Here is a 461373-nt window from a genome sequence, read left to right as displayed (position 1 = left end):
GGCTCCATCACCCCTGCCTCTTCACTCAACTGGCGCTGTGTCAGACCGTCTTTCTCCCAAAGGACGCGCAGGAACGCCCACTGCCCAAACGGAATGGCATGGTCCGTCAAACGGGACTGGAGGGCGCGGACAAATGCTCTAGTTGTATCTTTAACAATATGTGCCAACCGATCATTGGAAACAGCCGTTTGCCAATGTCGAAGGTTATTTTGCGTCTCGGCAGGTATCGCCATGATTGTCTTTCCAACGTTATTCGCTCGATCTATATAGTATGGGGGATGACATTGGCGATGTAAAGTTGCGTGCTTCCGGCCCTTTACTGCCGGCGAGTCATTGGTGATTGCGAAAAACATGCGAGCCGACGCTAAGCTGTCGGCCTTGCCGGGATCAAATCCCGAGCCGGCAAAGATAATCCCGCTGACCGCACCGCGCTGTACGCAAGTAGCAGCATCTCCGGCCGACCTCAGGCCGCGTAACGGTATGGCAGCGACATGAACCTCTTCAAGACCGGGCGTCACCCGAAGTAATTCTCCAGCGTGTTCTGCGTTTGATCAGTGCCGCTCCGTGCCCCTTTCCGGCACCGACTCGCCTGGGCACAGCACTATCACGCGCAGCTTCAGTCCATGCGCAGTTGCCAATATAAAAACGCCATGATGCACGGCGTCGGTACCCGTTCGCCTGTTTCACCCCTGAGCAAACGCTGATACCAGCAGCGTGATTGCGGGTAACATTTTCGCCAGAACCATCGCGCGTGCGTCCAAATTCGTGACACCCGCTCAGCGCCATGATGGCCGGAATGCCGCAATTCTAAAACACCGTGAGCAAGTTTATGAAGCGGCAAAACTGCGGCACCCGGAGCGCTGGTCAGGAGCTACCCGGGATAGGATCAGGTCATCCTGGACAACGAAAAGCGACATATGAAATCGCCAGAGCAAAACGTCCAGAGCGCTGGAAAGGTGCTACGCGAGACAGGACGTGGATTCGCCAGGTCAGCCTCATTCCGGACCGCGATTACTGCCGGAAAACGAACTGGAAATAGAAGCGATTTAATTCAAATTTTACTAACTGTCTTGACAGACACCGCTTGTCGTCAAATAAAGTACGGGCAAGGATTTCTTTCTTCCATTGGCTCACCATCACCGGATGAACGCCATGCTGCTGCGTGATCTCGTTGATCGTTTTAATGCCGCGTACCTAACTAGCGGCGCTTGATTAAGCCCCCGGCGCGCACTTTGCGCGATACCGAGGGGGCGGCATCATCCTTCGGATGAACGATCATAGCCGCGGCTTCCAGTTGCGTACAGCGCTGCCGCGACGCAGCAAGCGCTTCTTCTGCGGCGCCCAAGCGCCCCCGGACACCAGCGAGCTCGGCATCGAGCGCAGATGCACGCTGACCATACGTCACCACGCTGGATTTGTTCTTGGCATCGACCCGGTCGAATTCCGCTTTCCAGTGGCGCGATTCCACGCGTGCTTCATCGATCTGCAACAGGGCGTGCTTGCGTACCCCGTCGAGCTCGGTGATCCGTGCCGCGTATTCGGCTTCCTTGCGTGCGAAATCGGTCGTCAGGGCAGCGATGCGTTCATCGCGGGCAAGCAGCTGGCCAGCGTGACGCTGCTCGATTACGGCCGCGGTGGTACGCATCTCAGTCAGCGATTCTTCCAGGCGCCGGATGGCCTCGCGGGCGACGTCAAATGCGTGCTCAACTTGCTCAGTGCGCTGATTTGCTTGCGCGATCAGTGCTGCGGCCAACCTGACTTTTTCTTCGGCGGCGTTGACCAGCAGTCGATTTTCAGTACGCTCAGTATTCAGATTCTCTAACGCAGATTCACTCGCTTGCTACTCTGACCTGCACTAGGTAATGTGCGCCTTCGTCGGTCCAGCGCATCTGGCGATGTTTGGCCATGCGGTGGCTAATGACGAGGTTCACTGCCGATTCGGCGATGCTGCTGCTGATGGGCAGGCCCTTTCGATACCGGGCACCATAGTTGACGAGGGTGTGCGTATTGCCACGAATATAGCCGACAACATTACGCAGATTCCACCACAGCGTTGAGAATTCGTAGTCTTCCCGGCACAATAGCCGAGCCTCCAGTGCCTTGATCCGCGCGACCGCCTGGCTCCCCGCGACGGCTTTGTTGAATTCTCCCGCATCGTCGCAGATCACCGTCACCCGCTCATCCGGTGCTACCCCACAGTGTCTGAGAAACTGATCCAGCCGCGCTGCTGCCGAAGTTACTTCCTTGTGTACATAGGCATATACGTGAGGCGATCCTTTTACTAAAGTCGCATGACCGTCTCCCGCTATTCAAATATCAACAAGATTACCGCAGTTGGGCGCTGCCGAAAAGAATGCGGTCGCGTTTTTATCTTGTCATCTCTCCAGGTTTTGCACGCTCTCGTTGACGCGGATGGATAGCGGAACCCGCTGTAAATATTGGAATTTGGCACTCCGCTATTCTATGAAATCTTGGGTATACGCGTTAAGTTGACAGCACCATTTTGACCCAGCCTGCCGGAATTCCTAGACCCACCCGCATGCTAAGCAAACGATTGCTCACTGCGGGATTTGAGAAGTGGGATATGGGGCAGTTAAAATCAGCAGCGTGGGTCAAAATAACATCAGCGCCACCAAGGCTAGTGTCACGCGTCAATTTTCAGGCCTCGATTTCCGCAATACGTAACAGGTTGGTGCTTCCAGGCTGCCCAAACGGCATGCCGGCGGTGATAGCAATCTGGTCGCCGCTTTGCGCAAACCCCTCCTCACGCGCCACACGGGCGGCGGTCGCCACCATCTCATCCACGTTGTGCACATCGGCACTGACCGTAGAATGGACGCCCCATACCAAGGCCAGGCGCCGTGCGATGGCCAGGTTGGGCGTGATGCTCAGGATAGGCGCCGTAGGCCGCTCGCGGGCCGCGCGCAAGCTGGTATGCCCAGAGGTAGTGTAAGTAACGGTTGCCGCTGCGCCGATGATGTTTGTTACATTGCGCAAGGCCGAGCAGATCGCATCGCCGCGCGTCGGCATCGGCAATTCGTACTGCGCATCGATCAGGTTGCGATACAGTGGATCGTGTTCCACTTCGATAATGATGCGATCCATCATCGACACCGCCTGTACCGGAAAGCTGCCGCTGGCGGATTCAGCCGACAACATGACAGCGTCGGCACCATCGTAGATCGCACTGGCCACGTCGGATGCCTCAGCCCTTGTCGGCGTTGGGGCGGCAATCATCGATTCGAGCATTTGTGTGGCGACGATACTCGGTTTGCCGTGTTGACGGCAGGCCCGCAGGATCCGCTTTTGCGCGCCCGGCACCCGCTCCGGCGGCAGCTCGACGCCAAGATCCCCACGTGCCACCATCACCGCATCCGACAAACGTACAATTTCTTCCAGTTGATCGAGTGCTTGCGGCTTTTCCAGCTTGGTCATCAGGCTGGCGCGGCCGCCGACAAGCTCTCGCGCCTCGAGCAAATCTTCCGGACGTTGAACGAAGGACAAGGCTACCCAGTCGACCCCCAATGACAAGGCGAACGCCAGATCGCGCCGGTCCTTTTCCGTCAGCACCGGAATCGGTAACACTGCGTCGGGCACGTTGACGCCCTTGCGATCAGACAGTGGGCCGCCGGTGATCACGCGTGTGCAAATCCGCTGCCCATCGCTGGCCAGCACTTGCAAGTGCAGCTTGCCATCGTCCAGTAACAACGACTGACCAGGCGCGATCACTTCAAATAACTCCGGATGTGGCAGGCACACGCGCTGTACCGTACCAGGTGAGGTATCGCAGTCGAGCACGAATTCGCTCCCCGCCGTCAGGGTGATCCTGCCTTCGGCAAACGTACCGATGCGCAGCTTGGGCCCCTGCAGATCCGCCAGAATCGCGATCGGGCGGCCAAGTTTGCGCTCCACTGCTCGCACGATTTCATAGCGTGCCTGATGGTCCGCGTGCGAGCCATGGCTGAAATTAAAACGGAACACGTCGGCTCCGGCTTCAAAAAGTGCCTGGATTGTCTTTGTGTCGGAACTTGCCGGACCGAGCGTTGCGATTATTTTGGCGTTACGTTGGCGTCGCATGCTGAACTTCCTATGGATCGAACGATTAAGGGGTGACGCGGATTCCCATGGAGGGGAATGCATCGGGTTTCGGAACATTCCAAAAATCTATAGCTCGCGGGAATGCCTGGATAGGTCGATTAAAGAATCAAGATAGCCCGAAAATCATTGACGTTGGTGAGCGTCGGGCCGCTCACAACCAAATCGCCGAGTGCGCTGAAAAAACCATAACCATCATTGTTTTCGAGCAATGTGGTTGCACGCAATTCCTGCTTTACTGCGCGCGACACCGAGTCTGGCGCATATAAAGCGCCGGCATTGTCTTCCGAACCATCGATGCCGTCGGTATCGCATGCAATCGCATAAATACCGGGGTAGCCATCCAGCGCCACCGCCAGGCTCAGCAAAAATTCTGCATTACGTCCGCCCCGGCCGTTGCCGCGTACAGTCACTGTTGTTTCCCCACCCGATAGCAAAACGCATGGTTTACTGAATGGCTGCCCGCGCCGGGCAATTTGTTTTGCAAGGGCCGCATGTACCAGTGCGACGTCACGCGCTTCGCCCTCAATCTCGTCGGACAGGATGTAAGGCGTAATGCCTGCCGCTCGCGCAGTCTCGGCGGCTGCTTCCAGTGCATCTTGTGCAGTGGCGATCACATGATCGAGATTGCGTGCAAAACGTATATCGCCAGGCTTGGGCGTCTCGCCAGCGCCTGATTGCAGATGCTGCGACACAGTTTCCGGCACGTCGATGCCATATTTCTGCAAGATCGCGAGTGCTTCAACGCAGGTGCTTGCATCTGGTAGCGTCGGGCCACTGGCAATGATGCGTGCATCGTCGCCGGGAATGTCGGAAATCATCAGAGTCACCATGCGTGCCGGTGCACAAGCCAGCGCCAGACGGCCACCTTTGATCGCCGAGAGGTGCTTGCGCACGCAATTCATTTCAAAAATCGTCGCGCCGCTTTTCAGCAACTCCTTGTTAATCGTCTGTTTTTGTTCAAGTGTGATCCCCTCCGCCGGCAGCGCCAGTAAGGCCGAGCCACCGCCCGAAATGAGACACAACACTAAGTCGTTTTCGGTCAAGCCGCGTACCATCTGCATCATGCGTTCGGCTGCAGCGCGTCCAGCTTGATCCGGCACCGGATGCGCGGCTTCCACCACTTCGATCCGTGTGCAATCGGCCCGATGCCCGTAGCGTGTCACGACCAGCCCGGAAATTTCTCCTGGCCAGTTTTTTTCTACTACTCTGGCCATCGCAGCCGCGCCTTTGCCGGCGCCGATCACCAGGGTCCGGCCATTCAGCGAAGGCTGAGGCAGAAAGGGCGGCAGACATTTTTCCGCACTCACGGTAGCGACCGCGCTGGAAAACAGATCGAGTAGAAACTGGCGCGGATTTACAATTGAATCCATATCGGAAATTCCTTTCATGCGCGCAACGGTATAGAGAACGTTAGTCCATTTACGTCAAGGCAAAACTGAACAGGCCATTGAAGAACTGCTATGTGACCCGGCTTTGATCTACGGTGCGCGATGGCCACATACACTTTTTCTCCTTGACCAAAAGCTGAAGCGCCCAGGGTAAGGTCGCTCCCTACATTTTTCAACGGCCTGTTACGCTTAGGTCTTGGCAATTTCGTGATTCGACATGAGTTCAATCGCGCGGCACAGTGCCGAGTGGTCCTGGCCACTCATGCCGTTGGCAGCACATGCGTTCATCAGTTCCTGAACGTTGGCGGTATTGGGCAACGACACGCCGAGTGCTTTGGCGCCTTGCAATGCCAGGTTCAGATCCTTTTGATGTAGTTCGATACGGAAGCCCGGATCGAAAGTGCGCTTGATCATGCGCTCCCCATGCACTTCAAGTATACGGGAGGATGCAAAACCGCCCATGAGCGCCTGACGCACCTTGGCAGGGTCGGCACCCGCTTTCGACGCGAACAGCAACGCCTCGGCCACCGCCTGAATAGTCAGCGCAACGATAATTTGATTGGCTACTTTTGTGGTCTGTCCATCGCCATTATCACCGACCAACGTGATGTTCTTGCCCATCAGTTCCAGCAAGGGCTTAACCTTGTTAAACGCGCTTTCCGGGCCACCGACCATAATTGTCAGTGAAGCCGCTTTTGCCCCGACCTCACCGCCAGACACTGGCGCATCCAGATAGTCGCAGCCGAGTGCGTTGATTCGCTTGGCAAAATCCTTGGTGGCGATCGGTGAAATAGAACTCATGTCGACCACGATTTTGCCGGCGGACAAACCGTTAGCAATACCTTTTTCACTAAATAGTGCCGCTTCCACATGTGGAGTATCCGGCACTATGACGATGATAATGTCGGCCCGCTTCGCGACTTCCTCGCCGGAGGTGCAGACCGTAGCGCCGCGCTCGACTATGCTGACAGGCGGATTTTTTATATCGTACACATATAACTCATGTCCACCTGCCTGCAAATTCGCTGCCATCGGCGCGCCCATGATACCCAACCCAATAAATCCAATTTTTGCCATTATTTTCTCCAATTTTCAATAAATTCTTATATGCCGTTAATGGCTTCTGTCGCATTCATTTTTTTGACCTATGACCTATGACATACGCGCTACGATATATGGGACAGTGATCATCTATCGACACAACCTAAGGTGTATCCATTTCTGATTTTTTAGTTAATACGGCAGACTAAAATTAGTGCATAACAACCTCGAAGTTGAGCGAGGTCAGGCGGATCACTTGAGTACTTCCGGATTGATACAGGTGTGTGGCGGCTCGCCCTTGAGCACGCTAATCACATTGTCGGTCGCAATCTTACCCATCGCCAGCCGTGTTTGTATGGTCGCCGAAGCAATGTGCGGAACGATGACAACGTTGTCGAGCTCGGCTAAGCCTGCTGCGATGTTAGGCTCCTCTTCGAACACGTCCAGCCCTGCACCCCAGATGACCTTGTTGCGTAACGCCGCGACAAGGGCTTGCTCGTCGATTAGTGGGCCACGCGCCGCATTGATCAGTACCGCGGTCGGTTTCATCGACGCCAGCTCTTTTGCGCCAATGTAGTGATGAGTGTCCGGCAGTAGCGGCAGATGAAGCGACAAGAAGTCCGACTCGCGCAGCAGCGTTGCCTTGTCGACGAAGGTCGCCCCGTATTGGCGTTCGAATTCGGGTTCGCGCACGGCATTGGTGTAGATCACCTTCATGTCGAAGGCCGCTGCCTTGCGCGCGAATTTTGAACCGATCCGACCAAGCCCCGCGATGCCAAGCGTCTTGTGGTCTACATCCTGTCCAATGAAGGCCATCGGTGCCCAGCCATGCCACTGGCCTGCGCGCACATAGCGCTCCGACTCCGAGATGCGACGTGCGGTGGCAAGCAGGAGCGCCCACGCATGAGTGGCGGTCGCGTCATCTAGCACGCCGGGCGTGTTGGTCATTATCACGCCGCGCTGCGTGGCAGCTTTCAGGTCGAAGTTATTGAAGCCGACTGCATAGTTCGCAAAGATCTTGCATTGCGGTCCGGCGGCATCGAGCACCTCGCCGTCGACCTTATCCGTGAGCAGCGTTATGACCGCATCGCGGCCGCGCACCTGTTGTAGAAGTTCGTCGCGAGTCAGCGCCCGGTCATACGGGTTGACCTCGACATCGTGAAACTGGCGCAAGGCGTCAATGGTTTCCTGCGGAATCATGCGGGTGATGTAGACGTTGGATTTCAACATGTTGTAGTTCCTGGTAGTTCCTGGTGCAAACACCCCGGGCCAAGCGGTACCGGGGAAGGATCGGTGCGACGGCGTCAGCTTGTACCGTGCGGGTCGTGGTATTGCGTGATAAAGCCCGCGCTGCCATCGGCGAGCGCCTGGTCTTCAACCGGTGATAGTCCACTGATGCCGATAGCGCCCAGCACGCGACCAGCGGGATCGGCGAGCAGCGCGCCGCCGGACAATGCGGTTAGCAAGGGATCGCAAAAGAAACCAATCGGAATATCTTCTTTACGCAGCCGGCCGAGAAATGCGGTAGTCGTGCTACCCATGCGGGTCGACGTATAGGCCTTTTGCTGCGCCAGTGAAATGCTGCGCACCGGCGCGCCGTCGGCGCGCCCAAAGCCGATCAGAAATCCGTAAGCGTCACACACCGCCACGCAAATCGGTTTATCAAATTTTTGTTTAGCCTGCCCGATCGCATACGCGAGTAGGTCTTGCGCCAATTTCAAATCCAATTTTAAACTTTCCATCTATACTCCCTGTTTCAAAGATTAACGGTCGCTTGCGGACGATCGATTGGCTCTTCAGGTGAATAATTCAACGGGTTCTCGACAGGCACGAAGCCCTGCAACTTCTTCTTGACGCGACGAGCTATGTAGGCAGTCAGCACCGGCGTCAGAAGCGCGGTCACGATCACCGAGGCGGCGACCTGGATCGTAGCCATAGGTGCGATCGCCGCGAAGGACGGGTCGGCAAGCGCAACCGCCTGCGGTGTGCCGGCAGCATTGCCAGCGGTACTCGATGCAGCCGCGCCCGCGATACCAGAGCCGCCCAGCAGACGGTCGGCAATAATACACACAAGGCCGGTGATCACGACAACCGCAACGCCGAGCAGTATCCCAGGCAAGCCGGCGGTCGTGACCGCCTTCAAATTAATGCCCTGGCCGAGTGTGAATGCCATGAACGGGACGATCAGCGGCTCGTGGGAACCGAAAAAATCACGTGTTTCCTTGTCGAGGTTACCGAGGAGCGCGCCCGCGAAGATCGGGGCGATCACCGACACCATGGTCAACCACGGAATAACCGCGAGCCCGGCGCCGACCAGCACCAGCATCGTTAAGCATGGGCCGGTTTCGACGCTCTGCACGACATAGGTACCGGCGTCGTCCTTGTTGCCGAAGGTACTAGTCAAGGCCAGAAACATGCCGCCGTTGGTGTCACTCATCGCGGCAAGCACAGCTAGGGTGGTCAGGCCAAGCAGGTTGCCATGGAACAAATGGGAGACCCCTAATGCAAGGATCACCGCGATGCCAACTTTCGCCAAGAGGATGCCAAAGCCACGCTTTAGCATCGCCGGCGCTGCTCGCAAGGTCATCTTGGTGCCGACGGTGAACAAATACATCCCTAGAATCGTTGGGTAGCCCACGTTGGTCAGCGCTTGTGTGAAGCCGCCGATCTTCAGCGCGTTTGGAATGAAGGTATTAATCAACATACCGATAAACAGCGGCACGACCATCATCCCGCCAGGTACTTTATTAATCGCTTGATAAATTCTCACGTTTGTCATCCTCCTCGATTTAAGGTTGTCTCCGGCCCTGTCACGGGTCGCGAATTTTATTTATGGCATGTTGTAATTTTGTGCGAAACCTTTTATACCGACATGATTGTTATTTATTTCTCCTGAAAATTTATTGGATTTTGAATGCAAAATACTTTATCAGGAAAAATCTATATCGCAAAGGTAAATTTCCAGTGTGATCAAATTTCTAAATATTGCGACTTAAAAAGTTAAAACTCAGGAAGTATTAAGGTGAGAACCATATTCTGACACTACTTGCTAGTAAGGAATTTTCTGTCATGCGTACAATTAAGTGGTAAAGCTAAATATGTAGAAAATAGGAATTTTGAATGAAAAATACAATTTAGGCCGAAATGTCATTGCCAACTGGGCCTTTGGTGCCAAGAGTAGAGCGTCAAAGACTTCACGATACGGTGGTGGAGCACCTGCGCAATCTCATCGTCGAGGCGATTCTTGTTCCAGGCATGAAACTAAACGAACGCGAGCTATGCGAAACGTTATGAATATCTCGGACGCCTCTACGCGAGGCGATGAAAGTGCTTGCAGCAGAAGGATTGATCGAGATATCACCGAATCGCGGCGCCTCGGTATCGAAGATGTCGGAGAACGCGATTTGAATGGGCTGGCGCGGTGTTGATTTCGGTTGAACATGGGGCACAGGATAAGCGCGGCAGAAATGCTTCGTGGACACAAGTTGGGCCATCCTTCGGCACTTTGCTGGGGACCGGTTTTGTCGCGTTGATTACCTATCTGCTGACGCCTGATCAGTTTCTTGACTGGGGCTGGCGTGTGCCGTTTCTGGCGAGCTTATTGTTGGTTGCTTTCGGTTTCTGGATTCGCCGCGGTGTTGAGGAAACGCCGAAGTTCAAAGAAATGGAAGCAAATCATAGCAAGGCTGCTGCGCCTGTCAGCGACGTATTCCGTCATTACTGGCGGCGTTTGCTGCTGGCCGCTGGCGCGCGGATCGGCTCTGACGTGTTTTATGCTTTGGTGGTCGTGTTCACGCTGACTTATGTGACGACTGCGCTGAATCTATCGCGGACGCTGGCACTGACGGCGATCATGATCGGCACAGCGTGCAACGCGTTGGCAGTCCCATTATTTGGTGCCTTGTCGGATCGTATCGGACGACGTCCTGTGTATGGTTTGGGAGTAGCACTGGCGCTGATATGGGCGTTTGTCTTCTTTGTTCTGCTCGATAGCAGCAAGCCGATGCTGATTGTGGCGGCGGTGGCTGGTGGTTTGATTATTCACGCCATTATGTATGGTCCTCAGGCAGCGTTTGTGACCGAGCAGATTCCCACCAGAGTCCGTTATGCCGGTTCATCGCTGGCTTACACATTGGGCGGGATTGCCGGTGGCGCGTTTGCACCGTTGCTGATCGCCACTTTGTATCGTTCTTATGGTTCGACGTTGGCTGTTTCTTTGTATGTCTGTGTTGCGTTAGTGCTTACCGGTATAGCGTTGCCGGCGGCGCGTGAAACAGGTAAATCGCCGTTGGAGGAGTGATGGGTTTGTTTTTGTAGTACGTAGTTAAGTGATGCAAAACTAATCGAAAGGATCTTCCTTTCGATTGGTGTATCTGCTGCATTTTCAGTGCTCATGCATGGCAGCCGTCGCTGCCGTCACGTATCCAATACGCCAGTTAGTTTCTGCGCCAAAAAGCTCACCAATGCGCTAATGCGTGGTGCCAGTGCTCCCTGTTTATAGAATACGGTCCAGACCGGTTGGCTCCAGGGGAGTGTTTCCTCTGCGAGGATTGGGATCAGGCGGCCGCTTGCTACATCGTTGTGCGTTAGAAAATCGGCCAGACAGGCGATGCCTGCGCCGGCTAATGTTAGGTGTCTTAGCGTTTCGCCGCTGGAGGCTGCGATCTCGGGTTGTATTAATAGGCCAGCGCCGCCTTGTTGCGGTAGCGGCCAGATATTTAGTGATGTTGGTGCGGTAAAACCTAGTAGTCGGTGGTTGTTTAGTTGGCTTATATTTTCTGGCGTTCCATGGTTTGCCAGATAGGCTGGGGATGCTAATAATCGCAGTTGGCTGCTGCCCAGACGTCTTGCGTTTAGGGTTGAGTCGGCTAGTGGGCCAATTCGTATCGCCAGATCGATCCGTTCTTCTATTAAATCAATGACGGTTTCTCCGCTAATCAGTTCTAGTCTTATCAATGGGTAAGTGTCCATGAATTCGGCTGCTAGTGGCGCGACTAGGTGATCGAGAACTGGGGTTGCGGCGTTGACGCGGACTAAGCCGGAAGGTTGGGATAGGCGGGCGGTTAGTTGTTCTTCTGTGTCTTGTAAATCGGAGAGGATTTTTCTGGCGCGGGTTAGTAGCCATTTGCCTTCTTCGGTTAGATCGAGACGGCGGGTTGTGCGGGTGATTAGGGCCATGCTTAGTTGGGTTTCTAGCCGTGACACGGCGCGGCTTATGCCTGAGGGGGTTTGGTTTAGTCGTTCGGCTGCTGCGGAGAATGAGCCAGTGTCGATGACTGCTACGAAGGCAATTAGTGTGTCTACGTTTAGCATTGGTGACTCCTGATCAAAAGTGTATTGTAGTTAACATGGTTTTTCTTTGATAGGGGAGGGTCAGCCTATCCATAGTGTTGTTGCTTTACTTGGTTAGTAGCGTCGTTATCAAATCATTCCGCCGTTGGCGCGCAGGGTTTGTCCGTTGATCCAGCTGCCATCCGGGCCTGCAAGAAAAGCGACAGTCGCGGCGATATCGTCAGGCTGACCCAGGCGTTCTAGCGGTGCCAGCTTGGCAAGGCGATCGATCAATTCTGGCAATTTGCCGGTCAGGAACAAATCGGTAGCAGTTGGTCCTGTGACGATGGCTACTTTTTTGTCGATGTTGGGCATATGAATTTTCTTTAAGTTAGTTTTAGAGCTACTTGCGGCGACTGCCTTTAACGCAGTGTGAGAGGCAGTGAGAGCAGTATGCCGTGGTATTTATCTGGGATAAACTAGCGAAAATTGCTTAGACTATTCAATAATTGCCAACAATAAGGCTACGCCGATGTGTTTGTGTGTGATGAGTTAATACGAGAATGCGCGTGTTTTGGCGATGAAAATGGTGCCAAAGGGATGGGTTCACATCGGAAGATAAGGCGCGGGAGAGTGAGTGCATCCCTGATCATGCAGCCTCGCCGGGTCGCGAAGGACGTACATCCTAGTCCTGGCTGAGATGATTAACTCTACCTAGTTAGGAGTAACTATTATGAGCAATATACTTAGTTTGTCAGATAGTTATGCTTAACCTTTGGCCTTACTCATCTCCTCTTGCTGACTATGCTTGCTTTATAGCCCCTCTTATACGCAGTGGGTGCCATGTTAAAAATAGAGGTTTTTCGAGACGGCCTTATCGGAGGGCACGGCAATGGCAACAGATCCGAAGCATGGCATCCTATTTGAACTCTTCACAGTTTGCGCATCAACATGCCGCAACCCACTTACCAAGTCCCGGACTGCATGGTCACTGGCGCTAAAAAGCCCGGCTCATCTGCAGTTCCCTGCTGAGTGAACGCTGTCGGTGGCTTGCCACCATACCCTCAAAATACGACCACGCCGATCCACCGTCGGACGACATCCATTGGCAGCTCGCAGGCCCATGGGAAGGGGACGCCGCGCACAATCTATGCGTGATAAAAATAATATTTATACATTCGGCGCCTACGCCGGTACGATTTTTTAGGAGACAAAATGTGAATACAATTAATTCAAATGCAGGTATTTTGCAGCAAGGGGTGGCCGAAAGTGGCGTCCAGGATGGCGGATTACATAGAACAATTAGCTGGACCGGGGCATTCTGGGCAGCCAGTGGTGTTCCCGCTTTGGTACTTTTTAATATTGGCGCGTTGTCCTCCACGGTTGGCCAGCCAGCCTGGATACTGTGGATATTGTCGATCCTGATGGGGTTTGCGCAATGTTTTACCTATGCGGAAATAGCTGGGCTATTTCCGCATAAATCGGGCGGAGCTTCTGTCTATGGCGCGATCGCCTGGGTGCGGTATAGCAAATTTATTGCGCCCATTTCGGTCTGGTGTAACTGGTTCGCGTGGTCGCCGGTGCTGGCGCTGGGAACCTCTCTGGCGGGCGGTTATATTCTGACTTCGCTATTCCCGGCGGATGCTGCTATCAATACCTGGTCGTTGGTATTGGTGCATCTGGACTTCGTCCAACCCGGCCTGTCGTTAAGAATTAACGCGGTCGCTATTTTAGGTACGCTTTTATTGCTGATTGCGTTCGCGATTCAGCATCATGGGATTTCCAAGGCGACCAAAACCCAAATGATTCTCGGTGTGACGTCGTTGTTGCCACTGATCCTCATCGGTATTGTTCCGTTAGTCACTGGCGATATGCCTAGTCAACATTTCTTCCCGCTGTTGCCTTTGGCGCACGACGCTTTAGGTAAAGTAATTTTTGGTAGTTACAACATGCCCGGCGTCACACTGATTGCTGGCGGTATGTTTATTGCCGCTTGGGCGACCTACGGTTTTGAGACTGCGGTGTGCTACACCAGCGAATTTAAAGACCCTAAAAAAGATACTTTCAAAGCGATTTTTTATTCAGGCTTGCTGTGTATCGGCGTCTTCAGTTTGTTGCCTATGGCATTTCAGGGACACTTGGGTCTTGGTCAGCTTGTGACGCCAGCGGTGGTCGATGCGGCGGGTGTTGTGACCACGCCCGCGGTGTATGGCGGCATGCTGGATCCCGGTTTGTATGACGGCACCAGCGTTGGCCTGATATTGGCAAAAATGGTCGGCGGTGGCGCTGTCATTACCAATGTTATCGTCGCCATGTTGGTCCTGTCGCTGATGCTGGCGGTCATGACTTCAATGATGGGCTCATCGCGGACTTTGTATCAAGGTTCGGTCGATGGCTGGCTGCCGAAGTATCTTTCGCGCGTCAATTCACACGGCGCACCGACTGCGGCGATGTGGACTGATCTGACTTTCAATCTGGTATTGCTGATGATGTCCAACAACATCATGTTGCTGGCAATCGGTAACGTCGGTTATCTGATTTTCAACTTCCTGAACTTGCAATCCGGTTGGATTCATCGTCTGGATCGTGGCAATTGGAACCGTCCTTACAAGGCTAAAAACTGGTTGCTCGGCCTTGGTGCGGTGTTCGGGTTTGTTAATCTGGCCTTCATGGGCATGGGTGCCGATATCTGGGGTCCTGGCACATTGCGCAACGGATTGATCTTTGCTGCGCTGATTGTGCCAGTGTTTATGTATCGCCATTTTGTGCAGGACAAGGGTAAATTTCCGGCGGCTTTTGCCAAGGATATGCATCTGGACGATGACGTCAAGACGCATGGCGGCTGGCTTCCTTATGCGGCATTGGTGCTGGCAGTTGTTGTGGTCTGGGTGGCGCATAGCTATGCCGTGTTGCCTTAATTCACGTAGTCGGTAGCTGATACTGGATCGGGATTCCTGAGCAAAGGTTGTTGCACTGATTAATGCTCAGGAATAGTCCTAGTTAGCAAGATGAACATTAGATGGAATTTTGCATGATATTTGCGGAATTGAAGCACTATCAAAAAGTACAGGATGCTGCCCGCACCACGCTGGAGAGTATTACTGCGTTCATTCAAACTGGCAGCACCGAGGCTGAGCTGGTCAAAAAGTGTGACGAATTGCAGCGTCATGCGGGTGTCGACGGTTATTGGTACAAATCTCTGCCAGCCCTGGTCCTGGTGGGGGATCGCACCACGCTGGCGATTTCTCGCACGCCCTATGTTCCCGGCGACACACCGATTCAAGAAAACGATTTGGTCACCATCGACCTGAATCCGTCCATCGCTGGCTATTGTGGCGATTGTGCGCGCAGCTACTACGTTGAAGGCGGTGTGGCGCGACGTTTTCCACAGAGTCATAAGGATTTTCTTGCCGGTGCGCAGGCTGAAATCCATTTGCACGCAAAATTAATGCAAGTTGCGCATCCAGAGATGACCTTTAACGATCTGTATTACATCATCCGCGACGAATGCGATTGCCTTGGCGTCGAACCTTTGGATTATCTCGGTCATGGCGTGCAAAAAGATATGCAACATCTGGCGTTTATTACGCCGGATGAAAGCCTGACGCTGGGCGAAGCGGGGTTGTTTACGCTAGAACCGCAAATCCGTCTGAAAGGGGGGAAATACGGATTCAAGCATGAAAATATCTATTATTTCAAGGAAGGTCGTTTGCATGAGTTGTAGTTTTTTATCGCGGGATAATTTTATATAGACACGCCAGCTTTGTCGGTGGGCGCATCTAGTTTAGGGCTCGCGGCGATATCTCGTGCGCGCATGAAAACGTGATCCATGCGCCAGTGCTGGTTGCGATATTGTGGATCTTTACTCCATTCATCCCAACCTGAGTCGCGTCGAAACTGGCCCAATAATCCAGACGCCTTAATCTGCGCTTCATCGACCGCGACTGCGCTTTCACAATCCGGTCCTACATACAGCGCGTCTGCGGCGCAGTACAACTCGCACATGAAGCAGGTCTGGCAGTCGCTTTGGCGTGCGATAGCCGGAGGTTTTCCAGGCACCAATTCAAATACATTACTGGGACACACTTGCACACAGCTATTGCATTGCGTGCAGCGGTCAGCGATGACGAGTTCTATCATGCGACGCTTTCTTTCATGTCGGTTTGGGTAGACGCATGCGTCCGAGGATCGGCAGCAGTCCACACTTTATCCAGCCCGCCGGTCAGCAAGCGATAGTCGTACTGCGCATCTTGCGCCGGAGTATCGCTGCGTTGATGCATGCCACGGCTTTCACGGCGTGCCTGTGCTGCGCGATAACACCAACGTGCCGATGCGGTCAGCGCCGCGCTTTCACGGATTGCCAGCGCTGCGTTGCTAGAAGGCTGCGCGTGTGCGTGATTGCGGATTTCAATCCAGATACTATCCAGTGCCTGGAGCGATTTTTCCAGACCAATTCCGCTGCGGAAAAGATTTTTATCAAGCGGCAACATTTCGCGCTGGACAGCAGCAATCACTGCACGGCTATCAATCCTGGCGACTTCTCGCAGCGGTCTTAAGCCAGCCTCGCCACAGGCTTTTACCGGCGTGTTGATTCTGCGACCATTTTTGCGCGCAAGCGCCGCAGCGCCTTGTCCGGCCCATAGCCCGGAAGATAGGGCCCATGCTGAATTTTGTGCGCCGCCGCCAGACGTTGCGCCTGCGATCAATTCACGCGTGGCGGCATCGCCCGCAGCAAATAAGCCGCGCACGGAAGTCTGGCAACTTTCGTCAATCACGCGCAAGCCGCCGGAGCCGCGCACAGTGCCTTCGCCGCGTAGCGTGACTTCAAATCGGTCACGATAAGGATCGATGCCGCTGCGCACAAAAGGTAACATCACGTTTGGGCTGATTTGCGGTAATTGCGCCTGAATGTCTAAAGGGGTTTTGTCCAACGTACAAAATACCGCTCCTTTTAGCAATGCCCGTGCCAGACCATCGTTCATCTGCGGTCCGGGCGCGATCGCTAATTCACGATTATCGCTATCGAAATAGCGCGCAAATGCGTAGGACATTGAACGCGTCATCGTCGTCTTTGCCTGTGCCACGGTGTAATAATTTGAGAATTCCATGCCCGACAATTGCGCACCGGCTTCTGCTGCCATCAGATAGCCATCGCCGGTGTTGGTATGCGCGCCCAACAAGTGTGAGCGGAAAGCGCAACCGCCGGTTGCCATGACGATAGCGGCGGCGCGTATCGTCCATGCCTGATTCAGTTGTCGCCGTATCCCACTAGCACCGGCAACCGCACCATCGTCGTGTAATAGCAACTCTAATGCCGGGCTGTGATCCAGAATAGTCACGCCCAAATCCTGCACCAGATTGCGTAAAGCACGCAAGTATTCGGGACCGCGCAATGCACGGTATTGGGTCACTCCTTTGTCATCCACAGGGAATTGATAATACGCGGCCAGCGTTGGCAAGGTGCGCCAGGTTTGATCGATGATCCTTGCCATCCAGTGCGGATCAGCCAAACCGCCGCTGAGCGCATGGCGGCGTTGAATCGCCTGCTCACGCAAGTCGCCATCTGGCGGCACCCACCAATGACCGGGACCCGCAGTCGCGGTGACGCCGCTGGTGCCAAAATAACCTTTGTCTACCAAGATCACCGAAGCACCAGCGCGGGCCGCGCCGATTGCGGCCCAACCCGCCGATAAGCCTCCGCCAATAATCAGCACATCACAATCTAATCGCAAAGGGGAAGCGCCGCCAGCGCTGACCGGATTGTGCGCAGACGGCCCGCCCATTTAGTGTGCCACCGCTGGTTGTTCGTGCGCACCAATCTGCCGCACGGCGTTCAAAATCACATCCGCTTCGGTACGTACCAGCCAGTCAGGAGAAACGTCTATAAAACGTACTGCGCGCTCCTGATCAATGACCAGCACGGTTGGCATCGGCAACTCCCAGGTTCCGGTGCCGACCACTTCGCCGATCGTTTTGCCGCTGGCGATACTGGCATCCCGCGCGGCTTGACTGTAGCTATATAAGATACCGAGTTTGCGGGCTAGTGCGTTATCAATATCGGAGGCGACCTTAAAGTCAAAGTTGTGACGCACTTTGATATCGATCAAGCGGTCAGACACTTGCGGGCTGACCGCTATCAGTGTCGCGCCCAGTTTTTGTAATTCTGGCGCTAAGTTGCGCTGGTAATAGGGCAGGGCGATATTGCAGGCAGGGCAACCGGCGAAGCGGAAAAAAATCAATACTGCCGGACCGTCTGCGACCAGTTGATCGAGCGAGATTGCGCCGTCGTTAACTTCATGCAGACTAAAGGATGAAAGTACATCGCCTACCTTTGGATAGCGCGTAACGTCTGCGGTATTCACCAGCAGTTGGCGTTGATCGATGTTGATTTGAAGGGCTTTTGGATCGTACGTGGCAATGCGGTGCGCATGCAGATCGGTAAGCAGTTTATGCAGAGATTCTTTGCTGGTGTCAGACATAAATAATCCTGTTGAATGTTGAAATTTAGGCGGTTACCCGGCTGGCTTTTGTATAGCGATTTTCTGGCACTTCCAGACCAAGATGGCCGCGCAATGTCGCGTGGGTATAGTCTTTGCGATAGATTCCTCGCTCCTGCAAAATCGGCACGACCAGATCAACGAAGGCATCCAGTTGAAACGGCAAGGTTTCCACCAGGATGAAGCCATCTGCGGCACCGTTTTCAAACCACCGTTGAATCGATGTTGCAACATGCTCGGCAGTGCCGACAAATTCACGACGCGGGCTAACCAGACGTAATGCGACTTGACGCACGCTGAGATTTTCGCTGGCAGCCAAAGCGGTCAGACGTTCAGAGGTGCTGCGATTGCTGTTATGACCGAATTCAGCCACGTCTGGAAATGGCCCATCCAACGGATAAACTGAAAAATCATGATCGTTAAACGCACGTCCCAACATCGGCAGCGCATCTTCGATTCTGATCAATGCCAACGCTTCTGCAAATTTCTCCTCTGCTTCTTCTGCAGTGGCCGCGACAATAGTACGCAGGCCGGGAAAGACGCCGGTGCGGTCAGCATCGCGCCCGAAAGCAGTGGCGCGTGCCTTGATGTCTTTGATGTATTCCTGACTTGATTCGAACGAGTCCGATGCGGTAAAAAATGCATCAGCATGACGCGCAGAGAAATTGCGTCCCTCTTCCGATGCACCAGCCTGAAAAATCACTGGCTGGCCTTGTTGCGAGCGGCTGATGTTCAGCGGTCCACGCACTGAAAAGAATTCTCCCTGATGATTCAGGGCATGCAATTTTTGAGGGTTAAAGAATTGTCCTTGTTCCTTATCATGGGTCAGTGCATCGTCTTCCCACGAGTCCCACAGACCCTGCACACTTTGCAAATGTTCGGCCGCGATCCGATAGCGTACTTCGTGCGGCGGATGTTGCGGTTTGCCATAGTTTTCGGCGCTTCCCGACAACCAGGAAGTCACTACATTCCAGCCAGCGCGACCACGGCTGATGTGATCCAGCGACGCGAACTGACGCGCCACCGTATATGGTTCGCTATAGCTCACGGTCAATGTGCCGACCAAGCCAATGCGCGATGTCACCGCTGCGAGCGCCGATAGAATTGTTAACGGTTCAAAACGATTCAAATAGTGCGGGCTGGATTTTTCGGTAATGTGGACACTGTCGGCGACGAATAGAAAATCGAATTTTCCAGCTTCTGCTAACAAGGCCTGACGCTTATAAAAATCGATATCGATACTCGCGCCCGGATGGGCATCCGGATGCCGCCAGTCGCCCCACCCGGGGCCGACGCCGTGCAACATGAAACCGAGTTTAAGTTGTTTTGGTGTTGTCATGAAATCTCCTGATATTCTGTTAAAAAATAGGGTAAAAAGATGTAGTCATATATCTATCAGCGCAACTTTTTTACCTCTTCAGCGCTGATCGGATCGTTGTATTGATTACCCAAATGCGTGCGGGTGTAATTGACCACCTCTGCAATCTGCGTATCGCTCATATATTTGCCAAAACTGGGCATCCCATCGCGACCATGCAGCACGGTGTATGCCGGATAAACGGGACTTGCCAATCGCGGATTGTTTGCCAGCGGCGGAAAGTGTCCAGCGCCGCTTGCGCCTTCTCCCTTCGCCATATGGCAGCCCTGACAACTGGCGCGATACAGGCTTTCACCGTCTTGCTGAACGAAGCGCCAGCCTTCGGATAAGGTCACGCTGGGCGCATCGCTGGCCGCCCTTGTCAGGGTCGGGACTAGCGCTATTCCGATTGCGCAGACAGTGATGATTTGCCGCAGAAATAGCGCGGTTTTATATGGTTTCATTGATAAATTCATGTTTTCTCCGGACGTTATCAATAGTTTGATAACCTCAAGCCTTTGATGTAATACGTGCATGCAGGCGGGTAATCGCATCGTGCGCCGACAGCACAGCGCCTTCTTGCCATGCGGGGATGTACGAAGCATGTTCTCCGGCAAGGGCGATACGACCGTCGATCTGGCACAAATTCTTATAGTGTTTGGCCCGCAATTCATCGGTCCATGTACCAAAGCAGCCTTGGGTGTAGGGTACGCGTGCCCAGCTGACAGCAACGCCGTTATCGAACTCCGGCAAATACTGTGGATGAATTTGTGCACCTTGTTGCAGCGCTAATTGCACCCGTTGCTGTGGTGTGACTGCGCCGAATTCGTAGGCGTTCGGGCCCCAGATATACGCGCCCAGTACGACGCCTTTGCCGGGATGCCCGTAACCGGTAGACGGATAGCTGATATTTGAAATCGGGAGATCGGTATAGCTGATGCCGCCGTAGATATGCTCATCCTGTTCCCAGAAGCGGCGCTTGAATTGCAGGCCAACTTTCACCGACGATTCATACGGCACGGCTTGGATCGCTTCTTGTAACGACGGACCGACGGTGATATCGATTTCACTTAAGATAGACAGGGGTATCGTGCACAGCAGCCAGTCGCCTTTGACCTGCTGCGGAGTGCCTTTGCCAGAGGCATCGACATACGTCACGCTGACACCGTTTTCGTTCTGGTCAATCTTGGTGACCTTGGCATTAAATTGCACCAGATCGGCGACTTGACGGTAAAGCGCCTGAGCAATCTGATCCATGCCGCCGACTGGCTGAAAAATTGAACTCTGAAATTCCTGGCCATTTCCTGCGGACAACTTTTGCCATAAATCCGACTGTAAAAGCTCATTCAATTTCAGCGGTTTGGAGGGAACGGCTTCGGGCATTAAACCACCGCCATGATCGACGTCATAGCCGCGTCGTTCGCTGGTCAGATCGCTGGACAGATAGCGATAGTCTTTATCCAGTGCGCCCCAGCTTTTCAGGGAGGCCAGCAATTTTTCCTGATCTTCACGCGTTAACGGCGCATCCAATTGACCTTTGTTGACGGATTTGCTCAGCAATTCTGCGACGTAACCCTGATAGTCGGTTTGCACTTCTCGATAGCGTTGTGGCTTGCCGCCATAGGCTTTTTTGGAGTGAATATAGGCGTTGTAATTCACCTGAATAAACGGTTCCAGCGGTACGTTAAGGCGCTTGGCATAATCCAATATGCCGTGATGATTGTAGGGAATACGCCATGGGCCGGGATTGATATACAGTCCCTTATCGAATTCGCAGTGCTGCGTTGCGCCGCCCAGTTCGGTGTATTTGTCGCCCCCGCGTATGGTCCAGGCGCGGCCGCCAGCGCGCTTGTTATATTCCAGTACTTTGACTTTATAGCCCGCGTTGCGCAGTTCGTACGCCGCCACCAAACCGGCAATGCCTGCGCCAAGTACCAGAATCGTGGTGTTTTTGGGCGCGCCTTGTAGTTTTAGCGGACCGGCATAATTAGAGGTCGCGGCGAAGCCCAGAGTACTCATGGCCTGATACATCGCCGCCCCGCCTGCGGCCTTGCCGACCAGCGACAGCAACTGGCGACGGCTCATGATGTTTCGGTTGTTTTTTGTTGCGCTGGTAGTCATTCTGATATTCCAGTGGGAGCAAAATAATGTCGTGAACGCAGGACTGACTTGCTAAGAAGTCAGTCCTGCTGCTAGCGCTATAAGCGTTGACTTAGAAGGTGTAATTGGCCCTCAGGTAGTAATAGCCGCCGTTAATCCCGATTTGAGATGCGCTGGGGTCGTATTGATAGACGCCCAGATACTGATTAATTGCAGGCAATTTGGTGGGGTAAACGTTGAACAGATTGTTTGCGCCGACTGCCACCTGAAACTTCTTGGTAAATGCATAGCGCACTTCCAGATCGGTGATGAATTTCGGCGCGTTTTCAACATGGTTGAACTGGGTCGATGAAAACGCATTTGGGCCAGAGTAATAAGTCGCTTCAACGGCAGTTTTTCCGTAACGCGTTTCATGCAGGCTGACACCCCATTTATCGTTGGTCCATACGCCGCCGACGATGATTTTGTTCTTGGGCGTTGATGTCGTCAGATAACCGATTTGTTGCGCATTTAAAAGCGTCCTGCCGTTCGCATCGGTGCCGGTGTGCGTGACTTTGCTGGTATTAATGTTGGCACCAAGATCCCAGTCGATGCGACCCCATTCCTTCAGATTGGTTTTGTAGGTGGCGACGATGTCCAGACCCTGAGTTTTGGTATCCGCGCCATTGGTGAAATAGTTCGCACTGACAGCCGACAAGCCCGGCGGCAAGCTGATGCTGGCCGCAGTAAGAGCGTCGATGGCGGTTTGACCGGTATAGGTGCCGCCTTGCACAATGCGGTCCTTAATCGCAATCTGATACGCATCCACGGTCACATTCAGCTTGTCGAAAGGTTGCGCCACGATACCGATATTAAAACTGGTGGATTTTTCCGGTTTCAGTGGCGTTGCCCCCAGATTTTTAGCCGCAGCCGAATTTACAGCCAATTGCCCGGTGGCAGTCGACGGTGAAACCGCCAGACTGGTGTAATACTCTTGCGCCAGCGAAGGTGCGCGAAACCCGGTGCTGACAGTTGCGCGAACAGCCAATCTTGGATCAATTTCATAGCGGGTTGAGAACTTGGCGTTCGTCGTATTACCTGCATCGCTATAGTGCTCAAAGCGTGCCGCCAGATCGACTTCCCAGCGCGGCGTCAGCTTGGTTGAAAAGTCGGTATAAGCGGCTAGCACATCGCGGGTGTGTGAACCGGCGCTGATAGCCGATAGACCCGGCAATGCCTGCGCACCACTACCAAAAGAAGACGCCGGATCGCCCGCGCCGACAACATAGGTTTCTTGCCGATGTTCTGCACCCAGAGAAACGTTCAGCGGTGCGGGTAGAAGCGCCAGTTCAAACGGGCGACCAACGTCGAGATTGTTGGTCCACTGAAAATTTCTATACTGCGCCAAATGGAAACTGGTAGGCGTGCTGCCGGTCGCTGCGAACAAACTGGTATTGGCAGAATCTGTCATGCCGATGCCAACTTCATCGCCGCCGTAGGTTGAACTGATATCCCAACGCCAGCCGCCCAAATGATCGCCTCTGGCACCGCCCGTAAACGCATAATCATTTTCAAGAATAGTCTCGACAGGCGTAAAGCCATTCGGATAAATTTGCGGAAGCGTAGAGGCGAGCCGATTGTTTTGATAGCTACCGCCGGTTCGATGGGCATAGGTGCCAAAACCGTAAAGCTCTACATCGTTGTTGAGAACATATCCGGCATTGAATGCGAACGATTGGCGGTCGATTTCAGGATCGCCCAGCGTAGGATTGCTTTGCCTGCCTGTGCGATTATCGATGCCGCTGCGAATACTATGGTCATGATTGCGGAATTCTGTACTGAAATGGGCAAAGCCTTTATCACCTAGCTCAACTCCGATATCCGCTGCACCGCCAAATGTCTGGCCATCGCCTTTGTAGTATTGCCCTGCGTTGGTGCTCACCGATCCGCCACGGCTGGAAGACTTCAGAATAATGTTAATTACCCCGGCAATCGCATCCGAGCCATATTGCGCAGCAGCGCCATCGCGCAACACTTCAATATGATCGATTGCACTGACCGGAATTAAATCGATGTCGACCGGTGTAGAACCTTGCTGCGGCCCTGCATCGGCTGAAATATTCGCCGATGTATGACGACGTTTGCCATTAACCAATACCAAGACATGATTCGGACTCAGACCGCGTAATGTCAGTGCGCTGGTAAGGTTGGCAGCATCGCCAGCCATTGCCTGACGCGCTACGGAGGGAACCAGTTTGACCAATGCATCGCGCAAGTCTGTTTGTCCGGTTGCCTGCAAATCAGTACCGCTGATGACATCAATCGGACTTAAACTTTCGCTTGCCGATCGTTGCGTGTCGCGGGTCCCGGTGGTCACGACAACGTCTTGCACGTTTCCTATATTTGCAGGATTTTTTGTCTCTGGCGCGCCATTGGTCGTTTGTGAAAATGCTGGTGACGATGCAAACAAGATGGCAATCGCCATCGATAGCTGAGTGACGTTGCCTTTAGTGAAGCGTGGTTTAAGAAGACTGTTGCGATTGTTGTGAATGCTACGACTACGTATGCGCGTATTTTTTCTACTGCCCATGTTAACTACTCTCCCAAGTAACGTTTTTAAGTGAACATAAAATGTGATGCATCCGCCTGACTGATCATTGTTTCTTTTGATCAGATTTGGAGGCCGGTACGCATGTCATCGGGATCGCGAGCTTTACGCAACGCAGGTGCAAATTTCGCAGTGCACTGTTGTCAGCGCCGGTCGCGTTTTGCACGTTCTATTTCCCTCGAACTGCTATCGATTAATAAATAGTACACAGCAAATATTAATAAATAAACGTACTTATTGTTCTATCGAAATATGCAAAATGAGCATTAAGAAATTTGCTAAAAATAGTCGTTGAATAGCCTGGAATAATGCGAAATAGGGCGTTTTACTATTTATATTCTTATGATTAAACGTTGAGACTTATTAAGTCCGTTGCGTTTACGCGACAGATATTTCTATCCATAAAAAAAGGCGGATCGCATTTTTATATGCGCCGCCTTCATCCATTTTTGTCAGCAATATTGGCCGTTGTCAGCGTACCTTTGCCGCTGTCGCTTCGATTTCAACTAGCGCGCCCGGTAAGGCCAAACCGGCTATTTGAAATGCAGAACGCACCGGTTTATTTGGTTGTTCTTTGGTTGCGAAAAATTTTACGTAGCCGGATTGAAATCCTGCAAAATCCAGCTTGCCTTCTTTACGTGGATCACCGACTAAAAAGACTTTCAATTGGATGATATCGCCCAGTGTTAATCCCTGACTTGCCAGTGCCGCTGAGATCTTATGGAAAATCGAGATCGTCTGCGTTTCTGTATCGCCAAACGCTTCTAGCGATCCTTTTGGTGCGGCCGGGTTGCTGACGTCTGGCAAGATGCCGCTTAAATAGATGGTGCTTGCGTTAGGCGGAACGACGACCGCTTGCAGGATTGGGAAATCTGAATTCGGCAATGGAATGCGCTTGATTTCCTGTGCATGCGCCATGCTGGCGACTAAAAATAAACTGCCGAATGCCAGGCGTACGGCGAGATTTTTTCCTGAACCAAACATCTTATTTTTTTTCATCTGACTCTTTCTTTACGTTAAAAAAATGCAATTTTTAAACTAACGCGCTACTGAAACTACGGTCCCATAAGCCGCTAACGTCAATTCGACGGTCAATCACTTTGTGCTCTGTAAAGGTATCGGCGATCTTTTGTTGTGAGCGAACGGCGGCATCATCGATGGCGATCAACTTGAACGGTTGGCTTTGTTGTTTAAGTTGCGCATCAAACAGCCATTTTGGTAAGCCGGTGGTCTTCGCAAGTCCTCCTGCATAGGCATCGTGGTTGCGATTAATCCAGTCATATACTTTACGTTCACGTTGCAGGTAATCGGCGATGGCTGCGTGTCGAACCGGATCAGCGATGGCTTTTGTGTGCGCCGCATAAAGGTAATTGCCGGACAGATAACCAAGGCCGGTTTTTACGATATGTGCACCTTGTTTTAGCACTAATTGAATCATCGGTCCGTAAATAACCCATGCGTCCAGTTGACCGCTTTGAAATGCGGCAAGGCCATCTTGCGGGGACAAGCTGATGGGCTTGATATCTGCAAAGCTGAGACCTTTTTCCTGTAGATATCGCAACAATAAATAATGCGAAGTGGTGGAGCGCACATAGCCGACGCGCAGCCCTTTTAGTTCGGCAACGTCGCGAATTTTCGATTTCTCTGGCACTAACAATGTCTGATTGTTGACATCGCCTTGTAATATCGCGATCAGTTTCAGCGGCGCACCGCTTTGGACTGAAAAAATCGGTGGGATTTCGCTCATCGTGCCGAGATCGATAGAGCCGCCATTGATCGCTTCAACGATTAAATTACCACCCGAAAATTCGGCATATTCGACGCGATAGGGCGTGTTATCGACGCCGATAACTTTATGGAATTGTCTGGCATCGCCCTTATAAGTGGCGACCCGTAACAGCGTATCGCGGGTTAATGGCGCGGCCAGCGCGTTGCTGGCACCACCGCTCAGACCCAAGCCTATGGCGGCACTGGACCCTAGTGCCGTTTGTAAAAACCGACGCCGACTAAAAGGCGCGCCAGTCGTTGCATCACTATTGTTAGTCGAACCAAAGTCACTCATCTTTATCCTTTGTATAAAAGTAGATCACGCAGATCCACCGAAAATGGTAGGTGTTGTCTATGCAAAAATAGAGGAATTGCGCAGATCAATAGCCGCGTGCAAGATCAATCACGTCATGCAAGGGTTGCCCAGCCCGAAACCGTTGCAGATTGCCAAGAAATTTGTCCAGCACCGCTGTCACGATATGGTCGGTGCTGGGTGAAATATGTGGCGATAATCGGACTTGGGGATGACTGTAGAAACGATGTTCGGCCGGCAGCGGTTCCGGCTCTGTCACGTCCAGCGTAGCCAGTCCGATCTGACCGTTATCTAATGCCTCTAGCAGAGCGGCATCGTCGATCAGGCTACCGCGTGCGATGTTGATCAGATGCAGGCCGGGTTTGGCTTGCGCTAATATTTCGCGATTGATGGCATGACGGGTGGCCGTGGTGGCTGGCGCGGCAAGCACCAGATGATCGGAAAGTGCGACCAATTCCGCCAGACTGCTAACGCCTTCGACACCCGCAATCTCGAACGGCGTATCTGAGCGGCGTAAAGCCAGAACGCGTATTCCTAACGCCTGTGCGCGCTGTGCCAACGCACGTCCGATTGAACCGAAACCATACAAGCCCAGCACGCTGCCTTGCACCAACGTCAGAGATTGTCTTCGCCATTCTGTCACATCATTTAGCCAGATGGCGGGGATGCGTTTGCTGGCGCTAAAGATCGCGGCCAGCACATATTCTGCGATGGCATCGGATGCGGTGCCGCGTGCAGAGGTGACGACTGGACCTTGAAACAACCATGCCGGATAGTAATCTATGCCGACGGAGGCCAGTTGGATCCAATCGAGTTTAAACGGCCAGCCTTGTGGGGCAGAGGGCAGGGCGGGGGCGGTGCTGGCGGCTCCGCTACGGAACGGTAAGGCGAACAGGACATTGGCGTCCGTTGATAGTGCGGTGATGGGGCCGGGCGGCACATCAATGACGCGCAATTGCGCGCGTTCTGCTAACTGCGCATTGATTTTGGCGTCAAATTGGCTGGCGATGACGAGGTCACTCATAATTAAATTGCTCCGATCAGGCGGTATGGACGGTTTTCAGCTGCGGCTGCGGATGGTGTTGGGGAGTTGCTGGTGTAGTTGATTGCGGTGCTGCTGCATGTGTCGGAGGACTTGCCAATGCGGCCCGTCCGGTGCTCACCAGAATCGTGTCGTTTTGTGGTGTATGGATGCGGCTGCATAGCACATTGCGATAGTGACGTTCTAGTGCGTTTTCTCGTGATAAGCCGGGATTGCCGCTGGCGGCGATGGCTTTTTCTACTGCCGCTATGGCTTGCGTGGTGACTAGATATTTGATGCGAGTGCTGTCGCCGGGCCGGATTTCACCGCTGGCATTGCCGGTGAGGTCGCTGGTGACTGCTGCGTTGAGTAGTACGCGATTTGAAAATAGTAGTGCATCGATTTCGCCGACGATTTCCTGAAAGCGCGGCAGGGTTGCCAACGATGCGCCTAGATTGCCGGGGACACGGTTTTGTAGCCATTCGACTAGCCAATCGCGGGCGGCACGCGCCACGCTGTTGTAAATTTCGCCGAGCATGACTGACATCCAGAGGAGTAATTTTGCATCCAGTTCCGGGACTTGGCTGACGGGGGCGACATCGACTGCGTGTGTGATGGGGACTAATACGTTGTCGAAGACGACTTCGTGGCTGCCGGTGGCACGCATGCCGAGGTGGTTCCAGGTTTCGATGATGGTTATGCCGGGGGTGTCGTGGCGGACTAGCCAGGTGCCGACTAATGGTTCGGGGTCGTCGCTGCGGGCCCAGACTGCTAGCCAGGTCAGGCGTGGTGCGCCGGTGGAGTAGATTTTGCTGCCGTTGATGCGCCAGCCTTCGGGGGTGCGTTTGGCGATTGTGCCAGGGAGGCCGCCGCGGGCTGGTGTGCCAAGGTCGGGTTCTACTCTTAATGCGTTGATTAGTGCGCCGTCGCGGGTGGCTTCCAGGGCTACTTGTGTGTATAGGTTTTGTGGCCAGTGGGCTGTGCGGCGGGTTGCTGCGTGCTGGAGGTATTGCATTGTTAGCACTAGGGCGGTGGAGGGGTCGCCGTAGGCTACTGCTGCTATGACTTTGCGGGTTTGGGCTAGATTGGCTTCTAGGCCGCCGTGGGATTTTGGAATGGTTAACGCTAGCAGGCCGTGCTGGTGCAGGCGTTCGAAATTGTGATGGGGGAAGCTGCCGTCGCGGTCGTGGTGCGCGGCAGTTGCGGCGAATTCGGCGCTTAGTTTTGTTAGTAGCTGATCGAATTCTATTGCGTCTAAGTCGATTTCTGAGAGGGATTTTTTTTGTAAGGGGAGGTTGTTGGCTGACATGGGCTTTGATGTAAAGGTACGCAGTTTAATAAAACGGGAGGTATTTTTTTTGCTAGCGGTGTGGGTGAGCGTTCGGCCGAAAATTGTTTTGTTTGGTGGGGTGATTAATAGATGTTTCCCGCCTATTTTCGAGTAACAGCTAAAAAATTCGGCGGCACCCCATGACGGAGTAGGTCGACTTCAACAGCAGCTGCCACTTCAAAAACAACTGCAACGTCAAAGGTTGCTGCGGCTGCAATGTAAAAAAACGCGTCAACTGTGGCTTCGCCTTTACTTCAAAAACAACCGCAACCGCATTTGACGTTGCAGCTGCTGTTGAAGTAGTCGTTGACGTACCCCGTCATATAGCGCTGCCAAATGTTTCAGGGGTTTGACAGAAAACATGTTTGAGCGCAGCGAGTTGGTTTTCGACCCGGCAAACTCTCCACGGAGAATAAACCGTTTCAATTACAACTAAACCAAACCAGCCAATCCCTAAACAAAAAACCGTTAAACAAATATTAAGCCCCCTAATTTCATTAAAAAACGAATTATTTCTTATATTGAAATATGGAAATTGAGCATAATAATTTTCACAAATATTCAAATAGCCATCCAAATTCACAACAAAAGAAGCTTGATATGTAGATGAGTGAAATAGCCAAGGTTTTGTATTTGGTCATCCTTTACATCCATGTATAGCGTGCTCCACATAGCTACCATCGCCCTAACAGCCTCAACATATTTCATAAAGATCATATTTGAATATGAGAAATAATTCGTTTTAACATAATATTTCGACGCTTAATATCTATCCAACAATCTGACGTTCCGATCCTAAAGAAAAGGCCCTGAACATTTTTCAAGATTGAAAGACTATTTAACGGGTAAGCAGGCATATGTCGATTTCGTCCAGTACATCAATTTCACCACCAGCTCTCCCCAGGACGAGCTCAGAAAAGAAACCCTTGCCGGCACTTTTATATGTCCGCCAGTTTCTGCGTCTCCTATCGCCACTAATAACCCGGGCAATCAGCCCGCTAGTATTGCTATCACTCTGGGAGCTAGCCTCCCGCGTAGGGATAATCCCAGAACGCATACTTGCCGCGCCATCGCAAATCATCGGCACATTTAGCGACATGGTCGCCTCCGGGGAAATGGGCGGGAATTTACTTGTATCGCTCGGCCGTGTTCTCACAGGCCTATCAATTTCTTTGTCTTTAGGCACCGTACTGGCATTAATTTCCGGGTTATCACGGCGTGGTGAAGTGATCGTTGATTCGCCTATGCAAATGGTGAGAACGCTACCATTTCTGGGGCTAGTCCCACTATTTATCCTCTGGTTCGGCATCGGCGAAGTCACAAAGATTGCGCTCATTACCTTTGCCACAGTGTTCCCCATGTACCTGACGCTATACAGCGGTATCCGCAGCATCGACGCCAAACTAATTGAAGCCGGGCGCTTGTTTGGTCTTGGTAATGCTGGCTTGATCTGGCACGTCATTCTGCCGGGATCGCTGCCATCGTTTCTGTTAGGGCTGCGTTATGCGCTAGGAATCAGCTGGTTATCGTTAGTCGCCGTCGAGCAAATCAATGCCACTGCCGGACTCGGCTATCTGATCAATAATGCACGCGATTTTATGCGTACTGATGTGATTGTTGTCTGCTTGCTTGTGTATAGCCTGCTGGGATTGTTTACCGATATGTTGGTGCGTACCGTCGAGCATTTTGCTTTGGCATGGCGTCCTTCTTTCATCAAGGATTAACCATGGCAGCAGTCAAATCTTTATTGCAAGCGAGTGCATTGCCGCGGGATGCTGAATATACCGTCGCTCAGCCAATCGTCCCGACGCCGACGCCGACGCCGACGCCAAAATTTCCAGACGGCGGACATGATGCGGTGCGCACCCGTCAACTGGTTAAACGCTTTGGCGATATCACCATTCTAGACAATCTTCACCTGGATATTCGTGCTGGCGAATTCGTCGCATTACTAGGGCGCAGCGGTTCCGGCAAGACCACATTGCTACGTGCATTGGCAGGTCTGGATAAGATCAGTTCCGGCGAGTTGGTCGTGCCTGAAGCGCACGCCGCCGTGTTTCAGGAGCCACGTCTGATGCCTTGGAAACGGGCCTGGCGCAATGTCACGATGGGCTTGCGTATCGATGCAGCGCGTGAGCGGGCACGGGAAGCATTGGCTGAGGTTGGGCTGGCGCACCGTGAAAATGCGTGGCCTGCGACGCTGTCGGGCGGCGAAGCGCAACGCGTGGCGCTGGCCCGTGCTCTGGTGCGTGAACCGCAATTACTGCTGCTGGATGAGCCTTTTGCCGCATTGGATGCGCTGACCCGTATTCGTATGCATCAATTGATTTTGTCGTTATGGCGCAAACATCGCCCTGCAGTGTTGCTGGTAACGCACGACGTTGACGAGGCAGTGTTGCTGGCTGATCGCGTATTGGTATTGGAGGGCGGACGTATTGCCGCTGATATTAAGATTGATCAAGCCCGTCCGCGTACTGCTGAAAACCATGCGTTTCAAAAAATTCGCGCCGAACTGTTGCAATTGCTGGGTGTAGAAATAGATGCGCCCGCCGATGCTGACAGCGATGTACGCACAACCCCTCAGACCATTGGGGCACACGCTAAATCGGGTGGCAGCGCGCTGCATTTGGTGACAACGGACGAAGGGCGGCATGAAGTTCTGCCAAGTCCTTTTAACTTTAGTAATTTTTCGATTTAGACCATGCAAATTTGTTCGCCGTAAAAGAAAAAATAGTCGCGCAGTCGTTGCTGCTGTCGCTTCTTTCGTTTGTATCTCACATTTTATTTAACGCATATTAAGGACTTCTATGAGCATCGAATTTATCGGTATTTCAGCCACCCAGGAATCATCCGAAACACATGTGCCGCACGGCCCAGTCATCGATAAACGTTACGTTGGCGCGATTGCACGTGCGCATGAATATGCAGGCTTTGATCGCGTATTGGTCGCGCACAGCAGCGCCTCTCCAGATGGCTTGCAAACTGCCGCTTACATCGCATCGCAAACTGAACATCTGGGTATTTTGCTGGCCCAGCGCCCGGGCTTTGTTTCCCCAACATTAGCCGCGCGACAATTCGCCACGCTCGACCATTTCAGCGACGGCCGTCTGGCAGTGCATATCATTAGCGGCGGCGACGATACCGAGCAACAACGCGACGGTGATTTTCTTGATCATGATGAACGTTACCAACGCAGCGATGAATATCTGGAGGTCGTGAAGAAGACCTGGACTTCTAACGGTCCTTTCGATCATGACGGTCGTCACTACCGTTTCAAAGGCCAAAACGCTGGAGTGCGGCCATTTCGCAATCAACATTTGCCAATCTATTTCGGTGGCTCTTCTGATGCGGCGATTGAAGTTGCGGGTAAGCACGCTGACGTGTACGCGCTATGGGGTGAGTCATTGGCGCAAGTGAAGGAAACCGTGGACAAGGTCCGGGCTTCTGCCGCACGTCATGGTCGCGCCGATAAGATTCGTTTCAGTTTGTCATTACGCCCGATTTTGGCGGAGACCGAAGCGCTGGCGTGGGAACGTGCGAACCATATTTTGGCAAAAGCGACTGCCAACGTCGGTACTAATCAATTTTTCACCAGCCGTCCGACGCAGCCGAAAAATGTTGGTTCGCAACGCCTGTTGGCTGCCGCAGCGCAGGGTAGCGTTATCGACGATCGTCTATGGACTGGCATCACAGCGCTGACCAAGGCGGCAGGCAATTCCACATCGTTGGTCGGCACGCCGGAGCAAGTGCTGGAGTCATTGCTGAAATATTACGATCTGGGCATCACTACTTTCTTGATTCGTGGATTTGACCCTATTGCAGACGCATTGCAATATGGAAAAGAGTTGATCCCGTTGGTGCGCCGCGCTGTCGCCGAACGCGAAGCTGATGCAGCTAAAAATACTTCTGAGTCTGGCGCGGTGCGTCTGGCACAGGCCGCTTAATCGAACAATCGAACAATCGAACAATCGAACAATCGAACAATCGAACAATCGAACAATCGAACAATCGAACAATCGGACCCTTCCCATGAGCATTTCTCCTCTTCGTAGTTCCGCACTCGCTACGCCACATTTACGTGCGGTCAGTACGGCGGCTAATCCAACCCCGCGTCCATCGATTTATTCGGTGCCACGCGATCCTAGCGGCAATATTATTTTTGCTGAACCGCCGCCGCCACCGACCGTGGAGTTAGCGCGTTTGCATCGTAAGCAGCGACTTGCTGCATCCTTCCGTTTGTTTGCGCGCTATGGTTTTGATATGGGTGGCGCAGGTCATATTACGGCGCGTGATCCTGAAAATCCGGATCACTTTTGGGTGAATCCGGCTGGTGTGTATTTCGGTCATATCCGCGTCTCTGATCTGCTGTTAGTCAGTCACGAAGGCAAAATTATTGAAGGCGATGGCTTGCTGAATCGTGCCGCTTTTGCCATCCATTCAGAGCTACACAAAGCGCGGCCTGACGTGATTGCAGCGGCCCATTCGCACGGGTTGTACGGCAAGGCTTTCTCGGCGCAAGGGCGATTGCTGGATCCGTTGACGCAGGACTCTTGCGCTTTCTATGAAGATCACGCGATTTTTGAAGACTTTAGCGGCGTTGTCCTTGACAGCAGCGAAGGCGAACGCATCGCGCAGGCACTTGGCAAACGTAAAGCCGTGATTCTGCAAAATCATGGTTTTCTGACTGTTGGGGCATCTGTGGAATCGGCTGTATGGCGCTATATCTCGATGGAAAACGCGGCGCAAGCACAGTTGCTGTCGGAGGCTGCAGGACCGACTAAACCGATTGGCCCTGAAGTCGCACGGCATACCGCTTCGCAGATTGGTTCTGATGCCGGGGGCTGGTTCAGTTTTCAGCCGCTGTGGGACGTGGTAACGCGCGAAGAGCCAGACTTGTTTGATTAATTTTCTTGATTAAACGGAGCGTTGAAATCTCATGGCCGTCACGACCTTACCCCATCCGAATACTTTTTTTCTCGAAACGGAGACGGCAGCAAAAAGCTGGTGGAAAAAACTTGGCAACAAGGGAACGTTCGCTTCGCTGGCGGTGCATGCGTTGGCGATTATAGCTGTCTGGAGTTTGTCGCTGCATGTGGCGAACGTGCCACAAGTGCAGCGGCCAATCGAATTGGTGTTGGAAAAAATCGCACCGAAAGAGTTGGTGCCACCGCCACCGAAGCCAGAACCGGTAAAGGAAAAGCCGGTTGCATTGGCGCCGCCGAAACCAGTGTCACGCGCATTACCGACACCTAAAACGATCGCCACTTCGGCCGAAAAAGCTGAGACGTTTACGCCGCCTGCACCGGACCCGACCCCGCAACCGATTGGCCCGGTAACGCCGACGGCCCCCACGCCGCCAGCGCCGCCGGCGCCACCGGCATCGAAGGTTATTTCGACGGAGGGGATTCCGAGCGATTACGTGAACCAAATATATACCCGTATTAATCGTCGGGCAGAGTATCCCCGTGTCGCCAAGATGCGGCACGAAGAAGGCAGAGTGGGCTATAAATTGACGCTTAGCCCGCAAGGAGCCTTGCTGAAGTTTGATATTCAATCGTCCGGCAGTGAAGCGCTGGATGAGGCGGCCAGAGACGCGATCAAGGCGGCTGCACCGTTTCCTAAGCTGCCTGATCTGGGCGGAAGTACCTATCTTTTATCTGGCGCAATCGTTTTTAAAATTACGTAAGCATCGACTAAAAATCGTTCCGGCGGGGTTAACTCCCTTAGCCGCACTTAGCGTACTGCCTTTGTCGGTATGCCTTGCTGGGGTGAGGTTGGGTAAGTCCTGAACGATCAAGCTGAATCAATTATTTAATCATTCGTTTTATTGGAGAAAGTCATGAATCCTACGCAAATCGCAGCACACTTATCACCTTGGGAGCTATTTCTTCAGGCCGATGTGATTGTCAAATCTATCCTGATCGTGCTGGCATTGGCATCGGTCGCCAGTTGGGGTGTGATCATCGAAAAGCTGGTACGTTTCCGGCGCTTGCGCAATAGCGCCGGGGGCTGGCTGAAAGCGGTTGCTGGGGAACGTTCGCTCACCAGATTAGGGGCGGAGTTGAAGCAACAGCCGCAAGATCCGTTTGCCCGTATTTATCACGCCATCGCAGGGGAATGGCATCAGACTCACAAGCAAGATTTGCAAAACAGTGCATCTGGTCGCGATAGTTTGAAAGAGCGGATTAACCGCGTCGGTCAGATCGCCAGTGGTGTGGAAATTGAGAAACTGCAAAAAGGCTTGTCGGTATTGGCAACGGTTGGTTCGGTCGCACCTTTCGTCGGTTTATTTGGTACGGTCTGGGGGATTATGAATGCGTTTCAGGGTATCGCCGCCAGCAACAACACCAGTCTGGCAGTCGTCGCGCCGGGGATTGCCGAAGCCTTATTTGCGACAGCGTTGGGTCTGGTTGCTGCAATTCCGGCAGTGGTGGCCTACAACCGCGCTTCCGGGGATTTGAATAATTACGCGAATCGTCTGGCGACGCTAATCGGTCTGGTCGAGGTGCAATTGTCGCGTCAGCTAGAATCTGGCGAAGCGTTGATCGATAGCGATGCGATCAGCGACAAGGATAAACTCGGCAAGACGATTCCGTTAGATCGTCATGCTCACAAAGCACCGCATTTGGCTGCGCAAGGAGCTTAAGATGGGCGCAAAACTGTCTCAAAACGGTAATGGCTTCCGCGTCGGACCGGTGAGTGATATCAACGTCACGCCGCTGGTAGACGTCATGCTGGTGCTGCTGATTGTATTTATGGTGGCTGCACCGATGATGGCGGCAGGGGTCAAGGTCGATTTACCGACTTCTAACGCCAAACCGCTGGAAGAACCGAAGCCGCCTATCGTGATCAGTATCGATGGCAAAGGCACTGTCTATGTCGATAAAACGGCCGTGACCAAAGATACTTTATTGCCGGTATTGGCGCAGGAGTCCGCTGGCGATAAGGATCGCCGAATACATCTGCGCGGCGATCAAACGCTGGCGTACGGCAAAGTGATTCAGACGATGGGGGAGATCAATGATGCAGGTTACGCCAAGATTGCACTGGTGTCGGAAGCTCCGCAACATTAGTTAGGCAGCCAGAGTGAGGCAGTCATGAATCGATGTGCGGTGTGGCATCGGGCATCACTTTCTGCATCTCAGCGTAGTTGACTGCCACGTCGCTACGCGGAGCCAAATTTCTTGGCGAGTCCTTTCGTGATTCGCTACTTTTAGTCCAAATTTTAAGTAATACGATGGGATATCCCATTGCAATAGGCACTGCCGAAGGATTCTGCTCGTCTGGCATTTGGCATTGGCGTAACTACAAATTTTTTTTAAACATTGAGGGAATGTTAATGAAGTCACCGTCTGTATCTTTGCATCAGCGTCATCGCCGACGGGCGCGCACGCTATCTGCTGTCACACTGCTGTCTGCCGGTCTGGCCGGTTCACACGCGCATGCTCAAACGCTCGATAGTAAAGGCGAGAGTAATAAAGCCACGACCGCCATCGGTCAGGTGCAGGATGTGGTAGTGACTACCGGCGTGCGCGGCGAACAGCGTACCGTGGCCGATAGCCCGGCTCCGATTGATGTTGTTAGTGGCGAACAATTGCTGCATACCGGCCGCGCTGAACTCAGCGAAGCGTTGGCGCGTTTGCTGCCGTCGTTTAACTTTGGGACCAATGTGGGGGGCGTTAATTCGACCATTCGTCCGGTCAGCAATCGTGGTTTGGGACCGGCATATACCTTGGTATTGGTGAACGGTAAACGTCGTCATAATTCGGCCTTGCTGACCAACGGCGGCGGGGATACGACCGGTGTAAACGCGGTGGATCTGGATACGATTCCGTTAAGCGCGGTCGACCATATCGAAGTATTGAAAGATAGCGCCGCCGCGCAGTATGGCTCGGACGCTGTAGCCGGGGTCGTCAATGTGATATTGAAATCATCTGATCACGGCGGCCATATTGGTATCAGCAGCGGACGTTTGTATGGCGGTAGCGGCGATCTGAATAACAATAAATTAGAAGGCGATGTCGGCTTCGCGCTGCCTAACGATGGCTTTGTGCATCTGAGTGCAGATGTGCGTAAACGTGGACAGAGTTGGTGGAATTTCCCTGCGACGAATACGGCTGTTTACTCGCCTGCGAGTAATCCGAAGAATGCCACTTGGAATCGTGACGGCGCGCATAACGGCGACCCAGGTATCGACGCTTACAACTTCAGTTATAACGCTGAGCTGCCGGTCAGTCCGAATGTCACGCTGTATTCGTTTGCGACGGTGGGCACGAGCGAGACGGTGGCGGGTAATAACTTCCGTCGTCCTAACGGGCTGGCGACGATTACCCAATTATTCCCGAACGGTTACTTTGCCGATAACAATGCCAAATCGCTGGATTTGCAAATTACGGGCGGCGCGAAGGGAAAATCGGATGGCTGGAACTGGGATTTTAGTTCCAGTTACGGTAAGAATCGGGTACTTCAATATAGTGATAACACGATTAATCCATCGTTGGGGCCGGCGTCTCCAACCAGCTTCAGCGATCTGGCGACTTTTCAGTTTGAGCAGATTACTAACAATGCGGATTTCACTAAATCGTTTGATATCGGCTTCAAAAAGCCGTTGCAATGGTCGTGGGGTGTAGAGCAGCGTTCTGAGCGATTTTCTACGCTTGCAGGTGATCCGCTAGGTTATCTGAATGGTGGTTATATATTCCAGCCAGGTGATCAGAATGGTAATCCTAATGTTGGTAAACCGGCCTCAGTCGGGGCGCAGGCGGCGATTGCTTTAGCGCCGAAAGACGCAGTCAGTTTGCGGCGTAACGTGCTGGCGTTGTATAACGATGTGGGATTTTATCCGACTGAGAAATGGTTTGTGGATGCGGCTGTGCGGGCTGAGCATTACGACGATAGCGCGGGAAATACGATTAGCGGAAAGCTGAATACGCGCTACGACTTTACGCCTGCTATCGCGGTGCGCGGCACGGTTGGATCAGGTTTCCGTGCGCCTTCGTTGACGCAGATTGGTTATTCGCAAACTGATAATCGGACCAATATTAATCCGGTGACCGGGGCGGTTGGGCCAAGTCTGTCATTGTTATTACGCAATGATTCGCCGCTGGCGCATGCGTTGGGGTCGCAGGATCTTAAGCCGGAAAAGTCGGTCAATTTCGGTTTGGGTATTGTGTTGAAGCCTGCGGATAACGTTAATGTCACGCTGGATACGTATCAGATTGCGATTAAGGATCGGATTGTACGGACGGGTTATCTGTTAGGGCCAGCGTTGGCACCGCTGCTGCAATCGTATGGTTTGACAGGCACTGAGTGGGTGCAGTATTTTGCGAATGGCGTGGATACGCGCACGCGTGGGCTTGATTTGGTGATGGATACGACGGCCGATTATGGACGTTGGGGCGTGGTGCGGTGGAATGCTGCGTTTAACTGGAATAAAACCGAAATCACTAACATTAAGGCGGCACCTAGTCAGCTTGGCGGTTTGGGGCCTAATCCCGGCGGGACGTTGACGTGGTTTGGGTATGCTGCCACTGGCGGGATTGGGGATATTACTGGTCAGCCGACTACTAAGTTAATTCTGTCTGGGCGCTGGTTCATTGATAAGTTTGAGGTGAATTTGCAAACTACGCGGTATGCTTCTTATGTTTGGCAGACGACGGCTAATCGGGCGCAGGATTATCACTTTGGAGCTAAGTGGATTACTGATCTGGATGTGACTTATGCGTTGACTAAGAATATTAAGTTGACGTTGGGCGCGGCTAATTTGTTTGATGTGCGGCCGGATAAGAATGGGCCGGGTGACCCGTCGACTGGGTTGTCGGTTTATGCTTACGGGCCAGCGCCGTTTGCGCCTAGTGGAGGATTTTATTATGCTAAGGCATCGTATGATTTTTGATGGGATGTTGAGTTCGGTTATTGGGTAATTGAAACGGATTTTTCCGTGGAGGCTTGTCGGGGGCGGCCCGACAGCCGGTCACTTTGTTCTTGCTTCGGCTAGGCGCCCCGGCTTGCATCAACGGAGCGCCAACCGTTTCATTTACCAAACAACCTACTCCCTAATATCGCACCTGCGATTTCAGCAAAACAATCAACGCCCCTGATCCACCATCCCCTTCATTAGCCTGACAAAAAGCAACAACCTGCTCAATCTGCACCAGCCAGTCCCGAACTTTTGCCTTCAGCACCGGTGCCTGATTAACAGACCCAAACCCCTTCCCATGAATCACGCAAACACAACGCCATCGACGCTTATGCGCAAATTGCAAAAAATCAACCAGCGTATCTCGCGCCTGATCACTGCGCAGGCCATGCAGATCAAGATGTTGCCGAGTAGCCCAATGCCCACGGTATAGTTTGGGCAGCACATCCGGCCCAACTCCACTACGGGCAAAGCGAAAATGCGCATCGCTATCCAGCAAATTTTCTATGCTAAACGCATCTGAAAGAGACGCCTGCAAAATCGCGCTGCATTCAGAGCGTGTTTCCGCTTTCTCATCAAGATGCCTGGTTTTAAAATGCGGAAACGGCCGCGCCACAACTTTATGAACAGCGATTTCACCAGAAGATTTAAGCGGAAATACAGGACCAATCCGATCACTGAACTGGTCGTTTTCGATCTGTGCTTTTTGCTGTTGCAGTAGTTGTTCAGCCGCAGCAATCCGACGCTCTTCGTGTTGCGCTTTGAGTGTTTTGCGCAGCGGCTTGAGGGCGCGGAAGTCTTTTATCGGGCCGGACATGTGGGAGAAGGAAAAGAAAGAAGTTTTAGAGGGGATATCTCACGCCGAGGATTTATTTTTTCTTGTTAGATGTCAGCGGTTGAATATTGCCACCAACGTTTTTGCGAAAAGTATCCGCATCGCGGTCGGCTTGTTGTTCGCGTCGCAGGCGTTCTGCAGCCTCAGCCAGACGAACTTCTTCTTGCAGTTTCAACTTTTGTTGCAGAGATTTCAAATCGTTAAAATCTTTGAGCGGAGCAGTCATGGCACTTTCTCCAAATAATGTTTGATGCTTGCGCAAGACACTGCGGAAGAAGTGTTATCGCGAAAGTAGTTCCGAATGTTATTACGACGCTGTAACGCACCCGTAAAACTTACAAAAACGCCGTCACCCATACTAAGCGGGCAACGGCGTTCTATTTCTTACTCTTCTAAAAAGCGCTGTGCATCCAGTGCCGCCATGCAACCCGTACCGGCGCTGGTAATGGCTTGACGGTAAATATGATCCTGCACGTCGCCAGCAGCGAAAACACCCGGTACGCTGGTAGCGGTAGCCATGCCTTCAAGGCCGGTTTTGGTTTTGATGTAACCGTTGTGCATAGTCAACTGACCGTCAAAAATGCTGGTATTAGGCTTATGACCGATGGCAATAAATACGCCGTGCAGTGTGACCGGGGTGACAGTGCCATCAACTGTGGATTTAATGTTCATCCCGGTGACGCCGCTGGTGTCCCCGGTGACTTCTTCCAGCGTATGGTTATATTTGATCTCGATTTTGCCTTCGGCAACTTTTGCCATCAGGCGGTCTATCAGGATAGGTTCGGCACGGAATTTCTCGCGACGATGCACCAGAGTAACTTTAGTGGCAATGTTAGACAGGTACAGCGCTTCTTCTACCGCAGTATTGCCGCCGCCGACCACGGCAACTTCCTGACCTTTGTAAAAGAAACCGTCACAGGTGGCGCAGGCAGAAACGCCTTTGCCCATAAAGGCTTCTTCCGATGGCAGACCCAGATATTGCGCCGATGCGCCAGTGGCGATAATCAACGCGTCACAGGTATATTCGCCAGAATCACCGATCAAACGGAATGGCTTTTCCGATAATTTAGTTGTGTGAATATGGTCGAAAATAATTTCTGTATTGAATTCTTCCGCGTGCTTTAACAGGCGTTGCATCAATTCCGGGCCTTGGACGCCGCCATGATCACCGGGCCAGTTCTCGACATCCGTGGTGGTCATCAATTGACCGCCTTGCTCGATCCCGGTGATTAATACCGGATTCAGATTGGCGCGTGCGGCATAGACGGCTGCGCTGTAACCTGCGGGGCCGGAGCCAAGAATTAATACTTTGGCGTGTTTGATAGGCTTTTCGGTAGTCATAAATGTGGTTCTCAGTAAAAAGTGTCGGGGCGTTTGCACAACGCTGTCTGTTTGCTAACTTACATTTGGGCCGATAAACGCATCAAGGAAACAATCATCGGACAAAAGTCGCCTGCTGTTTATATGCGTTCTTACGCGGTGATATCAAGCGGGCTGGTAAAACAGATCAGGGCAAACCGGATGTAAAAAGACAACTATTGTCTTGGCGTATCAAGAACGCGGCTTAAAACTGGTTAAGATTATAGTCGAAGCAGCGGTTTTGACGCACGCAGCGGCTAAATGTATTGCTACTTCAGAACCATTTTGTTGTACTGCATCAAAGTCAATAATGCGCGGTCTCTTTTAGGCCATTCCGGTGCATAATTTCACCTTGCGAAATTTGGCGACAAACGCTTCAGCTGTGCCTGATCGGCAACTATAACAGTCACGCGGCATCGCCAATGGCACAACGTTGCGTTAATAGTTGGCGCTTTTTGCGCAGACGGATTTAAAATCCTTCTATGTATTTTATGGTTCACCCATTGGATTTATGACTAGAACAACCCAAGCTTATACTCGTAGCGCAAAGCCAAAAGCTGCGCCTGCGCCTCAGAATCGTTTGGTCCGACTGCTATCTGAGGCACGCTGGATCATCTTTGCGGTGCTGACTACCTATTTACTGATCATTTTTATAAGTTACTCCAAGACTGATCCCGGCTGGTCGCATTCAAAGGCGGTGGCGCATCTGAACAATTGGGGCGGTTGGTTTGGCGCGTATGTGGCGGATTTGATGCTATTTGTGTTCGGCGCATCGGCCTGGTGGTGGTGCGTGCTGCTATTACGTTCGCTGTGGTGCGGTTATCAGCGGATTTCGCAGCGTTTGGTGGTGGAAAGCGAGCCGGAAGAGGAGCATCCGCACGAAATGTTGATCCGCGCGCTTGGCTTTGCGTTGATTCTGATCGGCAGTATGGGGATTGAATACATGCGGATGTATTCGCTGCATGTGCAATTGCCACGAGCACCGGGAGGTGTATTAGGCCAGGTGATTGGCGGCAATGCGCAGAGCGTTTTGGGATTTACTGGCGCGACGTTGTTGTTGCTGCTGTTGTTTGCCCTCGGCGTGAGTTTGTTCTTTCATGTTTCATGGTTGACGGTGGCAGAACGTATCGGTCAGGGCGTTGAAGGCGCAATTCAATGGGTCAGAAATTTGATCGCTGCCAGAGAAGATCGTAGGGCTGGGTTTGTTGCCGCAGTCAAGCGCGAGGAAGTTGTGGTGCAAGAGCGTGCCAAAGCCGTCGAAGCGCCACCGATCCGCATCGAGCCGCAAATCGTGACCGTGCAAAAATCCGAACGCGTTGAAAAGGAAAGACAAACCACGCTGTTTCAGGATATGCCTGATACCAATTTGCCGCCGTTATCCTTATTGGATGAGGCACCGCCGGTACAAATCACTGTCAGCGATGAGACGCTGGACTATACCAGCCGTCTGATTGAGAAAAAACTGTCTGATTTCGGCGTGCAGGTGAGGGTGGTCGCGGCCTATCCGGGGCCGGTCATTACGCGTTATGAAATTGAACCGGCAACTGGCGTCAAAGGTAGTCAGATTGTCGGTCTGGCGCGGGATTTGGCACGTTCACTGTCGCTGACATCGATACGCGTCGTTGAAGTCATCCCCGGCAAAATGTTCATGGGTCTGGAGTTGCCAAATCCGAAACGGCAGATTGTGCGACTGACCGAAATTCTCAGCTCTAAAGTGTATAACGATGGCGTTTCTAGTCTGACCATTGCGCTCGGCAAGGATATTGGCGGTCATCCAGTCGTCGCTGACTTGGCGAAAATGCCGCATTTGCTAGTGGCGGGGACGACCGGTTCGGGCAAGTCAGTTGGTATTAATGCCACGATTTTATCGCTATTGTATAAGTCCGATCCTAAAGATGTGCGCCTGATTTTGATCGATCCGAAAATGTTGGAATTGTCGATTTATGAAGGCATTCCGCATCTGCTGGCGCCGGTAGTGACCGATATGCGGCAGGCGGGTCATGCGCTGAACTGGGCTGTCAATGAAATGGAACGGCGCTATAAATTGATGTCGAAGATGGGCGTGCGTAACCTCGGTGGCTATAACCAGAAAATAGCAGATGCGGAGAAGCGCGAAGAAAAAATTCCGAATCCGTTTAGCCTGACGCCAGATGCGCCGGAACCACTAGAAAAATTGCCAACAATCGTCGTGATTATCGATGAGTTAGCCGATTTGATGATGGTGGTGGGCAAGAAGGTGGAAGAATTGATTGCCCGGATTGCGCAAAAAGCCCGTGCAGCGGGGATTCACTTGATTTTGGCTACGCAGCGCCCATCTGTAGATGTCATTACCGGCCTGATCAAGGCCAACGTCCCGACCCGGATTGCGTTTCAGGTCAGTAGCAAGATCGACTCTCGCACGATTCTGGATCAGATGGGGGCGGAAGCTTTGCTAGGTATGGGAGATATGCTGTACATGCCGCCGGGGACTGGTTTACCGATTCGTGTGCATGGCGCGTTTGTGTCCGATGAGGAAGTTCATCGTGTTGTGGATTATCTGAAGGAACAAGGCGAGCCAAATTACGTCGAAGGTATTCTGGAAGGCGGCGTGATGGAAGATGGCGGCGACGGCGCTGTGGGCACTGCTGCTGGCGGAACCGAAGGCGACGAGCTATACGATCAGGCGGTTGCGATCGTTTTGAAGAATCGCCGTGCATCGATTTCGTTGGTACAACGTCATTTGCGTATCGGCTATAACCGCGCCGCCCGCTTGCTGGAACAGATGGAACAGAGCGGGTTGGTATCGACCATGCAATCCAATGGCAATCGCGAGATTTTGGTACCTGCAGGAAAACCGGAATAATCGCTCTAACTTAGATCTAGCGTGCATTAACGTGATCATAACGAATGGAAAGCCAGCGTGAATCAAACAAAACAAGCACTGCAAAAAGCGAATAAAGGCACATTTAGTGCGCGTAAATTGATCGGAACCCTGGCTCTGAGCGCGATTCTGTTGCCGGGCCTTGCCAGCGCAAGCGCTCTGGAGCAATTTAAATCCTTCGTCAGCAGCACGCAGTCTGCGAAAGGCGAGTTCACGCAACAGTTGGTGAAAACCGATAGCGGCGCGAATAAAGCCAAAGTGTCTGCGCCGTCGAGCGGCACTTTTATTTTTGCCCGGCCCGGTAAATTTATCTGGACCTATGTGAAGCCGTACGAGCAAGTGCTGCAGGCGGATGGCGACAAACTGTACATTTACGATAAAGATTTAAATCAGGTAACGACGAAGAAATTAGGCAACGCGCTTGGCTCATCTCCGGCAGCGATTCTGTTCGGTAGCAACGATCTGGAAAAGAATTTCACGTTGAAAGAGGGCCAGACCAAGGATGGTCTGGAATGGTTGGAAGTAACGCCAAAAGCCAAAGATACGACGTTTGATCAGATCGGCATCGGTTTGCGGAATGGCTTGCCCGAGGCAATGGAATTGCGCGATTCGTTCGGTCAGGTATCGCTGCTGTCGTTCAAGAATTTTGTTAAAAATCCACCTGCGCCTAGCGGCGGCTTTAAGTTTGTTGTACCTAAAGGGGCGGATGTTTTTAATAATTAAGATCGGCAACACAGCGCGATAAGTTTCAATTCGACGGTGCGCAGTTTGCAGAGCCTATTTTAGATAGGTGTTTTACGTTACACGCCGTCTAAAAAAGCGAGTTTGTCAGAAATTGCGCGCCATCGTTCATGCTCTGGTAGTGGGGCTGTGGAGCGCGTAATTGGCTTCCAGTCGGCACGCGCGGCTAGTTCAGCATTCAATTGGATGAAATGGCGCTGCTCGGCTGGCAATTCAGCTTCTCCATAAATGGCGTTTACCGGGCATTCCGACACACATAATGAGCAGTCGATGCATTCGTCCGGCGCGATAACTAAAAAATTCGGACCCTCGCGGAAACAGTTCATCGGACAGACGTCGACGCAGCTGGTGTATTTACAAAGAATGCAAGAATCGGTGACAACAAAGGGCATGGCGTAAGTAGCTAGTTTTTTGGTGAATCGTTAAGGTAGGCAGACAGCATCGGATTTTCTCATAATCAGCCGTTTTGCGTTTGTGGGCCTGACAATTCAAACTACGCTGAAGTAGATCAAAAACGCATAAGCGACTTCCCGTCACCAAGCCACCAAGCCAGTGATGCAGCAACATTTTTACCGGATATTTTTTCAATTAGTCTGTCTTTTGCAGAGCACTTTGCCATGTCTGATCTATTTAAAGTAGAGCCTACGCCACCTTTGGCGGAGGCTCTTCGCCCTGCCAAACTCGATGATGTCATCGGTCAAAGCCATTTGTTGGGGGCTGGTAAGCCTCTGCGTCTGGCGTTTGAATCCGGCAAGCCACATTCGATGATTTTATGGGGGCCGCCGGGCGTTGGCAAAACCACTTTGGCGCGCCTGACCGCAAACGCTTTTGCGTGTGAATTTATTGCGCTGTCAGCGGTATTTTCTGGCGTGAAAGATATTCGCGCCGCGATGGAACAGGCAGAGCAGAATCTGGCGATGGGTAAGCACACCATCCTGTTTGTAGATGAAATTCATCGCTTCAATAAATCTCAGCAAGACGCGTTGCTGCCCTATGCCGAATCAGGCCTGGTCACATTTATTGGCGCAACCACCGAAAATCCATCGTTTGAAGTCAATTCGGCGCTGCTGTCGCGGGCGCAAGTGTATGTCTTACAGGCGCTGACGGATGACGAATTAAAACAATTGCTCGCCCGTGCGCAAGAACGTGTTCTGTCTCATTTGCAATTTGACGATGCAGCGGTCAATACGCTGATTGGCTATGCCGATGGCGATGCGCGGCGACTGTTGAACTTGCTGGAGCAGTGTAGCGCTGGCATCAAAGCATCCGGTACGACGCAAGTAACGTCGACGTTTTTGCAGAATGCATTGATGCTCAACGCCCGGCGCTTTGATAAAGGCGGCGACAATTTTTATGACCAGATTTCTGCGTTGCATAAGTCGGTGCGTGGCTCGAATCCAGACGCGGCGCTGTATTGGCTATGTCGGATGCTGGATGGCGGTGCAGATGCCAAATATCTTTCGCGCCGGATTGTGCGTATGGCGTGGGAAGACATTGGATTGGCCGATCCCCGTGCGATTCAGATTGCGAACGACGCCGCGACTACTTATGAACGTTTAGGCTCGCCAGAAGGAGAGTTAGCGCTGGGGCAGGCGGTCATCTATCTGGCAATTGCGGCGAAAAGTAATGCTGGCTACAACGCGTTTAATCAAGCGATGGCATTTGTTAAGCATGATAAATCGCGCGAAGTGCCGGTGCATCTTCGCAATGCGCCCACCAAGCTGATGAAAGAGTTGGGCTATGGTCATGCTTACCGGTATGCGCATGACGAACCTAACGCCTATGCTGCGGGAGAAACCTATTTGCCCGATGATATGCCTGAACCCGGCTGGTACGCGCCAGTGCCCAGAGGGATGGAAGTAAAAATTGGCGAAAAGATGACCTGGTTGCGCGATCTCGACAAGAAGGCGCGGGGGGAGTAAATTGGGCAAAATGTGGTTTTTAGATCGGCTTGGCGATGCAATTTTTTGCCGCGTTAATTAGCCCGTGTCATAGTCGAAACATCCTCCAAAGTTATTCACGTTTTGCACATGCTTATGCGGAAAAATTGTAGCCCCACTACAATTTTCTCTTGACTGGAATTGTAGTATGACTATAATTTTTTTCGCTTTACCCAGTTATTAATATAAACAACAAATGATCAGGAATGATCGACAGGTAAAGATTCGGGGACGGTAATGGCGCTACCACAATTAGGAAAAATCATTCGGGCCCGGCGTCATGCCGTCAAAAAAACACTCGTTCAAATTGCGAGCGAAACTGGTCTGACAGCGGGGTTTATTTCACAGGTTGAGCGTAATCTGACCAGCCCTTCGATCAGCTCTTTGGTCGTCATCGCAAAAGCGTTGGGCGTGCCGATTGGCGACCTGATTAAACAGCCGGAACAAGTGCTATCGGCCTCCTATCAAGATCAGCGGCAAGCCTATTCGGTCGCTAGCGGCCCTGTCAAATACGAACGTTTATCCACGGTTTTTCCCGGTAGCCGGGTGCATTCGGTGAAGTTCACCATACCATCCGGTTATAAATCAGAACTGTTGTCGCATGAAGGCGATGAAATGGTTTTTGTACTCAGCGGTCAAGTCGAATACACAGTGGGTTTGAAGCAATACCTGCTGAGCGCTGGCGATAGTCTGCACTTCGACGGCACTATTGCGCACAGTGTTGAGGCGCTGATGCACAAAAGTAAGCAAGCGGAACTGTTGTGGGTCGGCACTGCACAGTTATTCGATGGACTCAACGGGCGCGATGTGGAGGAAGAGATCGGTAGCAGCGGCAACGACAGATTCATGCACGGCACCGAAGTTACTGCGTCGGTATAACTTTTGCTTTACGTTAGCCTGATTCAGTTCGCACTATTTAACGCCATAGATTGAGGAACGGCATGTTCGAAAGTACCCATTACACTGAACGCCGTCATAAGTTACGGCAGCAATTTTCGTCCGGCATACTGTTGATTCCGGGGAATAGCCACGCTTCGATCAACTATCCGCACAATCATTATTGGTTTCGGCAGGATTCATCGTTCTCCTATTTTTTTGGATTGAACGAGGCCGATATTGCCGGGGTAATTGATATCGATAGTGGCGAAGATATTTTGTTTGGCGATGATCCCGATATCGATGAAGTTGTGTGGACCGGGCAACAATCGTCGTTTGGCGAACGCGCTGCGATGGTTGGTGTTACCACGCTCAGGTCGATGCTTAAGCTGCACGATGTCATCGCAGATGCGCGCCGCAAGCAGCGCGAAATTCACTATTTGCCACCGTATCGCGGTGAGTCCATCCTGCTGTTATCACGTTTGTTTGACTGCATGCCTGAACAGGTGCAGGCGGGCGTTTCGTCCAGCCTGATTGCTGCGGTCATCGGTTTGCGTGAAATAAAATCCGAGGCAGAAATCGCCGAAATGGAAAGCGCCTTAGCCATTACCAAAGAAATGCACGTGGCGGCAATGCGAGAAACCAAGCCCGATAAATTTGAATATGAAGTGGTGGGGACTATCGAAGGCATCATGCGCAGCCATGATTTGCAAGGCGCTTATCCTGTGATTTTTACTCGACATGGCGAGATATTGCATAGCCGCGATCACACGCAACAACTACGCGCAGGCGATTTGGTGGTGAACGATTCAGGGGTTTCTAGCGCTTTAGGCTATGCCTCTGATATCACTCGGACGATTCCGGTCGGCGGCAAATTTAGTGCGCGTCAGCGTGCTGTTTATGAAGTTGTTCTGGCCGCGCAAGAAACCGCCATCGCCGCCATCGCGCCGGGTGTGACGTATCTTGCGTTGCATAAACTGGCAGCGCTAATCATTGTCAACGGTTTATCGGCCCTTGGCTTTTTTAAAGGCGATCCGCAGCAAGTGGTGGATTCCGGCGCGTATGCAATTTGCTTCCCGCACGGCCTTGGTCACCAGATTGGCCTGGATGTGCATGACATGGAAGGTCTCGGCGAAACCGCAGTGGGATATGACGCCAGCGTTGGCCGCAGCCCGTTGTTCGGCATGCGCAATTTACGTCTGGCAAAACCCTTGCGCACCGGCATGGTTCTGACGGTCGAGCCGGGGATTTACTTTATTCCAGAACTGATTAAACGCTGGCAGGCAGAGGGGCTTCATTCTGAGCTGATTAACTATCCGCGTTTTGCTGAATATATGGACTTTGGTGGGATTCGGATCGAAGATAACGTTCTGGTCACCGCAAATGGCGCAAGGGTATTGGGACCTGCAATTCCTAAAAGTTGTGAAGAAGTAGAAGCAGTGATGGCGACGTAATTAAAAGTAAGAGGATGTTTTCAACAGCTGTAGATTGTCCGAGATGCATCCCGTGAACATGGTCACGACATTGCAAGATCAACCTGAAAAGAGATGAACGATGATGAAAAATGGAAAATTTGTTGCCAAATTGGGTTTAGTTGCCGTGCTAAGCGTTTGCGCCGGATTAGCTTCCGCCCAAGCGAAAAAGACATTGGTGTACTGCTCGGAGGCTAGCCCAGAAGGTTTTAGCCCGCAGTTATATACCACTGGCACCACTTTTGACGCTTCCGCGAATCCGATCTTTAATCGGTTGGTTGCGTTTGAACTTGGCACCACCACGATCAAACCATCATTGGCAGAGTCATGGACCATCTCTGACGACGGTCTGGTGTACACCTTCAAGCTGCGCAAGGGCGTGAAGTTTCATAGCAATACAAAATTCAAGCCGTCGCGTGATTTTAACGCCGATGACGTTGTCTTCACATTTGATCGCATGGGCGACCCGGCGAATCCTTACCACACCTTGGCACGCGGCCAGACTTTTGGCTATTACCTCGACATGGGGCTGGATCGGATTATCGACAAGGTAGAGAAAGTCGATGACAACACTGTGCGCTTTAAACTGAAACATCCAGAATCACCCTTCCTCGCCGATCTGGTCATGTATTTTGCGTCGATTTATTCCGCAGAATACGCAGGCCAATTGCAAAAAGCAGGCACGCCGGAATTGCTTGATCGTGATCCGATTGGCACTGGGCCATTTGAATTTGTATCCTACCAAAAAGATGCCGTTATCCGTTACAAGGCCTTTGATGCTTATTGGGATGGACGTCCAAAGATCGATAATTTGATTTTTGCGATTACGCCTGATGCATCGGTACGTTTTGCTAAGCTGAAAGCGAATGAATGCCAGGTAATGTCATATCCAAAACCGGCTGATCTGGCCGCGATGAAAGCGGATAAAGATATTAATCTGATTTCAAAACCCGGAATGAATATTGGCTATATCGCGTTCAACGTTGATAAAAAGCCGTTCGATAACAAGCTGGTGCGTCAAGCATTAAGCATGGCAATCGATAAAGAAACAATCCTCAAAACGGTCTATCAAGGCGCTGGTCAGGCTGCAAAAAATCCTATTCCACCAACACTCTGGTCGTACAACGACAAGATCAAAGACTATCCTTTTGATCTGAAGAAAGCGAAAGAGTTATTGACCAAAGCAGGCTATCCAAACGGCGCAGAAATCGAGATGTGGTATCTGCCGGTGCAGCGTCCTTATAACCCTGATGGAAAACGGATTGGCGAGCTGATTCAGTCTGACTGGGCAAAAATTGGCGTTAAAGTCAAACTGACGACCTATGAATGGGGCGAGTACCTGAAGCGTAGCAAGCAGGGCGATCAACAATCGATGATGTTCGGCTGGTCTGGCGATAACGGCGATCCGGATAACTTCTTCGGTAATTTGTTGAGCTGCGAAGGCGTGAAGGGCGGCGGCAACGTTTCCCGCTGGTGCGATAAAGATTTCGATGCGCTGATCTTAAAAGCCAAGCTGGTTTCAAAGCAAAGTGACCGTGCAGCGTTATATGAAAAAGCACAGGTTATCGCGCATGAAGAAGCACCTTGGATCGACATTGCCCACTCAGTCGGTTACGTGCCAGTTCGCAAGAACGTGATTGGCTTCAAAATACCCGCAACGCCGTATGGCTTCTATTTCGACAAAGTCGATTTAGCTAAGTAAGACTTGTAATAGAGATGGAGGTTGTTGTTATTGCCATCGGGTACTGAAATCTGTTTTTATTCTAAATATCTTCGGATTTCAGTATGCGTGCAAACGGCAATAATCTTCATTGCTATTGCTGCGTTATCGCATAATTCATCATTATTACGCATTGCACATTTGTTTAGGTAATCGGCTAAACCATCATAAACGGTCATTCAGGCCAAGTTGAACTGAGGACGGCTCACCAGCCGCTATTTAGTTTTACGAGCATGCATCTTTACTTGAACAGGTATTTCCTATGTTTGGATTCCTCCTGCGCCGTGCAGCGTTGGTCATTCCGACCTTTCTCGGCATCACACTCCTTGTATTTTTATTGATTCATCTGATTCCCGGTAATGTCGTTGAGGCAATCTCCGGCGAGCGTGGCATGGACCCCGTACGCTACGCCCAAATGATGAAAGAATTTGGCCTGGATCAGCCGTTGTACGTGCAATATTTTACGTATTTGGGACAAGTATTCCACGGCAATCTCGGCATGTCGGTCACCACGCATGAATCGGTATTATCAGAATTCCTGACCTTGTTTCCCGCGACGCTGGAACTGGCGACCTGCGCCATGTTGCTAGCCTTGATCATCGGCGTTCCTGCCGGTATTCTCGCCGCCATCAAGCGCAATACTGTCCTCGATTATTCTGTGATGGGCGCCTCACTTACCGGCTATTCAATGCCGGTTTTCTGGTGGGCTCTATTACTCATTTTGCTGTTCTCTGTGACATTGGGTTGGACCCCGGTGTCTGGTCGCATCGATCTGATGTTTGATATTCCGCCGGTAACGGGCTTCATGTTGATTGATAGCTTGCTGGCAAACGATACAGGCGCATTTAAATCGGCACTGTCGCATTTGATCTTGCCGACGATTGCCCTCGGTACTATTCCGTTGGCCGTAATCGCGCGCATGACTCGCTCGGCGATGCTAGAAGTATTGCGCGAAGATTATGTCCGCACCGCACGCGCCAAAGGACTGTCGCCATGGCGCGTGATCGGTATTCATGCGCTGCGTAATGCTTTGATTCCAGTGGTTACGGTGATTGGCTTGCAGGTCGGCGTGTTGTTGGCTGGCGCGATTCTGACCGAAACAATTTTCTCGTGGCCCGGTATCGGCAAGTGGCTGGTGGGCGCAATTCAGCGTCGTGATTATCCGGTGGTGCAGGGCGGTATTCTGCTTTCTGCCACCATTATTATCATCGTCAATCTGGTCGTTGACCTGTTGTACGGCGTGATTAATCCTCGCATACGGCACAACACATGAGCAATCCGACTCCTATAACTGCTAGCGAGACTAGCGTTTCTAAACCCGCCATAGCCAGTGCGCCACCGCATGCGCTGCGTGAATTTTGGGGATATTTCAGCCAGAATCGCGGTGCCGTGATCGGCTTAATTGTGGTCGGAATTTTAGTCCTGACCGCGCTATTCGCTAACGTCATCGCGCCGCATTCGCCGATTGAACAATTTCGCGATGCAACCTTGCAGCCGCCAGTGTGGCAAACCGGCGGCTCTGCCAAGTTTTTGTTAGGGACTGATCCGGTCGGCCGCGATATGTTATCGCGCCTGATTCATGGCAGCCGTCTCTCTTTGGTGATTGGGCTAGTGTCGGTCTCGCTTTCATTGGTGCTTGGCATTGTGTTTGGCTTGCTGGCAGGCTATTTCCGCGGTGTAGTGGAAGTCGCTATCATGCGTTTGATGGATATCATGCTGGCGCTGCCGAGCTTGCTACTGGCCGTGGCGGTCGTCGCGATTCTTGGCCCCGGATTGATGAACGCCATGTACGCGATTGCGATTGTGATGTTGCCGCATTATGCGCGGCAGACGCGGGCAGCGGTCATCGGCGAACTCTCCAAAGATTACGTCAATGCATCGCGTATTGCCGGTGCCGGGACGATGCGGATTATGTTCAATTGCGTACTGCCGAATTGTGCTGCGCCGCTTATCGTGCAAGCTACTTTGGGATTCTCTACCGCGATTCTTGACGCTGCCGCGCTCGGTTTTCTGGGCTTGGGCGCACAACCGCCGACACCTGAATGGGGTTCGATGCTTGCCAGTGCGCTGGAATTTATCCAAAGCGCATGGTGGGTCGTAACTTTCCCCGGACTGGCGATTTTGATCTCGGTATTGGCGTTCAATTTGATGGGTGATGGGCTGCGCGACGCGCTTGATCCAAAACTGAAGCGCTAATTAAACTCCCTATAAGGCGAACAGCCATGGCATTGCTAGAAATTAAAAACCTCGGGGTTGAGTTCGGTGCAATATCCTCTTCGTTTACCGCCGTCGACGGCCTTGATCTGACCATCGATGCGGGCGAAGTCGTCGGCATCGTCGGCGAATCCGGCTCCGGAAAAAGCGTTACTTCGCTGGCGCTGATGGGATTGATTGACTATCCAGGAAGGGTAAAAGCTGAACGCATGGCGTTCGACGGTCGTGATCTTTTGACGATGTCGGAAAAGCAGCGCCGTCAATTGCTGGGTAAAGACATCGCGATGATTTTTCAAGATCCGATGACCAGTTTGAATCCCTCGTTTACGGTTGCTTATCAGCTGATTGAAACGTTACGCGTGCATCAAGGCGGCTCGCATAAAGAGTTGCGTGAACGAGCGCTGGCGTTGTTGAAACAGGTCGATATTCCCGATCCAGAACGTCGCCTTGATGCCTACCCGCATCAACTCTCCGGTGGCATGAGTCAGCGCGTCATGGTCGCGATTGCGATTGCTTGCAATCCACGCCTGTTGATCGCTGATGAACCGACGACTGCTTTAGACGTGACGGTGCAGGCGCAAATGCTGGAGTTGCTGCTGCAATTGCAGCGTGACCGTGGCATGGCATTGATGTTGATTACGCACGATCTGAGTGTGGTTGCGCAAACCGCCCAGCGCGTAGTTGTAATGTACGCCGGACAAGTGCTGGAAACCGGACTGGTTCCGACTATTTTTCAGGCACCGCAACACCCGTATACGCAGGCGCTACTTGCCGCATTGCCAGAGCACAATATTGGCCGTGACCGCTTGCAAACTATCCCCGGCGTCGTGCCCGGTCAGTACGATAGGCCAACCGGATGCCTGCTTAGCCCGCGTTGTCGTTACGCGGTAAGTCGTTGCAGCACAGAGCGCCCGAAATTGACCGGTCCCGCCGGATCGCAAGTGCGTTGCCATTTCCCCCTTGATCGCGCCGGTCATCCGACCAATGGCTGGACGCCGCCTCAGTCCACCGCGTTATCGCCTAGCAGGACAGCCCTATGACGACCTCCACCACTGGCGCAATCATCGCGCCGAACGTTTTACTCGAAGCCAAAAACCTCAGTAAATACTACAACGTATCGCAAGGCTGGCTGAAGCCGAAAGCCACCGCGAAGGCATTGGACGGTGTCTCATTTAGTCTTATTCCCGGCAAAACTTTAGCTGTAGTAGGCGAATCCGGATGTGGAAAATCGACACTGGCGCGTCAGATCACGATGATCGAACCGCCTACTGGCGGTGAATTGTGGATGGATGGTGCCAACGTTGCCGATGCAGATCGCGTCACTCTCAAGCGGGTGCGGCCGCTAGTGCAAATGGTGTTTCAAAATCCTTACGCCAGCTTGAACCCACGTAAAAAAGTCAGCAGCATGCTCGAAGAACCGCTGATTATTAATACTAGTTTAAGCAAGGCACAGCGTGCCGAAAAAGCGCAAGCGATGATGGCAAAAGTAGGCTTGCGGCCTGAACACTACAATCGCTTTCCGCACATGTTTTCTGGCGGACAGCGCCAGCGTGTTGCCATCGCCCGCGCGTTGATGCTGGACCCTAAAGTTATCGTGGCAGATGAACCGGTATCGGCGCTGGATGTCTCGATTCAGGCACAAGTGTTGAATTTATTGATGGATTTGCAGCAAGCAAGCGGTGTCGCCTATCTGTTTATTTCACATAATCTGTCCGTGGTAGAGCTGATCGCCGACGAAGTGCTGGTGATGTATCTGGGTAAAGCGGTTGAACATGGCGCGAAAAAAGATATTTTTAGTCGCCCATTGCATCCATATACAAAAGCGCTGCTGGCCAGCACGCCACGCCTCGATCCTGCCCAGCGTCAGGAAAAAATGATGTTGCCCGGTGAGTTGCCATCGCCACTGGCTCCGCCGCCCGGCTGTAGTTTTAATAATCGTTGCCCTCACGCAATTGATATCTGTCGGCAGCAAGTGCCGCCACTGGAATCATTTGACGGGCGATTGGTAGCTTGCCATCGGGTTGCTGAAATTAACTAAATGCCAATTATAAATGTTATGTTTTAGATATTGAGTTGATGGCGTTCATGTGAAAATGCTTGTGGGGCGGTCACGCATTTTTGCGCCGCTGCTTCCTACCGCAGATATTTTGCCTGCCAGAAGCGCTATTCCCGTCATTTAGCTTGCTTTTACAACTGCCGAAATAGCGGCTGAGCTTGGTACAATGGCGGATTGTTTTTTAGTGACTTAACTTTACGTCCGCCTATCCCATGATCGACATCCAACTTCTCCGCAAAGACATCGCCACCGTCGCCAGCCGTCTGGCTGCACGCAAATTCCAACTTGACGTCGACGCCTTCAACGCATTGGAAGCCGAACGCAAGCAAATTCAGACCCGTACCGAAGAGCTGCAAAGCCAGCGCAATGGGTTGTCTAAGCAAATCGGCATGCTGAAAGGCAAGGGCGAAGATGCCTCGGCTGTGATGGCAGAAGTCAACGGTATCGCCGAAGAATTAAAAGCCTCCGCCACCCGCCTTGATCAGGTGCAAGAGCAGTTTAGTAAGTTTCTCGAAATAATCCCTAATCTGCCGCATGAATCAGTGCCAGTCGGTATCGACGAGGCTGGCAACGTCGAAGTGCGCAAGTCGGGCACGCTGCCGTCCTTCGATTTTGAAGTTCGCGATCATGTCGATGTCGGCGCTGGCGTTGGTCTAGATTTTGATGTCGCCGCCAAACTAACCGGATCGCGCTTCTCGGTCATGAAGGGCGGCATTGCGCGCTTGCACCGTGCGTTAGCGCAATTCATGCTAGACACACATACCGCAGAGCACGGCTACACCGAATGCTATACGCCCTACATCGTCAATGCTGATTCGTTGCGGGGAACCGGCCAGCTACCAAAATTTGAAGAAGATTTATTTGCGGTAAAAAAGGGTGGACAAGACGGCGAGCAGGGCGCCGACAGCGCCGCTTTATATCTTATTCCTACAGCAGAAGTCCCGTTGACCAATCTCGTGCGCGATGAAATTATCGCCGGTGAAAAACTTCCGCTGAAGATGACCGCGCATTCGCCTTGCTTCCGTTCGGAAGCTGGCAGCTACGGTCGCGACACGCGTGGCATGATTCGCCAGCATCAATTCGATAAAGTTGAAATGGTGCAGATCGTGCATCCAGAAAAATCATACGAAGCGCTAGAAGAAATGGTCGGCCACGCTGAGGTAATTCTAAAGAAACTTGGCCTACCTTACCGCGTAGTCTCGCTATGCACTGGCGACATGGGTTTTGGCGCTGCCAAAACTTATGACTTGGAAGTCTGGCTACCAGCACAAAACACTTACCGCGAAATTTCCTCAGTATCGAATATGGAAGCCTTCCAGGCCCGCCGCATGCAAGCACGCTTCCGCAATGCGCAAGGCAAAACGGAACTGCTACATACATTGAATGGATCGGGTTTGGCAGTAGGACGTACCCTGGTAGCGGTGCTGGAAAATTATCAACAAGCCGATGGCAGCGTCAACATCCCTGCGGTATTGCATCCATATATGGGCGGTATTACGCGTTTAACGCCGACAGTTTGAGCGCGACAATCTGCGATGCATAACTTGCATCGCAGATGCTGCCAAAGTATCTGAGTTCTATTTTTTGAATAGCCGCAAAAAGGCGTTTCAGAGATAAAATCTTCTGCTATAATCTTGTGCTTTGCTGCAGAGCATGTAGTAAAAACGACCAATAAGGAGAAGTGGCAGAGTGGTCGAATGCGCCAGACTCGAAATCTGGTTTACAGTTTCGCTGTAACGTGGGTTCGAATCCCACCTTCTCCTCCAGAATCAAAGACTTACGTCATATCAAACGCTCCTTAATCGGGGCGTTTTTTGTTTGTGGGGGGATTTTCTTGCCATTTACCCCGGTTTTCTCTTCCCTATTTTTCCAACTGCGGCCGCCAGCGTATCAATCGCCAGGTGTGAGTATCGCTGCGTTGATCTTGAGTCTTTGTGACCCAATATCCTGCCGACCGTATATAAATCGACGCCTGCATTTATCATGGCGCTGGCGGCGCTATGTCGTAGGTCGTGAAATGTAATGTGGTCCAAGTCACAGATTTTCCGGGCCTTCATGAATGATCTTTGAATCGTAATTTTTGGCGTCGCTTGGTTGAATTTCCGCACGCATACCAAAATTTTGGGATGAATTGGTATCAGTCGCGGAGTTCTATTTTTGCTATCAGAAAGGTAAAAAGTATCTCCGCGAACTTTTGCCCGCAGGATTTCCCCAAGTCGCATACCTGAATAGAAGGCAATTCTGACCGCTAGGCGTGCGTTAGGACTCGTGCACGTCTTGGCAATCTCAAGCATTTGCACTCTATCTATATATTGCTGTCTGGCATTATTGACCTCTGGCACGATGATATTTGCTGCTGGATCGTTTTCGCACATGCCGTAGTGCTTCCACCCGTAGCGGCAAGCGGATGCTAGCTGCCGTATCCGGTTTCGGATTGTCGCCGGGGCAAGCGGTGTACCAATCGATTCATTTGAGCGACCAACATTCGCCGTGTAGAATTTACAGGCATCGGAAAGCTCAAGAATCGATTTTCCTTGGTATGCCCATAGCATTTGCGAGAGTTCGCTAGCAACGTTTTTCCCTGATTTAAGTTTCGGGATACGCTCTACTAGGTAGATATTAACCGCGTCTTCAATTGTGTATTTGACGCGCTCGACGGAAGTTCCGATCGCGTAAAGTCTGGCCGATTCTTTTCGGTCGAAAGTGTCCGCTTGGGTTTGAGTCCAAGTTTGCGGAAGGTACTTTCTAGCGCGGACTCGCCGACCCTCAATGATACGGTTGAACTCAAAGCGGTAACAACCTCGCGTTTTATCTCGGTAAATCGGCATGATTTTAGATACTCCAATACTTCCAAATGGTTAAAAATAATGCGCTTCCCGATCCGGTAGCATGGAATCGGCCCAGCTGGTGCGGCCATGGCGTAGACCTGTCGCGTCGAAATTCTTAGTATTTTCGCCGCCTCTATAACGGTTATTTGATCTGTCATTGCTAAACCCTTTCTGATAAATCAATCGCGAACACTTCAACTTCATCCGGTCCAAAATGCGGGTGAGTCAGTTTCGTTTTTCGGTAACCGCACCATTCGAACAGCATGGTTCGAGTCATATCGCCAGCCTTGGGATAACCCATCGTGATTACTACGCTATGATATTCACGACCAATTAGGCGTTTTGTCCAATAGGGCGTTACTAGTCGATATTCCTCGCCTTTGGTGCCGATGCGTATGCTGTCGAAGTAGACGCGCTTGACTGGTAAATATAGCGCTGTCATGACTTAGTCTCATCTGGCGATGGTGGTAGGGGCAGCGGTTGCCAATGCGTAACATTGCCGCAGTTAATTACTTTGCAGCCAAAATGAGGGATGTATTCTCCATATGCCCATCCATCCCGCCCTAATATTGCAGTCATACAATAAACAGTAGGATTCGGCCAAACTATTACCTCAACATACCTGTTAGGTAGCCGCTCATCAACGCTGATCCAGCCCGTAGCGGGATTCCCCGTAACGGGCGACGATGGCGCAGCGGCAAGCATGGCACGGTATCCGGCATGGCTGAATGCCCATAACTTGAGCGGGTCATCCAGGCGCGCCGCGTCAAGGTAGGCAAATCCCATCGCCAGCGCTTCAGCAGGATCCTTCGGAACAAGCCTCCAAATATCATCATTAAATGTCACTGTTTTCATACGGTCCTATGCGCCCTTCGCTAAATCAAAATTGCAGTTTGCAAAATCGCCATAATACTTTCGTGCAGCCATGTCATAGGCCTTTGCCGCATCAATTTCTACGCCATGCCTACCTAGCGATATTCTCTTTCCATTAACGCGAATATGCGCCCTCCAAGCCAGTGATACCCTATCAATGGATACCCCCTTATATTGAGATGCGCCACCCTTTCTTGCTCTTTGATTAAATGAGTTTTGTTGGTGGGTAGCATTTCTTAGATTGGCCCTTCTATTATCAAGGCCATCCCCATTTATATGGTCAACAAGTCCACCTCCTATGATCAGCCCATGCATTGTGACGCGTCGACGCTCATCAATAGGCGCTCCATTCCATGCCTGTGCGTAAAGGCTATTGCAGCGATTTCTGGTGGTAAGGCACCAGTTAAAACTTTTAATAGAGGACCAATCTTGCCAATCACATATAGCAAATTTTCCATCCCCTACATATATTTCAGCATGTGCAGGGATGCCTTCGGGTATTTCTAATCCGGTGGAATTACACCGAATTGGCAGCATGTCACCATTCCCTGCATTCAGCGACACGTCCGGCTGATGTGTCGCTGGAATCAACCTATTCAGTTGTTCGCTATTACCGAAAGACTCGACCATTTCGTTGCTGTCACCGATATGGTCCGACATGGGATTTCCCGCAACGGGTGACGTATCAGTCCACGTCACTTTTCCCATATCATCCTGAGGCTGCTTACGCCACAAATAGTCGACCGATTGCGATAGCAAAGGATGCCCCGGAACAGCGGTACCGAGTGCTTTGACCAGGCGATTGACAAGTATCGACAAATCGCTGATCTGGCGGATCATGGCGTCGGTATTACCGATATGATCTGCTATCGGCAATACCGAGGGCGGGTCAGTGCGAGCATATAGCTGCGATGGCCCTGACTCGTTGCAGCCCTGGTGTGGCGTGCACATGCTTTGCTGCTGGCATGCCCGCATTGTCTTGCGGCAGATTAGGTCGTTCATTTTGGCTCCTTGCCAGCAATTGCAACAAGCTCTCCGGCCAGGCGCAATACTTGCTGCGCATTGCGCTCCGGGAATGGATTTGCTTGTGGGCTAAATACCGCTTTGGCAATATTGGCTCTAGCCTCATTCATGCAGGCCATCCATGAGTGGTATTTATTTGCTCTTGCTTCACTTTCCTCTTTACTTGAGATCATTTCGCATCCTGTTCGGTATTGTGTTTGATGGCATGGGCAATAGCATTTTCAACAGGACTGGTCAGCAAGGACTCATCTGGCGGGAACTCAATCTGCTTGCCGTTAGGAAGGCGCAATTTGACTATGCCGAATCCACCTTCGAGCATTATTTCAATGGAATACTCATCTGGCAATATTCTGACTGCCCGCAGGCAGGCATCATTCAATGCGTCGCTCATTTCGCCTCCTGAGTAGCGAGAATTGCGCGGCCAAATCCGATCAGTTGCTCGTCAGAATCGCATAGAAGGCCGATTTTTGCCTCTTCCAATATCCGCTCGTCACTCAATGGCACCGGCTGCGACTCTCTTTGAGTCGCGAGTACAGCATGAACAATTGCAAGCATTTCTTTCTGATCATCGCAATCGGCGGGCATAGCGATATGCGTTTCGTTGGCAATGTTTATGATTTCATTGTCAGTCAATTCTTCCGACCGCATCAGCTTGCGGCCTATAGCCCAGTATTCCATTAGCCAATGATCGTCGCTTGGCGGCTTGTTCGTGTTTTGCATTCCAAAGCCCATTGCACCATCAATTGCGAAGCGCGCGCTCTGTTCATGCATTGGCACCGGCTGTGCTGGCGCAGCTTGGGCCTCTATAAATGCAACTGCCATGAGCACAGCAACATCGTTAAGGATCGGCGTACCGTCCATGTGCTTCCACCACTTTGGATGATTCACGCGGTATGCCTCAAATACCTCTTTGGAGATTTTCACTGCTTGTGAGAAGTCCATTATTTCCCCTTGTTGTAAGCAGTAACGAATAGTTGAACCCATCGCTCAGGCATCCATTGCCCGTATTCTGCATTTGCGGACTGTGCTGACAAATTTACTTGAAACCAGTCGAGGGCGAGCACCGGCTGTGCTGGCTCTGTCGGTAACAGAAAATACTGCGGCATAGGCGTGATACTGGCTAATTTTACGCAGTGCTTCTGAAGCGCATCTTTAGCCCCGGTCTGCGTCAGCACCATTTCCAGCAGCATTGCATCGCGAGACCTTCCGCCGTGCATTGCATGCTTGTAGACAGCGCGTATATAACAGTCATTTCGGATCAATTCTTCAAGGCCAGTTTCGAGTGCGGAAGATGGTGCTGGCGCTGGTCCGACTGCCTCCGTATGCCCAGCCTTGAAGTAATCCTCAGGAGAAAATCTAGGCAATTCTCCAGCGCCATTCACGTTTTTGCATAGCCACTTGGTAAAATTTGGAACAGATGGCTGTGCTGGCGCTGGTGGGGTGGTGAAAAAAGGCGTAACAAAATTAGATCGCGGGATCGACTTGGCGTGGTCAACAGCGGATTGCATATGCTTCTTCGCATCGTGACCGTAGAACAGGCTTTCTGCAATGCCATCGCCTATGTCTGCCCACAAGACGTGCCACGCTACAGGCTCACCCTGCGGCTGGCTGAGTGCCTTCAATTCCTTGATCGCATCAAGAATCGGCTCCGCACCACCCTCAATCGGGTCGCACCCCAACTCATCACTTATTACGCCAAGCGATTCGCAAGCTGCATGAAACATTCTGGTCATTGATGCTAATTCCTTGCCTGGATCGGCTTGCGGCTGGCTGAGTGCTGCATGCTTTGCCAGCATCCAGCCATTGAATGCAATCGACATCTCGCCAATAAAAACCATTACTCCGTCAATTTTGTAACCAGCTATGTAAGCGGCCTCAAATTCCGCAAGCTCTTTATCAATATTCAATTCCATGTCATTCCCCTTTTCCTATTGGCGAGTGGAGCATCCCAGCAAGAAATGCCACCCACTTACGGTGCAAATATTCTTTATCGAATTGCATGTCTGAATTCAATTCAGGCAGCGGATAACCCTTCCATGCCCTGAATTTTTCGAGGGCATATTTATGCTGCGCTTTAGCTGCTTCAATTTTCATCACGCTGTATCCCCCTTGCGCCAAACAACTTCGATAGTCGCAGCATTGATATTTGGATCGAAAGTGTTTTTAGTTGTAGCTATCGCGTCCTCATGCTTTGCTTCTGCGGCTCTCTCATAAGTGCTGTACACAAAGAATCCAGCATTCTCCCCGAGATAAACATTGTGATACGACACGATCAGCGGCAGTGGCTCGGGGAGCGTGTGCAGGTCGAACCCGCTCACAGCGCCGGGGTCATTACATCGCCCCTCTCTTGTTACGCGGTAAGTTTTGGTTTGGGAAAGCCCCTTTATCACAACCACAATTGGGTATTGTGTGAGTCCACAATTGCCCATCCACAAAACTTCGCTTCCATCGCCTGCGCGTTGGCGCTCAAGTGGTGCGGAAATATCGAATACGCGTGTCATGACTGTCCTTTGGTTGATTCAATCTTGTCTAAGCAAGCGTTCCAGCCCGCTGATGCGCCGCGCAGGTAGTCGCTATTTCGGCTATCTGTTGGTTGGCGCTCCGGCAGCTTCCTCGCCTCTACCAGCTGTTCGCGCAGATTGATGCATTCTTTAGTTCTCGCCATTTCGGCAATAATTACCTCTTTGCCGCTTGCGCGAAGGGATGCCATCTGCGCTTCCAGTGATTCGATGCGGGCGATCAATTTTTTTACACCATTTACATTCAAATGCCACTCATCTGGTCGTTCTTCACATATCCGCTTTAATCCGGCAATACCTATTACCGAGTTCGGCTTGATGTCCTTCTGTTCGGTGGTCATGCTGCCGCCTCGCCGCCTAGCGCATCAACCAGATCGCCAAGCAACTTATTCAGCTCGCCAGTCATCATCAAAAATTCACCATCGAATCGCTCAGAGTCATTGCGGTTCGTCGGATCGTTTTCTTCGCGGATAACATCGAGTGGCGCAATACGCTTGATCGTCAAATTTTCTGTCAGCACAAACGAAATCCGGTCCATCCATGTCATCGCCAGGCGAGTGCATTGCTTGCCGCCCGCAATATGTCGGCGCATGTCGTCAGCCTCAAGCGTCATTCGAATATATCGGGCGGTAGCCTTGCCTTCGCCATTGGCGCGCAATTCCGTGTCCTGATCGACGGTAAAGCCGCTTGGTGCCTCGTCTGCGACTAACCAGTCGGTCATTGAGGTCAATGGCGAGTGAACGGTGCGCAAGCTCGACACTTGCAGCTTTTCTACCGATCCCAGCAACAACTTCAAGACTTCTTCTGCCTTGGACGGCGATGACGCATCAACGACTAGCCAGCCGTTCACCGGATCGATCCATACCCATGTTGTGCTGAGTTGACTAAAGGCACGCGGCAGCAATTCGTCGGTAACCTGCTCTTTAATGTCTTTCATCTGCTTGCGACCCGGCGCGAAGCCTTGCTGATCTTCAATTTCGGCAGCACGGTCTTTTGACACCTGATTGATGACTGACATCGGCAGTAACTTCTTTTCGGTACGCAGGCCTATGAGCAATTGCCCGTTGACCGCGTGGACCAGCGCACCGTTATCGCGTGGCGAAATCCAGCCTTGACTCTGCATCTCCAAGCTGCTGCATGGGGCAAATGCTTGCTTGCTGATAGACGCTTCCAGTGCTGCTGCGCTGATTGCCCAAGGGGCGGGAATACGGTACGTTTGCAGATTCTTGAAAAACATGGTGGTCCTTGTTTGATTGAGTAGCGCAACGATTGACTGGCGGCTTACCGTGGCACAAACCGGCGTATGTCAGAGATCAGCATCCCGGTCACTTCGTGGATAACAAGCATCAAGGTGGATCCGACTGCCAAGCGACCATGTCGGATCTTGCTAATGACCGGTGGCGCAACTTTCATCAAGCGAGATAATACGGCATCGTTCTTTACTTTTGCGCGTTCGATAGCGAGGTCGATCAGGTCGTTGTTCGATTGAATTTGCTCGGGTGTTGCGGTAATTTTTAGCATAGTATTTTCTTGTGAGATTTAAATTAATAACTGATTGAGACAGCCGGAATCATATTTTTTGCGATTAATGTCACTGCTAACTTTGCGCATTCGTCCGTCATGCCGCCAGCAACAAATGCAGCAAACGCAGCGATATTTATCTTACGAAGGTGTGCTTTATTGGCCTCGCGCTTAGCGGTGGCATCGGCCTCGGCTTTTACCTCTGCTACAGCGCGGTCCTTTTCATCCTGGACTGCCTTAAGGCGTAACTTCTCAGCTCGATCAGCGGCATCAATCGCGTCCTGTGCTGCCTTTTGCTCAGACTCAACACGACGACGATTAGCAGTTTCCATCTCAAGCTTTAGGGATAATTCGCGACGCTCTCCATCTTCGCGCTCCTGCTTGGACCTTGCCTCGGCATCAGCAATAGCTTTGGCAGCCTTCTTTTGCTGCGCTTCTGCCAATGCCTCTGCCTCTGATCTGGCGCGATCCTCTGCTGCCTTGATTAACGCATCATCACGGTCTTTCTGGGCGCGGGCGGCTGATTCTTTGCGTAGCTTTTCGAGTTCAGCGGCCTCAGTATCAGACTTGATGCGGGCGGCCAACAGCTCGCGGTGTTTGGCGATCGATGCATCTTTGACTTGCGCTGCCTCTGCGATGAACTCTTGCCACTTATCATCAATAACTACAGACTCCAATGTTTCGATATGAAACCTGTATTCACTCGAATTTTTGTCGTGGTGGACTATGCCAAGATGCGCAATCTTTTCTTTGAGTGCACCGATCCGGGCTTCTTCACGCTTTTCAATTGCGTCAAGCGGCACCTGGTGGACGGCGATCATTGCTTCGATGCGGATTCCAATTTCACCAGCCTCTGAGTCAACGGCGCGACCAATGCGCAGCGACTCGCTTTTTGCCTCCTTGCGGGTGCGCTCCAATGCGCCCTTGGTCAGGCGCAGCGTGTTGATATGGCTACGCGCCTCTTTATTTCCTTTTTTGTCCTCGTAGTTAAAAACCAGAGTTGTATTCTTTTTCTCCAACTCGGCAAGTTGTGAATAGAAAGGCTCATATTCTGCGACTGCTGTTTTTGTTGGTGCGTCGATAAGTTCAGTTGTCATGTCAGTCCTTAAAATGGCAAACCATCACATTCAAATATGATTACAGGGGCTGGCAAAAATGTCATACGTCGATGCACATCGCGCGTCATTGATACGTCATCGCAGCAATACTGAGCAACCTCGTCAATGCGTCCAGAGTTGACGTAATCCCATACCATCGATCCGTCAATATCACCTTTACCAGACAGCCCGAGCGCCTTCGCAAGATGGTCAAGCTTGATGCGATCTTTTGTGCCAGACCATCGCGTCATCGTGTCGTAGACTGCATCATCCCAAGGCCGTGCAGCAAATGGAATATGACGCGATGGTGTAACACCTAAGATAACTGCCCGCTGGAAAATAAAGCGTAGGTCAAAGTCGATAACGTTATGACCAATAAACGTGGGGCGAACATTCGGATGCTTTGCACATTCAGCATCAATAAATTCAAATAGCTGCGTTAAAACATAAGCCTCATTTTCATACCAATGAGCGCCAGCGCACAACGCTACTGGGTCAGCATCATCAACTGCCACGCCAATCACGCAAATATGACCGCGAGAACCATCAAATGATGTTCTACGCCATGCGTCCTCAACTGCGCCCGGCTTCTTTTCCTTATTCCATAAGTCAATAGTCTCGGCCTTAGAGATATTTCCGGGAGGAGCAATAGTTGCAGCTATTGCAGCCTTTACCGATGGGTCTTGCGATGGGCATGTTTCGATGTCGATTACAAAGTTCATTTTTATGCGCGGCTGGTTAGGCCGCTCTCCGTGTTAATTAGAATGGGACAGAATCATCAAAGTTATCTGGCGCGCCGGTACCGCCTTGATAGCCCTGCACCGGACGCGCCGATGTTTTCAGCTTGCGCATCGTAGTTAGTTGGCCTACCAATTTTTGAAGAATAGTTGGATCATTTTTTTCAAGTATCTCAGTAGCAACCTGCTCAGATTCTGCATCAAAGAACCCTGCAAACGATGCCTTTTCCGCTACCGATCCGTCCTTCTTTGCATATTCTTCCATTTGCAAAAGGACACCTATAGGCTTGTTTTGCAAGGAAAGGAATACCTCGACATTGTGAGATTGCATGCTGGATGTTGCGCTGTCGTATTCCTCGATAGTAGCTGGCGTTGCATCAATCCCCTTGACGCGCAGGCATGTCATCATTGCCATCAACTGCTTGTATCCATAAATTTGCTCACCGTCCCTGTTGAGCGTCCATACACTTAAATAGTCTGCTGTTTGTCCACCATTAGAGGCAAAAGTAAATTCAATCCCTTTTGTTCCTTTTTGGCTAAGTACCTTTTTTGCTTTTGTGAAAATGCCTATGTACTTTCCACTTTGCGTAATTCTTCCGCCGCCTGTATCAGCCTGCTTTGCCGCGCTCGGGTCAAGGTTATATTCGCTCATTCTGTTACTCCGGTAAGTTCGTAATATTGGGAAATTCGCGCGTCGATTACAGAAAGATCATTCGGGACGCGCTCCGAATCGAATAGGCCGATTGGTGATTTCACCGTATCGTGCCCGTTGTTTCTGGTGCTGAAAAAGTAGTCTTTATCAGTGACAATAGTGCGCAAGACGATAGTAAATAATCCCTCTGGCGTAATCTTTTCGTCTAGCATCTTGCCGATTGTTTTCAGCTTGATGTCGCCCTGATCATTAGTTTGTGTATGGCTCAGCAGATATACTCGAACGTCATCTGCAAGCGTGTTAGCAGCGTTGAATAGCTCCCAAGCATGTTTTGCAATTTCAGTGAACTTGTCATAGCCGCGCTCATCACTTCGGCGCATGAACTCATTTGCCAGAACATATTGGAAGTCGTCAATGATGATTACTTTGCGCTTGGTCTTGCGCATGATCGCTGACATTACGATCCAGTCGTCAGACACAAATATGTTGCCGGTCTTGTTGCTTTCGGTGTTGAAGTAAGACCAGCCCTTAGCCCGGAATGGCAGCGGCTTCTTCACCACCTGGATTAACAGCGTGTCCGCTGGATTTAGATTGCGCAGGCTGGCCGTCTTTCCCGACCCCGATTCGCCCAATATCACCGTTGAAATACTCATCTTCATTTCCTCTTAGCTCTGGTTGATTTTTGTCTTCATTTTCTTGCAATACAAAAACATGCCTTCCCATTTTGCTCATTTCTTCCTCGCGTCAAAATCCATCTTGCAAGCCTTCTCATACGCAACTCGCGCTCCATCGGGCCAACCCTCTGCGTTACAAATGTTGGCCCGCTGCGCCTGAATATCGGACTCGACTTCTGCTGGCGATGGCGCTAAAAAATCAGCGGCACTAGCCCCGATAGCTCCCAACGCACCGATAGCGAGGATTACTGCCAGCGAACCGACGACGTTTTGTAAAATGCTCATGTCAGACTTTTTAGATTGGCTGCGTTATTCGAAGCGGCCACCGCTAACGCAGTGACCACAAACCAGAGATCAGAGACCCGAGCTATTTGGTGCAACGGAAACCGACGTAATCGCCGCCGTAGCCGGGCCAGCCGCAGTCGAGATCGAACGCGCCAGCATAGTCGACCGAGCCCCAGTAGCCGCCCCGGATGAGCGCATTGCCAGACCAATCAGCATCGGCTTTAGGTCGATAGCCCATGCCCTTTTTCTCCGATGGATAGGGGACGGCAGTGATCGATGGGGAGTCGCTTGCAAATGCTTTTGCGATCAGCCCTTGTTCGTTACCTTGCACATCGTCAAACACCCACTGCCATACATTTCCGCTAAGATCACAGATGCGCTCGCCGTTCGAAAGAGTGAGCCAACGCTGTTCATCTGAATTGGTCGGCGTGTAGTTTCCGGGCTGCGCGCTGTTGACGTTGCCCTTACGGATGCCTTGAAACAGTTTTCCTTCGCCGACTTTGCCGCCGGTCCAGTTCGCATCTTGTTGCGAGGCATTGAACGCAATTGCCAGCCATTGGGTTTCGGTGATGAGCTTGTAGCCAGTGGTTTCACATGCGCTCTTTGCGTCGCTGTAGTTGATGCAAACCCACGGGGTAGCATCGGCAAGGATGGACAACTTACCGTCGTCACCCTTAGTCGATACATACTGCCCGACTTGAAACGATGGAACGACGAGGCCATTAGGAAGCTCTGTTTCCGGCACAGTAATGAAGCGGTCATGACTGAGGCCATGACGAAGATTGTGAAGCAGGGCATCGGAGCCCTTGACCAGTTGCCCGCCGTCAGCGACAATAATCAAATGGTCGCCTGATGGCGCTTCCAATTTGGTTAGACCCTCCCATTCGCCAACCACGCGCAAGCCGTGGATCGCATTCACGCCAGCACGCACGGTGAAGGTCTGCTCTTTAGTTAGTACGATGTTCATTCGCCACTCCTTGGTTGAATTGGTGCCGGTCTTCTAATCCCGGCGTGACCTCATTTTTTGACTCTTGGCAGATTGCGAGAGATACAAAAGAGGCTCAAAAATCAATACATTGGGACATGCTTCCAAGTAATGAACTGCCTAACGTCCCTGATGGTTTGTCTATTAACCTTGTATTCCTTTGCTAGTTCTGTATTAGTCAATGCGGACTTGCGAATTGGGTTGATGTCAGATTCTTTTAATCTCGCCATCCCATGCCGCTCGCCGATCAACAAAGACCCAATCCCCGGCGGATACCCACCGCGCCCCTTCTTCGCCATGTCGTGCATATTTTGCTTATGCGTACCAGCAAAAAGGTGATTTGGGTTTATGCACGAAGGCGTATCGCAGTGATGGCAAATACTGAAGCCCTTTGGGATTTCACCCTTGCTCAATCTGTAGGAAAGTCGATGCGCGTAGATCTCTTTTTTGTTTTCTCTGAATCGAACGTATCCGTGCTTATCGCCCTTCATCGTCAAAACAAAGCACCCACTAAACGGGATTGGCTCTGCGATCAACATCAATTCTTCCAAGTTCATAACAAGCTCCGATTCAAAAAATCTTGATACACAGATGCCTTGGCTTGGCACAAAATCAGGTGGAAAACCGATAACCACCGTCGCGTCCTTTCAGCCGATAGGTGGCCTACCCGTGGCTGCGGTTTTTGGTAAAACTGTTTTGGCTATGGACGAGTCAACTGCCCGGCGCAGATCCGCGCCATTGCCGATCAACACGTTTTCAAGCGAGTAGAACTGGACGTCACCACATACGTTGACGAAATGAACCTTGCGCGGGATTGTCAATAAATTTGCTTCGAGCCAATCAAGTCGGATTGAATCTTTTTGGTTGCGTACTAGGCGCAGTTGTTCGCTGTAATGGGTCAGCGCTTTGTCAATGTCTGGATTGCTCATTTTCAGTTCCACGCCATGGCGCTCGAAGTGGTTAGTCTTAAACATCTCTTCGGCAGCAGCGGCCCGTTTAGCGGCGATCAGATCAGGGATGGAGAACCCTTTGATTTCTTCCGATGCTTGCGTGGTGGTCGTTGTCATCTTCTGCTCCGTGTGTTTGCTTGTTCGATGGAGTAATAATATCCCGTATATGGGATTTAAACAACCCAAATATGGGATTTATAATTGATGTTAATTAGATTCAATTTGCATATAGAAATGCAAAAGTCATATTGATTTTGAATAAGCGAACTATGGACGAAAAAAAACCGCCGAAGCGGTTTGGATGATTCTATTGTTGCTTATTGATTGTTATGCCGACTTGCAGAATAACGAACCAGCTGCCCTCTTTGAGCATCTTGCATGATTGCCCAAATAACCGACCCTTCCGCATTTCTTAAAGTTTCCGTATTTATGAGTTGCCCTCCGTAATACTGCTTTGATTTTACAAAGTCGCATGGAGTTTTGCATGAATGCACATTTCTCGATTGTCCAGCACCGAGCTGGACACTAAAGACACCATCTTTCTCTCCGAGATACCTTGCCATCATAACGGCATTTGTTCTAACGCCATTTTTTTGATCGTTTTCACTTATTGCGCGCTCATAGCCATACTCCCCATCCTCCTCGATAGAGTAATAGTGCGTGGGCGTAACTGGCTTCTCCGGTTCTTTAGATGAAATTTCTTTCTCGGGTACGAACTTATCCGAGGACTCTTCCTTGGAACAACCAAGGACGGCCAATAAAAACAGTATTGCAAATCCTTTTTTCATTATTATTAGCTCCCTATCGACAAATCAGCGTGCCGTTGCGCCTTAATTAAAACCGCTTAAAATTCCATGCCGCCAAAACTCGCCCAGAGATAATTAAATCATCCGTAGCCCAATCGGCATCGTATAGCTTGTTGTCGGAAATGATCTTTAGTCTTTTCTCGTCATGCTTGGCTTGTAACCGCTTTATTTGCAACCTACCTTGCCAGACAATTGCATAGAGTCCATCACCCGCAAAATGACGCGTCCCAGTGTCAACGAAAACAACACTTCCATCCTCAATGGTCCCAGACATTGAATCACCAATTCCTGGAACAATTTTTATCTGCGAAAAATTAGCGTGCAATGTGCCGCGCGCCCAATCTTCGTTGACCTCTACGTATTGCAGGATTTCTGGATTGTCGGCAGGAGCTAGGTTTCCACCCATTCCATGAGGTGCATCGACAAGCGGAAACCGCACATAGCCTAGCTTAGATTTTTCTGTTTGGCCTAAATTTTCGGCATACGTAGAGAGGAGGGAGGCCGCGCTAACCCCAAACGCGTCAGCAATCGCCTCAACCTTATCTAGCGTTGTCGATACTTCACCCTTCTTTACGCGGTCAACGGTACCCCGACCAACGCCGGATTTCTTCGATAGTTGGTCAATCGTTCTCAGCCCCTGACTGCCTTCCATCAGACGCGTTAAATTCGTGGCAAGTACGTTGATTAATTTTCTATTTTTCATAGCGTTACTTTGCCGCAAATAAAATCCCGTATGTGGGTTGTTAATATCCCATAAATGGGTTATTCTCATTTCATGACCTCACACCATGAAACCAGACTCGATTTTGTAGTCCGCCACCTGCGCGCCGCCATGCCAAAACAATGGGGGGAGATCGCAGAGAAATCAGGCGTCCCTGAAAAGACGATCTACAAAATTGCCTATCGGGAAACCAAGGACCCGCGTAGTAGCACCCTGGATGCGCTGCATGCTTATTTCGTGGCTGAAGACAAGAAAAAATCCAAACCATGAATTTGCCCCAATCCACAGCTTTAGCCTTTGCAGCGGTCGTATCGATTATTTGCATTGTTCTAGCCGCTCATTAAATTCGCGCCGTCGAGATTCGACGGTTTTATTTTGCCGGTTTTTGTACCGGAAACTACAGGAAACAATCATGTCGATAGCCGCCAGTACCCAAATGACCCTTGATTTTCAGCCCGGCTTAACCGAGCGGTTCACTGGTGTGCTGGATTGCATCCGTCAGGGCGCATACACCCACCGCAACCCGCTCAAGACCATTGCGGCCGACATGGATATGAGTCAGTCCGATTTGTCGCGGAAGCTGTCGGGAAGCCTTGATGATCCACGCCGTATGTCAGTTGAGGATCTGGAAAAGTATCTGGTAGCGACGGGCGATGTGACGCCTATCTATTACTTAGTAGAGAAATATCTTTCTGATGATGAGGCTAAACAACGTCGCGCTATGGGTGAGTTGGCAAAGCAATTGCCAGCAATTCTCGCTCTGATTAAATCAGCATCGGCACAGGCTCAAGGGTGACATTATGAAAATCGATCAGCAGATCAGCGCAATCGAATGCTTCCACGGTCGCGTGCAGTCCGATAAGGCTCGCCAGCACCTTTTAATTCTATCCAAGATGCGCCTTGGTTGCGCCTACACCGGGCAAGAACTTAGCCACATGACCGACCTGACACCGAACATCATCAGCGCCCGGTTATTCGAATTGCGCGCCTTGATGCAAGTCGAGCGTTTAGCTGATCGCCGCGCTTGCCCGCACTCTGGCGTATCGGTATTCGCTCATCGCAAGCTACCGCAACAAATGGTGCTGGTATGACCCAAGCCATGATCATGCGTGATCGCAGTGTCGAGTTATCGTCGGCCGAGCGCGAGGCCGCTACCAAAGCATTGGAAAAGGGTGTTCGCGGTATCGATGAAAAGAATCATAAAAGCTGGTGCCGGTTTTTGCGCGAACTGTTTTCGTTGGAAGACGGCGAAATTGCAGAGATCGGCACGCGCATGCCGCGCAGCGGACCGTATCACCGGTTTCACATGGCGATGGAGCAAGCCGTATTCAACGGTCAAGAGCGCTTCAATGATTTCGAGCAGTTCCGTAACTGGATAAAGATCGGCGCAGGTCATGTCACGTGGGTGCCGGGCGCGAAGGGCGGCATTGTTCCGCTGCCTAAATCAATCAGTTACGCAAAGTTGGAAGAAGGCGAAATGCGCGACCTCCATACCGCCATGCTTGGATTTCTCCACGGACAGCATGCGGCGCCATATCTCTGGAAGCATCTGGACGCCGAAGAAGCGGGCCGGATGATGGCAAGCATCTTGGATGGTTTCGCATGACCGCCTACTACAACGAAATTGACCCTTATGCAGCCAAATGGCTGCGCAACCTAATTGCAGCTGGTCACATTGCGCCCGGTGACGTAGATGAACGGAGTATTGAAGATGTTAGACCAGACGACCTACGCGGATACATCCAATGCCACTTTTTCGCTGGAATTGGAGTTTGGTCCCATGCTTTACGTCGCGCAGGATGGGCAGATTCGCGACCAGTCTGGACAGGTAGTTGTCCGTGCCAGCCTTTCAGCGCGGCAGGTAAAGGAATTGGATTTGCTGACGAGCGGCACCTTTGGCCTGCTTGGAACCACCTCATCAGCGAGTGCGATCCTCCAATCGTCTTTGGAGAGCAAGTTGCGAGTAAAGATGCAGACGCTTGGGTCGACCTTGTACACACTGACATGGAAGCCTTGGGTTACGCCTTCGGGGCGGTCCCGTTTCCGTCTGCGGGCATCGGTGCCCCGCACATCAGAGACAGGAACTATTGGGTGGCCCACGCCAACATGCAACGTCAACAATCAGCCAGAAACAGAAAGAGGGCTGCAAACGTTGGCGGGGCAAGCAAGTATTTCGGGCTGGATCACTCCAACGGTACGGGATTGGAAAGATACGCCGGGGATGACAGCGCAGCGAGACGGCCGGGATCGCGTCGATCAATTGCCCAGGCAAGCGTATCTGGCGGGCTGGCCGACATGCACGGTAACCGATTCATCGAGGGGAGTAAAAGACGCGAGACCCTGGGATACGGGCAAGCCGTTGAATCAGATCGTGGCGCTAGCCGGTTGGCCGACGCCATCGAAAGCCAACGGGGACGGCGGCCAAACGATGACGCATTGCAGTCCATCGGGGCGGAGATTGGACGGAACAAAATCACAGGTGACACTGAACGGAATAGTCAACTTAGCGGGATGGCCGACGCCAATGGCCGGAACGCCAGCACAGAAGGGGTACAACGCGTCAGCCAGCACGGATGGGGGCAGGAAAACGGCGGCGCTTTGCGGGGCGAACTTAGTGGGATCGGGAGTGACAACATCACCCGAATGGAGCGGCCCGGCCCGACGAACGGTTACTGGCGAGATGTTGACTGGCTTGGATGCCGGGATGGAAAGTGGCGGCCAGTTGAACCCAGCACATTCCCGCTGGCTCATGGGGCTGCCTCAAGAGTGGGACGACTGCGCGCCTACGGAAACGCTATCAATGCTGAAGCGGCAAAAACTTTTATTGAATCAGCCATGACGGTGCTTGCATGATTCGTTCAACATTTAAGCCAAAAGCCATATCTGGCGTATTGCGCACTGCCAAGCCCAGGTCTGGTGGGTCGACATTGGTAGCAAAACCAAAGACCCGTAAGTGTGCCATCTGCAAAACATCATTTGTTAAACGCACGATGGCGCACGTTGTCTGTTCGCCTCCATGTGCAGTTGCGAATAATCGATTGAAGGCCGCCAAGGCAGATCGCAAGATCACTGCCGCACGCAAACTGGCGATTAAACCGCGCGCTAAATGGATGGCAGAGGCGCAAGCCGCTTTCAATGCATTCATTCGTCAGCGCGACATTAATCAACTGTGCATTTCAAGCGGTCGCCCATTGCCGTCACAAGCAGCTGGTGGCGGATTTGATGCCGGTCATTACAGAAGCATTGGAAGCGCACCACATCTGCGATTTGATGAGCGCAACGTACATGGCCAGTCAAAACAGGATAACCGCTATCTAGCCGGCAATGCCGTCGATTACCGTATCGGGCTAATCGCAAGAATCGGTATTGCTGCAGTCGAGGAGTTAGAGGCCGACAACGCATTTCGTAAATGGTCTATCGATGATCTGACTGCGATCAAGGCTAAATACAAGAACAAGTTGAAGGAATTGGTCCCATGAATTTTTATCCTCATCATATTGGCGATTTCAATAATGCTACGCGGCACTTAACGCGTATCGAGCGCAGCATTTACCGCGATATGCTGGATATGTATTACGACACAGAGATTCCTCTGCCAATAGATTTCAACGCGCTGTGCAGAAAACTGCTTGCTAAATCCAACGAAGAGTCAACGGCTGTTGAACAGGTGTTGAACGAGTTCTTTACGAAAACAGTACAGGGCTGGCATCACAATCGGTGCGAAGAAGAAATTCTTGCGTTCCGCGCAAACATTACTGCGAAATCATCTGCTGGCAAGGCAAGTGCTGCAAAACGCGAGCTAGAAAGGCTAAAACGCATCGCAGAACTCAACGACAGTTCAGCAGCCGTTCAACAGCCGTTGGATTCTGTTGAAAATTCGTTGGTAACTCCGTTCAACCAACCAGAACCAGAACCAATAACCAATAACCAAGAACCAATAAAAGCAAATACGCCGCAAGCGGCTATTCCGGCTTCGCCGAAGAAATCGCGCAAGTCGCCAAAAATTCCTTTGCCTGAGGACTTCAAGGTTTCCGATGCTGTAATCGCTTGGGCCAACAAAAACGGAGTTCAAAACCTTGATCGCCATTTCGATTCGTTCATCGTCAAGGTCAGGGCGAATGGATACGTCTATGCCAACTGGGATGCAGCCTTACAAAACGCGATAAGCGACGACTGGGCCAAGCTGAGTAACCAGCCGCGGGGATCGCCCCAAACCTACGAATCAGCCAAAGACCGCAGCCGCCGTGAGGCATCCGAACAATTGACTGGACGAAAACAAAATGAGCAACGTCACGACATTATCGACATCAACTAACGCAGCGCCGATTACTTGGGTTGAGAGCCTGTTTGCTCGGATGCAGGGCATGTACGGCAATAAATTTCTGGACATGTGGCGCGACACTGACCCGGCAATGGTTAAGGCGCTCTGGGCTGCTGAGATGGGGAAATTGACCAACGATGAGTTGCGGCGTGGATTTTCGGCGCTGATGGCGCAAGAGTGGCCGCCATCACTTCCGCAGTACATCAAGCTTTGCAAGCCCTCGGTTGATTCGATGGTGGCTTACTACGAAGCCGTAGCGGGGGTACAGGCTCGCGCAAAGGGTGATCCGGGGGTGTGGTCACACCCAGCCATTTACTGGGCCTCTGTGCCACTTTCCTTCGATTTGGGAAGTCTACCATTTTCGCAGATCAAAACGCGATGGGAGAGGGCGCTTAGCGAACAGATGGACAAGGGCGAGTGGGAGGCCATTCCGCAACCCAAACTTGCACTGTCGGACATCGGCAAGACGATGCTTTCCAGGGAAAAGGCGGGGCAGTTGATGCAGGAATACAAGGCATCTGATGTCGTCAAAACACCACGAAGCGGAGTTGACCATTTGGCATGGGCAAAGATCATCACCCAGCGCGAAAAGAGTAAGGATAAATCGCTATCCATGATTCAAATTCGATTAGCAAAAGAGGCGCTTGGGTTGGCCACATGAAATGCCTTCACTGCGCTCACATCGACATGAAAGCCAGCGCCCAGCACACCAAGGTCGGCATGGCGCCATGCAAGACGCAAAAATTGTCGGGTGTGTTTGAAAGTTTGATGTTTGAGAGGAATTGCAGCAAATACGAAAGAGCGGAAGAAAAGATCGTTCTTGCGCGGGTTAAGTGGGTAGGTAGAAGTTCGAAACCAAACCAAGGAGGGGAATAATGCCCATCAAAAATAAACATAGTTATTCGCCCTCAGGCGTCATTGCCCATATGCGCGAGAGCAATGGAGTTCGCTACACATGCAGCGATATTGCCGCAACGTTTCGCGTTCCATCGGCAGATATGCGCATGATGCTGATGGAGTTGGCACAATCAGATGCGATTGAAATGGCAGTAGTAGGTCGCAACAAAGTTTATTTCATCCGGACGGCAGCCGAAAAATCGGCGCTTAGCAATATGGTTCAGACGCAGTACACGACAAAGGTTTATGCGCAGCACGGGGCAGCGTGGGACGCGGTGAGGGCGCGCATTGCCGATTCTAGGGCTATTCAGTCGTTGCATATGGAGCGGCCGGAATGACGAATCGCGGCGATTACCGCGATCCTCTTTTGATACTGCTTGAGCGTGAGAGTGTCACATGCAAGGGTTGCATCCACATCAAAGTCGCCTGGGATAAAAAGTTTTGCGGCAAAGGCAAGCAGTACGGGCAGAAGTGTAAAAATTACGTTGAACAGGGGAAGTTACGATGACCGATAAAGAATTGAACGCATATTGCGAGGCATGGGTAAACTGGTGCTACACTCGGCGATTTTATCTACAGCCCGGCGCGCAAAACATTCTGGCCCGCATGTTGCCCAGTAAAACCGGCGCTCCGCCTAACGCACGCAATGATCCGGACATGCAATTTTTTAATATGGCGATCCATGCGATGGCGGATATGCCGAAGCATGCCAACGGGTTCGCATGTTTCAAAATAACTTACATCGAGCAGCCAGACAGCATTAAGCGAGCTGCCGCAAATCTTGAGATTGATCGCTCAACCTTTTATCGACGCGCAAATGCATTTGCAAAAAAAGCGTATTCAATGCGTGGCAGCCTAAAGGCGGCGCACCATGCAATGGCAGAATGCGATTTAGTGGATGCAGATTAGTGTTGCAAAAAAACGCGACATAATAATTCATTTTGACCGCGACACTTTGCCCTAAAATAGGCACTTATTAGATAGTCTGAATAACTGTCTGAAGCGTTTTGCTACTTACAAGATATGTCTGAGTGATTCAAAGCCTTGCCTTAATCGGTGAGGCTTTTTGCATTTAAGTTTCAATCGCAGAGTAGAGAAGTGGTCATCTCGCCAGGCTCATAACCTGGAGGTCGTTGGTTCAAATCCAGCCTTTGCAACCATCTTTACATCTGAAGGCCGGGCTTATCGCGGATGGGGCCATAAGGCAGCGAGTAGCTTGACACTGGCGAGGTCTTAATCGGGTCAATTAGCCTATAAACCACGGAAGCAACAAGACATGCCAACAGCTGGCGAGCGGACATAGCCTAGGCCGCGACGAAGAAGCCAGCAAGATACGCCGAGCATGGAGCAACCTACAGACATAAAGCTTAATGTCGCCGGACGCTGTAACCGGCAACTATTCAAAGCCTCGCCTTCAACGGTGGGGCTTTTTGCTTTGTTCCGAGAGAGTGCCGGCGAGGCTGGCTAAGAGCGCACAGTGCTGCGACTGCTTGCGCGGAACACCCCAAAGGAGAAATACAATGAGTAAGATGCGCGCAAAAATGCAGGTAGGTTTCATTCAGGAGCACTTCTGGGGTCCTGAAAAGAGCAAGTCACAAGAAACCCTGACTATGCACGCTGTTGCCGCTTCAAAGTATCCGGAGGATGGTAGTGATGAGGACAATACGTTCGCGAAGTTCTCCCCAGGCGCAAACCTTTCCATCAACATCGCTAATCCAGCACTGTTCGGCCAGTTCAAGGTCGGCGAGAAATACTACGTTGATTTCACTGCGGCGCCTGATTAACGATTACTAAATGTCGAAAGGAGGTGATCCAATCGATAACTACAGTATCTTCTGCGCCGCTACCGCGCTTCGCCCTGACTCTTGATTGAGTTCAGGGCATTTTTATTTAAGGGCTTGCCATGCACTTAATGACCATGATGTTGATTATGTTCGGTAGAGGCATGAGTAAGCCAACCAAAGCGCCGAAGGTATCGCGCAACTGGCCGTATTAGTCATGGAAGTCTCGATCAAGATCAAGGTTGAAGTAAGTATCGCTTGGTGGTTCAAGCCTTACATGTACGGCGTACTCGCCATGTGCGCTATTACTGGTCGCGAACCAGATGAAGCCAAAGTAACGGCGTGGTGCATGAAGGCAGTACGCGCCAAGATCAATGGCAAGAGAATCAACGCTCATCGAGAATCGTAATTGCGTCACGCCAGCGCGGCCCTAGTGGCGTGTAACGACCGCACCGAGGACGAACAAAAGCTGATCCTTTCCCGCTTCGGCGGTTTCCAATCGGCGCGGGCCAAGGAAATTTAAAAAACGAACCCTATGGAAGACTCACATGGCAGATACATGTGGGGCGAAGACTCGCAGTGGCGGGGAGTGTAAAAAAGCCCCGTTAAAAGGAAAGTCGCGCTGCAGGTTGCACGGCGGTTTGAGTACCGGAAATCCTTCGGCAAAGGGCAATCAGAGCGCCATCAAACATGGCTTTTACTCTGATGCTTTGCTGGACGATGCTGAGCGCGATCTTTATGCGCGCGCTGAGATTGGCAGTATTGATGACGAAATCAGGCTGGCGAAGGTTAAGTTATTCCGCTATGTGAAGGCATCTGACAACGTTAGTTTGTTGGAAATGGTTGATGGTGCGCTTGAAGTCATCCGTAAGCAGGGCGAGGACATGCAAGGCGTGCCGTATGACAAGCGCGAATTGAAAGCCGCCGCACCGAACTATGCCGATCTCATTATCCGCACGCTCGATCTGATCCGGAAACTAGAAGTTGCCCGCGTTCAAATTCGCGCAGCCAAAGGTCAAGGCAATGAAGACGACAGTCTAACTAGAGAAGACACATTTATTTCGCCGGACGAGCCGATCCCAGATGAACCAATCCTCTGATGCGATCCAGCTTACCCGGAAGCAGGCCAATATTTACGCATGGGGCTGGCAGCCGAAAGCCCGGTTTCGTGATGCTGTATGCGGACGCCGGTTCGGCAAGACATTTTTAGGCGCGAAGGAAATGCGCCGGGCTGCCAAGTTGGCGGCTCGCTGGAATGTTTCGCCTGATGACGAGATTTGGTATGCAGCACCCACATTTAAACAAGCCAAGCGCGTTTTCTGGCGCAGATTAAAGCGCTCCATCCCGCGATCATGGATGGATGGTAGGCCGAACGAATCAGAATGCTACATCCTGCTAAAAACAGGGCACATCATCCGTATTGTCGGGCTGGACAGTTACGACAATCTGCGCGGATCTGGGCTGTTCTTTGCGTTGGTCGATGAATGGGCTGATTGTCCATACGAGGCATGGGACGAAGTTTTGCGCCCGATGCTCTCGACCTGCAAATACACGATTGACGGCGTTCAGTATGTTGGCGGCCATGCCTTGCGCATTGGTACGCCAAAGGGTTTTAACCACTGCTACACCACGTATTGCGATGGTCAACCAGGTGGTGAGCCGGACCACAAGAGTTGGCTATACACGACTCTTGATGGTGGCAATGTACCGCAGACGGAGATTGACGCAGCGATGCGTAAGCTGGATCCGCGCACGTTTCGGCAAGAGTATCAAGGCAGCTTCGAGAACTATTCAGGCCGCGTGCATTACGGCTTTGACCGACGCACCAGCGTCAAGGCGTGCCCATACGATGCGAAGCTCCCGATACACATCGGAATGGACTTCAACATCAATCCGATGAGCGCCACGATCTTCCAAGAGCGTCTGGACGGTGAAATCTGGCAGGTCGGTGAAATCACGATCATGACCAGCAACACCGATGAGATGGCGGACGAAATCGCATTGCGCTACGGGAAAGTCGGATTTGATCCAACCAAGCCGAATCTTGATCACATCACTGTGTACCCGGATCCGGCTGGCGCGCAACGCAGAACTAGCGCTCAGGGCAAAACCGACATCAGCATCCTGCGCGGCCACGGCTTCAAGGTGATCGCGATGGAGTCCCACCCACTGGTGCGCGACCGAATTAACCTGGTGAATGCAAAGATTCAAGATGCTACCGGCAAGCGCACGCTGTTCGTTGACCCGAGCTGTACCGAGTCGATCAAATGCTACGAGCAGCTTTGCTACAAGCAAGACAAAAACAAGAAAAGCACGAATCAGCCTGATAAAGAGATGGGCATGGATCACTTGCCTGACGCGACTGGCTATTACATTTACACGAAATTTGCATACTTACCCGCAAAACGGGTGCAAACCACACATATGAGTCGATAACGTGCCATTTAAAACGCTTCAATCTGCCTACCCGAAAGACGATGACTTGCCGCTACGTGCATTCCGTCTATCGGCATTGCGGCGCGTGATTGACGGCACGCTGTATGACGAGTTACCGCACCCATTCCACACTGAAAAGTCGGACGCCGGGGAATACGTGCCGCTGCGTGACCGCCGTCCATCGGTTCGGTATGCGTTGTGCCGCCTTGTAGTCGATGACTCAGTATCGATGCTGTTCTCGGAAGGGCATTTCCCCGGCGTTGATTGTGAGGATGAGGCGACTAAGGATGCGCTGGTACAGGTCATCAAAGAATCAGCTTTGAATGAAGTGATGATTGATGCGGCAACGCGTGGCAGTGTTGGCAGCGTGGCGGTCATGTTCCGTGTGATTGAGGGGCGCGTTTTCTTTGAAGTAATGGAAACCGAGTACCTGACGCCAACATGGAACCCGAAGGCACCAGACAAGCTGCTGATGGTCACGGAGCGCTACAAGGTCAAAGGTAAGACGTTGGCCGCCGCTGGCTATCCAATCAATGGCGATGACCTGCAAACTGATTATTGGTTTCAGCGCATATGGGATGCAAGCGCGGAAACGTGGTTTGTCCCTCAGAAAATTACGGAAGCGAAAGCGCCGTCAGTCGATACAGGCAGAACTGTTACTCACCCGCTCGGATTCGTGCCGGTGGTCTGGGTGCGTAATCTGCCCGGCGGCGACAAGATCGATGGTGCATGTACGTATCCGCCCGAGGCCATTGATGCCAATATCGAAATCGATTACCTGCTTTCGCAGGGTGGGCGCGGGTTGAAGTACTCGGCTGATCCTACGCTGCTTATCAAGGAGCCTGCTACTGGTAGTGATGGCTCAATGATTCGCGGTGCTGGCAATGCGATTACCGTCGGCCCAGATGGCGATGCCAAGATGCTCGAAATCAACGGCACTGCTACGCAAGCGCTAATGGACTATGTGCGCATGGTCCGCGAGCTTGCGCTGGAGTCTGCGCACGGCAACCGCGCCAATGCGGACAAGATCAGTGCGGCGCAGTCGGGCAGAGCGCAGGAGATGTTGAATCAGTCGCTTATTTGGCTGGCCGACAAGTTGCGCATTAGCTACGGCGAAGGTGCGCTGTTATCGCTGCTGACCATGGTCGTGACCGCATCGGAAAAGATCTCGCTGACGTTTAAGGACGGAAGTAAAGCCGGGAAGCTAGCGAAAGACAAGACTCTCGCGTTACGTTGGCCTGCGTGGTATGCAGCGACCGCATCTGATCGTCAAAGCGAAGCAACTACGCTGAACACCCTGAAGAATGCCGGTGTTATCAGTCAGGAAACAGCAGTTAAGACAATTGCACCTGAATACGACATTGAAGATCCCGCCGCAGAGATCGTGCGCATCGGGCAGGACCGCACCACAGAACTCGAATTGCTAGCCGCGACTACCGCAGCCACCAGCCAAGTAAAGGTACAGGAATAACATGGCAACATATAATTTAGTCGCTGGGGCGCTAGCAGTATCGCAGCCTATTGCATCGGGCCTGACTTCGATAAATATCAGCAACGCAGGCGCAGGTTTTATTGCTGTTGCGTTCGGTCAAGCTGGCGTGTTAGCGGTCGATGCAGACCATAGAATCGATCCAGCATCATCGGTTACATTGCCAGTGCCTTTAGGTGTGGCGGCAATGTCGGTAATTTCTGTTGGGCGAGGGCAAAACTGCCCTGTGATTGTCACAGAATTGCCGATTGATCCGAGGGCACCAACGGCAGCATCGTTTAATAAATCAGGCGATAGTATGACTGGCCCGCTGTTGCAGGCCGATGGCACAACCAGCGCTCCAAGCTATTCATTCTCCAATAGCCCGTCCACCGGCATAGTTAATTCTGCTGGAACGCTAGTTCTCACATCGCAGAGTAATTTTGTTGACCAACGCAATGGCGCGACGGCACAAGGTTTGCGGGTATCTAATACATGGACCGATGCTAGCAATAATGAATATGGCGTAAATGCTTGGATCGCCAATGTATACACAATCGGAACGCAAAATGCGGGAACTGGTGTTGCTCGTTCCGTTAGCTTTGTTTGTGCGGCTGTAGCCGGTTATACCTGGGGGGTCGGCGGTGCCAATAAACTTGTCTTAGGAACGACTGCATTAGCGCCATCTTCTAATGCAGGCTTAGACCTTGGATTTACAAATTTAGGATGGAAGCGATTCTATCTGGATGCATCGATCATAACTGTACCGGGCAATGCCACACTCAACAAAACAGCAGGACGCGTGGTCATGGCTGCGGGCACAAATTCAATTACCGTAACCAGTAATGTGATTACCGCAAATTCCATAATCACAGCCAGTCTTGCCACTAATGACGTAACCTGCAATGTAAAAAGCATTGTTGCGGCAGCGGGTAGTTTCACAATAAATTCGGCTGCAAATGCAACCGCCGATACGTCAATTAACTTTATTACAGTGAGTATTTAAAATGGACTTCACCGTATCAATCACCGACGCCCGCAAACTAGCTGGTATCACCGCCGCACGAAATGCCTATAACGCTGCAAATGCCATGGTCGATGGCTTCATACCACTAGGCACTGATCAAGAATATGTCCAATTCGTGATGGATGGCGCTTCAGAGTCTTACGCTGACCAGTATAAGGTTTAACTATCCCGCCGGTCGATCCGGCAAACCGCAGCACACGACCGCCTGATGGCGGTTTTTACTTTGGAGAGCCAGATGGCTGATACAGAAACGATTAGTACCCTCGCAGTAAAAATTCGCCAGAATTTGAAAGGGCAAGCGGCGATTGTGATTATCCAGCACCACAACGGCAGCATCAGCATGGTGGCTGACGGATGCAATCACGCGCAGGCAAATAGCATGCTGTCGCTTGGGATTCATTTGAATCTGAAGCAGCATGACGAACAAGTTTTGGCCGGAGCTGCAGGGCAGGACGCACAGACATTAGCGCAAGAAATCGAGGTGTTGAATGCTTAAGATTTCTAAGTTGTTCCACCTTCTGATGGTGCGCAATTTGATGATGTTCGTTGATGATCCTGATGGTGGCGTTGTGGGGCCGCCAAAAAATGCCCCCGCTTCGCCTGAAACTTTCTCCCGTGAATACGTGGGCGAGTTGCGAAACGAGAACAAGACCTACCGGTTGAAGGCTCAGGCACTGGAGGCAGAAAATCAGGCCGCATCAGATGCACTGGCAAAAGCGGGAACCGAGGCAGATGCCAAGGTAGCAGCAGCCACGCAGGTAGCCAATGATCGCATCCTTCGCGCCGAACTGAAGACTGTAGCGCTCAAGGCTGGAATGATCGATCTGGACGGTTTGAAATTGGCCGATCTATCGCTAGTCAAGTTAAATGACGCGGGCGATGTCGAAGGCGCTGATGCGCTAATGGCCTCACTCAAGGAATCGAAGCCTTACCTGTTTCAGTCGTCTAGTACCACGACGCAGACACAAACAGCCCCGAACAAGAAGGATCCGGAAACTGTTGATGTTCGCAAGATGACAAAAGAAGAATACGCCGCGCACAAGAAATCATTTGCCGGCAAGTAGCAACACCGTTTTACCCGTATCGCGGACTGACTCCGAGGCGGAAGAAATGAACCCTTTTCTTTCAAATTTAGGAGTCTATCCGCCATGGGTATTCAAGCATTTCCGGCATCACTGGTGCCTATCATCCAAACCAACATGCTGGAACGCGAGTTTCAGGATGCTTTGCAGTCCGTTACAGCCTTCCGCTCTATCGCTGATCGCGAAGAATTTAGTATCGGCATTGGTGAAACGATCACCAAGACCCGTCGCGGCCTGAAGGCACCAGTCACCACGCCACTTACGCCATCGACAAACACCAATCTGGACAATGGGCTTACCCCTGCTGGCTGGACAGTCGAACAATATTCGCTGGCGCTCAATATGTACGCCGACACCATCGATCTGAATATGGTGACGTCACGGGTTGGTTTGGCCTCGCAGTTCTTACAAAACGCTAACGTCAACGGCGTTCAGGCTGGTCAGTCGCTGGACCGTATCGCCCGCAATACCCTGTTCAATGCGCATTTGGGTGGAAATACCCGTGTGCGCACAACATTAGGCGCGCCAGGCACTGCGTTGACCGTAGACGATATTCGCGGATTCCAAAACGTGTTCGTCAATGGCGTGTTGGTTCCAGTGTCCGCAGGCGCGCCGATGACCGTAACGGTCGGTTCGAATTCCTACACACTGCAAACCGCTGTTGCAGACGGCAGCAATGTCTCAACGGCACCAAACGGTGTTTCGGGCGTTCTGAATTTCTCGGGCAACGTCACAGTGGCTGATGGAACCGCGCTTAACGCTGTCGTATCGGCTGTTGCACCTTCCATTCTGCGCGCAGGCGGTCGTAGCACTACCGCCGGTTTGGTTGGTACTGATCTTCTGACCATGGGCTTGTGCTTGGATGCGGTTGCGCAATTGCGTAACAACAACGTGCCAACCATTGACGGCCTATACAACTGCTATCTGGATAACAAGTCAGCGCGGCAGTTGTTCACTGATCCCGACTTCAAGCTGCTGTTCCAAGGAGCGAATGCATCCGAAGCATTCCGTACTGGTCGCGTAGTTGAATTGCTGGATCTGCGATTCATTCCGACCACTGAGGCATATCAACAAACGCTCGGCGCGGTCAACGTTAAGCGCCCAATTGTTTGCGGCAAGGGTGCGTTGATCGAGGGCGATTTCGCCGCAACTGGTTATTCGGATGTGGCCACTGAGAATGCGTTGATGCAGATGGTCGACGGTATCGCAATGGTCACCCGCGAACCACTGGATCGTTTGGCGCAAATTATCGCCCAGTCGTGGTACTGGATCGGCGGCTTTTGCGTGCCGACCGACCTTACTGCGAACACAACGATCATTCCTACGGCTAACAACAGCTACTACAAGCGCGCAATCGTACTCGAAACCGCGTAACTGGTAGTGCTTAGCGCGGGGCCACAAGCTCCGCGCTGATTCGATAGTTTGACGGAGGAAATATGGCAGGTTCAGGCAATCCGGATGATTTAGTCCCGTGCATCATCAATGGCGTTACGGTCAATCTTGATCCGTCACTGGTAGCTGCGGCTGCTGGCGGCATCATCGTTACGCCGACAGCAACATTTAGCTTTGCCTACAACGGCGAAGTAATCGAATTTACGTTCGGCGATCCGCAATCAGTCGATGCAGCGTTGCAAGCGGCATTAGTGGCGGCTGGCGCTCCGGTCGTATAAGGAAAATTATGCCTCTCGGAACCTCATATCTCACTGAAACTGTGCCCTATGTCGCAAGTGGTGTTACGCAACAGTTGACGCCAGCGCAGATGAACGCAACCTTTGGCGCGGGTAACGTCAAGACTGCTACGAAGTCCTTTTCGATTGTCCAGAACGGGCAAACGATCAATTTCATCAAGAATGTACCGCGCTATTGCGATGCTGGCCTGCTGGCACTGCTGGTGCTACACAACGCCCCGGTGGTCTAATGGCTAAGAAACCACAAGCCGTCGAGGCAGAGTCGCTACCAGTCCGCATTACCATGGCTGAGCGCGCATTTTATGAAATCGGAACATCTGGCGTCCATCGTGATTTGATCGCGGGCGACGTCATCACTGACCCGGTTGTCATCGCCGAGGTAATCGCTTTCGGCGCATCCTGGTATTAAGCATGGGCACATTCACAAATTCGGAGAAAGTGGACATCCGCAGATTTTGCGGTTTTCAAGGATATGGATCTGTACCAGTGCAAGCCTTCGGCGCTCGTTTCAGCGCTCATTACGGAACCCTTGAGTTCAGACTCAACAACTACGCGCCCGAAGAAGAGGCCGTAATCCGCACCACTTATCTGACAAATTTATACACGCTAGAAACTGCTATTTTTGGCGCAGGCGCGAATCTGGATACTGATCAAGCGGCAGTGTGGACGCATAACAAGCGCGAAGTCGCAGACCGCACTGGGTTGTTCAATCAAGTAAGGCGCGAGTTGTGCGCGTTCATCGGTATTCCGCCTGGTCCTGGCATGGCCTCATCTGGTGGCAGCATCAGCCTGATCGTCTAATGGATAGCACAACGTTACAAAGCCGCATTTACAAGGGCTATGGCAAAGCCGCGTTACGCATTGGGCCAATCAATACGGTCTACCGCGCATCAAGTGCAATTTCCTCTCAAGGCAATACCGTTACCACACTGAATGCCAGCTTCAACGCTGAAGACATGAAGTACGGCCGCCCAAACAAGTATGGCAAGCCGACGTGGTTCGGGTTATTTGATGGCACGTTAGTCGATGTAGGCGATTACTTGATCGGCCCACAAGGAACATTCTTCGTCGCCGCCATGCAGTTGACGCTGCCGATCCTGATGGTCGAATGCAATCGGACGATCAATATTTTGCGGCCACAACAGCAAACCGGTATCGGCCAAGTTGGTTACGGCGGCGATACGGATGCAAACGAAACAATATTGATGCAAGGCTGGCCAGCATCGGTCTTGCAGGGCACGAAGGGCGAAAAAACGGAGATTGGATTGCCCGGCGATGTTCGTACGCCGTGGTGGGCCATCTTGCTACCTAGTTTTTCAGGCGTGGTACTGCGATCTGCCGACATCATCACTGACGAACTTTCACGCCGCTACGTTATTAGCTCGGCTGAATTGACCGATGCAGGGTGGCGATTAACCGCAATGCAGGCGCAAACATGAGTGACATCATCGATGTTCAGAACACGCTGGTCGGTGTCATCGCAAATGCGGCGTATCCCAACGGCACGGGGCAAGCCTCAGTGTCTGGTAACCCGATTGTTGTTTACGCAGGATGGCCTACAGCTTCGCGGTTGGATGCTGATCTGATTGCTGGTAAAGCCCACATTACCGTTTTTCCAACTGCAACAGAGAGCAACAAAACCCGGTATCCCAGAGATTGGGTGCAGCAGAGCGTGAATACTGCGACTGTCACTGCAACGATTGCGGGGCAGACGGTGGTTATCGGTGGCGCGATGCCTTCGCCTTTCACCGCGCACAACATCATGGCTATGGTAAATCACCAGCCATATGTTTACGCAGTTCAGTCCAGCGACACATTGACGTCAATCGCCACAGCTTTGGCGGTTTTGATTGCCGCTGGCGTGCCTGGTACTACATCAGCAGGCACTGTTATCACGATGCCGGGCGCTGCAAACATCACAGTTGTTCGCGTCGGCGTCACAGGAACATCGATACGCGAGATACGGCGCCAAGAACGCGTTTTCCAGTTGACGGTATGGGCTAACACTCCATCTCAACGCGATGTGATCGGTTCTGCGCTCGACATTAGCCTAGCAAATACCGAGTTCTTGACGCTGCCAGATGGTTACGGCGCCCGGCTCATATATCGCAGCAGCAACGTGATTGACGGCCTGCAAAAAGCCAAACTTTACCGGCGAGATTTCATGTATGCGGTTGAGTACGCGACTACGCAAACTGAAGTAGATGCGCAGATCACGCAAACACAATTGAATACGTCGGTGCAGAACGATGGCGCTACGCAATACACCGCCCCACGAACTACTTATTTTTAGGATTAATCATGTTTGCACTGACCGTAATTGAAAACTTTCTTGATCATGTCAAAGGCGACAGCATCACTGATGCCAAACTGATTAAGCAATATGTCGATTCGGAGTGGCAGAACCACTTTGTGAAAACCGCAGCACCACCGGCAGATCCGGCTCCCAAGTAACTCGCTCACATAAGCCCGCTAAATGCGGGCTTTTTCAATTCTGGCCGCCGATGTGCGGCTTTTTCATTTTTAGGAGCCGTATATGCCAGTTTCCCAGCAAGGGTCGATTAATACGACCGCATTGATCGTGCCAGATCTCTATGTGCAGATTGTGCCGCCGAGCGTGACGCTACTTAACGGCCTGCCGACCAACATCCTTGGCGTCGTTGGAACTGCAACCTGGGGGCCCACCAATGCGCCTACAGTCATTGGCAGTATGGCGAGCTATGCTCAGCAGTTCGGTCAAATTCAAGCCCGGAAATATGATATGGGAACCGCCCTTGCGGCGGCAGTATTGCAGGGCGCAAACAATTTCCGATGCATCCGCGTCACGGATGGAACTGATGTTGCGGCGTCGATTATCGCCCAAGTGACCTGCATCACATTCACTAGCAAATATACGGGTACGCTTGGCAATCAAGCGCAAGTAATTGTTTCTGCCGGATCGCAAGCAAATACCTTTAAGGCTACTGTGACGATGCCTGGCGTTGTGCCAGAGGCATTCGACAATATCCCCGGCACTGCAAATGCCCTATGGGTAAATATGGCCTCTGCAATTAACACTGGGGCATATAACCTGCGAGGCCCATCGCAGTACATCGTTGCCACGGCTGGCGCGGGCATTACAGCGCCATTGCTTGCTACTTATTCTCTGGCGGGTGGCACCGATGGCGCGACCACTATCACTGGCGCCGTGTTGGTTGGCGTTGACACGCTGCCACGCAAAGGTATGTACGCGTTGCGTAATACGAATACATCGATTGCTATGCTGGCAGATTGCGACGATTCCACCACATTTTCTCTGCAAGTGGCATACGGCTATTCCGAAGGCACTTACATGGTTGGTGTTACACCGGCTGGCGATACCATCGCCAATGCGGCAACCGTAAAATCCACTGCCGGCATTGATGCCTACATTTTCAAATATTTGTTTGGCGATTGGATATATTTCAACGATACGGTGAACAACCAAGTCCGCTTGATTTCTCCACAAGGCTTTATTGCTGGCCGCTTGGCGAATTTATCGCCAGAGCAGTCAAGCCTGAATAAGCCGCTATACGGCATCGTCGGCACGCAAAAATCATATCAAAACTTAGCCTATTCATCGGCTGAATTGTCCTTGCTTGGTCAGGCTGGCATTGACCTTATTACCAACCCTATTCCAGCTGGCAATAGCTTCGGCGCACGTTTCGGCCACAACAGTTCGAGCAACGCGGTTACCAATGGCGACAATTACACGCGAATGACGAATTACATCGCTTATACGCTGAATGGTGGAATGGGCTTGTTTGTCGGTCAATTGCAAAGCGCTACGGTCCGGCGTCAAGCTGCGTCAACAATCTCAGCGTTCCTTGAGGGCATGAGTGGCCAAAATATGATCGGTAGTGCAGATGGCACACAGCCATACAGCGTGCAAATTGACAATGCCAACAATCCCCAAAATCGGGTTGCGCTTGGTTACCTGCAGGCCGATGTCAAGGTGCGTTACCTGTCAGTAATCGAGAAATTCATCATCAACGTTGAGGGCGGACAGTCCGTTGTCATTAATCGCCAGTCGGTAGCACTCGCCTAATCCCACCCTGAACGCACGATAAGCCGCCCAAGAGGTGGCTTTTTTATTTGGAGTTTCACATGCCTTTAAATTCTTATTCAGTAGGGCGGGATTTGTCGCTAGACATTACCGGCCCGAATGGTCCGCTGTCATTCAGCCAAATTACTGGATTCTCGTCCAAGCCAGATATTACTGATCAAAAAATCAAAGGATTGGACGGTATCACACGTCACTTGCGATTTCCTGATGGCTGGTCTGGGTCATTCGATATTGAGCGACAAAACTCAACGCTTGACGACTATTGGTCGCAGCTGGAAGCGAACTATTACGCCGGACTCAATGAATTGCCGGTCACGATTACGGAAACCATTCAAGAGGTGAATGGCTCCGTTTCGCAATACCGCTATTTACAGGTTTTGCTGACTATCGATGATGCCGGGTCATATAAGGGCGATGCATCCGTGCATCAAAAACTTCGCTTCGTTGCTGCGCGCCGCGTCAAAGTTTCGTAACAGCACCAACCAAGCCCCGCCACCACCAGGTCGCAGGGCTTTTTAACGCCCAATGGGGTATCACATGAAAGGCTTTGCCATGCACGATCTTAAATTTAATGACCACAGTTTTGAGCTTGTTGAGTGCAATGGGAAAACGTGGCTTACCGCTGCGGACATCGCAACGGCACTCGGATACAGTCGGTCAGATCAGGTATCCCGTATTTTCCTTCGTCATGAGCGTGAGTTTTCGCAGTCAATGACTATGCTTTTTCGGAACACCACTTTGGGTTTCGGGGTGCAGCCATCAGATGTTCGTCTATTTAGTCTGCGTGGAGCGCATCTTATTGGCATGTTTTCCCGGACAACAAAAGGCGTCGAGTTCCGCAAATGGGTGCTTGATAGGTTGGATGAAGTAGACCGCCAATCAATCCCAAATAGATCGCTGATGGTCGCGTGGTTCGAGGCGAAGGCCGCTGTAGATAGTCAAGACCGTTTTGCCAGTATGTGCGGCAAAGGGTTGAGTGAACACAAGACACGCAAGCCGCCGCTGACAGAGCGACTTGATCAGATCGGAAAGAAATTACAACCAGCACTTAATTTCAACTAACCCGGCCACGAGCCGGTTTTTTATTGGACTCATCATGACAAAAATCACCCTTAAAGAAACGCCAACGCAAGAAGTCCTTGCCAAGGCTAACGAAGAATCAACAGTGATCGACGCGCTAGGTCGCACGATTAAGATTAAAAAGCCCGGCGTGCTGGCGCAATACCGGTTAATCGAGGCTCTGGGCGATAGCGCAAAAAACCAGACTTATATGGGTATGGTATTGCCGCTTATTTACGTTACCGCGATCGATGATCTAGCGGTAAATCAACCAAAAACGAAATTGCAGGTTGAGGCGCTTATCCAACAATTGGATGAATCAGGTATCGAAGCCGTCATGAATCATGTGCAAGAAAAGTACGGCAATAGTGACCCTGAAAAGGATAAGGAAGAACTAAAAAACTAGTCCGGTCTAGCCCTATTCGCGAATGTCTATGGCTCATAAAGAATGGTGTTTCTGAGGATGTGGCATTTGGGCTGGATGACGTAACGCGGGCAGGTTGGTCAATTATCTTTTCAGAGATGGAAGGCAACAAATTCAATTTTGACTCAATGCAATTCGAGGATCGCTCATGAAAGAGTTTGCTCACATCGGAGAAATGATCGCGCATTTAGCCACCATGGCAGCAGCAGAAACATTAGCCCTACATCACGGGCTAAAAAAGTGCGCAGTGGCTATCGAAAAAACAGCTAAGTCTGAAATTGGGACTTATCAGGGTGAGGTTGGATCATTTGCGGCCTGGGATCAATTGGCTGATAGCACTCAGGCGGATCGTGTTGCAAAAGGATTTACGCCTAATGATCCACTCAAACGCACAGGTGAGTTGGGCGAAACCATTAGTCACAAGCTCGATGCATTTGATGCCGTAATCGGCTCAACCAGCGACATCATGGTTTATCAAGAACTCGGCACAGATCGAATCCCTCCGCGCGCTGTTCTTGGGCCTGCAGCGATACGAAATAAAGAGTTGATTCTTAGGACGCTTGGACAAGCTGCCGCAGAGGGATTGTTGTACGGATCGAGTACAACGCTGACGAAATTAGAATAAAACCACGTAAAAAAGGAAGCAGACCGCCATTAGCGCTATCAGCCCAATGATAAGCAACGCCAAAGACATGATGAGTAGATCAATTCTTTTTCCAAGCGGCATTGCATGCTTGAAATGAAGTCCGGTTCGCGACGCATCTCGCGTCTGATTATCGGCTGGTCGAATGTTTGGGTACTGAACAAACGAAAAACGATCCGCCATTTTTTCTTGAAGTCTATGTAGTAGTTTCATTTTTCCACCGGGATAGCAAATGTTTGATGCCTATAAAATTGGAGTAACCCTATCGCTGACAAACCACGTCAGCAAGGGGCTAATGCTCATGGCAAAAGATTTTGCAAAAACCGAAGAGCAAGCGTCGTTATTGCAAAAGCGAATTAAAAGCATTCAGAATGATGCCTTAAAAGGCGGTCTTTTCCTCGGCCTTGGTGCTGGAATGTTAGCACTTTTGAAGGGTCCATATGAAGAAGCTAAAAAACTGGCACAAGCCCAGGCTAATTTTCAAACACTGAACTTGTCAGCGCTGGAAAATTCGGAGGCATTTGGAAAAGCAGCATCGATGTCGCATAAGATTCTCGGCACTACGATCACTGATAACGTGAAGTTAATTCATGATTTGCATACTGCTTTTGGCGATCTGCACCATGCCATTGGTACTGCGGATATTTTCGCCCAAATGTCGATAGTCGCCAAGGTAGCTAACGGCGGTAGTGATGTCGATGGCTTGGTGAATGCGGCAGCCAAGGCGCTAGAGCATCGCGGCGGGAAAGTTATTAATAATCCCTTAGAGTTTGACGCGGAAGCGAATCTGATGACCAAGGTCATGCTAGCAACGAAAATGCGTGTTAGCCCAAAAGACTATTTGACTGCGTCCGGGACCGGGAAAATGGCCTATCAGATGTACGATAAAGAATATCTGTACGGTAACTTCGCTGGGCGCATGGCGATTAATGGCGGTGCGCGCTCTGGAACGGAAGGAATGACAGCTTTTAGTTCGTTGATCGGCGGACACATGGACTCCAAAGGAAAGGGTTTCTTGGCCGATCTTGGTCTTTGGCAAGAGGGATTCAGCAAAAAACGGCTTGGAATTATGCATCAAGCTATGGCAGGACTAACCCCTGAAGAGCGAAAAATTGCGACAACTAGCATGGGCGGCCAAGCTGTTATTTCGGGCGGATTAAACGACGCTGATGCAGAGTTATTTGCGCATCGCCCAGATTTGTTCGTCGCAAAAATGATTCCGCTAGTACGCCAGCGTTTTGGTCTAGACATGACGGATGACCAAATAGCTCTTATGGTAGCCAAAAATCTTAACCGTAGCACTGGTAACGATTTAGGTACGCAGGTAACAATGGCATTAAAGCTTGCCAAAGATACGGCCATCATCAATAAAACAATGGATATAGGATCGGGCTATCAGCACTACATGAAGTCGCCAGAGGGCGCGGAACAAGCTGCCAGCGCCGCATGGAAGAATTTTCTTACGGTGTTCGGCTCGGTTTATCTGCCGCAGATTACCAATGGATTGCTTAAGCTAGCAAGTGGCCTGGATTCACTCGGAAAGTGGGTTGGAAAGAATCAAGTATTGGTTAAGGGTCTTGTATATGCGTTCGCTCTGCTTGCTGGTGGATTAATGATGCGTGGGGCTGTGCTTTTGTTATCGGCTGCGTTTAGGGGGCTTGGCTTGTCGTTAATGTTTCAAGCGGCAGGTGGCGTGGCCGGGATTGCCAAGATCGGCCCCACATTGCTTGGTGCGGCTGGGGCGCTGAGTAAATTAGGTCTAGCTGCAAACATTGGCGGCACCTTTTTCCTTGGCTGGCAACTGGGTACATGGCTAAACGAAACTATGATTGCTGGCACAAAATTTGGCGATTGGATTGGTAGTTTTGTCGCTCATTTAATGGCTCCATTTAGCAGCGAAGCAAGAAACGCAATCAAAGCAAATTCCGGCAAGGAATGGTACGAATTTGGCCCATCACTTAACACTGGCATGATGGACAAGCCAGGCGGTTACTACGACCGAGAGGCTAAAAAGATGGCGAATAAGTCAGGTGTAGATAGTCATGTCGCCACCGCGAGTTCACGCCCGATCGTAATTCAAAACAGTATGGTGCTTGATGGAAAAGTTGTTGCAAATGCTGTGAATACGATTAATGCCCGAAAAATGTCAGCGCCACAATCGGGCATTGGCCGTATTGACTTTGGCATCACAACCCCCTCTCCCGGAATGAATTTTTAATGAGTCCAGACACCTACTTAATTTTAGACGATCTGAATTTCTCACGCTTTGAGGTTCCGGAGCATATTCAGTTCGGGGGGGATCAGATGCTGGCCGTGCATGAATTGGTCGGCGGCAAGCGCACTGTCGATGCCATGGGGCGTCAGGATAAATTGCTTGAGTGGTCAGGTATTTTCATCGGCCAAAATGCTAGTGACCGCGCACGCTATTTGAATTTCATGCGAATAGCCGGCACTCAGCGGACTTTAACGTGGGCCGAATACGCTTACAAAGTCGTGATTAAGACGGCGCTAATGGATTTTCGGCGCGCCTATGAAATCCCTTACTCAATCAGTTGCGAGGTAGTGGAGGACATGACCTTGCCAGTCACAAAAGCACCGCAAGCACCTATTGATCCCGCGATCATGGATGATATGAATACGGCAAATGTGTTAGGCGGCTTAATCGGAGATGGTCCGCTTTCTATCGCATTGGGTACGCTGAATTCTGCAATCAGTGCAGTGTCATCATTTGCTAATGCGGCGCAAAGCACGATTAATAGTGTTCTGGGACCATTAGCAGCGGTGCAGGCACGCGTTACGACACTCATTGCCAGCACGGGCAACACCATCGCCAATATCGCCACTGTGGGCGGCATATTGCCAAACAACCCGATTGCGCTGCAAGCTGCAAGACTATCATCGCAAGTCGCTGGGTACACCCAACTGCCACAACTGTTGAATTTGCAATCAGCTACCGGCCGCATGGGAATGAATCTCGGGGCGATCAATACATCAGGCAGTAGCATCGTTACCGCTGGCGGCAACTTGTTCACGATGGCGTCGAAAGCTTATGGTGACGCCACAGCATGGACAACGATTGCACGGGCGAATAAATTGTCAGACCCAAATCTAACTGGTGTTCAGACCGTTTTGATACCGATCAATCCAGATGGTTCAGGCGGTGTCTATGGGGCTTAACCCGCCAGTAATATCGCAAGTACGGCAGCCGCGTGGCATCGTGACAGTTCAGGGCCATAACGCTGATGGCTCGTCGGGGTCCGTGATTCGGCTTAACGGCTGGGTCCGATGGGAAGTGGATAACAACACCTTTTATGAGGCTGATACTTTTCGCGTGACGTTTGCGCTGTCTGCTTTGCCCTCGGCTTATGCTGACGCATGGTGGGCAAATCAACAGGAAGTATTTGTCGAGATATTCGCAGGTTTTCCGACAGATCCAGAAAATTACGCCGCCTCTGATTTGCAAAGTCTCACGTATGGGCGGGTGGACGATGTGTCGTATGATCCCGTGGCGCGTACTCTGGAAGTGTCAGGACGCGATCTGACGGCGACGATGATCGATGCGAAGACCAGCGAGACATTCCAAAATTTAAGTTCTAGCCAGATTGCGACATTGATCGCATTAAGACATGGTTTAACGCCCATTGTAACGAAGACCCCTGGTCTATCAGGTAAGTTTTACCAGATCGACAATGTGCGAATGAATCAGCAACGGAGCGAATGGGATATTTTGACGGCCTTGGCTGGCGAAGAGCAGTTTTCGGTTTATGTCAAAGGCAAGGAATTACATTTCGAGCCAAGTACGCAGACTCTTACGGAGTCAGTTGTCGTAACGCCGAAACCGAGTCAAGCAGATATAGACGCACAGCAGACGAAGGTGAATACCGCAAAGGCCGCCTTGGAGGCGCAAGTGGCGTCCTTCTATCCAGTCAATGATCGCACGGTAGCACTTCTAAACCAATATAAGGCCAATCCATCTCCTGATTTGGATCAACAACTTTTAGCGAGTCAGGCTCAAGGCGATGCAATTTTGGCGCAAGCGCATGCGGTCCAAAAACCTGCCTATGATGCGGAACTCGCCAAATTAAAAACATTGTCCGAGACTTCGGATTCCATTCAGCGCGTGAGCAATGCTTATGTACTGACGTGGGAGCCGCCAAGTGGTGAAAACGGTGCCTTTGGGTTTAATGGTAAGTCGATCAGTTTTAGTCGGGCATTGACATTGGCGCGCGGTGTTGTGGTTACCGTGCAGTCTGTTAGCCCTAAAACTGGCAAAGCGATCAAAGTAACGTTTCCGGCCAAGGCTGCAAATATCAAACCGGGGCAAAGCACGCCACAAGCACAGCAATATAGCTGCGTCATAGCGCACCTTACCTATGAAAAGGCGCTGCAAAAAGCGCAGGAGATACACGCTGGAATATCGCAACATGAAGTCAAACTGACTGCAACGCTGCCAGCCGACAATCTCTTACAGCCGACGAATTTGATCCAAGTGATCGGCACCGGAACCGCATTCGACCAGACTTATTACCCTGAAAGCGTTACCCGCGAAATGGATATTTCAACTGGATACACAATGTCGATCAGGGCTAAAAATCACTCTCCACAATCGGTAATTCCATTATGAGGGCGATGCTAAATGTGATGCGGCAACAAGCCACACAAGTGATGGGCGAGTATGCTAATACGCGGCTTGGTACGGTGCAAAGTTACGATGCAGGTAATTATTCGGTACGGGTTGCGATCCAGCCAGAGGGAAATTTAACCGGGTGGATCCCGCTTTTGTCGCCTTGGGTTGGAAATGGGTGGGGAATGTTCTGCCCGCCGAGTATTGGCGATATGGTCGAGGTGCAGTTTCAGGAGTCGGATCACGATGCTGCAATGTGTTGCATGCGCTTGTACAACGATCAAAACCGTCCGCTTTCGGTGCCGTCTGGCGAGTTTTGGATGGTACACAAAACCGGCTCTGCATTGAAATTCCACAATGATGGTTCAATTGAAGTTATTGCGAATACAACTGCCAGCTATACTGCCACTCAACATAATTTTCACGGGCCAGTCACGATGGATCAAACACTGCAGGTACTGCAGCAAATCACCGGGCAGGGCGGCGCAGCAATCAGCGGAGGTGCGGGCGCATCTATGACTATTACCGGGAACACAAATTTCGTCGGTTCTGTTACTGCCAACGGCCATGCAATCGATGATACGCACTTGCATAGTAATGGCAATGGCGGCGCGAATACTGGCACGCCGCTATGAGCGATTTAAACCATTACATCGGTGGTGATCTATCACTGTCGGCTACAGGTGATTTTTTGAAAGTTGATGGCACGATACAGGGTCAACAGCGTGTTTTGCGCCGCCTTCTTACCAACCCGGCTACGCTCGACAGTAACGGCAATGTAATCGTACCTGCTGATTATATTTTCCATCCAGCTTACGGTGCCGGGTTGCCGCGCATGGTCGGCGATACCCTCAATATTCCTAAAATTCGCGCCTTGATTCGTGGGCAAATTTTCCTAGAGGCGTGCGTATCCAAAAATCCGGAGCCAATTATCACCGTTACGGCAATTCAAGGCGGTGTGTCGGTCTATATCCACTACAACGATGCAATCACCGGCAAGCCGGTCGCGTTGGCTTTTGATGTGAACAGGTAAAACATGGCTCTCAGTACGCAAGATTTCCCTACCATTGTTCGCAATGCGGTTACTGCTGTTCAAGGCGCTGCGCGCGGCTTAGTCGATTTAACGATTGGCTCTATTTTGCGCGCTGTGATCGAAGCCAACGCCACCGTTATTTTGTGGCTACAAGGCCTGATCCTTCAACTGTTAGCAACCACCCGCGCGGCAACATGCAGCGGGCCTGACCTTGATTCGTTTTATGCGGACTTCAACTTTCCGCGACTAATAGCTGTTTCCGCATCGGGGCAAGCCACTTTTGCGCGCTTCACGCCAACCGCGCAAGCAGTAGTCCCAGTTGGCGCAACAGTCCTAACGGCAGATGGTACGCAGTCTTACACGGTTAATCTGGATATAACCAACGCAGCCTACAGCGCGGCACTTAACGGTTATGTATTGGCTGCTGGCGTGTCGAGCATTGTCGTTACAGTAACAGCAGTGAACGTCGGAACAGCCGCCAATGCCATCTTAGGCCAGATTTCACTTATCAATCAGCCGATCCCGGGTGTGGATACGGTTACTAACGCAGCGGCATTTAACAATGGGATTGACCCCGAGTTAGACCCAGCTTATCGAATACGTTTTATCGCCTACATTGCATCGTTGTCAAAGGCAACGAAAACGTCTATTGGTTACGTCATCGCATCGCTGAAGCAAGGCATTACCTATTCGCTGACTGAAAATTTGAATTACGCAAGCATAGCGCAGCCCGGCTATTTCTACGCGGTTATCAATGATGGAACCGGAGCGCCACCTAGCACACTCCTGAATTCAGCATCGAACGCGATCGATGCGGTGCGTCCATTTACATCAACGTTCGGCGTGTTCGCTCCTACCGTTGTGACGGCGAACGTTGCGATGACAATTACCACTGCGGCCGGATATAACCACGCTGCGTCTGCTGCATTGGTAACCACAGCAATCGCATCCTACATAAACGCACTAACCCTCGGTCAATCGTTATCGTTCTCGCGCTTGACGCAAATTGCTTATGACGCTTCGGTTGGCGTGACCAATGTCACAGGGATAACGCTAAACGGCGCAACCGCAGACATGAGCGCAACCGCGCAGCAAACAATACTTGCTGGAACAGTGAGCGTAGCGTAATGGCGACCGGCGATCAAAGTGATATTTTTGGGCGCATTAAAAGCGTCATTCCGCGCTGGTTCGGACCGTCTAGCCCACTATTAGATGCATTGGTTCAAGGCTTGTCTAATTCTTCAGCATTTGTCTTTTCTCTGTATTTGTACGCAAAATTGCAAACGCGGATCATGACTGCGACCGATGGTTGGCTTGATATGATTGCAGCGGATTATTTCGGCGCAGCACTTCAGCGAGCAACAAATCAGTCTGACGCTAGTTTTCGCGCACGCATCATTATCAATATGTTCCGCGAGCGCGGGACCAGATATGCGATCACGAAGGTGCTAACGGATTTGACCGGCAGAGCGCCAATCATTTTCGAACCTCAGCGACCCGCCGATACCGGCGCATATCGCGCTCCGAATAGCGGCTATGGATTAGCGGGGGGCTATGGGTCTGTCCTCATCCCGTATCAAGGATTCATCCAAGCATTTCGCCCCTTATCTACCGGCATACCTTATGTTGCGGGCTATGGATCGTCGCCAGCCGGTTACAGCACGCCGTCGCAAGGAGATTACGCGACCATGAGTCAAATCACCGGAGCGGTTACGGATGCCGATATTTATGCGGCGATTAGCTCCGTAGCGCCAATTGCCACGATTGCATGGACCAAAATCAGTAGTTAGTAGTTCGTAAAATCAAACCACCACTAAGCCACCTTCGGGTGGCTTTTTTTATTGGAGTAATGAATGGATCGCGTACAAGTATTCCCGGGTGCAATTCCGCTCGAAACGGACATCCTCAATACCAACAAGAATACGATGATCGCGTTGGCAAAATTATCGGCCGCAATGCTGGGCCTCAACACGATTGCGAATGGGCTTGCATGCGTCCCAACCGGGCCTGCATCATTGCAGGTCGTCGTTAATCCCGGTGAGATATACAGCTTACAAAACGTTGACAATACGGCCTATTCATCGTTGGCATCTGACACCGCGCATCAAATAGTAAAGCAGGGGATTTTGCTGAATGCGGCGACATTAAATTGCCCTGCGCCGGGTACGGCCGGGCAAAGCATCAATTATCTTATTCAGGCGGCGTATCAAGACTTGGACGCACTACCAATTGTTTTGCCTTATTACAATGCGAGCAATCCGGCGACGGCCTACAGTGGACCGGCTAATTCTGGCACTACGAATAATACGGTTCGCCAAGGTAATTGCGTCGTCGCGGTAAAGGCTGGTACGGCAGCAACTACTGGCAGTCAAACAACGCCCGCTGCTGATGTTGGCTATATCGGCCTGTGGGTCGTTACCGTCGCCAATGGTCAGGCAACGATTGTGGCTGGAAATATCGCTGCTGCTGCGAATCAATCAATTCTTCCTGGTTCCTTGCTAGCATCGCTGCAGGGGAATTTGGCGAATTATGCAGCCGACACCGGTACGGCAAATACCTACGTCATTTCTTACTCGCCAGCTGTTGCGTCTCTCAAAGACGGCATGGTGCTGTGGTTCAATGCGAAAATTGCGAATACTGGCGCGTCAACGGTAGCCGTCAATGGTATAGCAGCAGTCCCACTTTTGGGCGCCGCACATTCCGCACTGCAAGGTGGCGAGATCATTGCAAACGGTCGATGCATGGTGGTGTACAACTCAACGATCAGCTCCTTTGTGCTAATTGAGTGTACCGGTGCAGCTGTTCAGGTCGCTTCTGCGACTCAGCCTAATCACGCAGTTAACCAAAGCCAAGTAATTGGCGTCGGACAGACCTTTTCCAACGTTACCGGCACCCGCGCTCTTGGCACAACATACACGAACGCCACAGGTAAGCCGATCGTTATTTACGTCTACGGCGTCACGTCGGCGGCGAACGGCTACCTGAACATCCAGATCAACACGATCAACTGCGTGCTGTCTCAGCAGAATTTTACGTCGTCTGGGGTGGGTATCTCGGCCGTGATCCCTGCTGGCGCGACATACACAGTTACAACCATCTCCACCACGCTCAGCAACTGGTACGAACTTCGTTAAGGACAAATATGCAGAATTTCATCGATACTAAAACGCAACAAATCTATGCCTTCGACGATGATGTAATCGTCCACGCTTCTGACGATGCTTATTCATTTTTCGGAGCCGACGGAACGCCACTTAAAATCCCAGTCACGCTGCGTCCGCTAATCGGCCCTGTTCCGACTCCGGTTCTAACCGCTGATCAGATAAAGGCGACGACTAACGCTGCAATTCAAGTGCAAATCAATGAATTGGAGAGCGGGCAAAATCGCGCAGTGAGAGAGGCAACTATTGGCGCGGCTGGCGCCGTGGATCGGCTCAAGGCATTGGATGCCAAGATAGCGGTACTACGGTCGCAATTTATTCAATAAGAACTTAGCCTCAAACAAAATCAAGCCGCCTTCGGGTGGCTTTTTCATTTCCGGGGAATTTATGCCGCAGAACGAACACGAATTTAAAGAAATGATTGCGATCGATATTTTCTATCCCGATCATCCTCCTCGTACAGAGTCCAAGTTGTTCGCGCAAACTAAGCGCCATCTAGTCAAAGTGCTTGATACGCCATGTTGGGTCTGCGGTGTAAAAGATAAGCGCGAAGTACATCATTTTCATGCTGAATGGGCTGATGCCGACGGGATCGACTGGGACAAGATGCGCGTGTTGCACCCTAATTTCCCATGGTCAACGTTCAAGGAGCCAAGCGATTTTATTGACTCCGAATACAACATGATGGTCCTTTGCGAAACACACCATCGCGCCAAAGATCGCGGTATTCACATGATGCCGTATCCAATTTGGATCATGCAGCGTGAGCAGCGCGCGGATTTTGTCTTTGCGTCAGAGGTAGCGTAATGGATGCGCCACGCGAGACCATACTAGGTATGAGCGAGCAACAGTTTCGTGAATTTATGTATGACCAACTTATGGCTGGAAAGGAGCAATTCACGCAACTTCACGATGCATTGGCTACAAACACGGAAATGACTAAGGCGACCATTACTTCGACCGCCGAGCTTGTCGAGATATTCAAGGCCGCAAAAACCGGCGTGTCGGTGTTTGCTTGGTCAGGCCGAAACCTACGTAAATTCGTAACGTTTATTTACCCATTTGCGCTACTTGGTGGAACTATTGCGGCGATCTGGCATGGCAAATGGCCGAAGTGGGGGGATTGATGGCGCCGCAAGAATTTATCGCCGCTATCGGCGTATCAGCACAAGCATCAATGCGTCTTACCAAAATTCCGGCCAGCTTCACCATCGCACAGTCCGCGCTCGAATCGTCTTGGGGGGGATCGCAATTGTCTACTCTGGGCTGCAATCTGTTCGGAGTGAAGGCTGATTCATCCTGGAAGGGCGCGACACTCAATCTCCCGACGAAAGAGTTCCTGTCCGGTAAGTGGGTAATTGTACCGGCGACGTGGCGCAAGTATGCCAACTGGCTGGACTGCCTGAATGATCATGGCGCGTTTATCACTGGGAATAAGCGCTACCAACCGGCATTTGCGCATACCGGCGATCCGGAGGCATTCGCCAAGGCTATCGCTGTCGCAGGGTATGCAACCGACCCGCAATACTCGGGCAAGATCATTTCAGTAATTCGCACACATAACCTAACGAGCTTTGATCGTGGCGCCCATGATTAAATTTTTCCGCGACATTACATCAGATGAGTTCGGCAAAGATTCCGATCTGACCTCGGTTGCATCAGTTGTCGGGTTCGTCGTCGGCATGTCCCTGTATCTACTGAGCCAGTTTGCGTACACCGCGCCATGGGTGCCACATTTCGGCCTACCTGAGTATGCCATCGGCTTTGCGGCCCTGGTCGGCGCTATTGCTACCTGCCAGCGATTAAAGCCGGCAGCCATCGTTAAGGATGTTTCAAAAGAAGAGTAATTCACCGCACCGCCAATCCAAACCGCCATCTGGCGGTATTTTTTTGTCTATCATTTAGGGATAATCATGAAACGCTTCGTTATCGCCACTCTTGCAGTCTTAGTTCTACTTATTTCCGGCTGCGCGCTGCCGGTTCAGCCGCTTACGCCTGCGCAGATCGTCGCCCAGGTGAATACGCAGGTATGCCAAGTCATTCCCGCGATCTTAGTGGGCGTGCAAACTCCGGGGTTGGCGATTGATCCAGCGCTTCAGGCAAAAATTCCAATTGTTCAGAAAGGCATTGCTGACGTTTGCACTGCTGGCGTAACTATCGACCCGGCCAATCTCCAAACGCTGGCGACATCGGCGTTGCCTGTCATTTTGGAAATCGTGAAAGCGGTGCCGGGACCGCAGCAAGATACTGCCGTCGCCACGATCACCGCTGCGCAAATACTGCTACCTATTTTGATTGCGCAAATACAGGCAATGCCGACTGCAACTGTGGTAACCGTCGCAAAATGAGCGCGTTTCTGTCCAAGTTGCAAATGGAGAACGCGACCGATATGGACGATGGGCTGTGGGTACTGACTGCGCCATTGTTCTATCAGTCCGATGTTGCGAAGCAAACCTTCATCGTTCCAAGGGGCTTCAAAACGGACTTGGCCAGCGTGCCGCGCTTGCCAGTCGTATTCTTGCTAGCTGGTGCGACCTCAAATGAGGCAGCGGCGCTGCATGATTTTCTGTACTCCACACACCCAGTGACACGTAGTGTGGCTGATGCGGTCCTGAAAGAGGCATCGGCAGTAACTGGCGTTCCGGTATGGCGGCGCTGGCTTATGTATATTGGGGTGAGGATCGGCGGCGCGTCACATTGGGATCCGGTAGCGCCGATTGAGCCGCCAGAGCAATCACTCGGAGGCGCGTGATAACGTTAATCACCCCAAGTATCTATTCAGCATCTATTCATATTGATTGATTATGCGGGCCGCGTCAGTCGCCAGCGTGCCACGAAGTATCTATTCATCTCCGGTCAATAATTACCCTCAATCATTCATTGCGGTGAAGTCGTAATCCTTAGAATGATGAGGGGATTTTCATGCCATTTACCCTGCTTCAAGAGCCAATAATGTACTGTATGCGCATACAGCTACTTTTCGTAGGCCCATATCCCGTGCGGCTCTCGAGGGTGTGACTTTTTGCACACCGCACTCGAAATCTGGTTTACAGTTTCGCTGTAACGTGGGTTCGAATCCCACCTTCTCCTCCAAGTATTTTCATTAACCACTTGATTTTTAAGGGGTTTTTGTTTTTTTGTGGCGACTGGTATGCCATTCGGTATGCCATCTTTTATTGCAGTGAGTTAGTGCCCCAACATCCACAAAAGCCCCGTTGGATGCCTATTCATAGCTCCTCATTCTCTCCTACTCTTCACGCGCATGAGTCGAATAACCATCCGCAGTTTGCCGTCATTTAGGACTGTCCATTTCGTGCTGGCCCTTGTGTGTCTGGATAGCCGAAAGAATGCAAATTAAGTTTACTGTTGCTGCAACCCCTGCAACCCCTGCAACCCCTGCAACCTCCTACCTCTAAGCGCATCGCATGCAAATGTAGGCGGTCATTGACCCTCCCGCATGGATTCTCTGTCTGCCTCCTTGACCGCGGAAAGGCTATCGCATAAATTTCGCTTACACCTTTTAGCGGGAATTTATTTGGATTCTGGATGTTGTTGGATCCCTTTGGACTGTGTAATATTATCCAATGGGAACGATAAACAGAATGGATAAATCGTGAGTGATGACAGCAATTTTCTTCGCGTAGAGGATGTAGCGAAAATTATCAATTGCATCTAATAGACCAGGGTGGAAGCGAGGCCTCCACGGATTCCGAAATTGGATAGGAATTTGCTAATAGTGCGTATTAAATGAAAATTAAAAAACCAGAATTCTTAATCGAAGCTGAGAAACAGCTCAAAATAATATGGGATCTCCTGCGCGATAAGCAGGTGAAGAGTTTCGCATTGTCGGTGAAGTTATACCGCGATGGTTTGAGTGAGCCAAAATCAATTTCCATGCAAGGTGAGCGATCCGCTGATGGCGGTTGGAATACATGGTTTCCAAGAGATCGAAATTCAGGTGCGCTTCAATCTCGTGAAACTTTGAAAGGAAAATTGGTGAGCATTGAAGAGCATGTGCGTGAATACATTGTGGAAAATGCGCTGGACGCAGACTGGGAAACACTGGAAGCCTCAATTCACGAAGCATTGAAATCGGGACTCACTGTCGAGGACTTGGAATATCGAAGTAAGCTTCCTATTTATGCTATCGCTGCCTACGGCTACGAGGCACATTTTTACGCGCCAATGATGGCGATAGCGTGTTCCATAGAAGGTACCGAAGCATTGACGAAAAATGATCTAAATCATGCTTCGTACTGCGTGGATCGGGGGCTCTATTGGTCACATCCTGGCATTTTTATTCCCAATCCCAACGATCGCTTCACGGAGCGAGCTCGCGCTGGCGGGCTAGGGAAGGATTTTCGTCGCGAACCTGTAAAGGACAAGGTCGCTGAATTACTTATCGAACTGGCGCCGGAGGAGGGCTGGGCATCCACTTGGGCCGCCGTTGTGGCAGTTGAGACCGAATTGACGCGGAAATATTTAAGCTTAGTTGAAGAATGCCACCTTAAAACTTACAACCTTCCACGAACGATTGATGAATGGATTCGAGTGGATCCAGAACGATTCCCGCATCGTATCATGTCCAAGATCTGATACGGCTATCTTATCCGCCTTCGTGCCCCCTCTGATGAGGGGTAATGAGATGGGTGACGGCAAGCAATATGGCTGTGGGCGTGATTATGCCGCATCGATCGGGTTGGTGCCACGCCAGTACAGCACGGGTGACAAAGTAAGATTACTCGGCATCAGCAAGCGCGGCGACAAGACGCTGCAACGTCTTTTGGTGCAGGGAGCGCGTTCTCACATGCTGTGGCTGGATCGGCATACGGACCGGCTGACGCAATGGGTACGCACCATGCTCACGCGCCGCCACGCCAATGTGGTGGCTTGTGCGTTAGCCAACGAATTGGCACGCACTGCATGGGCTATCGCGGCCAAGCATACCAAATTTGAAAAGCAAGAGGCCGTCACACACGCGTGACGGCCTCTTGGAGCCTGCAGTACCGAGATATCCCTACCCGGTTTTGCAAAGACTGACATTGGATGACGTGAACAACACACCGGCCTGGCGTATAACCTGATAAAAAAACCGGCTTTCGAAGCCTGCGTGGTTTTTAGGACCGCCAGGCGCGACTCTCATCGTGGCGCGGAGAATTCCTTCAAACAGACGCCGGATCGATTTAAGCCAGCCTCATCACGTCATACAAAATCAGATTGCAAAAAGGAGGGGCCCATAGATTTTTTATGTCCAAAATTTTCTTTTAGCAGACGTATGGATAGTCGCGTTTGGAATTCTTAAGATTGGCCCCGTTGTCCAATCACTTATAAGGAGTTCCAAAAATGTCTGAACTGATCCAAGCCGTCTACGCTATCTTGCGGAAACGGCAGCTCTGCCAGCGCATCGGACTGTCGTCCGCGCAGATCTACGCGATGCTTGACACAAATTCGCCAAGCCACGATCCAACCTTTCCTTGTCAAATTCGCCTCGGCGCTTCTGCCGTAGGCTGGTTTGAACACGAGGTCGAAGCCTGGTTGGCATCGCGCCCACGTGCTCGTGCATTCCCACAGCAAGGGGGCTGGCATGAATGAGCAGATTGAAAATTTGATCGCCGCTCTGCAATCGCTCAAGCCCAAAAAAACTTCACGCTATGCGGAAGAGTTCGCACAGGTGTTCGACACGATTCTGTCGATGCTGCAGCAGGATGTTACGCAGAAGGACATCTTACAGACCCTCAGTGCGAGCGGCTTCGATATGTCATCGGCGACATTTCGCAAACTCGTGAAGGCACAGTGCGATGTCCGTGGCATTCAGATTGACGCGACCAAAAAAGGTGCGGCACGTTATCGCGCCTAACGATCAACACAGGGGCGCTACGGCGCCCCATTTTTAGAGGTCACAATGTACAACTACGAAATGGAGTCGGCCACTGGTTCGCGCTTCGACGAATCTTATTTGGCTGATAGGGGGCCAGCAGTGCAAGCCTGGGGATTGCCACAGGAACTTCTGCAAAATCGTCAGGCCGATCTTGCCGCCATTCTGCCGAAGGATGTGGCGGAGTTGCTTGACGAAATCGTGGCGGATGTGGATGCGACACAAGAACTGGTATTTTCGATGATACTGGCCACGAGTGCAATTGCGGTGCAAGGGGTGTTTAACGTACAGCATCCAAATGCGGACATGAAGCCAATTCCGGCATCATTGTTTGTCCTCGGCATCGCAGGGTCGGCGCAGCGCAAGTCTACCGTTCTCGAATGCCTGACGGAAGAATTCGAGGTTTATCAAAAAATGGAAAGTAAAAGCGATATCAGGATCAAAGTGCAAGAGGCGCAGTACCGGGGATGGTCGAAGAAATACGAGAAAATTTGTACACAGATCGAAGAAAATTTTGACGATCCGGAAAAGGTCAGTGAACTTCAGGGGAAACTGGAAGAGCTGGAAACGACTAAGCCAGAGCGCGGCAAGTCCGGCATAAATTTGATAAACCGTGATACAAGCCTCCCAGCATTATTGGATGGCACCGAGATGCAATCGCCGAATACATCAAGTGTCTTGCATGAGGCACGCGACATGTTGTCACAGCTTTGGCGCTGGATGGCAACGCTTAGTTTGCTTTGGGATGGCGCAACGATCAAGCGTGATCGCCCCGCAACGAAACCTGTTTTGCAGTTTGATCCGCGATTCAGCTTGGTATGGATAATCCAGCCGAAACGCTGGAAAGAGTATCTGCTCAATCACGGCACGGATTTTTTGGAAAGCGGATTAGGTGGACGTCTGCTGGCGGTGACCTGTCCGGACAGGAAGCCGACAGGCCAGATTCGCCGACATTCGATTGGAAGAAATGCACGTGATCGTCATAACGCGCGTATCAAGACGCTCATCATGATGTTTGACGAAAATCTCAAGACAGGAAAAGTCGATGCCCGTGCAGAGTTAACTCGATCGAGTGGAGCGAATGAACTGTTTATGAAAGTGCGCAGTTGGATCGATTTGAACCTCAGCAACGGTGGGTATTTTAAGGATATTCCCGAGTTTGGTGGTCGATGTGCGGAGAATATAATGCGCATCGCTGGCGTACTGCATGTGATAGCTGGATGCAATGGAATGGAAATTTCGGAAGACATTATGCGTAGTGTAGTTCTGGTGATGCGCTTTCTGGCAGATCAACATCGCACAATGTTTGGGGATTTGCGAAAGCCAGTCGGTGAACGTTATGCCAAAAAGGTTGAACAATTTCTCTTGCGGTGCTTCAACTCAGGAACGCAACAGCCAATCCCAGTGCGCACGATCCAGCAAGGCGTGGGTAGTCAGGAGATGCGAAAAAAACGCGTATACGTAACCGACGCACTTGAAATTCTGGCGAAGAAGAATATCGTGAGTTTAATTTTCGGCATGAACGGCACCGCGGCCGTCTTTCTGAACCACGAGCATTTCAGTCGCTTGAACAGACCTGCCATATTTTCGTCCATGTAGGCTGCACTATGACTGCTATAGGTAGCGCTGTAGCAGTCATTTTCTAATTCCGATTAGCCCAGGCAATGTCCTGGATTTTTTTTTACAATTTCAGGGCGTTGAAGCGCGCGCCATTCGCGGGTTTTACGCGTGCGGGCGGGATCTCCAAAATATTTTTACCCAGATCAATTAGCCACCCACCGTTGGTAAAAATGAAGTCGGTTTGTTCTGTCAATAATAATTGCAGCTCGAATTGTGTGCTACGGTGCTACATGTAGCACCGTAGCACCGTAGCACCGATATCGCCGGTCAGTGTGTGGAACGCGGGGAGGTGTTGCTGTCAGTAGTCTGCGTACCGCATGTCGTGCCCAGCACGAAAGACGAAATCGATGCGTACACAGTTCGCTCTCTCTATGATAAAAAATCCCAACTTATATTGCCCTTCTTTAGTCGGATACTCGACGGCGCGTTCATGCATCTGAAGAACTGATTTATCCAATAAAATCATCTACACCGACACCTGCTGTCTACTTTGTCGTTGATCTTTGTATTGAACTTTATCTTCCGTCGACATTTTTCTGATGCGCACCGGTCCTAGATGCTTTTCTGATGCGTACTCGATACTGCGGTCTTTGTTGCTGCGGTGATTCGATCTTGTCCAATAATTTCCCAGAGTAATCAACTTGCCTCTCCTGACTAGATTTGATCACTTTTCTAATGCTATAGGCAGCGATATCGGAGTTGAGATTATCGGTATTGGTACTATGTTTTATATGGCATCTATTATGCGATTTGTATAGCACTTGTTGTGTCCTTTATGCAGTCTTTCCTAAAGATTTATCTAATGCTTTAGGTAATATCTATCATGAGATTTGTCTAGCACTTCTTATGTGTTTTAAGCAGTCTTTTTTATTGATTTATCTGATACCTATCCTATACGTGCTTATCCATAACTTACCTGACAAGCAGAACTGCCTACCTCCTAGAGGTGGCTTTCACTTATTGCGAAGCGAAGAATAAATAAGACTGTCATTGAGTTTTGCTAGCGAAACCATCGGCTGATTCGTTGATCGTTTTATTCATGCACTGCACTTGGAATGCAAGGTACAGAACCATCTCGCACGTGAGTCCATCCTAGTATCTCAGTCCTCTTTACCTGTAATCTAGATCTACGAATACCACAATCGAATCCAGTCGAACTATGATTCGAATGTGCTGTGCAATGGCTCACTAACGCGGTGTGGTGATTGCACTTTTCGTGTCGAACTCACGAAAGAAAATACTCCGTGTCCTGATGGTATGAACCTCATCACTGGAGTATTAAAATGATCCGTCATCCTGATAATTCTAACCTCACTCTTCATTTCGATAGTACCTACCTAGGCTTGCCAATACAATTCGAAAAGGGACCTTTCATACGTGAATACCTTCATCGACTTCATCAAACGATGACGCGCGCTCTCGACCAATATCTGCGCGTATTTGCGTTCCGGTTTGATCTTCGTTTTCCCCCTAACCAGAACACGCATGACTTCTCGTATCAAAGCGAAATCATTGAGCGTTTCATTGAATCCTTTAAAGCAAAGATCAGACACAACCGTCAACTGGCGCTTCGAGAAAACAAGTATGCACATGACACTGTGGTGCGCTATGTTTGGGCCAAGAGGTGGGCCAACATAGTCGCCCCCATTACCACTTGGCTATACTTCTGAACTATGATGCGTTCTGCGCACTGGGCACATATTCCCCTGGACGCGACAACATGTTTAACCGACTCCATGACGCTTGGGCCAGCGCGTTAGGATTGCCAGCTGATGACGTAGTAGGTTTAGTTGAGATACCGAAGAACCCTTACTATCACATCCACCGCGATGATAATCAAAGCATCGCAGATTTCTTCTTTCGAACGAGCTACCTCTGCAAATCAGCCACGAAGTCTTTCGGGAATGGCAGCCATGGATTTGGTGCTAGCAGAACCTGACAGGATGCTGAAAAAGCATGATCAATCGCGATGATGACGAGCTGCGTGCTAACTTGCTAAAAGTGGTGAAGTCTGACAAAAAAAATCAATATCTGAAGAAGAAAGTGTCAAACCGTCGGCGTGTGTTTGGTCACGGTGAGATATCTGGTGCGCGTCGTAGTAAGGCAGGACGCCCAGGCAAGCTGGCAAATTAAAATGGAGTACGTAGGAGGCCAGCACGATAGCCAGCTTCCTACGTCAGTATTGGTGCAGCCTTAAATTGCTGGCAATGGTGCTTGTTCAACCCATCGGTGAACAGGCAATGGGAACTGACCGAGGGTGAAACCAGACACGTAATCGATGTAACGGGGCCCCTATTGGAGAAACACCTGATGTGGTGCTTAACGCCGTGTTGCAAGGCGTTGGTATCGCTCCCTGCTTATATAGCAATCGACGGGCTTAGGGACGGTTCTCTGGTGCGCCTGCTGGGAGCGTTCCGGTCACCCGAGATTGGTGTGTATGCACTGTATCCATCTTGGAGGTTTATGGAAGCTAAAACACGGGCTTGGATTGATTTGTTAAACGAAGAAGTACAGCCCGCGCTCGGTGAAGACAAGGCATTCCTGGGTAAGAATTGTTGATTTGTGCTTATTCTTGGCCCATCTTTGTAATTGATTTTATTGATAATTGAACGTCGTGACTATATCCCTCCACTCCCAAAAAAATAACAAAACCGCACAATTCTGTGACTTGTGCGGTTTGTTTTGGCGGTGGCATTGGCATTGGCACGACGGATTGCTAAGTTGGCGTGAGAGTGACAACTTGATTCCAAAATATGACTCGCATGGACAAGCTAAGCCCCTCAATCGCACAGGTCCCTTTGCTTCGCCTTAATTGTAAAACCAGAGAGTATCCTAAGCAAAAAACTCCCGGTATGCGATCACGACAAACAAAGGACCATGCCGCGTTGGTTTTTCGTTCAGCGGCCCGAACAAGTCGGAGGCTAGCAAGGAAGATGCGGAATTCACTATAGATTTTGCACGGATCAAAGACATGTCATGGAGCGCCATGAACTCATTTGTGCACAGCGGTATCAGTCCAATACGCTGCATTGATCTCATATTTGCTAAGTCAAGCCGTATATATACATTGTAACTCGGGCTATGGCAGAATTTCAGCGATGACCGAAAGAAATCCCTTTTTCAAGCAACACGATGGCGACCCGCTGAACGAAAGGGCAAAGAGGGTGGCTGACGAGTGTCAATTACGTTTGTGGCATTGGAATGTCCCCTGTAAAAATGAAGCCCACCCCACGCGTGTGGAGCGGGCGCATCGCGGATAATTTACTCGTGTGGCTTCGAGAAATCCTGCTGAGGGTGATAGCTCAAAGGCTGGTAGAAAGAGTCGTCATGAGAGCGCTCCTTCAGGTGTCGTCTGCAATCAGCCGTTGAGCGTGCGGCCGCCGTCAACGATGATTTCGGAGCCGACAGTCCATCGGGACTCGTCGGAAGCGAGGTACAGCACCGCCTTGGCCACTTCCTCCGGCGTGCCGAAGCGACCGAACGGAATGGTTGCGGCAATGTCCTTGTTGACCTGGTCGCGGTAGGCATCGGGGATGCCGAGCTTGTCGTACAGCGGCGTTTCAACCGGGCCAGGACTGACGGTGTTGACGCGAATGCCGCGTCCGAGCAGTTCGCTCGAAAGCGTCTTCGACATGTTCAGAAATGCAGCCTTGGTTGCGGCATATACCGACGAATGCGCCGCGCCGACGTGCGCGTTGATCGACGTATTGAGCACCACCGATGCGGGGTTCGCGAAGACAGGCAACAGCGCCTGGATCAGGAAGTAGGGCCCCTTGACGTTGATGTCGAACGAGCGATCGAACATCTCTTCCGTCCACTCTTCGATCGGCGCCCAAACGGATACGCCGGCGTTGAGAAAGGCGATATCGAGCTGACCATAGTGAGCCTGGACGGCTTGCGCCAACTCCTTCTGAGCGACCACGTTGGCTGAATCGGCGCGCAGCACCAGAACCTCGGTGCCAAGTTCCGCCTTGGCCTTCGCAATAGAATCTGGATTGACGCCGGTGACGATGACGCGTGCGCCTTCGGCGAGGAACTGCTTGGCTGTTTCAAGGCCAATGCCACTGGTGCCGCCGGTGATGAGAGTACGTTTGCCTTGCAAGCGGGACATAAAAGTTCTCCTGTAGATTATTCATGGTCAACCAGCGTTGGCTGACCTGCCGTGGGGAGAACTATGCGCTCATGCTTGAAATTCGATAAGATCGTATCTTTGTATATGTTTCATGCTCTTAATGCATGAATGGAGGATTTAACTTTGGACCGATTTCTTGTGATGACATGTTTCGCGCGTGCTGTGGAGACTGGCAGCTTTTCCGCCGCCGGTCGCGACTTGGGCTTGGGGCAGCCGAACGTCAGCCGTTATGTGGCGGCACTGGAAGAGCATCTACAAACTCGACTGCTGCACCGGTCAACGCGCAAGCTTGCCCTCACGCCAGAGGGGGAACGCTACTATGCGGAAGTCCGGCGCATCCTTGACGCTGTGGACGAGTCAGAATCTTCCTTCAGGGAGAACGTCGATCCGTCCGGATTGCTGCGCGTCGCCTGCCCGACCGCACTGGCCCATGTATTCGTGTTGCCGCATGTTCTCGCCTTCCTAGAACGCTATCCAGGGTTGGCGCTGGATCTCCAGATCAATGATCGATATGTGAGTCTGGTCGATGAGGGAGCTGAACTGGCAATTCGCATCGGCCATTTGGAAGACAGCGCATTACGCGCGCGGCGCATCGGTGTGTTCGAACGCGTGTTCGTAGCCAGTAAGGGCTATCTCGCTAAACGCGGCGTCCCCGTCACGCCCGATGATCTACGCGGGCACGATTGCGTGATCTACACCCTGCTGTCGTCAGGTGCCACATGGCACTTCCGGGATACTGAAGTTCCGGTATCCGGCAGGCTCCGGGTCAACTCACCTGAGGCCGTACGCGAATCGGTCAATGCGGGACTAGGGATCGGACATGGGCCGGAATGGCTTTTCGAGGAAGGGCTCAAGAACGGTAATTTGCAGTTGCTGCTGACGGGACACACTGCCCCTCCGGTCCCGGTTCAAATCATCTATGTTGCAAACAGGCTGCTTCCGACGCGGGCCATCGTATTCATGGATTTCATCGCCGAAGCGTTTTCAAAGGTTCCCGCACTCAACGCACGCCATGAGCTGCCTCTAGTGCGATAAGGCTATTGTTAGGAAGTGATTAAGGCGGAAGCCGGAATGGCCAGTCCTACGATGGGACATGCCTTACGTGAGCACTACCCTTTCATCACCTTCAGACGGTATCTCGACAAGGGCACTGGATCTCGATTGGTGCGGGACAGGGAGTGACGGCACCTGGTACTGCACACGATACCGCGTCGGCATTGGCGTCAAGGAGTCAACGAGTGATCGCGCCGGGCGCCGCCAGCGCGGCTTGATCAATGTTTCCCACCCTGAAGTGCAATCTGGTAAGCACGCTCGGCCCAGAGGCACAATGTCTCGCGGTCTTCCACCACGTCTGCCGGGACCTCCCAGTAGGACTTGAGCGCATGCTGCTCGCCGTTGCTCACATACCCCAGCGTATGCGACTGTGCAGCAACGTACGCTAGGCGTGAATCGTCATCAACTTTAAAGTAAAGCGCGCCTTGCCAAACCATAGCGAAAACATGGCCTTGACGATAGAGCCCGCAGGCGCCAAACAGGGGGCGCGTTGAAATGTGGGCCCAGCTAGCAAGTTGATCAACATAGTGCTCGGCAAGCGCCTCTGCCCGTTTCGATTGCGTCATTTCCTAGTCTTTATCAAGTTGCAAGAGCGATCACTGATTGTAATCCCCATCGGCAATGTAGGACGTACCGCTGGACTGAAGTTACTTTGTGAGTTTGAAACTGGCATCCAGCAATTTCCAAATTGCATCGGTCGACACGGACCCATCGAGCAGGATGCTAATCCAATGGTCCTTATTCATGTGATATGCGGGAATGATGCCCTGCTGCTTTTGCAAGTGTTCGACGTCATCCGGCTCGCATTTGACATCCAGAATGTCGACGTTACCCGTCCCCGGAGTTCCGATTCTTTCTATCGGGACATTCATAATCAGTCCATACCATTTGCCATCAGAATCGTGTCTCAAGGCAGCATAGTTTGGAAAGTGATGAAAAGGATAGTCCGGCTTGGTGCCGTATTTCTGCATTGCATGGTGAAAAATATTTGAACGGGTAGTCATGGACATTTCCTGATGATTACATGTCTAATGTTGGAAGGGACTAGATCCACGTTGGCGCGAATTCTTTGGCATAGCGCTCGCCGAAACGGGAGAGTAATACATTCTGTGTAAATGATTTTTCGCTTAAGTCTGCGGCGCCGGGTCTTCAAACTGGATGGCGAATCGTTTCAGTGCAGCTTTCCAGTTCCGTATCGGCATCGTCCACTTCTTGCCGATATTGTTCAGCGCAAGATAAAACAGTTCGCTGACGGCTTCGTCGGCCGGGAGCGAACTGCGGGCCTTGGTTCCTTTTCGCAGACTCATATTAATCGATTCAATCGCGCTGGTGGTGAAATCACCTTCCGTATTACCGGCGGGTAGTCGAAGAACGGTATGAAACGGGCCCAGTTGCGACGTTAGGATTGACTGATTAGTTTATATTGTTTATCCCATTTATCCTCAAATTCCGTAAGCCTCAATTCCGCTTCATCGGCGGTGGCAGGGCTGTAGATCAGCTTTAAATCAGCGGCTACTTCTTTCTATATTTTCCAAGGCACGAAGTTCAAGGTGCTGCGCATCATTTACACAATGCACCGCTGGACGGCGGCTTGCGGGTGCACTGCTTCGATGGCATCAGGGAGCCTTGCCCAAGCGTGACCGGCACCAAGTGGTGCCTCTTGAGAAAGTACGGCTGCAGGCGCGTCATCTGCTCAGCCGTTAGCCGCCTCGCATCCGTTCGTGTCCCTTTAGGGCAGTTCAGGTCCGTTCGATGCCTGCGAAGGTGCGCAGGACTTCGGCCGCATGGGCCGTGGATTCGTATGGTGGGTTGCCGATGCCGTGTGAGGTGGGTTCCATGGTCACGGCTTTCCAGAGCCGGTCGTGATTGCCCGCGGCGAAGTCCAGAAGGGTGTCGCGGACGAAGGTATCTCGGCTGGCTTGCTCGTCGCTGTGTCCGGGGCGTTGCTGGCCGACGATGCCGTACATCTCCGAACCGTGTACGGCTGGCGCACCCTCTACAGGGCCAACGGTGAGCAAGTGGGCATTGCCGCCCGCCGCGGAGTGCGCCAGTGCTGCACGGACGGCCGGTAGGGTGAAGAAGTAGTCGGTGAAGAGCGCCCCGCGGACCTCGACAGGAGCGCGTCCGTTGACGTCGTAGGTGGCGACGATGCTCCGGGCACGGCTTCGGGGGATGCGCGACTTCACTACGAGCTCATCAACTAGGTTGTCGATGCTGCCCGGGTCGAACTTTTCGGTCGCGTTGATGACCCACCAGTCCGCCTCGTTCGTCGCCGTGCTGAAGAGAATATCGACGTGGCGGTGAGACCCGGATGCGAGGACACGCAGTGGCGTGTCTGCGAGGACGGCGCCGGTCTGAGAGTGGTCGTCCACAATGCCGATAGTCGTGTTATCGATGCCGTGTCGGTCGCCGATGTCGCGTGGACTGACCTTGATGAGCGTCTCAGCGAGGAGCTTCGCATCCAAACTGAGCAGTCGTTGGGGATCGTCGGCGATGCCAAGTTCGGTGAGGAACTTCATCGCGAGTTCTTCGGCCCACCACGCCGGAACGATCCGGGATGCGCCGCCGGAGAACGCAGCAAGGCGCCGGTAGAGACCATCGGCAGCCGGGGCGGCGAGGAGCCCGATCGTGGAGTACGCCCCGGCGCTGTGGCCGGTGACGGTGACGTTCTGAGGGGCGCCGCCGAAGCGGGCGATGTTCTCCTGCACCCACTTGAGCGCGGTGATGATGTCCTGGAGACCGAGGTTGGTGGCATCCGCGAACACGCCCCCATATTGAGAAAGCGAGAGCCAGCCAAACGGGCCGAGCCGGTAGTTCAGGGAAACAGCAATGGCGCGGCCGGTCGCAGCCAGGCCTGAGGCGTTCGAGGTGGTCTGGGTGTTCGCGCCGACTTCGAACCCGCCGCCGAAAATATAGACGATCACGGGAAGCGGGTCATCGCCAGCGTCTTTGGGTGCCCAGACGTTCAGGTTCAGGCAGTCCTCACTAAGTCCATTGTCCGCTTCGAGCCAGCTAGTGTCGCCGGCTTGCAGCGGTGCGGGTCCCTTCTGGTCGTAGGACCGGTCCGGATTGAACGGCAGCAGAGCGGACCGGCGGAAGCGTTCTGCGGTGGCGTAAGGGATGCCCAGCCAGGTGCGGATCGAGTGGGCAGCGGTATCGGTATCAGTCATGTGTTCGGTCCTTCCGTTGAGCGGAGATTTCGGTGGTTCTTAATCAGCAATCAGTCAGCAAGGAGCGCCTGATGCTGAAGGAGGTGCTGCTGGCATCGCAGTCGCTATGGCGGTCATTAGACCAGAAGGTGCGCACGGCGATGACGCGCGCGCGGCTGAACTGCTGACCATCCAAAACGGTGGCATGGACGTTGGTACGCGGCCCATTCCAGGCTTGAAACCCGGAAAATTGGCGACGCGATGCGGTGATACATTTACTTTCCTCAGCCGCGCAGTGACAGATTTACCTGCCAAAACATGCAAGTCATTAAATAGATTGAAAAAATTGGCGCAGCGTTCGGACTTGGCCGCGAATTGACACTTTTACCTTGCGCTACGGCTGGCCGATGCAATGGCCATCGGCTTATCACCCGGCATGGCTCAAATCATTAGTTAGGTCCTAACTGAATGCAAGTACTCAAAGATTGCGCCTATTGAAAATGGCTAAAAAAATGCCGGTCTGTTTTTTGTCAAGCATCAACCTGGTCAGATACCCATTGAATGAAGTCGCGCTCCATCGTTGAAGTAATTTCGTGTTGGGCATCGTATTCCTGATAGGTTAGCAAGACTGTCTTTTGTGTCAGCAATTCACGAGTGCGGTGAGCAAAATCGATACTTAGTTTTCCGTCTTTAACACCATGTGCGACAAACGCGTGGAGATTATTCAACTTTTCCGGAACCGCAATCAGTGGCGCTATTTCAGGAAGAATGCGTCCACACAAGATAGCAAATCCCTTAACAGCTTCAGGCACGGTCAACGCAACGCTTGCGCTCATGATACCGCCTTGGCTGAATCCGCCTATCCAAATCTTCTGTCGATCAATGCCATATGCATCTGGCAAAGCTTCGATAAAAGATAATAAAAGTTGTCGGGACTGCTCAGCTTGCAAGGTATTAATCACACGACCCGTCTCATCAAATTTCACATGAAACCACCCATATCGGTCTGGACCAAATGTAACTGGACCTCTTGCAAGAATAACTGTGCAGCGCGGATCCTGAAGCGATGCTAAGTTCGCAAGTTCTGCCTCATTCATACCAATCCCATGCAACAAAATGATGCACGGCGATTCGTCCATCGAGCCGTTTTCCGGTAGGCGAACTCGATGTTTTAAAGTCAAGACGTCGTTTTGAATAAGATTTTGCAAGGTGTCGTTCATAGGATTTTATGAGGAGCAGACTTGGTTTCCGCTGCTATTCGGGTTAAAACTTTTGCGCTATTGTTCTATACATCAAGACGAATCAATTTTATTTGGAAAAGTTAGAGCAGCAACAGCGGAGAGGCCGCGGACCTGTACTTGCTTTCAAGGAATCAATTGAATCCTTTAACAGCATGTGGAACATAAGGCTCCTCGAGAAAGCGGATCTCTTCAGCATTGAGTTTGAGAGAAAGCGCAGCAACTGCGTCGTCCAAATGCGTTAATTTCGTAGCGCCGATGATTGGAGAGGTAACTGGACATTTCTGCAGAACCCATGCCAGGGCAACCTGTGCACGGGGAACGTTTCGCCTTGCGGCAACATCAGCAACTCGCTCGACTACTTTTCGATCCTGCTCGGCCGTCTTTTCGTAAAGCTTAGGAACGATATCGTCGGTTTCCCAGCGTACGCTGCTCTCTTCCCAGTCGCGTGTAAGCCTGCCACGGGCTAATGGGCTCCAGGGGATCACTGCGATACCTTCATCGACACACAGTGGGAGCATCTCACGTTCTTCTTCACGGTATAGTAAATTCAGATGGTTTTGCATGCTGACCAAGCGCGTCCATCCATGCTTTTCTGACAGGTAGAGTGCTTTTGCGAACTGCCAAGAATACATAGAAGACGCCCCGATATACCGTGCTTTGCCAGCTTTGACAACGTCGTGCAGAGCTTCTAGCGTTTCTTCTATAGGTGTGCCGTAGTCCCACCTGTGCATTTGGTAAAGGTCAACATAGTCGGTGCCTAGACGCCGGAGGCTTGCATCAATTTCAGACATAATCGCTTTCCGCGACAATCCTGGTCCATTGGGCCCTTTACGCACGCGTCCATAAACTTTAATAGCGATCACTACTTCCTCTCGCGGGATGAAATCGCTGAGTGCACGGCCAAGAATTTCTTCGCTAGTACCGTCCGAATACGCATTTGCAGTGTCGAAGAAATTTATGCCAAGGTCTAACGCCTTTTTTATGAATGGCCTGCTCTGTTCTTCAGTTAGTGTCCAAGAATGGTTGCCACGTTGCGGCTCGCCACAGCTCATGCAGCCTAAACAAATTCGCGACACATCCAGACCGGTTCGGCCAAACTTCACATAATCCATATCAGGTCCTTTGTTTCAAACTTCCAACGCCGAGATATTGCTTTGCTCTATACCCCTTCGCTGACTAAACCAATGACATTTGGTTCAGGCCGACCATTCGTTTAGAACGTGGTTCTGGCAGTCTGTTTGGAAACAAATTTTCCGAGCAAGGACTGAGCCTGGCCAATCCTGTGCTAGGCCCCGCAAGGAGTGCACAGTCTGCCCTACAATAGTCATCGCTTCAAAGACCGGTGACTAGGGCTGTGTTCAATATGCGGACATTCAATATGTTCAAGTGCATGCAGTAACACTAAGGTGGTAAGGGGTAAAAGGGTTGAAAGACTCTGCTTAGTTCCATCAAGCAAGTGCGGTTCGAGGTTTTTCGATCACTGCGGGAAGGCCAATCTTCTTATTCTTGTCTTAAGGGAACTGCCGTTTACACTGGTTATTCGCTGAATGAGAGATGGCGAAAAGATGGAGGCTTCAGGCGATAATAATACTTAAATTTCACAGCAAATCTAAGCGTTCTTGGATAGACAGCACATGCCGGCCGACTACTTGTACTGCTTCCCCCTGTTTTTCCTTCGTCATCCGGCTATCTATAGAGGCAGTGGTGATCGCTCCGAGTACTTTCCCTGCGCTGTTTCTTAATGTGACACCTACGCCAATCACGCCCGGAACGCTGTAATGTCCAATCACTGCATAGCCGCGGTTCTGGGTAGCACTGATAATCGCCCGCAACGTAGAAACGTTCAGCGAGCCATAGCCGGTAAGTCGATGGGCGTTAGCGTGCAAGCATTCTTCTTGTTCGGCACGCGGCAAAGTAGCGAGAAGTGCCAGCCCCCCAGCGCCAACGCCCAGAGGTTGACGATTACCGACCCTGACCGCCACAACCTGGATTGGATAGCTACCAATGACCCGTGCAACGCACATAGAGTCTAGCCCCATGCGAATAATCAGGAATGAACTGTTCCCCGTTTCCTCTGAAACCGCTCTCAAGACTGGATCGCAGATGGCGCGTAAATCTAGTCGGTCTGCAAACTGAGCCCCAAGTTCGCGGCAGTACTCGCCCAGCACATATCGGGTCGAGCCAGTTGGGCGAGACAGCAAGCCATGCTTCATGAGCGACTGCACCATACGGTGCGCGGTAGGTCGCTCCACACCGCTAAGCCTTACTAAATCGACCAGGCGCAGACCGCTATGGCTATTGGCTGCTACAAGTTTTAACAGGCCAATCGAGCGTTCAAGGCTTTGCGTTCCCAAATTTTGAGAAGCTGCATCGGGTGAAGTTGATGGTAGGGAAGTCATTTGAGAGCCGATATTAGCATCAACTTTTAAAATAGAGTTAAAAACATCCATATGTTGGACATTGCACTCCCAAAAAGATTCGACAGAAGGTACGGTTCGTTCTGTGTTTAATCACACAGTTACGAGTCGCATATCTTGTGACCGCCTATTAATTACGGAGATCAACATGGCTGAATCAAAACAGAAATACTGGCGTACCTCGATTGCGGATGTAACTGATGAGGGTATGGTAATCCGCGGTTACGATGTACTCAAGGACCTCGCAGGTAAGATTGATTTTGGCGCATTGGTCTACCTTCTCTACCGCGGAGAGTTGCCTAAAGGTAACGAGTCCAAGATTATCAATGCGATCTTTATCTGCGTGGCGGAGCACGGCATCTCACCATCATCTACGGTGACGCGCTTCATTCAGGCTGCTGGTGTCCCGATCCAATGTTCTGTGGCCGCCGGTGCCATGATGTTCGGCGACATTCATGGAGGCGCTGGGGAAGAGTTTTCGCGCTTTCTTCAGGAACTTGTCAGCGAAACAAACGCGTCGGGCCGTGACTATGACGAGGTAGCATATGAGTTCGTGCGCAAACATAAGCGTATCGATGGTTTTGGGCATCCACACCATCCGTCAGGCGACCCTCGTACCAAAGTCTTGTTTGGACTGGCAGAAGAATACGGTCTAGCAGGGGATCACATTCGCATGACACGTGCTTTGGAGCGGGCGCTGGTTGCCAAAACTAATCGTCCATTACTGGCCAACATCGACGCTGCGGTCGGCGCGATCATTTCCGACATGGGGTTTGACTGGCGGGTGGCGCGTGCCTTTATCGTGGTGCCACGCACTGCGGGCTTGTTTGCCCATGCTGTCGAAGAGAAGGTCCGAGAGCCCGGCTGGCGTCAGATATCACTCGACCAAGTTGAATATGACGGTCCTCGGCGCTCCCAAAGTGATAAAGCCAGTACCTGAGCAAAGCAGGAGTCAGACCCTGTCTTTTTTGCCTGGCACATCTAGCGTCACAGTCTTAACCCAATAGGGTTAACGAATTGACGGCGGTTCAGGCCAGCGTACGGTGAAAGCATCACTCAATGCCTTCACCAATCATAGAATTAACAGAAAGGTCCCTTCAATGAATACAGAAGTACAACAAACTGACCAGTCCGAACGTGAGCAGAATGTGCGGCTCGTCCGTGATAGTGCCGATGGTCTGCTAAAAGGGCGCGGAGGTATTTCTCGTATGCGCTCGCAGCGCTTTACGGCCCAGGGCTTTGACAGGGCAATTTGGAGTGAAATCTGTGAGATGGGCTGGCTTGGAATGCGTCTGCCTGAGGAGATAGGTGGCAGCGGTATGGGCATGCTTGAGTCAGTGCAAGTGGCACTGGCGGCAGGGACCCATCTAGTGCCGGAACCCTTGATCAGCGGCATGTGCACTTCAGCATTGCTCGATGAAGTAGCACTTGAGCAATATTTATCTGGAGCGAAAATTTTTGTACCTGCATGGCAAGAAGCAACAAATTCGCTTGATCCTGTCGGAGGCGACACGCAGTACAGCGAGGGTACAGTCACTGGTCGAAAGCGTTTCGTGTGGCAAGGCTCTGAAGTAGATGGGTTTGTCGTTTCGACACCCCAAGGCTGCATGTTGGTAGAGGCGAAGGATGAGGGCGTTTCCATCCATTCGACTCCCACGCAAGATGGCGGACATTGGGCGGATATTGAGTTAAACCGTGCCGTGGCACGGCCCTTGCCGGGCAATATGTCGTCTTCTATTGAAGAGGCAGCATTGTTAGAGGCATCTTACCTGTTAGGTAGCGCGCAGGCAGCGCTCAGTATGACGCTGGAATTCATGAATTCGCGCAAGCAGTTTGACAAGCCCATTGGGAGCTTCCAAGCGCTTCAACACCGGGCTGCCGATTTAAAAATTTTCTTGGCCCTGTCTGAAGCGAGCGTCGAAAACGCCGCCCGTGCATTTGACGCGCAGGAGCCACTTGCTGTGCGTCAGGCCGCAGTTTCGCGGGCGAAGGCGCGCTGTTCCGACACAGCCCTGCTAGTGACACGCCAGGCAGTGCAGCTACACGGTGCGATTGGTTATACCGATGAATATGACGTGGGTTTGTTCTTGCGTAGCGCGATGTGCCACAGCGTAATGGCGGGTTCTTCGGCTGTGCACCGTGCTCGATTTGGCCAACTGTGTTGCTAAGGTTTAGCGATTAAGGAGTAGATTATGGAAGAAACTAGCAGCCTGCCACGCCATGATGACGTGGATTACAACGCAATGTCGGACCAGGAGTTTCGCAAGATCGTCGGCGACTGGATTGATGCAAATTATCCACCGGAGCTTCGACATCCCATCAAACGACTGCATTTGCGTGATAGCCGGCCCTGGTATCAGGCACTTTCGCGGCGAGGCTGGTTAGCACCTAGCTGGCCCCGCGAACATGGAGGCATGGGGCTAGCGCCTTCAAAGTTGTTGATCATGCATGAGCAGCAGGAGCGCCACGGCTGCGCACGACTCAATGACATCGGCATGGCCTTTATCGGACCACTGCTCATTCAGTTTGGAGCAGAGGCGCAACGGCAGTTTTTTCTGCCAAAGATTCTGAGCGGTGAACACATCTGGTGCCAAGGTTACAGCGAACCTAATGCCGGCTCCGACTTGGCTAGTTTACGTACAAAAGCAGTTCTGGACGGCGATGAGTGGGTAGTGAATGGTCAGAAGATCTGGACGACCTTGGCAAATGATGCCAATTGGATATTTTTGCTGGTGCGGACAGATCCGCAAGCGAAGAAACAGGAGGGCATCAGTTTTCTACTTGTGCCGCTGGACACTCCAGGGGTAACTGTGCGCCCGATTATCAATCTGGATATGCATGACGAATTTTGTGAAGTCTTTTTTGATGACGTGCGGGTTCCGCGCGACATGCTGGTAGGGACGGTCAACAAAGGTTGGTCAATGGCCAAAGCTTTGCTGGGCTTTGAACGAATTCACCTGGCGTCTCCCCAACCTTCTTCTTACGCGATGTCGCGCTTGCGTCAAGTGGAAAAACTAGTTGGAGGATTTGAACAGTCTGGCGCAAGGGACCGCTATGTGCGGTTGTGCATGGATCTTGCTGATCATTCCGACCTGTACGAGTTTCACCTCGAGCGCGTTCGACGCGGTGAGCAGCTGGGAGCGGAGGTTTCTATGATGAAACTTAATCAGAGCGAACTTAACCAGCGCATCACGGAATTTACGATTGAGATGGCTGGTGAGCTTGGTTGCCTGTTGGCTCCTCTGCCAGGGCCAGACCGTCTGAATCCGGGGGGCAACTTCATCCAGGCCCGTCTGCTGACGATTGCCGGCGGATCCAGCGAGATTCAACGAAATATTATCGCTAAAAACGTCCTAGGGCTGCCGTCATAAACACCATGCATTACGAAACCATTCTCTTTAGTATCGAGGAGGGCATTGCTCGGCTGGTGCTTAATCGGCCGAGCAAGCTCAACAGCTTTTCTGAAACCATGCACCGCGAGATTGCGGATGCAATGCATCATTTAACGCAGGCTGATAATGGTACACGCGTTCTATTAATTACTGGGGCCGGACGGGCGTTCTGTGCTGGACAAGACTTGTCGGAAGGTCAAATGTCCGGCGGGAGTACCGTTGATCTCGGTATTACTGTGGCGCGTTACTACGAGCCACTTGTAAGAAACTTAAGGGCCCTGCCCATTCCGGTCATTGCGGCGGTGAACGGAGTGGCCGCTGGAGCCGGAGCAAATTTCGCACTGGCTTGCGATATCGTCGTGGCGAAATCCTCTGCTTTCTTTTTGCAGCCTTTTGTTCGCCTTGGCCTACAGCCAGACACTGGTGGCACGTACTTTTTGCCGCGCTTGGTCGGAAGTGCGAGGGCAATGGGGCTATCGTTGTTAGGTGACAAGCTCAGCGCAGAGCAAGCGGAGCAATGGGGGCTAATTTGGAAGTCGATTCCGGACGAGGAATTTGAAACAGCCGTGGAAGCGCTAGCGCGCAGGCTGGCATCAGGTCCTTCGTTAGCTCATGCGCACATCAAGCAGTCGCTGCAGGCCAGTATGGGTAACGATCTGGATCAACAGCTTGCATTGGAGCGTGAGAGCATGCGTACACTTGGAAATAGCGAGGACTATATCGAAGGAGTAGGTGCTTTCTTGGAAAAGCGAGAGCCTGACTTTAATGGGCGCTAAGGTCGATTTTGACTGGAAGTCCGCTCGCTCAGCGCAACCCGAATAGCTTCTTTTAGCAGCCGCTTTCATAACCGCACCTGGCTATTTCAAACACTTTTAGAAGTAGCAGCATTGTGCTTGACTCGAGTTTGGGCATCTTCGTGCAGTATCTGATTCCTCAGTCTAGTAGACAAGGAAGCATGCAACTGCAGTCAAGGCAATCCACTAAAAAAGGCAGGACTATGCCAGAGGTAAATGACGTTTTTATTGTCGGTGCGGCTCGTACGGCGATTGGAACTTTTGGTGGATCGCTGAAGGATTTTTCCGCTTCCGATCTGACCTCGATCGCAGTTAGAGAGGCAATGAAGCGTGCGCGGACTGATCCAGGCCAGAATCTATTCAAAATCCTTGCTCACCGCTTACTATTTCTACTTGGTCTTGCTGCTGGGCCGTTGGACACCGCGAACGTATGTTCGAGCATTCGAACTACCTGTTCCCGGTTTTCGCGTAAGCTCGCCACTGAGCCGCGTGAAAGATGCTGGTGGGCCAGGCCTCTCATTGAGCCGACGACAAATTCAGCACCTAGCGCAGGATCGACATCGCTACGCACTTCACCCTGCGCAATCCCTATACGTAAATTATCTTCTATCCATGTAAACATTTCACGATTGTATTCTGCTATAACTTCGGCCGTGTCTGAATCTTCCAGCAAAGCCTCGGCGAGCAGCAGCAAAAACGCCCGCGCATTTGTCCACTTTTTATCACTGCGTCCGAGATATACACGTACATAGCCAAGTACAGACTGCAAACCTGGCTGCGACGGTGGAACAGCTTGCATCTCCTGGGCAAAAGCTCTGCTAAGGTGAAAAATCAAAGCGCGCAAAAGCGCACCTTTATTGCCAAAGTGGTATGTAGCTTGTCCACGGCTATAACCGGCCGCCTCCCCGACCTGTGCTAAGGTCATTCCTACCCAACCTTTACGCGAAAGAAGTGCAAGCGCTGCATCTAAAAGTCGCTCCTCAGATTCTGAACTACGCTCCTGCTGCGACCGGCGAAGCGGTGCTGAGGATTTCTGGCTGGCCACGTTTCCCCTTGCCGGATACCCGCGCGCTTTAAAAATTTCGCTCGGAGCATGATTTGCAGCTTCGCCCAATGGCTCCAACGTTGCACCTTGCACCGCTTGTTCTTTAATCATAATTTGGTTCCATTTCCTATACAGTCACGCTTACACTACGAACGTCTATTCTACTACTTGCTGGTCGAATGTTAATTTTCTTAATATTGATAGATTAGTTAGTTCTTATAAAGACGTCCTAAATTGCAACGGCACTGCGGTTTATCCAAAATTACTAACTATTTGGCTCTATTGGTCGTTAAACCCATTACTTGAAGAGCATCGCTAGTTCGGGCTGATCGGCATTAATCGACAAACTCCATCAGCAAGTCCTTGGCACTGATCACGCTGCCCGGTTTGACATGGGTATGGCCGACCGTGCCATTGCGCTCGGCGCGGATCATGGTTTCCATTTTCATGGCTTCAATTGAGACCAGCGGATCGCCTTTTTCCACTTTTTGTCCTGCCTTCACCGCCACCGTCACCACCATGCCCGGCATCGGCGCACCGACATGCTTCGGATTGCCTTCTTCGGCACGCACATGGGTCGCGGTCTTGACTGCACCGGCACGGTCGATACGGATCAGGCGCGGCTGACCGTTCAGTTCAAAGAACAGCTTGGTCTGACCATCATCGGTCGCTTCGGTCTGCCCTTGCAGACGTACGACTAGCGTTTTGCCCTGATCGATATCAATCGAAGTTTCTTGTCCGTCTTGCATCCCGTAGAAAAACACCGGAGTCGACAGCACGCTGACGTTGCCGTAATGACGGCGATGCTCTGCGTACTCTTTAAAGACTTTCGGATACATCAGATACGACGACAGTTCTTGCTCGGTGATGCTGCGCTCAACGGCTTTTTCAGCTTCAGCGCGAACTAACACCAAATCGACTGGCGGCAAATGTGCGCCGGGACGCCCAACCATCGGCTGGCCGCCTTTGAGTATTTTCTGCTCTAGCGGCTTCGGAAAACCATCCGCCGGAAAGCCCAACTCGCCCTTGAATAAGGAAATCACAGAATCCGGAAAAGCGACTTCTTTATCTGGATTACTCACATCCGCCGGGGTCAGATCGTTGGCGACCATGAACAACGCCATATCGCCCACTACCTTGGACGTCGGCGTCACTTTCACAATGTCACCGAACAGCTGATTCACGTCCGAATAGGCTTGCGAAACCTCGGTCCAGCGGTGCGCCAATCCCATCGCCCGCGCCTGTTCGCGCAAGTTGGTGTATTGACCACCCGGCATTTCATGACGATACACATCTGAGGTGCCGGACCGAATATCCGCCTCAAACGGCGCATACGCACGCCGCACGCCTTCCCAGTATTGTGAAATGCCAAACATCGCGGTCGAGTCGAGTTGCGGATCGCGTTCAGTGCCGCGCAAGGCTGCTGCAATCGCGCCCAGATTCGGCTGAGAAGTCAGGCCGCTCATCGCATCCATCGCGCCATCCACCGCATCGCAACCGGCTTCGATAGCCGCCAGCACACTGGCGGCGCTGATGCCGCTAGTGTCATGCGTGTGGAAATGAATCGGCAGGCCGACTTCTTCTTTTAACGTTTTCACTAGCAACCGTGCTGCCTGCGGTTTGCAAATCCCGGCCATGTCCTTGATCGCCAGAATATTGACCCCGGCACGCTCTAAATCCTTAGCCATCGTGACGTAATACTTCAGGTCGTATTTGACCCGTTTGGCATCCAGCAAATCGCCGCTGTAACAGATCGCGCCTTCACATAACGCGCCGGATTCGCGCACCGCGTCAATCGCCACGCGCATGTTCTCAACCCAATTCAGCGAGTCAAATACACGGAACAAATCGATACCACCCTTTGCTGCCTGTTCGACAAAATGTTTCACCACATTGTCGGCATAGTTGGTATAGCCAACCGCGTTAGAGCCGCGCAACAACATCTGAAACAGAATATTTGGCACGCGCTCACGCAATTGCGTCAGACGTTCCCACGGATCTTCTTTCAGAAAGCGCATTGCCACGTCAAATGTCGCACCGCCCCAACATTCCATCGAAAATAAATTCGGCAACGTCCGCGCATATGCAGGCGCAATCGCTAGCATGTCAGCGGTCCGCATGCGAGTAGCAAACAACGATTGATGCGCATCGCGCATGGAGGTGTCGGTCAGCAAGACTTGCGGCTGCTCTTTCATCCATTGGGCAAACTTGTCCGGGCCGAGGGCGATCAATTTGTCACGGCTGCCGGGCGCAATAGGCGCGAGTCTGTCGGTCTTGGGAATCAGCGGCGTCGGCACAATGCCCACCGGCTGCACGCGTCCCTTCATTTCCGGATTACCGTTAACCGCTACCTCACCGATGAAACGCAAGATACGCGTCGCACGATCACGTCGTTTGGCAAACTGGAATAGCGCAGGCGTCGTATCGATAAAGCGCGTAATACATTCGCCGGATTTGAATTGCGGATGATTGATGACGTTCTCAAGAAACAGCAGATTCGTCGACACGCCACGGATGCGGAATTCGCGCAGCGCACGATCCATTCGCGCAATTGCTTCTTCTGAACTAGGCGCATGCGCCGTCACTTTTACCAGCAGCGAATCGTAATACGGCGTAATCACCGCGCCCGAATAAGCAGTGCCGCCATCCAGACGAATACCGAAACCGGACGCGCTGCGATACGCGGTCAAACGACCATAATCGGGCGTGAAATTGTTTTCGGGATCTTCTGTCGTGACGCGGCATTGCAGCGCATGACCGTTCAGGCGGATATCCGCTTGCGCCGGGACGCCAGCAGAATGCTCGGCACTGGCGCTGGTATCACCAATCACCGCGCCTTGCGTAATACGGATTTGCGCCTTGACGATATCGATGCCGGTCACTTGTTCGGTGACGGTGTGTTCTACCTGAATCCGTGGGTTAACTTCAATGAAATAGAACTTGCCGGTATCGGCATCCATCAAAAATTCGACCGTTCCGGCATGGGTATAGTTGACCGCACGACCCAGACGCAATGCAGATTCACAGAGATCGGCGCGGGTCGCCGCATCCAGATACGGCGCGGGCGCGCGTTCCACGACCTTTTGATTGCGCCGTTGAACCGAGCAATCGCGCTCAAACAAATGCACCAGATTGCCGTGCTTATCGCCCAGAATCTGGACTTCAACGTGACGCGCACGCCGCACCAGTTTCTCCAGATACATTTCATCGTTGCCAAAAGCAGCCAGCGCCTCGCGCCGCGCCATTTCTAGCTGCCCCGGCAATTCCTCTGCGCTTTCGATCACGCGCATCCCGCGACCGCCGCCACCCCAGCTGGCTTTCAGCATCAACGGATAGCCGACTTCCGCCGCCATTTTGTGCGCCACGTCAATATCATGCGGCAACGCAGCCGTGGCTGGCATCACCGGCACACCGGCCGCCACAGCCGCATTACGGGCCGCAACTTTATTACCCAGCGTGCGCATCACGGTTGGCGACGGGCCGATAAAGGCGATGCCATTTTTAGCGCAAGCCTCGGCAAATTCAGGATTCTCGGACAAGAAGCCATAGCCCGGATGAATCGCATCGACTTTCGCTTCTTTAGCAATACGAATGATGTCGTCAATATCCAGATAGGCCGCAATCGGTTTCTTGCCTTCTCCGACCAGATAGCTCTCGTCTGCCTTAAACCGATGCAAGGCAAAACGATCTTCTGCAGCATAAATCGCCACCGTCCGAATACCGAGTTCGGCAGCAGCCCGCATCACGCGGATGCAGATTTCGGAGCGGTTAGCGACCAGAAGTTTACGGATGGGACGTGGGTTATGAAGTGCGGTGATCATTACATTATTGATTCATGGGTGCGTTGAGGGATAGTGGATTCGAACTGAGGATCTACATCGCCGAATAATTCGGTCCGCCGCCACCTTCTGGAGTGATCCACACGATATTCTGGGTCGAATCCTTGATGTCACAGGTTTTGCAATGCACGCAATTCTGCGCATTGATTTGCAAACGCTCGTCACCGGCATCGGTTTTTACAAACTCGTACACGCCTGCGGGGCAGTACTTCGCCTCGGGGCCAGCATATTTCGCCAGGTTGAGATTGATCGGCACACTCGCATCTTTCAACGTCAAATGTACCGGTTGGTCTTCCGCATGGTTCGTGTTTGAGATAAATACCGAAGACAAACGATCGAAGGTCAGCTTGCCATCCGGTTTCGGATACACAATCGGGGCGTAGTTCGCGGCTGGCTTCAGGCACTTGTGGTCGGCATGCGTGTGATGCAGGGTCCATGGAGCCTTGCCGCGGAACAACACTTGATCGATGCCCACCATTAGCGTGCCGGTGACCAGCCCTTTGCTCATCCACGGTTTGAAATTGCGCGCCCGATGCAATTCATCCTGCAGCCAGGATCGTTCAAACGCTTGCGAATACGCCGTCAATTCATCGTATTGGCGATTCGCGTTCAAGGCATCGAATGCCGCATCGGCGGCCAGCATGCCGCTCTTAATCGCGGCATGGCTGCCCTTAATGCGGCTGGCATTCAAAAAGCCGGCATCACAGCCAATTAGCGCGCCACCGGGGAAGCTCAGCTTAGGCAGCGATTGCAGGCCGCCAGCGGTGATCGCGCGCGCGCCGTACGAAATGCGTTTGCCGCCTTCAAAGAATTGTCGGATTTCAGGATGCGTCTTGTAGCGCTGAAATTCTTCATACGGCGACAGATACGGGTTTTCGTAGGCGAGTCCCTCCACGTAACCGACCGCCACCTGATTGTTCTCCAGATGATATAGAAAGGAACCGCCATAGGTGCTGGTATCGAGAGGCCAGCCAGCTGTGTGGACGACTAGGCCGGGTTGATGCATCTTCGGATCGATTTCCCACAATTCCTTGATGCCGATAGCGTAAGTCTGCGGATCCTTGCCTTTATTGAGATCAAACTTGCTTATCAACTGTTTGCCCAGATGGCCGCGTGCGCCTTCGGCAAAAAGTGTGTATTTGGCATGCAATTCCATGCCGAGCTGGAACGCCGCTGTCGGCTGAGCGTGGCGGTCGATGCCCATGTTTCCGGTCGCGACGCCCTTAACCGAACCATCGTCGTTGTACAACACTTCAGCTGCGGCAAAACCAGGGAAAATGTCAACGCCCAATGCCTCGGCTTGCGGGCCTAGCCAGCGCACGACATTGGCTAGCGAGATAACGAAATTTCCGTGGTTCTGAAAGCAGGCGGGCAGCATCCAGTTCGGTGTTTTGACGGCTTTTCTCTCTGTCAAAAATAGGAAGCGGTCTTCGCTGACCTCAGTCGTCAATGGCGCACCCAGTTCTTTCCAGTTTGGAAATAGCTCGTTGATCGCGATCGGATCCATGACCGCGCCGGACAGGATGTGCGCGCCAAGCTCGCCGCCTTTTTCCAGTACGCAGACGGACACGCCATTACCTTTTTCCCATGCCAACTGTTTAAGTTTGATGGCTGCCGACAAGCCGGCCGGGCCGCCGCCGACGATGACGATGTCATATTCCATCGCTTCGCGCGGGCCGTGTTGTTCCAGTAAGTCTTTTGTCATTTAAAGTCTTTGCTGTATCAAACGTCGATAAACCCTGAGGTCTCTATTGTAATGATGGATATGCGACGAAACTCTTGTGGGGGGCGTTGTATATCTAAACGTTTTATCCGAGTTCATCCACCAGTTGCGGCACGATTTCGAACAAATCCCCGACGATACCGTAGTCCGCTACCGCAAAGATCGGCGCCTCTTCATCCTTGTTGATCGCGACGATCACCTTGGAATCCTTCATCCCGGCCAAATGCTGGATCGCGCCGGAAATGCCGACCGCGATATACAGCTGCGGTGCGACGATCTTGCCGGTTTGGCCGATTTGCCAGTCGTTCGGTACGAAACCGGCATCGACCGCGGCACGGGACGCGCCCATTGCGGCGCCGAGCTTGTCGGCCAATGGCTCCAGGATCTTGAAGTTGTCCGCCGAACCCAGGCCGCGGCCGCCGGAGACGATGACTTTGGCCGCAGTCAGTTCTGGCCGGTCCGACTTGGCCAGTGCACGCGAGACGAATGCCGACTTGGCAAAATCTGCTGCCGCGCCGATGTTCTCGACCGCAGCCGAACCACCGCCTGCAGCCGCATCGAAACCGGTGGTCCGGACGGTGATGACTTTGATCGCATCGATCGATTGCACGGTGGCAATCGCGTTGCCGGCATAGATCGGACGCTCGAAGGTATCTGGGCTGTCGACTTTGACGATTTCGGAAATCTGGCCGACATCCAACTTGGCTGCGACGCGCGGCAGGATATTCTTGCCGTAGGCGGTGGCCGGAGCCAGGATGTGGCTGTAGTTGGCGGCCAGCGCCAGCACTTGTTCGGCGACGTTTTCGGCCAGGCCATCGGCAAAATACGCCGCGTCAGCGACCAGTACTTTGGTCACGCCGGCGGCTTGCGCAGCGGCTTGGGCCGCCACACCACAGTCTTTGCCGGCGATCATTACATGGACCTCGCCGCCGCATTGGATGGCGGCGGTGATGGTGTTGAGGGTGCTGCCCTTTAAGGTGGCGTTATCGTGTTCAGCTATGACGAGAGCGGTCATGGTATCTCCTGATGATGAGGTGTTGCGGTCGCCTGCAAAGGCGGCGGCCCGCTGCATCGGTTCGGTGGTAAAAGTGGTCGCGGATTAAATGACCTTGGCTTCGTTACGCAATTTGGCTACCAGCGTAGCCACGTCCGGCACCTTGATCCCGGCGCTTCGTTTGGCAGGTTCTACCACTTTCAGCGTCTTCAGCCGGGGACTGACATCGACGCCCAGATCGGCCGGCTTGCACACATCCAGGGGTTTCTTCTTGGCTTTCATGATGTTCGGCAGCGTCACGTAACGCGGCTCGTTCAGGCGCAAGTCGGTGGTGATGATGGCCGGCAGCGTCAAAGCCAGGGTTTCCAGGCCGCCGTCGACTTCGCGCGTGACCAGCACTTTGCCCTCTTCCAGCATGACCTTTGAGGCAAAGGTCGCTTGCGGCCAGTCCAGCAAGGCGGCCAGCATCTGGCCGGTCTGGTTGCAATCGTCGTCGATCGCCTGCTTGCCGAGGATGATCAGCTGCGGTTGCTCCTTATCCGCAATCGCCTTCAACAGTTTGGCCACCGCCAGCGGTTGCAGCTCGACATCGGACTCGACCAGGATGGCGCGGTCGGCGCCGATCGCCATCGCGGTGCGCAGCGTTTCCTGGCATTGGGTGACACCGCAGGAAATCGCGATCACTTCGGTGACCTTGCCGCCTTCTTTTAGACGCGTGGCTTCTTCCATCGCAATTTCATCAAACGGATTCATCGACATTTTGACGTTGGCAATATCCACACCTATGCCATCGGATTTGACGCGTACTTTCACGTTGTAGTCGACTACACGCTTGACTGGAACTAATATTTTCATCTGTTTCCCTTTTCATTCAATAGTGATTCTTAATACAATCGGCACGTGATCTGGTTCTGTTGCGTTAGCAAGGACAAGTCGGATTTTTAGCTGGGCCGGTGCACCGGCCTTCAAACTGGATGGATTTTTCCCGCTAATGCATAAAATTGGTCTGCAAAAGTCATCTCATCGGTGCCTTCCATCATGAGCCGGCTTTTACGGATCATGTGCATGAGTTCAATGCAAGCTAAGATGTGTTTGGCGGACCGAAATGATTTGAAGTTGAGCATCGGCTTGGTCACGCGCTTGACGGCCCGATGGTCCTGTTCGACGACATTGGTGAGGTATTTGATCTGCCGAACGACCATCGGAATGTCCATGCCGGCATTGATCTCATCAATCGCCGCCTTGTTGGCGCCGCTTTTATCCATCGTGACTTTTTCAGGAACGCCATGAGCTTGCATGGCTTTGTTGAAAAAACGTTTCGCCGCCGACTTGTCCCGCTTGGCCGTCAATAGAAAATCGACCGTGTTGCCTTCCTTGTCCACGGCCCGATAGAGATACTTCCAGACGCCTTTGACTTTTATATAGGTCTCGTCCATTCGCCAGCTTCCGCCAACCGGACGCTTGTGCTTGTGGAAAGCCTTTTCAAGTAACGGCAGAAACCGGATCGCCCAGCGATTGATCGATGAGTGATCGACAACCACGCCGCGTTCTTCCATCACTTCTTCCAGGTGACGGTAACTCAATGGGTAGGCTGCGTACTAACGGATGCAGACCAGAATCACGTCGATGGGAAATCGCATCCCTTTGGCTTTGAGCATGTCGGTTCGCCCTTTTTTCAAAGACAGCAGTCTACCTGAGCGACTCGATGACTTTGATCAACGCGACAGAACCGTAAAAACATCTGGGGCAAGCACTCCGCAAGATTCGAAGTGCTGCTTTCGTCCGTTATAAGAACTATTCCTTCAGCAACTGCTTCGCAATCATGTTGCGTTGGATTTCGTTCGCACCCTCGAAGATCCGCATGACCCTCAACTCGCGGTACACGCGTTCAACCACCATGCCCTTGATATAGCCGGCGCCTCCGAAGATTTGCAATGCCTTGTCCGCAATGCGATTGGCGACCTCCGTACAGAACACCTTGGCATAGGAGGACTTCAAGCGCACGTCCGCACCATTCTCCAGGCTCCATGCGGCTTCTAACAACAGCATTCGCGCAGCATGCTGCTCCATGGCCATATCCGCCAGCATGTGTTGCAGGACTTGGTGGCTTGACAGCGGTTGGCCAAAGGTCACGCGATCCTTGGAATACTGGAGCGCGTGCTCGAAGGCAATCTGGCTGCCTCCGAGGGCTTGGCAGCCGACATTGATGCGAGCTTCATTCAACCCCGAGACCGCGTAGTAGAAGCCGCGGTTCTCTTCGCCAAGCAGATTTTCCGCAGGGATTTCGCAGTTATCGAACGTGAGCCCGTAAACGCCATTGGTCATGAAGCCCATCGTGCGAATGGGCTTGCTCATGCTGAATCCGGGAGTTTGCGGCTCCACGAGAAAGGCCGACACGCCGTCTCGCCCTTTGCTCTTGTCGGTCTTGGCAAACACCAGGAAAACATCGCCTCGCTCGGCATTCGAGATGTAGGTCTTGGATCCGTTCAGCACCCATCGGTCGCCCATTTTTACGGCGGTGGTTCTCATCGCTGCCACGTCCGAGCCGGCATCGGGCTCGGTGAGTGCGAAGCAGACCGTCGCGCCGGCCGCGATCCGCGGCAGCCAATTGTCCTTTTGCTTCGGGGTACCGTGCAGGAGGAGCAATTGGGGGATCGGCCCCAAGGCTTGACGAATCGAGGGCCAGAACTGGGGAGGCATGCGCGCGAGTTCTAGTTGGATCAGCGCCGAACTGACCTTGTCGACATTGGTTCCACCGAATTCTTCAGGGATCGCCAGCCCGTAGTACCCCATCGTCCGCAGCGTCGCGTCCACCTCTTGCGGCACCACGTTGGTCTCGTGAAAGTGCGGCTCATGCTTGAGGAGGTCGTTGACTACTTCCCGGGTGGACGCCTGCAGGGCGAGTGAGTCCTCTGAAAACTTAAAGTCCATGTTAGTTCCTTTGTGTGTTGTGGATGGCTTCGGTGTGATCGCTAAAAAACGGGCAACTCGGTCAGACCCAGCGCGTGAAACTCTCTGGCTTTGCCCGCGGCGTGCTGTAGGTGTTCACAAGCGCGGTTTCGACCGCGTAGCCAAGACATGCCGCAGACCAGCATCTCGTCGGCTCCCGCGCCGATGAATGGGCCGACGATCTTGGCGTAGTTATTCCATGCCGCTTGCGGGTACGTGTGCAGGCCCAGTGCCCGAGCTGCGAGCATGAGGTTTTGCAGGAACATGCCGTAATCGATCAGCGACCTGCCTGGGCCTGTGCGGCCTCAGACCGGGTCCCAGGTGAAGACGTCGCGCGACTTGTCGAGCGGGAAAAAGGACGGCTTCAGCATTGGCAGCGCCACTTCGAGGCAGGTATCGACGGTCCAGCCGTCTCCCCTATGTGCAGTGCGGATTGGACGAGGCTGCGAGAACAGATAGATTTCGTTATTCCGAACACCGAATATCTGGCCTGTCACATCACGGGCCCGATCAGTTAGCAATGCGCATGTGAACGGGGCAATCTTGGCAACTTCCATCCTTTGATTGACCTGTGTGCGCGCTAGCCCTTCCGGAGTGTCGGTCGGAATCGAGCTTACCATGCGGGTAAATGCGAAAGGTGCAATGCAATTTGATCGCACACCAAAACGCTCCATGTCGAGCGCAATCGACTTTGAGAGGCCAATAATACCCATCTTCGCCGCCGCGTAGTTAGCTTGGCCGACATTGCCAATTAGCCCTGATGTCGACGTCATGTGCACGATGGCGCCGGTCTCCTGACCCTTGAAATGTGGCGCAACAGCACGTGCCATGTTGAAGCAGCCCTTTAGATGCACCTTTACAACCGCATCAAAGTCCTCTTCTTGCATCTTGTGGAAAATCACATCGCGGAGGTTGCCTGCGTTGTTGACCAGTCCGTCGACTCGTCCATATACATCAAGTGCCTGCTGGACGATGCGTTGGGCTGCGCTCCAATCTGCAACGCTATCGGTATTGGCGATAGCTTCACCACCAGCAGCACAAATTTGGTCTACAGTCTGCTGCGCAGGTCCTGCGCTACCCCCGGCACCATCCATACTTACGCCTAGGTCATTCACAACCACTCGTGCACCTTGGCGCGCCGCTTCAAGCGCTATTTCTTTGCCAACGCCAGCACCAGAGCCGGTCACAATTATTACTTTGTCTTTCAGCCAATGCGTCATTTCTTCCTCCTGATACTTCAATCGGTCTAAGGGAACTATTTGCTTAAGAGTGTTATACGACCAGAATAGAAACAACTGCCGCCGCCGATTCGCCGCCTACTTGTCCGCCCGAGTTTTGGGCCAGAGCGACTTTCGCTGATGGCCGCTGACGTTCGCCAGATTCGCCGCGGAGCTGTTGGACCAACTCCACGAGTTGGGCGGTACCAGTTGCGCCGATTGGGTGACCCCGGCTTAACAGGCCGCCGCTCGGATTCACGGAGATCCTTCCCCCAATTTCGGTGGCTCCGCTACGCAGCAGTTCCACAGCTTGTCCAGGCTTACAGAATTGCACGACCTCATAATTAATCAGTTCTCCAGGCGCTGATGCATCATGAACCTCTGCGACGTGAACTTCGTCTGGCCCGATCGACGCCGCTTCATAAGCCGCTTGCGCTGCTCGAACCGAAGCGCTTTCCTTCGTCGAGTCAGCCAGACCCGAAAGAAGCACTGAGCTTGCCACCCACACAGGCCTGCAACCAGTCAGTTGCGCGGCAACGGTGCTTGAGCAAAGAACGATTGCAGCTGCGCCGTCGCCGATTGACGAACACATCGGAAGCGTCAGTGGGTCACTGATCATGCGGCTGGCCAACACTTCCTCTACCGTAGTCTCCTTCCGGAACTGCGCATACGGATTCATGGATCCAGCGTGCCGGCTCTTAACGGTTATACGTGCGAAGTCTGCCGGCGTTGTTCCAGTCGCGGCCATATAGCGCCGTGTGCGCTCTGCATAGATGTCCATAAAAATGGAACCGGTGCCCGATCCGATGTGCGCAGGCAATATATCTTCCTTATCCACGGCTCCACCGTAGGCGCCAAATGACACCGCTTTGTCGACATGAGTTAGTTTTTCGGCACCGATCGCAATGGCAACGTCTGCCTGGCCACTGGCAACGGCTTGCCAAGCCAAGTGAAACGCCGTGCTTCCGGTCGCGCAGGCGTTTTCGACGCTAAGCATTGGCTTGCCGAGCAAACCGGTGAATCTGAGCGCGGCTTGCGCCCTAACCATCTCCTGACCGGTGATCAAGCCGGAAGCCGCATTGCCAAAATAAACCCGGTCGACGCGCTCCGCATTGATGCCGGCATCTGCCAGCGCATTTCGTACGGCTTCTTCTGCAGATGTTCTCACCGAACGGTCGATAAATTTTCCAAAAGGGGTCATTCCAACGCCAGCGATAGCGACGCGAATAGTCATAGTCTCTCCAAGTTTTAGTTAAATTAACGCGTTATGTATGGCGCTTAACTAGCATAAGCGCCGATTAACGAGAGTAAGCTTATCACTTGCTGGTCGGATGTCAAGTATTTTTGCGGGTCAACCAACAAGTTTGTAAGGCGGCTTTCTTAAGCTAATACGGAGCAGAAGAAATTTTTTCACTTCTCTTGATGCCTTGGTCGAATAATCGCGTTTATGGTTTTCATAGACGACCAGACTCGGCAGAACACTATCCGAGCCAGAATTTTGTCGGACGAGCTAGAAAAACAATCCACATATTGGACGTCGTACTTCGCTTAGCCGCGGCATGTTGATAGCTTCTGGGTCTCAATGCCAAAGGGCATGGTTTAGGGCCAATCGCAATTTTTCGTGACTCTGATCCGTGGCTTCACATCAGTCGATGAGCATTGATTCGACCTTACTTTTTCTTTCAAAACAAAAATATCCATTACGGAGACAACCCATGGAATCCTCGCTTGTTGCAGCACTAAAAAAATTGCCTCATGACCCGCGTAGTTGTGTCCACGCTTCAAAGTGCGCGGTGACTTCTAATCGAATTAACAGGGTATCTATTGCAAAGTCCCTTTTTTCGGCCTGCGATCAGTGTAGGGGATCAACGTCGCGCCGAAAGGAATCTGGCTATTCGTCGAACAGGCTCCTTACCGCTGCTCTGGCTGCCGTTGCGCTGACTTCTTTGTATTCCAATGTATATGCACAGACTTCGGTAACGGTTTACGGTGTGGTTGATACGTATGTTGCGCATGATCGCGGTGGCAATCCTGCGGGATCAGTCACTACGATGGAAGGCGCGGCAGCAAGCTTGGCTGGTTCCCGTCTTGGATTTAAAGGTAGCGAAGATCTAGGTGGAGGCTTAGCTGCAATTTTTACCGCAGAAATGGGCTTTGGTTCCGATACGGGCGCATTTGACGGAAGTGGTATCGGATTCGGTCGCCAAGCATTCGTCGGACTCCAGGGTAATCTGGGTGTACTAAAACTCGGCCGTCAATACAATCCTCTTTTCACTGGAGGCTATCAGTACGATCCCTTCCTTGGTACGCTAGAAGGCTACTACAATCGCGTAATCTCGCTCGGCGCAGGAAAACGGTTAAGCAACACAATCTTGTACGGTACGCCGGCCAATCTGGGCGGTTTCAGTGGCGAAATTTCTTACAGCTTAGGTGAAGTTGTCGGTAGCATCTCACAGGGTCGCAATATCGGACTGCAGGTGGGATACGTAAATGGGCCGTTCAGTACGAATTTGCTTTACAACAATTTTAATAATTCTCCTGCGACGGCTACAACGCCAGCTGCGATGGCAGCGCCAGTCGTCAATACAAAGAATGTTGGAATTGGAGCGGCATATAACTTTGGGATCGCTCGGCTGTCTGGTCTCTATCAGTCCAACAAGAATGACGATCCGGTCGCCGCTCTGGAGACGCGTGATTTCTTAGTCGGGGTGAGCGTGCCATTCGGTCGACACAAACTATTGGCGTCTTATATCAAGCAAAAAAATAAAGCGCTTACAAACGCAGACACCACTCAAATCGCTCTTGGATACACTTATTCTCTTTCAAAACGCACAACTCTTTATACTTCTTTCGCTCGGATTGCAAACGATGGCGCGGCGAGTATCGCCACCCCTGATTCCCGCGGCGGCACAGACAAGGTGTTTAATGCCGGGATCGATCACACGTTCTGATCTCGGCTAAACGATCTCGTAATAGAAACAGTATATTCACTGCCTCGCCCAAAACACAAGGGCAGGCCCTAGAGTTAATTTAGCAATTAAAGTCTTGCTGGAATCGATGCAGGGTGACCAGAACGAGCGAACGTCTTGGTAGTAATTTTCGAGATGGTTAGAGGTTTTGGTCATGCCCTCATCACGAAGCCGATGCCTCTGCATTAACCTAGCCAGAAGCTAACCTGTTCACGTTCGCCTTCGCCTTCAAAATTAAGGTTTGGCTACAAAGTGGGCGCACATCCTGCCGAAATCCTGCTGAAGGGCACCGCTAGATGATCCCTGCTCAAAAATATACTCAACTAGCACCTGATGCTGGCCCAACAGGCCGGTCCTATAAAGGTACCAAACTGGCGTAAAAAACCTTGATAACTGACCAGCAAGTGATAGAATCAACGAACGCTTAACGGTTACGATTCCTTATATTTAAGAAAGGTAGCACTAATAAAATGAAACCATCAGATACCACGGAAGAGCTTCACCGACATCAGGCCGATGCAGTCCTATGGCTTAAATTGAACCGGCCAAATGCGCTGAATGCGCTAACTGCGACGCTTGTCGACGCATTGACAAGCGCTATAAAGGATGCTGAGCGAGATCCTGCCGTACGTGTAATTGTATTAACAGGTGAGGGCAGAGCGTTCTGTGCTGGTGCTGACCTAAAAGACAGTGCAAAGCGCACGCATGAAAGCGGCGCCGAATTCGTTAAAGTTATTGGTGAACTGACGGTCTTGATGGAGGCGTCCACTAAACCTATTATTGCGGCCGTGAACGGAATTGCCGTTGCTGGTGGTCTGGAATTAGTGCTCGCATGTGATTTCGTTGTTGCGACCGAGTCCGCCAAGATTGGAGATGCCCATTCGAACTATGCCATGTTTCCGGGCGCCGGGGTGACCGCGCGCCTGCCAAGAAAGAATGGCGTAAATAACGCAAAATATTTTATGTTCACGGGCGAAATGCTGCCGGCTCAAGAATGGATGGCGCTAGGCTTGGTTAGCCAGGTACTAGCAGATAATGAATTCATCGACGGCGTATCGCGGATTGCAAAGAAGCTTGCCATCAAGAGCCCGCTCGTGCTCGCCCGAATGAAGCAAGCCCTTAATGATTCGCTCGATCAGCCCTTGCCAATTGCGCTTCGCTCCGAACGCGCACTCAGCAACTTGCACAGTTATTCAGCTGATCGGGTCGAAGGACTGGCCGCATTTCGGGAAAAACGTGCGCCCCAGTTCCAGGGCAAGTAATTGGAAGATTTTACGGAAGGTTTTTGGCACATAAAGCGGGAATAGTTCCGATCCATCAGCAATCGGTTCTATAAAATAAAAATCATTAACGGAGACAACTGAATGAAGCTACCAACGTCTTTCTTCGGGATCCGAAAAATATTGAGTCGCTACGTCCCAAAGGCCTTGAACCATTACCTGGTTCGGTAAGTGACACTCTCCGCTTTCAGTCAGAAGAGCAAGCAAAGTGGGCGAAAATTGTGGCATTGACTAAGGTAAAAGGACGGTTGACCAAATAAGGCGGGTTAGCTAAACCTTCTGCTATCAATTTATTGCTAAAAATTTGCCGACGGCTTTAGTGGACTCCGATTTTCATGCCGAACCGGCATCGTCGTCCTGTTTTCCGGCCTAAGTAACGGTAGTTAGTAGGACTCGAAACCAAAGTCAGAGTTACAAGCCGGTCACTCTTTTGATATTAAAAATTTAAGGATTAAAAAATCATGGAACAGAAAGACAAAGGACCGTTGGTAGGTATGCGCGTGATCGATATCGGCACGATGGTCGCAGGCCCTGTTGCCGCGACGCTGCTTGCAGACTTCGGCGCGGACGTGATCAAGATTGAGCAGCCGGGCCGCGGAGACGCGCTGCGCCATATCGGGCCGTCGTTGGAAGGCGAGAGCCTTTGGTGGAATGTCGAAGGGCGAAACAAGAAATCCGTGACGCTCGATCTGCACCATCCCGAAGGTCAGCGGCTACTGAAGGAGTTGGTGAAACACGCCGACGTGCTCGTGGAAAACTTCCGTCCTGGGATCCTAGATAAATGGAATCTGTCGTGGGAGCACCTGAAGAAAGTAAATCCAAAGCTTGTGATGCTCAGTGTTTCCGGCTACGGCCAGACCGGTCCGTATGCAAATCGTGCAGGATATGACCGCATTGCGCTCGCGATGGGGGGCACGCTGAACGCCACTGGCTATCCGGACCGCGCTCCGGTAAAGCTCGGCACGGCAATGGCCGACTACTCGACGGCGGTCCTTGGTGCTCTCGGAACAATGGTGGCGCTTTACCATCGTGATGCGCGCGGCGGTACTGGTCAGCAAATCGATCTCTCGCTTTACGAAACAGTGTTCCGCTTCACCGACGTGATGGTCACGGCTTACGAAAAGCTGGGACTGCCACGCGAGCGGACGGGCAACATCCACTTCGCGGCCGCCCCGGGTGATCATTTCGAAACGTGCGATGGACGCTACATCGTCCTGACCGTGTCCAACGACCGCATGTTCGGTCGACTGTGCGAAGCCATTCCGGTCCTTGTGGGCGACGAGCGCTTTTCCAGCCACGTGAAACGCATCGCCAGCATCGAGGAGGTCAACAAGATCGTCGCCGATTGGATCAAGTCGCTGCCTGTTCCGGAGGTTTGCAGGATCCTCGAAGAAAAAGGCCTCGCCTTTTCCTTGATCTACTCGATCCAGGACATCGTCGCAGACCCGCACTACCAGGCCCGAGGCAGCATCGCCACCGTCGAGCACCCGCTACTCGGCGCACTGAAGATGCCGGCTGTGCAGCCCCGGTTCAGCGGGACACCGTCGCCGCAAATCAGGCCAGCGCCCGCTTTGGGCGCGCATACCGACGAGGTCCTGCGCGAACTTGCGGGGCTCTCGGCCGGGCAGATTGCCGAGCTGCGCAAGGCGGGCACGGTCTAAGGTGCTGAACTCAATGCAGGAACTTCAATGACCATGTCCCAAGTCAAGACAGTCGTGCGGGATTCGGCGAGCGTGGTGTCGGCCATCGAGAGCCGCTTCTCGTGTCGTGCGTTCTCGCACGACAAGCTGGTCGCGCGCCAGCAAGTCGACGAGATTCTGCGGATCGCGAGTTGCGCGGCGTCCAGCACGAACACCCAGCCGTGGAAGGTGTATGTGCTGCAGGGCGATCGTCGTGATGCACTCGTCGCGAAAGTGTGTGCTGCGCACGATGCGACCCATGCGGATCCCTCACTGGCCGCCGAATACGGGGAGGTGGACGGCTACTACCCCGCGGAGTGGGTCTCGCCTTACATCGACCGGCGACGTCACAACGGCTGGACCCTGTACGGTCTTCTCGGAATCGGAAAAGGCGAGAAGGACAAGATGCACGCGCAGGCACAGCGAAATTACCGCTTTTTTGACGCGCCGGTGGGCCTCATGTTCACCATCGACCGCGTCATGGGCCGCGGCTCCCTGATCGATTACGGCATGTTCCTGCAGACCGTGATGCTGGCGGCGCGCACCCTCGGTCTCCACACCTGTCCCCAGGCGGCGTGGAACAACTACGCGAAGATTGTCATGCCGTTCATCGGCGCGGGTTCCGATGAAATGCTGGTTTGCGGCATGTCATTGGGCTATGCAGACGAGTCCGCGCCGGTGAACACCTATAAGACGCCGCGAGAGACGGTGGAGAGTTTCACACGCTGGGTCTGACCGGCCCCCATGACGACTTATACAGACTATCAAAAACAATCAGCCGGAGACAACTATGAGACAGACTATCAAAAACAATCAGCTAGAGACAACTATGGATTCGCTAGCGAAATATCCCGAGGAAAGCCCCACGAGCGCCGCGCAGTTTCTCGATGCCGATAAAACGTTCAAAAAGATCACTCGCCGTCTGATCCCGTTGTTATTTATCATTTACCTGATGTCTAGCATTGACCGCGTCAACGTGGGCATCGCGCAGCTCCAGATGAAATCCGCACTTGGTTTCACCGATGCCGTTTATGGTATGGGCGTGGGCATCTTCTTCGTGTCGTATGCGCTGTTCGTATTGCCTAACACTTTCGTGATGAAGCGGCTCGGCGCACTTAAGACGATCATGTTATTGACAATTGGCTGGGGTTGCGTCTCGTCACTCACGATGTTTGTCCGCACCCCAATCTCGTTTTATGCGCTGCGCTTTCTGCTGGGCGTGTTCGAGGCGGGATTCTATCCGATCGTCGTCTACTACTTGTCGAGCTGGTTTCCGCTGCAGCGCCGCGCCAAGGCGTTTGCGCTGTTCTCGTCGGGACTCGTGATATCTGGGATTTTTGCTTATCCGTTATCCGGAGCGATCCTCAAGTTCATGGACGGCGTAGGGGGGTTGGGCGGCTGGCAGTGGATGTTCCCGCTCGAAGGTCTGCCATGCATCGTTCTCGGCCTGCTGGTTCCGATGCTGCTCGATGAGTCGCCCGAAAGTGCCGACTGGCTGTCAACCAACGAAAAGGCCATGATCGCTGCTTCGCTCGAAGCCGGGGCACCGGCTAGCGAGGGGCAGACGTTCGCACAGGTCCTCCGTAATCCTCTCCTTTATGCGCTGATGGCCGTATATTTTTCGCTCACGGCCGCTATCACGGTGATCCAATTCTGGATGCCGACCATCATTCGCTCGCTCGGCGCGACCGACATCGCCACGATCGGCCTCTACTCCGCCGTCCCCAGCGTAGTCTCACTCGTCGCGATGATCACGATTGGCGCGCGTACCGACCGCACGCGGCGTTTGCGCGAAAGCATTGTTGCGTCGGCGTTGGTCGGCGCCGCTGCACTCTGCCTGCTGCCATTCGCCTCGAGTTCGCTAGTGCTTTCACTCGTGTTGCTGTCGGTAGCTATGGCAGCACTGATTTCGTTCGTTCCGCTATTCTGGGCCAGCGTACCGGCTTGCTTGCCCGGTCCAGGCGTCGCGAACGCTATCGCGACAGTCGCGACCATCGGCTTTCTCGGTGCAGTCGTCAGCCCAGCCTCGATCGGATGGTTGAACACGCACACGGGCAGCATGAGCATCGGAATATATGTATTCGGTGCACTATTTGCCTTAGGTGGCCTGCTGTATGCCAGGGCGACGCGCAGTGTGGCGAATCTGCGCCAGCGAGAAGTCTAACGGAATAAAGTTCTGGTCGACGCTAAGTATTGAAATGCAAATCAGTCGTGCGGGATTCTGCGAGCGTGGTGTCGGCCATCGAGAGCCGCTTCTCTTGTCGTGCGTTCTCGCACGACAAGCTGGTCGCGCGCCAGCAAGTCGACGAGATTCTGCGGATCGCGAGTTGCGCGGCGTCCAGCACGAACACCCAGCCGTGGAAGGTGTATGCCCCCAGGCGGCGTGGAACAACTACGCGAAGATTGTCATGCCGTTCATCGGCGCGGGTTCCGATGAAATGCTGGTTTGCGGCATGTCATTGGGCTATGCAGACGAGTCCGCGCCGGTGAACACCTATAAGACGCCGCGAGAGACGGTGGAGAGTTTCACACGCTGGGTCTGACCGGCCCCCATGACGACTTATACAGACTATCAAAAACAATCAGCCGGAGACAACTATGAGACAGACTATCAAAAACAATCAGCTAGAGACAACTATGGATTCGCTAGCGAAATATCCCGAGGAAAGCCCCACGAGCGCCGCGCAGTTTCTCGATGCCGATAAAACGTTCAAAAAGATCACTCGCCGTCTGATCCCGTTGTTATTCATCATTTACCTGATGGCTAACATTGACCGCGTCAACGTGGGCATCGCGCAGCTCCAGATGAAATCCGCACTCGGTTTCACCGATGCCGTTTATGGTATGGGCGCGGGCATCTTCTTCCTGTCGTATGCGCTGTTCGAATTGCCTAACATTTTCGTGATGAAGCGGCTCGGCGTACTTAAGACGATCATGTTATTGACAATTGGCTGGGGTTGCGTCTCGTCACTCACGATGTTTGTCCGCACCCCAATCTCGTTTTATACGCTGCGCTTTCTGCTGGGCGTGTTCGAGGCGGGATTCTACCCGATCGTCGTCTACTACTTGTCGCGCTGGTTTCCGCTGCAGCGCCGCGCCAAGGCGTTTGCGCTGTTCTCGTCGGGAATCGTGATATCTGGAATGCTTGCTTATCCGTTATCCGGAGCGATCCTCAAGTACATGCACGACGTAGGGGGGTTGGACGGTTGGCAGTGGATGTTCCCGCTCGAAGGTCTGCCATGCATCGTTCTCGGCCTGCTGGTTCCGATGCTGCTCGATGAGTCGCCCGAAAGTGCCGACTGGCTGTCAACCAACGAAAAGGCCATGATCGCTGCTTCGCTCGAAGCCGGTGCACCAGCTAGCGAGGGCCAGACGTTCGCACAGGCCCTCCGTAATCCTCTCCTTTATGCGCTGATGGCCGTATATTTTTCGTTCGCGACCGTTATCGCGATAATCCATTTCTGGATGCCGGCCATCATTCGCTCGCTCGGCGTGACCGACATCGCCACGATCGGCCTCTACTCCGCCGTCCCCAGCGTAGTCTCACTCGTCGCGATGATCACGATTGGCGTGCATACCGACCGCACGCGGCGTTTGCGCGAAAGCATTATTGCGTCAGCGCTGGTCGGCGCCGCCGCACTCTGCCTGCTGCCATTCGCCTCGAGTTCGCTAGTGCTTTCAATCGTTTTACTGTCGGTAACTATGGCAGCACTGGTTACGTTCATTCCGCTATTCTGGGCCAGCGTGCCGGCTTGCTTACCCGGTCCAGGCGTCGCGAACGCTATCGCGGCAATCGCGACCATCGGCCTTCTCGGTGGAGTCGTCAGCCCAGCCTCGATCGGATGGTTGAAGACGCACACGGGCAGCATGAGCATCGGAATATATGTATTCGGTGCACTGTTCGCCTTAGGTGGCCTGCTGTATGCCAGGGCGACGCGCAGTGTGGCGAATCTGCGCCAGCGCGAAGTCTAACGGAATAGAGTTCTGGTCGACGCTAAGTATTGAAATGCAAATCGCCATCGGGTGACGCGAGGCATTCATTCCCCGTGCAAATTGACGGTTGCGACGCCGGACTCGGCCGTATTCGTGGCTAAGACCCTGCGCGAAAATAAGTTAGTGAACTATTTTAGGAGAATGAAGGATTGCCTAATTCCAGTCTCGGTGAAACTTTGCCGTTTTCAAAGCCACGGTAGTTAAGGCTGCAGAAGCCTAACCTCTTTGAACGTCCCACAATGGCAGCTTCGGCTGCCTTTTTTATTTTCTGCGTTCCAACTTGGAACGCCTTATTTTGTCAGAGACAGGCTGCAGTGGTTTCTGATGTCCTTCTGCCATTTTGCTCCCCTCACTTATACTCATCTACCAATTGGACTGAAAACGGCCTCGATAGTCGCAACATTTGAAGGGCTTCTAAATATGTCGCGTGATGGGACAACGAACGATAGAATTCTTGAATTCGAGCGGGCCGCAGTTGCAATCGCTTCAGGGCCCCTTGGGTCATTATATAAATTCACGGACTACTCGTTTGCTCGAGATAAGTCCAACATCTCTGCTGACGACGTTGTGAAAATAACAAATTTTTCGGTGTCGAAAATTTTTGGTAGGCCGCACGAATCGTGAGTCAGAAAGCAGGTATGGTACTCCCCGGCAATATGGATGATATCTTCCGGCAACTTGCAAAAGAACGACATAAAGCTGCGCACGTTCCTTCTCATAACGTGCCACATAGCCAATTCGTTTCCGCATTGCCTCAAGCCCTAACTCTCGCATTAGTCTTCGATGCTCTTGTATCTGCAGCGACAAAGCGGCTGAGCGGCTCTGCTATTGCAAGCGGTGTTATTCCTGCGGCGGTAGCGTCGGAAAAAATGCTCCCAGCATATCAGGAGCACAGGCGGCCATCGGCCGCCTGTTTGTTATTAATCTATCCTGAAGTTACTCTTTGATGGTGCAGGCGAAAGTAGGGCGTTGATCAATTAATGTGAGGCGGGTGTTTTTCCTTGTTCACACATGGTTTTTAATTCAATGAACGCGCTTCCTGAAATGCTGGCGAGACTGATCTCACTACGCGTCTCAATGCGGCGCGCTACTATCCAACTTTTTATGCAATTTTCGTAATTAACGTCAGGGCCTGCAGGTATTGGCATCATAATTTCGACACCATCCTTATAGGTTCTTTCCTCTTGTATTTTTCCATTTGAATCGAACCATTGATAAAGCCCGTCTTTTAAGCCATCTTTGTAATTCCCTTCTTCCCATACCGTTCCATTTGAATTGAGATTTTGATAATGACCATCGAGTTTCCCTTTTTTGAAATTCTCTACCTGAGACAGGAACATGATGTGTTCGTCATGTAAGTATCCTGGTCCATATCTTTTGTGAACGCCATCAAATAGATCATCTTTGATGTGGTATTCATCGTAGTCGCCCATGGTGCCACTGGCGGTGTGTACGACGGTCTTGAATCCCGTTGCTTTCCCACTTTGCCAGGTGAGATCAATTAACAATTTGGTACCGGTCGCATCCATCTCTTTCTCGAACCCAGATTCCTTACTATCGATCAGCCAATTCAGATCGGCTAACAATGTTGACCCATCATCACTCCATCGCTTCTCGGAACCATTTTTTATGCCATTCTGCCAATGCAATTTCGTGATTAATTTGTGCGTGGTGGGATGGTACATTTCCTCTACACCATCTCTTTTTTCATCTACGAAACTCCCTTTGTAAAGGGGGTATTTACCGTCCAAAGTGTAACGAATGACGTCGCCATCCAGCTTTCCTTCTTTAAATTTTGTTTTGGCAATGAGCTGTCCATTATCAGGATTGGATAACAGCATTTTTCATCCAAGCGGCCACTGTCGAAATCTGCCTCGGCGATCACAAACTCTGACGTTTTGCTGAACATTTTGAAATGATTTTGCAGCACACCATTTTCAAACGAAAATTCGCTGATAACGTTGTCGCCTTTTACGGCTTTGCATAGGCCTTTACCTTGTAAGATGCCATCTTTTACATTAACGTCGCAAAGGTCTCCCAGGGTAATGTATTCATCTGAGTAAAGACTTGCTCCAATCAATGAGTTGAGCGTCTTCAAAATGGGTGATGCGCCATTGTTCAAATTCGGTATTTTGAATATGTCGATGTTTGTAACTTGTCCTGAGAAAGGGGAGTTGGCACCACTAGAAAAGATTTTGCCATTCGCGATCTCCGCATTGCGGAAATCCAATACTTTCTTGCCGCAACCGGCCAGCACTAACGCAGCGCCAACCATACCTACCCGCAGCGTTTGTCGTAAAACTGTTGAAATCAAGAAAAAACGAGGCTACCCTGAGATTCGGCCTTACTGAGGTAACGTAAGTTCGGAAGACACAAATTAAAACCAAACAAGTATTCAGAGTGAATTCAAGGAGTTCGGTGTCAACCGCGGAGGTGAGGATCATATTCATGCCAAGTGGCTCAGCATGCATCAAAAACGAGCCCTTCGACTCATCACACAATATCAAGACAACGAAGTGGCAGCCATCTTAGTTGTAACCAAGTCGACAAATCGCCGAACGTTAATTGGAAGAGTACGTCCTGCCATGGTCAATACCTGCACATTCCGTTGACGTAATTCCGCATTCAAAAGAGGAATGCTGATCAAACCTCCTTTCTGTAGCGCATATTGTTCCGACACTTTGCTTGTCAGTGCGATGGCGTCTGAATGAAAGACAAATTGATGCAATGATCCTGAGTCGTTGCTTGTCAATACAAGATTCAACACCAATCCCTCCATTTGGCAACAAAGGTCTACCAACTGTCGTTGCGTACTCCCTTCTTCTTTGAGCGCCATGGGATACTGCTGCAAATCAGCCAGCATCAAAGATTTGCGCTTGCTGAGCGGGTGTCGGCGATGCATGAGTGCGTAAATTTGCGAGGTGGCAGAGTATTCAATATGGACGCCCTGACTCGGTTTCGTGCTAAACGTAATACCCAGATCCACGTCTCCGTCCTTGATCATGCCAATGACAATCTTGGGGATGGCGACATTCAATGAGAAACGTGTCTTGGGATAAGCCTCTCTGAACGTGCTCATTACATGTGGCAGAAAATTCCGTGCCACTCCTTCCGTTGACGCAACGGAAATCAAGCTCCCGCCATCGGAGGATAATTCCTGGATTTCGCCCAGAATCCGCTCCTGCTCAAGATTTGCACGTCTGGCGTGGGTGGCAAGTACTTCTCCTGCTGCGCTTAATACCATTCCGGTAGGCTGGCGCTCAAATAGTTGCGCACCCACATCCTCTTCCAATTTTGCGATTTGCCTGCTGATTGCAGACGGCGCAATGTGCAACTTCTCGGAGGCTCGGCTCAATGAGCCTGAGCGAGCGACTTCCAGAAAATAGTGTAGAGCAGTGTTGCGCATGTGACGACTCCGATGGTCTTCTAATATTTAGAAGGGATGTTTCTGAATATAGCAATTTTAAAGAACGCCCGCCAGTACTAGACTTGCTGCAATAAACATATATCCGATGATCAGGGAGAGCTTGTGAATAAAGCATCAGCAATGAAAAGTGCCAAAATGCACTATGCCGAAGGGCATTTAAAAGCTGCTATCGAGAAACGGATTTCGTACAAAACAGAAAGCCAGGTTCCAGAACAGGCAGCGGTTTTACACGCCTATCTGGAAAATGAACTGGAAGCGGTGCTCAATCGCCTGGGCTTCACCTGTCACATCGCCGAGAACCCAATTCAAGGAAAGCCGCCCCTTCTCTTTGCAGAACGCCACGAAGGGGACGAGCTGCTCACCGTCCTGACCTACGGCCACGGCGACGTCGTACGCGGTTACGACGATCAATGGAGCGATAACATCGATCCGTGGAAACTCACCGTCAAAGGCGACAAATGGTATGGACGCGGTACCGCTGACAACAAGGGACAGCACTCAATCAATCTCGCTGCACTGGAGACCGTCATCAACGCGCGCAACGGACGCTTGGGTTACAACGTCAAGTGCCTGTTCGAAACGGGAGAAGAAATCGGTTCGCCGGGATTGAGAAAGTACTGCGAGCTGAATGCAAATCAACTCAAATCCGACGTCTTCATCGCGTCGGATGGGCCCCGACTGAGCGCCGGGCAACCGACAATCTTTTTGGGCTCGCGCGGCTCGGTCTTGTTCGAGCTTTCGGTCAATCTCAGAAGCGGCGGCCTGCACTCTGGAAACTGGGGCGGCCTGATGCGCAATCCGGCAACGATACTGGCGAATGCTTTGGTCAGCATGATCGACAAAAACGGACGCATTCAAGTGGCGGATTTGCTTCCTCCGCCGATGTCCCCATCGGTCAAGCAGGCGCTTGGCAAGCTTTCCATCACAGACGAATTGATGGGACTTCCGATCGATAACGAGTGGGGAGAACCCTCCTTGTCATCGGCAGAAAAACTGCTGGGCTGGAATACGCTTGAAATCCTGGCGTTTACCTCTGGTAACCCCGCCAATCCCGTCAACGCGATTCCGCCACATGCGAAAGCCTTTTGCCAGCTTCGCTTTGTGGTCGGCACACGCTGGCAAGAACTGGAAACGATCCTGAGAACACATCTGAATCAACACGGTTTCGCTTCTGTCGACATTCGGATTCAACGAGGCACCGCCGCTACGCGACTGGACCCAGATAACGTGTGGGTGAGATGGGCTGAGCAATCGATGAAATCGGCCGTCAACCAGGAGATAGCGATATTACCCAATCTGGGCGGCACCTTACCTAATGACGTCTTCGCGGATGTATTGGGACTGCCTACCTTGTGGATACCGCACTCTTACCCCGGTTGCGCTCAGCATGCGGCAAACGAACACATGCTCGGCTCGATTGCTGAGGAGGGAATGCAAATCATGACCAGCTTGTTCTGGGATCTAGGCGAACTTGATAGAGATCGCTTGCGCAAGTCCTGAAAAAGTAGTCCTGATTAATCCATTCTGTTATCAGTTGCGGGGACAGAGACGCCCCGTGGTTTCACTCTAAATAATTATTCAAAAGAAACGGAGTCATCATCATGCCAGCAAAAGCGAGCCAATTTCTTTCTGAGGCGATCATTGAAAAAAAGGGAACGTCGTTAACGAGAGCTGTTGGAGCCTCTCTGATCGGGAATACCTTGGAATGGTTCGACTTGTCTGTGTATGCGTATTTTGCTGTCACCATCGGCAAGGTATTTTTCCCGTCAGACGATTCGTCCCTGTCATTGCTGATGGCATTCGGCACGTTCGGCCTTTCGTTTCTTATCCGACCGGTAGGCGCGATGGTACTGGGAGCCTATGCGGACCGCGCCGGTAGAAAAAAATCCTTGAGCATGTCGCTAAGCCTGATGCTGCTCGGTACATTCATGATTGCAGTCATGCCATCTTATGCGACCATCGGCGTACTCGCGCCTGCCGGCATGGTATTGGCGCGTCTGCTGCAAGGTTTCTCCGCCGGCGGCGAATTTGGCAGTTCCACCGCTTTCATGATGGAGCACGCACCGCAAAAAAAACGGGTTTTTGTCGCTAGTTTACAATTTGCAAGTCAAGGATTCGGCGTCGTGATTGCGTCGCTGTTTGGCTATTTTCTGACTAAGAATCTGACTGCAGCCGCGATGCAGGATTGGGGATGGCGCATTCCATTTTTCTTCGGCTTGTCGATTGCGCCCGTCGGTTTGTATCTGCGCAGCAAAGTCGATGAAAGCCCTGAGTTTGCCCACAAGGCCGAAAATAAGAATGCACATACGGTCAACAAGCCAATATCCCATCTCTTTCGTTCTCAGAAATTATTGATGCTGGTCGCAACGGGCGTATTGATCATTTCGACCGCCTCGACGTTCTTGATCAAGTACATGCCGACCTATGCGGTAGAGAATCTGAAGCTGTCGCAATCCACGGGCTTTTTAGCCACCTTGCTCGCCGGTCTCATGTTGACATTTGTGACGCCTATTGTCGGCCTGCTAGCAGATAGAATCGGGCGAATCAGGATCATGTTGGGTGCAGCAATCGTTTATATGCTGTTGGCCTACCCGTTCTTTCTCTGGCTGAACGCCAACCCCACCGATACGTCCTTGCTGCTTGTCGTAGGCATGATCGGATTGATCAAGGCTATCTATTTCGCGCCGCTAGCATCGGTCATGTCGGACATCTTTCCGGTTGAAACGCGTGTCACGGGTATGTCCCTCAGTTACAGCATCGGCGTTAGCGTATTTGGGGGATTTGCGCCTGCCATCTCCATTTTCCTGATCAAGATAACAGGGACTCCCGTTGCGACAAGTTACTACCTGATCGCGGCTTCCGGCCTAAGCATTTTTTCTTTGGCGGTAGCGGCAAGCAAACTGAAAGTCAAATAGCATCATTCTAAAAACAAGCAAAGAGACTCTTGATACAGTTGGGACGCCCATGAGTTTCTTAAAATCCCCGTCAATATTAGCTTTCCGGCCGTCTGATATCAACTAAGCCGCACACTGTTGTCTCGAAATAGTGAATCGTATTTAAACTGGGTTGAGTGTATTTCGGCTGGTCACGGAGCATTCGCAATTGCAATGTAAACATTGTGGCGTCGACTATTCTTTTCGCGGAAGAAAAGTGTAGTCCCTTAGTGCGTGTTTTTCTGTATTTGACGAAAAGAGCGGTTCTTACGAATGAATTTACTTAAACGATGTGGTGTCTTCGGCCTAGGTGTGAGATAGCTGGCGAAAGGGTAGTAAGTATGTGAAGAACCATGGCTACCGATTTTGGCTTTTCGAGGAATGATAGAGAGGCGCGCGGCGCCTCAATTTATGCGAATTGAGGTTCGATTTTCCAACCAGTTGACGACTTGCTTGCTATAGGCTGCGCTTGCTTTTGACTTGACCTGATTAGACAAGTCGGCAAGCGAGTGGGCCGCTAGCGTTTCGCGTACGCGTTGCTCCGCTTCTAGCATGATTGCATGAATCGAACACACTCCGCGCGTTGCCCATATCGGAGGATTGTCGTTGAAGATGGCGCACCGTGAACGAACCTCTTTACAATCGAACAGCGATTTCTCGCCATCGATGGCATTCGTGACATCCAATACACTGATCTTTTCTGCGGGGCGCGCCAAACGGAAGCCCCCTGTCACCCCTTCCGTCGAAATAATCAGATCGGCCTTGCGCAATTTGGTAAAGAGCTTGGCGACAAATTCAGATGAAACGCCTTGTAGCTCCGCCAGATCGCGGGCTCCCGTCGCAGGGGAGCCCGGTGGTTGGTCCACTAGGAACAAAAGGCAATGCAAGGCGTATTCAACCCCAGTACTGATATGAGCCACGGCAACTCCAAAGACTAAACTAAGACTAGATTTATCGTAGTTATATCATGCGGGAATGTCATCGACAAGCATTTCAGCCGCTACCGCACAGAGAAACTAGGCGACGACGATACGTAAAGGATCCGCATCTGCGAATACCGCCTTACGACTCGGTGAAGGCGGGTAAATCCATTCCGTAACAATTTTCTTCTTCAATGCTTTCGCCTCATTGCCTTCCATCTTTATTTCACGTTCCCAACCTTCGGTATAGACGGCACCCCAGGATCCCAGATCCAGACAGGTCACATAGAATGCTTGTTCATAGGGAAGCGTAGGTAGATTGAGCAGTTCCGCTGCGACGTTGTAGCCTGCGAAGCGCCCCATGTTCATTGCGTGCTGGCATGACATCAATGCAAAGTTGCCTTTATCATCGGTTGCTGCAAGTGCCACGTCACCGGCAGCAAATACGTTGGCTACTTCACCTACTCGCAGATCGCGGGTGACACGCAGACGCCCGAGATTGTCGCGATTGGACGATATTTGTTCTGTCAGCGAGCTGGCGCGCATCCCGCCTGTCCAAATAACAGTTTTCGCATCAATGCGGTCGCCATTGGCGATATCAATACCATCTGGATCCACGGACATCACCGCGCTACCGAGTCGGCATTCTATGCCCAGTGCATCCAGCGCTTTTTGAATAACGGGCCGTGGGCCGGGACCGAGATCTGGACCAATCGCTTGTGCGCGTTCAACGATGATGATCTTGAACGATGCTTTTTCACCCATGATCTTGCGCAGACGCTCGGGCAATTCGGTAGCGATTTCGAGGCCGGTAAATCCCCCGCCTACAACAACAATGGTATTGCGACTCGTCGTTTCCTGCAGGTCGATCAAACGTGCAAGATGGGTCTCAAGCACTGATGCCTCGTCGGTTTGATCGATACTGAAAGTATGTTCATGCAGTCCGGGTAGCGGGGGACGAAAGAGCTTACTTCCGGTTGCCAGCACCAATTTGTCGTACGCGATTGTGATGTGTTCCCCGGCTTGATCGATAGCGATTACACACGATTTATCGGTCAGGATGGATTTAACACTTCCCTGAATATAGCGAACGCCTGCGGCCTCAAGCACGGGTAGCAACGGTGCGGTCATTCTGGCCGGTGCTGCCTCATGCAGTCGAGGGCGTACATGTAAAACCGGTTCGGGCGCAATGAGAGCTACTTCTATAGAACTATCTGATTTTCCTTCCTTATCTAATAATCTTGCTGCACCCAAGGCGCTCCACATACCGGCAAAGCCGGATCCAACGATCAAAATTCTTTGAGTCACAGTATTTATCCAATGAAATGTTGAGTGATTTTTTAACTACGACTAAAATAGTCGCAGTTAAATTGTAATCATCGAACAATGAGATGGCAACGTGTTTTTTTTGTTAGCAGTTCACGCGACTGGAACGTTCTGCATTTGCTAAGAGGGGTTTGAGGTGCAGTGGAACGGAAAACCGGGTTAAGCCCGGCTTGCCGACCTACTCGTCGTTCGCCGGGTTGCGCAACGGTCGCAGTTCGCCCTTTGCCACTGCGTCCGGCACCGAAAAAGAATACCGCCCTAACATGTTGATATGCTCGTGCAGAAGCGGCGACAGCCGCGCCACATCCTCGTCCTTCACCTCGAAACCATCCCTGCGTAGCTGGTTCAAAGCGGCCTCCATGTAACTGGTGTTCCATAGCACGATCACGTTGAGCACCAAGCCGAGCGCGCCGAGTTGGTCTTCCTGGCCCTCTCTGTAGTGCTGCCGCAGTTCGCCGCGCTTACCATGAAAAACTACGCGGGCGACGCTGTGTCGCCCCTCACCACGATTGAGCTGTGTCAGAGTACCCCGGCGCTTGGCTTCGTCATCGATGTAGTTCAGCGTGTGCAGCGTCTTGTCGATACGGCCAAACTCGGCGATGGCCTGGGCCAGTCTGGTCGGCCGCTCGCCGACCTGGAGTGTTCGCATGATGCCGGCGGCGGATACCCGGCCGAGTTTTAGCGAGCCGGCCAGGCGCAGCATGTCGTCCCAATGACCGCCGACATCGGTCAAGCGTGGACTGAAACGGTATCCAAGCAGGCGAAACAGCCCGAAAACCACGTCGCTATAGGCGCCGGTGTCCGTCATGATCTGCGTCGGCTGAAGGTCGGTCTGCTGCTCCAGTACGACGGCCAGCAAGACCAGACTATCGCGCAGCGTGCCGGGCACAGTAATGTCGTTAAGGCCGGAAAACTGGCTCGATATCAGGTTGTACCAGGTGACGCCACGACCGGCGCCAAAATATTTCGGGTTTGGCCCGGAATGTACCGACCGCACCGGCACCACGAACCGCATGCCGTCGGCCGACGCCACCTCACCGCCGCCCCACACGCCGGCCAGCGCCGAACGGCTTTGCGCCGCTACCAGCAGGGTATTGGCTGCGGTGATGGTGTCATCGCGCAAATAGCTCTGGTCTACCCAGGACAATCTGTCGCGCTTGAGTACCGGCACGTCGCCGCGAATCAACGGCTCGACTCCGGTATTGCAGGCCTCGGACATCAGCACCGCGCAGATGCTCACATGCAAGTCGGCCGCGCGCGCAGTGCGCTCCGAAATGTGGGTGAAAGCGTCGGTAAAGGCAGTACGGGCGGCAATTTCCAGGAGCAATTCTGGCAAATCAACGCGCGGCAACATTCCTGTAACCTTGGCGCGTAGCGCGATCAACGACGCCGGCTCCGCCATTCTATCCAGCAGCCTGAGCACCAGTTCCAGCTTGTCTCCCACCTTGTCGAATCGCACGGCCGGGTTCTCGGGCAACCTGGCGGCGACGGCGCGATAGGTACTGTCCAGTTCATCGGCCAGGGCCGTCAAAGTTGGCTCCGGTTCCGCCGTCAGGCCCAGAGTACGGCAAATGATCGGACGCGTGGATTCCCATTCAGCGTTATCGAGCAGGCCAGTACGCGGATCGGCGTAACGCTAGCTTGGCGCCACGAATACATCGCGCCGCCGCAGCGCGGTGCGCAGTTCCGATAACACGCAAAAAGTGTAGGTGTGAAAATCGACGGCGTCATCTTTACCCAGCACATGGCGCTGCCAAGGCTTGGTGATGACTGCACGTGGCGCGTCGTCGGCGGACTTTTTTACCCTCATATTGGCGCGAAGCCATGCGAAAGCGGCGACGAACGGTTCGCCAGCGGCATTTGCGCGAAAATGAATGTGCTCGGCCAGTGCCGGCAGGATTCGACGCACTGTTTTGTACTTCGCGTCCAGCTCCAGGTAGTACACATTATCGGCGGGCCGGATCAGCGTGTGGACGCCGGCGAGCGCTTGCGCGAGCGCGTCGGGCGAAATCAGAGTGAACAACTGGGTGCGCAGCTCGGCATCCGGCACGCTGGTGTCCAGCAGGATTTGACAGGCGCTGGCGAGGGCGGCGGCCGCCTCATCCAAATCTTTGAGCGAGCGCAGACGTGCTTTTTGTCCGCTTTCACGGCATCGCCGAACAGATCCCGGAGAATGATTTCCAGCACCTCCAATGCGTCATCTTGCGCCGAGGCTTCGAGGCAATGGACAAACGCGACCAGTGTGGCCAAGCGGCGCAATACCGGCAGGCGCAGGATCGCGCTGGCCTTGGCGGTGCCGGCGAATCGGGCTAGGGCCGCGATCCGCGTGGCGGGAATGCGCGTGGCGGCCGGCAATCGTATGCCAAGCTCACGTACCGATTGAAGTCGCATCAACACCAGACTCATCGATCGGCTGCTGGCCACCACCGGCCCGGTGCGAAGGCGGTCCAGTGGCGAATTTCGAGTGCCGCCAGAAGATACCAAGAGATTTTCCAGCCGTGTTTGTTGATCCAGGCTTAGCCCGCCGCCAAGCGACTTCCACAAACGCTCCTCCACCCGACTACGCAAGCGTGCAACGTAGCGTTCGAGCGTAGAGCATCCAGGCAGCAGCACCTTGTGCGTCACAAGCCAGATCGTGGCACGATCGAACAGAACGCTCGGCCGATCAGTTCCAGTCCAGCAAAGCGCGTACAGCCACCGGCTCAAACGAAAGCCGATCAGCGGTTCTGTAATCTCGGCGTAGCCATAGCGCGCACGAATTTCGATCGCATGCTCCCACCGCTGTTCGCCAGTGCTGTAGGCACTGGTCGCTGCCAGAGTCTCGATGTGCAACTTCTTAGCCAGCATCCACAGCACGGGTTGAGGCACGGCCATCGGATCTTCCAGGAACGTGCCCAGGTAGCGTACCGTGCCGAGTTGAATGGCGAAACCAAGCCGATTGTGCGCGCCGCGTTTTTGCGCAATCAGCGTGTGGTCGGCATCGTCCAGGTGAAAATGCCGGGCGAGGTCATGGGGCGAAGGTGAGCCAGCATAGCGGCCATAGTTTTCGCGCTGGTCGTTCGAGAGAAAGCTGACTGGCATGAGTTCTCCTGTTGAGCTGAGACCGAAGCACCATTCTTTATGGTCCCGCTAAACTTCCCGTTAGCGCCGACAGCGTAAAAATCTCGAAGCCCGTCTCCGTCACCGCCAGCGTATGCTCGAACTGGGCCGACAGCGAGCGGTCCTTGGTGACCGTGGTCCACTTGTCGGGCAAGGTTTTCACTTGATAGCTGCCGGCGTTGACCATCGGCTCGATGGTAAAGATCATGCCCGGCTCGAGGACGACGCCTGTGCCGGCGCGGCCATAATGCAGCACCTGTGGCGCGTCGTGCATCACTTGGCCGATGCCGTGGCCGCAAAAGTCGCGTACCGTCGAAAAACCCTGGGCCCGCGCCACCGCCTCGATCGCCGCGCCGACGTCGCCCAGCGTGGCGCCGGGACGCACCGTGTTAATTCCCGCCATCATCGCCTCGTGGGCCGTGCGCACCACGCGCGCCGCAAGGATGGACACGGCACCGACCTCGTAGGTGCGGCTGGTGTCGCCGTGCCAGCCCTGGAACTTCGGCGTGACATCGATATTTACGATGTCGCCGGCGTGCAGGATCTTGGTGGCCGACGGCACGCCATGCGTGACGACGTGGTTGACCGAGATGCAGCTGGCGTGCTTATAACCGTGGTAATCGATGGTGCCCGGAATGCTGCCGGCGGCGCGCATGAATTCTTCGCACAGCCGATCCAGTTCGGCCGTGGAGACGCCGGGCTTGACGTAGGGCGTGATGAAGTCGAGCGTGTCGGCGGCGACGCGGCCGGCCACGCGCATGGCGGCAAAGCCGGCCTCGTCGTACAGTGGAATCGGCTTGCCGTGGTCAAGCTGGGTGGAGTAGCGCAATGTCAGTTGGTCCTGTTGGCCCAGCCGCGCACGGCGTCATGGCTGGCGCGCAGGATCGCGTCGACGCAGGCGGGAATGGGCTGGTTGTTGGCGAGATAGGGTTTGACGATGGCCACAGGGCCGTCGATCAGGATAAAACGCAGCATCGGCGCGACGGCGTCGGCATCCACATTGTTTTGCAAGGCTAGTGCGCAGTGTTCGAAACAGGTGTCGAGTTCGGCCTGCTCCGTTTCCAGCGCGGCCAGCATCTCGGGCGACAGGCCGGCATCGAAAATCAACGCATCGTCGCCTAGCAGCAGGAAGCGCGCGTAGACAGGCTTGCGCCGGCACCAGTCGAGCAGGCCGGCAACACCGTTCCAGCTATCGCCGCACTGCCAGCGGCTCGCTACTTCTTGCCGAAAATCGGCCTTCACGCGCAACCAAGCACGCGCCAGAATCGTGCCGCGCGAATCGAAGCGATGGTAGACGGAGCCGATCGGCGCGCCCGCCTTGACCGCGATCGCCGATATCGACACCGCTTTGACGCCGCACTGCGCCGCCACGTCGATGGCGCTGTCGATGAACTGGGTTTCGGTGAATTTAGCGAGTCGGACCATTCAAATAGAATATCAATTCTATTTGAGGCTGTCAAGCTAGGGTCTGCTCGCCCAGCTTCCGCCAAGCATTACGTCACCTGAACTCTTAACGCCGCTGAAACATAGCTGAAATTCTTCATATGCGGCTTGTGCGCCACCTCGCGCCGCCAAAGCTGGGTTAATAGAGGTGGCTTTAAGTAAGGTATCCGAAATAGTGTAGTTGTCAAATACGTGTCAGTCTGGACTATACCCTAACCTGATGTCAGACGACCCCAACGCTGTCTGTCAGGATAGGATCAGTATTTCCATTTCTTGACGTATGCCTTGAACGGTCATAGAGTTTTTCCTGACACATCTTGTTAAGGAGGCACATTTTGCGAGGTCAACGCATCGGTTATGTCCGGGCCAGCAGTTTTGACCAGAATCCAGAGCGTCAGCTCGATCAGGTCCAGGTGGACAAGCTGTTCACCGACAAGGCCTCGGGCAAAGACACTCAGCGGCCCCAGCTCGACGCCTTGCTGTCGTTCGCGCGCGAAGGCGACACGGTAGTCTTGCACAGCATGGACCGGCTGGCGCGCAACCTGGACGATCTCCGTCGGCTGGTGCAGACGCTGACAAAGCGCGGAATACGAATTGAGTTCGTCAAGGAAAGCCTGAGCTTCACTGGCGAAGACTCGCCGATGGCGAACTTGCTGCTATCGGTCATGGGGGCGTTTGCGGAATTCCAGCGGGCCTTGATTGGCGAGCGGCAGCGCGAAGGGATCGCATTGGACAAACAGCGCGGCGCCTATCGCGGTCGCAAAAGAGCGCTGGTTGACAACCAGGTTGCCGAGTTGCGCCGCCGCGCTGGTGCCGGCGAGCCAAAAGCCGCGCTCGCGCGCGAGTTCGGCATCAGCCGAGAGACTCTGTATCAATACTTGAAGGTGGCGCCAATTCCTTAACCCGGTTTTCCGTTCCACTGCACCTCAGACCCCTAAGACTGGAAGTGGCCGACTGAACAATCGATCTCTTGCGGTAAGGTTGCGCTACGTTTGTTTCATATGTTTTTCAAATGAAAGAAAGATTAATTATATATTGGACAAATGATCAGCCAAAGATCATATTGACGACTCATTTTAGGCAGCGCTTTTGTGCACTAAATACTTTTATTGCGCTGCGCCTGGCGGAAATGAACTTGCCTGTGAAGGGTGCTACTGAGGTGAGATTTGTTGATTTTTTATGCATGCGGCCCTGAACATAATATAGCCCAACGACCGTAATATAAACGGTGGCGACCATCTAGAGGTTTTACAGAGAATCCATTTTTAAAGCTGGATGGGACTTAAGTACTAGATTTTTAGGAGACAAATATATGCAACGCTCGGTTATCAAATTTATTGTCGTCACAACCATGATGACTAGTTTCGTCGCATGGGCACAAGATAAGCTGCCTTACAGCCTAAAAGAGGGTAAGCCTTACGCAGGAACTACTGTTCAAGCCTTGGTAGTGGTAACGCCACAATTCAAAGGATTAGAGTTGCGCACAGAGGAGTTTACAAAGCTGACTGGTATTAATGTTAAATGGACAGAGGTTCCTTTCAAGAGTTTGCAAGAAAAAATAGCCAGCGTAGGAGTCGCAGCGGACGGAAACTATGACGTAGTGAATTATCTCGATGCATGGGGGCCATCCAATGCGAATTGGCTTCTGCCTTTGGATGCGTTACTGAAGCGTGATCGCGTTGATATGGAGCGTTACCCTCCAGCGTTCGTCAAGGCCGTCACTTTTGAGGACAAGGTCATTGGTTTGCCTATGCGTTCGCATACCCAGCTTTTCTTTTATCGAAAAGATATTTTTGATGAGCTTAAACTGCAGCCTCCAAAGACATGGGATGACGTAGCGACCATCGGTGCAGCTATTAAAAAGGCCAAGCCGGGCATTGGTCCGCTGGCTTGTTATTACGGCGCAGATGGTAACCGGCAAAACCTTTTTATTTGGGTAAATTACTTATGGGGTGCCGGGGCAAAAATCTTTAATGCGAATGGGCAGCCTGCTTGGGACAGTCCCGCGGCGATTAAAGCGACCAAAGATTTCATAGCACTGAATACCGAGCACAAGATCTGCGCCGATGGCGCGGTATCTGCTTTGGAGCAAGACGCCAGGGTCAGTTTTATGCAGGGTAAAGCGGCGATGATTCCTGTCTGGTGGTGGAGTTATTCTGGCTTTGTCAATCCTGCGACATCCATACTCAAGCCTTCCCAAGTTGCCTTCACGAGTATGCCATCTTATAAAGGAGCGCAGCCCGTGACACTTGCGACTACTCTGCCTTTTGGCATCTCACGTTATTCCAAGCATCAAGAGGCCGCCTGGGAGTTTATGAAATGGGTATCCAATCCTGATCTGGAGAAAAGGAATGCGATCGAACGTAAAGTAGGTGGAGTCGAAATCGTAAATAATGTCGTCAATCAAAAAGTGAATTTGAATGATCGGGATGTGGATGTCGCCAACAATGGCGTCGCCAAAGCAGGGGCGGCAAGTCTTGCCAAAGCAGACGTTATGCCGCTGATTGCGGAGTGGCCGGAGATCGGTGATTTGTTGTCGAATGCCATCAGCAAGGCCGCTTCCGGTGGTGATGTAGAGCAACTTTTGAAATCGTCGGCGAAGGATGCGGCAAGGGCACTTCGTCGTGCGCGGCGTTAAGTTAAGGCGGGATTCCATGATTACCAGTACTGAGCTTCCCATGACATCAAAGTTTCAGCAAGAAAGTAGCGCAAGTCCTCCGGCAACAATGAAACCAAATAAGCGGCGCGGAGTGTCTGATCGGTATCTAAAATATCTGTTGATCCTGCCGGCATTGATACTGGTCGGGTTGACCGCTGTTGGCCCTTTGTTGAGCGCTTTATATCTTGCTTTTCGAGAATGGAATCTGAGCAAATCGTCGTCATCGAAAGCACTCTGGTCGTTGACTGATGATGGAATTCAGAATATTTCCTATCTCTTCGATAATTTCTCGCGCGCTCTGAATGATGATGCACTCCGCAATTCTATGTGGGTCACCACTGTTTTTACTTTGGTGTCGGTGTTCGTAACTGTGATAGTAGCGCTCGGCGTCGCCTTGCTGCTAGGACGCGGGACGCGTTCTCGGATTTTTGTGCGAACTTTATTGATATTGCCATTTGCGATGAGTCCGGCCTTGGTCGGGATTTCGTGGCGATTCATGGCAAATCCCCAGCATGGCCTTATTCACGCGATATTCAAAGATATCTGGCCGTCACTCGCTTCAGTCGATTGGTTGGCCGATCCTGTGCTGGCTTTTGCGGTGCTGGTTGCTAGCGATGTATGGCATTGGGCACCGTACATGGCCATGCTGATGCTGGGTGCGCTAGCTTCAGTGCCAAAAGAAGCACAGGAAGCGGCAGAGGTGGATGGCGCTTCCACCTGGCAGGTATTTCGTGACGTCACCTTGCCGTCGATCTTGCCGGTATTGATGGTTTGCGCAATATTGAAGGCGATCTTTTCTCTAAAAATGTTTGATCAGGTGTTTATGATTACCAATGGCGGTCCGGGGCAGGCGACGCAGACCATGGCGCACTACATTTACTTTCAGGGTTTCAAGTATTACGACATGGGTTACGCCTCTGCGGTCTCGTATTTCCTGGTGTTGCCCATGCTGGCACTGTCGTATTTGTATATTCGTTTAATTTTCAAGCGTGTTTAGGAGTCGGCAATGAGCACATCTCACCAAAGCCGTTTCTTCGGTTTTACACAGAGTCTATTAATATTCCTAACCGCTGCCGCAATTTTGATTCCAATCTACTGGATGATCGCGGCGGGCTTCAAAAGTTACGCTGATGTTTTCCAGGCGCGCTGGCTGTTCATACCAACTTTAGATAACTTCAGAACAATTATGGAGCCGCCCTATGAGATTCATAAGAAATTGTTGAATTCGTTATTGGTAGCGTTAGCCACGATCGCCATTGCGATTCCAATTGCCACCATGTCTGCTTATAGCTTTTCACGCTTTCGTCTGCGGGGTGAAAAATCACTTTTCATGGCGATCATCGCTACCCAGTTTGTCCCATCGGTTATCCTGGTTTTGCCCTTTTTCATATTGTTCCGTGATATCGGTTTGCTCGATACCAAGCTGGCGCTGATTCTCGTGAATCTTTCGTTCGTCACACCTTATGCGATATGGATGATCAAAGGCTTTATCGATGCCATTCCGCTGGATACAGAAGAGGCGGCGATGATAGACGGCTCTACCCGCCTGGAAGTGATTAAAAATATCGTTATTCCGATGGCTGCACCTGGCCTGATCACTGCTTCTATTTTTTGCTTCATTATTTCTTGGAACGAATTTTTATTGGCATTGATCGTTACTAGTAAGGACGCGTTGACGCTTCCTGTGGGATTGGCAATGTTCAGTGCAGAGGAGGGTGACCTATGGCAGCTTATATCGGCTACCGGCGTGCTGATTATGTTGCCGATGTTTGTGCTTGGATTGGTCATTCAAAAGCATTTCATACAGGGCAGTACCAGCGGCGCGGTGCGCTGAGATCAACCACGAAATAAGAATATATAGAAACAGGAGTCACCATGGCAGCAATTTCATTGAACAATATAAGCAAGGGTTGGGACAATAAATTTGTCATAAAGGATTTATCGTTAGAAATTCATGATCGTGAATTTCTAGTATTGCTGGGTCCTAGCGGTTGCGGGAAGACCACGACCATGCGCATGATTGCCGGTCTTGAACAGCCTACCAGCGGGCATATCACTATGGGTGGTAGTGATGTCACGCATTTGGCGCCGCGCGACCGTGATATCTCCATGGTGTTTCAAAACTATGGCCTCTATCCGCACATGACAGTTCAACAAAATATTTCTTACCCACTTCGCATTCGAAAAGTGCCACGCGAGACGCACGCTGCATTGATCGCTGAAGCTGCACGTAAAGTTGAGCTGGAAGATTTACTTGATCGCAAGCCCAAGCAACTTTCTGGCGGCCAGCGACAGCGGGTGGCGTTAGCAAGAGCCATTGTGCGTCAGCCACAAGTGTTCCTAATGGATGAGCCTCTCTCGAATCTAGACGCTAAGCTACGTATCAGCATGCGCGCGCGAATCAAACATTTGCAATATGAACTGGGTACCACGATGGTCTATGTGACACACGATCAGATAGAGGCGATGACATTGGCGACCCGGGTTGTGGTGATGTATGGCGGAGTGATTCAGCAGATCGACACGCCGGAGAATATCTATAACGAGCCAGCTAACCTGTTCGTCGCAGATTTTATTGGCTCACCGGCGATGAATTTGTTAAGTGGACGTCTGGAAAACGGTGATTTTGTCGGTGAGAACATCCGCATTCCTGATGCAGGAAAAGGCTCTTACGCCGATGTGGTGCTAGGAGTGCGCTGGGAGGATATTATTCTAACCACGCCCGGTGCGGGGCAAATGGATGGCGAAATTTATACAGTCGAGCTGATCGGTGATGCCACCCAAGTGACGGTGCAACGTGGCAAGCAGATGATCGTGGTGCGCACAGAAAAAACCTTCAAGGCAAAATTTGGAGAAGTCGTTGGGTTAAGCATCCATGCCAATCGTAGTTATTTATTTGACGCTGCTACGCAGCAACGTTTGATCGCACTGGAAAACAGGGATACGACACCCCTTTGATGCCAATGCGGCATCTACATGTCGATCATTTTTATCGGTAAATCCTGAGCGAGTTATCGCAGTATTTGTCGGCTAACTTTGTTATGGAGAATAGCATGCGTAGTATCGTAATCACGCCATCCCAGATGAATGCGCGCATCATCAAACGTACTGATCTGAAGTCCGATGCAGAAGCATTTGTTGACGTCCGACTTCCCGGGTCCACTCCCAAGTACAACTACCAGTTGATTGGCGAGGGTGTGTCGCAAAATCCGCATAGTTTTGTCAATCTGTGCGAACCGCATGGCTTTGCATTAGGGGGAGCCAGCATGCCACATGGCATCACAAATAATCTCCACATGCATTTCACCGCCGAGGTCTTCATGTGCTGGGGTGGGCAATGGCGCTTGCGTTGGGGGCCATCGGGCGAGCAGGGTGAGACCTTGTTCGAAGAGGGGGATGTGGCGACTATTCCGCCCTGGATTTTCCGCGGATTTACGAATGAAGGCGATGACAAAGGCTATCTATATACCGTGTTGGGTCGGGACTTGACCGGTGGAGTTATTTGGGCACCTTCGATATTGGAAAAAGCGCGTGCTACTGGTCTGGTGATTTCCAAAAAAAATACGCTGATCGATTTGCACAAGACGCCAGATGTGTCGCCAGATTTAATTATGCCACCTATGCCAGCAGAAAAGATTGCTGGTTTGCGTCATTACACACCAGAAGAAATGGAACGACGTCTGGTCAGGCATGATGCGTTGCAATGGCATGCATTCCCCCTGCTGGACAGTTTGCTGCCGGGTGGCTCTAAAGAAATGGCGTCAGTGATCGGCTTCGGATTAGCGGAGAATCGCGACCTAGTGCCGCCAGTGGTCAATCCACACGGATTCACCATGGAGTGGTTGCGCTCACCTGTGGGTAATGGTTTGCTGGAGCATCGCCACAGCAGTACTCAGGCGATATTAGTGAAGGAAGGGAGTTGGCGGTTTACGCTCAATAGCGGAGTCGACTCGCATTCCGTTGTGATTGAGCCTGGGACGGTCATTTCTATTCCGCCCGATGCATGGCGCTCTCTGGTGTGCGTAAAAGGAAGCGGAAAGTTGTTGCTGGTTACCGGTGGCGAAAGTAGGACCCGAATTGAGTGGGCAATGTCGGTGCTGGATGCAGCCGCGGCACTGGGCTGGGCGCTTGATCAGAACGGATATATTGCACCAACCGCAATATTAGAACTGGCAGCGCATTAGGCGCCATGGTTGTCTTTTATTGTAGTCCCTAGAGAGAATGCAATGCGTGTGAACCGATTGAAGCAACTTCAGTTAGAAAAAAGGGTTGCGGTAAATGCCTGGATATCGATGGGAAATGGCTATCTGGCTGAGGTACTCGGGCATTGCAACTTTGATGCCGTCACTGTCGACCTTCAGCATGGCCCGTATGGTTTCGATCAGGCAGTACATTTGTTGCAAGCGATCTCCGCGACTGAGGCTGTGCCGCTTGCACGTTGCGCTGGTTCGACCCTTGCAGAGATTAATAAGTTACTCGATGCCGGGGCTTATGGCATTATCTGCCCCTTAATTGATGATGTGGATCAGGCGGCTGTCTTCGCTGCGAGTTGCCGATATCCGCCCCGTGGAGCGCGCAGTTATGGTCCTGCGCGTGGCCTGCTGTATGGCGGTAGCGATTACCTTGCGCGGGCCGACGATCAGATCATGTCGCTGGCCATGATTGAGACCAGCAATGCACTGGATAACGTAGAGAGAATGCTCGACGTCGAGGAACTGGATGGCATTTATGTCGGCCCGAGTGATCTTGGTATCGCATTAGGATTAGGGCCTGACGCCTGGTCGGATCCACGGATGAAAGCTGCCGTTACGCATATTCTGGAAGTCGCGCATGCACGCGGTAAGTATGCTGGCATTTTTTGCGGCGCGCCCGATATGGGAGAGGATTGCGTGCGAATTGGATATGACTTGGTCACGCCAGGAAATGACGTGCAATTGTTACGGGCCGGGGCTGCTGCGCGTGTTGATGGCGTTCGACGCGCCGCCGCAGGCCACAGCTCGTGAGGCTGGCGGCAGAATGGATTGCCTTGCCTGGAACGCTGATGGATGCGGCCAGTATGCAAGCGTTATCGGATGCTCTCGGGCAGTCGTTGCGAGTTGAGGTATTAGGCGAGGAAAGCAGCTTTGAAGCAGAGCTGGAGCGGCTAGCCAGACTTACTACCTCCCCAGCAATATGGATTGGACACTCTCTCGGCGGTATCGCTGCTCTGCATCTTGCGATACGTCAACCGCAGCATTGTTTGGCACTAATCATTATTGCTTCTAATTCACGGCCAGATGGCAGTGCCGGACCACAGCGCAGGGCTGAACAAGTGGCACAACTCGAACGCGATGGTATAGAGATTATGTTCCGCCAGCAACTTGCGCCTTTATACGGATTAACCGGCGAAGGGCCGCTCTGTGACAGCCTGATCCGACAAGCAAAACGCGTTGGTATTGATCGTTTTCGTAAGCAGTTAGGTTATGCGGCCGAGCGCTCAGGTTTGTTGCCGCTTTCTACGCTGACAATGCCGGTGCTGGCATTGTCCGGAGAAAATGATGTGGTGTGCCCGCCGATTTTTAGTGAAGAAATTATGGCGTACGCCGATGCATCGCGATCAAGTCATCATTCGCGGGCTGGTGTGGGACATTTACTCCCCGTGCTGGACGCGCCATGGTGCGCGCGACATATTCAGTATTTTTTGAATGAGCTTCCAGGTTAGCGTGTCACGATTTTTTGGTCTGCAACGAAATAAATTTCTCTGAATATGTCCTCGCCTCTTCGGCAGCGATTTCTATGAAATGGGCGAGCGCCGGGTTTCCATTATCGGCGCGCCAGCCTAAAACCAGTTCTGCGTCTACCCGCCGCGGCAGTTTGATGCGGCGGTAAACGATCCCTTGATAAGGCGAGTGTCGGGCTGACTCCGGCACGATTGCCAAGCCCATGCCGCTCGCGACTAATGCCAGCACGGTACCTAATTGCGTTGCCTCCTGAACGATGTTTGGGATGCATCCGGCGCGAGCGAAAAGCCCTGAGATTAATTGTGAGAAATACTGGGAATCCTTAAGGCTAAATGTTATGAGGCGCTCGCTGGATATCTCATCAATACTCAGTTCTTTCTTTTTATGTAGCGGATTTGACAGAGGCACTGCAAGTACCAGTGGCTCTGTGATCAGCATCTTGGTCATCAGCTCCGTACCCTCTGGAAGTGGGCGCATGATGCCCACGTCTATCTCACGCTGCAGTAAATCCCCCACCTGACGACCTGATACCAATTCTCGCAATTCGAGTTCCACCAACGGATAACGTGTGCGGAACGAGTTGATAAAAGCGGGCAATAGGATAGGTAGCGAGCCGATAATAAATCCCACCACAAGCCGACCGCGATCGCCTTGCGTGAGCAAGTGCATATAACCGGAGAGGCCTTCCGCATCCGCTAGTAACCGGCGCGATTTGATCAGTAATTCCTTGCCCGCATATGTCAGTTGTAGAGGGCGTTTTCCGCGGATGAACAGCTTGGCGCCCAGCTGATCTTCCAGATGCATGATTTGTAGGCTTAGCGGGGGTTGCGTGATGTGCAGCCGGGTCGCCGCACGGCCGAAATTAAGCTCTTCCGCAAGTGTTACGAAGTAACGAAGTTGGCGCAGTTCTAGCATTTTTGTATTCGTTAAAAGTATGAAATGTAGACATAATATATATTAGACAAATGATTGTGTCGAGGGCAAAGTAGCGGCTGCAAACGTGGAGGAGACTTAGTGTGGGCCGCCCATAGAAGGTGCCTGCATGCGTTTGCAATGCTCTCGATGTGATCGCCAGCGGTCACGTTATCGGGAACTCAAGGACTTGCAGTATTTCCGCCTAACCTGATAGGAAACCCATAATGAATAAAAAATTATTTCAATCGCTCGCTATTGCTGCGCCGATTAGCCTTATTGCAGGCATTGCCGCTGCGCAAAGCAATATCACGATCTACGGGATTATCGATGCCAGCATAAGCCGGGAAAGTAATGGCGCTGGCGCAGTCACCAAAATGGAGCCTGGTGTATTCAATGGCAGCCGTCTTGGCTTCAAAGGTAGCGAGGATCTCGGTGGCGGGCTTAGTGCGACCTTCTTCCTTGAAAACGGCTTCAATCCTGACGATGGCAGCGCCGCGCAAGGTGGTCGTTTGTTCGGACGTCAATCTTATATAGGATTACAAGGCGACTTCGGTGCCGTCCGACTAGGACGTCAGTACGCACCGATATATCTGGCGCAACTTACGGTGGATCCGTTTGTCGGTGGTATGAAGGGCGATATGACCAGCATTCGCCAGTGGTTTAGTAGCGGTAACTTTCGGGTCGACAATGCGATCACTTATACCGCGCCAAGCTACGGCAATCTGACCGCTAGCGTGCTGTATGGGTTGGGCGAGGTTGCGGGTAATTCCGCCGCCTCCCGCCAGATGGGATTCTCGGTCGGTTACGTGGGCGCTCCGCTGACTGGAACGGTATCTTATCACTCGACGAATGATGCGCTTGGCATTGATAGTGTGAAGGTCTGGTTCATCGGGGGCGCCTACAATTTCGGCCCATTCAAGCTGCACGCGGGTGCTGATCGGGTGACGAGCGGTGGCGGCGCTGAGGTTCGAGATAGCATGATCGGGGTGAGCTTACCGCTCCAACGTAGCAAACTAATGGCGTCGTTCATCTATAAACAAAACAAGCAAATTTCCGACGCGAATGCACGTCAAGTCGCATTTGGCTACCTCTTTGATTTGTCGAAACGAACAGCCTTATATTCCTCTGTCGCATTCGTAAAAAACGACCGAAATTCAGCGATCAACGCCGGTGGCGTCCAGGGTGCAACCGACAAGGTTTTTGATATCGGTTTACGGCAGACGTTCTGATCGGCATACCTTATCTCAATTCATTTTCCGAAGTAAATTTTTTCGTCCAGGAGTAGAGCATGGCAATTCAATATTTAAAACAGGGTAAGCCGGTACAAGAGAAGTTGGATATCGACACAAAAGTGCGATCCATCGTAGAAGCAATTCTTACGGATATTGAATCACAAGGAGAAGTGGCGGTACGTGAATATTCCCAAAAATTTGATAGCTGGAATCCCGCAAAATTTCGTTTGTCCGATGTCGAAATACAGGCATGCATCGATTCGCTATCCCCTCAGGCGGTGGCGGATATCACGTTCGCTCAGACCCAGATTCGTCGTTTTGCACAGATTCAAATGCTTAGCATGCGTGACGTTGAGGTCGAAACGTTGCCGGGAGTGATTCTTGGTCACAAGAATATCCCAGTCAATTCGGTAGGGTGTTATGTTCCCGGCGGGAAATATCCATTATTGGCGTCGGCACATATGGGCGTGTTGACTGCCAAGGTTGCTGGCGTTAAGCGGGTGATTGCGTGCGCGCCGCCATACGAGGGGAAGCCTGCTGCCGCGATTGTTGCTGCAATGGCCATGGCTGGGGCGGATGAAATCTATGTCATTGGGGGCGTGCAGGCGATCGCTATGATGGCGCTAGGTACCGAAAATTGCGAAGCCGTTGATATGTTAGTCGGTCCGGGAAATGCTTACGTGGCCGAAGCCAAGCGACAGTTGTTTGGCAGAGTGGGGATTGATCTGCTAGCCGGGCCTACCGAAACGATGGTCCTGTGCGATGACACAGTGGACGCCGAACTAGTGGCCGTCGACTTGCTAGGGCAGGCCGAGCATGGGCCGAACTCGCCAACGGTATGTGTCACCCGGAGTAAAAAGATTGCTGCGGAGCTACCGGCGGCAATCGAAGCCGTGCTAGAACGACTTGATACAAGGGATATTGCAAGGCATGCGTGGCAAGATTATGGCGAGATAATTCTTTGCGATACACAGGAAGAAATGCTTGCAGAATCAGAGCGTATTTGCTCTGAACATGTGCAAGTGATGACCGAAGATCCTGAATGGTTTTTTGAAAAGATGACCAACTATGGCGCACTTTTTCTAGGGCATCGCACTAACGTCTCCTACGGGGATAAGGTCATTGGTACTAATCACACGTTGCCTACGAAAAAATCTGGGCGTTTTACCGGTGGTCTTTGGGTTGGAAAATTTATTAAGACGCACAGCTATCAGCGTGTGTTAACCGATGAGGCAAGTGTGCTGATCGGCGAATACTGTTCGCGCTTGTGTGCGCTGGAGCATTTTTCAGGACATAAAGAGCAGGCCGATATACGCGTGCGACGTTTTAGGAAAACATCGTAATGCGTTCGGACCAAGTATTACAGACTCTACGCGGCAAGGTCGTGGTGATTACCGGCGCCACAGGCGGGTTGGGTAGTGCAATCGCGAAGATATTTGCATTGCACGGTGCCAATGTCGTGGTCGGTTTCAACCGTTCGATCGCCAAGGCTAATGCCTTGGTGGCGACGCTTTCTGGTAGTGGCCATATCGCGTTGGCGATACCCGTGACCGACAGTTCACGCCTTGAATTGGCCAGAGACAGGGTGCTTGCACAGTACGGGAGATGCGATATTTTGGTTAATTGTGCGGGCACCACCACATTTGTCGCTCACGGCGATCTGAACGGTATGAACGACGCGCTGATCGACGAAATTTTCACCACCAATGTACGCGGTGCTATCGCATGTGTGCGTGTATTTCAGCAGATGCTGGCAGCAACGGGAGAAGGGCTAATTGTTAATATTTCTTCTGTGGCAGCGCAGACGGGGATTGGAAGCAATATCGCTTACTGTGCCAGTAAGGCTGCGTTAGATAATTTAACCAAATCGCTCGCACGCGCACTAGCACCTCAGATCAGAGTATTGAGCGTCGCACCGGGTTTGGTTGATACCGAATTTGTGCAGGGACTAAGTCAAAAATGGCGGGAGGAGCAAGTACTCAGGACCCCCTTGGGGCGCCTCGCTACGGTCGATGAAATAGCCGGAACGGTACTGGCCACCGCCGTCTATCTTACTTTCACGACAGGTGCGGTCATTAGCGTTGACGGGGGGCGTCCACTTTAATGTAGAGGCTTCTAGGTTTGTAGTATTTCTTGCTTTACCAGCTAAACTATTTATAAAAAAATATGATGAAATCTCGCATCTCGACATTTTCCGCTCGCTTGAGTAATCAAGAAAAACTCGTAGGAACCTTTATAAAGTCGACCGATTACACCAATATTGAGGTATTGGCGAATACCTCGTTATCGGTGCTTTGTCTTGATACCGAACACGTTCCATTTAGTCGGTCCGCTCTGGATATTTGTTTGCTCGCCGCGCGCGCTGGCGACATGCCAACACTGGTACGTATTCCCGCGGCGCGCGCAGAATTAGCCTTAAACGCTCTTGACTGCGGAGCCTCGGGGATCATGGTGCCGCATGTCACCAGTGCCCAAGAAGCGCAGGCTGCGGTAAATATGTGTCATTACGGATCTGGTGGCCGAGGTTATGCAGGCTCAACCCGCGCGGCCGGATATACCAGGATTAACGCGGCAGAACATTTGTTGAACAGCCGAAGCAACACAACTGTAATAGCGCAGATTGAAGATGTAGATGCGCTTCTTTGTATCGATGAAATCGCGGCTGTAAAAGGGATAGATTGCTTGTTTATAGGACGTGCAGACTTAGCTGTATCGATGGGGACGACTGATCAGGCACATCCTGAAGTCGTGGCGGCTATGCAAGTGATATGCCATGCCGCGCACAGCGTTGGTAGGCGTTTGGGTATGTATCTTGCAGATGCGGCCGAAATACCATTCTGGGAGAAGCAGGGTGTCAGTCTTTTTTTGGTCGCCTCAGATCACAGTTTTTTAATGCAAGGTGCAAAAAATCTCTCTAGATAGAAACTCGGTTTTTTTTAAAGCAGCGCTCGCCAAGACCAGGTAGATGTTTGCGAACATCCCGGGATTCTCCAGGTGTTGCGGCACCGGGTTTTACCTTAAGGACCTGATGACCGGTTCTTTTTATGTAATTCGCCTTGACGATTGGTTCTAGCAACATACTCAATAGCCGTGGTCTTTGATTATTTCTAGCCTAGCGGTCCCATCATCAAGGGCACCTGAAAGTAAGATGCCAATTACCCTAGATCCGTAACATAGGGCGGCTGAACGAAATAGCGTATCGATAGACGGACGTGAAAACTTTTCTTTGGGACCCGACGTTAACTTTATTCGGCTGTTCTTTACTAAAAGATGCCGGTCAACTGTTGGGAGGTAGATACGCCCATGAATTACCGGGTCACCTTCAAGGGGACGTATTGCAGGGAGTGCGCTAGCGCCATTGAGTATATCTGCCAAAAAACTACGCCTATCGGCAGGCATATGCGTAACGACAAGTAAGGCAGCCGGCAGTGTTGATGGTAGGCCGGCTACTAGTATTCTCAATCCTTCGAAGCTACCAGCCGAACAGCCAATTACTACTATGTTTCGTTGAGTCATCAGCTTTTCCTGCCTTGGTAGCATGGAAGATATCGATATATTGGAACTAGTCCATTGGCCGATTCAAATATTAAAACAAAATGATGTTAGCAGTATTTTTGAGCGAGACGTGCTTAGATAGCGATCGAATTTCCCCAAAGCAACATTGTCCGATTTGTAAAGGTTGACCTTGTAAATCGACTATAGCAGTGTAGAAAATGAGTCATATGATTTGCTGTCGCTACTAGCACACTCGGCCGAACTCCTTTGACACGCGAAACTGTCGCCAGAGCAATAAAATGTCATTACGGCGACTCCGCCAAAATTGGTATTGTAGATAATTCTACACATATGTAAAATTATCTACATGAATAAATATCTATCACTTATTACCAGCCTACCAACGGAGAATGCCACGGTACGCATGCGTGTCTGGCGGGCGCTCAAGGCATCGGGTGCAGCGGTGTTGCGCGATGGTGTCTATCTAATGCCCGAGCACGAACCTTGCCGTAACACATTGGAAGCGGTCGCCGCTGACGTGCTTTCAGGTGGCGGGACCGCCCTTGTTTTGCGCGTTGAAGAACCCATTGGCACCAATTTCGTTGGACTGTTTGACCGTAGCGAGGATTACGCAGCACTACTGGCAGAGGTCGCCAAAGTCCGTGAAACACTGACCACCGATACGGTGATGAATGCGCTCAAGCAAACGCGCAAGCTACGCAAGGCCTTCGCCAATCTTGGTGACATCGACTTCTTCCCCGGCGAAGCCCAGCGGCAAGCGGATGCGGCCCTGCAAGAACTGGAACTGACTGCAGCCAGGGTATTGGCCCCGGACGAACCGCACCCGGCCAATACACCGATCTCCCTCCTGTTAATAAGCCAATACCAAGGTCGTACGTGGGCAACGCGGCGGCGGCCTTGGGTGGATCGACTGGCCTGCGCCTGGTTGATCCGGCGCTTCATTGATCCGCAAGCTCGTCTGTTCTGGCTGGAGTCGCCCAATGACTGCCCGGCCGATGCGCTGGGCTTCGACTTCGATGGTGCGACCTTCAGTCACGTGGGCAGCCGCGTCAGCTTTGAAGTGCTACTGGCAAGCTTCGGTCTTGAGCAAGCGGCGCTCAAGCGTCTTGGCGCATTAGTACATTACCTCGATGTCGGCGGCGTGCAACCACCCGAGTCTGCGGGAATTGAAAGCGTACTCGCCGGACTGCGTGAAGCCATCACCGATGACGATCACCTGCTAGCGGTCGCCAGCAGCGTGTTCGATGGGCTACTTACCGCCTTCCAACAAGAAACTAAATAACAGCAGGAATCGTGACCGTGAACGAAACAACCAAACCGCCCTACACCTTGTGGCAACTTATCCTGTACCTCCTCCGCTTAGGTACGTTTGGCTTTGGCGGCCCGGTCGCATTGATTGGCTATATGCATCGCGACTTAGTTGAGCGACGCGGCTGGATCAGCGAATCAGACTACAAGGAGGGTCTTGCGCTGGCGCAGATCGCACCTGGACCGCTTGCTGCCCAGTTGGGCATCTACTTGGGCTTTGTGCACTTCCGCCTTCTTGGCGCGACGGTGGCAGGGCTTGCCTTTGTGCTGCCGTCGTTCCTTATGGTTGTGACCCTCGGGTGGGCCTACGTCGCGTTCGGCGGGCTGACCTGGATGGAGTCCGTTTTTTATGGCGTTGGCGCGGCAGTGATCGGCATCATGACCATCAGCGCGCACAAGCTCGCCAGTAAGAACCTTGGTCGCGACAAGCTCCTGTGGGGTATCTTCTTGTTGCTGGCGGCGACAACCATCATCACGCAATCGGAAGTCGCGTGGCTGTTCATTGCTGCGGGCGTGCTGGTATGGGTAATCCGTTGCAAACCAAAGTTGGGTTCGTCGCATCTGACCGCTGCGCTGGCGACGCAATTTCCCACTATTGCTCTTGCCTCCGCAAGCGATGCTAATACGCTGATCCAGATTGCTCTGTTCTTCACGAAGGCGGGAGCCTTCGTGTTCGGCTCGGGCCTGGCCATCGTGCCCTTCCTCTATGCAGGTATCGTCACCGAACACCACTGGCTTACAGAAAAGCGGTTCGTCGATGCCGTGGCCGTTGCCATGATTACTCCTGGTCCTGTGGTCATCACCACAGGATTCATCGGTTACCTGATTGGTGGTTTGCCCGGCGCCGTCCTAGCCGCCGTAGGCACTTTTGTTCCCTGTTACCTGGCTACTGTCATCGCTGCCCCATACTTCAAAAAATACGGCAAGCTGCCAGCGCTGATCGCTTTCGTCGATGGCATCACGGCAGCTGCCATCGGTGCCATCGCTGGCTCCGTGGTGGTGATCGCGCAACGGTCAATTATTGACACTCCGACCGCCTTGCTAGCGTTGGGCACTGCAGCGCTGTTATGGAAATTCAAGAAATTACCAGAACCTGTCATCGTGATTGGTGCAGCGTTGATCGGACTAGCGGTCTACCCCTTGCTACTATCGCCAACAATGCAGTAAACACGCCTTCGGCATTCAGCAACAGAGAGGCGCCAGACGCGGGCAATCCGGTAAGTCCCAGCATCAACAATACCGGGGCCCCGACTCCACCTGCCACAATCGCTCCAACAAACCATAGTGCCTTGTTGGATGCAATTGATGCAGATAACGTCTGCCGAGAGTTTCTTATCCGTTTGGCTACTAGAGGGCGTTGACTGAAAAACATCTCGATTTCTCTAGACGCTTGTGAATAGTTCTATCGAATTCTCTGGGCAATTTCAAAATGAATATATACTGTATATAAATACAGTACTAATTTGGCCTTGGAGGGCACATGGAATTTTTGGAGATGTCTGAGTTTGATGCGGTCGTGGCGCGACTAGAATTGGTTATCGAGCCTATTGTGGCGCGCCACCGTGGGGAGGGCGACAAACTCACTTGGCGCTTAATGCAAATGATCGAGAGAGAGGCTATTAGTGAATTACAAAGAGAAGGCCATTTGAATCCAGTGTATATCAGCATGGTTCGTCCATCACCAGTATTTAGTTATCCTGAGACAGATGCTTTGGTCAACTTCGGTGAGTCTAATGCGATTGCTTGCTCATATGCGATGATTTATGAGGCTTATAGTCGTTTACATTGATATGTATTCGTTCAAAGTATATTTCCCTAGCTCGCGCCGATTTTCTTTCCACCGATTGGTGCAATCTGCAAAGACGGTTTCCCCTGATGCGATAGGAAACTAAGGGAGTGGAATTCAAAAAAATAAGATCCTGAGGCTAAAGTTGGCTTTCGCGAGTGACAGTAGTTTGCTGTGCTTAGGACAAAATGTCCGGCCCAGTTGAACTGTCACTCGCGAAATTTCCAACCACGTTTGATGAATACTATTTAGGTTTTTTCCCCTGTGTGCACCACTCTTTCCATTCCCCCCGTTGATCGGTCCTGATCAACGCTTCGTCTCCCGCTTCTTGACGATATGCCGCCACCCAGCTCTCGACGCAGTTGCCGATATTGGTCGGGTCCATAAGAGGCTGCGTATTGAAGGTAGGTGCGGGCAAAGATGGGGATGAAATTTCAACGTCATCTTTGTAATTAATTTCGTAAGTGATTGTCCCATCACTGCTGAGCTCTTGATGCGGGCCATCGCGTTTGCCTTCTTTGTAATTGTCAATGACATAGAGGTACACTTTCTGCGTGGAGGGATTTAACCGGTATTTTTTTTGCGGACCATCGAGCAGACCATTTTTGTAATAGGATTCGGTATGATCAGCCGTCAGACTTCCTTCTATTTGCAACCCGGTTTTTTTCCCTTCTTTCCAGATAAGGTCGATTACCCTGATTGTGCCGGTCGGATCCAGTTGCTTCAGAAATCCCGACGCTTTACCATCCACCCAGTCTAGATCGGCCCACAGCACCGAGCCGTCTTCACTCCATGCTCGCTCAGTACCCGTTTTGACATCATCTTTGTAAGTCGTTTTTTGGATCAGTTTGTGCGTGGTCGGATGATAAGTTTTCTCTATACCATTTTTTTTTCCATCCACAAATTGCACTTCGTAGAGCGGATATTCACCATCCAGCGTGTATTGCGTCACATCGCCATCTTGCTTTCCCTCTTTCCATTTGTTTTTGTAAATGAGCTTTCCGTTGTCGGGATTGAATAACTGCATTTTCCCATCCAGGTGACCCTTGTCATAATTGGTTTCGGCAATCACTTTACCGGATGTGCTGCTAAACAGCTTGAAGCGATCTTGCAGTACACCGTTGTCAAAGGAAAACTCACTGGTGACTTGGTCACTCTTGACTGGTCGGCAAACTCCTTTACCTTGTAAGCTGCCATTTTTTATGGTCACATCGCATGCCTCTCCCAAGAGGTAGTAATTTTCCTTTACTAATGTATTTAATGTTCGTTCGATCGGTGCAAAGCCTTCATATAAGGGCGGGAGTTGGAAGGTCCGCATGTTGGTTACGCGCCCTGAAAACGGGGAGTTAGTACCAGTGGGGAAAATCTTGCCATTCACGATCTCCGCATTGCGGAAATCCAATACTTTCTTGCCGCAACCGGCCAGCACTAACGTAGCGCCAACCATACCTACCCACAGCGTGTATCGTAAAACTGTTGAAATATTCATCCCATACTTTCTTTTAAGTTGCTCCTAATTCGGGATATCCCCATCGGCAAACGCTATTGGCGGATTCAACGATTGCATCGTTGATGAACCGTCGCGTGGTGTTAATCCCTCAGGAACCGGATGAGTACCAAGAGGATAAAAATGCCCAGCCAAATGAATTTGGTGTTTTTGGCCATGGTCTGCAGCTCTCCGTTTTTCTCGAAATAAAATTCGCCGGTAAAGGCGAGAGAAAAATATGCTGGCGGGAAAAACATGAAGCACACGAAAGCAAACCAGCGCTTTCTGAACCAAGGTACATCAGCGTAATGGTGTATTTCGGGTGCAATGAAGGTGGGGGAAGGCGTGGGTTCGCTAGGGCTGTTTGCCGTGAGTTGTGGCGCACCACATTGCGGGCAAGTGGTTGCGGTTACATGGATCTGGTGCGCGCAACCGCGACAGAAGACGAGGGAGGTCATAGAGTTCTTTCTTTGAAAGGTTAGGAAATTTGGCCGAGGCTAAGCAGTAATGTGATGGAGGCCAGAACAAGGGAGACAATTGCGATTGTTTTTCCGGAACGTCGTTGGTGAAGATTGATGCCGCCTAATATCGCGCTAGTAATAGCGAATACGGCGGATCCTAAAATCGAATCTGTGTCTCCATCGCTTGTCATACTGCTTAGTAACGAGAGGCACGCAAAAGCGAGGGAGGTAATTGCGACCCAACTAGGGGATTCCATTTTTTGCTGGAAGGTGATGTTTGCTACCTGGGAGGCCCCGCAATGAGGACATAGCGGAGCACTATCATGAATTTCTTTGCCGCAGCCACGGCAAAATACCATTGTCATTTCGCTGCCTCCTGCGATGTGCAGGTGAGGGCACGGTGGAAGCTAGGTAGCGCTTTGTATTGGTTTGAAGATTGGATGGGAGCTGACACATGCACACATGGGAATTTAGTACGTTTCAATGTAATTCCTTCGAAAAATAAAAGTAAAACGGAGTTGTAAGTACGGGCGTAAGAATGTTTATCAATTTCTAATTCGGGTTTGAAGCCACTCCAAAAGCTGTGGCGACTCCTTAATTGCCCGATAAAACGCAATGTAAGTTAAAATGGGTCGTAAATACCGTGGTCGTTAACGCATCATAGCGCGACGATTTGCGGTATGGCAAGAGTCTCTGGAAAAGTAGATAAAAATGGTTACCTCGTGCGATTAGGAGTTGCGATACGGGCACGACGCATCGCGTTGGCGCTGTCACAAGAAGCTTTGGCTGATTACGCTGAGGTTGATCGATCCCATATGGGAAAAATTGAGCGTGGAGAACGAAACGTCACGTTCCTAAACATTGTTCGTATAGCTGAAGCCATTCAATGCAAACCATCTGATCTTTTTATTGATGCAGATCTTTGACCTTTGCATTGATGGTTCTTCAGTTTGGACAAGATCCCATTAGGCCGAGTTGAAAAATGCAATGACGCTTATGAGGGGGCAGTAGCAAAGCTGGCAGTTTTTCTGTCCAGTTTGTCTTTTAGCGTCGGTTTGGTTTTGACGGCAGCAACATCTACATTCCCGTCGATACTACTTTCACCGGTTGCGGGATAGAATTCTTCGACAATTTCGGAGATATCTTCGTCGCTATCCTCGAACGCACCATTACTCAATCCCTGATATCCCGCAGCATCCAATGCAGCTTGCTCATAGCCAGTGGCTAAGCGCTGGCTGTGGAGCTCCTTAGCATCAGCGATCGCTTGTGCCAAGGTTTGCCCTTCTCGCACGCCAATATCCGCGTAATAGATCGGAGTACGATGGCTCATGATGGTGCTCTTGGCCCGTAGCCGGAGGGCTAGCGGCAAGCATGCCAGCAGATTACCGGAGACGGCCTGGTAGTAGCTCAGTCGGGCGGCAAGGGTGCGAATGCTATTGAACCCGGTGGTCCTGAAGATGAAAGTTCCCAGATCATCTTCTTGCTCGGCGATGCGTACGTTCAATCGACCATACGGTTTGCAGCCAGCCTTGGCCACCTCACATGCATCCGGCGATGGACAGGGTAGTGGCGCCATGCCCGATGCCGTGTAGCGTCGGCACGTCTCCCCATTGCCGGTATAGAGTGGCCTGCCGTTCTGGCGATCGAACAAACAGTATTCAGCACGGAGGTTGAGATCCGGTTCGTTGAACAGCAACCGGATCGGGATGGCGCGGATCTTGTGATTATCCTGCGTTTTGCGCAGTGCCTCATCGTACGGATGGGGAATCCATCCGTCCTTGTTTTGCACCTGGGTCGTGATCGTGAATTGATCGTCTTTTTCCGGTAAGCGCTTACCGTTCTTTTCGACTACCTTACCTATTGAAATGCGCCCCAGTATCGGCGGCGTGATGGCAAGTCCTTTGATCATTGAATTTTCCTTAAAATAGTACAGCCCGCCCCAGTTTCCGCTCGGGGCAGGCAGCACAAACAGCCCGAGCGGAGGGGCGACCGACTTCGGTTGAACGACGAGGAACTACGTGGTAATGAGAAAGCGGCGACTGCCGGGTTTGACGAGAGGATAGCGTTGCCGCAGATCGGGTTGATCTTTCAACAGCGCCTCGATATCGATCCCGAGGCCATCCTTGCTGCGTTTCCAGCTGACGGATCCGGTGTCGAACTGGATTTTGCTGGCGTCCCCCATACATTGCTGGATTCGCTGCTTCAGTGTTTCAGCGATGTGTTCACGTTGGGCGATCTCCTCCCGCACAACGAGCAAGTCGGCAAAGGCGGCGGACATCCTGCGGTCGTGGCTGAAATCGAGGGTGGTGCCAGCATCCTGCGGATACAGGCAGCGCAAGGCAGTATCAGCAGAGTCACTACCATCAGCCGGTGGGGGCGTATCGGATTCGACGTAGTGCCAGAATTGCTGTTCCAAGGCGATCAACCGGGCAATTAATGCATCATCCCGTTCGATCCGATAGATCCGGATTTCTTGCCCGCAGACCAGTACACAGACATCCGCTGCCGCTTTATGGGTGACCGCCAATTGATGTTGCACTTGTAGCTGTACGTATTCCGGCACGCCGTCTTTCCATAGCCGTGCCCCAAATTCACCAGCGGTTTTACACTCCAGAATTTGCACATCTGCCGCGCCGGTGACTTCCCGGTCGATGTTCGCCAGCATCCAGGGAAATTCCGGGTGTTGCAGCACCGCATTGATCTTACGGACCCGGTGGCCCGTGCGGCGGGTGTAATGCGCTGCGACGATGGGTTCCAACAACGTGCCCCAATACAGCGGACTGGTTTCATCGTTGGGATCGATTTTGGGTAAATTGCCATCTCTCCCGGTTTTGATCATCCATAGTTCCAATTGGGATTGGTACGGATTCAAGCCAACGGCAGCGCCAGCGTCGCTACTGCCGAGTCCGCGCTTGCGCACCGATAACCAGTCGTCCCGACTCAAATCGTTGGTCTTGACCAGTTTCAAGGCAGGGCGACCGGTCCGTGTTGCATGCCTCTTTTCTGCTATGGCCATCATAGGCTCCTAAAAGAATACAGCCCGGCGAGTGAGCACTCGGCCGGGCGGTTATGACGTTGATGGGAAAAACTTAAGCGACCATCAGCAAGGCCTGTTCCAGCGCCTTCTGTTTTAACGTGGCCCCGGCACCGAACCATGCGGCTTCTAACCGATGGTCGGGACTGCGCGCACGGCGCTCATGGTCGACATACTCTGTCACCGCATTCAGCAGACCAAAGGCCGTCCCTTTGGAAGAGCTCAATGCGGCCCCTTTGCCCTGACCGTCATATAGCCCCTGGACTTTCTTCATCGCCCGTTCGTTGCTGAGACCAGTGGCCGTGGTGGCCGGATCGGTAAAGACTCGCAAGAAATAATTCATCGCTTCGTGCGCTTTCACCTTGCGCTCGGACAAGATTTTTATGCGATATAGAAATGCATCCCAGGCCGAGACCGATATGCCCAACTGTTTTTTGACGGCTTGCGGATCGAAGCTGGTGCTGTGCGGCACCTTGACAGCACCGTTGCCATTCGCCAGCGCGACTGCCAGCGTGTTATTGCACACCACCCGGATGCTGGTGAATTGCGCAGTGGTCGCCAGCGTGCCGTCACAGGCGGTGGCCAAGAGTAAATAGCCGTTGATCGTGTCATTGCCTTTCAGCGTGCCCGATTGACCGGTTTTAGCGAGTGCCCAGATTTTGCGACCGAACTTGAGTACCCCCGCCGTTTCCAGTGCGAAACCGGAGATGTCGGTCAGGTCGCGGTAAAACTCCAAAATGTCGCGTGGTTGCACGACCTGATAGCGATTGGAAACCACCGATAACGGGGCTTTGGTGTCGGACCGATACAGCACCTTCTGTTCTGGAAACGACATGATCGCGCCCAGTGCACCGGCCGACTCCGACATGTAACGGACCGGCGTTTCCAGAATATTGAATGCCATACCGGCTTGTTCAGCCCAGACTTCGAGCGGTTGTTTGGCGGTCAGACGGTTACCGAGGCCGTGCCAGGGTGTGGCGTTGACGTACGCCATTTGTTCGACGAGATGTGCCATTGCGTATTTCCTTTAAAGGGTGTGCACGTGAGGATGCCGCTGCGCATCACAGCAGGGACAGCGCACGTGCAAGAGAGGGTGGAAAGGTAAGGGGAAAGAACTAGCGAGGAACTACGGATGCGAAAAGTCGGGTCGGAAGAAGTCGTCATGCAGGTCGGATGCGAGGTCATCATCGTCTTCCTGATCATAGTCGGGCGGATGATCGCGGGGAGATCGATAGTCATTTCGTTCATGATCGTCAGCAGCAGGGGGCGTACTAAATGCGTACTGACAGGCCAGGCAATGATAGTTGTCGAGGACATGTTCATCAATAATTTCACCCAGCTTGACTCCCGCTGCGCAGCCCGTAGCGCCACAGAGCAGGCCGCCGATGATCGCGCCCGCAATGCCGCCAATCGCCCCACCTGCAGGACCGGCGATCAAGCCGGTGACCGCACCGATTTCCGCGCCGCTGGCAATGCCGACCGCACCGGCCGTGGCACCAGCGACCGCACCAATGGCACCACAGGTTTTTTTAGCGTAGTTATGGATATGAATCCGTTCAGAATGACATTGCGGACAGGTAAGTGGCATGCGGTGTTGCTCCTTTCGGGTGGTGGAGGGAGATGGCGGTTCTGGTCGAGGCCATGCGGTTAAGCGCCATGGTCGCCATCCCTTTTTACTTTTGTGATGTACGCACCAAGGCAAATGGTGGAGAGTGCACTGACCACAAACACGATGGCAAATGCGGCGAGACTTTCGAGAGGGGAGTTAGTTGATCCCATCGGGACTCCTGATCGTAATAGTTGATTGAATGGGGACGTCATGCGGGTTTGAGAATGCGAATGAAAAAGTTGCATCGTCTATGTATGAACAAGATGGCTTTCTGGTGGGCGAAGTAATGTGCGTAATTGCCACACTCTGGCATGCGTAATGGCGAGCAAAATCACAAGGGTAGAAATCGCCAGGTCGATGTCGATTTCCACATCATTGCCAATGGCGATCACGACATAAGCAACAAGCGATATGAACAAGTAGATGCAGCTGTAGATATAGTTTCGTGAACTTTTGCTAGCGACAGCCTTCGCAAGCACAGGCCTGGTTTTAAGCGCTTCAACTAGATCTTCCATATTCCTCGCTTTGAAGACCGGAGAAAACACGACAATTGTTAGAGCCCCGACGATGGTGTTGAGCAGCGTGAAGGCGATATTTTTATCCATGGAATTCCTTGAGTTTTAATTGAGATTTAGATCGACGAGTGAGAGTGGTTGTTTCCATTCTCAAAGCGGTGATATAAGTCTGTATTTATTTGGAATCGACGTGATGACGGCATATTGAGCAGAGGAATTCTCTGCGCTGTTTATGACGTTTTGGCGGGATTTTTATTGCTTGGTCTCGCAAGCTGATACATTAACGCTAATAGCTATTTGAGCCGCGCTGACTGGGGGAGTTTTTGAGAACAAATTTCGTGCTGGTGGATTTCGAAAATATCCAGCCAAAGAATATGAGTCTGTTGAATGGAGAGCCATTCAAGATCAAGGTTTTCGTTGGCGCTAATCAAGCAAAAATTCCTTTGGATATGGCTCGTGCCCTCCAGGTGTTTGGGCCTGATGCTGAGTACATCCAGATTGATGGGAACGGTGGTAACGCGCTCGACTTTCACATCGCGTATTACATCGGGCGACTGGCCGCAGCGACACCCGATGCATATTTCCACATCATTTCAAAAGACACAGGTTTCGATCCGCTGATCAAACATCTGAAGACACAAAAGATATTTTGTCAGTGGTCGACGTCAATCGCTGATATTCCGTTGCTCAAGATATCCAACACCAAGTCGATTCCTGAGAAAATCGATGCGGTAATCGACAATCTCTCGAAAAACAGAACATCAAAGCCTCGAACGCTCAAGATACTTAGAAGCACTATAAAGTCTCTCTTCGTAAATCAGCTTGCTGACGACGAGCTTGATGGGCTTCTTGAACAGTTATTAAAGCGTGGAGCTATAAATATTACTGACAACAAAGTTGCCTACGCACTTCCGTCATGAGTTCCAACCGTATTATGCAAGATCGCTTTCGGTGAGGTAGCTATATGCCTGGAGGGCAAGCCACGCTGCGGCAATTGTCTTTTGTGCCCTCATTGCCAATACAATGCGCCGGCGTTATAGAGCCCACCCTAGTAGGTGCAATTCACGTAAACAAAAAAAGGAGGACGCTGCAATGAAGTTCAAATATGGTATCCGCAACTGGGTGGAGTACCGTGAATTGCTGCCTGATCTGGTCGAAGTGGATTTTCATTGGTCAGAGGAAAAGATCACTAGGCTATATCATGAAAATATGCAGGAAGTTTGGGACGTTGCCCTGGACAGCCTTATCACGGCCCAAGCGGCGGGGAAGAAATATATCATGTTCACGCACGGAGGCTCTACATCGGGTCTCGGCAAAACAACGTCGCGATCACAGGTGCGTAAGTTAATGCGCAGCAAGGAGGCTACGCCCTATATCATTCGGCGTGAATGCATTGAACAGAGTACCGTTTTTGTTGCCGCCATTCGTCCACTAAAGTCTGATGATGGAAACTCCAGTGCGACGTAGGCCGTATATCAGGAAACATCGCATGCATTAGCGCCGACTGGGCAATCTAATCCTCTAGTTATACCGCAATTTTCAGCCGAGGTTGAACAACAAAGGGAAAAGCCAAAGTTGGCCGTTTGCCATTCTTGCGGCACCGCTGCCGGTTACCATGTAGCCAAACTGTGTTGGTTTCACACGGCGAGGTTCGGCGGTAATATTTATTGCATGGATTGCCAGCAGAAAATATAGGTTGTTGGAGTTGAACGTAGTGCACCGAAACCCTGAATCGAGAAACAGGTTGTCGATAATCCGGACACGCGCCGCGTCTGCCGCTGTCCAGTTGTATCCAGCTTTTTTGGGGCATGATCTAGGTCAATATGCCCCATTCCCAAAACTATGCCGCCATCCATAACTTGGCAGATCTATAGTGTGAAAAGCTGTTGACGACGCGCTCATTCGTACCAGTGTGGTGGAATGAGTTTTTTGCCGTCCCGCCAGACATCCACCTCGTGGAGCTCGTCGATTCCGCCATAGATTTCATCTCTGGCATGATCCAGCACAATGCATTGCCACTTGCCGCGTTGCGCGCGTACCGAATCAGCCAGCGTTTTGAATATGCCGATAACTGCTTGTACGTCTTCATCGTCGTACAGCGACTGGTCATCGACTTGCGTACCGCGGTTCGTTTTCGGGAAATAGACCTGGCTGGGTTGGTCAAAGACGGCAAAGCTTATCGAAATTGGGAGCTACTAGCTAGCTTCAAGGTGCCAAAGTCATGGCTCCGGCTCTGTATATGGTTGGCGAACGCGACATCGAGGCTGTAAGTAATTCTGTGTAACTGCCCAGCTTGGCCAAGTGTTTTAACCCGTCCAGGTGCTTTTCCAATAGTGCTGTAAAAATCAATCAGACCAAAGCCAGACTATCAGAATCAGCGACATAAAAATCATTTGCTACTCCAAATAAAGCACAGTCCCTTGACTCCAACATTCCTGCCGTAATCAATTCCTTACCTAGCTTTTTTAAGTCATTCTCTGCCAGCTTAATGACATAAGCACTTGCCAGAAATTTTTGTCGGGTCTCGCATTTTCGTTCCTCTACTGCTTCACGATTTTTGGTTGGCTGAATACGCGCTTCAAGCTCTGCTTTCTGTTGAAGTAGTTCTTCTAAATTCGGTTTGCTCATTTTTTATCTTTCCTATTTTTATTGTTTGAGCGTTGACATTTTAAATTCACGCTGTAGTACATAAATAACAAACAAAAAAACGTCAAGAGCAGAACAGCGAAATGCGCACTTATCCGAATCATTTAAACAAGATATTTAACAGTCATCATAAATTCTGGCGATCAACATTTTAGATTCACAGCAATTGGAATATTTACTATGCGAGATTTCTATCAAAAATATAGAAAAATATCATTTTTCCTATCAATTTCTTTAGTTTAAAGTTCGTTTCGTATACATAAAGAAGTTAGAAATATAAATGAGGAGACATATGAAAATTAAGAAATTTGCTCGCTTAGCGTTGGCGCTTTTAGTTGCGAGTTATGTTGCTAATACAGTGGCTCAGCCAAAGATTTCAGATGACGTTGTAAAAATTGGCGTACTAACTGACTTATCTGGAGTCAATGCCGATCTTTCCGGGCCCGGCTCCGTATATGCAGCGCAACTGGCAGCTCAGGATTTTGGCGGAAAAGTGTTGGGAATACCGATTGAGATTGTGTCCGCCGATCACCTAAATAAGGCAGATATCGCAGCGACTAAGGCACGTGAATGGTTTGATAAAGACAAAGTCGATATGATCGTCGATGTGGTTGTTCAGGGATTGCCTGTTATGCAGGTGGCGAAAGACAAAAACAAGATTGTTCTCCTTACTGGAACCGGGAACACCCGAGTAACCAATGAGGATTGCAACAATAACACCGTGCAATGGGTTTTTGATACAGATGTACTTTCGCGTATTGTGGCACGTGAGTTGCTAAAAAAAGGGTTTGATAGCTGGTACTTCCTGACCGCTGACTATGTGTTTGGGGTTAGCCTTGAGAAGAGTGCAACGCAAGTCCTACTGGCGGGTGGAGGAAAAGTGTTGGGTTCGGTTCGGCATCCATATCTCGCGTCGGATTTTTCTTCCTTCATACTTAAAGCTCAGCAATCCGGTGCAAAAGTGATCGGTCTTGCAAATGCGAGCGGCGACACAATTAACGCAATCAAAGCCGCTGAAGAGTTTGGCGTGACGCCGAAGCAAACTCTGGCAGCACTACTGCTTCAAATCACCGATGTTCACAGCTTGGGACTCAAAACTGCACAAGGTATGTATTTGGCTGATGGATTCTATTGGGATCGCAATGACGAGACGCGTGCATGGTCCAAACGGTTTTACGCGAAGATGAAGCGGATGCCTACAATGAACCAGGCAGGCGTCTACTCAGCTGTTACGCATTACCTTAAGGCCATCCAGGCTGCCAGCACCGATGACACCCAAGCGGTCATGAAAAAGATGCGGGATACGCCGGTCAACGACTTCTTTGCAAAAAATGGGCAGGTTAGAGCGGATGGTCGGATGGTCCACGACATGTATTTTATTGAAGTCAAAAAACCGGGAGAGTCTAAATATCCATGGGACTACTACCATATACGTAGAACTGTGCCTGCGGCAGAAGCCTTTCCCTCGCTATCCGAAAGTCGTTGTGCGCTTGTTAAAAAGTAATTCGAAGTATTTAGACACAAATCAATCGTTAGAAAACTAAAATCCAGCAATAGCATCGGAGGGTTATAAATGTTCAAACTCGGCACATTTTCTGATCAGAATAGCGATGCATTCGTGGGAATGGTCTTGGGAAAGAAGGTCGTTGCTATTTCCATCGTCCATGCCCATTACAGAGACTCCAGCTTCAACCTGACGGGAACCTTGTCCGCAGCAGATAGCATCAGCAATTTGCTTCAAGACTGGGATAATAATTTCGCAGTTCTCCAGGCAATGGAAGCATTTATCGGGAGTGAAGATATAGCATCAGATCGGCTAAAGGAGTCGGTCTACGATCTGTCTTCACTGCGCGTACGACCGCCTATCGAAAAGCCCTCAAAAATGCTGAATTCGGCAGCAAACTACCGAGAGCATGTAGCCGAAATGAGTAACTATACTCAGGCAGCTGGAAACGTGGACAAGACCAAAATTTTTGCCGGTGATAAAAGTACCGCAAAACCGTATTTTTTTCTGAAAGCTCCCAGCGCACTAATTGGCGCATATGACGATATCGTGTTGCCGTCCGGTGAGCATCAGATTGACTGGGAAGCTGAAGTCGCTGTGGCGATTGGGAGACCCGGAAAACGGATCAAAGCCGCCCAGTCAATGCTGCATGTTGCCGGGTTCATGACCGCAAATGATGTCACTTGTCGTGACTTATTATGGCGCGCAGATCGTCCGAATTTCCGCTCTGATTGGTTTGCCTCAAAGTCTTTCGATACATTCGCTCCAATGGGCCCTTTTTTTGTTCCTCGCGAATTCGTGCCTAATTATTCTAATCTCCATATTTCTTTGAAAGTAAATGGAGAAACCAAACAGAACGGTAATACGGACGATATGATTTTCTCTTTAGAAGAGCAAATTGAATATGTTTCCGAGATGATGACGCTCCACTCAGGGGATATCTTTATGACGGGTACGATCGGTGGAGTCGGCCAGAGTACTGGAACTTTCTTGAAAGCTGGCGACATTGTCGAAACTGAAGTTGATGGACTTGGAATGTTAAGGAATCGTGTCGTCTTAAGCGTCAATGATTAGTTGACTGCTATCAGAAATAAGTACGGACGCACTAAGCGCTCTCTCGGAAAATATTAAAAAATTGGATTGAGAGAGTGATTAATGTCGGAGTCTTATTACAACCTTCGTCAGATGTTATGTATCGGCTAGTTACCTATCGTCCGTTATTTGAGCAATCTGGATAGCACAGCACAGAAGCGTCCAATTAAAATAATTTAGGAGTCATCATAGCTACGCTCGTAGAACTTTCGGAAGCGCTCGTTTACCGTTTGGATCGATTACCATTCTCTCGATGGCACCGTAATTTAGTCGCGGTTGCATTTTTTGGGGTTCTATTCGATGCAGTCGACTTTGCGATGTTCGGGACAGCACTTCCATCCCTATCGAAGGAGTTCCATCTGGATCCAGCACAAGCTGGAATGCTGGCAACTCTCGGACTGGTCGGCGCTTTCTTGGGAGCGCTCTTTTGGGGCACCATTTCGGACTATATTGGTAGACGAACTGCATTTAAAGCTACGGTCGGCATCTTCGCGGTGTTTACCGGTCTCACTGCAGCGTCTTGGAACTTGGCCACACTTGGCATCGCACGGTTTGGATCGAACTTCGGTCTTGGCGGGGAAGTCCCCGTCGCCACTACTCTTGTTTCTGAATTCATGCCAAGCAGCGTACGAGGTCGTGCAACCGGGTTAATGATGGCGGCATTTCCGCTTGGCCTAGTCATCTCTGCACTGCTAAGTTTGGCGATTGTTCCTACCTATGGTTGGCGGCCACTGTTTGTTATTGGCATCATACCGGCAGCTTTGCTGTATTTCGTTCGCCGTCACATGCCGGAGTCTGTTCGTTATTTGCTTAGCAGAGGGAGAGTAGCGGAAGCGCAACGTACGGTTGATATCATCACAGAGTCTGCGCTGGATTCCAATGCGTCCAGTCCCATCGTAAATGGTACTAAGCCGCTTGTGAAAAATACCAACCTTGAAGAAACAATTTCAAACAATCCAGGCGTAACTTTTTTGGATCTGCTCGCGCCAGAACATCGCCGGCGTACGATATTGCTGTGGATCGTTTCTTTTTGCTTTTTATGGTCCTCTAACGGCATCTTATTTATGTTGCCAACGATCCTGACCCAGCGTGGCTTCTCATTGAGTCAAGCAATCGGGTTTCAATTAATTCAAGCCATTTTTGCCGTTGCCGGTTATTCCGTATGCGCATTTTTAATTGACCGATACGGACGCCGGCCAGTATTGTTTTTCTATTATTTTGTTGGGGCTGCCTTTCACCTTTGGTTTGCAACTGCGAATGGCATGTGGATGGTTGTAGCAATCGCTTTTGTCGGCTGGGTTAATCCAGGCGTATTTGGTGCAAGCGCCGTTTATGCGGCTGAACTATATCCCACCCGTATTCGCGCGACCGCAGTCGGGTGGTTCTTTGGGATCGGTAGAATCGGTTCCTTCCTTGCACCGGCGGTGATCGGCTACATGCTGGCTAACAATCTTGGTAAGTACGTACTCCATACATTTGCTTTGACCTACCTTCTCGCCGCAATAGCACTATACCTTATCGGCATCGAAACAAAGGGCGTACTGCTTGAAGAAATAGATGAGGAGGAGGTGCCGGCGCATTAGAAACTTATATGCCAATAACGCACTAGTCGAGGCTATAAGCCAGGGCAGCGTTGATTCTACACAAAAATTCACGACTGCAATGTGTTGGTATTTTTAACGACATCATCATAGACCTAATTCAGCTTCCAAAGAATATGTCGTCATTAGCAAAAGGATTGTAATAATGTCTGGAGCACTTTCGCATTTACGTGTCCTTGATCTATCACGTGTACTGGCCGGACCGTGGGTCGGCCAAACGCTTGCCGACCTTGGTGCAGACGTAACCAAAATTGAAAGGCCAAAAGTAGGCGATGATACGCGTTCATGGGGCCCGCCTTATTTAAACGATGGTTCGGGTAACGAAACGTCTGAGGCGGCGTACTTTCTTAGTGCGAACCGTAATAAAAAATCAGTAACCATAGACATAACTGCACCTGAGGGGCAGGAGATTGTGCGTCAGCTCGCAAAAAATGTTGATGTCGTGATTGAAAATTTCAAAGTCGGTGGACTCAAGCAGTATGGCCTTGATTACGAATCTCTCAAGGCAATTAACTCTAAACTTATATATTGCTCCATAACTGGTTTCGGACAAACCGGCCCATACTCGCCACGCCCCGGTTATGATTTTCTCATTCAGGGGATGGGTGGATTAATGAGCATCACCGGGGGCAAGGAAGGAGATCCGGGAGCTGGTCCCCAGAAGGTGGGCGTTGCTCTGACCGATATTCTCACTGGCCTCTATTCAACCGTCGCGATATTAGCAGCTCTTACGTATCGTGATATCACCGGGATTGGGCAGCACATCGACATGGCTTTACTCGACGTGCAGATCGCAGCTCTCGCAAATCAGAACATGAATTTCCTGATAACCGGTGTGGCACCCAAGCGGATGGGAAATGCCCATCCGAACATTGTCCCCTATCAGGATTTTCCGACGGCAGACGGCGATATGATTTTGGCCGTGGGTAACAATGCTCAATTTGCCAAATTGTGCGATGCGGTGGGTCATCCAGAATGGGCGAAAGATGAACGATTTGCTGATAACAAGGCGCGCGTGGTTAATCGTGAAAAGTTGATCCCATTGCTGCGACAAGAGACCGTAATGCGCACGACTAAAGAATGGGTAGCGTTGCTGGAACAAGTTGGTGTTCCTTGCGGACCGATCAATACGTTGCAGGACGTGTTCGACGATCCGCATGTAAAGGCGCGAGGAATGCAAATTGAGTTACCCCATCCACTGGCAGGTATGGTGCCGTCGGTTGCAAATCCAATTCGCTTATCTGAAACCCCTGTCGAATATCGCTCGGCACCGCCGACACTCGGACAGCACACAAATAGCGTGCTGAAAGAGCTCGGCATGGAGAGCTGCGAAATTGCCTTACTTGCCGCGCGTGGAATTATTTAAAGTACCGCCATGAAAAGTAACTGGAGAAAATCATGAATGATTTTATAAAATACGAAGAGGCCAATGGCGTTGCAATCGTTACGCTTAACTCGCCGGAAACGCGTAACACCTTGTCATCGGAGACAGAATTTGGGGGTATAGAAGCGGTTTGCAAACGGATTCAATTAGATCGCTCCATACGTGCGGTCGTGTTGACTGGAGCGGGCAAAGTTTTTTGTGCTGGTGGAAATATTAAAGCGATGCTCGTACGTGCACTTGATCCGTCTGCACGTCCTATCGATGAGAGATATATCTACAAAGATGGAATTCATCGCATTCCGTTGTCGCTTTACAATCTGGAAGTGCCCGTCATTGCAGCTATTAACGGACCAGCGATTGGTGCGGGGCTTGATCTTGCTTGTATGTGTGATATGCGCATCGCCAGCGAGAGAGCCACATTTGCAGAAAGTTTCGTCAAGATAGGCATCATTCCTGGTGATGGCGGCGCGTGGCTTTTGCAACGAATCATCGGTGTAAGCAAGGCAGCTGAATTGACCTTCACTGGCGATACGATCAATGCCAGCGAGGCACTCGCGTGTGGCTTGGTATCGAAAGTTGTACCGCCGGATCAATTGCTTTCTGAAGCGGTGGCACTAGCCCAACGTATTGCAGCCAACCCTGGTCATGCACTCCGCATGGCAAAGCGGTTAATGCGTGAAGCACAGTGGAGTCGCCTTGAAACGATTCTCGAGATGTCAGGGGCATTCCAGGCGCTTGCACATTCCACCGATGAGCATCGTGACCTGATCGAGAGGGCGGTAAAGCGTCTGTCGGAATCACAAACGTAAGGTCGCAGCCCGCGATAATTAGTTGCACATTAAGGAGATAGTGATGAGAACAGAAAACATTATAGTGCCGCTTAGAGATGGCAATATGGGCGCTTATTTGGCAATTCCAGATGGGCCTCCGAAGGGAGCCGTCATCGCGATTATGGAGATCTGGGGCGTCAATGACACCATGCGTCACCATGCACATGAATTTGCCGAAGCAGGATTTATTTGTCTCGTCCCAGATCTATTTTGGCGGCAGGAGCCGGGAGTCGAGTTGTCAGACGGCAATCAGGAGGATATCAATAAGGCGTTTGATCTCTACTACGATTTTGATTATGACCTTGGTGTGCAGGATATGGAAGATACGGCGATTTATCTGAAATCGCTTAAAGAGTCCAATGGCAAGGTGGGTGCAGTTGGTTATTGTCTTGGCGGTAAGTTGTGTTACCTAATGTGTTGCCGCACAGATATCGACTGTGCAGTAGCCTATTACGGCACTTACATTGAACATAATATTCGTGAAGTTTCGAATCTTCATCGGCCTTTCTTGCTGCACATGGCTATGCGAGATCGGTGGGTGCAAGCAGAAGTTAACGAACTGTTAGAACGAAAATTATCGCCCAATCCTCATGTAAGGATAGAGAAATATCCAGGTGCAGACCACGCATTTGCTCGTGTAGGTGGCAAAACCTACAGCGAACCCGAAGCGACCAAAGCATTTGCGTCGACAGTCGATTTCTTCATAAAGCATTTTAAATAATATACCGATTAAATTTGATCAGAATGTTATATCCCCGAAGCGGGATGTTTATAAATATGAAGGGAGGAGACCGTATGGACGATGTCATTTTAGAAGCAAAGAAATTGACTAAGGACTTCAAGGGATTCACCGCAGTCAATGCGGTGGACTTGAAGGTTCAACGCGGCCATATTCATGCACTGATCGGCCCCAATGGGGCTGGAAAGACAACTTGTTTCAACTTGCTCACGAAATTTCTGATACCCACTTCAGGTCAAATCCTGTTCAATGGGTCTGACATTACGTTTGCGGAACCAGCCCAAATTGCCAGGCAGGGAATCATTAGATCGTTTCAAATTTCGGCCATATTTCCCCACCTTACAGTCATCGAGAACGTGCGAATCGGATTGCAACGGGCGATGAACAATTCATTTCATTTTTGGAAAAGCGAACGCAGTTTATCGAGGCTGGATGATCGTGCGATCGCTTTGTTGTCCGAAGTTGATCTCACCGATTTTGCATATAAAGTAGCCGCCGATCTTCCATATGGCCGCAAACGGGCGCTGGAAATCGCCACGACGCTCGCGATGGAACCCGAGCTAATGTTGCTCGATGAGCCGACGCAAGGCATGGGTCACGAGGATGTAAGTCGGGTAACAGCGTTGATCAAAAAGATATCAAAAGGACGCACCATTTTGATGGTCGAACACAACATGAGTGTCGTAGCCGGAATCTGCGACAAAATCACAGTACTCCAACGAGGTGCCGTGTTGGCGGAAGGTCGCTATGAGGAAATTTCAACTAATTTGAAGGTGATGGAGGCGTATATGGGAACGACGGCCTGCGCACTGGAAGGAGCTCATTGATGATTAGAAAAGCCCTGGAAATAGAAAATCTCCATGCATGGTACGGCGAGTCGCATATTCTACATAACGTCAATTTATCCGTTAACCAAGGCGAGGTCGTCACCCTGTTAGGTCGAAACGGAGCCGGACGCACCACGACCTTGCGGGCAATCATGGGGCTAACTGGCACACGCAAAGGCTCAATTAAAATTGATGGGGTGGAAACGATAAATTTGCCCACTTATAAGATCGCCCATTTAGGTATTGGTTACTGTCCGGAAGAGCGAGGTATTTTTTCATCGCTGTCAGCCGAAGAAAATTTGCTATTGCCGCCGGTCCTATCAAAGTCTGATCGGTGTATGTCGATCGCGGAAATTTACGACATGTTCCCGAATCTCGCAGAACGCAAATCAAGTCAAGGTACGCGACTCTCCGGTGGAGAGCAGCAGATGTTAGCCGTGGGACGTATTTTGCGTACCGGCGCTAGTCTATTGCTGCTTGATGAGATTTCAGAAGGCTTGGCACCAGTTATAGTTCAGGCACTCGCACGGATGATTCGTACACTAAAAGCAAAAGGCTACACGATTGTGATGGTGGAGCAAAATTTTCGCTTCGCTGCGCCGCTGGCGGATCGTTTTCTCGTGATGGAGCATGGGCAGATTGTGGAATCTTTCAGTGCGTCGGAACTAGGCTCGAAAATGCCAGTGCTTAACGAGTTGTTAGGAGTATAGGAATCGCTATGGATATTTTCGGGATACCTTTGCAAGCATTGTGGGCTCAGCTTTTGTTGGGACTAGTCAACGGATCGTTTTACGCAATGCTATCGCTCGGACTCGCCGTAATTTTTGGCCTACTCAATGTGATTAACTTCGCTCATGGTGCGTTGTACATGATGGGCGCATTTCTGGCATGGATAGGTCTGAATTACTTCGGGATCAATTATTGGGTGATGCTGATTGCGGCACCGTTGTTGGTTGGTATAGTTGGTATCGTATTTGAAAAAACTATGCTGCGTTGGTTATATAAACTAGATCATTTGTACGGCCTATTATTGACCTTCGGAATTACACTCGTGATCGAGGGTTTGTTTCGTTCGTTTTATGGTGTGTCGGGCCAGCCTTACGCAGCACCGGATGCCCTGGCTGGCGCCACTAACGTGGGTTTCATGGTTCTGCCTAACTATCGCACTTGGGTCGTGTTCGCTTCGCTGGTTGTGTGCTTCTCGACTTGGTTCGTAATTGAAAAAACCAAATTGGGGGCGTATCTGCGTGCCGGCACTGAGAACCCGAAACTGGTAGAGGCATTCGGCGTCAATGTGCCACTGATGGTGACAATGACTTATGGTTTTGGTGTGGCGCTGGCCGCGTTTGCTGGTGTGTTGGCTGCACCCGTGATCCAGGTTTCGCCATTAATGGGATCTAATCTAATCATCACCGTCTTTGCCGTCGTGGTTATAGGAGGTATGGGTTCGATTATGGGCTCGATCATCACTGGACTGGCGCTGGGAGTAATAGAAGGATTGACACGGGTGTATTACCCAGAAATTTCTTCGACCGTGGTGTTTATCGTGATGGCGATCGTTCTCATCATTCGTCCGGCTGGTTTGTTCGGCAAAGAAAAATAATCGGAGTATTACATGATGAATAATAAAATCGGGTACGGTGTCGTACTCGCTGCCGCCGTATGCGCACCCTTCTTTCTATATCCCGTCTTTCTAATGAAGGTGATGTGCTTTGCGCTGTTTGCGTGTGCCTTTAATCTGTTAATTGGTTTCACGGGATTGTTATCATTCGGCCATGCTGCTTTCTTTGGTGGTGCTGGCTATATCACAGGCTACGCGATCAAAAGCATGGGTCTGCCCCTTGAAGTATCTATAATCCTAGGAACAGGTCTTGCCGCTTTCATCGGTTTATTGATGGGAAGTTTAGCCATACGGCGGAAGGGCATTTATTTTACGATGATTACCTTGGCGTTGTCGCAGATGTTGTATTTCGTTTTTCTGCAAGCCCCGTTCACTGGAGGAGAGGACGGATTGCAAGGAGTTCCACGTGGCAAGTTGCTGGGTATAATTGATCTCTCCAACGACATGGTGTTGTACTACCTAGTGCTGGCGATTGTAGTTGCTGCTTTTGGGCTAATCGTACGTGTCGTCCATTCACCTTTCGGCCAAATATTAAAAGCAATTAAGGAAAATGAGCCGCGAGCGGTTTCCCTCGGCTACGACGTAAACAAGTATAAGCTGCTCGCGTTTGTGCTTTCGGCTGCGTTGGCAGGCTTGGCGGGATCTACCAAGACGCTCGTGATCGGATTCGAAACGTTAACTGATGTCCACTGGAGCATGTCTGGTCTGGTGGTACTGATGCCACTTGTTGGTGGCTTAGGCACTCTCGTCGGACCGGTCATTGGCGCTATTATTATCATCACACTGGAAAACAAGCTAGGTGATTTTTGTAGCTTCCTAGCACGGATGACCCATATTGAGTGGTTCAATACACTTGGCCAATCAGTGGATATTGCGACCGGTCTGATTTTCATTGTTTGCGTACTGGCCTTCAGACGCGGGATTGTCGGCGAAATTTCGGCCCTATTTAGGCATCCCCCTGCATCCTCATAGGCTTACTTAAGCCTTCTTTAAAAAATCGTGAGATTTGCGATTATCGGTTCATGGAATTACATGAAAAGCGGATGTTAATAGAAAGGGAAATGTATGATCAACGAAAAACGCCGTAGAGTCATCAAGTCCCTCACGGCTGGCTCCGCGTTGGCTGGCATTGCAGGGCAAAGTATCTTATCGAAGGCACTTGCCGCAGAAACCCCGCATGCCATATATACAGATGGTTACAGTGCAGGAACAGAAGTAAAAAGATTGTTACTGAACGACCTTATTGAAATAGAGGGTATGGCGTCTAAGATTATTCCTGCTGGCGGATTTGGCTACATCTCGGGCGGAGCGGGCGACGAATGGACTCTACACGAGAATCGCACTGCATTCGGGCGTAAACAAATCATTCCGCGTGTTCTTACCGGTAAAGGACCGGTGGACCTGAAGTCCCAGATTTTTGGTATTCCACTTACTTCTCCGATTATCGTGCCACCGATCGGTTCGCATGGTTTGGCACATATCAGTGCAGAGGCCGGCACAGCGATGGGCGCAGCTGCTGCAGGAACGATCATGGGCGTGAGTACAGTTTCGACACTGAATCTAGAGCAAGTGGCTGCAGCATCCAATAGTCCTAAATGGTTCCAACTGTACATGATGCAGGATATCGGTTTTAGTCGCGAACTGTTGCAACGGGCAAAAGCCGCAGGGTACAAAGCCATTGTATTGACCGTTGATACCACCGCGACGGGGAACCGGGAGGCTGATGCCCGTAATCATTTCAAATTTCCACTTCAGTTCGGTAACCTTACATCTGGAGGTGCTGGTGGGAGTATCCAGCAACTCAACAGTGCTTTCGCGATCACGATAGATCCGAAGGTCATCGAATTTGCCATCAAAGAAACGGGATTGCCGGTTATTGTCAAAGGTATCGAACACCCTGATGATGCGCGCATTGCCATCGATGCCGGTGCTGCCGCAATCCAGGTGAGCAATCATGGCGGTCGGCAGTTGGACGGCAGTCCTGCAACATTTACGGTATTGCCCAGTATTGCAAAGGCGGTCAATCGTCGCGTCCCCATAATATTTGACAGTGGTATTCGTCGGGGACAAGATGTTTTTAAGGCTATTGCGTCTGGTGCGGATGTCGTTGGGCTGGGACGCCCGGTCATTTATGGCCTGTCTCTTGGCGGCTGGATGGGCGTACAGTCGGTATTCGAACTCATTAACAAAGAACTGGCAATGGTGATGCAGCTTGCTGGCGCAGAGACGATCGAAGACATCAAACACATTGCATTAGCTTGATTCGATAAAAATTACTTTCAGCCGAAGGTATCAACAAAGGACGGTGCTGATGCACTATGTGTGATGCTACCGTTGAATGACGCGTCGTATTCTTCTGTGGTGCAGGTACGACGCGACGTTTGTCCAGTCGAAGTACATCAGAACGCCCGTTTCCGACATTAAACAAAAATGCGGATAGTGAGCGACCTTTCACTTGATCATGTTAACTTCTTGGTCTGATCGATTTTTAACCTGCCATAGCCCTTCTTTCGGAGATCGTAACTTCGCTCTGAAATACCCACGCCCCTAAGGGGCTGCACAAGAACTTTAACCCGGGCAGTGAGAACTTCGGTGTGCCGAAATTTGCGCGATTTGTTCTGGTTTGCGATGTTTGATTGGCAGGATTTCCACCTTAAAAAAATGCTGAACTTGTGAAATTCTCTCTCATCGACGGGAGTGCTTACTTCGTGACATATCAATTTTAGAGTGCCCATTTTTACAAGTTAAAAGCATTGTTTCCGCGTATCCAAACCCAAAACATATTTTGGTCTGAACCTGATAGTACGCCGTATTGAATACGGCGGATCAGTGAAACTGTGGCACGCGAATATTGTTCGCCAACAATACCTCCTTTGCGCTGAGGCTGAGGCAAAACAAACGCCGAATGGTGCCGCTTTTCAATTCGTACATTCTGTCAGCATGCGATTTGTAGAGTAGATGGATTATGTGATTTTTCAATTAATGGAATAGATAAGAGCCATTTTAGTTATATGGTCCAATCCGTTATAGTCAGTTTCATAGCAGAATCTGATATTACTTTTGTTCTAAGAAAATTTGAGGATGATGGCTATCTTCAAAATTTATACATTTAAACAGAACATCATTAAATATTGAATTTCAAAAGTGTTGAGATCATTACCTTACCGCTGGCATATTTACCCGTGCAACCGCTTCGGGATGTTTGTTAATAGTAAAGAATAGTAAAGCTCTACCGTACCTCGATAGAACTCCCATATTTAGGGGGCGTTTTTTCCTTTTCAATTAAAATATCTGAGACTCAATATAGATCATGTCAAACCGAACTAAATTGGAGCTGGACTCCTTAACGACTGCAGATGAACTAAAGAATGTTGTCGGCGGCGTGCGCCTTGATAGGCCATTTTGTATCAGACGCCTTGGGCACTTTGGCATTAGCGTTGACGACGTTGCCGCATGCCTCCCGTTTTACACGGATGTGTTGGGTTTTGCAGTCTCAGACACTCTTGACTTTAATCAATTTTTTGGACTAGACGAAAATGTGGTTGGCCCTGGTATCGGGTATTTATTACGACATGGCGCTGAGCATCATTCCTTTGCGCTGTTTCCTAGGCGGCAGATGATGGCAATAGCTGAGCCTTCCGCCGACATGCTAGACATTACGGTGAATCAAATAACATGGCAAGTGGGCAGTTTGCGTGAAGTGGTCGACGCGTTTCCATGGCTCGCTCAGCAAGGCCTCGACATTGTTAGGCAGGGCCGGGACACACCGGGATCCAACTGGCATTGTTATCCTCGTGGATTCGATGGGAATATTAATGAGCTCTATTACGGCATCGAGCTGATTGGCTGGAATGGTCGCAGCAAGCCACAAGAAATCTACTCCTTGACGAACGACGAACTGCCGAAGCTTCCGTATGTTTCAGAAGCAACTGAAGTTCAACAGGCAATGGCAAAAGGACTTGATCTAAATACAGGTGTTTTTTGGAAAGATCGGGAACCTGCAAATTATGATGTGGGGGGTATTCTGCTTTCCCGCCCATTTAAAGTCACCCGTGTTGGCCCGGTGCGTCTTTTCGTAAAGAATATGGCTCGCGCAGTACACTTTTATAAGGACGTGCTGGGCCTAACATTAACGGAAGAGATAGTTTGGAGCGGTCACTCTTGTTATTTCCTGCGCGCGAACACGGAACATCATTCTATTGCGTTGTACCCGATTGCGATACGCGAAGAGTTGGGCCTTAGTCCCGAAAACACCCTAATGGGATTCGGTCTGCAAGTCGGAGATTATGCTCAACTGCGCGACGCCGTGATTTATTTGAAGAAGCGCGGCGCAACCATTCGCTACTTACCTCAGGAGTTGTTTCCCGGCATTGACTATTCTGTCCTGGCACTCGATCCATCAGGGCATGCGGTGCATCTCTACTATTGCATGGAGCAGATCGGTTGGGACGGCAAGCCTTGCCCTAATGAACTGCGCGTTAAGTTCGATAATGAAAACTGGCCAGAGACGGTTGAACTTCGGGCAGATACGTTTCGTGGCGAAGCATTCCTAGGGCCGCTTGGATGACCCCTGCGTTGAAGGCCGTGGTCTACGATTAAGTCGGGACAAACGCAAAAACAAAATTTAGCAGTAGATGAACTAAAGCATAAAGGAGTGCAAACAATGAAAATCGATGTATTCAACCATTTCCTTCCAAAAAATATTTACGAAAATCTTAGAGAAATCGCGCCGCATATCACCATACTCGATCAATTTGCGCATTTGCCCACACTTTGGGATATTGATGCACATCTGCGTTTAATGGATGAATATGATGGCTACCAACAGGTCTTGTCGTTGTCGAACCCTCCGATTGAAATGTTAGGAAGCCCGCAACTCACACCGGAATTGGCACGCCGTGCCAATGATGGATTGGCAGCTCTTTGTAAGAAATACCCCGAGCGCTTTCCCGCTTTTATTGCATCGTTGCCTATGAACAATCCAGAGGCCGCAGTCAAGGAAGCTGAGCGCGCGATCAATGAACTGGACGCACGCGGTATTCAGATTTTCACCAATGTGCTGGGCAAGCCACTCAGCGCTCCAGAGTTTTATCCAATATTCGAGACGATGGCGAAGCACGATTTGCCAATTTGGGTGCATCCAATGCGCGGGCCTAATTTCGCAGACTATGCTAGCGAAACCGTCTCTGAAGCCGAAGTTTGGTTTACCTTTGGCTGGCCATATGAGACCAGCGCGTGTATGGCCAGATTGATTTTTTCTGGCCTCTTCGATAAGCTCCCTCAGCTAAAAATTATCACTCACCACATGGGCGGCATGATCCCATATTTTTCGGAGAAAATCGGCCTGGGCTTCACGCAGATTTTCGACGGAGATGTCGACCGAAATCCATCCGCAGAACGAGCAGGATTGAAGAAACAGCCGATTGAGTATTACCGAATGCTATATGCAGACACGGCGACGAATGGATCGCTTGCGGCCATGCGTTGTGGCCACGACTTCTTCAAGACCGATCACTGTCTGTTTGCAACCGATGCACCGTTCGACTCACAGGGCGGACGAGGTTTGATCGGTGGAACGATTGATGCAGTAAATGCGCTGGATATATCGGAGCTGGAGCGTTCGTGCATCTTTGAACACAATGCCAGAAAACTGCTTAGGCTTGATAAATAGCGCGCAAAACGTCAAAAGCCGCTATTTGAAAACATCATAAAAATTTATATAGGTTTGGATTGTAGGCCGCATGCGGAACTTGGTGGAGAAGAGATTATATTGTCGCCAAGAATTACGAATGGGGAGGAGGATATCTGATCGTTTGATATGGTCTTCTCATTCAACATTAATATGAATAATGATTTCACCTGGATATCGATCGGGTCTAATTTAACAGTAAAACGGCAACATCAATTATTAACCCAATTTTAAAGAAATTATCATGACAATCCTCTCTGATGCCGCACTTGATCAGCTGTTTCGGACGGCACGCACGCACAACGACTGGCTGGATAAGTCCATCCCGGTAGAACAGCTTCATGCGTTGTACGAATTAGTAAAATACGGGCCAACGTCGGCCAATTGCAGTCCTGCAAGGTTTGTTTTTGTCAGCTCTGAACAAGGGAAAGATAAAATTCGTCCAACGCTTGCTCCGGGAAATTTGGCTAAGACCATGAACGCGCCGGTTACGGTCATTGTTGCATATGACTTAGAATTTTATGAAAACCTTCCTAAGCTCTTTCCTCACACTGATGCAAAATCATGGTTTGCCGGTAAAGATGCATTTATTCAATCTACGGCGGAACGTAACTCGGCACTACAGGGTGCGTATCTGATAATGGCCGCCCGCTCGCTCGGTATTGACACAGGCCCGATGTCAGGTTTCGATAATGTAAAACTGGACGAGGCCTTCTTTTCTGGCACAAAAATCAAATCTAATTTTCTTGTGAATTTGGGCTATGGCGATACATTAAAGATTTTTGCTCGTAGTCCGCGCCTGAATTTTGAAGAGGCGGCAAGCATCGTCTGATGAGAGTATATCTTGGGGTCTGTTGACCGGATTTGTCGCGTTAAGCAAAGCATCGTTTCGCTCAAGTGGGCTACTGGCTCTGAAGAAAAGAGGGAATCGAAATGCAAAATATCAAAGGGATGTGATTTTCGATCGTTCGTCGATTAATCGCTGGGCGAACAGATTCTTTGCTTTGTTGGAAAAAGGACTTCGCAAATACAAGCATCCGGTTGGTGGAAGTTGGTGAATGAATGAGATCTATATCAAAGTTAAATGCGTTTGGAAGTATTTCTGTCAGGCCGTTAACAATGAAGGTAATACGGTCGATTTTCTATTGACAACCACGCGGGCCAAAATGGCTGCCCAACGTTCTTTTGACAAGCCTATACAGGCTTACGGTATCCCTGAAAAATTTGCGATGGATAAAAGCGGTGTCAATAAGGCAGCGATTGACAAGATCAATGCTGACCAAGAAATTCTCATAATAGTTCGGCAGGTCAAACACCTCAACAACATGGTCCAGCAGGACCATCGCGCTATCAAGCGCGTGACCAAGCCGATGCTCAACTGTAAATCATTTCGGGCTGCTAAAACGTCCCGGCTAGCATCGAACTCATGCACATGATTCGCAAAGGGCAAATGATCGTCACTGCAGAACACTCGGTGTCTTTTGCCGACCAGTTTTATATTTTGGCAGCACAAATTCGTTCAGTTTGAAAGTGCAACAAAAACCTGCTAACAGTTCCATTTATCTCTGCTAATGCGACAGAACCTACAGGATTAGGGGTCTTGCTCCACTTCCATCCTTAGTACAGGCGAGGTCGATAGGTATTTTTCTCAGGCCGCAATCTCAGAATAGGAAACAATTAGTCTCCAATTTCGATTTCAGTAAATAACTAGAAGGCGCTTCAACGCAGGTCATATCCTTTGCACCAATCTGTGCGCGGATCCAATCTCTTTGGGCGTTAAGCGTTTTCTACCTATTTGGGTAGCAAGCAAGAGGATTGGCAGCAATACGATGCCAGTGCATTGATGGAACAAAGGAACACCTATCTTTTCTTTGTTTTATGAGCAGTCCCAGGTATATGAGTATGTACTAAGAATGATTTTCCCCGATAAAACTGTGAAAGCTAGAGCAGGTAACAATGACTCTACAGATGGACCAAACAGCATCGATATTATAAAAAAAGCAGACGAGGTATTTATCATCGAATTCAATTGCTCCGAGAAAAAGAACGTTTACGGGGGAAATGATCTGGAAGATTTGTTGAAGAGAATTCCCGAGAGAATGCAGAATTCTCTATATGCATTCCTGGTCGCGATCAGCCATGCAAGCAAACCAATCAACTGCGCCTTATTGACGCACAGATTAGAACGGAGGCATCCATGTTTTTGCACTTCAGGCAGCACCCGCGGCATAGGAAACATTTTCTGCATTTTGGGAAAAGCGCTCACCTGATTTTGCGCAGTTTATTATTTCTGTCTGATTTTATGCGGGAGCATGGGAGGCCTCGATACAGCGTGCTAAGTGCGAAACTAGCACACGATAATGATTAGGTTTAAAACAGTTCGAAATGGGGGAATAAATGAAGATAGAAGCATTAGGAATCATCGGCGCGGGTCAAATGGGAAGCGGCATCGCGCAGGTCTCTGCCGCCGCAGGTATTGACGTCATTATTTACGACCTGAATGCATCGTCGGTGGAGCGGATGGTTTCATCGATCGAATTGAACCTGGATCGGTTGGTTGCCAAAGATAAGATCAGTTGGCAAGATAGAGACGGCACGCTTGCCAGGATCGTAGGCACGACAGATTTAGCTCCGCTCGCCGGTGCTGATTTCATTATTGAAGCAGCCACTGAAGACGTCCGGATCAAGCAGTCGATATTGCAAGATGTCGGCCAGATTAGGAAGGCGGAGTGCATCATCGCCTCTAATACGTCCTCGGTTTCCATTACTAAACTTGCAGCGACGTTGAAAGATGCACCGAACTTCATTGGGATGCACTTTTTCAACCCCGTTCCGGCCATGGGACTTGTCGAAATCATCCGCGGTATTCGGACCAGCGATCATGCCGTGGCGGTCACGATCGAGTTTGCCAAAACGATCGGCAAAACGCCAATATTGGTTAACAACTCTCCCGGTTTCGTCGTGAATCGAGTTCTCGTGCCGATGATCAATGAAGCTATTTTTCTGCTTCAAGAAGGCGTTGCCAGCAAAGAGGCGATTGACGCCGCGATGACGATGGGCGCAAATCATCCGCTTGGCCCACTAAAATTGGCAGACCTTATAGGCCTTGATACCTGCCTCGCCATTATGACCGTATTGCATCGTGATTTTGGTGACTCCAAATATCGCCCAGCGAAGCTTTTGCAGGAGATGGTCGATGCCGGCCAACTCGGAAGAAAGACAAGCCAGGGTTTTTACACGTATCAATAAGCGCCAACTAAGACTGAGGTTGAACTCAGCAATGGTTCTGCAATGACGATTGAAGTTAGCGAATCAAATTGCTCATTCCCTGCGTTCGCTTTGTTAGCCGCAGTATATAAAAAGAATACGCAAATGAAATACCGTGTTGTAGAGGGTTTTTCGTAATAAAATTTGAAGCGAGTTTTTTAATGATCCAGAAACACCAAAATCATCGTCCCATCCATAAAATACTAGTCGCTAACCGCTCCGAGATTGCCATCCGCGTCATGCGCGCAGCGGCTGAACTTAATATTCGGACGGTAGCAATTTACGCCGCCGAAGATCGGTTTGCACTGCATCGGTTCCAGTCGGATGAAAGTTATCTGGTGGGTGAAGGCAAGAAGCCAGTAGCTGCTTATCTTGACATCAAGGACATCATTCGCATCGCAAAGGAAGCGAAAGTAGATGCTATCCATCCCGGTTATGGATTCCTATCGGAAAATCCCGATTTTGCCGATGCCTGTGCAGCCAATGGCATTGCTTTCGTCGGTCCAAAATCTGAAGTTATGCGCACTTTGGGTAATAAGGTCGCTGCTCGCAAAGCTGCCGTCTCCGCTGGGGTGCAGGTGATGCCAGCTACCGGTGCATTACCATATGAAATCGAGGACACCAAAAAACTTGCTGCGAAAGTCGGTTATCCGCTAATGCTGAAAGCCAGTTGGGGTGGCGGCGGACGCGGTATGCGCGTGATCGAATCCGAGGCTGACCTGCCGTCTCATCTGGAAATGGCCCGACGCGAGGCGCTGGCGGCATTTGGCAATGACGAGATGTATCTGGAGAAACTGGTGCGTCGCGCGCGCCATGTTGAAGTGCAGATCTTGGGCGACCAGCATGGTAATTTGGTACACCTGTTCGAGCGCGATTGTACTGTGCAGCGCCGCAACCAGAAGGTTGTCGAGCGTGCGCCTGCACCCTACCTGAATGAGGTGGACCGCACAAAATTGTGTGATGCTGCATTGCGATTGGGGCTAGCCGTCAACTACACGCATGCAGGTACCGTCGAATTCTTGATGGATGCCGACACTGGCGAGTTCTATTTCATTGAGGTCAATCCACGCATTCAGGTTGAGCATACAGTGACCGAGCAGGTCACAGGTATCGATATTGTCAAGGCGCAGATCCGCATCTGCGAAGGGGCGATGATCGGTTCACACGTAACTATTGAGGGGATACCTTTGGCCGGTGTGCCACCGCAAGCGGAGATCCGATTGAACGGTAATGCACTGCAATGCCGTGTCACTACAGAAGATCCCGAAAAAAACTTTACGCCGGATTACGGTCGCCTGACCGCCTATCGCAGCGCAGCAGGTTTTGGCGTACGGCTCGATGGCGGCACAGCATATGCCGGTGCGATCATCACGCCTTACTACGATTCGTTGCTGGTCAAAGTTACAACCTGGGGGCAAACTTCGGACGAGGCGATTATACGAATGGATCGTGCGTTGCGGGAATTCCGCATTCGTGGTGTATCGACCAATCTGCAGTTCCTGGAGAACGTGATCAATCATCCGGAGTTCAAGTCGAGCGAGTGCACCACCCGCTTTATCGACAGCACGCCGGAACTGTTCAAGTTCGCTAAACGCCGCGACCGCGCCACGCGCCTGCTTCGCTTCGTCGGCGAGGTGGTAGTTAACGGTAATCCAGATATGAAAGGACGCACCAGTCCTGAAGGCATCTTGCCGCATCCAATTCTGCCGATATCCAGTCGCTTGGCACCGATCCCGCTTGGCAGCCGTGACAAGTTGTTCGAACTGGGACCGGAAAAATTCTCGGAATGGATGCGGGAACAGCCGCGCGTTTTGCTGACTGACACTACCATGCGCGACGCGCACCAGTCGTTGTTTGCGACCCGCATGCGTACCGCCGACATGCTAGCAATCGCGCCGTATTATGCGCGCATGCTGCCTGAGTTGTTTTCGCTAGAATGCTGGGGCGGCGCGACTTTCGACGTTGCGATGCGCTTCCTGAAGGAAGATCCGTGGGATCGTCTGTCGCAATTGCGCGAGCGCGTCCCAAACATCTTGTTCCAGATGTTGCTGCGCGCATCCAATGCAGTCGGCTATACCAACTATCCGGACAATGTGGTGCAGCATTTCGTGCAACAGGCGGCTAAGGGCGGGATTGATGTGTTCCGCGTATTCGATTCGCTGAACTGGGTCGAGAACATGCGAGTGGCGATGGATGCGGTGCGCGAAGCCGGTGCGCTGTGCGAAGGCACCATCTGCTATACCGGCGACATGCTCGACAAGGGGCGTCCGAAGTACGACCTCAAGTATTACGTCACGATGGCGAAAGAATTGGAACGCGCCGGCGCCAACATTCTAGGGATCAAGGACATGGCTGGCGTGTGCAAGCCAGAAGCGGCGCGCATGTTGGTCAAGGAGCTCAGGCAGGAGGTTGGCCTGCCGATTCATTTCCATACCCATGATACCAGCGGCATCTCGGCCGCCAGCGTGCTGGCAGCAATTGAAGCAGGCTGCGATGCGGTCGATTGCGCGATGGATGCGATGAGCGGCCTAACGTCGCAGCCGAATCTGGGCTCGATTGCGGCAGCGCTTCGGGGCAGCACGCGTGATCCGGGGTTCGAACACGATGCGATGTTTGCGATTTCTCAATACTGGGAAGGCATACGCCGTAATTACGCGCCGTTCGAGGCAGTCATCCGTTCTGGTACGTCGGACGTGTACCGCCATGCGATGCCCGGCGGCCAATATACCAATCTGCGTGAACAGGCGCGTGCGATGGGCCTGGCCCATCGCTGGGCCGAAGTGTCACAGGCCTATGCCGATGTCAACCACTTGTTCGGGGACATCGTCAAGGTTACGCCAACCTCCAAAGTAGTTGGTGATATGGCGTTATTTATGGTTGCCAACGATTTGACACCGGACGATGTTTGCAATCCGGACAAGGAAATTGGTTTTCCACAATCGGTAATCTCGATGTTCAAGGGCGAACTCGGCTTCCCGCCCGAAGGCTTCCCGAAAGAATTGGAACGCAAGATTTTGCAGGACGAACAGCCGCTGTCAGGCCGGCTTGGTGCCAGTCTGCCGCCAGTCGACTTCGACATGGTGCGCAGTCAAGCCGAAAAAGCGGTCGGTCGCGCTATCAGCGAGCAGGAGTTGTCTTCTTATCTGATGTACCCGAAAGTGTTTTGCGATTATGCCGAACACCGCCGCCACTATGGTGATGTCAGCGTGCTGCCGACCCCAATATTTTTTTACGGCATGCAGGATGGGGAGGAAACCTCGATCAACATTGATCAGGGCAAGACCCTAGTGCTGCGCTTGCAAGGGAAAACCGAGGTAGTAGAGGAAGGCCAGGACAAGCTATTCTTCGAGCTCAACGGCCAGCCGCGCCTAGTGCGCATCGACCGCGCCGGGGCCGTCAAAGCTGCCATCCACCCGCAAGCGGAAAATGGCAATTCGCTGCATCTAGGTGCGCCGATGCCCGGAATGGTAGTGACCGTTGCGGTCAAGGTTGGGCAAAAAGTGTTAAAAGGGGAGCCGATGGTGTCGTTGGAAGCCATGAAAATGGAAACCATGATTCGTGCTGAGCGCGATGTGGTCATCAAGCGTATTCACGTGAAGCCCGGTACGGTTGTCGCGGCGAAGGATCTGTTGATCGAATGGCTGGAGTGAGCGAGGGTGGGCGGGTAGCAGCATAGCATTCCTGCGCCGCCCCCCTCAGAACCGTGCTTGCGACTTTCACCGGACATGGCTCAAGCACAGTAAAAGCCTCAATACCGAGGCCGATTTCATGGAAAAGTTTCCCTATCCACTAGTCTTCGCCGGCGTCACCGCCTGATTCTCATTGCGGAGACGTAGAACCATCCGTTTTGCGGATAGTTGCTTCTCTTGCTGAACCTGGGTAGTGCTCATTGAGCACTAGTAGAGTCTTCACAGCCGTCCGACGACTGCTGCACCCGGTGGAAGTGGGCATGCTTTCAGATCGCGACAAATCCTGAATCGCGATCCAGACCGTTACAGTCCGGCCTTTACTTTTCTTGCAAGCCCCGGTTTTTGAGCTCCGTTAGGACGCCCAACCAGAATTTTGCACACTCATTCTTAGTTGCGTCGCACGCATGCCGTCCGCGAAGGGCGCCAGCGGTTCAAGCGCAGGTATTTAAATGACTTTAGCCACCGATCACCTTTCCTATCTTAAGGCTGGAACGGCAACATGGAGATGAAGTGTTCGCGTACCATTTGGGCGAAAGTTCGGGCTGCAAAAGTACGAAAACTATGTCGTGACCAGAGCAATGCGGATACACGCATAGGAACCGGATCCAATATCGGTAAGACATGAATGTTGGGTCGCTTCTCAATTGTTCCTTCCGGAAGAATCGTCGCCACATTAGTTTGTGACACAACGCCTAACATCACATCAATCGAGTTGGTCTCACAAACGACGTTCAACGTTGCCTTAGCCTGGTCAAAAAATTGATCGACTAAAGTCCGGGTTGAATACACGCGAGTAAAGAAAACCATCGGCTCGCCACTTAACTCGATAAGACGAACACTGGTCCGCGTCGCAAATTTATTGTTGTGGCCAACCACGAGAAAGAGACGCTCTTTGAGTAACGGCTCTAATTCGGTATCTTCAAGCACTGAAGGTTCAAACGCGATGCCAAGGTCAAGACTTCCGTTGGCCAATCGGGTCTCTATTTCCGATGCAGTCATCTCCTCTATGTTAAGTTTGATCGCCGGAAAGCGATTAATAAATTCTCCCAAAATGGGCGGAAAAAGCTTTCGAACGAAAGACTGGCTGGCGCCGATGTTAAGGGTCCCCCGCTGGAGCCCTTCTAGTTCGCGGAGCGCGATACAGCCTCCTTCCAACTCTCTAAGCGCGCGCGTCGCGAATGCCGCAAATACTTCCCCCGCTTCGGTAATACGGACATTTTTACCTGCTCGATCGAATAACGGCATTCCTATATGCGTTTCAAGTTCGGCGATCTGATGTGACAAAGTCGGTTGGGTCACAAAAAGCCGCTCTGCTGCCTTGGAGAAATGTAGTGTTTCGGCAACCGCAAGAAAATACTGCAATTGACGTAATTTGATTCCAGAATGAAAATTAATCATATTGAATCTCGGTCATTAACAGGCTATTGAAAAAATCCCCGCCCCTGTAAAAGAAGGTTACGGAAATACGTTATGCGGTCAGAGCGATTCTTCTTGAGAAATCAATGGTAAATCGGACGTCACGAAATTCTGTGCCACATCGATAAAAGCCGGCTAGAAACCCGTTTCCAAGTCTCACACGAGGTCGCGTCAAATTGCCTTTGAATCATCATTACTAAAATCCGAAAGTCTTCATAGCTTTTTTCAGCAGCCTATGAGTGCATTCAAATGTTCTATTAATTAAATAGAAATTTAGTATTTTATCTATTGATTGAAATTTCGTAAAGTGCGACCAGAGAGTACTCGCAAACAATCAGTTTGGGCATAAATGGGCTGGCTTATATTCAGAGTTCGCCATGTTCCCCACTACTTCCCAACCGAATTGTATGTTTACGAGGCCCTCGAGGTAGGCCTTATTTTTGGTTCTTGTTTGTCTAGCCAAAAACGCCGAAATACTAATAAATTAAGGAGATAAGATGAAAAAAACATTGATAGCGCTCGGTCTGATTTCTACCACTTACGGATCTTTCGCGATCGCTCAATCGAACGTGACGATATTTGGCATAGCAGACTTGGGGGTCAGTTCAGCTAAAAAAAATGGTGCCGATTCCAGCACCGTCGGTTTACAGCCAGGTGGATTGCAAACCTCCGCACTCGGCTTCAAAGGATCCGAGGAGCTGGGTGGAGGCATGAAAGTGAATTTTGAATTGTCCTCATTTCTAAATCTGGCAACGGGGACATATATCGGTGGCCAAACCGCTGCCAATCCATCAGGTACATTATTTATGCGTTCGTCTTGGGTTAATATCTCAGGCGACTACGGTGCGGTTAGCCTTGGTCGAGATGTCTCGCCGACCTATATTCCTACAATTCTGTTTAATGCCTTTGGTCCGGCTGTCAGCTATAGCCCTCTTTGGCATGCGACCTATTTTGATTTCGTGTTGAATGGAACCAAAGGACCATTCGGCGCGGGCGCTGGAAATGGATTGGTAGGCGATACCTCGTGGAACAACCAGGTGCGCTATACATCCCCTAAATTCGGAGGAGTTCAAGTCAATCTTAATTACGCTTTCGGCGGTGTCGCTGGTAAGAGTAATCAAGCCAATTATGGTGGCAACCTCATGTATTCCAATGGTCCCCTCGGTTTGGCAGCGTACTGGCAACAAACAAAACTGGGTGAGCCCGGCGCTGGGAATCCAAACGCAGTAACTGCTAGTACTCCTGCCACAACCTACTTCTTGGGTGGGAGTTATGATTTCGGTATTATCAAAGCGTTTGCTACCTATCAGGATGCTAAGCAAACCTCTACGGGTACAGATGCCAAGACTTACCAAGTAAGCACCTCAATACCTGCCGGAAATGGCAAATTCCTTCTTGAATACGCAAATACAAAATACGCTGTGGCCGCAAAGTCAACGACCATCGCACAATTGGCTATTGGGTACGATTACAATTTATCAAAGCGCTCTGAGATTTACATAAATAGTCTATACGGAACGCAAAGTAATTTATCTAGTGGTTATGCTGTTGGCGTCGGCATACGTCATTTCTTTTAATAAATTCAGTGGGGGGGGGGGCTAAAAATTGCTTCCCCCAAAAGGCTTCGGTTTGTCTTTCCATAGCTTGAAGTAGTAGTGGTACACCGCTGTCCTGCATTTGCACGCCGAGATCGGACACCTGCTTACCAGCCTCTTTCTGCCTGTACGTCGTGGCGAAACGCTAGAAATGAGGTTGTATCACCAACATCCAGCTTCAAAGCAACTGCCTTTCCGCCTGAGCTGTAAATTTGATTCACTACTTCGTCAGCCTTCGTTGATTGGTTGTTGTAGGTGAGGATGACACCAAATCCGCGACGAGCACATTCTCGCGCCGTACTTGCTCCGATTCCACGGCTCCCGCCGGTGATGATGACAACGTTCATTTAGAAGCTCCAATAATCTTTTATAAGAGCCTCCACGATATATATTGGTGTTAAGGTGGGCATGCCAATTCATGCCTCAAATCTGCCTAATCCTGTTTTTCGATTGCGTACTGCTTTTAGCTGATGTTTAATCGCAGTATGGATAATCAACTGAATGAGTTGCGTGCGCTGGCGGCGCATGCACAAAATCGACGTACCGAAACGGGCATTCCCCGTGTGGCGATGGTTCAAGGGACAATCCCGGAACACGAACTCGCAGCGGTTTATGACCCGATGATTAATCTCATTTTACGAGGTAGTAAGTTAATGACAGTGGGTGGGCGAACCTTGCAGTACGACCCATCAACCTATTTTGTTATGTCAGTAGACCTTCCTGCTGCAGGTGTAGTTCGTCCAGCAGATAATGGAGAACCATATCTTGCAGTAAGTCTGACCTTGGACGCGGGCATCATTGCAAATCTCCTTGCTGACTTGCCTAATACTGTAAAAAAAATTGATTATTCATCAGGATTTTCTGTTGCGAAGGTAACGCCAGAACTGCTGGATGCATGGGTTCGTATGCTTCGACTTATGAAACATCCGAATGATATTCCTGCGCTGGCCCCCGCTTATGAGCGTGAAATTCTCTATCGCGTCATAGAGGGGCCTATGGGATGGATGTTGCGCGACATTGCTCTGCCAGACACTGCTTTGTCTAAGGTCAATTTGGCAATCCAAATAATTCGTCGTGATTATGCTGAGCCTCTGCGTGTGGATGACTTGGCTGACAGCGCAGCCATGAGTGTATCGGCATTTCACCGTCACTTTAAATCAGTCACGGCGCTAAGTCCGGTTCAATATCAAAAGCAAATTCGCCTGCTAAAAGCTCGTACCTTGCTAATTTCTGCTGGCTACAGTGTTATAGCAGCAGCCTATGAAGTCGGCTATCAAAGTTCGACCCAGTTCAGCAGAGAATACTCCCGTCAGTTTGGACAACCTCCGGCGAAGGACGTAGTGAGGCTTGCTCTAACAATGAGGGCATAAACTCTCACGCAGTAATAGCTTTGGTATCTGACTGCTTTGGTTCGAGGCTGTGTGAAAACGCATCCAGCCAGTAAACTATTTCCAGATTTGGCGATCACGATACTTATCGTATAACTGATCGAGGTTTCCGATGAAACGCTTTGTCCAAGGAAAGGATCGTACGCAGGGCATCCTGCTACCAGAACAACTTGAGGATTATGTCACTGAAGATAATCCGGTGAGGGTGGTCGATGTCTTTGTCGATTCGCTGGACCTTGGATCACTCGGCTTCCATGGCGCACAACCTGCACGGACCGGACGGCCTTCTTATCATCCTGGTGTGCTGCTGCCATACGGGCATGAAGAAGGATATTTTGTCCGCGAACTCGTATCTTCAAAATAAGACTATGCCCGCAGCGACAAAAAACCTCCGGTAATTCTTGTTAGCTACAGTGATGATATTTCAAATTCTCGAACTCTTAGGAATTCGACTCAAGACACGTTTGATCCCGAGGATAGTGATTCTACGTTTTTACACGGCCTCGACCCATAGCGGACGTTGTGCTGCACGGCTATTCATGCTCGTCGAGGTTCGAGGTCAATTCGACTTTCGACGCGGCGACATAAGTGCCTCGAGCGCCGCGGCCCTCCAACAAGTTGCGGCGTCTGGCTTCGTCGTATGCGGGTGTGATCGTCGTCAGGTAGATGTCCAGCTGTGCTGCCAACTGGCGCTGCGGAGGTAAACGGTCGCCCGGTTTCAGCGATCCGTTTACCACCGCAGCCTTCAACGCATCCGCAATCTGCAAAAAACGTGGCCGCCGTGCACGGCCAATCGCGGCAACCAGATTGGCAAATTTTTATCTTGTATGGTTATCAACTGAGACATTTTGTCTCAATGTATGGAAATTGCTTTCAAGTAGAATGCCTTAGAACGGCAGCAAGATCATCCTTGCATGGCAGTCGCTGGACGTTTTCTCCTCTCTCATTTGCATTCGGCAAATCACTCCGCTGGATGCCATTGTTATTTCAAAGGTAGATGTAATGAAAGATTCAAACAGGATGCCTAGGAGCTTTGCCCTACCGGCTGATCTGGAACGCGCGATGGCACTCGACCATATTGGCCTGGTAAAGCGCGTCCGCACCTACGCCATACACATAACGGGACTTAGTTCTGACCTCATTCGTCATGACTTGCCCTTTGCCCAAAAATGAAGCTGCTGAAGCAGCGTTTTGAGGTAGTGCTCCTCACCATAGATAGTGTCAAGTAATAGCCCGGAAATACTCAAAATCATGGATTGGATCCCTATAGTCTTCATTGCATTCAAGGTTCTCGTGTTAGGCACGGGCATGTTCTTCGCCATCAAGTGGCATTACGATCAAGGGACGAAGGAGAAGGAGAGGGACATGCGCGCGGTGCTACGCGCGGGCGGCAAGATAGCCGCAGTCTTCGTGCTATCGCTTCTTGGCCTGGGTTTCGTCACCTTCGTCCTTAGCAGGATGCTTGGTTTGGACTTGACCTGGCCATGATGGCAAAGAATAGTCGGCCGATATCCAGTGATGCGGCAGCAATTCCCCGATGCGGTTATTGGGTAGAGACAGCAGGCGGGTCAGAGCTCGCCTCGACAAATAGCATCGGCATTGCTGCGGGACTATTAATCGGCAAGTCATAAGGCATTACATTGATGTGCTTCACAGCCGTTGCTCTGGGCATTTGCACGCATCGTCTTCCTGTTTCTTCTCCAGGGCGACCACTTGTGCCTCAGTGAGCACATTACCTGTTTGGGCGACATGCCGCTCTAAAGCCGATAAGCGCTTCTTGAACGATTCAAGATCACTGCGTAACCAAACAGATCGAACGCCAGACGGTGAAACGAAGATGCCCCGCTTACGCAATTCGTTAGAAACACGTACTTGGCCGAACGCGGGTTGCTCCAATGCAAAGGCAGCGACAGCTTTCTCCGTTGCTGCCTCAATACGATTTCTAAGATTGGGTTTCTTCCGGTTGACGTCGATCAACGCATCGACGCCACCGAACTAATACACCTCATCAATCAAGAAAGCCTCTTGCTGTGGCTTGATAAGGCACGTAATTACTCTTCAGATTCCAGTTTGTCATCCGGAATATTAATGAAACGGCGCAGCAGGGTGCGTAATGCAATCCCATCTACTGTGCCCATTTTTCCCATCATTTCGGTCTCGATTTGCGTTCCGGCATCGGCGATTTTTTGTGCCAATGTATGGCCCAGTTTGCTGAGATAAAACAGGTCGCTGCTGCTGGATTCATCCCGGTCGGCTGCAACCCGCAACAAGCCGCGTGCGGTCATGTCGTCTAGCACCGTAAATAAAGGTGAATGGCCCGCGTAGGCAAACAAACGATTCAGCTCGGCGAGACTGCGACCCTCGCGTGCGGCTAGAGTGTTGAGGACAAAAAATTCGGTATCGTTGAGGCCTTGCTGTGCGCCGTATTCACGTAACTTTCCGTATAGCTGAAAGTAAGCATTGCCCAGCAAATGGCTCATCGGGCTGTTGTTGACGATATGTGCGCCGGTGGTCGCCTTGATCAATGCTTCCGCCTCGTCGGCCAGTTCTTTGCGGGTGGCGATGGCGTAGTTGCCGCGTTGATAAACCAATGGCGGCACGTCGGAATGATCAAAATGCATCACCTCGCCGACCATAATAATATGATCGCCGCCATCGTAGCGATAGGCAGTTTTGCATTGCATGCGCGTGGTGCAGGCTGGCAGCAGCGGTACGCCGCCGAGTCCTTTTTCAATTTCAAGCCCTGCAAATTTAGCCACACCGCGTTTGGCGAAGCGATTCGCCAATGCATCTTGATCGTGCGACAAAATGTGTACGGCCCAATAATCGGCAGTCTCGAACACCGGTGCACTACTCGACGATTTGGCCAAGCTCCACAAGACCAACGGCGGATCGAGTGAGACGGAATTGAAACTGTTCGCGGTAATGCCGACATAGTTGTCTACGGCGGCATTAGCAGGCGCATTGTCACTATTTTTACCGCACGCAGTAATGATCGTAACGCCCGTCGTGAAGGTGCCGAGCGCATTGCGATATTCCCGTTGGTCGAATATTTTTTCCAGTGCTTCTTTAGTAGCTAGCGGGGATGATTGTTCTATTGCCATCTGATTTAGTTCAAGGTTTCTTAGATCAGCATGTTATCAGGCTTGCATGGAATTCACATGCAGGACTACTTCAAGTTTGCTGAAACGACTAAGGGGACGGCGACGGGCAGTGCGAATAAATGTGCGTCTGATACAGACCTGACAAGGTAAAAGCCATTATTTCAGAGAAAAATGGCGTTATTTACGACTATTACTTAAACGCACCGGCTATTGATCGATATTACCGCATGCTACGATAATAATCTGCCAATCTCTTACCAGTAATGGCATCCGCCATCATTTCATCAAAGCGCATCACGAATAGGAAATCCCCATGTGGATCGATACCCACTGTCATCTTGACGCCGCCGAATTTGCTGGCGAGCAGAGTCTGTTTGCGCAGGCGGCCGCGCAGCAACAGGTCTCCTGGATTGTCATTCCGGCAGTCGAGCGTGCCAATTTCTCCACCGTCGCCACCATCGCCGCCCAGCAAACGAATTGTACTTACGCGCTTGGGATACATCCCATTTTTGTTCCACAAGCGGAGGAGTCGGACTTGCTGGCCTTGCGGCAAGCCATCGTAGTCGCTATGAACGACCCTTTATTTGTCGCCATTGGCGAAATTGGTCTGGATTTTTTTGTGCCGGGTTTGGGGGAGGGGGTGCTGCGTGAAAAACAGGAACATTTTTACGTCGAACAATTAAAGCTTGCCCGAGAATTTGATTTGCCGGTCTTGCTGCATGTACGACGGTCGCAAGATACCTTACTGAAATATTTGCGCAGGATTAAGGTGCGGGGCGGCATTGCCCACGCCTTTAATGGCAGCTTTCAACAGGCAGAGGCGTTTATAGGACTTGGTTTCAAGCTGGGTTTCGGTGGGGCGATGACATTTACCCGCGCCTTGCAAATTCGACGACTGGCGACAACCTTGCCGTTAGAGGCGTTGGTGCTGGAAACCGATGCGCCGGATATATCCCCAGCGTGGCTGCATCCACAAAAAAATACCCCCGCACAAATTCCGTTGATTGCCGCAGTCATGGCAAATCTGCGAGAGATTAAAATGGATCAACTAGCCGAGGCAACGACTGCTAACGCTGGCATAGCGCTGCCACGATTAGCGCTGCTTACGTAAGCGCGGATGCGATGTATCGTCATTGGCTTTTTGCTTGGAGTAAGTTTCTTACAGACGCAAGCCCGGTTACCGTCAGCGTTATTAGTTTGTATTTTGTTGTTTGCGGCGATCCTCGCAGGATTGCTGGCGACTAAATGCAGTCGTCGATTTTTGACTTTTTCTGCGTTAATTGCAGTCGGTGCCATCCTCGGTTTTTGTTGGGCAGCGCTTTACGCGCATTATTATCTGCAACAAGAATTGCCAGTGGAGTGGGAGGGGCGCGACGTTACGGTGGTAGGCACCATCGACAATCTTCCGACCTATTTTGAGCAGGGTGTACGGTTTGATTTCTTGGTTGAAAAAGTATTGCCGCAGAATGGCGAAAGTCCCCCAATCCCTTCAAAATTGGCGCTCTCCTGGTATCGGCCCTTCAAGCGCGCTGGCAAGTCGGTCGGCAATCTGAATTCAGCTGACCAATCGCCTCAAACTAGCCAAATTGGTCAAATTGAACCCGGCGCACGTTGGCAATTAACCGTCCGCTTAAAACGTCCGCATGGCAACGCTAATCCCTATGGCTTCGATTATGAAGTCTGGCTGCTAGAACAAAATCTGCGCGCGACCGGCTACGTTCGTACGCCATCGATATCCGCGGCCAGCGTAGATGCAGCATTGAACAATCGGCAATTAGATCGCTTCGTGTTCAGTTTCGGCCATCTGGTTGAGGCTACGCGTGGATGGGTGCGGCAACGGATGTTGTTGGCATTGCCGGACAAAAAATATGTCGGCATCTTAATTGCACTAGTCATCGGCGATCAGCGGGCAGTGAATCAAGATCACTGGACGGTATTCAATCGAACCGGGGTTGGCCATTTAATTTCTATTTCAGGTCTTCACATTACGCTAATCGCAGGGCTTTTCGCGGCCATGATGTCAGCCTTGTGGCGACGCTCATTTTTTATGGGGAATAGTTTCTCGCTATTTCTGCCAGCACAAAAAGCAGCTTTATTGGCGGGCGCAACGACAGCGCTGTTATATGCGTTGCTGGCCGGTTTTGGCTTGCCAGCGCAGCGTACTTTGTACATGTTATTGATGGTGGCTCTTGCGCTGTGGACTGGTCGCATTTCCAGTGTTTCTCATGTCCTGTGCGCTGCTTTATTTGTAGTGCTGTTGCGCGATCCGTGGGCGGTGCTGGCACCGGGATTCTGGTTATCGTTCGGTGCGGTGGCGATGATTTTGTACGCCAGTGTAGGGCGCACCAAACCGCTGGAAGATACTGCATCACTATTGCCTGCGAAGCCCGCCAGAACCTGGCTTTCGTCGCTGACGTCCAGCGCCTATACCCAATATGTGGTGACCATCGGATTGGTGCCGCTGACCATTTTGTTATTCGGACAAATATCGTTGGTCAGTCCAATCGCCAATGCCATCGCGATTCCGTTAGTGGGTTTGTTGGTGACGCCATTGGCGTTGATCGGCAGTTTGTTGCCTGCGCCGTTATCCGTTTGGGTGCTGATTGTCGCGCATACATTGGTTGAATGGCTGGCGCTCGCGCTGATGTGGTTAAGCAGCTTTCCGATGGCGGTCTGGCAAGCGCCATTGCCGCCTGCATGGACGTTCGTGGTTGCGATGATCGCTACGCTTTGGTTATTGGCTCCACGCGGATGGCCGTTAAGATGGTTAGCGTTGTTCGGTTGGTTGCCATTGCTGTTGCAGTCAGAAACACGACCAGCGGCCGGAGAAATGGTGGTGACGGCCTTTGATGTAGGCCAAGGAATGGGATTGTTGATCGAAACCGGGCAGCATCGCTTGCTATACGATACTGGCCCGTATTATTCGCCGGGTTCCGATGCGGGCAGTCGCGTAATAGTGCCTTACCTGAAAGCGCGTGGTATCAACAGGCTCGACACCGTGGTGATCTCGCATTCAGACAACGATCATTCGGGTGGTGCGTTATCGGTATTCGATGCGATAGATGTAGGGCGCGTGTATTCATCATTACCGCCCAATCATCGGATTGTCGCCGCTGCGCCCGCGCACACGCGCTGTCAGGATGGGCAATCATGGAGCTGGGATGGCGTGCAATTCGATATGCTGTTTCCTGCTGCCGAAAATTACACAGAAAATGATCGCAAAGCAGGGAAGGCAAATACGATGAGTTGTACGTTAAAAATTACGAATGGCGCTTATTCGATTTTGCTGCCCGGCGATATCGAGAAAGCCCAAGAGCGGCAATTAATTCTCACGCATGCCGATAAACTAAATGCGACCGTCCTACTTGCGCCGCATCACGGCAGCGGCACATCTTCTACACTTGGATTTTTGCAAAAAGTCGATCCGACGATTGCGCTGTTTCAGCTCGGTTATCGCAATCGCTTTCGGCATCCCAAAGCGCAGGTATTGGAGCGCTATCAACAACTCGCCATCGACAATTATAGAAATGATCAGTCAGGCGCGATTATTTTGCGCTTTGGAAGTACGTTGGATGTGACGGCGTATCGTCAGCAGCATCAGCGCTATTGGTATGGTCGTTGAAGCAGCATTGATGCGTGACCGGGAATGCAACGAGCGTTCAATATGGGTCTGCAAGAGTTTGCTTGCAGACCCAAATTTTTACTTAACAGTAATCACGTCACGGTACATCGGGGCCAGTTGCGCCAGCAATTGATTTTGTGCTCTGAACGGAATATCCATCGCATCCATTGATATTTGAAGCTCTTGGACCAGCGCATTAAACTGGGCTTTATTGATATTCAGTCGAGCATGTGCAGACTTCATACTTTGCCCTTGATAGGTGCACGGTCCGCCCAGCACCTGACAAAATTGCTCGACCAATTCTTTTTTGATGTGCTCTTGATTGGATGGCGCAAATAAGGGGCCGGTCAATGGGTTGGCGACCAGACGCGGCATAAAGTCGTCCATCAGTTTGACCAGACCTGGCTTTTCGCCAAACGCCTTATAGACTTCTACTGAAGTAGGGGCCATCAATGGCACATTTTGTGCCTGCGCACTGTCTATCGACACAGCGCCAGAGACGGACAGCAAGATAGCAAAGAAAAGTTTTTTCATGTTAATTCCTTAGAATTTTTTAAAATGCTAGCTGTGTGGAAAGGAAAAAGCCGGTTTGTTTGCGGTTGCTCACCAGTACCGGTGCGATGCGACCCAAGTCCAGATAGGCTAGCGTGACTGATACATTTTTTGTCGGTGCAAAGGCAATGAAGATATCTTTCCAGTCGTCCTCGCGCAGTCCGCCTGATGGCAAGGGCAAGGTGTTTCCCACTTTTTCGAGATTATTTGTTTTGAAGCGGTATTCAGCGCCAATGACGACTTTTCTGTTGAGCAAATAGGCGACTGAAAACTCTGGCCGCAGTCGGTAATTGTTTTCGCCTAACGCGCCGCCAAAACCTAATAAACCATTCTGGTTGGCCTTGGTTGCACGCAACGTCGCGTTCACCAGAATGCCTTGCGCCAGAAATAATTTGGTCGCACTAACGTAGAAATCAACGCCGTTATCTTTCGCGCCTAACGCGGCCAGGACAGGGGAAAAAGATCCTGCGTGCGTGGATTTATATTCCATTCCTACAGCGATTTGCGGCATATATGTGTCGGAGTCCAAAACAGCATCGCCCGCAACTTTGACTTTGACGCCAAGAATGTCCATTTTGATGTGCTGGCCGCTATTGACATTGAAGCCCAAACCATTCACGCCAACTACCGGCGAGGCATCAAAATTTTGCTCCGCTATGCTCAGCTCAACCCGGTCTCTGATACCGATTGCTGCGCCATAGCTAGTCAGAGAATAGTCGTTAACGACTGCGCGTGAAATATGTGCCGTACCGCCAATCTGGTCCGCCGTAGCATTGCTGCCAATGACTGCCCATGGTGTGAGGCCACCCCCGGCGGCACCATCAATTGAACTCACTCCGCCGGTCAGTAACAGTTTCCCGGTATCGGCGTAAGCGCCTGCGCTGAGCAATAGGCTAATTGCCGCGACAATACTTGTATTTATGCGCATATAAAATCCCCTGTAGTTATAAGTGAAGAAAAAAATTAACTCACCAAAGTGCCCCAAAACAATGGAATAGATCAAATAAGATTTTCGAATCTGAGGCATATACGCGGGGGTGAAATAAGTGGATTCAACAATTTGATGTGTTTGCGTTAAAAACAACGAATGCGATTTTTTCGCTTTTGATGTCAGGCAAGTTGAAGAATGCGAAAAGCCAGACTTGGCCGTATTTTGCTGTCGTTGCAGATCCATCGCGACAGTCTATTTTGGGATAGCTCAGGAAGATCTTAGCGGGACGTTGGTTTGTAAGGCCGATACCGACGAACAGGTCGGCAATAAGACTGATAATAAGATTAAGAGTATGGCGGAGAGCAAGACGGAGAGTAAGACGGAGAACATGGCTACCAAAAAGGCTGAGTAGCCGCTCTACAATTTTCTTTGTCACCATAGCTGCTTTGCGGTCTAATAAACGCCATGAAAACTGGCTGGTTAAAGAAAAAATGCGTCTTATAAATACTCCGCCAATCGATCGCCCGATCGTACATTTTGCACATGGCAATAGTTTCCCCTCCGGCACTTATCGGCGGTTTCTGGCATCGCTTGGCAAAGATTACGATGTCCACGCGCTGGAAATGCACGCGCACAATCCGACCTATCCCGTCACCGACGGCTGGCCCGCACTGGCGCAGGAATTGGTTGACGAATTGCTTGCCCGTTATCAACAGCCGGTGATTCTGGTGGGACATTCTCTGGGTGGCGCATTGTCATTGATGGCCGCGAAGCAGCGCCCTGATCTGGTGCGTTGCGTGGTGTTATTAGACACGCCGGTGCTGGCGGGATGGCGTGCCGGGTTATTAGCGTTGGCAAAAGTATTGCGGCTAGATCGTCCGATGTCACCGGCACGATTTTCAGAAAAACGCCGCAATTTGTGGCCGGATGCCGAAGCCGCCTATCAACATTTTTCCAGCAAACAGGTGTTTGCCAGTTGGCCCGAAGAAGTCTTGCGCGATTACGTCGAGCATGGTCTGGTCGAGCAACAAGGAGGGATGGCGTTGCGGTTTCGGCGTGATATTGAAACAGCGGTCTATCGCACGTTGCCACATCATTTCGGTCGGGTTGTTAGACGTCGTTATCCAGTGCCGGTGGGTTTTATCGGCGGGATGGATTCGATTGAGTGTCGACAAGCAGGCATGGCGGCAACCCGGCGTTTAGTCGGGCGGCATCTTCGCATGCTGCCTGGCGGTCATTTGTTTCCGCTAGAGACGCCACTAGCCGCGGCGAGTGCGACCGATAAAATGATTCGTTCGCTATTGAATACCTAAGTCTGGTTAGCATCAGGGCGAGATTTTTCGTCTTAATTTAGATCTTATTTCTACATATATTTGGGCAGAAGTTACGTCTGCTTACAGAGGAATCTGGGTAATTGGCGCTGCATGTTGTAGGATACAGGCCTTAACCAACCGATATTGTTATGTTATTTACACCAAATTCCCGTAAAAAAGCGTCAAATACCTCCCCAAACAGCCTCGGATTAGTGAAAACATCACTGGCTTCCTTGCGCCTGCGCAACTTTCGGAAACAAAGCGGTTCCTTGATGCAAGGCCTGTTGTTCACGATTGGTGGCGTCATTCTTACCGGGGCCGTTGTTGGTGGTTTGATCGTGGCATATGCGTTGGTTGTCATGCAGCCGCAATTACCGGATTTGGGTGCGATAACCGATTACCGGCCTAAAGTTCCCCTGCGTATTTACACTGCCGATCATGTCTTGATTGGTGAGTTTGGCGAAGAGCGTCGCAGTCTGGTTAAGCTCAATGATATTCCGGCCAACATGAAGAACGCCGTCCTGGCGATCGAAGACGCGCGCTTTTATCAGCATGGCGGCATTGATATGATCGGGATTTTGCGCGCAATCGGGACCGATATTCTGCATGGCGGCGCTTCGCAAGGTGCCAGCACGATTACGATGCAGGTCGCTCGTAACGTTTTTCTATCAAGCGAAAAAACCTATTCACGCAAGATTTATGAAATTCTGCTGGCCTATAAAATTGAATCCGCATTGACCAAAGATCAGATTCTTGAGGTGTATATGAATCAGATTTTTCTGGGGCAGCGATCATTTGGGTTTGCCGCCGCAGCGCGGGCTTATTTCGGCAAGGAATTAAAAGACATTACGTTGGCACAGGCGGCTATGTTAGCTGGTTTGCCAAAAGCGCCATCTGCCTACAATCCGGTGGTCAATCCAAAGCGTGCACGGATTCGTCAGGAATACATCTTGAAACGTATGCGTGATCTGGAATTTATTACTCAGCCAGAATATGAGCAAGCGTTGGCCGAAGATATCAAAGTCAAAACAACCGGTAATACTTATAGTGTTCATGCCGAATATGCGACCGAAATGGTGCGCCAATTGCTTTATGCGCAATACAAGGATGAGATCTACACTCGTGGTTTAACCGTCACGACGACGCTTAATTCGGTTGATCAGCAAGCTGGCTATGACGCAGTGCGAAAAGGCGTGATGGATTACGATCGTCGTCATGGCTATCGTGGCCCTGAAGCGCTGATTGAATTGCCATTGGGTGAAGATGCCCGGACTGATGCTGTGAGCGATGCATTGGATGACAAGCCGGACAACGATGATATCGTTCCTGCGGTGGTGCTGACGGTAAATCCGAAGCAGGTCGAGGTAATGTTGCGTAACGAAACAGTCATCAAAATTACCGGTGACGGTTTGCGTTTTGCTGCCGCAAGTCTGAGTGCGAAAGCCCCAAAAGCTACCAAGATTCAGCCCGGCTCGGTGATTCGGGTGATCGATTCTGCGAAAGGTTGGCAAATCACGCAACTACCTTCCGTGGAGGCGACGCTGGTGGCGTTGACGCCGCAAACCGGCGCGATTAAGACACTGATTGGCGGCTTCGATTTCAATCAAAATAAGTTTAATCACGTTACCCAAGCATGGCGTCAACCGGGATCGACCTTTAAACCGTTCATTTATTCCGCAGCGCTGGAAAAAGGCTTCGGCCCAGCCTCCATCGTGAATGATGCGCCGGTCTCATTTCCCGGCGGTCCGGGCCAGCCTAATTGGGAGCCGAAAGACGACGACACCCCAAATGGACCGATGCCGTTGCGGACCGGTTTGCAGCGCTCAAAAAATCTGGTCACCGTACGCTTGATGGATGCCATCGGCGCGCAATATGCGCAGGATTTCGTCACCAGCCATTTTGGCTTTGATCGTGATAAAATCCCGGCCTATTTACCGACCGCACTTGGCGCAGGGCAGACCACACCGCTGCAACTGGCGGGCGCGTATGCGGTACTGGCAAATGGCGGTTATCGTGTGAATCCCTATTTGATTTCAGAGGTTCTCGATGCCCGCGGTGTTTTGCTGTCACGCGCACAGCCTGAAATCGTCGGTCAAAATGCCACACGCGTGCTGGATGCGCGCAATAGCTACGTCATGACCAGCCTGTTGCAAACGGTCGCTCAGCGCGGCACTGGCGCGGGAACTAACGTACTTGGCCGTACCGATATCGCGGGTAAAACCGGGACGACGAATGATGCTTTCGATGGTTGGTTTGCCGGTTATCAAAACTCACTGGTGGCAGTTGCGTGGATGGGCTTTGATCAGCCGAAGACTTTAGGTAGTCGTGAATTTGGTGCGCAACTGGCGTTGCCGATCTGGGTCAGTTACATGGGGCGCGCATTGCGAGGTGTCCCGCAAGTACAAATGCCGATGCCAGAAGGCGTTACCACGATTAATAATGAATTGTTCTTCGATAACTTTACGCCGGGTAATGGCTTTATTGCCTCGCTGGGCGTCGGTGCCGGTCTTGGAACAAATGACGATGGCACGCCAATGACGCAAGAAGATCAGGAAAAGAGCAGCATCATGAAATTGTTTGATGGGCATTGATGGAATAAGGTGCATTTTGTAGCTTTTGACCAAAAGAAAATAAGGTTTTTACGCAAAAAAATGGCCCTCACTTATGAGGGCCATTTTTATTTCAGATTGCGATAAACGTGTGATGAGTTGTACCCTCAGTTGCACCCTCCTTTCTTAGCGAGGGTGGTCTATTTTACTTGCACACCCCATTGTCTTTCCAAGGCTCACCGGCCCAGCCAGCAGTACCTGGAACATGGTGCTGTTCTGCCCACCATTTGGTGGTGTAAGAGTGACCATCTTTTTGCACAGTCGTGCCGCCGCTATAGCTCTTTTTGGTCCACTCAGGAATATCTTGGCAAACGCCTTCAACCACTTCGTTGGCCGCTTTTTTCACCAGCACAGTGTGTGCTTTTTTGCTGCTTAGATTGCCTTCCTTAACCGTCACTGTGAACAGATAACGTGTATCTTGCTGCAGCTTAGGTGCTGTGAAGTCTAGCTTTGCACCGTTGGCATTGAGCGCCATATGGGGCGAAACGCTCCAGCTGTAGCTCAGTTTTCCGCCATTGGATGCGCTTGAATTTGCGGCATTCAACGTGACCGTTACACCGGCATCGGCTTGCGATGGACCACTAATGTTAGCCACCGGTGGACGCACTTCTTCGCCCTTTTCCTGGACGACGAAGTTGTGCTTTGCGGTTGCTTTACGACCGCCGTGGGCAGCGGACACATCCAGCGTGGCTTGATAATTGCCAGCAACTAAGCTTGCAAGGTGCAATTGCTGCAATGATCCTTGCAAGACTTGTACGCCCGCATTGTTACTGACGCTCCAGCTGTACGTTGGCGCAGTGCCGCCTGAACCGGCAAAGTTGGCTTTCGCTTGCAAGCTTACTGCGTTACCTTGGTTAATGGATGCTGCACCGGTAATGGTGGCAGAGGCCGCGACTGCGGTGACTTTCATCGTCGCAGTATGCTTCTGCCCATTTTTATTTGTGACAGTTAGTTGGAAGCTACCTTCGCCTGTCTGATTTTTATCAACAACAACTTCTGCTACGGCGTTATCCATTTTGCGTAGAGTGAACGGGCCAGAAATTTTGGTCCATTGATGGCTAGTTGCGCCCACGCTCTTGCTACCGTCGAGTTTGTAAGCAAAGCCAGAAGAACTGGTCGCGACCACGTTGATATCGCTACCAACAACGGCTTGCGGCGCATCTGACGGTTTATCGTCGTCGCCACCTTCCGCAATTTTGATATCCATTTCGTAGCTATAGTCTGCTTTTTTTACATACACCTGATAGCTGGTTTTGCCGCTTTCAAGTACGACGTTGCCTTGTTTAAGGGTGCCGATTTTTGCAGGCATATTTTTGTCATTAGTTGCTTTTGCGATCGCGAATAGCCATTCCGAGCTGCTCATATCCTGTGGCAATACGAACGAAGTTTCGCCTGCAACGCTACCGCCGCCGCTTTTGCTGAATAGGCGGAATTTAATGGTGGAACCTGCTTTCAGATCGGTTTGGGCTTGAATGCCACCGCCGGTTGAACTCCATGACTCAACGCTACTACCTTGAATATCGACATCGCTGCATGAGATGAAATTTTCACGTGTGCCATGGCCACGCGATACCGGCCACATGGTGACAATGGTATGAGGGCCGCGCTGAGCCGATGGCAGCTTGACTGTTTCGGTCCAGCGGGTGTGACTATAAGAGCCAGCCTTATCAAAATGACCTAACACTTCTAAATCAGACCACGCTAGCGGCTTAGTTAAGTCAGTGCCATTTTTGGTGATGTAGTAACGAATGTGATCGGTGGTGTGATAGGCCGTGAACAAGTAAGTAAGGGAAATTTCTTCTGCACTATTTGGTGTGATGGCTGTTTTCGCCCATTTTGAAGTAGGCATATCCAAACTGCTCGATCTCCCTTTTGCGCTGCAAATTTTTCCATCCGGAAGCGCATTCTCATAATCCAGGTAATCATCGCCTTGATAAAGGTGGCCATTGGCGCTGTACATAGCACCAGGCTGAGTCGACAGCAGTACTTGACAACCGGCAGAGCCAGGGTGTTTTTCGCACATTTTTGAGCGCACCAATGGTGATTCCAAATAGCCATGCGCCAAGGAATTTTGCGCTATCAATAACGCTACGCAGGTTGCTAGCGACGACAAGATAAAACGTTTTTTTGTGTGTGATTTCATCATTTATATAAGTGGTTTTTGATAGTAAAAAAGACTCTTACCAAGCGATTGCCGTGGATGACAGCGCTTTGTGCTTATTATCGATACCGTGGAGTTTTATAGAAATGAGACAACAGCGCGAGGTGATGCAGAGGATTCTGTTTGTTGCGGCGCTATAGCGCAGTATCAATATTGGGGCTTCGGTCATGGCCGAAGATGGCGCGCACGAAAAACCGGTTATTTACACGCTTTTCAATGCCATAACATCGATATCTCTATCTTTTAGTTATGAAATTTCATCACTTTTAGAGGCGACTTTATGCTCGCTTGTCATACCGGCATCAGGTTTGTGTCAATAACACGTCATTAATGGGTAATAGCGCGTAATAGAGTGTAATACCGGCGTGATATGTTGATAGTCATTTAGAATGGCGCAAATTAAGTCACTTTCCTCATCCACTACGTGTCAATAAATACCCTTGGCATCGATCGCAGCCGTCACTTTTGTTATTCCACATTAGGAAAACTATCATGCAACAACTTTCTCCAAGCGGACGTCAGGCAATAGAGGAGATCGCAAGACGCCACGGATTTAGCGCCGATGCGGTCATAAGCATGCTTGAATCCGTGATCAATGGAAATGGCGGCATGGCGCAATTTAATCATCCGGAATTCAGTGGCTCGGGCCAATGGATGCAGGGCGGTATGACCATGGTTTCTGACATGTTTAACAATTACCTCAAAAATCGCGTGGATAGTTTGTGTTCCGAGTTGGCGCGGCTGACGGCGAATCAACCTGATTTATTGCGTAGCGGCAGCTTTCAGTCGCAAAGCCAGGGCGGTTCACGGCAGAGTGGTCAGCAGCAAAATAACTATGCGAATTCGCAGTTTCAAGACGTGAATTTTCCGCCGATGGATCATTCTGCCAGCCTGTTTGTTGCCCCCGCGCCGGGGAAGGGTGCCGATTGGTGGCCTGCCGATTTGCGTTGGCCCAACAGCACTGGCGCGCAAAACGACGTGCGTTACGCTTACTTTGCACAGGCGCGTCGTCTGGCGATTGAAGTGCATGGCAAAGTGACTGTGTACGATACGCTGGATCACCAGATCGGCGGCTTCTCGCAACAACAATCCTACGGCGGTTCGCTGAGCTTTAACAGCCAATATGGTTTGATTGATGTCAGCAGCTTACCGGTGATTTCGGTGGATGGCATGCCGCAAGCAAGCCAGACCAACAATGTGCCGAATCAGTTTGTGAACACGCCGGCACCGATGCCAGCGCCCGCAAATGATGCGTCGCCTGTCGCAGCGCCGCAGCAAACTGCTAATGTCAATCTTGGCACTTCCATGGCGGATGCAGACATTTTTATGATGATCGAGAAGCTGGCCGATTTGCGCAGCAGAGATCTTCTTACTGCAGAAGAATTCGCCGCTAAGAAGACTGAATTGTTGGCACGTCTGTAATCTGATTATGCAACGTTGTCGTCGGTAGCAATTACATTTTTGCCGCCAGGATGAAAAAAGCTCTCATATTGAGAGCTTTTTTTACTCCTGAAGTCGGGGGGGCAACGCTGCGTTCTGTCAAGTTCTTACAGCGTTTTTTAAGCAGGAGCAGGAACCAAATCTCCACCAACGCGGTGCCCTTTAATGCGCAGCACCAACACCCCGGCGATCAGACAGGCCGCGCCCATCAACATCGACGATAACGTATAACTGCCCAAACTATTACGCATCGATCCGGCTAGCATGGTCGCGCTGGCTGCACCTAATTGATGTCCTGCGACAATCCATCCGAACACAATTGGTGCGGCAAGTCTGCCAAAAACATCATTCGCTAAACGGACGGTCGGCGGCACGGTAGCAATCCAGTCCAGACCGTAAATAATCGCGAAAATCGGCAAGCCGAAATAGCTCAGGCCAAACGCATGCGGCAGAAAAATCAGCGCGACGCCGCGCAAGCTGTAATACCAAAATAACAGTACGCGGGGATTGAAACGATCCGATAACCAGCCAGACATCGTCGTGCCAACCAGATCCAGCAAGCCCATCGTCGCCAGAAAACTCGCGCCGCCGACTGCTGAAATACCATAGTCGCCGCACATCGCAATGAAATGCGAACCGATGTAGCCGTTGGTGCTCATCCCACAGATAAAGAAGCTAAAAAACAGTAGCCAGAAATCACGGATTTTGACAACTTTACCTAATGCTTCGAACGCAATCGACAACGGATTTTTTTGCTTGGTCTGCGCTTCTGCCGGAATATCTTCCAACTGGCCATAACGCTTTAACCCCAAATCCTGCGGACGCTCGGGTAAGAATATCGCCACTAAAGGGATTGCCAAAGCCGCGACACTGGCGACTAAGATTGCGACAGAGCGCCAGCCGAAATGCTCAACCATGTAGGCCATCAGCGGCAAAAATACCATTTGTCCAGTAGCTGAACTGGCTGTCAGCATCCCCATCGCCAAGCCGCGGCGCGTCTCAAACCAACGACTGACAATGGTCGCGGCCAGCGTGTTGGCAGCGACGCCGCTACCCGCACCTACCAAAATTCCCCACGCCAGCACCATGTGCCAAGGCATCGTCATTAAGGTACTGAGCGCTGTTCCCACCGCCAGCAATACCAGCGCACCCAATACAATCGGGCGAATCCCGTAGCGTTGCATGGCCGCTGCCGAAAACGGACCGATCAAACCGTACAGCGCAATATTGACGGAAATGACAAACGAAATAGTGGTGCGGGTCCAGCCGAACTCATGTTCCAGCGGCAGTATCATAACCGATGGCGTGGCGCGAATTCCAGCAGCCGCAAGCAGCACCAAAAAAGTAATGCCTACGACGATCCACACGTAGCTAAAACGTGTGCGGCCCATGATCATTTGTATAGTCTTGTTCATAAAAATACGCCTAGATATGTTGAAATTTAGTATTGGCGTCGTCGACGAGTTCCATTAATGCCCGATGATTTTTTTCGCCTATTATTGCGCTGATTTCGAGCTCTGCTTTATGCCAGCCAGGCATGGATTTTTTCCATTTTTGCATTCCCTCAGCGCTCAAACTGACGCCAAATGAACGTTTATCGGTCAGCATTTCCAGCGGCAAATCGACCGTTTCTACCCAGCCTGCGCTGATTAACGGCTTCAGTGCGCGGCTCATCGTGCTGCGATCCATTCCCATATTGGCCGCCAAAGGGATGACACCGATGGGACCCGACTTACCGATGCGGGCGAGCAACGAATATTGACTAATAGTTAATTCATTGCTGGCTAAATGGCGATCGTAAATACTGGTCATTTTGCGGGTGAGTTGCCGTAGCTTTGAGCAACTGCATTGGAGGGTATTATTCATTTTTCCATGTATATGCATCGATGCATATGCATGCTACAGAAAAATTAGCAGCAGCGTTAACAGAATTTTCAGGGGCGTGGCGTGAATACGACAAATCCACAATTGTTAATACGGTATCGATTTTACTAATTTTGATCTACCGCAATATTTCTGTTTCAGAATGGATTTACCATCCACCGGCCCTGACTTTTAGACGACGCCCCCGGTATTTGTCCTGCCATCGCTTAGCCCTTGGATGACGCGCATTGTCAGCTGTTTTTGTTAAAGGATCTTCTTATGCATAGATTTTTGCCGGAGCCGGTGCAGCCACAAGCGCCCATGCCGCATCGTAAAGTTATTCGCTCATGGTTATTGCCAGTGGTTCGGCGCAGCACTGCCCGTGCACTTTTCTTGGTAGCGCTGGACGTTGCGTTGTTTGGATTAGCAATGGTGGCGACGGTTTGGTTTCATCACGCCGCCGTCAAATTGCTATGTGCGGTCGTGGCGGGTCTTATCATCGGTCGCTTGTTTATTTTGGGCCACGATGCTTGTCATCAAAGTTTTACGCCGCATCGACGCTTGAATCGTTGGCTTGGGCGTCTGGTTTTTCTGCCGTCTCTTACCCCGTATAGTTTGTGGGATGTCGGCCATAACGTGGTGCATCACGGCTATACCAATTTAAAGGGTTTCGATTTTGTCTGGCATCCGCACACGTTGGAAGAGTTTCAAGCGCTGCCACGCTGGCGGCAATGGCTAGAGCGCGTTTATCGTAGCGGTTGGGCATCCTGGTTGTATTACCTGATTGAAGTGTGGTGGCTGCGCATGATGTTTCCCAGCAGTCGCCAGATGCCGACGCGCCGTCGCGTATTTTTTTGGGATTGCGTGTTGGTATCGGTCGCTGCTGTTGTATGGATAGCAGCGCTGGTCGCCGCCTCCAACGCTACCGGACAATCACTGTGGCTGACCTTGTTTGCAGGTTTTGTACTGCCGTTTTTGACCTGGAACGCGATGATTGGATTTGTCGTCTATGTGCATCACACACATGCGGGAATCGCGTGGTATCAAGACAAACTGGTCTGGGCTTCGGCGCAGCCGTTTGTCTCAACCACGGTGCATTTGACGTTTCGTTATCGCATTGGCACGCTGCTGCATCACATCATGGAACACACCGCGCATCACGTCGATATGAGTATTCCGCTATACCGGTTGAAACAAGCCCAGCAGGTGCTGGAGGTCATGCTGCCGGGGCGCATTGTGATTCAACAGTTTTCATGGCGCTGGTATTTCGACACCGCACGCCGTTGCAAGCTATACGATTTTAAGCGACGTTGCTGGACCAATTTTGCCGGACAACCGACCACTGAGCCAGTGATGGTGGGCTGACCTGCAATTGCATCATGCCCACCATGAGCGATTATTTGACGGTATTATTTTCTTGGATTAGTGCGACATTAACACCGGAATCGTCATCGTCTTCAGTACGGTTTTGGTGACGCCGCCTAACAAAACTTCACGAAAACGGGTGTGACCATAGCCGCCCATCACAATCAGATCGGACCGTAAATCGGCCGCCAGTGACAGCAATGTATTCCCAACATCCATTTCGGTCACTTCTTGCAAAACATCCACCTTGATCTTGTGGCGAGCCAGATAGAGCGCGATATCTGCGCCCGGTTGTTCGCCATGCGCATTAAATTGGACCGAAGGATTGAACAGCGCCACGGCGACATTCTTGGCACGCTTAAGCATTGGGATTGCGTTTGTTAATGCACGCGTTGCTTCCATGCTGCCGTCCCACGTTACCAGAACATTGTTACCGATATGCTTAAACTCCCCTGCATAAGGAACGATCAACACCGGTCGCCCGCAATTCAGCATCACATATTCCGGCATGCCGGAGATTACCCGTGAACAGGTTTCATCCACATCGGTTTGACTGATGACAACCAGATCGCTATACCTGCCTTGCAGAGAAAGCGCGTCCCCCGGTTCGTCATTGACGAGTCTTTTTTCATACGATAGCACCCCCATTTGCTGCGCAATCGCATCAAATTCAGTCAATGCTTTTTCAGCCTGTTCTTTTAAGTTATCGAGTTCAGCGGCTACGACGGTCCAGGCCATGTCTACCGCGGCGTCCTGATACATGATGCGTGAGATACCGGTCATCGCACTGCCGATCAAATGTGCGTTTTCGGCAAGCGCTATTTCTGCGGCTATTCTGATGCGCGCCGCTGCATGTCTGGATTGATCTACATGCACCAGAATTGTTTTATAAGACATGGAATTGCCTCTCTTTGATGCTGCATATTGCAGGTCCTGGCCTTTGCGCCAGGTAAATACGCTCTTGATTGCTACAGCTGATAGGTGAATCGACAAACATCTATTGAAGTGGCAATCCATACCCGAATCGGACTAACGATTCAAGCGCGTTCATCTTTAATGTAGGTGTTAAGACCAAGAGAGTCCAGAAACAAACGATTGCACCAATGCATCTTTTGCCGAAATTTGATCCACATCAAATACGCAAGTCGCAGCGATTTTCAGTATTGGTTTGTAGGCAAGGCTAGATTAACTTTGGCAGCGGGTTTGCGCAGATTTGATGTAAGTCAAAGTTTTTGCGGATTGGCATCTTTACACTGCGTCGATCAGGCCGCGATCCAACTTTGGTGCGGCCAGCAGCGGAGTGTAAATAATGGTGGCATCCACAATACCGGCAGTAGCAATTCCGATTGTAGACATCAATCCCGAACTGGTTAACAAGCTACAGCAACTGGGGCCACGGTATACGTCTTATCCCACAGCGGATCGATTTACTGAAGCCTTCGGCTATCGCGATTACTTGCAAGCGGTCGCCAGCTTACGCACACGTGGCAGCAAAAATGCACTATCGCTTTATCTGCATATTCCATTCTGCGATACGGTCTGCTATTACTGTGCTTGTAATAAAATTGTGACTAAAAACCGTGAGAAAGCGGCGATTTATCTTAGCTATCTGAAACGCGAAATAGCTATGCAGGGAAGATTATTTTCCGGGATGAATCAGGTGGCGCAATTGCACTTTGGCGGTGGTACGCCGACGTATCTTTCAAATGGTCAGATGGCTAATCTGATGGCGTATCTGCGGCGCTGGTTTCAATTTGCGCCGGATGATGTCGGTGAATATTCGATTGAAATCGATCCACGTACAGTCTCCGCAGAGCGTGTACATCACCTGCGTGCGCAGGGCTTTAACCGGATTAGTCTGGGTGTTCAGGATTTCGATCCGCACGTGCAAAAAGCAGTTAATCGGATTCAACCGGAAGCTCAGACGCTAGAGATTATTAATGCCGCCCGAGATGCGCGGTTTCGCTCGATCAGCATCGATCTGATTTATGGTCTGCCGCAACAAAACGTCATTACCATGGGGCAGACGCTGGCGAAGGTTATCAAAGCAAATCCAGATCGTATTGCCGTCTACAACTATGCGCATATGCCGCACTTATTTAAGCCGCAGCGGCGCATTGTCGAGCAGGACTTGCCCAGCGCTGAGGCCAAGCTCGATATGCTGTCTTTGTGTATCAAACGGCTGACGGATGCTGGCTATGTTTACATCGGCATGGACCATTTTGCAAAGCCGACTGACGAACTGGCGGTCGCGCAGCGACATGGAAGGTTGCATCGTAATTTTCAGGGATATTCAACCCACGCGGATGCCGATCTTGTGTCTTGCGGCGTATCGGCAATCAGCGCGGTGGCCGCGACTTATAGTCAGAACGTCAAGACACTCGACGCCTATTACGACCTGATTGAAAAAAATGAATTGCCGATTGCGCGTGGCATCAAATTGACAATGGATGATGTGCTGCGGCGCGTGATTATTCAAATGCTTATGTGCAATTTTGAATTATCCATTGCCTCGATTGAAGAAGCCTATCCCATCACTTTCAATGATTATTTTGCAACCGAGCTGGTGGCAATATCTGGTCTGGCGCAGGACGGCTTGCTGGACATCGATGCCGAATGGCTCACCGTTACCGCAAAAGGACGCTTGCTGATTCGCAATATTTGCATGGTGTTCGATCGTTATCTGTATGCCAAATCCGCCTCGTTACGTTATTCAAAGACCATCTGAGTGGGGCAACCATGACCGTGCTTAGCCTGTTCCCTCTCTTTATGGTTGGCCTGCTTGGCAGTGTGCATTGCGTGGGAATGTGCGGAGGGATTGTGAGCGCATTCTCCGTCGCCTCAACGCCGGTAAAAAAATTTCCCGTAGCGGTTATCGCCCGCCGGGCCACTGCGGTGTCGGGGCTGGATGGGGTCTCGCGGGTAGTTGCGTATAACGTGGGACGGATTGGAAGTTATGCCATCGCGGGGGCAATCGTCGGCGGCTTCGCAGGCGGGTTGCGCTTCTTGGTAGGCGGGGCGCTGATACAGGCGGTGGGCTATTGGCTGGCCAATCTGATGTTGGTGGCGCTCGGCTTGTATTTAATGGATGCGTGGCGTGGGATTGTCCGGTTGGAATCCATTGGACAAGCATTATGGCGACGGATACAGCCGCTGATGAAATATTTAATGCCACTTGAAGGGCGCTTTAGTCCGTTAAAGATGTTTGCGCTGGGCGGCTTATGGGGCTGGCTGCCTTGCGGGATGGTGTATAGCGTATTGCTGACAGCGATGCTCAGCGGTTCGGCGTTGTCCGGGGCGGCGGTCATGCTGGCTTTCGGTCTGGGAACGTTGCCAACTTTACTGGCGATGGGGATGGTCGGCGCAAGGCTGAAAAATTGGCTACAGCGCCGTCCGGTGCGTGTGATTAGCGGCGTGATTGTCCTGAGTTTTGGCGTGCTGGGCTTATACCGTGCCGCGCATGGTTTGCCTGTGCACTGGCTGGATACAGTCTGCACCACGGTGACCGGGGTAGGGGATAAACCGTGAGCGCGGTGCTGTGTGGATCGCCGCAAGTTGTGCCGGGCTGTTTTCATTGCGGTTTGCCTGTGCCCCTCGAAACAGAAGGAAAAAGTTGGCAGGTTCTGATTGATGGCGTCATGCGGCCGATGTGTTGCCCCGGCTGTCAGACCGTCGCGCAATGCATTGTCGATAACGGCTTGTGTGATTTTTATAGCACACGCAAATGGTTTTCGGTGACGGCCGCGCAAGAGACCTTGATCCCGCCCGAACTTCAGTTATACGACGACGCCCACACTTCGGCAGTGGAGCAAGCCGGGCAAACGACAACCGATCCCGCGATGGAAACGTGCGAGGCTGCTTTTTCGATAGAAGGCATCCGCTGTGCTGCCTGCGTTTGGTTGATCGAGCGCCGATTAGCACGCTTGCCCGGCATGTGCAGCATCAATGTAAATGTCTCTACCGAATGCCTCCATGTGCGCTGGAACAAGACGGTCTGCAAGCCCAGCGACATCCTGAAATCGCTGCGGGAAATCGGCTACGCAGCTTATCCGTTTGATCCGGTCAGACATGGCGAACAATTAGAGCGCACCAGAAAAAAACTTTTTCGCCAGCTGTTTATTGCTGGCTTATCGATGATGCAGGTGATGATGTATGCGCTGCCGGTCTATCTGGCCACCGACGGCACGATGGATGAAGCAATGACCAGCCTGATGCGATGGGCTGGATTGTTATTAACTTTGCCAGCGATTTGTTATTCGGCGCAGCCGTTCTTTTATGGCGCATGGATCAATCTGAAACATCGCTGGCTGGGCATGGACGTGCCCGTATCGATCGGCATTGTGGCTGCTTTCGGCGGCAGCGTGATGGCAACCTTGCGGGGCCATGGCGACGTGTATTTTGATTCGCTTACGATGTTTATTTTCTTATTGTTATGCAGCAGATATCTGGAGCTTATGGCGCGGCGCAAGGCGGCTTCGGCATTGGATAATTTGCATCACGCCTTGCCTGCCTCGGCATGGCGCATGCCGGGATATCCGTTTTGCCGCGATACCGAACTGATACCGGCGGCGCAATTGCGTGCGGACGATGTCATCCTGATCAAGCCGGGCGACGCGATTGCTGCCGATGGTGTGATTCTTGAAGGCACGACTACCGTCGATGTGTCGTTGCTGACCGGCGAAAGTCAGGCGCAGTCCAAGACGATTGGGGCGAATTTGCCCGGGGGGGCAATCAATGCGACCCAGCCGATTGTGATGCGGGTCACACACGCCAGCGCGGACAGCACGCTGTCTGTGTTGATGCAATTGATCGTGCGCGCAGGACAGGGTAAGCCGCAACTGTCGTTATGGGCTGACAAAGTCGCGGCATGGTTTGTCGGCGGACTCCTCTTGTTCGCGGTGGTGGTATTTTTTCTGTGGCAATGGATTGATCCAGCGCGTGCGTGGCCGATTGCGATTGCCGTGCTGGTGGTGTCCTGCCCATGCGCATTATCGCTTGCCACTCCTACTGCGCTGGCTGCCGCGACCGACCGATTGGTACGGCGAAAGATCCTGATCGTGCAGCCGCACGTATTAGAAACATTGCATCGCGCCACGCATATTATTTTTGATAAGACCGGCACATTGACTGTCGGCAAGCCGGTTTTGCAGAATATAGAAACGCTCGGGATTGCATCGCCAGAATGGTGTTTGCAAGTTGCCGCAGCGTTAGAGGTATTCAGTGCGCATCCTCTGGCTGGCGCGATTGTCGATGCGGCGAAAGATCGGAGCCGACAACAAGAAAGTGATTTATCGCCCCTTGCCGCTAGCTGTGTCAATGATGTGCGCGAGGTTGCCGGGCAGGGATTGGAAGGCAGCGTCGATGGTGTACTTTTCCGTTTTGGGGCTGCTGCTTTCGTTGAGAAATTGGCCGGTTACTCGGTTACCGCACAAGCCGCAGTGGGCGTAACTTCAATCTATCTGGGTTCGCGTGCTAACTGGCTTGCCCGTTTTGATGTGGCCGACGGCTTGCGCAGCGATGCGCGGCAGGTTGTCAGCCATTTCCGTGCCGCGGGAAAAACTGTCATTCTGCTCAGCGGCGATCAGCAAGCTGTTGCGCGGCATGTTGCGGAGGCGCTGGGGATAAGCACCGCGTTGGGTGAGTACCTGCCCGAACAAAAATTGGCCTACGTTCAGGCGTTGCAAGGCGATGGGGCAATTGTGGCAATGGTTGGCGATGGCATTAATGATGCTGCCGTATTGCGCGCGGCCGATGTGTCCTTTGCGATGGGGAATGGCGCGGCGCTGGCCCAGATGCACGCCGATTGTGTGCTGCTGTCGGGCCGCTTATCGTCGCTCTCGGAAGTGGATGCGACGGCGGCGCAGACGCTCTCTGTGATACGACAGAATCTGACGTGGGCGCTACTGTATAACCTGGTGGCAATACCTGCTGCCGCGCTTGGATTGCTGAATCCCTGGTTATCCGGGATCGGCATGTCTGTCAGTTCGGCCGTAGTCGTACTAAACGCATTGCGTTTGCGGCGAATAAAGCATAAGTCGGGCGACGGCATTGAGGCTGCCACGGGGGCATTGGTAACGTCGCCATCCTTGCGAACTTCTTCAATGTAAAGGTGCTGATTATGGAGGCACTTTTTCTGCTCGTTCCACTCAGCATTGGCATCGTCTTCATTGCGATCTGGCTATTTTTCAGGATGTCCGATAGCGGGCAATTTGATGACATGATCGGTCCGGCCTTACGGATTTTGCATGACGATGATCGCCCTGAAATCAACCAAAAATCTGAAAATGTCAGACCGGATGGCGATGGATAAATAGTCCATCTGCATTAGTTCCCGCAGACTGCAATGACATCGTTCAATTACTGTCAATTGCGATGTAATTTGATTCACATCAAAGATGTTAAGTGCCCAAACTTTTACTCTCGCTCCGTCATCGTTGCAATTTCGGAGAACTCTTTTGGACACAGAACTGAACTATAACTACAAGGTCGTCAAGCAGTTCACGATCGCAACCGTGGTCTGGGGTGTGGTGGGCATGATGGTCGGTGTTTTTATTGCCGCACAACTTGCGTGGCCAGCACTTAATTTCGATATACCGTGGTTAAGTTACGGACGCTTGCGGCCTTTGCATACCAACGCTGTTATTTTTGCGTTTGGTGTATGTGGCTTGTTTGCGACTTCTTATTATGTCGTGCAGCGCACCTGTCAGGTACGGCTATTCTCGGACAAGTTGGCAGCTTTCACCTTTTGGGGCTGGCAAACGGTGTTGATCGCAGCGGTCATCACGTTACCGATGGGCCTGACGCGTGGCAAAGAATATGCAGAACTGGAATGGCCGATCACGATCCTGATCGCCATCGTCTGGATCGCTTACGCAATCGTATTTTTCGGCACGCTGATCAAGCGCAAAGTGAAGCATATCTATGTGGCGAACTGGTTTTTTGGCGCTTACATTATTGCCGTAACGTTGCTGCACGTGGTCAACGGTGCCAGCATGCCTGCATCGATGTGGAAGTCGTACTCTGCCTATGCCGGTGTGCAAGACGCCATGATCCAGTGGTGGTATGGACACAATGCGGTCGGCTTTATTCTGACTGCGGGCTATCTCGGCATGGTGTATTACTTCATTCCCAAGCAAGCAGAACGCCCTGTGTATTCGTATCGCCTATCTATCGTGCATTTCTGGGCGCTGATTTTTACGTATATGTGGGCCGGACCCCATCATCTGCATTACACCGCCTTGCCTGACTGGACCCAATCGCTAGGCATGGTGTTTTCTCTGATCCTGTTGGCGCCATCCTGGGGCGGCATGATTAACGGGATGATGACGCTGTCTGGCGCATGGCATAAATTGCGTTCTGACCCGATTCTCAAATTTTTGATCGTATCGTTATCGTTCTATGGAATGGCCACTTTTGAAGGCCCGATGATGGCCATCAAGACCGTCAATTCGCTGTCGCATTACACAGATTGGGGCATCGCGCATGTCCACTCCGGGGCGCTCGGCTGGGTCGGATTCATTACTATGGGTTCAATTTATTACTTGATTCCGCGCTTGTCTGGAAAACGCGAAATGTGGAGCATGCGTCTGGTTGAGACCCATTTTTGGGTCGCGACGATTGGCATTGTGCTGTACATCGCCTCGATGTGGATCGCCGGGGTGATGCAGGGATTGATGTGGCGCGCCGTTAATGCCGACGGCACGCTGACGTACTCGTTTGTTGAAGGCGTGAAGGCAACTTTTCCTTACTACGTGATCCGGTTTAGCGGCGGTCTGCTATACCTCTCGGGCATGTTGATGATGGCTTACAACACCTTCATGACCATGCGCGACGGGGTCGCTGTCGAGGGACGAATTCCATCTCTCTTACCTTTAGCCGCTTGATATAAGGAGTCAACAATGAAATTTTCCCATGCATGGATCGAAAAGAATCCATGGCTCCTGATTGCGCTGGTGGTACTGGTCGTCAGCGTCGGTGGTCTGGTCGAAATTGTGCCGCTGTTTTTCCAGCGTTCGACCACCGAGCCGATTACCGGACTAAAACCGTACTCTCCGCTAAGACTTGTCGGGCGTGACATTTATCTGCGTGAGGGCTGCTATGGATGTCATTCGCAAATGATCCGTCCGTTCCGCGCCGAGACTGAGCGCTATGGCCATTATTCGGTGGCAGGTGAATTTGTGTATGACCATCCGTTTCAGTGGGGATCGAAGCGGACCGGGCCAGATCTGGCGCGGGTGGGTGGGCGGTATAGCGATGAATGGCATCGCACGCATTTGAATAATCCGCGTGACGTGGTGCCTGAATCGAATATGCCGGGCTATCCGTGGCTGGCGACGACACCGTTGGTTCCCGATGATGTGGTCGCGAAAATGCATGCGTTGAAGCGGCTCGGCGTGCCGTATTCGGAAGCGGAAATCACGCTGGCCCCGGGTACGCTAGAAGGCAAAACCGAGCAGGATGCGTTGATCGCTTTTCTGCAAGGATTAGGAATATTGATCAAGGCGAGGAACTGATCATGGCTATCGAGAATATTTTTTCTAACGCCAGCATCGTGATGACGGTTATTAGTCTGGCCACATTTTTAGGCATTCTCGGCTGGACGTATTGCGTTAAAAGCAGCAGCGATTTTGATGCTATTGCGCGCTTGCCGTTTGATGATGATGACTATGAAGGCGTCACGCTGAAAGATCAGACAGCGCCGCAAACGGAGGATCGTCATGGCTGATTTTACCAGTGGATTCTGGAGTATTTACATTACCGTATTGACGTTGCTCAGCATTTTTGGATGCGGTTTATTACTATGGTCGCAGTCACGTCACAAGGTCGTTTTGCCAGTTGATCCATTAGCAGCAACATCGATTACCTTGGATGCGCCAGCGTCAGCCGTTGCGCAAGTAGGCACCACCGGGCACGTCTGGGATGGCGATCTGACTGAGCTGAATACGCCCATGCCGCGTTGGTGGATGTGGTTGTTTTATATCACCATCGTGTTCGGTTTGGTGTATCTGGTGTTGTATCCGGGGCTGGGAAGTTACGCCGGAAAACTGGGTTGGAAATCGACTGGCGCGTATCAGGATGAGTTGAAAAAAGCGGACGCGCAATATGGGCCTTTGTTCGACAAGTATTTGCAGCAGGATATCAAGATCGTCGCTGCCGATCCTCAGGCACATGCGATCGGAGAACGTTTATTTCTGACGTATTGTGCGCAGTGTCACGGCTCGGATGCACGCGGCAGCAAAGGGTTTCCCAATCTGACGGACAAGGATTGGCTGTATGGCGGCGCACCGGACATCATCCAGACTACGATTCTGTATGGGCGTCATGGTCAGATGCCATCGATGGCGGCAGCGCTGGGTACTGACAAAGATGTAGAAAACGTTGCGCACTATGTATTAAGTCTGTCGGGGTCCACTGCAGACCCGATCAAGGTCATATTCGGTAAAGCAAAATTTGGATCTTGCGCCGGATGTCATGGTCCGGGCGGAGTGGGTAATCAGGCGCTGGGAGCACCGAATTTGACCGACAAAATATGGCTATATGGCGGCGGTGTGGAAACCATTATGGAAACGATCAATAAAGGGCGTAACAACACGATGCCCGCATTTAAAGACTTTTTGGGTGAAGCCAAAGTCCACGTGCTGGCCGCCTATGTATGGAGCTTGTCGAATGAAAAATCAAATCTCTATGAACAATGATCGTGCTGCTTTTGGACTTTGCCGCCAATTTTTAACGTCAGTGTGATCTGCCATGAATAATCTCGCGCCGCCTGAGGCAGTGATCAAGATGTACGCCGCACGCGAGGAAATTTATCCGCGTGAAGCAAAGGGCCGCTATGCGACCTGGCGCTGGATATGCGTGTGGCTGACGCAACTGGTGTTCTATGGCTTGCCATGGTTGCAGTGGAATGGACGGCAGGCGGTGCTGTTTGATCTGGGCGCACGCAAATTCTATATTTTCGGCGTTGTGTTGTGGCCGCAGGATTTTATCTATCTGGCGGCGCTGTTGATTATCTGCGCCTATGCACTGTTTTTGGTGACGGCGATTGCTGGGCGCGTATGGTGCGGATTTGCTTGTCCGCAAACGGTCTATACGGAAATATTTCTGTGGGTCGAACGGAAAATAGAGGGGACGCGTAGCGCACGGATGCGGTTGAATAAACAGCCTTGGTCGGTCGCAAGAGTGATTAAAAAATCTGCAAAACATAGTGTCTGGGGCCTAGTTGCACTCTGGACCGGCTTCACCTTCGTTGGGTACTTTACGCCTGTGCACGCGTTGATGGCGGAGGTCAGCAGCATGGGGCTTGGCCCCTGGGAATCGTTTTGGATTTTGTTTTACGCGTTTGCAACCTATGGCAACGCGGGATGGATGCGCGAGCAAGTCTGCAAATATATGTGTCCGTATGCGCGTTTTCAGAGTTCCATGTTCGATCAGGATACGCTGATTGTTACCTATGACAAGACACGCGGGGAGCCGCGTGGTGCACGGGGCAGGGTAACAGCAGGTGCGCAGTCTTTGGGGGCATGCATTGATTGTTCGATGTGCGTGCAGGTTTGCCCGACTGGTATTGATATCCGGCAGGGCTTGCAATATGAATGCATCGGATGCGCTGCCTGCGTCGATGCCTGTAATCTGGTTATGACGAAGATCGACGCACCGCCGGGATTAATCCGCTATGCGACCGAGCATGCAATCACTCAGCGACTGTCACCTAAACAGATACGTCAGCGCGTATTGCGCCCACGCGTCCTGATTTATATCGGCTTACTTTTCCTGATCGTCTCGGCTTTTTCTGGTGCGTTGATTACGCGCACACCGTTGAAGCTAGATGTCATTCGGGACCGGGGCGCAATGGGACGGGAAGTCGAGGATGGCATGATCGAGAACGTGTATCGGCTGCAAGTCATGAACACAGCCGAAACCGCGCATCGCTACAAAATTGCGGTATCGGGCATGCCGACGATCTCGATGGCTTCTCCGGATGAGGTCAATTTGGACGGGGCTAGTTCCCGTGCGGTGCCGGTACGGGTACGTGTCGATCCTAAAAGTGGGAAAGCGGGATCGAACAAAATCTTCTTCACACTGACGGCGCTGGACGATGCGGGATTGCAGGTGAAAGAAAATGCCGTATTTTTCGTGCCCAAATAAATTTAAAGGAGAAGTGCATGTTGTCTTCATCGCCCTCAATTGCGCAAGTCAGCACTAAAAGGCCGTGGTATAAGCAAGCTTGGCCGTGGCTGCTCATGCTGGGGCCGGGCATCGTCGTAATGGCGGCCACGTATACCGGCTGGCTGGCATTCTCGCGGCAAGATGCGATGGTCGTGGATGATTACTATAAACAGGGTTTAGCCATCAATCAGGATTTGCGTCGCGACAGTATCGCTACCGGGCTGGGGCTGAAGCTGGATGCCCGTTACGATCCTTCAGCGGGTAAATTAAGCGGTTCTGTTTTGGGATTTGGCGGACCAGTGCCCGGAAAAATATTAATCCATCTTGCCCATCCCACCCAGCCTGAAAAAGATATCAAACTGGTCGCGCAACTAGATCCGAATGGCAGTTTTACGATTGCTTTGCCGATGCTGGAAAGAGCGCAATGGCAAGTACTAGTCGAAAGTGATCGACGCGACTGGCGCTTGACCGGATTGTGGAAATGGCCGCAGCAGATGCTTGGTCTGCATGCCGATTTATCGCCAGCCGACAGATAGTGAAATGGACCGGTAGAGAAACGAGGGCAGGATCATGTTGCGATTAGCGATGAACATTGTTTGGCCATCTTTTCTAGTGGCCGCAGTTGCCGAAGGTTGTTTTTTTGCGTTGTTTGATCCGCAGGAGTTACTCCGCCTTGGCGGCCTGCAAGTATTGCCGCCGATAGCGGGCTACACCATCGGCTTCTTCTTTTTCTGGTTATTTTGTTCGCTGGCAAGCCTGTTGACGCAATACTTGCTGAAAGTGTCCGGCGAAGGCTATCCCTCGGCTTGATATGGCAGCTTTACATCGGATTGCAGCTTTCGGTGCCTGCTGCCAGCGCCTTTAATAATGCCGGGTCGAGTAGTTGGATTTCCCGCTTATCGACTTTCAGCAAGCCTTGTTTCTTGAAGCGTGTCACCAACCGGCTAATACTTTCGATGGTTAGTCCAAGATAGTTGCCGATGTCTTCGCGCGACATCCGCAATTGGAAGCGTGTAGAAGAATAACCGCGTGCAGCATAGCGTGATGACAGATTAATCAAGAACGCGGCAAAGCGTTGTTCGGCGCGCATATTTCCCAGCAACAGCATGACATTCTGCTCTCGCGTGATTTCTTGTCCCATGATTCGGTGAAAGTGCCGCAGCAACATGGGAATGTGACCGAACAGTTCTTCCAGCCGCGAAAATGGGATTTCGCACACTTCACTATCCTCAAGCGCCACTGCATCGCATTGATGGCGGTCCGCGCTGATCGCATCCATGCCCAGCAATTCGCCAGTCATCTGGAAACCGGTAACTTGTTGCTCGCCGCTTGGATTGAGCTGATAGGTTTTGAAATGCCCGATGCGGATGGCGTAAAGATTTTTGAACGGGTCATCCATCCGGTACAGACTTTCGTCGCGCAACAGACGACGACGGCGTCCGACGATCTGATCCAGGCGGTTGATATCCGCATCGTCCAGACCCATAGGCAGACACAAATGGTGCAGGCTGCAACCAGCGCAACTCGCTTTTAAAGCACCGATATTCAAAGTGGCCGATGTGGTGAAGGAAAGGGGCTGACTCATAGCGAATTCATAGCGAACTTTTGGTTAATTTATAGCGATAAATGTTGATTATGCAACTGTAAACGCTGCTTAAGATGACTGTACTCTAAAATTGTTAACACATCCTTACAGCACGCCAATCGCTTAAAAATGTGCTCCTGACTGTCTCATTTCTGGCACCCTTCGTAACGTTTGCGTGAGGTGGTTGACCGTGTGCTGTTGCCAATCCGGTGCTGAAAATGGCGAATACCCGCTAGTTTTATCTATCCTATCGTTCTGCATTTGATCCACGTCAAAAATTGCTCAGAAGAACAGGCATAGGATCGTTTCATTCATCACTTTCCTCTACCTAAAATCATGTTCAAGACAATATTGTTGGCGACAGACGGCTCCGATCTGTCTACGAAGGCTGTTCAGGCCGCTATTAAGTTTGCCAAAAGCAATGGCAGCAAAATAGTAGGTTTGTCAGTCGCCGAAATCTATTCTTATTTCCCGGTCACGATGCTGGGCGGGACCGAAGATCTGCGTTTGTTGAAAGAGGCTGTCGAGCAGTCCGCCAAAGAGAACGTCCAGCAAATCGCTGACTCGGCACGCGAGGCAGGCATTGTCTGCGAAGTCTATACGCCAGCAGGTTGGTGCGCGCAGGAGATTGTAAAAAGTGCGGAACAACATCACTGCGACGTGATTTTTATGGCGTCGCACGGTAGAAAAGGCGTCAACAAATTGATGTTAGGTAGCGAGACGCAAAAAGTGCTGGCGTACTCCGGCATACCCGTCATCGTGTATAAGGCCGCTGCAGGGGACTGAAGTATCGCCCCATAAATTGTGAAAATTAGTCCGATAGACATTAATGCTGATAACAGTTTTTGTTGCCAATACCGTGCGGATGACCGCAAAGATATGCTGAAGGAAAATACGGTCAGACGCGTTTTTAATCATCCGGATTTGTAGGAGAGTAGCGATGCGCACCATGAAAGCAGCAGTATTTATCCGCCCCGGGAAAATCGCGTTAGAGCAAAAGCCGATACCGGTTGCTGGTCCTGGCGAGGCATTAATCAAAATTACGACGACAACGATTTGTGGCACCGATGTGCACATTCTGAAGGGCGAATATCCCGTTGCGGAGGGCCGCACGATTGGGCATGAGCCGGTGGGCGTGATTGAAGAATTGGGAGCAGGGGTCATTGGGTATACCGTGGGTCAACGCGTGATCGTCGGCGCAATAACGCCGTGCGGTCAATGTCATCCATGTCTGGATGGGCACGCATCGCAGTGTGGTGGCAAAGCGGCCGGTGGCTGGCGGTTTGGCAACACCATTGATGGTTCTCAGGCGGAATACTTGTTGGTGCCGAACGCGATGTCGAATCTTGAGCCGATACCGGATGGGCTCACAGATGAACAAGTATTGATGTGTCCTGACATTATGAGTACAGGCTTTGGCGGCGCGGAAAGTGGCGAAATAAAGATCGGCGACACGGTCGTTATTTTTGCGCAGGGGCCGATTGGTTTATGTGCAACAGCAGGCGCGAAATTAAAGGGTGCCAGTCTGATTATTGCGGTTGATGGCTTGAGTACGCGTCTTGAAGTAGCAAAGAAATTGGGCGCCGATGTGACTATTGATTACACCAAGACCGATCCGATCTCCGAGATTATGCGCTTGACCAATGGGCGCGGCGTCGATGTCGCGATTGAAGCATTGGGCACGCAACAAACGTTTGAGAGTTGTTTGCGCGTACTAAAACCGGGTGGCACGCTTTCCAGTCTTGGTGTTTACTCCGGCAAGATTTCTATATCGATGGATATTTTTGCCGCTGGATTGGGCGATTACAAAATCATCACTACCTTGTGTCCCGGTGGCAAAGAACGCATGCGCAGATTGATGAACGTGGTTGCATCTGGCCGAGTCGATTTGCAATCCATGGTGACGCATCGATTTAAACTCGATCAGATTGAAGAGGCCTATGCGCTGTTCGCCAATCAGCGTGAAGGTGTGTTGAAAATTGCGATTACACCGTAATGCCAACAACAGATTGCGCTGCCGAAAATGCTCAGGATCGACATATAGCGTGGCGCATGTGCTGCAATATCTGCCGCTGAAATATGCGTCGTGAATGTCAAAACAACTTTAAAATAATGCTATGACGCTGAATTGATTTACATCAACTCGCATGTATCTGCTTCCCCGTATTGTGCTTTCACGCATTAATTAACGGGGAAAAAATGAAAAAAAATATTTTATCGGCAGCAGTCTTATTGAGTTTGAGCATATGCGGCGCGAATGTCTCCGCGCAAGAAAGCCCTTGGCAGATAAGGGTGCGTGCTGATTATCTGAATCCTGCTAATAAGTCGGATGCCATCGGTGGTGTCGGCGCATCGGATCGCTTGCACGTCAATTCCAAGATGATTCCGGATGTGGATATTTCTTACTTCTTTACGCCAAACTGGGCCACCGAATTAGTCCTGACGTATCCCCAAAAGCAGGACGTCTCCTTAGATGGAAAAAATATCGGTAGCTTCAAACACCTGCCGCCGACTTTGACGCTGCAATACCACTTCCTGCCGCAAGCGCAGTTCAGTCCTTATCTTGGCGCCGGGCTGAATTACACCCGCATTTCTAGTGTTGACTTGCTCAACGGTGCTGGCAGCCTGAGTAAAAATAGCTGGGGTCTGGCGTTACAGGCAGGCGTTGACTATAAGCTCGATCAACACTGGTCATTGAATCTGGATGTTAAAAAATTACAGATTCAGAGCGATGTGTATGCCGCCGGTCAAAAAATCAGCGCGGTCCAGATCGATCCGTGGCTGATCGGGTTCGGCGTGGGTTATCGTTTTTAATAGTCCCGTTATATATACGCATGCACGGGTGTTGTCGTTTACGAAAGAGAGCGGTCAGCTCTGATAAGTCTATGCATAAAGCAGCGGAAATATGTGTGGTCATGCTGGGAGATCCGATGAACGGTTACGCGCTCTTTGGACCTTTTGATTCTTATGATCGGGCGGAGGAGTGGATCGATGCGGCTGATGTGCCAGTCAGCAGTTGGTGGATCATGCCGTTGAGAATGCCTGTGATGGCCGAGCTGATGGGGTTTGCAGACTCGCCCATTATCAGGTCTTTGACGTCGCGCTAATCGCAGCAATGGCACAAGTGCGTTGTATCTGTCTGATGACTTTTATCGTTTATGCGAGAGGTCTGGGTGCGATTCTTATTGGCGAAAAATTAAATCGTATCGGCATGGCGAACGAAAGCGATAGTCAGTTTTTTGGGGTGGGATGTTCCCGCATGTTACGTAACATCGAACGCGAAAATAGCCCAAAACCCAAAATCTAAAAAATATCATTTTTTGTGCTGGTAAGTCGCTTAGTTGTTGATTTTAAAGGAAATTATATTAATTTTTAAAGATTTTGAAGGAGTGGGTAGGCTACTATTTTTGTGGAATTGCTCTCTGGTATGTTCTTTGCATTAAGGAACCCAAAGCAGATTTTTATCTGCGTTATCCACAAGGGAGAAGTACCATGAAAGCAACACAAAAAAGAACTCTGGTCGCAGTGTCATTACTATTCGCTGCAATGTTAACGGGATGTGCTGGAGGCGGCTCTCTAGGCTATGGCAGCGGAAGCGGCGGCACAGGAGCAGGTACTGATGGTGGTACCGGTGGTGGCACGGGCGGCGGTACTGGTGGAACTGATGGCGGCGGCACCGGTGGCGGTACTGGCGGGGGAACAGGTGGTGGTACCGGCGGTGGCACTGGTGGTGGAACGGGCGGGGGAACAGGTGGTGGCACTGGTGGTGGCACTGGTGGCGGTACAGGCGGCAGCGTACCAACATCTAACTTGGTATCGAATACTGGTTCGGTCGTGACGAGCGTCGGTACTGCGGTGCAGGGGATCGGTACTACGTTGACTAGTCAGCTGCCATTGCCGACAGATGCAAAAACCGGCTTGAACGGTGTTGTGACGAATGCCGGCGGCATTCTGACAACGTTGGGCGCGGGCGTGACGGGTGGCCTGGGTCAAATCGGGACTTCTCAAAATCCGATCGGCACAACGGTCGGCAGCGTTGGCGGTGTCGTCGGCAAAGTTGGTGACACGGTACAAAGCGCAGGCCAATTGGTGACCGGTTTGGGCACTGGTCAACTGGCTGCATTAGCGCCGTTGACAACCCCGCTTGGTGGTGTAGTCAACACGGTTGGCGGTGTGGTGAATCAACTGGGAAGCACGTTGACAACAGGCTTGACGACCGGTCCGGTACAACAGGTAACGCAGACATTAAGTACGGCTATCGTGCCGTTGACTAGTACGGTCAATACGCTTACACAAACGATCGGTAATACAACTGGCTTGAATCAACCGGTAAATGCTTTGCTGGGTGTGGTTGGTGGCACCGTAGTGGCGTTGGGGAATACGTTGACAGGTTCTAACGTGCCGGTGGCAGGTAGTTTGGGTGGCGTCGTATCGACAGTCGGTAATACCGTCGTTGCGCTTGGTAATAACAGTCTGACCAACAGTACACAACCTTTATTGGGTAATCAAACCGGCGGCTTGTTGCAACCGGTGAATAACGTGTTGCTTGGTTTGATCGGCGGCCTAGGTGGTGCAGCGGGTGGTGCTGGTACTGGTCCTCTGGCACCAGTAACCGGTTTGCTGGGTGGCTTGACAGGCGGCTTGGGCGGCGCGGCTGGTGGTACAGGCGCTGGTCCTTTGGCACCGGTGACTGGGTTACTTAGTAGTCTGACCGGTGGTTTGGGCGGTGCGGCTGGTGGCGCAGGGGCAGGTCCTTTGGCGCCGGTGACTGGATTGCTTAGTGGTCTGACAGGCGGTTTGGGCGGCGCGGCTAATGGCGCAGGTGCTGGTCCTTTGGCACCGGTGACTGGATTGCTTAGTGGTCTGACAGGCGGTTTGGGTGGCGCGGCTGGCGGCGCAGGCGCTGGTCCTTTGGCACCGGTGACTGGGTTACTTAGTGGTCTGACTGGTGGTTTGGGCGGTGCTGCTGGTTCGGGTGCAAGTCCTCTTGCTCCAGTAATTGGTCTTGTGACAGGTTTGACCAGCGGGTTGACTAGTGCAACCGGTGGTGCTGGTGCAGGGACTACTCCTTTGAAGCCAGTTACTGGATTGCTTACTGGTTTGCTTGGCGGCGTGGCATCAAAATAATTAAGTTAGTTCGACATAAAAACCCCAGATTTTCTGGGGTTTTTTTTGGTCTTTTTTTAGCTTATGTTATTTATTGCTAAGTCACATTTTGATTTCAAGAACGAATACCTGTTAGGGGTTATTTGGGTTTTGGTTGTTGTTAATAAAACGGTTTGTTCTCCGTGGCTGCAAGCCGGGGGAGGCCTTGCAGCCGGAGCCGGTCACTTTGTTCTTGCTTCGACTAGGCACCCTCGCAGAAAACGCAACCAAAAAGAAGGCGACCGCAAAGACGTCGCCCTTCGGGGCCCCACATTTTTTAGCCATCTGGCTCTTGCTTTATCCGAGACGGATCGCCGAGGCATTGCAGCGCTTGAGATACTCCGCCAGCAGGCTTAAGTATCACAAAAGAGCAGATTTTGAGGAAACTTGGGATGTCGGCATAAAATCGTTACACTTGCGGGACCGCATTTTTTAGCTGACCAGATTACACGCCATTGCCGCGTGATAAAAGGCCGCTTTCCTCCTCGTCTATCGAAAGAATTATGTTCGGCTTACCCACTACGGCGACTGCGCCGTTTTGTCCTACTGAAGTCGCTGGCACTATCGCTGTTGCGCAGGGAGCGCCTCTGTGGCGAAAAATTCTCCGTTTTGCCGGTCCCGGCTTGCTGGTCTCCATCGGCTATATGGACCCGGGAAACTGGGCTACCGATATTCAAGCCGGATCGCAATTTGGCTATAGCCTGCTTTTTGTCGTGATTTTGTCGAGTCTGGCAGCGATAGTGCTGCAATGCCTCAGCATGCGCTTGGGTATTGCGACTAAAAAAGATCTTGCAGTGCATTGCCGCGAACAATACAGCCCGCGTACTGGAAAAACGCTGTGGTTTTTTGCGGAAATTTCAATCATCGCCTGTGACGTGGCAGAAGTGCTGGGCAGTGCGCTGGCGTTCAAGTTGCTTTTCGGCGTATCGCTGGTGAATGGGGTATTACTGACGGCGTTTGATACGTTGATTGTGCTAGGACTAAAAGGCCGAGGTTTCCGTCAGGTTGAGGCGATTATTCTGGGCTTGATCATCACCATCAGCCTGTGTCTGTTTACTGAACTGCTCTTTATCAAGCCCGACTGGAGCGCGGTCGCTGCCGGGGCAATCCCATCATTGAAGGCGCTATCGAGTCAAGAACCGTTGTATATCGCGATTGGGATATTGGGTGCAACGATCATGCCGCACAATCTGTATCTGCATTCGTCGATTGTGCAGACCCGGGTGGTTGCCGATAACGATCAGAGCCGACTACAGGCAATCCGGTTTTCACGACTGGATACGATATTTTCGTTGATGGTGGCGCTGGTGATTAACGTTGCGATCCTGGTGCTGGCTGCCGCCGCATTTCACGGCAAAGGCAACAATGTCGCGATAGAAATCGATCAGGCATTTCATTTGCTGGATCCGATTGCAGGCACTGCGGTGGCGGGGATTCTCTTCGGCGTGGCGTTGTTGGCGTCTGGCCAAAGCTCGACATTTACCGGCACCATTGCGGGCCAGGTCATCATGGATGGCTTTCTAAAGATAAAAATACCGTGCTGGCAGCGCCGTCTGATCACACGCAGTCTGGCATTGATACCAGCGCTAATCGGCGTGATGATTTTGGGAGAGCATTCGGTTGGACGTTTGCTGGTGATGAGTCAAGTTGTGCTGAGTTTGCAGTTGCCGTTTGCCATGTATCCGCTGATTAAACTCACCGGCCGTCGCGACTTGATGGGCATTTTTGCCAATTCGATGACAACCTCTGTGTTGTCCTGGTTGTTGTTTGTCATTATTTCGGCGGCAAATATCTGGCTTGTTTTTCAGGCGTTTGCTGTGTAATAATACGACCATCGTAGCGACATTATTTGTTCATACGGGCTTTCCTGAAGGGGAAAGAGAACGGTAAATTTCGATAATGCAATATTTTCAAATCAAGTATTGTGTTTTTCTGTAAGGCTGTTATAATTTGCTCCTTCGTTAGTTAGCTTTAAATGTGTTTTGCAAGTTTTTAGTAAAGCATAGCCGATACAAGAGTAGATTCACCTTTCGCCGAGGTCACTCTCCAGATAGGTTTGGATTTCGGGAATCTCCTCCTGTATCGGTTAGCAAAGATATGCGGGAGTAGCTCAGTTGGTAGAGCGATACCTTGCCAAGGTATAGGTCGAGAGTTCGAGCCTCTTCTCCCGCTCCAAAATAAAAAAAGGAAATCGTAAAGATTTCCTTTTTTTTCGTCTGTAGTAATTGCATGGAATGATTGGGCGGTAGTGACATCGCTATATCATTTCTTCATCGTCATTTTTTTTGCTACTTCCCCGTTGATATTCGATATGGTCTAAAGCAGTGAATATTGCATCTGCTAATTTATTCAACCCACCACATCATTCAAAATGTATTGCCCCAAAATGCCCGCATCAATATCCCATGCGGGCATTTTTTGCTAAAAAATTCCGCTTGGTGGCGTGTAATGACCGAACTTCCAGATAACTTGCCATAATATTTAAACCGATTTCGTCACGTTTAGCGCTCATCTGGCAACATCAGGCGAATTGAATCGTAGGTCAGGCGAATGTGTTGCTCTAGTGCCTGACTTGCTCGTTTGACGTTGCGTTCTAACGTTGCTTCAAAAATCAACGTATGTTCTGCATGCACATCGCGTGGCATTGTAGGGGTGGCAATGGATAAGTGGCGATAGCGCTCGGATTGTCGATACAGTAAGCCGATCAGGTAACGTAGCCAGCGCGAGTCGCAATTTGCAATTAAAGCGGCGTGGAAATTGCGGTTGCGTAGTTCCCATTCAAGGATCAAGTAACTGGCGCGGTTGCCAAGTTTTTCGTCCATTTTTCCAAGCTTATGAAAGGCCGCGACCAGGCCCGCTTCCCATTCATCATCGCCAGCCTTGATCGATTGGCGCAATGCCTCGGTTTCCAGTAACACGCGAGTATCGGTAATTTCCTGAATGTCGTTGAGTGAGATGGGGGCGACATGGAAGCCGCGTTGGCCTTCGCTGACAACCAGCGCATCCGACAACAGCAGTGCAAGCGCCTCGCGCAGCGTGCCTGCACCTATGCCATATTGATCTTTCAGGTGCTCAACCCGCAGTTTTTCACCGGGGGCCAGACGCCCGCAGATGATATCGCTACGTACCTGTCGATACGCGGTTTCCACCAGTGTTCGTGGCGGCGTCTCATTCTCAGAAAAAGGCGCGGTAAATTTTTGTGAATGCAGCATCTTTATCACTCCTTAGGCAAGTTGGCGTCCTGATTGCGCTTCAACCGATAGGTGAGTTGTGGTCGCGTCATGCCTAACATGCGTGCAGCACCTGCGAGGTTGCCAGATGAACGTTCAACCGCCTCCGTCAACAGCATTGTTTCGACTTCGTCTAACGAGAGTCCGGTCGCCAGAAAGGCGTCACATAAATGTGCCTGTTCGGGCGGACGTTTTTCTTCCAGGCTGCCGGAATCGCTGATGCTGGCAGCCATCTCATCCGGCGCATTTAAGCTGGGGAAAAGCTGATCGAGTTCAATCCAGCCATCTTGCGGTGCCAGGATGATGCCGCGTTCAATCATGTTTTCCAGCTCACGCACATTGCCAGGCCACTGATACGCGGTGAGCGCCTTCATTGCCTTGTCGGTGATACCGGTCACGCGTTTGTTGTGCAGCGTGCCAAATTTTTCCATCATCGCCGTCACCATCGGCGGAATGTCTAGCGTGCGCTCACGCAGCGGTGGGATGACAATTGGATAGACATTCAGACGATAAAAAAGATCGGCGCGAAATTTTCCATTCTTAACGGCTGCCTGCAGCTCGACATTGGTAGCGGCGACGATCCGCACATTCACTTTACGGGTTTTATCATCGCCCAAATGTTCGATCTCACCTTCCTGCAATACCCGTAATATTTTGGCTTGCGCCGCCAATGGCAGCTCTCCGATTTCATCGAGAAATAGCGTACCGCCTTCGGCGCGTTCAAATTTTCCGATGCGGGTGGCATGAGCGCCGGTGTACGCGCCTTTCTCAACACCGAACAATTCGGACTCCACCAGATCGTGTGGCAACGCCGCGCAATTGACTGCGACGAAGGGGCCGTTTGCCCGCCCGCTGGTTTGATGCAGAGCACGCGCGAAGCGCTCTTTGCCAACCCCAGTCTCGCCGGTCAGCAACACGGAAACACTGGTAGTCGCTGCTTTTGTCACCAGTTCGTAGGCGCGCTGGAAAGCTGGCGAACTGCCGATCATGCTCTCGGTTTGACGTTGCTGTTCAAGTGTAGAACGGAGCATATCGACTTGCGTAGTGAGTTCGAGTAAACGAGAAACGACCGCGTCGGCCTCGTAATACACTGCATGTTCTGCTGCGTCAGTCCATTCTTCCAGTGGCTTGCCGACGATCATGCAGTGGGATGATCCGCAAGCAATGCATTGTTCTTCTTTGAACAATATGAAGCGGCCCATGAATGCCGATGTATAACCCGAAGCGTAGCCGAGCAACATCCAGCACACTGGATCTTGTTGGGGCCCGAATGCGTTAACATGTGCCTCTGCTTCCCATGAGTTATCCCAGCGAAATTCTCCATGGAATGTACCGGTCGGAATATCCATCTCGACCTTCAGTGGTGTGACTTGCACGCTACCTTCAAGCATGTGCAGCTGTGGGCCAACAACAAAGGCATCGATCAGGTTTTGGCTGCCGCGTATTTTCTTGGCCAGTTCGGCATCGCGGGTGCCGGAAGCGTGACCCATGCGCGTGAAGATGCGACGGGTGGCTTCACTTCCTACTGAGTTAATCAATTCTTTTCGCAAGCTCGATAACGCAGCAGAGTGCAAGAGCAGCATACGATTTTCGCCTAGCCAGATAGTGCCGCTATCAGCAGAAAATCGCACTAATCGGCGCAAATCCAGGTTTTCCGGATATTTAATCATTGTCTCTCCAATGGCCTCCTTATTTTTTTAGAGGCTCTGATGATGTGAAAATGGATGGTCTTTAATAATCTCGAGATTTTATAGCATTATCGGAATTAATTGATGATTTGATGCAGGCAAATATGCCGAGTTCATCATTTGATTCATCGCCGTTTGTGACGGCGTTTCCTATTGCGACGCAACAAATTCCAGCAATCCAAATCCCTATTTTCCCAATCTTTAGCCTCACATCGTGACGACAGCGCCTTCTTTGATCTGCCATATGTGCCGTCGAAAATTGGCATCACGGCATGACGCACTGCGCCAATACAACGCTTTTAAATCAACTATTCCAGCAATTTTTTTTCAGGCACGGTGCTTGCTGATATAGGCAGGAAAAGAGCAACTGGTAACCACGAGGCGAACCCATGGAACGAAATTTATTTGATACGACCCGTAAGTTTGTACGGGTGATTGAGATGAAAAAAAATGGCATGGTCGAGTTTGAATTCGCCGTTGGCGAACCTGAACTCTACGTTGAAATGCTGATGCCAGTGAAAGCTTTCGAAGAATTCAGCGCGGCAAATCAGGCCACCGCATTAGCCGAAAAAATACCGGAGCAGATGGCAGTTTCTGCAACGGAAGAAGACCAATGGAGCTGGAATCTGCATAGCGTTCGGGACAGCGTTTTAAATAATAAGTAATCCATCCGGCACACATTGCGCCGGTCAAATAACGGAGGAGTCAGAAAATGCATTTAGATCTTCGCACTGTCAGCATCACACCATTGCGCCAGACGTTTGACAGCATTGCGGCGCGCATCGGCAGCGATAAGCCGGCGTCACGCTATCAGGAAGCGACGTTAGACGTTCAGCCAGATGCGAATTTTCATTATCGTCCGCTGTGGGATCCTGAACACGATATCTACGATGCTTCACGCACTGCGGTGAAGATGAATGACTGGTATGCATTCAAGGACCCGCGCCAGTTTTACTACGGCACTTATACGCTGGCGCGCGCCCGCATGCAAGAGACCGCAGAGGGCGATTTCACATTTGTCGAGAGTCGCGGTCTGGCGAATAATTTCCCGACCGCATCGAAAGACCTCGCACTAAAAGTGCTGCTACCGCTGCGCCATGTTGAGTGGGGCGCCAATATGAATAACACCTCGATGTGCGCGTATGGCTATGGCGCAGCTATCACGCAGCCTTGTTTGTTTAACGCAATGGATCATCTGGGTATGGCGCAATACCTGACGCGTGTCGGGCTGTTGCTAGATGACGTGGCGGCGTTGGATACCGCCAAACAGGCCTGGTTGTTCGATGCTGGCTGGCAAGAATTGCGCCGCTATGTTGAAGATACTTTTGTGATGAAAGATTGGTTCGAACTTTTCATTGCGCAAAATCTGGTGCTGAACGGCTTGCTCTATCCGCTGGTGTATCAGCATTTTGATAGCGTGCTGTCAGCGCAAGCGGGGCCGGTGGTATCGATGCTCACACGTTTCCAGCACGAGTGGTATGCCGAAACTAGCAAGTGGGTTAACGCCACGCTCAAAATTGCCCTCAGCGAATCCATCGAGAACCAGCAACTACTCTCCAGTTGGACCAAGACCTATCGTGATCGCGCCATCATCGCGCTGGCACCAATCGCTGCGCTGGCGTTGGGTGACAAAGCAGAGGCGGTCATGGCCGAACTGGTCGAAGAGTTCAACGCCCGTGCAATCAAGTTCGGTCTGACACTTTAAGGAGAGGCAATGTCTAACGTATTCATCATTTTTCAGACCAACGAAGATACCCGCAACATCGTTGAAGCAATTCTGCAGGACAACGATGCAGCCTCTGTCAATGAGCAGCCCGCCATGGTCAGAATTGATTCCCCCGGCATGTTGCGCATCCGCCGTGAAACTGTGGAGGACAAGATGGGTCGTGATTTCGATTTGCAAGAGTTGCACGTCAATTTGATTTCCCTGTCGGGAAATATTAACGAGACCGATGATGAATTCAGCCTGAGCTGGAAGCATTGATACTAAATATAGCCAGATAGGAGACAAGCAAATGGACATGAAAGTAAAACAGAAACTGGGCCTTAAAGAGCGTTATGCATTGATGACACGTGGTCTCGATTGGCAGACGACTTATCAACCGATGGATGCAGTTTTTCCTTACGATAAATTTGAAGGTATCAAAATCCATGACTGGGATAAGTGGGAAGATCCATTCCGTTTGACGATGGAAGCTTACTGGAAATATCAGGCAGAAAAAGAACGAAAACTGTACGCAATCATCGATGCTTTTAATCAAAATAACGGCCATCTTGGCGTCACCGATGCCCGCTATATCAATGCGCTAAAGATTTTTATCACCGCAGTGACGCCGCTTGAATATATGGCGCACCGTGCCTATTCGCATGTCGGGCGGCAGTTTCGTGGCGCTGGTGCACGGGTAGCGTGTCAGATGCAGGCGATTGATGAATTGCGGCATTTTCAGACGCAAATTCATTCGATGTCGAACTACAACAAGCATTACAACGGCTTCCACGATTATCGGCACATGAATGATCGCGTCTGGTATTTATCAGTGCCGAAGTCGTTCGGCGAGGATGCATTTACCGCCGGACCATTTGAATTTTTAACCTCAATCAGCTTTTCTTTTGAGTATGTACTGACCAATTTATTGTTCGTACCGTTCATTTCCGGCGCTGCCTATAACGGTGATATGGCCGCCACAACTTTCGGTTTTTCGGCTCAGTCAGACGAAGCGCGGCACATGACGCTTGGCCTGGAAATTATCAAGTTTATGCTTGAGCAAGATCCAGACAATCTGCCGATCGTGCAACGCTGGATCGACAAATGGACATGGCGCGGGATTCGCCTGCTATCGATTGTCGCGATGATGATGGACTACATGCTGCCGAAGCGGGTCATGAGCTGGAAAGAATCATGGGAGTTGTATTTCGAGGAAAGTGTCGGCGCGCTGTTCAAGGATTTGGCGCGCTATGGTATTACGGTTCCGGCATGCTGGGCACAAACCAAAATTGAGAAAGAACATGTCTCGCATCAAACCTGGGCGACGTTCTATCAATATGGCGCCGCAGCTGGTTTCCATACTTGGTTGCCGGGCAAGGAGGAACTGGATTGGCTTTCAGAAAAATACCCCGACACTTTCGATCAATACTATCGTCCGCGTCTTGAATACTGGGCCGAGCAAGCGGCTGAAGGGAAACGTTTCTACAGCAAGACGTTACCGATGTTGTGTCAGGTTTGCCAGATCCCGATGTTCTTTACTGAGCCGGATGATCCTACCAAAATCTGCTATCGCGAGACCGATTACAACGGCGATAAATATCACACCTGTTCTGACGGCTGCAAGCACGTCTTTGATAACGAGCCTGAGAAATACGTGCAGGCATGGTTGCCGGTGCAACAAATTTATCAAGGAAATTGTTTTAACCCAGGTGTCGATCCAACTGCTGAAGGTTTCGATCCGCTAGCTGCTGTGCTGGACTATTACCACATCGTTTCTGGTCGCGACAATCTTGATTTCGACGGTTCTGAAGATCAGAAAAATTTTGACGTCTGGCGGCAGACCGCAAAGAACAATACTTAAAAATAGTGATGCAGACAACGTGCAGTGTATTGCACGTTTCCACCCACCAGTGCAACTCTGGTGCGGGGGAGATTGCGTTCAACCATACAGGAGACAAGCATGACAGTAATAGCAATCAAACCTTATGTTGGTGAGGTCCGGGATCGGGTTGAGAATTTCCATGGCAACCAACTGCTTTTTATCGGCTGGGAAGATCATTTATTTTTCGCCAGTCCGTATGCCTTTCCTTTCCCGCCAGCGATGCGTTTCGGCGATGTGCTGGAACAGGTTTTGCCGGGCACGTATGGTGTGCATCCTGATTGGAGTAAGGTCGATTGGGATCAGGCGCAATGGTTTAAGTCGGGTCAGCCGTGGGTGCCGGATGTGAATAAATCACTGGCGGAGAACGGCCTGAAGCACAAGGATGTGATTCGTTTTCGTACTCCCGGCCTAACTGGCATCAAAGGCAGTTTTAGCTAGGGGAACGGGATGAGCTATCAATTAACCATTGAGCCGATCGGGCAAACAATAGATGTCGAGGATGGCCAAACCATCCTTGAAGCCAGCCTGCGTGCGGGTCTCTATCTTCCGCATGCATGTTGTCACGGTCTTTGCGCCACCTGCAAGATTCAAGTGCTGGACGGAGACGTTGACCACGGCGAGGCATCCAATTTCTCGTTGATGGATTACGAGCGTGACGGCGGTTTGACGCTGGCTTGCTGTGCCACCCTGCAATCTGACGTCACTATTGAGACGGACATCGAAGTTGAGGTTGATGCACAAAATCTGCCTGTGAACGATTTTAGTGGCACGGTCAGTCGCATAGAAAATCTCACCCCGACGATTAAAGGGGTTTGGGTCAAGCTTAATGAAGCCAATGGCATGCGTTTTCAGGCCGGTCAATACATCAATCTGCAATTGCCGGGTGAGCGGACAAGCCGCGCTTTTTCGCTAGCCAACACACCCTCGGCAGCTTCTGAGGTGGAACTGAATGTGCGTATTGTTCCCGGCGGTAAGGCGACAACCTGGATTCATCAGACATTGCAGGTCGGTGATGCAGTCAGGCTTGCAGGCCCCTACGGACGCTTCTTTGTCCGTAAGTCGGCGGCGGTACCGATGATTTTTCTAGCGGGTGGATCGGGCCTGTCCAGTCCGCGCTCAATGATCATCGATTTGCTAGAAGAAGGCTGCGAGCTGCCTATGACGCTGGTCTACGGCGCGCGCAGTCGGGATGAGCTGTATTACCACGATGTATTTGCTGCGCTGGAGACAAAACACGCCAACTTCAGTTACGTGCCGACGCTCTCAAATGAACCGGACGAAAGTGATTGGAGTGGTTTCAGAGGATTTGTTCATGATGCCGCCAAAGCTTGTTTCGATAATGATTTTCGCGGTCATAAAGCGTATCTGTGTGGGCCGCCGGTAATGATTGACGCATGCATCACGACGTTGATGCAAGGGCGATTGTTTGAGGCCGACATATTTACCGAGAAGTTTTTTTCGGCGACCGATGCGCAGCAGTCCAAGAGTCCGCTCTTCAAGAAAATCTGATGGCGTGCACATTATGCAAACAAAGCCAGTCGGGTCGGAAATTCCAGAGATGGCAAGGCTCACCATAACGATTGCGCAGACGGGGGAAACGTTCTTTTGTTCGTCAGCAATGTCGGTATTACAGGGCATGGCCAGCCTGGGTCGTAAAGGCATACCTGCAGGTTGCCATTGCGGCGGTTGCGGGGTGTGCAAGATAGAAATACTGGCGGGCGAATATCAATGCGGATTGATGAGTCGAGCGCACGTTTCTGAAGACGAGCAAAACAGGGCGGTCGTTCTGGCGTGTCGAATAAGGCCGCAATCGGACTTACTCGTCAGAGTGGTAGGAAAAATGTGTAAGTCGGTGTGTCGTTAAAGGTGTGACGGCATTTTAGCTTCAATAATAATAGGAGGAATGACATGGGTGTGATGAGAATCGGCCACATAAGCATCAAAGTAATGGATATGGAAGCGGCCCTTAAACATTATCAAAATGTGATCGGCATGAAGATCACGTATCGCGACAGCGCTGGCAACGTCTATCTTAAATGCTGGGATGAATGGGATAAGTATTCTGTAATCCTGACGCCCTCGGATCGTGCCGGAATGAATCACGTCGCTTATAAGGTCGAGCGCGACGCCGAACTCGATGGTTTCAAAAGCCGTATCGAGGAATACGGTATTTCTACTGAATGGGTCGCCGAAGGTAGCTTACCGCTATGCGGGCGGGCACTGAAATTTTTCCTGCCCAGCGGTCACGAAATGCTGTTGTTCGCAAAGAAAGAATTTGCAGGCAAGGATGTCGGTACCGTTAATCCCGATCCTTGGCCGGATGACCTGAAAGGGGCAGGCGCACATTGGCTTGATCACTGCTTGTTGATGTGTGAAATGGACCCCGCCAAAGGCATCAATACGGTCGCCGAAAATACCCGCTTTATGATGGAAGTTTTAGATTTCTATCTGGGCGAGCAAGTATTAGTCGGCCCGGAAGGCACGATCCAAGCCGCTACTTTCTTGTTTCGTACCACTACGCCGCACGATATCGCCTTTGTTGGGGGCGCTACTTCTGGCCTGCATCATCTGTCATTTTTCCTCGACAGTTGGCATGACGTACTGAAGGCTGCCGACGTGATGGCGAAAACGAAAACCAAGATCGATGTCTCGCCAACGCGTCATGGCATCACCCGTGGCGAAACCATTTATTTCTTTGATCCTTCTGGCAACCGCAATGAAACATTCGCCGGGTTAGGTTATCTCGCGCAACCGGATATGCCGGTGTTGACATGGACTGAAGAGAACATCGGGCGAGCGATTTTTTACCACACGGGTGAATTGCCCGAGTCGTTTACCGGTGTGTATACCTAAATGGCAACGTTGCCCACCCTGACAGAAAGGCAACGTATTGCTTGGCTATACCGGCATCGGCGCAGTTGTCGTATTTGGTAGGACGACAACTGCGCTGGTGTCGATCTGGCTGCCATCGGGTTGATGGCCTGACTTTTATAAAACCTCGATGGAGAAATTGAGATGAAACAAATTAGTAATTTTATCAATGGTGAATTTGTATCGACGGCAAAAACCTTTGAAAAGCGTTCGCCATTAAATGATGCGGTAATCGCACAGGTTGCCGAAGCCGGTAAGGTTGAGGTAGATGCCGCCGTGGAATCGGCCCGCGCTGCACTAAGTGGACCTTGGGCAAAACTGGCAATTGCCGAGCGTGCCGATCTGCTGCATGGCGTTGCCAACGAAATCAATCGGCGTTTCGATGACTTTCTTGCTGCCGAAGTAGCTGACACCGGTAAGCCGATGAGTCTGGCGCGCCATCTGGATATCCCGCGCGGCGCGGCTAATTTCAAAGTCTTTGCCGATGTGGTGAAGAATGTACCGACCGAATTTTTTGAGACCGCGACCCCCGATGGTCGCGGTGCGCACAACTATGCCACACGTAGCCCGGTCGGTGTGGTGGCCGTAGTCTGCCCGTGGAATTTGCCATTGTTATTAATGACGTGGAAAGTCGGCCCTGCATTGGCCTGTGGCAATACCGTCGTCGTCAAGCCTTCTGAAGAAACACCTCAGACAGCCACTTTGCTGGGCGAGGTCATGAATGCAGTTGGGATTCCAAAAGGTGTCTACAACGTAGTGCATGGTTTTGGTCCCGGCTCGGCAGGTGAATATCTGACTACGCATCAGGGCGTGAATGCGATTACTTTTACCGGCGAAACACGAACCGGAGCAGCCATCATGAAAGCCGCCGCCGATGGTGCGCGCCCGGTATCAATGGAAATGGGCGGCAAAAATCCAGCGATCGTTTTTGCTGATTGCGATTTCGAGGCGGCGATTGAAGGCACATTGCGCTCGGTGTTTGCGAACAGCGGTCAGGTTTGTCTCGGCACCGAACGGGTGTATGTCGAACGTCCCATTTTCGATAGATTTGTCGCCGCCATGAAGCAGGGCGCGGAAGCACTGACAATCGGTGTGCCGACTGCATCGGACACCACGATGGGACCGCTCATCAGTCAGGAACACAAGAACAAAGTCTTGTCTTATTACAAAAAAGCAGTGGAAGAAGGTGCCACCGTTATTACTGGTGGCGGTATCCCGGCGATGGCCGGTGATCTGGCGTATGGCGCGTGGGTCCAGCCGACTATCTGGACCGGCTTATCCGACCATGCTGCGGTCTGTCGTGAAGAAGTATTTGGGCCTTGCTGCCATATTTCACCGTTCGATAGCGAAGAAGAAGTCATCCGTCGCGCGAACGATACCCAGTATGGTCTGGCGGCCTCAATCTGGACGAGCAATTTACAACGTGGTCATCGGGTTGCCGCGCGTATCGAGGCTGGTCTGGTCTGGGTCAATAGCTGGTTTTTGCGCGATCTACGTACACCGTTTGGCGGCACTAAACAATCCGGCATTGGACGCGAAGGGGGCGTGCATTCTCTTGAGTTTTACACCGAACTCAAAAACATTTGCATCAAACTCTGAGGACGCTATGGAACACGCAAACAATCTTGAGATCGGTAAAAATATTGTCGTTAATGGCATCGCCACCAACTATCACGACGTCGGCACCGGTGCACCGGTTCTGCTGATTCATGGCTCAGGACCTGGCGTTACCGCCTGGGCAAACTGGCGCTTGACGATTCCGGAATTGTCGCAGCATTGTCGGGTCATCGCGCCTGACGTAGCAGGGTTCGGCTATACCCAGCGACTACCGGATTTTAAGTATGGCCTTGCTGGCTGGGTTGCACAGATGGTGGGCCTGCTCGACGCGCTGGATATTCCCTGTGCTGATATCGTCGGCAATTCTTTCGGCGGAGCATTGGCACTGGCGTTAGCCATCCGTCATCCTCAACGGGTAAGACGGCTGGTATTAATGGGCAGTGCCGGGGTCGCATTTCCGATCACGCCCGCTTTGGACGCCGTCTGGGGCTATCAGCCTTCGATAGAAAATATGCGTAAATTGCTCGACATTTTTGCGTATGACCGCACGCTGATGTCCGATGAACTGGCTGAACTGCGCTACAAAGCCTCTATCCAGTCTGGCTTTCAAGAGACGTTTTCATCCATGTTTCCAGCGCCACGCCAAAACAGTGTAGATGCGCTGGCGAGTCGGGAGCAGGATATTCGGGCGATTCCGCATGAGACGCTGGTAATTCACGGCCGCGAAGATCAGGTGATTCCGCTATCAAGTTCACTGACTTTGGCAGACTGGATATCGCGCTCGCAATTGCATGTATATGGACGTTGCGGTCATTGGACGCAAATCGAACATGCAGCGCGGTTTAGCAAACTGGTGACCCAATTTTTGACTGAATCCTGACTATCCCCCACGTCATCAACATCAACATTATTTTTGGATACCTATTCATGGAACAGCAAAAAATTCAGCAGTTTGGCGATGCGTTGTATCAGGCGCTCATAGATTGCAAAACGATCGATCCGCTGACCAACAGCGTACCCGGGATGACGATTGAAGATGCGTATCACATTCAGCAACATATGTTGTCGCGGCGGATTGCCAATGGCGCACGCATTGTTGGAAAAAAGATCGGCGTCACCAGTAAAGCTGTGATGGACATGCTTGACGTGCACCAGCCGGATTTTGGCTATCTGCTTGATAGCATGATTTACAACGAAGGCGATGCTATCCCGATGTCTAGCCTGATCCAGCCAAAAGCGGAGGGTGAAATCGCATTCATTCTTAAGCACGATCTGATGGGGCCGGGCATCAGCAATGCCGATGTATTGCGTGCCACTGAATGTGTGATGCCGTGTTTTGAAATTGTTGATTCACGTATCAAGGATTGGAAAATAAAAATTCAGGATACGGTCGCAGATAACGCTTCTTGCGGTGTGTTTGTGTTGGGCGGTCACGCGGTTGATCCCCGTAAAGTCGATCTTTCCACTTGCGGCATGGTGCTGGAAAAGAACGGTGAAATCGTTGGCACCGGGGCCGGGGCTGCGGCATTAGGCGGACCGGTGAATGCGGTGACGTGGCTTGCCAACACAATGGGCCGACTAGGCATTCCATTAAAAGCCGGAGAAGTCATTTTGTCCGGCTCACTGGCGGCGATGTTTCCGGTGAAGGCCGGGGATAACCTACACGTATCCATCGGCGGTATCGGTGGCTGTTCAGTACGTTTTTACTAGTTTCAACGGAAGATCAATATGAAAAAAATCAAATGTGCATTGATCGGCCCCGGCAATATTGGCACCGATCTTCTTTATAAATTACAGCGTAGTCCCTTTTTAGAGCCGGTATGGATGGTCGGTATCGATCCGGCCTCCGAAGGCTTGAAACGGGCCGCCGATATGGGCCTGAAAACTACCGCAGACGGTGTAGATGGATTGTTGCCGTACGTTGCTGCCGACAATATTCAGATCGCGTTTGATGCAACGTCGGCTTATGTTCATGCGGAGAATTCGCGCAAGCTGAACGCGCTGGGCGTGCTGATGATCGATCTTACGCCAGCGGCCATCGGTCTGTATTGCGTTCCTCCGGTCAACTTGCTGGAACATGTCGGCAAGGGTGAAATGAACGTCAACATGGTCACCTGCGGTGGACAGGCGACTATCCCGATGGTAGCTGCTATTTCACGTGTCCAGCCAGTCAGTTACGGTGAAATCGTCGCCACGGTTTCTTCCAAATCGGTCGGGCCCGGCACGCGGAAAAATATCGATGAATTTACCCGTACGACTGCGGGTGCGGTGGAAAAAGTGGGCGGCGCTAAAAAGGGCAAAGCGATCATTATTATCAATCCAGCTGAACCGGCAATGATCATGCGCGACACGATTCATTGTCTGACCGAGACGGAACCGAATCGCGACAAAATTACCGCCTCTATCCACGCCATGATCAAGGAAGTCCAGAAATATGTGCCCGGATACAAGCTGGTCAATGGTCCCGTATTTGATGGCAATCGGGTGTCTGTCTTTATGGAGGTAGAGGGTCTGGGCGATTACTTGCCGAAATATGCAGGCAATCTGGACATCATGACTGCCGCCGCCGCCCGCACTGCGGAAATGTTTGCCGAAGAAATTATCAACGGCAAACTCACTCTTGAGCCGGTCACGGCGTAAGGAAGCATCATGACACTCCAAGGAAAAAAAATCACGGTTCACGATATGACATTGCGCGATGGGATGCATCCCAAACGCCATCAAATGTCGTTGGATCAAATGAAAAGTATTGCGCAAGGTCTGGATGCTGCCGGTGTGCCATTGATTGAGGTGACGCACGGCGACGGGCTGGGCGGCTCGTCTGTCAACTATGGCTTCCCCGCGCATACCGATGAAGAATATCTCAGCAGCGTGATTCCGTTGATGAAACAAGCCAAGATATCGGCGCTGCTATTGCCTGGCATCGGAACCGTAGATCATTTGCAGATGGCCCGTGATTTGGGCGTCAATACCATTCGTGTCGCAACCCATTGCACAGAGGCCGATGTTTCCGAGCAGCACATCAGCTATGCCCGCAAACTTGAGATGGATACCGTTGGTTTTCTGATGATGGCGCATATGGCGTCGCCTGAGAAGATAGTCGAACAAGCGCGTCTGATGGAAAGTTACGGTGCCAATTGTATTTATTGCACCGATTCCGCCGGTTACATGTTGCCGGAAGATGTGAAGTCGCGCATCGGCCTGTTGCGTGAGAAATTGAAACCCAATACCGAACTAGGGTTTCACGGTCACCACAATCTGGCGATGGGTGTGGCGAACTCTTTAGTGGCGGTTGAGTACGGTGCAAATCGTATCGATGCCGCGGCAGCCGGTTTGGGCGCGGGCGCAGGCAATACGCCGATGGAGGTATTCGTGGCAGTTTGTGCACGCATGGGGATCGAGACTGGCGTTGATGTCTTCAAGATTTCGGATGTTGCCGAAGATCTGGTGGTGCCGATGATGGATCACATGATTCGGATTGACCGTGATTCGCTGACCTTGGGCTATGCGGGTGTGTATTCCTCATTCCTGTTATTCGCTAAACGGGCCGAAGCCAAATACAAAATTTCCGCACGCGATATTTTGGTCGAACTAGGGCGTCGTGGCATGGTCGGCGGCCAGGAAGACATGATCGAAGACACCGCGATGACGATGGCGCGTGCACGTGGCTTGATGTAATCGGTTAATTTTAACGAGGGTAATAACATGAAATTAGATAAAGCCACGATAGCTGCATTGGCAGAACATCTGGAAAGTTGCGAGCTGGCTGCGCGGGATACCACCAAAATCACTGACGATCATCCTGAAATGGATTGGGATGATGCTTATGCCATTCAGGATGAAATCAAACGACGCAAGATTGCGCGGGGTTGCAGAATCGTCGGCTTAAAAGCAGGGCTGACCTCACATGCCAAGATGAAACAGATGAGCGTTGACACACCGGTATTTGGCTTTCTGGCAGATTATTTTTCTGTGCCGGAAGGTGGAGAGATCGAAATCTCCAAGCTGATTCATCCGAAAGTCGAACCGGAGATTGCCTTCGTTACCAAGGCAGTGCTGAAGGGGCCTGGCTGCCACATCGGCACGGTATTGGCGGCGACCGATTTCGTGATGCCAGCGATCGAAATCATTGATTCGCGTTACCGCGACTTTAAGTTTGATCTGAAAAGCGTGGTCGCTGATAACTGCTCATCCTCGCGGTTTGTGGTCGGTGGGCGCATCCGTCCGGTCGAAGATCTGGACTTACGGACCCTTGGCATAGTGATGGAAAAAAATGGTGAAGTAGTCGCCCTAGGCGCCGGGGCTGCGGTCCTTGGTCATCCAGCGGCTGCGATCGCGATGTTGGCTAATCTGCTGGGTGAGCGGGGTGAAGAAATTCCGGCGGGAACCTTGATTTTGTCGGGGGCAATTACCGAGGCCGTCAGGGTCAAAGCAGGCGATAACGTTACGTTGCGGGTGCAAGAATTGGGGTCTGTCAGCGTGCGTTTTTCTTGAAAAAATCACTAATATTTTTATAGATGAGGTTGCTATGCCTATTTGCCAAATATATTTACTGGAAGGGCGCACGGTCGAACAAAAGCGCAAGTTGATCGCCAAGATCACGGAGGCGATGCACGAAGCCATTGACGCTAAACCTGAGACAGTACGCGTGATTTTGACAGAGATGCCCAAAGAACATTTCGGTATCGGCGGTAAAAGCGCTGGCGAGCTTGGGCGCTGAGTGAGTTGCTGCGCATGCCGCAGTAGTCTCTAAATCTAAAAAATTTCAATGACACGTTTTTCCTCTTCGATGGAGGGAGAGGGAGAGTGTGTCTGTAAAAAGGAGATCACACACTTCAGTCAAGCACCAGAAAAAAACACAATAAAAATGATCCGATATTAATAATGGGAGACAAGCATGAAAATAAAGAAGATGGCGTATTTGGCGAGCATTGCTATTGCCGCCACAATCATTTCGCAAGCAGCGCTAGCAACTGAAGGCGGCGGTTCAACCTATCCGATGGGAGCTGAAAACTATCTTGTCGGCGCGCTTCCGCCGCCCGGTTTTTACACGCTTTTTTATGCTGAGCACTATACGGCCGATACGCTCAAGGACAATAACGGAAATACCGTCCCGATTAATTTTAAAGTCACTGCAGATGCGTTGATACCGCGATTTGTGTGGGTCACTGGTAACACGTTTCTTGGCGGGCAGGTAGCGCACGCGATACTTATTCCGTTGGTTCGTCTGGATGTGAACGTCAATGGCACCGGCCAAACCAAGACGGGTATTGGCGATCTGGATATCACCGCAGTGGCGCTCGGCTATCACCATAGCAATAAACTGCATAGTGTTCTTGGATTGGATATTTTCGTCCCGACCGGCGACTATGATAAAAATGCGTTAGCCAATATTGGCCGTAACTACTGGACTATTCAGCCAGTATACGCGGTCAGTTATATTGATCCGGCCGGTTGGAATATGGATGCGAAGCTGATGTTTGACTTCAATCTGAAAAATAAGGACACCAACTACACATCGGGAAAAGAACTCCATTTTGACTATTCGGTGGGCTATGGATTTGCCAATAATTGGGTTGCGGGCGTTGGCGGTTACGCTTACAAGCAAATCACGACAGACCAACAAAATGGTATTAACGTGCCGAATAATAAAGGTCAGGCTTTTGCTATCGGACCTTCGATCAAATACGACAATGGCAAAGGCTTTTTTATCACCGCCAAGTATCAACAGGAAATGGATGTTCGCAATCGTCCTGAAGGAAAAGCCTTTTGGATAAAAGCATTACTTCCTTTTTAGATTGTTAGGATGAGGCGGGTCGTATTAGCCGTTTGCGCAAGGTCGTGAGTATCTTAGTTGAAGATAGCAGCATTACCTTGCGCAATGACCTTGCCGCCCGTCTATGCCACCATTTGTTCCCGCTCGCTGCGATGCGCAATGATATGTTCCAACAAATGACCGGCATCTCGCGCAATCCCGGAAAATCTGCCAGATCCCCACGTATATTGCCAAGGCAGGCCCAGGAAATATAAACCCGGTACAGCGGTTATCCCGCGGGTATGGCCGGGATAGCCCTTTTCATCAAAGATGGTCTCTTCAATCCAGCTAAAGTCGGTACGAAAGCCGATGCACCAGATCACGACAGCGATGTTGTCGTTGTCCAGGTGCAGGCTTCGCGGGGTCGCTGCGCTCGGTTCCCAGACTGGCACGTAACGCGCTTCAATTGGCGCATCGATGGCATTCTCTGTAATAAATTTATCGATGTTATTTTTAATGTTTTCAGAGACGGCATCGGCGCTGTCGAGATGCGCCTTTAATGCGTTGCCAAACATGGCGACACCATCAACGATGTCTTCAAAGCGGCCATACAATTGCATGCCTTCTAATGCAAATTTTCGCAAATCGATATCGCGGCCGCCATCGCGTCCGGTGACGTAATGATTGGTTTTTTCACGCACGCCGGTTCCCAAGGGATGGCGTTCGACGGGAAGATCGTAATATTTCATGTTATCCAGCCACTCCACAACATCCTTGCCGCGATAGGTACGCGCCACGCGCGGCGCATCGCCGACACATAAATGCACGCGACGACCAGTCAAATGTAAGTCTTCCGCAATCTGGCAACCGGATTGACCCGTACCGACGACGAGTATTTCACCGGCTGGTAACGACTCTGGATTGACGTAATCGGAAGAATGCAATTGCAGAATATGCGCTGGTAGTTTTTCCGCAGCGGGCGGAAGAATCGGGATGTGATAGCCGCCGATAGCGACCACGACCTGATCTGCGGTTAATGTGCATTGCGATGTTTCGATCTCAAAGATATTTTCCACATTGCGACTCAACCGCGTCACCGCCACGCCTTCTGCTGCAGGCGGTTGGAATGAGGAAATGTATTGATCGATGTAGTCGACGATGTCATCTTTTTTCATGAAGCCGTAAGGGTCGTTACCCGCATAAGGGAAACCTGGCAGCGTGCATTGCCAGTTCGGTGTAACCAGACAAAAGGAGTCCCAGCGCTCGCTGCGCCATGCGTGGCCGAGACGATTTTTTTCTAGGATCAGATGGTCGATACCTTGTTGTTTGAGGTTATAACTCATCGATAGACCGGCTTGGCCGCCACCGATAATAAGTACCGAGTAATGCCGTTGTTGCGAAAAGTGCGGGAGCTGATGCATCGCTATTCTCCAGATAAAAAGTGTTATGAAGGCCGAAAAGCCTCGACCAGAACCAAAGCGTTTTCCTGCGCCGCAAAGCTGTCTGCGGTACGTTCTATCTGGCTGAGTTGATCCATCGCGGATGAACACATGTAGCCGAATTTTTGCTCGACGCGTGCGCTGGCGATGCTCAAGGCAATCCGGCTGCGGTCGACAAAATCGGGTACGGAATAATTTTTTCCGACTTCCAGATAATCTTTGATAACGCGCGATGGTGAATAGCAATCGCTGGTGGAATTGTCCGGCCAGCGGACGCTAAAGTGGACTTCAGGCATGGATGTTCTCCGATTAAAGAATGACGAATGGCGCAATTAATAGCAGCAATTTTTTAGCTGATATGGGCAGTTGCGGCTGTTTCTTGCCGTGTTGGTCCGCAACCAATCAGCGCTTCTTGATTGAAGTCCCACAGTGTTTCAATCGCCGCGCCTTGTTGCAGACGCACGACGTGCGATGCGTCGGTGCGGCCGATAGCGGCGCAGGCAATATCTCGGGCGGAAAAACGTTCTAATACCTGTTCCAGATGTTCATCGGCGACGCTTAACAGAAAGCCAAAGCTGGGAAACGCTGTTAGCCAGCGCTCCAGTGTTACGCCTTCGGGCAGCGGGATGGCGTCAAGGTTAATTGTGGCTCCCAGCGATGAGCATTCCAGCAGCATCAATGCGGTGCCGACCACGCCAGCCATGCTGATATCTTTGCCTGCAGCGGATAGTCCGTCTTCCGCAATGGCAGGTAATAACTCAAGATCGTTGCGCAGCCGGGAAGCGGGCGATCCGGTGCTGGCATCCCAGTAAGCATAGGGTTCATGAAAACGTCCGCGCAAGTCGATGGCAGCGACCAGATGTTCGCCGGGACGTGCATTGAAGCTGGTTAACAGACGCTTGGCACGGCCAATGATCGCCACCGATAATTGCTCACGGTCATTACGGCGATTGCTGTGGCCGCCGACAATCGGCACGTTATAAGCGGTCGAGGCTGCTGCCAGCCCTGCCAATATCGGTTCGGCTGCATCGCCGGGACGACTCCATAACGCATCTACGATAGCAACCGGGCGACCGCCCATGGCATAAATATCGCTGACATTCACCATGACGCCGCAGTAGCCTGCAAACCACGGTTCCTGCATGACAAATTCATTGATAAAACCTTCAATCGCAAACAATAAATAGCCGTTGCCATCTGCATCGGGAATGGCGGCGCAATCATCACCGACCGGCACTGCAGCGGCGCGATCATAGGTCGTGCCTAAGGTGTGCATGACCGCGTTGATATCGCGTTTGTGGGCGATGCCGCGGGATGCGCGCAGCAGGTCGATTAGCGCGGCTAAGTCTGGCGATGCGGAGCTCATACTGCACCAAGCGTCAATACAAAACCGGTGTCGCCATCGTCTATTGGCGGATAGTGGGCCAAGTCAGCTTGCATCAAATGATGAGGGCGGCCATGCACGTCGATTTCTGCCAATGAGGTCCAATGCAGTTTTTTAAACAGCGGCACATTTTGACTTTGCACCTGCGCCAAAAAAATCTTGCAGCCGCGCGCGTGCGCGGTGCCCACTGCCAGTTTAATCAGACCGCTTCCGACTGAGCCGATGCGTCTTGCCTGCGTTGCCACAGCAAGGCGGGAACCGTACCAGACGCCGGGCTCTGACTCGTAAATGCGTACGGTGCCGACGACTTCATCCTGCATGTCAGGTATGCTGAGAATCGCTGCGATAGGCAGGGCGTGCTGATCTATTTCATCTTGATCGTCGCCCTTAAAAATACCTTGTTCGTCGCAAAAAACGGCACGTCGCAAACACCGGGTTGCTTCACGCTCTTGATGGCTGCTCGCGAGTTTTATCCGGACAGTTTTGAGTACAGGGATATCCGTCGTTGGAAGGGCAAAGTCGGTGTTCATGATGGCTTCTTTTCAAAAGTAGACAACGATGAGCAAGCACCGCAGCGCCCGCAACCGGCTTTGATATCGCCAGAGCGCAACCCGCCTGTTTCGAGCATCGCAGCAAGTGGCGTTAGCAGTTCTCGCATGGCCTGTGCTGATGGTGCTGGATGATCTTCTAGCGGCGTTCCTGCAATCGGTACAAACGGCACTACAAAAGGATAGACGCCGATGGCAATCAACTTTTCACACATCTGCAAAATCGCTTCTGGGGTATCGCCAAGACCCGCCAAAATATACGTGCTGACCTGACCATGTCCGAACACTTTTAGCGCACTTTCAAAAGCCTCGAAATAACGTGCAATCGAGACGCTGGCTTTGCCCGGCATAATGCGGGCGCGCACTTCTGGCGTGACCGCTTCCAGATGCATTCCTAGTGAATCAATACCCGCGTCATGCATGCGCTTAAACCAGATATCGTCATCCGGCGGTTCGCATTGCCCCTGTATTGGCAGATTCACGGCGCTCTTTACGGCAAAAGCGCTTTCGCACAAAATCTGCGCGCCGCGATCTGTAGCGTTCGGCGTGCCGGTTGTCATGACCATATGTTTGACGTGATCCAGCAGGACCGCAGCCCGTGCCACTTCCGCCAATTGTTCTGGCGTCTTGCGCAGAATCGTTCGGCCTGCCGCCAGCGATTGTCCGATCGCGCAAAACTGGCAGGATTTACGTCGACTTTCATAGCGGATACAACTTTGCAGTACCGTCGTCGCCAATACATCTGAACCATGCAGCGTCGCGATCCTGGAGTAGGGAATCCCATCCATCGTCTGCAATTTATAGAATCGTGGCTGCCGGGGAAATGAGATCACGCCGACCGACACGCCATCGCGCAGCAACATACTGCTGCCATCGGCCCCCATTGGCGCTGCCACAAATGGCGATGACCATGCGCTGGCGGTATGCACTGGAATCATTACGGTATGACCATCGACTACCACGGCTTTATGGTCGGATGGCCCGGCACCGCCACGGCGACTGGCTGCTCCGGCGTTGGGGTCATTTAATCGCAGGCCCAGAGATTGCAGCTCAGTGATCAGATGCTGGTTCGGTTTGGTAACTGTTTGCATGATGTGCGCTCCCTTGGGTTGGTATGGCGGATGGCGTGACAATCGATTTTTCGGTAGCTGATTTATTCTCAGGAAATAGCTTTGCGACAGGTGCGTGGCTGCGATCATCAATGACCAGACTTAATAATTCTGGCCGCGCATAGTGGCCGACCGAATCCATCATCCGTTTGCGTTTGGTGACCAGCGCCATGTCCAGATCGGCGATGACTATACCTTCGCCGCTACGCAACGGCTCTGCCAGCAGTACGCCTTCGGGCGAGACGATGGCGGTGCAACAACCGCCTCGCAACGCCTTTTGGTTGGCGGGATCAGGCGTGATCGCGAGGATTTGCGCATCGGTCAGCCAGCCGGTCGCGTTGACCACAAAGCAGGCAGCTTCCAGCGCGTGATGACGGATCGTGACTTCCATCTGATCGGCGAATATTTGCCCGACCATCGAGCCGGGAAATTGCGCGCAATGAATTTCTTCGTGCTGCGCCATTAATGCATAGCGGGCCAGTGGGTTGTAATGCTCCCAACATGCCAGCGCGCCTAGGCGACCGACGGCGGTTTGCACGACTTTGAGGCCGCTGGCATCGCCTTGTCCCCAGATCATGCGTTCGTGATAAGTCGGTGTAATTTTTCTGCGTTTCAGGACCAATTCGCCATTAGCGTCAAACACCAGTTGGGTGTTGTACAGCGTGCCATGATCGCGCTCATTAACGCCTAGTACGACCACTACGCCATGACTTCGCGCCAGAGCAGAAACTGCATCTGTTACCGGGCCAGGTACGACGACTGCGCGCTCGTATAACAGCAAGTGTTCAGCACCAGCAGCAAAGGGCGGGCGGACAAACGAAAAATAGGGATAGTAGGGCACAAAGGTTTCAGGAAAAACGATCAATTGCGCACCTTGCGCCGCTGCTTTTTGAATCGCTGAGCAGACTTTATCCAGCGTTCCGCCTGCACTTTCCATATCCGGTGCAATCTGGATTGCCGCTGCACGAACAACCTTTTTTGAAGTGGTATTAGCCATTGTGTTTGCCATCTTTCTTTATCGTTTTTATCGTCCGCCCTGCATGACGCTTACAGCGTCCAGGTATCAAGAATGAATGCGTTTGCGCGGGTATGGATCAGCTTCAAATCCAGCACGTCGAGAGGATTGATGGCGCGAATGCCGGGGATCAGCGACGGTTCGCCGTGACCGTATAACGCTTGCAGCGCGAAACGACAGGCATACACTTTGCCGCCAGCTTCCATGAAAGCAGTTATCCGGTTATTGAAGTTCAGATGACCGGGAAAAGCTTCATCGCCCAATGTCGGAAAACCGCGTTGCAGGCCGAGCGTGACGCCGGGGCCGTACAGCAAGATGGAGGTCTCGTAACCCTTGCGTTGTAGGCGCGTCGCTTGCAACAAATTGACAAAGCCGATCGATCCTTCAAAGGCGACGGTATGAAACGTCACCAGCGCTTTTTCGCCCGGCAATGCTTTGATGTCTTCGAAAACTTTCTCTTCATAATCGACAAAGAAATCACCTTTTACGTGGGCTGCGTGTTTTACCGTTGGCATGTTGATAGCTCCTAATAAATCAGTGGAAAGGCTGGACACATCGAGTGTGCAAGTCGGTCAGACTGCTTGTCGTGACGTCCACATTGAATGCATAGGCTGTGCCATGCAATCGCCATCAGACCTCGAATTGACGGGATAAAAATCCATGCAATCGGACAGCGGAAAAGGTAAACCCGCGCCGCTATTGGGGTTTGCGCGATGGCGTGTTTGACTGACTTTCAGACGGGAAAACACAATCCATACAATTGCCCCATTCAATTCAGGTTTTTGCCATGCACCACGAAGGAATGCCTTGCCGTAAAGCTGTGCGAAAAAGAGCAGGAAATGCGCAATGCTGGTGCGCTAATCGGCCCCTTTTTTTGCTGAGTTGGCTAGTTATTGTATGGAACAAAAAATGCATACATTCGATGTGAGAAAAATTGCTTCAATAGCGATTGATGCAGAAATAATCTGACATTCATCTGACATTCATCTGACATTCATTGGGTATTCATGAGGATGTAACGACATGCCAAAACATCAAAATAGTTGGCTACCGAAGTTAAAAAAAGGCGCTGGTCCGCTGTATCTGAGTATCGCCAATGCGATTGCTGAAGATATCGCGGTAGGCCAATTGGCAGCAGAGCAACGCTTGCCGCCGCAACGCAAACTGGCTGAAATGTTGGGTATCGATTTCACGACGGTGGCGCGGGCCTATACCGAGGCGCATCGGCGCGGTTTGGTCGATTCTGTCGTCGGTCGGGGAACGTTTGTCTGCGGTCGTCGCCGCCCTAAAATTCCTCGGGTATTCGAGGGCCGCCCGAATGTTGATATGTCGATGAATATGCCGCCCGAACCTGTATCCGAAGAATTGCTGACGCTGATGCAAAGCGGTTTTGCCAGCGTTGGTGAGAAGTTAAGGGAATTGCTGCGTTATCAGGATTTTGGCGGCTCGCCGGACGATCGCGAGGCGGGCGCTCTTTGGCTGCGGCGGCGCGGTTTGGTGGTGGGCCATGAACGCTTGCTAGTGGTGCCGGGCGCGCAGGCCGCGTTGCTGGCGGTATTAACGACGTTGGCACCATCCGGCTCGGTCATCTGTTGTGAAGAGTTGACCTATCCGGGATTGCGGGCGCTGGCGGGGCAACTCGGCATTCGTCTGGTGGGCTTGCCGATGGATAACGAAGGTATCGACGCGGTGGCGTTTGCGGCTGCCTGCGCCCAATATGCGCCGAAGGCTTTGTATTGCAATCCGACTTTGCTTAATCCGACTACCATCGTGATGTCGCAAGCGCGGCGGCAGGCGTTGGTGGAAATTGCGCGGCATTATGGCGTGCCGATTATTGAAGATGACGCGTATGGATTTTTGCCACGCGTGACGCCACCGGCAATCGCCAGCATCGGCCCTGACGTAACGTTTTATATCGCGGGGCTGGCGAAATGCGTTGGTGCTGGATTGAGGATTGCTTATCTGGTGGCACCTGACGCGCACGATGCATCGCGGCTGGCCTCGGCATTGCGGGCGACGACGGTAATGGCCTCGCCGATTACCTCAGCGCTGGCAACGCGATGGGTGCGCGATGGCACGGCTGATTTGGCGTTGAACGCGATTCGTAAAGAGTCGATGGCACGGCAAAAGTTAGCGGCGCGGATATTGCCGCCGGGCAGTTATGTCTCGCATCCGGAGGCTTTTCATTTGTGGATTAGTTTGCCGCCATCGTGGGAGCGCAAAGCGTTTGCTGGGCATATGCAGTCTTCCGGTATCGGTGTGGTGGCGAGCGATGCATTTTCAGTGTCGACGCAAGCACCTGAGGCGGTGCGGGTGTGCATCGGCGGAGTGGCTAGTCGGGAAGAGATTCAGCATGCATTGGAGTTGATCGCAGAGGCTTTGCGTAGCGCGCCGTTGATTGCGCCAGCGGTTGTGTGAATCATTGAAGAATGAAATAAAAAAAAGCCCCGGTTTCTTTTGCAAGATACCGGGGCTTTTTAACGGGTTATGACATTACTTGTTGTTAGCCAGCAGACTCAACGCCTTGGCGACACCCGCACCGTAGGCAGCATCGGCCTTGGTGCAATTGTCGATATGTCGTGCCTGAATTTCTTTAGACGCGCCACCAACAGAGCGCGCTGTGTTGTCGAACAACACTTGTTGCTGCGCTGGTGTCATCAGTTGGAACAACGCACGGACTTGCGAGTAATAATCGTCATCCACGCGGTGGTTCCAGTGATCTGCCGCACCTTCCAGCGCCAATGGCGGTTCTGAAAAGTCTGGCTGTTCTTGCCATTCGCCTTTGCTGTTCGGCTCATAGCCGATGGTGCTGCCGGCATTGCTGTCTACGCGCATTGAACCGTCGCGGTGATAGCTATTGACCGGACATCTTGGTGCATTCACCGGAATCTGGTGATGATTCACACCAAGACGGTAGCGTTGCGCATCGCCATACGAAAACAGACGGCCTTGCAACATTTTGTCTGGCGAGAAGCTAATACCCGGCACTACGTTGGCTGGCGAAAATGCGGCTTGCTCAACATCAGCGAAATAGTTGGCAGGATTGCGGTTCAATTCCATCACGCCGACTTCGATCAACGGATAGTCTTTATGTGGCCAGACTTTGGTCAGATCGAAAGGGTTGATGTGGTAAGTTCCCGCATCTTTTTCCGGCATGATTTGAATGAACAATTTCCAGCCCGGAAAATCTTTATTTTCGATACTGTCCAGCAAGTCGCGTTGCGCACTTTCACGATCTGAACCGACCAGCGCAGAGGCTTCTGCATCGGTCATGTTTTCAATGCCTTGCAAGGTTTTGAAAGTGAACTTAACCCAGCTACGTTCGTTCTTGGCATTGATGAAGCTGAATGTATGGCTGCCGAAGCCATGCATGTGACGGTAAGAGCGCGGGATGCCGCGATCGCTCATCACAATCGTGACTTGATGCAGCGCTTCTGGCAGTAATGTCCAGAAATCCCAGTTGTTATCCGCGCTACGCAGATTGGTCTTTGGATCGCGTTTAACAGCGCGATTCAAGTCAGGGAATTTCATTGGGTCACGCAGGAAAAATACTGGCGTATTGTTACCGACCAGATCCCAGTTACCTTCTTCGGTATAAAACTTTAGTGAGAAACCACGGATATCACGTTCCGCATCGGCCGCGCCACGTTCACCAGCGACGGTGGAGAAACGCGCAAACATTTCGGTTTTTTTGCCAATTTCAGAGAATATCTTGGCTTTGGTGTATTGGGTGATGTCGTGCGTGACGGTAAATGTACCGAAAGCGCCAGAGCCTTTGGCATGCATACGACGTTCTGGGATAACTTCGCGGTCGAAATGGGCCAGTTTTTCAAGAAACCATACATCTTGCAATAGGGCCGGTCCGCGTGGGCCAGCAGTTTGAATATTCTGATTGTCGGCTACAGGTGCGCCAGCGGCAGTTGTAAGTTTGTTCATGCTATTCCTTTTGCAGTGCGGGAGGGAGTAATAAGTAAGTCTGCATCATTGTTTAGTCGTTGTTGCCGCTGCTTGCCTATCGTTCGTAATGTCTGCAGTTGGGGCGTCTAGTCTAAATAGCGATGCGGCCTTTCTTAGTGAGTCTGAACGCATTATCAAACATTCTGATAAATAGATAAAATTAATTATATTTACCGGATCGATAGTTTTATTGTTTTTTCGCAATTCCATCAGAGTTGCTGCAACTATCGATGGGGAGAGTGTACACGGTCGGTCGGATAGCGTTGCCTTAAGACAAGTCTTAATAGGCATCAAAGGCCTATTGATGCCACTTTTAAGATATTTCCTATAGTTTGACTATTTTTTGAGAGAGGGCAATGCGCGATGGCAGCGATAGCGGATCGCAAAGTTATCTCGTGTTTAACCTAAGATAGGAGGGCTTCGCGAGCCGTCTTGCAATGACTCAGACCTGTTCCATCAGGCCTTGTGTGCGAATGAATGCTACGACTTTTTCAACGCCGTCACCCGTGCGGAGATTGGTGAAGATAAACGGACGTTCGCCGCGCATGCGTTTGGCGTCGTGTGCCATCACATCCAGATTTGCGCCGACATAGGGTGCCAAATCGGTTTTGTTGATAATCAGTAGATCAGAGCGAGTGATGCCGGGGCCGCCTTTACGCGGGATTTTTTCGCCACCGGCTACGTCGATGACATAAATCGTTAGATCAGATAATTCCGGGCTGAAGGTTGCCGCCAGATTGTCGCCGCCGGATTCTAGAAGAATCAGATCGAGATCGGGGAAATCCGCGCTCATGCGGGCAATGGCTTCGAGATTGATCGATGCATCCTCGCGAATCGCGGTGTGGGGGCAACCGCCGGTTTCCACACCCATCAGGCGCTCGGCTGGCAACGCATCGGCGCGCAGCAGAATTTCCATGTCTTCTTTGGTGTAAATGTCGTTGGTAATAACGGCCATTTCATAGTTGTCACGCATGCTTTTGCATAACATTTCGCATAGCGCCGTCTTGCCGGAACCGACTGGGCCGCCGATGCCGACTCTTAATGGATTGGATGTTGTGGCGTTGTTCATAAAAGGGGAACTCGTTAAAAGTGTTAATTAAGACATCGCAAAGCGCGCTCAGGACCGATATAAACGGCTGTATTGTGTTTCGTGTTGCATTGATAGCAGCGACAAGCCCGGTGACCAGTTGGATAAATCATCGTCGCCCAAATGCTGGGCGTAGGTGGCTGCTATTTCTAGTTCCGATTGTAGCGATAACAACAAGCGCTGACCTGAAACCTGACCTAGCGGCACTGATTTAACGCAGACCAAAACTTGATTTTCAGCCCAGGAAAATAGCATCCCCAGCAGCGCGGCTTCAGGCGGTATGTTTAATGCCACAGCAGCGAAAGCGAATGCCGTCGGCAGCGGTAATTCTGGCTGAGCCTGTAACATCGCTAGCAATGTCGCATCGCCAATGTGCAGATCAATCACCAGTTTGCCTAGCGAATAACCCATCTGAATCGTCTCGGCCCGAAATTCTGCGGTATCGCGTGCGGCAATAAAACGTTCGGTCCAGAGGTTGACTGCATCGGCGTCGCGGCTTTCAAACGCCTGTAACAAGCGCCATAGAACTGGCGCTTCAAAAGTTGCCACGACGTGATGCAAGTGGTCAACAATCCAGGCGCGCGCCGAGGCCTGATCTTTTACCAAGCCTTGTTCCAGCGCCGATTCAAGCCCTTGCGAATAGCTATACGCGCCTATCGGCAGCGATGGGCTGGCGAGTTGCAGAAGATTAAGGAGGGCGGTCGCTTGCATTGGCGTATGTGGCTTAGATTGATGGCTCGGGTTTGTCGCTGGGCCGATGTATTTTTTGGCGCAATGGCACGGGCGCAAGCAAGCCATCGTGATGGTGATGACCGCCGCCATAGGCCCCTGATTCTGGCTCAAAGGCCGCTAATTGTTCAGTGACGGTCGCGCCCAAACCTTCCAGCATTTCGCGTAATACGACATCTTTGCGTATACGTAAAAAACCATCGCCGACTTGTGCTTGCGTGTGGCGATTGCCGAGATGGAAGGCGCAACGTAGCAATGCAAAGGGTGTCGCGCATTCGACCAGATAAGTGGCTTCGTCGGCGGCGATAATTTTGATCACCGCTTGTTTGCCATCGTCATCCTGGCCGGTGATCAGATCGCCGTGGCGCAGGACGGTTCCGCGTACCGTAAATACGCCGACGTCCTGACCGGAGGTAAGCGTTGCGCGCAGACGACTTTTTTCGCGCTGGTCGTAGGGCAATACCAGTTCGCCGTCAATCTGCGCGGCATGGTCGATTTTTGTGTTCAGTGTCAGCATGGAGGATCGAATCAAAATAAAAAGTAACGTTGCGCCATCGGCAAAATGCTGGCCGGTTCGCAGACTAATAGTTCGCCATTGGCGCGGACTTCATAGGTTTCCGGGTCCACTTCCATATGCGGCGTGGCGCTGTTGTGAATCATGTGATGCTTACGCAGATGACGCATATTTTTGACTGCGACCACGGGCTTATTCAATTTCAGCAAGTCGCCGATGCCATCGTCATACGCGGCTTGCGATACGAAGGTCAATGATGTTTTAAGACCGCCGCCATACGCGCCAAACATCATCCGATAGTGGACTGGCTGCGGGGTCGGAATTGACGCATTAGGATCGCCCATTTGCGCCGCCGCGATCATGCCACTTTTCAGAATCATGGATGGTTTAACACCGAAGAAAGCCGGTTTCCATAACACCAGATCGGCAATCTTTCCCACCTCAATCGAGCCGACGACGTGCGAAATGCCGTGCGTGATAGCTGGATTAATCGTGTATTTGGCGATGTAACGTTTAACGCGGAAATTATCGTTGCGGCTGGTATCTTCTGCCAGCGATCCGCGTTGCGTTTTCATTTTGTGCGCGGTTTGCCAGGTGCGCATAATGACTTCACCAACGCGGCCCATTGCTTGAGAATCCGACGACATCATGCTGATCGCGCCGATGTCATGCAAGATATCTTCCGCGGCAATCGTTTCGCGCCGAATGCGTGATTCGGCAAAGGCGATGTCTTCTGCAATCGCTGGGTCGAGATGATGGCAAACCATTAGCATATCGAGATGTTCGTCCAGCGTATTCACCGTGTAGGGGCGCGTTGGGTTGGTCGACGATGGCAGTACATTGCCTTGACCGACGGCAGCGATAATGTCCGGTGCATGTCCGCCGCCCGCGCCTTCGGTATGGAAAGTATGAATGGTGCGATCTTTGAATGCGGCCAGCGTGTGTTCCAGAAAGCCGCCTTCGTTTAAGGTATCGCTATGAATCGCTACCTGTACATCCATGCGGTCGGCGACGTTCAGGCAATTGTCGATGGCAGCAGGGGTTGAACCCCAGTCTTCGTGCAGCTTCAGGCCGATGGCCCCGGCACGGACTTGTTCTTCCAGCGGCGTCGGCAGGCTTACATTGCCTTTGCCTAAAAATCCCAGATTCATCGGGAATGCATCCGCGGCGGATAACATTGCATGTAAATGCCACGGTCCGGGCGTGCAGGTGGTGGCGGCGGTGCCGACTGCCGGTCCGGTGCCACCGCCGAGCATGGTGGTGACGCCGCTCATCAGCGCTTCTTCGATCTGTTGCGGGCAGATGAAATGGATGTGCGAATCGATGCCGCCAGCGGTGACAATCATGCCTTCGCCAGCAATGATTTCAGTGGCCGCGCCGATTGCCATGGTTACATCGGGCTGAATGTCGGGATTGCCTGCTTTGCCGATAGCAGCGATCCTGCCGCTTTTCAGACCGATATCGGCCTTGACGATGCCCCAGTGATCGAGAATAACGGCGTTGGTAATGACGGTATCCATCACGTCGCGATGATTGCGTTGCGACTGGCCCATGCCGTCGCGGATCACCTTGCCGCCGCCGAATTTCACTTCTTCGCCATAGGTGGCGTAATCTTTTTCAATTTCGATGAACAGCGCCGTGTCTGCCAACCGAATGCGGTCGCCGACGGTGGGGCCGAACATTTCGGAATAGGCCTGACGAGAAATTTTGCTCATGTCGCTTCCTTTTCTGTAGGCGCTTGTTCTGGTGTGACTTTTTCCAGCAGCGGGCCCATTACTTTGCCATTGAAGCCATAGACTTTACGTTCACCGCCTAACTCGACCAACTCCACCGTACGTTGCTGACCTGGCTCAAACCGCACAGCTGTACCAGCGGCGATATTCAGTCGCATTCCATAGGCGTCTTCGCGTACGAATAACAAAGCAGGATTGGTTTCGTAAAAGTGATAATGCGAGCCGATCTGAATCGGTCGATCACCGCTGTTGGCGACTAAAATCGTGGTGGTTCTGCGGCCGACATTGAGTTCGATGTCGCCTGCTTCTATCAGCATTTCGCCGGGAATCATGGTCATTTCCAATCGATTAAGGAATCGGGTGATGCACGGTCACCAACTTGGTGCCGTCGGGGAAGGTGGCCTCTACCTGAATATCGTGAATCATCTCGGCAATCCCTTCCATGACGTCAGCGCGGCTGAGGATTTTGGTGCCGTAAGACATTAGCTCGGCGACAGTTTTACCATCCCTGGCGCCTTCCATGATCGCGGCGGTAATCAGCGCGATGGCTTCGGGATAATTCAATTTCAGGCCACGCGCCTGACGTCGTTCTGCCAGCAACGCAGCGGTAAAAATCAGCAGCTTGTCTTTTTCTCTTGGGGTGAGTTCCATTCGCTTCTCTCTTTATGTGTCTTGTTTATTCAGGTATTCCAGATGCGTGGGATTACGGCTGCACGGCCTAATAATTCTGGCCGGATTTGCTGCCACGCTTGTGTCATCCATTGTCTGGCAAGTTCGCTGGAGTGTCCCAGAAAACGCATTACCAGCACCGATTTTATTTGTGTTGTGCCAATTTTGGCATGACCGTCTACCAGAGCATTGCTAGTCTCACGCAGATTATTGATGACCGTGGCGGGCAGCACTTTGCCGACGGCTATCAGGGTTGCGCAAACGGTGTAGCCCGCCAGCCCCAACGGGCTATGCATCGGGACGGTGCCGCCGCTGAGCGCGCCTTGCTCAAACCAGAGCAGCTTGCCGCCACGGCGGATGCTGGTGCATTGGGAAATTTTTCCGGCGTCGAATGACTCGCCGGAAGCTGTCCGGCCGAAGCAGAGGATTTCACCGCCAATGTATTGGGCGTCAGTTGCCAGCGTGACCTGATGATCGAGTTTGACAGCGGCGTGATTAAAGAAAATGGTTTCTTGCGGCAGCCATTCTAGTGTGGCGTTTTCGGCGACCGATAACCGCACGTGTTGCTGCGATAGTTTGCCGTTGCTTTTGTACCATTTCGCCGCGCCGGGGGTAGTAATCAATGCGTGCGCTGCGTTGCCGATGTTGGCGTCAATGGTCAACTGATCGCCGCCTACTACACCACCGGGAGGATGGATGATGATGGCGTGGCAGACGGCAGGGTGTTCGGGGTAAAGCGGTTTTTGTACCCGTAACGGGCCAAAATGACTGCGTTCTATCAATCGCGTCGTGCCTTGGTCGTTGGCAAAGCCTAATGTCAATCGTGCCTGCCAGGGTCCGGGCGAGCTTGCTTGTGGCGTGATGTGGAGATTTTTTTCTGGCAAAACAGGGACAGCTGCGCCCCCATTTTGGGTCGATAACGTGAGGGTGGGAGCGTCAACAAATGTCATCTGCGAGACTATACTGCCAAGTGCCGTTTCACGCTCGCATCATCCATTTGCGCTTGCGTCCCCGCTGCCACAACTTCGCCGCGTGACAGCACAATAAAATTGTCGGCTAGTTCGCGCGCAAAATCAAAATATTGTTCGCATAGCAGAATCCCGATGTCGCCACGTTCACGCAACAGTCGAATTACGCGGCCAATATCTTTGATGATCGACGGTTGTATACCTTCGGTCGGCTCATCCAGAATGATCAGTTTCGGTTCCGCCAGCAGGGCACGGGCGATGGCAAGTTGCTGTTGCTGACCGCCGGACAGATCACCACCACGGCGTTGCAGCATTTCTTTGAGGACTGGGAAAAGTTCGTAGACTTCACCTTTAATCAGCGATGCCTTCTTGCCGGATTTGGTTGCCATGCCCATTAACAGGTTTTCTTCTACTGTCAGGCGAGCAAAAATTTCGCGTCCTTGCGGTACATAGGCGATGCCTAAAGCGGCGCGTTGGTGCGGCTTTAAGCGCGTGATGTCGCGGCCTTCCAGCGTGACTTTGCCGGTCGCGGAGGGTAATACGCCCATCAGACATTTTAATAGGGTAGTTTTGCCGACGCCGTTGCGCCCGAGCAGGCTCAGGCACTTGCCTTTTTCGACTGACAGCGATACGCCGCGCAACGTGTGCGAGGAGCCGTAATATTGGTTCAGGTGGTCGACGTTTAACATTTTTATTCTTTCAGCGGCCTAAATAGACTTCGATGACGCGCTCGTCGGCTTGTACTTCGGACATTTTTCCTTCGGCCAGTACAGATCCTTCGTGCAGTACCGTGACTTTGCCTTGCTGCGCGATTTCGGTGACGAAGCCCATGTCATGCTCCACCACGACGATGGAATGTTTGCCGCGTAATTCGTTGAGTAATTCGGCGGTGCGTGCAGTTTCTGCGTCAGACATGCCGGCCACCGGCTCATCTAGCAACAGCAATTGCGGTTCTTGCATCAGCAGCATGCCGATTTCCAGCCATTGTTTCTGGCCGTGGGAGAGCAAGCCTGCAAGTCGGTTTTCCTGACCGTTTAGCCGGATCAGTTTCAAAATTTCGTCAATCTTGCCGAGCTGTTCCGAAGATAACCGGGCGAATAGCGTGATACGGACGCGTTTATCCATTTTCATCGCCAGTTCCAGATTTTCAAAGACCGTGTGCTGTTCGAACACGGTAGGTCGTTGAAATTTGCGGCCGATACCAGCGTGGGCGATGTGATATTCGGTCAGCTGGGTCAGGTCGATGGTCTGGCCAAAAAATGCGGTGCCGGATGTCGGGCGGGTTTTGCCGGTAATCACATCCATCATGGTCGTTTTGCCAGCGCCATTTGGTCCGATGATGCAGCGTAGTTCACCGACTGAAATATCCAGATTCAGATTATTCAGCGCCTTGAAGCCATCGAACGAAACGGTAATATTTTCCAGATACAGAATCGCGCCGTGGGTAGTATCCACGCCGTCCGATTTCAGGCGGGCGTAGGATGTGCCGTGGTCCGCATGCTGACCGTTGTCGACGATGCTGGACGGTTGATGCGGGTTATAGAGCTCGCTCATACGGACTCCTGGTTGGTGCTGGATTTTGTGCTGAATTTTTGCTTCAGTTTGCTAGCGACGCCAACGATTCCTTGCGGCATGAACAATGTCACACAAATAAAGATCAGCCCTAACGCATACAGCCATAGTTCGGGGAATGCACCGGTCAGCCAGCTTTTCAGGCCGTTCACCGTGAACGCGCCGACGATAGGACCGATCAACGTGCCACGCCCGCCGACTGCTGCCCAGATCACCATTTCAATTGAATTGGCGGGCGACATTTCGGACGGGTTGATAATCCCGACTTGCGGCACATACAAGGCCCCGGCGATGCCGCACAGGACTGCTGATAAGGTCCAGACAAACAGCTTGAACCACAACGGGTTGTAGCCGATAAACATCAGGCGCGATTCTGAATCACGCACCGCTTGCAGTACGCGGCCAAGGCGTGAATTGACGATCCAGCGGCACAGCAATAACGTCCCAAATAAAAACAGAAACGTCATCAGATACAGTGCGGCTTTGGTAGTCGGCGCTGTGATCGAATAGCCCAGAATTCGTTTGAAGTCGGTGAAGCCGTTGTTGCCGCCGAAGCCAGTATTATTGCGGAAAAACAGCAACATGAACGCAAAGGTCATCGCTTGGGTAATGATCGAAAAATACACGCCCTTGATCCGCGAACGGAATGCAAAAAACCCGAAGACGAATGCCAGCACGCCGGGCACCAATACCACCAGCGCCATGCAATACCAGAAATTATCGGTCAGCGACCAGAACCACGGATACGTTTTCCAATCGAGGAAAACCATGAAGTCAGGCAAATTGCTTTGATACACGCCATCGCGACCAATTGCGCGCATCAGATACATGCCATGCGCATAGCCGCCGAGCGCGAAAAATACGCCGTGTCCGAGCGATAAAATCCCTGCGTAACCCCACACCAGATCAAGCGCCATCGCTGCCATCGCGTAGCACATGAATTTGGCGATCAGCGCTACGGTATAGCTGGAAATATGCAGCGCATGTCCATCCGGAAAACTCAAATTGAGTATTGGCAGCAGGCATAAAACGATGCCGCACAGAACAATCCCGATCCACGCTGGACGTGAGAATAGCGCTGGCTTGGCTGGCATTGTGCGGCCTAGGGATATGGCGGTTGCATCTGACGCCAAAGGCACTTGTATAGATGAGGTTTTCATTCGACGCTTCTGCCTTTCAGTGCAAACAAGCCCTGCGGACGTTTTTGAATGAAGACGATAATGAATACCAGAATCGCGATTTTGGCTAATACTGCGCCAGCCACCGGTTCCAGAAACTTATTCACTTCGCCCAGACCGAGTGCTGCGATCACGGTGCCAGCCAACTGCCCGACGCCGCCCAGCACAACTACCATGAACGAATCGACGATATAGCCTTGGCCCAGATCAGGACCGACGTTGCCGAGCTGGGATAGCGCGACGCCGCCCAAGCCTGCAATACCGCAGCCGAGGCCAAAGGTCATCATGTCGATCTTGTCAGTGGCGACACCGACGCAGGCGGCCATGCGGCGGTTCTGCATCACGGCGCGGACAAACAAGCCGAGTCGGGTTTTGTTCAGGATTAGCCAGACCGCAGCGACGACAAAAATGGCGAAGAAAATAATCACGATGCGGTTATAGGAAAGTACGAGTGAGCCGAGTACTGTGACACCGCCAGACATCCATGAAGGGTTAGCGACTTCGACATTTTGCGCACCGAAAATCGAACGCACGGCTTGCATCAACATCAGGCTGATACCCCAAGTGCACAACAAGGTTTCTAGTGGCCGTCCGTATAACCAGCGCAGAATGGCGCGTTCGATTGCGATCCCGACTGCTGCGGTGACGATGAATGCGGCGGGCAACGCGACGATGAGATAGGCATCCAACGCGCCCGGTAGAAATTTGCGGAACAATAATTGGCAAACGTAAGTAGTGTAAGCGCCAATCATCAGCATTTCGCCGTGCGCCATATTGATGATGCCCATCAGCCCAAAGGTGATCGCCAGTCCCAGTGCAGCCAGCAATAAAACGCTGCCGAGCGAGATGCCGTAAAACACTTTTCCGATGAATTCGGTGGTGGCTAGCTGGCGATTCAATGCGCCCAGAGTCCGCACGACTTCGATTCGGATCGCGGCGTCTGGCTCGATGAAACTGCCGTCGGGATTCTTTTCCAGCAAGTTTTGCAAGGCCGGTTTGATGTTGGCGTTGGTGCTGGTTGCCAGCGTCTTGATGGCGGCTTTGCGCAAGGCCGGATCGGTCGCGTGGAGATTGGCGGTGGCGATAACCTGTTGCAGCGTCGCCTGAATATCAGGGTCGTTTTCTTTTTGCAGCGCCTTGTTGATCAGCGGAATTTGGCCCGGATCAGCGGTCTTGAGTAACGCGGTGGCGGCGTCCATGCGTTGTTTGCGGTCGACAGAAAATAGTTTCAGGCCGGAGAGCGCGCCTTCTACAACGCCGCGCAAACGGTTATTGACGCTGATACCTTCGGCGTCATCCGGCGTGGGACCTGACTTATCGGTTGCAGGGTAGAAGGCTGGGTTATCGGTCTTGCTGTCGTCAACGATCAGAATCTCGCCATTGGGTCTGGCGTACAGCGCATCGGTATTGAGCGCGTTGAGAATTTTGGTGGCATCGGGGTTGGCTAGCGCTGCAATTTTATTCACGGCGGCGATACGCGCATCGGCATCTTCGGAGGCTAGCGGGGCGAGCAGCGCGGTGTCGATCGCTGCGGTGGCGTTGATGGCTTGGAAAGACAGGCCAGCAACCAGCACAATGCCGAATATTTTGGAGAGAGAGGTCATGGATTTCTTCATTGGTGCGGTACGACGCGCCTGATTAAGACGCGCTGGCCGGATGAGATCAACCGGCCAGCTTGCCAATTTATTGCTTACTACTAATGACTATTCACGCCTTTTTGCGGTCATTGCTTACAGCTTTTGCTTGCTTTCGTTACCGACGATGTACGGGCTCCACGGTTGCGCACGGATGGTCGTCTTAGTCTTGTTGACGACGTTGAACTGACCATCAGCCTTGATTTCGGCAATCATTACTGGTTTGTGCAAATGGTGGTTAGTCGCATCCATTTCCAATTCGTAGCCTGAAGGCGCTTTGAATTTTTGACCTGCCATCGCAGCAATGACTTTGTCGGTATCGGTCGACTTAGCTTTTTCTACTGCTTGCTTCCACATGTAGATGCCGACATACGTCGCTTCCATCGGATCGTTGGTTACGACTGTGTTGGCGTTTGGTAATTTGTTAGCAACTGCGTAGGCTTTCCACTTTTTGATGAAGGCTGTGTTAGTCGGATTTTTGACCGATTCAAAGTAGTTCCAAGCTGCCAGATGACCAACCAACGGTTTTGCATCAACGCCGCGCAGCTCTTCTTCGCCGACAGAGAAGGCGACGACTGGAACGTCAGTCGCTTTCAGTCCGGCGTTGCCCAATTCTTTGTAGAACGGGACGTTTGAATCGCCATTGATGGTCGAGATCACAGCCGTTTTGCCGCCTGCTGAAAACTTCTTGATATTGGCAACGATGGTTTGATAGTCGGAATGACCAAACGGTGTGTAAACTTCGTCGATATCGCTATCTTTTACGCCCTTGCTATGCAAGAAGGCGCGCAGGATTTTGTTGGTTGTGCGTGGATAAACGTAGTCGGTTCCCAGCAACACAAAACGTTTGGCGCTGCCGCCTTCTTTTGATATCAGATACTCAACTGCCGGAATCGCTTGCTGATTTGGTGCTGCGCCGGTGTAGAAGACATTTTTTTCCAGTTCTTCACCTTCGTATTGCACTGGATAGAACAGCAGGCTGTTGGTTTCTTTGAATACTGGCAAAACTGATTTACGCGAGACCGAAGTCCAGCAACCGAATACAACGGCAACCTTGTCTTGCGAGATTAATTGACGTGCTTTTTCGGCGAACAACGGCCAGTTGGAGGCTGGGTCAACGACGACTGGCTCGAGTTGTTTACCCAGAACGCCGCCATGTGCATTGATTTCTGCAATGGTCATCAAAGCGACGTCTTTTAATGATGTTTCAGAGATGGCCATGGTGCCGGATAGCGAGTGCAGAATCCCGACCTTGATGGTGTCGGCGGCAAAGGCTGCTGGGAGCCAGGCTGCGGCGGCAAGTGCAAATGCGCCTAGCGCGGTAGCTTTCAAAACGGTGCGACGTGACATGTGTGAATCCCCCTGAATGGTATGCATGAATAAAGACCGCGTGAGATTTCTACGACTATTTTGATTAACCACAGCTAGGCTTTAGCAGGATGCGTGCCAGTCGATTTTGGGGCGTTTAATCACGCTTTACCGAGGGATTTTGGCTTGTTTTATTGCTACTTGATGCTTTTGGGAAGTTGGTGAGTTGCTGGCGCTTGTTTTCAGTGCGTCCGGGCATCTTTAGACGCGCGTTTGCACTGGTCTAGTGCAAACGCGCATATTCTGGGGCGGGATTATGCGGAGGGTAGCCGAATTGGTGAGAGGTGGTGACGGAATACAAAATAGACGCTGGGCGGCGTCTATTAATCAGTTAGTTTCAGCGTAAAAATACGCGGTTCATTATTTGTGTCACCGGATAAGCCACGATGGTCTGAATCACTGGCGGTAAATCGAGTGGGCGCATCATCATTTTGATCGTCATATCGGCGCGTAAATTGGTGCGCACGGTGGCGTTCATCATCGTGCTGATTTCTTTTATTCGCACCGGATCGTCTGCTAGTTCGGGGGAGCGAAATTTGAGGACGTGGCGTAAAGCGCAGGCGGTGTCTTCGGTTTTCATTTCCAGCGTGCGACGACTCAGTGCGCCGAAAATATGGCGACGGCTGAGACCTTCTTTTTGGCGTAGACGACGGAAATAGCGGAAGAAGTGTTTGTAATGATTGACTTCGTCATTGGCGATGCGGCTGGCAAGGTCGCGCATGACGGGTTCGTCGGTGCTGCGGGCTAGCGCCTGATAGAAAGTCGCGGTGCCGGTTTCGACAACGCAGCGGGCGACCATTTCGAGCGCTTTACTTGGCTCCAGGAGCTCAACCTTGCAATACTTGGAATACTCCTCCAGAAAGTCGTTATAGGCCAGCGTCCAGTTGAACTCTGGCCATACGTGCGCGATATAGGCTTGTAATGCATTGCCGTGTTGCAACTCTTCCACTTCCCAGTGGTGTGTGAGCCAATCGGCAATTTCCGGGTCATCCCCGTAATAGGCAATCAGATTTTGCGTGTATAAATCTGAGCCGCTTTCAACGAACGATGCACATGCTGCCAGATAAAATAGATTTTCATCGGATCGGGTTTTTTCAATGTCGATAGTCGAAAATGCCAGATCAGCTATGGTCCAATGCGGGGCGCGTTGTTGTTCGTTGTGTGATTCGTCCTCGCGGGATGTTGTCATGATCAATCTCTCCAATGAAGTTAGCGATATTGATAGATATTGAAAGCGCAATGATTCTTGCAATGCTGCAAGTAGGACGAACAGTTTTGAATTTGGTTCATTCGACAATGTCAACATTACACCAACGCCGCAAGATGCGCATTTGGACAACGCATGCTAGGATGATTCTCGGACTCCGCTCACAACAAAATGAGGTAAAAATGTCACTAACTGAACAGCACACCGATGACGCGCCTGCAAGCGTTGCTTATCGCGGCTACACGATCGTGCCGCAACCTTCGCCGGGGCATGACGACCTTTGGCATGACGGTTACCAGATTTTCAAAGCGGGTGTAGAGGTTGGCAGCCGTACAAATACCGAAAGTGTCCATGCCAGCCGTGAGACGGCGATCGACAGTAGTCTGGATTTCGCCAGAATTGAAATTGATAATCTGGTTGCATTAACCGAGTAGTCAGCGCGGGCCGGAAGGTCTTGGCGTAATTTATGATCGGAGATGACCATGGTCGATAGCATTTTATGCGATACCTCAGCGTGTATGTCTGCTAAATATGTTGCGCATCGTGCGCCTACACCCGCGCCAGTGGAAGAGCCGCCAACACCCGGCCCGGGGCCTACGCCCGAACAAGACCCGGTTCCCGATCAGCATCCCGAGGATTGTTAGGGTTTAAATACCTTGCGCAAAGGCAATTTAGTTAGTCTGATGGGCCTGACCGAGTTTTTTCTCAAGACGGCTTTGCAGGCGTTCAAAACAAATGCTTAAGCACCAATACAGCGCTGCTGCGGCCAAATAGAGCGGTAGAGGGCGAAATGTCACCGCGATGACTTCTTTGGTTGCCAGCATCAGTTCTGTGACCGTGATGACCGATACCAGCGAGGTATCTTTAATCAGACTGATTAAAGTATTGCTCATGGACGGCACCGCGATCCGTATCGCTTGCGGCACGACGATGTAGCGCAGGGTTTGCCAATAGGTCAGGCCGATACTGTAGCTTGCGGCCCATTGCCCCTCATTGACGCCGCTAATCGCACCACGCAGACTTTCTGACAGGTAGGCGGCTGAGTTCAGACTAAGCGCCAGAATACCTGCGGTCAGCGGCGAAAAATTGACGCCAATACTCGGCAATCCGTAATAAATAACAAAAATTTGTACCAGCAACGGTGTACCGCGCATCATGCTGACGTAGATGGTAGCGGGCCATTGACAGATGCGCGAGGGCAGAATCCGTGCTACCGCCAGTGGAAAGCCCAGCAGCAAGCCGCCTAGCATTGACGACACCGCAAAGATAAGGGTGTAGCCAACGCCTTTCAGCAAGGTTGGCAGCGCCTGCTGTAGCAATTCCAGTAATTCCATAATGTCTCTGTTAAAAAATATCCCCGCACGGCGATTCGGGCGGGGATAGGTAGTACTGATGTGGCGGTCATTTTAAAACAGGTGGGAAGTTAATGTACTACTAATGCGTTATCCCACCGGCTGCCAAAACAATGTTACTTCGCGGTTGGCGGTTGGCTGACATCGATGCCAAACCATTTAATCGAGACTTTTTTGAAGCTGCCGTCTTTCAGTATGTCTTCAATTGCTTTGTCCAGCGCGGCCTGGAATTTAGGATTACCTTTTTGGAAAGGAATCCCAATTTTATCGATGGTGCCGATCGGTGCGCCTGCTTTTAATGGCAGCGTTGTATTTTTCAGCAAATAGCCGACTAGCAAGCTGTCGTTCAACGCCGCGTCAATGCGGCCGGTTGCAAGGTCAGACAAATACTCTGGCGAGCCAGGATATGTTTTGACATCAATTCCCGGAACTGCTTTGGCTTTTTGCTCAAAGTTGGTTCCCTGACCGAGTCCCAGTTTTTTACCCTTTAAGTCTTCCAGACTAGCAAAGTTGCGTTTTTCATCTTTACGAATGATCAACTGCGCGCTGGAGATAGTGTAAGGAATGGAGAAATCGAAGGCTTTTTTACGCTCATCGGTAATGCCGACCTGATTCAGAATGACGTCGTATTTGCCAGCGCCTAAGCCGGCTAGAATCCCGCTCCACTCAGTCGTGGTGAATTCGGTTTTAACGCCTAACTTTGCAGCGATCAAATTAGCGACATCGACTTCAAAACCAGTCAGTTGGCCAGTTTTAGGGTCTTTGAAGTTGAAGGGAGGATAGTTGCCTTCCATCGCCACTTTAAGGGTGCCACGCGTTTTTACCGTGTCGAGAAGATCGGCGGCAAAAGCGCTGACGGCGATGCTGGAAATCAGCACTGCTGCGGCGATTTTGGATAATGTCGCGTGTGTTAGAGAGGCCATTTTTTTCCTTCGGTCAGTAATTGTTTTAAATAAACGTTGCATACCCGTTGCATCGACTATCTTAACGCTCTGGTCGGTGACTGGAAAGGAAAGGTTGGAGTGTTGCTAGTTGTTTAAGTAGATAAGAAAGACATGGTTGTAATAAGCCCGGGAAAGTCGCCAAACTGAGGAAAAAATAAAGCGAAAAACAGGCAAAAGTGAGTTAAAACGAATTAACGGCGGTCATTGAAGCCACCTTATTTCTTCTTTTATGTCTTCTTCTGCGCCAGTTGCTGCGTCAGGACGGCAAACTGGCTATATAAAGCCGCAACCTCGGGATTCCATTCTTGAAGCGCCGCATGTTGGCGCGTCACAGTCGCCGTATCGCCGCGCGCGATTGGCCCGGTGAGCGCAGTTGCCGGGCCTAACCGGAACGCATTTGCGGCACTCTCGGTCAGTAATGGCGCGATCAGTTGAAGCGCAACATCTGCTGGTAGCCCCGCTTCTACATAGGCCTGGCGTGCAACGTCGATCAGCGTGACGAGATAGTTGGATGCGAATACTGCCGCAGCGTGATACACAACTTTGTTGTCGCGTTGGATGGCGACGCAGCGCGCGCCGATGGCGTCGAAGGCTTGTGTCAGAACGGCGAGGGCCGCAGGATCACCCTCACTGCCGCAATAAGTGCCAGCAAAGTCTGCGACGACTTGCTGCGGATCGGCAAAACTACGGATCGGATGGATGCTGGCAACGGCCGCACCTTGTTCGGCGGCTGCGCTTAGTGCCAGAGAAGACAAGGCGCCGCTGCAATGAAAGACGATGCTATTGGGGTTAAGTTTGCCGGTCGCGGCCAGCGCGGCGCAACATGCGGGAATGTGGTCATCGCTGGCGGCAATCAGATAAATATCCGTTGGGCGCAACGCGGCGAAAGAGGTGACTGCGCGGCCATCTCCAATGAATTCGCAGGCTTGCTGTGCGCTGCTGTCGGAGCGATTTAGTACATCGTATAACTGGAAAATCTGGCGCGCTTTCCATAGCCGCGCCAATGTTTTGCCGACTTTTCCGCAACCGATGATGGTAAGCGTAGGCAGGATGGCGGTAAGGCTTACATCCTGCCTAGACGCGCTGCTATCGTCATTGGGTGTGGCGATGGCATCAATCGCAGGGCAATCTTTGCCATCGTTGCCGTTATTCGCACTAATAACTAGCTTCCCAGCTGTTCCAGTGCTTCCTGTTGCTCTAGCCATTCCACCTCCAGTTGTGCCAGTTCCTTCGCGTAAAACGCTTGGTCGGTCAACAATGTTGTGAGTTCTTTCTTTTTATCCTTGTCATAGATTTCCGGATTAGCCAGATGTGTATCAACAGTGGCTTTTTGCGCAGTGCGCTTTGCCATTTGTTCATCGAGTCGCTTGATGCGTGACTCAATCGGCTTTTTCAGCGCTGCCAGTTTTTGGCGAGCGTCGGCATCCTGACGTTTTTGTTCCCGGCGGTCTGCGGTATCGACAGCTGTTGCCGCTGGTGCGACTGCGCTGGCAATTTTTACCGTTTGGGTCGCTTTCGGCAGTCCGGCATCTTTGCTATTGTTCTTGGCGGCAAGTTTTGTCTTGAATAGCCAATCTTTATAGTCATCAAGATCGCCGTCGAACGGTTCGACTTTGCCATCGGCCACAATAATGAATTGGTCGGTGGTGGCGCGCAACAAGTGACGATCATGCGATACCAGTACCAGCGTGCCTTCAAACTGCGCCAGCGCCATGGTCAGGGCTTCGCGCGTTTCCAGATCCAAATGGTTGGTCGGCTCATCCAGCAGCAGCAAGTTAGGACGTTGCCAGACGATCAGCGCTAACGCCAGACGCGCTTTTTCACCACCGGAGAACGGCGCGATGGAGCTAGTCACCATCGGGCCGTTAAAGTTGAAACTGCCGAGGAAATTGCGAAGTTCTTGCTCGCGCGTCGTCGGGGCAATTTTGCCTAGATGCCAGAGCGGCGACTCGTCATGACGCAGCATTTCAACTTGATGCTGGGCGAAATAACCGATAGACAGACCTTTACCAAACTGCGCATCGCCGCGCAGGGGTTTGAGCTCTTCGGCAATGGTTTTGATAAAGGTTGATTTACCCGCGCCGTTGACGCCCAGCAGACCAATCCGCTGACCGATTTGCAGAGAGAAATTAATGCCGGCGACGATGACCTTTTCGGTAACTTCGTGGCTGGTTTCGCTTTCAATGCGATAACCGGCGCTGACATCTTCCATGACTAGCAGTGGATTCGGCGCGCTCAGCGGTTCGCGGAATTCAAAAGAAAACTCGGCAGCCGCACGTAACGGAGCCAGTTCTTCCATCTTTGCCAGTGCTTTCATCCGGCTTTGGGCCTGACGTGCTTTGCTGGCCTGCGCTTTAAAGCGGCTAATAAAGGATTCCAGATGTGCCCGTTGACGGGTTTGTTTTTCTAGTGCTCCGGCAGCCAGAATCATTTGCGCAGCGCGTTGGCGTTCAAATGACGAGTAATTACCCGTATAACGTTTCAGCTTGCGCTCGTCGATATGTACGATGACATTGACGACGCCGTCCAGGAAGTCGCGATCATGCGAAATAATGATAAGGGTGCCGGTATAGCGCTTGAGCCAGTCTTCCAGCCAGATAATTGCGTCCAGATCCAAATGGTTGGTTGGCTCATCCAGCAGCAGCAAATCGGAAGGGCACATCAAAGCCTGGGCCAGATTCAAACGCATTCGCCAACCACCAGAAAAACTGGCGACGGGTTCTTGCATCTGGGCCATCGAGAAGCCAAGACCGGTAAGCAATTGCTCACCGCGTGAGCGCACGGTATAGGCGTCGGCATCGGCCAGTGCGCTGTATAACTCGCCAATTAGTGTGCCATTAGCGGCGCTTTCTGGTTCGCTTTCCAGAAAAGCTAATTCTTCTTCGAGACGGCGCAGTGTGACATCGCCATCAATTGCGTATTCCAGCGCTGGACGGTCGAGGGCAGGGGTTTCCTGCGCGACATAGGCCATGCGCCATTTAGTCGGGAAGTCGATTTCGCCTGCATCGGCGTGCAGTTCGCCGCGCAATAGTCCGAATAGACTGGATTTACCCGCGCCGTTAGCGCCGATCAGACCGATTTTGTCGCCAGGATTGAGCGTGATATCGACTTTGTCGAGCAGCGGCTTGATGCCGCGCATCATTGAAACTTGTTGAAAACGTATCATGAAATGTGTTTTGAAATGCGTTGGGGGAAGCAAAATTGCATGTTTTCTGCTGAAAACAGATTAAACCGTTATTACGGAAATGCCAGTCAATCGATGCATCAAACCGTGATCAGCGGTATTAAATCATCAGCAGAGTAGCCATTAGTCTGGGTATTTTCGGCCGACAAAGCAATTTCAGCGCTGGTTAATTGCACTTTTAGCGCAACTTCAGCGCAATGCCCTAAAAAAGAAAGCGCCTATGATAAGGCGCTTTCTATTAAATTGCCAAAATTAAGGCTGAATGGTGTTGTTATGGGAGTTGATCGGCAGTGAGTAAAAACACCATATCATCGCCAGCACTGGTCGATACCCAGGTCATTTCGAGATCCGGGAAGGCGGCTTCAGCAAAAGCGCGCTCGTTACCGATTTCGACAATCAAGACACCATTTTTGGTTAAACGCTGTTTAGCACCAGCCACGATTGTACGCACTAAGTCCATACCATCTTCGCCACCGGCCAAAGCAATTTGCGGTTCGGCCAGATATTCCTTAGGTAGTTTGTCCATCGATCCGGAATTAACATACGGTGGATTGGTGACGATCAGGTCATATTTCTTGTCGGGGACATTGGTGTACAGATCGGACTCAATCAACGTGATGCGATCTTGCAAGTCGTAGTCGTCAACGTTGCGACGCGCCACTGCCAGTGCATCGGCGGAGATATCGGCGGTGTCAACATGGGCATTGCCAAAAGCATCGGCCAACATAATCGGCAAGCACCCGGAACCTGTGCAAAGTTCCAGAATGTTGGCGACTTTGGCTGGGTTTTGTACCCATGGCGAGAAAAATTCTGGAATCAATTCGGCGATAAAAGAACGGGGCACGATCACCCGTTCATCGACATAAAACCGGTATTCTCCTAGCCAGGCTTCTTGCGTGATGTAAGCGGCAGGGACGCGTCCGACGCTGCGTCTTTCGATCACGTTTAGTACGGCAGAAACTTCATGCGGCAACAAGCGCGCATCAAAAAACGGTTCAATTTTATCCAGTGGCAGTTTTAAAGTGTGCAGGATCAGATAGGCAGCTTCGTCGAGCGCATTGCTGCTGCCGTGGCCAAAAAATAAGCCTTCGGTGTTAAAACGCGTAACGGCAAAGCGCAGTAAGTCGCGGATGGTATGGAAAGTGTTGTTCATGATGGGCTGCATGGGTGCAGTGAGTGTTGTTACAGGAATCGGGGCTTGCTGCTGACGATTGAGCGGCTTTGGAATTCGATCAATTGATCAACGCTGATGTTGCAGATCAATTGGTCGAATCGCATAAAAATACGCAAAAGTGCCAAATTATTTGCTAGTTGACTCAGATTGAGTCGTCAGCAAATTTTCTAGCGTGCGACGGTAAATGTTTTTCAGCGGGTCAATGAAACGTACTTCAATGTGCTCGTCGATTTTGTGAATACTGCCATTCGGCGGTCCAAATTCGATGACTTGCGGGCATATTTGCGCGATAAAGCGTCCGTCCGACGTGCCGCCGGTGGTCGATAATTCAGTGTCGATGCCGGTTTCTGTTTTGATTGCTGCTGCCAGCGCGGTGCTCAACGTGCCGCGTGGTGTCAAAAATGGCCTGCCGCCTATCGTCCAGGCTAGTTTGTAATCCAGCGCATGTTTATCCAGAATCGCATGCACACGTTGCTGCAAGGATTCGACAGTGCTAGCCGTTGAAAAGCGGAAGTTGAAGTCGATCACCACTTCGCCCGGAATCACGTTTGACGCGCCAGTGCCGCCGTGAATGTTCGACATTTGCCAGGATGTCGGTAAGTAGTATTCATTTGCCTCGTCCCACTTTTCCGCTGCCAGTTCGGTCAGTGCCGGTACTGCCAGATGAATCGGATTTTTGGCGAGGTGCGGATAGGCGATATGTCCTTGCACGCCTTTCACAATCAACTTTCCCGACATGGTGCCGCGACGACCGTTTTTAATCATATCGCCGAGTTCGCCGCTCGAAGTCGGTTCACCGACGATGCAATAATCCAGTTGGACACCGCGTGCTTTTAACTTCTCGCAGACGACGACTGTGCCGTCGGTTGCAGGGCCTTCTTCATCGCTGGTAATCAAAAATGCGATAGATCCCGCGTGATCCGGATGGGCGAGCGTAAATTCTTCAACAGCCACCACCATCGCGGCAATCGAGGTTTTCATATCGGCAGCACCGCGACCGTAGAGCTTGCCATCGCGATAACTAGGCAAAAAAGGATCCGATTGCCAGTCTTCACGTGGGCCGGTTGGCACTACATCGGTATGGCCGGCAAACACCAGCAGCGGTTGTGCTGTGCCTTTGCGTGCCCACAAATTGGTGACATCACCGGACTGAATCGTTTCGCACACAAAGCCGAGCGGCGAGAGCAGTTCGATCAGGCGATCCTGGCAACCTTTATCCTGGGGCGTAACGGACGAGAGGGAAATCAGTTCTTCAGTGAGTGCGAGGGTTTTGCTGACGGCGTTGTTTGACATAATTATTGATTAAAAATCTGTTGATAAAGCGCGTCGGAAAATCCAACATAAGTGTTCTTGCCTGTAAATAGCACAGGCCGTTTGATGACGGAAGGCAGTTCCATCATCAATGGCATCGCGCTGACGCCGTCAGTAATGCTAGCGCGCCGCTGCTCAGTCAGATTACGCCAAATGGTGCCCTTGCGGTTCACCAGCACATCCCAGGCAATATCGGCAAGCCAGGTATTGATTAATTCAGGCGTGACACCGTCTTTTTTGAAATTATGGAATGTGTAAGCGATTTCCTGGTCTTCAAGCCACGTGCGGGCTTTTTTGACTGTGTCGCAGTTGGGAATGCCGTAAAGAGTAATTGCCATGCTAGATTGAATTCTTTGGTTATTGATTACAGGATGGTGTAAGCGAAAGCGCGTTGGCGTAGCTTAACGCAAGATTGTGCAGTGAAAAATGAGTGTTAAGTGTAAACGACAACGACTTACAAATTCAGCGTGAATTCAGTGTAGCTAACCGGCGCAATTTTTTCTGGCTCCGGTTCCGTGGCTTTTTGCGTCATCGGTGTGTGATTATTGATCAGCCAATACAGATTAGTCGGCGAATCTGCCTGAGAGAGCGCTTCGTCCTGAGTGATGACGCCATCCTCGATCAACTTCATCAGCGCCTGTTCAAACGTCTGCGAACCTGGTGCCATACTTTTTTCCATCGCATCTTTGATGTGACTGATTTTTCCTTCTTCCATCAACTCAGAGATATGACGGGTATTCAGCATAATTTCAACCGCTGGCGTACGTTTGTCGTCGGTTGTGTTGACCAATCGTTGCGAAACGATGGCGGTTAATGTGGATGCCAGATCTTCCAGCAGCGTCGAACGATTTTCTAAAGGGAAAAAGCTAATTACACGATTTAATGCGCGGTAACTATTGTTGGCGTGCAGGGTCGAGACGACCAAATGCCCTGACTGAGCATAGGCGAGTGCTGCAGACATTGTTTCTTTGTCGCGGATTTCGCCTATCAATATGCAGTCGGGCGCTTGTCGCAGCGCATTTTTCAGGGCGATGTCGAGATTTTCTGTGTCTGTGCCAAGTTCACGCTGATTGACGATGGAGAGTTCGTTCTTGAATAAGAATTCAATCGGGTCTTCCAGCGTCAGAATATGTCCTGCTTGCGTTTTGTTGCGATGGTTCAGCATCGAGGCAATCGTGGTCGATTTACCAGATCCGCAAGCGCCGACTATCAATAACAAACCGCGTTTGCGGGTAATTAGTTCGGTTAAGACCGACGGCAAGCCTAAATCTTCAAAAGGTGGAATATCGAAAGGGATGTAGCGAATGACGGCTGAAATACTATTGCGTTGTTTGAATGCTGATAACCGAAAACTACCGACGCCACTGATGGACAAGCCCATGTTTAGCTCTCTGTCGCGCTCTAGCGCTAACAAACGAGAGTCGGGGATAACTTCTTCCAGCAGCACCTGGATAGTTGTTTTATCCATTTTTTGCTGATTAATCGGGACTAAATCGCCCTTTATCTTCAGATGAATAGCAGAGTTAGTGGTCAGGAACATGTCCGATGCACCCTTTTCCTGCATGAGGCGAAACAAGCGATCCATTGCCATGACGGCTCCTAAAAAGGGTAGTTGACCTACACAACATACTGCTAAATCTTCTGCACCGTGCAGGTCACGCACCTGGGTGCAATATGCGATTCTTTTTATTTGCACCAATTAATGCCAGGCAATGCGCATTAGTGCAAAGGTAAAAGACGGCAAAGCCACCGCTCGTGTGGCCCCGCCGATGTTGTTTCTTAGGCGTCGCGCAGCAATTCGTTGATGCCGGTTTTAGCACGTGTTTTAGCATCGACACGCTTCACGATAACGGCACAGTACAAGCTATATTTGCCATCAGGAGATGGCAAGTTACCAGAAACTACGACCGAACCGGACGGAATACGGCCATAGGTGACTTCCCCGGTGGCGCGATCATAAATTTTGGTCGATTGGCCGATGTATACGCCCATCGAAATGACCGAGTTTTCTTCGACGATGACGCCTTCTACGATTTCTGAACGCGCGCCGATGAAGCAGTTGTCTTCAATGATCGTAGGGTTGGCTTGCATTGGCTCTAATACGCCGCCGATACCCACGCCGCCGGACAAATGGACGTTCTTGCCGATTTGCGCGCAGGAACCGACCGTCGCCCATGCATCAACCATTGTGCCTTCATCGACATACGCGCCGATGTTGACAAAAGAAGGCATCAGAACGACGTTTTTGCCGATGAAACTACCGTGACGTGCGACCGCTGGCGGGACTACGCGAAAGCCGCCTTTAGCGAAATCGTCGGCAGTGTAATTGGCGAATTTGGTAGGTACTTTGTCATAGAACTGCATGTTTGCGCCAGCAGGCATCGGCAAATTGTCTTCCAGGCGGAACGACAGCAGAACGGCTTTTTTGATCCATTGGTTGACTACCCAGTCGCCATCGATTTTTTGGGCAACGCGTAGCGTGCCATCATTTAATTCGGCGATGACTTTAGCGACAGCTTCGCGCAAGTCGGACGGCGCGGTTTTCGGGGAAAATTCGGTGCGTTGTTCCCAGGCTTGATCGATAAATTGTTCTAGAGATTGCGTCATGATTGGTCGCTTAAAAAGTTAAAAAACAGGTTATTGCACATTATTGCACCATTTATTCGGTGCCGATTCTCAGAGTCCGCGTACAAACTGCACTATTCGTTGCGCAGCTTCCAGACATTCATCCACTTCGGCGACCAGCGCCATTCGAATGCGTTGCTGCCCTGGATTAGTGCCGTGAGCGTCGCGTGCCAGATAGCTGCCCGGCAATACGGTGACATTATATTCGGCATACAGGCGCTTGGCGAAATCCACATCCGAGATGGTTGTGAGTTTATCGACTTTAGCCCAGAGGTAAAACCCTGCGTCGGGTAGCGCAACGTCAAGGACTTCTTGAAGCAGCGGTGTGACTTGCTGAAATTTAGTGATGTATTTGGCACGATTTTCGGCAACGTGGGTTTCATCGTTCCAGGCAGCAATAGATGCGGACTGAATAGACGGGCTCATCGCGGCACCGTGATAGGTGCGATACAGCAAAAATTTCTTCAAAATAGCGGCATCGCCGGCGACGAAGCCTGAGCGCATACCCGGTACGTTTGAGCGCTTGGATAAGCTTGAGAACGTAATCAGGCGCGGGTAGCCTTCGCGTCCCAGAGCATGGGCCGCTTCGAGACTGCCGAGTGGTGCTTCGGGTTTGAAGTAGATTTCAGAATAGCATTCATCGGCGGCGATCACAAAACCATAGCGATCCGATAAGGCGAATAACTCTTTCCAGTCGTTCAGTGTCAGCACTGCGCCGGTAGGATTGCCCGGTGAGCATAAATACAATAACTTGACCCGCGCCCAGACGTCTTCCGGCACGCTGCTGTAATCCGGCAAAAAATTGCGGGCCGGGTCTGAATTGACGAAATACGGCTGCGCGCCGGATAAATAGGCCGCGCCTTCGTAGATTTGATAAAACGGGTTTGGACACATCACCAGCGCATCGTGCTCAGATGGATCAACCACCGTTTGCGCCAGCGCGAACAACGCTTCACGCGAGCCGTTGACTGGCAGAATTTGGGTGGCGGGATTAAACGCCGGCAAGTTATAGCGGCGTTCCAGCCATCCTGCGATGGCCTTACGCAGCGTCTCGGTGCCGACAGTGCTTGGATAAGTTGCGAGGCCATCGAGATTGTCGGCTAAGGCCTGGCGGATAAACGTCGGCGTTGGATGTTTGGGTTCGCCTATGCCCAGACTGATCGGTTTATAAGCCGGATTCGGTGTGACATCGGAAAAAAGTGCCTTCAGCTTTTCGAAAGGATACGTTTGCAACCGGTCTAGTAGTGGATTCACGTGGGTATAAATAGAGTAATAGGTCGAGTAAAAAGTCGAGTACAGCGCTGCTAAGGACTGCATAAAAGCCGCGGAGGAAAAGAAGTCGCAGGCTAAAAAGCGCAGTTTGCATTATATACAGAAGTAATTGCAGAAGTGCTGCAGCAGAGTGTGAGGCGTGCTGGGGAGTTTATTACGCTTGTTAAGCCGATCTCTATCGGCAATTTGTGCTGTTGAATGTGGGCATCTTTGCGATACTGCTCACTTTGCAGAACGCCAATATTGCCAATTGGTAACTTTTTGGTGTCAACGGAAGTGACGCTGAATGTTATGATACCGGCCTCTCGCGAGGTTTTTTCTCGTTTTCCATTAATTTTGCGTACGGCGGGGCTGTTTTTCGCCGACCTTGATAAGAATAGTCGATAACGTGCGTTTAACTTCCATTAAATTGTCGGGATTCAAATCTTTCGTTGACCCAACCAATTTTCAGGTCCCAGGCCAGTTAGTTGGCGTGGTTGGGCCTAATGGTTGCGGCAAATCCAATATTATTGACGCTGTGCGCTGGGTGCTGGGCGAGTCTAAGGCATCTGAGTTGCGCGGCGAGTCGATGCAGGACGTTATTTTTAATGGCTCCTCGCATCGCAAGCCCGCTGGCCGGTCATCGGTTGAGCTGGTGTTCGATAACGCCATGGGAAAAGCCGGCGGTCAATGGGGTCAATACGCTGAAATTGCCGTTAAGCGCACGCTGACCCGCGATGGTACTTCTACCTATTACATCAACAATCAGTCGGTAAGACGACGCGATATCCAAGATATTTTCATGGGCACCGGCCTTGGTCCGCGCGCTTACGCGATTATCGGGCAAGGGATGATTTCGCGCATTATTGAAGCGCGCCCTGAAGAATTGCGGATTTTTCTGGAAGAGGCCGCAGGCGTATCCAAATACAAGGAACGTCGCCGCGAGACTGAAAACCGGTTGAACGACACCCGCGATAATCTGCTGCGCGTCGAGGATATCCTGCGCGAGTTAAATAGCAATCTGGAAAAGCTGCAAGCGCAAGCCGCTGTTGCGCATAAATTTCATGCGTTGCAGGGCGATCAGGAAGAGAAGCAGAAATTGTTATGGCTGTTACGCAAGAACGAAGCGAAGGCCGAGCAAGAAAAGTATTTCCGTGAAATCGAAAAAGCGCAGACCGATCTGGAAGAGCAGACCGCTAAATTGCGTCATGTCGAGACCGAACTTGAACATATGCGGCAGTCGCATTATGCTGCTGGCGACCGCATGCATCAGGCGCAGGGTCATCTATATCAGACCAACTCTGAAATCGGTAGTCTGGAAGCGCAAATCAAGTTTGTCATCGAGTCGCGCAATCGTCTGCAATCGCAACTGAATTCGTTGACCGCGCAACGCGATCAATGGCAACGGCAGGGTACGCAGCATCAGGACGATCTTTCGGAAGCAGAAATCCATCTGGAAGAGTTGGCGGCCCGTGTCGAGCAGTCGCAAGTTAGCGCCCAGCAACACAGCGATCATGTCCCGGCGTTAGAGCAATCATGGCGGGAAGCACAGCTTAAAAGTACCGAATCTCGCGCCAAAATCATGCAATTCCAGCAGCAGATCGAATTGGAATCCACGCATCAGCGCAATGCCTCGAATATCCTGAACGGCTTGACCGTGCGTCGCGAGCGTTTATCCCAAGAAAAAAACGGCTTGAATTTGCCGGATACCACGCATCTTACCAATCTGAAATACCAACTCGAAGAAAAGCAGGCCGGGTTGGAAGAGGTTGGAATGCAGCTGGAAGAGGCACAAGAGCAGCAACCGCGTCTGGAAGAAGAACGCCGCGCCGCGCAGCAGCAAGTAAATACTGAAACGGCAAACAACGCCCAGCTGGAAGCACGCTTGAGCGCGCTGAAACAGTTACAAGAAAGTGTGCAGAGTCAGGGCAAAGTACAACCGTGGCTGCAAAAGCATGAACTGGCCGAGTTGCCGCGCCTGTGGCAAAAGCTGCACATAGATCAGGGCTGGGAAACCGCGCTGGAATCGGTGTTGCGTGAGCGAACTTCAGCGCTGGAAATGTCGAATCTGGAGTGGGCCAAGGGTTTCTTCAATGATGCACCGCCGGGCAAGTTGGCATTATTTACGCCGAGCGGCATCGCTGTAGAGAGCAATGTAAGCGTTCCGGTGGGCTTCAAGCCTTTCCTCAATTTAATGCAGCTCAATGATCCGGGTTTGCGTGCGTTGATGCAGGATTGGTTGCACAACGTGTTTGTGGCCGAGGACACCGTGACTGCATTCGCCGAGCGTGCCAAGTTGCCGGTCGGTGCCTGTTTTGTGACACGGCAAGGGCATGTTATCAGCAAAACCAGCGTGCGCTTTTATGCTTCCGATTCGGAGCAGGACGGCATGCTGGCGCGTCAGCAAGAGATCGAAAATATCACCAAACAACTGCGCGCACAGCAAATGTTGGCCGATGAGGCGCGTTCGCGCTCCGTGCGTGCGGATGCCGGGTTGACGCATGCAACGCAGCGTTTGCAAGAGCTGCGTCAACGGCATACCGGCCTGACGCAAGCAGTCCATGGCTTGCAGATCGATGTGATGAAGTTATCCGAGCTGCAAGAGCGCTTTAACCAGCGTAGTTCGCAAATCGCTGCCGATCTGGCCGAAATTGCCGCGCAGGAAAGTGAGCAGCAACAGGTCAAGATGGAGTCGGAAGCAAAGTTCGAGCAGCTTGACGCAGAATTGGGCGAGCTACAAGAACGGCACGAAGATGGACAAACCGATTATCTGAATAAAGAACAGCAACTGAACGATGCCCGTCAACGTTTGCGCGAACTGGAGCGTAGCGCGCAAGAAACCGAATACGCGGAAAAGTCGCATCGCAACAAGATCGAAGAACTCAAACGCAGCATCGCCACCGCGCTGGAACAGGCCGCGCAATTGTTTGCCAACATGCAACAGGGCCATCTTGAGTTAGAGAGTCTGGACGATCAGGCCGCGCAAACCGGCTTGCAAGACTTGCTCGATAAACGTACCGATCAAGAACGTGCGCTGGCAGATGCCCGCCATGAGTTGGATCAGGTATCGCAGAATTTGCGTCAGCATGAAGATATGCGTACGCAGTCTGAACGCAGCTTGCAGCCACAGCGCGACCGCATTATGGAACTACAGTTAAAAGAGCAGGCTGCACGTCTGAATCAGGAGCAATACGCGCAGCAACTGGTCGAGTTTGGTGCCGATGAGGTGGCGTTAAGCGAGAAGTTGCACGAAGATATGCGACCGTCCTATTTGCAAGGCGAAGTGACGCGCTTGACCAATGCGATCGCGGCGTTGGGTGCGGTTAATCTGGCGGCGCTGGATGAGTTGGCGCAAGCTTCAGAGCGCAAAAATTTCCTCGATGCGCAAAATGCCGACTTGACCGAGGCGATCAATACGCTGCAAGACGCTATTCACAAAATCGATAAAGAAACCCGCGAGTTGTTGCAGGATACGTTTGATCGGGTAAACGGGCATTTCGCCGAATTGTTCCCGATTTTGTTCGGTGGCGGGCAGGCGAGGCTGATCATGACCGGCGACGAAATTCTGGATTCTGGCGTGCAAGTTATGGCGCAACCGCCAGGCAAGAAGAATGCAACGATCCATTTATTATCGGGTGGTGAAAAAGCGCTGACGGCGACCGCGTTGGTGTTCTCGATGTTCCAGTTAAATCCCGCACCGTTTTGCTTGCTGGACGAAGTTGATGCGCCGCTGGACGATGCTAATACCGAGCGGTTTTGCAACATGGTTAAGCGGATGTCGGAGAACACTCAGTTTCTGTTTATCTCGCATAACAAAATTGCGATGGAGATGGCAAATCAACTGATCGGTGTGACCATGCAGGAGCAGGGCGTGTCGCGGATCGTGGCGGTGGATATGGAGTCAGCCAGAAGTTTTGCGGCAGCTGCGTAATCCCAGCTTACGCAGCGCTTTGGCGGTGCGTGAGCGCGTAAGATGGCTTTCTATTAATTGGCTTTTTTGATAATTTTTTGGGAACGCCAATCTATTTCCTGTGTCCTAAGAAGGCGTTTTGACAATGGATGCATCGGTGAGCCGCTGTAATCCCGCGTTTTCAACTAAAAATTACTAAAATTTTTTCAATAACATTAGGCGTTATTCTTACAATTATTGATAATGACGCATTGGTAACAATGCAGTCTTTAAGACATATTGCATTAGATAAAAGATTCGGCTGGATGAGGGGTATTTCTGAGCGGCAGTATTTGCACCATAATTTGCGCGCTATACGCTATTAGATATTCTTTATTTATCTGCTTACTGGGTGCGTTTTTAGAACATTTTTTATACCGCTCATTGCATTATTTTTTGCACATTTTCTGCGGCTAACTCACAAACTACTTGCTTGCTACCTATGTTGTTATTAACAAGTTTACTAACATTTAACCGGAAGAATTCTCTACCGCGAATCGCGGTTCGGGCAGCGGGCAATGCGCACGAGTAGTCCCCATTTCAATTCTTATTTTTTGCGGATATCCAAACACCGAAGTGTTTGCGCTATGTTCGCTATCGAGGCCTTAGTAGTATGACCGATCTACAAACTAGTCTGTTCGCCATTGGCGGCGCAATTATTGTTGGCGTCGTCTCCTATAATAAGTGGCAAGAATACAAAGCCAAAAAGAGCGTTGAACGGGCTTTTTCGACATCGCACGATGACGTTTTGATGGCTCCGCCGTCAGAATCTTCTGAACGCGCAGACCGCGCTGAACGTCCTGAGCGGCATGAGCCTGTGTTGTTTGAGCCGGAAAGCGTCTCGGACTCAGTTGCCACTGAGGATATGCCGCTGGACAACGTTGATCTGACTGCCGAACAATTGGCAACCGAGCCGCAAGGCCAGACGGTCGTACCGTCGACCGCAGCGGAGACCGCTGCACAGGCAGCTGCGGCACCGGTGGTGAGTATCCCGCCACAAATCGAATTACCCGTAGATGGCTTGATAGATTGCGTGATTCCTTTAACGCTGGAAGCAGCGGTGCGCGGCGATAAAGTGCTGCCGGTTTTACAAAATTTACGTTACGTCGGTAACAAGCCGGTGAATTTTATTGGTGAAGATAGCCACGGTGAATGGGAGCCGATTGCCCATGGCGGTATTTATAAATCGCTGATGGCTGGCGTTCAGATGGCGAATCGCAGCAATCCTCTGAATGAGATTGAATATTCTGAGTTGGTGATTAGCCTGCGTCAGATTTGCGATGATCTGGGCGCGGAACCGGATATCCCGGATATGACTGAAGTTATGCAAGGTGCGCGTGCTCTGCACCAGTTTGTGATCGAACATGATGCACAACTAGGTGTGAATATTCAGTCGAAAGGCGCACCTTGGGCAATCAATACACTGATGTCGGCATTGGCGCGGCAGGGTTTCGATGCCCGTCCTGAAGGGCGTTTGATTATGTCAGATGGCGATGGCGGCGTGCTGTTTTCTCTGTCGACTAACGCTGGCGCGACTAGCGAAACCACTGGGCGTTTGACGCTATTGCTGGATGTTCCGCGTGTTTCGCAAGCGCGTGATGGCTACGGTGCGATGGTTGCCTGCGCGCGCGCGCTGGCGTCACGACTGGGTGGTGTAGTGGTCGATGACAGTAATCAGCCGCTGGCGGATGCACAACTGGCAGAGATAGCAGGTCAGGTTGATGCGTTCTATCTGGATATGGATGGCGCCGAAATTTCTGCCGGCTCAACGCGTGCTTTGCGATTGTTCAGTTGAGTTGAGTTGACTGTTTCATAAAAGTAGTTCAAGTCAATTAACACACGTTAAGTCCGTTATTAAGTCTGCTAATAAGCGCGTCTCTGCGCTTCTTCACTAAATTACACAAGTTATGCAACCAAGTTTATTCGATGGTGGCGGCAGCGGGAATGCTCCCGATGCCGCCGATTGGCGTGTGCGCGCAGCGTGGCTGATTGCGGAATTAAATCGCCACAATTATGCGTATTACGCGCTCGATAATCCGTCCATTCCGGATGCGGACTATGATCGCCTGTTTGGCGAACTCCAGACGCTGGAGCAATTGCATCCAGAATTAAATACGCCGGATTCGCCTACCCAGCGCGTTGGTACTGCGCCGCTGCCCCAATTTGACCAGATCACGCACTCAATCCCGATGTTGTCGCTAGGTAATGGCTTTGGCGATGCCGACATTGTTGAATTTGACCGGCGCGTCAGAGATGGGCTTGATACCCATACGGAAACCGAGATCGACTACGCGGTTGAACTGAAGTTTGACGGACTGGCGATCAATTTGCGTTATGAGGATGGCGTCCTGGTGCAGGCTGCCACCCGTGGCGATGGCAGTACCGGGGAAAACGTTACTAGCAACATTCGGACGATACGGGCGATTCCGCTACGCTTGCATAGCGATAACCCCCCTAAAGTCTTGGATGTTCGCGGCGAAGTATTGATGTTCAAAGCCGATTTTGCGCGCCTCAATGAACGTCAACGCAGTGCTGAACTGAAAGAGTTCGCCAATCCCCGCAACGCTGCCGCCGGTAGTTTACGCCAGCTTGATTCACGGATTACCGCACAACGCACGTTGCGGTTTTTTGCTTATGGCATCGGCATCCTTGATGGCGCAGAAATGCCGCCGTCGCATTCTGCATTGCTTGACTGGTACAAGACGCTTGGCCTGCCTGTCTGCAAAGAGCGGGCGGTAGTCAAAGGCGCGCAAGGTATGTTGGGGTTTTTCGGAGAAGTTGGCACAAAGCGCGGCAAGTTGCCGTATGAAATCGATGGCGTAGTCTATAAAGTCAATCGTTTGCAGCAGCAACAAATGCTGGGATTTGTATCGCGTGCGCCGCGCTTTGCGTTGGCACATAAATTCCCCGCCGAAGAGGCGACGACGCAGGTGCTTGATATTGAGGTGCAAGTTGGCCGCACTGGGGCGATAACCCCGGTCGCAAGGCTGGCACCGGTATTTGTTGGCGGCGCGACGGTAACTAACGCGACGTTGCACAATGAGGATGAAGTTCGGCGCAAGGATATTCAGATCGGCGATACCGTCATAGTGCGCCGTGCCGGTGATGTTATTCCTGAGGTGGTGTCGTACGTAGCCGAACGTCGTTCCGCGACAGCGCAACCGTTCGTGATGCCGACTCTGTGCCCTATTTGCGGCTCGGAGATTGTCCGGCTGGAAGACGAAGCGATAGCGCGTTGCTCCGGCGGTTGGGTTAAATGCCCGGCGCAACGGAAGGGCGGTTTGCAACATTTTGCCTCGCGTCGCGCCATGGATGTCGAGGGTCTGGGCGATCAATTAATTGACCAGTTGGTTGATCGCGGGATCATTACTACTGCGGCCGATTTATATAAACTTGGTATTGTGAAACTGGCTGCGCTTGACCGAATGGCGGATAAATCGGCACAAAACGTTGTTGCCGCGCTGGAAAAGTCTAAATCGACAACGTTAGGCCGGTTCATTTATGCGTTGGGTATTCGCCATGTTGGAGAGGCTACCGCCAAGGAGTTGGCAAGTCATTTCGGCGATATCGATGCGGTAATACAAGCTTCTGAAGAGCAATTATTAGAGGTCGCCGACATTGGTCCCGTAGTGGCGAAGTCGATTTTGGCGTTCTTCAGTGATCAGTTAAATGTCGAACTGGTTGAACAGTTGCGCGCCGCCGGCGTATATTGGGCTGCGAACTTGCCAGCGGAAACCAAGTCCAAGTTCTTGTCAGGTAAAACATTTGTCCTGACAGGAACTCTGCCTACGCTCAGCCGAGATGAAGCTGCAGCACTAATTGAGGCTGCCGGTGGTAAGGTAGCTGGTTCAGTATCGAAGAAAACAAGTTACGTTGTCGCTGGTGCCGAGGCAGGTAGTAAATTGACCAAAGCGGAAGAATTAAATGTCAGTATTCTTGATGAAGACGGACTCCGAACTCTTTTAGAAAGCGATCATGACAAAAATTAGAAAAGCAGTATTTCCAGTAGCTGGCTTGGGTAGCCGATTTTTGCCAGCAACGAAAGCCCAACCAAAAGAAATGCTTCCGATTGTCGATAAACCGTTGATTCAATACGCGGTCGAAGAAGCGGTTGCCGCCGGTATTACCGATATGGTGTTTATCACCGGCCGGAATAAACGGGCAATTGAAGATCATTTTGATACTGTTTTTGAACTTGAAAGTGAGCTTGAAGCGGCCGGTAAGATCAGGTTGCTGGATCTGGTTCGGAATGTTATCCCCAGTTACGTTAATTGTATTTTTATTCGTCAATCCGCCCCATTAGGCCTTGGTCATGCAGTGCTGTGCGCGCGTCCCGTCGTTGGTAATGAGCCGTTTGCTGTCTTGCTGGCAGATGATTTTATGGATGTCGAAGAGGGCCAAAAAGCAGTATTGGCGCAAATGACGGATGTATTTGAGCAAGAAGGCAGTAGCGTTTTGGCGGTGCAGGATGTGCCCCGTGCTGAGACCAAACAATACGGTATCGTCAGCATTGATGCTTACAAGGCCAATTTGGAGCGCGTAAATAGCATCGTTGAAAAGCCGCTCCCAGAAAATGCTCCTTCTACGTTGGCAGTCGTTGGTCGTTACGTATTGACTAACGGTATATTTGATTGCCTAGAAGGAATAGGCAAGGGCGCAGGCGGCGAAATTCAACTCACCGATGGCATCGCTGCGCTGATGGAAAAAGAAAAGGTTCTGGCGTATCGCTATGAGGGTCAGCGCTACGATTGCGGTTCCAAACTCGGCTATTTGAAAGCAACCTTGGCGATGGGCCTAAAGCATCCGGAAACCGGCCCTGAATTTACCAAATATCTGCAACAATTCCAATAATACTTTTTTAAACCGTAGCAACGGCGTTATAACTTCTGGCTGTCTTGGCGATCTTTTACGTAACTTCGAAGTAATTTTTACGTTTGCACTGCCTTCATCGGCAGGGTTGCCAAGTGCGGTGCCGAACCGTTTTGCGTAAGTTCTAATACTAAATGTGACGATTGATTCTATGAGTGTGCGTGAAATTCTAAAAATGGGTGATCCACGTCTGTTGTTGAAGGCAGAGCCAGTCACCGATTTCGATACCCCGGAACTGGCAGCATTGATCGCTGACATGTTTGATACGATGCATGCCGCAAATGGTGCGGGTTTGGCGGCACCGCAGATCGGCGTTAATTTGCGGGTGGTAATTTTTGGTTTTAAAAATAACCTGCGTTATCCTGATGCAGAACCGGTACCTGAAACTGTCTTGATCAATCCTGTTTTGACGCCACTTTCGGATATCACGGAAGACGGCTGGGAAGGCTGTTTGTCAGTGCCCGGGATGCGAGGCGTGGTGCCGCGCTGGGAGAAATTACATTACGAAGGCGTCGATCAGCATGGCGTAGCGATTAGCCGCGCAGTTGATGAGTTCCATGCGCGCGTGGTGCAGCACGAATGCGATCATTTGGATGGGATTTTATATCCAATGCGGATCAAGGATTTTTCACGATTTGGATTTACTTCGGTATTGTTTCCGGAGTTGGATCCTAACGACGACGATTAATAAATCGTCAGGCCAAATAAAAAGCGGGATAGCCATACAAGGCTGTCCCGCTTTTTTATCTTCTGGCTTATAAGCAGCAAAGTGGCGTATTTAGCCTTCGGCAATTCGTTTAGCAATATGTTCCAACGCTTCCTCAACCTGATCGACTAAAATCAGGCATAAATCGCCTTCTTTTAAGGTCGATAAAGCAGTATCGATTGCAACGAATTCGCCATCAATTTCTTGACTGGCTTTGGTGCGGCGCGCATTTTTTAAACCGTCCCGCAGCAGCGCCAAGACCTCGCCATCTGCACGACCGCGCTGGCATTGATCCTGATACAGAATAACTTCATCGAAGGCATCACCCAGCAGTTGGGTTTGCTGGCGGATGTCTTCATCGCGGCGATCCCCTGCGCCACTAATGACGACTGAGCGTCGTTTGGCGGGCATGTTTTCAACCGCTTGTACCAGCGCAACGATGGCATCAGGATTGTGGCCGTAGTCAGCGATCAATGTGGCACCACGATAATCGAATACGTTAAATCGGCCGGGCACAGTGGCGGGATCATTTATGAATGAGTGCAGGCCATTGCGGATAATTTTCCAATCCAGTTCCAACGCCCAGGCAGCTGCGGTAGCGGCCATTACGTTTTCAACCTGGAAGCAGATCGTGCCGTTCCGTGTCAATGGGATTTCTGCTAACGGTAAACGTACTTCTTGCGCTCCTTGCGCTGCGACGATATCCCCGCCGTCCAGATAGACAACGCGATGACCTTGCGCGCGATGCGTGGTCATGACTGGATTACTGTTGTCGTAGGCGAAGAACGTGACTGAGCCCGGGCAGACTTGCGCCATGCTGGTGACCATAGGATCACCAGCGTTGAGAACGGCAACACCGTTGGGAGCGACGTTTTCGACGATCACGCGTTTGACTACTGCCAGGTCTTCGACTGTGCTGATAAAGCTCAGGCCAAGGTGATCGCCCATGCCGATATTGGTAATGACGGCGACGTTACAACGATCAAAGCCGAGTCCTTCACGCAATACGCCACCGCGTGCGGTTTCAAATACCGCCGCATCAACATCGGGATGCATCAGAACGTTACGGGCGCTGCGTGGGCCGCTGCAATCGCCGGTGTCGATACGCTGCTTTTCGATATACACACCGTCGGAATTGGTCATGCCGACGCGCAGACCTTTACAGCTAAGAAGATGCGCAATCAAGCGCACGGTGGTGGTTTTTCCGTTGGTTCCGGCGACAGCAACCAATGGGATACGACCATCGTCGTTGCCGCTAAACATAGTTTCGATGATCGCTTTACCGACTGCGCGACCTTTGCCATAAGACGGGCTGATATGCATGCGCAGGCCCGGCGCGGCGTTGACTTCAACGATGCCGCCTTCTTGCTCTTCCAGTGGTTTGTGGACGCTGTTACAGACCACGTCGACACCGCAAATATCCAGACCGACCATTTGAGCAGCGGCGATGGCGCGCGCTGCCATTTGCGGATGCACGTCATCGGTGACATCCGTCGCAGTGCCGCCAGTGCTTAGATTCGCGTTATTTCGCAGGACCACGCGGACGCCTTTTGGCGGGATCGTATCGGCCTGATAACCTTGCTTTGCAAGTGTTGCAATCGCGATGGCGTCGAAGCGAATTTTAGTCAGCGGGGTTGCATGACCATCGCCACGCAAGGGGTCGCTGTTGACGTTATCGACTAAAGCGCGGATGGTATTACGACCATCGCCAATGACCAGTGGCGGGTCGCGTCTGGCTGCTGCCACCAGTTCTTTGCCGACGACCAGCAGACGAAAATCGTGGCCGGGCAGATAGCGCTCAACGATGACGTCTGCACAGATTTCCGCAGCAACATCAAAGGCGCCCATGACTTGCTCACGCGTGCCGATGTTGACTGCAACACCTTTGCCTTGATTGCCGTCGCGCGGTTTGACCACTACTGCACTACCGATTTCCTGCGCGACTGCCCAGGCATCGGGAGCCGTCGTTACGACGCGGCCTGTGGGGACCGGAACGCCGGCTGCCAGTAACAACATCTTGGTGAGGTCTTTGTCTTGCGCAATTGCTTCGGCAATGGCGCTGGTGTGACTAGTTTCTGCGGCTTGAATACGGCGCTGCTGGCTACCCCAGCCGAATTGCACCATGCTGCCCTCGGTCAGACGGCGAAACGGTACGCCACGGGCGACCGCGGCTTCTACGATGGAGCCGGTACTTGGCCCCAATCGAACGTCTTCATCCAGCTCTCGCAAGCGCGATAACGCATCGGCCAGATCGAATGGCTGATCATTAGCTGCCGCATTGCATAATGCTTGCGCCAGCTCGAAGGCTAGTTTGCCGACGGCTTCTTCGCTGTATTCGACAATGACTTGATAGACACCGTTTTCCAGCGCCTGGACAGTACGACTAAAGGTGACTGGGCAGCCAGCTTGCGATTGCAGCGCGAGTGCGGCGCTTTCTAGTGCGTGGGCCATCGAAATATTATCGTCCACACTGGTCGACTCGAGGAAGCCGATATGCGGGAAGCAAGCCCGCAAGCGCGCCTCGAAATCGTGCATGCCGGCAATCGAACGCTCAACTTCTGTGCATGACACGATTGCTTCAATCGCAGTGTGACGGGACCATAAATTTGGGCCGCGTAGGAATCGGATACGTGATACGTCCATCAACAAGTTTTCCTGAATTTTTGGTCTGTTTGACCAATTTTAATGGGGTCTAAATTTTTGTTGCCAGAATATGGCAATTCAAACATGTGGCGTTTTTTGTTACTGCTGCAAGTCGACTTGATGTCGCAACGTCATCGATTTCCTGCATGCCGCTTAATGGGACATGATGGCAATGATGTTGCGACCAAAAGGTCGATTAGGCTAACTTTGTTTTTCTTGTATTCAGCGGCGGTCTTACCAGCTCTAAATTAAAGGTTTCAATACCAGCGCGTATCAAATCGACGCTAATGCCAAGTGCCCATGTTGCAGCAACAGCAGCCAGGACATTTTCTGTGCGCGACGACGGTTGACCATCTGCGGTGAGCGGGATCGTGGCAATTTGCGCCAATTCGATTTCCCGTTTGCCGGTGGCTAAAATAATTTGCCCATGACGAACAAATACAGCGCGCTTGTTTTGCATCAAGTGTTGCGTAATCACGGGTAGCGATTGCTCAGCACAGAAGAAAATAACTTCGCCGTCACATAATTCTGCGAATGCCGACACTAACGGATCGGCTGCATTCAACACTGCTACACCAGTTGGCAATACGATATCGACCTGGGTGCGTAATACCTTAGCTATTTGTTCAGCATCGTCGACATAGTAATCCGGCAGTTTATCCGTTAAGGCGATGTTGGTGACTACGCCAACCTGACAGCGATCATAAGCCAAACCTTCAGACAGGATCGTTTTGGCGCCGTTTTCAAATACCGCTGCTTCGACTGCACGGTTAAGCAATACCCGATGCGCTCCCGTCCAGTCGGCGCAATTATTCTTTTCAACCTGTTGATTATTAAAGTACAGGCCATCGCTGCACGCAAGGCCAGTATGTTTGCCACTCAGATTGAGCAGGCGGGCGATCAGATGCGAGACTACGGTTTTGCCATCTGTGCCGGTGACGCCGACGATGGGAATACGACCGTTTTCTTCACCAGCGAACAGGTGATTAACGATCGCAAGACCCACCGGCTGCGCTTCGCCTTCAGCGGGCTTCAAATGCATCAACAAACCGGGGCCAGCATTGACTTCGACGATGGCACCGCGTTGCTGGTCCAATGGCCGGGAAATGTCTTCTGCCACCAGATCAACACCGGCAATATCCAGACCAACGATGCGGGCGGCCAGTGCCGCCGCTGCGGCAACACTAGGATGCACTTTTGCTGTTACATCGATGCAGACGTTGCCGGTGCGTTGTATTAGTACTGATTTTTCGGCGGTGGGAATGGACGTTGAGGAATAGCCCTGCCGCTCCAATTCCATTTGGATAGTCGGTTCTTGTTCCAGGATGATTGGACTAAGAGGATGTTCTTCTAGCTCACCGCGGCGTGGATCGGAGTTTAATTGGCTGTCGATCAACTCCAAAATGGTCGAGGTGCCATTGCCGATGACCGATAGTGGTTCACCTCTGGCAGCAGCAGCTAACTTGCCGCCCACAATCAGCAAACGATGTTCGTTACCGCGAATGAAGCGTTCGACGATGACACCGCTGCCTTCTTCTAATGCACAAGCGTAGGCAGTCTCGATTTCGGCGCGGGTATTTAAATCGATGAAGACGCCACGGCCATGATTAGCATCAGTTGGTTTGACGACTACGGGCAGTCCGATATCTTCTGCCGCTTCCCATGCATCTTCTGCGCTCTCGACGATACGTCCTTCCGGAGTCGGCACGCCGCAAGACTGCAACAGGCTTTTGGTCAGATCTTTATCGCTTGAAATACTTTCTGCAATGGCGCTGGTTTGGTCTGTCTCGGCAGTCCAGATGCGCCGTTGACGGGCACCGTAGCCTAGTTGGACAAGATTACCTGCCGATAGCCGCAAGGAGGGAATGCGGCGTTGGTCGGCAGCATCGACGATACAGGCTGTGCTCGGACCCAGGCAGAGCGAGTCGACCATTTCTCGCAAGGTGACAACATGGCTCGCGACATCAAATGGCTTGTTTTCAATCGCGGCCATGACCAGATCGCGGGCGGCGTACAAAGCGGCGCGCGTGATTTGCTCGTGGCGGGCTCGCACAACGACTTTATATACACCGCGTTTGGAGGTTTCACGTGCTTTGCCGAAGCCACCGGGCAGACCGGCCAGATTTTGTAATTCCAGCGTGACATGTTCTAAAATATGACCGGGCCAAGTGCCGTCTTTCAGACGTTGCACAAAACCACCGCGCTCGCCATAGCTGCAACGATGTTCAATTAATGACGGCAACCAGGTTGTCAGGCGTTCATTAAAACCGGGAATAACGTTAGAAGGGCAGTCTTCCAGTTCTCCGATATCGATCCAAGCCTCAAGAGCGGATCGATACGTCCAAATATTTGGGCCGCGCAAAGATGTAATTCGGAGAAATTCTATGTTTTTCATGTGTAATTAGTCAGACTATGGGATTGCACGCAGCAAAGAACGCCCAGTTGGATTTAACGCTTTAAGTTACAAATGGTTTACAAAGAATAAAAAATAAATAATTACCATTCATCGCAATCAGCTGCTTAAAACCCCTTAAAATACCGCAGCATACTATCTTCACGAAAATGTTGTTCTAAAGATACGTATTTTCTTGCGTCAGACTCACGTCAAATGTATTTTTGTTGTTAATAAGTGATGCGCAAGCCATTGCAGACGCAACTTATTGCCTTCCGTTCATTCCTTTTATCCCTTTTCAGGGCACCGCGCCGTTCAGATGACAAGAGAATTATTCAGTCTTACTTCCCAATCTAATAACACGATCCAATCTTTGCCGGGCAATTGGCGTGCGGACGTACAGTCGCAATTAGCCTCTGAAGAGAAAGTTGCCGCCTGGCTAGAGGTGGATATTGATGCTGCGCTACATTTTACGCGTGGTTTGGTAGTTGTGACTGATCGACGTATTCTGGCGAAAATGCGCGGTGAATCTGAGTGGTATCAGTGCGATTACTACGACGGGCTTTCATTACGCCATCACGATCACGCCGGTATCGGTAGTCTTGAATTAGTTGATCCCCGGCAACGTCTGGCGAGTTGGCGCTATACCCTGGGCCTAAATGTCATCGCATTGCGCCTGATCAATCACTTCGACCGGCAATTACAGGCGCGTTTATCGGGCCGATCAGTCGAGCGGCTGGACGAGGGAGTCTGCCCACAATGTCAGGCACCTTTGCCGCCGGGCGAAGACGACTGCGCCATCTGCCCTGAAAAAAAGGAAGAGGCGTCTTCGCGTTGGGCATTATTCCGCCTGGTGCGCTTTGCCAAACCGTATAAATGGTCATTGATCGCGGGTTTTTTGCTGACTCTGGCATCCACCGCCGCGACATTAGTGCCGCCTTACTTAACCCTGCCTTTGATGGACAACATCCTGATTCCTTATCAAAACGGGAAGCCGATCGATGTTGGCCTGGTGAAGCTCTACATGGCCGGACTGCTCGGATCGGCGCTGGTGGCATGGACACTCGGCTGGGCACGGACTTATATTCTGGCGATTGTCAGTGAGCGCATCGGTGCGGATTTGCGGACCTCGACTTACGAACATCTATTGCGACTCTCACAAGAATACTTTGGTGGAAAGCGCACCGGCGATTTGATGGCGCGGATTGGTTCGGAGTCGGATCGCATTTGCGTGTTCCTGTCATTGCATTTGCTCGATTTTGCGATCGATGTATTGATGATGCTGATGACTGCAGCGATTTTGATCTCGATTAATCCATGGCTGGCGCTGGTAACGTTGCTGCCATTGCCATTTATTGCGTGGATGATTCATCTGGTGCGCGATCGCTTGCGTCACGGCTTTGAAAAAATTGATCGCATCTGGTCGGAGGTGACTAACGTGCTGGCCGATACGATTCCGGGGATTCGCGTAGTCAAAGCGTTCGCGCAGGAAAAGCGCGAGGCGACGCGTTTTAAAGAAGCCAATCGTCATAATTTGCTGGTCAACGATAGAGTAAATAAAATCTGGTCGTTGTTCACGCCGACGGTTACTTTTTTGACTGAAATAGGCTTGCTGGTGGTCTGGGCTTTCGGTATTTGGCAAGTTTCACAAAATCAGATTACCGTTGGGGTATTGGTTGCTTTCCTGGCGTATATTGGCCGCTTTTATACCCGCCTTGATTCCATGAGCCGGATTGTTTCAGTAACGCAAAAAGCGGCTGCTGGCGCAAAGCGCATCTTTGAAATTCTTGATCATGTATCGAGCGTGCCAGAACCTGCCAATCCGGTGCATCTGGAGAATGTTCAAGGCGCTATCGAATTACGCGACATCGGTTTTCGCTACGGTAACCGGTCTGTGATGCGCGGCGTGAATCTGTCGATTAAGCCGGGCGAAATGATTGGTTTGGTCGGGCATAGTGGGTCTGGGAAAAGTACGCTGGTTAACTTGATTTGCCGGTTTTACGACGTGTCGGAAGGTGCAATTAAGATAGATGGCGTTGATATTCGCTCGCTACCGATTGCTGAATACCGTCGCAATATTGGGTTGGTTTTGCAAGAGCCGTTCTTGTTTTTCGGCACTATTGCAGACAATATTGCGTATGGCAAACCTGAGGCGACGCGTCAAGATATCGTCGCTGCGGCCCGTGCAGCGCATGCGCATGAGTTTATTTTGCGTTTGCCGCAAGGTTATGATTCTTTGGTCGGCGAGCGTGGTCAAGCGTTGTCCGGCGGTGAGCGTCAGCGTATTTCGATTGCGCGTGCATTGCTGATTGATCCGCGTATCTTGATCATGGATGAGGCGACTTCTTCAGTCGACACTAGCACTGAAAAAGAGATTCAGAAAGCGCTCGATAATCTGGTCCAAGGTCGGACTACGATAGCTATCGCCCATCGTTTATCGACGTTGCGTAAAGCGGATCGATTAGTGGTAATGGATCGGGGGGAGATTGTTGAAGTCGGTAATCATGATGAATTGATGGCTAGCGAGGGGGCTTATTACCGCTTGTATCAGGCGCAATTACGGAATGTTGATGAAGAGCCGGAATTGCAAAACTGGAACGGTATCACTAGCAAAGATGTTGAGAGCATCGCATAAAGATGACGACAAAAATGACAGATTTTGATTTTCGCTTGAGCCGTAATGCCTTTGGGCGATTGGTGTTTACTTCTGCTAGTGGAGAAGTGCATGAGGGCGCTCTGCCGGTGCGGGCGTTTCCTATTAGCGCTGCGGATGAGGGGTTGTCGCTGGTGGCTGCTAATGGGCAGGAGTTGGCTTGGATTGATCGCTTAAGTGAGCTGCCCGATGATACGCGGGCGATTGTTGAAGAGGAGCTGGCTCGACGTGAGTTTATGCCGGAGATTAGCCGTATTCTTCATGTGTCTAGTTACACGACGCCCAGCAACTGGACGGTTGCTACGAATCGTGGGGAGGCTACTTTTACGTTAAAAGGCGAGGAGGATATTCGTCGGTTGGCGGGGGCGTCGTTGTTGATTGCGGATAATCATGGGGTGCATTTTGTGATTCGGGATTTGCACGCGCTGGATAAGGTTAGTCGTAAAATTTTGGATCGGTTTTTGTAAACGGTTGATGAGGGTTTGTTGGGTGATGGTTCGGCTGATGTTTAATAAGCGTGTTAAGAAACACCAACCGAACCATCTCCTCACAAAACCAAACCTCAATCAACCAATTACAAAAATTGATCCAAAAAACACAAACAACAAAAAATTCACTTAAAAGTTTTCATCTAAATTCAAATATCGCCACTCGCCAGTAGGTAAATCCCCCAGCGTAATCTTCCCAATCCTGATACGTTTCAGACCGGTAACTTTCAACCCCACTGCCTCACACATCCGGCGAATCTGCCGTTTCTTACCTTCTCTCAAGGTAAAACTGAGCTGATCCTCGTTTTGCCATTTAACAATGGCCCGCTTCAACGGCTTACCATCCAGCGACAACCCAAAATTCAACCGACGTAAATCCTCCGCCGGTAATTTCAAACCGTGGTGATATTCCACTCGCACCAAATACTCTTTATCGATAGCAGAATCTTCACCAATCAACTGCTTAGCGACACGCCCATCCTGCGTCAGCACCAACAATCCAACAGAGTCAATATCAAGGCGCCCAGCAGGGACAAGGTTACGCAACTGGCTGCCGTGAAATTCCTGCACGGATTTGTCTTCTTTCCAGCGACTCGCCGCATTCACAAGAACTACAGCCGGTTTGTAACCATCTTCCGCCTGCCCGCTGACGTAACCCATTGGTTTGTTAATCAGAATAGTCACGCGCCTGGCTTGTTCGGCGCTGGCCTGGCGTTCGACTGTCACATGTTGGTGCGGCAGAACTTTACTGCCCAGTTCGGAAATGATGACGCCATCGACGCGAACCCAGCCACGGGCGATCCATTCATCGGCCTCGCGGCGTGAACAAAGACCGAGTTCGGACATGCGTTTGGAAAGGCGTAGTGGTTCAGTCATGAGATACAAAAATAGTTAAATAGAAAAAGGTTGGACTGCGTAAAACTCTCTAGCAAAAACATACTTTTTATTGCAATTGGCGGTGCTGCGCAAACAGCCCCACATTGGTCAACGTGACCTTACCAGCTTTTATTGGCACGCTTTGAAAAAAGCAATTCTGCATGAGTCGTATATATCTTAAAGCGTTCAAGCACACCGCTTAAATCTGCAATGCATCCAGCAAATCGGTTTCGAGTTGTAACTGGCTACGACTATGGTTGAGCGCGCTGCCATCAACCAAAAACACGTCTTCGACGCGTTCCCCCAACGTCATAATCTTCGCCGTATGCAAATTAATCTTGTATTTCGCCAGCACGTTAGCAATCAAATACAGCAGACCAGCTCGATCATTCGCCGTAATCGCCAGCAGATAATACTGCCCCCGATCGTCAGGACGAAGATCCACTGTCGGTGTCACCGGAAAGGTGCGCGACAGACGGGATAAGCGTCCTTGCGTCGGTGCTGGCAGCGGGCCACGTGCTTCCAGTTGCGTCGTCAGTTCATGCTCAATCAAGTTAATGATATCGCGGTAGTGCTTCGCAAATAATGGCGCACTTAATAGAAATGTATCCAGTGCATAACCGTGCTTGGTTGTATGAATTTTGGCATCCAGAATGCTGAAATTCTTGCTGTCGAAGTAACTGCAAATACGCGCGAATAAATCGGCTTCATCTCTTGTGTAAACAGCGACCTGCAAGCCTTCACCAATCGGGGCTAGTCTGGCTTTGACGATAGGTTTTGGGCTGTCGACCAGTGTATAAAAAGAACGTGTCTGCCATGCGATATCTGGTGCGTCGTGGCGTAAAAAGTACGCGACATCCAACTGCTTCCACAAAGGCTCATGCGCATCATTGGGCAGGCCATACAGCCGCAACGTGCGCATTGCATCTTCTTGCGTATTCTTTAATTCACGGTCGGTGGAGGGCGTTTCGCCACCTAAAACACGTAACGTGATGCGATATAAATCTTCCAGCAGTTTGCCTTTCCAGGCGTTCCACACTTTAGGGCTGGTGCCGCGAATATCGGCCACCGTCAGCAAGTAAAGCGCTGTCAGATGGCGCTCATCTTTTACCGTATTGACGAAACTCAGAATGACATCGGGATCCGACATGTCCTGCTTTTGCGCTACGTGTGACATCGTTAAATGCTGCTGCACCAGAAACACAACGAGTTCTGTGTCTTCCTCGGATATGCCATGCTGCTGGCAAAATTGTCTGGCATCCGCCATGCCTAATTGCGAATGATCACCGCCACGACCTTTGGCGATATCGTGGAACAAGGCAGCGACATACAGTATCCATGGGCGCGAAAAGTTCGCAATCAATTGACTACAAAACGGATACTCATGTGCGTGCTCGCTCATGGTGAAGCGGCGTACATTTCGCACCACCATCAGGATATGCTGATCGACGGTGTAGACATGAAACAGATCATGCTGCATCTGCCCGACAATACGCCGAAAGTTAGGAAGATAGCGCCCCAGAATCCCGGTCTGGTTCATCGCTCGTAATGCATGTGTAATGCCTTGCGGTGCTTGAATAATCTGTAGAAATAATGACCGATTGTAGGGATTGCGGCGGAACGCGGTATCGATTTTTAAGCGTGCATGCCATAGCGCGCGACGCGTACGCACGGTCATATCCCTGATATGGATATCCTGTGCGATCAGCAGAAATAGCTCTAGCATGCTCGATGGCGTGACCTCGAACTGATCCTCGCTGGCGATATCAATCAGTCCGTTGATTTGATTGAAGCGCTCATTGATCGGCTGCGGAACGATAGGTTGTGGAAACAGCTGCGCTTCGATATTTTGCAAGAGAACCAGATTCAGCTGGGTCACTGCTTTGGCAGCCCAGTAATACCGCTGCATCAGATATTCACTGGCGCGCCGGGTTTCCGTCGTTTTGAAGCCAAGCGTCTCCGCAATCGGTGTCTGGACATCGAAAACCAGGCGATCTTCACGCCGGTTGGTATAGATATGCAAGCGAATACGGATATCTTTAAAAGCGCGTTCTTTTTGGGTCAACTGTCGCGCTTCAGCCGCGGTAATAAGCGACCGCTTGGCGAGTTTGCTCCACGAATCGCCTAGGCCAGCAGCTTTTGCCACCCATAAAATGACTTGTAAATCGCGCAGACCGCCCGGACTTTCCTTGCAGTTTGGCTCAAGACTGTAAGCTGTATCTTCAAACTTTACATGGCGCTGGCGCATTTCCAGTTTTTTTGCCTGAAAAAAAGCACGCGGGTCCATCGCGGCGTTATAGCGTTCTTGTAACGCGCTGAACAGGCGCTTGTTGCCGGTGACCAGTCGGGCTTCTAGCAGGCTGGTTTTTACTGTGATATCCGCTGCTGCTTCGGTCATGCATTCGTCGATGGTACGGATGCTGTGGCCAATTTCCAGGCCGATGTCCCAAAATAATTGGACTAGTTGTTCCAGGCTATTTTTTAATTGGGCATCCGGTGCAGCATCCAACAATATCAAGAGGTCAACGTCGGAATAAGGAAATAACTCACCACGCCCATAACCGCCTACGGCAACTAATGCAGCGGAGGCGGGCAGCTGTAATACTTTCCATGCCAAAGTTAATGCTGTGTCAACACTTTGCCTTAATTGCTTGAGAAGCGGCTCTGGTTTGCCGTCTTCTAAAAAAGCAGTGATGACTGCCTGCCGTTCATTTCTGAGTTGATTTTTTAAGGTTTTGGCAAGTGTCGGCATAGCTGCGCAGTGGGCGGGGAGTGGGGCAATTGCCAGAAGTATTACTCGAATTCCAAATGTATTGCAAAAAAATCCATTGTAAAAATTTTGAAAGGCGCATCAACGCGCCTTTCAGTTAATGGGCATGAAAAGATTATGCGGCAGTAACGACTGGTGTAATAAATGCCGGTGGCGGCGGTGCGCCAGCCGATGTTGTCAGGATTTCATAGCCCGTTTCGGTCACCAGCACGGTATGTTCCCACTGCGCTGACAAACTACGGTCTTTGGTGCGGATAGTCCAGCCATCGCCCATTTCGCGAATGTCGCGACGTCCGGCATTGATCATCGGCTCGACCGTAAAAATCATCCCGGCTTCTAGTCTCTCAAGTGTGCCGGGGCGACCGTAATGCAGAACTTGTGGCTCTTCATGGAAGACTTTACCGATTCCATGTCCACAAAACTCGCGAACCACGCTGTAGCCAGCTTTTTCTGCATGCTGTTGAATCACGTGGCCAATATCGCCTAAATGCGCGCCTGGTTTGATTTTGGCAATCCCTAGCCACATACATTCGTAGGTGATGTCGCCGAGGCGTTTGGCCATGATTGATGGTTCGCCAGCATAAAACATCCGGCTGGTATCGCCATGGTAGCCATCTTTAATGACCGTAATGTCAAGATTCACTACGTCGCCATTTTTTAACACTTTGTCGCCCGGAATACCATGGCAGATGACGTCGTTTACCGACGTGCAGATGGCCTTCGGATAGGGCGTGTAGCCTGGTGGGCAATAATTCAGCGGTGCCGGGATGGTGCCTTGCACATTCATCATGTACTCGTGGCAAAGGCGATCAAGTTCGCCGGTCGTCACGCCAACTTTGACGTGCGGCGTAATGTAATCAAGCACTTCAGAGGCAAGCTTGCCAGCAATGCGCATGCCGGCGATATCTTCAGGCGTTTTAATGGAAATTGAGGACATAGGTAGGTAATTTGATATGAAATTGCAAACTTGCGTTCGCAGAAACGTAAAAGGGGAGGCAAAACCAACAAAATCAGAGATTTTGCGGCGGACCTGAATAAAGATAGATTATAGACGAGACTAGGGGGATGCAAGACTTGAAGGATTACCTTGTTTTAGGGTAGAATCTCCGGCTAGCCTGAATTGGTATTCATGCGAAGTAGTAATTTGTACACCAAGTATGTTGCAGTAACTCGTTGTTTTAAATCGCGAATCCGCTCGAAAAGGGTGCCTTTCTTGTTTTACAAGACTGGTGACTGAGCAGATTCCAGACCCAACCCTGGAGAAAATTATGTCAGTAACAATGTTAGAAATGCTGGAAGCCGGCGTCCATTTCGGTCACCAAACTCGTTTTTGGAATCCAAAGATGGCACCGTACATCTTCGGTCACCGCAACAAAATTCACATCGTCAATCTGGAAAAAACCCTTGGTATGTATCAAGAGGCGATGAAGTATATTCGCCAATTGTCATCCAATCGCGGCAACATCCTGTTTGTCGGCACCAAGCGTCAAGCGCGCGAAATCATTGCTGCTGAAGCTGCACGTTCAGGTTCGCCATTCGTTGATCAACGTTGGTTGGGCGGCATGCTGACTAACTTCAAAACGATCAAGACTTCAATCAAGCGCCTGAAAGAAATGGAAGCATCGATTGCTGACGGTTCAGTTGAGAACCTGAGCAAAAAAGAAGGTTTGATGTTCCAGCGCGAAATGATCAAGCTGCAAAAAGCTATCGGCGGTATTAAAGATATGGGCGGTATTCCTGACGCAATCTTTGTTATCGACGTTGGCTATCACAAAGGCGCAATCACTGAAGCCGCAAAACTGGGTATCCCGGTTATCGGCGTGGTCGATACTAACCACTCACCAGAAGGCGTAACTTACATTATTCCTGGTAACGATGATTCGTCTAAAGCAATCGCTTTGTACGCACGTGGTGTTGCAGATGCAATCATTGAAGGCCGTGCTAGCGCCGTCAATGAAGTAGTTGAACTGATCAAAGGTAACGCTGATGAGTTCGTTGAGGTAAACAACGCACAGGCGTAAATCCTGAGATTGAAGTAATACACTTCAACAATAAAAGGGGGCAGCGATTGCCCCTTTTTTTGTATAACCGAATAATTTTTGACTGATGGTACAAGTGATTGTTAGCTGGAGCGCGTCGATCGTTTAAGTGATGAATGACGAATGTTGACGAATGCGGCAAGTTTGTACCGATTGATCTAGGAGAATGAAATGGCAGTAATTACTGCAGCACAGGTTGGTGAGCTGCGCGCAAAGACTGATGCGCCGATGATGGAATGTAAAAAAGCATTGACCGAAGCCGAAGGCGATATGGTCAAAGCAGAAGAAATTCTGCGCGTTAAGTTGGGCGGCAAAGCATCTAAAGCAGCTTCCCGTATTACTGCAGAAGGCGTTGTTTCAGCCTTTATCGCTGGCGGTGTTGGTGCACTGGTAGAAATTAACTGCGAAACTGACTTTGTTACTAAAAATGACGAGTTCATTGCACTGGCAAATGCCTGCGCTAAATTGGTCGCAGAAAACAATCCAGCCGATGTTGCTGCGTTGTCAGCTTTGCCTTTGAATGGTGGTACTGTCGAATCAAAACGTGCAGAATTGATCGGCCGTATTGGTGAAAATATGTCGATTCGTCGTTTTCGTCGTTTTGAAACGAGCGTTAAATTGGCATCTTACTTGCACGGCACCAGCATTGGTGTAATGGTCGAGTATGATGGCGCGAACGAGCAAGTCGGTAAAGATGTTGCCATGCACATCGCAGCCATGAAGCCGGTATCGCTATCGTCGGATCAAGTGCCTGCAGAGCTGATCGAAAAAGAGCGCTCGGTTGCAACGTTGAAGGCCGCTGAATCCGGTAAGCCTGCTGAGATCGCTGCAAAAATGATCGAAGGTTCGGTACAGAAATTCTTGAAAGAAGTTTCTCTGTTAAATCAATCTTTCGTCAAGAATGACAAGCAAACCGTTGAGCAAATGCTGAAAGAAGCAAATTCCAGCGTCAAGTCATTTGCGATGTTTGTGGTGGGTGAAGGCATTGAGAAAAAAGTAGACGACTTTGCAGCAGAGGTTGCAGCAACTGTTGCTGCTGCCAAACAAGCTTAAGTAATAAGAAATAGCGGGCCGCAAGGCCCGTTTTTTTGGTTGTCGGGATTTTTTTGTGCTTTATGCGAACTAAGTGGCGGCCTAAGGAATCTGTTAGGCGCGTGCGTGTTAGCTAGTTTGCAATAACCCGGAAATTTGCACACTGCGCTGGCCGTTGATTGCGATGCGATTCGTCTTCAAAATAGCATCGTCATCAAGCCGACGGGATAATAAAAATACGTAATAATTAAATTGTTAATCGGAATAGATCGAAGGACTCAGACCATGACCAAACCAGCATATAAGCGTGTTCTCCTTAAGCTCTCCGGTGAAGCCCTGATGGGTGAAGATGCCTATGGCATTAATCGAGTGACCATTGATCGGATGGTTGCGGACGTTGCTGAAATTGCCGCTCTGGGCGTAGAGCTGGCGATAGTGATCGGCGGCGGAAATATTTTCCGAGGTGTAGCACCGGGTGCGCAGGGAATGGATCGGGCGACTGCTGATTACATGGGAATGTTGGCCACCGTGATGAATTCGCTGGCTTTAGCTGACGCGATGCGGCAGGCAGGATTGACTGCACGTGTTATGTCAGCGATCAGTATTGAGCAAGTGGTCGAGCCATATGTGCGACCAAAGGCCTTGCAGTATCTGGAAGAAGATAAAATTGTTATCTTTGCAGCCGGAACTGGGAATCCATTTTTTACGACTGATACTGCTGCCGCATTGCGCGGTTCAGAAATCGGTGCAGAAATTGTACTTAAAGCGACTAAAGTCGATGGTGTATATAGCGCTGACCCACAAAAAGACCCAACCGCAACGCGTTATACAACTATCTCGTTCGACGAGGTCATTACTAAACATTTGCAAGTAATGGATGCCACCGCATTTGCATTATGTCGGGATCAGAAATTGCCAATTAAGGTATTTTCTATTAATAAACCTGGCGCATTGCGGCGTGTGATTATGGGCGAGGATGAAGGCACGCTGGTCCACGTTTAGTTCAAAAAAATTGATTGTCATAGTTCTAACTGTGGTTGAATATAAACCTATCTAATAACTACTACAGTCATGCGCAAATAAGAGGTGTGTTTAGTAGTAAAGATTAGGCAGATTTAAATAAATTGTTTAAAGATTAAGTTTAAGAATAGGAGAGCAGCATGAGTATTGCTGACGTTAAAAAAAATACCGATCTGAGAATGCAGAAGTCGCTTGAGACTTTGCGTGCAGATCTTGCTAAAGTTCGTACCGGTCGTGCACATACCGGTATTCTTGACCACGTTCAGGTTGAGTACTACGGCAGTCCTACTGCGTTAAGTCAGGTTGCGAATGTGACGCTGATTGATGCGCGGACTATTGGAGTTCAGCCATTCGAAAAGAAAATGATCGCCGTTGTCGAAAAAGCCATTCGCGAAGCCGATCTGGGCCTGAATCCATCAACGCAAGGTGAGATCATCCGCGTGCCAACACCACCGTTGACAGAAGAGCGTCGCAAGGAAATGGTCAAATTGGTAAAAAGCGAAGCCGAAGACGCAAAAATTGCTATTCGAAACATTCGTCGTGATGCCAATGAAGGTTTGAAGAAGCTAATTAAAGATAAAGAATGCTCCGAAGACGATGAGCGTCGGGCACAAGACGATATTCAAAAATTGACTGACAAGGCTGTTTCGGATGTTGATAAGCAGGTCGTGGATAAAGAAAAAGAAATTTTGACGGTATAAAAAGTGTCGTTTGCTGTCTGAGAGCCTGATGCAGGTCTTCATGCCGTGCATTCGGTTCTAAACAATAATTTTTATTTCAATTTCATGACTCATTCAAGTTCGACGCTATCGGTGCCGATTAACTCGGCAGTTCCTCGGCACATTGCGATCATTATGGATGGGAATGGGCGTTGGGCGACGCGCCGGTTTCTTCCGCGTTTCGCCGGTCATGCTAAAGGCGTTGAAGCCGTACGCAATATCGTCGAGGCTTGTGCAACGCGCGGCGTCGAGTATTTGACTTTGTTCGCTTTCAGCTCTGAAAACTGGCGCCGTCCTGAAGAAGAAGTGTCATTGCTGATGCGTCTTTTCGTCACCGCGCTAGAGCGCGAAGTCGGAAAAATGCATAACAATGGCATTCGGCTCAGAGTTGTCGGCGATCTCAGTCGGTTCGATACCAAATTGCAGGAAATGATCGCTAATGCAGAGCGTAAAACTGTTAACAATACGAATCTGACATTGACCATTTGTGCCAATTATGGCGGCCGATGGGATGTTATGCAGGCGGTCCAAAAAATGTTGGCGGAGGGCGGATCCGACACAGGCGTCGCATTCACGGAAGATCAATTGGCGAAGCATCTGGCTATGGCTTACGCGCCGGAACCTGATTTATTCATCCGTACCGGTGGCGAGCAACGAATTTCCAATTTTTTGTTATGGCAACTTGCCTATAGTGAGCTGTATTTTACCGATACCTATTGGCCCGATTTTAATGGTGCGGAACTAGATAAAGCGATCGTATCCTACCAGCAGCGTGAACGCCGTTTCGGACGAACCAGCGAACAGTTGGAAAAGCAAAAAAAGGCTTCCTGATGTTAAAAACGCGGGTCATTACAGCGCTGTTATTGCTGGCAGTGTTGCTGCCAATTCTCTATTTCAATTATTTCCCCGGATTCGCAGTGGTTGCCGTACTTTTTTTTGCGGCTGCCATTTGGGAGTGCGCCCGCGTTTTCGGTGCCGTTGGCAATCGTGCCTTGGCGTATGCGCTCGCTGCGATGGTGTTATTGATTTTGGTGGTTGTCAGAGGCGGTGGCGCAAATATCGGCTTACTGTTTACGCTTTGCGTCGCGCTGTGGTTTTTGCGGTTCACCCCCGCACTGGGATTCGGCTTACCACCGCTAAAAAGCATAGGCAGCCATATCGTAGGCTTTACTTACGCCATCTCGATATTCGGTTGTTTTCTTGCTATTCTAGGATTATTTCTCCATTCTCCGCTGTATTTGCTATCGGTGATGACGATTGTCTGGGTTGCCGATATTGGCGCTTATTTTTGCGGTAAAGCGTTTGGGTCGCGAAAATTGGCACCTTCAATTTCTCCCGGTAAGTCGTGGGAGGGGGCAATCGGCGGTTGGCTACTGGTGCTGTTAATCGCGGGTCTCATTTGTGTGACTCCCGTTGCAATACCATTGGCAGATACTTTTCCAGTACAGCTTTTTAATGTTTGGGGTTGGTTAGGCCTGGTCGGCGTCATGACACTTTTGGTTGTTGCGAGCGTTATTGGTGATTTATTCGAGTCAATGCTGAAACGCCGGGCCGGTGTCAAAGATAGTAGCCAGTTGTTGCCGGGCCATGGTGGTGTCTTGGATCGAATCGACGCACTTATCCCAGTGCTTCCGTTGGTGGCGCTGCTAGGTTTCTGGTTTTAAGGTCGCTGATGCAAAATATTACAATTTTAGGTTCTACAGGCTCAATAGGCGTTTCCACGCTTGACGTACTTGCGTTGCATCCTGATCGTTATGCTGTTTATGCGCTGACCGCGCACACGCGGATTCAACAATTAGCGCAGCAATGTGCGCAATTCAAGCCTCAGGTTGCCGTGGTTGGCAATGCAGATTCCGCTAAAGAGTTATCGCGGTTATTGCTGGCAAAAGGGCTCACGACTGAGGTTACCTACGGTGAGCAGGCTTTGTGCGATGTGGCAAGCGCATCTGGTTGCGACACCGTTATGGCCGCTATTGTCGGTGCAGCAGGGCTGGCATCCTCCTTAGCAGCGGCTCATGCCGGGAAAAAAATCCTTTTGGCAAATAAGGAAGCGCTAGTCATGTCGGGTCAGTTGTTCATCGATGCTGTTCGTAGCAGTGGTGCAACGCTGTTGCCGATCGATAGTGAGCATAATGCGGTTTTTCAATGTTTGCCAGAGTCGTATCAACGTGATCCGGCGGCGATGGGTGTTGTCAAAATTTTATTGACCGCTTCCGGTGGCCCGTTTTTACACAGATCGGTAGAAACGCTTGATACCGTGACGCCTGCAGAGGCGGTAGCGCATCCTACATGGGTAATGGGACGCAAGATTTCGGTGGATTCTGCCACCATGATGAACAAAGGATTGGAAGTGATTGAGGCGCACTGGCTATTCGGCGCGCCTGCTAGTCAAATTGACGTAGTGATTCATCCCCAAAGTGTAATTCATTCGATGGTTTCTTATATAGACGGGTCAGTTTTGGCGCAGCTTGGCAATCCTGATATGCGTACACCAATTGCATACGCGTTGGCATATCCCGAGCGTATTGCCTCTGGGGTCGTACCGCTTGACCTGACTGCCATTGGGCAATTGCAGTTTACCAAGCCCGATCTCAATCGCTTTCCTTGTTTAAAACTCGCGTATGATGCACTGTTAGCTGGAGGTTCAGCTGCTACGGTATTGAACGCGGCTAACGAAGTCGCTGTCGAAGCATTCTTAAACGGGAAAGTTGGATTTCGCATGATAGACCAATTAATTGCTCGCACTATGGATAAGTTGCCGGTGTCCGATGTGACTGATATCAACTCACTGCTTGAGCAGGATCAACTGGCTCGGTCGGCAGTTCGTGCATTTATCTCCTGATGGTATTTCTACAAACAATATTAGCTTTTGTCGTTGCGCTGGGATCGTTGGTTATCATCCACGAACTCGGCCATTACTCGGTTGCGCGCTTGTGCGGCGTGAAAGTTTTACGCTTCTCTGTTGGGATGGGGAAAATAGTTTTTTCGCGCCGGTTTGGCGCTGACCAGACTGAATGGGCAATCTCGATTTTGCCTTTAGGTGGCTATGTAAAAATGCTTGACGCCCGCGAGCAAGACATTACGGGCATGTCTCCGGCTGACCTCAAGCGTGAATTTACCCGGCAATCTGTTTGGCGGCGCATGGCTATCGTAGCTGCAGGTCCGTTGGCAAACTTCATCCTTGCCATTTTGTTATTTGCAGGTTTATATATTCACGGCATACCTGAGCCGACTCCCAAATTACGAACTGTCGCCGAGCAAACCGTGGCGTATCAGGCCGGTTTGCGCGGTGGTGAGCTGGTGACAGCGGTCAATGGCCAGCCGATTCAGATCTGGTCGGATTTGCGTTGGAAGTTACTGCAGGCAGCTTTAGAGAAGGGTAGTGTCAAGCTTGACGTGCAGCACCCGAATACAGGTCCGTCTGGCGGTAATTTGCTGGATACCATCACTTTGCCACTTGATAGCGTTCGCCCGAAGGATTTGGAGGGGGATTTTTTAGGTAAGCTCGGGATTGACTTAGCGCGACCAAAAGCAGTGTTGGGCCGGGTAATGCCGGATGGCCCAGCGATGAAAGCTGGTTTGCGTGACGGTGATTTAATTACGGATGTTAACGGCGTGGCGATCAGCGACGGCTTGGCATTGGTTGAAAAAGTGAGAGCCTCGCCGGACAAGAAATTGACTATCGCTGGCGTTCGAAATGGACAAAAGTTTCAGCTAGACGTGACGCCAGAGCGACAAGAGGTTAAGGGTGAAACCTTCGGTCTGATTAAGGTTGAAGTCCCATTGGCACCGGAAATGATTGTTGCAAGCAGCTCTCCTGTGGCAGCTCTTGTAAAAGGCACGCAAAAAACCTGGGACAGCAGCGTTTTGACCCTAAAAATGTTGGGGAAAATGTTGGTTGGGCAGGTTTCATGGAAAAATATTACGGGTCCGATCACGATTGCCGATTATGCCGGACAGACTGCACGTGTCGGCGCAATTAGTTATCTCAGTTTTATTGCATTTATCAGCATCAGTTTGGGGGTAATGAATTTGCTACCCATCCCAGTTTTAGATGGCGGTCTTTTGCTGTATTATTCGGTGGAAGTTTTGACCGGACGCCCTGTTCCACAACGGTTTGGGGAAATTGCCCAGCGCGCAGGTATAGGTATTTTGTTGACGTTGATGGCAGTGGCTATGTTTAATGACATTGTTCGCCTTATATTTTAGTAAGGACTGGCGCAAAAACTGACCCAGCGGCGGTATGCTTTTTAGTTGCTTAGTGGTATTGCCTACTGCTGATGTTTTACTAGAACAGTTTTGTGTAGGTCCTATAGTCCGATAGTGCTGCATTTTGTTATGGTTTTTAATGACAAAGTGCATCCCAGGGTTTTCTTCTTGTCCGACAACATAGTCGACAAGGACATTGATAACAAACGATCGCTAATGAAATTACATTCCCAGCATTTCCCTTTGTCGATTCTTCCCCGTCGTTTGATCGCTATCGCAGCTTTCGCCCTTTGCTCAGGACAGGCAATGGCGGTGCAGCCTTTTGTTATTAAAGATATTCGGGTTGAAGGTATTCAACGGACCGAAGCTGGTACCGTTTTTAATTATTTACCTGTTCGGGTCGGCGAAACCTTTGATGATGACAAAGCGATTGCTTCGATCAAAGCGCTTTACGCTACCGGCTTCTTTAAAGACGTCCGCGTCGAATCCGACGGGAATGTTTTAGTGGTCATGGTCGAAGAGCGACCGGCAATCGCCGGTGTCGCATTCTCGGGCACGAAAGAATTCGATAAAGATCAACTTACCAAAGCATTGAAAGAAATTGGTGTTGGTGAGTCTCGTATTTACGATAAAGCATTGGTAGATCGGGCTGAACAAGAGCTCAAACGCCAATATTTGTCGCGTGGCTTATACGGAATGAAAGTGACGACAACGGTAACGCCAGTTGAGCGGAATCGCGTCAATATCAACTTTGCAGTAGATGAAGGCGAAGTCTCTCGCATTAAGCAAATTAATTTTGTAGGCAATAAGGTGTTTTCGGATAAAAAGTTGCGCGAGCAGCTAAACCTCCGTTCCCCAGGCTGGTTCACTTGGTACACCAAAGCCGATCAATACTCGAAAGAAAAGTTGGCTGGCGATATCGAGACTTTGCGTTCATATTATTTGAACCGCGGTTATATCGAAATGCAGATCGAATCCAGTCAAGTTTCTATTACCCCTGATAAAAAAGATATTTACGTTACGTTAAATATTAAAGAAGGCGATAAATTCACTGTCTCCGACGTCAAACTAGAGGGCGAAATGTTTGGGCGTGAAGCCGAACTGAAGTCTTTGGTGCAGCTGAAAAAAGGCGATGTATTCTCTGGTCAGAAATTGACAGATACCACTAAGAAAATTTCTGAGCGCCTTGGAAATTTTGGTTATGCATTTGCTAATGTGAATGCTAATCCCATCCTTGATCGGGATAAAAAAGAAGTCGCATTCACAATTGTGGTTGATCCGGGTAAACGCGTCTACGTACGCCACATCAATATCGTCGGTAATACGAAGACCCGTGACGAAGTAGTGCGTCGCGAGTTCCGCCAATTTGAAGACTCTTGGTATGACGGTTCGAATATTAAGTTATCGCGTGATCGCGTCGACCGTCTGGGTTATTTCAAAGACGTCGGTATCGAAACGCCTGAGGTTCCTGGTACTTCCGATCAGGTTGACGTCACGATGGCAGTCACTGAAAAACCGACCGGCAACATTATGGTCGGCGCTGGTTTCTCGCAAACGGATAAAGTCAGTCTGACGGGTTCGATTCAGCAACAGAATGCGTTTGGTAGTGGCAATACGATCGGTCTTGACGTTAATACCAGTCATACCAATCGGACCATTGCGATATCACAAACTAATCCGTATTTCACCGATGATGGTGTCAGCCGCACTTATGATCTGTACTTGCGTACAGTGAGTCCCTCTGTTTACACTCAGGGTGACTATAAAGTCCGTTCCGTCGGTACTGATGTGAAATTTGGTGTGCCGTTCTCGGAACTGGATACCATTTTCTTCGGTATCGGTGTCGAAAATACAAAGGTGTATGCAGATGGCCTGAGCCCGAGTCTTTATCAGCAATATGTTGCTGACTTCGGCCACGGTGCTATTGATCCTACAACCGGCTTCCTGGTAAATCCAAGCTCTGCCGATACGACTAGTTTCCCGCTGACAGCAGCCTGGCAGCGCGATAGTCGAGACAGCGCACTGGTTCCGACTAAAGGTCGTTATCAACGCGCAAATCTGGAAGTGTCGGCTGTCGGTAGCCTGCGTTACTATCGTGCAAGTTACCAGCATCAATATTTCCAACCATTGTTTGGCAACGCTGTAACGCTGGCAATGAACGGTGAAGTTGATTACGGCGCAGGGCTTGGTGGTGCTGCATACCCAGTGTTCAAGAATTACTATGCAGGTGGTATTGGTACCGTCCGTGGTTTTGAAGGTTCGACGCTTGGTACTAAGGTCGATCAATACGGTGATTCATTGGGTGGTGCCAAGCGGATATTTGGTAATCTAGAGTTGCAGTTCCCGTTCCCAGGTTCTGGGAATGACCGGACCCTGCGCTGGTTTACATTCCTGGATGGTGGACAAGTATTTGCGGATAAAACACCAATGTCATTCAAAGACTTACGGTATTCAACAGGTTTCGGCTTAAGTTGGGTTTCCCCAATTGGCCCACTGAAGTTGAGCTGGGGTATGCCTTTGAATGCTAAAACAGAAATTATAAATGGTACAACGGTCGCTGATAAAGTTCAGCATTTCCAATTCCAGTTAGGTACTGGATTTTAAGAAATGGCGCAGTTGTACAAGAATGGCATAATGCTTAATTTGAATAGCGGAGAACGGCTTTGAAGTCTCTAACTAAATCATTCGCCTCGCTAAAGTCGGTTGCGATTCTGGCCCTTTGCTTGGCCGCAGTCGCACCTGTGCATGCGCAGGAAGGCTCAAAAATCGCTTTTGTGAGCAATGAGCGTATTTTCCGCGAGGCGGCCCCTGCTAAAGCAGCGGATGCCAAAATTCAGGCGGAATTTTCTAAGCGCGATAAGGATTTGCAGGATTTGGCAGCACGTCTTAAGGGTATGGCTGATAAATTGGATAAAGACTCTGCAGTTATTCCAGAGTCAGAGCGTCTGAAGCGTCAACGTGAGTTAGCCGATCTGGACAAAGATTTCCAGCGTAAACAACGCGAGTTCAGAGAAGATCTGAACCAGCGTCGTAACGAAGAGTTGGCAGTTGTCTTAGAGCGTACCAATAAAGTTATCAAGCAAATTGCCGATGCCGAGAATTATGACATCGTCTTTCAGGATGCCGTCTACGCTAACAAGCGTATCGATATCACTGATAAAGTGCTGAAAGCACTCAACAAGTAATCACATAAGGCCACAATGAGCACTCGGCTGAAACAACTGGTCGAAAGCTTGGGCGGGCAGTTAATTGGCGATGCGGATATTCAGGTATCCGGCATCGCGCCGTTGAGCGACGCAACGGCGGCACATATTACTTTTCTCTCCAATCCCAAGTTTCGATCTCAAGCTACCCAAAGTCAGGCCGCGGCGATTATTTTATCTCCGGCAGACGATGCGGTTGTTAGCGCAGTTTATAAGGGCGCCCGTATAGTCACCGCGAATCCTTATGCCTATTTCGCGCGAACTGCCCAATTTTTTGCTGCGCTAAATGCGCCTGTAACGCCATCCGGTATTCATCCATCGGCGGTCGTTGATCCATCTGCATCGGTAGCGGCAACGGCCTGTATTGGCGCTAATGTGGTGATTGAGGCTGAAGCGGTGATAGGCGCACATGTGCATATCATGGCAGGGTGCGTGATTGGTCGTGCGGTATCGATAGGCGCAATGACCCGCTTGCATGCGCATGTCACCATTTACGCAGGGTGCGAAATTGGTCAGCGCGGTATCATTCATTCAGGCGTAGTCATAGGCGCTGACGGCTTTGGATTCGCCAACGATGCTGGTGCCTGGGTAAAAATTCCACAAACTGGCCGCGTCCTGATCGGCGATGATGTTGAAATCGGTGCGAATACGACCATAGACCGTGGCGCATTAGCCGATACCGTCATCGAAGAAGGGGTTAAGCTGGACAATCAGATTCAGATTGCCCATAACTGCCACATCGGTGCCCACACCGCGATTGCTGCATGTGTCGGAATCGCAGGCAGTGCGACGATCGGTAAATACTGTTCCATCGGTGGTGCCGCTATGATTCATGGACATATAACGATCGTCGATCATGTGCACGTATCGGCTGGCACGCTGGCGTTGCGCTCCATTCTTGAGCCAGGTCAGTACACAGGTTTCTATCCCATTGCAAAACATCGCGACTGGGAAAAATCAGCGGCGCTAGTGCGTAATTTGAGCACTATGCGTGAGAAAATCCGGACTCTGGAAAAAACAATCGAACTGCTTACAGAAAAAAATAATGAACAGTCTTAATAACGGTCTCGACATCAGTCAGATCAAAGAATATTTGCCCCACCGCTACCCGCTTTTACTGGTTGATCGCGTGCTGAGTTGGGAGAGTGGTAAATCGATTACCGCGATCAAGAACGTGACGATCAATGAAGAGTTCTTCAACGGGCACTTCCCGAATAAACCGGTCATGCCGGGTGTATTGACGATTGAAGCGCTGGCACAAGCTGCCGCGCTGCTGTCATTTTTGAGCGATGGTCGCAAGCCGGATGAAAATACCGTTGTGTATTTTCTGGGCATTGATAAGGCGCGTTTTCGTCGTCCGATTGAACCGGGCGATCAGATCAAGCTTGAAGTTGAAATTTTACGTGTTGTGCGCGGTATCTGGAAATACAAAGCGATTGCCACCGTAGACGGCGAATTGGCCGTTGAGGCAGAGTTTATGTGCACCATGCGTCACGCCGTAACGCCGGTACATGCCGCGGTCGCTCCGACTAATCCTTCCGCCTAATTGCCGATGAGCAGAATTCATCCTACTGCCGTTGTCGATCCGAATGCGGTGCTCGATAGTTCGGTCGAAGTTGGCGCTTATTCGATCATCGGACCCAACGTGACCATCGGTCCCGGTACCAAAGTTGGCCCCCATGTGGTGATCGAGGGCCATACCAGCATTGGTCGCGACAATAACTTTTTCCAGTTTGGCTCAATCGGTGCGGCACCGCAGGACAAAAAATATGCAGGCGAACCAACGCGTCTGGAGATCGGTGACGGCAATACAATCCGTGAATTCGTAACACTAAATCGCGGGACGTCCCAAGATGTCGGTGTAACACGGCTCGGTGATGATAACTGGGTCATGGCTTACGTGCATGTGGCGCACGATTGTCAGATAGGCAGCCACACCGTCATCGCAAACAATGCAACGCTGGCCGGGCACGTACATATCGGGGATTGGGTGCTGCTGGGTGGCTTTACGACGATCCATCAATTTTGTCGTATTGGCGCACACGCAATGACTGCCTTCACCGCGGCAGTGAGTCAGGATGTTCCTCCGTTTGTAACCGCCGCTGGTAATCGGGCTGTTCCCGCAGGAATTAATAGTGAAGGCCTGCGCCGTCGCGGTTTTAGCGGAGAACAAATCCTGACGATCAAGCGTGCTTACAAACTCATTTACCGCTCCAGTCTTCCTTTAGCAGAGGCTACGGCTGCGTTAGAAGCTGAGGAAATGAAATCATCTGATTCCGCACAGTATCTTCGTATGCTGCGTGAATTTATAGGTTCATCAAGCCGTGGCATTATTCGCTGACGTGCCCAACGTGTCTAACTCCCTAGTTATGCCCCCGATTTCAATTGCCATGGTTGCCGGAGAAGCTTCCGGCGACCTGCTGGCCAGTCGCTTGCTATCGGGCTTGCGACCGCATCTGCCGGACGCATCCATGTATGGCATCGGTGGCCCGAAGATGGCTGAATACGGATTTACCAGCCATTGGGCGATGGATAAGTTATCAGTCAACGGCTTGTTTGAAGTGCTGGCGCATTATCGTGAGCTCAAAGGGATTCAAATTGCATTGCGAGATCGCTTGCTCGCTGAAAAGCCTAACATTTTTATTGGTGTTGATGCTCCTGATTTTAATTTTGGCCTGGAAACGCAGCTTAATCAGGCTGGTATTCCCACCGTCCATTTTATAGGTCCCTCTATTTGGGCCTGGCGAGGTGGGCGCATCAAGAAGATTGCGCGCTCCGGCTCGCATATGTTGGTGATATTCCCATTCGAGGAAGAAATTTATCGGAAAGCTGGCATACCGGCGACCTATGTCGGTCATCCATTGGCGCAAGTCATCCCCATGGTGCCGGATGTTATAGCGGCGCGAGTGGAGCTTGCATTACCAGTTGACGCCACTGTGGTCGCAATCATGCCCGGCAGCCGTATGTCGGAATTAAAGTACAACACGGTAAGTTTTGTGGGCGCCGCGAAATTGCTGGCGTTGCGAGACCCGAATATCCGGTTTATAGCGCCGATGGCTGGTGATAAACAACGCAGATTGTTTATCGAGCTGGTGAAAGAAGCTGGCTTAGGGGATGTTCAAATCCAATTGCTCGACGGGCAGTCACATGCTGCCATGGCCGCAGCGGATGCTGTGTTGGTTGCATCCGGTACAGCTTCGCTAGAAGTCGCACTGTTTAAAAAGCCAATGGTTATCGCATACAAAATGATGCGTGCCACTTGGGAAATATTGCGCCATATGAGTTATCAGCCATGGATCGGTCTACCGAATATTCTGGCGCGCGAGTTCTTGGTGCCAGAACTGCTGCAACACGCAGCGACGCCGAAAGCGCTTGCGGACGCTTTATGGTCTCAGTTGGAAGATGTGCCGCATCAAGAAAGATTACGTGAGCGCTTTACCGCCATGCATTACAGCTTATTGCGCGATACTGCTAATGAAAGCGCGCAAGCAGTATTAAAAATCATTGAGCAACATAAATAATTCTTATTTTTTTATTGAAATATTTCAGCGTCACAATGAACTTATTATTTAACGAGCGTTTCCTCAGTATTTTAAGAAACGTTTGATAAGTCGGATGATGAGAGTTAATAGAAGTTGATGTCGGTGAATATTGAAGAATAATCTCTGCGGTTAGGAGATTTCAATATTTATTTTTAATATTTACCCGTTCGGATTTTACTTGAAACCTTCTATTAATAATCTTCCTTTATTTGATTACGATTACGCTAACGAAATCATTTGCGGCGTGGATGAGGCCGGTCGCGGACCGCTGGCAGGTCCGGTTTTTGCCGCTGCCGTAATTCTCGACCCTGCGCGTCCTATAAAGGGCTTGCGCGACTCTAAAAAACTGACTGCTGAACGGCGCGAGTTATTGGCTGTGCAAATCAAGGAATGCGCTTTAGCTTGGGCGATCGCCGAATGTTCGGAAGAGGAAATCGATACGCTGAATATTTTGCAGGCCAGCATGCTCGCTATGCGGCGTGCCGTCGAAGGTTTGTCGTTGTTGCCGACATTAGCACTGATTGATGGTAATCGTTGTCCGGTAATGGCGGTACGCTCGGAAGCAATCATCAAAGGCGACGATAAGGTGCAAGCAATTTCGGCGGCATCGATACTGGCTAAAACTGCGCGTGATAGCGCGTTGTGCGTATTGCATGAGCAGTACCCGCTATATGCTTTTGATCAGCACAAAGGGTATCCAACCTTATTGCACATGGAGCGGTTACGGCTCCACGGCGTATCGCCGGTTCATCGCAAATCTTATGCGCCAGTACGGGCTTTGCTGAAACTTTAAGCCTGGGTTGCTGAGCGCTGATAGTTGGTGCTGACATCGTTGGCTTAGATCGCCGGACAAGGTGCATCAAATTCTATTTTGCGCTCTACATCTGACTACAGAGATCGCTAGCTGCGAAAATTCCAATATCATTCTATTGAAGTAAGCATAGTGTTGACTCCGGCAATGTTGGCGTACCAATTCCCTATAATTTGCAAATATGAAACTAATTACCTCTCCATACAATTCTCTGTTTAAAGAATTGAAATTGCTCGCCACTCGCTCGCAAGCGCGACGGAAGATGGGTAAATCTTTGTTAGATGGCGTTCATTTGACCGAGGCCTATTTGCAACATTATGGATTTCCCGCATTGTGCGTTGCAAGCGAAAGTGCTTTATTGCATGCCGAGGCCGCGGCTTTGATTGCACGATGTGAGGCAGGCGGGGTTGAGTGCGTCGTTTTTCCCGACGCACAGTTTTCTATTTTTAGTCAGGTTGAGCACGGCGTTGGCCTTTTATTTGTCATCGACACGCCGCAATTTTCGCAACCGACCACCATTACACAATCCGCGGTTTTACTTGATAACCTACAAGATCCAGGTAATCTGGGTTCGATTTTGCGCAGCGCTGCTGCTGCCGGGATTAAACAAATTTATTGTTCTTCGGGAACGGTTTACGCTTGGTCGCCGAAGGTATTACGGGCCGGCATGGGTGCCCATTTCTTATTGCAGATTTTTGAGAATGTGGATCTTTTAGCACTAGTCTCCGATACGCAAATACCTGTTCTTGCAACTAGTTCTTATGCCGAAAAAAGCATATTTCAGGCCGATCTGAAAGCGCCCGTTGCTTGGTTGTTCGGTCATGAAGGGCAGGGCGTTGCTGAGGATTTATTGGCGCGGTCTAGTCACCAGGTAGTGATTCCGCATCTGGGCGAAATGGAATCGCTGAACGTTGCGGCTGCGGCCGCGATTTGTTTTTTTGAACAAGTGCGGCAAACGCAGCTTGAGATAAGTTAAAAGAATTACGGCTGCAATGATTGCGTTGCCTGCAGCCGAGAGAGTTTTTCTAAAATCTATCCTTCCAGCTCTGTTTTGATTTCCTGCAAAATAGTTGCTGCGATTTCTTCAATCGATTTTGTCGTGGATGACATCCAACGTATTCCTTCCCGCCGCATCATGGCCTCCGCCTCGTTCACCTCATAGCGGCAATTCGCCAAAGCGGCATACTTGCTGCCAGGAAGACGTTCATTACGAATTTCTGAAAGACGCTCTGGCAATATCGTTAGGCCAAAAATCTTTTGCTTAAATGGTACTAGGCCGCTAGGTAGTTTTTCGCGCTCAAAATCCTCTGGAATCAATGGATAGTTTGCGGCCTTAATGCCGTATTGCATTGCCAGATATAAACTTGTCGGCGTTTTCCCAGAGCGCGATACCCCCACCAAAATAACGTTTGCATCAGCCAGATTTTTATTTGACTGGCCATCGTCATGCGCCAACGAAAAATTAATCGCTTCAATCCTGTTTTTATACTCTTCCGAATTAGCCGTGTTATGGCTGCGTCCGATGGTATGAGATGACTTTATTCCCAATTCTTTCTCTAGTGGCTCAACAAAGGTTTGGATCAAATCCATGTGTATTGCTTTAGCTTGCTGAATCACTTTGGACAGGTCAGCCTTCACCAGTGTTGAAAAAACAATTGGTAATTTGCCATCCGTGATAAATGCTTCATTCACCCTGCGGGTGGCGTCATACGCCTTGTCCAGAGTATCGATAAACGGCAGACGCACTTGTTTAAAGCGTAGCTCAAACTGCGTCAATACCGAATGTCCGAACGTTTCAGCGGTAATCCCAGTGCCATCGGAAACAAAGAAAACAGTGCGATTGGCAGCTGGCAAGGGAAGTGTAGGGGCATCTGACATTATGTTTATAAGACCGGTAAAAATGACTTGAAAGGGAGATTGTGGATTACATCACGATAATTAGAGTACACCACAGAAATGATAACTAAATCGCAAGCGAACGTTAGGAAATGTCTTAAATTAGAACATCCTGTTACGTGTCTTGTGCTCACTTCTGATCCGAATTGGAATAAAATGGCGCCCAACGGATAAATTTATGCCTGACCTGACGAAGAATAACAAAAAGCTAAAGGTCGCGCGAACGCACTGTGAAAATTTCTTATCATCAAACTAGAGGTTGTTATGTCCAATGCAATACAGATGGGTGCTTCCCAGGGGGCCGCTTACGTCGCTCCTTTTGAAAATTTGCGAATGACGGATGTTGATTCCGTTGGCGGAAAAAACGCATCACTGGGTGAAATGATCAGCCAGCTTGCTTCGGCTGGTGTGCGTGTGCCGGGTGGCTTTGCTACTACAGCACAAGCTTTTCGGGATTTTTTGTCATACAGTGCAAATGGCGGCCTATCGCTGGCGCAGCGTATTGCAGATCGTCTTGAAACATTAGATATTGAAGACGTGCGGGCGTTGGGGCAAGCCGGTGCAGAAATTCGTGAGTGGATTGTTGCAACCCCATTTCAACCTCGCCTTGAGCAAGAAATTCAAGAGTCCTATCAGCGTCTGGTTGCCGATTCTTCCAGCGAGATGTCGTTTGCCGTGCGTTCTTCAGCTACTGCTGAGGATTTGCCTGATGCATCGTTTGCCGGTCAGCAAGAGACTTTCCTCAATGTTGTTGGTATCGAAAACGTACTTGAGGCAATGAAGCATGTATTTGCATCGTTGTATAACGACCGTGCGATTTCATATCGCGTGCATAAAGGTTTCACGCACGCTGAAGTTGCTCTGTCAGCAGGCGTGCAGCGCATGGTACGTTCGGATGTCGGCGCGGCGGGCGTTATGTTCACTTTGGATACTGAGTCCGGTTTCAAGGATGTTGTGTTCATCACATCAAGCTATGGCTTGGGCGAAACAGTGGTGCAGGGCGCGGTTAATCCGGATGAATTCTACGTTCATAAACCAATGCTAGAGCAAGGCAAGCTACCGATTATTCGTCGCAATATCGGTTCTAAACTGATCAAGATGGAATTCACGGGCGAAGCAAAAGCTGGTCGTTCCGTGCGTACTGTTGATGTGCCGATTGAATTGCGCAACCGCTACTCGCTGAACGATGCAGAAATCGTTGAGCTGGCAAAATACGCCACTATCATCGAGAAGCATTATCAGCGTCCGATGGATATCGAGTGGGGCAAAGATGGTCGCGACGGCAAGTTGTACATTTTGCAAGCGCGTCCAGAAACCGTAAAGTCACAAGAAAAGCCAACTGATGCGCAGCAGCGTTTCAGACTTAAAGGCAGCAGCAATGTTTTGACGACAGGTCGTGCGATCGGGCAAAAAATTGGTGCAGGTCCGGTTCGCGTGATTCATGACGCCGCCGATATGGAGCGTGTCCAACCGGGTGATGTGTTGGTTGCCGATATGACTGATCCTAATTGGGAGCCGGTTATGAAGCGCGCTGCCGCGATTGTCACCAACCGTGGTGGGCGTACCTGCCATGCGGCGATTATTGCGCGTGAGCTAGGCGTTCCGGCGGTGGTAGGTTGCGGTGATGCAACAGACATCCTTAAAGATGGCACATTCGTGACAGTTTCTTGCGCTGAAGGTGATGAAGGCAAGATCTACGACGGTCTGCTAGAAACTGAAGTGACGGAAGTTGCACGTGGCGAATTGCCAAAGCTGCCGTTGAAAATCATGATGAATGTAGGCAATCCGCAATTGGCTTTTGACTTCCAGTCGATTCCAAACGGTGGTGTTGGTTTAGCGCGTCTTGAATTCATCATCAATAACAATATCGGTGTACATCCTCGGGCGATTCTCGAATACCCCAATATCGATGCCGATCTGAAAAAAGCTGTCGAATCGGTAGCACGCGGACATGCATCGCCAAAAGCCTTTTATGTCGACAAACTAGCGGAAGGAATTGCGACTATTGCCGCAGCATTCTGGCCTAAGACAGTGATTGTCCGTTTATCCGACTTTAAATCGAATGAGTACAAAAAACTCATCGGTGGATCACGTTACGAGCCGGATGAAGAAAATCCGATGCTAGGTTTCCGTGGCGCTGCACGTTATTTGTCTAAAGATTTTGCCGAAGCATTCGAAATGGAATGTCAGGCAATGAAACGCGTACGTGAGGACATGGGCCTTACTAACGTTGAGATAATGGTGCCGTTTGTCCGAACAGTCGGTCAAGCTGAAAAAGTTATTGGTTTGCTGGGTAAAAATGGCCTTGTGCGCGGTGAAAACGGCTTGCGCGTCATCATGATGTGCGAAGTCCCATCTAACGCTATTTTGGCCGAAGAATTTTTGGAACATTTCGATGGCTTCTCCATTGGCTCCAACGATTTAACCCAATTAACCTTAGGGCTGGATCGTGATTCAGGAATGGAGTTATTGGCCGCTGATTTTGACGAACGTGACCCAGCAATTAAGGCGCTGTTGAGTAAAGTTATTGCAACTTGCCTCGCAAAAGGCAAGTACGTTGGTATTTGTGGTCAGGGACCTTCCGATCATCCTGACTTTGCTGAATGGCTGATGAAACAAGGTATTGAATCGATTTCACTTAATCCTGATACCGTTATCGATACTTGGCAGAAATTGGCCTCAGCCCAATAATATCCATGTTAATAATTCGCAGCGAATAATTATTCGCTGCGTTTTTGGATATTTTTTAAAATATGAATGCGAGCTTAAATGCTCGCATTTTTATTTGTGCGTTAGACTACGGTAACAAATAATTGCGGGGGAGTAATATATGGCAGCTTGGGTAGGGTGGTTATTACTAGGCGGCGTCTTGGTTTTGGCAGAATTATTTACCGGCACTTTTTATTTATTAATGGTTGCCGTGGGTATGGGCGCAGGCGCCATCGCGGCATCGTTTGGAATTAGTTTGGAATGGCAATTTGTAGTCGCTGCAATTATATCGGTGGCGGGTACTGTAGTCGTTCGCCGCAGTCGCTTCGGTAAGCGGGGTAGGGTCAATGCGGCACGAGACCGTAATGTTAATTTGGACATCGGGCAACCCATCGATATTGATGTTTGGCAAGCCAAAAGCATTAATGACGATGTGGCCAATGGTGAAATTTTTACGGCACGAGTTAAATATCGTGGCGCGTTGTGGGATGTTGAATTGGCACCTGGAGAACCGGCTCACGCAGGGCAATTCATCATTCAGGAATTACGTGGCAGTCACTTAATTGTGAGCAGTCATTCAAATAAATAACAAGCAAGGGATTCACTATGTTCGGAAGCGTATCTTTAGTTATATTTTTTATCGCCATTGTTTTTGTCATGAAAACCGTCAAAGTCGTACCTCAGCAGCACGCTTGGGTAGTCGAGCGATTAGGAAAATATCACGCAACCTTAGGCCCAGGACTAAGTATCGTGTTGCCATTCATAGATCGCGTTGCTTATAAACATATTTTGAAAGAAATCCCTCTCGACGTACCTCCGCAAGTATGTATTACTCGCGACAATACGCAGTTGCAAGTTGATGGCGTTTTGTACTTCCAAATTACCGATCCGATGCGTGCTTCTTATGGTTCATCGAATTATCTGGCCGCGATTACGCAGCTGGCCCAAACAACTCTGCGCTCGGTAATCGGGAAGATGGAGTTGGATAAAACCTTTGAAGAGCGCGATCACATCAACACTACCATCGTCAACGCTATCGATGAATCGGCAGCTAACTGGGGTGTGAAAGTGTTGCGCTATGAGATCAAGGATTTGACGCCGCCAAAGGAGATTCTGCACGCGATGCAGGCACAAATTACTGCTGAGCGTGAGAAGCGTGCTTTGATTGCAGCGTCCGAAGGTCGTAAACAAGAGCAGATTAATATTGCTACCGGTGAGCGTGAAGCTTCGATTGCCAAGTCAGAGGGTGAAAAGCAGGCATCGATTAACCGTGCTGAAGGTCAGGCTGCAGCGATCCTTTCGATTGCACAAGCAAGTGCTGAGGCTATCCGTAAAACTGCGGCAGCTTTGCAAGAGCCGGGTGGTACAGATGCAGCGAATCTGAAAGTTGCTGAACAATATGTTGCCGCTTTTAGTCAGCTTGCAAAAACTAATAACTCCATTATCGTCCCAGGAAATTTGGGTGATATGAGCGGCTTGATTGCTACAGCGATGCAAGTTGTAAAATCTCAAGGTGCGCCAAAAAAGCTTTAATTCTGTAATTGATAGAATATAGAAATAAAAACAGCGCCAGCAAAAGACATTTTGCTGGCGCTGTTTTCTTTTTCGGCCATAACTTTAGCCGGGTCAGAAATATTAACGGCGGTGTTGCTTCATCGCAGACTGCACTTCCCGCTCACCATCTCGTTGTTTTTCTGTATCACGCTTGTCATGTTGTTTTTTACCTTTGGCGAGGCCAATTTCACATTTAATACGCCCTCCCTTAAAGTGCATGTTCAGTGGTACTAACGTATATCCTGAGCGTTCGACTTTGATAATCAATTTCTTGATTTCCTCGGCGTGCAGCAGCAATTTACGGGTACGCACCGCCTCTGGATGGACGTGGCTGGATGCGCTCAACAGCGCGCTTATATGCGCGCCGAATAGAAATATTTCACCATTATGAATGGTGACGTAGGCTTCTTTTATCTGTGCGCGCCCGGCACGGATCGATTTTACTTCCCAGCCATGGAGTACCATGCCGGCTTCGAAACGTTCCTCGACAAAGTAATCGTGGAACGCTTTTTTGTTGTCAATAATACTCATGTAGTAGAAAGTGCCGCAGGTCGGTTAAAATTTCAAGTTGTGATTCTATCAAATGGTTGATATTTAATGGCAGTTGTACATAAAACGGTATTACTTGGATATAGCGCTGAACAGATGTTTGCGCTTGTCGAGCGGGTTGAAGATTACCCGATCTTCCTGCCTTGGTGCGGTGGCGTAGAGGTGCGCGAGCGCAATGGCGACAAATTGATCGCGACCCTCAACATACACTATCACGGCATCAAACAGTCATTTACCACCGAAAATATCAACACCGCGCCAGTTGCGATGAAGATGCGACTAGTGGAGGGGCCGTTCAAACATCTTGATGGTACGTGGACTTTTAAGTCGCTCCGGGCCGATGCATGCAAAATCGAATTCGATCTGCATTACGAGTTTTCTAATAAAATTCTCGATAAATTAATCGGACCGGTATTCAGTATGATCGCTAACAGTTTTGTCGACTCATTTTGTAAGCGCGCCGAAACTGTCTATGGGAATGCTCTCTGAGTTGCCTATATGACGATTATTTCCGATGCAGTTAATATTGATGATGACGCTGAAATTGCGCCACCGATCAAAATTCAGGTTTGCTACGGCACGTCATCCCGGCAATTCCTTAGGGCGCTGACCGTGCCGAAGGGTATTTCGCTGCACGATGCCATATTCCGTAGCGGGTTGCTGGAAGAATACCGCGAAATCGACCTAAGCCAGTGTCGCGTAGGTATCTTTGGCAAGCTGAAAACTCCTGCAACAGTGGTGCGCGACGGAGATCGGATAGAAGTTTATCGTGGATTGATCGCCGATCCGAAGGATGCCAGACGTAACCGCGCAATTAAAACGGCGTCAGAAGACGATAAACTGTCCCTCGACAAAAAGACACGTTGACTCTTCTGATTGCGCGATACAGCTTTATTTGCACTCATCCAATACCCGCTTGTTGTCGCGCGATGCCTGATCCCGTTGGTTATCGTCAAAAAACGCGCGTTGTCCATTTTTGTCCATCTGGGCTATGCGTTGACCAGAATCAAGGGTGCGCTGATAGGCGCGTGCTGTGTCGCAGTTTCTGGCCTTACTAGCCGCATCTTTGGCGCTGTCAGCCGCCTTCTTTTCTTTTGCCACCTGATCATCCTGGCGCTTCTTGAATGCAGCATTTTGGTCCGCTAAGGTCGGCGGGCTTTTGTCATTATTTTGCGCATCATTACTCTCGGCGTTACTGCTGCTGACATCCGCACTAGGCACCGAAAATTTGCCCGGCATTTTGAGGATACGTTTGGCGGGTATAGAAGTGGGTGGCGGCATATCAGAGTATTGTTTGTTGCCCTTTTCATCTAGCCAGACATATTGTGCCAAAGCAGCGCTGCCGACGCTCAGCACACAAAGGGTAGCGATGGCGATAAAACATTGTTTAATGCGGGATGGAGTCATTTTATTCCTTGAACACATGAGCGCGTTGTGCTGACGTTGACGGTCACTAAAAACGTAATGCGATTATTTCGCCATGCTTTGAATGACATGTCAATCTGTCAGCGAGTCTTTTGGCAGAATAGTTGCTAAGTTAAGTAAAACACTCGTAATTGGTATTTTCTAAAAAAGTCATGCCGCCTTTGTCAGTTTTTTTGATAAGCTCCGCCAAGCGCTTTTTGTAGCTTGCAAATTAAAATGCACTACGTCAGCGACGCGTTGTCAAGATTTCTGTATAATTCGGTTTTGCGCCTATAGGAAAAGCTATGCGTCTAGTTGAAAATGCACTCACATTCGATGATGTGCTGTTAGTTCCGGCTTATTCGGACGTACTCCCCAAAGATACCACTCTCAAGACACGCTTGACGCGCAACATCGCGTTGAACATCCCGCTATTGTCGGCTGCGATGGATACCGTGACTGAAGCTCGTTTGGCCATTGCCATGGCGCAGGAAGGTGGCATTGGCATCATTCACAAAAACTTGACTGCGCAAGAACAGGCGCGCGAAGTTGCCAAGGTCAAGCGTTTTGAGTCTGGCGTAGTGCGTGATCCGATCACCATTCCGCCAACAATGCTTATTCGTGATGTGATTGCGTTGTCAGAACAGCACGGTATTAGTGGCTTCCCCGTCGTCGAAGGCAAAAGTCTGATTGGTGTCATCACCAATCGTGATTTACGTTTCGAGGAAGAATTGGATGCCCAAGTCCGTGCCAAAATGACGCCGCGCGAACGTTTGGTATACGTTAAAGACGGTGCTGATTTAAGCGAAGCTAAACGCTTGATGAACAAGCATCGCCTAGAGCGCGTAATGGTGGTTAACGACGCATTTGAGCTGCGTGGTCTGATCACTGTTAAAGATATTCAAAAATCCACTACCCATCCGTTGGCATCGAAAGATGATCAAGGCAAGTTACGCGTTGGTGCTGCTGTTGGTGTCGGTGTAGACAATGAAGAACGCATCGCTTTACTGGTCAAGGCCGGTGTTGACGTTATCGTTGTAGACACTGCGCACGGTCACTCCAAAGGTGTGCTGGATCGTGTCAAATGGGTCAAGCAAAACTTTCCCGGTGTTGATGTTATCGGCGGCAATATTGCCACGGCCGCAGCCGCGTTAGCGCTGGTTGAGCATGGTGCTGACGGCGTTAAAGTCGGTATCGGTCCGGGATCAATTTGCACTACGCGGATTGTTGCTGGCGTTGGCGTACCGCAAATCTCCGCTATCGCTAATGTCGCTGCGGCCCTCAAAGGTACGGGCGTTCCCGTCATCGCAGACGGTGGTGTACGCTTTTCTGGCGACATAGCCAAGGCGCTGGCTGCCGGGGCTTCCACCGTCATGATGGGTAGCATGTTTGCTGGTACAGAAGAAGCGCCGGGCGAAGTAATTCTGTTCCAGGGACGCAGCTACAAATCATATCGTGGCATGGGTAGTCTGGGCGCGATGTCGGATGGCTCCGCTGATCGTTACTTTCAGGATTCAGCGAGCAAAGCAGACAAGTTTGTACCGGAAGGCATCGAAGGTCGCGTACCTTACAAAGGCAGCGTCCTGACGATCCTGTATCAGATGATCGGCGGCGTTCGTTCGTCAATGGGTTATTGCGGTTGTGCCACGATTGAAGACCTGCAAAGTAAGGCTGAATTCGTGCAAATCACTTCAGCCGGTATGCGCGAATCGCACGTTCATGATGTGCAGATCACGAAGGAAGCGCCGAACTATCGGACGGAGTGATCGGCGTTAGGTAGAAGCGCTTGTGCCTGCTGTGAATTTCGCGCCACGTGTGGTTTACCTCACGTGGCGCTTATGGTTTTAGCGGTATGCGCGCGGACTGCGTCATCATGATTGAAGCCTGGGCGCGACTGCTGTGCTATTAGTCGCCAGATGCAGACGTTAAGCAGATTTTTGATTCGATTTACATTCTATTTTTAAGCTATTTAGGCGCACATCATGCACTCAAAAATACTCATTCTCGACTTCGGTTCACAGGTTACTCAGCTGATTGCACGTCGTGTGCGTGATGCCGGTGTATTTTCCGAGGTCTATCCCTACGACGTCTCCGACGAATTCATTCGCAATTACGGCGCTGCCGGTGTGATTTTATCTGGCGGACAAAACAGCGTTACCGAGGGCGATACCCCGCGCGTGCCGCAAGCCGTATTCGAGTTGGGTGTGCCTGTATTCGGTATTTGCTATGGCATGCAAGCTATGGCTGAGCAGCTCGGCGGCAAGGTCGAGATGGGTACGGTTCGCGAATTCGGTTACGCCGAAGTGCGCGCGCGTGGTCATACTGCGCTGCTAAACGATATCAGCGATTTCGTCACGGCGGACGCCCATGCCATGCTGAAAGTTTGGATGAGCCACGGCGATAAAGTCCATCAATTGCCAACAGGTTTCAAGCTGATGGCATCGACACCAAATTGCCCGATTGCAGGCATGGCGGACGAAGAGCGCAAATTCTACGGCGTGCAATTCCATCCGGAGGTTACCCACACAGTGCAAGGCGAAGCAATCCTCAAGCGCTTCGTCGTCGATATTTGTGGATGTAAGCCGGATTGGAATATGCCGGATTACATCGCAGAAGCGGTAGCGTCTATTCGTCAGCAAGTGGGTACTGACGAAGTCATTCTCGGTTTGTCTGGGGGCGTTGATAGCAGCGTCGCTGCCGCATTGATCCATCGCGCCATTGGCGACCAGTTGACGTGCGTATTCGTCGATCATGGTTTGCTGCGTCTGGATGAGGGCAAAATGGTCATGGAAATGTTTGCCGAAAATCTGGGTGTGAAAGTCATCCGGGTTGATGCAACCGCGCAATTCATGGGATTTTTAGAAGGCGTAACCGACCCTGAAGCCAAACGTAAAATTATCGGCCGTGAATTTGTTGAAGTTTTCCAGGCTGAATCAATGAAGCTGAAAAATGCTAAATGGTTAGCTCAGGGGACTATTTACCCAGACGTCATTGAAAGTGCTGGCAAGGGTAAAAAAGGCGCGACTATCAAGAGTCATCACAACGTTGGCGGCTTACCAGAAACATTGAATTTGAAATTGCTGGAACCCCTGCGCGAACTGTTCAAGGATGAGGTCCGCAAACTAGGCGTTGCCCTCGGCCTGCCACACGCAATGGTCTACCGGCATCCGTTCCCAGGCCCCGGTTTGGGTGTACGTATTTTAGGCGAAGTCAAAAAAGAATTCGCTGATCTGTTACGCCGCGCCGACGCCATTTTTATCGAAGAACTACGTAACACCAAAGATGAAAATGACTTATCGTGGTACGACAAAACCAGTCAGGCATTTGCAGTATTTTTGCCGGTCAAATCAGTCGGCGTGATGGGCGATGGACGTACCTACGAATACGTGGTCGCACTGCGTGCGGTACAGACGCTGGACTTCATGACCGCCCAATGGGCCCATTTACCGCACGAGTTGCTTGGTCGCGTATCAAACCGCATCATCAACGAAGTACGGGGCATAAATCGCGTGGTCTATGATATTTCAGGAAAGCCACCGGCTACGATCGAGTGGGAGTGATTTGAGGTTGTTCGGGGACTATCGGTGTCTATCGAAAAAGTGATGTAAGTTATTGATTTATAAGAATTTACGTCTCGGTAGCTATCGGTAGCTATCGACCCCCAGCAAAATAACTTGCCGGTAAAGCTGACGGTAAGATTTTGACCTCGGATTCAGACCCAGATTTTTACCGTTATGACTATTTCAGTCTTGACGGTAAAAATCACCCCGGAAAGCTAGGTTTCATGCGGGTTTTCGGGCATCTTTAGGTCTTCTGACCCTTGACGGTAAAAACCGTCTCGAACAGGAGAAAAACCAAGATGCTTACCGACACCGCACTCCGAAACCTCAAGCTTGGCGCGGCTCCGTACAAGCTCGCCGACCGTGACGGTATGTATGTCATGGTATCAACGGCGGGAACAATCGCTTTCCGCTACGACTACCGCCTCAATGGGCGTCGAGAGACGCTGACTATCGGCCGCTATGGGCCGGCAGGGATCTCGCTGGCGATGGCCCGGGAAAAGCTGCTGGATGCCAAGCGGGTAATTGGTAATGGCAAGTCCCCAGCCATGGAGAAGCAGCGCGAAAAACGCCGCCTGACCGAGGCCAAGACTTTCGGCGAGTTTACCGTCAAGTGGCTGGTCGGTGCCAAGATGGCGGAAACCACGCGCTCGATGCGCAAAAGCATCATCGATCGCGACATCACTCCAATTTTCAAAAATCGACTGCTCGGCGAGATTAGCGCCGACGATCTTCGAACGCTGTGCCAGAAGGTCAAGGCGCGAGGAGCGCCGTCCACCGCCGTCCACGTCCGCGACATCGTCAAACAGATCTACGTCTTTGCGATCCTGCATGGTGAGAAGGTCGCCAATCCTGCGGACGATGTGGGGGCGGCATCCATTGCCACGTTTGTTCCGAAGGACAGGGCGCTTACTCCAACCGAAATCCGGTTGATGCATCGCCAGATGGAATCGGTAGCGACATACCCCACGATCCGACTGGCGCTGCGGATGATCCTCCTCACCTTAGTGCGTAAGAGCGAGTTGATTCAGGCGACTTGGGATGAGGTTGATTTCGAGTCGGCTCTATGGACCATTCCTAAGTCCCGTATGAAGGGCCGCAATCCGCACAACGTCTATCTTTCCAGCCAAGCACTTGACATCATGGTGGCGCTGCACACTTGCGCCGGTGGCTCTAAGTACGTGCTGCCGTCGCGTTACGACGCGGATCGGTGCATGTCCCCGGCAACGTTGAATCGGGTCACGCAGATCGTGGCTGAGCGGGCGAAAACAGCCGGTCTGCCACTGGAACCGTTCACAGTGCATGACCTGAGGCGAACCGGATCGACATTGCTCAACGAAGGTGGCTTTAACCGCGACTGGATCGAGAAGTGCTTGGCGCACGAGGAAGGACGTTCGTCGCGAGCCATTTACAACAAAGCGGAATACGGTGAGCAGCGTCGGCACATGCTGCAGGAGTGGGCGAATATGGTTGATGCCTGGGGGGAAGGCGGTGCTTATACGGCCACGCTGCTCCCAGTTTCGCTGTCGGTGCCTACGCTGCGGGCGCTTGTTTGACGGGGCGTCGCTTGCGTTGGCGCACGTCCGGTGAAGGGGCGCGTTTCAGCGCATCTGCATCCGAGGCTTGGCGGCGTGCCGCCAGCCAGGCCTCCACCTCCGCAAGATCCCACACCACGCAACGCGGTGTCAGATTGAAGCCTCTCGGAAATTCGCCACGACGCTCCATGTCGTAGATTGTCGTATCGGCAAGCGGGACCAACTGGTGCAGTTCGGGTCGGCGGATGGTGCGCCGGAAGGGAAGTGGGCGCGCGACGACAAGTTGGTAGCGTTCTTCGTACCTGTCCACGCCACGAGGCGGTTCGGCCGACGTGCTGCGAACGTCGAGGCGGTCGAGTTGGCTGGAATCTTGGTTATCCATCTTTTGCTCCCCCAAGGGACGATGCTTGTTGAGTCATCGTTCGGAATTGGTCACGTAGAGCAATGGTGACTATCCGCAGTCTTATGGGCAACTTGCTAGGGCGTACTTGGGCAGGGCGCTGCCAAGTCACGCGCCAGCCAACTTGACAAGTGTCAGAAGTTTTTGCATAATTCTACCAAATAGGAGCGTTTCGTCATGCAAACCATTGCCAAACAAGTGCTGGAATACGCGGCCGGGTTGCCGGAAGGCACTCCTTTGGTTGCGAAAGAGCTTCTGCATTTGGGTGGTAGGGCTGCCGTCGATCAAGTGCTCTCTCGCCTGGTGAAGCGCGGTGCTTTGTTGCGGGCTGGGCGAGGTATTTACGTCTTGCCCGTGGAGAGTCGTTTCGGGACGCATGCACCGTCCACCAGCAAAATGGTCGAGGGACTGGCTATCCAGCGTGGGGAAACGATCGTGCTCCACGGGGCAGCCGCGGCCAATGCGCTTGGTCTCACCACCCAAGTGCCAATGAAGGCCATCTATCTGACATCTGGGCGCAATCGGCATCTGAAGGTCGGCGCGCATACGGTCGAGTTCCGACATGCGCCCATCTGGCAATTGATCTTTCCTGGGCGTCCTGCGGGAGAGGTAGTGCGGGCGCTCGCTTGGCTTGGGCCTGAGAAGGCTGGCGAAGCACTGCGCAAGCTACGCTCAAAATTACCGCCTTCTGAGCTGGAGGACGTTGTCTCGGCACGTGCTCGTCTACCAACATGGATGGCACGGGAGGTTAGCTCCCTAGTGTTGCATGACTGATGTCTTCCAATGCTTAGTGTGAGAGGTCCGTGTGCATGCATCGGCCTTGGTCTATAGGTTTTGTCAGTCGATCTTGTGTGGGCGACGGTTGACATGGCCGGGCTAGGTTTCTGTTTTCAAGTCGTGCGTAAAACGTTTTGATTAAAACCTTTCGATAAAAATGAGGAGAACAGCATGGAATTCGCGCCCGGGGATCTGGTCTGCCTAAAGTCTGGCGGTCCTACAATGACAGTGGAAAAATCTGGCAAGACGGCTATGTTCGAGGAAGAGGCTGTATGGGTTGTCTGGTTTGAGAAAGTAGGGGTTAAACAAGTCGTTCAGCGCGAGACTTTCAGCCCTGTTCTACTTGAAAAAGTCGAGTCTCGCCCTTCTGGTTCACTTAGAGTGACGAGAGCGTAACAATGATCAGGGCCGCGTTCATCGGAGTTGATCGTTACATTGATCCATAGATTCGGGATTTGAACGGGGCCGCGCGGGACGCAACTGCTCTTTGGGCTGTCTTGTCGGACTCCATAGATGGTCTTACCGCTCCGTTGATTGCCGATGAAGCCGCGACCAGTGCGGCGGTAGCCGCTGCGCTCGATGAGACCCTGGGAGCTGCAACCGGAGATGACATAGTTCTTTTGAGCTTTGCCGGGCATGGCACCTCAGACCATCGTCTTGTACTTCACGATACCGACATCGCGAACATTCCAGGCACCACGATTGGCATGGACGACTTGGCGGAGCGGTTCCGTCTGTCTCGCGCACGCGTGGTGATTCTGATTCTTGATTGTTGCTTCAGTGGTGGCGCACCAGCGCGTGTTCTTGATTTAGGGCTGGTCCCCAGAGATATTGGCATTCCGTTAAGTATGGTCTCAGGTAATGGTCGCATTCTGCTTGCAGCGTCGGCGCAAGATCAGCCCGCTCTTGAAGACCCGCAGACGCGCCATGGACTCTTCACCAAAGCAGTTCTGGATTGCCTTTTTGAGGCCGAAGGCGCGGTAAGTATCGTGGGTCTTATCGACAACGCGTTCAGGCTGGTGAGAGCTGCGGCACACAGATTGGGGTACGAGCAGACACCAGTTATGTTTGGGCATGTGGAAGGCGATGTTTCATTGCCACGCGGCGTGAAAGGGGTGCGATACCGTGCGGCATTTCCTGAGCGCGGAGTCATTCATACCACTGGTGATTTTCAAGAATTGGCTGGCTATGGCATCGAACAAGAAGTGCTCGATGCATGGAAGGAAAATTTCCCCAACGGATTGAACACATTGCAGAAGGCTGCTGTCAATGACCACAACGTGTTGGGTGGGACTTCGCTCCTTGTCGTGGCGCCGACCAGCGCGGGAAAAACATTTGTCGGTGAGCTCGCTGCAATCAAGGCCATTTCGGAAGGTATGAAGGCGATTTTCCTACTGCCGTATAAAGCATTTGTCAATGAAAAATTTGAAGATTTTTCTGCGCTGTATGGAGAACGCCTAGGTCTTCGCATCGCTCGGTGTAGCGGTGATTGGCAGGATCAGGTTGGTGAAATTTTGCGTGGTAAGTACGATATCGCTTTTTTCACCTACGAGAAATTTCTTGGTCTTTCAGCAGCTGCTCCGTACGTTCTCAATCAGCTTGGCCTAGTTGTTCTAGATGAAGCTCAATTCGTTACTGACCCGGGCCGTGGGATGGTGGTCGAGCTTTTGTTGACAAGCCTTGTCAGTGCGAAACGACGTGGCATTAGCCCGCAAATAGTTGCATTGAGCGCCGTTATCGGCGACACCAACCGGTTTGAGCATTGGCTTGGATGCAATCTGCTTCAAACGAATGAACGGCCAATTCCACTGCGTCAGGGCGTGGTTGATCGAACAGGCATCTGGCAATTTCTAGATGAGGCCGGTGCGGTACAAAGCGAGCAAATTCTGGACAGATGGGCAGTTCGCCAGCGTGGTCAAAGGCAGTCCTCGCAGGACATGATCGTTCCGCTGGTGCAAAAATTGGTTGCGGACGGCGAGAAGGTCATTGTTTTTCGGAACGCGCGAGGTTTGGCGAGTGGATGCGCTCAGTACCTTGCACGAGAGCTGGGATTGCCGCCGGCGCAAGCGGTACTTGATGAGCTTCCTGACGGTGATCGCTCGGCTATGTCAGAAAATCTCAGAGCTGCGTTGGAGGGCGGAACTGCTTTTCATAACGGTGATTTGACTCGGGACGAACGAATCGCCGTCGAACATGGTTTCCGCGCGATCGACGGCGGAATAAAGGTACTTGTCGCCACCAGCACAGTAGCTGCTGGCATCAACACGCCAGCTTCGACGGTCATTATAGTCGAGACTGATTTTCCTGGTGCTGGCGGTCCGTTGCCCTACACTGTGGCGACTTTCAAGAATATGGCGGGACGAGCAGGTCGGCTCGGCTATGAGACCGAAGGGAAGGCAATCGCCATTGCTGACTCGCAGAGCGACCAGCGGCAGATTTTCCGTCGGTACGTGCAGGGACAGCCTGAACCGATTCGTTCATCATTCGATGACGGAAATCCTGGCACCTGGGTTGTTCGGTTGCTCGCGCAGATTAAGAACATTGATCGAGGAGCTATCATTGACCTTCTCTCAAACACGTACGGTGGCTATCTGGCAACCCTACGCGATGCGAACTGGCGGACGCGCATGATCCCGCGCCTTGAACAACTCGTCGGGCGGATGATCCAGCAAGGTTTGATTGAAGAAGAGAGCGGTTTACTTCGTCTCTCGATCCTAGGACGCGCATGTGGAGAATCGCCATTAAGCCTTGAGTCTGCTATGCAGGCGGTGGACCTTGTCCGACGGCTTCCACGTGAAGAAGCGAATATTGAGAACTTGCTTGTCCTGATAGAAGCGTTGCCGGAACGAGACGCAGACTACACACCACAAACACGCGGTGCTGGAGAAGCTGTATGGCAGCAAGAGGCCGCACGGCGGTTCAGTGGGAACGTGTCAGGACTGTTACGAGTCGGTGCCGGCAGCGACCGCGAACACTATGCGCGGTGCAAGCGCGCCCTCATCGTTCGGGACTGGATAGATGGGAAAGCCACCAGCGAGATCGAGACGCGCTTCTCTGCAAACGCGTTTAGCCGGGTCGGGCACGGAGATGTGCGTGGCTATGCAGACGGCTGTCGTTTCTTGTTGGAGTCGGTCGTTCGGATTGCCGCAATCATTCTTGGGACTGCTGAAAATCCTGATGAGGCTTCAGCTCTCTACAAACGTCTTGAGCTAGGAGTCCCTGTTGAAGTACTTTCTCTCGTCCACGCAAGAGTCGTTCTCAATCGCGGTGAAATTCTGCTCTTGTGGCGTGCGGGCATAACAACGTTGCCGGCTTTGTCCGAGATGAGTTCTGCTGAATGTGAGCGAATTGTCGGTACTCGCGCAGTCGCCTTGATTGAAATGGCAGTACTGCTAACGCGGCAGATGACTTAACAAGTTGTGGTCAGGCTTGCATCTTGCTGATGAGCGGAACTCGTTCGGCTTCGTTATGTCTCGGTCCACTCATCAGTGCGCTCAAATATGTCGTGATGAATAAGATGCTTCCCTAGATTTGCAAAAAAAGACTACTGATTTTGGATTCCCATGGTTCGAATCTGGGGCCCATGACAACGAATTTTGATGCGCTACCCTGATCGTGCGAAAGAGGCGGCATTCCTCGCTTCTCATGGCGCTGTAACGATGCCTTGGCCAACATCCGCTTCGTCGACGTCTTCCGCGAACACGTTCTTGCGCGCATTGGCGAGCAGCCGTGCCGTCACATTTTTGGCGTTTGGCTTATTCCCGGAACTTCGAAGCGACTCCCACCACAGCGCAGCGATACCAGCTACATGGGGGCAAGCCATGCTTGTTCCGCTGATGGAGTGTAAACCACCGCCGGGCCATGCCGATGTGATATCCACGCCTGGAGCTGCCACTAATGCTAGGCTATTAGAAAAATTTGCGACAGCGTAGTTTTCGCCTGTGCGCCCAATGGCTGCGACCGAAATGACATCATCAGCGGCGGCAGGAAGAGATGCGGCGATTCTATATTCATGGTTCATATCGCGACGACTTTCATTGCCTGCTGCGGCTATCACCAACGGAGATACACCAAAAGCTGACTGGGCCTTTAAAACACCCATGATTGCGTCGAACATACGCAAATTACCTCTGTACGCCTCCAGTGCCGTCGACGTGGCAAGATCTACGGGCCAACCGTCCGAAGTCAAGCGGACCACCATCCCAGGAAAATCGAAACCGAGGGACATAGAAATTATGTCTGCCTTCTCGCGCATTGCCCAATTGAGCGCTTCAAAGACCATCTCTGATTGCCCGGAGCCATCGTCCCCAAGAACTTTACCAATAAGTGCACGTTGAATTCCACGAGCAACCCCGATGCGCCGTCCCTCGACATCACGGCCAAAAATAGTTCCAGCGCAGTGCGTTCCATGCCCTTGGCGGTCACCGTCGCCATGGCCGCTAAAGTCTTTCTCAACTAAATCGACACCTGCAAAGGCAGGATGAGTTCGGTCGATACCGGTGTCTAGAATCGCCAGGATTACACCAGCACCCGTATAACGGCTCTGGTCTGCCTTTACTGCCGAAATACCCCAGTTAGCCGCCGGGTCTGCAATTTCGGAGCTCAGCGGTTGAATAAGTCGCGTGGGCATCGTTGGCGTCGCCAATTGGACTTGGGGGTCGGCAATCAACTCGGCGACAGCGTGATCGGGAACTCTCTCAACTGAAAGAGTTGGCACTCCATTTCCTGCACGGAATAATTCGGTACCTATATCGCGGGTGCTTACCGGACGAGCCGCTTCGCGTCTGAGGATAACGTAATTTTTCATAGCCAAACTCCTGTTGTTATAGCCGCTTCATTTCCGCGAGTTTTCGATAGTGAGCCCCCAACGCAGTCAGCCTGCAGCCTTTGGAGTGGATTGCGGCGTAGTACATGTGCTCAGCGTCCACCGGAACCACAAGCCCGTACCGATTGCACTTTTGCAGCTCCTTGAAGATGCGCACATTGTTGTCGTCGACCGGAATGCTTCTGAACTCTTCAGGAATATTCTGACGGTCCGGTTCGTAGGATGGGTCGAGAGGAAAGACGTGTGCGCGATCAGGAAAGTACGTCGGGAGGCGGCGCAGCACGTCAAACGGAATCTTGGGCTCGACTTGCCGAAGCGTTACGAAATTCTGAACGTTCGCCTTGTAGATTGGTCGTTGCTCCCAAGGCCCGAGCGTTTGATCGACATGAGAATAAAGTGATGCCGGAGTGATGTTGCCTCGGATGTCTGAGCATCCACCGGCAAGGCCGTCCAGTAGAATGTCGGTAAACACGCCATGTCGCTGACCATCTTCCGCTACACCATCGCGATGACTGGCCGTTAAGATGGTCACTCCCGTGCCGATGATGGCTGCCGCCCCCGCAGTCAGGCCTGCGACTTCTCCCGCATAGCCTGAATGACAGCAGTCCAGAATGATGACACTTGACTTGATCTTTGGGTATGCGCCGTTCGCTAGGCCAAGAATCTCGGAAAGAGACATTCCCCATGCGCCTTTTTTTCCATCGCTGCTGACAATGTATCCAGCATTCGTCTCCGGATTGATGATCCCATGTCCTGCAAAATAAAGCAGTGCCGTTTCGGCGTCGCCACCCTTAAAGAGTTCGGAAATCGCTTGTTCAAGCACAGCACTACCTACGTCAACGTCATTGCTCGTCAGCGTTTGGACAGAAAAATTGGGCGAGCCATCTCCATTCGCTTCGAGCAATTGCGAGATCGCGGTTGCATCGTTCACGCAACTACGCAAGGGACTGGTCGGATAGTCATCGATGCCGATGACGAGCGCTTTCTTCATTAGCGACCGCCTCCTACGAGTTTTTTCAGGTTATCCCAAGTCCATTTGTACATTTTGTCAGTGTCGGCGGCGGCCTTGGGTTTTTTGCAGGTTTTTTCAGCATAGCCATTAAGCAAGAAGTACGGTACCCCTTCTTCTTTTGCAATCTTTAGTTCTGCACTGACCCCTGTTGCGGTGTCAGTGTGCTCACCACAGATCACGCAAACCATATCAACCGATTTGATGCGCGTCCGGGCCTTTTCCTTCCAGTTATCATCAATATGTTCTTTGATTGACCAGTCGGCCAAATAAAACGGACTATCTTCATTCTTTGCTTGTCCGACCAAAAACGTTTTGAGCGTTTCGTCATGGTCATAGTCGAAACTGATAAAGACCCTTCGTATTTGACATTGCATTCTTTCGGTTATAAAAATAGTGCCTCGTTAATGGTGCGTACTGTTCGCAACAGGGGGTTGATGTGCACCACTGTTCGCCCCAGTTCTATACAGTAGGCAACAATGTTTGCTGTGCCACCTAGGCCGTTTGCTCGCTGTCCATCCCATATTGCGACGAGTAAGTCCGAGCTATCTACTACATATCGGCCTGCATCTAAAAAAGATTTATCATCATCTCCGCTTCCATCTAGTCTTATCACATTGCAGTGTTCAAGCAGTGCTTCATAAGATTCAAGATCCGATCCTGTGAAGAAGCGTTCGTATCCGATCATGGGAATGACTGCACTAACCGGAATGTCTAAAGCAAGTGCTTCGCGCGCAAAGACCTGATCACTACCAACAGCAAGTGAGGTAAAAGCTTGCCGGATTGGCTGGTAGTGTCGCAAAACTGCTTCTATTTCAAAGGCGGTCCATTTCCAATCGATTCCAGGTCTGGCTTGGTGGCCACTGACCGCGATACGAATCATGAAAGCGCTCCTTCTTGTTATTGGCCGAGACTTCCTCTCAGCACTCGGTAGAACTCTTTGGTTGAGCGGCTCCGAGCAGTTGCTTCTACAAGGAAGCCTCGTTTTGTTTCGAAATCTTTAGCTGCCGTCTTAGAAGCTGTGGCATACAGATCTAGATCCGCAGTAGAGCGTAGGTAAGGCCATTTACTTAGATAGTCCGGTACTGCGGTATATCCGCCTGCATATGTGGCAAGCGGAAAATCTTTCTCTGTCGCGATGCCGATTTCCCAAGGTACCCACCACGAAGCCCGCGTGGCGTCAGATACAACCGCTAAAAGTTGTGTGCATTTACCCAACTCATCCTTTACATGATCGGCGAGCGCGTCACCGGAAGCCGATACAGCCGAGTCTATAACATCAAGATAGGTTGAGATGCCATGAACGGTAAGTAAACGCTTGGAAAGACTAAGCGCCAGCTCAGAGTCAACTTGCTGATGAGAGATAAAGATTTTCATTTTTTGTCCTATGGGTTTGCTCATACTCCTGTTTTCTTGCTCGAAGTATTTTTAATTTCTTTGAGGTTTAAGAATTCGCAGTCACCTATTTATGCAGTTATGACCACAGCTAGACGCGTATCGGCAGAGATACTTGTGGCTGGATCGGCACCAGTGTCTTCGCGTAGGCCCGCAGAATCTCGTTGTATAGGTCGGCATGCTTGGGGGCTTCGACGGTGATGATCAGCGCGTAGCGGATCTTCTCGGCACCGTTCGCCCTGTGCCCCGATTCGCGTGCGTTGTAATGGATGTCGAAAACTGGATTTTTGAGGCTGCTGCCGCGCATGTTTTTCGCGCCGTGTAGAACCGTTTCCCACTTGCCCATGTCGGACCGCCGTTCTTCCTCTGTCGCGTATTTCTTCATGTCGAAAAAGCTCTTGGTGTCGGCGTTAGCTTTGCCGTCTTTGATCTTCTCGTCGCTGGGACGGAATACGACCTCCAGGCCCGCACGTGTGTACGCAGCAGCGTCCTGCGGATCGGTCGGCGAGGCGTAGCAGAAGGTTGCCTTGAGACGGATGCTTCCGTTCAGGCCACCTGCGGGCAGTGGCAGCGAGGCGCGAAGGTATTTGCCTGGCTTCAATTCACCCTGGTAGACGATGCGGGCGACCCCTTCCGGACAGGTGATGATGCTCATCATGTCCTCTGGCACCTTGCCCCAGCCCACCTCGAGCTTGTCATGTGCCGATGCGTCTGCGGCATGGACCAACAGCGCTTTGATCGCGAGCGGCGACAACTCCGCCCCCAGAATGGCACGAATGCCGACCGCGCTGCGCAGCAGATACGGGGAGGCAAAACTGGTGCCCAGTTGCGGCGAGAGTGCAGCTTTCTTGCCAGGGGAAAGTACGTGGAAATAGTTGCCAGCGTTGCCGCCAAAGGCCATCAGGTCCGGCTTGACGACACCAGGGCTTCGGCCTGGGCCGACCGCGCTGTACGGCGCACGCGCCCAGTCCGCCGCGGTACCGTTGGCAGCACCGACCGGCAGTGCATTGACGCAGTCCGAAGGCACTTGCACGCGGGCATTGCCAGAGGCGCGGTCTAAGTGACCGTTGTTGCCGATGGCAACCGTCATAAGCGTGTCGCCGTCGCTCAGCAGGTCGTCAATGACTGATGTCCAGGCGTGTACATCGGTATCCTCGATCGGCAAATCCGGTCCGAGACTGAGGTTGATAAACTGGTATTGGCGCGAGAGCAATACCTGTTCAACAAAACCCAAGGTTCGGTACAGCTCTAACGGGTCTTCGGTGTCGGCGTCTTTGTCAAGTACGCGCAGGTGATCAACATAGGCAAACGGGCGGGCGGCTGTGCCGTTTGGCGGGATGGGGCCGAACAGGAATGCGGAGCTGACGGCGAGGCCATGTTCTACGCCTGCCGGATCGTCCTGCGCATCTTCGTCGAGAACACGGTATGAGCGTAGCCAAGGGCCAATCGCATGTTGTTTGGGCAATCCGCCATCGAGGATGGCGACCTTGGGTTCCGATGAGAGCGGCTGCTCGGTCGGTAGGTTGCAGCCCACTGACACTTCGCCGGCGCGCTGTACGGGCCGCATGCCGCGCAGCTTGGGAACTGGGCGGATGACACGCACGAATACGAATTCGGCGAGCCGTTCGATATGGTCATGTTTGCCCTCGACGGGCACAAACCACAAGTTGCCGGCCGTGAAGCCGAGGTCGCTGTGGACCTTAACGCTAGATTCCTTGGCGTACTTCACAAAGGCTTGCTGGACAAACAGCCGGTTTTCATCTGGCAGCAGATGAATCCCGACTTCGAAGAAACGATCCTTGGCACTGCCGTAGTCAGCAATACGTTGTTGCGGTGTAAATGTCGCAAACTGTTCAATGTGAGCCAGATCCTGCGCTTCATCGGATTCAGGTTCGATTTGCTGGGCCCAGTCCTGGAGGTGCCGAAACGCTGGACGCTTGCCCGCCACGAAAAGCTCGGTCGTTGAGCATTCCTGAGGATCGCCTTTCTTGGTCCAACCGCCGGGCATCATCTTCACGGTACGGCTGCCGACGGATTCCAGGCCAACGGTGCGCAGCATTGCCATCGGGAAGAACGACCGGGCGATATAACTGGGATTCATCGTCAACCGGGCGACCCCGAAGTCGCCGGGGCAGGCAAGCGGCGCGAGCGTGTCAAGCGCGGTAGCCGTCGCCAAGAACTGGGGAGCCAACCGATGCACGGCTTGGGCAAGGGTGTAGACCTCTGCCTTGCCGGGCATGCGTTTCGGTCCCTTAATGTCGTGGGTCAGCAGTTCGCCGCGCCCGATTAGAAAATTGGTTTGGCTCATGCGTCAGGCTTCCTTTTTGAGGGCTTCTTGGCGGGGATCGCTTGTTCGCTCGTGTACTTTCGGATGGTGTCGCGACTCACCCCTGTGATATCGGAGATCGTGTGCTGCGAAAGACGCGTCTGTTTGGCCAGCAGCACTGCCAGATCAATGCGCCCCTGGCGCTCCAGGACGAGCGCGCGCGATTTGACGAATTCTTCGATTAGGTTGGCGTCCGAGGCAGTGCCCAATGCAACAGCACGCCGGAAACGCTGAATATCCCGCTCGATGTCGCTGAATGATTCGCCGTTGAAGGCAAAGGTCAGGATGTCGATCCAGCGGCCGAACAAGGCATAGTCCGGCCCCAGAAACCGCTTGATCGCCTGTTTAACGGCAGATATTTCCGGCACCTTGAAATTAATCACCAGGTCGAAGCGCCGCCAGAGCGCCGGGTCGATCAGTTCCGCGTGATTGGTGGCCGCCAGCAGTAATCCGGTGGCAGGCCACTCATCAACCTCCTGCAGGATGACGGTGACCAAGCGTTTCAATTCGCCGATGTCGGTATCGTCGCTGCGGCGTTTGGCGATGGCGTCGATCTCATCGAGTAACAGCACACAGGGGCTGCGTTTGGCGAAATCGAGTGCAGCGCGCAAGTTGCTGCCGCTGCGCCCGAGCAGGCTACTCATGACAGCGGTCAGATCCAGGACATACAGCGGCACGCCAAGTTGAGAAGCCAACCAACGAGCCGTCAGCGTTTTGCCGACACCCGGGGGGCCCACAAAGATGGCAGACCGTGTCGGGTTCAACCCCATTGATGCCAAACGTTCCGTTTGGCGACGCTCCTGAATCAGTTGACTCAAGGTTTCTTCGAGGTCGAGCGACAGCAGTGGTTGCTCTCGATTGGGCTCATCCTTGAAAACCTTTAGCAGTGACAGTCTCGACTCATCGTCAACCGGCAATGTTTGGGCCGGCAATGCGGGCTGCGTGATCTTGCGCATAGGGGCGCTCGCACGTGGTGCTTTCGCTCGCAGGTAGAGGTCCATCTGCTCAGCTAGTTCTGGGTCAGTATTCCGGTACTTGCGCACAAGTCGGGCCACGAACAGCCTTACGTCCTCGGTTTGCTCAGCGAGTGCGAGCCTTATTAACTGGGCTAAATCAGATTGAACTTCGTTCATTTCGTCCAACATTTACATAACTCATTGATTTAAATGGAATTTACATTTTTATAAAATGGAATAGATATATTTTCTCACGTTTTTGTAATGTTGGGAAGGCGGACGTGCAGGATGTCAGGATGGGGCGACCCGAATGCATCAGCTGTGGTCGATCTCCCGCGTACAAAGGGGGGGGGGGCAGGTGCATCCCGGCGTTCCGCCGTCGGGCTCGTGGGCGTTGCCCCATGCTTCGTATCGAATCATGGCCATGCGGCTTTGATCCTTGATGCCTCCGGCCGTCTCTTCGTGCCTGGCCTGCGCGCTGCGATTGCCCTCCAGGGGATCGGCTGGTCAGCCCATCCCCGCCGCGCATTGCTTGGTACCCCTCGAATGCAGCCGAACAGGCTGCGCCTGATCGGCACCAGCTAGGCGTGCCGCTGGCACGCAGGGACGCTCGCCGCGCGGCGTTGGTTTCAGCGCATCTCCTGGCCCATCGGCCGCTGTTCGTCTTTCCCCAAGTTCATCGCTTTCTCCCGCGACCGTAGCCCGCAGTGCCTGGCCGTCAAGGCGCGCAGGGCCGAGTCCTCGCCGTTGGCTGCGGGCCGCACCAACCCTGCGCTTCTTCCTTGACGGCCAGTCTCTCGCTGGCCCGGTTTTTCGCGGGCGATGAACTCAGGAAAGACGGCGGCAAACAGGGACCGGCCCAGGTCGCTGCGCCGAACCAACCAAAGCCACAACGGGCTCCGAATCTTGGAATCCGGTCAGCTTTGAAACCACAACTTCAATCACTGGAGAAAGACCATGCAACTCAGTTCCCGTTTCGCTTCCCGCTCCCCCGTGCTGCGCTCCGATCATCCGCTGTCGGATGATCAAATCCGCGCCGTGGCCCCATCCATCTTTGCCGAGGACAAGCACGAAAGCCGCTCTGATCGTTACCGCTACATTCCCACCGGTGCGGTGCTGTCCGAACTGCGCAAGGAAGGATTCCAGCCCTTCATGGTGTGCCAGGCCCGTGTGCGCGATGAAGGCAAGCGCGAGCATACCAAGCACATGGTGCGGCTGCGCCACGCCGACCAGATCAACGGCGCGGAAGCTAACGAAATCATCCTGCTGAATTCGCACGATGGCACGAGTAGCTATCAAATGTTGGCCGGCATGTTCCGTTTCGTCTGTAAAAACGGCTTGGTGTGCGGCGATACTGTGGCCGATTTGCGCATCCCATACAAAGGCGATGTGGTCGGGCAAGTGATCGAAGGCGCGTATGACGTGCTGGATGGTTTCGGTCTGGTGCGCGAGCGCCGCGACGAGATGCGCGCCATCACACTGGACCGGGGCGAGGCTGAAGTGTTTGCCCATGCCGCGCTGTCCCTCAAATACGACGACCCGGCAACACCCGCGCCCATCACCGAATTGCAATTGCAATTGCAATTGCAATTGCAATTGCTGATGCCGCGCCGCCGCGACGACGACCGGCCCGACCTGTGGAGCGCCTTTAACCGCGTGCAGGAGAACTTGACGCAAGGCGGTTTGACGGGGCGCAACGCCAACGGGCAGCGCCAACGCACCCGACCCATTCAGGGCATTGACCAGAACGTCAAGGTCAATCGCGCCCTGTGGCTGCTGGCCGAAGGCGTGAAGCAGCTCAAGGCCTGAACGAACCCATCCGAGGGGCTAGCCCCTCGATCAGTTATCCATTTTTTTAATCTTGAACGTCCCGCAGGGGACAGGAGCTATCACCGTGAATACCGTTACTACTCAAGAAGTCAAAGCCCTCGAAGCCGCCACGCCCTCGCAGAACATGTTGCTGGTGCCACTGTCGCAGCTTCGCCCGTCCAAGCGCAATGTGCGCAAGACTTTGGGCGCATCCATAACCGAATTGGCCGCCAGCATCGAGCGCGTGGGCCTGCTGCAAAACCTGACCGTGATTCTTGCCAGCGATGGCGAGCATTACGAAGTGGTCGCCGGCTTGCTGCATTGAAACTGCTGGCGAAGAAGCGGCGCATTGCCAAGGATTACGCGGTGCCTTGCCTGCTGGTGGCCGATGCGTCGGCGCGTACTGCCAGTCTGACCGAGAATGTACAACGCGAAGCCATGCACCCCGCCGACCAGTTCGAGGCGTTTGCTGCCCTGATCGCGGAAGGCCGTCCCATTGAGGACATTGCAGCAGACTTTGGCGTGACCCCGCTGGTGGTGCAGCGTCGCTTGAAGCTGGCAAACGTCTCCCAGCGTTTGATGGCCGACTATCGGGCCGATGCGGTGAACCTTGACCAGTTGATGGCATTGGCAATCACCGACGACCATGCCGCACAGGAAGCCGCGTTTTACGATGCGCCGCACTGGCAGCGCACCCCGAGCGCATTGCGCGAACGGCTGACCGAACGGGAAATCGATGCCCATCATCATCCGCTGGTGCGTTTCGTCGGGCTGGATGCCTACGAGGCCGCAGGCGGCGCGACCTGTTCGCCGAGGGTGACAACGGCGTGTATTTGACCGATGCGGCATTGATAGACCGGCTGGCGCAGGACAAGCTGACCGGCATTGCCGACGAAGTGCGCCGCGAGGGATGGGCATGGGTGGAAGCAGAGCCCGCCGCCACCTATGCCGACCTGCAAGCCTTCCAACGCGCTCCGAAGGAACGGCGCAAGCCCAACGCCCGCGAGGCCAAGCGTATCGCCAAGCTGCAAGCCAAGGAACAGGAAGTCGGGGAAGCCTTGAATGCCGCTCTCGATACCGAGGACGAAGAAAAAGCCGAAGCGCTCGACGACGAAGGCCGCCGCGTGGGGGAACAACTGGAGGCGCTGGAAGCCGAATTGCTGGCCTACGGCCAGACCGTTCGCGCCGCTGCGGGTGTAGTCGTCACGCTCGACCGCCAAGGCGAACCTGTCATTCATCGCGGTCTGTTGCGTGACGCCGAGGCCGACGTGTTGTGGACACTGGCGAGGGTCAAAGCGGTATCGACCCGGAAGACACCGAGGGCGAGGACAGGTTAGAGTCGAAGAGGGCTGGAATCTCCGAAAAACTGGCGCGCCGTTTGAGCGCCCACCGCACGGCGGCACTGTGCATCGTCGGATGCGCGCAATCAAATTAGCCTACAACACGAAAATTATTTCTTCACCAGCGGGCAGCCCGATTGCGCTAGCGGACGGAATGCATCGTTGCCCGGCACCACGCTGACGATCTTGTAGTAATCCCACGGCATTTTTGATTCGGCCGGTTTTTTCACTTGCAGTAGTAGCATGTCATGTACCACGCGGCCATCTTCGCGCAGCGTACCTTTCGGGATGACCACATCCGAAATCGGCAATTCGCGCATTTTTTTCATCACCGGGGCGGTGTCGTCGGTGCCCGCTGCCTTCACTGATTTCAGGTAATGCGTGACGGCAGAATACATCCCGGCTTGCGCCATAGTCGGCATCTTCTTTTGAATCGAGAAGAAGCGCTTGGACCATGCGCGGGTGTCATTGTTGGTATCCCAATAAAAGCCTTCGGTCAAATACATGCCTTGGGCATTTTGCAGACCCATCGAATGCACATCACTGATGAACATCAGCAAAGGAGCGACCAATTGACCCTTGGAGGCAATGCCGAATTCACTGGCTTGCTTGACCGCATTGACGGTATCGCCGCCGGCATTGGCCAGGCCAATTACTTTCGCCTTCGAGGTTTGTGCTTGCAGTAAGAATGAGGAAAAATCGCTGGCGTTTAATGGATGCTTGACCGAACCCACTACCTTGCCGCCCGCAGCCGTCACGACATCCGACACATCCTTCTCTAGCGATTTACCGAACGCATAATCGGCAGTCAGGAAGAACCAGCTATCAGCGCCACGCTTGACCAATGCTTTGCCGGTGCCGACCGAGCTGGAATAGGTGTCATACATCCAGTGGGCCGAAGTCGCAGTGCATTTTTCATTGGTGATAGTGCTGGAAGCCGAACCGACGACGATCGCAATCTTATTCTTTTGCTGCGCCACATCCATGACCGCCAAAGCGACGTTGGTCGGCACCAGATCCATCAGCACATCCACATGTTGCTGATCGATCCATTCGCGTGCTTTGGTGGCGGCGACGTCAGCCTTGTTCTGGCTATCGGCATACACCAGTTCAATTGGCTTGCCCAGCACGGTCTTGCCGAAATCCTCGATGGCCATCCTGGCCGCCACGATTGAGCCCTGACCTGATAGGTCCGAATATAGCCCTGACATATCGGTCAGGATGCCGATCTTGACAACATCATTGCTAATTTGAGCGGAAGCGGAGGTAGTGATTGCCGCCAGCAGGGTGGCAGCCAGCCAATTTTTTTTGCTTCCCGTGCGCATATTTTTCGTTTCCATTGAATATTCCATTAACAAAATGTTTGATCGGTCATCGCGCGTACTTGCGTTGGCAATGGTCGTATACAAGTGCTGACTTGTATTGGGGCTCCGCACTCCATCCGGTGTGGGGAACGCTAGCTATACCTTTAAGTTTAGCTAGCGTTTCAAAAAAATTAGGCTTTAGGTAGACCTACTTACCGTGGTCGCGAGAGCCTGCGAACGACGGTCAATATGGCATAAGGATGTTGCTGTCTCATCATTTTATTGAGCAAAGCTCAAATATGTTTTGTCGAATTATAATCATTATTATGACTTACATCAATGTGAATGAAGCTGGATTTTCATGTTTGTTTTCGTTATTTTGTGAGTTATACTCACATTTGAAAAAAACTGGAGCATCTCCCGTCTGAACGTCTGGCTACCGGTCCGCGCCGCAATGCTGCAAGCGATGGAAATGTATTCTCTTCACTTTGAGTGGCCCGCATAGGCAATTAACCAATATGCGATACGCGATGCTGAGTATTTTTTAGTTTTTCCTCACCTTTATAGCAAGGAAATCATGGCGAATCAATTCATCAATTTTCTCGGCCTCAGCTTTGATCGCGACGACGATATTGTTGCGCTGCGCAATACGGTCCAGCAATTCGTGCAAGCCGACATTGCAATCCAAAAAATCCAATTGGATGGCGGGCGAGACGATCTGGCACTGAGTCGTCATAGTGATTTTTTCGGGGCGACCGTTTTTTTGCGTGACGCCAAGCCGTATGAAATCGGAGCTGGCACTTCAAAAATCCGGGACATGTTTATCGGCTGTGAATTGTTCGACGAAACCCAATAATTGATCATCTCTTACCTGCGAAATACTACGCCATGACCATCATAGATTCCAAACTGAATCCTCGTTCCGAAGATTTCAAGGCCAATGTCGCCGCGCTGCAAACCGTCGTTGACGACTTAAAACGGAAGGTTGCCAAAATCGCGCTGGGTGGCAGCGAAGAAGCGCGTAGCAAGCACACTGCGCGCGGCAAGCTATTGCCGCGTGATCGGGTACAAATGCTGCTCGATCCCGGAACGCCATTCTTGGAGTTTTCTCAACTGGCTGCCGATAGCATGTATCACAATGCGGCTCCATCAGCGGGCATCATCACCGGTATTGGCCGTGTGGCCGGGCTAGAGTGTGTCATCGTCTGCAACGATGCGACCGTTAAGGGCGGCACCTATTATCCGATGACGGTCAAGAAGCATTTGCGGGCGCAGGAAATCGCCGAACAAAACAATTTGCCGTGCATTTACCTAGTCGATAGCGGCGGTGCAAATTTGCCGAATCAGGATGACGTGTTTCCCGACCGCGACCATTTCGGGCGGATATTCTTCAACCAAGCTCAGTTGTCATCCAAGGGCATTGCGCAAATTGCGGTGGTGATGGGTTCGTGCACCGCTGGCGGCGCCTACATGCCAGCGATGAGCGATGAATCAATCATCGTCAAGAATCAGGGCACCATTTTCTTAGGCGGACCGCCGCTGGTAAAAGCGGCTACTGGCGAAGTGGTCACTGCCGAAGACCTCGGTGGCGGGGATGTGCATACCCGGCTATCGGGCGTGGTCGATCACTTAGCCCAAAACGACCTGCATGCGTTGTCTCTGGCACGCACCATCGTGTCGAACCTGAATCGAAAAAAATCCCACGATATGTTGTTGCGCGAGCCCGTCGAACCCAAGTATTCGCCGCAAGAACTGTACGGCATCATTCCGACCGATTCCCGCAAGCCGTTCGACGTGCGCGAAGTCATTGCCCGTATCGTCGATGGCAGCGAATTCGATGAATTTAAGGCCCGCTATGGCACTACGCTGGTGTGCGGCTTTGCCCATATCCACGGTATTCCGGTGGGGATCATTGCCAACAACGGCATCCTCTTCTCGGAGTCTGCGCTGAAAGGAACGCACTTTATCGAACTTTGCTGCCAGCGCAAAATTCCGTTGGTGTTCCTGCAGAATATCAACGGCTTCATGGTCGGACGTAAATATGAGAACGAAGGGATCGCCAGAAACGGTGCAAAGATGGTAACGGCAGTTTCCACCGCAGCCGTGCCGAAATTTACCGTGATCATCGGCGGCAGTTTCGGCGCGGGCAACTATGGCATGTGCGGTCGTGGTTTTTCTCCGCGGTTTTTGTGGATGTGGCCGAACGCCCGGATTTCGGTGATGGGTGGCGAGCAGGCGGCCAGCGTGTTGGCGACTGTCAAGCGTGACGGCATCGAGTTGAAAGGCGGCACCTGGACCAGCGAGGAAGAAGAAGCCTTCAAGCAGCCGATTCGCGCGCAATACGAGCATCAGGGCCATCCCTACTATGCATCGGCACGCCTCTGGGACGATGGCGTCATCGACCCAGCCGATACGCGCATGGTGCTGGGACTAGGCTTGTCGGCATCGCTCAATGCGCCTATTCCTGACACAAAATTTGGCGTATTCCGCATGTAACGCGTCGCACGCTCACTATCCGCGCATTGCGTATTCTTACCCGCAAGCCACCGTATTCTGGAGAAAAACATGTTTACAAAAATTCTGATCGCTAACCGTGGCGAGATTGCCTGCCGGGTTGCCTCATCGGCGCGTCGCATGGGTGTAAAAACCGTTGCCGTTTATTCGGATGCGGATATCAATGCACGCCATGTCGCGCTGTGCGACGAATCGGTCGCAATCGGCGCGGCACCGGCCAAGGAAAGTTATCTGAGCGCCGATAAAATCATCGCGGCGGCGCTCGCAACGGGCGCACAGGCGATCCATCCGGGTTACGGCTTCTTGTCCGAGAATGCACAATTCGCGCAAGCCTGCTTTGACGCAGGCATAGTCTTCATCGGCCCGCCAGCTTCTGCTATCGTTGCGATGGGTTCCAAGTCGGCCGCCAAAGCCTTGATGGAAAAGGCTAAGGTGCCGTTAGTGCCGGGTTACCATGGCGATCAACAGGATCCGGATTTCTTGCAAAATGAGGCCGACGCGATGGGCTATCCGGTCTTGATCAAGGCCAGCGCTGGCGGTGGCGGCAAAGGCATGCGCATCGTCGAGAAAAGCCAGCAGTTCAAGGATGCCTTGGCATCTTGCAAGCGCGAAGCAATCAACAGCTTTGGCGACGACAAGGTGCTGGTTGAAAAATACCTGACCCAGCCACGCCATATCGAAATCCAGGTATTTGCCGATACGCACGGCAGCTGCGTTTATCTGTTCGAGCGCGACTGCTCGGTCCAGCGTCGCCACCAAAAGGTGCTGGAAGAAGCGCCCGCGCCGGGTATGACGGCCGAACGCCGCATGGCGATGGGCAATGCGGCAACCGCGGCAGCCAAGGCGGTCGGTTACGTCGGCGCTGGCACGGTCGAATTCATCGCCAACCAGGATGGTTCGTTCTATTTCATGGAAATGAACACCCGGCTGCAGGTCGAACATCCGGTCACCGAAATGATCACCGGTCAGGACTTGGTCGAGTGGCAATTACGGGTGGCCTTTGGCGAGGCGCTACCGTTGCAGCAGCAACAGCTAAAGATCCATGGCCATGCGCTCGAAGCGCGTATTTATGCGGAGAATCCAGACAACGATTTCTTGCCGTCGATTGGCACCTTGCGTCATTTACGTACCCCTGCAGCGGTGGCGTTCGAGCTAGGCGGAACGGCAGAGCAGCCCGCGGCGCTGCGCATCGATAGCGGGGTGCGCGAAGGCGATGCGATTTCCCCTTTTTATGATCCGATGATCGCCAAGCTGATCGTTTGGGGGCGCGACCGCCAAGAAGCGCTGACGCGGATGAGCGATGCGCTGTCGGACTATCGGGTCGTGGGACTGAATACCAATATCGCGTTCTTGAAGCGGCTGGTCGAGAGCGTACCGTTCGCCAGCGCCGATCTCGATACCGGCTTGATCGAACGCCATCATGCTGCATTGTTCCCGGCCCCAGCACCGGTATCGATTGAAGTGATGGCACTGGCGGTGATGGCACTGTTGGCCCATGAATCCCGGCGAACGAGAGTGGCATCCTCCGATCCATGGGCGCTTTTGACGGGCTGGCGCATGAATGCCACGTTGCAGCGCACGCTCGAATTTACCGACCTTGGACAGCGCTTGCCAGTGACGTTGGACTACGAGCAAAATGGCTGGACCCTTGGGTACGCCAATCTAACGTCGCAGGTCACACTGGTGACGCAGCAGGGTAGTGACTATGCGATCCGGGTGGATGGCAGGTTGGTGCGCGGCACCGTCGTCGTGGACCGCGATACCGTGCATGTATTTGCTGCGGGCAAGCACGCAGTGTTGCCGTACAACGACCCCCTCGCGCATGCGGGGCAAGTCGAAGCCGAAGTCGGCAGACTGACCGCGCCGATGCCCGGCAAGATCGTCGCGATCTTGGTGTGCAAGGGCGACACGGTACAAAAAGGCGCACCGTTGTTGATCATGGAAGCCATGAAAATGGAACACACGATCGCCGCGCCGCGTGACGGCATGGTGGAGGAAGTGCTGTATGCGATGGGTGATCAGGTCGAGGAAGGTACGCAGTTGCTTTCATTTAAGGTTTAATGAAATTTGATCAATCGCGCTAGCGAAAGATCGAAATGCGCCTTAACTGTCTGCATAATAATCGGTTCAGAAACCAATGCATGGAACGGTGATTTTGGAAAATTTGATCACCAACAATCACTTCTCTGGCAGTAGGAAGGCCAGAGTATTCTCAGGAGATCGGTATGGTAAAATTTTCTAATGAGACAGGTGCTGATTGGCCCGACGCTGGCCGCTGACGGACTCGCCGTGTAGCAGCAAACAAGACAATTCCAAGGTTCTGCAAGCCCATGAATAAAACGGTAACGATTCCGCGCAAGCGCGAAGCTCTAGGCGCACGCTCCGAAAAGCGCGTGAAGGAAATATTGACGGTAGCCCGTGACGTATTTTCTGGAAATGGCTACGAAAAGACCACAACGCTGGAAATCGCGCGACAGCTCGGTATTTCGGAAGCAACAATTTTTTCTTATTTCGGCAGCAAACGCGACTTGTGCATGCAAGTCATCAAGGCTTGGTACGATGAAATTTCGACCAAGCTGGAAGTTGAAGTTGCGCAGATAACCGGAACGCAGGCACAACTGCACTACGTTGTACGCAAGCATCTGATTACCTTGATGCAGGAAGGCACCGGCATGTGCACGCTGGTGTTAAGCGAGGGGCGCACTGTCGATGCGGAATTTGCTGGCCTGATAGCAGAGTTGAAGCGGCGTTACACGGCACCGCTTATGAAAGTGTTGTCCAACGCGCAGCGCAACGGAGAAGTGCGCACGGACATGCCGTTGCCGCTGCTGCGCGACATGGTCTATGGTTCGATGGAGCATGTGCTGTGGGATTACATGGTGAATAAAAATAAACCGGATATTGAAACGACGGCGCAGCAGCTTACCGCAATGCTGTGGTCCTCATTTACCCCTACCAACCATGCGCTGAATAAATTGGTCCAGTTTCGCAATGAAATTGACAATGCATTGCGGCGTGTCGGTGAATAGACCGAATTAGCGAGGCGATCTTGCCGCTTCCGCCACCGACGGCGCGATCGCAGGGTTGCGACGCCTTACGTCTCTGACCCATATCCTGTTCGGTAACGATTATCCGTTCATTCCAGAGCAGGGCATCAATGCTAATGTCGATGGCTTTCGCAATGCTAAGGGGTTGAGCGCAGCCGAGCATGAGGCCATTGCGCGCAGGAATGCTTACGAACTTTTCCCGCGATTAATGCAGCGATAGTGCACACTTGGTCGGAATAGCCGATATAGATATTGAAACGAAAATGCAATGGGATATGACGCTCTAAATCCAAACGCAAGCTGAATCTCGCATCGTCCGATTATCGAGTCGTGCATGTCCCGCTTTGACGATCAGGTCATCGCTATGTCAGCGCTTAGCATGGGCATGCGCGAGATCCCGAGCGAATGCGCGGCAGGGCGTTCACCGCCCTGGATTCTTGCAGCGAAACCTGCATCCGACAAATGCTTTTGCATGGCGCGCGCTGCGACTGCCAGTGTGGCGACAGTTAAGGCGAATGCTGCTTGTACCGGTGATCGGCAAATCTTCGTTTTTATGGATTTCCTTTTGGGTGGCACAGATACTTCAGAATGCTTTAGCTATTTCCTCAGGTATTTCTATCGTCATCATCGCTGAACTCAGGCATTTACCATGGGCATCAAGTGCGAGTGAACGCGTGACGCCGCCGCCCAAGGCGCGTTGCATGACGAAATTCAGTGCGCCCAGACTCGGCAGCGCATAGCGCACTACATCTCCGTGCACGATATCGGCGAAATGCGCTTTGACTAATTCTGGGGTCAGGATTTTTTCCAATAGGGCGTAGTCTTTTTCCTGATAGGCAATCACCGAAATATTTGAAATATCGCCTTTATCGCCAGCGCGGGAATGGGCAAGGTCGCGTAGTTTCATTTTCATTCTCACTCGAAATGTACTGAAGTTTTTACCTGTTGGCGCGGTAGCAGGCAGGATTGCACTGCGACCACTTCCTTTGCCGTTTTGGTGACGCCACCACCGGCTGCGGGACCGCAGGTGTACAGCGTTTCGACTTCGTTGCCGATGCGGATGGCGTCCCGCATATTGTTGCAGCGGGCGCTCACCCGCACCCGCACTTCGTACGGTTCAGATGGCTGAGACGATAATACGGCACCGTGAATCGCGTCTACTCCCAGTAGATCGTAGCGGTATTCATCGAATGTTACGGCGCTAAGTTTTAATCTTTCCGCGACGATGGCTTGGGCTAGTCTGCCGCGCGCCATTGCGCCCGGTCCGGCATATGAAATTTGTCCTTCACCGATATAGCTGTCGATATAGCCTATCGATACTTTCAGGGCGTCGGGTCTGGCGCGTCCGGTAGCGCCTTGCACCAGCACGCGGTCGGGGCCGACTTCGCGCATTGTCACCCCGGAAAAATCGGCCACCACATCCGGTGTCAGGTAGCTGGCGGGATCGTGTATTTCGTACAGTAGTTGTTCCTTGCAGGTGGCAGCCGTTACCAGACCGCCGGAACCTGTAACTTTGGTGATGACGACTGAACCGTCTTCTGCAACCTCGCCGATTGGGAATCCCAACTGTGCCAATCCTTGCACGTCTTTATAACCGGGATCGGCAAAGTAGCCGCCAGTGATCTGACCGGCACACTCAAGCAAATGGCCAACCATCGTGCCTTGGCCGAGCCGATGCCAGTCATCCATGGCCCAGTTGAATTCGTGGATCAACGGCGCGAGGAACAAGGCCGGATCTGAGACCCGGCCTGTAATGATGACATCTGCACCTTGCGCTAACGCTTCTACCAACGGTGCCGCGCCGATGTAGGCGTTGGCCGAAAGTAGTTTGTTGCCCAAGCTGCTGACGGTGATGCCCTGATCGCTGGTATAAGTGCCTGTTTTTAGTGCCTCCAGCACATCATCGCCAGTTACCGCGGCCACCTTCAACTGAAGATTCATCGATAGCGCAATTTCTCTGACCAGAGCGGCGGCGGCTAGGGGATTGGCCGCGCCCATGTTGGTGATGATCTTGATCTTTTTTTCGCTACAGATAGCGAGCACGGCGTGCATTCGTTGTGCCAGCAGCGGATCAAAGCCTGAGGATGGATCTTTCATTTTGCTTTGCTGGGCGATGGCAATGGTGCGCTCGGCCAGACATTCGAAGACCAAATAGTCAATCTCGCCTTTTTCTGCCAATTCGATGGCGGGTTCGATGCGGTCGCCGGAGTAACCGGCGCCGGCACCGATTCTGATATGTTTCATGATAATTTCCTCAGGTGTTTATGTGCAGTATTACAAGGGAAAGACGCCGATCACGACACAGGTAATCGTCATGATGACCGATGCTGCGAACAGATATTTAAATGTGTATTTCTGATGGTCGGCCAAATCAATACCGGCCAGGCCTGCGACCAGAAAAGTTGCTGGCGTCAATGGGCTGACGGGGAAGCCGGTAGTCATCTGGCCCAGCAGGGCGGCTTGCGCCACATGCAGCGGTTGTACTCCCAGCATATGGCCGACTTCCGCGATCACCGGCAGCACGCCGAAGTAGAAAGAGTCGGGATCGAACAACATGGATAGCGGCATCGATATCAAACCAAGCACTGCCGGAATATGCGATGCCATCGACGGCGGTACTAGCCCGACCGCCATCTTGGCCATTGCGCTCAGCATCCCGGATTTGGTCATGATCCCGGTGAATACGCCAGCCGCGAACAAGATGCTGGCCATCAGCAGGGCAGCTTTGGCGTGCGCATCGATACGGCTACGTTGCATATCCGCATTGCGATAATTGATCATCAAGGCCAGCACCACACCGATCATGAACATCACCACCGGATCGACTTTTCCGCTGATCATCACGCCTAGGACGAAGACCGTCAGCACGATATTGATCCAGAAATTCTTTGGACGACGGATGCTTTGTTCTGCTTCTGTCAATTCATGGGTATGGACAAATCCGGCGGGTGCACCCTTGGTTAAGCCAAGGCGTCGTTCTTCTTTCAAACCTAGGTAGTAAGCGACTGAAAAAACAAATATCAGGCCGACGATTTGCACCGGAATTAATGGCGTGAAAATCTCGCTGACCGGAATATGCAGGGCGGCAGAGGCGCGGATCATGGGACCAGTCCACGGCAGGAAATTCACGCCTGCCGCCAGCGATGCGACGCAAGCCAGGATGCGTTTGTCTATGCCAAGACGCTGGTACAACGGTAGCATGGCGGGAATCGTCACGAGGAAGGTGACCGCGCCGGAGCCATCCAAGTGGATCAGTAATGCCAGTAACGCAGTCCCAGGCACGATGCGGGTTGGGCGGCTGCCGACGATGCGCAGGATGCCGGAGATGATCGGGTCCAGCATGCCAGCATCGGTGACGATTCCGAAAAACAAAATCGCGAAGACGAACATGCCTGCCACTGGGGCAATGTTGGTAATGCCCGATACGATGAATTTTGAGGTTCCCAGTCCGAACCCGCCGATCAGGGCAGCAAGGATGGGAATTGCAATCAATGCTACCAGTGGTGACATTTTTTTTGTCAGGATTGCGGCGAGCAGGGTAGCGATAGTGATGAAGCCGAGTAATGCCAGCATATTGTCTGTCTCCAATTCTTTATATATTTTTTAAGTACTTGTTTTAAGCCTTGTTTTGTCGCTATTCTGGTTGCTGGGGTTTGTGCTGTAAAATGTTTTTTTTCGATGGATTGATCGTAAAAAGAGATTAATTGATGAAGCTGAATATCTCCACCCGTTCGCTGCATGCCTTCCTCGCGTTGCAAGAGTGCAAGCATTTCACCAACGCCGCGGAACGTTGTTTTATGTCGCAATCTGCCTTCAGCGTCATGATTCAGAAATTGGAAGCGGCGGTAGGGGCCAAGCTGTTTGAGCGCGATACGCGTAACGTTACGCTGACCGCAGAAGGAGAACTGTTTGCTGAAGTGGCGCGCTCTCTAGTCGGCGATATTGAGGCCGCGTTTGCGGATATGAGCGATTACGTTGCGCGACGCAAAGGCAGGGTGGCGATTGCGGCCTTGCCGTCGCTCGCCGCCAACGGCTTGCCAGCGGTGATTGCCGAATACAAGCGCACTTATCCAGGAATCACCGTGCAACTGTTCGACGCTTTGTCGGATCAGTGCCTCGCCATGCTGCGTCAGGGCAAGGTGGATATCGCTTTGACCGCACCGGGTTCTGGCTTGACTGAGTTCGATACCAAAACCTTATGTAGTGATCCTTTTTATCTGGTGTGTCGGCAGGATCACCCGCTGGCCAAAAAGCGCCGCATTCGTCTGTCTGACTTGAGCGGTTGCGAACTGATCCATCTTGCGCGCAGCACCAGTGTGCGCCAGCACGTCGAGCTATTGCTGCGCGGCATTCCGGTGATGAATTCCGGTCTGGAGGTGGAGCATTTGGCTACCGTGGCAGGGTTGATTGAATCCGGGCTGGGCGTCAGCATCGTGCCGGAGCTGACTTTGTTCCAGTTTCGCCATATGAATCTGGTGAGTATCCCGGTCGATGCCCCGGTTGATACAGATGAAATTGTGCGGCCGATCCTGATCGTGCAAAAGAAAGAGCGTTCTCTTTCCATCGCAGCGCAAGGTATGTCAGAGCTGATTGAAAAACGATTGCGTAACATCGGCAACCGCGCGGCGCCGAAGCGCCTTAAAGGCTAGGTTAACTGGCCTGCGGGACTTGCGCAATTCTTTCCACGAACCTAGCCAAAGCATCTTGGTTTATTTGTCATTGCAACTGTCACGAGCGCCACCAATTCACCGGCAAGTCTGGACCTCGTCCAGAAGCGCAAATATCCTCAAATATTTCTATTTCTTCCATTAAATATACCCGTCGCGACGTAGATGTTAAATCTAGCCGACATCGTGTATCCATTCCTAATACGCCCTTCCGTGGCGAATTGTTGAAGAATTTTGAGAGCTATTTTAGCTTTGAAAAATTCAACTAAAAAAATCAATTTTTTTAGTTTATTTGAACTAATTTTTCGACAAATGATAGCCAAATTTGGATGCAAATACTACATCGAAAAATCTATACTAACTATCGGTGATGATGCCAGATGAATTGAAAAAAAGCGCTGCTTTCATTACTACGATATCTGTTTGCAATACCAATCTGCGGCATGCCCGCATTACCAACCTTAACCCTGGATAACAACGGAAGCTTGCGCCTATCTAAGCCGGGACGAGAGTGTTATCCACACGGAGCCAAAAGCATGAGTACTTTTATTTTTAATGAATTGAATTTCGATAACCACGAACAAGTAGTCTTCGTTTGCGAAGAAAAATCCGGCCTCAAAGGCATCATCGCTGTCCACAACACCAATCTCGGCCCGGCCATGGGTGGTTGCCGGATGTGGGACTACGCGAGTGAAGCCGTCGCCGTTAACGATGTACTGCGATTGTCGCGTGGCATGACCTATAAGAGTGCGGTTGCTGGCCTGCCTATTGGCGGCGGTAAAAGCGTCATCATTGGTAATCCTAAAACAGCCAAGACACCAGCCTTATTCGAAGCCATGGGCGAAGCGTTGGAACGTCTGGGTGGCCGTTACATCACGGCGGAAGATGTCGGCACCAGCCCGGCTGACATGGCGCATATCGCTAGCAAGACTAAATACGTTGCCGGTCTCGGTGCCAGCGGTGATCCATCGCCGTTCACTGCACTCGGATGTTTTGTTGGTGCACAAGCAGCGGTCAGGCATTACCTTGGGCGCGAATCGCTGGAAGGCTTGACGGTGGCGGTACAAGGATTGGGCAACGTCGGTTACGACTACGCCCGCCGCTTGCATCGGGCCGGGGCCAAGTTGATCGTCACCGATATCGATCAGGTTGCACTGGAACGCGCACGCGCCGAGTTTGGTGCCGAAGTAGTCTCAACCGATGCCATTTATGACGTTCAAGCCGACATCTATGCCCCATGCGCATTGGGTGCCACGCTCAATCCCGCAACCTTGACGCGCCTGAAAGCCAAGATTGTCGCCGGTGCTGCCAATAACCAACTGGCCACCGCGGAAGTGGGGGAACTGTTGCGTCGCAAGGAAGTGCTATACGTTCCGGATTTCGTCATCAATGCCGGCGGCATCATCAAGGCTTGCTATGAGTACTACGACAAACCGGAAGCCGATGTCGAAGCCCATGTGCGTGAAATCGGCGTAACTCTGGCTGAGATATTCCAACGCGCCGACACTGAAGGTTTGCCTACCAGCGTGGTAGCAGACATGCTAGCCGAAGCTCGCTTCAAGCATTAATTTTGACCATAAACGCAGGGATGATTTATCTCTGTGCCAAAACGCACGATGGCACCCTTGGGTGCCATTTTTACTATTGAAACTAGGGTGCGATGACATTGAAACGCAGGCCTGTAAGTTTAATCGTTTCCAGGCTAATTTTATCTGATTGCCAGTTCGGTTATGGCCGCGAGTTCCTGCGGTTTGGATAAAAAGGATGAATGGCGAGTGTCGAGGCTTCTAATGACAGTTTTTTCACCGAGGAATCGGTGGCCATGGATTGATTCAATCCACCGCAGGTGGATACGCCAAGGGCCGTCAATCCGCCGGAAAGCGCACCGAACAGGAAATCTTTACGTTTGCCCATTATCATGACCTTAGATTGAAAAAATGTGGATGCTGCTTAACGTAGGCGCTCTTGGAATCCCGATAGACGATACTCAGTTTGCTCTCATCCTGGCTTTCTGGAAGCGCGCTTAGTCACCTCTGTCTATCGTGCAAGCGAAGGATTCAAATCATTGTTAACGTTGAAGTTTTAGTCTTAATAAAGCTGCCATCGTCGTAGGAATCAGGACTTTTTTAATGCTTTTTTGTGATCCCCGTTCAGGCTTCTTTTACGGCTGTACGCATCACGATGCCCGACTGCATAGGTTAAGTATCGTGATGCGGTGATGCAGATCGCTTAAACCCGCAACACGCTTAGAACTTATATCGTAGACCCAAGCGGGCGGTGGCCATGTGATTGCTATTCGATGGTGTCAAGTTGTTCACCGCGGCAACCGCAGCGACATCGCGTGAATCGACCCCCGATGCTTTCTGATACACCCCGACGAGGTAGATGTCAGTGCTTTTCGACAGGAAATAATCCGTGCCAATCGACACTTGATGGTATTTGGCATCAGGTTTTTCACCGGTCGAGGTGGCGACACTTCCGCCACTGGTGTAGTCGTAAGCAGCGCCAATGAGTAAAGCCGGTGTGAGTTGATACTTGGCGTTCAACTCAACGTTATTGAACGTTGCCGTGCCGGAATAACCATGCGGATTCGCGCCAGCCGAGAGGTCGCCAAGGTCGCTGTAACGCGTATACGAATAGGTGGCCCCGAGGGTAGCGCGGCCGATCGCGTAAGAACCAGCCGCCGCCGCAACGCTGTAGCTGTGCGCCGAGATAAACCCAGTGGTGACAGGGGAAGCGAGCGAAACGGATGCCGACGTGACTGCAGAGGCACTGCTGTTGCCGAAAAAACCTGCGTTCGGAGTGCGAGCAGTCAGGTATGCCGCAGCGAGGCTTAACGGGCCGCGTGCATAGTTCGTGCCCAGTGACCAGACTTGGTTGCCCGTTGCGTTACCAGCCTGACCGCCAAGGCTGTACATGCCGCTGAAAGAGACGTCGTTATAAGTGTTGCTTTGGTATTTGATCGCGTTGTTGGTGCGGACCGTATTGTTGAAGTTGTCCAGATCGCCGGGATGCGCGGTGATGTAACCACCCCATTGATCGCCGACCTCGAACAGGCCGATTGAGGTGACGACAGAATCGTATTGGCGGCCCAGCATTAACGTGCCGTATTTGTCGGAAGCCAGGCCGATATACGATTGTCGGCCGAATAGTCTGGCCCCTTGCCCGAGTGCGCCGGTGCCTGCGTCGAAGCCACTTTCCAGAACGAACAACGCGCGATTTCCGCCGCCGAGATCTTCCGAACCTTTTAGTCCCCATCGGCTGCCTGAGAGCACGCCGCTGGTCAGATTGTAAAGCGTCTTCCCGCCAGCGTTCGATTGATAGTTTGCGCCTTCATCGATGATTCCATACAGCGTCACCGACGTTTGCGCATGGCTTAGTGGCGCCATTAGTGATAACGCTGCAATACCTAAGATCCGTTTTGTCATGCCAATCTCCCTTTAGTGATAAATGCTTCGAGTGTTAATAAGTCGTACGTTTTTTGCTGCTGAATCTGTGGACTTCTAACGATTGATGCACTCCATCGCCCGAGTTTCAGGCGCACGTCTCCACGCGGCTGACAGAGTCGCATTCAAAACAGTTCGCTCCCCATGCAAGGCATGGTTCGCGAGGTGCGTTTATTGAGTTCTCAGTTCGCCGGATCCGGGGGGAGGCGTTTGATGAGCAGAAGGGAGAATGTTGAAAGAACCAGGCAAATCGTCACGGCGATTGCAGGGGCCAACTTGTTCCCAGTGACATGAATTAACCAGATTGCGGTCAGTTGCGTAAGTCCGCCAAAAATCGCGACGCCAAAGCTGTAGACGCTGCCTGTGGCGGTAGCGCGCAATGACTTGGGGAATAGCTCGGGAATCATCGTCACGGACGGTGCGCCTTGTATCGTGAAGGGGATCGCCAACCCGACCAGCACAACGAATAGCCGAAAGGTGCTGGGTTCACTGGTTAGCCAAACGTATGCCGGGTAGAGCGAGGTAATAAGGACAACGCGTGCTGCGAGGATGGGAAGTCTACGACCGAAAGCGTCCGCGAATTTACCTGTGATAGGCGCTACTATCAGGATGATCAGGCCGGTCGCAATTGCACAAGCGTATGAAGCAGATTCGCCGAGTTTCAGTTCGCGGATGGCATATGTTGGGACGAAGAATATGATCATGTACGCTGTAACGGCGCCGCCCATCACCAGCAATATACCCGCGAGGAAATTACGAAGATGGTCGCGTAACATGACGGTAAATGGCGAGTGAAGCTCCGGTGCTGTAGCTTTGGCTTGCGGATGGGATTCGAACTCTGCCAGTTGACGACGGATAAAAATGCCGACCGGAAGAATCACTGCGCCGCACAAGAACGGCAAGCGCCAACCCCACGCATACAACGCGTCATGCGGCAAAAAGTAGGAAAGTCCGGCGGCCGACGCTGCGCCAGCGGCAATACCAAGTCCCTGACTGGCCAGCTGCCAGCTGGTATACCACCCTCTGGCACCCACTGGCGCATGTTCGAGCAGCACGGTTGTGGCTGGTCCGACTTCACCTCCGGCGGAGAAACCTTGAATCAGTCGGGCGATGACCATTAAGATTGGCGCCGCGATCCCGATTTGGTCATAAGTCGGTGTCAGCCCAGCCAAACAGACACCCAACGTCATCAGGCTAAGCGTCAAGGTCATGGCGGGGCCTCGTCCTGCGCGATCTGCATACATACCTAGCAGGATGCCGCCAATCGGCCGCATCACAAAGCCGACGCCGAACGTTGCCACCGATGACATCAGCTGACCATCCGCACTAAGTGGCGAAAAGAACTGATGGCCGATGACGATCGCAAAAAAACCGAACACTGTGAAATCGAAAAACTCTAATGCATTGCCGATCGTGGTGGCGACAAGAAGCTTTGTGCCAGATAAGCGCACTGGCTTGATTGCCGCGAAGTGCAATTGATCTCCCATTTCTTTCTCTCTTTTAAGAATGTATATCGTTGCAGCTGGGTGGTGGGCACTATCCGTCGACCATCGGTCAACAAACGCGGATTGCGCGCGCTCACCTCACACTCAGGCGTCGTCTTCGCTGATTGGACGACGCCGTAAGATGGTTCCTCGTTATTGCTTCAAGCGCTCAGGCGTGGAAAATGCTGAAACCGGATACTTTCCGAGTTCCTCCAGGAATAAAGACCATCCACGCAAACCTTCACCAATCGACTTGATGCGGAAGAACTCATTGGGCGCATGCACATCTTCATCGGGAAGGTTGTAACCGAACATCAGTGTATCGACTCCCAGCATCTCTTTGAAGACCGCCGTGATCGGGACGCTTGCGCCGAGCCGGACATGCGCCGCTTGACGACCTGTTTCGTTGAATAAGACAGTTTCGGCCGCCCGCACAAGCGGATGTGCCGGAGATAAGGTCGACGCCGGTGCGCCGCAAAACATGTTGGAAATCTCCAGTGACACGCCCGCTGGGCAATGGCTGTGCAAGTGCTGCGCAACTTGCTGGAGGACGTCGCTTGAATTTTGCCCCTCGACTAAGCGCACGGTGAGCTTTGCGCTAGCAGTGTTCGGGATGATCGTCTTGCCGCCCTGGCCTGTGTAACCGCCCCACATGCCATTGATGTCGAGTGATGGACGCAGCGTCAGCTGTTCCCTGATGATGAAGCCGGGTTCGCCGTGATGACTTGCTGCAACATCGCCCAAGAATGCTTTTTCATCGAAGGGAAATGCCGCTGTGTCGGTTTTTTGACGCGGCGTAATGTCCTCGACGCTTGCGTAAAATCCTTCAACTGCGATCGCCCCGTTTACGTCATGCAAAGACGCGACCAGCGTTGCCATTTCATGCAGTGCATTGCGGACGCAGCCGCCATAACGGCCGGAGTGTAAATCCTTGTCCGCAGTACGCACACTAAATTCCAGTTGACCATTACCGCGTGCGCCCGTGTTGATCGTCGGAAAATCAGCGCTGGCGCGGCCGCCATCGGCTGACAATACCGCGTCGACTTTCAAGAGATCCCGATACCGGTCAATGATGTTCCCCAGCGTAGGGCTTCCGGTTTCTTCCTCTCCCTCCAGGAAAACCTTGACATTGACCGGACAGGCTCCCGACACCGCAAGGTATGCAGCGACGACTTCCAACGCAATGGTCGTTGATCCTTTGACGTCGGATGCGCCACGCGCAAAGATGCATCCGTCTCGTACTGTTGGTTCGAAAGGCGGACTTTTCCACAATTCGATTGGATCTTCCGGCTGTACGTCGTAATGCCCGTAAATCAGGATAGTCGGCTTCCCCGGCGCGCCCAGCCATTCTCCATAGACCGCCGCTTCTCCACCGCCGTCGAGCTCGCAGACATTCTGCATTCCTATTTGCTTCAAGCGTTCTGCCAAGTGCTGCCTTGCTTCATTCATGTGCACGCTGTATGCGGGATCAGCACTGACGCTAGGGATACGGAGAAATGTGTCGAGACGCGACAGGATGTTGTCGTGCTCGGCATGCAGAAAATCGACTACGCGTTCATTCATGATTATTCCTGATTCTAAGTTTGCTTTCGCGAGTAGCCTGAGCGACTCGCGTCTTGTGTTACACGTGCATTAATAAATAGGTGGGAATACAGCTTTTCCCCAGAGGGTGTTGCAGTTGTGCGTCGTTTCGAAAGCAGTGTTCGATACGGTGATCGACGGAATCGTCAGTTCGACCATTTCGCGATCGCTGGATGCTACGTATCGCGGCCAATGCGGGATGCTCCGGTCTGAGCCGTCTCCGTTTGGATCCCCATTGCGGGCGAAATTGACGAGATACTTCTTCATCTGAACGCCAAGCGCTTGCATGGCGGGGAGCGGGTTACTTGTTGCGACATTGGGTGCGCCGAACCAATATGACGCGTCGGTCCCGTGTGATGTACCCAGATAGAAGGCCGTCGGGTTAGTTGGGAAGGAGAGCGTAGGATCTGTAAATTCCCACCCGAATACGGGAACCCATGCGGAAAGTTCGTCCCGGCGTGAGCTGTTCCCACACGCGTATAACGCATCGCCTTCCGCGCGTGCCAAGCCCTGTGCGGGAACCGCATAGTTAGCAAGTGGATAGGCCGCTTGGATCTTCGTAGTGTCATAGCCGGGTGGCGCAAGCGATGCGATCGCTTGCGTATAGACCGACGCAGGCAATGTCGGAGGAACGAACAGCGTTCCCTCGTCATACACGCCGCCGATCATCACTGGCACACGGTTAAAGTTGCCGGTAATAAACGCAGCCGACGGCACCTGAGTGACAACTTTGCCATCGATCGTTGGCCGCCACTTGCTATTAGTTTGGGCGGCGACAAGGTCGGTAGCTGATTTGCCGCGCAGACACGCTAAAGCATCGGGCGTACCAGTACATCCAGCGGCCTGGATCAGCGTATTGCCTTGCGCAATCGCGTTATCCGGCGTTAAGTTCGAGTAAGCGCCGCCGCCACCACTTTGCATGACCGCCTTGCTGAACAGGCCTTTGGATAGAGGCGATTCCAGCAGCGTGAACGTGGACGTGGCACCAGCCGACAATCCCCAAACGGTGACGTTGTTCGGATCGCCACCGAACGCGGCGATGTTTTTCTGCACCCATTGCAGCGCAGCCTGCTGGTCCATCACGGCGAAATTCCCCAGAGTGCCATCACCATTCGCAGTCTGTAGCGCAGCGTTCGCCAGGTAGCCTAACGCCCCAAGTCGGTAGTTGAAGCTCGCGAACACGATGTTGCCCGTCGTCGCGATCGCACTGCCATCAACCTGCGCGCCCGAACCAAGCGTGAACGCGCCGCCATGGATGTAGACAACAACCGGGAGTTTGCTAGATGCAACCGTGGCCGCAGGTTCTTGTACGTTGATGAAGAGACAATCCTCCGACATGTTGCTCGCCGGGATGTCGTTTTGCACTGTAGTTTGCGGACAGGCGTTGCCGTAAGACGCGGTGCTCAGCGTGCTGGTGCGAGGCACCGGCGCTTGCGGAGGCATCCAGCGCAGTGTCCCAACAGGGGCCTTCGCGTATGGCATACCAAGATAAGAAACAACGTTGCCTTTCAGCACCCCTACGACGGGACCTTCTGTAGTCTGGACCGTGACATTGCTGGTCGCTAAGGCGTCCTTCTGCCCGCTGCCACCGCCGCACGCACTAAGCGTTACGGCAAGCAGTGCGAAAATGGTTGAAATACCCTTATTTGTTTTCATGTCTACCCCTTGTCTGTGTCGAATGAACTTCGCTACTTTTTTACTATTTCCCGGCTGTGCCGAGGTCGGGTATTTGGGTGCGACCTCTTGCATCGAACGGATCTGTGCACGCTCTCGGCGTCTTAAGAACAATGCGATAACACATCATAGAAAGTGTAAATTCATCTGTCCAATGCATTATTTTTCTGATTATCATTACATTTTCTGATGCTTGGCATACACTTAGACGTGCCCAAATACACTCTTCTGGAATAGGACGTCATTATGAATTTGCATCACCTTGAGCATTTCCTGGCGTTGGTTGAAACGGGCTCTTTTAGCAGGGCATCAGAGGTGCTATATCTCACGCAACCGGCGTTAAGCCGTAGCATTCAGATGCTTGAGCAGGAGCTGGGAACGCGATTGATTGATCGTGTTGGTAAACGCAACGAGCTCACGCCGTTTGGCACCGTGGTTGCCGAGAAGGCCAGAAAGATCGTCTCTGAGGCTGTAGATCTGAAGCACACCGCACAGTTGCTGACTCAGGGTGATGGCGGCACGATCCGGCTCGGATTGGGGTCTGCGCCAAATGCCATGTTTGCGGGACCGTTGTTGTCGTACATGCTGCGTCAGTATCCCCGCGTCGGTGTGCATCTTTCAACGGGCAGTCCCGAGGCCCAGGTTGCGGCTTTGCGGGAGCGCACATTCGATGCCTTGCTCGTGCATTCACGCGCGGTTCCACCTCGTGAGGATCTGCATACGCGTTTGCTTGGCCGCGTGCAATCGGGTTTCATGTGTCGGCGTGGTCATCCACTGTCGAACCGCCATGGCGTAGAGTTCGCCGAGATCGTCAAATACCCGGTCGTTTCGACCGTGCTGAGCGATGAAACTTCTCGTGTGCTAATTGAGCGTTTTGGTCCGATAGCGCATCCGACGCGCTTCTTGCGGGCATCGTCAGACTCCGTCGCTGCACTGATCGATGCCGTACTGACGACTGATGCGGTTTTTCTTGGCGTACTTGCCACGGCGCGGACATGGCTGCGTAGCGGTGACATCGAAGTAGTGCAGCTCGATCTGCCATTCGAAGTCGATGCACAGTATGCTTTTGTTACTTTGGAGGGGCGGACGGAGTCTCCTATGCTAGACGTAATTCGCCAATTTTGCGTCAATCTTGCGCTCAGCGAAGTGAAGCAAAAAGCCTTCGCCCCGGACGCAAAATGACAGGATTCCGTCACTTATTCACGGCGCAATCAGGCGCAATGTCAGTAGCGATTTTCTAATAAAATATCCGTTTGATCTGATAACGTATTTGTCTCAAGAATTCCCAATGGGTGAACCGCATGTCGTTCCAAAATTACTGGCTCTTTCTTCCTGCCTGTTTTGCACTGAATATGGCATTCAGCCCGAATAACATGCTATCCCTGTCGAACGGTGCGCGCGATGGTGTGCGTTATTCGATACTCGCAGCGTTTGGACGTTTGCTGGCTTTTGCTGTGATGATAGGAATCGCCGGTTTTGGCCTCGGTGCGCTTTTGCTTGCATCGGAAACACTATTTACCGTGTTGAAATTTGGCGGTGCTGCTTATCTGGTCTGGCTTGGCATCAAATTATTTAACTCGCAGCCTGTTGATCTGGGGGGCGCCGTAAATGACAAGCAGACAATCGCCGAACTGCCCTACGAAAAATTACGCCGACTAGCAAAACAAGAGTTTTTGGTGGCAGCAGGGAACCCCAAAGCGATTCTTATCTTCACCGCATTTTTCCCTCAATTTGTTGATCAATCAGCTTATACGACGAGCTTTTTAATGCTCGGCGCGACGTTTTTACTGCTTGAGTTAGTGGCCATTGCCATTTATGCGTTGATCGGTGCGCGGCTGAGAATATTTACAAATAGCGCAAAAGGATTTCGCTGGTTCAACCGTGTGAGTGGATCGATGATGATTGCGTTTGGCGTGGTATTGGCGTTTTTAAGGCGGCCTGCTGCGTGAGTTGATAATCAGGGTTTTTTGACAATAGATTTCTGTGAGGCAATCGCTATCGATGGTTTTTTCTTGGTTGTTTTCCACGTTAGTTAATAAAATTATTCCTTTGTCGTTTTGCGTTGACCACGCAGGAGCGTGGAGGGCTATTTAATATGCCATTGTTGTCTGAAAAAAGATCATGCTGACGCGCATAGCATCGGACAATTTATGAACTGCTCGGCTTCTAGCGGAACAATTTTTCTCATCAAAAATTCGGGTTTAGGCCCGTCAAAACGTTCAGCGCACACCGCCAATAGATGATCTTCCGATGGCTGAAACTGCCAAAATTGCCATCGGGACGGACTATCGTTTAAGGATGGATTGGTTGAGAATTTTATGTGACGATCTGTTGTGAAATCAAATTCAAATTGATCCAGAGGAATCGATAATCCCATCCCACGCGCCTTTACATAGGCTTCCTTTAACGTCCAATATTGAAAGAAGCGCTGTGATTGGGATTCAGGCGGAAGTGCGACAAGAGCGGCGACTTCATTGGGGGAGAAAAACTGTGATGCCAAGTCAAGCGGCGCATCACGAAGGCCGACGTTTTCTACGTCAACTCCCAATGTATCGCCAAAGGTTATGCCGAGTACGATCAGGTTTTTTGTGTGGGAGATATTGAATGCTATTTTTGATGCGACATCAGGATTCGCAATTTCTGGTCGTCCGTAAGCATTGCTGGCGAACAACCATTCTTCCGGCGCTACGTCAGCGTAACGTGACAGCACTGTACGAACAAGTGCACGCGTAACAAGATAGCGTCGTCGATCTCGCAAAAAATGAAAACGCTTTTCCTGCTGTCGTTCTTCTTCCGTCAACAGACTGCGATATCGGTCCAATAAATGCAGATTTTGTATCTCGTCAACGTAGGCAAACCATAAATGAATTGTGTCAGCATTGTTTGCTAGCATAGTAGAGGACGATATTTTAGGTCTGTTCATCGGTGACTATAATGCGAATCGAAAAGTTAAGATCGTAAAAGCGTCTGTTTTTCGATTTGCATTATAGTCACCGATGACCGGTTATACCTATCTAACCATGCCGCATGGTTATCTTGCCAGGCTTGCGCTGGTCAATGACAATTTTTCAGATAATTGCTTGTGTGCTGTATTTACTGCCTGCGCCACAGCTTCCGGGCCGAAGACCAGTCCTTGCAGCGGAAAAAAGTGCACATCGTTGATGCCGATTGAGCCTAGTGCATAGCGCAAGTACGGTGTCAAAAAATCAGCCTGTTTCGCCCGTTCACCTGCAAAAAAACCACCAGAACTTACCAAGACAAAGGTCGGACGGTCTTTCATCCATCCAACTTTACCTTCCGGCGTAGCGGAAAAGCTGCGATTGATGCGGATGACATGATCGAGCCAGAGTTTGAGCGCGGCGGGCACGGTGAAGTTGTGCATCGGCGTGACGATGAACAGCATATCGTGCTGCTCCAGTTCGGCAATCAGGCGTTCCGACCACGCGAATTCTTCCGCATCGGCTACGGTTTGCGAAGTGATGGCCATCGCGTAATCGCGGCCGATGGGTGGAATGGGTGATTTCACCAAATCACGTTCGGTGATCTTTACATTGTCGATGCCTGATGCAGCAATCGCTTCCCTAGCCAGACGATACCCGTAGCTTGCATCGCTGTGCGGGCCGCTGTTCAATAACAAAATACGCGTCATGCCGTTATATCCTGAGTAAGTGGTTCGACGAAATGCATGCCTCTTGCCAGCAGTCCTTGCCGGAAGTAAAACCGTTGCGCCAGCGCCATATGCAACCCGGTATCCAGCACAAAATGGTTGCAGTGCAACGCGATGGCTTGTTGCCTTGCTGCTTGCAGCAGGCGCTCGCCCAACCCGGCGCGATGCAACGAAGCCGTTACCACCAGATCATCGACGTAAATGAAGTGCCCGTACAGCAAATTGTCTAGCAATCGATAGCCTGCCAGTCCGACAATTGCGCCATCGCGCCAGGCTGCAAGCAAGCGATAGCCTTGGGTGCGTTGCTGCGCGATTTGTGCGGCGTAGCTTGCGCGGTCGCTCAGATGCGGTCGTAATTCCTTCATTACCGAGAACGACGCTTCCAGATCGGCGTCGCTTTCGATGTGTTTTATTTTTACATCAGACTGCATACGTTTCTCCCAAAGTTTAACCTCGCTCTATCGTTGCGGTGATAGAGCGAACAGAGCTATTGGCGTTAGCAATTACTCTGGCATCTTGCGAAATGCGATAGCAAAGCGATTCCAGCTGTTGATCGACGTGATAAGTAATGTCAGTTCAACCAGTTCGGCATCGGTGAAGTGGGGGCGAACGGCATTCCAGACTGCATCCGGTACATGGTTTTGCGAGATCAACGTCAGCGATTCAGTCCATTCCAAAGCAGCGCGTTCGCGTTCGCTGAAGAAGGGGGTTTCGCGCCAGGCCGAAACGGTTGCCATGCGGCGTTCAGATTCGCCAGCTTTGCGGGCGTCGGTCACGTGCATGTCGAGGCAGAATGCGCAGCCGTTGATTTGCGATGCACGCAGGCGGACAAGTTCCTTCAGCAGGATGTCTAGCGAGCCTTTGTTGACTTGGTTTTCAACACCGATCAGTGCCTTGATAACGTCTTTGTCAGCAATGTAGAAGTCGAGGCGAGGGTGCATATAAAGCTCCTTGTTAGGTAAATCGAAGTGAATAAATGGCGTTTGCTTGATGTGTAGTATGCGAAAATCATGGCCATGTTAGAAGGGCCAAGAAATAAAAAAAGGACTAGTCCATGAAATTCTATAAGCCTGACCTCGATTTACGCGTCAATCGCGCGCTGGAATTGCCTATGTACATGCAAATATGCCAACGTTTTAAGACGGCAATCGAGCAGGGAAACTTGCAGGCGGGCGATCGTGTGCCAGCTGTACGGGCGCTGGCGATCGAACTGAATCTGGCCCGTGGCACGGTGGAAATGGCGTATCGCATCCTGACGGACGAGGGTTATCTGCAAGTCAGGGGCGCGGCAGGCACGGTAGTATCGCCGTCGTTGCCGCCGCCAGCTGTCCTCAAATCGCCCGTAATCATGATCGGACAAGCGCATGCCGTTATCGTCGAGCATGACGGCAAGGCACCGAAGCCGCTACAAATGGGATTGCCTGCGCTGGATGCATTTCCGCGCAAGGTGTGGAACCGGCTAGTCGGGCATCGGCTGCGCGGCAGTGAACCTGCGCGGCTGGCCTATCCCGATCCTGCCGGTTTCGACCGTTTGCGGGAAAAGATTGCCACCTATCTGGGTGTCTCGCGCGGCGTGACTTGTCTGCCGGAACAGGTGTTCGTCACGACCGGCTTGCGCAATACGCTGGAATTGACGTTAAGCAGTCTTTCTACTGCTGACGATGCGTTTTGGCTTGAAGATCCGGGCTATATTTTTGCACGCCTGTTTTTGCAGACTGCCGCAGTCAAGGTCGTGCCGGTGCCGGTCGATGAACATGGATTAATGGTCGAGGAAGGTAAACGACTCAGTCCGCATGCAAAATTCGCGATGGTGACGCCGTCGCACCAAAGTCCACTGGGCGTGACGTTATCGCTGGAACGCCGGATGGCGCTGTTGGAATGGGCCAGCAAAGCCGGTAGCTGGATTATCGAAGACGACTACGATAGTGAGTTTCGTTATCAGGGGCGACCGCTGCCAGCGCTGAAAAGCCTGGATCGCAATGATCGCGTCATTTATAGCGGCACCTTTAGCAAGGCGATGTTCCCCGGCTTAAGGCTGGCGTATGTCGTTGCACCGGTGAGTGCGGTTGCACATTTTCGGGCAGCCTCTTACAACCTGAATGCAGGCTGCCCCTATTTGTTTCAGGCGGGTATTGCCGACTTTATCGCGGAAGGTCATTTCTCAAGACATCTGAAAAAAATGCGTTTGTTATATGCAGAACGGCGCGCAGTGACTGCACAGATTTTTCAGGAAATATTGGGTGATCGGATACGGATCACATTGCAGCCGGGCGGTTTGCACATACTGGCAAAGCTGGCTGATCACGAAGACGATATCATGCTGGCGGACCATGCGCGGGCTGCTGGTTTAGCTGTGCATCCGTTGTCGCGCTGGTATATCAACGCAAAGCCGCAGCGGGGATTGTTGCTGGGTTTTGCGAATGTTATCGATGAGAAGGATGCGCTACGTCTGGCGCTGAAACTCAAACAAGCGTTGGCATAGAGTTAAGCAGCGTGTGCCACAACGTGGATTTCAACCAGCTGATGAGGAAAGGCCAAACCCGACACGCCGATGACGGTTGCGGCTGGACGATGGTCGCCGACATATTCTTTGAACAGCACCGCTAATGGCGCGAAGTGTGCTTGCGAGTCTGTCAAATAGATTTCCATATGCGCGATATTCGATTTCGTGACGCCAAATCCTGCCAGCACACGATCGAGATTTTCCAGCGTCTGCCGGGTCTGTACCTCGAAATCGTCCTCGCCGACAGCCGGCGTTTCTGGTGGCCGGGGATTTGGCTGCCGGCCGCATCAGGTGCTGCCCAACCTTGAGGCAGACGATGTAAAGATCGTCAGGATCTACCCTACAAGACGTTTTCTGGAACCCCGCGTCAGGCGCTTCATAGATCTCATGGTCGATGAATTAGGGAGCTGAGGCTGCAACAGGGGGCAAGTGGCCGCCGCCATGCGTTTTCTTGAAGAATCGTTTCTAATCATCCTGATCTAGGCCCGATTGCGACCGCAAATGGCATCCCGTTTTACCATCTTCCGATCACGCCAGAAACCAAGATACAGCACGAGGCGCGCTTGCTCGCCGCCCTGAAACGTCGGACAATCAATATCCATCATTCGTTCTTACCCGGTTTCAAGGGGGACAAGCCTTACCATCAAGCCTATGTCAGAGGGGTTAAATTAATCGGCGCAACCGCACATTATGTCACCACAGATTTGGATGAAGGGCCGGGATGCACCATTGCCGTCTAAAACCCCGCAGCCGCAGCCTTTGCTTACCGGAGAAACAGATAATTTCAAGGTGCGTAAAGCCTTGCTGCTGATAGAACGAAATATTTCTACGCCCTTATCTCTTGAAGAAATAGCTGAACGCGTACATGTCAGCGCACGTCAGCTGGAACGCTTATTCCATGCCGAATTGGGGATGAGTCCCACTGCTTTTGCAATGAAATTGCGCTTTCGCAAGGCTTACGGAAAAACGCCGACACAAGCGCGGAAAACCAGAGAGTCTAGAAAAGCGACTGAAGTGCTTTAGAAGAAACTAGTTGTCTAGTCCGGGATAGCAGTGAAAAATCTCTGGCTCGGCAATAACAAGCCTTACGGAACAGCCCAGAAATCGTGGAAGATGGGGCGGTAACGCGATCCGTTGATTAGTCGGCATGGCAGTGAGTCGCGATGCCGAAAACGTGGTTTGGGCGTCATAGTCGACCTTGCTTTTGTAAGCAGAGATACCTACTACCAGCAGATAGCCGACTACTGTACCGACGTCCAGTTTTCTTCCATTTCTAAACATAAACCATCCTGAATAATCATCTTCGAACGTCTTACTTATTGCTGCTGTCTTGACTTGACGTATCCGTTCCGGTCAATCGCGTATTCGCTTCTTGTGCACCCTGTATCTGTTTTTGGTCATTGGTCGCTGTTGCTTCTGCGTGCGAGTCATGATCGTGTTCAGCGGTTTTCGGTTGTTCATGTGCGAGGTGGCTTTTGCGTACCTGTTCAACGATCAATTGATCTTGTGCAGCATTGGCCATAGAACATACGGCGAGACCGACAATGATGAGACTGGCTATGGTGAATTTTTTCATGGCGATTTTCTTTTTCTCAAATTTCTAAAGTAAAAATAATTGTCCTACAAGTTTATGGACGCCTTAAACGGCTTTAATTGGTTGGCACACCACGTCCGCAAGGCTGCTGCGATCAGGATCAAATATTGCTACGGTTTTTGCCTTAAACGGATGGAGATGGCCTGTGTGGTTTAATCTCCATCCGACTGCTTCATCGCCAATACTAAAGCTACGTCCGTGGTATCTGGCGATGGTTAAAAGTGGACGATAGCGTCCATTGCAAACATGAATTGATTTTTTGTTCCAGTCGTAACGGTAGAGCCACAGCCTGCCGTCCCAGCAACCGGACATGGGTTGTTGTACGCTGGCAATCCGGCGTGTTCATAGCGTATTTCAGGACGGATTGTGATGGCCTTGCCGAACCAGTGATTCCAGCCAAGCAAAACTTCCTTATACCTGGTAGCGAAGCCGGTCCGCTGACCGTTTACATCGTCCAGAATTTCTGAGCGCAAAGTGATGAAGTCACGCGGCGTGGGTTGATACACAAGGTAGTTGACGACTGCCCATTCTTTTGAGGTACAGGTAACGCCATCGGTCGGGCCGCAACCATGGCCGCCCATTGCGCCGAAAGGTCCACCAACGGTGTTTGTCGTGCCGAAGTAAGAGTTCCACAAGCCTGGACCGTCAGCGTTCTGCATGTTGGGCGTATTCTTTTCATACATGTACCAGCCCTCGGTGGAGATATGCCACTTGTCGTTGAATTTGTGATACCAGGTAATGGCTTCGTGCTGCAAATTATTCCAACCGAAGTTGCCGCTATTGCCGACGGGCTTGGCACCATTTAAACAAGGGTAGAGCGAGTCATTGCCACTGTCCGATGTCCAATTTACACAGACTGCTGGCGTCAGTTGTGCGCCAATCTTCTGACCGGCATTTGGATTGGCGACTGTATCGCCAGCGGCATTCACAAAGGTCGACGGTACCCTTGGGTGATACCAGATCGCCACGTCGTTCCCGGCGGATACGCCACCCTGAATCGTCCAGTTTTTATTGAGTTTGATCGTTGTCATGACACCTTCTTGCGTGTATGGATCAACGGTGTACAGCAGAGAATGGCTGTAGGTATAGTTGTTCGGTGCCAGCTGCGCTTCGATGTCTGGAACTGAAATATAACGACCGATCCGGACATTCATGCCGTCCGCTACACCGGGGAAATAACCCTCTACATAGGCCATCGGCATGTCATACCCATTCCCCCTTACGTTGCCGTTGGAATTGGTATATTGATTGCTCCACAAGCCCCTTGAAAAAGTGTATTTTGCATCGGTGCCATACAAACCTGTCAGGCGAAATCCCCAATCGAAATGATCCTGTTGCACTTCGTCAGGCGTGCGTTCGAGATACAGCGCGAATTGATCCAATTGCACGGTGTTCGGCTTGTAAGCATAGGCTGCCGGGAAGTTGCCGCCGGTCCCGTTTTGCCCGTTGAATTGCGTATGCGACGAACTGATATTCATCCCCGGATTGATCCAGCCGTACAGCGTCACTCGGCTGTCTTTCCAGGCCTGCCCATTTGGTCCGCTATAGATGGCATCCATCAGCGCACCATTATAAGAATTGTCATAGCCGATCATTTCCGATCCGCCCATCGGCCAGCTGGAAAACGGCATTGGCGGCGACGATTCCGGTGGTGGTTGATACCCTTTGCGCCATGTTTGCGGTGCACCCGCAGGATCGCCGTTCCAGTTCAAATAATCTTTATAAGTACTCAAAAATCTATTTGAGAAAGACAGTTTTTCTGAGCCCGGTGTACTGCCCTCTACCGCGCCACCTGTCGCAGTTGCAGCGGCAGTTTGCCCAAACGCTGGACCGGCTGCGGTCATTGCAACCATACCGATACCGGCGCACGCACACGCAACCAGATGTCGGATGTTGATGATCGTTGTCATGTTTTTATTCCCCTGTAATGTAAAAGCCAATCAATTCATGCATGACATGCACCCTCATATCGGCACACCGATATCAATTTTTGCGAAGGGTTTTTGCAGCCGCTTTCTAGCTGCGTTTGACCAAGGAGGTAGCAATCAGCATCGGCAAAATTTTAGCAAGGAGCATATAAAAAATTTAGAAAAAGACGGCATGAACGTGTAAATTTCGCGTAAAAACGAAGCGCTGATACAGGGATATATCGATACGTCGGCTTGTTTAGAGGGCGGCTTCACGCAAGATCAACCTAGCGCACAAGGGAGCGCCGAAGGTGCGCCGATGCCATCGATCGAGGCGACCACGCAAGGCGATCGATTATGGGAAGGCTGTCGCAATACGTCGTAATGCCCGCGGATTGGTATGTCTTGGTAAGTCGGAATCGGCCGGAAGAATTTCCGAACTTGGGAAGAGGAACGCGTGACTTGATTCCTAAGCCTGTGCGCGCTCAGCTTCTATAATTGCTGGTGGTGTTACAAAACTAAAGCTAGGAGTCATCGCGTCAACTGTCGGTTACAGTTCGCAGGCTTCATTTACCCGCGCATTCGTACAATATGTGGGAATGCCGCCATCAGAGTGGCGCAAGCAAAGCGCCGGATAAATTTTAATGCTTGCGGTTGATGCACATGATCAAAAGATTATTTAAAACCTCGTTCCATCGGAATGTTGTGTCCTTGAATTTTTTTATACAGCGTCGGTTTTGATATGCCTAATCTTTTAGCCGATTCTGTCACATTAAATCGACATTCACGCAGCACGTTAATAATGGCAACACGTTCCATTTCTTTAAGCGGACGTCCTGCATCAAATTTAGTGGTATTGGGGGCCATTTGAATCCGTGCCGTGTCAAGAAATGCGATGTCTTCTATTTCCTCTTCATCCGTCAGATTTACCATTCGCTCAACGGCATTCTCCAGCTCTCTTACATTCCCGGGCCACGGGTAATTCAGCATTTGGTCTAATACATAAGCAGAAAAGCGGAAAGTCCGTTTGTTTAATAAGTCTGCGTATTTTGTTAAAAAATAGTTTGCCAGTACAACGATATCTTCTCGCCGTTGACGCAGCGATGGGATTGTTATACCAATGACGTTACAGCGGTAAAAAAGATCTTCCCGAAATTCTTTTATCTGAATCAGCTGAGGTAAATCTTTATTACTCGCTGAAATTATTCGCACATCAATACGTCTGGCGGGTAAGCAACTAGAGAACGCGACGTTGGTGTTTTCCGGCGCTGGCGCTGCTGCGATTGCCTGTCTTGATTTGCTAGTCCGTCTGGGGTTGAAAAAAGAGCACATCACGCTAGTAGATTCCAAGGGCGTGGTGTTTCAAGGTCGCGAGCCAAATATGGAAATCAATAAGGCCCGTTACGCGACGACCCGCGATGTACAAACGCTGGAAAATGCTGTGGCTGGTCAGGATATTTTTTTGGGTTGCTCGGCTGCAGGGTTACTCACCGCTGCAGCAGTACAAAAACCCGCTCCAAGGGCGCTCATCCTAGCGTTAGCCAATCCCGAACCGGAGATTCGTCCAGAAGTGGTGGCATCGGTCAGAAGCGACTGCATCGTGGCGACCGGCCGTTCTGACTATCCGAATCAGGTCAATAACGTGTTGTGTTTTCCCTTTCTATTTCGCGGCGCGCTTGATGTCGGTGCCACGCAGATTACGCCTGGCATGAAGGCCGCCTGCGTCGATGCGATTGCCGATCTTGCACTCGAAGAAGTGCCATCGTGCGTGCAGGCTGCCTATCCCGGACGTCACCTAAGTTTCGGACCGGAGTACATCATCCCAACGCCTTTCGACAGCAGGCTGATTGAGCGGGTTGCGCCTGCCGTTGCGTTAGCCGCAATGCGCGACGGCGTTGCAACGCGAGAAATTGGCGACATGGCGCAGTACCGACTCTCACTGCGCAAGCTGATCAACCGTAGCTTGGCGATAGGGGAGTGAGATTGATGGTGCGATGTGGATCGCTATAGTTTTATAGGAAACCTTGTACATAAAAACAGTTTTTTAATGGTGTGGAGAAGATAAAAATGAAATACAGCAAAGTAGGACTCAGCGCATCCCTGATCGGCGCTGGCATGGCAAATCCGGCAGCCGCGCAAACCAATGTCACCATCTATGGCGTCGTGGATACCTTCATGACCAACATACACGCGACAGGCGTGCCGTCGGTGACGCGGATGGATGCCAGTGGTTTGTATCCCAGCCGACTCGGTTTTAAAGGAAACGAAGATTTGGGAGCTGGCCTTAAAGCTAACTTCGTCCTGGAGAGCGGCTTTAATTCTCAAGACGGATCGCAAGCCGATTCGAATCGGCTTTTTAATCGGCAATCCTGGGTTGGATTATCGAGTCAATGGGGGGAGTTTCGTCTAGGCCGCCAAAATACGCCGCAATTTTATATGAATGGCAAATTTGATGCCTTTGGCGGAACGACTCAAGCCTCGGGCTGGAATAACATGTTTGGCGCAACGCTTCGGGTGGACAATGCGATTGGGATTTTTTCGCCGGATATGAACGGATTCAAGGTGCAAGGTTTATTCGGCAGAGGTGCTATTGCTGGCGGAACGCCTTTGCCAGAAGTGAGCGGCAATAACAATCTGCATATGGCGGCTGAATATGAAAAAGGCGCGTTCTATGCCGGTATCAATTATGAAGAAATCAGCAATACGGCATTGGCTTATAAGGCAAAACGCACCGCCGTCGGAACGTCTTATCGCATCAACGACCAATGGAAAGTATTTGCCGCCATCGACCGTGAAATCGCAACAGACAACAGCATCGATAGCAATTTATATTCGGTCTCTGCGCTGTATAGTTTTACACCCGTATCGTCGTTGGCTTTTGGCTATGCGGCGACTCGTGACCATGTAACGGGCAAGGGACATGGCAACGCTGTCGAACCCAGCGTTCTCTATCGCTACATGCTTTCCAAACGGACGACACTGTATTCAGGTTATTCACATTTAAAACAACAAGACAACCGAAATAGTTTCGTTTTAGGCGGTGCTGCAGTAGTCCAGTCCGCCGCACGCGTGGCATCTGTTCCGGGCGGCACGATTAACGGTGTGCAGTTAGGTATCGTGCACTTTTTCTAAGTAGCTAAAAATGAGAGTTTTAGTTTGATGCGTCGCTGCTTTAGCGGGTGATGGCGCATCCTCCCAACATGCCGATGGCACCTATGCAGCATACGCAATAGGTGCCATCGGTATTTTGTTCAAAAGAGACGACTTTCTGTTTTAAACAGTTTCGCTCACCAGTTTTGCAATCGCTTCGCCCATCGCAGTAGTGGAGGCAGTGCCACCCAGATCGCCGGTATGCGGGCCGGTTTCCAGTGCTGATTTAATGGCGGCAACGATGGCGTCGTGGGCTAAACGACCTTTGCTGTCATTACTATTGCCACAGAGGAAATCCAGCATCATCGCGCCGGACCAGATCATCGCAATCGGGTTGGCGATATTTTTGCCATAGATATCGGGCGCAGACCCATGGACCGGCTCGAACAATGAAGGGAAGTTGCGTTCCGGATTCAGATTGGCGGATGGCGCGAGGCCAATCGTGCCGGTGCAGGCGGGCCCGAGGTCAGAGAGAATATCGCCGAATAAATTGGAGGCCACCACGACATCAAAACGCTGTGGCTGTAATACAAAGCGCGCACAAAGAATATCAATGTGCTGCTTGTCCCAACTGATATCGGGATACTGGCTTGCCATTTCGGCAGCGCGGGCATCCCACCACGGCATGGAGATCGAGATGCCATTGCTTTTGGTGGCGACTGTCACGTGTTTGCGCGGACGGGTTTTTGCCAGCTCAAATGCAAATTTCAATACCCGATCACTGCCACGGCGAGAAAATACCGCCTGCTGCATGACGATTTCGTTCGGTGTGCCCTCGTACATAATGCCGCCAACCGATGAGTATTCGCCTTCGGTATTTTCACGGACGATCATCATGTCGATATCGCCAGCACCGCGATCCGCCAACGGACTGCGCACGCCTTTGAAAGTCTGTGCTGGGCGCAGGTTGATATATTGGTCGAATTCACGGCGGAACTTTAACAACGAACCCCACAGCGAAATGTGATCCGGAACGATATCCGGCCAGCCCACAGCACCGAAATAGATCGCGTCCATTCCTGACAGCTGTTCTTTCCAGTCCGCTGGCATCATGCTGCCGGTTTGCGCATAGTAGTCGCAGCTGGCCCAGTCAAACTCCGTCAGTTCCAGCGTAATCCCGAAACGTTGCGCCGCCGCTTTCACGACGCGCAGGCCTTCTGGCATAACTTCCTTGCCTATGCCATCGCCCGCCAGCACGGCTATTTTGTAGGTTGTGTTCATAATTTCCTTTTAGGGCGTCTGCGACGCAAGATACACAGCATTATATTCACTATGATTACACCTATAATTGCTATTTCCATCGCTATATTGTGCACAGATCGTGAATAAACTACCCACCCCGGATGACTTGCGCGTATTTATCACCGTTGTGCGCAAATCCAGTTTCTCGGCAGCGGCGGATGAATTAGGCAGTTCGCCTGCTTACATCAGCAAACGCATTCGAATTCTGGAAGAAGAACTATCCACGCGCCTGTTTAAGCGCACCACGCGCAGCGTTGTCGTTACCGAAGAAGGCGAGCGCGTTTATCACTGGGCGCAGCGGATTCTGGACGACATCGATCATTTGTTGCAGGAAGTATCCATCACGCGCCAGGTGCCGCGTGGGGCGATGCGGATTTGCAGCAGTTTTGGCTTTGGCCGCAATGTCGTCGGTCCGGCAATTTCAACACTGATCGCGCGTTATCCGTTGCTAACAGTACGCTTTGAGGTGTTTGACCGACTGGTGGACGTGGCTAGCGAAGGCTTTGATCTCGACATCCGCGTCGGCGATGAAATAGCGCCGCATCTGCATGCCCGTCGTCTGGCATCCAATCACCGCGTGTTATGCGCATCCCCGGCATATTTGCAGCGACGCGGCCATCCACATGCGTTGAGCGATCTGGCGCAACATGATTGTCTGGTGATCAAAGAGCGCGATCATCCGTTTGGAGTGTGGAAACTGCGCAATGATAACGGCGAAGAGCAAACGGTAAAGGTGACCGGCCCTTTGTCGACTAATCACGGTGAAGTAGCAGTGCGGTGGGCGATTGACGGTCGCGGCGTGGTGCTGCGTTCTATCTGGGACATCGGACAATATTTAGAAAGCGGGCAGTTGGTCAGAGTGCTGCCCACTTATCAGCAAGAAGCCAATATTTGGGCAGTTTACCCATCGCGTCTGAGCAATTCAGCCAAGGTACGCGTATGCGTTGAGTTTTTACAGGAATTTTTTGCTGATGGTCATGCTGGGAGAGATGTGCAATAAGCCTCTGCGGCCCAATTATCATCATGCCATCCGGTGCGGGCCGCTGCGGCGAAATTCCTCTGGGCATCGTTAAGCCGGGCATTTTATATCTGCCCGGCTCTCTCACCCTGAGGATGTATTTGTCAGAAAGATGTCTGACTACCCTTTATTTTTATAGCGTCTGCGTTGAATGATCACTCCCAGCAGTAGCAAAATGATGAGGGCGAACAAGCCTATGAGCGGAATAATATAAGGTTGCATCCGCGCCAGCAGTGGCTTGGGGCCGCCATCGCGTGCGACCGCTACGTCCTGCGGCGTTACCTGAACGCCGGGACTGCCGTATTGCTCCAGCACGTAATTGGAAATCTTCGCGATCTGTTCATTCGTCAGCGGATTGACATACGACAGGCTATCGAAGCGCGGCATCAACACGTCCTCATCGCCGACCTTGCGTTCAACCCCATACAGAATCGCCCCTTGTTTGTTCACTTTTAGGGATGTCGTACGCAATAAAGGCAGCGGGCAAGATGGTGACTGTTGACGATGCATAATTCAAGCCTTCGCCAAAGTTTGTGCAATGGCATCGGCCGCTTTCAATTCTAACGTTGCCATCGGGTATTGGTGAGGCGATGGATACTACGGGACCAAATAAAACGTTTTGGAAGGTCAGTAACGGTTGCAGAGTATCGTCATTGAGGATCGGGGTGAGCGATTAATGATGTCAAATCGATATGCTATAGAGAATCGAGAGACGCGATCGAATGTCGCAAGTCAGACGCCAGATTGTTGGCGACGCGCCAAATGTGGCCTGGGGCGTTTGATGGGGAGAGGTGAAAATGACGTTATCCCAGTACGACTATGCGTGCACTGGTGGAGATAAAAATGTCAGCGTGCCGTCGATGAGAAAACATCTCGCTCCGACAGGACGGCACGCTATACGCACCCGCTGACCGGTGGCATAAAACCACACTCAGATTAAATTCAAGCGCCGATTGTCTTTTGCAAGATCAAATCAGAGGCTTTTTCACCAATCATCATCGTGGCAGCGCAGATATTCGCAGAAGGCATTTTCGGCATCACTGAAGAATCGGCGATACGAAGACTTTGCAGACCATGCACGCGTAACTGATCATCAACCACCGCCAGCGGATCGGACTGCGGCCCCATATGCGCGGTGCCATTCAGATGATAAGACGACACCCCAAAACGTCTGGCGAAGTCGAGCAATTCGTCATCGCTGGTTAAGGCTGCACCCGGCAAGGTTTCGTTCTCGACAAATTGCTTCAGTTCGGCTGTTTGCAGTAATTTACGCGCAAGACGAATACCATCAATTAACACGCGGCGATCATTTTCATGCGTGAGATAGTTCGGTTGAATAACCGGATCTTCAAATGGTTGCGCTGACTTGATGCGGACATAGCCGAGACTTTCTGGCCGATGTTGCCAGACGCCTGCGGTAATGCCAGGAAATGAATCTAGCATGCCGACGTAGCCTTCGCGGTAACTGGCTGGGGCAAAGACACCTTGCAAATCTGCCGAGGCGAGTTCTGGCCGCGATTTCCAGAAATAATGCACCAGAGACGGACTCAGCGCCATAATGCTCGGGCGCTTGAATGTCCACCGTGCTATCTGCATGCCCAGATTCACTCCGGTGACCAGTTCGTTCATGGTGCTGCAATTCACCCGCGCTACTAGTCGAACGGAATAGTGGTCGCTTAAATGTTCGCCAACTCCGGGTAAATGATGGACTAAAGGAATCCCAAGCTGTTGCAAATGCGTCGCCGCGCCCACGCCCGATAGCTGCAACAACCTTGGCGTATTGATCGCACCGCAACACAAAATCACTTCCTTGTTCGCCAGCACGTTGCGCTTGCTATTGATATCGCGCTTAATCGCGTACTCGACCCCGATAGCCCGTTTGCCGTCGAACAGAACGCGGGTCGCCTGTGCGTTGGTGCGGACTGATAAATTCTTCCGTTGCTTTGCTGCACGCAAAAACGTATTCGACGTGCTCATGCGCCAGCCGCGACTGATGGTGCGTTGGAAATAGCCGACGCCTTCTTGCGTTGCACCGTTGTAATCCGGATTGCGCGGAATTCCTATGCCCTCGGCACCGGCAATAAAGGCTTCGCACAATGGATGAATCCAGTCGATATCCGAGACCGGCAGTTCGCCGCCACGTCCACGGTAAAGATCGTCACCACCTGTGCGTAATTCAGAACGTTTGAAGTAGGGCAGGACGTCGGCAAAACTCCATCCCTTATTGCCTAACGCTTCCCAGCCGTCGTAGTCCGCATGTTGCCCGCGATTGTAGACCAGGCCATTGATCGAGGTTGAGCCTCCCAACGTCCGGCCTTGCGGTACGGGAATACGCCGTCCGTTGGTCATCTCCGAGGCTTCCGTCTCGAACGGCCATGTGAACGCGGGATTGAACAGTGTTTTGATAAATCCAGCGGGGATATGCAGGAACGGATGCCAGTCGGTAGGTCCAGATTCCAGCAGGCAAACGCTGAACTTGCCGTTTTCTGACAAGCGATTAGCGAGAATGGCACCGGCTGCACCGGCACCCACGATGACGTAATCGAAACGTTCGCCTGTTGGTGCATTCGCTGTGGTATTAGCTTTGTTACTCATCTTTGCATTCCGGTTCGACGTAGTGCTGTTGAATTAATGTGCGCCTAGATAAGATGCGCGTATCTGTGGATTATTGAGTAGCTCTTGTCCGCTGCCCTGCAAAGTAATACTGCCAGTCTCAAGTACATAGGCACGATCGGCTACTGCCAGCGCTTGATTCGCCATTTGCTCCACCAGCAGTATCGTCAGGCCGCGTTCGCGCAACAGGCGAATACTCTTGAAAATGTCTTTGATAATCAGCGGTGCCAGACCTAACGATGGCTCGTCCAGCAGTAGCAATCGCGGCTTGCTCATCAGCGCTCGTGCCATCGCCAGCATTTGCTGCTCGCCGCCGGACATCGTGCCTGCTAACTGATGTTGTCTTTCGCGCAAACGGGGAAACAGCGTGTAGCCGTATTCCATCGCCTCGTCACGATCAGCCGCAGAACCTTTCAGGGTATAAGCGCCAAGTAGCAGGTTGTCACGCACGCTCTGATCGGGAAACACGCCGCGACCTTCAGGCGATAACGTTACGCCTAGCTTTAGACGTTTATGGGCGGGCAGGTTACTGATATCGTTGCCATCGATAAAAATTTTGCCCGATTTCACTGGCTCTAATCCTGCGATGCTTTTGAGAAGGCTACTTTTTCCAGCGCCGTTTGCGCCAATGATGGTAACGATTTCGCCAGCTCTGACATCGATAGAAACATTGCGCGTTGCTTCGATTGCACCGTAGGAGATAGACACGTTTTGCAGTGTCAATATTGGGATATCAGGATTACTCATCATCTGCCTCTGCACCGAGATACGCTTCAATCACGCGAGGATTTTTTTGTATTTCCTCAGGACGCCCCTGGGCGATTTTAATGCCGTAGTCCAACACGATGACATGATCGGAAATGCTCATTACTAAGTCCATGTGATGCTCGACCATCAAGATCGTAATGCCCAGATCGCGCACCCGCAGCAGCAACTGACCAAGTTCGGCGGTTTCTTGTGGGTTAAGGCCGGCGGCAGGCTCATCCAGCAACATCAGCGCAGGCCGCGTTGCCAGCGCACGGGCCAGTTCGACGCGACGTTCCAGACCGTAAGGCAGACTGCCAGCCGGTAGATGGGCGTGCGGCGCAAGCCCGACAAAATCGAGAATGGCTAACGCATGGGTCCGCGCGGCAGCTTCTTCAGCACGCGCACCGGGCATCGTCAGCAAGGACGACCAAAAGCCATTTTTCATCCTGCTATGGCGACCCGTCAGCACATTGTCTAGCACAGACAAATCACGGAACAGGCGCAAATTCTGAAAGGTTCGACCCATCCCGGCGGCGCAGATGGCGTCGACCCGGTTGCCACCAATCGGCTTGCCCAGAAAGCGTATCTGACCTTGGTCAGGTACAACGATACCGGTCAGCATGTTGATCATCGTACTTTTACCCGCGCCGTTTGGCCCGATCAGCGCATGGATATGACCACCTTGCAGTTCAAACGAGACATCCTGCGCCGGGCTAACGCCGCCGTATGATTTACATATGCCTTCGACGGACAGCAGCACGCCTGACTGTGTGGCTGTGTTCAGTAGCGAAACTCCGCCCGTGGCGCTCATACCGCCAGCGTCTGCAATGTCGGGATTTTTTTGCATTCGACGCAGCAACGGGGCGAACAGACCTGCGACGCCGTTCGGCATGGCATACAGGGCGAACAGCAGCAGCGCACCGTATACAAAGTGTTGGGCAGATGGCCATTTGGAGAGAAGCGCGTCGATGACCGTCAACAGAATCGCGCCCAGCAAGGGTCCCAGCATTGATCCTGCGCCACCAAACAAGACCAGCAACAGGATAAAAATGGAGAGATTAAAATTAATAAAATCGGAATTGATGTACTGATTTTGCTGCGCGACCATCGCGCCAGCGATACCGCAAGTCACCGCAGCGATGACGAATGCCAGCACCTTAGCGGGATAAACTCTGATGCCGACCGAAGCAGCGGCGATTTCATCTGCCTGCAATGACAGCAGTGCACGACCAAAACGACCGTTGAGGAAGTTGCGCAACAAAAGATGTGTTGCCGCGCACAGCACGATACCGAACCATACCCACTGCACATTGGTCATGGGCGCCGCGCCGATACTCAGCGGTTTGATGCCGTAAATGCCTGCAGCACCACCGAACAAAACGTCCCATTCAGTGACAATCTTTTCAATCAACGTGCCGAAGGCGAGAGTAACCATCGCCAGATACGGCCCTTTGACCCGCAATGAGGGAAGCGCGACTAAAACGCCGCACAAACCGGCGACCACGCCAGCAGCGATCATGGCAAGCCACGGCGACCAGTTAAAGTTGACGGTTAATAACGCAGCGGTATAAGCACCAGCAGCAAAAAGTCCTGCTTGTCCGAGGGATTTTTGTCCGGCATAACCGACCAACACATTCATACCCGTCGCGCACATGAAATAGACGCAGATCATGAACAAAATACGCAGGTAATAGTCGTTGCCCGCGATGCCCGCCAGAACGGCGGCGATCAGGCCAATGACAATCACACCGATCACGTGAACAGAAAAAAAACGGACGTTTATTTGTGGCTGAGTTTGCTGACCTGGTGGCTGCGGAATTGACGCCAGCCGCGAGCATTTTCTGTGTTTTATTTCCCATACCTGTACTCATACTTTTTCTACCATTTTTTTGCCGAATAACCCGTTCGGTTTAAAGGCAAGGACCAGAATAACCAGCATGAAGACAACGATCTCGCGCCATTGGGCTTGCCAAAGATTAATCATGGATTCAAGAATGCCGAGGACAAAACCGCCAATAACGCAGCCGCGTGGATTGGTAAGTCCGCCGATCATCGCACCGGAAAAACCTTTAAGCGCGATGCCGAGACCCATAAACAGCGATGCGGAAGCGATAGGCGCGAGTAGATAACCGCTGAGGCCAGCCAGTCCGGAGCTGACGAAAAATGCGCCCAACATAATCGCGTTCACATTGATCCCCATCAGCGCTGCGACATTACGGTCATGCGCCACTGCGCGCATCGCTTTACCGATCAATGTTTTGCGCATGACCCAGTCAAAGATGCCCATGACGACTAACGTGACGCAGATCAGCAATAGCTCTTGCGATCTGAAACCTACGCCGAAGAAGCGAATCACCCCTTCACCAAAAGGTGCTGGTACTTTCATTGGTGCAGGGCCCCAGATTGCCAGACCCAGACTTTGTAAGATGATGCCGAAACCAATCGTGCTCATCACCCACGCCATGCCCGGCTTACCGGCAAAAGGACGAACTGCGGTGAGGTAAAGCACGATGCCGAGCACGCCCATTACGGCGATGGCGATAAATACAGCGATCAATTGTTCGTTGCCGTGGACGACCAGCGCTTCGATGCTGCCCCGTAAAGGCGCACCGGTCAGCAGCAGCATCACAGACAGGCCGATGAAGGACCCCGCTGAAACAAAATCACCGTGCGAGAAATTGAGGGTCTTGGTAGTGGTGAAGGTAATGCTGAATCCCAGCGCCACCAGCGCGTAGGCCCCGCCCAGCGCAAGTCCGCTGATCAGCGCCTGAAGCAATGCTTCTGTCATGTTGTACTCCAACTCGGTAAAAATGCTGCCCGCCCGCTAAGCCATGCCTTCATTGATGAAAGCATGAATGACTTAACTAAACTGGGCGGTGTTCGATACGGCCGACCACGTTGGTCGGCCATCAGTTCTGAATTTACTTCAACAAATCCGCTGGGGTGATTGCCTTGGTCACGCTATCTTCATAGTTGACGATGCGGCCGCTTTTCCATTGTGCGAAATGGAAATCGCTGACGGACAGAGCTTCATGGTTAGTCTTCGAAAACGGCTTTTGATAGGTTTTGACGACGCCGTCAGTAGTGCCCAGATTCTCCAGTGCCTTCTGGACTTTATCGCCATCGGTTGAACCCGCTTGCTTGATGGCTGCTGCCAGCAATTTAACCGCATCATAAGATTGTGCGGCAGTCACGAATGCCGTCATCTTCGGATGTTTTTTCAACAGCGCAGCATTCAGTTCTTTGGCTTTTGGTGTGCTGGTTTCAGTGGTTGATGCAGTGAAGATCAACTTTTCAGCCAGCTTCGCTCCGGCGAGTTGAATCACAGGGGTGTTGACGTTGGCCCATGAACCCAGCGTGATCGGGAAGTAATTGATTTTTTCCATACTGCGCAACACATACGCATTGGCATCGGCCAGACCATAGATGATCAGCGTATCGGCACCGCTGGCTTTGATCTTGCTTAGCTGCGATGTCATGTCAGTATCTTTGCCGCCAAACTTTTCTTCAGCAGCAGGTTTCAGACCGTGTAACGCCAGCACCTGATTAAGATCCTTCAATCCTTGTTGACCATAACCGGTGGAGTCAACGATGAATGCGATTTTCTTGTTCTTTGTCGCCTTGACTGCATAGGCAACAATCAACGCGATCTGGTCACGATCGATCATCGATACACGGAAGATATAGTTTTCTCCGGTACTTTCAAAACGTTTGGTGATGTCGGTTGCAGTAGCAATCGGTGAGATCACCGGAATTTTCTTTTGCTGCGGCAAATGCAGCCACGCCATCATATTGCCGGAATTGGCAGACCCGATCAGCGCAATCACTTTTTCGTTATCGAGCAATTCGTTGGTGTTCTGGATAGCCTTAGGCGGTTGCGCCACGTCATCGCGTGCGACGATGCTGATTTTGCGGCCTAACAAGCCACCGGCCTGATTGATTTCATCGGCTGCCTGCTCTGCGCCCCACAATGCGGATAGTCCGAATTCGGCTGAACCGCTGGCTGACATGTCGCTGTTATAGCCGATCTTGATGGTTTGCGCCTGTACCGCTGGCATCGCAATCATTAGTGCTGCAGCTACCGCGCTGCCCGTGATTATTTTGCCAAATTTACTCAACATTCTTGTCTCCTGTTAGCTTTTTTAAAATGCATTCAAATCAAAAAATGTCACCGCACGCACTACTGCATGCGGCCCGACATACACACATACTTCAACTCCATAAATTCTTCCATACCGTAGCGTGATCCTTCGCGTCCAACGCCTGATTCCTTGATGCCGCCGAAGGGGCCGACTTCGTTTGAAATCATGCCGGTATTGACGCCGACCATGCCGTATTCGAGCTTTTCCATCACACGCCAGATGCGCTCCATGCTGTCCGCATAGAAATATGCCGCCAGACCGGACGGGCTGTCGTTTGCCTGTCGTATCGCCTCTTCTTCATCCCGAAATGTCGTGATTGCCAAGACCGGTCCAAAAATTTCTTCATGAGCGATTGCCATCGCGCCGGTGATGCCGGTTAACAGCGTTGGCGTATAAAACAAGCCGCCGAGCGGATGGGTGCTGCCGCCTGTGATCAGCTTTGCACCCTTGTCGATGGCATCGGCCACCAGTCGTTCAACTTTGTCGACGGCGGCGCGGTTGATCAACGGTCCTTGCACGACATCGGGCGTCATCCCATTGCCCACCTTCAGTGCTTCAACCTTCAGCTTGAGCTTTGATGAAAATACCTCGGCAATACTTTCGTGTACCAGAATGCGGTTAGCGCACACGCAGGTCTGCCCGGCATTGCGGAATTTAGAGATCATCAAGCCGTCTACCGCCTGATCAATATCGCCATCTTCAAAGACGATGAAAGGCGCGTTACCGCCTAATTCCAGCGATAGTTTCTTGATGTTCGACGCGCATTGCGCCATCAATAGGCGGCCGGTAGGCGTCGACCCGGTAAAGGTCAATTTTTTGACTATGCTGCTGGAGGTTAATTCTTTGCCTATAGCGACGGGATTACCCGTGACAATGTTTAAGACGCCAGCAGGAAAACCAGCGCGATGGGCCAATTCAGCCAAGGCCAATGCAGAATAGGGCGTTAATTCGGCGGGTTTCAGGACGACGGTACAACCAGCAGCAAGTGCTGGCGACACTTTGCGCGTCACCAGTGCTGATGGAAAATTCCATGCCGTGATCGCCGCGCAGACGCCAATTGGCTGACGCAACGCCAGCAGGCGTTGATCGCTGCGCGTTTGCGGCAATACATCGCCATAGACCCGCTTGGCTTCTTCAGAAAACCAGTCGACGAAGGACAGCGCGTATTGGATTTCGCCGCGTGCTTCCGACAGGGGTTTGCCTTGCTCTAGCGTCATGATCTCTGCAAGATCGTCGATGTTGGCTAATATCAGATCGTGCCAACGACGCAGAATTGCACCGCGTTCTTTGCCGGTCTTCGCGCGCCATGCCGGTAAAGCAGCGTCGGCAGCGTGGATGGCCCGACGTGTTTCGGCCTCGCCCATATTCGGCACGCTTCCCAGCGCGTTGTTATCTGCGGGATTGTTGACGGCAAGCGTAGAACGGTTATCGGCATCGCACCATTGCCCGTTGATATAGGATTGCTGATGGAACAAGTTCGCGTCACGCAGGTTCATGAATCTTTTCTCCGAAATTCGTTTTTGCTTTATTTGATTTAGTGAGTTGCCTGGCTTGCTGTGACCGGCATCGGTGCCAAGTCGGTACGCTTGCCAGCTTTGATGATATGGCCCGGCACGTCATGCCCAAGAATGTCAGGCAGATCGCGGGCAATCGTTAGCAGTTGATCGAGATCAACGCCTGTGTCGTAGCCGGAAGATTGCAGCATGTGGACCATGTCTTCAGTGCAAATGTTACCGGTAGCACCGGGCGCATACGGACAACCGCCAATGCCGCCTAGCGATGCATCGAAACTATTAATACCGGCAGCGATACCCGCCATCACATTGGCCAAGCCCATGCCGCGGGTATTGTGGAAATGCAACGTCGCCGGTAATTTTGGGAAGGCAGTTTGATAGGCTTCCGAAAATCGGCTCACTTGCGCCGGATGTGCCATGCCACTGGTATCGGCCAGCGTCACGCTATGCATGCCGATTGCCGCGTATTGCTCAACGGCCCACAGCACGCGATAAAGCGGTTGATCGCCCTCGAACGGACAGCCGAACGCTGTGGCAACGGTGCCGTTGACGCGAATGTTACTGCCACGTAGCAGAGTGATGACACGACGAAATTGCTCTAAAGATTGTTCGCACGTCATGCGCATGTTAGCGAGGTTATGGGTCTCGCCTATGGACATGACCAGATTAATTTCATCGACGTTGCATTCGATGGCGCGTTCGCAGCCGCGCTCGTTGGGCACCAACGCAACATAGGTGACATCGGCAGAACGCGTAATCCCCTGCATGACTTCCTGTGCATCGCGCAGATTGGGAATAGCTTTTGGCGATACAAACGAAGTGACTTCGATTTTCGCCAAACCGGTTTTGGACAGACGATTAATCAGCGCTATTTTTTTGTCCGTAGGGACAAAATTCGGCTCACTCTGAAAGCCGTCGCGTACCGCAACATCGTTGACGTAGATGCGCTTTTCTGCGGTCGTGATTGCCATGGAAAACCTTTCTTGACTCATATAACACCTGCATTGCGCAGGCGGAGTATTTCTTCCGCGCTGCGGCCAAGTGCGCTTAAAATTTCTTCTGTGTGCTGACCCAGCTCCGGACCGACCCAATTGGTTTTGCCCGGGGTGCCAGACATCTTCGGCACCACTGCGGCTAAATCGATAGGCTGGCCGTCGGGCAAGGTATGCTGCTCGATCATATTGCGGGCGCGATAGTGCGGATCTTCATGGATATCGGCGGCAGTGAAGACGCGACTGCTAGGCACATCGGCCTTTTCCAGGATATCCAAGACGTAATCTAATTCATGCGCACTGGTCCATTCGGTGATGGCGGCATCAATCATGTCGTTGTGCTGGACCCGACCATCGTTACGCGCCAGACGCGGATCCTCTGCAAGATCGTGACGGCCCATCGCGTTCATTAGTCTTTTGTAAATACTGTCTGCATTACCTGCAATGATGACGTACAGGCCATCGCTGCAAGGATAAGTACTGGACGGTGAAATCCCCGGCAGGCTTGCACCGGTGCGCTCTCTGACCAGACCGAATTCTGCATATTCCGGAATCATGCTTTCCATCACGCCAAATACGGCTTCGTACAAGGCGATATCGATAAACTGGCCCTTGCCGCCGTTTGATTTCAGGTGATGCATCGCCAGCAATGCGCCGATCACGCCGTACAGTGAAGCCAATGTATCGCCGATACTGATGCCGACACGCACCGGTGGACGATCAGGAAAACCGACCAAATTGCGCAAGCCGCCCATCGACTCGGCGATGGCCGCGAAGCCGGGACGTTTCGCATACGGGCCATCTTGCCCATAACCAGAAACACGGACCATGATCAGATTGGGATTGATCGCAGACAGAGCATCCCAGCCCAGGCCCCAGCCCTCTAGCGTCCCGGGGCGAAAGTTTTCGATGACGATATCGGCATCCCGCACCAGATCGCGCACAATTTGCTGCGCTTCGGGCGATTTCAGGTTCAGGGTGATAGATTTTTTGTTGCGGCTTTGCGAATACCACCACAGCGATGTGCCATCGTGCAGTTTGCGCCATTTGCGCAAAGGATCACCATCACCCGGGGACTCAATCTTGATGACTTCGGCACCAAACTGTCCTAGCAAACTGGCCGCGTAAGGCCCAGCAATCAGCGTACCCAGTTCGATAACCTTGATGCCCTTCAGCGAAGACTGTTGCTCGTCGGATGTTGGTTGGCTATCCGATCCTTCTTGACCTGGTGCGAATTTTTCCATGGGGATGGTATTTGTCTGATGTGGTAAATGTCGATACCGCTAAGACCAACCCATGTCAGCAGCCGTGCGAAATGCCGGTCAGTGCTGGTCTCATCGATATTTTTTTAAAAAAACCCGCAAATGCGCGGCTTTCAACTTTTTTATAAATTGTAACGATGCCGGGAGTAGTACAAAAGCAATATCTGGTGAGGGTGCCATCGTCAAAAACGATGCCATCGGTGCAGATGGTCATCGCCGCGCAGTGGCGCGATACCGGCTATATAATTAACGCCTTTGGCATACGTTGCCGTCTTTTTTTTAAGAGTTGTGCCATGGGCCTTGATCCTGTCTCCCTTAAGTTATTCATCAGTGTTTTGGAAGAGGGCACAATTGCCGCTGCTGCCGAGCGTGAGCATATTGCGGCCGCTGCCATCAGCAAACGTTTGAGTGAGATTGAGGTTTTGTTAGGGACGCAATTGCTGATGCGGTCGAATAAGGGCATCACCGCCACGGCGGCCGGATTGGCGTTATTGACGATGGCGCGTCGCGTGCTGCACGAACTGGATGACATCACGTTTCAGATGCAGGAATACTCAAGCGGCGTCAGAGGCCACGTGCGCATTTTTGCGAATATTTCGGCGATCACGCAATTCTTGCCAGCAGAAATTAAATCTTTTTTAGAGTTGTACCCACAAGTCAATGTTCATCTCGAAGAAAAAATTAGTACCTTCATCACCAAGGCAGTCGTAGAAAATTCCGCCGATATCGGCATATTCACGATGGGGCCGCATGGTCACGAACTGGAGATTTTTCCGTATCACGAAGATGAATTGGTGCTGATCACCCCCGCTGACCATCCGATGGGAGGGCAAACTTCAGCGACATTAAGCCAGACCCTGAAGTTCGATTACGTAGGCCTTCACACCGGCAGCGCCATCAATCGCCTGTTGCTGCAAAAGGCCGGAGACCTTGATCTGCCGTTGAAATTGCGCATTCAGGTAACCAGTTACGACGCCTTGTGTCTGATGGTCAATTCCGGTTTGGGAATAGCGCTGCTGCCAGCAATGGTCGCGTACCATCATCAAAAAAACCTGAACATTCGTATCCTGGCGTTAAATGAAAGTTGGGCGCGACGCGAACTCAAAATTTGCGTCAGATCGTTTGATGCGTTGCCGGTCGCTGCCAAATTGCTTGTGACGCATTTGCAAAAGAAGGCAATCTAAAAACTGCGCCACGACCTTATTCCGGCACAGCGCGATACCGACTCACTTGCACCGGCGATACCAATGCCGCGTTATTCCCCCAGCTACTACGAATATACGATACCACCGCAGCAACCTCGACATCGGTCAGTACCGGACCAAACGGTGGCATGCCGTACGGTCGTGGATTGCCTTCAGTACTAGGCGGATAGCCGCCATTCAATACCATCCGAATCGGATTAATCGATGACTGCATCGTAATCGCGCGGTTGCCAGCCAGTGGCGGATACGCTGGCGGAATGCCGCTGCCAGAGGCTTTGTGACACTCGATACAGTAATCACGATATAACTTCGCGCCCAGCTTTAGCACGTCTTCAGCCTGACTACCCTTGACCTGCATCTCCCTGACCGCAGCTGGTGGAGAGGTGTGCGGCAACGACTGTAAATAGCCCGCCATCGCGCCGACGTCTTCGTCCGTTAAATGCTGCAAACTTTGTCTGACAACCTCTGCCATCGGACCGAATACGGTGCCGCGTGGCGATGTGCCGGTTTTGAGCAGATCAACGATGTGTTGCTTGTCCCAGTTTCCCAAACCGGCTTCTGCATCCGATGTCAGCGACGGTGCATACCAGCCTAGCGTTGGGATTAAGCCGCCAGCCAAACCTATGCCTTCGCTCGCACCAAAAGTATTGCGTGTCGTATGGCAGGCTATGCAATGTCCCAGGCCTTGTACAAAATACGCGCCGCGATTCCATTCTGCTGACTGGCGCCGATCAGGCTGATACACGCCCGGACTGAAATACAGTGCACGCCATCCGGCTAGCAAAATACGCTGGTTATAGGGGAAGCGCAGCGCCTGTTCTTTGTTGGGTTGTTTTACTGCGGGCAAGGTTTGGAAGTAGGCAAACATCGCATCCGCATCCGTGCGCGTGACTTTGGTGTATTCGGTATACGGAAAGGCTGGATACAGAAAACTGCCATCCTTGGATTTTCCATTATGTAATGCGCGCCAAAAGTCGTTTGCTGTCCAGCTGCCGATTCCGGTTGCGACATCTGAAGTGATATTCGGTGAATAAAGATCGCCAAACGGCGTAGGGATAACGCGCCCGCCAGCAAACGGCTGGCCGCCGCGAGCGGTATGGCAAGCCATGCAGTCGCCTGCGCGCACCAAATAGTTTCCTCGCGCTACTTGTTGGGCTGCATCGGTGACCGGTGCGCTGAGTTCGTTGCTGCCAGGATCGTGGAGATATTGCGTGGCGAGTATGCCAGCAGGAACCAATACGATGATCGCCATGATCATCAAAAAAATGCGTTTCATATTGGGTTCCTTTACTGCTGAGGCAGGCTGCCGCACGCTAGCGGCAACTTTTGCGATGGGGCGGATGCAGCGGCGGTTTGCGCGGGGATCGGTTGTGCGGTTAACCAGGCCAGCGCCGCGCTGATATCCTCGACCGTCAGGCGTTCAGAAATCTGCGCCATGCAATCGGGCGCTGCTGCGTGACGCGTTCCATTTTTCCAGGCACCGAACTGCGCACTCATATAGTCGTGCGGCAAGCCGACCAGACCGGGGATCGATGGCGCAATCCCGGTCAGGCTTTTGCCATGACAGGCGATGCAAGCCGGGACGTTTTTAGACACATCGCCGGATTGCACCAGAATCCGTCCGCGCTCAAGCACAGCTGCGGATGCTGTGACAGGTTGCGGCGCAGGGTAGGGAGGGTGCTGAGCAGAAAAATATTCCGCCATTTCACGCAGATACGCGTCCGACAAATGATCGACGGTGTAAATCATTAACGGATATTTGCGTCGACCTTCACGGAAATTGATCAGCTGATTGTAGAGATAACCAGCGGGCTTACCAGCGATACGTGGATAAAATCCGTCGCTGGCGGCACGGCCTTCTTTGCCGTGACAGGCAATGCACGCTACCACGCGTTGGGCGATCGTATCGGGCAGCACGTTTTGCGCGATGGCGTTGCCGCTGATAACGCTAAGCCACAGCAGCCCACCGGTACCGCAAGCTTTCAACAGGCAAAAGCCAGCATGCAAGGTAGTCGCAAGGGACGTGCATTGACGCGAATCGATAGGTTTCGTTTTCATAAGATCCAGGCAAGTCATCCCGAAGACAGCGATTGCGGTGGTTGCCGCTGTGGCGCATGTCGCGGCTAAGGCGTGAATTCAGATTTGTGGAAAGCAAATAGCAATGGACGAGTATGGTTTAAAACGTTCCAAAAAAACAGTCTCAGTTCTTGAGGAAAAGACCATATCAGATGCTTGAAGTGTTGGATTTTTCGGTGATTTTAGGGACGCCAACAATGCAAATTCTGGGTATGCAAGTTTCCTTCAAATGGCATGCGTTCAGGGCATTTATGTCCTCAAATAAAATCTGATCTTGTTTTTTATTCGTTTTCTGAATCTGTTTTTTTACGCGACCCACACGCAAAATACACGCTCCGGAAGGAAATCCGGGCTTGCAAATAGATGCTGGCCGAAAAGGAAAACGCATGTATCAATATGACGATTACGATGCTTCGCTGGTGAGCGAGCGTGTCGAAGAATTTCGGGATCAAGTTGCCAGAAGAATCTCCGGCGAACTGACTAAGGAGGAATTTCTGCCGCTGCGATTGCAGAACGGTTTATACATGCAAAAGCACGCGTATATGCTGCGCGTTGCGGTGCCGTATGGCGTGTTGTCAGCGGATCAATTGCGGATGCTGGCGCATATCGCGCGTACTTATGATCGCGGCTACGGTCACTTCACTACGCGTCAGAATATTCAGTTTAACTGGATCAAACTTGAAGATACGCCGACCATTCTGGCCGAACTGGCGACGGTGCAAATGCATGCGATTCAGACCTCTGGCAATTGCGTTCGCAATATCACTACCGAGCAGTTTGCTGGCGTCGCCAATGATGAGGTAATTGATCCGCGACCATTGGCAGAGCTGTTACGGCAATGGTCTACTCTGAATCCTGAGTTCGCTTTTTTGCCGCGCAAATTCAAAATCGCACTGTCCTCATCTGCACAAGATCGCGCTGCCGTGCGGATGCACGATGTTGGTATTTTCCTTCATCAAAATGCGGCTGGCGAGAAAGTCTTACGTGTATTTGCCGGTGGCGGATTAGGGCGTACCCCCATACTCAGTGCGCAAATCCGGGAAGAATTGCCCTGGCAGCACATGCTGTCGTATGTCGAAGCCGTATTGCGGGTCTACAACCGTTACGGCAGGCGCGACAACAAGTACAAGGCCAGGATCAAGATTTTGGTCAAGGCATTGGGTGCCGATGTATTTGCTAAAGAGGTTGAGGAAGAATGGGCGCATCTCAAAGATGGTCCATCGACGTTGACCGAGGTTGAATATCAACGCGTCGCATATTTTTTTGAAGAATCGCGCTATAACCGTGGCGCTGGCGACGAAGCCATTTTCCAAATGCAGTTAGCCGCAAATACACGCTTTGCGCAATGGGTGAAGCGCAATACCAGAGCACACAAAGTGGTCGGTTATGTATCGGTCACACTCTCGACCAAACCGGGCGCGGCGATTCCTCCCGGCGACGTGACTGCCAAGCAAATGGAGTATGTTGCAGAATGGTCGGAGCGCTTTGGTTTAGGCGAAATCCGCGTGGCGCATGAACAAAATTTGATCCTGCCGGATATTGCGCAAGCGGATTTATACACGCTGTGGCAACTGGCATGCGAGGCCGGATTGGGTACGCCGAATCTGGGTTTGCTGACCGACATGATCGTTTGTCCCGGCGGCGATTATTGTTCACTGGCAAACGCGCGATCTTTGCCGATTGCGCAAGCGATTGCCGAGCGATTCGAAGATCTGGATTTTCTCTTCGATCTGGGTGATTTGTCGCTGAATATTTCCGGCTGCATCAACGCTTGCGGCCATCACCATATGGGAAATGTCGGCATTCTTGGCGTCGATAAGGATGGCGAAGAATGGTATCAAGTCACGCTGGGCGGTGCACAGGGCAATCATTCTGCCTTGGGCAAAGTCATCGGTCCCGCATTTCGGGCACAGGAAATGCCGGACGTGATCGAACGGGTTGTGACGACTTATTGCGATTTGCGCGTGCAAGACGAAGCATTTGTCGATACCGTGGCGCGGGTCGGTCTGGCGCCATTTAAAGTTGGTATTTACGGTCAGCCCAAAGCGGCAGCGTGAAGGAAAAGACGATGGCAAATATCATCAAAATTATCAATGGCATGCCGCAAGTAATTGATGACAATTGGATCGTGATTTCTGAAGTGGACGCGGCAACGCAGTCGCCGGGGACACATCACATTCTGCCATTTTCTTATTGGCAAAAAAGAGATGTGTATGAGGTTACGATCAAGCCGAGGGCACTTTGGATTTCACCCGATCATGACTTTGAAGCGAGTGTCACGCAATTGCACGAACTGGATTTGATCGCGGTCGATTTTCCCTCTTTCCGCGATGGCCGCGGCTATAGCATCGCGTATTTATTACGTTCGCGGTATGGCTGGAAAGGGGAGTTGCGGGCAATCGGTGATGTCTTGCGGGATCAACTTAACTACATGCGGCGCTGCGGATTCGATGCCTTTGCGATACGCAGCGACAAGAATATCCACGACGCACTGAAAAGTTTTAGTCGTTACAGCGTTCAGTATCAAGGCGCGGTCGACCAGCCTTTACCGTTGTTTCGCCGCAGGTAGCAACTATGTTCATTGCTGACCGATTTAAGTAGCCGGATGGTGCTGGCGGCGGCTAGACAGAATACATTGGAAATATTCCATCAGCGCGGTACAACTTATCTGGCATACCGCGAAAATACGCTGCCAAAAATATGGAAATTAACGTTAAATAGAAAGCGCCGACGACCACGGCATAGGCCAGAGCAAACACCATCAACAGGCCAACGCCGCCTATGATCATCCAGGTTTCATTGCCGTTACAGATGGGTGTTGCTGAATTGACGCCGATTCTCCGGGCGATAGCACCGGTAGTGCTGAGCATCGTCAGGCTGAATAAGACCATGATTGCCCAGATGATTGGAAGATCGATGGCCATTTGCCTGCGTCCCTGATGTGTTGAATTGTCGGCGTCTATGGTCTTCTGGAGGATACAAATAGATTATCTTTTCTGCTGCTAAAGAAACAGATTGAGAAATTGTGATAAATGCCAGATCAGATTGTTTGTGCCTGAAAATGAATGTATTGTTGAATATAAAATATGCGCGGCTATCTTGTTATCAGGCGCAGATCATCGTCTCTAGCACAGACTGCAAAACTGAATCTGGATGCAGAGCAGCCATTGTTAAGTACAAAGAGGGATATGAAACTATACGAAGCGCTGGCTGACGAGATTGCCCAATCCATCCGGACCGGCATCATGAAATTTGGCGACCGCTTGCCGTCCGTGCGGCAGGCTAGCACCAGCCGAGGCGTCAGTCCGTCGACCGTGTTTGAAGCCTATTATCTGCTTGAAGCAAGGGGTTTGATACGGGCCAGAGAGCGGTCAGGTTATTACGTTACTGCCGGATCGGCGGCATTGCCGCTGGAACCGGATATCTCGATTCCCGCCGATATGCAATCGAAATCGGTCGATGTCAGCGAGTTGGTGTTTGAAGTGTTGGAGTCCACTAAAACCCGCGATGTGGTGCCGCTGGGATCGGCATTTCCCAGCCCGTTACTTTTTCCTTTGCCAAGGTTGGCGCGGGCCATGTCTTCCAGTGTGCAGCGTATGGACCCCTGGAGTACTGTCGATGATATGACGCCCGGCAATGCCGGACTGCGGCGGCAGATTGCATTGCGTTATCTGGTGGATGGTTTACAGGTGCACACGGACGATATCGTCATCACTAATGGTGCGCTGGAGGCATTAAATTTGTGTCTGATGGCGGCGACGCGGCCGGGCGATGCGGTGATTATTGAGTCCCCAACTTTTTATGGTGCGTTGCAGGCGTTAGAGCGCATTGGTTTGCGCGCCGTAGAGGTATCGACTCATCCGCGTGAGGGCATTGATTTGGCGGCTTTAGAGGCCGCGTTGATTAAGCATCAGCCGAAAGCTTGCTGGCTGATGACGAATTTTCAGAATCCGTTAGGCAGTTTGATGCCGGATGAGAAGAAGCGCGATTTGGTGGCGCTGTTGACGCGGCACGATGTGCCGTTGATTGAGGATGATGTGTACGGCGAGTTGTATTTTGGCAGCAAACGACCGGTTCCCGCTAAGGCGTTCGATACCCAGGGATTAGTTATGCATTGTTCGTCTTTTTCGAAATGTCTGGCACCCGGTTATCGCGTGGGTTGGGCGGTTCCCGGTCGATATACGCAGGCGGTTGCGCGGTTGAAGCTGACGACTACTTTGTCGGCTTCTGCACCGGCGCAGTTGGCGTTGGCTGAGTATTTGATGAAGGGTGGTTATGATCGGCATCTGCGGCAATTGCGTCATGCGTTGTCGGTGCAGCAGAATGAGTTTATGCAGGCGGTGATACGGCATTTTCCGGCGGGAACGCGGGCTACTCGACCAGATGGTGGGTATTTTTTGTGGTTGGAGTTGCCGGGCGGCGTCAATGCGCTGGATATTCATCGTCAGGCGTTATCGCTAGGGATTAGCATTGCGCCGGGACCGATGTTTTCGGCGCAACGGGCGTTTTCTAATTGCATTCGGCTTAATTACGGGCATCCGTGGGATAAGCGGGTTGCGGCGGCTGTGGAGATGTTGGGGAGGCTGGTGTCAGCGGCTGCAAGATAGTGGTGCGGTTTAATTTTTTGTTTAATTGGTTAATTTGTTAGTGGGTGGCCATTTTGACGAAAAACAGCAAGATGTTGATGAAAATTGTTACTACTACCAGTGCTACTGCTATGAGTTGGACTGGATGGACCGATTTGAGATCGGATTCTAGTCCGGATCTTTTGCGGATACCAAAAAAACTCCATAGAACCATTTTGATGATTTGGAAAAACTTCATGACGGGCGGCGTTTTGTAAGTGTGTGATTATCGGGATAGGGCTTGTTTATACTATGAGGGGTAGTTTGATTGGTGTACAGATGCAGCTGGCTTTGGAAATAGCGGTGCAGGATTTGCTGCGAATGGTGAGTTCGTAGTCTTTTGGCAAGATTGCTTGGTTGGGTGTAGGGGGATTGATTGCTATTAGGATGGCTTTATTTATTTTCACTACCGTATTTTTACTGTATTGCGCTGCACAAATTTTCTGCTAAAGTGGAATTGTCTCCTCCAACACCTCCAAAGGTTTGGATTAGCCCGCTACCGAAAGGTTACGCGGGCTTTTTTTGGTTTAATGGATTTGGGTTTGGTTATTTAGTAATTGAAACGGGTGTGCTCCGTTGATGCAAGCCGGGGGGCGGCCCGGTAGCCGGTCACTTTGTTCTTGCTTCGGCTAGGCGCCTCCGCAGAAAAAAGTAACCAAAAGAAGGCGAGCGTAGATATCGCTGCCCTTGTTCTCAAATGCTTCGCCACCGCAGAATTCTGCGCGTGAGCTAGACGCCCCGACAAGCCTCCACGGAGCGCTACCCGTGTCAATTACCGAATACCCACCACACCCCAACTCAGCTATTTAGTCTCAGAATCCTTATAAATCTCCACATTCTGCGCAACCAGCGAATACCCAGCATCCCCCATATCAGTAGAGGTTGGCGTAACCTTCAACACCCCACTAATCCAAACTGCATCCATAGTGCGCACTCCTTTAATAGCCTTAACGCTATTAACATGAATGATCTGGTTTGCAGGCGGTGGCGGAACATGAATACAGCCTCCAAAGTAGGGCACCAGCAAAAATTCCTTTAACGCCTCTCCCTCCCGATCCAGCGATACAACAAAGCCCGGAATTTTGATCTGCTTACCGTTCATGGCTGGATTAATCGGTGCGTTCTTCCAGTATTCTTTAGCCTGCTGCAATGCACTCTCAGCCCGCGGATCAGCATCGGTCAGCTTACTAAGATCAATCCCCTTAAACGGCTTCATAGGATCCCAACTACCGGGAGCAAGATCCTCCCACTTAATTTCCTTAAACGGCGACACCGCAGCGGACGGGGCAGCCTTGCTCGGCGCGGATGCCACCAAGGGCGCTTGCTGCAATCGATCCCCAATTTTATAGCCACCATCATGCGTCGCCATCTGCGCTTCCACCGAAGCTTTCAGCGCCGCAGTGGCTGCACGGTCAGCATAAATATACCGCCCGATCGTTCCCGTGCCGAGACCGGCGATAACGATTGCCACGATCCATAAAAATATTTTCATAACGAATTTTTAGCCTTACTTTTTCTATACTCTGGGCGTCAAGCCATCTGACAAACTCAACCGATAAGCTCGTAAGCCCGGCAGCAGACTGGCGATCAACCCGCCGATGATGGTCCATAGCAGCAACAGCAACTCTCCGACAGTCGGCAGAGCAGGATGCAACGCAAATCCAAATTCCGATGCCAGTAGCGGCCCGAGCACTAGGATCGCCAGATTTAATAATACGATCCCCATCAGCACGCCGACCAGCATCACCACAAAACCTTCAAGCGCCAATAAAAAGAAAATATCGATAGGATGCGCACCGACAGAACGCAGGATGGCTAATTCGCGCCGACGTTCGCCCAGACTGGCAAGAATCGACGACACTAAGCCCGCCAGCCCTACCACGACGACCATGGCAGAAACAGCCAATAGCGCTTTCTCACCGACACCGACAACCTGCCAAAGCTCATCAAGTGCCACGCCGGGCAATACTGCCATCTGCGGATCGTCTTTATCATCTGCAATCGCACGTTGCAATGCAAAGACACTGGCGCGATTTTTGAGACCGACCAATACGGCGGTAACAGTCTTCGGCGTCAGGTCAAATTTTTTCACCATTTCTGACGGAATCATTAAACCTTTAATCGGCGCGCCGCCCTCCCAGTCGAGATGAATCGCCTCCATCGCATCCAAGCCAATGTGCACGGTGCGATCGACCGGCGTTCCGGTACTGGCCAGAATCCCGCTGACGACGAACGGCTTATCGGCATGTTCAGTCAAATTTGCACTGCCGCTGCCATGACTCAGCGTGATGTGGTCACCGATTTTGTAATGGAGTTGTTGCGCTACGTCCGCGCCCAGCACGGTCTGAAACACGTCATGAAATGGCTGACCAGCGCTAAAACGCAGCGCCTGCTTGTCGCCATAATGAAAGTGCGTGAAATAATCGCCATTCGTCGCCAGCACGGGAAAGCCACGATGCGAGTCGCCTAAAGATAGTGGAATAGTCCATGCCACTGCTGGATTATGAGCCAGTTTTTGCGCGCTTTCCCAGCCAATATTATTAGTCGCTCCACCGATGTGAAAGATGGCGTACAGCATCAATTGGACCGAGCTGGTACGCGCCCCTACGACCAGATCGGTACCGGAAACCGATTGCGAAAAACTCTCGCGCACGTCGTGGCGGATGCGTTCAATGCCGAGTAGTAAAGTAGTAGATAGGGCAATCGCCAGCAGGATCAACCCCAACGTAAATCGTCGGTTCCAGGCACTGCGGGCCGCAAGTTTGATTAACATTTTCATGCATCATCCTCGATATGCGCCGCATGGTTTAACTCATTTAATGCTAGCTGATGGCTGAAGCGCGATGCCAGTCGCTGATCGTGGCTGACAAATAATAGGGTGGAACGAGCCTGCTCGCATTCGCGCTGAACCAGATCGAGAAAGCGCTGCTGACGATCGGCATCGAGTGCGGATGTCGGCTCATCGGCGACGATGATTTCGGGCTGACCGATCAAGGCACGGGCGGCGGCGACCCGTTGCTGCTGGCCTATCGATAACTGCGTCACAGGTTTGCGCCATAACGATGGCGCTAGATCCAGACTGCTTAACAACGATTCGGCAGCGCTGCGTAACGTACTGCCTTGCGCTAATGCACGTTGACGTCGATAGCGCGAAAACTCGCACGGTAGCAGGACGTTATCCAGAATCGATAAGTAGGGGATTAAATTGAATTGTTGAAAAATAAAGCCGATGTGATCGACCCGGAACTGGTCGCGTGCAGAGGCAGAAATGCCGTGCAATTCGGTGCCGAGGATGCTGATGGTGCCGCGCTGTGGCACGACAATACCGCCAATCAGCGCTAGCAATGTGCTTTTGCCGCTGCCGCTGGGACCGGCAATAAACACCTGATCTTGCTGCTCTACCGTGAATGCGTCCATTTGCAAGGTTGGCGCGGGCTGACCGGGCCAACTGAAAGAGACATCCTCAAGATGTATGACGACTTCACTCATAACATTGTGCGCATTTTATTCCCACGAAAGACGGAATGCTGTGGGAATTAGCTTGGCTGCGAGTTGTTTTTTCGGGGTCACCATTTGCACATCGATTCTCTGAAAACCTTTGAATTGCGAGAATAGTGTAACGTCGATACTTTCCAGTTTTTCTGGGTTGGCACATTGAAAAACATAATCCGCATCGAGGTCGGCGTGACCGGATTTTACGGACGCGTCTGCTGTCGCAGGGGCTGGGAGCTCGCCCAATAATAAGGGATCAATAGCGGCGGATACTAACTTAATTGATATCGGTTTACATTCCGCTGCCGGTGTCGTTACAAACACTCTGCGGCCGTCGCGTAACTGGCGCGCCATTTTTTGGGCGGCTTGACGATCTTTGGGTCTTTTGGCGGCGTGCTCGAATCCTAGTAAATTAGCTAGCGGGGTATCGAGATGCAGAGTAAGTTGCGGGCCGTCGATTGCAACATCCAGTTTGCCGACGCCGTGCACGTGTGCTTCATGCGCAATCGCGGGAGAAAGTGAGTGGTAGAGCAGGGCGCTAATGGCGACGCTGGAAAGTACGCGTTTCATGTTGCCTTTCATAATTTTTGGTTGCGTTGCTGACGACTTTAGCTGCGTAGTCAATATAACTTTGATGCATCAGTTTCAATCAAATAGTTGACGTGATTAGTGTGCAACAGTGTTGCATTATATGACTAAATATTGATCCAGTTGGGGGAAGAAATGTTTCAAACGGTGACAGCGATGGCGTTTTTCGCCGATTTGGAGGTGAATTTTTTAAGGGGCCAGCAAGGTGTCCAATAACCAGCCGCCAGCTTGTCCCAAGCCATGACGCCGCGACCAGACAGCGTCTACCTGAAGGGTTTTAGGCCAGCCGCGTACTTTTAACTCTAATAAATTATCTGCGGCAAAACGGTGTGCCAGCCAACGCGGAAGTTCAGCCCAGCCGAATCCCAGTTCGGTCATTTCTAATAGCAGCAAATAGCTGGACGACGACCAGCACAGACCCCGGCGACGTTCCACGATGTCGTCTAAATAAGTGTTGAGGCGTAGTTCGCGGATATCGCGCAACATTTCGGTAGTGACATGGGCGACAGCTGCCAAGGGGTGGTTTTTGCTAACGTATAGGCCGATTTCCGAGCGTTCGGAGATCGGTTCGAAGCCGACATCGGGCGGGTAGTCTGCTTGCGCGCCGACTAAGCCTAGTTGGGCGCGTCCTTCCTGGACTAAGGCGACTACATCAGAGTGCTCGGCGATCATGCATTCGAGCTCCAACTCTGGGTAGCGCTGCTCAAATTCCGTCAAGACCGATTCAAATCGATTCGATTGATAGGTATCGGACAACACTAATGTAAGCGTCGGCTCCAGCCCATCGGCGAGCCGATGCGCCGACCGTGAAAGACGATCGCTGGCATCCAACACTTGTTGCGCCTGAATCAACATTGCCTTGCCATGCTTGGTGAGGGTCGGTCGGCGTGTCCGGCGATCAAATAACGTGACGCCCAAGTCAATTTCCAGATTGGCGATTGCTTCACTGACCGTCGATTGTTGCTTATTCAGCTTGCGTGCTGCTGCTGAGAATGAGCCTAGCGCGGCGGCTTCGACAAACATAAAAAGAGATTCGAGTGAATGCGCCATAAGGCTTGATTCCCATCGTTAGCTAGTGATATATCGGAAATACCGATCTCTACTGATTTTGTAGTATCAATAAAACTGAAGAGAATAGCAAGCTTCCAAAATGAATAAAACTTGAGCTTGTATGAATAACAATAAAACTTTCGCTGAGCGTTGCTTCCATGCCATCAGCTTTGAAGCACTTGCAGTCATCCTCAGTGCACCGGTATTGTCATGGTTAATGGGTGTATCGATGGCCAAAGCGGGGATGCTGACGTTGATCATCTCTCTGATCGCCATGGTCTGGAATGTCATCTTTAATACCTTTTTTGACCGACTGGAACGACGTTTTAAATTTATTCGTACCGTAAAAGTGCGCGTCATGCACGCGGTGGCCTTTGAGCTTGGTTTGATCGCGATAGTCATTCCGCTGGCAGCGTGGGGCCTCAATATGAGTCTGCTGGATGCCTTCTTTCTTGATATCGGTCTGGTCCTGTTCTTTTTGCCTTATACATTTTTGTTTAATATGGGCTATGACAAGATCCGCGAAATCATGCTGAAGAAGCGGCTGGCAGCGTAGCGCTACAGCGCAATTTCCAACGCCTGATTGTGAATAGTTAACCAGTGTGATCACGCATTATTTTCGCCGCGACGGTGCGTGACTGACGCAAGTCTTCAAGCAATGCCCAATGCTTATCCCTGCTGGTCAATTTGATCGCGCGGCGTTTTTCCTGCCGCCACATCACATTAAGTCACCGCACTTGAAGTCGCGCATCCTTTCTAGAAAATCAGTCCAATGCAAAATATTTCCCAAAAATCACTGCTAAAAGAATTTATCGTTTTAGCTATTCCGACCTTGCTGTCCGGCTGGGTCTATACCCTGTACACCTTCGTTGATGGCATTTTTATTGGCCGCTATCTTGGCTCGCAATCACTGGCCGCGCTCAATCTGTTAGTCCCTTTGATTTATGTTCCGTATGCCCTGAGCCTGATGATCGGCGTGGGTGGCGCGACGTTGATTGCCCGTCTGTCAGGGCAAAATCGGATGGATGAGGCACGCCGTGTCTTTACGCAGGCGCTGTGGAGCATGCTTGCGATTGGTATTGCGTTGAGCATGGTAGTGCTGATGAACACCGCAAAAATAGCTCAGCTGATGGGCGCGACCGGGCATCTGGCGGTATTGGTAGAAGATTATTTAAGTACCTATGCGTGGTTTATTCTGTTTGCGCAGGCGTTATACGCATTAGAGTTTTTCTTGCGCACTGAAGGCGCAAAAGCTGCGGCGTTTGGTTTGTATGCGATGTTTTTCGGCGCGCTGGTGAATGTGGCTTTAGATTACTACCTTATCGTTGTGGTACCGATGGGCATGAAGGGCGCTGGGTTGGCAACCGGTATCAGCATGCTGGTGTCCAGTGTCACGATGTTGAGTTATCACTTCTTTAAAGCCAAAAACATTCGGCCTTGCTGGAATGCGTTTAAGGGCGGCAATCAGGTCGGCGTGATGTTGTATAACGGCTCTTCTGAATTTTTAGGTGCCATTGCGCCGGTTGTGACTGTATTTGTTTTCAATCGAGTGATATTGAGCGCCTACGGTGAAAGCGGTTTAGCTGCCTACGCTATTTTGGAATACATGACGCTGGCCGCCATCGTGACCATGATGGGCTTTGTGCAAACCATGCAACCGATGATTAGTTTTTATCGGGGCGCCAATCAACCGCGCGCAGTACAAAGCATCTTTACTTTCGGGGCATCAATGGTGATGGGAATTGCGGTGCTAATCGCTGTGGTCATGCTGGCGTTTTCACGACAACTGACTTTTCTGTTTCTGCCTGAAGGCGGATCGGCATGGGAAGTGCTGGAACCAGTGATACTCTGGTATGCGTTGGCATTTTTGCCGACTGGGTGTAACTTGATTGCAGCGGGCTATTTGACTGCAGTTGAACGGCCGGGCGCATCTGCGATTATTGCGGTTCTGCGTAGTTGGATATTGCTGTTGGGTTCTTTGTGGCTGCTGAATACCTACTTCGGTGGCGAGGCGATCTGGTATGCCTTGCTGATCACGGAATTATTAACCCTGATCGCGAGCGTCTGGTTGATCTTGCGCCATCAGCGGCAGGTGAAATTGCCCATTGCTGCCCGGATCGGAAAGCGTGCCAATGCGTGACAGGCACCGGTAAGTAGTGATCAATAAATGGAGTATAAATGCCGATTCCGTATCTGCGGCAATTGACGGGAAGAGAGCGTAGTCAGAGGGCCAATCGTCATCTGGCATGCTTCCTGACTTTTATTGCGGGAGCGATTAATGCCGGGGGTTTTCTGGCAGTGGGGCAATATACGTCGCATATGACGGGGATTATTTCTTCAATGGGGGATAACCTGGCGCTGGGCGCAATCGGATTATTGTTGGCTGGCCTGGCGTCACTTATATTTTTCACCCTCGGTGCTGCTTGCTGTGCGATATGTGTTAACTGGGGGCGGAAGCGGAGCCTGCAGGGGGAGTACGCGATACCGTTGATGCTAGAGGCAGTATTGTTATTATTATTCGGCTTACTAGGTGGCAATCTGGAAAATCACAAATGGCTATTTGTGCCCGTCACGGTATTGCTGCTGTGTTTCATTATGGGATTGCAAAACGCCATCATTACCAAAATCTCCCAGGCCGAGATTCGTACCACGCACATGACGGGAATGGTCACCGATATCGGGATAGAACTGGGAAAGCTGGTGTATTGGAACAGTACCAGACACGATCCCAAATACACCGTCCATGCTGATCTGGATAAATTGCGCTTGTTGGGGACATTGGTTTTTCTGTTCTTTAGCGGCGGTTTGGTGGGCGCATTGGGATTTAAGAATATTGGTTTTATTTCAACTGCACCGCTAGCAGCAACTCTGATGTTTTTAGCGGTTGTGCCGATTGCAGATGATGTACGGAAAATATTCGCCAACATCATGCGGAAGATAAGTTAACCCAACATAATAAAAGCCGTACCTCTTGTGAGAGTACGGCTTTTTCATCATCCCTTTAAGGGGGAGTTCAAGCGTTTTATCGCTGTGCGGATTTTTTCAATCGCCAGCATGTCAGACATTTAAGCCTTAGCGTGAGCGTAAACTCTGGTTTTTTCTGCATTTACCATCAACTGCTTTTGCGCTAATGTTAAAGCGATCAGCGCAGTATCACCGGCAATCGTCGTGTACTCAGCTTCGTGTATTGCCTTGTAGGTCGCAAAGAAACCATCGCCCGGCAAGCCGGTATCTTTTTTAACCATGACAACTGAATAGATCGCCAGATCGAAATCTGCAAGGGAGATACATGCCGCTTCTAGCGTTGCATGGACTTTTTGAGCAGGTGTGTTTTTTGGAAACAACGCATACAAAGCATTAAAAGCAACGCTGTCACTTGCGTTTGCTGCTTTTTTGAGTAGTGCCGTTATGGCAGGAAGTTGTGCTTCGATAATCACGTAATTCTCCGACAGTAATAGGGGGCCAGGGTGGTCTTGTTGGCTGGGGGCGAATTATCCACTATAAATTGCGATGTAAGACTTTGTTTGGCATTTATTGTTGACGGAGTGCGTTGAAGGTCGCTTAACGAGAGAATCTTTGCACCATTTCGCCAGCTTTCTTAACGTCAATGGCGGCATGCCGCCTAACAGGATGCGCCTAAATGCATGCTCGCAAGAAATTATTTCCCGATAGCGTTACCATTGTTGGCTTACGCGGCCCGGTTCTCGCCGTTTCATTTTACAAAGGAATTCAAAATGCTTAAAGCCGTTGGATATGCCGCGCAGACTGCGCAAGCCCCGTTGGCGCCATTCGCTTTTGAACGTCGCGAACCCGGACCACACGATGTACAGATCGAGATTTTGTATTGCGGCGTGTGCCATTCAGACTTGCATACCGTACGCAACGAATGGCATAACACCGTCTACCCTGCCATACCAGGCCATGAAATTGTCGGTCGGGTGGTCAAAGTTGGCGAACATGTAAAGAACTTTAAAGTTGGTCAGATGGCTGGTGTCGGCTGTATGGTGGACTCCTGTCAGAGCTGTCCAAGCTGTGCCGATGGTTTGGAACAATATTGTGAAACAGGCTTTGTCGGCACCTATAACGGTGAAGACAAGCAAAGCGGCGGCGTTACTTTTGGCGGCTATGCCAATAACATCGTTGTCAGCGAGAAATTTGTCTTGCATATCTCCGATAAACTTGATCCCGCCGCTGCTGCACCATTACTCTGCGCCGGGATTACTACTTACTCTCCTTTGCGTCACTGGAAAGTTGGCAAAGGCCACAAAGTCGGTATCGTTGGACTAGGCGGTCTTGGTCATATGGGCGTAAAAATTGCGCACGCGATGGGCGCGCATGTGGTCTTGTTCACCACTTCGCCAAACAAGAAAGAAGATGCATTGCGTTTGGGGGCCGATGAAGTAGTGATTTCAAAGGATGCAGACCAAATGGCGGCGCATGCAAATACGTTTGACTTCATCCTTAACACCGTCGCCGCTCCGCATAATCTGGATAATTTCCTGAATTTGTTAAAGCGCGATGGCACGATGACATTGGTAGGCGCACCGGCTGAATCGCATCCGTCACCGAATGTATTTGGCTTGATCATGAAGCGACGTACGCTGGCTGGATCGCTCATCGGTGGTATCAAGGAAACGCAAGAAATGCTGGATTTCTGTGCTGAGCACGGCATCACTTCAGATATTGAATTGATCTCTATTCAGGATATCAATCAGGCTTATGAAAGAATGCTGAAGAGCGATGTTAAATATCGCTTTGTGATTGATATGGCATCGCTGGCGAAAGAACAGATCGCTGCCTGATGCAGTTTTATGGTAGTTGGCAGTTTAGCCAACCTATCGTAGTGAAAAATGGCCATCTCGGTTTTTGCGGAGATGGCTATTTTTTGCCTGATGGCGGCTAGTAATGATAGTTAGCGAATTTTCTTCACTATTGTCTGATCTGCATTCAATACTTCTCCATTCGCGTCTCTCAAGGCCATCTGGCCGACGTTCTTCCCCGTCGCTTTATCCAGCAACTGCGAGTGTAATTCATCTTGCCGGAACAAATAATGTTCCCCCCATTGCCTGAGTGCCACGACCACCGGAAACAAACGATCACCCTTAGTCGTTAGAACGTACTCGTGATACGAGGTGCCATCTGATGCGGGTTGAATCGTCAGGATGTCTTCTTCTACCAAGTTGCGCAGGCGATCAGCCAGAATGTTGCGCGCTACGCCGAGGCTACGCTGAAAATCGCTGAAGCGACGCGTGCCATCAAACGCATCGCGCACGATCAGAAGCGACCATCTGTCCCCAACGATATCTAGTGATCGTCCGACCGGGCATGGGTCGTCCTGCATGCTTTTTCGTTTGGCCATCTCTTTTTGCATTTTGTGTTGAGGGCCACGTTAGCCATCATATCGGTTGCATTTTAAAACTGATTTGCTTACACTTCAACCAGTTTTAAATAACAACCAGTTTGCAAAAGGACAATCATGAATAGTCAGACCCGCAGCGGAGTCAGCGCTACTTCAGGGCATCTATCAGACAACGCAATGAACGTAATGCGCCCCGCAATGCCGCGTTCGCTAGTCGTATTGTTTGCTTGTGCAAGCGGAATGAGCGTTGCCAACGTCTATTACGCGCAGCCTTTATTGGATGCACTATCAGCAGACTTCGCTATTAGCCATGCTGCGGTGGGAGGAGTAATAGCGGCTACCCAAATTGGTTGCGCGCTGGCGCTGATGCTATTGGTGCCGTTGGGCGACATCCTCGATCGGCGGCGATTAATGTTGGCGCAGTTAGTGGCCCTGATGGTGGCGCTTGTCGGCGTCGGGATGGCGACTTCATCAACAACTTTGTTGGTATACATGCTGGCGGTCGGTTTGCTTGGCACTGCAATGACGCAAGGTCTAATTGCCTATGCCGCGACGATGGCCGCGCCCGATCAACGCGGCAGGGTGGTCGGTGCGGCCCAAGGCGGAGTTGTTATTGGACTGCTGTTGGCGAGGGTAGCGGCTGGCTTGATTGCCGATCTGAGCGGATGGCGCACAGTGTATTTCTTCTCGGCGATGGTGATGCTGGGCCTTGCTGTGGTGCTGTGTCGCGTGCTGCCTAAACAGATGCTGCCATCACAGCGACTGCACTATGGGGAATTGATCTTTTCGATGTATACGTTGCTGCGCAACGAGCGCGTGCTGCAAATTCGGGGCGTGATCGCTTTACTGATGTTTGCCGCGTTCAGTGTGTTTTGGAGTGCGCTTGTATTGCCGTTGAGCGCTGCACCCTATTATTTCTCGCATACCCAGATCGGTGCGTTCGGACTGGTCGGTACTGCCGGGGCACTGGCCGCTTCACGGGCGGGTCATTGGGCTGATCGCGGAAGAGGGCAGTGGACTAGTCGCTGGGCTTTGTTGCTGTTGCTGGCTTCGTGGCTAGCGCTCTGGTTTGGGACCAATTCGTTATGGTTTCTGGTGATTGGTATTCTCATGCTGGATCTTGGCGGGCAAGCCGTGCATGTGACCAATCAGAGCATGATTTTTAGCACGCAGGTTGAATCCCACAGTCGTTTGGTAGGGTGTTACATGCTGTTTTACTCGGTGGGAAGTGGAATAGGCGCGATTGCTTCGACCATGGCGTATGCCCGGTTTGGTTGGAGTGGAGTTTGTTTGTTGGGGGCGACGGTGAGTTTTCTTGCCTTGTTATTCTGGCGCCTGACGCTGCGGCATATGCCGGTCATCACCCCACATTAACCCGCGATTAACGTTGCTTTAAGTCAGTCGCGTTATGCACTGCTCGAAAGCTTTCTTGATGATAAGTGCTGCTAAATATTATTAATTGCCAAATATAAAGTAAAACTCCTGAGGATATGTAAAATATAATTGCGAATCATTCTCATTTTCATTATTATTTGTAGAATAAAAAGTCTTCCCTAAGCAGCGTTAATTTAACGCTATTAAGGACTAAAAGACATTGATGAGCTGGAACAAAGCATTCCTGTCGTGAAGAATCACCGACGATGGACGCCCATTATTTTTTAGGAGTTCTACCCGCATGTCCGGCTACACCTCGTTATCTCCCTATTTTCTTCATCTTACAAATTTGCGTTTTCATCCGATGGCGCTTGCTCAAACATTTGTCTTGGGTAGCGCACCTATGGCATCGGCGGCCGGTGCCGCAACGGATAACGCATTTATCATTAAAAGTATGGAGATCGCGTGATGCGTCCGGTATTTGTTTTATTACATCGTTGGTTTGGTCTCGCTGTTGCGATTTTTTTGTTCATTTCCGGCGCGACAGGCGCGTTAATCTCATGGGATCATGAGATTGATGCATGGCTGAATCCGACATTGTTTGAAGCGCGTAGCGGCGAACAGATGGCTGGTAAACCTACGTTGTCGGGCCTGGAGCTGGCAAATCGCGTCGAAGCCGCTGATCCACGGGTGCGCGTCAAATATGTATTGACACAAGAAGAGCCAGGTCACGCCTCGCAAATGTCGGTTGAGGGACGCATCAATCCGGCGACCGGGAAGCCGTTTGAGATTGGCTTCAATCAGATGGCGGTCGATCCGGTCACTGCTGAGGTGCAAGGCACACGGATGTGGGGAGAAGTCTCGCTTGCGCGGGAAAATTTGCTGCCGTTTTTGTACAAACTCCACTACACCATGCACATTCCATCGGGCTGGGGAATTGAGTTTGGCATGTGGTTTATGGGGTTGATCGGGGTCGTATGGGCCTTCGATTGTTTTATCGCCCTGTGGCTGTCATTTCCAAATTGGCGCAGTTGGCGCAAGTCGTTTGCGTTTCGCTGGAAGCAAGGGGGCCATAAATTGAATTTCGATTTACATCGATCCGGCGGCGTCTGGTTATGGGCTTTGTTGCTGATACTGGCCGTGACTTCGGTATCAATGAATCTGGGAAATCAAATAATGCGTCCGGTGGTGTCGATATTTTCAACGCTGAGCCCAGATGCTTTTGCTGCCATTACGCCGCAGCCCGAGAATAAGCCGATTGAGCCCTTGCTAAGTCGTGAACGGATAGTCGACATCGCTAAACTTGATGCGGCCAAACGCGGCTGGACTTTGCCCGCAGGCGGCATCTTTTATGCGCCCGCTTACGGACTTTACGGCGTGGGATTTTTTAGGCCCGGTAACGATCATGGCGATGGCGGCTTGGGTAATTCATGGCTCTACTTTGATGGCAAGGATGGCAGCCCGGCAGGCGGCAAGTTCCCTGGTACTGGCAGTGCTGGCGACATCTTTATTCAAGCGCAATTCCCATTGCATTCAGGACGCATCCTTGGTTTAACCGGACGTATTTTGATTTCAATAATGGGGGCTATCGTGGCATTGTTAAGCGCTACCGGCTTCCTGATTTGGTTGCGTAAGCGGCGTTCGCGGGTGCAGCAACAAGCCAGATTGCAAAAACTGGCTAGCGCTGCCCCTGCATTTGCGCCCCTTGGCAAAGCAACATCTGCGCGTGGTGAATTTACCGCTCCGGCAATGGAATGAATTCGGTCTCACCGGGAACGTTGGGAAAGACATCTTGCTGCTGATTGGTCCATGCTATTTTTGCAGCTTCAATTCGCTCTTTGGTACTGGCCACGAAGTTCCACCAAAGGAACCGTGGGCCATCGAGCGGCTCGCCACCTAATAGCATCAGAGAGGTGACGCTTTCTGCGATCAGCGTGACCTCGGTTCCTGGCGCAAGGACCACCAGCGTACCTTGCTGAATCGCTTCGCCATCTACCGAAAGTGCACCGCTGATAACATACACGGCACGTTCTATCGTGTCTGACGGCACTTGAAGCTGGGCTCCTGCGGCCAATTGGGCGGCTACATATAAAGTTTCGGTATGTGTGTTAACTGGCGATATTTTGCCAAATGCTTGTCCGACCAAAATATGTAATTCAACGCCTTCCAATTGCACAACCGGGATATCTGCTGCGGGAGTGTGCCAGAAACCGGGTGCGGTTTCCTCATCCTTTTTCGGTAACGCCACCCACATTTGCAAGCCTTGCACCGTCACGCCTTGCTGACGAATATCTTCCGGCACCCGTTCTGAATGGACGATGCCGCGTCCTGATGTCATCCAGTTAATATCGCCGGGGACGATGCGCTGAACACTCCCCAAACTATCGCGATGCATCATTGCACCGGAAAATAAATACGTAACCGTTGCCAGTCCAATATGGGGATGTGGTCGGACATCGCCAGCGGTACCTGCGTCAGCAAAAGTCACCGGACCCATATGATCAAAAAATACAAAGGGTCCAACTGTGCGCACTTGGGCCGAGGGTAACAAGCGCCGGATGGGGAAGCCAATGTCGCGTATCTGCGGATGAATAATGTGTTGGATACTGCTCATGGGTGCTCCTTTTGTATTCCATTGAAAATGATAAAAACTAAAAATCGGGCGGCAAATACTGTTTTCGATCGGGTCAAAATGCGGCGCATAACGATGATCGCTTCTCTTTTTCTGTATGAGGCATTTTAGCGCTCTATCCAAGCATTGATGGCAAATGCTGTTGGCGGGATACTGTTGGCTGCAACGGTGGAATGTTATTTGTCTGTTTCCGATTAAGTGATTATTAGTGAGAGCATGAGCAGCAGTCTTTTCATCACCGGCACAGCAGATAGTGCAGCAAGAAACCGCTAATATCCTATCGTCGGAAAACCGTTTGGGACCGCTCAAATAGACAGCGCAAACTCACGGCGAGTCAGATTTTTTTCACGTAATAACTTATTAATAATAAAATAAAATTGGCATTGATCTCTACAGACCGATGATTAATAATAGTTTCTTCAGGATAACAATTTTTAATTCTTACCGATGTGAGAGGCTAAATGGCAATATTTTTACTAGCCTTTCCAGTCGTCGTTGAAACTCGTGTAACTATGCCAAAAACTTTATGACCGGTCCTCTTGTAACACCGACGCACTCAGGCAAATTTACCCTTAAACGCCTGCCAATTACTTTATTGGCAGTTATTTTTGTCATTTTGGTTTGTCTTTCGCTCGTACTAATGGATGGCTGGAGAAGTTGGACGGCCCGTAATACGCAGCTACATGAGATGACCGTCGCCACCTCCAATATGGCGGAGTCCATCGCCCAACACGCAGACGATACGATCAAAGCGGCTGATACTGCGCTGCTTGGTCTGGTCGAGCGAGTGCAAACTGACGGCACTAGCCCGGCGGCGCTGAACCGGCTGCATGCCTTGCTGGTAAAACGGGTCGCGGAATTGCCGCAACTTAATGGTATTTTCGTATATGACGAAACGGGGCGGTGGCTAGTAAATGCACAACCGAACATGCCGCCGAATGTTAATAATTCGGATCGGGATTATTTTATTTATCACCGCACCCATTCCGATACGCAGCCATATATCGGATTGCCGATCCAAAGCCGCTCTAATGGCACTTGGATTATTACCCTTTCGCGCAGAATAAATCATCCCGATGGTACTTTCGCCGGTGTTGCATTGGCGACAATCAGCGTGGCGTATTTTAATAACTTTTATAAAAGTTTTAATATAGGTCACGAAGGCGCGATTATCCTCGCCCTGAATTCTGGCGTTATGTTGACCCGCAGTCCGCTATTAAGTGATTCAATCGGAAAAAGCATGGCGAATACGGTGCTATTTCGCGATAACGTTTCAAAAAGGGCAACCGGTACATTATTTGTAAAATCGTCACAGGACGGCGTCACCCGGCTGAATAGTTTTCGACGTCTGCATAACTATCCTCTATTCGTTGCCGCAGCGTTATCGAAGGACGAAATTCTGGGCGAATGGCTAGCCGACACCTATTTGCACTCAGCTGGTGTGTTGGTGCTTCTCATCGTATTGGGCTGGATGGGCTTTTATCTGATTGCGCAAATTAAGCGACGCGTCGATGCCGAAGCGGAAATTGTCCGCACCCGCGATGCGTTAGAGGCGCTTAATCAAACGTTGGAGAGATTATCGTTGCAAGACGGTCTGACCGGGCTGTCAAATCGCCGCCATTTCGATATCTCTCTTGAAAAAGAATTTAGTCGCGCGATACGCAACGTAAGTTCGCTGGCCCTGGTCATGATCGATGTGGATTGCTTCAAACAATATAACGACATTTACGGTCACGCGGCGGGCGATGAGTGTTTGCGAAGAATCAGCCAAATTGTCAAAACCGGTCAACATCGTCCGGGCGATGTTGCTGCCCGCTATGGTGGTGAGGAGCTTGGCGTTTTATTGCCGGGGACCGATATACGCGGGGCGATGAGCATCGCCGAAAATATCCGCCAGGCAATCCATAATCTGGAAATTGAACACACAGGCAATCCCGCAGGCGTGGTCACCATTAGCGCCGGTGTCGACGCGTTTGTTCCAGTCAGGAACGAAAATATTCCGTTAGAACTCGTGCAAGCCGCAGACAAAGCGCTTTACGCAGCCAAATCAGGTGGACGCGATCGCGTGTGCGGTAATGCCAGCGCGCCAAACTTTGAACTACCGGTTGTGGGTGCTTCTGCTTAAATTGCGAAGATAAAAGGGTGCTACGCCGGTTTATTTAAACCGACGTAGCCTCCTTTTTTACGGGGGTTTTGGTCGCCAGTATCGCCAGTGAAATCAGGTAATTTGACTTTGTAACGGCGTGTAATCATGGTCAACGCTACTTTGCATTCAGACGTTTACGCTGCAAGCCCATAGGGGTAATTGCGGTAATCTAAATGACTGAAATGAGAGCGAAAATGAGAAAACCTATTGCGGCAATGTATCTATTATCCGGGTTATTCTTGGCCGGAGCCGGTGTAACTGCCTTTGCACAGGGAACGCAGCCAGCGACAAATAGCGCAGCACAGAGTGTGCATCCTCAGAAAGATCCTACGGCTGCAACACAAAAACGCCTTGCTGAATTGAAGCAGAAGCTGAATCTTAAACCCGCGCAAGAGTCGGCGTGGGAAACATTTTCTAGCAGCTTAACCGCGCAAGTGACGATGCAAGCGCAATCCAAAGAAAAAATACGCGCTGCGATTGCTCCGGGTTATGACAATCTTTCAACGCCTGAAAAAATGGAAAAAATGGCAGCTATATTACGTTCAGATGCCGATTTTCTGAGCAAGAGCGCCGCGACTACCAAGACTTTTTATGATGGATTGAGCACAGAGCAAAAAACCATTTTCGATCTTTTTTCGAAGACTGTCTGGAGCAATCGCATGAAGGAAAAAACACGTTAAGGTCTGATGGTTCAATGAATGGATAAAAAAATGCCCGCGATCACATTTGTGTTCGCGGGCATTTTTTGTAGCGGGAATGTCGCTTAATTACGCATCAAGATCCAGATCTAAGCTAAAGATGGCGTCATAGCCATTTTTTTCGCGATCGTTTTCTTGCAGATCATCCACGAGTCCCATGTCATCAAGCTCTTCGGTAGCGTTGAGGTACTGGTTATCAGTGGTAGCGCCGATGACGCGATAGATTTCCTGATTGGCATTACGGACGCCAATGAGTTTGTATTCTTGCCGAACGATGTTCAGGTCTACTACCGACACCAGTAGATTAGTCATGATTGTTTTGTCGAATTCGGGGATGTCGTAGTCTCCGACTAGTGCTGTTTTCAATCTGTTCCTCTTGTGTATTTAATGGTTGCTCGCCGTTTGCTTTTAAGCGCTGCTTGCAAAATTGCTATGCTTTATCTTCTCAGCCACTTTGCAGCCGATTCGCAGCCAGTTTGTATCGCATTTCGATGAGGCGTTGATTTTACCTTTACCAGCGCGCTGATGGGGCAGATTTGTGCGGATTTCTCTGGCTGCTGATGACTGCGCCAGTGGCAAATGCTGGGTTGTTAAATTAACAATCTAGCATCTGGCGAAAAACATTTTTGTTTGCGTATCGGACCGTTGCTGGCGTATCCATTCCTGGCTTTTATAGGGACGGCGATTTTGATAGCGATTGTCACGTACACCACGATCATCTCGCTCCATCTGCCGTCTTTGTTCAAATTGGTCGAGTTCTTTCATGCGTTCTGCCAGCATCTGACATTCTGCCGCGACGGGCGTATCGGCTTTGATAGTTGCTCGGGCACCATTGATTTGCGCGTGTGCAGTTGTCATCACAACTGGCAGGGCACTCGTCATAGTCAGCGTGATCACGGCATTGCGGAGGCAGTTTTTTAGCATGTTTTCCAATTCCCTTTGGATGATGTTGCATGTTGATTCATTGGTTAATTGCGCTGGTTACGTCAGTGCAGAGGTTACTTTCAGCACCTCTTCAACCGTCGTAACACCCTCGATAATCTTAATTGCACCGGCAACACGCAGAGGTTTCATGCCGTCAGCGATACTTTGCTGTTTTAGCGCATGAATATCGGTTTCAGCCTGAATCATTTTCGAAAAAGCCGGGGTGACGGTCAATAGCTCATACAAGCCGGTCCGACCGCGATAGCCGGTTTGTCGGCATTCGGGGCAGCCAACTGGTTGATGGACTGTGTCCGGTTTCGGTATATCCTGGCTTTTCACCAGGTTTTGCCATACTTCATCTGAGATTTCGCCTCCCGCGCTTTTGCAATGCGGACACAAAGTACGTACCAATCGTTGTGCCATGATGCCAATTAATGTGCTTTCCAGCAAATAATAGGGCACACCTAATTCCAGCAAGCGCATGACCGCAGATGGCGCATCGTTGGTGTGAAGGGTGGATAGGACCAAGTGACCTGTAAGGGCGGCTTGAATCGCCATTTCAGCGGTCGCCAGATCGCGGATTTCTCCGACCATGATGATGTCTGGATCTTGCCGCATCAAAGCCCGGACGCCATCCAAGAAAGTAAGATCGATGCCGTTATTGATCTGCATCTGGTTGAATGCAGGTTCGACCATTTCGATCGGATCTTCTACCGTGCAGACGTTGACCTGAGACGTCGCCAGCGCTTTCAGGGTGGTGTATAAGGTGGTGGTTTTGCCCGATCCAGTCGGACCCGTCACCAGAATAATTCCGTGCGGGCGCTTGGTCAGCGCATCCCAGCGTAGCGCATCGTTGGCAGGAAAACCCAATTCGGGCAATGTTTTCACCACGACTTCCGGATCGAAAATCCGCATCACCAACTTCTCGCCAAATGCGGTTGGCAGTGTCGATAGGCGCAATTCGATTTCTTGCCCGCCCGCAGTCAGGGTTTTAATCCGTCCATCCTGCGGGCGGCGTTTTTCAATGACATCCATCCGCCCGAGCAATTTGATGCGCGCGGTCATGGCGATCATGACGACGGCAGGCACCTGATATACCTGATGCAGCACGCCATCGATACGAAAGCGGATGGCGCTGAAATCGCGTTTAGGCTCCATATGGATATCGGATGCCCGTTGTTCAAACGCGTATTGCCACAGCCAATCGACAATGTTGACGATGTGGCGATCATTTGCATCTACCTGCTTATTCGCTTTGCCAAGTTCGACTAATTGCTCAAAATTATTACGCAGCGCTAACTCTTGACCGCCGGATTTATGGGCGCTTTTGATCGACTTTGCCAGCGCAAAGAATTGCGAAATGTATTGAGTTATATCGACCGGATTTGCAATCACTAGCTTGATGTTGCGGCGTGTGAGCTTGGCGATTTCTGGTTCCCATTCGATGCGGAATGGTTCAGCGGTAGCGATCACCAGATCGGTTGCGTTCAATTCGACCGGCAAAATATTGAAGCGTGTCGCGTAATTCGCGGACATGACGTCGGCGACTTTAGCGAAGTCGATTTTGAGCGGATCAATCCGATAAAAAGGCAAATTTACCTTGCGCGCTAGCCACTCCGTCAGCCACTCCAGCGTGATCAGCCGCGGCGGTGTTTGTCCTATTTGTGCTGTCTGCCGCTTGCACTGCGCCACCGCGCTTAAGGGATGGATGGCAACGCTGGCATTCCGGAAGATTCCCTGCGCTTGCGTGAAAAAGTCTTTGACATCATCTTTGGAGACGGTGCCATCTGCCAGCATCCAGGTAAAAATTTGCTGAAGATCGAGTATTTTTGGCGCTGCTTTATTCATGCGATTATCGGTATCCGGCTGGTCGCCCACATTAATTAATGACATCCCCAAACGCTAAAAGCTGATAACTTAATGATCAGCGTGCCATGCTTTTATCCCATTTACCCAGGTTTTTGCTGGTAGTTTGGTCTCTGCGGTAATTTCAGCAGCGCGTTCATAAAGTGTCGTGAAATCGGGCTTCCAGGCGGTTTTGAAGGCGATGGCGATGACATTACCATCATGGACTTCGGGTAGGCACCAGACATCATCAAACGCGTACATCATGGCTTTAAGGTTTTTAGCATAGCTCGGATGATCGCCGAACAAATTGACGGTCATGACGCCGTTATCTGTCAGACAAGCAGCGCAGGCACTATAAAATTCGGGCGTATCGAGCACCGGACCTTTAGCTGTGGCGTCATATAAGTCCACTTGGAGCGCATCGACTGTCTCACGATTAGCCTCATTCATAACGAAGTCCATCGCATCCATTTCGATGACGGATAAACGGTCATCGTCGGGCGGCAATTTGAACATCGATGCACAGATCATCAATACAGAAGGGTTGAGCTCAATCGCGGTGACGCGGGCGGCGGGAAATTGGCGATAACTGAATTTGGTCAGCGCCGCTGTTCCGAGCCCGAGCTGAACGATGTGCTGCGGTTGATCATTAAACAACATCCATGCCATCATCTGTTGTGCATATTCCAACTCTAGCCAGTCCGGTTTGCGCAAGCGCATTGCCCCCTGGACCCATTCAGTGCCGAAATGCAGATAACGCACACCGTCTTGCTCAGACAGCGTCACTGGCGCAAATTTTGGTTTGCGCGGGGCTTTGGGTTCTGCTTTATTCTCTTTTACATCCGTTTTCTGGAGGCGTTTGCTGGGGCCGGCTTTAAGATTGGCTTCGGCTTCGATGGATTTGCGTTTGATCAGCATTGTCAGATAAGTAGATGTAAATGGAGAGTAAATTGGAAGTAGATGACGGTTGGAATACAACCGCGTCAATAATTAACTAATGATACCGCGCCACAGCCTCAATTTTTGTTCAAATGTAGATTGCGCGTTGGCGGGCGAGGATGACGGCAATACCAAAGTCTGAAAACCGGCTAGCGCGAATTGGTCAGCAAACTTGCCCGAAGTTTTGCCGTTAAAACATACTCGTACCAGCGCCGGACAGAGCTCATGCAGCAGATCGAATTGATTCACCAATGGGTTGCGGATGGCACTATCGAGACTACCGCTGCGTTCGCAACCGGCCAGAACATCCCATAGACCAACGCCGTGGGATAGTAGAGCTGTCAGCCGTGCCGCATACGGCAAACCGACCAGATCATCGTTTAGTACCGCCGACAGCAATTTCCAGAATTGATTGCGAGGATGCCCGTAATATTCTTGCGCCGTCAATGACGCTACACCGGGAAAACTGCCTAGAATCAATATCTGTGTGTGTTCATCAATCACGGGCGCAAAGCCGTTCAGACTGGGCGCGGAGGGCGGTGGTGCGGTCATGTGACGATGGCGGCGTGTAATGTTAAATAAATATTGTAAAGGATCGGTATATTATCGTTTCATATTTCGTTGCATTTGGCACACCTTTCGGTGGTTTTTTGAGATGCATCCCGGAGCGTTGAATCATCGTCAAATAGTGCGTTCTTTCGTCTTTCATCAAGGAGTATTTGTATGCATCAACCGGTCGTTCTTATCACTGGCGCCAGTCGTGGCATTGGCGCTGCTACGGCATTATTAGCGGGCGCGCGCGGCTATGCTGTTTGCGTTAATTATGTCAATAACAAGGCAGCAGCTGATGCCGTGGTGGATGCGATCATAATCGGCGGTGGCAAGGCCATTGCTGTTGCTGCGGACGTTGCCGTGGAATCCGATGTGATAAGCCTGTTCGAAACTGTCGACGCCAAACTCGGCCCATTAACGGCATTGGTGAACAATGCCGGTATTCTGGAAAAGCAAATGCAGCTAGCCCAAATGGACGTTGCCCGTTTGCAGCGGATATTTACGACGAATATTATCGGCAGTTTTATCTGCGCCCGTGAGGCGGTTAAACGCATGTCGACCAACTCGGGCGGCAGCGGTGGCGCTATTGTGAACGTGTCGTCTGTCGCAGCAAGGATTGGCGGCGCTGGTGAATATGTTGATTATGCGGCCTCTAAGGGCGCCATCGACACGATGACGATAGGTTTGGCGAAGGAAGTCATCGATCAGGGAATCCGTGTCAATGCCGTTCGTCCTGGCGTTATTTACACCGATATTCACGCCAGCGGCGGTGAAGCAGGGCGCGTAGTGAAAGACAGCATACCGATGCGGCGCGGGGGGCGTGCCGATGAAGTCGCGCAAGCTATTCTGTGGCTGTTGTCAGATCAGGCGTCTTATTCCACCGGGACGTTTATTGACGTCGCTGGCGGGCGCTAAGCGCGCAAAATAGGCGCAATGAAAAAGCGATCCGAATAAAGAGAAATGAAAGCCGACAATGCCTAGAAAAATCGATACCTTATTGGGATCTTATGCTGAAAGCCATCGCAATCACACTAACGAAATCATCCACTGTATTTGTGTGCCAGCTATTGTGTTCGCGTTGCTGGGTTTGTTGTGGGCATTGCACCCGTTTGTGGCGGCTTTGATGGCAGTGGCGGCATTGATTTACTATGCATCGCTGTCGCGCGCATTTGCCGCTGGGATGGTGGTAATGGTAGCGCCGATGTTGTTGATATTGGACATGTTGCCGTCCAATTGGGTATTGCCGCTGTCGATTGTCGTGTTTGTCGTGGCCTGGATCGGTCAGTTTATTGGCCATAACATTGAGGGTAAAAAGCCTTCTTTTCTGGATGACCTAAGATATTTGTTGATCGGGCCTTTATTTGTTTTGAATTTTTTGTACCAACGCTGGCATTTGCATTATTAAAGCTTTTCGACATCGGCGGCGATGCTTGAAAAGCATATCAATAAACACTTTGATTTTCGGGTGTGCGCAGTAACATGTGACGGAGAGTGCCGATTCAGTGCCGATTCACATAAGGAGTAACTTGATGCTTGCAACGTTTGCCACCTTACTCATTTTTCAGTGCCTGGGCGAAGGAATGACGTTCGCCTTAAGTTTACCGATTCCCGGCCCCGTAGTCGGCATGTTGTTATTGTTTGTCGCGTTGGTGATTTCACCAAGTCTGCTTGAACGCATTGAGGAAACCGGTAGCGAGTTATTGCGGCATTTATCATTGCTGTTCGTACCGGCAGGGGTAGGAATCATCGTTTCGGCCGCGACGGTGCGTGGACATTGGCTGGCTGTCATTGCTTCTGTCATCGTCAGCACCATCCTGACGCTGGCCGTGACTGCGGGCGTAATGCGATTAACTATGCCGCGTCAGGTCGGCAAATCATCCGCATCAGCTGAACCGAAAAAAGAGAATGACCATGCATAATATTCCCGAATTGGGCACTATTTGGGTATATCTCGCGGCGTCGCCATTGCTGGGTTTGACGTTGACTTTATGTGCGTATGTCAGCGCATTCTGGCTGTATGGCCGGTTCAAATTTTCTCCGCTTGCTAATCCTGTAGCGATATCGATTGCGTTGATTATTGTGGTACTGAAGTCCACGGGCATGTCTTATCGTGATTATTTTTCAGGTGCCCAGTTCGTGCATTTTTTGCTTGGGCCTGCTACGGTGGCTTTGGCGATTCCGCTTGCACGCCAATTACCGCGTTTGCGCCGTTCGTTTTTCCCAATTATTTGTGGCTTGTTTTCGGGGTCGATAACAGCGATTATTTCCGCTGTGACGATCACCGTTCTGATGGGCGGCTCCTATCAACTGGCCGTCTCTATCGGACCAAAATCTGCAACGACGCCAATCGCTATGGCCGTGTCGGAAAAGCTAGGCGGTCTTCCCGCATTGACAGCAGTTCTGGTCATTTGCACCGGTATTTTTGGTGCTGTCATAGCGCGGTTTTTATTCAACTGGATGCGCGTCGGCTCACATGAGCTGCGTGGCTTTGCACTTGGGGTCACTTCGCACGGGATTGGCACTGCGCGGGCGTTTCAGGTCAGCCCCGAGATGGGCGCATTCGCTGGTTTAGGCATGGGGATGAATGGGGTATTAACGGCATTTCTTGCGCCGTGGTTAATACCGATTGCTGTCAACTATTTATCGCCATTCATATCGCCATAAACAGGCTTTGAGATTGCGCGTTTCTTTATTTTAGATAAAAAAATGAGAGAGCCAGGCTCCCCCATTTTTATGCAATATCTTGCTGCCGACTAGTCTACCTGTCGGCAGTTTTACGTTTCCGACCTTATTTCGCTGCCAATCCCAACAACATATCATTCAGGCGTTTGACGAAAGATGCCGGATCGGTCAATGCGCCGCCTTCGGCCAACATGGCCTGATCGAAAAGAATGTTGGCCCAATCATCAAATTTGGCTTCTTCATATTTCAAGCGTTGTACCAACGGGTGATCCGGGTTGATTTCCAGAATTGGTTTGGAGTCCGGAGCATCCTGACCAGCGGCTTTCAACATACGTAACAGATTGCCGGACAGTTCATTTGTATCGGCTACCAAACACGCTGGAGAGTCTGTCAGACGGAAAGTGACGCGGACATCTTTAGCTTTATCGGCCAATGAAGTCTTCATCTTCTCGACTAAATCCTTGAACGAAGTTTCAGTCTCTTCGTGCTGCTTTTTCTCAGCTTCGTCTTCCAACGTACCAAGGTCTAAGCCGCCCTTGGCGACCGATGCCAATTCCTTGCCTTCAAAGTCCTGCAGGAACGACAGCATCCATTCATCGACGCGGTCTGTCAGCAATAAGACTTCGACGCCTTTTTTGCGGAAGATTTCCAGATGCGGGCTGTTTTTAGCTGCAGTGTAAGTCTCGCCAGTAGCGTAATAAATCTTGGTCTGGCCTTCTTTCATGCGCCCGATGTAATCAGCCAAAGACACGGTTTGTGCATCGCTGTCTGCATTGGTTGAAGCAAAGCGCAATAACTTGGCGATGCGTTCTTTGTTGCCGCCATCTTCGCCAATACCTTCTTTCAGGACTTGACCAAACTCGGTCCAGAACGTCGCGTATTTATCTTTCTTGGTTTGCTCATCGCTGTTAGCCAATTCTTCCAGCAAGCTCAGGACACGTTTGGTCGAACCTTCGCGAATAACGCGTACATCGCGTGATTCTTGCAGGATTTCACGCGAGACATTCAGTGGCAAATCTGCCGAGTCAATCACCCCTTTGACGAAGCGCAGGTAGACCGGCATCAGTTGTTCAGCGTCGTCCATAATGAAGACGCGCTTAACGTACAGTTTGAGGCCGCCACGCTTGTTGCGATCCCACAAGTCAAACGGTGCGCGGGCAGGGATATACAACAACTGGGTATATTCGCTGCGACCTTCAACCCGGTTGTGGGTATAAATCAGCGGTGCTTCGAAAGCGTGCGAAACGTGTTTGTAGAACTCGACATACTGCTCTTCTGTGATGTCAGACTTGCTGCGCGCCCACAATGCGCTGGCTTGGTTGACGGTCTCAAATGTATCTTGAACGACGGTTTCTTTCTTCTCTTCGTCCCATTCCTCTTTCTGCATCAGAATCGGCAGCGAGATGTGGTCGGAATACTTTTGAATAATGGATTTTAGTTTCCATGCGGAAAGGAACTCATCTTCTTCTGCGCGCAGATGCAAAATGATGTCGGTGCCGCGGCTGGCTTTGTCGATGGCCTCGATGCTGAATTCGCCAGCGCCTTCGGATTCCCAGCGCACGCCTTCGGTGGTGCTGGTGCCAGCGCGTCGTGTTTCAACGGTGATTTTGTCGGCGATGATGAACGCTGAATAGAAGCCGACGCCGAACTGACCGATCAGCGCAGCATCTTTTTGCTGGTCGCCGGACAGTTTTGAAAAGAATTCTTTAGTGCCAGATTTGGCGATGGTGCCCAGATGCGAAATGGCATCGTCGCGTGTCATCCCGATACCGTTGTCGGACACGGTGATGGTGCGCGCAGTTTTATCGAAAGTAACTTTGATTTTTAGTTCAGGATCGTTCTCGAATAGCGCGCCGTCGTTGATGGCTTCAAAGCGGAGTTTATCAGCAGCATCGGATGCATTTGAGACTAGTTCGCGCAAGAAAATTTCTTTGTTGGAATACAAAGAATGAATCATCAGTTGCAGCAACTGTTTCACTTCTGCCTGAAAACCCAGGGTTTGCTTTTCGGATACGGCCATCGTTTATTACCTCTAATGAATAAATGAAAAGAAAATTCTAAGCTGCTTCTACTATCTTTGTCAGCACTGCTTCGCAGCGTGACATCGCTTAAACACGCTTAGAAAAACGAATTTTCTCAAAAATGGGGCGTAAATGGCCTATTTCAAGGGCTTTATCGCATTGTTACCGGCTACATTCATGCTCAAGGAAGCGCCAGATGCCGGGGTCTGACATCGCGGCGACGTTGATGCGCATCCGGGAGGAGGGGAGTTGGTTGGGCGAAAATAAGCTCCCCGGCGCTAACATAAAGCCTTGTGAGGCCGCCTTTTCTGCAAGTACGTTGGTGTCATAACCGGTATCCACCCATATAAACATACCGGCTGGCGTCACCAGATCAATATGCATGCCGATCCGTTCCAGGTGCCGCGTAGTTTTATCGCGGACCGCGTCCAGCTTGGTTCGCAGCCGGTCGGCGTGCTTCCGATAATGGCCTTCGGACAAGATTTTGTAGACTACTCGCTCACCAATCTCGGAGGTGGTCAACGTCGTCAGCATTTTGCGGTCGGCCAGGTGTTGGGCCATCAAATGGGACGTGGCGATAAACCCCACGCGCAGATTTGCTGAAAGCGTTTTTGAGAAGCCGCCCAGATAAATAACCCGATTCAATTGGTCTAGCGTCGCCAGCCGGGTTGCCGGTTGCACCGCTGATCCGGGATGCATATCGCAATAAATATCGTCTTCGACCAACGTGAAGTCATGCTCCTCGGCAATTTTTAGTACCTGAAATGCTTTCGCCGCCGACATCGAGCCTGAACCCGGGTTGTGTAGAACGGATACCAGCACGTACAGTTTAGGTTTATGGATCGCCGCTAATTCGGCCAGTTTGACGATATCCGGGCCATCCGCTAGCCGCGGCACGCCAATCACTTTAGCCCCCAGCGCAGCAAACGATCCAAACATCAGAAACCACGAAGGATCATCGACAAAAATGACGTCTCCCGGCTGCGTAAAGTGGCGCGCCACAATATCCAGCCCTTGAGTAACGCCAGTGGTGGTAACTATTTGTTCAGGGGTGACAGCAATTTCCAATTCTGCCAGCTTGAGTTGCAACTGCTGACGCAAAGGCATGAAACCTTGCGGATCGCCATAGCCGAGCAATTGATTGGAGTTCTGGCGACTGATTGCACGCAAGGCGTTGGCAATTAAATCGCCATCCAGCCACTCCACCGGCAGGGTGCCGCTTCCCGGTTTTTTTTGCGTCGGCATTTGACGAAACATGCTGCGGACCAGCCAGACTACATCGATCAATGGCGTTTGCCATTGATCAGTTTGCGCATTCTGATGGGCATTAATCAACGGTGAACGCTCGCGCACATAAAAGCCTGATCCGCGCCGCGACTCCAGAAAGCCTTTCGCAACCAGTCGATCATAAGCCTCAACCACGGTAAAGCGAGACACGCTATTCAGATCGGAATATTGCCTTATTGATGGCATTCTGGCACCGGTACGGAGCAATTTGTCATCGATGCGGGTTTCGATCGAACGCACAATTTGTTCCACCAGCGAAGTGTCAGCATCGCGTGAAAGTAGCTGCGGCGCGCTGAGTACGCCCGGCACAGCATTCTTGAAAGAATTAAGTGTATTGGTCATTTTACCGGTGCAATATAAGGAATTAATTCGGAAAGTGTATTGGTACTGTATCGTTCCTGTCAGTTAGGATACACCTATCGGATCGCCGTTGACAATCTCGGAAACAAAGTACTTACGCAAATATTCCTGGCGCATATTTTCATAGTTGTGCTGCCATTTTGTTGAAGTCCAAAGTGACGAAAAGGCAACGCCAAAACACGTAAATATGGTTGGAACTGTTATTACCCAATTACCCAATTACCAACTTCAGGTTGAATGCGATGAAAAAATTATTTATGAAGGATGCGCATACGTTCAGTGGCGGACAGGTGTTAGCCGGGATTGCGCACCGTCCTTGCGCATTACGGGTATTAACAGGGCGCGTGTGGGTGACTACCGAGGGCGATAGCGCCGATCATTGGTTAGTTGCGGGCCAGCGTCTGGCGCTAGCTGCTGATCATCTCATCGTGGTTGAAGCGGATGCCGCTATCTGTCAGGTCGAGATCGCCTGCGTCAATAATCGCGGCATTCTCACTGCCGTATTGCGCCGCGTCGGCAGTAGTTTGCGCCAGCCTTTTCATCCTGTTACCGGCGGTGCATCTTGATCATTGAATCATTATTGCCGCTGGCAGTATTTGCATTCGTCTCTTCGATTACGCCGGGGCCGAATAACATCATGCTGACCTCGTCAGGAATTATGTTTGGCTTTGTCCGCTCGATTCCGCACATGCTGGGGATTACTGTCGGTTTTGGCGTACTGCTGCTGATATGCGCTTTGGGTATTGGTAGTTTGTTGCTGGCTGTGCCATCAATGCAGGTGATATTGAAACTACTCGGCTCCGGTTATTTGGTTTATTTGGCGTGGAAATTACGCAATATGTCATTTAAGGCGGACCAAAATAGTAATGCTCAGCCATTATCATTTTTTGGCGCGGCGCTATTTCAGTTTGCTAATCCAAAAGCGTGGGTGATGGCGATCACCAGTGCTTCAGCTTTCCTGCCAGAGGTAAAGCCGTTCTGGCTGTCGCTTACTTTGTATTGTCTGGTTTTCAGCCTGGTCGGTCTGCCATGCGTCAGTGTTTGGGCGGGGGCTGGATCAGTGTTGCGGCGCTATCTGGCGCAAACGTTGTGGCAGCGCGTTTTTTGTACCGTTATGGTGTTGCTGACCTTATATACCGCGATTGCGATGTGGTTTTAAAAGCGAAATAGTTAGCGTGGCGGTGTATTCAGTCTCACTGTAAATAGATCGAGTTGCCGGTTGTGAAGAAAGCGTATCTGTGATGACAAACGAATCAAAAGGCATGTGGCTGGGTCTGGTCGGCGTAGCGATCTTCAGCCTCACTTTGCCGTTCACAAGATTGGCAGTGGCTGAGCTTAATCCAGTGTTTGTTGCCTTTGGACGCGCTGTAGTCGCGGCTTTGTGCGCTATCGTGCTGTTGTGGCAGACCAAGGCGGTGAGGCCCACAATACCGCAATGGAAAAGCTTGCTGGTGACGTCGCTTGGAGTAGTAGTCGGTTTTCCGTTATTTTCTTCTGTGGCAATGCGCTATGTTCCGGCTGCGCACGGGGCGATTGTGTTGGGTATATTACCGTTGGCGACGGCGTTGTTTGGCGCGTTGCGCTTCGGCGAGCGTCCTTCTGCGGGATTTTGGCTGGCAGCGCTGTTTGGTAGCGGGATCGTCGTCTGGTTTGCCTTGCGGCAGGGTGGTGGTAGTTTCCATTGGGCGGATGTGGCCCTGTTTGCGGCGGTCATCGCCGCTGCAATGGGCTATGCCGAAGGTGGTAGGTTGTCTCAGACGATGGGAGGACAACAGGTCATTTGCTGGGCTTTGGTGCTGTCCCTGCCAATATTGTTGCCATTAACAATCTGGCTGGGCTGGCAATACGGTGTCAGCGCCTCGCCTAAAGCATGGCTGGGATTTGCTTACGTGTCACTGTTTTCGATGTTTATCGGTTTTTTCTTTTGGTACAAAGGGCTGGCTCTCGGCGGTATTGCGCGGGTTGGGCAGGTGCAGTTGCTGCAGCCTTTTATGACATTATTAGGTGCGGCACTGATTCTGGATGAGGTGCTGGATACGACGAATCTGCTATTTGCTGTGGCGGTAATCGCGGTGGTAGCAGTCGGTCGTCAAATGGCCGTACGACGGCAACCTGCGTAGCATCCGCACAAATTTCTCAAGATTATTTTCAAGACTATCCGCACTAAACAGGTTTTTCCCGCACAGCAGGGGTAGATTTGAGATAATCACCGCTTCGCTGTCGGAATGCCGACAATTGTTGTATTTTTATCCATTTATACTTGGAGTATCAGATGTCTGTTTACGAAAAACTGAAAGCCCTGAATATCACGTTGCCGTCGGTTGCAACGCCTGCAGCGGCTTATGTCATGTACGTCCAAAGCGGAAATAATGTTTTCTTGTCAGGCCATCTGGCTAAAAAAGATGGCAAGGTTTGGGTTGGCCAGTTGGGTAAAAATATCAGTACTGAAGAAGGCAAAGAAGCAGCCCGCGGCATCGCGATCGAATTGATCGCTACGTTGGAGGCGGCTTGCGGCGGTGACCTGACACGGGTTAAGCGCATCGTTAAGTTGATGAGTCTGGTCAACTCAACCGGCGACTTTACAGAGCAACATCTGGTGACCAACGGTGCGTCCGAGTTGATCGCTGAGGTCTTCAGTGACCAAGGCAAACATGCGCGTTCAGCATTTGGGGTTGCTCAGATTCCGCTAGGCGCGTGTGTCGAAATCGAATTAATTGCAGAAATCGATTAAGTTTCGTTAAGTTTTTTATGATTGTGGCGACAGCCACCTGTTGTGGTCAACGCCGCAATTATCCGTTTCAGATAAAAGAGAGTAGCAATGAAAATTGAGAATCCAAATCCACTTCAGTGGCATTTTTCGCAACGCGCACAAAAACTACAGGGTTCCGCCATTCGCGAAATTCTTAAAGTGACCATGCGGCCTGAGGTGATCTCTTTTGCCGGAGGCTTGCCTTCGCCTGCTACTTTCCCTGTAGAGCACATGAAAGCGGCGTTCGACAAGGTATTGTCGCAGCAGGGCAAGATTGCGTTGCAATACGGCCCGACCGACGGCTATGGTCCGTTGCGCGAATGGGTTGCTAATTCCTTGTCCGTGAACGGCTCGACCATTTCGATGGATCAGGTGTTGATGGTTTCAGGCTCGCAGCAAGGCTTGGATTTGCTGGGAAAAGTGCTGATTGATGAAGGTAGTAAAGTATTGGTCGAAACCCCTAGCTATCTAGGAGCGTTACAGGCTTTCTCGTTATATGGCCCTGATTTTGTTTCACTGCCGACCGATGAGGGCGGCTTGATTCCTGCCGAAGTGGCGACGCTTGGTAAGGATGCACGGTTGTTATATTCGCTGCCAAATTTCCAAAATCCAACTGGCCGCACCATGTCAGTGGAACGTCGTCAGGCTTTGGTCGATATTTGTGCGCAGATGCATATACCGCTGATTGAAGACGATCCGTATGGTGCGCTAAGTTACCGTAGTGCACCGTTACCGAAGATGCTGAATATGAATCCGGATGGCGTGATTTATATGGGTTCGTTCTCCAAAGTATTAACGCCGGGGATTCGCCTTGGTTACGTGGTCGCGCCACGTATATTGATCGATAAGATGGAACAAGCGAAGCAGGCTACGGATTTACATACTGCGCAATTGACGCAAATGGTGGTGCACGAAGCGATTAAAGACGGTTTTCTGGACACGCATATTCCGACAATTCGGAAACTGTATTCGGATCAATGTGACGCTATGTTGGCTGCATTGGAAACTTATTTCCCAAGCAGCGTTACCTGGACCAAGCCTGAGGGCGGGATGTTTATTTGGGTAACTTTACCTGCGCATATGGACAGCGCGAAATTGCTGGAACAAGCTATCAAGCAGCATGTTGCTTTTGTGCCCGGGGCACCGTTTTTTGCCAATACGCCGCAATCGAATACATTACGCCTGAGTTTTGTGACAGTGCCCCCAGCAAAAATTCGCGAAGGGGTTGAGATTTTGGGCAAGTTGATTAACGCTAGCTTGTAATCTGTAACCTCGATTCAGACACTGATGGACGAAAAATCAATCAACTTCTGAATCGATTGCATAAATGCTCAGACATTGCTCAGACCAACAGAGCAATGCGCCAGACGAAAAAAAGGGAGACTAGCAGCCTCCCTTTTTTACGTTCTACAATCTTCCGATTATCAGTATTCCAAGCGCCAGTCGCCAGCCTTAAGACAAGAATTTACAGCCGCTTTTCTCTGCGATTCATTCGCATCATTTTGCGAGTAGGACGGCGGCACATATAACCCCGGCGAGGTGTTGCAGATCACGCGGCTATCATTATCGTCACCCACTTTTCGGCAGACCGTATTGGCAGGCGTTTGATAGCCGGGATTAAGCTGATTAACGATCACCATCGGATAGATTTGCGCCGCTTGTTTTTCGCACGATAATTTGTCGCGGTAGAAATCGCTTTCACCTTTATACGGATGCTTCCAGGTTGCGCAACCTGAAAGTATCAAGGTGAATAAGGCGATCGGCACTAAAACCATGTTATGTCGCAAACCATTCCTCTTTTTAAAGTGTTTGATGTAGATTGCTGGCATCGATTAGCCTTGCGGCGTTAACGTCAATGGCTTCAACTTCGATTCCAGTAATTTACCTTTACGTGCGCGTTTGCCGATATGTGGCATTAAACCATTCGCCGATAGTGGTACGTCTTGCGCTTTGCCACCGCGACCTGTGCCAGAAACCAGGACGCCGCGTTGGCTGATTGGTTGTGCTGCCAGCAGTTTTTCGGTATTTTCCAATTCCATCAGAATTACGCCGCGACCGCCGTTGGTCAACATTTTGCACTCGTCCAGACCGAAGACCAGCAACCGGCCTTTTTCGGATAAACAAGCGATGGCGCTGACGTTGGCCCCGATAGGGCGAGGCAGCAGTGACTGATCGCCATCCTCCAACGTAATGTAAGCCTTGCCAGCCTTTACCCGGCTCAGCATATCGCCCACTTTCGCCGTGAAGCCATAGCCGCCCGACGAGGCTAACAATAGCGTGATATCAGCCGCGCCAGCGAAGTAATGCAAGATGCTGCTGCCGTTGGCGAGGTCAATCAGCGTCGTGATTGGAATGCCATCTCCGCGAGCGTTGGGCAGCGCTGCGACCGAGACTGAATAAATCCGACCGTTCGAGCCGAACACTAGCAAGTTGTCTACGGTGCGACATTCAAATGCGCCATAGAGCGCGTCGCCAGCCTTGAACGTGAATTGTGCAGCATCCTGACCATGCCCGCCACGCGTGCGAACCCAGCCTTTTTGCGACACGATGACGGTCACGGCTTCGTCGATGACTTTGGTTTCTACTACGGCTTTTTCTGCGGCTTCAATCAAGGTGCGTCGTGCGTCGCCAAACTGCTTTTGATCGGCTTCGATTTCCTTGATGACCAATTTTTTCATGGAAGCTGGATTTTCAAGCAGGTCTTGCAGGCCCTTCTTTTCGTCCCGCAACGTCGCCAGCTCTTGCTGAATTTTGATGGTTTCAAGTCGCGCTAACTGACGCAAACGGATTTCAAGAATGTCTTCCGCCTGGCGGTCAGACAGTTTGAATGCGTCCATCAACGCCGGTTTTGGCTCATCCGATTCACGAATGATTTTGATGACTTTATCGATATTCAGCAGGATCGCTTCGCGGCCTTCCAGAATATGGATACGGTCTTCCACCTTTTGCAGCTTGAATTTTGAACGGCGCGTGATGGTGGCAAAGCGGAACTGAATCCACTCGCGCAGAATCATGCCCAGTCCTTTTTGGCGCGGACGGCCATCGCCACCGATCATTACCAGATTGATTGAGGCGCTGCTCTCAAGCGACGTATGCGCCAGCAGCATGTTGGTAAATTCAGTCTGGTCGAGATTTTTTGATTTCGGCTCGAACACAAGACGCACTGGCGCGTCGCGACCAGATTCGTCACGCACGGCATCGAGTACCGACAAAATGGTTTGTTTCAGGGCCAGTTGATCCGGCGTCAGCGATTTTTTGCCAAGCTTGATTTTCGGATTGGTGATCTCTTCAATTTCTTCCAGCACTTTTTGCGAAGAAGTATTCGGCGGTAATTCTGTGACCACGGCTTGCCACTGACCGCGTGCCAGTTCTTCAATCTTCCAGCAAGCCCGGACTTTCAGGCTACCGCGACCGATTTCGTACATATCGGAAATCGCAGCTGCGGAACTGATGATTTGCCCACCGCCGGGGAAGTCGGGCCCGGGAATGATTTCCATCAATTCGGCGTGGGTTAAGTTCGGGTTACGAATCAACGCCACCGTCGCCTTGGCGACCTCGGTCAAATTATGCGATGGAATTTCAGTCGCCAGACCCACCGCGATACCGGATGCGCCGTTCAATAATACAAACGGTAGCCGTCCCGGCAGCAGTTTCGGTTCTTCGGTCGAACCGTCGTAATTCGGCTGAAAATCGACGGTGCCCATGTCGATTTCATCCAGCAGTAATCTGGCAATCGGGGTCAGGCGTGCCTCGGTATAACGCATCGCCGCCGCGCCATCGCCATCGCGTGAACCGAAGTTACCCTGACCATCGATCAACGGGTAACGCAGCGAGAAATCCTGCGCCATCCGGACCAGTGCGTCGTAGACCGATTGATCACCGTGAGGATGCAATTTACCCAGAACGTCCCCGACTACCGCCGCAGATTTACGCGGTTTGGCATTGGCGTTCAGACCCAACTCATTCATCGCAAACAGGATGCGGCGTTGCACGGGTTTCTGGCCGTCAGACACGTCCGGCAAAGCACGGCCTTTGACTACCGAAATGGCGTAATCCAGATAGGCGCGTTCTGCGAAGGTGGCAAGGGTGAGTGATTCATTAGGTTCGCCATCAGGTGGCGGCAGGTCAAACAGATCGTTTTGTTCAGTCATGAAGGTTCAGAGGCTTATTCTTGGTTTATTCAATGATGGAGGGGATGCTGTCCGTCAGCGCATGTCGCCCGGGAATGACCAAATGGATGCGAGCCCGCGCGCTGCTTTCAGTGTCACTGGTGTTGGTATTCGGTAGTTCGTCGGTCGTTTCAGTCGTCCCTAACTGGGCTATTTTACTGAGGGCAGGCTTATATATTTGATAGAACTGCGCGACGACTTGCACATAATTACGTGTTTCAGGAAATGGGGGAATCTGGTTATTATATTTTTTTATCGCGTTTTCGCCAGCATTGTAAGAGGCAATCACCAAATCCTGTTTAAGCGGAAAGAGCCGCAGCAAATCTCGCAGATAATGTGCACCGAGCCGAATATTGGTACGGGGATCGGTCAGCTTTTGTTGCACCGTCTTTTTTTTGTCGCTCGTGACACCGTAACGCTCAGCGGTGTCGGGCATGATTTGCATAAGTCCGACCGCGCCTTTGGGCGACACTGCCGCCGGATTAAAGCCCGATTCGGCCGCCATGATGGCTTTTAATAACGCCGGTTCAAGCGCAAATTCTTTCGCTGCCTGATTCACAAATACTTCATATTTTTTCAGGCCGGGATGTTGCGACAGGTAATGATACAGCGGCGTTTTGGCGAAATTGGGATCAGGCGCAACCGGCGCCTGACCCGAACGCGGTAGAAAATTTGATGAGTCAAATGTCGCATTGCCGCGCATAAAAAGCTGATAGCGCGGCGTCAGTTTTTCAATCGCAAAATGTCCTGCGCCTTGTTCGTCGATATAACCATAAATATCGGCACGCGCGTTCATTGTTACCAGTACTGATGCAAACGCGAACGTTAGTGAGATCAGGGCAGGGAACATGCTACGCGGGCGTGCCGAATGTTTCATCAGATATCAGCCTCGGCTTCGTTGCCGTGTTCTTCAATCCATGCACGACGGGCAGATGCTTCGCCTTTTCCCATCAGCATGTTGAAGCGGCTTTCCGAGGCTTCCAGATCGAATGCGCCTAGCGATATCGGCAATAGGCGTCGTGTATCCGGGTTCATCGTGGTTTCCCACAATTGTTCAGCATTCATTTCACCCAGACCTTTAAAGCGCGAGATGGTCCAGCTGCCATCTTTTACGCCGTCTTTACGCAGTTTGTCTTCAATTGCGGTCAGTTCGCCGTTATCCAGTGCATAGATTTTCTGAGCAGGCTTTTTGCCGCGGGCTGGCGCATCGACGCGGAACAATGGCGGCCGCGCAACACAGATATGGCCGCGATCAATCAATTGCGGAAAATGACGGAAGAACAGCGTTAGCAACAATACCTGGATATGCGAGCCGTCCACGTCCGCATCCGACAAAATACAGATTTTGCCATAGCGCAGGGTGCTGAAATCGATGGTGTCATTTTTGCTGTGCGGATCAATCCCGATGGCAACCGCCATATCGTGGATTTCATTGTTGGCAAACAGACGGTCGCGTTCGGTTTCCCACGAGTTCAAGACTTTTCCACGCAGTGGCAGAATGGCTTGAAACTCTTTGTCGCGGCCCATTTTGGCGGAACCCCCAGCAGAATCCCCTTCGACCAGAAATAGCTCATTACGCTTGATATCGCTGGATTCGCAGTCGGTCAGTTTGCCCGGCAAGACAGCGATACCTGAAGTCTTTTTCTTTTCAACTTTTTGGGTTGAGCGCAGACGATTTTGTGCTTGCTTGATGACCAGTTCGGCCAGCTTTTTGCCGTACTCGACGTGATGATTCAGCCATAATTCCAGCGCGGGTTTGGTGTAGGTGGATATCAATCGTACCGCGTCGCGTGAGTTCAGGCGTTCCTTAATCTGGCCCTGAAACTGTGGATCGAGCACTTTTGCCGATAACACAAACGATACGCGGGCAAAGACATCCTCAGGCAATAGCTTGACGCCTTTTGGCAGCAACGAATGCATGTCAACGAAATTTTTGACTGCGCCGAACAAGCCTTCGCGCAGCCCTGATTCATGAGTTCCGCCGGCCGAGGTCGGGATCAGATTGACATACGATTCACGCACAATGCCGCCGTCTTCGGTCCATGCCACGACCCATGCCGCACCTTCGCCTTCGGCAAAGCCTTCAGTGTCTGAGTTGGCGTATTGTTCGCCCTCAAATAAGGGGATCAACGGCTCGGAACTGGACGATTGCGCCAACGATTCCATCAGATAACCGCGCAGGCCCTGATCGTACTGCCAAGTCTGGCTATCGTTGGTTTTAGCGTTGAGCAGCGTAACTTTGACGCCCGGCAGCAGAACTGCCTTGGAGCGCAACAGGCGTTGCAATTCCGGCTGGGAAATGGCCGGTGAATCGAAATATTTCGGATCTGGCCATGCTGTGACGCGTGTGCCGGTTTTTTTGTCGTCGCGGGTTTGTGGCCGGGTTTTGAGTTTTTCGATGACATCGCCACCGGAAAACGCTAATTGATGCACGCCGCCTTCGCGCCAGACCGTAATTTCTAGCCGCGTGGAGAGCGCATTGGTGACCGATACGCCGACGCCATGCAGTCCGCCAGAAAACGCATAAGCGCCGCCGCTGCCTTTGTCGAATTTGCCGCCCGCGTGCAGACGCGTAAAGACGATCTCGACGGTGGGGACTTTTTCTTCCGGGTGCAGGCCGACTGGAATACCACGACCATCGTCTTCAACGCTGACGCTGCCGTCGACATTTAAGGTCACCAGAATATTTTTGCAATAGCCGCCCAGCGCCTCATCAGAGGCGTTATCGATCACTTCTTGAATGATATGCAGCGGATTTTCGGTACGCGTGTACATGCCAGGACGTTGCTTGACAGGCTCCAGGCCCTTAAGGACGCGAATGGATGATTCACTATAATCGGGAAGCGGGGATTTTTTAGTTGCCATGCAATGTAGTTGGGGTGCGATGTGAGTATTTGTTTTTTTACAATTAAGTATAAAAAAACAAGTAATATCTTAAATGTCGGAATTACCTGCCTGTGCGCATTCTAATGAAAAAAGCGACAGAACTACAGGATAGGCTGCGTCTGCGGGTAAAAACAGTTGCCGAAGAAGAATATACATGACGGTATCGTGATAATTTTCAATATCCTCAAGGTTCTATCGGCTTAAATTAGGACAAAAAATAGCGATTCATTAATACTTTAAGGCGATAATCTTAAAATGAAGCAGCCTAGACATCCATTCAGGACAACGTTATGCAAATTAAAAGCAGATCTATTGCCGTCCGCTTTTTGGGATTCTCTCCCCGTGAAATACATATTTTCGATGCGACTTTCGCCGTCGAGCTGACCCGTAGCGTGCGCTATTTTCGCTTGTCTGAGAATAGTTTGCAGCAGTGGGACATCTGTATTGTGAACGCGGAGGACCTGCAAGCGCTGGCGAGCCTGGATAAATTGCAGCCTGATGATGCCTTTCCCGTATTGCTGGTGGGTACGCCACGCGTAGCGCTGCCATATCTTGCCGTACAAAAGCCGATTCGCTGGCTGAAATTATTTGATGCGTTGGATACATTGATCGCACATCGCAATCAGTTGCCACTAACAAAAAATGCACGCATACCGGCTATCAGCACGTTATCGCCAGAACGCCGTCGCCGCGAGCGACTCGATCTTGATCTGACCGATCCCGGCGTGTACGAGAAAATGCGGGTCAAGCCGGCGCTGACAGACCGAATTTTGGTAGTCGACCATAATCCAGCCTTTCGCGACGATCTGGCCTTAAGCATGTTGGATTATTTGGTGCCCGTGGAATGGGTTGGCGATGCGACCAGCGCGGCCGAGGTATATATGCAGTTGCCGATTTCGATTGTATTAATCAATCCACAGCTACCTGATTTAGATCCGTATTTTTTCTGCGAGAAAATAAAAGATCGCTATCGAGAAATCCGGATTAGCGTGTTCTTTTTGGTAGACGAACCATTTACCTATCAGCCAGCGCTGGCGCAGTTGGCTGGATGTGACGGATTCTTGGCGAGGAATTTGGGGCAACCTCAGATAGTCGCGGCGTTAAGCAAGTTTTTGTCGCGGCCACGCTGATGCCAGCAGTGGCGTTTCTGCGATAAAAGATAATGCAAGATCAAGCAAGATCATGCGTTTGATCAATGCCAGCGCATTTCAGGATTGCTGGCCGCTCACTTTCTCACTTAATTTCTTACTTATTTGCTTAACAAGCGCATTCCGCGCTCCAGTCCATCGATAGTCAGCCCAAACATGCGGTTACTCATCAGTTGCCGAATGATGTCTATCGATTGACGGTATTGCCAAAGCTGCTCGGGTTCAGGATTAAGCCAGATAAATTTTGGAAAAGCGTTGGTAAAACGGCGTAGCCATTCAGCCCCAGCTTCGTCGTTGTTGTATTCAACCGAGCCGCCGGGCTGCAGGATTTCATACGGACTCATCGTGGCATCGCCGACAAAAATAAGCTTTGTGTCAGGCTTATATTTACGCAGAATATCCCAGGTGGGAAAGCGTTCTGCATTGCGTCGATGATTGTTTTTCCAGACATAATCGTAGACGCAGTTATGGAAATAAAAGAAATCCATATTTTTGAATTCGGTTTTGGCGGCGGAGAATAATTCTTCTGTGCGGGCGATGTGATCGTCCATGCTGCCGCCGACGTCTAACAACATCAGTACTTTGATGTTGTTCTTGCGTTCGGCCTGCATCTTAATGTCCAGATAGCCAGCATTTTGGGCGGTGGCGCGAATGGTGTCATCTAACGCTAACTCTTCCGCCGCGCCCTCGCGGGCAAACTTACGCAGTCGCCGTAACGCTACTTTTATGTTACGCGTATTGAGTTCGCGCTCATCGTCGTAATCTTTAAAGGCCCGCGCTTCCCATACTTTTACAGCGCTACGATTGCCGCCAGCGCCGCCTATGCGTATGCCTT

General features: G+C 51.5%; 433 protein-coding genes, 3 tRNA genes and 20 pseudogenes (2 of these 456 cut by a window edge). 254 read left to right on the top strand and 202 right to left on the bottom strand.

All coding sequences use genetic code 11. The annotated features are described in order from the left end of the window. The 9 genes from C7W93_RS07490 to C7W93_RS07450 form a co-directional block, all read right to left on the bottom strand. On the bottom strand, positions 1–233 hold the 5' portion of the coding sequence (locus C7W93_RS07490; RefSeq protein WP_108440530.1) for a MarR family winged helix-turn-helix transcriptional regulator. Its footprint begins 274 nt before the window's first position; the window shows 233 of its 507 coding nt (coding positions 1–233); the start codon lies at positions 231–233; its stop codon lies off the left edge, out of view. 965 nt (positions 234–1198) lie between these two features. After that, complete coding sequence (locus C7W93_RS07485; protein WP_108439457.1) at positions 1199–1753, bottom strand: hypothetical protein; 555 nt, start codon at positions 1751–1753, stop codon at positions 1199–1201. Between the two features lie 76 nt (positions 1754–1829). Then, a complete protein-coding gene (locus tag C7W93_RS25460) occupies positions 1830–2174 on the bottom strand; it encodes a hypothetical protein (RefSeq protein ID WP_108439456.1) in 345 nt (114 codons plus the stop codon). A 484-nt stretch (positions 2175–2658) separates the two neighbouring features. Then, positions 2659–4077 carry a pyruvate kinase gene (gene pyk, locus C7W93_RS07475; protein WP_108439455.1) on the bottom strand — a complete coding sequence of 473 codons (1419 nt, stop codon included), beginning with the start codon at positions 4075–4077 and terminating at the stop codon, positions 2659–2661. A gap of 119 nt (positions 4078–4196) precedes the next feature. After that, entirely contained in the window at positions 4197–5468 is a 1272-nt protein-coding gene (locus C7W93_RS07470) for a glycerate kinase (protein WP_108439454.1), read from the bottom strand. A 207-nt stretch (positions 5469–5675) separates the two neighbouring features. Beyond that, on the bottom strand, positions 5676–6563 hold the full coding sequence (locus tag C7W93_RS07465) for a 2-hydroxy-3-oxopropionate reductase (protein ID WP_108439453.1): 888 nt from the start codon (positions 6561–6563) through the stop codon (positions 5676–5678). Positions 6564–6779: 216 nt separating this feature from the next. Further along, on the bottom strand, positions 6780–7757 hold the full coding sequence (locus C7W93_RS07460; protein ID WP_108439452.1) for a D-glycerate dehydrogenase: 978 nt from the start codon (positions 7755–7757) through the stop codon (positions 6780–6782). 74 nt (positions 7758–7831) lie between these two features. Then, positions 7832–8269, bottom strand: coding sequence for a heme-binding protein (locus C7W93_RS07455; protein ID WP_108439451.1), 438 nt, complete (start codon positions 8267–8269; stop codon positions 7832–7834). A gap of 14 nt (positions 8270–8283) precedes the next feature. Further along, complete coding sequence (locus tag C7W93_RS07450; protein WP_108440529.1) at positions 8284–9297, bottom strand: 2-keto-3-deoxygluconate permease; 1014 nt, start codon at positions 9295–9297, stop codon at positions 8284–8286. A 374-nt stretch (positions 9298–9671) separates the two neighbouring features. Between C7W93_RS07450 and C7W93_RS07445 the strand changes: the two are divergent. After that, positions 9672–9923: pseudogene (locus C7W93_RS07445) on the top strand (GntR family transcriptional regulator); the annotation flags it as partial. Between the two features lie 10 nt (positions 9924–9933). Continuing rightward, positions 9934–10827: pseudogene (locus C7W93_RS07440) on the top strand (MFS transporter); the annotation flags it as partial. 116 nt (positions 10828–10943) lie between these two features. On the opposite strand, the gene C7W93_RS07435 reads toward C7W93_RS07440, so the two are convergent. Together C7W93_RS07435 and C7W93_RS07430 are read right to left on the bottom strand one after the other, a co-directional pair. Beyond that, positions 10944–11840, bottom strand: a complete 897-nt coding sequence (locus C7W93_RS07435; protein ID WP_108439450.1) for a LysR family transcriptional regulator — start codon at positions 11838–11840, stop codon at positions 10944–10946. 108 nt (positions 11841–11948) lie between these two features. Beyond that, positions 11949–12149: pseudogene (locus C7W93_RS07430) on the bottom strand (SDR family oxidoreductase); the annotation flags it as partial. A gap of 896 nt (positions 12150–13045) precedes the next feature. On the opposite strand from C7W93_RS07430, the gene C7W93_RS07425 reads away from it, so the two are divergent. Together C7W93_RS07425 and C7W93_RS07420 are read left to right on the top strand one after the other, a co-directional pair. Further along, positions 13046–14716: an APC family permease gene (locus C7W93_RS07425; RefSeq protein ID WP_370446444.1), complete on the top strand. Its 1671-nt coding sequence runs from the start codon at positions 13046–13048 to the stop codon at positions 14714–14716. Positions 14717–14829: 113 nt separating this feature from the next. Beyond that, positions 14830–15522 carry a M24 family metallopeptidase gene (locus C7W93_RS07420; protein WP_161539895.1) on the top strand — a complete coding sequence of 231 codons (693 nt, stop codon included), beginning with the start codon at positions 14830–14832 and terminating at the stop codon, positions 15520–15522. A gap of 20 nt (positions 15523–15542) precedes the next feature. Here the strand turns inward: C7W93_RS07420 and C7W93_RS07415 are convergent, their stop codons facing one another. The 11 genes from C7W93_RS07415 to C7W93_RS07365 all read right to left on the bottom strand — a co-directional run bounded on the left by C7W93_RS07415 (position 15543) and on the right by C7W93_RS07365 (position 28749). Next, on the bottom strand, positions 15543–15938 hold the full coding sequence (locus C7W93_RS07415) for a ferredoxin family protein (RefSeq protein ID WP_108439448.1): 396 nt from the start codon (positions 15936–15938) through the stop codon (positions 15543–15545). Next, entirely contained in the window at positions 15935–17581 is a 1647-nt protein-coding gene (locus C7W93_RS07410) for an FAD-binding protein (RefSeq protein ID WP_108439447.1), read from the bottom strand. The genes C7W93_RS07415 and C7W93_RS07410 overlap by 4 nt, the downstream gene beginning before the upstream one ends. Continuing rightward, on the bottom strand, positions 17582–18277 hold the full coding sequence (locus C7W93_RS07405) for a peroxiredoxin-like family protein (protein WP_108439446.1): 696 nt from the start codon (positions 18275–18277) through the stop codon (positions 17582–17584). It abuts the gene before it with no gap. Between the two features lie 25 nt (positions 18278–18302). Then, positions 18303–19634: an LLM class flavin-dependent oxidoreductase gene (locus tag C7W93_RS07400; RefSeq protein ID WP_108439445.1), complete on the bottom strand. Its 1332-nt coding sequence runs from the start codon at positions 19632–19634 to the stop codon at positions 18303–18305. 56 nt (positions 19635–19690) lie between these two features. Continuing rightward, positions 19691–20128 (bottom strand): cytochrome c, encoded by a 438-nt coding sequence (locus tag C7W93_RS07395; protein WP_108439444.1) that lies wholly within the window; start codon positions 20126–20128, stop codon positions 19691–19693. Positions 20129–20162: 34 nt separating this feature from the next. Continuing rightward, complete coding sequence (locus tag C7W93_RS07390) at positions 20163–21773, bottom strand: flavin monoamine oxidase family protein (RefSeq protein WP_225869770.1); 1611 nt, start codon at positions 21771–21773, stop codon at positions 20163–20165. A gap of 91 nt (positions 21774–21864) precedes the next feature. Further along, a complete protein-coding gene (locus tag C7W93_RS07385; protein WP_108439443.1) occupies positions 21865–24321 on the bottom strand; it encodes a TonB-dependent siderophore receptor in 2457 nt (818 codons plus the stop codon). 489 nt (positions 24322–24810) lie between these two features. After that, positions 24811–25338, bottom strand: a complete 528-nt coding sequence (locus C7W93_RS07380; protein ID WP_225869769.1) for a RidA family protein — start codon at positions 25336–25338, stop codon at positions 24811–24813. A 34-nt stretch (positions 25339–25372) separates the two neighbouring features. Continuing rightward, positions 25373–26401: an ABC transporter substrate-binding protein gene (locus C7W93_RS07375; protein ID WP_108439442.1), complete on the bottom strand. Its 1029-nt coding sequence runs from the start codon at positions 26399–26401 to the stop codon at positions 25373–25375. Positions 26402–26486: 85 nt separating this feature from the next. After that, the gene (locus C7W93_RS07370; protein WP_108439441.1) at positions 26487–27443 is read right to left on the bottom strand and encodes a D-isomer specific 2-hydroxyacid dehydrogenase family protein; all 957 of its coding nucleotides are present in this window, start codon (positions 27441–27443) and stop codon (positions 26487–26489) included. Between the two features lie 16 nt (positions 27444–27459). After that, the gene (locus C7W93_RS07365) at positions 27460–28749 is read right to left on the bottom strand and encodes an acyl-CoA dehydrogenase family protein (RefSeq protein WP_108439440.1); all 1290 of its coding nucleotides are present in this window, start codon (positions 28747–28749) and stop codon (positions 27460–27462) included. Positions 28750–29696: 947 nt separating this feature from the next. On the opposite strand from C7W93_RS07365, the gene C7W93_RS07360 reads away from it, so the two are divergent. The 8 genes from C7W93_RS07360 (at position 29697) to C7W93_RS07320 (ending at position 38665) form a co-directional block, all read left to right on the top strand. Beyond that, entirely contained in the window at positions 29697–30494 is a 798-nt protein-coding gene (locus C7W93_RS07360) for an ABC transporter permease (protein WP_225869768.1), read from the top strand. 2 nt (positions 30495–30496) lie between these two features. Then, positions 30497–31468: an ABC transporter ATP-binding protein gene (locus tag C7W93_RS07355; protein ID WP_108439438.1), complete on the top strand. Its 972-nt coding sequence runs from the start codon at positions 30497–30499 to the stop codon at positions 31466–31468. Positions 31469–31577: 109 nt separating this feature from the next. Next, positions 31578–32714 (top strand): LLM class flavin-dependent oxidoreductase, encoded by a 1137-nt coding sequence (locus C7W93_RS07350; RefSeq protein ID WP_108439437.1) that lies wholly within the window; start codon positions 31578–31580, stop codon positions 32712–32714. Between the two features lie 85 nt (positions 32715–32799). Then, positions 32800–33675, top strand: a complete 876-nt coding sequence (locus tag C7W93_RS07345) for a class II aldolase/adducin family protein (RefSeq protein WP_108439436.1) — start codon at positions 32800–32802, stop codon at positions 33673–33675. Between the two features lie 31 nt (positions 33676–33706). Further along, positions 33707–34456: a TonB family protein gene (locus tag C7W93_RS07340; RefSeq protein ID WP_108439435.1), complete on the top strand. Its 750-nt coding sequence runs from the start codon at positions 33707–33709 to the stop codon at positions 34454–34456. A 153-nt stretch (positions 34457–34609) separates the two neighbouring features. Then, positions 34610–35416, top strand: coding sequence for a protein TolQ (tolQ, locus tag C7W93_RS07335; protein ID WP_108439434.1), 807 nt, complete (start codon positions 34610–34612; stop codon positions 35414–35416). A 1-nt stretch (position 35417) separates the two neighbouring features. After that, the gene (locus C7W93_RS07330; protein WP_108439433.1) at positions 35418–35843 is read left to right on the top strand and encodes a biopolymer transporter ExbD; all 426 of its coding nucleotides are present in this window, start codon (positions 35418–35420) and stop codon (positions 35841–35843) included. Between the two features lie 266 nt (positions 35844–36109). Next, the gene (locus tag C7W93_RS07320) at positions 36110–38665 is read left to right on the top strand and encodes a TonB-dependent siderophore receptor (protein WP_108439431.1); all 2556 of its coding nucleotides are present in this window, start codon (positions 36110–36112) and stop codon (positions 38663–38665) included. A gap of 160 nt (positions 38666–38825) precedes the next feature. Here the strand turns inward: C7W93_RS07320 and C7W93_RS07315 are convergent, their stop codons facing one another. The 3 genes from C7W93_RS07315 to trxB form a co-directional block, all read right to left on the bottom strand. Next, entirely contained in the window at positions 38826–39506 is a 681-nt protein-coding gene (locus tag C7W93_RS07315; RefSeq protein WP_108439430.1) for a Smr/MutS family protein, read from the bottom strand. Positions 39507–39558: 52 nt separating this feature from the next. Next, positions 39559–39750, bottom strand: a complete 192-nt coding sequence (locus C7W93_RS07310) for a hypothetical protein (RefSeq protein WP_108439429.1) — start codon at positions 39748–39750, stop codon at positions 39559–39561. Positions 39751–39908: 158 nt separating this feature from the next. After that, the gene (gene trxB / locus C7W93_RS07305; protein ID WP_108439428.1) at positions 39909–40865 is read right to left on the bottom strand and encodes a thioredoxin-disulfide reductase; all 957 of its coding nucleotides are present in this window, start codon (positions 40863–40865) and stop codon (positions 39909–39911) included. A 529-nt stretch (positions 40866–41394) separates the two neighbouring features. Here trxB and C7W93_RS07300 point away from each other — a divergent pair. Both C7W93_RS07300 and lolA read left to right on the top strand, forming a co-directional pair. Continuing rightward, positions 41395–43725, top strand: coding sequence for a DNA translocase FtsK (locus C7W93_RS07300; protein WP_108440525.1), 2331 nt, complete (start codon positions 41395–41397; stop codon positions 43723–43725). 117 nt (positions 43726–43842) lie between these two features. Continuing rightward, on the top strand, positions 43843–44466 hold the full coding sequence (gene lolA, locus C7W93_RS07295; RefSeq protein WP_225869864.1) for an outer membrane lipoprotein chaperone LolA: 624 nt from the start codon (positions 43843–43845) through the stop codon (positions 44464–44466). Positions 44467–44543: 77 nt separating this feature from the next. Here lolA and fdxA read toward each other — a convergent pair whose 3' ends face one another. Beyond that, complete coding sequence (fdxA, locus tag C7W93_RS07290) at positions 44544–44876, bottom strand: ferredoxin FdxA (protein WP_108439426.1); 333 nt, start codon at positions 44874–44876, stop codon at positions 44544–44546. A 225-nt stretch (positions 44877–45101) separates the two neighbouring features. Here fdxA and C7W93_RS07285 point away from each other — a divergent pair, with 225 nt between their 5' ends. The 10 genes from C7W93_RS07285 to C7W93_RS07240 all read left to right on the top strand — a co-directional run bounded on the left by C7W93_RS07285 (position 45102) and on the right by C7W93_RS07240 (position 56528). Beyond that, the gene (locus C7W93_RS07285) at positions 45102–46406 is read left to right on the top strand and encodes a replication-associated recombination protein A (RefSeq protein WP_108439425.1); all 1305 of its coding nucleotides are present in this window, start codon (positions 45102–45104) and stop codon (positions 46404–46406) included. A 255-nt stretch (positions 46407–46661) separates the two neighbouring features. Beyond that, the gene (locus C7W93_RS07280) at positions 46662–47303 is read left to right on the top strand and encodes a helix-turn-helix domain-containing protein (protein ID WP_108439424.1); all 642 of its coding nucleotides are present in this window, start codon (positions 46662–46664) and stop codon (positions 47301–47303) included. Between the two features lie 62 nt (positions 47304–47365). Next, positions 47366–48754 (top strand): aminopeptidase P family protein, encoded by a 1389-nt coding sequence (locus C7W93_RS07275; protein WP_108439423.1) that lies wholly within the window; start codon positions 47366–47368, stop codon positions 48752–48754. A 100-nt stretch (positions 48755–48854) separates the two neighbouring features. Further along, positions 48855–50474 carry an ABC transporter substrate-binding protein gene (locus tag C7W93_RS07270; RefSeq protein ID WP_108439422.1) on the top strand — a complete coding sequence of 540 codons (1620 nt, stop codon included), beginning with the start codon at positions 48855–48857 and terminating at the stop codon, positions 50472–50474. Between the two features lie 280 nt (positions 50475–50754). Then, positions 50755–51765 carry an ABC transporter permease subunit gene (locus C7W93_RS07265; RefSeq protein ID WP_108439421.1) on the top strand — a complete coding sequence of 337 codons (1011 nt, stop codon included), beginning with the start codon at positions 50755–50757 and terminating at the stop codon, positions 51763–51765. Beyond that, positions 51762–52688 carry an ABC transporter permease subunit gene (locus C7W93_RS07260; protein WP_108439420.1) on the top strand — a complete coding sequence of 309 codons (927 nt, stop codon included), beginning with the start codon at positions 51762–51764 and terminating at the stop codon, positions 52686–52688. Before C7W93_RS07265 ends, C7W93_RS07260 begins: the two co-directional genes overlap by 4 nt. 26 nt (positions 52689–52714) lie before the next feature. Further along, positions 52715–53746 carry an oligopeptide/dipeptide ABC transporter ATP-binding protein gene (locus tag C7W93_RS07255; protein WP_108439419.1) on the top strand — a complete coding sequence of 344 codons (1032 nt, stop codon included), beginning with the start codon at positions 52715–52717 and terminating at the stop codon, positions 53744–53746. Continuing rightward, a complete protein-coding gene (locus C7W93_RS07250) occupies positions 53743–54744 on the top strand; it encodes a peptide ABC transporter ATP-binding protein (RefSeq protein WP_108439418.1) in 1002 nt (333 codons plus the stop codon). The genes C7W93_RS07255 and C7W93_RS07250 overlap by 4 nt, the downstream gene beginning before the upstream one ends. 230 nt (positions 54745–54974) lie before the next feature. Next, on the top strand, positions 54975–56282 hold the full coding sequence (gene serS, locus C7W93_RS07245; protein WP_108439417.1) for a serine--tRNA ligase: 1308 nt from the start codon (positions 54975–54977) through the stop codon (positions 56280–56282). A gap of 155 nt (positions 56283–56437) precedes the next feature. Next, positions 56438–56528 (top strand) — tRNA-Ser (locus C7W93_RS07240). Between the two features lie 75 nt (positions 56529–56603). On the opposite strand, the gene C7W93_RS07235 is transcribed toward C7W93_RS07240, so the two are convergent. The 23 genes from C7W93_RS07235 to C7W93_RS07125 form a co-directional block, all read right to left on the bottom strand. Beyond that, a complete protein-coding gene (locus C7W93_RS07235) occupies positions 56604–57590 on the bottom strand; it encodes a site-specific integrase (RefSeq protein ID WP_108439416.1) in 987 nt (328 codons plus the stop codon). Between the two features lie 160 nt (positions 57591–57750). Further along, positions 57751–58032 carry an RNA-binding protein gene (locus tag C7W93_RS07225; RefSeq protein ID WP_108439414.1) on the bottom strand — a complete coding sequence of 94 codons (282 nt, stop codon included), beginning with the start codon at positions 58030–58032 and terminating at the stop codon, positions 57751–57753. After that, the gene (locus C7W93_RS07220) at positions 58029–58445 is read right to left on the bottom strand and encodes a DUF551 domain-containing protein (protein WP_108439413.1); all 417 of its coding nucleotides are present in this window, start codon (positions 58443–58445) and stop codon (positions 58029–58031) included. Before C7W93_RS07220 ends, C7W93_RS07225 begins: the two co-directional genes overlap by 4 nt. 6 nt (positions 58446–58451) lie before the next feature. Continuing rightward, a complete protein-coding gene (locus tag C7W93_RS07215; protein ID WP_108439412.1) occupies positions 58452–59465 on the bottom strand; it encodes an AP2 domain-containing protein in 1014 nt (337 codons plus the stop codon). Next, positions 59462–59659 carry a hypothetical protein gene (locus C7W93_RS24425; RefSeq protein WP_146177532.1) on the bottom strand — a complete coding sequence of 66 codons (198 nt, stop codon included), beginning with the start codon at positions 59657–59659 and terminating at the stop codon, positions 59462–59464. The genes C7W93_RS07215 and C7W93_RS24425 overlap by 4 nt, the downstream gene beginning before the upstream one ends. Next, positions 59656–59877 (bottom strand): hypothetical protein, encoded by a 222-nt coding sequence (locus tag C7W93_RS07210; RefSeq protein WP_108439411.1) that lies wholly within the window; start codon positions 59875–59877, stop codon positions 59656–59658. The genes C7W93_RS24425 and C7W93_RS07210 overlap by 4 nt, the downstream gene beginning before the upstream one ends. Then, complete coding sequence (locus C7W93_RS07205) at positions 59874–60428, bottom strand: hypothetical protein (RefSeq protein WP_108439410.1); 555 nt, start codon at positions 60426–60428, stop codon at positions 59874–59876. Before C7W93_RS07205 ends, C7W93_RS07210 begins: the two co-directional genes overlap by 4 nt. Further along, a complete protein-coding gene (locus C7W93_RS07200) occupies positions 60428–61399 on the bottom strand; it encodes a hypothetical protein (RefSeq protein ID WP_108439409.1) in 972 nt (323 codons plus the stop codon). Before C7W93_RS07200 ends, C7W93_RS07205 begins: the two co-directional genes overlap by 1 nt. A gap of 1 nt (position 61400) precedes the next feature. Then, the gene (locus C7W93_RS07195; RefSeq protein ID WP_108439408.1) at positions 61401–61580 is read right to left on the bottom strand and encodes a hypothetical protein; all 180 of its coding nucleotides are present in this window, start codon (positions 61578–61580) and stop codon (positions 61401–61403) included. Continuing rightward, positions 61580–61987 (bottom strand): hypothetical protein, encoded by a 408-nt coding sequence (locus tag C7W93_RS07190; protein ID WP_108439407.1) that lies wholly within the window; start codon positions 61985–61987, stop codon positions 61580–61582. The genes C7W93_RS07195 and C7W93_RS07190 overlap by 1 nt, the downstream gene beginning before the upstream one ends. After that, entirely contained in the window at positions 61984–62346 is a 363-nt protein-coding gene (locus tag C7W93_RS07185) for a hypothetical protein (RefSeq protein WP_108439406.1), read from the bottom strand. Before C7W93_RS07185 ends, C7W93_RS07190 begins: the two co-directional genes overlap by 4 nt. Further along, positions 62343–63242, bottom strand: a complete 900-nt coding sequence (locus C7W93_RS07180; protein ID WP_108439405.1) for a recombination-associated protein RdgC — start codon at positions 63240–63242, stop codon at positions 62343–62345. Before C7W93_RS07180 ends, C7W93_RS07185 begins: the two co-directional genes overlap by 4 nt. A gap of 44 nt (positions 63243–63286) precedes the next feature. Further along, positions 63287–63526, bottom strand: coding sequence for a hypothetical protein (locus C7W93_RS07175; protein ID WP_108439404.1), 240 nt, complete (start codon positions 63524–63526; stop codon positions 63287–63289). Positions 63527–63549: 23 nt separating this feature from the next. Next, positions 63550–64623: a hypothetical protein gene (locus C7W93_RS07170; protein WP_108439403.1), complete on the bottom strand. Its 1074-nt coding sequence runs from the start codon at positions 64621–64623 to the stop codon at positions 63550–63552. An 8-nt stretch (positions 64624–64631) separates the two neighbouring features. Further along, positions 64632–65345: a ribonuclease H-like domain-containing protein gene (locus tag C7W93_RS07165; protein ID WP_108439402.1), complete on the bottom strand. Its 714-nt coding sequence runs from the start codon at positions 65343–65345 to the stop codon at positions 64632–64634. Positions 65346–65382: 37 nt separating this feature from the next. Then, positions 65383–66012 (bottom strand): hypothetical protein, encoded by a 630-nt coding sequence (locus C7W93_RS07160; protein ID WP_108439401.1) that lies wholly within the window; start codon positions 66010–66012, stop codon positions 65383–65385. After that, entirely contained in the window at positions 66009–66665 is a 657-nt protein-coding gene (locus C7W93_RS07155) for an AAA family ATPase (protein ID WP_108439400.1), read from the bottom strand. Before C7W93_RS07155 ends, C7W93_RS07160 begins: the two co-directional genes overlap by 4 nt. 75 nt (positions 66666–66740) lie before the next feature. After that, positions 66741–66971: a hypothetical protein gene (locus C7W93_RS07150; protein ID WP_108439399.1), complete on the bottom strand. Its 231-nt coding sequence runs from the start codon at positions 66969–66971 to the stop codon at positions 66741–66743. A gap of 82 nt (positions 66972–67053) precedes the next feature. Further along, positions 67054–67938 carry an SUMF1/EgtB/PvdO family nonheme iron enzyme gene (locus C7W93_RS07145; RefSeq protein WP_108439398.1) on the bottom strand — a complete coding sequence of 295 codons (885 nt, stop codon included), beginning with the start codon at positions 67936–67938 and terminating at the stop codon, positions 67054–67056. 101 nt (positions 67939–68039) lie between these two features. Further along, on the bottom strand, positions 68040–68513 hold the full coding sequence (locus C7W93_RS07140; protein WP_108439397.1) for an HNH endonuclease signature motif containing protein: 474 nt from the start codon (positions 68511–68513) through the stop codon (positions 68040–68042). A gap of 90 nt (positions 68514–68603) precedes the next feature. Further along, on the bottom strand, positions 68604–69023 hold the full coding sequence (locus C7W93_RS07135) for a hypothetical protein (RefSeq protein WP_108439396.1): 420 nt from the start codon (positions 69021–69023) through the stop codon (positions 68604–68606). A 200-nt stretch (positions 69024–69223) separates the two neighbouring features. Next, positions 69224–69694, bottom strand: a complete 471-nt coding sequence (locus C7W93_RS07130; protein WP_108439395.1) for a hypothetical protein — start codon at positions 69692–69694, stop codon at positions 69224–69226. Between the two features lie 46 nt (positions 69695–69740). Further along, positions 69741–70484 carry a S24 family peptidase gene (locus C7W93_RS07125; protein WP_108439394.1) on the bottom strand — a complete coding sequence of 248 codons (744 nt, stop codon included), beginning with the start codon at positions 70482–70484 and terminating at the stop codon, positions 69741–69743. A 3-nt stretch (positions 70485–70487) separates the two neighbouring features. Here C7W93_RS07125 and C7W93_RS24420 point away from each other — a divergent pair, with 3 nt between their 5' ends. The 37 genes from C7W93_RS24420 (at position 70488) to C7W93_RS06940 (ending at position 96602) form a co-directional block, all read left to right on the top strand. Next, positions 70488–70703: a hypothetical protein gene (locus C7W93_RS24420; protein WP_146177531.1), complete on the top strand. Its 216-nt coding sequence runs from the start codon at positions 70488–70490 to the stop codon at positions 70701–70703. A gap of 142 nt (positions 70704–70845) precedes the next feature. Next, positions 70846–71229, top strand: a complete 384-nt coding sequence (locus C7W93_RS07120; protein WP_108439393.1) for a hypothetical protein — start codon at positions 70846–70848, stop codon at positions 71227–71229. A 4-nt stretch (positions 71230–71233) separates the two neighbouring features. Then, a complete protein-coding gene (locus C7W93_RS07115) occupies positions 71234–71524 on the top strand; it encodes a hypothetical protein (protein ID WP_108439392.1) in 291 nt (96 codons plus the stop codon). Then, positions 71521–72039 (top strand): DUF1367 family protein, encoded by a 519-nt coding sequence (locus C7W93_RS07110; RefSeq protein WP_108439391.1) that lies wholly within the window; start codon positions 71521–71523, stop codon positions 72037–72039. Before C7W93_RS07115 ends, C7W93_RS07110 begins: the two co-directional genes overlap by 4 nt. Beyond that, positions 72036–73286: a DNA cytosine methyltransferase gene (locus C7W93_RS07105; protein ID WP_108439390.1), complete on the top strand. Its 1251-nt coding sequence runs from the start codon at positions 72036–72038 to the stop codon at positions 73284–73286. The genes C7W93_RS07110 and C7W93_RS07105 overlap by 4 nt, the downstream gene beginning before the upstream one ends. Next, positions 73283–73912 carry a recombination protein NinG gene (locus C7W93_RS07100; RefSeq protein ID WP_108439389.1) on the top strand — a complete coding sequence of 210 codons (630 nt, stop codon included), beginning with the start codon at positions 73283–73285 and terminating at the stop codon, positions 73910–73912. The genes C7W93_RS07105 and C7W93_RS07100 overlap by 4 nt, the downstream gene beginning before the upstream one ends. After that, complete coding sequence (locus C7W93_RS07095) at positions 73909–74748, top strand: YdaU family protein (protein ID WP_108439388.1); 840 nt, start codon at positions 73909–73911, stop codon at positions 74746–74748. Before C7W93_RS07100 ends, C7W93_RS07095 begins: the two co-directional genes overlap by 4 nt. Then, complete coding sequence (locus tag C7W93_RS07090; RefSeq protein ID WP_146177530.1) at positions 74714–75415, top strand: hypothetical protein; 702 nt, start codon at positions 74714–74716, stop codon at positions 75413–75415. Before C7W93_RS07095 ends, C7W93_RS07090 begins: the two co-directional genes overlap by 35 nt. 214 nt (positions 75416–75629) lie before the next feature. Next, positions 75630–75989 (top strand): hypothetical protein, encoded by a 360-nt coding sequence (locus C7W93_RS07080; RefSeq protein WP_108439385.1) that lies wholly within the window; start codon positions 75630–75632, stop codon positions 75987–75989. A gap of 166 nt (positions 75990–76155) precedes the next feature. After that, entirely contained in the window at positions 76156–76560 is a 405-nt protein-coding gene (locus C7W93_RS07075) for a hypothetical protein (RefSeq protein ID WP_108439384.1), read from the top strand. 175 nt (positions 76561–76735) lie between these two features. Then, a tRNA-Met gene (locus tag C7W93_RS07070) sits at positions 76736–76811 on the top strand. Positions 76812–77171: 360 nt separating this feature from the next. After that, positions 77172–77435 (top strand): hypothetical protein, encoded by a 264-nt coding sequence (locus tag C7W93_RS07065; RefSeq protein WP_225869767.1) that lies wholly within the window; start codon positions 77172–77174, stop codon positions 77433–77435. Between the two features lie 214 nt (positions 77436–77649). Further along, positions 77650–77841 carry a hypothetical protein gene (locus tag C7W93_RS07060; protein WP_108439383.1) on the top strand — a complete coding sequence of 64 codons (192 nt, stop codon included), beginning with the start codon at positions 77650–77652 and terminating at the stop codon, positions 77839–77841. Between the two features lie 139 nt (positions 77842–77980). Continuing rightward, a complete protein-coding gene (locus C7W93_RS07055; protein ID WP_146177529.1) occupies positions 77981–78532 on the top strand; it encodes an HGGxSTG domain-containing protein in 552 nt (183 codons plus the stop codon). Then, a complete protein-coding gene (locus C7W93_RS07050; protein WP_108439381.1) occupies positions 78516–79868 on the top strand; it encodes a terminase in 1353 nt (450 codons plus the stop codon). Before C7W93_RS07055 ends, C7W93_RS07050 begins: the two co-directional genes overlap by 17 nt. A gap of 1 nt (position 79869) precedes the next feature. After that, positions 79870–81339: a phage portal protein gene (locus C7W93_RS07045; RefSeq protein WP_108439380.1), complete on the top strand. Its 1470-nt coding sequence runs from the start codon at positions 79870–79872 to the stop codon at positions 81337–81339. 205 nt (positions 81340–81544) lie between these two features. After that, positions 81545–82342, top strand: a complete 798-nt coding sequence (locus C7W93_RS07040) for a hypothetical protein (protein ID WP_146177528.1) — start codon at positions 81545–81547, stop codon at positions 82340–82342. A 1-nt stretch (position 82343) separates the two neighbouring features. Further along, on the top strand, positions 82344–82526 hold the full coding sequence (locus tag C7W93_RS07035) for a hypothetical protein (protein WP_108439378.1): 183 nt from the start codon (positions 82344–82346) through the stop codon (positions 82524–82526). Between the two features lie 72 nt (positions 82527–82598). Beyond that, positions 82599–82859, top strand: coding sequence for a hypothetical protein (locus C7W93_RS07030; protein WP_108439377.1), 261 nt, complete (start codon positions 82599–82601; stop codon positions 82857–82859). Beyond that, positions 82852–83427, top strand: coding sequence for a hypothetical protein (locus C7W93_RS07025; protein ID WP_108439376.1), 576 nt, complete (start codon positions 82852–82854; stop codon positions 83425–83427). The genes C7W93_RS07030 and C7W93_RS07025 overlap by 8 nt, the downstream gene beginning before the upstream one ends. Positions 83428–83511: 84 nt before the next feature. Then, positions 83512–84819 carry a DUF4043 domain-containing protein gene (locus tag C7W93_RS07020; RefSeq protein ID WP_108439375.1) on the top strand — a complete coding sequence of 436 codons (1308 nt, stop codon included), beginning with the start codon at positions 83512–83514 and terminating at the stop codon, positions 84817–84819. Positions 84820–84881: 62 nt separating this feature from the next. Next, positions 84882–85115 carry a hypothetical protein gene (locus C7W93_RS07015; protein ID WP_108439374.1) on the top strand — a complete coding sequence of 78 codons (234 nt, stop codon included), beginning with the start codon at positions 84882–84884 and terminating at the stop codon, positions 85113–85115. 8 nt (positions 85116–85123) lie between these two features. After that, positions 85124–85363 (top strand): hypothetical protein, encoded by a 240-nt coding sequence (locus C7W93_RS07010; RefSeq protein ID WP_108439373.1) that lies wholly within the window; start codon positions 85124–85126, stop codon positions 85361–85363. Beyond that, entirely contained in the window at positions 85363–85542 is a 180-nt protein-coding gene (locus C7W93_RS07005) for a hypothetical protein (protein WP_108439372.1), read from the top strand. Before C7W93_RS07010 ends, C7W93_RS07005 begins: the two co-directional genes overlap by 1 nt. 2 nt (positions 85543–85544) lie before the next feature. Continuing rightward, complete coding sequence (locus C7W93_RS07000; protein WP_108439371.1) at positions 85545–85934, top strand: hypothetical protein; 390 nt, start codon at positions 85545–85547, stop codon at positions 85932–85934. Next, positions 85934–86572: a hypothetical protein gene (locus tag C7W93_RS06995; RefSeq protein ID WP_108439370.1), complete on the top strand. Its 639-nt coding sequence runs from the start codon at positions 85934–85936 to the stop codon at positions 86570–86572. The genes C7W93_RS07000 and C7W93_RS06995 overlap by 1 nt, the downstream gene beginning before the upstream one ends. Beyond that, positions 86569–87426, top strand: a complete 858-nt coding sequence (locus C7W93_RS06990; protein ID WP_108439369.1) for a hypothetical protein — start codon at positions 86569–86571, stop codon at positions 87424–87426. Before C7W93_RS06995 ends, C7W93_RS06990 begins: the two co-directional genes overlap by 4 nt. A gap of 8 nt (positions 87427–87434) precedes the next feature. Next, positions 87435–87587, top strand: a complete 153-nt coding sequence (locus tag C7W93_RS24595; RefSeq protein ID WP_161539894.1) for a hypothetical protein — start codon at positions 87435–87437, stop codon at positions 87585–87587. 82 nt (positions 87588–87669) lie between these two features. Continuing rightward, a complete protein-coding gene (locus tag C7W93_RS06985; protein WP_108439368.1) occupies positions 87670–89199 on the top strand; it encodes a phage tail protein in 1530 nt (509 codons plus the stop codon). A gap of 59 nt (positions 89200–89258) precedes the next feature. Next, positions 89259–89690 carry a hypothetical protein gene (locus C7W93_RS06980; protein WP_108439367.1) on the top strand — a complete coding sequence of 144 codons (432 nt, stop codon included), beginning with the start codon at positions 89259–89261 and terminating at the stop codon, positions 89688–89690. Between the two features lie 64 nt (positions 89691–89754). Continuing rightward, entirely contained in the window at positions 89755–90279 is a 525-nt protein-coding gene (locus C7W93_RS06975; protein WP_225869766.1) for a BRO family protein, read from the top strand. 34 nt (positions 90280–90313) lie between these two features. Further along, on the top strand, positions 90314–90682 hold the full coding sequence (locus C7W93_RS06970) for a hypothetical protein (protein ID WP_108439366.1): 369 nt from the start codon (positions 90314–90316) through the stop codon (positions 90680–90682). A 166-nt stretch (positions 90683–90848) separates the two neighbouring features. Then, a complete protein-coding gene (locus tag C7W93_RS06965; protein ID WP_108439365.1) occupies positions 90849–91325 on the top strand; it encodes a hypothetical protein in 477 nt (158 codons plus the stop codon). Between the two features lie 250 nt (positions 91326–91575). Then, on the top strand, positions 91576–93561 hold the full coding sequence (locus C7W93_RS06955; protein ID WP_108439363.1) for a hypothetical protein: 1986 nt from the start codon (positions 91576–91578) through the stop codon (positions 93559–93561). Next, complete coding sequence (locus tag C7W93_RS06950; RefSeq protein ID WP_108439362.1) at positions 93561–94520, top strand: hypothetical protein; 960 nt, start codon at positions 93561–93563, stop codon at positions 94518–94520. The genes C7W93_RS06955 and C7W93_RS06950 overlap by 1 nt, the downstream gene beginning before the upstream one ends. Further along, positions 94510–95967, top strand: a complete 1458-nt coding sequence (locus C7W93_RS06945) for a hypothetical protein (protein ID WP_108439361.1) — start codon at positions 94510–94512, stop codon at positions 95965–95967. The genes C7W93_RS06950 and C7W93_RS06945 overlap by 11 nt, the downstream gene beginning before the upstream one ends. Then, complete coding sequence (locus C7W93_RS06940) at positions 95964–96602, top strand: phage baseplate assembly protein V (protein WP_108439360.1); 639 nt, start codon at positions 95964–95966, stop codon at positions 96600–96602. The genes C7W93_RS06945 and C7W93_RS06940 overlap by 4 nt, the downstream gene beginning before the upstream one ends. Before the next feature lie 82 nt (positions 96603–96684). On the opposite strand, the gene C7W93_RS25455 is transcribed toward C7W93_RS06940, so the two are convergent. Then, entirely contained in the window at positions 96685–96744 is a 60-nt protein-coding gene (locus C7W93_RS25455; protein WP_225869863.1) for a hypothetical protein, read from the bottom strand. A gap of 259 nt (positions 96745–97003) precedes the next feature. Here C7W93_RS25455 and C7W93_RS06930 point away from each other — a divergent pair, with 259 nt between their 5' ends. The 17 genes and pseudogenes from C7W93_RS06930 (at position 97004) to C7W93_RS24590 (ending at position 109789) form a co-directional block, all read left to right on the top strand. Then, positions 97004–98128 (top strand): baseplate J/gp47 family protein, encoded by a 1125-nt coding sequence (locus C7W93_RS06930; protein ID WP_108439359.1) that lies wholly within the window; start codon positions 97004–97006, stop codon positions 98126–98128. Further along, positions 98128–98790 carry a hypothetical protein gene (locus C7W93_RS06925; protein ID WP_108439358.1) on the top strand — a complete coding sequence of 221 codons (663 nt, stop codon included), beginning with the start codon at positions 98128–98130 and terminating at the stop codon, positions 98788–98790. The genes C7W93_RS06930 and C7W93_RS06925 overlap by 1 nt, the downstream gene beginning before the upstream one ends. A gap of 63 nt (positions 98791–98853) precedes the next feature. Continuing rightward, positions 98854–100134 (top strand): phage tail protein, encoded by a 1281-nt coding sequence (locus tag C7W93_RS06920; protein WP_108439357.1) that lies wholly within the window; start codon positions 98854–98856, stop codon positions 100132–100134. Positions 100135–100142: 8 nt separating this feature from the next. Beyond that, positions 100143–100487: a hypothetical protein gene (locus C7W93_RS06915; protein WP_108439356.1), complete on the top strand. Its 345-nt coding sequence runs from the start codon at positions 100143–100145 to the stop codon at positions 100485–100487. Between the two features lie 61 nt (positions 100488–100548). After that, on the top strand, positions 100549–100968 hold the full coding sequence (locus C7W93_RS06910) for an HNH endonuclease (protein WP_108439355.1): 420 nt from the start codon (positions 100549–100551) through the stop codon (positions 100966–100968). Continuing rightward, positions 100968–101288 carry a hypothetical protein gene (locus tag C7W93_RS06905; RefSeq protein ID WP_108439354.1) on the top strand — a complete coding sequence of 107 codons (321 nt, stop codon included), beginning with the start codon at positions 100968–100970 and terminating at the stop codon, positions 101286–101288. The genes C7W93_RS06910 and C7W93_RS06905 overlap by 1 nt, the downstream gene beginning before the upstream one ends. Further along, entirely contained in the window at positions 101267–101758 is a 492-nt protein-coding gene (locus C7W93_RS06900; RefSeq protein ID WP_225869765.1) for a glycoside hydrolase family 73 protein, read from the top strand. Before C7W93_RS06905 ends, C7W93_RS06900 begins: the two co-directional genes overlap by 22 nt. Further along, a complete protein-coding gene (locus C7W93_RS06895) occupies positions 101751–102008 on the top strand; it encodes a hypothetical protein (protein ID WP_108439353.1) in 258 nt (85 codons plus the stop codon). Before C7W93_RS06900 ends, C7W93_RS06895 begins: the two co-directional genes overlap by 8 nt. A gap of 66 nt (positions 102009–102074) precedes the next feature. Continuing rightward, positions 102075–102509 carry a hypothetical protein gene (locus tag C7W93_RS06890; RefSeq protein ID WP_108439352.1) on the top strand — a complete coding sequence of 145 codons (435 nt, stop codon included), beginning with the start codon at positions 102075–102077 and terminating at the stop codon, positions 102507–102509. Then, positions 102506–102913, top strand: a complete 408-nt coding sequence (locus C7W93_RS06885) for a DUF1353 domain-containing protein (protein ID WP_108439351.1) — start codon at positions 102506–102508, stop codon at positions 102911–102913. Before C7W93_RS06890 ends, C7W93_RS06885 begins: the two co-directional genes overlap by 4 nt. A 995-nt stretch (positions 102914–103908) precedes the next feature. Continuing rightward, positions 103909–104757 (top strand): hypothetical protein, encoded by an 849-nt coding sequence (locus tag C7W93_RS06880; RefSeq protein WP_108439350.1) that lies wholly within the window; start codon positions 103909–103911, stop codon positions 104755–104757. 46 nt (positions 104758–104803) lie between these two features. After that, positions 104804–105145, top strand: a pseudogene (locus tag C7W93_RS06875) (transposase); the annotation flags it as partial. Between the two features lie 359 nt (positions 105146–105504). After that, positions 105505–105753 carry an AlpA family transcriptional regulator gene (locus C7W93_RS06870; RefSeq protein ID WP_108439349.1) on the top strand — a complete coding sequence of 83 codons (249 nt, stop codon included), beginning with the start codon at positions 105505–105507 and terminating at the stop codon, positions 105751–105753. Then, the gene (locus C7W93_RS06865; RefSeq protein WP_108439348.1) at positions 105746–106018 is read left to right on the top strand and encodes a hypothetical protein; all 273 of its coding nucleotides are present in this window, start codon (positions 105746–105748) and stop codon (positions 106016–106018) included. Before C7W93_RS06870 ends, C7W93_RS06865 begins: the two co-directional genes overlap by 8 nt. Positions 106019–106063: 45 nt before the next feature. Further along, entirely contained in the window at positions 106064–107635 is a 1572-nt protein-coding gene (locus C7W93_RS06860; RefSeq protein ID WP_108439347.1) for a DUF3987 domain-containing protein, read from the top strand. Positions 107636–108939: 1304 nt separating this feature from the next. Further along, positions 108940–109595 (top strand): annotated as a pseudogene (locus tag C7W93_RS25450) (inovirus Gp2 family protein). Between the two features lie 17 nt (positions 109596–109612). Beyond that, positions 109613–109789 (top strand): hypothetical protein, encoded by a 177-nt coding sequence (locus tag C7W93_RS24590; RefSeq protein ID WP_161539893.1) that lies wholly within the window; start codon positions 109613–109615, stop codon positions 109787–109789. Between the two features lie 971 nt (positions 109790–110760). On the opposite strand, the pseudogene C7W93_RS25360 reads toward C7W93_RS24590, so the two are convergent. Next, positions 110761–110838 (bottom strand): annotated as a pseudogene (locus C7W93_RS25360) (glutathione S-transferase N-terminal domain-containing protein); the annotation flags it as partial. Between the two features lie 176 nt (positions 110839–111014). Then, positions 111015–111767, bottom strand: a complete 753-nt coding sequence (locus C7W93_RS06835) for an SDR family oxidoreductase (RefSeq protein ID WP_108439344.1) — start codon at positions 111765–111767, stop codon at positions 111015–111017. 144 nt (positions 111768–111911) lie between these two features. On the opposite strand from C7W93_RS06835, the gene C7W93_RS06830 reads away from it, so the two are divergent. Further along, the gene (locus tag C7W93_RS06830; RefSeq protein ID WP_108440520.1) at positions 111912–112823 is read left to right on the top strand and encodes a LysR family transcriptional regulator; all 912 of its coding nucleotides are present in this window, start codon (positions 111912–111914) and stop codon (positions 112821–112823) included. A 236-nt stretch (positions 112824–113059) separates the two neighbouring features. Here the strand turns inward: C7W93_RS06830 and C7W93_RS06825 are convergent, their stop codons facing one another. The 4 genes and pseudogenes from C7W93_RS06825 to C7W93_RS06810 all read right to left on the bottom strand — a co-directional run. Then, positions 113060–113407 carry a TfoX/Sxy family protein gene (locus C7W93_RS06825; RefSeq protein WP_108439343.1) on the bottom strand — a complete coding sequence of 116 codons (348 nt, stop codon included), beginning with the start codon at positions 113405–113407 and terminating at the stop codon, positions 113060–113062. An 81-nt stretch (positions 113408–113488) separates the two neighbouring features. Next, on the bottom strand, positions 113489–113845 hold the full coding sequence (locus C7W93_RS06820) for an MmcQ/YjbR family DNA-binding protein (protein WP_108439342.1): 357 nt from the start codon (positions 113843–113845) through the stop codon (positions 113489–113491). 123 nt (positions 113846–113968) lie between these two features. Further along, a pseudogene (locus C7W93_RS06815) lies at positions 113969–114462 on the bottom strand (transposase); the annotation flags it as partial. A gap of 118 nt (positions 114463–114580) precedes the next feature. Further along, positions 114581–116020: pseudogene (locus tag C7W93_RS06810) on the bottom strand (carboxylesterase family protein); the annotation flags it as partial. 97 nt (positions 116021–116117) lie between these two features. Here C7W93_RS06810 and C7W93_RS06805 point away from each other — a divergent pair. Continuing rightward, positions 116118–116369 (top strand): hypothetical protein, encoded by a 252-nt coding sequence (locus C7W93_RS06805; protein ID WP_108439340.1) that lies wholly within the window; start codon positions 116118–116120, stop codon positions 116367–116369. A gap of 151 nt (positions 116370–116520) precedes the next feature. Here C7W93_RS06805 and C7W93_RS06800 read toward each other — a convergent pair whose 3' ends face one another. The 3 genes from C7W93_RS06800 to C7W93_RS06790 all read right to left on the bottom strand — a co-directional run bounded on the left by C7W93_RS06800 (position 116521) and on the right by C7W93_RS06790 (position 119630). Then, positions 116521–117210, bottom strand: a complete 690-nt coding sequence (locus C7W93_RS06800; protein WP_108439339.1) for an alpha/beta hydrolase — start codon at positions 117208–117210, stop codon at positions 116521–116523. A gap of 152 nt (positions 117211–117362) precedes the next feature. Next, on the bottom strand, positions 117363–118343 hold the full coding sequence (locus C7W93_RS06795) for an aldo/keto reductase (protein WP_108439338.1): 981 nt from the start codon (positions 118341–118343) through the stop codon (positions 117363–117365). A gap of 486 nt (positions 118344–118829) precedes the next feature. Beyond that, positions 118830–119630, bottom strand: coding sequence for an IclR family transcriptional regulator (locus tag C7W93_RS06790; protein ID WP_108440519.1), 801 nt, complete (start codon positions 119628–119630; stop codon positions 118830–118832). 166 nt (positions 119631–119796) lie between these two features. Between C7W93_RS06790 and C7W93_RS06785 the strand changes: the two genes are divergently transcribed. From C7W93_RS06785 to C7W93_RS06765, 5 genes and pseudogenes are all read left to right on the top strand, one after another. Continuing rightward, the gene (locus tag C7W93_RS06785) at positions 119797–120588 is read left to right on the top strand and encodes a citryl-CoA lyase (RefSeq protein WP_108439337.1); all 792 of its coding nucleotides are present in this window, start codon (positions 119797–119799) and stop codon (positions 120586–120588) included. A 160-nt stretch (positions 120589–120748) separates the two neighbouring features. Then, the gene (locus C7W93_RS06780) at positions 120749–121816 is read left to right on the top strand and encodes an acyl-CoA dehydrogenase family protein (RefSeq protein ID WP_108439336.1); all 1068 of its coding nucleotides are present in this window, start codon (positions 120749–120751) and stop codon (positions 121814–121816) included. A gap of 24 nt (positions 121817–121840) precedes the next feature. Next, positions 121841–123019 carry an acyl-CoA dehydrogenase family protein gene (locus C7W93_RS06775; RefSeq protein WP_108439335.1) on the top strand — a complete coding sequence of 393 codons (1179 nt, stop codon included), beginning with the start codon at positions 121841–121843 and terminating at the stop codon, positions 123017–123019. A 5-nt stretch (positions 123020–123024) separates the two neighbouring features. Further along, positions 123025–123816 (top strand): 2-(1,2-epoxy-1,2-dihydrophenyl)acetyl-CoA isomerase PaaG, encoded by a 792-nt coding sequence (gene paaG, locus C7W93_RS06770; protein WP_108439334.1) that lies wholly within the window; start codon positions 123025–123027, stop codon positions 123814–123816. A gap of 179 nt (positions 123817–123995) precedes the next feature. Then, positions 123996–124172: pseudogene (locus tag C7W93_RS06765) on the top strand (acetyl-CoA C-acyltransferase); the annotation flags it as partial. A gap of 35 nt (positions 124173–124207) precedes the next feature. On the opposite strand, the gene C7W93_RS06760 reads toward C7W93_RS06765, so the two are convergent. From C7W93_RS06760 to C7W93_RS06715, 10 genes and pseudogenes are all read right to left on the bottom strand, one after another. Then, the gene (locus C7W93_RS06760; protein WP_108439333.1) at positions 124208–124990 is read right to left on the bottom strand and encodes a TetR/AcrR family transcriptional regulator; all 783 of its coding nucleotides are present in this window, start codon (positions 124988–124990) and stop codon (positions 124208–124210) included. 224 nt (positions 124991–125214) lie between these two features. Continuing rightward, positions 125215–128700: a pyruvate carboxylase gene (locus C7W93_RS06755; protein WP_108439332.1), complete on the bottom strand. Its 3486-nt coding sequence runs from the start codon at positions 128698–128700 to the stop codon at positions 125215–125217. 52 nt (positions 128701–128752) lie between these two features. Further along, positions 128753–130423 (bottom strand): electron transfer flavoprotein-ubiquinone oxidoreductase, encoded by a 1671-nt coding sequence (locus C7W93_RS06750; RefSeq protein WP_108439331.1) that lies wholly within the window; start codon positions 130421–130423, stop codon positions 128753–128755. Positions 130424–130526: 103 nt separating this feature from the next. Continuing rightward, positions 130527–131456, bottom strand: coding sequence for an electron transfer flavoprotein subunit alpha/FixB family protein (locus C7W93_RS06745; RefSeq protein WP_108439330.1), 930 nt, complete (start codon positions 131454–131456; stop codon positions 130527–130529). 84 nt (positions 131457–131540) lie between these two features. Next, complete coding sequence (locus C7W93_RS06740) at positions 131541–132290, bottom strand: electron transfer flavoprotein subunit beta/FixA family protein (protein ID WP_108439329.1); 750 nt, start codon at positions 132288–132290, stop codon at positions 131541–131543. 110 nt (positions 132291–132400) lie between these two features. Continuing rightward, positions 132401–133093, bottom strand: a pseudogene (locus C7W93_RS06735) (IS6 family transposase). Between the two features lie 136 nt (positions 133094–133229). Further along, the gene (locus C7W93_RS06730; protein WP_108439328.1) at positions 133230–134366 is read right to left on the bottom strand and encodes an acyl-CoA dehydrogenase family protein; all 1137 of its coding nucleotides are present in this window, start codon (positions 134364–134366) and stop codon (positions 133230–133232) included. 61 nt (positions 134367–134427) lie between these two features. Continuing rightward, positions 134428–134668 (bottom strand): annotated as a pseudogene (locus C7W93_RS06725) (nitroreductase family protein); the annotation flags it as partial. 21 nt (positions 134669–134689) lie between these two features. Beyond that, complete coding sequence (locus tag C7W93_RS06720; RefSeq protein ID WP_108439327.1) at positions 134690–135604, bottom strand: SDR family NAD(P)-dependent oxidoreductase; 915 nt, start codon at positions 135602–135604, stop codon at positions 134690–134692. A 52-nt stretch (positions 135605–135656) separates the two neighbouring features. Continuing rightward, complete coding sequence (locus C7W93_RS06715; RefSeq protein WP_108439326.1) at positions 135657–136835, bottom strand: thiolase family protein; 1179 nt, start codon at positions 136833–136835, stop codon at positions 135657–135659. Positions 136836–137316: 481 nt separating this feature from the next. Here C7W93_RS06715 and C7W93_RS06710 point away from each other — a divergent pair, with 481 nt between their 5' ends. From C7W93_RS06710 to C7W93_RS06670, 9 genes and pseudogenes are all read left to right on the top strand, one after another. Continuing rightward, positions 137317–138552, top strand: coding sequence for a porin (locus tag C7W93_RS06710; protein WP_161539892.1), 1236 nt, complete (start codon positions 137317–137319; stop codon positions 138550–138552). Between the two features lie 488 nt (positions 138553–139040). Beyond that, positions 139041–139832, top strand: a complete 792-nt coding sequence (locus C7W93_RS06705; protein WP_108439324.1) for an enoyl-CoA hydratase/isomerase family protein — start codon at positions 139041–139043, stop codon at positions 139830–139832. Positions 139833–140311: 479 nt separating this feature from the next. Continuing rightward, positions 140312–141511 carry a CaiB/BaiF CoA-transferase family protein gene (locus tag C7W93_RS06700; protein WP_108439323.1) on the top strand — a complete coding sequence of 400 codons (1200 nt, stop codon included), beginning with the start codon at positions 140312–140314 and terminating at the stop codon, positions 141509–141511. A gap of 33 nt (positions 141512–141544) precedes the next feature. Next, entirely contained in the window at positions 141545–142264 is a 720-nt protein-coding gene (locus C7W93_RS06695; RefSeq protein WP_108440518.1) for a nitroreductase, read from the top strand. Between the two features lie 55 nt (positions 142265–142319). Further along, positions 142320–143693 (top strand): MFS transporter, encoded by a 1374-nt coding sequence (locus C7W93_RS06690; RefSeq protein WP_225869764.1) that lies wholly within the window; start codon positions 142320–142322, stop codon positions 143691–143693. A 47-nt stretch (positions 143694–143740) separates the two neighbouring features. Then, positions 143741–143872 (top strand): annotated as a pseudogene (locus C7W93_RS24970) (nitroreductase family protein); the annotation flags it as partial. Between the two features lie 26 nt (positions 143873–143898). Beyond that, positions 143899–144072: pseudogene (locus C7W93_RS24965) on the top strand (nitroreductase); the annotation flags it as partial. 55 nt (positions 144073–144127) lie between these two features. Continuing rightward, positions 144128–145501 (top strand): MFS transporter, encoded by a 1374-nt coding sequence (locus tag C7W93_RS06680; RefSeq protein ID WP_225869763.1) that lies wholly within the window; start codon positions 144128–144130, stop codon positions 145499–145501. A 641-nt stretch (positions 145502–146142) separates the two neighbouring features. Then, positions 146143–146469 carry a hypothetical protein gene (locus C7W93_RS06670; RefSeq protein WP_146177527.1) on the top strand — a complete coding sequence of 109 codons (327 nt, stop codon included), beginning with the start codon at positions 146143–146145 and terminating at the stop codon, positions 146467–146469. A 30-nt stretch (positions 146470–146499) separates the two neighbouring features. On the opposite strand, the gene C7W93_RS24960 is transcribed toward C7W93_RS06670, so the two are convergent. From C7W93_RS24960 to C7W93_RS06655, 3 genes are all read right to left on the bottom strand, one after another. Next, positions 146500–146862, bottom strand: coding sequence for a toxin-antitoxin system YwqK family antitoxin (locus C7W93_RS24960; RefSeq protein WP_225869862.1), 363 nt, complete (start codon positions 146860–146862; stop codon positions 146500–146502). A 371-nt stretch (positions 146863–147233) separates the two neighbouring features. After that, positions 147234–147836 carry a hypothetical protein gene (locus C7W93_RS24955; protein WP_225869762.1) on the bottom strand — a complete coding sequence of 201 codons (603 nt, stop codon included), beginning with the start codon at positions 147834–147836 and terminating at the stop codon, positions 147234–147236. A gap of 189 nt (positions 147837–148025) precedes the next feature. Continuing rightward, positions 148026–148928, bottom strand: a complete 903-nt coding sequence (locus tag C7W93_RS06655; protein WP_108439318.1) for a LysR family transcriptional regulator — start codon at positions 148926–148928, stop codon at positions 148026–148028. A gap of 123 nt (positions 148929–149051) precedes the next feature. Between C7W93_RS06655 and C7W93_RS06650 the strand changes: the two genes are divergently transcribed. Further along, positions 149052–150449: a M20 family metallopeptidase gene (locus C7W93_RS06650; RefSeq protein WP_201747175.1), complete on the top strand. Its 1398-nt coding sequence runs from the start codon at positions 149052–149054 to the stop codon at positions 150447–150449. Positions 150450–150550: 101 nt separating this feature from the next. Beyond that, entirely contained in the window at positions 150551–151864 is a 1314-nt protein-coding gene (locus C7W93_RS06645) for an MFS transporter (protein ID WP_108439316.1), read from the top strand. A 422-nt stretch (positions 151865–152286) separates the two neighbouring features. Here C7W93_RS06645 and C7W93_RS06640 read toward each other — a convergent pair whose 3' ends face one another. The 5 genes and pseudogenes from C7W93_RS06640 to C7W93_RS06620 form a co-directional block, all read right to left on the bottom strand. Next, positions 152287–152802 (bottom strand): Rrf2 family transcriptional regulator, encoded by a 516-nt coding sequence (locus C7W93_RS06640; RefSeq protein ID WP_108439315.1) that lies wholly within the window; start codon positions 152800–152802, stop codon positions 152287–152289. Positions 152803–152898: 96 nt separating this feature from the next. After that, positions 152899–154110: an NAD(P)/FAD-dependent oxidoreductase gene (locus C7W93_RS06635; protein WP_108439314.1), complete on the bottom strand. Its 1212-nt coding sequence runs from the start codon at positions 154108–154110 to the stop codon at positions 152899–152901. Between the two features lie 196 nt (positions 154111–154306). Next, positions 154307–157209, bottom strand: a pseudogene (locus C7W93_RS06630) (Tn3 family transposase). Between the two features lie 37 nt (positions 157210–157246). Further along, entirely contained in the window at positions 157247–158056 is an 810-nt protein-coding gene (gene map / locus C7W93_RS06625; RefSeq protein ID WP_108439313.1) for a type I methionyl aminopeptidase, read from the bottom strand. Between the two features lie 2 nt (positions 158057–158058). Further along, positions 158059–158652 (bottom strand): TetR/AcrR family transcriptional regulator, encoded by a 594-nt coding sequence (locus tag C7W93_RS06620; RefSeq protein ID WP_108439312.1) that lies wholly within the window; start codon positions 158650–158652, stop codon positions 158059–158061. Positions 158653–159005: 353 nt separating this feature from the next. On the opposite strand from C7W93_RS06620, the gene C7W93_RS06615 reads away from it, so the two are divergent. The 8 genes from C7W93_RS06615 (at position 159006) to C7W93_RS06580 (ending at position 167030) form a co-directional block, all read left to right on the top strand. Next, a complete protein-coding gene (locus tag C7W93_RS06615; RefSeq protein WP_108439311.1) occupies positions 159006–159572 on the top strand; it encodes a recombinase family protein in 567 nt (188 codons plus the stop codon). Between the two features lie 410 nt (positions 159573–159982). Continuing rightward, positions 159983–161308, top strand: coding sequence for a sugar ABC transporter substrate-binding protein (locus C7W93_RS06610; RefSeq protein ID WP_108439310.1), 1326 nt, complete (start codon positions 159983–159985; stop codon positions 161306–161308). Positions 161309–161324: 16 nt separating this feature from the next. Continuing rightward, positions 161325–162326, top strand: coding sequence for a carbohydrate ABC transporter permease (locus C7W93_RS06605; RefSeq protein ID WP_201747174.1), 1002 nt, complete (start codon positions 161325–161327; stop codon positions 162324–162326). A gap of 9 nt (positions 162327–162335) precedes the next feature. Continuing rightward, the gene (locus tag C7W93_RS06600; RefSeq protein WP_108439309.1) at positions 162336–163163 is read left to right on the top strand and encodes a carbohydrate ABC transporter permease; all 828 of its coding nucleotides are present in this window, start codon (positions 162336–162338) and stop codon (positions 163161–163163) included. Positions 163164–163204: 41 nt separating this feature from the next. Then, complete coding sequence (locus tag C7W93_RS06595) at positions 163205–164287, top strand: ABC transporter ATP-binding protein (protein WP_108439308.1); 1083 nt, start codon at positions 163205–163207, stop codon at positions 164285–164287. Between the two features lie 95 nt (positions 164288–164382). Next, the gene (locus C7W93_RS06590; protein WP_108439307.1) at positions 164383–165513 is read left to right on the top strand and encodes a hypothetical protein; all 1131 of its coding nucleotides are present in this window, start codon (positions 164383–164385) and stop codon (positions 165511–165513) included. Between the two features lie 42 nt (positions 165514–165555). Further along, the gene (locus C7W93_RS06585; protein WP_108439306.1) at positions 165556–166332 is read left to right on the top strand and encodes an HpcH/HpaI aldolase/citrate lyase family protein; all 777 of its coding nucleotides are present in this window, start codon (positions 165556–165558) and stop codon (positions 166330–166332) included. Further along, positions 166329–167030 carry an alpha/beta fold hydrolase gene (locus tag C7W93_RS06580; protein WP_108439305.1) on the top strand — a complete coding sequence of 234 codons (702 nt, stop codon included), beginning with the start codon at positions 166329–166331 and terminating at the stop codon, positions 167028–167030. The genes C7W93_RS06585 and C7W93_RS06580 overlap by 4 nt, the downstream gene beginning before the upstream one ends. A gap of 4 nt (positions 167031–167034) precedes the next feature. Here C7W93_RS06580 and C7W93_RS06575 read toward each other — a convergent pair whose 3' ends face one another. Then, a complete protein-coding gene (locus tag C7W93_RS06575) occupies positions 167035–167964 on the bottom strand; it encodes a LysR substrate-binding domain-containing protein (protein WP_108439304.1) in 930 nt (309 codons plus the stop codon). Positions 167965–168188: 224 nt separating this feature from the next. Between C7W93_RS06575 and C7W93_RS06570 the strand changes: the two genes are divergently transcribed. The 4 genes from C7W93_RS06570 (at position 168189) to C7W93_RS06555 (ending at position 172118) form a co-directional block, all read left to right on the top strand. Then, positions 168189–169193 carry a porin gene (locus C7W93_RS06570; RefSeq protein ID WP_108439303.1) on the top strand — a complete coding sequence of 335 codons (1005 nt, stop codon included), beginning with the start codon at positions 168189–168191 and terminating at the stop codon, positions 169191–169193. A gap of 59 nt (positions 169194–169252) precedes the next feature. Next, positions 169253–170539 carry a histidinol dehydrogenase gene (gene hisD, locus C7W93_RS06565; RefSeq protein WP_108439302.1) on the top strand — a complete coding sequence of 429 codons (1287 nt, stop codon included), beginning with the start codon at positions 169253–169255 and terminating at the stop codon, positions 170537–170539. Further along, the gene (locus tag C7W93_RS06560) at positions 170539–171300 is read left to right on the top strand and encodes an SDR family NAD(P)-dependent oxidoreductase (protein WP_108439301.1); all 762 of its coding nucleotides are present in this window, start codon (positions 170539–170541) and stop codon (positions 171298–171300) included. Before hisD ends, C7W93_RS06560 begins: the two co-directional genes overlap by 1 nt. 62 nt (positions 171301–171362) lie before the next feature. After that, positions 171363–172118: an HpcH/HpaI aldolase/citrate lyase family protein gene (locus C7W93_RS06555; RefSeq protein WP_201747173.1), complete on the top strand. Its 756-nt coding sequence runs from the start codon at positions 171363–171365 to the stop codon at positions 172116–172118. 159 nt (positions 172119–172277) lie between these two features. Here the strand turns inward: C7W93_RS06555 and C7W93_RS25445 are convergent, their stop codons facing one another. After that, on the bottom strand, positions 172278–172712 hold the full coding sequence (locus C7W93_RS25445) for a chemotaxis protein CheB (RefSeq protein WP_161539891.1): 435 nt from the start codon (positions 172710–172712) through the stop codon (positions 172278–172280). Between the two features lie 346 nt (positions 172713–173058). On the opposite strand from C7W93_RS25445, the gene C7W93_RS06545 reads away from it, so the two are divergent. From C7W93_RS06545 to C7W93_RS06530, 3 genes are all read left to right on the top strand, one after another. Continuing rightward, entirely contained in the window at positions 173059–173994 is a 936-nt protein-coding gene (locus C7W93_RS06545) for a chromate resistance protein ChrB domain-containing protein (protein ID WP_108439299.1), read from the top strand. A gap of 17 nt (positions 173995–174011) precedes the next feature. Continuing rightward, complete coding sequence (locus tag C7W93_RS06540) at positions 174012–175187, top strand: chromate transporter (RefSeq protein WP_370446399.1); 1176 nt, start codon at positions 174012–174014, stop codon at positions 175185–175187. 313 nt (positions 175188–175500) lie between these two features. After that, the gene (locus C7W93_RS06530) at positions 175501–175809 is read left to right on the top strand and encodes a DUF2471 family protein (RefSeq protein ID WP_108439297.1); all 309 of its coding nucleotides are present in this window, start codon (positions 175501–175503) and stop codon (positions 175807–175809) included. A gap of 241 nt (positions 175810–176050) precedes the next feature. Here the strand turns inward: C7W93_RS06530 and C7W93_RS06525 are convergent, their stop codons facing one another. Further along, the gene (locus C7W93_RS06525; protein ID WP_108439296.1) at positions 176051–177295 is read right to left on the bottom strand and encodes a toxin-antitoxin system YwqK family antitoxin; all 1245 of its coding nucleotides are present in this window, start codon (positions 177293–177295) and stop codon (positions 176051–176053) included. Positions 177296–177396: 101 nt separating this feature from the next. Beyond that, a complete protein-coding gene (locus C7W93_RS06520) occupies positions 177397–177750 on the bottom strand; it encodes a hypothetical protein (RefSeq protein ID WP_108439295.1) in 354 nt (117 codons plus the stop codon). 683 nt (positions 177751–178433) lie between these two features. On the opposite strand from C7W93_RS06520, the gene C7W93_RS06510 reads away from it, so the two are divergent. After that, positions 178434–178679, top strand: a complete 246-nt coding sequence (locus C7W93_RS06510) for a helix-turn-helix domain-containing protein (protein WP_108439294.1) — start codon at positions 178434–178436, stop codon at positions 178677–178679. A gap of 68 nt (positions 178680–178747) precedes the next feature. On the opposite strand, the gene C7W93_RS06505 is transcribed toward C7W93_RS06510, so the two are convergent. The 6 genes from C7W93_RS06505 to C7W93_RS06485 form a co-directional block, all read right to left on the bottom strand. Continuing rightward, the gene (locus C7W93_RS06505) at positions 178748–179662 is read right to left on the bottom strand and encodes a hydrolase or metal-binding protein (RefSeq protein ID WP_108439293.1); all 915 of its coding nucleotides are present in this window, start codon (positions 179660–179662) and stop codon (positions 178748–178750) included. A 105-nt stretch (positions 179663–179767) separates the two neighbouring features. Beyond that, positions 179768–180769: a YqaJ viral recombinase family protein gene (locus C7W93_RS06500; protein ID WP_108439292.1), complete on the bottom strand. Its 1002-nt coding sequence runs from the start codon at positions 180767–180769 to the stop codon at positions 179768–179770. 73 nt (positions 180770–180842) lie between these two features. Next, positions 180843–181802, bottom strand: coding sequence for a DUF932 domain-containing protein (locus C7W93_RS06495; protein WP_108439291.1), 960 nt, complete (start codon positions 181800–181802; stop codon positions 180843–180845). 111 nt (positions 181803–181913) lie between these two features. Continuing rightward, positions 181914–182375 carry a hypothetical protein gene (locus C7W93_RS06490; protein WP_201747171.1) on the bottom strand — a complete coding sequence of 154 codons (462 nt, stop codon included), beginning with the start codon at positions 182373–182375 and terminating at the stop codon, positions 181914–181916. 59 nt (positions 182376–182434) lie between these two features. Next, a complete protein-coding gene (locus tag C7W93_RS25245) occupies positions 182435–182566 on the bottom strand; it encodes a hypothetical protein (RefSeq protein WP_255419117.1) in 132 nt (43 codons plus the stop codon). Positions 182567–182644: 78 nt separating this feature from the next. Then, the gene (locus tag C7W93_RS06485; RefSeq protein WP_108439290.1) at positions 182645–183001 is read right to left on the bottom strand and encodes a hypothetical protein; all 357 of its coding nucleotides are present in this window, start codon (positions 182999–183001) and stop codon (positions 182645–182647) included. Positions 183002–183234: 233 nt separating this feature from the next. On the opposite strand from C7W93_RS06485, the gene C7W93_RS06480 reads away from it, so the two are divergent. Next, a complete protein-coding gene (locus tag C7W93_RS06480; protein WP_108439289.1) occupies positions 183235–183831 on the top strand; it encodes a PIN domain-containing protein in 597 nt (198 codons plus the stop codon). 172 nt (positions 183832–184003) lie between these two features. Beyond that, a complete protein-coding gene (locus tag C7W93_RS06475; protein WP_108439288.1) occupies positions 184004–184378 on the top strand; it encodes a hypothetical protein in 375 nt (124 codons plus the stop codon). A 431-nt stretch (positions 184379–184809) separates the two neighbouring features. Here C7W93_RS06475 and C7W93_RS25440 read toward each other — a convergent pair whose 3' ends face one another. Further along, the gene (locus tag C7W93_RS25440) at positions 184810–185091 is read right to left on the bottom strand and encodes a DUF3732 domain-containing protein (protein ID WP_225869861.1); all 282 of its coding nucleotides are present in this window, start codon (positions 185089–185091) and stop codon (positions 184810–184812) included. A gap of 169 nt (positions 185092–185260) precedes the next feature. After that, positions 185261–185539: a hypothetical protein gene (locus tag C7W93_RS06465; RefSeq protein ID WP_108439286.1), complete on the bottom strand. Its 279-nt coding sequence runs from the start codon at positions 185537–185539 to the stop codon at positions 185261–185263. A 310-nt stretch (positions 185540–185849) separates the two neighbouring features. On the opposite strand from C7W93_RS06465, the gene C7W93_RS06460 reads away from it, so the two are divergent. The 17 genes from C7W93_RS06460 to C7W93_RS06370 all read left to right on the top strand — a co-directional run bounded on the left by C7W93_RS06460 (position 185850) and on the right by C7W93_RS06370 (position 207761). Next, entirely contained in the window at positions 185850–187061 is a 1212-nt protein-coding gene (locus tag C7W93_RS06460) for an ABC transporter substrate-binding protein (RefSeq protein ID WP_108439285.1), read from the top strand. Positions 187062–187130: 69 nt separating this feature from the next. After that, complete coding sequence (locus tag C7W93_RS06455; RefSeq protein WP_108439284.1) at positions 187131–188135, top strand: fumarylacetoacetate hydrolase family protein; 1005 nt, start codon at positions 187131–187133, stop codon at positions 188133–188135. A gap of 248 nt (positions 188136–188383) precedes the next feature. Then, a complete protein-coding gene (locus C7W93_RS06450) occupies positions 188384–189736 on the top strand; it encodes an MFS transporter (RefSeq protein WP_146177526.1) in 1353 nt (450 codons plus the stop codon). Positions 189737–189899: 163 nt separating this feature from the next. Continuing rightward, positions 189900–191120: a CaiB/BaiF CoA-transferase family protein gene (locus tag C7W93_RS06445; protein ID WP_108439282.1), complete on the top strand. Its 1221-nt coding sequence runs from the start codon at positions 189900–189902 to the stop codon at positions 191118–191120. 32 nt (positions 191121–191152) lie between these two features. Then, positions 191153–191947: a crotonase/enoyl-CoA hydratase family protein gene (locus C7W93_RS06440; protein ID WP_108439281.1), complete on the top strand. Its 795-nt coding sequence runs from the start codon at positions 191153–191155 to the stop codon at positions 191945–191947. Between the two features lie 43 nt (positions 191948–191990). Further along, complete coding sequence (locus tag C7W93_RS06435) at positions 191991–192689, top strand: dienelactone hydrolase family protein (RefSeq protein ID WP_108439280.1); 699 nt, start codon at positions 191991–191993, stop codon at positions 192687–192689. A gap of 74 nt (positions 192690–192763) precedes the next feature. Further along, the gene (locus C7W93_RS06430; RefSeq protein WP_108439279.1) at positions 192764–193534 is read left to right on the top strand and encodes an ABC transporter ATP-binding protein; all 771 of its coding nucleotides are present in this window, start codon (positions 192764–192766) and stop codon (positions 193532–193534) included. Beyond that, positions 193534–194244, top strand: coding sequence for an ABC transporter ATP-binding protein (locus tag C7W93_RS06425; RefSeq protein WP_201747170.1), 711 nt, complete (start codon positions 193534–193536; stop codon positions 194242–194244). The genes C7W93_RS06430 and C7W93_RS06425 overlap by 1 nt, the downstream gene beginning before the upstream one ends. A gap of 8 nt (positions 194245–194252) precedes the next feature. Further along, complete coding sequence (locus C7W93_RS06420) at positions 194253–195137, top strand: branched-chain amino acid ABC transporter permease (protein ID WP_108439278.1); 885 nt, start codon at positions 194253–194255, stop codon at positions 195135–195137. 15 nt (positions 195138–195152) lie between these two features. After that, a complete protein-coding gene (locus C7W93_RS06415) occupies positions 195153–196127 on the top strand; it encodes a branched-chain amino acid ABC transporter permease (protein ID WP_108440512.1) in 975 nt (324 codons plus the stop codon). A gap of 93 nt (positions 196128–196220) precedes the next feature. Further along, positions 196221–197417 (top strand): alpha-hydroxy-acid oxidizing protein, encoded by a 1197-nt coding sequence (locus C7W93_RS06410; protein WP_108439277.1) that lies wholly within the window; start codon positions 196221–196223, stop codon positions 197415–197417. A 1048-nt stretch (positions 197418–198465) separates the two neighbouring features. Continuing rightward, a complete protein-coding gene (locus tag C7W93_RS06400; RefSeq protein WP_108439275.1) occupies positions 198466–199722 on the top strand; it encodes a VOC family protein in 1257 nt (418 codons plus the stop codon). 96 nt (positions 199723–199818) lie between these two features. Further along, positions 199819–200826, top strand: coding sequence for an amidohydrolase family protein (locus C7W93_RS06395; protein ID WP_108439274.1), 1008 nt, complete (start codon positions 199819–199821; stop codon positions 200824–200826). A gap of 262 nt (positions 200827–201088) precedes the next feature. Further along, positions 201089–201676, top strand: coding sequence for a malonic semialdehyde reductase (locus C7W93_RS06390; protein WP_108439273.1), 588 nt, complete (start codon positions 201089–201091; stop codon positions 201674–201676). Between the two features lie 226 nt (positions 201677–201902). Continuing rightward, positions 201903–202280, top strand: a complete 378-nt coding sequence (locus C7W93_RS06385; RefSeq protein ID WP_108439272.1) for a DDE-type integrase/transposase/recombinase — start codon at positions 201903–201905, stop codon at positions 202278–202280. Between the two features lie 961 nt (positions 202281–203241). After that, a complete protein-coding gene (locus C7W93_RS06375; protein WP_108439270.1) occupies positions 203242–204093 on the top strand; it encodes a 3-hydroxybutyryl-CoA dehydrogenase in 852 nt (283 codons plus the stop codon). 179 nt (positions 204094–204272) lie between these two features. Next, positions 204273–207761, top strand: coding sequence for a pyruvate carboxylase (locus tag C7W93_RS06370; protein WP_108439269.1), 3489 nt, complete (start codon positions 204273–204275; stop codon positions 207759–207761). Positions 207762–208280: 519 nt separating this feature from the next. Here the strand turns inward: C7W93_RS06370 and cynR are convergent. Further along, entirely contained in the window at positions 208281–209198 is a 918-nt protein-coding gene (gene cynR, locus C7W93_RS06365; protein WP_108439268.1) for a transcriptional regulator CynR, read from the bottom strand. A gap of 515 nt (positions 209199–209713) precedes the next feature. On the opposite strand from cynR, the gene C7W93_RS06360 reads away from it, so the two are divergent. After that, positions 209714–210793, top strand: coding sequence for a porin (locus C7W93_RS06360; RefSeq protein WP_108439267.1), 1080 nt, complete (start codon positions 209714–209716; stop codon positions 210791–210793). A 125-nt stretch (positions 210794–210918) separates the two neighbouring features. Here the strand turns inward: C7W93_RS06360 and C7W93_RS06355 are convergent, their stop codons facing one another. Next, entirely contained in the window at positions 210919–211158 is a 240-nt protein-coding gene (locus C7W93_RS06355; RefSeq protein WP_108439266.1) for an SDR family NAD(P)-dependent oxidoreductase, read from the bottom strand. A 138-nt stretch (positions 211159–211296) separates the two neighbouring features. Between C7W93_RS06355 and C7W93_RS06350 the strand changes: the two genes are divergently transcribed. Beyond that, positions 211297–212181, top strand: coding sequence for an AraC family transcriptional regulator (locus tag C7W93_RS06350; RefSeq protein ID WP_108439265.1), 885 nt, complete (start codon positions 211297–211299; stop codon positions 212179–212181). Positions 212182–212311: 130 nt separating this feature from the next. Then, positions 212312–212509 (top strand): annotated as a pseudogene (locus C7W93_RS06345) (transposase); the annotation flags it as partial. A gap of 235 nt (positions 212510–212744) precedes the next feature. Here the strand turns inward: C7W93_RS06345 and C7W93_RS06340 are convergent. Continuing rightward, a pseudogene (locus tag C7W93_RS06340) lies at positions 212745–213046 on the bottom strand (GntR family transcriptional regulator); the annotation flags it as partial. A 404-nt stretch (positions 213047–213450) separates the two neighbouring features. Between C7W93_RS06340 and C7W93_RS06335 the strand changes: the two are divergent. Continuing rightward, positions 213451–213687 carry a hypothetical protein gene (locus tag C7W93_RS06335; RefSeq protein WP_201747169.1) on the top strand — a complete coding sequence of 79 codons (237 nt, stop codon included), beginning with the start codon at positions 213451–213453 and terminating at the stop codon, positions 213685–213687. A gap of 186 nt (positions 213688–213873) precedes the next feature. Here the strand turns inward: C7W93_RS06335 and C7W93_RS06330 are convergent. Further along, positions 213874–214191, bottom strand: a pseudogene (locus C7W93_RS06330) (IS481 family transposase); the annotation flags it as partial. Between the two features lie 59 nt (positions 214192–214250). Next, positions 214251–215303: a flavin reductase gene (locus C7W93_RS06325; RefSeq protein ID WP_108439264.1), complete on the bottom strand. Its 1053-nt coding sequence runs from the start codon at positions 215301–215303 to the stop codon at positions 214251–214253. Between the two features lie 313 nt (positions 215304–215616). On the opposite strand from C7W93_RS06325, the gene C7W93_RS06320 reads away from it, so the two are divergent. Both C7W93_RS06320 and C7W93_RS06315 read left to right on the top strand, forming a co-directional pair. Then, positions 215617–216414, top strand: coding sequence for a TatD family hydrolase (locus C7W93_RS06320; RefSeq protein ID WP_108439263.1), 798 nt, complete (start codon positions 215617–215619; stop codon positions 216412–216414). A gap of 6 nt (positions 216415–216420) precedes the next feature. Then, on the top strand, positions 216421–218925 hold the full coding sequence (locus C7W93_RS06315; RefSeq protein ID WP_108439262.1) for a DNA internalization-related competence protein ComEC/Rec2: 2505 nt from the start codon (positions 216421–216423) through the stop codon (positions 218923–218925). Positions 218926–219003: 78 nt separating this feature from the next. Here C7W93_RS06315 and C7W93_RS06310 read toward each other — a convergent pair whose 3' ends face one another. Continuing rightward, entirely contained in the window at positions 219004–219459 is a 456-nt protein-coding gene (locus tag C7W93_RS06310) for a group 1 truncated hemoglobin (RefSeq protein ID WP_108439261.1), read from the bottom strand. Positions 219460–219478: 19 nt separating this feature from the next. Continuing rightward, on the bottom strand, positions 219479–220405 hold the full coding sequence (locus C7W93_RS06305) for a DUF3034 family protein (RefSeq protein WP_108440510.1): 927 nt from the start codon (positions 220403–220405) through the stop codon (positions 219479–219481). A 494-nt stretch (positions 220406–220899) separates the two neighbouring features. Between C7W93_RS06305 and C7W93_RS06300 the strand changes: the two genes are divergently transcribed. Together C7W93_RS06300 and C7W93_RS06295 are read left to right on the top strand one after the other, a co-directional pair. Next, the gene (locus C7W93_RS06300) at positions 220900–221721 is read left to right on the top strand and encodes an alpha/beta fold hydrolase (RefSeq protein ID WP_108439260.1); all 822 of its coding nucleotides are present in this window, start codon (positions 220900–220902) and stop codon (positions 221719–221721) included. A gap of 272 nt (positions 221722–221993) precedes the next feature. Further along, the gene (locus C7W93_RS06295) at positions 221994–224312 is read left to right on the top strand and encodes a penicillin-binding protein 1A (protein WP_225869860.1); all 2319 of its coding nucleotides are present in this window, start codon (positions 221994–221996) and stop codon (positions 224310–224312) included. Between the two features lie 163 nt (positions 224313–224475). Here C7W93_RS06295 and C7W93_RS06290 read toward each other — a convergent pair whose 3' ends face one another. Further along, the gene (locus C7W93_RS06290) at positions 224476–226473 is read right to left on the bottom strand and encodes a lytic polysaccharide monooxygenase (RefSeq protein ID WP_225869859.1); all 1998 of its coding nucleotides are present in this window, start codon (positions 226471–226473) and stop codon (positions 224476–224478) included. Between the two features lie 510 nt (positions 226474–226983). On the opposite strand from C7W93_RS06290, the gene C7W93_RS06285 reads away from it, so the two are divergent. Then, positions 226984–227913 carry an SHOCT domain-containing protein gene (locus tag C7W93_RS06285; RefSeq protein WP_108439257.1) on the top strand — a complete coding sequence of 310 codons (930 nt, stop codon included), beginning with the start codon at positions 226984–226986 and terminating at the stop codon, positions 227911–227913. A gap of 137 nt (positions 227914–228050) precedes the next feature. Here the strand turns inward: C7W93_RS06285 and C7W93_RS06280 are convergent, their stop codons facing one another. Further along, the gene (locus C7W93_RS06280; RefSeq protein ID WP_108439256.1) at positions 228051–229346 is read right to left on the bottom strand and encodes an MFS transporter; all 1296 of its coding nucleotides are present in this window, start codon (positions 229344–229346) and stop codon (positions 228051–228053) included. Positions 229347–229356: 10 nt separating this feature from the next. Further along, positions 229357–229797 (bottom strand): MarR family winged helix-turn-helix transcriptional regulator, encoded by a 441-nt coding sequence (locus tag C7W93_RS06275; RefSeq protein ID WP_108439255.1) that lies wholly within the window; start codon positions 229795–229797, stop codon positions 229357–229359. Positions 229798–230073: 276 nt separating this feature from the next. On the opposite strand from C7W93_RS06275, the gene C7W93_RS06270 reads away from it, so the two are divergent. Next, positions 230074–231159 (top strand): fatty acid desaturase, encoded by a 1086-nt coding sequence (locus tag C7W93_RS06270; RefSeq protein WP_225869761.1) that lies wholly within the window; start codon positions 230074–230076, stop codon positions 231157–231159. A gap of 57 nt (positions 231160–231216) precedes the next feature. Here the strand turns inward: C7W93_RS06270 and C7W93_RS06265 are convergent, their stop codons facing one another. Further along, positions 231217–232056: a universal stress protein gene (locus tag C7W93_RS06265; protein WP_108439254.1), complete on the bottom strand. Its 840-nt coding sequence runs from the start codon at positions 232054–232056 to the stop codon at positions 231217–231219. Between the two features lie 412 nt (positions 232057–232468). Between C7W93_RS06265 and hemN the strand changes: the two genes are divergently transcribed. From hemN to C7W93_RS06210, 11 genes are all read left to right on the top strand, one after another. Beyond that, positions 232469–233887, top strand: coding sequence for an oxygen-independent coproporphyrinogen III oxidase (gene hemN, locus C7W93_RS06260; RefSeq protein ID WP_108439253.1), 1419 nt, complete (start codon positions 232469–232471; stop codon positions 233885–233887). An 11-nt stretch (positions 233888–233898) separates the two neighbouring features. Continuing rightward, positions 233899–234687, top strand: coding sequence for a sulfite exporter TauE/SafE family protein (locus C7W93_RS06255; protein WP_108439252.1), 789 nt, complete (start codon positions 233899–233901; stop codon positions 234685–234687). Beyond that, on the top strand, positions 234684–237266 hold the full coding sequence (locus tag C7W93_RS06250) for a heavy metal translocating P-type ATPase (protein WP_108439251.1): 2583 nt from the start codon (positions 234684–234686) through the stop codon (positions 237264–237266). Before C7W93_RS06255 ends, C7W93_RS06250 begins: the two co-directional genes overlap by 4 nt. Positions 237267–237277: 11 nt before the next feature. Next, a complete protein-coding gene (gene ccoS / locus C7W93_RS06245) occupies positions 237278–237469 on the top strand; it encodes a cbb3-type cytochrome oxidase assembly protein CcoS (RefSeq protein ID WP_108439250.1) in 192 nt (63 codons plus the stop codon). A 145-nt stretch (positions 237470–237614) separates the two neighbouring features. Next, complete coding sequence (ccoN, locus tag C7W93_RS06240; protein ID WP_108439249.1) at positions 237615–239042, top strand: cytochrome-c oxidase, cbb3-type subunit I; 1428 nt, start codon at positions 237615–237617, stop codon at positions 239040–239042. A gap of 15 nt (positions 239043–239057) precedes the next feature. Next, positions 239058–239672 (top strand): cytochrome-c oxidase, cbb3-type subunit II, encoded by a 615-nt coding sequence (gene ccoO, locus C7W93_RS06235; protein WP_108439248.1) that lies wholly within the window; start codon positions 239058–239060, stop codon positions 239670–239672. A 2-nt stretch (positions 239673–239674) separates the two neighbouring features. Beyond that, the gene (locus tag C7W93_RS06230; protein WP_108439247.1) at positions 239675–239884 is read left to right on the top strand and encodes a cbb3-type cytochrome c oxidase subunit 3; all 210 of its coding nucleotides are present in this window, start codon (positions 239675–239677) and stop codon (positions 239882–239884) included. Next, the gene (gene ccoP / locus C7W93_RS06225; protein ID WP_108439246.1) at positions 239877–240854 is read left to right on the top strand and encodes a cytochrome-c oxidase, cbb3-type subunit III; all 978 of its coding nucleotides are present in this window, start codon (positions 239877–239879) and stop codon (positions 240852–240854) included. The genes C7W93_RS06230 and ccoP overlap by 8 nt, the downstream gene beginning before the upstream one ends. 52 nt (positions 240855–240906) lie before the next feature. Further along, positions 240907–242304, top strand: a complete 1398-nt coding sequence (gene ccoG / locus C7W93_RS06220; protein ID WP_108439245.1) for a cytochrome c oxidase accessory protein CcoG — start codon at positions 240907–240909, stop codon at positions 242302–242304. A gap of 17 nt (positions 242305–242321) precedes the next feature. Further along, on the top strand, positions 242322–242861 hold the full coding sequence (locus tag C7W93_RS06215) for a FixH family protein (protein ID WP_108439244.1): 540 nt from the start codon (positions 242322–242324) through the stop codon (positions 242859–242861). Between the two features lie 34 nt (positions 242862–242895). Then, positions 242896–243135, top strand: coding sequence for a hypothetical protein (locus tag C7W93_RS06210; RefSeq protein ID WP_225869760.1), 240 nt, complete (start codon positions 242896–242898; stop codon positions 243133–243135). A gap of 10 nt (positions 243136–243145) precedes the next feature. Here C7W93_RS06210 and fnr read toward each other — a convergent pair whose 3' ends face one another. Next, entirely contained in the window at positions 243146–243910 is a 765-nt protein-coding gene (gene fnr, locus C7W93_RS06205; RefSeq protein WP_108439242.1) for a fumarate/nitrate reduction transcriptional regulator Fnr, read from the bottom strand. A gap of 336 nt (positions 243911–244246) precedes the next feature. Here fnr and C7W93_RS06200 point away from each other — a divergent pair, with 336 nt between their 5' ends. The 7 genes from C7W93_RS06200 (at position 244247) to C7W93_RS06165 (ending at position 251230) form a co-directional block, all read left to right on the top strand. Beyond that, positions 244247–244696 (top strand): universal stress protein, encoded by a 450-nt coding sequence (locus C7W93_RS06200; protein WP_108439241.1) that lies wholly within the window; start codon positions 244247–244249, stop codon positions 244694–244696. A gap of 154 nt (positions 244697–244850) precedes the next feature. After that, the gene (locus tag C7W93_RS06195; protein ID WP_108439240.1) at positions 244851–245906 is read left to right on the top strand and encodes an NAD(P)-dependent alcohol dehydrogenase; all 1056 of its coding nucleotides are present in this window, start codon (positions 244851–244853) and stop codon (positions 245904–245906) included. Positions 245907–246109: 203 nt separating this feature from the next. Further along, a complete protein-coding gene (locus C7W93_RS06190) occupies positions 246110–246724 on the top strand; it encodes an OmpW family protein (RefSeq protein ID WP_108439239.1) in 615 nt (204 codons plus the stop codon). A gap of 71 nt (positions 246725–246795) precedes the next feature. Then, positions 246796–247017 carry a hypothetical protein gene (locus tag C7W93_RS06185; protein ID WP_108439238.1) on the top strand — a complete coding sequence of 74 codons (222 nt, stop codon included), beginning with the start codon at positions 246796–246798 and terminating at the stop codon, positions 247015–247017. A gap of 385 nt (positions 247018–247402) precedes the next feature. Next, positions 247403–249037 carry a collagen-like triple helix repeat-containing protein gene (locus tag C7W93_RS06180; protein ID WP_108439237.1) on the top strand — a complete coding sequence of 545 codons (1635 nt, stop codon included), beginning with the start codon at positions 247403–247405 and terminating at the stop codon, positions 249035–249037. A 521-nt stretch (positions 249038–249558) separates the two neighbouring features. After that, a complete protein-coding gene (locus C7W93_RS06170) occupies positions 249559–250878 on the top strand; it encodes an Nramp family divalent metal transporter (RefSeq protein WP_108439235.1) in 1320 nt (439 codons plus the stop codon). Between the two features lie 276 nt (positions 250879–251154). After that, positions 251155–251230: transfer RNA gene (locus tag C7W93_RS06165), tRNA-Gly, on the top strand. 326 nt (positions 251231–251556) lie between these two features. Here the strand turns inward: C7W93_RS06165 and C7W93_RS06160 are convergent. Further along, on the bottom strand, positions 251557–252267 hold the full coding sequence (locus tag C7W93_RS06160; protein ID WP_108439234.1) for an FCD domain-containing protein: 711 nt from the start codon (positions 252265–252267) through the stop codon (positions 251557–251559). A 5-nt stretch (positions 252268–252272) separates the two neighbouring features. Beyond that, positions 252273–253955, bottom strand: a complete 1683-nt coding sequence (locus C7W93_RS06155) for a sigma-54-dependent Fis family transcriptional regulator (protein ID WP_108439233.1) — start codon at positions 253953–253955, stop codon at positions 252273–252275. 407 nt (positions 253956–254362) lie between these two features. On the opposite strand from C7W93_RS06155, the gene C7W93_RS06150 reads away from it, so the two are divergent. The 16 genes from C7W93_RS06150 to C7W93_RS06075 all read left to right on the top strand — a co-directional run bounded on the left by C7W93_RS06150 (position 254363) and on the right by C7W93_RS06075 (position 267785). After that, positions 254363–254638, top strand: coding sequence for a phenol hydroxylase subunit (locus C7W93_RS06150; RefSeq protein ID WP_108439232.1), 276 nt, complete (start codon positions 254363–254365; stop codon positions 254636–254638). A 47-nt stretch (positions 254639–254685) separates the two neighbouring features. Beyond that, a complete protein-coding gene (locus C7W93_RS06145; RefSeq protein ID WP_108439231.1) occupies positions 254686–255678 on the top strand; it encodes an aromatic/alkene monooxygenase hydroxylase subunit beta in 993 nt (330 codons plus the stop codon). 9 nt (positions 255679–255687) lie between these two features. Further along, positions 255688–255957 carry an MmoB/DmpM family protein gene (locus C7W93_RS06140; RefSeq protein ID WP_108439230.1) on the top strand — a complete coding sequence of 90 codons (270 nt, stop codon included), beginning with the start codon at positions 255688–255690 and terminating at the stop codon, positions 255955–255957. A 31-nt stretch (positions 255958–255988) separates the two neighbouring features. Further along, positions 255989–257539, top strand: a complete 1551-nt coding sequence (locus C7W93_RS06135) for an aromatic/alkene/methane monooxygenase hydroxylase/oxygenase subunit alpha (protein ID WP_108439229.1) — start codon at positions 255989–255991, stop codon at positions 257537–257539. A 99-nt stretch (positions 257540–257638) separates the two neighbouring features. Continuing rightward, positions 257639–257998 (top strand): phenol hydroxylase subunit P4, encoded by a 360-nt coding sequence (locus C7W93_RS06130; RefSeq protein ID WP_108439228.1) that lies wholly within the window; start codon positions 257639–257641, stop codon positions 257996–257998. Between the two features lie 9 nt (positions 257999–258007). Beyond that, the gene (locus C7W93_RS06125) at positions 258008–259069 is read left to right on the top strand and encodes an NADH:ubiquinone reductase (Na(+)-transporting) subunit F (protein WP_108439227.1); all 1062 of its coding nucleotides are present in this window, start codon (positions 258008–258010) and stop codon (positions 259067–259069) included. A gap of 13 nt (positions 259070–259082) precedes the next feature. Further along, complete coding sequence (locus C7W93_RS06120; protein WP_225869759.1) at positions 259083–259424, top strand: 2Fe-2S iron-sulfur cluster binding domain-containing protein; 342 nt, start codon at positions 259083–259085, stop codon at positions 259422–259424. 44 nt (positions 259425–259468) lie between these two features. Further along, positions 259469–260413, top strand: a complete 945-nt coding sequence (locus C7W93_RS06115) for a catechol 2,3-dioxygenase (RefSeq protein WP_108439226.1) — start codon at positions 259469–259471, stop codon at positions 260411–260413. Between the two features lie 162 nt (positions 260414–260575). Then, entirely contained in the window at positions 260576–262030 is a 1455-nt protein-coding gene (locus C7W93_RS06110) for a 2-hydroxymuconic semialdehyde dehydrogenase (RefSeq protein WP_108439225.1), read from the top strand. Between the two features lie 7 nt (positions 262031–262037). Next, positions 262038–262868, top strand: coding sequence for an alpha/beta fold hydrolase (locus C7W93_RS06105; protein WP_108439224.1), 831 nt, complete (start codon positions 262038–262040; stop codon positions 262866–262868). Positions 262869–262915: 47 nt separating this feature from the next. Beyond that, on the top strand, positions 262916–263698 hold the full coding sequence (dmpE, locus tag C7W93_RS06100) for a 2-oxopent-4-enoate hydratase (protein ID WP_108439223.1): 783 nt from the start codon (positions 262916–262918) through the stop codon (positions 263696–263698). Positions 263699–263716: 18 nt separating this feature from the next. Then, positions 263717–264628: an acetaldehyde dehydrogenase (acetylating) gene (locus C7W93_RS06095; RefSeq protein WP_108439222.1), complete on the top strand. Its 912-nt coding sequence runs from the start codon at positions 263717–263719 to the stop codon at positions 264626–264628. Between the two features lie 9 nt (positions 264629–264637). After that, a complete protein-coding gene (gene dmpG / locus C7W93_RS06090; protein ID WP_108439221.1) occupies positions 264638–265666 on the top strand; it encodes a 4-hydroxy-2-oxovalerate aldolase in 1029 nt (342 codons plus the stop codon). Positions 265667–265693: 27 nt separating this feature from the next. Beyond that, positions 265694–266482 (top strand): 2-oxo-3-hexenedioate decarboxylase, encoded by a 789-nt coding sequence (gene dmpH, locus C7W93_RS06085; RefSeq protein ID WP_108439220.1) that lies wholly within the window; start codon positions 265694–265696, stop codon positions 266480–266482. A gap of 34 nt (positions 266483–266516) precedes the next feature. Then, positions 266517–266708 (top strand): 2-hydroxymuconate tautomerase, encoded by a 192-nt coding sequence (locus C7W93_RS06080; RefSeq protein ID WP_108439219.1) that lies wholly within the window; start codon positions 266517–266519, stop codon positions 266706–266708. Between the two features lie 177 nt (positions 266709–266885). Next, positions 266886–267785: a transporter gene (locus C7W93_RS06075; protein ID WP_108439218.1), complete on the top strand. Its 900-nt coding sequence runs from the start codon at positions 266886–266888 to the stop codon at positions 267783–267785. A gap of 101 nt (positions 267786–267886) precedes the next feature. On the opposite strand, the gene C7W93_RS06070 is transcribed toward C7W93_RS06075, so the two are convergent. Genes C7W93_RS06070 through C7W93_RS06040 form a run of 7 tightly spaced genes read right to left on the bottom strand, consistent with a single transcriptional unit; the run spans position 267887 to position 273753 of the window. After that, entirely contained in the window at positions 267887–269164 is a 1278-nt protein-coding gene (locus C7W93_RS06070; RefSeq protein WP_108439217.1) for an MSMEG_0569 family flavin-dependent oxidoreductase, read from the bottom strand. Positions 269165–269187: 23 nt separating this feature from the next. Further along, positions 269188–269478 carry an MSMEG_0570 family nitrogen starvation response protein gene (locus C7W93_RS06065; RefSeq protein ID WP_108439216.1) on the bottom strand — a complete coding sequence of 97 codons (291 nt, stop codon included), beginning with the start codon at positions 269476–269478 and terminating at the stop codon, positions 269188–269190. A 53-nt stretch (positions 269479–269531) separates the two neighbouring features. Then, positions 269532–270548 (bottom strand): sll0787 family AIR synthase-like protein, encoded by a 1017-nt coding sequence (locus C7W93_RS06060; protein ID WP_108439215.1) that lies wholly within the window; start codon positions 270546–270548, stop codon positions 269532–269534. Continuing rightward, positions 270545–271096 (bottom strand): MSMEG_0567/Sll0786 family nitrogen starvation N-acetyltransferase, encoded by a 552-nt coding sequence (locus C7W93_RS06055; RefSeq protein WP_108439214.1) that lies wholly within the window; start codon positions 271094–271096, stop codon positions 270545–270547. Before C7W93_RS06055 ends, C7W93_RS06060 begins: the two co-directional genes overlap by 4 nt. After that, positions 271093–272205 (bottom strand): MSMEG_0568 family radical SAM protein, encoded by a 1113-nt coding sequence (locus C7W93_RS06050; RefSeq protein WP_201747168.1) that lies wholly within the window; start codon positions 272203–272205, stop codon positions 271093–271095. The genes C7W93_RS06055 and C7W93_RS06050 overlap by 4 nt, the downstream gene beginning before the upstream one ends. Further along, positions 272165–273220, bottom strand: a complete 1056-nt coding sequence (locus C7W93_RS06045) for a Nit6803 family nitrilase (RefSeq protein WP_108439213.1) — start codon at positions 273218–273220, stop codon at positions 272165–272167. Before C7W93_RS06045 ends, C7W93_RS06050 begins: the two co-directional genes overlap by 41 nt. 50 nt (positions 273221–273270) lie before the next feature. Next, positions 273271–273753 (bottom strand): MSMEG_0572/Sll0783 family nitrogen starvation response protein, encoded by a 483-nt coding sequence (locus C7W93_RS06040; RefSeq protein WP_108439212.1) that lies wholly within the window; start codon positions 273751–273753, stop codon positions 273271–273273. Between the two features lie 508 nt (positions 273754–274261). Between C7W93_RS06040 and C7W93_RS06035 the strand changes: the two genes are divergently transcribed. Further along, positions 274262–275656: a PLP-dependent aminotransferase family protein gene (locus tag C7W93_RS06035; RefSeq protein WP_108439211.1), complete on the top strand. Its 1395-nt coding sequence runs from the start codon at positions 274262–274264 to the stop codon at positions 275654–275656. 75 nt (positions 275657–275731) lie between these two features. Here C7W93_RS06035 and C7W93_RS06030 read toward each other — a convergent pair whose 3' ends face one another. The 14 genes from C7W93_RS06030 to C7W93_RS05965 form a co-directional block, all read right to left on the bottom strand. Then, positions 275732–277174 (bottom strand): catalase, encoded by a 1443-nt coding sequence (locus C7W93_RS06030; RefSeq protein WP_108439210.1) that lies wholly within the window; start codon positions 277172–277174, stop codon positions 275732–275734. A gap of 463 nt (positions 277175–277637) precedes the next feature. Then, positions 277638–278264, bottom strand: coding sequence for an urease accessory protein UreG (ureG, locus tag C7W93_RS06025; protein ID WP_108439209.1), 627 nt, complete (start codon positions 278262–278264; stop codon positions 277638–277640). Positions 278265–278312: 48 nt separating this feature from the next. After that, on the bottom strand, positions 278313–278993 hold the full coding sequence (locus C7W93_RS06020; RefSeq protein WP_108439208.1) for an urease accessory protein UreF: 681 nt from the start codon (positions 278991–278993) through the stop codon (positions 278313–278315). Positions 278994–279006: 13 nt separating this feature from the next. Continuing rightward, positions 279007–279528 (bottom strand): urease accessory protein UreE, encoded by a 522-nt coding sequence (gene ureE / locus C7W93_RS06015; protein WP_108439207.1) that lies wholly within the window; start codon positions 279526–279528, stop codon positions 279007–279009. 11 nt (positions 279529–279539) lie between these two features. Continuing rightward, positions 279540–281240 (bottom strand): urease subunit alpha, encoded by a 1701-nt coding sequence (gene ureC / locus C7W93_RS06010; protein WP_108439206.1) that lies wholly within the window; start codon positions 281238–281240, stop codon positions 279540–279542. After that, positions 281237–281590: an urease subunit beta gene (locus C7W93_RS06005; RefSeq protein ID WP_108439205.1), complete on the bottom strand. Its 354-nt coding sequence runs from the start codon at positions 281588–281590 to the stop codon at positions 281237–281239. Before C7W93_RS06005 ends, ureC begins: the two co-directional genes overlap by 4 nt. Before the next feature lie 16 nt (positions 281591–281606). After that, positions 281607–281909 carry an urease subunit gamma gene (locus C7W93_RS06000; protein ID WP_108439204.1) on the bottom strand — a complete coding sequence of 101 codons (303 nt, stop codon included), beginning with the start codon at positions 281907–281909 and terminating at the stop codon, positions 281607–281609. Positions 281910–281938: 29 nt separating this feature from the next. Further along, complete coding sequence (locus tag C7W93_RS05995; RefSeq protein WP_108439203.1) at positions 281939–282877, bottom strand: urease accessory protein UreD; 939 nt, start codon at positions 282875–282877, stop codon at positions 281939–281941. 8 nt (positions 282878–282885) lie between these two features. Next, a complete protein-coding gene (gene urtE, locus C7W93_RS05990; RefSeq protein ID WP_108439202.1) occupies positions 282886–283584 on the bottom strand; it encodes an urea ABC transporter ATP-binding subunit UrtE in 699 nt (232 codons plus the stop codon). Positions 283585–283594: 10 nt separating this feature from the next. Further along, the gene (gene urtD, locus C7W93_RS05985; protein ID WP_108439201.1) at positions 283595–284449 is read right to left on the bottom strand and encodes an urea ABC transporter ATP-binding protein UrtD; all 855 of its coding nucleotides are present in this window, start codon (positions 284447–284449) and stop codon (positions 283595–283597) included. Beyond that, entirely contained in the window at positions 284446–285561 is a 1116-nt protein-coding gene (gene urtC, locus C7W93_RS05980; protein ID WP_108440506.1) for an urea ABC transporter permease subunit UrtC, read from the bottom strand. Before urtC ends, urtD begins: the two co-directional genes overlap by 4 nt. 62 nt (positions 285562–285623) lie before the next feature. Further along, a complete protein-coding gene (urtB, locus tag C7W93_RS05975) occupies positions 285624–287249 on the bottom strand; it encodes an urea ABC transporter permease subunit UrtB (protein ID WP_108440505.1) in 1626 nt (541 codons plus the stop codon). Positions 287250–287375: 126 nt separating this feature from the next. Further along, positions 287376–288629, bottom strand: a complete 1254-nt coding sequence (gene urtA, locus C7W93_RS05970; RefSeq protein ID WP_108439200.1) for an urea ABC transporter substrate-binding protein — start codon at positions 288627–288629, stop codon at positions 287376–287378. Positions 288630–288984: 355 nt separating this feature from the next. Then, positions 288985–289836 (bottom strand): ferritin-like domain-containing protein, encoded by an 852-nt coding sequence (locus C7W93_RS05965; RefSeq protein WP_108439199.1) that lies wholly within the window; start codon positions 289834–289836, stop codon positions 288985–288987. A gap of 200 nt (positions 289837–290036) precedes the next feature. Between C7W93_RS05965 and C7W93_RS24415 the strand changes: the two genes are divergently transcribed. Next, a complete protein-coding gene (locus C7W93_RS24415; RefSeq protein ID WP_146177525.1) occupies positions 290037–290288 on the top strand; it encodes a hypothetical protein in 252 nt (83 codons plus the stop codon). A 48-nt stretch (positions 290289–290336) separates the two neighbouring features. Beyond that, the gene (locus C7W93_RS24585) at positions 290337–290498 is read left to right on the top strand and encodes a hypothetical protein (protein ID WP_161539889.1); all 162 of its coding nucleotides are present in this window, start codon (positions 290337–290339) and stop codon (positions 290496–290498) included. Between the two features lie 27 nt (positions 290499–290525). On the opposite strand, the gene C7W93_RS05955 is transcribed toward C7W93_RS24585, so the two are convergent. From C7W93_RS05955 to dapC, 10 genes are all read right to left on the bottom strand, one after another. Beyond that, positions 290526–291188, bottom strand: coding sequence for an amino acid ABC transporter permease (locus C7W93_RS05955; RefSeq protein WP_108439197.1), 663 nt, complete (start codon positions 291186–291188; stop codon positions 290526–290528). Between the two features lie 134 nt (positions 291189–291322). Further along, a complete protein-coding gene (locus tag C7W93_RS05950; RefSeq protein WP_108439196.1) occupies positions 291323–292129 on the bottom strand; it encodes a cystine ABC transporter substrate-binding protein in 807 nt (268 codons plus the stop codon). 248 nt (positions 292130–292377) lie between these two features. Then, positions 292378–293355: a Rossmann-like and DUF2520 domain-containing protein gene (locus C7W93_RS05945; RefSeq protein WP_108439195.1), complete on the bottom strand. Its 978-nt coding sequence runs from the start codon at positions 293353–293355 to the stop codon at positions 292378–292380. Next, positions 293313–295289 carry an ATP-binding cassette domain-containing protein gene (locus C7W93_RS05940; RefSeq protein WP_108440504.1) on the bottom strand — a complete coding sequence of 659 codons (1977 nt, stop codon included), beginning with the start codon at positions 295287–295289 and terminating at the stop codon, positions 293313–293315. Before C7W93_RS05940 ends, C7W93_RS05945 begins: the two co-directional genes overlap by 43 nt. 316 nt (positions 295290–295605) lie before the next feature. After that, entirely contained in the window at positions 295606–296487 is an 882-nt protein-coding gene (gene prmB / locus C7W93_RS05935) for a 50S ribosomal protein L3 N(5)-glutamine methyltransferase (protein WP_108439194.1), read from the bottom strand. Positions 296488–296634: 147 nt separating this feature from the next. After that, positions 296635–297801 (bottom strand): succinyl-diaminopimelate desuccinylase, encoded by a 1167-nt coding sequence (gene dapE / locus C7W93_RS05930; protein WP_108439193.1) that lies wholly within the window; start codon positions 297799–297801, stop codon positions 296635–296637. Positions 297802–297803: 2 nt separating this feature from the next. Further along, positions 297804–298157, bottom strand: a complete 354-nt coding sequence (locus tag C7W93_RS05925) for an ArsC family reductase (protein WP_108439192.1) — start codon at positions 298155–298157, stop codon at positions 297804–297806. 116 nt (positions 298158–298273) lie between these two features. Continuing rightward, positions 298274–299410, bottom strand: coding sequence for a PilT/PilU family type 4a pilus ATPase (locus C7W93_RS05920; protein WP_108439191.1), 1137 nt, complete (start codon positions 299408–299410; stop codon positions 298274–298276). 188 nt (positions 299411–299598) lie between these two features. Further along, positions 299599–300426 (bottom strand): 2,3,4,5-tetrahydropyridine-2,6-dicarboxylate N-succinyltransferase, encoded by an 828-nt coding sequence (gene dapD / locus C7W93_RS05915; RefSeq protein ID WP_108439190.1) that lies wholly within the window; start codon positions 300424–300426, stop codon positions 299599–299601. Positions 300427–300495: 69 nt separating this feature from the next. Continuing rightward, a complete protein-coding gene (gene dapC, locus C7W93_RS05910; RefSeq protein WP_108440503.1) occupies positions 300496–301698 on the bottom strand; it encodes a succinyldiaminopimelate transaminase in 1203 nt (400 codons plus the stop codon). Between the two features lie 406 nt (positions 301699–302104). Between dapC and smc the strand changes: the two genes are divergently transcribed. From smc to def, 5 genes are all read left to right on the top strand, one after another. Continuing rightward, positions 302105–305626, top strand: coding sequence for a chromosome segregation protein SMC (gene smc / locus C7W93_RS05905; RefSeq protein ID WP_108439189.1), 3522 nt, complete (start codon positions 302105–302107; stop codon positions 305624–305626). A gap of 631 nt (positions 305627–306257) precedes the next feature. Continuing rightward, positions 306258–307439: a cell division protein ZipA C-terminal FtsZ-binding domain-containing protein gene (locus tag C7W93_RS05900; protein WP_108439188.1), complete on the top strand. Its 1182-nt coding sequence runs from the start codon at positions 306258–306260 to the stop codon at positions 307437–307439. 112 nt (positions 307440–307551) lie between these two features. After that, on the top strand, positions 307552–309633 hold the full coding sequence (ligA, locus tag C7W93_RS05895; protein WP_108439187.1) for an NAD-dependent DNA ligase LigA: 2082 nt from the start codon (positions 307552–307554) through the stop codon (positions 309631–309633). After that, complete coding sequence (gene galU / locus C7W93_RS05890; RefSeq protein WP_108439186.1) at positions 309620–310495, top strand: UTP--glucose-1-phosphate uridylyltransferase GalU; 876 nt, start codon at positions 309620–309622, stop codon at positions 310493–310495. Before ligA ends, galU begins: the two co-directional genes overlap by 14 nt. Positions 310496–310664: 169 nt before the next feature. After that, on the top strand, positions 310665–311201 hold the full coding sequence (gene def, locus C7W93_RS05885; protein WP_108439185.1) for a peptide deformylase: 537 nt from the start codon (positions 310665–310667) through the stop codon (positions 311199–311201). A gap of 90 nt (positions 311202–311291) precedes the next feature. Here def and cphA (C7W93_RS05880) read toward each other — a convergent pair whose 3' ends face one another. Continuing rightward, the gene (cphA, locus tag C7W93_RS05880; protein ID WP_108439184.1) at positions 311292–313862 is read right to left on the bottom strand and encodes a cyanophycin synthetase; all 2571 of its coding nucleotides are present in this window, start codon (positions 313860–313862) and stop codon (positions 311292–311294) included. Between the two features lie 196 nt (positions 313863–314058). Beyond that, positions 314059–316257, bottom strand: a complete 2199-nt coding sequence (gene cphA / locus C7W93_RS05875) for a cyanophycin synthetase (RefSeq protein WP_108439183.1) — start codon at positions 316255–316257, stop codon at positions 314059–314061. A gap of 316 nt (positions 316258–316573) precedes the next feature. Here cphA (C7W93_RS05875) and C7W93_RS05870 point away from each other — a divergent pair, with 316 nt between their 5' ends. Then, positions 316574–318889, top strand: coding sequence for an ABC transporter ATP-binding protein (locus C7W93_RS05870; protein WP_108439182.1), 2316 nt, complete (start codon positions 316574–316576; stop codon positions 318887–318889). 14 nt (positions 318890–318903) lie between these two features. Then, positions 318904–319374, top strand: a complete 471-nt coding sequence (locus tag C7W93_RS05865) for a DUF1854 domain-containing protein (RefSeq protein ID WP_108440502.1) — start codon at positions 318904–318906, stop codon at positions 319372–319374. Positions 319375–319524: 150 nt separating this feature from the next. Here C7W93_RS05865 and C7W93_RS05860 read toward each other — a convergent pair whose 3' ends face one another. From C7W93_RS05860 to map (C7W93_RS05850), 3 genes are all read right to left on the bottom strand, one after another. Next, positions 319525–320271 carry a pseudouridine synthase gene (locus C7W93_RS05860; RefSeq protein ID WP_108439181.1) on the bottom strand — a complete coding sequence of 249 codons (747 nt, stop codon included), beginning with the start codon at positions 320269–320271 and terminating at the stop codon, positions 319525–319527. Positions 320272–320470: 199 nt separating this feature from the next. Further along, positions 320471–323023, bottom strand: a complete 2553-nt coding sequence (locus C7W93_RS05855; protein ID WP_108439180.1) for a [protein-PII] uridylyltransferase — start codon at positions 323021–323023, stop codon at positions 320471–320473. A 133-nt stretch (positions 323024–323156) separates the two neighbouring features. Then, complete coding sequence (gene map, locus C7W93_RS05850) at positions 323157–323978, bottom strand: type I methionyl aminopeptidase (RefSeq protein ID WP_108439179.1); 822 nt, start codon at positions 323976–323978, stop codon at positions 323157–323159. A 331-nt stretch (positions 323979–324309) separates the two neighbouring features. Here map (C7W93_RS05850) and rpsB point away from each other — a divergent pair, with 331 nt between their 5' ends. The 16 genes from rpsB (at position 324310) to C7W93_RS05770 (ending at position 340592) form a co-directional block, all read left to right on the top strand. Then, complete coding sequence (gene rpsB, locus C7W93_RS05845; RefSeq protein WP_108439178.1) at positions 324310–325062, top strand: 30S ribosomal protein S2; 753 nt, start codon at positions 324310–324312, stop codon at positions 325060–325062. A gap of 189 nt (positions 325063–325251) precedes the next feature. Then, the gene (tsf, locus tag C7W93_RS05840) at positions 325252–326133 is read left to right on the top strand and encodes a translation elongation factor Ts (RefSeq protein ID WP_108439177.1); all 882 of its coding nucleotides are present in this window, start codon (positions 325252–325254) and stop codon (positions 326131–326133) included. 264 nt (positions 326134–326397) lie between these two features. Further along, entirely contained in the window at positions 326398–327114 is a 717-nt protein-coding gene (gene pyrH / locus C7W93_RS05835; protein ID WP_108439176.1) for a UMP kinase, read from the top strand. A 158-nt stretch (positions 327115–327272) separates the two neighbouring features. Then, positions 327273–327833 (top strand): ribosome recycling factor, encoded by a 561-nt coding sequence (frr, locus tag C7W93_RS05830; RefSeq protein ID WP_108439175.1) that lies wholly within the window; start codon positions 327273–327275, stop codon positions 327831–327833. 84 nt (positions 327834–327917) lie between these two features. After that, on the top strand, positions 327918–328682 hold the full coding sequence (gene uppS / locus C7W93_RS05825) for a polyprenyl diphosphate synthase (RefSeq protein WP_108440501.1): 765 nt from the start codon (positions 327918–327920) through the stop codon (positions 328680–328682). Further along, on the top strand, positions 328682–329515 hold the full coding sequence (locus tag C7W93_RS05820) for a phosphatidate cytidylyltransferase (RefSeq protein WP_108439174.1): 834 nt from the start codon (positions 328682–328684) through the stop codon (positions 329513–329515). The genes uppS and C7W93_RS05820 overlap by 1 nt, the downstream gene beginning before the upstream one ends. Before the next feature lie 8 nt (positions 329516–329523). Continuing rightward, entirely contained in the window at positions 329524–330693 is a 1170-nt protein-coding gene (ispC, locus tag C7W93_RS05815; RefSeq protein ID WP_108439173.1) for a 1-deoxy-D-xylulose-5-phosphate reductoisomerase, read from the top strand. Further along, positions 330693–332060: an RIP metalloprotease RseP gene (gene rseP / locus C7W93_RS05810; RefSeq protein ID WP_108439172.1), complete on the top strand. Its 1368-nt coding sequence runs from the start codon at positions 330693–330695 to the stop codon at positions 332058–332060. Before ispC ends, rseP begins: the two co-directional genes overlap by 1 nt. A 216-nt stretch (positions 332061–332276) precedes the next feature. Then, positions 332277–334664 carry an outer membrane protein assembly factor BamA gene (bamA, locus tag C7W93_RS05805; RefSeq protein ID WP_108439171.1) on the top strand — a complete coding sequence of 796 codons (2388 nt, stop codon included), beginning with the start codon at positions 332277–332279 and terminating at the stop codon, positions 334662–334664. Between the two features lie 59 nt (positions 334665–334723). After that, positions 334724–335245, top strand: coding sequence for an OmpH family outer membrane protein (locus tag C7W93_RS05800; protein ID WP_108439170.1), 522 nt, complete (start codon positions 334724–334726; stop codon positions 335243–335245). Positions 335246–335260: 15 nt separating this feature from the next. Beyond that, positions 335261–336322: a UDP-3-O-(3-hydroxymyristoyl)glucosamine N-acyltransferase gene (gene lpxD, locus C7W93_RS05795; RefSeq protein ID WP_108439169.1), complete on the top strand. Its 1062-nt coding sequence runs from the start codon at positions 335261–335263 to the stop codon at positions 336320–336322. Further along, a complete protein-coding gene (fabZ, locus tag C7W93_RS05790; protein ID WP_108439168.1) occupies positions 336309–336809 on the top strand; it encodes a 3-hydroxyacyl-ACP dehydratase FabZ in 501 nt (166 codons plus the stop codon). Before lpxD ends, fabZ begins: the two co-directional genes overlap by 14 nt. Before the next feature lie 6 nt (positions 336810–336815). Next, positions 336816–337604: an acyl-ACP--UDP-N-acetylglucosamine O-acyltransferase gene (gene lpxA, locus C7W93_RS05785; RefSeq protein WP_108439167.1), complete on the top strand. Its 789-nt coding sequence runs from the start codon at positions 336816–336818 to the stop codon at positions 337602–337604. A gap of 28 nt (positions 337605–337632) precedes the next feature. Further along, complete coding sequence (gene lpxB / locus C7W93_RS05780; protein WP_255419148.1) at positions 337633–338784, top strand: lipid-A-disaccharide synthase; 1152 nt, start codon at positions 337633–337635, stop codon at positions 338782–338784. Positions 338785–338983: 199 nt separating this feature from the next. Beyond that, positions 338984–339598 (top strand): ribonuclease HII, encoded by a 615-nt coding sequence (gene rnhB / locus C7W93_RS05775; RefSeq protein ID WP_108439165.1) that lies wholly within the window; start codon positions 338984–338986, stop codon positions 339596–339598. 199 nt (positions 339599–339797) lie between these two features. Beyond that, positions 339798–340592, top strand: coding sequence for an RNA methyltransferase (locus C7W93_RS05770; protein ID WP_108439164.1), 795 nt, complete (start codon positions 339798–339800; stop codon positions 340590–340592). 56 nt (positions 340593–340648) lie between these two features. On the opposite strand, the gene C7W93_RS05765 is transcribed toward C7W93_RS05770, so the two are convergent. Beyond that, complete coding sequence (locus tag C7W93_RS05765) at positions 340649–341494, bottom strand: pyruvate, water dikinase regulatory protein (protein WP_108439163.1); 846 nt, start codon at positions 341492–341494, stop codon at positions 340649–340651. Between the two features lie 300 nt (positions 341495–341794). On the opposite strand from C7W93_RS05765, the gene ppsA reads away from it, so the two are divergent. From ppsA to C7W93_RS05750, 3 genes are all read left to right on the top strand, one after another. Then, positions 341795–344203, top strand: a complete 2409-nt coding sequence (ppsA, locus tag C7W93_RS05760) for a phosphoenolpyruvate synthase (protein ID WP_108439162.1) — start codon at positions 341795–341797, stop codon at positions 344201–344203. 139 nt (positions 344204–344342) lie between these two features. Further along, positions 344343–344810: an NfeD family protein gene (locus C7W93_RS05755; RefSeq protein WP_108439161.1), complete on the top strand. Its 468-nt coding sequence runs from the start codon at positions 344343–344345 to the stop codon at positions 344808–344810. 17 nt (positions 344811–344827) lie between these two features. Continuing rightward, the gene (locus C7W93_RS05750) at positions 344828–345754 is read left to right on the top strand and encodes an SPFH domain-containing protein (RefSeq protein WP_108439160.1); all 927 of its coding nucleotides are present in this window, start codon (positions 344828–344830) and stop codon (positions 345752–345754) included. 102 nt (positions 345755–345856) lie between these two features. Here the strand turns inward: C7W93_RS05750 and smpB are convergent, their stop codons facing one another. Beyond that, positions 345857–346306, bottom strand: a complete 450-nt coding sequence (gene smpB / locus C7W93_RS05745; RefSeq protein ID WP_108439159.1) for an SsrA-binding protein SmpB — start codon at positions 346304–346306, stop codon at positions 345857–345859. A gap of 66 nt (positions 346307–346372) precedes the next feature. Here smpB and C7W93_RS05740 point away from each other — a divergent pair, with 66 nt between their 5' ends. Continuing rightward, positions 346373–346813, top strand: coding sequence for a type II toxin-antitoxin system RatA family toxin (locus C7W93_RS05740; protein WP_108439158.1), 441 nt, complete (start codon positions 346373–346375; stop codon positions 346811–346813). 9 nt (positions 346814–346822) lie between these two features. Continuing rightward, positions 346823–347191 carry an RnfH family protein gene (locus tag C7W93_RS05735; RefSeq protein ID WP_108439157.1) on the top strand — a complete coding sequence of 123 codons (369 nt, stop codon included), beginning with the start codon at positions 346823–346825 and terminating at the stop codon, positions 347189–347191. A 24-nt stretch (positions 347192–347215) separates the two neighbouring features. Here the strand turns inward: C7W93_RS05735 and C7W93_RS05730 are convergent, their stop codons facing one another. Next, positions 347216–347731, bottom strand: coding sequence for a DUF4124 domain-containing protein (locus tag C7W93_RS05730; RefSeq protein WP_225869758.1), 516 nt, complete (start codon positions 347729–347731; stop codon positions 347216–347218). Between the two features lie 302 nt (positions 347732–348033). Between C7W93_RS05730 and guaB the strand changes: the two genes are divergently transcribed. The 3 genes from guaB to C7W93_RS05715 all read left to right on the top strand — a co-directional run bounded on the left by guaB (position 348034) and on the right by C7W93_RS05715 (position 352844). Further along, positions 348034–349494 carry an IMP dehydrogenase gene (gene guaB, locus C7W93_RS05725; protein WP_108439155.1) on the top strand — a complete coding sequence of 487 codons (1461 nt, stop codon included), beginning with the start codon at positions 348034–348036 and terminating at the stop codon, positions 349492–349494. 216 nt (positions 349495–349710) lie between these two features. After that, entirely contained in the window at positions 349711–351288 is a 1578-nt protein-coding gene (gene guaA, locus C7W93_RS05720) for a glutamine-hydrolyzing GMP synthase (RefSeq protein ID WP_108439154.1), read from the top strand. A 299-nt stretch (positions 351289–351587) separates the two neighbouring features. After that, positions 351588–352844 (top strand): tyrosine-type recombinase/integrase, encoded by a 1257-nt coding sequence (locus tag C7W93_RS05715; protein WP_108439153.1) that lies wholly within the window; start codon positions 351588–351590, stop codon positions 352842–352844. Here C7W93_RS05715 and C7W93_RS05710 read toward each other — a convergent pair. Further along, complete coding sequence (locus tag C7W93_RS05710; protein ID WP_108439152.1) at positions 352822–353205, bottom strand: AlpA family transcriptional regulator; 384 nt, start codon at positions 353203–353205, stop codon at positions 352822–352824. The genes C7W93_RS05715 and C7W93_RS05710 overlap by 23 nt on opposite strands. 195 nt (positions 353206–353400) lie before the next feature. On the opposite strand from C7W93_RS05710, the gene C7W93_RS05705 reads away from it, so the two are divergent. The 3 genes from C7W93_RS05705 (at position 353401) to C7W93_RS05695 (ending at position 357413) form a co-directional block, all read left to right on the top strand. Further along, positions 353401–353997 carry a DUF6088 family protein gene (locus tag C7W93_RS05705; protein WP_108439151.1) on the top strand — a complete coding sequence of 199 codons (597 nt, stop codon included), beginning with the start codon at positions 353401–353403 and terminating at the stop codon, positions 353995–353997. 174 nt (positions 353998–354171) lie between these two features. Continuing rightward, positions 354172–354396, top strand: coding sequence for a DUF2158 domain-containing protein (locus tag C7W93_RS05700; RefSeq protein WP_108439150.1), 225 nt, complete (start codon positions 354172–354174; stop codon positions 354394–354396). 59 nt (positions 354397–354455) lie between these two features. Continuing rightward, positions 354456–357413 (top strand): DEAD/DEAH box helicase, encoded by a 2958-nt coding sequence (locus tag C7W93_RS05695; protein ID WP_201747167.1) that lies wholly within the window; start codon positions 354456–354458, stop codon positions 357411–357413. 230 nt (positions 357414–357643) lie between these two features. Here C7W93_RS05695 and C7W93_RS05690 read toward each other — a convergent pair whose 3' ends face one another. From C7W93_RS05690 to C7W93_RS05660, 7 genes are all read right to left on the bottom strand, one after another. Then, complete coding sequence (locus C7W93_RS05690) at positions 357644–358807, bottom strand: S8 family serine peptidase (RefSeq protein ID WP_108439149.1); 1164 nt, start codon at positions 358805–358807, stop codon at positions 357644–357646. A gap of 16 nt (positions 358808–358823) precedes the next feature. After that, on the bottom strand, positions 358824–359816 hold the full coding sequence (locus C7W93_RS05685) for a caspase family protein (RefSeq protein ID WP_108439148.1): 993 nt from the start codon (positions 359814–359816) through the stop codon (positions 358824–358826). Next, positions 359816–360211 carry a TIR domain-containing protein gene (locus C7W93_RS05680; RefSeq protein WP_108439147.1) on the bottom strand — a complete coding sequence of 132 codons (396 nt, stop codon included), beginning with the start codon at positions 360209–360211 and terminating at the stop codon, positions 359816–359818. The genes C7W93_RS05685 and C7W93_RS05680 overlap by 1 nt, the downstream gene beginning before the upstream one ends. 8 nt (positions 360212–360219) lie before the next feature. Beyond that, the gene (locus C7W93_RS05675; RefSeq protein ID WP_108439146.1) at positions 360220–360717 is read right to left on the bottom strand and encodes a hypothetical protein; all 498 of its coding nucleotides are present in this window, start codon (positions 360715–360717) and stop codon (positions 360220–360222) included. A 17-nt stretch (positions 360718–360734) separates the two neighbouring features. Next, entirely contained in the window at positions 360735–361235 is a 501-nt protein-coding gene (locus C7W93_RS05670; RefSeq protein WP_108439145.1) for a toll/interleukin-1 receptor domain-containing protein, read from the bottom strand. Positions 361236–361320: 85 nt separating this feature from the next. After that, a complete protein-coding gene (locus tag C7W93_RS05665) occupies positions 361321–363537 on the bottom strand; it encodes a S8 family peptidase (RefSeq protein ID WP_108439144.1) in 2217 nt (738 codons plus the stop codon). After that, entirely contained in the window at positions 363534–364700 is a 1167-nt protein-coding gene (locus tag C7W93_RS05660) for an AAA family ATPase (RefSeq protein WP_108439143.1), read from the bottom strand. Before C7W93_RS05660 ends, C7W93_RS05665 begins: the two co-directional genes overlap by 4 nt. Positions 364701–365468: 768 nt before the next feature. On the opposite strand from C7W93_RS05660, the gene C7W93_RS05645 reads away from it, so the two are divergent. Beyond that, positions 365469–366320, top strand: coding sequence for a DUF932 domain-containing protein (locus C7W93_RS05645; RefSeq protein ID WP_108439140.1), 852 nt, complete (start codon positions 365469–365471; stop codon positions 366318–366320). A gap of 85 nt (positions 366321–366405) precedes the next feature. After that, positions 366406–367731, top strand: a pseudogene (locus tag C7W93_RS05640) (ParB/RepB/Spo0J family partition protein); the annotation flags it as partial. Between the two features lie 39 nt (positions 367732–367770). Here the strand turns inward: C7W93_RS05640 and C7W93_RS05635 are convergent. Beyond that, on the bottom strand, positions 367771–369000 hold the full coding sequence (locus C7W93_RS05635; RefSeq protein WP_225869757.1) for an ABC transporter substrate-binding protein: 1230 nt from the start codon (positions 368998–369000) through the stop codon (positions 367771–367773). A gap of 541 nt (positions 369001–369541) precedes the next feature. Between C7W93_RS05635 and C7W93_RS05630 the strand changes: the two genes are divergently transcribed. The 5 genes from C7W93_RS05630 to C7W93_RS25435 all read left to right on the top strand — a co-directional run bounded on the left by C7W93_RS05630 (position 369542) and on the right by C7W93_RS25435 (position 374745). Next, positions 369542–369820, top strand: a complete 279-nt coding sequence (locus C7W93_RS05630) for a hypothetical protein (protein WP_108439139.1) — start codon at positions 369542–369544, stop codon at positions 369818–369820. 32 nt (positions 369821–369852) lie between these two features. Continuing rightward, positions 369853–371460, top strand: a complete 1608-nt coding sequence (locus C7W93_RS05625; RefSeq protein WP_108439138.1) for a carboxyl transferase domain-containing protein — start codon at positions 369853–369855, stop codon at positions 371458–371460. A gap of 69 nt (positions 371461–371529) precedes the next feature. Further along, positions 371530–373539: an acetyl/propionyl/methylcrotonyl-CoA carboxylase subunit alpha gene (locus C7W93_RS05620; protein WP_108439137.1), complete on the top strand. Its 2010-nt coding sequence runs from the start codon at positions 371530–371532 to the stop codon at positions 373537–373539. 269 nt (positions 373540–373808) lie between these two features. Further along, positions 373809–374507, top strand: coding sequence for a TetR/AcrR family transcriptional regulator (locus C7W93_RS05615; protein ID WP_108439136.1), 699 nt, complete (start codon positions 373809–373811; stop codon positions 374505–374507). 55 nt (positions 374508–374562) lie between these two features. Further along, positions 374563–374745 carry an amidohydrolase family protein gene (locus C7W93_RS25435; protein WP_201747166.1) on the top strand — a complete coding sequence of 61 codons (183 nt, stop codon included), beginning with the start codon at positions 374563–374565 and terminating at the stop codon, positions 374743–374745. 363 nt (positions 374746–375108) lie between these two features. Here C7W93_RS25435 and C7W93_RS05600 read toward each other — a convergent pair whose 3' ends face one another. Genes C7W93_RS05600 through C7W93_RS05590 form a run of 3 tightly spaced genes read right to left on the bottom strand, consistent with a single transcriptional unit; the run spans position 375109 to position 378098 of the window. Next, the gene (locus C7W93_RS05600) at positions 375109–375432 is read right to left on the bottom strand and encodes a hypothetical protein (protein ID WP_108440499.1); all 324 of its coding nucleotides are present in this window, start codon (positions 375430–375432) and stop codon (positions 375109–375111) included. A gap of 8 nt (positions 375433–375440) precedes the next feature. After that, positions 375441–376769, bottom strand: coding sequence for an acyclic terpene utilization AtuA family protein (locus C7W93_RS05595; protein ID WP_108439133.1), 1329 nt, complete (start codon positions 376767–376769; stop codon positions 375441–375443). A gap of 30 nt (positions 376770–376799) precedes the next feature. After that, positions 376800–378098 carry a CitMHS family transporter gene (locus C7W93_RS05590; RefSeq protein ID WP_108439132.1) on the bottom strand — a complete coding sequence of 433 codons (1299 nt, stop codon included), beginning with the start codon at positions 378096–378098 and terminating at the stop codon, positions 376800–376802. A 134-nt stretch (positions 378099–378232) separates the two neighbouring features. Here C7W93_RS05590 and C7W93_RS05585 point away from each other — a divergent pair, with 134 nt between their 5' ends. Both C7W93_RS05585 and C7W93_RS05580 read left to right on the top strand, forming a co-directional pair. Next, positions 378233–379174, top strand: a complete 942-nt coding sequence (locus C7W93_RS05585) for a LysR family transcriptional regulator (RefSeq protein WP_108439131.1) — start codon at positions 378233–378235, stop codon at positions 379172–379174. A gap of 554 nt (positions 379175–379728) precedes the next feature. After that, positions 379729–380760 carry a Glu/Leu/Phe/Val dehydrogenase gene (locus C7W93_RS05580; protein WP_108439130.1) on the top strand — a complete coding sequence of 344 codons (1032 nt, stop codon included), beginning with the start codon at positions 379729–379731 and terminating at the stop codon, positions 380758–380760. Between the two features lie 160 nt (positions 380761–380920). Here C7W93_RS05580 and C7W93_RS05575 read toward each other — a convergent pair whose 3' ends face one another. The 5 genes from C7W93_RS05575 to C7W93_RS05555 form a co-directional block, all read right to left on the bottom strand. Beyond that, positions 380921–381106 carry a hypothetical protein gene (locus C7W93_RS05575; RefSeq protein WP_108439129.1) on the bottom strand — a complete coding sequence of 62 codons (186 nt, stop codon included), beginning with the start codon at positions 381104–381106 and terminating at the stop codon, positions 380921–380923. Between the two features lie 332 nt (positions 381107–381438). Continuing rightward, on the bottom strand, positions 381439–382620 hold the full coding sequence (locus C7W93_RS05570; RefSeq protein ID WP_108439128.1) for a porin: 1182 nt from the start codon (positions 382618–382620) through the stop codon (positions 381439–381441). Between the two features lie 200 nt (positions 382621–382820). Further along, positions 382821–384125 (bottom strand): MFS transporter, encoded by a 1305-nt coding sequence (locus C7W93_RS05565; protein ID WP_108439127.1) that lies wholly within the window; start codon positions 384123–384125, stop codon positions 382821–382823. A gap of 150 nt (positions 384126–384275) precedes the next feature. After that, positions 384276–385685 carry a dipeptidase gene (locus C7W93_RS05560; RefSeq protein WP_108439126.1) on the bottom strand — a complete coding sequence of 470 codons (1410 nt, stop codon included), beginning with the start codon at positions 385683–385685 and terminating at the stop codon, positions 384276–384278. Positions 385686–385754: 69 nt separating this feature from the next. Continuing rightward, entirely contained in the window at positions 385755–387359 is a 1605-nt protein-coding gene (locus tag C7W93_RS05555; RefSeq protein ID WP_108439125.1) for a carboxylesterase/lipase family protein, read from the bottom strand. Positions 387360–387623: 264 nt separating this feature from the next. On the opposite strand from C7W93_RS05555, the gene C7W93_RS05550 reads away from it, so the two are divergent. Further along, the gene (locus C7W93_RS05550; RefSeq protein ID WP_108439124.1) at positions 387624–388559 is read left to right on the top strand and encodes a LysR family transcriptional regulator; all 936 of its coding nucleotides are present in this window, start codon (positions 387624–387626) and stop codon (positions 388557–388559) included. A gap of 119 nt (positions 388560–388678) precedes the next feature. After that, complete coding sequence (locus tag C7W93_RS05545; protein ID WP_108439123.1) at positions 388679–389326, top strand: LysE family translocator; 648 nt, start codon at positions 388679–388681, stop codon at positions 389324–389326. 170 nt (positions 389327–389496) lie between these two features. On the opposite strand, the gene C7W93_RS05540 is transcribed toward C7W93_RS05545, so the two are convergent. The 4 genes from C7W93_RS05540 to C7W93_RS05525 all read right to left on the bottom strand — a co-directional run bounded on the left by C7W93_RS05540 (position 389497) and on the right by C7W93_RS05525 (position 391985). Continuing rightward, positions 389497–390048 (bottom strand): 4'-phosphopantetheinyl transferase superfamily protein, encoded by a 552-nt coding sequence (locus C7W93_RS05540; protein WP_161539887.1) that lies wholly within the window; start codon positions 390046–390048, stop codon positions 389497–389499. Between the two features lie 360 nt (positions 390049–390408). Beyond that, a complete protein-coding gene (locus C7W93_RS05535; protein WP_108439121.1) occupies positions 390409–391026 on the bottom strand; it encodes an FMN-dependent NADH-azoreductase in 618 nt (205 codons plus the stop codon). Continuing rightward, a complete protein-coding gene (locus C7W93_RS05530) occupies positions 391023–391475 on the bottom strand; it encodes a GNAT family N-acetyltransferase (protein ID WP_108439120.1) in 453 nt (150 codons plus the stop codon). Before C7W93_RS05530 ends, C7W93_RS05535 begins: the two co-directional genes overlap by 4 nt. A gap of 72 nt (positions 391476–391547) precedes the next feature. Beyond that, on the bottom strand, positions 391548–391985 hold the full coding sequence (locus C7W93_RS05525; protein WP_108439119.1) for a carboxymuconolactone decarboxylase family protein: 438 nt from the start codon (positions 391983–391985) through the stop codon (positions 391548–391550). A gap of 113 nt (positions 391986–392098) precedes the next feature. Between C7W93_RS05525 and C7W93_RS05520 the strand changes: the two genes are divergently transcribed. Beyond that, positions 392099–393526 carry a PLP-dependent aminotransferase family protein gene (locus tag C7W93_RS05520; RefSeq protein ID WP_108439118.1) on the top strand — a complete coding sequence of 476 codons (1428 nt, stop codon included), beginning with the start codon at positions 392099–392101 and terminating at the stop codon, positions 393524–393526. 2 nt (positions 393527–393528) lie between these two features. On the opposite strand, the gene C7W93_RS05515 is transcribed toward C7W93_RS05520, so the two are convergent. Further along, a complete protein-coding gene (locus C7W93_RS05515; protein WP_225869857.1) occupies positions 393529–393753 on the bottom strand; it encodes a RidA family protein in 225 nt (74 codons plus the stop codon). Between C7W93_RS05515 and C7W93_RS24945 the strand changes: the two genes are divergently transcribed. The 3 genes and pseudogenes from C7W93_RS24945 (at position 393694) to C7W93_RS05500 (ending at position 394570) form a co-directional block, all read left to right on the top strand. Beyond that, positions 393694–393855: a hypothetical protein gene (locus tag C7W93_RS24945; protein ID WP_225869756.1), complete on the top strand. Its 162-nt coding sequence runs from the start codon at positions 393694–393696 to the stop codon at positions 393853–393855. The genes C7W93_RS05515 and C7W93_RS24945 overlap by 60 nt on opposite strands. A 150-nt stretch (positions 393856–394005) precedes the next feature. After that, positions 394006–394266: pseudogene (locus tag C7W93_RS05505) on the top strand (formyltransferase family protein); the annotation flags it as partial. Further along, complete coding sequence (locus C7W93_RS05500) at positions 394238–394570, top strand: AraC family transcriptional regulator (protein ID WP_108439116.1); 333 nt, start codon at positions 394238–394240, stop codon at positions 394568–394570. The pseudogene C7W93_RS05505 and the gene C7W93_RS05500, both read left to right, overlap by 29 nt. A 6-nt stretch (positions 394571–394576) precedes the next feature. On the opposite strand, the gene C7W93_RS24410 is transcribed toward C7W93_RS05500, so the two are convergent. From C7W93_RS24410 to C7W93_RS05490, 3 genes are all read right to left on the bottom strand, one after another. Next, complete coding sequence (locus tag C7W93_RS24410) at positions 394577–394828, bottom strand: hypothetical protein (protein ID WP_146177524.1); 252 nt, start codon at positions 394826–394828, stop codon at positions 394577–394579. Between the two features lie 31 nt (positions 394829–394859). Continuing rightward, entirely contained in the window at positions 394860–395123 is a 264-nt protein-coding gene (locus C7W93_RS05495; RefSeq protein WP_108439115.1) for a hypothetical protein, read from the bottom strand. 233 nt (positions 395124–395356) lie between these two features. Further along, positions 395357–397051, bottom strand: a complete 1695-nt coding sequence (locus C7W93_RS05490; protein ID WP_108439114.1) for an outer membrane beta-barrel protein — start codon at positions 397049–397051, stop codon at positions 395357–395359. A gap of 491 nt (positions 397052–397542) precedes the next feature. Here C7W93_RS05490 and C7W93_RS25430 point away from each other — a divergent pair, with 491 nt between their 5' ends. Then, positions 397543–397686 (top strand): AraC family transcriptional regulator, encoded by a 144-nt coding sequence (locus C7W93_RS25430; RefSeq protein WP_108440498.1) that lies wholly within the window; start codon positions 397543–397545, stop codon positions 397684–397686. Positions 397687–397723: 37 nt separating this feature from the next. Here the strand turns inward: C7W93_RS25430 and C7W93_RS05475 are convergent, their stop codons facing one another. After that, positions 397724–398260: a helix-turn-helix domain-containing protein gene (locus C7W93_RS05475; protein ID WP_161539886.1), complete on the bottom strand. Its 537-nt coding sequence runs from the start codon at positions 398258–398260 to the stop codon at positions 397724–397726. A 43-nt stretch (positions 398261–398303) separates the two neighbouring features. Here C7W93_RS05475 and C7W93_RS05470 point away from each other — a divergent pair, with 43 nt between their 5' ends. Both C7W93_RS05470 and C7W93_RS05465 read left to right on the top strand, forming a co-directional pair. After that, the gene (locus C7W93_RS05470) at positions 398304–399029 is read left to right on the top strand and encodes a malic enzyme-like NAD(P)-binding protein (RefSeq protein ID WP_370446396.1); all 726 of its coding nucleotides are present in this window, start codon (positions 398304–398306) and stop codon (positions 399027–399029) included. Positions 399030–399115: 86 nt separating this feature from the next. Further along, on the top strand, positions 399116–400180 hold the full coding sequence (locus tag C7W93_RS05465; RefSeq protein WP_108439110.1) for a porin: 1065 nt from the start codon (positions 399116–399118) through the stop codon (positions 400178–400180). A gap of 141 nt (positions 400181–400321) precedes the next feature. Here the strand turns inward: C7W93_RS05465 and C7W93_RS05460 are convergent, their stop codons facing one another. Beyond that, entirely contained in the window at positions 400322–401419 is a 1098-nt protein-coding gene (locus C7W93_RS05460) for a tartrate dehydrogenase (RefSeq protein WP_108439109.1), read from the bottom strand. Between the two features lie 100 nt (positions 401420–401519). On the opposite strand from C7W93_RS05460, the gene C7W93_RS05455 reads away from it, so the two are divergent. Next, positions 401520–402440 (top strand): LysR substrate-binding domain-containing protein, encoded by a 921-nt coding sequence (locus tag C7W93_RS05455; RefSeq protein ID WP_108439108.1) that lies wholly within the window; start codon positions 401520–401522, stop codon positions 402438–402440. Positions 402441–402578: 138 nt separating this feature from the next. Here the strand turns inward: C7W93_RS05455 and C7W93_RS05450 are convergent, their stop codons facing one another. The 9 genes from C7W93_RS05450 to C7W93_RS05410 form a co-directional block, all read right to left on the bottom strand. Then, positions 402579–402968: a hypothetical protein gene (locus C7W93_RS05450; protein ID WP_108439107.1), complete on the bottom strand. Its 390-nt coding sequence runs from the start codon at positions 402966–402968 to the stop codon at positions 402579–402581. A gap of 432 nt (positions 402969–403400) precedes the next feature. After that, positions 403401–405053, bottom strand: a complete 1653-nt coding sequence (locus C7W93_RS05445) for a GMC family oxidoreductase (protein ID WP_108439106.1) — start codon at positions 405051–405053, stop codon at positions 403401–403403. A gap of 33 nt (positions 405054–405086) precedes the next feature. Then, a complete protein-coding gene (locus tag C7W93_RS05440) occupies positions 405087–405818 on the bottom strand; it encodes an ABC transporter ATP-binding protein (protein ID WP_108440497.1) in 732 nt (243 codons plus the stop codon). Further along, positions 405811–407565: an ATP-binding cassette domain-containing protein gene (locus tag C7W93_RS05435; RefSeq protein ID WP_225869755.1), complete on the bottom strand. Its 1755-nt coding sequence runs from the start codon at positions 407563–407565 to the stop codon at positions 405811–405813. Before C7W93_RS05435 ends, C7W93_RS05440 begins: the two co-directional genes overlap by 8 nt. A 120-nt stretch (positions 407566–407685) precedes the next feature. Beyond that, positions 407686–408606: a branched-chain amino acid ABC transporter permease gene (locus C7W93_RS05430; RefSeq protein WP_108439105.1), complete on the bottom strand. Its 921-nt coding sequence runs from the start codon at positions 408604–408606 to the stop codon at positions 407686–407688. A gap of 133 nt (positions 408607–408739) precedes the next feature. After that, positions 408740–409939 (bottom strand): ABC transporter substrate-binding protein, encoded by a 1200-nt coding sequence (locus tag C7W93_RS05425; protein WP_108439104.1) that lies wholly within the window; start codon positions 409937–409939, stop codon positions 408740–408742. Between the two features lie 59 nt (positions 409940–409998). After that, the gene (locus C7W93_RS05420; protein WP_108439103.1) at positions 409999–411456 is read right to left on the bottom strand and encodes an NAD-dependent succinate-semialdehyde dehydrogenase; all 1458 of its coding nucleotides are present in this window, start codon (positions 411454–411456) and stop codon (positions 409999–410001) included. 38 nt (positions 411457–411494) lie between these two features. Then, positions 411495–412445, bottom strand: coding sequence for a hydroxymethylglutaryl-CoA lyase (locus tag C7W93_RS05415; protein ID WP_108439102.1), 951 nt, complete (start codon positions 412443–412445; stop codon positions 411495–411497). A gap of 17 nt (positions 412446–412462) precedes the next feature. Continuing rightward, positions 412463–413710, bottom strand: a complete 1248-nt coding sequence (locus C7W93_RS05410) for a CaiB/BaiF CoA-transferase family protein (protein WP_108439101.1) — start codon at positions 413708–413710, stop codon at positions 412463–412465. 311 nt (positions 413711–414021) lie between these two features. Between C7W93_RS05410 and C7W93_RS05405 the strand changes: the two genes are divergently transcribed. Beyond that, entirely contained in the window at positions 414022–414912 is an 891-nt protein-coding gene (locus tag C7W93_RS05405) for a LysR family transcriptional regulator (RefSeq protein WP_108440495.1), read from the top strand. 16 nt (positions 414913–414928) lie between these two features. Here the strand turns inward: C7W93_RS05405 and C7W93_RS05400 are convergent, their stop codons facing one another. Next, positions 414929–416209 (bottom strand): cytochrome c, encoded by a 1281-nt coding sequence (locus tag C7W93_RS05400; protein ID WP_108439100.1) that lies wholly within the window; start codon positions 416207–416209, stop codon positions 414929–414931. Positions 416210–416220: 11 nt separating this feature from the next. Then, positions 416221–416991: a cytochrome c4 gene (locus C7W93_RS05395; protein WP_225869754.1), complete on the bottom strand. Its 771-nt coding sequence runs from the start codon at positions 416989–416991 to the stop codon at positions 416221–416223. A 404-nt stretch (positions 416992–417395) separates the two neighbouring features. On the opposite strand from C7W93_RS05395, the gene C7W93_RS05390 reads away from it, so the two are divergent. Then, positions 417396–419066 carry a nitrite/sulfite reductase gene (locus C7W93_RS05390; protein WP_108439099.1) on the top strand — a complete coding sequence of 557 codons (1671 nt, stop codon included), beginning with the start codon at positions 417396–417398 and terminating at the stop codon, positions 419064–419066. A gap of 11 nt (positions 419067–419077) precedes the next feature. Continuing rightward, positions 419078–419578 carry a DUF934 domain-containing protein gene (locus tag C7W93_RS05385; RefSeq protein WP_108439098.1) on the top strand — a complete coding sequence of 167 codons (501 nt, stop codon included), beginning with the start codon at positions 419078–419080 and terminating at the stop codon, positions 419576–419578. Positions 419579–419630: 52 nt separating this feature from the next. Here the strand turns inward: C7W93_RS05385 and C7W93_RS05380 are convergent, their stop codons facing one another. Next, positions 419631–419933: a cytochrome d ubiquinol oxidase subunit II gene (locus C7W93_RS05380; RefSeq protein WP_108439097.1), complete on the bottom strand. Its 303-nt coding sequence runs from the start codon at positions 419931–419933 to the stop codon at positions 419631–419633. A gap of 264 nt (positions 419934–420197) precedes the next feature. Between C7W93_RS05380 and C7W93_RS05375 the strand changes: the two genes are divergently transcribed. Then, positions 420198–421616 (top strand): PLP-dependent aminotransferase family protein, encoded by a 1419-nt coding sequence (locus C7W93_RS05375; RefSeq protein WP_108439096.1) that lies wholly within the window; start codon positions 420198–420200, stop codon positions 421614–421616. Positions 421617–421653: 37 nt separating this feature from the next. On the opposite strand, the gene C7W93_RS25425 is transcribed toward C7W93_RS05375, so the two are convergent. The 6 genes from C7W93_RS25425 to C7W93_RS05345 form a co-directional block, all read right to left on the bottom strand. Further along, positions 421654–421833 carry a DUF2970 domain-containing protein gene (locus C7W93_RS25425; protein ID WP_108439095.1) on the bottom strand — a complete coding sequence of 60 codons (180 nt, stop codon included), beginning with the start codon at positions 421831–421833 and terminating at the stop codon, positions 421654–421656. Between the two features lie 603 nt (positions 421834–422436). Further along, a complete protein-coding gene (locus C7W93_RS05365) occupies positions 422437–423126 on the bottom strand; it encodes a DUF3299 domain-containing protein (protein ID WP_108439094.1) in 690 nt (229 codons plus the stop codon). 24 nt (positions 423127–423150) lie between these two features. Next, positions 423151–424413 (bottom strand): ABC transporter permease, encoded by a 1263-nt coding sequence (locus C7W93_RS05360; protein ID WP_108439093.1) that lies wholly within the window; start codon positions 424411–424413, stop codon positions 423151–423153. Then, on the bottom strand, positions 424410–425123 hold the full coding sequence (locus C7W93_RS05355) for an ABC transporter ATP-binding protein (RefSeq protein ID WP_108439092.1): 714 nt from the start codon (positions 425121–425123) through the stop codon (positions 424410–424412). Before C7W93_RS05355 ends, C7W93_RS05360 begins: the two co-directional genes overlap by 4 nt. A 15-nt stretch (positions 425124–425138) precedes the next feature. Continuing rightward, positions 425139–425696, bottom strand: a complete 558-nt coding sequence (locus C7W93_RS05350) for a DUF2796 domain-containing protein (protein ID WP_108439091.1) — start codon at positions 425694–425696, stop codon at positions 425139–425141. A gap of 207 nt (positions 425697–425903) precedes the next feature. Then, positions 425904–426764, bottom strand: coding sequence for a LysR family transcriptional regulator (locus C7W93_RS05345; protein ID WP_108439090.1), 861 nt, complete (start codon positions 426762–426764; stop codon positions 425904–425906). Positions 426765–426885: 121 nt separating this feature from the next. Between C7W93_RS05345 and C7W93_RS05340 the strand changes: the two genes are divergently transcribed. From C7W93_RS05340 to C7W93_RS05330, 3 genes and pseudogenes are all read left to right on the top strand, one after another. Then, complete coding sequence (locus tag C7W93_RS05340; protein WP_108439089.1) at positions 426886–427320, top strand: multidrug/biocide efflux PACE transporter; 435 nt, start codon at positions 426886–426888, stop codon at positions 427318–427320. Between the two features lie 216 nt (positions 427321–427536). Beyond that, on the top strand, positions 427537–428904 hold the full coding sequence (locus C7W93_RS05335; RefSeq protein ID WP_108439088.1) for an MATE family efflux transporter: 1368 nt from the start codon (positions 427537–427539) through the stop codon (positions 428902–428904). Positions 428905–428942: 38 nt separating this feature from the next. Further along, positions 428943–429674: pseudogene (locus C7W93_RS05330) on the top strand (YoaK family protein); the annotation flags it as partial. Positions 429675–429829: 155 nt separating this feature from the next. Here the strand turns inward: C7W93_RS05330 and C7W93_RS05325 are convergent. After that, positions 429830–430201, bottom strand: a complete 372-nt coding sequence (locus C7W93_RS05325) for a hypothetical protein (protein WP_108439086.1) — start codon at positions 430199–430201, stop codon at positions 429830–429832. 297 nt (positions 430202–430498) lie between these two features. On the opposite strand from C7W93_RS05325, the gene C7W93_RS05320 reads away from it, so the two are divergent. Next, positions 430499–431566, top strand: a complete 1068-nt coding sequence (locus tag C7W93_RS05320) for an NAD(P)-dependent alcohol dehydrogenase (RefSeq protein WP_108439085.1) — start codon at positions 430499–430501, stop codon at positions 431564–431566. Positions 431567–431676: 110 nt separating this feature from the next. On the opposite strand, the gene C7W93_RS05315 is transcribed toward C7W93_RS05320, so the two are convergent. After that, positions 431677–432123, bottom strand: a complete 447-nt coding sequence (locus C7W93_RS05315) for a helix-turn-helix domain-containing protein (RefSeq protein WP_108439084.1) — start codon at positions 432121–432123, stop codon at positions 431677–431679. A gap of 177 nt (positions 432124–432300) precedes the next feature. Between C7W93_RS05315 and C7W93_RS05310 the strand changes: the two genes are divergently transcribed. From C7W93_RS05310 to C7W93_RS05305, 3 genes are all read left to right on the top strand, one after another. Then, positions 432301–433497, top strand: a complete 1197-nt coding sequence (locus tag C7W93_RS05310; RefSeq protein ID WP_370446443.1) for an MFS transporter — start codon at positions 432301–432303, stop codon at positions 433495–433497. Positions 433498–433798: 301 nt separating this feature from the next. Beyond that, complete coding sequence (locus C7W93_RS24575) at positions 433799–433966, top strand: hypothetical protein (protein WP_161539885.1); 168 nt, start codon at positions 433799–433801, stop codon at positions 433964–433966. After that, positions 433966–435255: a PepSY domain-containing protein gene (locus C7W93_RS05305; protein WP_108439083.1), complete on the top strand. Its 1290-nt coding sequence runs from the start codon at positions 433966–433968 to the stop codon at positions 435253–435255. Before C7W93_RS24575 ends, C7W93_RS05305 begins: the two co-directional genes overlap by 1 nt. On the opposite strand, the gene C7W93_RS05300 is transcribed toward C7W93_RS05305, so the two are convergent. Beyond that, positions 435233–436111, bottom strand: a complete 879-nt coding sequence (locus tag C7W93_RS05300; RefSeq protein WP_108439082.1) for a pirin family protein — start codon at positions 436109–436111, stop codon at positions 435233–435235. The genes C7W93_RS05305 and C7W93_RS05300 overlap by 23 nt on opposite strands. Before the next feature lie 544 nt (positions 436112–436655). Here C7W93_RS05300 and C7W93_RS05295 point away from each other — a divergent pair. Together C7W93_RS05295 and C7W93_RS05290 are read left to right on the top strand one after the other, a co-directional pair. Further along, complete coding sequence (locus C7W93_RS05295) at positions 436656–438254, top strand: GGDEF domain-containing protein (RefSeq protein WP_108439081.1); 1599 nt, start codon at positions 436656–436658, stop codon at positions 438252–438254. Positions 438255–438469: 215 nt separating this feature from the next. Beyond that, positions 438470–438955 carry a Spy/CpxP family protein refolding chaperone gene (locus C7W93_RS05290; protein WP_161539884.1) on the top strand — a complete coding sequence of 162 codons (486 nt, stop codon included), beginning with the start codon at positions 438470–438472 and terminating at the stop codon, positions 438953–438955. Between the two features lie 87 nt (positions 438956–439042). Here C7W93_RS05290 and C7W93_RS05285 read toward each other — a convergent pair whose 3' ends face one another. The 5 genes from C7W93_RS05285 to C7W93_RS05265 all read right to left on the bottom strand — a co-directional run bounded on the left by C7W93_RS05285 (position 439043) and on the right by C7W93_RS05265 (position 443236). After that, positions 439043–439339, bottom strand: a complete 297-nt coding sequence (locus tag C7W93_RS05285; RefSeq protein ID WP_225869753.1) for a hypothetical protein — start codon at positions 439337–439339, stop codon at positions 439043–439045. 237 nt (positions 439340–439576) lie between these two features. Further along, positions 439577–439897 carry a hypothetical protein gene (locus C7W93_RS05280; RefSeq protein WP_108439078.1) on the bottom strand — a complete coding sequence of 107 codons (321 nt, stop codon included), beginning with the start codon at positions 439895–439897 and terminating at the stop codon, positions 439577–439579. 57 nt (positions 439898–439954) lie between these two features. Then, entirely contained in the window at positions 439955–441790 is a 1836-nt protein-coding gene (locus C7W93_RS05275; RefSeq protein ID WP_370446395.1) for a GspE/PulE family protein, read from the bottom strand. 24 nt (positions 441791–441814) lie between these two features. Then, positions 441815–442663, bottom strand: a complete 849-nt coding sequence (locus C7W93_RS05270; RefSeq protein ID WP_108439077.1) for a spermidine synthase — start codon at positions 442661–442663, stop codon at positions 441815–441817. A gap of 72 nt (positions 442664–442735) precedes the next feature. Next, positions 442736–443236, bottom strand: coding sequence for a DNA-deoxyinosine glycosylase (locus C7W93_RS05265; protein ID WP_108439076.1), 501 nt, complete (start codon positions 443234–443236; stop codon positions 442736–442738). A gap of 171 nt (positions 443237–443407) precedes the next feature. Between C7W93_RS05265 and C7W93_RS05260 the strand changes: the two genes are divergently transcribed. From C7W93_RS05260 to C7W93_RS05245, 4 genes are all read left to right on the top strand, one after another. Next, positions 443408–444151 (top strand): SDR family oxidoreductase, encoded by a 744-nt coding sequence (locus C7W93_RS05260; RefSeq protein ID WP_108439075.1) that lies wholly within the window; start codon positions 443408–443410, stop codon positions 444149–444151. 58 nt (positions 444152–444209) lie between these two features. Continuing rightward, complete coding sequence (locus C7W93_RS05255) at positions 444210–444641, top strand: DUF962 domain-containing protein (RefSeq protein WP_108439074.1); 432 nt, start codon at positions 444210–444212, stop codon at positions 444639–444641. Positions 444642–444765: 124 nt separating this feature from the next. Next, entirely contained in the window at positions 444766–445155 is a 390-nt protein-coding gene (locus C7W93_RS05250; RefSeq protein ID WP_108439073.1) for a CidA/LrgA family protein, read from the top strand. Continuing rightward, positions 445148–445900, top strand: a complete 753-nt coding sequence (locus tag C7W93_RS05245; RefSeq protein WP_108439072.1) for an LrgB family protein — start codon at positions 445148–445150, stop codon at positions 445898–445900. The genes C7W93_RS05250 and C7W93_RS05245 overlap by 8 nt, the downstream gene beginning before the upstream one ends. Before the next feature lie 124 nt (positions 445901–446024). Here the strand turns inward: C7W93_RS05245 and htpG are convergent, their stop codons facing one another. After that, entirely contained in the window at positions 446025–447938 is a 1914-nt protein-coding gene (htpG, locus tag C7W93_RS05240; protein WP_108439071.1) for a molecular chaperone HtpG, read from the bottom strand. Between the two features lie 163 nt (positions 447939–448101). Continuing rightward, positions 448102–449568, bottom strand: coding sequence for a PLP-dependent aminotransferase family protein (locus C7W93_RS05235; RefSeq protein ID WP_108439070.1), 1467 nt, complete (start codon positions 449566–449568; stop codon positions 448102–448104). 260 nt (positions 449569–449828) lie between these two features. On the opposite strand from C7W93_RS05235, the gene C7W93_RS05230 reads away from it, so the two are divergent. From C7W93_RS05230 to C7W93_RS05210, 5 genes are all read left to right on the top strand, one after another. Beyond that, on the top strand, positions 449829–450152 hold the full coding sequence (locus C7W93_RS05230) for a DUF2917 domain-containing protein (protein ID WP_108439069.1): 324 nt from the start codon (positions 449829–449831) through the stop codon (positions 450150–450152). Next, the gene (locus C7W93_RS05225) at positions 450152–450745 is read left to right on the top strand and encodes a LysE family translocator (protein WP_108440491.1); all 594 of its coding nucleotides are present in this window, start codon (positions 450152–450154) and stop codon (positions 450743–450745) included. The genes C7W93_RS05230 and C7W93_RS05225 overlap by 1 nt, the downstream gene beginning before the upstream one ends. 82 nt (positions 450746–450827) lie before the next feature. Beyond that, the gene (locus C7W93_RS05220; protein ID WP_108439068.1) at positions 450828–451706 is read left to right on the top strand and encodes a DMT family transporter; all 879 of its coding nucleotides are present in this window, start codon (positions 450828–450830) and stop codon (positions 451704–451706) included. A gap of 152 nt (positions 451707–451858) precedes the next feature. After that, positions 451859–452317 carry a RidA family protein gene (locus tag C7W93_RS05215; protein ID WP_108439067.1) on the top strand — a complete coding sequence of 153 codons (459 nt, stop codon included), beginning with the start codon at positions 451859–451861 and terminating at the stop codon, positions 452315–452317. Between the two features lie 87 nt (positions 452318–452404). Continuing rightward, a complete protein-coding gene (locus tag C7W93_RS05210; protein WP_108439066.1) occupies positions 452405–453598 on the top strand; it encodes a PLP-dependent aminotransferase family protein in 1194 nt (397 codons plus the stop codon). A gap of 161 nt (positions 453599–453759) precedes the next feature. Here C7W93_RS05210 and C7W93_RS05205 read toward each other — a convergent pair whose 3' ends face one another. The 4 genes from C7W93_RS05205 to C7W93_RS05190 are packed head-to-tail and all read right to left on the bottom strand — an operon-like array spanning position 453760 to position 459369. Next, complete coding sequence (locus C7W93_RS05205) at positions 453760–454164, bottom strand: hypothetical protein (protein ID WP_146177521.1); 405 nt, start codon at positions 454162–454164, stop codon at positions 453760–453762. 3 nt (positions 454165–454167) lie between these two features. Beyond that, a complete protein-coding gene (parC, locus tag C7W93_RS05200) occupies positions 454168–456486 on the bottom strand; it encodes a DNA topoisomerase IV subunit A (RefSeq protein ID WP_108439064.1) in 2319 nt (772 codons plus the stop codon). Positions 456487–456511: 25 nt separating this feature from the next. Next, a complete protein-coding gene (locus tag C7W93_RS05195) occupies positions 456512–457381 on the bottom strand; it encodes a lytic transglycosylase domain-containing protein (RefSeq protein WP_225869752.1) in 870 nt (289 codons plus the stop codon). Further along, a complete protein-coding gene (locus tag C7W93_RS05190) occupies positions 457381–459369 on the bottom strand; it encodes a DNA topoisomerase IV subunit B (RefSeq protein ID WP_108439063.1) in 1989 nt (662 codons plus the stop codon). The genes C7W93_RS05195 and C7W93_RS05190 overlap by 1 nt, the downstream gene beginning before the upstream one ends. A gap of 311 nt (positions 459370–459680) precedes the next feature. Here C7W93_RS05190 and C7W93_RS05185 point away from each other — a divergent pair, with 311 nt between their 5' ends. Further along, on the top strand, positions 459681–460520 hold the full coding sequence (locus C7W93_RS05185) for a response regulator transcription factor (protein ID WP_108439062.1): 840 nt from the start codon (positions 459681–459683) through the stop codon (positions 460518–460520). Positions 460521–460639: 119 nt separating this feature from the next. Here the strand turns inward: C7W93_RS05185 and C7W93_RS05180 are convergent, their stop codons facing one another. After that, on the bottom strand, positions 460640–461373 hold the 3' portion of the coding sequence (locus C7W93_RS05180; RefSeq protein ID WP_108439061.1) for a VWA domain-containing protein. It continues 436 nt past the right edge of the window; 734 of the gene's 1170 nt are visible here — the last part of the coding sequence; its start codon lies beyond the right edge, outside the window; it ends in the stop codon at positions 460640–460642.

This window comes from Glaciimonas sp. PCH181 (genome assembly GCF_003056055.1).
Lineage (GTDB): Bacteria > Pseudomonadota > Gammaproteobacteria > Burkholderiales > Burkholderiaceae_D > Glaciimonas.
The sequence above is the reverse complement of the archived record's forward strand: the minus strand, read 5'-3'. Positions and strand labels throughout refer to the sequence as shown.

Bases quoted from the DNA above. Each gene is read 5' to 3' on its own strand.
- C7W93_RS05195 (WP_225869752.1), bottom strand. From the start codon at position 457,381: ATGAAACATTCGGCACGCCCGCGTAGCATGTTCCCTGCCCTGATCTCA.
- C7W93_RS07055 (WP_146177529.1), top strand. From the start codon at position 77,981: ATGGCAGATACATGTGGGGCGAAGACTCGCAGTGGCGGGGAGTGTAAA.
- C7W93_RS06400 (WP_108439275.1), top strand. From the start codon at position 198,466: ATGTCAAACCGAACTAAATTGGAGCTGGACTCCTTAACGACTGCAGAT.
- C7W93_RS07185 (WP_108439406.1), bottom strand. From the start codon at position 62,346: ATGACCACCGAACAGAAGGACATCAAGCCGAACTCGGTAATAGGTATT.
- C7W93_RS05755 (WP_108439161.1), top strand. From the start codon at position 344,343: ATGGCAGCTTGGGTAGGGTGGTTATTACTAGGCGGCGTCTTGGTTTTG.
- C7W93_RS07225 (WP_108439414.1), bottom strand. From the start codon at position 58,032: ATGACAGCGCTATATTTACCAGTCAAGCGCGTCTACTTCGACAGCATA.
- C7W93_RS05550 (WP_108439124.1), top strand. From the start codon at position 387,624: ATGAATTTGCATCACCTTGAGCATTTCCTGGCGTTGGTTGAAACGGGC.
- C7W93_RS05205 (WP_146177521.1), bottom strand. From the start codon at position 454,164: ATGCCAGCAATCTACATCAAACACTTTAAAAAGAGGAATGGTTTGCGA.
- C7W93_RS05260 (WP_108439075.1), top strand. From the start codon at position 443,408: ATGCATCAACCGGTCGTTCTTATCACTGGCGCCAGTCGTGGCATTGGC.
- ureC (WP_108439206.1), bottom strand. From the start codon at position 281,240: ATGAGCAAAATTTCTCGTCAGGCCTATTCCGAAATGTTCGGCCCCACC.
- C7W93_RS06655 (WP_108439318.1), bottom strand. From the start codon at position 148,928: ATGCGCAACACTGCTCTACACTATTTTCTGGAAGTCGCTCGCTCAGGC.
- C7W93_RS05245 (WP_108439072.1), top strand. From the start codon at position 445,148: ATGCATAATATTCCCGAATTGGGCACTATTTGGGTATATCTCGCGGCG.
- C7W93_RS05380 (WP_108439097.1), bottom strand. From the start codon at position 419,933: ATGGCCATCGATCTTCCAATCATCTGGGCAATCATGGTCTTATTCAGC.
- C7W93_RS07300 (WP_108440525.1), top strand. From the start codon at position 41,395: ATGACTAGAACAACCCAAGCTTATACTCGTAGCGCAAAGCCAAAAGCT.
- bamA (WP_108439171.1), top strand. From the start codon at position 332,277: ATGAAATTACATTCCCAGCATTTCCCTTTGTCGATTCTTCCCCGTCGT.
- C7W93_RS05335 (WP_108439088.1), top strand. From the start codon at position 427,537: ATGCAAAATATTTCCCAAAAATCACTGCTAAAAGAATTTATCGTTTTA.
- C7W93_RS05210 (WP_108439066.1), top strand. From the start codon at position 452,405: ATGAAAATTGAGAATCCAAATCCACTTCAGTGGCATTTTTCGCAACGC.
- C7W93_RS05215 (WP_108439067.1), top strand. From the start codon at position 451,859: ATGTCTGTTTACGAAAAACTGAAAGCCCTGAATATCACGTTGCCGTCG.
- C7W93_RS05625 (WP_108439138.1), top strand. From the start codon at position 369,853: ATGACCATCATAGATTCCAAACTGAATCCTCGTTCCGAAGATTTCAAG.
- C7W93_RS05950 (WP_108439196.1), bottom strand. From the start codon at position 292,129: ATGGCCTCTCTAACACACGCGACATTATCCAAAATCGCCGCAGCAGTG.
- C7W93_RS07170 (WP_108439403.1), bottom strand. From the start codon at position 64,623: ATGACAACTGAACTTATCGACGCACCAACAAAAACAGCAGTCGCAGAA.
- C7W93_RS07135 (WP_108439396.1), bottom strand. From the start codon at position 69,023: ATGACAACGACCACCACGCAAGCATCGGAAGAAATCAAAGGGTTCTCC.
- lpxD (WP_108439169.1), top strand. From the start codon at position 335,261: ATGAGCACTCGGCTGAAACAACTGGTCGAAAGCTTGGGCGGGCAGTTA.
- C7W93_RS06030 (WP_108439210.1), bottom strand. From the start codon at position 277,174: ATGAACAAACTTACAACTGCCGCTGGCGCACCTGTAGCCGACAATCAG.
- C7W93_RS06525 (WP_108439296.1), bottom strand. From the start codon at position 177,295: ATGAATATTTCAACAGTTTTACGATACACGCTGTGGGTAGGTATGGTT.
- galU (WP_108439186.1), top strand. From the start codon at position 309,620: ATGACAAAAATTAGAAAAGCAGTATTTCCAGTAGCTGGCTTGGGTAGC.
- C7W93_RS06120 (WP_225869759.1), top strand. From the start codon at position 259,083: ATGCAAACAAAGCCAGTCGGGTCGGAAATTCCAGAGATGGCAAGGCTC.
- C7W93_RS07340 (WP_108439435.1), top strand. From the start codon at position 33,707: ATGGCCGTCACGACCTTACCCCATCCGAATACTTTTTTTCTCGAAACG.
- C7W93_RS06320 (WP_108439263.1), top strand. From the start codon at position 215,617: ATGTGGATCGATACCCACTGTCATCTTGACGCCGCCGAATTTGCTGGC.
- C7W93_RS05265 (WP_108439076.1), bottom strand. From the start codon at position 443,236: ATGACCGCACCACCGCCCTCCGCGCCCAGTCTGAACGGCTTTGCGCCC.
- C7W93_RS07015 (WP_108439374.1), top strand. From the start codon at position 84,882: ATGGCAGGTTCAGGCAATCCGGATGATTTAGTCCCGTGCATCATCAAT.
- C7W93_RS05295 (WP_108439081.1), top strand. From the start codon at position 436,656: ATGACCGGTCCTCTTGTAACACCGACGCACTCAGGCAAATTTACCCTT.
- C7W93_RS05530 (WP_108439120.1), bottom strand. From the start codon at position 391,475: ATGCAGTCTGATGTAAAAATAAAACACATCGAAAGCGACGCCGATCTG.
- C7W93_RS07460 (WP_108439452.1), bottom strand. From the start codon at position 7,757: ATGTTGAAATCCAACGTCTACATCACCCGCATGATTCCGCAGGAAACC.
- C7W93_RS06930 (WP_108439359.1), top strand. From the start codon at position 97,004: ATGGCTCTCAGTACGCAAGATTTCCCTACCATTGTTCGCAATGCGGTT.
- C7W93_RS06385 (WP_108439272.1), top strand. From the start codon at position 201,903: ATGAATGAGATCTATATCAAAGTTAAATGCGTTTGGAAGTATTTCTGT.
- C7W93_RS06680 (WP_225869763.1), top strand. From the start codon at position 144,128: ATGAGACAGACTATCAAAAACAATCAGCTAGAGACAACTATGGATTCG.
- C7W93_RS06390 (WP_108439273.1), top strand. From the start codon at position 201,089: ATGACAATCCTCTCTGATGCCGCACTTGATCAGCTGTTTCGGACGGCA.
- guaB (WP_108439155.1), top strand. From the start codon at position 348,034: ATGCGTCTAGTTGAAAATGCACTCACATTCGATGATGTGCTGTTAGTT.
- ligA (WP_108439187.1), top strand. From the start codon at position 307,552: ATGCAACCAAGTTTATTCGATGGTGGCGGCAGCGGGAATGCTCCCGAT.
- C7W93_RS06620 (WP_108439312.1), bottom strand. From the start codon at position 158,652: ATGGTCCGACTCGCTAAATTCACCGAAACCCAGTTCATCGACAGCGCC.
- C7W93_RS07210 (WP_108439411.1), bottom strand. From the start codon at position 59,877: ATGAGCGACGCATTGAATGATGCCTGCCTGCGGGCAGTCAGAATATTG.
- C7W93_RS06750 (WP_108439331.1), bottom strand. From the start codon at position 130,423: ATGACAAAAGACTTACTGGAACAACACGGCCCGCGCGAAGCGATGGAA.
- C7W93_RS06375 (WP_108439270.1), top strand. From the start codon at position 203,242: ATGAAGATAGAAGCATTAGGAATCATCGGCGCGGGTCAAATGGGAAGC.
- C7W93_RS06575 (WP_108439304.1), bottom strand. From the start codon at position 167,964: ATGCTAGAACTGCGCCAACTTCGTTACTTCGTAACACTTGCGGAAGAG.
- C7W93_RS07065 (WP_225869767.1), top strand. From the start codon at position 77,172: ATGAGTAAGATGCGCGCAAAAATGCAGGTAGGTTTCATTCAGGAGCAC.
- cphA (WP_108439184.1), bottom strand. From the start codon at position 313,862: ATGGACGTATCACGTATCCGATTCCTACGCGGCCCAAATTTATGGTCC.
- C7W93_RS06780 (WP_108439336.1), top strand. From the start codon at position 120,749: ATGAATACAGAAGTACAACAAACTGACCAGTCCGAACGTGAGCAGAAT.
- C7W93_RS06435 (WP_108439280.1), top strand. From the start codon at position 191,991: ATGAGAACAGAAAACATTATAGTGCCGCTTAGAGATGGCAATATGGGC.
- C7W93_RS05940 (WP_108440504.1), bottom strand. From the start codon at position 295,289: ATGCGCGGCATCAAGCCGCTGCTCGACAAAGTCGATATCACGCTCAAT.
- C7W93_RS24420 (WP_146177531.1), top strand. From the start codon at position 70,488: ATGACCTCACACCATGAAACCAGACTCGATTTTGTAGTCCGCCACCTG.
- tsf (WP_108439177.1), top strand. From the start codon at position 325,252: ATGGCAGTAATTACTGCAGCACAGGTTGGTGAGCTGCGCGCAAAGACT.
- C7W93_RS06140 (WP_108439230.1), top strand. From the start codon at position 255,688: ATGTCTAACGTATTCATCATTTTTCAGACCAACGAAGATACCCGCAAC.
- C7W93_RS06530 (WP_108439297.1), top strand. From the start codon at position 175,501: ATGGAATTTTTGGAGATGTCTGAGTTTGATGCGGTCGTGGCGCGACTA.
- C7W93_RS05185 (WP_108439062.1), top strand. From the start codon at position 459,681: ATGCAAATTAAAAGCAGATCTATTGCCGTCCGCTTTTTGGGATTCTCT.
- C7W93_RS07250 (WP_108439418.1), top strand. From the start codon at position 53,743: ATGACGACCTCCACCACTGGCGCAATCATCGCGCCGAACGTTTTACTC.
- C7W93_RS07020 (WP_108439375.1), top strand. From the start codon at position 83,512: ATGGGTATTCAAGCATTTCCGGCATCACTGGTGCCTATCATCCAAACC.
- C7W93_RS05925 (WP_108439192.1), bottom strand. From the start codon at position 298,157: ATGGCAATTACTCTTTACGGCATTCCCAACTGCGACACAGTCAAAAAA.
- C7W93_RS06270 (WP_225869761.1), top strand. From the start codon at position 230,074: ATGCATAGATTTTTGCCGGAGCCGGTGCAGCCACAAGCGCCCATGCCG.
- urtB (WP_108440505.1), bottom strand. From the start codon at position 287,249: ATGACCTCTCTCTCCAAAATATTCGGCATTGTGCTGGTTGCTGGCCTG.
- C7W93_RS06050 (WP_201747168.1), bottom strand. From the start codon at position 272,205: ATGCAAACAGTTACCAAACCGAACCAGCATCTGATCACTGAGCTGCAA.
- C7W93_RS06040 (WP_108439212.1), bottom strand. From the start codon at position 273,753: ATGCCAACGGTAAAACACGCAGCCCACGTAAAAGGTGATTTCTTTGTC.
- C7W93_RS06860 (WP_108439347.1), top strand. From the start codon at position 106,064: ATGTACAACTACGAAATGGAGTCGGCCACTGGTTCGCGCTTCGACGAA.
- C7W93_RS05350 (WP_108439091.1), bottom strand. From the start codon at position 425,696: ATGAAACGCGTACTTTCCAGCGTCGCCATTAGCGCCCTGCTCTACCAC.
- C7W93_RS06430 (WP_108439279.1), top strand. From the start codon at position 192,764: ATGGACGATGTCATTTTAGAAGCAAAGAAATTGACTAAGGACTTCAAG.
- C7W93_RS05535 (WP_108439121.1), bottom strand. From the start codon at position 391,026: ATGACGCGTATTTTGTTATTGAACAGCGGCCCGCACAGCGATGCAAGC.
- C7W93_RS06230 (WP_108439247.1), top strand. From the start codon at position 239,675: ATGGCTATCGAGAATATTTTTTCTAACGCCAGCATCGTGATGACGGTT.
- dapD (WP_108439190.1), bottom strand. From the start codon at position 300,426: ATGACGCAATCTCTAGAACAATTTATCGATCAAGCCTGGGAACAACGC.
- C7W93_RS05305 (WP_108439083.1), top strand. From the start codon at position 433,966: ATGCGTCCGGTATTTGTTTTATTACATCGTTGGTTTGGTCTCGCTGTT.
- C7W93_RS06490 (WP_201747171.1), bottom strand. From the start codon at position 182,375: ATGCCACTTACCTGTCCGCAATGTCATTCTGAACGGATTCATATCCAT.
- ccoO (WP_108439248.1), top strand. From the start codon at position 239,058: ATGAAATTTTCCCATGCATGGATCGAAAAGAATCCATGGCTCCTGATT.
- C7W93_RS07260 (WP_108439420.1), top strand. From the start codon at position 51,762: ATGAGCAATCCGACTCCTATAACTGCTAGCGAGACTAGCGTTTCTAAA.
- C7W93_RS05945 (WP_108439195.1), bottom strand. From the start codon at position 293,355: ATGGCTAGAGCAACAGGAAGCACTGGAACAGCTGGGAAGCTAGTTATT.
- C7W93_RS05680 (WP_108439147.1), bottom strand. From the start codon at position 360,211: ATGCAATGTCAAATACGAAGGGTCTTTATCAGTTTCGACTATGACCAT.
- C7W93_RS06160 (WP_108439234.1), bottom strand. From the start codon at position 252,267: ATGCTGCATTCACAAAAATTTACCGCGCCTTTTTCTGAGAATGAGACG.
- C7W93_RS24960 (WP_225869862.1), bottom strand. From the start codon at position 146,862: ATGTTCCTGTCTCAGGTAGAGAATTTCAAAAAAGGGAAACTCGATGGT.
- C7W93_RS06555 (WP_201747173.1), top strand. From the start codon at position 171,363: ATGATGAAATCTCGCATCTCGACATTTTCCGCTCGCTTGAGTAATCAA.
- lpxB (WP_255419148.1), top strand. From the start codon at position 337,633: ATGCCCCCGATTTCAATTGCCATGGTTGCCGGAGAAGCTTCCGGCGAC.
- C7W93_RS07400 (WP_108439445.1), bottom strand. From the start codon at position 19,634: ATGACAACACCAAAACAACTTAAACTCGGTTTCATGTTGCACGGCGTC.
- C7W93_RS06280 (WP_108439256.1), bottom strand. From the start codon at position 229,346: ATGAACAAGACTATACAAATGATCATGGGCCGCACACGTTTTAGCTAC.
- C7W93_RS06715 (WP_108439326.1), bottom strand. From the start codon at position 136,835: ATGACTATTCGCGTCGCTATCGCTGGCGTTGGAATGACCCCTTTTGGA.
- C7W93_RS06185 (WP_108439238.1), top strand. From the start codon at position 246,796: ATGCATAAAGCAGCGGAAATATGTGTGGTCATGCTGGGAGATCCGATG.
- C7W93_RS07410 (WP_108439447.1), bottom strand. From the start codon at position 17,581: ATGGGCGGGCCGTCTGCGCACAATCCGGTCAGCGCTGGCGGCGCTTCC.
- C7W93_RS05400 (WP_108439100.1), bottom strand. From the start codon at position 416,209: ATGAAACGCATTTTTTTGATGATCATGGCGATCATCGTATTGGTTCCT.
- C7W93_RS06505 (WP_108439293.1), bottom strand. From the start codon at position 179,662: ATGATCAAAGGACTTGCCATCACGCCGCCGATACTGGGGCGCATTTCA.
- C7W93_RS06440 (WP_108439281.1), top strand. From the start codon at position 191,153: ATGAATGATTTTATAAAATACGAAGAGGCCAATGGCGTTGCAATCGTT.
- C7W93_RS05900 (WP_108439188.1), top strand. From the start codon at position 306,258: ATGACCGATCTACAAACTAGTCTGTTCGCCATTGGCGGCGCAATTATT.
- hisD (WP_108439302.1), top strand. From the start codon at position 169,253: ATGGCAATTCAATATTTAAAACAGGGTAAGCCGGTACAAGAGAAGTTG.
- C7W93_RS06710 (WP_161539892.1), top strand. From the start codon at position 137,317: ATGGAATCCTCGCTTGTTGCAGCACTAAAAAAATTGCCTCATGACCCG.
- C7W93_RS24590 (WP_161539893.1), top strand. From the start codon at position 109,613: ATGATCAATCGCGATGATGACGAGCTGCGTGCTAACTTGCTAAAAGTG.
- C7W93_RS06645 (WP_108439316.1), top strand. From the start codon at position 150,551: ATGCCAGCAAAAGCGAGCCAATTTCTTTCTGAGGCGATCATTGAAAAA.
- C7W93_RS06195 (WP_108439240.1), top strand. From the start codon at position 244,851: ATGCGCACCATGAAAGCAGCAGTATTTATCCGCCCCGGGAAAATCGCG.
- C7W93_RS07030 (WP_108439377.1), top strand. From the start codon at position 82,599: ATGGCTGATACAGAAACGATTAGTACCCTCGCAGTAAAAATTCGCCAG.
- map (WP_108439179.1), bottom strand. From the start codon at position 323,978: ATGTCCTCAATTTCCATTAAAACGCCTGAAGATATCGCCGGCATGCGC.
- C7W93_RS07330 (WP_108439433.1), top strand. From the start codon at position 35,418: ATGGGCGCAAAACTGTCTCAAAACGGTAATGGCTTCCGCGTCGGACCG.
- C7W93_RS06740 (WP_108439329.1), bottom strand. From the start codon at position 132,290: ATGAAAATATTAGTTCCAGTCAAGCGTGTAGTCGACTACAACGTGAAA.
- C7W93_RS05665 (WP_108439144.1), bottom strand. From the start codon at position 363,537: ATGAGCCAAACCAATTTTCTAATCGGGCGCGGCGAACTGCTGACCCAC.
- C7W93_RS05355 (WP_108439092.1), bottom strand. From the start codon at position 425,123: ATGAGTGAAGTCGTCATACATCTTGAGGATGTCTCTTTCAGTTGGCCC.
- C7W93_RS07105 (WP_108439390.1), top strand. From the start codon at position 72,036: ATGACCGCCTACTACAACGAAATTGACCCTTATGCAGCCAAATGGCTG.
- C7W93_RS06915 (WP_108439356.1), top strand. From the start codon at position 100,143: ATGCAGAATTTCATCGATACTAAAACGCAACAAATCTATGCCTTCGAC.
- C7W93_RS07255 (WP_108439419.1), top strand. From the start codon at position 52,715: ATGGCATTGCTAGAAATTAAAAACCTCGGGGTTGAGTTCGGTGCAATA.
- C7W93_RS07095 (WP_108439388.1), top strand. From the start codon at position 73,909: ATGAATTTTTATCCTCATCATATTGGCGATTTCAATAATGCTACGCGG.
- guaA (WP_108439154.1), top strand. From the start codon at position 349,711: ATGCACTCAAAAATACTCATTCTCGACTTCGGTTCACAGGTTACTCAG.
- C7W93_RS07320 (WP_108439431.1), top strand. From the start codon at position 36,110: ATGAAGTCACCGTCTGTATCTTTGCATCAGCGTCATCGCCGACGGGCG.
- C7W93_RS05860 (WP_108439181.1), bottom strand. From the start codon at position 320,271: ATGACTGAACCACTACGCCTTTCCAAACGCATGTCCGAACTCGGTCTT.
- C7W93_RS07310 (WP_108439429.1), bottom strand. From the start codon at position 39,750: ATGACTGCTCCGCTCAAAGATTTTAACGATTTGAAATCTCTGCAACAA.
- C7W93_RS05300 (WP_108439082.1), bottom strand. From the start codon at position 436,111: ATGAGCAGTATCCAACACATTATTCATCCGCAGATACGCGACATTGGC.
- C7W93_RS07470 (WP_108439454.1), bottom strand. From the start codon at position 5,468: ATGGATTCAATTGTAAATCCGCGCCAGTTTCTACTCGATCTGTTTTCC.
- C7W93_RS06925 (WP_108439358.1), top strand. From the start codon at position 98,128: ATGGCGACCGGCGATCAAAGTGATATTTTTGGGCGCATTAAAAGCGTC.
- C7W93_RS05710 (WP_108439152.1), bottom strand. From the start codon at position 353,205: ATGGATAACCAAGATTCCAGCCAACTCGACCGCCTCGACGTTCGCAGC.
- C7W93_RS05220 (WP_108439068.1), top strand. From the start codon at position 450,828: ATGACAAACGAATCAAAAGGCATGTGGCTGGGTCTGGTCGGCGTAGCG.
- fabZ (WP_108439168.1), top strand. From the start codon at position 336,309: ATGAACAGTCTTAATAACGGTCTCGACATCAGTCAGATCAAAGAATAT.
- C7W93_RS05230 (WP_108439069.1), top strand. From the start codon at position 449,829: ATGAAAAAATTATTTATGAAGGATGCGCATACGTTCAGTGGCGGACAG.
- C7W93_RS07190 (WP_108439407.1), bottom strand. From the start codon at position 61,987: ATGACACGCGTATTCGATATTTCCGCACCACTTGAGCGCCAACGCGCA.
- C7W93_RS05520 (WP_108439118.1), top strand. From the start codon at position 392,099: ATGAAATTCTATAAGCCTGACCTCGATTTACGCGTCAATCGCGCGCTG.
- C7W93_RS06295 (WP_225869860.1), top strand. From the start codon at position 221,994: ATGCAAGGCCTGTTGTTCACGATTGGTGGCGTCATTCTTACCGGGGCC.
- C7W93_RS05955 (WP_108439197.1), bottom strand. From the start codon at position 291,188: ATGGAATTACTGGAATTGCTACAGCAGGCGCTGCCAACCTTGCTGAAA.
- C7W93_RS06150 (WP_108439232.1), top strand. From the start codon at position 254,363: ATGGAACGAAATTTATTTGATACGACCCGTAAGTTTGTACGGGTGATT.
- C7W93_RS06060 (WP_108439215.1), bottom strand. From the start codon at position 270,548: ATGAGCTCCGCATCGCCAGACTTAGCCGCGCTAATCGACCTGCTGCGC.
- C7W93_RS06125 (WP_108439227.1), top strand. From the start codon at position 258,008: ATGAGCTATCAATTAACCATTGAGCCGATCGGGCAAACAATAGATGTC.
- C7W93_RS05560 (WP_108439126.1), bottom strand. From the start codon at position 385,685: ATGAATGAACGCGTAGTCGATTTTCTGCATGCCGAGCACGACAACATC.
- C7W93_RS05700 (WP_108439150.1), top strand. From the start codon at position 354,172: ATGGAATTCGCGCCCGGGGATCTGGTCTGCCTAAAGTCTGGCGGTCCT.
- C7W93_RS24945 (WP_225869756.1), top strand. From the start codon at position 393,694: ATGCGCGATATTCGATTTCGTGACGCCAAATCCTGCCAGCACACGATC.
- C7W93_RS05430 (WP_108439105.1), bottom strand. From the start codon at position 408,606: ATGACAGAAGCATTGCTTCAGGCGCTGATCAGCGGACTTGCGCTGGGC.
- C7W93_RS07455 (WP_108439451.1), bottom strand. From the start codon at position 8,269: ATGGAAAGTTTAAAATTGGATTTGAAATTGGCGCAAGACCTACTCGCG.
- C7W93_RS07140 (WP_108439397.1), bottom strand. From the start codon at position 68,513: ATGAACTTGGAAGAATTGATGTTGATCGCAGAGCCAATCCCGTTTAGT.
- C7W93_RS05255 (WP_108439074.1), top strand. From the start codon at position 444,210: ATGCCTAGAAAAATCGATACCTTATTGGGATCTTATGCTGAAAGCCAT.
- C7W93_RS06395 (WP_108439274.1), top strand. From the start codon at position 199,819: ATGAAAATCGATGTATTCAACCATTTCCTTCCAAAAAATATTTACGAA.
- C7W93_RS06075 (WP_108439218.1), top strand. From the start codon at position 266,886: ATGAAAATAAAGAAGATGGCGTATTTGGCGAGCATTGCTATTGCCGCC.
- C7W93_RS06255 (WP_108439252.1), top strand. From the start codon at position 233,899: ATGACCGTGCTTAGCCTGTTCCCTCTCTTTATGGTTGGCCTGCTTGGC.
- C7W93_RS06460 (WP_108439285.1), top strand. From the start codon at position 185,850: ATGAAAATTAAGAAATTTGCTCGCTTAGCGTTGGCGCTTTTAGTTGCG.
- C7W93_RS07035 (WP_108439378.1), top strand. From the start codon at position 82,344: ATGGACTTCACCGTATCAATCACCGACGCCCGCAAACTAGCTGGTATC.
- C7W93_RS06445 (WP_108439282.1), top strand. From the start codon at position 189,900: ATGTCTGGAGCACTTTCGCATTTACGTGTCCTTGATCTATCACGTGTA.
- ispC (WP_108439173.1), top strand. From the start codon at position 329,524: ATGCAAAATATTACAATTTTAGGTTCTACAGGCTCAATAGGCGTTTCC.
- C7W93_RS05500 (WP_108439116.1), top strand. From the start codon at position 394,238: ATGTCACCACAGATTTGGATGAAGGGCCGGGATGCACCATTGCCGTCT.
- C7W93_RS06190 (WP_108439239.1), top strand. From the start codon at position 246,110: ATGAAAAAAAATATTTTATCGGCAGCAGTCTTATTGAGTTTGAGCATA.
- C7W93_RS07120 (WP_108439393.1), top strand. From the start codon at position 70,846: ATGTCGATAGCCGCCAGTACCCAAATGACCCTTGATTTTCAGCCCGGC.
- C7W93_RS05580 (WP_108439130.1), top strand. From the start codon at position 379,729: ATGAGTACTTTTATTTTTAATGAATTGAATTTCGATAACCACGAACAA.
- C7W93_RS06690 (WP_225869764.1), top strand. From the start codon at position 142,320: ATGAGACAGACTATCAAAAACAATCAGCTAGAGACAACTATGGATTCG.
- C7W93_RS07215 (WP_108439412.1), bottom strand. From the start codon at position 59,465: ATGAACGACCTAATCTGCCGCAAGACAATGCGGGCATGCCAGCAGCAA.
- C7W93_RS07285 (WP_108439425.1), top strand. From the start codon at position 45,102: ATGTCTGATCTATTTAAAGTAGAGCCTACGCCACCTTTGGCGGAGGCT.
- C7W93_RS06755 (WP_108439332.1), bottom strand. From the start codon at position 128,700: ATGATCACCGCACTTCATAACCCACGTCCCATCCGTAAACTTCTGGTC.
- C7W93_RS05315 (WP_108439084.1), bottom strand. From the start codon at position 432,123: ATGGCCAAACGAAAAAGCATGCAGGACGACCCATGCCCGGTCGGACGA.
- C7W93_RS07040 (WP_146177528.1), top strand. From the start codon at position 81,545: ATGTCGGTAATTTCTGTTGGGCGAGGGCAAAACTGCCCTGTGATTGTC.
- C7W93_RS05595 (WP_108439133.1), bottom strand. From the start codon at position 376,769: ATGAAACATATCAGAATCGGTGCCGGCGCCGGTTACTCCGGCGACCGC.
- C7W93_RS06795 (WP_108439338.1), bottom strand. From the start codon at position 118,343: ATGGATTATGTGAAGTTTGGCCGAACCGGTCTGGATGTGTCGCGAATT.
- C7W93_RS05645 (WP_108439140.1), top strand. From the start codon at position 365,469: ATGCAACTCAGTTCCCGTTTCGCTTCCCGCTCCCCCGTGCTGCGCTCC.
- C7W93_RS06990 (WP_108439369.1), top strand. From the start codon at position 86,569: ATGAGTGACATCATCGATGTTCAGAACACGCTGGTCGGTGTCATCGCA.
- C7W93_RS06560 (WP_108439301.1), top strand. From the start codon at position 170,539: ATGCGTTCGGACCAAGTATTACAGACTCTACGCGGCAAGGTCGTGGTG.
- C7W93_RS05425 (WP_108439104.1), bottom strand. From the start codon at position 409,939: ATGTTGAGTAAATTTGGCAAAATAATCACGGGCAGCGCGGTAGCTGCA.
- C7W93_RS07380 (WP_225869769.1), bottom strand. From the start codon at position 25,338: ATGAAAAAAAATAAGATGTTTGGTTCAGGAAAAAATCTCGCCGTACGC.
- C7W93_RS07010 (WP_108439373.1), top strand. From the start codon at position 85,124: ATGCCTCTCGGAACCTCATATCTCACTGAAACTGTGCCCTATGTCGCA.
- smpB (WP_108439159.1), bottom strand. From the start codon at position 346,306: ATGAGTATTATTGACAACAAAAAAGCGTTCCACGATTACTTTGTCGAG.
- uppS (WP_108440501.1), top strand. From the start codon at position 327,918: ATGACTCATTCAAGTTCGACGCTATCGGTGCCGATTAACTCGGCAGTT.
- C7W93_RS06005 (WP_108439205.1), bottom strand. From the start codon at position 281,590: ATGATTCCCGGCGAAATGCTGATAGAAGCAGGCGACATCGAACTCAAT.
- C7W93_RS06910 (WP_108439355.1), top strand. From the start codon at position 100,549: ATGCCGCAGAACGAACACGAATTTAAAGAAATGATTGCGATCGATATT.
- C7W93_RS07000 (WP_108439371.1), top strand. From the start codon at position 85,545: ATGGGCACATTCACAAATTCGGAGAAAGTGGACATCCGCAGATTTTGC.
- C7W93_RS07130 (WP_108439395.1), bottom strand. From the start codon at position 69,694: ATGAAAAAAGGATTTGCAATACTGTTTTTATTGGCCGTCCTTGGTTGT.
- C7W93_RS06415 (WP_108440512.1), top strand. From the start codon at position 195,153: ATGAATAATAAAATCGGGTACGGTGTCGTACTCGCTGCCGCCGTATGC.
- C7W93_RS05450 (WP_108439107.1), bottom strand. From the start codon at position 402,968: ATGCATCGTCAACAGTCACCATCTTGCCCGCTGCCTTTATTGCGTACG.
- C7W93_RS05965 (WP_108439199.1), bottom strand. From the start codon at position 289,836: ATGACAACATCCCGCGAGGACGAATCACACAACGAACAACAACGCGCC.
- C7W93_RS07275 (WP_108439423.1), top strand. From the start codon at position 47,366: ATGTTCGAAAGTACCCATTACACTGAACGCCGTCATAAGTTACGGCAG.
- C7W93_RS05275 (WP_370446395.1), bottom strand. From the start codon at position 441,790: ATGTCATTAATTAATGTGGGCGACCAGCCGGATACCGATAATCGCATG.
- C7W93_RS06890 (WP_108439352.1), top strand. From the start codon at position 102,075: ATGAAACGCTTCGTTATCGCCACTCTTGCAGTCTTAGTTCTACTTATT.
- C7W93_RS06820 (WP_108439342.1), bottom strand. From the start codon at position 113,845: ATGACTACCCGTTCAAATATTTTTCACCATGCAATGCAGAAATACGGC.
- urtD (WP_108439201.1), bottom strand. From the start codon at position 284,449: ATGAGCGAGCTCTATAACCCGCATCAACCGTCCAGCATCGTCGACAAC.
- C7W93_RS05590 (WP_108439132.1), bottom strand. From the start codon at position 378,098: ATGCTGGCATTACTCGGCTTCATCACTATCGCTACCCTGCTCGCCGCA.
- C7W93_RS05995 (WP_108439203.1), bottom strand. From the start codon at position 282,877: ATGACATTTGTTGACGCTCCCACCCTCACGTTATCGACCCAAAATGGG.
- C7W93_RS05575 (WP_108439129.1), bottom strand. From the start codon at position 381,106: ATGGGCAAACGTAAAGATTTCCTGTTCGGTGCGCTTTCCGGCGGATTG.
- C7W93_RS07315 (WP_108439430.1), bottom strand. From the start codon at position 39,506: ATGTCCGGCCCGATAAAAGACTTCCGCGCCCTCAAGCCGCTGCGCAAA.
- C7W93_RS05855 (WP_108439180.1), bottom strand. From the start codon at position 323,023: ATGCCGACACTTGCCAAAACCTTAAAAAATCAACTCAGAAATGAACGG.
- C7W93_RS05750 (WP_108439160.1), top strand. From the start codon at position 344,828: ATGTTCGGAAGCGTATCTTTAGTTATATTTTTTATCGCCATTGTTTTT.
- C7W93_RS06730 (WP_108439328.1), bottom strand. From the start codon at position 134,366: ATGGACTTTAAGTTTTCAGAGGACTCACTCGCCCTGCAGGCGTCCACC.
- C7W93_RS06035 (WP_108439211.1), top strand. From the start codon at position 274,262: ATGCCAAAACATCAAAATAGTTGGCTACCGAAGTTAAAAAAAGGCGCT.
- C7W93_RS06485 (WP_108439290.1), bottom strand. From the start codon at position 183,001: ATGGATAAAAATATCGCCTTCACGCTGCTCAACACCATCGTCGGGGCT.
- C7W93_RS07205 (WP_108439410.1), bottom strand. From the start codon at position 60,428: ATGGACTTCTCACAAGCAGTGAAAATCTCCAAAGAGGTATTTGAGGCA.
- ureE (WP_108439207.1), bottom strand. From the start codon at position 279,528: ATGCTGACACTGAACACAAAAATCGACCATGCCGCGCAGATTGACGGC.
- C7W93_RS05705 (WP_108439151.1), top strand. From the start codon at position 353,401: ATGCAAACCATTGCCAAACAAGTGCTGGAATACGCGGCCGGGTTGCCG.
- C7W93_RS06180 (WP_108439237.1), top strand. From the start codon at position 247,403: ATGAAAGCAACACAAAAAAGAACTCTGGTCGCAGTGTCATTACTATTC.
- parC (WP_108439064.1), bottom strand. From the start codon at position 456,486: ATGACTGAACAAAACGATCTGTTTGACCTGCCGCCACCTGATGGCGAA.
- C7W93_RS07060 (WP_108439383.1), top strand. From the start codon at position 77,650: ATGGAAGTCTCGATCAAGATCAAGGTTGAAGTAAGTATCGCTTGGTGG.
- C7W93_RS06595 (WP_108439308.1), top strand. From the start codon at position 163,205: ATGGCAGCAATTTCATTGAACAATATAAGCAAGGGTTGGGACAATAAA.
- C7W93_RS06775 (WP_108439335.1), top strand. From the start codon at position 121,841: ATGGAAGAAACTAGCAGCCTGCCACGCCATGATGACGTGGATTACAAC.
- C7W93_RS07220 (WP_108439413.1), bottom strand. From the start codon at position 58,445: ATGAAAACAGTGACATTTAATGATGATATTTGGAGGCTTGTTCCGAAG.
- C7W93_RS07375 (WP_108439442.1), bottom strand. From the start codon at position 26,401: ATGAGTGACTTTGGTTCGACTAACAATAGTGATGCAACGACTGGCGCG.
- C7W93_RS05250 (WP_108439073.1), top strand. From the start codon at position 444,766: ATGCTTGCAACGTTTGCCACCTTACTCATTTTTCAGTGCCTGGGCGAA.
- C7W93_RS06290 (WP_225869859.1), bottom strand. From the start codon at position 226,473: ATGAAATCACACACAAAAAAACGTTTTATCTTGTCGTCGCTAGCAACC.
- C7W93_RS07125 (WP_108439394.1), bottom strand. From the start codon at position 70,484: ATGAGAATAACCCATTTATGGGATATTAACAACCCACATACGGGATTT.
- C7W93_RS24415 (WP_146177525.1), top strand. From the start codon at position 290,037: ATGTCACTAACTGAACAGCACACCGATGACGCGCCTGCAAGCGTTGCT.
- C7W93_RS05715 (WP_108439153.1), top strand. From the start codon at position 351,588: ATGCTTACCGACACCGCACTCCGAAACCTCAAGCTTGGCGCGGCTCCG.
- C7W93_RS06135 (WP_108439229.1), top strand. From the start codon at position 255,989: ATGGACATGAAAGTAAAACAGAAACTGGGCCTTAAAGAGCGTTATGCA.
- C7W93_RS05865 (WP_108440502.1), top strand. From the start codon at position 318,904: ATGACAGATTTTGATTTTCGCTTGAGCCGTAATGCCTTTGGGCGATTG.
- C7W93_RS05420 (WP_108439103.1), bottom strand. From the start codon at position 411,456: ATGAACCTGCGTGACGCGAACTTGTTCCATCAGCAATCCTATATCAAC.
- C7W93_RS06865 (WP_108439348.1), top strand. From the start codon at position 105,746: ATGAATGAGCAGATTGAAAATTTGATCGCCGCTCTGCAATCGCTCAAG.
- C7W93_RS25245 (WP_255419117.1), bottom strand. From the start codon at position 182,566: ATGGGATCAACTAACTCCCCTCTCGAAAGTCTCGCCGCATTTGCCATC.
- C7W93_RS07370 (WP_108439441.1), bottom strand. From the start codon at position 27,443: ATGAGTGACCTCGTCATCGCCAGCCAATTTGACGCCAAAATCAATGCG.
- C7W93_RS05190 (WP_108439063.1), bottom strand. From the start codon at position 459,369: ATGGCAACTAAAAAATCCCCGCTTCCCGATTATAGTGAATCATCCATT.
- C7W93_RS06800 (WP_108439339.1), bottom strand. From the start codon at position 117,210: ATGAACGACACCTTGCAAAATCTTATTCAAAACGACGTCTTGACTTTA.
- C7W93_RS06570 (WP_108439303.1), top strand. From the start codon at position 168,189: ATGAATAAAAAATTATTTCAATCGCTCGCTATTGCTGCGCCGATTAGC.
- C7W93_RS06495 (WP_108439291.1), bottom strand. From the start codon at position 181,802: ATGGCACATCTCGTCGAACAAATGGCGTACGTCAACGCCACACCCTGG.
- C7W93_RS05375 (WP_108439096.1), top strand. From the start codon at position 420,198: ATGAAACTATACGAAGCGCTGGCTGACGAGATTGCCCAATCCATCCGG.
- C7W93_RS25425 (WP_108439095.1), bottom strand. From the start codon at position 421,833: ATGAAGTTTTTCCAAATCATCAAAATGGTTCTATGGAGTTTTTTTGGT.
- C7W93_RS06215 (WP_108439244.1), top strand. From the start codon at position 242,322: ATGTTGTCTTCATCGCCCTCAATTGCGCAAGTCAGCACTAAAAGGCCG.
- urtC (WP_108440506.1), bottom strand. From the start codon at position 285,561: ATGCCAGCCAAGCCAGCGCTATTCTCACGTCCAGCGTGGATCGGGATT.
- C7W93_RS06695 (WP_108440518.1), top strand. From the start codon at position 141,545: ATGTCCCAAGTCAAGACAGTCGTGCGGGATTCGGCGAGCGTGGTGTCG.
- C7W93_RS06335 (WP_201747169.1), top strand. From the start codon at position 213,451: ATGGATTGGATCCCTATAGTCTTCATTGCATTCAAGGTTCTCGTGTTA.
- C7W93_RS06130 (WP_108439228.1), top strand. From the start codon at position 257,639: ATGACAGTAATAGCAATCAAACCTTATGTTGGTGAGGTCCGGGATCGG.
- ccoG (WP_108439245.1), top strand. From the start codon at position 240,907: ATGAATAATCTCGCGCCGCCTGAGGCAGTGATCAAGATGTACGCCGCA.
- C7W93_RS05415 (WP_108439102.1), bottom strand. From the start codon at position 412,445: ATGGCAATCACGACCGCAGAAAAGCGCATCTACGTCAACGATGTTGCG.
- frr (WP_108439175.1), top strand. From the start codon at position 327,273: ATGAGTATTGCTGACGTTAAAAAAAATACCGATCTGAGAATGCAGAAG.
- pyk (WP_108439455.1), bottom strand. From the start codon at position 4,077: ATGCGACGCCAACGTAACGCCAAAATAATCGCAACGCTCGGTCCGGCA.
- rseP (WP_108439172.1), top strand. From the start codon at position 330,693: ATGGTATTTCTACAAACAATATTAGCTTTTGTCGTTGCGCTGGGATCG.
- cynR (WP_108439268.1), bottom strand. From the start codon at position 209,198: ATGATTAATTTTCATTCTGGAATCAAATTACGTCAATTGCAGTATTTT.
- urtE (WP_108439202.1), bottom strand. From the start codon at position 283,584: ATGTTAAACGTCGACCACCTGAACCAATATTACGGCTCCTCGCACACG.
- C7W93_RS06895 (WP_108439353.1), top strand. From the start codon at position 101,751: ATGATTAAATTTTTCCGCGACATTACATCAGATGAGTTCGGCAAAGAT.
- C7W93_RS06325 (WP_108439264.1), bottom strand. From the start codon at position 215,303: ATGGCAATAGAACAATCATCCCCGCTAGCTACTAAAGAAGCACTGGAA.
- C7W93_RS07390 (WP_225869770.1), bottom strand. From the start codon at position 21,773: ATGACTACCAGCGCAACAAAAAACAACCGAAACATCATGAGCCGTCGC.
- C7W93_RS06720 (WP_108439327.1), bottom strand. From the start codon at position 135,604: ATGACGCATTGGCTGAAAGACAAAGTAATAATTGTGACCGGCTCTGGT.
- trxB (WP_108439428.1), bottom strand. From the start codon at position 40,865: ATGACTACCGAAAAGCCTATCAAACACGCCAAAGTATTAATTCTTGGC.
- C7W93_RS06465 (WP_108439286.1), bottom strand. From the start codon at position 185,539: ATGAGCAAACCGAATTTAGAAGAACTACTTCAACAGAAAGCAGAGCTT.
- C7W93_RS07195 (WP_108439408.1), bottom strand. From the start codon at position 61,580: ATGAAAATTGAAGCAGCTAAAGCGCAGCATAAATATGCCCTCGAAAAA.
- C7W93_RS06020 (WP_108439208.1), bottom strand. From the start codon at position 278,993: ATGCAAGCGACCGCCCTCCTTAATCTTCTGCAACTCGCCAGCCCATCG.
- C7W93_RS06170 (WP_108439235.1), top strand. From the start codon at position 249,559: ATGTTCGGCTTACCCACTACGGCGACTGCGCCGTTTTGTCCTACTGAA.
- C7W93_RS07075 (WP_108439384.1), top strand. From the start codon at position 76,156: ATGACCGATAAAGAATTGAACGCATATTGCGAGGCATGGGTAAACTGG.
- C7W93_RS06065 (WP_108439216.1), bottom strand. From the start codon at position 269,478: ATGCCTGAAGTCCACTTTAGCGTCCGCTGGCCGGACAATTCCACCAGC.
- C7W93_RS06070 (WP_108439217.1), bottom strand. From the start codon at position 269,164: ATGCATCAGCTCCCGCACTTTTCGCAACAACGGCATTACTCGGTACTT.
- C7W93_RS06315 (WP_108439262.1), top strand. From the start codon at position 216,421: ATGCGATGTATCGTCATTGGCTTTTTGCTTGGAGTAAGTTTCTTACAG.
- C7W93_RS05670 (WP_108439145.1), bottom strand. From the start codon at position 361,235: ATGAGCAAACCCATAGGACAAAAAATGAAAATCTTTATCTCTCATCAG.
- C7W93_RS05525 (WP_108439119.1), bottom strand. From the start codon at position 391,985: ATGCACCCTCGCCTCGACTTCTACATTGCTGACAAAGACGTTATCAAG.
- C7W93_RS05440 (WP_108440497.1), bottom strand. From the start codon at position 405,818: ATGAGTAATCCTGATATCCCAATATTGACACTGCAAAACGTGTCTATC.
- C7W93_RS05620 (WP_108439137.1), top strand. From the start codon at position 371,530: ATGTTTACAAAAATTCTGATCGCTAACCGTGGCGAGATTGCCTGCCGG.
- C7W93_RS06920 (WP_108439357.1), top strand. From the start codon at position 98,854: ATGGATCGCGTACAAGTATTCCCGGGTGCAATTCCGCTCGAAACGGAC.
- fdxA (WP_108439426.1), bottom strand. From the start codon at position 44,876: ATGCCCTTTGTTGTCACCGATTCTTGCATTCTTTGTAAATACACCAGC.
- C7W93_RS07005 (WP_108439372.1), top strand. From the start codon at position 85,363: ATGGCTAAGAAACCACAAGCCGTCGAGGCAGAGTCGCTACCAGTCCGC.
- C7W93_RS06355 (WP_108439266.1), bottom strand. From the start codon at position 211,158: ATGAACGTTGTCATCATCACCGGCGGGAGCCGTGGAATCGGAGCAAGT.
- rpsB (WP_108439178.1), top strand. From the start codon at position 324,310: ATGTCAGTAACAATGTTAGAAATGCTGGAAGCCGGCGTCCATTTCGGT.
- C7W93_RS05730 (WP_225869758.1), bottom strand. From the start codon at position 347,731: ATGACTCCATCCCGCATTAAACAATGTTTTATCGCCATCGCTACCCTT.
- tolQ (WP_108439434.1), top strand. From the start codon at position 34,610: ATGAATCCTACGCAAATCGCAGCACACTTATCACCTTGGGAGCTATTT.
- paaG (WP_108439334.1), top strand. From the start codon at position 123,025: ATGCATTACGAAACCATTCTCTTTAGTATCGAGGAGGGCATTGCTCGG.
- C7W93_RS07270 (WP_108439422.1), top strand. From the start codon at position 48,855: ATGATGAAAAATGGAAAATTTGTTGCCAAATTGGGTTTAGTTGCCGTG.
- C7W93_RS05465 (WP_108439110.1), top strand. From the start codon at position 399,116: ATGAAATACAGCAAAGTAGGACTCAGCGCATCCCTGATCGGCGCTGGC.
- C7W93_RS06000 (WP_108439204.1), bottom strand. From the start codon at position 281,909: ATGGAACTCACCCCAAGAGAAAAAGACAAGCTGCTGATTTTTACCGCT.
- C7W93_RS05545 (WP_108439123.1), top strand. From the start codon at position 388,679: ATGTCGTTCCAAAATTACTGGCTCTTTCTTCCTGCCTGTTTTGCACTG.
- dmpE (WP_108439223.1), top strand. From the start codon at position 262,916: ATGGAACAGCAAAAAATTCAGCAGTTTGGCGATGCGTTGTATCAGGCG.
- C7W93_RS07385 (WP_108439443.1), bottom strand. From the start codon at position 24,321: ATGGGCAGTAGAAAAAATACGCGCATACGTAGTCGTAGCATTCACAAC.
- C7W93_RS05630 (WP_108439139.1), top strand. From the start codon at position 369,542: ATGGCGAATCAATTCATCAATTTTCTCGGCCTCAGCTTTGATCGCGAC.
- C7W93_RS07365 (WP_108439440.1), bottom strand. From the start codon at position 28,749: ATGTCAGCCAACAACCTCCCCTTACAAAAAAAATCCCTCTCAGAAATC.
- C7W93_RS07145 (WP_108439398.1), bottom strand. From the start codon at position 67,938: ATGAACATCGTACTAACTAAAGAGCAGACCTTCACCGTGCGTGCTGGC.
- C7W93_RS06825 (WP_108439343.1), bottom strand. From the start codon at position 113,407: ATGACGCAATCGAAACGGGCAGAGGCGCTTGCCGAGCACTATGTTGAT.
- C7W93_RS07110 (WP_108439391.1), top strand. From the start codon at position 71,521: ATGACCCAAGCCATGATCATGCGTGATCGCAGTGTCGAGTTATCGTCG.
- C7W93_RS06785 (WP_108439337.1), top strand. From the start codon at position 119,797: ATGGCTGAATCAAAACAGAAATACTGGCGTACCTCGATTGCGGATGTA.
- C7W93_RS06210 (WP_225869760.1), top strand. From the start codon at position 242,896: ATGTTGCGATTAGCGATGAACATTGTTTGGCCATCTTTTCTAGTGGCC.
- C7W93_RS07435 (WP_108439450.1), bottom strand. From the start codon at position 11,840: ATGCTAAACGTAGACACACTAATTGCCTTCGTAGCAGTCATCGACACT.
- C7W93_RS06265 (WP_108439254.1), bottom strand. From the start codon at position 232,056: ATGTCTTATAAAACAATTCTGGTGCATGTAGATCAATCCAGACATGCA.
- C7W93_RS07405 (WP_108439446.1), bottom strand. From the start codon at position 18,277: ATGTCTGACACCAGCAAAGAATCTCTGCATAAACTGCTTACCGATCTG.
- C7W93_RS07115 (WP_108439392.1), top strand. From the start codon at position 71,234: ATGAAAATCGATCAGCAGATCAGCGCAATCGAATGCTTCCACGGTCGC.
- C7W93_RS07100 (WP_108439389.1), top strand. From the start codon at position 73,283: ATGATTCGTTCAACATTTAAGCCAAAAGCCATATCTGGCGTATTGCGC.
- C7W93_RS06980 (WP_108439367.1), top strand. From the start codon at position 89,259: ATGCCTTTAAATTCTTATTCAGTAGGGCGGGATTTGTCGCTAGACATT.
- C7W93_RS06880 (WP_108439350.1), top strand. From the start codon at position 103,909: ATGAAAATTAAAAAACCAGAATTCTTAATCGAAGCTGAGAAACAGCTC.
- C7W93_RS05290 (WP_161539884.1), top strand. From the start codon at position 438,470: ATGAGAAAACCTATTGCGGCAATGTATCTATTATCCGGGTTATTCTTG.
- C7W93_RS06425 (WP_201747170.1), top strand. From the start codon at position 193,534: ATGATTAGAAAAGCCCTGGAAATAGAAAATCTCCATGCATGGTACGGC.
- C7W93_RS07280 (WP_108439424.1), top strand. From the start codon at position 46,662: ATGGCGCTACCACAATTAGGAAAAATCATTCGGGCCCGGCGTCATGCC.
- C7W93_RS06155 (WP_108439233.1), bottom strand. From the start codon at position 253,955: ATGATTAAATATCCGGAAAACCTGGATTTGCGCCGATTAGTGCGATTT.
- C7W93_RS06055 (WP_108439214.1), bottom strand. From the start codon at position 271,096: ATGAACACCGACTTTGCCCTTCCAACGACGGATATCCCTGTACTCAAA.
- C7W93_RS06900 (WP_225869765.1), top strand. From the start codon at position 101,267: ATGGCCGAAGTGGGGGGATTGATGGCGCCGCAAGAATTTATCGCCGCT.
- C7W93_RS05615 (WP_108439136.1), top strand. From the start codon at position 373,809: ATGAATAAAACGGTAACGATTCCGCGCAAGCGCGAAGCTCTAGGCGCA.
- C7W93_RS06940 (WP_108439360.1), top strand. From the start codon at position 95,964: ATGAGGGCGATGCTAAATGTGATGCGGCAACAAGCCACACAAGTGATG.
- C7W93_RS06510 (WP_108439294.1), top strand. From the start codon at position 178,434: ATGGCAAGAGTCTCTGGAAAAGTAGATAAAAATGGTTACCTCGTGCGA.
- dapE (WP_108439193.1), bottom strand. From the start codon at position 297,801: ATGTCAAACAACGCCGTCAGCAAAACCCTCGCACTCACTGAAGAACTG.
- C7W93_RS24410 (WP_146177524.1), bottom strand. From the start codon at position 394,828: ATGTTTAGAAATGGAAGAAAACTGGACGTCGGTACAGTAGTCGGCTAT.
- C7W93_RS24585 (WP_161539889.1), top strand. From the start codon at position 290,337: ATGGTCGATAGCATTTTATGCGATACCTCAGCGTGTATGTCTGCTAAA.
- C7W93_RS05870 (WP_108439182.1), top strand. From the start codon at position 316,574: ATGACAAGAGAATTATTCAGTCTTACTTCCCAATCTAATAACACGATC.
- C7W93_RS06305 (WP_108440510.1), bottom strand. From the start codon at position 220,405: ATGCGCATAAATACAAGTATTGTCGCGGCAATTAGCCTATTGCTCAGC.
- serS (WP_108439417.1), top strand. From the start codon at position 54,975: ATGATCGACATCCAACTTCTCCGCAAAGACATCGCCACCGTCGCCAGC.
- C7W93_RS07355 (WP_108439438.1), top strand. From the start codon at position 30,497: ATGGCAGCAGTCAAATCTTTATTGCAAGCGAGTGCATTGCCGCGGGAT.
- C7W93_RS06475 (WP_108439288.1), top strand. From the start codon at position 184,004: ATGAAGTTCAAATATGGTATCCGCAACTGGGTGGAGTACCGTGAATTG.
- C7W93_RS24595 (WP_161539894.1), top strand. From the start codon at position 87,435: ATGTTTGCACTGACCGTAATTGAAAACTTTCTTGATCATGTCAAAGGC.
- C7W93_RS05920 (WP_108439191.1), bottom strand. From the start codon at position 299,410: ATGGCAATGGATCGCTTGTTTCGCCTCATGCAGGAAAAGGGTGCATCG.
- C7W93_RS06885 (WP_108439351.1), top strand. From the start codon at position 102,506: ATGAGCGCGTTTCTGTCCAAGTTGCAAATGGAGAACGCGACCGATATG.
- ccoP (WP_108439246.1), top strand. From the start codon at position 239,877: ATGGCTGATTTTACCAGTGGATTCTGGAGTATTTACATTACCGTATTG.
- C7W93_RS07415 (WP_108439448.1), bottom strand. From the start codon at position 15,938: ATGATAGAACTCGTCATCGCTGACCGCTGCACGCAATGCAATAGCTGT.
- C7W93_RS07395 (WP_108439444.1), bottom strand. From the start codon at position 20,128: ATGAATTTATCAATGAAACCATATAAAACCGCGCTATTTCTGCGGCAA.
- C7W93_RS06705 (WP_108439324.1), top strand. From the start codon at position 139,041: ATGAAACCATCAGATACCACGGAAGAGCTTCACCGACATCAGGCCGAT.
- C7W93_RS05310 (WP_370446443.1), top strand. From the start codon at position 432,301: ATGAACGTAATGCGCCCCGCAATGCCGCGTTCGCTAGTCGTATTGTTT.
- C7W93_RS07200 (WP_108439409.1), bottom strand. From the start codon at position 61,399: ATGGAATTGAATATTGATAAAGAGCTTGCGGAATTTGAGGCCGCTTAC.
- C7W93_RS06105 (WP_108439224.1), top strand. From the start codon at position 262,038: ATGGAACACGCAAACAATCTTGAGATCGGTAAAAATATTGTCGTTAAT.
- C7W93_RS05685 (WP_108439148.1), bottom strand. From the start codon at position 359,816: ATGAAGAAAGCGCTCGTCATCGGCATCGATGACTATCCGACCAGTCCC.
- pyrH (WP_108439176.1), top strand. From the start codon at position 326,398: ATGACCAAACCAGCATATAAGCGTGTTCTCCTTAAGCTCTCCGGTGAA.
- C7W93_RS06950 (WP_108439362.1), top strand. From the start codon at position 93,561: ATGAGTCCAGACACCTACTTAATTTTAGACGATCTGAATTTCTCACGC.
- C7W93_RS05395 (WP_225869754.1), bottom strand. From the start codon at position 416,991: ATGAAAACGAAACCTATCGATTCGCGTCAATGCACGTCCCTTGCGACT.
- C7W93_RS07050 (WP_108439381.1), top strand. From the start codon at position 78,516: ATGAACCAATCCTCTGATGCGATCCAGCTTACCCGGAAGCAGGCCAAT.
- C7W93_RS05270 (WP_108439077.1), bottom strand. From the start codon at position 442,663: ATGCTGATCAAACGCAAATCCATCGAAGCCGAAGCCAATCTTAAAGCC.
- C7W93_RS05690 (WP_108439149.1), bottom strand. From the start codon at position 358,807: ATGAAAAATTACGTTATCCTCAGACGCGAAGCGGCTCGTCCGGTAAGC.
- C7W93_RS05570 (WP_108439128.1), bottom strand. From the start codon at position 382,620: ATGACAAAACGGATCTTAGGTATTGCAGCGTTATCACTAATGGCGCCA.
- C7W93_RS06500 (WP_108439292.1), bottom strand. From the start codon at position 180,769: ATGGCCATAGCAGAAAAGAGGCATGCAACACGGACCGGTCGCCCTGCC.
- C7W93_RS07180 (WP_108439405.1), bottom strand. From the start codon at position 63,242: ATGTTTTTCAAGAATCTGCAAACGTACCGTATTCCCGCCCCTTGGGCA.
- dmpH (WP_108439220.1), top strand. From the start codon at position 265,694: ATGAAATTAGATAAAGCCACGATAGCTGCATTGGCAGAACATCTGGAA.
- dmpG (WP_108439221.1), top strand. From the start codon at position 264,638: ATGACACTCCAAGGAAAAAAAATCACGGTTCACGATATGACATTGCGC.
- C7W93_RS07150 (WP_108439399.1), bottom strand. From the start codon at position 66,971: ATGAGCATTTTACAAAACGTCGTCGGTTCGCTGGCAGTAATCCTCGCT.
- C7W93_RS06080 (WP_108439219.1), top strand. From the start codon at position 266,517: ATGCCTATTTGCCAAATATATTTACTGGAAGGGCGCACGGTCGAACAA.
- C7W93_RS06045 (WP_108439213.1), bottom strand. From the start codon at position 273,220: ATGGCTAATACCACTTCAAAAAAGGTTGTTCGTGCAGCGGCAATCCAG.
- C7W93_RS06410 (WP_108439277.1), top strand. From the start codon at position 196,221: ATGATCAACGAAAAACGCCGTAGAGTCATCAAGTCCCTCACGGCTGGC.
- C7W93_RS06275 (WP_108439255.1), bottom strand. From the start codon at position 229,797: ATGAATAATACCCTCCAATGCAGTTGCTCAAAGCTACGGCAACTCACC.
- C7W93_RS05770 (WP_108439164.1), top strand. From the start codon at position 339,798: ATGAAACTAATTACCTCTCCATACAATTCTCTGTTTAAAGAATTGAAA.
- C7W93_RS06870 (WP_108439349.1), top strand. From the start codon at position 105,505: ATGTCTGAACTGATCCAAGCCGTCTACGCTATCTTGCGGAAACGGCAG.
- C7W93_RS24575 (WP_161539885.1), top strand. From the start codon at position 433,799: ATGTCCGGCTACACCTCGTTATCTCCCTATTTTCTTCATCTTACAAAT.
- C7W93_RS06985 (WP_108439368.1), top strand. From the start codon at position 87,670: ATGCCAGTTTCCCAGCAAGGGTCGATTAATACGACCGCATTGATCGTG.
- C7W93_RS05365 (WP_108439094.1), bottom strand. From the start codon at position 423,126: ATGAAAATATTTTTATGGATCGTGGCAATCGTTATCGCCGGTCTCGGC.
- C7W93_RS05565 (WP_108439127.1), bottom strand. From the start codon at position 384,125: ATGGGAGATCAATTGCACTTCGCGGCAATCAAGCCAGTGCGCTTATCT.
- C7W93_RS06370 (WP_108439269.1), top strand. From the start codon at position 204,273: ATGATCCAGAAACACCAAAATCATCGTCCCATCCATAAAATACTAGTC.
- C7W93_RS06835 (WP_108439344.1), bottom strand. From the start codon at position 111,767: ATGTCCCGCTTGCAAGGCAAACGTACTCTCATCACCGGCGGCACCAGT.
- prmB (WP_108439194.1), bottom strand. From the start codon at position 296,487: ATGAACAACACTTTCCATACCATCCGCGACTTACTGCGCTTTGCCGTT.
- C7W93_RS06350 (WP_108439265.1), top strand. From the start codon at position 211,297: ATGGATAATCAACTGAATGAGTTGCGTGCGCTGGCGGCGCATGCACAA.
- C7W93_RS05445 (WP_108439106.1), bottom strand. From the start codon at position 405,053: ATGAGTAACAAAGCTAATACCACAGCGAATGCACCAACAGGCGAACGT.
- htpG (WP_108439071.1), bottom strand. From the start codon at position 447,938: ATGGCCGTATCCGAAAAGCAAACCCTGGGTTTTCAGGCAGAAGTGAAA.
- C7W93_RS05385 (WP_108439098.1), top strand. From the start codon at position 419,078: ATGGCAAATATCATCAAAATTATCAATGGCATGCCGCAAGTAATTGAT.
- ppsA (WP_108439162.1), top strand. From the start codon at position 341,795: ATGGGTGCTTCCCAGGGGGCCGCTTACGTCGCTCCTTTTGAAAATTTG.
- C7W93_RS06805 (WP_108439340.1), top strand. From the start codon at position 116,118: ATGGCGGTCATTAGACCAGAAGGTGCGCACGGCGATGACGCGCGCGCG.
- C7W93_RS05735 (WP_108439157.1), top strand. From the start codon at position 346,823: ATGACGATTATTTCCGATGCAGTTAATATTGATGATGACGCTGAAATT.
- C7W93_RS05390 (WP_108439099.1), top strand. From the start codon at position 417,396: ATGTATCAATATGACGATTACGATGCTTCGCTGGTGAGCGAGCGTGTC.
- C7W93_RS06300 (WP_108439260.1), top strand. From the start codon at position 220,900: ATGCGTCTTATAAATACTCCGCCAATCGATCGCCCGATCGTACATTTT.
- C7W93_RS06520 (WP_108439295.1), bottom strand. From the start codon at position 177,750: ATGACCTCCCTCGTCTTCTGTCGCGGTTGCGCGCACCAGATCCATGTA.
- C7W93_RS05405 (WP_108440495.1), top strand. From the start codon at position 414,022: ATGGGCCTTGATCCTGTCTCCCTTAAGTTATTCATCAGTGTTTTGGAA.
- C7W93_RS05495 (WP_108439115.1), bottom strand. From the start codon at position 395,123: ATGAAAAAATTCACCATAGCCAGTCTCATCATTGTCGGTCTCGCCGTA.
- C7W93_RS07160 (WP_108439401.1), bottom strand. From the start codon at position 66,012: ATGAGCGAATATAACCTTGACCCGAGCGCGGCAAAGCAGGCTGATACA.
- C7W93_RS06700 (WP_108439323.1), top strand. From the start codon at position 140,312: ATGGAACAGAAAGACAAAGGACCGTTGGTAGGTATGCGCGTGATCGAT.
- C7W93_RS06995 (WP_108439370.1), top strand. From the start codon at position 85,934: ATGGATAGCACAACGTTACAAAGCCGCATTTACAAGGGCTATGGCAAA.
- C7W93_RS07350 (WP_108439437.1), top strand. From the start codon at position 31,578: ATGAGCATCGAATTTATCGGTATTTCAGCCACCCAGGAATCATCCGAA.
- C7W93_RS05820 (WP_108439174.1), top strand. From the start codon at position 328,682: ATGTTAAAAACGCGGGTCATTACAGCGCTGTTATTGCTGGCAGTGTTG.
- C7W93_RS06905 (WP_108439354.1), top strand. From the start codon at position 100,968: ATGGATGCGCCACGCGAGACCATACTAGGTATGAGCGAGCAACAGTTT.
- C7W93_RS06115 (WP_108439226.1), top strand. From the start codon at position 259,469: ATGGGTGTGATGAGAATCGGCCACATAAGCATCAAAGTAATGGATATG.
- C7W93_RS06745 (WP_108439330.1), bottom strand. From the start codon at position 131,456: ATGACCGCTCTCGTCATAGCTGAACACGATAACGCCACCTTAAAGGGC.
- lpxA (WP_108439167.1), top strand. From the start codon at position 336,816: ATGAGCAGAATTCATCCTACTGCCGTTGTCGATCCGAATGCGGTGCTC.
- C7W93_RS06965 (WP_108439365.1), top strand. From the start codon at position 90,849: ATGAAAGAGTTTGCTCACATCGGAGAAATGATCGCGCATTTAGCCACC.
- C7W93_RS05600 (WP_108440499.1), bottom strand. From the start codon at position 375,432: ATGAAACTACGCGACCTTGCCCATTCCCGCGCTGGCGATAAAGGCGAT.
- C7W93_RS05555 (WP_108439125.1), bottom strand. From the start codon at position 387,359: ATGAAAACAAATAAGGGTATTTCAACCATTTTCGCACTGCTTGCCGTA.
- C7W93_RS07235 (WP_108439416.1), bottom strand. From the start codon at position 57,590: ATGCCGATTTACCGAGATAAAACGCGAGGTTGTTACCGCTTTGAGTTC.
- C7W93_RS06420 (WP_108439278.1), top strand. From the start codon at position 194,253: ATGGATATTTTCGGGATACCTTTGCAAGCATTGTGGGCTCAGCTTTTG.
- C7W93_RS06110 (WP_108439225.1), top strand. From the start codon at position 260,576: ATGAAACAAATTAGTAATTTTATCAATGGTGAATTTGTATCGACGGCA.
- C7W93_RS07420 (WP_161539895.1), top strand. From the start codon at position 14,830: ATGATATTTGCGGAATTGAAGCACTATCAAAAAGTACAGGATGCTGCC.
- C7W93_RS05235 (WP_108439070.1), bottom strand. From the start codon at position 449,568: ATGACCAATACACTTAATTCTTTCAAGAATGCTGTGCCGGGCGTACTC.
- fnr (WP_108439242.1), bottom strand. From the start codon at position 243,910: ATGAGTCAGCCCCTTTCCTTCACCACATCGGCCACTTTGAATATCGGT.
- C7W93_RS06790 (WP_108440519.1), bottom strand. From the start codon at position 119,630: ATGACTTCCCTACCATCAACTTCACCCGATGCAGCTTCTCAAAATTTG.
- C7W93_RS07175 (WP_108439404.1), bottom strand. From the start codon at position 63,526: ATGCTAAAAATTACCGCAACACCCGAGCAAATTCAATCGAACAACGAC.
- C7W93_RS05740 (WP_108439158.1), top strand. From the start codon at position 346,373: ATGGCAGTTGTACATAAAACGGTATTACTTGGATATAGCGCTGAACAG.
- C7W93_RS06945 (WP_108439361.1), top strand. From the start codon at position 94,510: ATGGGGCTTAACCCGCCAGTAATATCGCAAGTACGGCAGCCGCGTGGC.
- C7W93_RS06145 (WP_108439231.1), top strand. From the start codon at position 254,686: ATGCATTTAGATCTTCGCACTGTCAGCATCACACCATTGCGCCAGACG.
- C7W93_RS07025 (WP_108439376.1), top strand. From the start codon at position 82,852: ATGCTTAAGATTTCTAAGTTGTTCCACCTTCTGATGGTGCGCAATTTG.
- C7W93_RS24425 (WP_146177532.1), bottom strand. From the start codon at position 59,659: ATGATCTCAAGTAAAGAGGAAAGTGAAGCAAGAGCAAATAAATACCAC.
- C7W93_RS07165 (WP_108439402.1), bottom strand. From the start codon at position 65,345: ATGAACTTTGTAATCGACATCGAAACATGCCCATCGCAAGACCCATCG.
- C7W93_RS06310 (WP_108439261.1), bottom strand. From the start codon at position 219,459: ATGAAAAAACTTTTCTTTGCTATCTTGCTGTCCGTCTCTGGCGCTGTG.
- C7W93_RS06360 (WP_108439267.1), top strand. From the start codon at position 209,714: ATGAAAAAAACATTGATAGCGCTCGGTCTGATTTCTACCACTTACGGA.
- C7W93_RS07465 (WP_108439453.1), bottom strand. From the start codon at position 6,563: ATGGCAAAAATTGGATTTATTGGGTTGGGTATCATGGGCGCGCCGATG.
- C7W93_RS06600 (WP_108439309.1), top strand. From the start codon at position 162,336: ATGAGCACATCTCACCAAAGCCGTTTCTTCGGTTTTACACAGAGTCTA.
- ccoS (WP_108439250.1), top strand. From the start codon at position 237,278: ATGGAGGCACTTTTTCTGCTCGTTCCACTCAGCATTGGCATCGTCTTC.
- C7W93_RS06590 (WP_108439307.1), top strand. From the start codon at position 164,383: ATGCGTAGTATCGTAATCACGCCATCCCAGATGAATGCGCGCATCATC.
- C7W93_RS06955 (WP_108439363.1), top strand. From the start codon at position 91,576: ATGTTTGATGCCTATAAAATTGGAGTAACCCTATCGCTGACAAACCAC.
- C7W93_RS06285 (WP_108439257.1), top strand. From the start codon at position 226,984: ATGCAACAACTTTCTCCAAGCGGACGTCAGGCAATAGAGGAGATCGCA.
- C7W93_RS06975 (WP_225869766.1), top strand. From the start codon at position 89,755: ATGAAAGGCTTTGCCATGCACGATCTTAAATTTAATGACCACAGTTTT.
- C7W93_RS07265 (WP_108439421.1), top strand. From the start codon at position 50,755: ATGTTTGGATTCCTCCTGCGCCGTGCAGCGTTGGTCATTCCGACCTTT.
- ureG (WP_108439209.1), bottom strand. From the start codon at position 278,264: ATGAACAACGCCACAACATCCAATCCATTAAGAGTCGGCATCGGCGGC.
- C7W93_RS06970 (WP_108439366.1), top strand. From the start codon at position 90,314: ATGACAAAAATCACCCTTAAAGAAACGCCAACGCAAGAAGTCCTTGCC.
- C7W93_RS06585 (WP_108439306.1), top strand. From the start codon at position 165,556: ATGCGTGTGAACCGATTGAAGCAACTTCAGTTAGAAAAAAGGGTTGCG.
- C7W93_RS05490 (WP_108439114.1), bottom strand. From the start codon at position 397,051: ATGACAACGATCATCAACATCCGACATCTGGTTGCGTGTGCGTGCGCC.
- C7W93_RS05320 (WP_108439085.1), top strand. From the start codon at position 430,499: ATGCTTAAAGCCGTTGGATATGCCGCGCAGACTGCGCAAGCCCCGTTG.
- C7W93_RS05660 (WP_108439143.1), bottom strand. From the start codon at position 364,700: ATGTTGGACGAAATGAACGAAGTTCAATCTGATTTAGCCCAGTTAATA.
- C7W93_RS05360 (WP_108439093.1), bottom strand. From the start codon at position 424,413: ATGAAAATGTTAATCAAACTTGCGGCCCGCAGTGCCTGGAACCGACGA.
- C7W93_RS06610 (WP_108439310.1), top strand. From the start codon at position 159,983: ATGCAACGCTCGGTTATCAAATTTATTGTCGTCACAACCATGATGACT.
- C7W93_RS06545 (WP_108439299.1), top strand. From the start codon at position 173,059: ATGAATAAATATCTATCACTTATTACCAGCCTACCAACGGAGAATGCC.
- def (WP_108439185.1), top strand. From the start codon at position 310,665: ATGAGTGTGCGTGAAATTCTAAAAATGGGTGATCCACGTCTGTTGTTG.
- C7W93_RS05635 (WP_225869757.1), bottom strand. From the start codon at position 369,000: ATGGAAACGAAAAATATGCGCACGGGAAGCAAAAAAAATTGGCTGGCT.
- C7W93_RS07345 (WP_108439436.1), top strand. From the start codon at position 32,800: ATGAGCATTTCTCCTCTTCGTAGTTCCGCACTCGCTACGCCACATTTA.
- C7W93_RS06200 (WP_108439241.1), top strand. From the start codon at position 244,247: ATGTTCAAGACAATATTGTTGGCGACAGACGGCTCCGATCTGTCTACG.
- urtA (WP_108439200.1), bottom strand. From the start codon at position 288,629: ATGTCACGTCGCACCGTTTTGAAAGCTACCGCGCTAGGCGCATTTGCA.
- C7W93_RS07155 (WP_108439400.1), bottom strand. From the start codon at position 66,665: ATGAGTATTTCAACGGTGATATTGGGCGAATCGGGGTCGGGAAAGACG.
- C7W93_RS05340 (WP_108439089.1), top strand. From the start codon at position 426,886: ATGAATAACAATAAAACTTTCGCTGAGCGTTGCTTCCATGCCATCAGC.
- C7W93_RS25445 (WP_161539891.1), bottom strand. From the start codon at position 172,712: ATGACTCAACGAAACATAGTAGTAATTGGCTGTTCGGCTGGTAGCTTC.
- C7W93_RS07090 (WP_146177530.1), top strand. From the start codon at position 74,714: ATGAGCAACGTCACGACATTATCGACATCAACTAACGCAGCGCCGATT.
- C7W93_RS06760 (WP_108439333.1), bottom strand. From the start codon at position 124,990: ATGATTAAAGAACAAGCGGTGCAAGGTGCAACGTTGGAGCCATTGGGC.
- C7W93_RS07080 (WP_108439385.1), top strand. From the start codon at position 75,630: ATGCCCATCAAAAATAAACATAGTTATTCGCCCTCAGGCGTCATTGCC.
- C7W93_RS05675 (WP_108439146.1), bottom strand. From the start codon at position 360,717: ATGATTCGTATCGCGGTCAGTGGCCACCAAGCCAGACCTGGAATCGAT.
- C7W93_RS05460 (WP_108439109.1), bottom strand. From the start codon at position 401,419: ATGAACACAACCTACAAAATAGCCGTGCTGGCGGGCGATGGCATAGGC.
- C7W93_RS06605 (WP_201747174.1), top strand. From the start codon at position 161,325: ATGATTACCAGTACTGAGCTTCCCATGACATCAAAGTTTCAGCAAGAA.
- C7W93_RS05410 (WP_108439101.1), bottom strand. From the start codon at position 413,710: ATGGAAAAATTCGCACCAGGTCAAGAAGGATCGGATAGCCAACCAACA.
- C7W93_RS05585 (WP_108439131.1), top strand. From the start codon at position 378,233: ATGAAGCTGAATATCTCCACCCGTTCGCTGCATGCCTTCCTCGCGTTG.
- C7W93_RS05280 (WP_108439078.1), bottom strand. From the start codon at position 439,897: ATGCTAAAAAACTGCCTCCGCAATGCCGTGATCACGCTGACTATGACG.
- C7W93_RS06095 (WP_108439222.1), top strand. From the start codon at position 263,717: ATGAAAAAAATCAAATGTGCATTGATCGGCCCCGGCAATATTGGCACC.
- hemN (WP_108439253.1), top strand. From the start codon at position 232,469: ATGGTGGCATCCACAATACCGGCAGTAGCAATTCCGATTGTAGACATC.
- C7W93_RS05345 (WP_108439090.1), bottom strand. From the start codon at position 426,764: ATGGCGCATTCACTCGAATCTCTTTTTATGTTTGTCGAAGCCGCCGCG.
- C7W93_RS06455 (WP_108439284.1), top strand. From the start codon at position 187,131: ATGTTCAAACTCGGCACATTTTCTGATCAGAATAGCGATGCATTCGTG.
- C7W93_RS05765 (WP_108439163.1), bottom strand. From the start codon at position 341,494: ATGTCAGATGCCCCTACACTTCCCTTGCCAGCTGCCAATCGCACTGTT.
- cphA (WP_108439183.1), bottom strand. From the start codon at position 316,257: ATGAAAAACATAGAATTTCTCCGAATTACATCTTTGCGCGGCCCAAAT.